Origin of the sequence: Amycolatopsis lurida, assembly GCF_900105055.1 — a bacterium.
GTDB classification, from domain to species: Bacteria; Actinomycetota; Actinomycetes; order Mycobacteriales; family Pseudonocardiaceae; genus Amycolatopsis; species Amycolatopsis lurida.
Genome location: NZ_FNTA01000004.1, coordinates 515,168 through 969,243 on the forward strand (window position 1 = coordinate 515,168; position 454,076 = coordinate 969,243).

The 454,076-nt window shown below is 69.1% G+C and carries 429 protein-coding genes, 2 pseudogenes and 1 riboswitch (2 of these 432 running past the window's edge); of the genes and pseudogenes, 185 read left to right on the forward strand and 246 right to left on the reverse strand.

Annotated elements, in window-relative coordinates; all coding sequences use genetic code 11:
* Nucleotides 1-172, forward strand: the 3' end of a protein-coding gene (locus tag BLW75_RS07510) for an enoyl-CoA hydratase/isomerase family protein (RefSeq protein WP_034307136.1). Its footprint begins 647 nt before the window's first position; 172 of the gene's 819 nt are visible here — the last part of the coding sequence; its start codon lies beyond the left edge, outside the window; its stop codon occupies nt 170-172.
* Entirely contained in the window at nt 165-1,304 is a 1,140-nt protein-coding gene (locus tag BLW75_RS07515; RefSeq protein WP_034307138.1) for a CoA transferase, read from the forward strand. Before BLW75_RS07510 ends, BLW75_RS07515 begins: the two co-directional genes overlap by 8 nt.
* 7 nt (nt 1,305-1,311) lie before the next feature.
* Here BLW75_RS07515 and BLW75_RS44160 read toward each other — a convergent pair whose 3' ends face one another.
* A complete protein-coding gene (locus tag BLW75_RS44160; RefSeq protein WP_158005364.1) occupies nt 1,312-1,638 on the reverse strand; it encodes an MmyB family transcriptional regulator in 327 nt (108 codons plus the stop codon).
* On the opposite strand from BLW75_RS44160, the gene BLW75_RS43175 reads away from it, so the two are divergent.
* From BLW75_RS43175 to BLW75_RS07535, 3 genes are read left to right on the forward strand one after another with little or no spacing between them, the layout of a single operon-like run.
* Nucleotides 1,522-2,334 (forward strand): MFS transporter, encoded by an 813-nt coding sequence (locus tag BLW75_RS43175; protein WP_395766696.1) that lies wholly within the window; start codon nt 1,522-1,524, stop codon nt 2,332-2,334. The two genes, BLW75_RS44160 and BLW75_RS43175, sit on opposite strands and share 117 nt — an antisense overlap.
* The gene (locus BLW75_RS07530) at nt 2,331-3,461 is read left to right on the forward strand and encodes an ROK family transcriptional regulator (protein ID WP_091597056.1); all 1,131 of its coding nucleotides are present in this window, start codon (nt 2,331-2,333) and stop codon (nt 3,459-3,461) included. The genes BLW75_RS43175 and BLW75_RS07530 overlap by 4 nt, the downstream gene beginning before the upstream one ends.
* A 15-nt stretch (nt 3,462-3,476) precedes the next feature.
* Complete coding sequence (locus BLW75_RS07535; RefSeq protein ID WP_034307481.1) at nt 3,477-4,193, forward strand: SDR family NAD(P)-dependent oxidoreductase; 717 nt, start codon at nt 3,477-3,479, stop codon at nt 4,191-4,193.
* A 76-nt stretch (nt 4,194-4,269) separates the two neighbouring features.
* On the opposite strand, the gene BLW75_RS07540 is transcribed toward BLW75_RS07535, so the two are convergent.
* From BLW75_RS07540 to BLW75_RS07550, 3 genes are all read right to left on the reverse strand, one after another.
* Nucleotides 4,270-4,611, reverse strand: a complete 342-nt coding sequence (locus tag BLW75_RS07540; RefSeq protein ID WP_034307141.1) for a hypothetical protein — start codon at nt 4,609-4,611, stop codon at nt 4,270-4,272.
* A 338-nt stretch (nt 4,612-4,949) separates the two neighbouring features.
* A complete protein-coding gene (locus tag BLW75_RS07545) occupies nt 4,950-6,293 on the reverse strand; it encodes an NsdA family TPR-like regulatory protein (protein ID WP_034307142.1) in 1,344 nt (447 codons plus the stop codon).
* 260 nt (nt 6,294-6,553) lie between these two features.
* Nucleotides 6,554-7,522, reverse strand: coding sequence for a terpene synthase family protein (locus BLW75_RS07550; protein WP_143055304.1), 969 nt, complete (start codon nt 7,520-7,522; stop codon nt 6,554-6,556).
* A 600-nt stretch (nt 7,523-8,122) separates the two neighbouring features.
* Between BLW75_RS07550 and BLW75_RS07555 the strand changes: the two genes are divergently transcribed.
* From BLW75_RS07555 to ispG, 6 genes are all read left to right on the forward strand, one after another.
* A complete protein-coding gene (locus tag BLW75_RS07555; protein WP_034307159.1) occupies nt 8,123-9,148 on the forward strand; it encodes a terpene synthase family protein in 1,026 nt (341 codons plus the stop codon).
* A gap of 245 nt (nt 9,149-9,393) precedes the next feature.
* Entirely contained in the window at nt 9,394-9,576 is a 183-nt protein-coding gene (locus BLW75_RS07560; protein WP_034307162.1) for a hypothetical protein, read from the forward strand.
* A gap of 1 nt (nt 9,577) precedes the next feature.
* Nucleotides 9,578-10,621: a family 2 encapsulin nanocompartment cargo protein polyprenyl transferase gene (locus BLW75_RS07565; protein WP_034307164.1), complete on the forward strand. Its 1,044-nt coding sequence runs from the start codon at nt 9,578-9,580 to the stop codon at nt 10,619-10,621.
* Between the two features lie 18 nt (nt 10,622-10,639).
* Complete coding sequence (gene ispH / locus BLW75_RS07570; protein ID WP_091597059.1) at nt 10,640-11,611, forward strand: 4-hydroxy-3-methylbut-2-enyl diphosphate reductase; 972 nt, start codon at nt 10,640-10,642, stop codon at nt 11,609-11,611.
* Entirely contained in the window at nt 11,608-13,350 is a 1,743-nt protein-coding gene (locus BLW75_RS07575) for a 1-deoxy-D-xylulose-5-phosphate synthase (protein WP_091597062.1), read from the forward strand. The genes ispH and BLW75_RS07575 overlap by 4 nt, the downstream gene beginning before the upstream one ends.
* Nucleotides 13,347-14,462, forward strand: a complete 1,116-nt coding sequence (gene ispG, locus BLW75_RS07580; RefSeq protein WP_034307166.1) for a flavodoxin-dependent (E)-4-hydroxy-3-methylbut-2-enyl-diphosphate synthase — start codon at nt 13,347-13,349, stop codon at nt 14,460-14,462. Before BLW75_RS07575 ends, ispG begins: the two co-directional genes overlap by 4 nt.
* 152 nt (nt 14,463-14,614) lie before the next feature.
* On the opposite strand, the gene BLW75_RS07585 is transcribed toward ispG, so the two are convergent.
* The 9 genes and pseudogenes from BLW75_RS07585 to BLW75_RS07625 all read right to left on the reverse strand — a co-directional run bounded on the left by BLW75_RS07585 (nt 14,615) and on the right by BLW75_RS07625 (nt 29,539).
* On the reverse strand, nt 14,615-15,082 hold the full coding sequence (locus BLW75_RS07585) for a hypothetical protein (RefSeq protein ID WP_091597064.1): 468 nt from the start codon (nt 15,080-15,082) through the stop codon (nt 14,615-14,617).
* A gap of 321 nt (nt 15,083-15,403) precedes the next feature.
* Nucleotides 15,404-17,002, reverse strand: a complete 1,599-nt coding sequence (locus tag BLW75_RS07590; protein WP_034307169.1) for an ABC transporter substrate-binding protein — start codon at nt 17,000-17,002, stop codon at nt 15,404-15,406.
* 10 nt (nt 17,003-17,012) lie between these two features.
* The gene (locus tag BLW75_RS07595; protein ID WP_034307172.1) at nt 17,013-17,915 is read right to left on the reverse strand and encodes a serine hydrolase; all 903 of its coding nucleotides are present in this window, start codon (nt 17,913-17,915) and stop codon (nt 17,013-17,015) included.
* Nucleotides 17,912-19,300 (reverse strand): serine hydrolase, encoded by a 1,389-nt coding sequence (locus tag BLW75_RS07600; RefSeq protein ID WP_034307174.1) that lies wholly within the window; start codon nt 19,298-19,300, stop codon nt 17,912-17,914. Before BLW75_RS07600 ends, BLW75_RS07595 begins: the two co-directional genes overlap by 4 nt.
* A 123-nt stretch (nt 19,301-19,423) precedes the next feature.
* On the reverse strand, nt 19,424-21,058 hold the full coding sequence (locus BLW75_RS07605) for a PucR family transcriptional regulator (RefSeq protein WP_241783336.1): 1,635 nt from the start codon (nt 21,056-21,058) through the stop codon (nt 19,424-19,426).
* A gap of 121 nt (nt 21,059-21,179) precedes the next feature.
* Nucleotides 21,180-21,902, reverse strand: a pseudogene (locus BLW75_RS07610) (amidohydrolase family protein); the annotation flags it as partial.
* Nucleotides 21,903-22,517: 615 nt separating this feature from the next.
* Complete coding sequence (locus tag BLW75_RS07615; protein WP_034307180.1) at nt 22,518-22,724, reverse strand: hypothetical protein; 207 nt, start codon at nt 22,722-22,724, stop codon at nt 22,518-22,520.
* A 156-nt stretch (nt 22,725-22,880) separates the two neighbouring features.
* Nucleotides 22,881-23,672 (reverse strand): HEAT repeat domain-containing protein, encoded by a 792-nt coding sequence (locus BLW75_RS07620; RefSeq protein ID WP_034307182.1) that lies wholly within the window; start codon nt 23,670-23,672, stop codon nt 22,881-22,883.
* On the reverse strand, nt 23,672-29,539 hold the full coding sequence (locus BLW75_RS07625) for a PA14 domain-containing protein (protein WP_091597067.1): 5,868 nt from the start codon (nt 29,537-29,539) through the stop codon (nt 23,672-23,674). The genes BLW75_RS07620 and BLW75_RS07625 overlap by 1 nt, the downstream gene beginning before the upstream one ends.
* 605 nt (nt 29,540-30,144) lie before the next feature.
* Between BLW75_RS07625 and BLW75_RS07630 the strand changes: the two genes are divergently transcribed.
* Nucleotides 30,145-31,797, forward strand: a complete 1,653-nt coding sequence (locus BLW75_RS07630) for a hypothetical protein (RefSeq protein WP_034307185.1) — start codon at nt 30,145-30,147, stop codon at nt 31,795-31,797.
* Between the two features lie 30 nt (nt 31,798-31,827).
* Here BLW75_RS07630 and BLW75_RS43435 read toward each other — a convergent pair whose 3' ends face one another.
* The 3 genes from BLW75_RS43435 to BLW75_RS07640 all read right to left on the reverse strand — a co-directional run bounded on the left by BLW75_RS43435 (nt 31,828) and on the right by BLW75_RS07640 (nt 33,405).
* Entirely contained in the window at nt 31,828-32,037 is a 210-nt protein-coding gene (locus BLW75_RS43435; protein WP_241783338.1) for a nitroreductase family protein, read from the reverse strand.
* A gap of 225 nt (nt 32,038-32,262) precedes the next feature.
* On the reverse strand, nt 32,263-32,418 hold the full coding sequence (locus BLW75_RS43180; RefSeq protein ID WP_198935671.1) for a hypothetical protein: 156 nt from the start codon (nt 32,416-32,418) through the stop codon (nt 32,263-32,265).
* 123 nt (nt 32,419-32,541) lie between these two features.
* The gene (locus BLW75_RS07640) at nt 32,542-33,405 is read right to left on the reverse strand and encodes a helix-turn-helix domain-containing protein (RefSeq protein WP_034307188.1); all 864 of its coding nucleotides are present in this window, start codon (nt 33,403-33,405) and stop codon (nt 32,542-32,544) included.
* A gap of 174 nt (nt 33,406-33,579) precedes the next feature.
* Between BLW75_RS07640 and BLW75_RS07645 the strand changes: the two genes are divergently transcribed.
* Together BLW75_RS07645 and BLW75_RS07650 are read left to right on the forward strand one after the other, a co-directional pair.
* Nucleotides 33,580-34,494 carry an alpha/beta hydrolase gene (locus tag BLW75_RS07645; RefSeq protein WP_034307190.1) on the forward strand — a complete coding sequence of 305 codons (915 nt, stop codon included), beginning with the start codon at nt 33,580-33,582 and terminating at the stop codon, nt 34,492-34,494.
* A 17-nt stretch (nt 34,495-34,511) separates the two neighbouring features.
* Entirely contained in the window at nt 34,512-35,435 is a 924-nt protein-coding gene (locus tag BLW75_RS07650; protein ID WP_034307192.1) for an alpha/beta hydrolase, read from the forward strand.
* A 64-nt stretch (nt 35,436-35,499) separates the two neighbouring features.
* On the opposite strand, the gene BLW75_RS07655 is transcribed toward BLW75_RS07650, so the two are convergent.
* The 4 genes from BLW75_RS07655 to BLW75_RS07665 form a co-directional block, all read right to left on the reverse strand.
* The gene (locus BLW75_RS07655) at nt 35,500-36,288 is read right to left on the reverse strand and encodes an LLM class flavin-dependent oxidoreductase (protein WP_034307195.1); all 789 of its coding nucleotides are present in this window, start codon (nt 36,286-36,288) and stop codon (nt 35,500-35,502) included.
* A 32-nt stretch (nt 36,289-36,320) separates the two neighbouring features.
* The gene (locus tag BLW75_RS42740) at nt 36,321-36,488 is read right to left on the reverse strand and encodes a hypothetical protein (protein ID WP_158005354.1); all 168 of its coding nucleotides are present in this window, start codon (nt 36,486-36,488) and stop codon (nt 36,321-36,323) included.
* 446 nt (nt 36,489-36,934) lie between these two features.
* On the reverse strand, nt 36,935-37,813 hold the full coding sequence (locus BLW75_RS07660) for a DNA-binding transcriptional regulator (RefSeq protein WP_034307197.1): 879 nt from the start codon (nt 37,811-37,813) through the stop codon (nt 36,935-36,937).
* A complete protein-coding gene (locus BLW75_RS07665; RefSeq protein WP_034307200.1) occupies nt 37,810-38,445 on the reverse strand; it encodes a GNAT family N-acetyltransferase in 636 nt (211 codons plus the stop codon). The genes BLW75_RS07660 and BLW75_RS07665 overlap by 4 nt, the downstream gene beginning before the upstream one ends.
* Before the next feature lie 137 nt (nt 38,446-38,582).
* On the opposite strand from BLW75_RS07665, the gene BLW75_RS07670 reads away from it, so the two are divergent.
* On the forward strand, nt 38,583-39,605 hold the full coding sequence (locus BLW75_RS07670) for an alpha/beta hydrolase family protein (protein ID WP_241783340.1): 1,023 nt from the start codon (nt 38,583-38,585) through the stop codon (nt 39,603-39,605).
* A gap of 256 nt (nt 39,606-39,861) precedes the next feature.
* Here the strand turns inward: BLW75_RS07670 and BLW75_RS07675 are convergent, their stop codons facing one another.
* From BLW75_RS07675 to BLW75_RS07695, 5 genes are all read right to left on the reverse strand, one after another.
* Complete coding sequence (locus BLW75_RS07675) at nt 39,862-40,461, reverse strand: hypothetical protein (protein WP_034307202.1); 600 nt, start codon at nt 40,459-40,461, stop codon at nt 39,862-39,864.
* A gap of 53 nt (nt 40,462-40,514) precedes the next feature.
* Nucleotides 40,515-41,042 carry a hypothetical protein gene (locus BLW75_RS07680; protein WP_143055305.1) on the reverse strand — a complete coding sequence of 176 codons (528 nt, stop codon included), beginning with the start codon at nt 41,040-41,042 and terminating at the stop codon, nt 40,515-40,517.
* A 921-nt stretch (nt 41,043-41,963) separates the two neighbouring features.
* Nucleotides 41,964-42,392 (reverse strand): hypothetical protein, encoded by a 429-nt coding sequence (locus BLW75_RS07685; protein WP_143055306.1) that lies wholly within the window; start codon nt 42,390-42,392, stop codon nt 41,964-41,966.
* A 79-nt stretch (nt 42,393-42,471) separates the two neighbouring features.
* Nucleotides 42,472-43,443, reverse strand: coding sequence for a penicillin-insensitive murein endopeptidase (locus BLW75_RS07690; RefSeq protein WP_034307209.1), 972 nt, complete (start codon nt 43,441-43,443; stop codon nt 42,472-42,474).
* 26 nt (nt 43,444-43,469) lie between these two features.
* Nucleotides 43,470-44,387: a peptidoglycan-binding protein gene (locus BLW75_RS07695; RefSeq protein WP_034307210.1), complete on the reverse strand. Its 918-nt coding sequence runs from the start codon at nt 44,385-44,387 to the stop codon at nt 43,470-43,472.
* 145 nt (nt 44,388-44,532) lie between these two features.
* Between BLW75_RS07695 and BLW75_RS07700 the strand changes: the two genes are divergently transcribed.
* From BLW75_RS07700 to BLW75_RS07710, 3 genes are all read left to right on the forward strand, one after another.
* Entirely contained in the window at nt 44,533-46,227 is a 1,695-nt protein-coding gene (locus tag BLW75_RS07700; protein ID WP_034307212.1) for a glycoside hydrolase domain-containing protein, read from the forward strand.
* Nucleotides 46,228-46,301: 74 nt separating this feature from the next.
* Nucleotides 46,302-47,903, forward strand: coding sequence for an FG-GAP repeat protein (locus tag BLW75_RS07705; RefSeq protein WP_143055307.1), 1,602 nt, complete (start codon nt 46,302-46,304; stop codon nt 47,901-47,903).
* 10 nt (nt 47,904-47,913) lie between these two features.
* On the forward strand, nt 47,914-49,440 hold the full coding sequence (locus BLW75_RS07710; RefSeq protein WP_034307217.1) for an alkaline phosphatase D family protein: 1,527 nt from the start codon (nt 47,914-47,916) through the stop codon (nt 49,438-49,440).
* A gap of 50 nt (nt 49,441-49,490) precedes the next feature.
* Here the strand turns inward: BLW75_RS07710 and BLW75_RS07715 are convergent, their stop codons facing one another.
* Nucleotides 49,491-50,453 (reverse strand): ArsR/SmtB family transcription factor, encoded by a 963-nt coding sequence (locus tag BLW75_RS07715; protein WP_034307220.1) that lies wholly within the window; start codon nt 50,451-50,453, stop codon nt 49,491-49,493.
* Nucleotides 50,454-50,746: 293 nt separating this feature from the next.
* Between BLW75_RS07715 and BLW75_RS07720 the strand changes: the two genes are divergently transcribed.
* On the forward strand, nt 50,747-51,745 hold the full coding sequence (locus BLW75_RS07720; RefSeq protein ID WP_091597072.1) for a peptidoglycan-binding domain-containing protein: 999 nt from the start codon (nt 50,747-50,749) through the stop codon (nt 51,743-51,745).
* Entirely contained in the window at nt 51,742-52,911 is a 1,170-nt protein-coding gene (locus BLW75_RS07725) for a peptidoglycan-binding protein (protein ID WP_241783342.1), read from the forward strand. The genes BLW75_RS07720 and BLW75_RS07725 overlap by 4 nt, the downstream gene beginning before the upstream one ends.
* Nucleotides 52,912-52,939: 28 nt before the next feature.
* On the opposite strand, the gene BLW75_RS07730 is transcribed toward BLW75_RS07725, so the two are convergent.
* From BLW75_RS07730 to BLW75_RS42745, 3 genes are all read right to left on the reverse strand, one after another.
* The gene (locus tag BLW75_RS07730; protein ID WP_198935672.1) at nt 52,940-53,605 is read right to left on the reverse strand and encodes a response regulator; all 666 of its coding nucleotides are present in this window, start codon (nt 53,603-53,605) and stop codon (nt 52,940-52,942) included.
* Nucleotides 53,602-54,771, reverse strand: coding sequence for a sensor histidine kinase (locus BLW75_RS07735; RefSeq protein WP_198935673.1), 1,170 nt, complete (start codon nt 54,769-54,771; stop codon nt 53,602-53,604). The genes BLW75_RS07730 and BLW75_RS07735 overlap by 4 nt, the downstream gene beginning before the upstream one ends.
* 105 nt (nt 54,772-54,876) lie before the next feature.
* Entirely contained in the window at nt 54,877-55,047 is a 171-nt protein-coding gene (locus BLW75_RS42745) for a hypothetical protein (protein WP_158005355.1), read from the reverse strand.
* Nucleotides 55,048-55,626: 579 nt separating this feature from the next.
* Between BLW75_RS42745 and BLW75_RS07740 the strand changes: the two genes are divergently transcribed.
* From BLW75_RS07740 to BLW75_RS07750, 3 genes are all read left to right on the forward strand, one after another.
* On the forward strand, nt 55,627-56,301 hold the full coding sequence (locus BLW75_RS07740) for a helix-turn-helix transcriptional regulator (RefSeq protein WP_158005356.1): 675 nt from the start codon (nt 55,627-55,629) through the stop codon (nt 56,299-56,301).
* 50 nt (nt 56,302-56,351) lie between these two features.
* Entirely contained in the window at nt 56,352-56,708 is a 357-nt protein-coding gene (locus tag BLW75_RS07745) for a hypothetical protein (protein ID WP_034307224.1), read from the forward strand.
* A 321-nt stretch (nt 56,709-57,029) separates the two neighbouring features.
* On the forward strand, nt 57,030-57,614 hold the full coding sequence (locus tag BLW75_RS07750; RefSeq protein WP_034307226.1) for a hypothetical protein: 585 nt from the start codon (nt 57,030-57,032) through the stop codon (nt 57,612-57,614).
* 248 nt (nt 57,615-57,862) lie between these two features.
* Here the strand turns inward: BLW75_RS07750 and BLW75_RS07755 are convergent, their stop codons facing one another.
* From BLW75_RS07755 to BLW75_RS07830, 16 genes are all read right to left on the reverse strand, one after another.
* Nucleotides 57,863-59,062, reverse strand: a complete 1,200-nt coding sequence (locus BLW75_RS07755) for an MFS transporter (RefSeq protein ID WP_158005357.1) — start codon at nt 59,060-59,062, stop codon at nt 57,863-57,865.
* Nucleotides 59,059-60,360 carry a condensation domain-containing protein gene (locus tag BLW75_RS07760; protein WP_091597080.1) on the reverse strand — a complete coding sequence of 434 codons (1,302 nt, stop codon included), beginning with the start codon at nt 60,358-60,360 and terminating at the stop codon, nt 59,059-59,061. The genes BLW75_RS07755 and BLW75_RS07760 overlap by 4 nt, the downstream gene beginning before the upstream one ends.
* Nucleotides 60,361-60,366: 6 nt before the next feature.
* A complete protein-coding gene (locus tag BLW75_RS07765; protein ID WP_158005358.1) occupies nt 60,367-61,659 on the reverse strand; it encodes an acyltransferase domain-containing protein in 1,293 nt (430 codons plus the stop codon).
* Complete coding sequence (locus BLW75_RS07770) at nt 61,656-62,846, reverse strand: class-II aminoacyl-tRNA synthetase family protein (RefSeq protein WP_091597086.1); 1,191 nt, start codon at nt 62,844-62,846, stop codon at nt 61,656-61,658. Before BLW75_RS07770 ends, BLW75_RS07765 begins: the two co-directional genes overlap by 4 nt.
* Nucleotides 62,843-64,009 carry an acyl-CoA dehydrogenase family protein gene (locus tag BLW75_RS07775; protein WP_034307229.1) on the reverse strand — a complete coding sequence of 389 codons (1,167 nt, stop codon included), beginning with the start codon at nt 64,007-64,009 and terminating at the stop codon, nt 62,843-62,845. The genes BLW75_RS07770 and BLW75_RS07775 overlap by 4 nt, the downstream gene beginning before the upstream one ends.
* 1 nt (nt 64,010) lies before the next feature.
* On the reverse strand, nt 64,011-64,259 hold the full coding sequence (locus BLW75_RS07780; RefSeq protein ID WP_034307231.1) for an acyl carrier protein: 249 nt from the start codon (nt 64,257-64,259) through the stop codon (nt 64,011-64,013).
* Nucleotides 64,256-65,143, reverse strand: a complete 888-nt coding sequence (locus tag BLW75_RS07785; protein ID WP_091597091.1) for a 3-hydroxyacyl-CoA dehydrogenase family protein — start codon at nt 65,141-65,143, stop codon at nt 64,256-64,258. Before BLW75_RS07785 ends, BLW75_RS07780 begins: the two co-directional genes overlap by 4 nt.
* Nucleotides 65,140-65,883 (reverse strand): thioesterase II family protein, encoded by a 744-nt coding sequence (locus tag BLW75_RS07790; protein WP_091597095.1) that lies wholly within the window; start codon nt 65,881-65,883, stop codon nt 65,140-65,142. The genes BLW75_RS07785 and BLW75_RS07790 overlap by 4 nt, the downstream gene beginning before the upstream one ends.
* Nucleotides 65,876-68,113 carry a type I polyketide synthase gene (locus BLW75_RS07795; RefSeq protein WP_091597098.1) on the reverse strand — a complete coding sequence of 746 codons (2,238 nt, stop codon included), beginning with the start codon at nt 68,111-68,113 and terminating at the stop codon, nt 65,876-65,878. Before BLW75_RS07795 ends, BLW75_RS07790 begins: the two co-directional genes overlap by 8 nt.
* A gap of 325 nt (nt 68,114-68,438) precedes the next feature.
* Nucleotides 68,439-71,069, reverse strand: a complete 2,631-nt coding sequence (locus tag BLW75_RS07800) for a non-ribosomal peptide synthetase (RefSeq protein WP_091597102.1) — start codon at nt 71,067-71,069, stop codon at nt 68,439-68,441.
* 18 nt (nt 71,070-71,087) lie between these two features.
* Nucleotides 71,088-71,912, reverse strand: a complete 825-nt coding sequence (locus tag BLW75_RS07805) for an SDR family oxidoreductase (protein WP_034307235.1) — start codon at nt 71,910-71,912, stop codon at nt 71,088-71,090.
* Entirely contained in the window at nt 71,903-72,607 is a 705-nt protein-coding gene (locus BLW75_RS07810) for a thioesterase II family protein (protein WP_241783343.1), read from the reverse strand. The genes BLW75_RS07805 and BLW75_RS07810 overlap by 10 nt, the downstream gene beginning before the upstream one ends.
* 306 nt (nt 72,608-72,913) lie before the next feature.
* Complete coding sequence (locus BLW75_RS07815; protein ID WP_034307240.1) at nt 72,914-73,105, reverse strand: hypothetical protein; 192 nt, start codon at nt 73,103-73,105, stop codon at nt 72,914-72,916.
* A gap of 196 nt (nt 73,106-73,301) precedes the next feature.
* Nucleotides 73,302-74,132, reverse strand: a complete 831-nt coding sequence (locus BLW75_RS07820) for a class I SAM-dependent methyltransferase (protein WP_091597105.1) — start codon at nt 74,130-74,132, stop codon at nt 73,302-73,304.
* A 38-nt stretch (nt 74,133-74,170) separates the two neighbouring features.
* Nucleotides 74,171-75,040: an EamA family transporter gene (locus BLW75_RS07825; protein ID WP_034307242.1), complete on the reverse strand. Its 870-nt coding sequence runs from the start codon at nt 75,038-75,040 to the stop codon at nt 74,171-74,173.
* Between the two features lie 99 nt (nt 75,041-75,139).
* A complete protein-coding gene (locus BLW75_RS07830) occupies nt 75,140-75,358 on the reverse strand; it encodes a hypothetical protein (RefSeq protein WP_034307245.1) in 219 nt (72 codons plus the stop codon).
* Between the two features lie 556 nt (nt 75,359-75,914).
* On the opposite strand from BLW75_RS07830, the gene BLW75_RS07835 reads away from it, so the two are divergent.
* From BLW75_RS07835 to BLW75_RS07845, 3 genes are read left to right on the forward strand one after another with little or no spacing between them, the layout of a single operon-like run.
* On the forward strand, nt 75,915-76,913 hold the full coding sequence (locus tag BLW75_RS07835; RefSeq protein WP_091597111.1) for an NAD-dependent epimerase/dehydratase family protein: 999 nt from the start codon (nt 75,915-75,917) through the stop codon (nt 76,911-76,913).
* Between the two features lie 27 nt (nt 76,914-76,940).
* Nucleotides 76,941-78,245: a glycosyltransferase family 4 protein gene (locus BLW75_RS07840; protein ID WP_034307247.1), complete on the forward strand. Its 1,305-nt coding sequence runs from the start codon at nt 76,941-76,943 to the stop codon at nt 78,243-78,245.
* On the forward strand, nt 78,242-79,447 hold the full coding sequence (locus tag BLW75_RS07845; protein WP_034307249.1) for a cytochrome P450: 1,206 nt from the start codon (nt 78,242-78,244) through the stop codon (nt 79,445-79,447). The genes BLW75_RS07840 and BLW75_RS07845 overlap by 4 nt, the downstream gene beginning before the upstream one ends.
* A 1-nt stretch (nt 79,448) precedes the next feature.
* Here the strand turns inward: BLW75_RS07845 and BLW75_RS07850 are convergent, their stop codons facing one another.
* From BLW75_RS07850 to BLW75_RS07900, 12 genes are all read right to left on the reverse strand, one after another.
* Entirely contained in the window at nt 79,449-80,498 is a 1,050-nt protein-coding gene (locus BLW75_RS07850) for a methyltransferase (RefSeq protein WP_158005359.1), read from the reverse strand.
* An 11-nt stretch (nt 80,499-80,509) separates the two neighbouring features.
* Nucleotides 80,510-81,727 (reverse strand): aminotransferase class V-fold PLP-dependent enzyme, encoded by a 1,218-nt coding sequence (locus BLW75_RS07855; protein WP_158005360.1) that lies wholly within the window; start codon nt 81,725-81,727, stop codon nt 80,510-80,512.
* Nucleotides 81,724-82,812, reverse strand: coding sequence for an adenine nucleotide alpha hydrolase family protein (locus BLW75_RS42750; protein ID WP_167373482.1), 1,089 nt, complete (start codon nt 82,810-82,812; stop codon nt 81,724-81,726). Before BLW75_RS42750 ends, BLW75_RS07855 begins: the two co-directional genes overlap by 4 nt.
* 253 nt (nt 82,813-83,065) lie before the next feature.
* Nucleotides 83,066-83,473 carry a holo-ACP synthase gene (locus BLW75_RS07860; RefSeq protein WP_091597119.1) on the reverse strand — a complete coding sequence of 136 codons (408 nt, stop codon included), beginning with the start codon at nt 83,471-83,473 and terminating at the stop codon, nt 83,066-83,068.
* Between the two features lie 4 nt (nt 83,474-83,477).
* Complete coding sequence (locus BLW75_RS07865) at nt 83,478-84,272, reverse strand: hypothetical protein (RefSeq protein ID WP_034307260.1); 795 nt, start codon at nt 84,270-84,272, stop codon at nt 83,478-83,480.
* Nucleotides 84,269-84,538 (reverse strand): acyl carrier protein, encoded by a 270-nt coding sequence (locus BLW75_RS07870; RefSeq protein ID WP_034307262.1) that lies wholly within the window; start codon nt 84,536-84,538, stop codon nt 84,269-84,271. The genes BLW75_RS07865 and BLW75_RS07870 overlap by 4 nt, the downstream gene beginning before the upstream one ends.
* Entirely contained in the window at nt 84,535-85,494 is a 960-nt protein-coding gene (locus tag BLW75_RS07875; protein WP_198935674.1) for a 3-oxoacyl-ACP synthase III family protein, read from the reverse strand. Before BLW75_RS07875 ends, BLW75_RS07870 begins: the two co-directional genes overlap by 4 nt.
* Complete coding sequence (locus tag BLW75_RS07880; RefSeq protein ID WP_034307267.1) at nt 85,494-86,318, reverse strand: SAM-dependent methyltransferase; 825 nt, start codon at nt 86,316-86,318, stop codon at nt 85,494-85,496. Before BLW75_RS07880 ends, BLW75_RS07875 begins: the two co-directional genes overlap by 1 nt.
* The gene (locus BLW75_RS07885) at nt 86,318-86,566 is read right to left on the reverse strand and encodes a phosphopantetheine-binding protein (protein ID WP_034307269.1); all 249 of its coding nucleotides are present in this window, start codon (nt 86,564-86,566) and stop codon (nt 86,318-86,320) included. Before BLW75_RS07885 ends, BLW75_RS07880 begins: the two co-directional genes overlap by 1 nt.
* 26 nt (nt 86,567-86,592) lie before the next feature.
* Nucleotides 86,593-86,976, reverse strand: coding sequence for a holo-ACP synthase (locus BLW75_RS07890; RefSeq protein WP_034307271.1), 384 nt, complete (start codon nt 86,974-86,976; stop codon nt 86,593-86,595).
* 2 nt (nt 86,977-86,978) lie between these two features.
* Complete coding sequence (locus BLW75_RS07895) at nt 86,979-87,821, reverse strand: class-II aminoacyl-tRNA synthetase family protein (RefSeq protein WP_034307274.1); 843 nt, start codon at nt 87,819-87,821, stop codon at nt 86,979-86,981.
* Nucleotides 87,818-88,702: a diiron oxygenase gene (locus tag BLW75_RS07900; protein ID WP_091597122.1), complete on the reverse strand. Its 885-nt coding sequence runs from the start codon at nt 88,700-88,702 to the stop codon at nt 87,818-87,820. Before BLW75_RS07900 ends, BLW75_RS07895 begins: the two co-directional genes overlap by 4 nt.
* A 262-nt stretch (nt 88,703-88,964) precedes the next feature.
* Between BLW75_RS07900 and BLW75_RS07905 the strand changes: the two genes are divergently transcribed.
* Entirely contained in the window at nt 88,965-89,330 is a 366-nt protein-coding gene (locus BLW75_RS07905; protein ID WP_034307276.1) for a holo-ACP synthase, read from the forward strand.
* 2 nt (nt 89,331-89,332) lie between these two features.
* Here BLW75_RS07905 and BLW75_RS07910 read toward each other — a convergent pair whose 3' ends face one another.
* On the reverse strand, nt 89,333-92,563 hold the full coding sequence (locus BLW75_RS07910) for an AfsR/SARP family transcriptional regulator (RefSeq protein ID WP_091597126.1): 3,231 nt from the start codon (nt 92,561-92,563) through the stop codon (nt 89,333-89,335).
* Between the two features lie 169 nt (nt 92,564-92,732).
* Between BLW75_RS07910 and BLW75_RS07915 the strand changes: the two genes are divergently transcribed.
* The 7 genes from BLW75_RS07915 to BLW75_RS07945 all read left to right on the forward strand — a co-directional run bounded on the left by BLW75_RS07915 (nt 92,733) and on the right by BLW75_RS07945 (nt 101,231).
* Nucleotides 92,733-93,374: a helix-turn-helix transcriptional regulator gene (locus BLW75_RS07915; protein ID WP_158005361.1), complete on the forward strand. Its 642-nt coding sequence runs from the start codon at nt 92,733-92,735 to the stop codon at nt 93,372-93,374.
* A 185-nt stretch (nt 93,375-93,559) separates the two neighbouring features.
* Nucleotides 93,560-95,263 carry an NAD-dependent epimerase/dehydratase family protein gene (locus tag BLW75_RS07920; RefSeq protein ID WP_143055309.1) on the forward strand — a complete coding sequence of 568 codons (1,704 nt, stop codon included), beginning with the start codon at nt 93,560-93,562 and terminating at the stop codon, nt 95,261-95,263.
* Entirely contained in the window at nt 95,260-96,054 is a 795-nt protein-coding gene (locus tag BLW75_RS07925) for a protein phosphatase 2C domain-containing protein (RefSeq protein ID WP_034307279.1), read from the forward strand. Before BLW75_RS07920 ends, BLW75_RS07925 begins: the two co-directional genes overlap by 4 nt.
* A complete protein-coding gene (locus BLW75_RS07930) occupies nt 96,051-97,772 on the forward strand; it encodes a condensation domain-containing protein (protein ID WP_091597136.1) in 1,722 nt (573 codons plus the stop codon). Before BLW75_RS07925 ends, BLW75_RS07930 begins: the two co-directional genes overlap by 4 nt.
* Nucleotides 97,769-99,007, forward strand: coding sequence for an MFS transporter (locus BLW75_RS07935; protein ID WP_034307281.1), 1,239 nt, complete (start codon nt 97,769-97,771; stop codon nt 99,005-99,007). The genes BLW75_RS07930 and BLW75_RS07935 overlap by 4 nt, the downstream gene beginning before the upstream one ends.
* Nucleotides 98,997-99,995 carry a LuxR C-terminal-related transcriptional regulator gene (locus tag BLW75_RS07940; RefSeq protein WP_198935676.1) on the forward strand — a complete coding sequence of 333 codons (999 nt, stop codon included), beginning with the start codon at nt 98,997-98,999 and terminating at the stop codon, nt 99,993-99,995. The genes BLW75_RS07935 and BLW75_RS07940 overlap by 11 nt, the downstream gene beginning before the upstream one ends.
* Nucleotides 99,996-100,007: 12 nt before the next feature.
* Nucleotides 100,008-101,231 (forward strand): glycoside hydrolase family 18 protein, encoded by a 1,224-nt coding sequence (locus tag BLW75_RS07945; protein ID WP_091597139.1) that lies wholly within the window; start codon nt 100,008-100,010, stop codon nt 101,229-101,231.
* A gap of 79 nt (nt 101,232-101,310) precedes the next feature.
* Here the strand turns inward: BLW75_RS07945 and BLW75_RS07950 are convergent, their stop codons facing one another.
* Nucleotides 101,311-101,898 carry a TetR/AcrR family transcriptional regulator gene (locus tag BLW75_RS07950; protein WP_034307286.1) on the reverse strand — a complete coding sequence of 196 codons (588 nt, stop codon included), beginning with the start codon at nt 101,896-101,898 and terminating at the stop codon, nt 101,311-101,313.
* A gap of 82 nt (nt 101,899-101,980) precedes the next feature.
* On the opposite strand from BLW75_RS07950, the gene BLW75_RS07955 reads away from it, so the two are divergent.
* The gene (locus tag BLW75_RS07955; protein ID WP_034307288.1) at nt 101,981-102,982 is read left to right on the forward strand and encodes a Rossmann-fold NAD(P)-binding domain-containing protein; all 1,002 of its coding nucleotides are present in this window, start codon (nt 101,981-101,983) and stop codon (nt 102,980-102,982) included.
* Between the two features lie 28 nt (nt 102,983-103,010).
* On the opposite strand, the gene BLW75_RS07960 is transcribed toward BLW75_RS07955, so the two are convergent.
* The 4 genes from BLW75_RS07960 to BLW75_RS07975 all read right to left on the reverse strand — a co-directional run bounded on the left by BLW75_RS07960 (nt 103,011) and on the right by BLW75_RS07975 (nt 105,710).
* The gene (locus tag BLW75_RS07960; protein ID WP_241783345.1) at nt 103,011-103,325 is read right to left on the reverse strand and encodes a hypothetical protein; all 315 of its coding nucleotides are present in this window, start codon (nt 103,323-103,325) and stop codon (nt 103,011-103,013) included.
* A gap of 30 nt (nt 103,326-103,355) precedes the next feature.
* Entirely contained in the window at nt 103,356-104,234 is an 879-nt protein-coding gene (locus BLW75_RS07965) for a sucrase ferredoxin (RefSeq protein WP_034307291.1), read from the reverse strand.
* On the reverse strand, nt 104,231-105,418 hold the full coding sequence (locus BLW75_RS07970) for a cupin domain-containing protein (protein ID WP_241783347.1): 1,188 nt from the start codon (nt 105,416-105,418) through the stop codon (nt 104,231-104,233). Before BLW75_RS07970 ends, BLW75_RS07965 begins: the two co-directional genes overlap by 4 nt.
* 82 nt (nt 105,419-105,500) lie before the next feature.
* On the reverse strand, nt 105,501-105,710 hold the full coding sequence (locus tag BLW75_RS07975) for a hypothetical protein (protein WP_034307559.1): 210 nt from the start codon (nt 105,708-105,710) through the stop codon (nt 105,501-105,503).
* Nucleotides 105,711-106,073: 363 nt separating this feature from the next.
* On the opposite strand from BLW75_RS07975, the gene BLW75_RS07980 reads away from it, so the two are divergent.
* Nucleotides 106,074-106,466: an STAS domain-containing protein gene (locus tag BLW75_RS07980; RefSeq protein ID WP_091597142.1), complete on the forward strand. Its 393-nt coding sequence runs from the start codon at nt 106,074-106,076 to the stop codon at nt 106,464-106,466.
* Here BLW75_RS07980 and BLW75_RS07985 read toward each other — a convergent pair.
* From BLW75_RS07985 to BLW75_RS07995, 3 genes are all read right to left on the reverse strand, one after another.
* Nucleotides 106,428-107,675 (reverse strand): NAD(P)/FAD-dependent oxidoreductase, encoded by a 1,248-nt coding sequence (locus BLW75_RS07985; protein ID WP_034307296.1) that lies wholly within the window; start codon nt 107,673-107,675, stop codon nt 106,428-106,430. The genes BLW75_RS07980 and BLW75_RS07985 overlap by 39 nt on opposite strands.
* A gap of 35 nt (nt 107,676-107,710) precedes the next feature.
* Nucleotides 107,711-108,724 carry a Rieske (2Fe-2S) protein gene (locus BLW75_RS07990; RefSeq protein WP_034307561.1) on the reverse strand — a complete coding sequence of 338 codons (1,014 nt, stop codon included), beginning with the start codon at nt 108,722-108,724 and terminating at the stop codon, nt 107,711-107,713.
* Nucleotides 108,725-108,793: 69 nt separating this feature from the next.
* Nucleotides 108,794-109,675, reverse strand: a complete 882-nt coding sequence (locus BLW75_RS07995) for a MerR family transcriptional regulator (protein ID WP_034307299.1) — start codon at nt 109,673-109,675, stop codon at nt 108,794-108,796.
* Between the two features lie 457 nt (nt 109,676-110,132).
* Between BLW75_RS07995 and BLW75_RS08000 the strand changes: the two genes are divergently transcribed.
* Genes BLW75_RS08000 through BLW75_RS08030 form a run of 7 tightly spaced genes read left to right on the forward strand, consistent with a single transcriptional unit; the run spans nt 110,133 to nt 116,640 of the window.
* On the forward strand, nt 110,133-111,215 hold the full coding sequence (locus BLW75_RS08000) for a polyprenyl synthetase family protein (RefSeq protein WP_034307302.1): 1,083 nt from the start codon (nt 110,133-110,135) through the stop codon (nt 111,213-111,215).
* Nucleotides 111,212-112,729, forward strand: coding sequence for a phytoene desaturase family protein (gene crtI, locus BLW75_RS08005; protein WP_034307305.1), 1,518 nt, complete (start codon nt 111,212-111,214; stop codon nt 112,727-112,729). The genes BLW75_RS08000 and crtI overlap by 4 nt, the downstream gene beginning before the upstream one ends.
* On the forward strand, nt 112,726-113,688 hold the full coding sequence (locus tag BLW75_RS08010) for a phytoene/squalene synthase family protein (RefSeq protein WP_034307308.1): 963 nt from the start codon (nt 112,726-112,728) through the stop codon (nt 113,686-113,688). The genes crtI and BLW75_RS08010 overlap by 4 nt, the downstream gene beginning before the upstream one ends.
* On the forward strand, nt 113,689-114,030 hold the full coding sequence (locus BLW75_RS08015) for a lycopene cyclase domain-containing protein (RefSeq protein ID WP_034307311.1): 342 nt from the start codon (nt 113,689-113,691) through the stop codon (nt 114,028-114,030). It begins immediately after the preceding gene.
* Complete coding sequence (locus BLW75_RS08020) at nt 114,027-114,347, forward strand: lycopene cyclase domain-containing protein (RefSeq protein WP_034307313.1); 321 nt, start codon at nt 114,027-114,029, stop codon at nt 114,345-114,347. Before BLW75_RS08015 ends, BLW75_RS08020 begins: the two co-directional genes overlap by 4 nt.
* On the forward strand, nt 114,344-115,075 hold the full coding sequence (locus BLW75_RS08025; RefSeq protein WP_034307316.1) for a class I SAM-dependent methyltransferase: 732 nt from the start codon (nt 114,344-114,346) through the stop codon (nt 115,073-115,075). The genes BLW75_RS08020 and BLW75_RS08025 overlap by 4 nt, the downstream gene beginning before the upstream one ends.
* Nucleotides 115,072-116,640, forward strand: coding sequence for an FAD-dependent oxidoreductase (locus BLW75_RS08030; protein WP_034307318.1), 1,569 nt, complete (start codon nt 115,072-115,074; stop codon nt 116,638-116,640). Before BLW75_RS08025 ends, BLW75_RS08030 begins: the two co-directional genes overlap by 4 nt.
* 62 nt (nt 116,641-116,702) lie before the next feature.
* Here the strand turns inward: BLW75_RS08030 and BLW75_RS08035 are convergent, their stop codons facing one another.
* From BLW75_RS08035 to BLW75_RS08050, 4 genes are all read right to left on the reverse strand, one after another.
* Complete coding sequence (locus BLW75_RS08035) at nt 116,703-117,173, reverse strand: SRPBCC family protein (RefSeq protein ID WP_034307320.1); 471 nt, start codon at nt 117,171-117,173, stop codon at nt 116,703-116,705.
* A gap of 91 nt (nt 117,174-117,264) precedes the next feature.
* Nucleotides 117,265-118,761 carry a cryptochrome/photolyase family protein gene (locus BLW75_RS08040; RefSeq protein WP_034307322.1) on the reverse strand — a complete coding sequence of 499 codons (1,497 nt, stop codon included), beginning with the start codon at nt 118,759-118,761 and terminating at the stop codon, nt 117,265-117,267.
* Entirely contained in the window at nt 118,758-119,198 is a 441-nt protein-coding gene (locus tag BLW75_RS08045) for an SRPBCC family protein (RefSeq protein WP_034307324.1), read from the reverse strand. Before BLW75_RS08045 ends, BLW75_RS08040 begins: the two co-directional genes overlap by 4 nt.
* A 13-nt stretch (nt 119,199-119,211) precedes the next feature.
* Nucleotides 119,212-119,655: a TspO/MBR family protein gene (locus BLW75_RS08050; protein ID WP_241783349.1), complete on the reverse strand. Its 444-nt coding sequence runs from the start codon at nt 119,653-119,655 to the stop codon at nt 119,212-119,214.
* Between the two features lie 354 nt (nt 119,656-120,009).
* Between BLW75_RS08050 and BLW75_RS08055 the strand changes: the two genes are divergently transcribed.
* Nucleotides 120,010-120,318 carry a cupin domain-containing protein gene (locus BLW75_RS08055; protein WP_241783351.1) on the forward strand — a complete coding sequence of 103 codons (309 nt, stop codon included), beginning with the start codon at nt 120,010-120,012 and terminating at the stop codon, nt 120,316-120,318.
* 119 nt (nt 120,319-120,437) lie between these two features.
* Here the strand turns inward: BLW75_RS08055 and BLW75_RS08060 are convergent, their stop codons facing one another.
* The 4 genes from BLW75_RS08060 to BLW75_RS08075 all read right to left on the reverse strand — a co-directional run bounded on the left by BLW75_RS08060 (nt 120,438) and on the right by BLW75_RS08075 (nt 124,300).
* Entirely contained in the window at nt 120,438-120,791 is a 354-nt protein-coding gene (locus tag BLW75_RS08060) for a hypothetical protein (RefSeq protein ID WP_034307328.1), read from the reverse strand.
* A gap of 16 nt (nt 120,792-120,807) precedes the next feature.
* Complete coding sequence (locus tag BLW75_RS08065) at nt 120,808-121,728, reverse strand: sigma-70 family RNA polymerase sigma factor (protein ID WP_091597145.1); 921 nt, start codon at nt 121,726-121,728, stop codon at nt 120,808-120,810.
* A gap of 86 nt (nt 121,729-121,814) precedes the next feature.
* Entirely contained in the window at nt 121,815-123,539 is a 1,725-nt protein-coding gene (locus BLW75_RS08070; protein ID WP_034307330.1) for an FAD-dependent oxidoreductase, read from the reverse strand.
* A 2-nt stretch (nt 123,540-123,541) separates the two neighbouring features.
* The gene (locus tag BLW75_RS08075; RefSeq protein ID WP_034307332.1) at nt 123,542-124,300 is read right to left on the reverse strand and encodes an SDR family oxidoreductase; all 759 of its coding nucleotides are present in this window, start codon (nt 124,298-124,300) and stop codon (nt 123,542-123,544) included.
* Between the two features lie 155 nt (nt 124,301-124,455).
* Here BLW75_RS08075 and BLW75_RS08080 point away from each other — a divergent pair, with 155 nt between their 5' ends.
* On the forward strand, nt 124,456-125,502 hold the full coding sequence (locus BLW75_RS08080; protein ID WP_034307334.1) for a ferritin-like domain-containing protein: 1,047 nt from the start codon (nt 124,456-124,458) through the stop codon (nt 125,500-125,502).
* Between the two features lie 281 nt (nt 125,503-125,783).
* Here BLW75_RS08080 and BLW75_RS08085 read toward each other — a convergent pair whose 3' ends face one another.
* Entirely contained in the window at nt 125,784-126,935 is a 1,152-nt protein-coding gene (locus tag BLW75_RS08085) for an oxygenase MpaB family protein (protein WP_034307570.1), read from the reverse strand.
* A gap of 177 nt (nt 126,936-127,112) precedes the next feature.
* On the opposite strand from BLW75_RS08085, the gene BLW75_RS08090 reads away from it, so the two are divergent.
* From BLW75_RS08090 to BLW75_RS08115, 7 genes are all read left to right on the forward strand, one after another.
* Nucleotides 127,113-127,424: a hypothetical protein gene (locus BLW75_RS08090; RefSeq protein WP_143055310.1), complete on the forward strand. Its 312-nt coding sequence runs from the start codon at nt 127,113-127,115 to the stop codon at nt 127,422-127,424.
* Between the two features lie 174 nt (nt 127,425-127,598).
* Nucleotides 127,599-127,784, forward strand: coding sequence for a hypothetical protein (locus BLW75_RS42755; protein WP_158005362.1), 186 nt, complete (start codon nt 127,599-127,601; stop codon nt 127,782-127,784).
* A 73-nt stretch (nt 127,785-127,857) separates the two neighbouring features.
* Nucleotides 127,858-130,581 carry a helix-turn-helix transcriptional regulator gene (locus tag BLW75_RS08095; protein WP_034307340.1) on the forward strand — a complete coding sequence of 908 codons (2,724 nt, stop codon included), beginning with the start codon at nt 127,858-127,860 and terminating at the stop codon, nt 130,579-130,581.
* 107 nt (nt 130,582-130,688) lie between these two features.
* On the forward strand, nt 130,689-131,057 hold the full coding sequence (locus BLW75_RS08100) for a YciI family protein (RefSeq protein ID WP_034307343.1): 369 nt from the start codon (nt 130,689-130,691) through the stop codon (nt 131,055-131,057).
* A gap of 247 nt (nt 131,058-131,304) precedes the next feature.
* On the forward strand, nt 131,305-131,982 hold the full coding sequence (locus BLW75_RS08105; RefSeq protein ID WP_034307345.1) for a sensor histidine kinase: 678 nt from the start codon (nt 131,305-131,307) through the stop codon (nt 131,980-131,982).
* A 3-nt stretch (nt 131,983-131,985) separates the two neighbouring features.
* Nucleotides 131,986-132,636 (forward strand): response regulator, encoded by a 651-nt coding sequence (locus BLW75_RS08110; RefSeq protein ID WP_034307348.1) that lies wholly within the window; start codon nt 131,986-131,988, stop codon nt 132,634-132,636.
* Nucleotides 132,637-132,735: 99 nt separating this feature from the next.
* Nucleotides 132,736-133,359 (forward strand): response regulator transcription factor, encoded by a 624-nt coding sequence (locus BLW75_RS08115; protein ID WP_034307349.1) that lies wholly within the window; start codon nt 132,736-132,738, stop codon nt 133,357-133,359.
* Between the two features lie 6 nt (nt 133,360-133,365).
* Here the strand turns inward: BLW75_RS08115 and BLW75_RS08120 are convergent, their stop codons facing one another.
* The 19 genes from BLW75_RS08120 to BLW75_RS08210 form a co-directional block, all read right to left on the reverse strand.
* Nucleotides 133,366-134,685, reverse strand: coding sequence for a COG1470 family protein (locus BLW75_RS08120; protein WP_034307351.1), 1,320 nt, complete (start codon nt 134,683-134,685; stop codon nt 133,366-133,368).
* 97 nt (nt 134,686-134,782) lie between these two features.
* Nucleotides 134,783-138,832, reverse strand: coding sequence for a VWA domain-containing protein (locus BLW75_RS08125; protein ID WP_034307572.1), 4,050 nt, complete (start codon nt 138,830-138,832; stop codon nt 134,783-134,785).
* Nucleotides 138,833-139,131: 299 nt separating this feature from the next.
* Entirely contained in the window at nt 139,132-140,106 is a 975-nt protein-coding gene (locus tag BLW75_RS08130) for an NADase-type glycan-binding domain-containing protein (RefSeq protein WP_034307354.1), read from the reverse strand.
* A gap of 3 nt (nt 140,107-140,109) precedes the next feature.
* Entirely contained in the window at nt 140,110-140,649 is a 540-nt protein-coding gene (locus BLW75_RS08135) for a phage tail protein (protein WP_034307358.1), read from the reverse strand.
* Nucleotides 140,646-142,607 carry a putative baseplate assembly protein gene (locus BLW75_RS08140; protein ID WP_034307360.1) on the reverse strand — a complete coding sequence of 654 codons (1,962 nt, stop codon included), beginning with the start codon at nt 142,605-142,607 and terminating at the stop codon, nt 140,646-140,648. Before BLW75_RS08140 ends, BLW75_RS08135 begins: the two co-directional genes overlap by 4 nt.
* Entirely contained in the window at nt 142,607-143,017 is a 411-nt protein-coding gene (locus tag BLW75_RS08145) for a GPW/gp25 family protein (protein WP_034307362.1), read from the reverse strand. The genes BLW75_RS08140 and BLW75_RS08145 overlap by 1 nt, the downstream gene beginning before the upstream one ends.
* 1 nt (nt 143,018) lies before the next feature.
* Nucleotides 143,019-143,300 (reverse strand): PAAR domain-containing protein, encoded by a 282-nt coding sequence (locus tag BLW75_RS08150; protein ID WP_034307364.1) that lies wholly within the window; start codon nt 143,298-143,300, stop codon nt 143,019-143,021.
* Nucleotides 143,301-143,309: 9 nt separating this feature from the next.
* Nucleotides 143,310-145,130 (reverse strand): VgrG-related protein, encoded by a 1,821-nt coding sequence (locus tag BLW75_RS08155; protein WP_034307367.1) that lies wholly within the window; start codon nt 145,128-145,130, stop codon nt 143,310-143,312.
* Complete coding sequence (locus BLW75_RS08160; RefSeq protein ID WP_034307369.1) at nt 145,123-145,887, reverse strand: CIS tube protein; 765 nt, start codon at nt 145,885-145,887, stop codon at nt 145,123-145,125. The genes BLW75_RS08155 and BLW75_RS08160 overlap by 8 nt, the downstream gene beginning before the upstream one ends.
* Before the next feature lie 2 nt (nt 145,888-145,889).
* Nucleotides 145,890-146,336, reverse strand: a complete 447-nt coding sequence (locus BLW75_RS08165; protein ID WP_034307372.1) for a phage tail protein — start codon at nt 146,334-146,336, stop codon at nt 145,890-145,892.
* Nucleotides 146,337-146,347: 11 nt separating this feature from the next.
* Nucleotides 146,348-148,657 carry a hypothetical protein gene (locus BLW75_RS42760; protein ID WP_091597151.1) on the reverse strand — a complete coding sequence of 770 codons (2,310 nt, stop codon included), beginning with the start codon at nt 148,655-148,657 and terminating at the stop codon, nt 146,348-146,350.
* A gap of 7 nt (nt 148,658-148,664) precedes the next feature.
* The gene (locus BLW75_RS08175) at nt 148,665-148,823 is read right to left on the reverse strand and encodes a DUF6760 family protein (protein WP_016333592.1); all 159 of its coding nucleotides are present in this window, start codon (nt 148,821-148,823) and stop codon (nt 148,665-148,667) included.
* Nucleotides 148,820-149,263, reverse strand: a complete 444-nt coding sequence (locus BLW75_RS08180) for a hypothetical protein (RefSeq protein WP_034307378.1) — start codon at nt 149,261-149,263, stop codon at nt 148,820-148,822. The genes BLW75_RS08175 and BLW75_RS08180 overlap by 4 nt, the downstream gene beginning before the upstream one ends.
* A 4-nt stretch (nt 149,264-149,267) precedes the next feature.
* On the reverse strand, nt 149,268-149,711 hold the full coding sequence (locus BLW75_RS08185; RefSeq protein WP_034307381.1) for a phage tail protein: 444 nt from the start codon (nt 149,709-149,711) through the stop codon (nt 149,268-149,270).
* Between the two features lie 15 nt (nt 149,712-149,726).
* Complete coding sequence (locus tag BLW75_RS08190) at nt 149,727-151,274, reverse strand: phage tail sheath family protein (protein WP_034307384.1); 1,548 nt, start codon at nt 151,272-151,274, stop codon at nt 149,727-149,729.
* 83 nt (nt 151,275-151,357) lie between these two features.
* Entirely contained in the window at nt 151,358-151,924 is a 567-nt protein-coding gene (locus BLW75_RS43185) for a hypothetical protein (RefSeq protein WP_158005363.1), read from the reverse strand.
* 125 nt (nt 151,925-152,049) lie between these two features.
* Complete coding sequence (locus BLW75_RS08200) at nt 152,050-152,781, reverse strand: eCIS core domain-containing protein (protein WP_034307387.1); 732 nt, start codon at nt 152,779-152,781, stop codon at nt 152,050-152,052.
* A 113-nt stretch (nt 152,782-152,894) separates the two neighbouring features.
* Entirely contained in the window at nt 152,895-154,883 is a 1,989-nt protein-coding gene (locus BLW75_RS08205) for an ATP-binding protein (protein WP_034307389.1), read from the reverse strand.
* Nucleotides 154,880-155,539 (reverse strand): Pvc16 family protein, encoded by a 660-nt coding sequence (locus BLW75_RS08210; protein ID WP_034307392.1) that lies wholly within the window; start codon nt 155,537-155,539, stop codon nt 154,880-154,882. The genes BLW75_RS08205 and BLW75_RS08210 overlap by 4 nt, the downstream gene beginning before the upstream one ends.
* Nucleotides 155,540-155,996: 457 nt before the next feature.
* Here BLW75_RS08210 and BLW75_RS08215 point away from each other — a divergent pair, with 457 nt between their 5' ends.
* Entirely contained in the window at nt 155,997-157,142 is a 1,146-nt protein-coding gene (locus BLW75_RS08215) for a hypothetical protein (protein ID WP_034307394.1), read from the forward strand.
* Between the two features lie 60 nt (nt 157,143-157,202).
* On the opposite strand, the gene BLW75_RS08220 is transcribed toward BLW75_RS08215, so the two are convergent.
* The gene (locus BLW75_RS08220) at nt 157,203-157,988 is read right to left on the reverse strand and encodes a S1 family peptidase (RefSeq protein WP_091597154.1); all 786 of its coding nucleotides are present in this window, start codon (nt 157,986-157,988) and stop codon (nt 157,203-157,205) included.
* 235 nt (nt 157,989-158,223) lie between these two features.
* Between BLW75_RS08220 and BLW75_RS08225 the strand changes: the two genes are divergently transcribed.
* A complete protein-coding gene (locus BLW75_RS08225) occupies nt 158,224-159,003 on the forward strand; it encodes a hypothetical protein (RefSeq protein ID WP_034307396.1) in 780 nt (259 codons plus the stop codon).
* Between the two features lie 16 nt (nt 159,004-159,019).
* Here the strand turns inward: BLW75_RS08225 and BLW75_RS08230 are convergent, their stop codons facing one another.
* The gene (locus tag BLW75_RS08230; protein WP_034307399.1) at nt 159,020-159,541 is read right to left on the reverse strand and encodes a CGNR zinc finger domain-containing protein; all 522 of its coding nucleotides are present in this window, start codon (nt 159,539-159,541) and stop codon (nt 159,020-159,022) included.
* A 105-nt stretch (nt 159,542-159,646) separates the two neighbouring features.
* Here BLW75_RS08230 and BLW75_RS08235 point away from each other — a divergent pair, with 105 nt between their 5' ends.
* A complete protein-coding gene (locus BLW75_RS08235) occupies nt 159,647-160,534 on the forward strand; it encodes an alpha/beta fold hydrolase (protein ID WP_034307401.1) in 888 nt (295 codons plus the stop codon).
* Between the two features lie 44 nt (nt 160,535-160,578).
* Nucleotides 160,579-160,809 (forward strand): hypothetical protein, encoded by a 231-nt coding sequence (locus tag BLW75_RS08240; protein ID WP_034307403.1) that lies wholly within the window; start codon nt 160,579-160,581, stop codon nt 160,807-160,809.
* 283 nt (nt 160,810-161,092) lie between these two features.
* On the opposite strand, the gene BLW75_RS08245 is transcribed toward BLW75_RS08240, so the two are convergent.
* Nucleotides 161,093-162,064: a GlxA family transcriptional regulator gene (locus tag BLW75_RS08245; protein WP_034307406.1), complete on the reverse strand. Its 972-nt coding sequence runs from the start codon at nt 162,062-162,064 to the stop codon at nt 161,093-161,095.
* Here BLW75_RS08245 and BLW75_RS08250 point away from each other — a divergent pair, their 5' ends adjacent.
* Both BLW75_RS08250 and BLW75_RS08255 read left to right on the forward strand, forming a co-directional pair.
* Complete coding sequence (locus BLW75_RS08250; protein ID WP_241783353.1) at nt 162,065-162,949, forward strand: dienelactone hydrolase family protein; 885 nt, start codon at nt 162,065-162,067, stop codon at nt 162,947-162,949. It abuts the gene before it with no gap.
* A gap of 39 nt (nt 162,950-162,988) precedes the next feature.
* Nucleotides 162,989-163,486 (forward strand): GNAT family N-acetyltransferase, encoded by a 498-nt coding sequence (locus tag BLW75_RS08255; protein WP_034307410.1) that lies wholly within the window; start codon nt 162,989-162,991, stop codon nt 163,484-163,486.
* Here BLW75_RS08255 and BLW75_RS08260 read toward each other — a convergent pair.
* Nucleotides 163,483-164,259: an endonuclease I family protein gene (locus tag BLW75_RS08260; RefSeq protein ID WP_034307412.1), complete on the reverse strand. Its 777-nt coding sequence runs from the start codon at nt 164,257-164,259 to the stop codon at nt 163,483-163,485. The genes BLW75_RS08255 and BLW75_RS08260 overlap by 4 nt on opposite strands.
* Before the next feature lie 160 nt (nt 164,260-164,419).
* Between BLW75_RS08260 and BLW75_RS08265 the strand changes: the two genes are divergently transcribed.
* From BLW75_RS08265 to BLW75_RS08290, 6 genes and pseudogenes are all read left to right on the forward strand, one after another.
* Nucleotides 164,420-164,851 (forward strand): PPOX class F420-dependent oxidoreductase, encoded by a 432-nt coding sequence (locus tag BLW75_RS08265; RefSeq protein WP_034307415.1) that lies wholly within the window; start codon nt 164,420-164,422, stop codon nt 164,849-164,851.
* A gap of 170 nt (nt 164,852-165,021) precedes the next feature.
* Complete coding sequence (locus BLW75_RS08270) at nt 165,022-165,381, forward strand: hypothetical protein (RefSeq protein ID WP_241783355.1); 360 nt, start codon at nt 165,022-165,024, stop codon at nt 165,379-165,381.
* A gap of 194 nt (nt 165,382-165,575) precedes the next feature.
* Nucleotides 165,576-166,829, forward strand: a pseudogene (locus BLW75_RS08275) (HNH endonuclease signature motif containing protein).
* A 278-nt stretch (nt 166,830-167,107) separates the two neighbouring features.
* On the forward strand, nt 167,108-167,671 hold the full coding sequence (locus tag BLW75_RS08280; protein ID WP_034307417.1) for a Chromate resistance protein ChrB: 564 nt from the start codon (nt 167,108-167,110) through the stop codon (nt 167,669-167,671).
* Nucleotides 167,668-168,090, forward strand: a complete 423-nt coding sequence (locus tag BLW75_RS08285; protein WP_034307420.1) for a YkvA family protein — start codon at nt 167,668-167,670, stop codon at nt 168,088-168,090. Before BLW75_RS08280 ends, BLW75_RS08285 begins: the two co-directional genes overlap by 4 nt.
* A 152-nt stretch (nt 168,091-168,242) precedes the next feature.
* The gene (locus tag BLW75_RS08290; RefSeq protein ID WP_244175781.1) at nt 168,243-170,552 is read left to right on the forward strand and encodes a PQQ-dependent sugar dehydrogenase; all 2,310 of its coding nucleotides are present in this window, start codon (nt 168,243-168,245) and stop codon (nt 170,550-170,552) included.
* Here BLW75_RS08290 and BLW75_RS43450 read toward each other — a convergent pair.
* The gene (locus tag BLW75_RS43450) at nt 170,510-170,986 is read right to left on the reverse strand and encodes a hypothetical protein (RefSeq protein ID WP_244175782.1); all 477 of its coding nucleotides are present in this window, start codon (nt 170,984-170,986) and stop codon (nt 170,510-170,512) included. The two genes, BLW75_RS08290 and BLW75_RS43450, sit on opposite strands and share 43 nt — an antisense overlap.
* Before the next feature lie 125 nt (nt 170,987-171,111).
* Between BLW75_RS43450 and BLW75_RS43455 the strand changes: the two genes are divergently transcribed.
* Nucleotides 171,112-171,309, forward strand: a complete 198-nt coding sequence (locus BLW75_RS43455; protein ID WP_241784083.1) for a hypothetical protein — start codon at nt 171,112-171,114, stop codon at nt 171,307-171,309.
* A gap of 8 nt (nt 171,310-171,317) precedes the next feature.
* Here the strand turns inward: BLW75_RS43455 and BLW75_RS08300 are convergent, their stop codons facing one another.
* The 5 genes from BLW75_RS08300 to BLW75_RS08320 form a co-directional block, all read right to left on the reverse strand.
* A complete protein-coding gene (locus tag BLW75_RS08300) occupies nt 171,318-171,752 on the reverse strand; it encodes a VOC family protein (RefSeq protein WP_034323043.1) in 435 nt (144 codons plus the stop codon).
* The gene (locus BLW75_RS08305) at nt 171,752-172,738 is read right to left on the reverse strand and encodes an aldo/keto reductase (protein WP_034323073.1); all 987 of its coding nucleotides are present in this window, start codon (nt 172,736-172,738) and stop codon (nt 171,752-171,754) included. The genes BLW75_RS08300 and BLW75_RS08305 overlap by 1 nt, the downstream gene beginning before the upstream one ends.
* A 62-nt stretch (nt 172,739-172,800) precedes the next feature.
* A complete protein-coding gene (locus tag BLW75_RS08310) occupies nt 172,801-173,355 on the reverse strand; it encodes a cysteine hydrolase family protein (RefSeq protein ID WP_034323041.1) in 555 nt (184 codons plus the stop codon).
* A gap of 42 nt (nt 173,356-173,397) precedes the next feature.
* Nucleotides 173,398-173,820, reverse strand: a complete 423-nt coding sequence (locus tag BLW75_RS08315) for a VOC family protein (RefSeq protein WP_034323038.1) — start codon at nt 173,818-173,820, stop codon at nt 173,398-173,400.
* Nucleotides 173,813-174,382: a PadR family transcriptional regulator gene (locus BLW75_RS08320; RefSeq protein WP_034323035.1), complete on the reverse strand. Its 570-nt coding sequence runs from the start codon at nt 174,380-174,382 to the stop codon at nt 173,813-173,815. The genes BLW75_RS08315 and BLW75_RS08320 overlap by 8 nt, the downstream gene beginning before the upstream one ends.
* Nucleotides 174,383-174,505: 123 nt before the next feature.
* Between BLW75_RS08320 and BLW75_RS08325 the strand changes: the two genes are divergently transcribed.
* Nucleotides 174,506-174,889, forward strand: a complete 384-nt coding sequence (locus BLW75_RS08325; RefSeq protein ID WP_034323032.1) for a nuclear transport factor 2 family protein — start codon at nt 174,506-174,508, stop codon at nt 174,887-174,889.
* A gap of 135 nt (nt 174,890-175,024) precedes the next feature.
* Here the strand turns inward: BLW75_RS08325 and BLW75_RS08330 are convergent, their stop codons facing one another.
* From BLW75_RS08330 to BLW75_RS08355, 6 genes are all read right to left on the reverse strand, one after another.
* The gene (locus BLW75_RS08330) at nt 175,025-175,690 is read right to left on the reverse strand and encodes a DNA alkylation repair protein (RefSeq protein ID WP_034323030.1); all 666 of its coding nucleotides are present in this window, start codon (nt 175,688-175,690) and stop codon (nt 175,025-175,027) included.
* A gap of 62 nt (nt 175,691-175,752) precedes the next feature.
* Complete coding sequence (locus BLW75_RS08335; protein WP_034323028.1) at nt 175,753-179,136, reverse strand: hypothetical protein; 3,384 nt, start codon at nt 179,134-179,136, stop codon at nt 175,753-175,755.
* Between the two features lie 53 nt (nt 179,137-179,189).
* Entirely contained in the window at nt 179,190-182,276 is a 3,087-nt protein-coding gene (locus BLW75_RS08340; protein ID WP_034323025.1) for an ATP-binding protein, read from the reverse strand.
* Nucleotides 182,276-182,902 (reverse strand): hypothetical protein, encoded by a 627-nt coding sequence (locus BLW75_RS08345; protein WP_034323022.1) that lies wholly within the window; start codon nt 182,900-182,902, stop codon nt 182,276-182,278. Before BLW75_RS08345 ends, BLW75_RS08340 begins: the two co-directional genes overlap by 1 nt.
* A gap of 24 nt (nt 182,903-182,926) precedes the next feature.
* The gene (locus BLW75_RS08350) at nt 182,927-184,558 is read right to left on the reverse strand and encodes a CATRA system-associated protein (RefSeq protein WP_034323020.1); all 1,632 of its coding nucleotides are present in this window, start codon (nt 184,556-184,558) and stop codon (nt 182,927-182,929) included.
* Between the two features lie 3 nt (nt 184,559-184,561).
* A complete protein-coding gene (locus BLW75_RS08355) occupies nt 184,562-185,158 on the reverse strand; it encodes a TIR domain-containing protein (protein ID WP_241784081.1) in 597 nt (198 codons plus the stop codon).
* A 225-nt stretch (nt 185,159-185,383) separates the two neighbouring features.
* Here BLW75_RS08355 and BLW75_RS08360 point away from each other — a divergent pair, with 225 nt between their 5' ends.
* Complete coding sequence (locus tag BLW75_RS08360) at nt 185,384-186,319, forward strand: SEFIR domain-containing protein (protein ID WP_158005434.1); 936 nt, start codon at nt 185,384-185,386, stop codon at nt 186,317-186,319.
* A gap of 25 nt (nt 186,320-186,344) precedes the next feature.
* On the opposite strand, the gene shbA is transcribed toward BLW75_RS08360, so the two are convergent.
* Both shbA and BLW75_RS08370 read right to left on the reverse strand, forming a co-directional pair.
* The gene (gene shbA / locus BLW75_RS08365) at nt 186,345-186,995 is read right to left on the reverse strand and encodes an RNA polymerase sigma factor ShbA (protein WP_034323017.1); all 651 of its coding nucleotides are present in this window, start codon (nt 186,993-186,995) and stop codon (nt 186,345-186,347) included.
* A 4-nt stretch (nt 186,996-186,999) separates the two neighbouring features.
* The gene (locus BLW75_RS08370; RefSeq protein ID WP_034323014.1) at nt 187,000-187,434 is read right to left on the reverse strand and encodes a hypothetical protein; all 435 of its coding nucleotides are present in this window, start codon (nt 187,432-187,434) and stop codon (nt 187,000-187,002) included.
* A gap of 222 nt (nt 187,435-187,656) precedes the next feature.
* Between BLW75_RS08370 and BLW75_RS08375 the strand changes: the two genes are divergently transcribed.
* Entirely contained in the window at nt 187,657-190,152 is a 2,496-nt protein-coding gene (locus BLW75_RS08375) for an ATP-binding protein (protein ID WP_034323012.1), read from the forward strand.
* Between the two features lie 50 nt (nt 190,153-190,202).
* Here the strand turns inward: BLW75_RS08375 and BLW75_RS08380 are convergent, their stop codons facing one another.
* Complete coding sequence (locus BLW75_RS08380; RefSeq protein ID WP_091597162.1) at nt 190,203-191,174, reverse strand: hypothetical protein; 972 nt, start codon at nt 191,172-191,174, stop codon at nt 190,203-190,205.
* Between the two features lie 263 nt (nt 191,175-191,437).
* On the opposite strand from BLW75_RS08380, the gene BLW75_RS42765 reads away from it, so the two are divergent.
* The 4 genes from BLW75_RS42765 to BLW75_RS08395 all read left to right on the forward strand — a co-directional run bounded on the left by BLW75_RS42765 (nt 191,438) and on the right by BLW75_RS08395 (nt 195,796).
* Nucleotides 191,438-191,596 (forward strand): hypothetical protein, encoded by a 159-nt coding sequence (locus BLW75_RS42765; RefSeq protein ID WP_158005433.1) that lies wholly within the window; start codon nt 191,438-191,440, stop codon nt 191,594-191,596.
* A 194-nt stretch (nt 191,597-191,790) separates the two neighbouring features.
* A complete protein-coding gene (locus BLW75_RS08385) occupies nt 191,791-193,968 on the forward strand; it encodes an ATP-binding protein (protein WP_091597165.1) in 2,178 nt (725 codons plus the stop codon).
* A 207-nt stretch (nt 193,969-194,175) separates the two neighbouring features.
* Nucleotides 194,176-194,523 (forward strand): STAS domain-containing protein, encoded by a 348-nt coding sequence (locus tag BLW75_RS08390; RefSeq protein ID WP_241784079.1) that lies wholly within the window; start codon nt 194,176-194,178, stop codon nt 194,521-194,523.
* 22 nt (nt 194,524-194,545) lie between these two features.
* Nucleotides 194,546-195,796 carry a PucR family transcriptional regulator gene (locus tag BLW75_RS08395; protein ID WP_034323006.1) on the forward strand — a complete coding sequence of 417 codons (1,251 nt, stop codon included), beginning with the start codon at nt 194,546-194,548 and terminating at the stop codon, nt 195,794-195,796.
* A gap of 5 nt (nt 195,797-195,801) precedes the next feature.
* Here BLW75_RS08395 and BLW75_RS08400 read toward each other — a convergent pair whose 3' ends face one another.
* On the reverse strand, nt 195,802-196,131 hold the full coding sequence (locus tag BLW75_RS08400) for an STAS domain-containing protein (protein ID WP_241784078.1): 330 nt from the start codon (nt 196,129-196,131) through the stop codon (nt 195,802-195,804).
* Between the two features lie 143 nt (nt 196,132-196,274).
* Here BLW75_RS08400 and BLW75_RS08405 point away from each other — a divergent pair, with 143 nt between their 5' ends.
* A complete protein-coding gene (locus BLW75_RS08405; protein ID WP_034323002.1) occupies nt 196,275-197,213 on the forward strand; it encodes a universal stress protein in 939 nt (312 codons plus the stop codon).
* A gap of 10 nt (nt 197,214-197,223) precedes the next feature.
* Here BLW75_RS08405 and BLW75_RS08410 read toward each other — a convergent pair whose 3' ends face one another.
* On the reverse strand, nt 197,224-197,583 hold the full coding sequence (locus tag BLW75_RS08410) for a hypothetical protein (protein ID WP_034323000.1): 360 nt from the start codon (nt 197,581-197,583) through the stop codon (nt 197,224-197,226).
* A gap of 70 nt (nt 197,584-197,653) precedes the next feature.
* Here BLW75_RS08410 and BLW75_RS08415 point away from each other — a divergent pair, with 70 nt between their 5' ends.
* Nucleotides 197,654-198,733 (forward strand): carboxylate-amine ligase, encoded by a 1,080-nt coding sequence (locus tag BLW75_RS08415; protein ID WP_034322999.1) that lies wholly within the window; start codon nt 197,654-197,656, stop codon nt 198,731-198,733.
* A 79-nt stretch (nt 198,734-198,812) separates the two neighbouring features.
* On the opposite strand, the gene BLW75_RS08420 is transcribed toward BLW75_RS08415, so the two are convergent.
* From BLW75_RS08420 to BLW75_RS08435, 4 genes are all read right to left on the reverse strand, one after another.
* Nucleotides 198,813-199,283 carry a DUF6098 family protein gene (locus tag BLW75_RS08420; protein WP_034322997.1) on the reverse strand — a complete coding sequence of 157 codons (471 nt, stop codon included), beginning with the start codon at nt 199,281-199,283 and terminating at the stop codon, nt 198,813-198,815.
* A 151-nt stretch (nt 199,284-199,434) separates the two neighbouring features.
* Nucleotides 199,435-200,358, reverse strand: coding sequence for an alpha/beta hydrolase (locus BLW75_RS08425; RefSeq protein WP_034322994.1), 924 nt, complete (start codon nt 200,356-200,358; stop codon nt 199,435-199,437).
* A complete protein-coding gene (locus BLW75_RS08430) occupies nt 200,345-202,369 on the reverse strand; it encodes a CocE/NonD family hydrolase (protein WP_034322992.1) in 2,025 nt (674 codons plus the stop codon). Before BLW75_RS08430 ends, BLW75_RS08425 begins: the two co-directional genes overlap by 14 nt.
* A gap of 3 nt (nt 202,370-202,372) precedes the next feature.
* Complete coding sequence (locus BLW75_RS08435) at nt 202,373-203,671, reverse strand: ATP-grasp domain-containing protein (RefSeq protein ID WP_034322989.1); 1,299 nt, start codon at nt 203,669-203,671, stop codon at nt 202,373-202,375.
* 74 nt (nt 203,672-203,745) lie between these two features.
* On the opposite strand from BLW75_RS08435, the gene BLW75_RS08440 reads away from it, so the two are divergent.
* Genes BLW75_RS08440 through BLW75_RS08450 form a run of 3 tightly spaced genes read left to right on the forward strand, consistent with a single transcriptional unit; the run spans nt 203,746 to nt 207,386 of the window.
* A complete protein-coding gene (locus BLW75_RS08440) occupies nt 203,746-205,260 on the forward strand; it encodes an FAD-dependent oxidoreductase (protein WP_034322986.1) in 1,515 nt (504 codons plus the stop codon).
* Nucleotides 205,260-206,357, forward strand: a complete 1,098-nt coding sequence (locus BLW75_RS08445; RefSeq protein ID WP_034322982.1) for a carboxylate-amine ligase — start codon at nt 205,260-205,262, stop codon at nt 206,355-206,357. Before BLW75_RS08440 ends, BLW75_RS08445 begins: the two co-directional genes overlap by 1 nt.
* A gap of 18 nt (nt 206,358-206,375) precedes the next feature.
* The gene (locus BLW75_RS08450; protein ID WP_034322979.1) at nt 206,376-207,386 is read left to right on the forward strand and encodes an iron-containing redox enzyme family protein; all 1,011 of its coding nucleotides are present in this window, start codon (nt 206,376-206,378) and stop codon (nt 207,384-207,386) included.
* Here BLW75_RS08450 and BLW75_RS08455 read toward each other — a convergent pair.
* Nucleotides 207,354-207,569 (reverse strand): CDGSH iron-sulfur domain-containing protein, encoded by a 216-nt coding sequence (locus BLW75_RS08455; RefSeq protein WP_034322975.1) that lies wholly within the window; start codon nt 207,567-207,569, stop codon nt 207,354-207,356. The genes BLW75_RS08450 and BLW75_RS08455 overlap by 33 nt on opposite strands.
* Nucleotides 207,553-208,245, reverse strand: coding sequence for a methyltransferase (locus BLW75_RS08460; protein WP_091597168.1), 693 nt, complete (start codon nt 208,243-208,245; stop codon nt 207,553-207,555). The genes BLW75_RS08455 and BLW75_RS08460 overlap by 17 nt, the downstream gene beginning before the upstream one ends.
* A gap of 360 nt (nt 208,246-208,605) precedes the next feature.
* On the opposite strand from BLW75_RS08460, the gene BLW75_RS08465 reads away from it, so the two are divergent.
* Genes BLW75_RS08465 through BLW75_RS08475 form a run of 3 tightly spaced genes read left to right on the forward strand, consistent with a single transcriptional unit; the run spans nt 208,606 to nt 211,278 of the window.
* Nucleotides 208,606-209,037 (forward strand): DUF4383 domain-containing protein, encoded by a 432-nt coding sequence (locus BLW75_RS08465; RefSeq protein WP_034322973.1) that lies wholly within the window; start codon nt 208,606-208,608, stop codon nt 209,035-209,037.
* Nucleotides 209,038-209,065: 28 nt separating this feature from the next.
* On the forward strand, nt 209,066-210,031 hold the full coding sequence (locus tag BLW75_RS08470) for a glycosyltransferase (protein ID WP_034322971.1): 966 nt from the start codon (nt 209,066-209,068) through the stop codon (nt 210,029-210,031).
* 29 nt (nt 210,032-210,060) lie between these two features.
* The gene (locus BLW75_RS08475) at nt 210,061-211,278 is read left to right on the forward strand and encodes a glycosyltransferase (protein ID WP_034322968.1); all 1,218 of its coding nucleotides are present in this window, start codon (nt 210,061-210,063) and stop codon (nt 211,276-211,278) included.
* A 160-nt stretch (nt 211,279-211,438) separates the two neighbouring features.
* Here the strand turns inward: BLW75_RS08475 and BLW75_RS08480 are convergent, their stop codons facing one another.
* The 3 genes from BLW75_RS08480 to BLW75_RS08490 are packed head-to-tail and all read right to left on the reverse strand — an operon-like array spanning nt 211,439 to nt 214,090.
* Complete coding sequence (locus BLW75_RS08480; RefSeq protein ID WP_034322966.1) at nt 211,439-212,344, reverse strand: glycosyltransferase family 2 protein; 906 nt, start codon at nt 212,342-212,344, stop codon at nt 211,439-211,441.
* The gene (locus BLW75_RS08485; RefSeq protein ID WP_034322963.1) at nt 212,334-213,206 is read right to left on the reverse strand and encodes a glycosyltransferase family 2 protein; all 873 of its coding nucleotides are present in this window, start codon (nt 213,204-213,206) and stop codon (nt 212,334-212,336) included. Before BLW75_RS08485 ends, BLW75_RS08480 begins: the two co-directional genes overlap by 11 nt.
* Nucleotides 213,203-214,090 carry a polysaccharide pyruvyl transferase family protein gene (locus BLW75_RS08490; protein WP_034322960.1) on the reverse strand — a complete coding sequence of 296 codons (888 nt, stop codon included), beginning with the start codon at nt 214,088-214,090 and terminating at the stop codon, nt 213,203-213,205. Before BLW75_RS08490 ends, BLW75_RS08485 begins: the two co-directional genes overlap by 4 nt.
* A 70-nt stretch (nt 214,091-214,160) precedes the next feature.
* Between BLW75_RS08490 and BLW75_RS08495 the strand changes: the two genes are divergently transcribed.
* The 11 genes from BLW75_RS08495 (at nt 214,161) to BLW75_RS08545 (ending at nt 224,300) form a co-directional block, all read left to right on the forward strand.
* On the forward strand, nt 214,161-215,120 hold the full coding sequence (locus tag BLW75_RS08495) for an NAD-dependent epimerase/dehydratase family protein (protein ID WP_034322957.1): 960 nt from the start codon (nt 214,161-214,163) through the stop codon (nt 215,118-215,120).
* Nucleotides 215,121-215,390: 270 nt separating this feature from the next.
* Nucleotides 215,391-217,013 (forward strand): carbamoyltransferase family protein, encoded by a 1,623-nt coding sequence (locus tag BLW75_RS08500; protein ID WP_034322954.1) that lies wholly within the window; start codon nt 215,391-215,393, stop codon nt 217,011-217,013.
* A gap of 15 nt (nt 217,014-217,028) precedes the next feature.
* Entirely contained in the window at nt 217,029-217,592 is a 564-nt protein-coding gene (locus tag BLW75_RS08505) for a D-sedoheptulose-7-phosphate isomerase (protein WP_034322952.1), read from the forward strand.
* Nucleotides 217,589-218,947 carry a PfkB family carbohydrate kinase gene (locus BLW75_RS08510; RefSeq protein WP_034322950.1) on the forward strand — a complete coding sequence of 453 codons (1,359 nt, stop codon included), beginning with the start codon at nt 217,589-217,591 and terminating at the stop codon, nt 218,945-218,947. Before BLW75_RS08505 ends, BLW75_RS08510 begins: the two co-directional genes overlap by 4 nt.
* Nucleotides 218,947-219,633 carry an SDR family oxidoreductase gene (locus tag BLW75_RS08515; protein ID WP_034323058.1) on the forward strand — a complete coding sequence of 229 codons (687 nt, stop codon included), beginning with the start codon at nt 218,947-218,949 and terminating at the stop codon, nt 219,631-219,633. Before BLW75_RS08510 ends, BLW75_RS08515 begins: the two co-directional genes overlap by 1 nt.
* On the forward strand, nt 219,624-220,568 hold the full coding sequence (locus tag BLW75_RS08520; protein WP_034323056.1) for a glycosyltransferase family 9 protein: 945 nt from the start codon (nt 219,624-219,626) through the stop codon (nt 220,566-220,568). The genes BLW75_RS08515 and BLW75_RS08520 overlap by 10 nt, the downstream gene beginning before the upstream one ends.
* Before the next feature lie 4 nt (nt 220,569-220,572).
* Nucleotides 220,573-221,871 carry a UDP-glucose dehydrogenase family protein gene (locus BLW75_RS08525; protein WP_091599631.1) on the forward strand — a complete coding sequence of 433 codons (1,299 nt, stop codon included), beginning with the start codon at nt 220,573-220,575 and terminating at the stop codon, nt 221,869-221,871.
* On the forward strand, nt 221,868-222,479 hold the full coding sequence (locus BLW75_RS08530) for a flavodoxin family protein (protein ID WP_034322943.1): 612 nt from the start codon (nt 221,868-221,870) through the stop codon (nt 222,477-222,479). Before BLW75_RS08525 ends, BLW75_RS08530 begins: the two co-directional genes overlap by 4 nt.
* Before the next feature lie 41 nt (nt 222,480-222,520).
* On the forward strand, nt 222,521-222,901 hold the full coding sequence (locus BLW75_RS08535; RefSeq protein WP_034323052.1) for a hypothetical protein: 381 nt from the start codon (nt 222,521-222,523) through the stop codon (nt 222,899-222,901).
* Between the two features lie 98 nt (nt 222,902-222,999).
* A complete protein-coding gene (locus BLW75_RS08540; protein WP_034323049.1) occupies nt 223,000-223,674 on the forward strand; it encodes a DUF6766 family protein in 675 nt (224 codons plus the stop codon).
* A 62-nt stretch (nt 223,675-223,736) separates the two neighbouring features.
* A complete protein-coding gene (locus tag BLW75_RS08545) occupies nt 223,737-224,300 on the forward strand; it encodes a hemerythrin domain-containing protein (RefSeq protein WP_034322941.1) in 564 nt (187 codons plus the stop codon).
* A gap of 163 nt (nt 224,301-224,463) precedes the next feature.
* On the opposite strand, the gene BLW75_RS08550 is transcribed toward BLW75_RS08545, so the two are convergent.
* Genes BLW75_RS08550 through BLW75_RS08575 form a run of 6 tightly spaced genes read right to left on the reverse strand, consistent with a single transcriptional unit; the run spans nt 224,464 to nt 230,154 of the window.
* Nucleotides 224,464-225,135, reverse strand: coding sequence for a phosphate signaling complex PhoU family protein (locus BLW75_RS08550; protein ID WP_034322939.1), 672 nt, complete (start codon nt 225,133-225,135; stop codon nt 224,464-224,466).
* Nucleotides 225,132-225,869 (reverse strand): metallophosphoesterase family protein, encoded by a 738-nt coding sequence (locus tag BLW75_RS08555; protein ID WP_091597174.1) that lies wholly within the window; start codon nt 225,867-225,869, stop codon nt 225,132-225,134. Before BLW75_RS08555 ends, BLW75_RS08550 begins: the two co-directional genes overlap by 4 nt.
* Nucleotides 225,866-226,675 (reverse strand): nucleotidyltransferase family protein, encoded by an 810-nt coding sequence (locus BLW75_RS08560; protein WP_034322936.1) that lies wholly within the window; start codon nt 226,673-226,675, stop codon nt 225,866-225,868. The genes BLW75_RS08555 and BLW75_RS08560 overlap by 4 nt, the downstream gene beginning before the upstream one ends.
* Nucleotides 226,672-227,727 (reverse strand): NAD-dependent epimerase/dehydratase family protein, encoded by a 1,056-nt coding sequence (locus BLW75_RS08565; protein WP_034322933.1) that lies wholly within the window; start codon nt 227,725-227,727, stop codon nt 226,672-226,674. The genes BLW75_RS08560 and BLW75_RS08565 overlap by 4 nt, the downstream gene beginning before the upstream one ends.
* A gap of 28 nt (nt 227,728-227,755) precedes the next feature.
* Nucleotides 227,756-228,790, reverse strand: coding sequence for an FUSC family protein (locus BLW75_RS08570; protein ID WP_091597177.1), 1,035 nt, complete (start codon nt 228,788-228,790; stop codon nt 227,756-227,758).
* A complete protein-coding gene (locus BLW75_RS08575; protein WP_034319732.1) occupies nt 228,790-230,154 on the reverse strand; it encodes an aldehyde dehydrogenase family protein in 1,365 nt (454 codons plus the stop codon). The genes BLW75_RS08570 and BLW75_RS08575 overlap by 1 nt, the downstream gene beginning before the upstream one ends.
* 108 nt (nt 230,155-230,262) lie before the next feature.
* Between BLW75_RS08575 and BLW75_RS08580 the strand changes: the two genes are divergently transcribed.
* Genes BLW75_RS08580 through BLW75_RS08590 form a run of 3 tightly spaced genes read left to right on the forward strand, consistent with a single transcriptional unit; the run spans nt 230,263 to nt 234,917 of the window.
* Nucleotides 230,263-232,368: a catalase gene (locus tag BLW75_RS08580; RefSeq protein ID WP_034319729.1), complete on the forward strand. Its 2,106-nt coding sequence runs from the start codon at nt 230,263-230,265 to the stop codon at nt 232,366-232,368.
* A gap of 39 nt (nt 232,369-232,407) precedes the next feature.
* Nucleotides 232,408-233,895: an HAD-IIIA family hydrolase gene (locus tag BLW75_RS08585; protein WP_034319725.1), complete on the forward strand. Its 1,488-nt coding sequence runs from the start codon at nt 232,408-232,410 to the stop codon at nt 233,893-233,895.
* On the forward strand, nt 233,892-234,917 hold the full coding sequence (locus tag BLW75_RS08590; RefSeq protein WP_034319721.1) for a glycosyltransferase family 9 protein: 1,026 nt from the start codon (nt 233,892-233,894) through the stop codon (nt 234,915-234,917). The genes BLW75_RS08585 and BLW75_RS08590 overlap by 4 nt, the downstream gene beginning before the upstream one ends.
* Here BLW75_RS08590 and BLW75_RS08595 read toward each other — a convergent pair.
* The 8 genes from BLW75_RS08595 to BLW75_RS08630 form a co-directional block, all read right to left on the reverse strand.
* Nucleotides 234,880-235,734, reverse strand: coding sequence for an SDR family oxidoreductase (locus BLW75_RS08595; RefSeq protein ID WP_034319719.1), 855 nt, complete (start codon nt 235,732-235,734; stop codon nt 234,880-234,882). The two genes, BLW75_RS08590 and BLW75_RS08595, sit on opposite strands and share 38 nt — an antisense overlap.
* A gap of 376 nt (nt 235,735-236,110) precedes the next feature.
* Nucleotides 236,111-237,124 carry a TauD/TfdA family dioxygenase gene (locus BLW75_RS08600; protein WP_034319716.1) on the reverse strand — a complete coding sequence of 338 codons (1,014 nt, stop codon included), beginning with the start codon at nt 237,122-237,124 and terminating at the stop codon, nt 236,111-236,113.
* Nucleotides 237,121-238,530, reverse strand: a complete 1,410-nt coding sequence (locus BLW75_RS08605) for a cation:proton antiporter (RefSeq protein WP_103746187.1) — start codon at nt 238,528-238,530, stop codon at nt 237,121-237,123. Before BLW75_RS08605 ends, BLW75_RS08600 begins: the two co-directional genes overlap by 4 nt.
* Nucleotides 238,531-238,543: 13 nt before the next feature.
* On the reverse strand, nt 238,544-239,356 hold the full coding sequence (ddaH, locus tag BLW75_RS08610) for a dimethylargininase (protein WP_034319712.1): 813 nt from the start codon (nt 239,354-239,356) through the stop codon (nt 238,544-238,546).
* A 74-nt stretch (nt 239,357-239,430) separates the two neighbouring features.
* Nucleotides 239,431-240,684, reverse strand: coding sequence for an ATP-grasp domain-containing protein (locus BLW75_RS08615; RefSeq protein WP_034319709.1), 1,254 nt, complete (start codon nt 240,682-240,684; stop codon nt 239,431-239,433).
* A complete protein-coding gene (locus BLW75_RS08620) occupies nt 240,681-241,838 on the reverse strand; it encodes an NAD(P)/FAD-dependent oxidoreductase (protein ID WP_034319706.1) in 1,158 nt (385 codons plus the stop codon). The genes BLW75_RS08615 and BLW75_RS08620 overlap by 4 nt, the downstream gene beginning before the upstream one ends.
* Before the next feature lie 102 nt (nt 241,839-241,940).
* A complete protein-coding gene (locus tag BLW75_RS08625; RefSeq protein ID WP_241783950.1) occupies nt 241,941-243,494 on the reverse strand; it encodes a carbamoyltransferase C-terminal domain-containing protein in 1,554 nt (517 codons plus the stop codon).
* A 102-nt stretch (nt 243,495-243,596) separates the two neighbouring features.
* Nucleotides 243,597-245,048, reverse strand: a complete 1,452-nt coding sequence (locus BLW75_RS08630; RefSeq protein ID WP_034319699.1) for an NB-ARC domain-containing protein — start codon at nt 245,046-245,048, stop codon at nt 243,597-243,599.
* A 188-nt stretch (nt 245,049-245,236) separates the two neighbouring features.
* Here BLW75_RS08630 and BLW75_RS08635 point away from each other — a divergent pair, with 188 nt between their 5' ends.
* Entirely contained in the window at nt 245,237-245,929 is a 693-nt protein-coding gene (locus BLW75_RS08635) for a hypothetical protein (protein WP_034319696.1), read from the forward strand.
* Nucleotides 245,913-246,263 carry an MmcQ/YjbR family DNA-binding protein gene (locus BLW75_RS08640; RefSeq protein ID WP_034319694.1) on the forward strand — a complete coding sequence of 117 codons (351 nt, stop codon included), beginning with the start codon at nt 245,913-245,915 and terminating at the stop codon, nt 246,261-246,263. The genes BLW75_RS08635 and BLW75_RS08640 overlap by 17 nt, the downstream gene beginning before the upstream one ends.
* A gap of 345 nt (nt 246,264-246,608) precedes the next feature.
* On the opposite strand, the gene BLW75_RS08645 is transcribed toward BLW75_RS08640, so the two are convergent.
* The 12 genes from BLW75_RS08645 to BLW75_RS08700 are packed head-to-tail and all read right to left on the reverse strand — an operon-like array spanning nt 246,609 to nt 259,899.
* Nucleotides 246,609-246,938 (reverse strand): avidin-fold protein, encoded by a 330-nt coding sequence (locus tag BLW75_RS08645; protein ID WP_034319691.1) that lies wholly within the window; start codon nt 246,936-246,938, stop codon nt 246,609-246,611.
* Nucleotides 246,935-248,179 carry a glutamate synthase-related protein gene (locus tag BLW75_RS08650; protein ID WP_034319688.1) on the reverse strand — a complete coding sequence of 415 codons (1,245 nt, stop codon included), beginning with the start codon at nt 248,177-248,179 and terminating at the stop codon, nt 246,935-246,937. The genes BLW75_RS08645 and BLW75_RS08650 overlap by 4 nt, the downstream gene beginning before the upstream one ends.
* Nucleotides 248,176-249,171 carry an asparagine synthetase A gene (locus tag BLW75_RS08655; protein WP_034319685.1) on the reverse strand — a complete coding sequence of 332 codons (996 nt, stop codon included), beginning with the start codon at nt 249,169-249,171 and terminating at the stop codon, nt 248,176-248,178. The genes BLW75_RS08650 and BLW75_RS08655 overlap by 4 nt, the downstream gene beginning before the upstream one ends.
* Nucleotides 249,168-250,478, reverse strand: coding sequence for a methylaspartate mutase (locus tag BLW75_RS08660; protein WP_034319682.1), 1,311 nt, complete (start codon nt 250,476-250,478; stop codon nt 249,168-249,170). Before BLW75_RS08660 ends, BLW75_RS08655 begins: the two co-directional genes overlap by 4 nt.
* The gene (locus BLW75_RS08665; protein WP_034319679.1) at nt 250,475-250,939 is read right to left on the reverse strand and encodes a cobalamin B12-binding domain-containing protein; all 465 of its coding nucleotides are present in this window, start codon (nt 250,937-250,939) and stop codon (nt 250,475-250,477) included. The genes BLW75_RS08660 and BLW75_RS08665 overlap by 4 nt, the downstream gene beginning before the upstream one ends.
* Nucleotides 250,936-252,216 (reverse strand): ATP-grasp domain-containing protein, encoded by a 1,281-nt coding sequence (locus BLW75_RS08670; protein WP_034319676.1) that lies wholly within the window; start codon nt 252,214-252,216, stop codon nt 250,936-250,938. The genes BLW75_RS08665 and BLW75_RS08670 overlap by 4 nt, the downstream gene beginning before the upstream one ends.
* The gene (locus BLW75_RS08675) at nt 252,213-253,964 is read right to left on the reverse strand and encodes an ABC transporter substrate-binding protein (protein WP_091597182.1); all 1,752 of its coding nucleotides are present in this window, start codon (nt 253,962-253,964) and stop codon (nt 252,213-252,215) included. Before BLW75_RS08675 ends, BLW75_RS08670 begins: the two co-directional genes overlap by 4 nt.
* 32 nt (nt 253,965-253,996) lie before the next feature.
* Nucleotides 253,997-255,253 carry an MFS transporter gene (locus tag BLW75_RS08680; RefSeq protein WP_034319670.1) on the reverse strand — a complete coding sequence of 419 codons (1,257 nt, stop codon included), beginning with the start codon at nt 255,251-255,253 and terminating at the stop codon, nt 253,997-253,999.
* Nucleotides 255,254-255,259: 6 nt separating this feature from the next.
* Entirely contained in the window at nt 255,260-256,879 is a 1,620-nt protein-coding gene (locus BLW75_RS08685) for a class I tRNA ligase family protein (protein ID WP_034319667.1), read from the reverse strand.
* 2 nt (nt 256,880-256,881) lie between these two features.
* On the reverse strand, nt 256,882-257,247 hold the full coding sequence (locus BLW75_RS08690; RefSeq protein WP_034319663.1) for a cupin domain-containing protein: 366 nt from the start codon (nt 257,245-257,247) through the stop codon (nt 256,882-256,884).
* 23 nt (nt 257,248-257,270) lie between these two features.
* A complete protein-coding gene (locus BLW75_RS08695) occupies nt 257,271-258,584 on the reverse strand; it encodes a lysine N(6)-hydroxylase/L-ornithine N(5)-oxygenase family protein (protein ID WP_034319660.1) in 1,314 nt (437 codons plus the stop codon).
* Between the two features lie 58 nt (nt 258,585-258,642).
* Nucleotides 258,643-259,899 (reverse strand): ATP-grasp domain-containing protein, encoded by a 1,257-nt coding sequence (locus BLW75_RS08700; protein ID WP_034319657.1) that lies wholly within the window; start codon nt 259,897-259,899, stop codon nt 258,643-258,645.
* Nucleotides 259,900-260,089: 190 nt separating this feature from the next.
* Here BLW75_RS08700 and BLW75_RS42770 point away from each other — a divergent pair, with 190 nt between their 5' ends.
* Nucleotides 260,090-260,290 (forward strand): hypothetical protein, encoded by a 201-nt coding sequence (locus tag BLW75_RS42770; RefSeq protein ID WP_158005413.1) that lies wholly within the window; start codon nt 260,090-260,092, stop codon nt 260,288-260,290.
* 147 nt (nt 260,291-260,437) lie between these two features.
* Here the strand turns inward: BLW75_RS42770 and BLW75_RS08705 are convergent, their stop codons facing one another.
* Nucleotides 260,438-260,845: a VOC family protein gene (locus BLW75_RS08705; protein ID WP_034319654.1), complete on the reverse strand. Its 408-nt coding sequence runs from the start codon at nt 260,843-260,845 to the stop codon at nt 260,438-260,440.
* A gap of 456 nt (nt 260,846-261,301) precedes the next feature.
* Between BLW75_RS08705 and BLW75_RS08715 the strand changes: the two genes are divergently transcribed.
* The 3 genes from BLW75_RS08715 to BLW75_RS08725 all read left to right on the forward strand — a co-directional run bounded on the left by BLW75_RS08715 (nt 261,302) and on the right by BLW75_RS08725 (nt 262,397).
* Entirely contained in the window at nt 261,302-261,574 is a 273-nt protein-coding gene (locus BLW75_RS08715) for a hypothetical protein (RefSeq protein ID WP_143055311.1), read from the forward strand.
* A 137-nt stretch (nt 261,575-261,711) separates the two neighbouring features.
* On the forward strand, nt 261,712-262,191 hold the full coding sequence (locus BLW75_RS08720; RefSeq protein WP_034319650.1) for a DUF2975 domain-containing protein: 480 nt from the start codon (nt 261,712-261,714) through the stop codon (nt 262,189-262,191).
* Nucleotides 262,191-262,397: a helix-turn-helix domain-containing protein gene (locus tag BLW75_RS08725; protein WP_034319648.1), complete on the forward strand. Its 207-nt coding sequence runs from the start codon at nt 262,191-262,193 to the stop codon at nt 262,395-262,397. The genes BLW75_RS08720 and BLW75_RS08725 overlap by 1 nt, the downstream gene beginning before the upstream one ends.
* On the opposite strand, the gene BLW75_RS08730 is transcribed toward BLW75_RS08725, so the two are convergent.
* Nucleotides 262,394-263,707 (reverse strand): cytochrome P450, encoded by a 1,314-nt coding sequence (locus BLW75_RS08730; RefSeq protein WP_034319646.1) that lies wholly within the window; start codon nt 263,705-263,707, stop codon nt 262,394-262,396. The two genes, BLW75_RS08725 and BLW75_RS08730, sit on opposite strands and share 4 nt — an antisense overlap.
* 71 nt (nt 263,708-263,778) lie before the next feature.
* On the opposite strand from BLW75_RS08730, the gene BLW75_RS08735 reads away from it, so the two are divergent.
* A complete protein-coding gene (locus BLW75_RS08735) occupies nt 263,779-264,399 on the forward strand; it encodes a UdgX family uracil-DNA binding protein (RefSeq protein ID WP_034319643.1) in 621 nt (206 codons plus the stop codon).
* Nucleotide 264,400: 1 nt separating this feature from the next.
* Here BLW75_RS08735 and BLW75_RS08740 read toward each other — a convergent pair whose 3' ends face one another.
* Together BLW75_RS08740 and BLW75_RS08745 are read right to left on the reverse strand one after the other, a co-directional pair.
* Nucleotides 264,401-264,592, reverse strand: a complete 192-nt coding sequence (locus tag BLW75_RS08740; RefSeq protein ID WP_034319640.1) for a hypothetical protein — start codon at nt 264,590-264,592, stop codon at nt 264,401-264,403.
* An 85-nt stretch (nt 264,593-264,677) separates the two neighbouring features.
* The gene (locus BLW75_RS08745; RefSeq protein ID WP_034319629.1) at nt 264,678-265,640 is read right to left on the reverse strand and encodes an LLM class F420-dependent oxidoreductase; all 963 of its coding nucleotides are present in this window, start codon (nt 265,638-265,640) and stop codon (nt 264,678-264,680) included.
* 110 nt (nt 265,641-265,750) lie between these two features.
* Between BLW75_RS08745 and BLW75_RS08750 the strand changes: the two genes are divergently transcribed.
* From BLW75_RS08750 to BLW75_RS08760, 3 genes are all read left to right on the forward strand, one after another.
* Nucleotides 265,751-266,083: a hypothetical protein gene (locus BLW75_RS08750; RefSeq protein ID WP_034319626.1), complete on the forward strand. Its 333-nt coding sequence runs from the start codon at nt 265,751-265,753 to the stop codon at nt 266,081-266,083.
* A gap of 64 nt (nt 266,084-266,147) precedes the next feature.
* Nucleotides 266,148-266,600: an ATP-binding protein gene (locus tag BLW75_RS08755; protein ID WP_034319760.1), complete on the forward strand. Its 453-nt coding sequence runs from the start codon at nt 266,148-266,150 to the stop codon at nt 266,598-266,600.
* Entirely contained in the window at nt 266,597-267,385 is a 789-nt protein-coding gene (locus BLW75_RS08760; RefSeq protein ID WP_034319623.1) for a SigB/SigF/SigG family RNA polymerase sigma factor, read from the forward strand. Before BLW75_RS08755 ends, BLW75_RS08760 begins: the two co-directional genes overlap by 4 nt.
* A 231-nt stretch (nt 267,386-267,616) precedes the next feature.
* Here BLW75_RS08760 and BLW75_RS08765 read toward each other — a convergent pair whose 3' ends face one another.
* The 3 genes from BLW75_RS08765 to BLW75_RS08775 form a co-directional block, all read right to left on the reverse strand.
* Entirely contained in the window at nt 267,617-267,946 is a 330-nt protein-coding gene (locus BLW75_RS08765; protein WP_034319757.1) for a DUF3140 domain-containing protein, read from the reverse strand.
* Between the two features lie 29 nt (nt 267,947-267,975).
* Nucleotides 267,976-268,437 (reverse strand): hypothetical protein, encoded by a 462-nt coding sequence (locus BLW75_RS08770; protein WP_034319620.1) that lies wholly within the window; start codon nt 268,435-268,437, stop codon nt 267,976-267,978.
* Nucleotides 268,438-268,533: 96 nt separating this feature from the next.
* On the reverse strand, nt 268,534-268,995 hold the full coding sequence (locus tag BLW75_RS08775) for an SRPBCC family protein (protein WP_034319618.1): 462 nt from the start codon (nt 268,993-268,995) through the stop codon (nt 268,534-268,536).
* A 136-nt stretch (nt 268,996-269,131) separates the two neighbouring features.
* Here BLW75_RS08775 and BLW75_RS08780 point away from each other — a divergent pair, with 136 nt between their 5' ends.
* From BLW75_RS08780 to BLW75_RS08805, 6 genes are read left to right on the forward strand one after another with little or no spacing between them, the layout of a single operon-like run.
* The gene (locus tag BLW75_RS08780; RefSeq protein WP_034319616.1) at nt 269,132-269,545 is read left to right on the forward strand and encodes a phage holin family protein; all 414 of its coding nucleotides are present in this window, start codon (nt 269,132-269,134) and stop codon (nt 269,543-269,545) included.
* Nucleotides 269,542-269,847: a DUF3618 domain-containing protein gene (locus BLW75_RS08785; protein ID WP_034319613.1), complete on the forward strand. Its 306-nt coding sequence runs from the start codon at nt 269,542-269,544 to the stop codon at nt 269,845-269,847. Before BLW75_RS08780 ends, BLW75_RS08785 begins: the two co-directional genes overlap by 4 nt.
* A complete protein-coding gene (locus BLW75_RS08790; RefSeq protein WP_034319611.1) occupies nt 269,844-270,110 on the forward strand; it encodes a DUF4235 domain-containing protein in 267 nt (88 codons plus the stop codon). Before BLW75_RS08785 ends, BLW75_RS08790 begins: the two co-directional genes overlap by 4 nt.
* Before the next feature lie 2 nt (nt 270,111-270,112).
* The gene (locus tag BLW75_RS08795) at nt 270,113-271,408 is read left to right on the forward strand and encodes an NAD(P)/FAD-dependent oxidoreductase (RefSeq protein WP_034319607.1); all 1,296 of its coding nucleotides are present in this window, start codon (nt 270,113-270,115) and stop codon (nt 271,406-271,408) included.
* 13 nt (nt 271,409-271,421) lie between these two features.
* The gene (locus tag BLW75_RS08800; RefSeq protein ID WP_034319604.1) at nt 271,422-271,925 is read left to right on the forward strand and encodes a hypothetical protein; all 504 of its coding nucleotides are present in this window, start codon (nt 271,422-271,424) and stop codon (nt 271,923-271,925) included.
* 29 nt (nt 271,926-271,954) lie between these two features.
* The gene (locus BLW75_RS08805) at nt 271,955-273,745 is read left to right on the forward strand and encodes a thiamine pyrophosphate-requiring protein (protein WP_034319602.1); all 1,791 of its coding nucleotides are present in this window, start codon (nt 271,955-271,957) and stop codon (nt 273,743-273,745) included.
* A gap of 3 nt (nt 273,746-273,748) precedes the next feature.
* On the opposite strand, the gene BLW75_RS08810 is transcribed toward BLW75_RS08805, so the two are convergent.
* The 3 genes from BLW75_RS08810 to BLW75_RS08820 all read right to left on the reverse strand — a co-directional run bounded on the left by BLW75_RS08810 (nt 273,749) and on the right by BLW75_RS08820 (nt 275,928).
* On the reverse strand, nt 273,749-274,510 hold the full coding sequence (locus BLW75_RS08810; protein ID WP_034319599.1) for an SDR family NAD(P)-dependent oxidoreductase: 762 nt from the start codon (nt 274,508-274,510) through the stop codon (nt 273,749-273,751).
* A 32-nt stretch (nt 274,511-274,542) separates the two neighbouring features.
* Nucleotides 274,543-275,142 (reverse strand): TetR/AcrR family transcriptional regulator, encoded by a 600-nt coding sequence (locus tag BLW75_RS08815; RefSeq protein WP_034319596.1) that lies wholly within the window; start codon nt 275,140-275,142, stop codon nt 274,543-274,545.
* A gap of 417 nt (nt 275,143-275,559) precedes the next feature.
* The gene (locus BLW75_RS08820) at nt 275,560-275,928 is read right to left on the reverse strand and encodes a winged helix-turn-helix transcriptional regulator (RefSeq protein ID WP_034319593.1); all 369 of its coding nucleotides are present in this window, start codon (nt 275,926-275,928) and stop codon (nt 275,560-275,562) included.
* 79 nt (nt 275,929-276,007) lie between these two features.
* Here BLW75_RS08820 and BLW75_RS08825 point away from each other — a divergent pair, with 79 nt between their 5' ends.
* Nucleotides 276,008-276,532 carry a GNAT family N-acetyltransferase gene (locus tag BLW75_RS08825; protein ID WP_034319591.1) on the forward strand — a complete coding sequence of 175 codons (525 nt, stop codon included), beginning with the start codon at nt 276,008-276,010 and terminating at the stop codon, nt 276,530-276,532.
* On the opposite strand, the gene BLW75_RS08830 is transcribed toward BLW75_RS08825, so the two are convergent.
* Entirely contained in the window at nt 276,529-277,605 is a 1,077-nt protein-coding gene (locus BLW75_RS08830) for a TetR/AcrR family transcriptional regulator (protein WP_034319588.1), read from the reverse strand. The two genes, BLW75_RS08825 and BLW75_RS08830, sit on opposite strands and share 4 nt — an antisense overlap.
* A gap of 106 nt (nt 277,606-277,711) precedes the next feature.
* Between BLW75_RS08830 and BLW75_RS08835 the strand changes: the two genes are divergently transcribed.
* Both BLW75_RS08835 and BLW75_RS08840 read left to right on the forward strand, forming a co-directional pair.
* Nucleotides 277,712-278,902, forward strand: coding sequence for a cytochrome P450 family protein (locus tag BLW75_RS08835; protein WP_034319585.1), 1,191 nt, complete (start codon nt 277,712-277,714; stop codon nt 278,900-278,902).
* 26 nt (nt 278,903-278,928) lie between these two features.
* Entirely contained in the window at nt 278,929-279,786 is an 858-nt protein-coding gene (locus BLW75_RS08840) for an LLM class F420-dependent oxidoreductase (protein WP_034319583.1), read from the forward strand.
* On the opposite strand, the gene BLW75_RS08845 is transcribed toward BLW75_RS08840, so the two are convergent.
* Complete coding sequence (locus BLW75_RS08845; protein ID WP_091597192.1) at nt 279,761-281,164, reverse strand: serine/threonine-protein kinase; 1,404 nt, start codon at nt 281,162-281,164, stop codon at nt 279,761-279,763. The two genes, BLW75_RS08840 and BLW75_RS08845, sit on opposite strands and share 26 nt — an antisense overlap.
* Nucleotides 281,165-281,392: 228 nt before the next feature.
* Here BLW75_RS08845 and BLW75_RS08850 point away from each other — a divergent pair, with 228 nt between their 5' ends.
* Both BLW75_RS08850 and BLW75_RS08855 read left to right on the forward strand, forming a co-directional pair.
* Nucleotides 281,393-282,085, forward strand: coding sequence for an IclR family transcriptional regulator (locus BLW75_RS08850; protein ID WP_034319580.1), 693 nt, complete (start codon nt 281,393-281,395; stop codon nt 282,083-282,085).
* 346 nt (nt 282,086-282,431) lie between these two features.
* Nucleotides 282,432-283,994 (forward strand): amidase, encoded by a 1,563-nt coding sequence (locus BLW75_RS08855; RefSeq protein WP_091599634.1) that lies wholly within the window; start codon nt 282,432-282,434, stop codon nt 283,992-283,994.
* A gap of 90 nt (nt 283,995-284,084) precedes the next feature.
* Here the strand turns inward: BLW75_RS08855 and BLW75_RS08860 are convergent, their stop codons facing one another.
* From BLW75_RS08860 to BLW75_RS08890, 7 genes are all read right to left on the reverse strand, one after another.
* Entirely contained in the window at nt 284,085-284,624 is a 540-nt protein-coding gene (locus tag BLW75_RS08860; RefSeq protein WP_034319575.1) for a TetR/AcrR family transcriptional regulator, read from the reverse strand.
* A 90-nt stretch (nt 284,625-284,714) separates the two neighbouring features.
* Nucleotides 284,715-285,314, reverse strand: coding sequence for a TetR/AcrR family transcriptional regulator (locus BLW75_RS08865; protein WP_034319572.1), 600 nt, complete (start codon nt 285,312-285,314; stop codon nt 284,715-284,717).
* Between the two features lie 111 nt (nt 285,315-285,425).
* Nucleotides 285,426-287,171 (reverse strand): 3-oxosteroid 1-dehydrogenase, encoded by a 1,746-nt coding sequence (kstD, locus tag BLW75_RS08870; RefSeq protein WP_034319568.1) that lies wholly within the window; start codon nt 287,169-287,171, stop codon nt 285,426-285,428.
* 131 nt (nt 287,172-287,302) lie between these two features.
* Complete coding sequence (locus BLW75_RS08875) at nt 287,303-288,340, reverse strand: LLM class flavin-dependent oxidoreductase (RefSeq protein WP_034319565.1); 1,038 nt, start codon at nt 288,338-288,340, stop codon at nt 287,303-287,305.
* The gene (locus BLW75_RS08880) at nt 288,340-288,858 is read right to left on the reverse strand and encodes an SRPBCC family protein (protein WP_034319562.1); all 519 of its coding nucleotides are present in this window, start codon (nt 288,856-288,858) and stop codon (nt 288,340-288,342) included. Before BLW75_RS08880 ends, BLW75_RS08875 begins: the two co-directional genes overlap by 1 nt.
* 48 nt (nt 288,859-288,906) lie before the next feature.
* Nucleotides 288,907-289,422, reverse strand: a complete 516-nt coding sequence (locus BLW75_RS08885) for a winged helix-turn-helix transcriptional regulator (protein ID WP_034319559.1) — start codon at nt 289,420-289,422, stop codon at nt 288,907-288,909.
* A 60-nt stretch (nt 289,423-289,482) separates the two neighbouring features.
* Nucleotides 289,483-290,442 (reverse strand): NsdA family TPR-like regulatory protein, encoded by a 960-nt coding sequence (locus tag BLW75_RS08890; RefSeq protein WP_034319556.1) that lies wholly within the window; start codon nt 290,440-290,442, stop codon nt 289,483-289,485.
* 458 nt (nt 290,443-290,900) lie between these two features.
* On the opposite strand from BLW75_RS08890, the gene BLW75_RS08895 reads away from it, so the two are divergent.
* A complete protein-coding gene (locus BLW75_RS08895; RefSeq protein ID WP_034319553.1) occupies nt 290,901-291,314 on the forward strand; it encodes an SsgA family sporulation/cell division regulator in 414 nt (137 codons plus the stop codon).
* A 55-nt stretch (nt 291,315-291,369) separates the two neighbouring features.
* Here the strand turns inward: BLW75_RS08895 and fgd are convergent, their stop codons facing one another.
* The 5 genes from fgd to BLW75_RS08920 all read right to left on the reverse strand — a co-directional run bounded on the left by fgd (nt 291,370) and on the right by BLW75_RS08920 (nt 295,466).
* Nucleotides 291,370-292,374 carry a glucose-6-phosphate dehydrogenase (coenzyme-F420) gene (gene fgd / locus BLW75_RS08900; protein ID WP_034319550.1) on the reverse strand — a complete coding sequence of 335 codons (1,005 nt, stop codon included), beginning with the start codon at nt 292,372-292,374 and terminating at the stop codon, nt 291,370-291,372.
* Nucleotides 292,375-292,730: 356 nt separating this feature from the next.
* Complete coding sequence (locus BLW75_RS08905; RefSeq protein ID WP_241783948.1) at nt 292,731-293,207, reverse strand: DIP1984 family protein; 477 nt, start codon at nt 293,205-293,207, stop codon at nt 292,731-292,733.
* Nucleotides 293,208-293,250: 43 nt separating this feature from the next.
* Entirely contained in the window at nt 293,251-293,778 is a 528-nt protein-coding gene (locus tag BLW75_RS08910; RefSeq protein ID WP_034319548.1) for a hypothetical protein, read from the reverse strand.
* Between the two features lie 17 nt (nt 293,779-293,795).
* Entirely contained in the window at nt 293,796-294,212 is a 417-nt protein-coding gene (locus BLW75_RS08915; RefSeq protein ID WP_034319546.1) for a CBS domain-containing protein, read from the reverse strand.
* 60 nt (nt 294,213-294,272) lie between these two features.
* Nucleotides 294,273-295,466: a zinc-dependent alcohol dehydrogenase gene (locus tag BLW75_RS08920; RefSeq protein WP_034319543.1), complete on the reverse strand. Its 1,194-nt coding sequence runs from the start codon at nt 295,464-295,466 to the stop codon at nt 294,273-294,275.
* 90 nt (nt 295,467-295,556) lie between these two features.
* On the opposite strand from BLW75_RS08920, the gene BLW75_RS08925 reads away from it, so the two are divergent.
* Complete coding sequence (locus BLW75_RS08925) at nt 295,557-295,916, forward strand: VOC family protein (protein ID WP_034319541.1); 360 nt, start codon at nt 295,557-295,559, stop codon at nt 295,914-295,916.
* Between the two features lie 67 nt (nt 295,917-295,983).
* Here BLW75_RS08925 and BLW75_RS08930 read toward each other — a convergent pair whose 3' ends face one another.
* Entirely contained in the window at nt 295,984-296,184 is a 201-nt protein-coding gene (locus tag BLW75_RS08930; protein ID WP_034319537.1) for a hypothetical protein, read from the reverse strand.
* Between the two features lie 134 nt (nt 296,185-296,318).
* Here BLW75_RS08930 and BLW75_RS08935 point away from each other — a divergent pair, with 134 nt between their 5' ends.
* Entirely contained in the window at nt 296,319-296,825 is a 507-nt protein-coding gene (locus tag BLW75_RS08935) for a GNAT family N-acetyltransferase (protein WP_395766700.1), read from the forward strand.
* Here BLW75_RS08935 and BLW75_RS08940 read toward each other — a convergent pair.
* Entirely contained in the window at nt 296,750-297,685 is a 936-nt protein-coding gene (locus BLW75_RS08940; RefSeq protein ID WP_034319534.1) for a DMT family transporter, read from the reverse strand. The two genes, BLW75_RS08935 and BLW75_RS08940, sit on opposite strands and share 76 nt — an antisense overlap.
* 388 nt (nt 297,686-298,073) lie before the next feature.
* Between BLW75_RS08940 and BLW75_RS08945 the strand changes: the two genes are divergently transcribed.
* The gene (locus tag BLW75_RS08945; protein ID WP_241783946.1) at nt 298,074-300,344 is read left to right on the forward strand and encodes a tetratricopeptide repeat protein; all 2,271 of its coding nucleotides are present in this window, start codon (nt 298,074-298,076) and stop codon (nt 300,342-300,344) included.
* 202 nt (nt 300,345-300,546) lie between these two features.
* Here the strand turns inward: BLW75_RS08945 and BLW75_RS08950 are convergent, their stop codons facing one another.
* Entirely contained in the window at nt 300,547-301,764 is a 1,218-nt protein-coding gene (locus BLW75_RS08950; RefSeq protein ID WP_034319528.1) for a cytochrome P450 family protein, read from the reverse strand.
* Nucleotides 301,765-301,911: 147 nt separating this feature from the next.
* On the opposite strand from BLW75_RS08950, the gene BLW75_RS08955 reads away from it, so the two are divergent.
* Complete coding sequence (locus BLW75_RS08955) at nt 301,912-303,399, forward strand: GGDEF domain-containing protein (protein WP_034319525.1); 1,488 nt, start codon at nt 301,912-301,914, stop codon at nt 303,397-303,399.
* Between the two features lie 4 nt (nt 303,400-303,403).
* Here the strand turns inward: BLW75_RS08955 and BLW75_RS08960 are convergent, their stop codons facing one another.
* Nucleotides 303,404-304,351, reverse strand: coding sequence for a phosphatase PAP2 family protein (locus BLW75_RS08960; RefSeq protein WP_034319521.1), 948 nt, complete (start codon nt 304,349-304,351; stop codon nt 303,404-303,406).
* Nucleotides 304,352-304,461: 110 nt separating this feature from the next.
* Between BLW75_RS08960 and BLW75_RS08965 the strand changes: the two genes are divergently transcribed.
* The 4 genes from BLW75_RS08965 to BLW75_RS43190 all read left to right on the forward strand — a co-directional run bounded on the left by BLW75_RS08965 (nt 304,462) and on the right by BLW75_RS43190 (nt 307,919).
* A complete protein-coding gene (locus BLW75_RS08965) occupies nt 304,462-305,151 on the forward strand; it encodes a response regulator transcription factor (protein ID WP_034319518.1) in 690 nt (229 codons plus the stop codon).
* Complete coding sequence (locus tag BLW75_RS08970; RefSeq protein ID WP_034319514.1) at nt 305,148-306,560, forward strand: sensor histidine kinase; 1,413 nt, start codon at nt 305,148-305,150, stop codon at nt 306,558-306,560. Before BLW75_RS08965 ends, BLW75_RS08970 begins: the two co-directional genes overlap by 4 nt.
* On the forward strand, nt 306,557-307,054 hold the full coding sequence (locus tag BLW75_RS08975; protein ID WP_034319510.1) for a hypothetical protein: 498 nt from the start codon (nt 306,557-306,559) through the stop codon (nt 307,052-307,054). The genes BLW75_RS08970 and BLW75_RS08975 overlap by 4 nt, the downstream gene beginning before the upstream one ends.
* A 196-nt stretch (nt 307,055-307,250) precedes the next feature.
* Nucleotides 307,251-307,919, forward strand: coding sequence for a VldE C-terminal domain-containing protein (locus BLW75_RS43190; RefSeq protein ID WP_034319507.1), 669 nt, complete (start codon nt 307,251-307,253; stop codon nt 307,917-307,919).
* Here the strand turns inward: BLW75_RS43190 and rnhA are convergent.
* The 4 genes from rnhA to BLW75_RS09000 are packed head-to-tail and all read right to left on the reverse strand — an operon-like array spanning nt 307,916 to nt 310,394.
* Nucleotides 307,916-308,398: a ribonuclease HI gene (rnhA, locus tag BLW75_RS08985; protein WP_034319504.1), complete on the reverse strand. Its 483-nt coding sequence runs from the start codon at nt 308,396-308,398 to the stop codon at nt 307,916-307,918. The two genes, BLW75_RS43190 and rnhA, sit on opposite strands and share 4 nt — an antisense overlap.
* A 21-nt stretch (nt 308,399-308,419) precedes the next feature.
* Nucleotides 308,420-309,610: a DNA polymerase IV gene (dinB, locus tag BLW75_RS08990; RefSeq protein WP_034319501.1), complete on the reverse strand. Its 1,191-nt coding sequence runs from the start codon at nt 309,608-309,610 to the stop codon at nt 308,420-308,422.
* Nucleotides 309,611-309,655: 45 nt separating this feature from the next.
* Nucleotides 309,656-309,949, reverse strand: a complete 294-nt coding sequence (locus BLW75_RS08995) for a putative quinol monooxygenase (RefSeq protein WP_034319497.1) — start codon at nt 309,947-309,949, stop codon at nt 309,656-309,658.
* Between the two features lie 25 nt (nt 309,950-309,974).
* On the reverse strand, nt 309,975-310,394 hold the full coding sequence (locus BLW75_RS09000; RefSeq protein ID WP_034319495.1) for a DUF6010 family protein: 420 nt from the start codon (nt 310,392-310,394) through the stop codon (nt 309,975-309,977).
* A 92-nt stretch (nt 310,395-310,486) separates the two neighbouring features.
* On the opposite strand from BLW75_RS09000, the gene BLW75_RS09005 reads away from it, so the two are divergent.
* Nucleotides 310,487-311,425, forward strand: coding sequence for a GlxA family transcriptional regulator (locus BLW75_RS09005; protein WP_034319492.1), 939 nt, complete (start codon nt 310,487-310,489; stop codon nt 311,423-311,425).
* On the opposite strand, the gene BLW75_RS09010 is transcribed toward BLW75_RS09005, so the two are convergent.
* Entirely contained in the window at nt 311,422-311,712 is a 291-nt protein-coding gene (locus BLW75_RS09010; RefSeq protein ID WP_034319489.1) for a hypothetical protein, read from the reverse strand. The genes BLW75_RS09005 and BLW75_RS09010 overlap by 4 nt on opposite strands.
* Before the next feature lie 117 nt (nt 311,713-311,829).
* Here BLW75_RS09010 and BLW75_RS09015 point away from each other — a divergent pair, with 117 nt between their 5' ends.
* From BLW75_RS09015 to BLW75_RS09035, 5 genes are all read left to right on the forward strand, one after another.
* Nucleotides 311,830-313,089, forward strand: coding sequence for an MFS transporter (locus tag BLW75_RS09015; protein WP_034319486.1), 1,260 nt, complete (start codon nt 311,830-311,832; stop codon nt 313,087-313,089).
* Between the two features lie 366 nt (nt 313,090-313,455).
* Nucleotides 313,456-314,685, forward strand: coding sequence for a GGDEF domain-containing protein (locus tag BLW75_RS09020; RefSeq protein ID WP_034319745.1), 1,230 nt, complete (start codon nt 313,456-313,458; stop codon nt 314,683-314,685).
* Between the two features lie 25 nt (nt 314,686-314,710).
* Nucleotides 314,711-316,153: an ArnT family glycosyltransferase gene (locus BLW75_RS09025; protein ID WP_034319484.1), complete on the forward strand. Its 1,443-nt coding sequence runs from the start codon at nt 314,711-314,713 to the stop codon at nt 316,151-316,153.
* Between the two features lie 134 nt (nt 316,154-316,287).
* On the forward strand, nt 316,288-317,523 hold the full coding sequence (locus BLW75_RS09030; protein ID WP_241783944.1) for an HNH endonuclease signature motif containing protein: 1,236 nt from the start codon (nt 316,288-316,290) through the stop codon (nt 317,521-317,523).
* 1,122 nt (nt 317,524-318,645) lie between these two features.
* Nucleotides 318,646-324,135, forward strand: coding sequence for an ATP-binding protein (locus BLW75_RS09035; RefSeq protein ID WP_034319481.1), 5,490 nt, complete (start codon nt 318,646-318,648; stop codon nt 324,133-324,135).
* A 76-nt stretch (nt 324,136-324,211) separates the two neighbouring features.
* Here BLW75_RS09035 and BLW75_RS09040 read toward each other — a convergent pair whose 3' ends face one another.
* The 4 genes from BLW75_RS09040 to BLW75_RS09055 form a co-directional block, all read right to left on the reverse strand.
* Nucleotides 324,212-324,757, reverse strand: coding sequence for a bifunctional nuclease family protein (locus BLW75_RS09040; RefSeq protein ID WP_034319477.1), 546 nt, complete (start codon nt 324,755-324,757; stop codon nt 324,212-324,214).
* Between the two features lie 23 nt (nt 324,758-324,780).
* Entirely contained in the window at nt 324,781-326,535 is a 1,755-nt protein-coding gene (ctaD, locus tag BLW75_RS09045) for an aa3-type cytochrome oxidase subunit I (RefSeq protein WP_449500951.1), read from the reverse strand.
* A gap of 58 nt (nt 326,536-326,593) precedes the next feature.
* On the reverse strand, nt 326,594-327,700 hold the full coding sequence (locus BLW75_RS09050; RefSeq protein WP_034319469.1) for an acyltransferase domain-containing protein: 1,107 nt from the start codon (nt 327,698-327,700) through the stop codon (nt 326,594-326,596).
* Nucleotides 327,701-328,041: 341 nt separating this feature from the next.
* Nucleotides 328,042-328,947: a LysR family transcriptional regulator gene (locus BLW75_RS09055; protein ID WP_034319466.1), complete on the reverse strand. Its 906-nt coding sequence runs from the start codon at nt 328,945-328,947 to the stop codon at nt 328,042-328,044.
* Nucleotides 328,948-329,018: 71 nt separating this feature from the next.
* On the opposite strand from BLW75_RS09055, the gene BLW75_RS09060 reads away from it, so the two are divergent.
* Nucleotides 329,019-330,008, forward strand: coding sequence for a YeiH family protein (locus BLW75_RS09060; protein ID WP_034319462.1), 990 nt, complete (start codon nt 329,019-329,021; stop codon nt 330,006-330,008).
* Here the strand turns inward: BLW75_RS09060 and BLW75_RS09065 are convergent.
* The gene (locus BLW75_RS09065; RefSeq protein WP_091597200.1) at nt 329,986-331,161 is read right to left on the reverse strand and encodes an MFS transporter; all 1,176 of its coding nucleotides are present in this window, start codon (nt 331,159-331,161) and stop codon (nt 329,986-329,988) included. The genes BLW75_RS09060 and BLW75_RS09065 overlap by 23 nt on opposite strands.
* A 56-nt stretch (nt 331,162-331,217) precedes the next feature.
* On the reverse strand, nt 331,218-332,114 hold the full coding sequence (locus BLW75_RS09070; protein ID WP_034319459.1) for a DMT family transporter: 897 nt from the start codon (nt 332,112-332,114) through the stop codon (nt 331,218-331,220).
* Between BLW75_RS09070 and BLW75_RS09075 the strand changes: the two genes are divergently transcribed.
* The 3 genes from BLW75_RS09075 to BLW75_RS09085 all read left to right on the forward strand — a co-directional run bounded on the left by BLW75_RS09075 (nt 332,113) and on the right by BLW75_RS09085 (nt 336,084).
* Nucleotides 332,113-333,537, forward strand: coding sequence for an aminotransferase-like domain-containing protein (locus tag BLW75_RS09075; RefSeq protein ID WP_034319456.1), 1,425 nt, complete (start codon nt 332,113-332,115; stop codon nt 333,535-333,537). The genes BLW75_RS09070 and BLW75_RS09075 overlap by 2 nt on opposite strands.
* Nucleotides 333,538-333,573: 36 nt before the next feature.
* Nucleotides 333,574-334,272 (forward strand): Crp/Fnr family transcriptional regulator, encoded by a 699-nt coding sequence (locus tag BLW75_RS09080; RefSeq protein ID WP_091597203.1) that lies wholly within the window; start codon nt 333,574-333,576, stop codon nt 334,270-334,272.
* Between the two features lie 291 nt (nt 334,273-334,563).
* Nucleotides 334,564-336,084 (forward strand): sialidase family protein, encoded by a 1,521-nt coding sequence (locus tag BLW75_RS09085; protein WP_034322919.1) that lies wholly within the window; start codon nt 334,564-334,566, stop codon nt 336,082-336,084.
* A gap of 407 nt (nt 336,085-336,491) precedes the next feature.
* Here BLW75_RS09085 and BLW75_RS09090 read toward each other — a convergent pair whose 3' ends face one another.
* The 4 genes from BLW75_RS09090 to BLW75_RS09105 form a co-directional block, all read right to left on the reverse strand.
* Nucleotides 336,492-336,959, reverse strand: a complete 468-nt coding sequence (locus BLW75_RS09090; RefSeq protein WP_034322893.1) for a hypothetical protein — start codon at nt 336,957-336,959, stop codon at nt 336,492-336,494.
* Nucleotides 336,960-337,229: a DUF1905 domain-containing protein gene (locus tag BLW75_RS09095; protein ID WP_034322891.1), complete on the reverse strand. Its 270-nt coding sequence runs from the start codon at nt 337,227-337,229 to the stop codon at nt 336,960-336,962.
* 38 nt (nt 337,230-337,267) lie between these two features.
* Nucleotides 337,268-337,774, reverse strand: coding sequence for a flavodoxin domain-containing protein (locus BLW75_RS09100; RefSeq protein WP_034322889.1), 507 nt, complete (start codon nt 337,772-337,774; stop codon nt 337,268-337,270).
* Between the two features lie 88 nt (nt 337,775-337,862).
* Nucleotides 337,863-339,071, reverse strand: a complete 1,209-nt coding sequence (locus tag BLW75_RS09105; RefSeq protein WP_034322887.1) for a nitric oxide synthase oxygenase — start codon at nt 339,069-339,071, stop codon at nt 337,863-337,865.
* A 376-nt stretch (nt 339,072-339,447) separates the two neighbouring features.
* On the opposite strand from BLW75_RS09105, the gene BLW75_RS09110 reads away from it, so the two are divergent.
* Nucleotides 339,448-340,464, forward strand: a complete 1,017-nt coding sequence (locus tag BLW75_RS09110; protein WP_034322883.1) for a CobW family GTP-binding protein — start codon at nt 339,448-339,450, stop codon at nt 340,462-340,464.
* 288 nt (nt 340,465-340,752) lie between these two features.
* Nucleotides 340,753-341,019: a hypothetical protein gene (locus BLW75_RS09115; protein ID WP_034322917.1), complete on the forward strand. Its 267-nt coding sequence runs from the start codon at nt 340,753-340,755 to the stop codon at nt 341,017-341,019.
* A 17-nt stretch (nt 341,020-341,036) separates the two neighbouring features.
* Here BLW75_RS09115 and ligD read toward each other — a convergent pair whose 3' ends face one another.
* From ligD to BLW75_RS09130, 3 genes are read right to left on the reverse strand one after another with little or no spacing between them, the layout of a single operon-like run.
* The gene (ligD, locus tag BLW75_RS09120) at nt 341,037-342,044 is read right to left on the reverse strand and encodes a non-homologous end-joining DNA ligase (protein ID WP_034322879.1); all 1,008 of its coding nucleotides are present in this window, start codon (nt 342,042-342,044) and stop codon (nt 341,037-341,039) included.
* Nucleotides 342,041-343,120, reverse strand: coding sequence for an ATP-dependent DNA ligase (locus BLW75_RS09125; RefSeq protein WP_198935843.1), 1,080 nt, complete (start codon nt 343,118-343,120; stop codon nt 342,041-342,043). The genes ligD and BLW75_RS09125 overlap by 4 nt, the downstream gene beginning before the upstream one ends.
* Before the next feature lie 40 nt (nt 343,121-343,160).
* Nucleotides 343,161-344,312, reverse strand: coding sequence for a DUF1015 family protein (locus BLW75_RS09130; RefSeq protein WP_091597206.1), 1,152 nt, complete (start codon nt 344,310-344,312; stop codon nt 343,161-343,163).
* A gap of 111 nt (nt 344,313-344,423) precedes the next feature.
* Between BLW75_RS09130 and BLW75_RS09135 the strand changes: the two genes are divergently transcribed.
* Complete coding sequence (locus tag BLW75_RS09135; protein ID WP_034322874.1) at nt 344,424-345,944, forward strand: MDR family MFS transporter; 1,521 nt, start codon at nt 344,424-344,426, stop codon at nt 345,942-345,944.
* Here the strand turns inward: BLW75_RS09135 and BLW75_RS09140 are convergent.
* Entirely contained in the window at nt 345,941-346,831 is an 891-nt protein-coding gene (locus BLW75_RS09140) for a TIGR03854 family LLM class F420-dependent oxidoreductase (RefSeq protein WP_091597209.1), read from the reverse strand. The genes BLW75_RS09135 and BLW75_RS09140 overlap by 4 nt on opposite strands.
* Before the next feature lie 122 nt (nt 346,832-346,953).
* Here BLW75_RS09140 and BLW75_RS09145 point away from each other — a divergent pair, with 122 nt between their 5' ends.
* Complete coding sequence (locus BLW75_RS09145; RefSeq protein WP_198935842.1) at nt 346,954-347,700, forward strand: thioesterase II family protein; 747 nt, start codon at nt 346,954-346,956, stop codon at nt 347,698-347,700.
* On the opposite strand, the gene BLW75_RS09150 is transcribed toward BLW75_RS09145, so the two are convergent.
* The gene (locus BLW75_RS09150) at nt 347,690-350,401 is read right to left on the reverse strand and encodes an ATP-binding protein (protein WP_034322867.1); all 2,712 of its coding nucleotides are present in this window, start codon (nt 350,399-350,401) and stop codon (nt 347,690-347,692) included. The two genes, BLW75_RS09145 and BLW75_RS09150, sit on opposite strands and share 11 nt — an antisense overlap.
* 111 nt (nt 350,402-350,512) lie before the next feature.
* Here BLW75_RS09150 and BLW75_RS43195 point away from each other — a divergent pair, with 111 nt between their 5' ends.
* Both BLW75_RS43195 and BLW75_RS09160 read left to right on the forward strand, forming a co-directional pair.
* Complete coding sequence (locus tag BLW75_RS43195) at nt 350,513-351,109, forward strand: hypothetical protein (RefSeq protein WP_034322865.1); 597 nt, start codon at nt 350,513-350,515, stop codon at nt 351,107-351,109.
* A complete protein-coding gene (locus tag BLW75_RS09160; RefSeq protein WP_034322862.1) occupies nt 351,106-351,618 on the forward strand; it encodes a YceI family protein in 513 nt (170 codons plus the stop codon). Before BLW75_RS43195 ends, BLW75_RS09160 begins: the two co-directional genes overlap by 4 nt.
* Here the strand turns inward: BLW75_RS09160 and BLW75_RS09165 are convergent, their stop codons facing one another.
* The gene (locus tag BLW75_RS09165) at nt 351,619-352,050 is read right to left on the reverse strand and encodes a DUF6292 family protein (protein ID WP_034322858.1); all 432 of its coding nucleotides are present in this window, start codon (nt 352,048-352,050) and stop codon (nt 351,619-351,621) included. It abuts the gene before it with no gap.
* A 100-nt stretch (nt 352,051-352,150) separates the two neighbouring features.
* On the reverse strand, nt 352,151-352,594 hold the full coding sequence (locus tag BLW75_RS09170; protein ID WP_034322907.1) for a MarR family winged helix-turn-helix transcriptional regulator: 444 nt from the start codon (nt 352,592-352,594) through the stop codon (nt 352,151-352,153).
* A gap of 104 nt (nt 352,595-352,698) precedes the next feature.
* Between BLW75_RS09170 and BLW75_RS09175 the strand changes: the two genes are divergently transcribed.
* Entirely contained in the window at nt 352,699-353,091 is a 393-nt protein-coding gene (locus BLW75_RS09175; RefSeq protein ID WP_034322856.1) for a DUF5313 domain-containing protein, read from the forward strand.
* A 110-nt stretch (nt 353,092-353,201) separates the two neighbouring features.
* On the forward strand, nt 353,202-354,143 hold the full coding sequence (locus BLW75_RS09180; RefSeq protein ID WP_034322853.1) for a pseudouridine synthase: 942 nt from the start codon (nt 353,202-353,204) through the stop codon (nt 354,141-354,143).
* 54 nt (nt 354,144-354,197) lie between these two features.
* On the opposite strand, the gene BLW75_RS09185 is transcribed toward BLW75_RS09180, so the two are convergent.
* A complete protein-coding gene (locus BLW75_RS09185) occupies nt 354,198-354,803 on the reverse strand; it encodes a LamG domain-containing protein (RefSeq protein ID WP_034322850.1) in 606 nt (201 codons plus the stop codon).
* A 126-nt stretch (nt 354,804-354,929) separates the two neighbouring features.
* Between BLW75_RS09185 and BLW75_RS43460 the strand changes: the two genes are divergently transcribed.
* Together BLW75_RS43460 and BLW75_RS43465 are read left to right on the forward strand one after the other, a co-directional pair.
* Nucleotides 354,930-355,085, forward strand: a complete 156-nt coding sequence (locus BLW75_RS43460; protein ID WP_241784075.1) for a hypothetical protein — start codon at nt 354,930-354,932, stop codon at nt 355,083-355,085.
* Entirely contained in the window at nt 355,055-355,249 is a 195-nt protein-coding gene (locus BLW75_RS43465; RefSeq protein WP_241784073.1) for a hypothetical protein, read from the forward strand. The genes BLW75_RS43460 and BLW75_RS43465 overlap by 31 nt, the downstream gene beginning before the upstream one ends.
* Here BLW75_RS43465 and BLW75_RS09195 read toward each other — a convergent pair.
* Nucleotides 355,242-356,021 (reverse strand): alpha/beta fold hydrolase, encoded by a 780-nt coding sequence (locus BLW75_RS09195; protein ID WP_034322848.1) that lies wholly within the window; start codon nt 356,019-356,021, stop codon nt 355,242-355,244. The genes BLW75_RS43465 and BLW75_RS09195 overlap by 8 nt on opposite strands.
* Before the next feature lie 66 nt (nt 356,022-356,087).
* Here BLW75_RS09195 and BLW75_RS09200 point away from each other — a divergent pair, with 66 nt between their 5' ends.
* Entirely contained in the window at nt 356,088-356,714 is a 627-nt protein-coding gene (locus BLW75_RS09200; RefSeq protein WP_034322845.1) for an alpha-ketoglutarate-dependent dioxygenase AlkB, read from the forward strand.
* Between the two features lie 3 nt (nt 356,715-356,717).
* Here BLW75_RS09200 and BLW75_RS09205 read toward each other — a convergent pair whose 3' ends face one another.
* Entirely contained in the window at nt 356,718-357,992 is a 1,275-nt protein-coding gene (locus tag BLW75_RS09205) for a cytochrome P450 (RefSeq protein ID WP_034322838.1), read from the reverse strand.
* A 250-nt stretch (nt 357,993-358,242) separates the two neighbouring features.
* On the opposite strand from BLW75_RS09205, the gene BLW75_RS09210 reads away from it, so the two are divergent.
* Nucleotides 358,243-361,368: an ATP-binding protein gene (locus tag BLW75_RS09210; RefSeq protein WP_091597215.1), complete on the forward strand. Its 3,126-nt coding sequence runs from the start codon at nt 358,243-358,245 to the stop codon at nt 361,366-361,368.
* Nucleotides 361,369-361,432: 64 nt separating this feature from the next.
* Here BLW75_RS09210 and BLW75_RS09215 read toward each other — a convergent pair whose 3' ends face one another.
* The 5 genes from BLW75_RS09215 to BLW75_RS09235 all read right to left on the reverse strand — a co-directional run bounded on the left by BLW75_RS09215 (nt 361,433) and on the right by BLW75_RS09235 (nt 366,435).
* Nucleotides 361,433-362,284 (reverse strand): ABC transporter permease, encoded by an 852-nt coding sequence (locus tag BLW75_RS09215; protein WP_091597219.1) that lies wholly within the window; start codon nt 362,282-362,284, stop codon nt 361,433-361,435.
* A gap of 169 nt (nt 362,285-362,453) precedes the next feature.
* Complete coding sequence (locus BLW75_RS09220; RefSeq protein ID WP_034322833.1) at nt 362,454-363,434, reverse strand: ATP-binding cassette domain-containing protein; 981 nt, start codon at nt 363,432-363,434, stop codon at nt 362,454-362,456.
* Nucleotides 363,435-363,455: 21 nt separating this feature from the next.
* A complete protein-coding gene (locus BLW75_RS09225; protein WP_034322828.1) occupies nt 363,456-364,028 on the reverse strand; it encodes an NADPH-dependent FMN reductase in 573 nt (190 codons plus the stop codon).
* A 101-nt stretch (nt 364,029-364,129) separates the two neighbouring features.
* A complete protein-coding gene (locus BLW75_RS09230) occupies nt 364,130-365,029 on the reverse strand; it encodes an ROK family protein (RefSeq protein ID WP_034322825.1) in 900 nt (299 codons plus the stop codon).
* Nucleotides 365,026-366,435, reverse strand: coding sequence for an APC family permease (locus tag BLW75_RS09235; protein WP_034322821.1), 1,410 nt, complete (start codon nt 366,433-366,435; stop codon nt 365,026-365,028). Before BLW75_RS09235 ends, BLW75_RS09230 begins: the two co-directional genes overlap by 4 nt.
* A gap of 218 nt (nt 366,436-366,653) precedes the next feature.
* Here BLW75_RS09235 and BLW75_RS09240 point away from each other — a divergent pair, with 218 nt between their 5' ends.
* Nucleotides 366,654-367,130: a hypothetical protein gene (locus BLW75_RS09240; protein WP_034322818.1), complete on the forward strand. Its 477-nt coding sequence runs from the start codon at nt 366,654-366,656 to the stop codon at nt 367,128-367,130.
* Nucleotides 367,127-368,050, forward strand: a complete 924-nt coding sequence (locus BLW75_RS09245) for a hypothetical protein (RefSeq protein WP_034322813.1) — start codon at nt 367,127-367,129, stop codon at nt 368,048-368,050. Before BLW75_RS09240 ends, BLW75_RS09245 begins: the two co-directional genes overlap by 4 nt.
* Nucleotides 368,051-368,056: 6 nt before the next feature.
* Here BLW75_RS09245 and BLW75_RS09250 read toward each other — a convergent pair whose 3' ends face one another.
* The gene (locus BLW75_RS09250) at nt 368,057-368,890 is read right to left on the reverse strand and encodes an alpha/beta hydrolase family protein (RefSeq protein WP_241784071.1); all 834 of its coding nucleotides are present in this window, start codon (nt 368,888-368,890) and stop codon (nt 368,057-368,059) included.
* A gap of 184 nt (nt 368,891-369,074) precedes the next feature.
* Here BLW75_RS09250 and BLW75_RS09255 point away from each other — a divergent pair, with 184 nt between their 5' ends.
* Nucleotides 369,075-370,154, forward strand: coding sequence for a J domain-containing protein (locus BLW75_RS09255; RefSeq protein ID WP_034322807.1), 1,080 nt, complete (start codon nt 369,075-369,077; stop codon nt 370,152-370,154).
* Nucleotides 370,155-370,236: 82 nt separating this feature from the next.
* On the opposite strand, the gene BLW75_RS09260 is transcribed toward BLW75_RS09255, so the two are convergent.
* A complete protein-coding gene (locus BLW75_RS09260; protein WP_241784068.1) occupies nt 370,237-372,735 on the reverse strand; it encodes a M14 family zinc carboxypeptidase in 2,499 nt (832 codons plus the stop codon).
* A gap of 234 nt (nt 372,736-372,969) precedes the next feature.
* Between BLW75_RS09260 and BLW75_RS09265 the strand changes: the two genes are divergently transcribed.
* The 4 genes from BLW75_RS09265 (at nt 372,970) to BLW75_RS09280 (ending at nt 376,133) form a co-directional block, all read left to right on the forward strand.
* Nucleotides 372,970-373,659, forward strand: coding sequence for a DUF998 domain-containing protein (locus BLW75_RS09265; RefSeq protein ID WP_034322800.1), 690 nt, complete (start codon nt 372,970-372,972; stop codon nt 373,657-373,659).
* 97 nt (nt 373,660-373,756) lie between these two features.
* Nucleotides 373,757-374,095, forward strand: coding sequence for a YciI family protein (locus BLW75_RS09270; RefSeq protein WP_034322797.1), 339 nt, complete (start codon nt 373,757-373,759; stop codon nt 374,093-374,095).
* A gap of 2 nt (nt 374,096-374,097) precedes the next feature.
* Nucleotides 374,098-375,363 (forward strand): RNA polymerase sigma factor, encoded by a 1,266-nt coding sequence (locus BLW75_RS09275; RefSeq protein WP_034322795.1) that lies wholly within the window; start codon nt 374,098-374,100, stop codon nt 375,361-375,363.
* Entirely contained in the window at nt 375,360-376,133 is a 774-nt protein-coding gene (locus BLW75_RS09280) for a class I SAM-dependent methyltransferase (RefSeq protein WP_034322793.1), read from the forward strand. Before BLW75_RS09275 ends, BLW75_RS09280 begins: the two co-directional genes overlap by 4 nt.
* Here BLW75_RS09280 and BLW75_RS09285 read toward each other — a convergent pair.
* On the reverse strand, nt 376,027-376,554 hold the full coding sequence (locus BLW75_RS09285) for a hypothetical protein (protein ID WP_034322789.1): 528 nt from the start codon (nt 376,552-376,554) through the stop codon (nt 376,027-376,029). The two genes, BLW75_RS09280 and BLW75_RS09285, sit on opposite strands and share 107 nt — an antisense overlap.
* 431 nt (nt 376,555-376,985) lie before the next feature.
* Between BLW75_RS09285 and BLW75_RS09290 the strand changes: the two genes are divergently transcribed.
* From BLW75_RS09290 to BLW75_RS09340, 11 genes are all read left to right on the forward strand, one after another.
* The gene (locus tag BLW75_RS09290) at nt 376,986-378,278 is read left to right on the forward strand and encodes a helix-turn-helix transcriptional regulator (protein WP_091597221.1); all 1,293 of its coding nucleotides are present in this window, start codon (nt 376,986-376,988) and stop codon (nt 378,276-378,278) included.
* The gene (locus BLW75_RS09295) at nt 378,275-379,030 is read left to right on the forward strand and encodes a hypothetical protein (protein WP_034322787.1); all 756 of its coding nucleotides are present in this window, start codon (nt 378,275-378,277) and stop codon (nt 379,028-379,030) included. The genes BLW75_RS09290 and BLW75_RS09295 overlap by 4 nt, the downstream gene beginning before the upstream one ends.
* A 613-nt stretch (nt 379,031-379,643) precedes the next feature.
* Complete coding sequence (locus BLW75_RS09300; RefSeq protein ID WP_034322784.1) at nt 379,644-380,693, forward strand: phospholipase D-like domain-containing protein; 1,050 nt, start codon at nt 379,644-379,646, stop codon at nt 380,691-380,693.
* Nucleotides 380,690-381,814, forward strand: a complete 1,125-nt coding sequence (locus tag BLW75_RS09305; RefSeq protein ID WP_091597224.1) for a thiamine-phosphate kinase — start codon at nt 380,690-380,692, stop codon at nt 381,812-381,814. Before BLW75_RS09300 ends, BLW75_RS09305 begins: the two co-directional genes overlap by 4 nt.
* Before the next feature lie 190 nt (nt 381,815-382,004).
* Nucleotides 382,005-382,766, forward strand: a complete 762-nt coding sequence (fabG, locus tag BLW75_RS09310; protein WP_007029803.1) for a 3-oxoacyl-ACP reductase FabG — start codon at nt 382,005-382,007, stop codon at nt 382,764-382,766.
* A gap of 3 nt (nt 382,767-382,769) precedes the next feature.
* The gene (locus BLW75_RS09315; RefSeq protein ID WP_034322782.1) at nt 382,770-383,222 is read left to right on the forward strand and encodes a MaoC family dehydratase; all 453 of its coding nucleotides are present in this window, start codon (nt 382,770-382,772) and stop codon (nt 383,220-383,222) included.
* Nucleotides 383,223-383,313: 91 nt separating this feature from the next.
* Nucleotides 383,314-384,339, forward strand: coding sequence for a phosphotransferase family protein (locus tag BLW75_RS09320; RefSeq protein WP_034322779.1), 1,026 nt, complete (start codon nt 383,314-383,316; stop codon nt 384,337-384,339).
* A 2-nt stretch (nt 384,340-384,341) separates the two neighbouring features.
* Complete coding sequence (locus BLW75_RS09325; RefSeq protein ID WP_034322777.1) at nt 384,342-385,565, forward strand: acyl-CoA dehydrogenase family protein; 1,224 nt, start codon at nt 384,342-384,344, stop codon at nt 385,563-385,565.
* The gene (locus tag BLW75_RS09330) at nt 385,562-386,743 is read left to right on the forward strand and encodes an acyl-CoA dehydrogenase family protein (protein ID WP_034322774.1); all 1,182 of its coding nucleotides are present in this window, start codon (nt 385,562-385,564) and stop codon (nt 386,741-386,743) included. The genes BLW75_RS09325 and BLW75_RS09330 overlap by 4 nt, the downstream gene beginning before the upstream one ends.
* Nucleotides 386,740-387,855, forward strand: coding sequence for an acyl-CoA dehydrogenase family protein (locus BLW75_RS09335; RefSeq protein WP_034322773.1), 1,116 nt, complete (start codon nt 386,740-386,742; stop codon nt 387,853-387,855). The genes BLW75_RS09330 and BLW75_RS09335 overlap by 4 nt, the downstream gene beginning before the upstream one ends.
* Before the next feature lie 81 nt (nt 387,856-387,936).
* Entirely contained in the window at nt 387,937-388,329 is a 393-nt protein-coding gene (locus BLW75_RS09340; protein WP_034322770.1) for a DUF7715 family protein, read from the forward strand.
* A 3-nt stretch (nt 388,330-388,332) separates the two neighbouring features.
* Here the strand turns inward: BLW75_RS09340 and BLW75_RS09345 are convergent, their stop codons facing one another.
* The 5 genes from BLW75_RS09345 to BLW75_RS09360 all read right to left on the reverse strand — a co-directional run bounded on the left by BLW75_RS09345 (nt 388,333) and on the right by BLW75_RS09360 (nt 391,371).
* Nucleotides 388,333-388,950, reverse strand: a complete 618-nt coding sequence (locus BLW75_RS09345) for a TetR/AcrR family transcriptional regulator (protein WP_034322768.1) — start codon at nt 388,948-388,950, stop codon at nt 388,333-388,335.
* An 80-nt stretch (nt 388,951-389,030) separates the two neighbouring features.
* Nucleotides 389,031-389,219, reverse strand: coding sequence for a hypothetical protein (locus BLW75_RS43200; protein ID WP_158005432.1), 189 nt, complete (start codon nt 389,217-389,219; stop codon nt 389,031-389,033).
* A gap of 135 nt (nt 389,220-389,354) precedes the next feature.
* Nucleotides 389,355-389,690 carry a hypothetical protein gene (locus tag BLW75_RS09350; RefSeq protein ID WP_034322765.1) on the reverse strand — a complete coding sequence of 112 codons (336 nt, stop codon included), beginning with the start codon at nt 389,688-389,690 and terminating at the stop codon, nt 389,355-389,357.
* 146 nt (nt 389,691-389,836) lie between these two features.
* Nucleotides 389,837-390,622, reverse strand: a complete 786-nt coding sequence (locus BLW75_RS09355) for an SDR family oxidoreductase (protein WP_034322762.1) — start codon at nt 390,620-390,622, stop codon at nt 389,837-389,839.
* On the reverse strand, nt 390,619-391,371 hold the full coding sequence (locus tag BLW75_RS09360) for an SDR family oxidoreductase (protein ID WP_034322759.1): 753 nt from the start codon (nt 391,369-391,371) through the stop codon (nt 390,619-390,621). The genes BLW75_RS09355 and BLW75_RS09360 overlap by 4 nt, the downstream gene beginning before the upstream one ends.
* Nucleotides 391,372-391,493: 122 nt before the next feature.
* Here BLW75_RS09360 and BLW75_RS09365 point away from each other — a divergent pair, with 122 nt between their 5' ends.
* Both BLW75_RS09365 and BLW75_RS09370 read left to right on the forward strand, forming a co-directional pair.
* Nucleotides 391,494-392,108: a TetR/AcrR family transcriptional regulator gene (locus BLW75_RS09365; protein ID WP_034322756.1), complete on the forward strand. Its 615-nt coding sequence runs from the start codon at nt 391,494-391,496 to the stop codon at nt 392,106-392,108.
* A gap of 158 nt (nt 392,109-392,266) precedes the next feature.
* The gene (locus BLW75_RS09370) at nt 392,267-393,640 is read left to right on the forward strand and encodes an MFS transporter (RefSeq protein ID WP_034322753.1); all 1,374 of its coding nucleotides are present in this window, start codon (nt 392,267-392,269) and stop codon (nt 393,638-393,640) included.
* On the opposite strand, the gene BLW75_RS09375 is transcribed toward BLW75_RS09370, so the two are convergent.
* Nucleotides 393,599-394,558 carry a helix-turn-helix transcriptional regulator gene (locus tag BLW75_RS09375; RefSeq protein WP_034322750.1) on the reverse strand — a complete coding sequence of 320 codons (960 nt, stop codon included), beginning with the start codon at nt 394,556-394,558 and terminating at the stop codon, nt 393,599-393,601. The genes BLW75_RS09370 and BLW75_RS09375 overlap by 42 nt on opposite strands.
* A 115-nt stretch (nt 394,559-394,673) precedes the next feature.
* Between BLW75_RS09375 and BLW75_RS09380 the strand changes: the two genes are divergently transcribed.
* Complete coding sequence (locus BLW75_RS09380) at nt 394,674-395,138, forward strand: nucleoside deaminase (RefSeq protein ID WP_198935732.1); 465 nt, start codon at nt 394,674-394,676, stop codon at nt 395,136-395,138.
* On the opposite strand, the gene BLW75_RS09385 is transcribed toward BLW75_RS09380, so the two are convergent.
* Nucleotides 395,135-396,394, reverse strand: coding sequence for a GGDEF domain-containing protein (locus BLW75_RS09385; protein ID WP_241783593.1), 1,260 nt, complete (start codon nt 396,392-396,394; stop codon nt 395,135-395,137). The two genes, BLW75_RS09380 and BLW75_RS09385, sit on opposite strands and share 4 nt — an antisense overlap.
* 223 nt (nt 396,395-396,617) lie before the next feature.
* On the opposite strand from BLW75_RS09385, the gene BLW75_RS09390 reads away from it, so the two are divergent.
* Complete coding sequence (locus tag BLW75_RS09390) at nt 396,618-397,568, forward strand: chitinase (RefSeq protein WP_034311878.1); 951 nt, start codon at nt 396,618-396,620, stop codon at nt 397,566-397,568.
* A gap of 87 nt (nt 397,569-397,655) precedes the next feature.
* On the opposite strand, the gene BLW75_RS09395 is transcribed toward BLW75_RS09390, so the two are convergent.
* The 15 genes from BLW75_RS09395 to BLW75_RS09465 form a co-directional block, all read right to left on the reverse strand.
* The gene (locus BLW75_RS09395; protein WP_034311877.1) at nt 397,656-399,218 is read right to left on the reverse strand and encodes an ABC transporter substrate-binding protein; all 1,563 of its coding nucleotides are present in this window, start codon (nt 399,216-399,218) and stop codon (nt 397,656-397,658) included.
* Nucleotides 399,219-399,237: 19 nt separating this feature from the next.
* Nucleotides 399,238-401,172, reverse strand: a complete 1,935-nt coding sequence (locus tag BLW75_RS09400; RefSeq protein WP_244175783.1) for a hypothetical protein — start codon at nt 401,170-401,172, stop codon at nt 399,238-399,240.
* Nucleotides 401,173-401,439: 267 nt separating this feature from the next.
* Nucleotides 401,440-402,072, reverse strand: a complete 633-nt coding sequence (locus BLW75_RS09405) for a hypothetical protein (protein WP_241783589.1) — start codon at nt 402,070-402,072, stop codon at nt 401,440-401,442.
* A gap of 123 nt (nt 402,073-402,195) precedes the next feature.
* Nucleotides 402,196-402,465, reverse strand: coding sequence for a hypothetical protein (locus BLW75_RS09410; protein WP_034311873.1), 270 nt, complete (start codon nt 402,463-402,465; stop codon nt 402,196-402,198).
* Between the two features lie 86 nt (nt 402,466-402,551).
* Nucleotides 402,552-403,184 carry a TetR/AcrR family transcriptional regulator gene (locus BLW75_RS09415; protein WP_034311871.1) on the reverse strand — a complete coding sequence of 211 codons (633 nt, stop codon included), beginning with the start codon at nt 403,182-403,184 and terminating at the stop codon, nt 402,552-402,554.
* Nucleotides 403,181-404,032 (reverse strand): SDR family oxidoreductase, encoded by an 852-nt coding sequence (locus tag BLW75_RS09420; RefSeq protein ID WP_034311870.1) that lies wholly within the window; start codon nt 404,030-404,032, stop codon nt 403,181-403,183. The genes BLW75_RS09415 and BLW75_RS09420 overlap by 4 nt, the downstream gene beginning before the upstream one ends.
* 171 nt (nt 404,033-404,203) lie before the next feature.
* Nucleotides 404,204-405,370: an acyl-CoA dehydrogenase family protein gene (locus BLW75_RS09425; RefSeq protein WP_091597231.1), complete on the reverse strand. Its 1,167-nt coding sequence runs from the start codon at nt 405,368-405,370 to the stop codon at nt 404,204-404,206.
* Entirely contained in the window at nt 405,367-407,319 is a 1,953-nt protein-coding gene (locus BLW75_RS09430) for an ATP-binding protein (protein WP_034311868.1), read from the reverse strand. The genes BLW75_RS09425 and BLW75_RS09430 overlap by 4 nt, the downstream gene beginning before the upstream one ends.
* 183 nt (nt 407,320-407,502) lie before the next feature.
* A complete protein-coding gene (locus tag BLW75_RS09435; protein WP_034311867.1) occupies nt 407,503-409,101 on the reverse strand; it encodes an acyl-CoA carboxylase subunit beta in 1,599 nt (532 codons plus the stop codon).
* On the reverse strand, nt 409,098-410,246 hold the full coding sequence (locus BLW75_RS09440; RefSeq protein WP_034311865.1) for an acyl-CoA dehydrogenase family protein: 1,149 nt from the start codon (nt 410,244-410,246) through the stop codon (nt 409,098-409,100). Before BLW75_RS09440 ends, BLW75_RS09435 begins: the two co-directional genes overlap by 4 nt.
* Nucleotides 410,243-411,934, reverse strand: coding sequence for an acyclic terpene utilization AtuA family protein (locus BLW75_RS09445; RefSeq protein ID WP_034311863.1), 1,692 nt, complete (start codon nt 411,932-411,934; stop codon nt 410,243-410,245). The genes BLW75_RS09440 and BLW75_RS09445 overlap by 4 nt, the downstream gene beginning before the upstream one ends.
* Nucleotides 411,931-412,725: a TIGR03084 family metal-binding protein gene (locus tag BLW75_RS09450; protein ID WP_034311862.1), complete on the reverse strand. Its 795-nt coding sequence runs from the start codon at nt 412,723-412,725 to the stop codon at nt 411,931-411,933. The genes BLW75_RS09445 and BLW75_RS09450 overlap by 4 nt, the downstream gene beginning before the upstream one ends.
* 81 nt (nt 412,726-412,806) lie before the next feature.
* Nucleotides 412,807-413,502: a TetR/AcrR family transcriptional regulator gene (locus BLW75_RS09455; RefSeq protein ID WP_034311860.1), complete on the reverse strand. Its 696-nt coding sequence runs from the start codon at nt 413,500-413,502 to the stop codon at nt 412,807-412,809.
* Nucleotides 413,486-414,733 carry an FAD-dependent monooxygenase gene (locus BLW75_RS09460; RefSeq protein ID WP_241783587.1) on the reverse strand — a complete coding sequence of 416 codons (1,248 nt, stop codon included), beginning with the start codon at nt 414,731-414,733 and terminating at the stop codon, nt 413,486-413,488. The genes BLW75_RS09455 and BLW75_RS09460 overlap by 17 nt, the downstream gene beginning before the upstream one ends.
* 374 nt (nt 414,734-415,107) lie before the next feature.
* Nucleotides 415,108-415,968, reverse strand: a complete 861-nt coding sequence (locus BLW75_RS09465; protein WP_034311857.1) for an NAD(P)-dependent oxidoreductase — start codon at nt 415,966-415,968, stop codon at nt 415,108-415,110.
* A 50-nt stretch (nt 415,969-416,018) separates the two neighbouring features.
* Between BLW75_RS09465 and BLW75_RS09470 the strand changes: the two genes are divergently transcribed.
* From BLW75_RS09470 to BLW75_RS09515, 10 genes are all read left to right on the forward strand, one after another.
* A complete protein-coding gene (locus tag BLW75_RS09470; RefSeq protein WP_034311855.1) occupies nt 416,019-416,411 on the forward strand; it encodes a MerR family transcriptional regulator in 393 nt (130 codons plus the stop codon).
* Nucleotides 416,408-416,878, forward strand: coding sequence for a tetratricopeptide repeat protein (locus tag BLW75_RS09475; RefSeq protein ID WP_034311854.1), 471 nt, complete (start codon nt 416,408-416,410; stop codon nt 416,876-416,878). Before BLW75_RS09470 ends, BLW75_RS09475 begins: the two co-directional genes overlap by 4 nt.
* Before the next feature lie 41 nt (nt 416,879-416,919).
* A complete protein-coding gene (locus BLW75_RS09480) occupies nt 416,920-417,759 on the forward strand; it encodes an enoyl-CoA hydratase-related protein (protein ID WP_034311852.1) in 840 nt (279 codons plus the stop codon).
* Nucleotides 417,756-418,364: an acetoacetate decarboxylase family protein gene (locus BLW75_RS09485; RefSeq protein WP_034311851.1), complete on the forward strand. Its 609-nt coding sequence runs from the start codon at nt 417,756-417,758 to the stop codon at nt 418,362-418,364. The genes BLW75_RS09480 and BLW75_RS09485 overlap by 4 nt, the downstream gene beginning before the upstream one ends.
* A gap of 222 nt (nt 418,365-418,586) precedes the next feature.
* The gene (locus tag BLW75_RS09490) at nt 418,587-421,571 is read left to right on the forward strand and encodes a ribonucleoside-diphosphate reductase subunit alpha (RefSeq protein ID WP_034311849.1); all 2,985 of its coding nucleotides are present in this window, start codon (nt 418,587-418,589) and stop codon (nt 421,569-421,571) included.
* Nucleotides 421,572-421,644: 73 nt separating this feature from the next.
* Entirely contained in the window at nt 421,645-422,721 is a 1,077-nt protein-coding gene (locus BLW75_RS09495) for a ribonucleotide-diphosphate reductase subunit beta (RefSeq protein ID WP_091597237.1), read from the forward strand.
* A gap of 255 nt (nt 422,722-422,976) precedes the next feature.
* A riboswitch (cobalamin riboswitch) is annotated at nt 422,977-423,199 on the forward strand.
* A 99-nt stretch (nt 423,200-423,298) separates the two neighbouring features.
* Entirely contained in the window at nt 423,299-425,572 is a 2,274-nt protein-coding gene (gene metE, locus BLW75_RS09500) for a 5-methyltetrahydropteroyltriglutamate--homocysteine S-methyltransferase (RefSeq protein ID WP_034311848.1), read from the forward strand.
* 138 nt (nt 425,573-425,710) lie between these two features.
* Nucleotides 425,711-427,156 (forward strand): cytochrome P450, encoded by a 1,446-nt coding sequence (locus BLW75_RS09505; RefSeq protein ID WP_167373483.1) that lies wholly within the window; start codon nt 425,711-425,713, stop codon nt 427,154-427,156.
* 209 nt (nt 427,157-427,365) lie between these two features.
* Nucleotides 427,366-429,213: a putative bifunctional diguanylate cyclase/phosphodiesterase gene (locus tag BLW75_RS09510; RefSeq protein ID WP_241783584.1), complete on the forward strand. Its 1,848-nt coding sequence runs from the start codon at nt 427,366-427,368 to the stop codon at nt 429,211-429,213.
* A gap of 188 nt (nt 429,214-429,401) precedes the next feature.
* Complete coding sequence (locus tag BLW75_RS09515) at nt 429,402-429,866, forward strand: peroxiredoxin (RefSeq protein ID WP_034311845.1); 465 nt, start codon at nt 429,402-429,404, stop codon at nt 429,864-429,866.
* Here the strand turns inward: BLW75_RS09515 and BLW75_RS09520 are convergent.
* From BLW75_RS09520 to BLW75_RS09535, 4 genes are all read right to left on the reverse strand, one after another.
* A complete protein-coding gene (locus BLW75_RS09520; RefSeq protein WP_034311844.1) occupies nt 429,853-430,383 on the reverse strand; it encodes a GNAT family N-acetyltransferase in 531 nt (176 codons plus the stop codon). The genes BLW75_RS09515 and BLW75_RS09520 overlap by 14 nt on opposite strands.
* A 61-nt stretch (nt 430,384-430,444) precedes the next feature.
* Complete coding sequence (locus BLW75_RS09525; RefSeq protein WP_034311842.1) at nt 430,445-431,659, reverse strand: LCP family protein; 1,215 nt, start codon at nt 431,657-431,659, stop codon at nt 430,445-430,447.
* Nucleotides 431,660-431,753: 94 nt separating this feature from the next.
* On the reverse strand, nt 431,754-433,016 hold the full coding sequence (locus tag BLW75_RS09530) for an SAM-dependent methyltransferase (RefSeq protein WP_034311841.1): 1,263 nt from the start codon (nt 433,014-433,016) through the stop codon (nt 431,754-431,756).
* Between the two features lie 21 nt (nt 433,017-433,037).
* Nucleotides 433,038-433,733 (reverse strand): alpha/beta hydrolase, encoded by a 696-nt coding sequence (locus tag BLW75_RS09535; protein ID WP_034311839.1) that lies wholly within the window; start codon nt 433,731-433,733, stop codon nt 433,038-433,040.
* 131 nt (nt 433,734-433,864) lie between these two features.
* Here BLW75_RS09535 and BLW75_RS09540 point away from each other — a divergent pair, with 131 nt between their 5' ends.
* From BLW75_RS09540 to BLW75_RS09545, 3 genes are all read left to right on the forward strand, one after another.
* Nucleotides 433,865-434,593, forward strand: a complete 729-nt coding sequence (locus BLW75_RS09540; RefSeq protein WP_034311838.1) for an SIS domain-containing protein — start codon at nt 433,865-433,867, stop codon at nt 434,591-434,593.
* A 93-nt stretch (nt 434,594-434,686) separates the two neighbouring features.
* A complete protein-coding gene (locus tag BLW75_RS43470) occupies nt 434,687-434,905 on the forward strand; it encodes a serine hydrolase (protein ID WP_241783599.1) in 219 nt (72 codons plus the stop codon).
* Nucleotides 434,830-435,864, forward strand: coding sequence for a serine hydrolase domain-containing protein (locus BLW75_RS09545; protein WP_244175796.1), 1,035 nt, complete (start codon nt 434,830-434,832; stop codon nt 435,862-435,864). The genes BLW75_RS43470 and BLW75_RS09545 overlap by 76 nt, the downstream gene beginning before the upstream one ends.
* A 224-nt stretch (nt 435,865-436,088) precedes the next feature.
* On the opposite strand, the gene BLW75_RS09550 is transcribed toward BLW75_RS09545, so the two are convergent.
* Entirely contained in the window at nt 436,089-437,954 is a 1,866-nt protein-coding gene (locus tag BLW75_RS09550; protein ID WP_034311837.1) for an ABC transporter ATP-binding protein, read from the reverse strand.
* Between the two features lie 146 nt (nt 437,955-438,100).
* Between BLW75_RS09550 and BLW75_RS09555 the strand changes: the two genes are divergently transcribed.
* The gene (locus BLW75_RS09555; protein WP_034311836.1) at nt 438,101-439,402 is read left to right on the forward strand and encodes a glycosyltransferase 87 family protein; all 1,302 of its coding nucleotides are present in this window, start codon (nt 438,101-438,103) and stop codon (nt 439,400-439,402) included.
* Here the strand turns inward: BLW75_RS09555 and BLW75_RS09560 are convergent, their stop codons facing one another.
* The 5 genes from BLW75_RS09560 to BLW75_RS09580 form a co-directional block, all read right to left on the reverse strand.
* Nucleotides 439,403-439,612: a helix-turn-helix domain-containing protein gene (locus BLW75_RS09560; protein ID WP_003071237.1), complete on the reverse strand. Its 210-nt coding sequence runs from the start codon at nt 439,610-439,612 to the stop codon at nt 439,403-439,405.
* 178 nt (nt 439,613-439,790) lie between these two features.
* Nucleotides 439,791-441,419 carry an ABC-F family ATP-binding cassette domain-containing protein gene (locus BLW75_RS09565; RefSeq protein WP_034311834.1) on the reverse strand — a complete coding sequence of 543 codons (1,629 nt, stop codon included), beginning with the start codon at nt 441,417-441,419 and terminating at the stop codon, nt 439,791-439,793.
* Between the two features lie 142 nt (nt 441,420-441,561).
* On the reverse strand, nt 441,562-442,230 hold the full coding sequence (locus BLW75_RS09570) for an acVLRF1 family peptidyl-tRNA hydrolase (RefSeq protein ID WP_034311832.1): 669 nt from the start codon (nt 442,228-442,230) through the stop codon (nt 441,562-441,564).
* Between the two features lie 438 nt (nt 442,231-442,668).
* The gene (locus BLW75_RS09575; protein WP_034311908.1) at nt 442,669-445,539 is read right to left on the reverse strand and encodes a S8 family serine peptidase; all 2,871 of its coding nucleotides are present in this window, start codon (nt 445,537-445,539) and stop codon (nt 442,669-442,671) included.
* Between the two features lie 213 nt (nt 445,540-445,752).
* Nucleotides 445,753-447,315: a deoxyguanosinetriphosphate triphosphohydrolase family protein gene (locus tag BLW75_RS09580; RefSeq protein WP_034311830.1), complete on the reverse strand. Its 1,563-nt coding sequence runs from the start codon at nt 447,313-447,315 to the stop codon at nt 445,753-445,755.
* A 43-nt stretch (nt 447,316-447,358) separates the two neighbouring features.
* Between BLW75_RS09580 and BLW75_RS09585 the strand changes: the two genes are divergently transcribed.
* Nucleotides 447,359-448,486: a lycopene cyclase family protein gene (locus tag BLW75_RS09585; RefSeq protein WP_034311829.1), complete on the forward strand. Its 1,128-nt coding sequence runs from the start codon at nt 447,359-447,361 to the stop codon at nt 448,484-448,486.
* A gap of 72 nt (nt 448,487-448,558) precedes the next feature.
* Nucleotides 448,559-450,244 (forward strand): GGDEF domain-containing protein, encoded by a 1,686-nt coding sequence (locus tag BLW75_RS09590; protein ID WP_034311828.1) that lies wholly within the window; start codon nt 448,559-448,561, stop codon nt 450,242-450,244.
* Nucleotides 450,245-450,332: 88 nt separating this feature from the next.
* Here the strand turns inward: BLW75_RS09590 and BLW75_RS09595 are convergent, their stop codons facing one another.
* Genes BLW75_RS09595 through BLW75_RS09605 form a run of 3 tightly spaced genes read right to left on the reverse strand, consistent with a single transcriptional unit; the run spans nt 450,333 to nt 453,452 of the window.
* Entirely contained in the window at nt 450,333-451,493 is a 1,161-nt protein-coding gene (locus tag BLW75_RS09595) for a sulfotransferase family protein (RefSeq protein WP_034311826.1), read from the reverse strand.
* Nucleotides 451,494-451,503: 10 nt separating this feature from the next.
* The gene (locus BLW75_RS09600; RefSeq protein WP_034311825.1) at nt 451,504-452,286 is read right to left on the reverse strand and encodes an SDR family oxidoreductase; all 783 of its coding nucleotides are present in this window, start codon (nt 452,284-452,286) and stop codon (nt 451,504-451,506) included.
* The gene (locus BLW75_RS09605; RefSeq protein WP_034311823.1) at nt 452,283-453,452 is read right to left on the reverse strand and encodes a DUF1214 domain-containing protein; all 1,170 of its coding nucleotides are present in this window, start codon (nt 453,450-453,452) and stop codon (nt 452,283-452,285) included. The genes BLW75_RS09600 and BLW75_RS09605 overlap by 4 nt, the downstream gene beginning before the upstream one ends.
* An 87-nt stretch (nt 453,453-453,539) precedes the next feature.
* On the opposite strand from BLW75_RS09605, the gene BLW75_RS09610 reads away from it, so the two are divergent.
* On the forward strand, nt 453,540-454,076 hold the 5' portion of the coding sequence (locus BLW75_RS09610; protein WP_034311822.1) for an IclR family transcriptional regulator. Its footprint extends 351 nt past the window's final position; only the first 537 of its 888 coding nucleotides appear in the window; its start codon is at nt 453,540-453,542; its stop codon lies off the right edge, out of view.

Consider the following 454,076-nt stretch of genomic DNA (forward strand, 5'->3'; position numbering starts at 1 on the left):
GACCAAGCAGAGCCTGAACGCGTGGTACCGGCAGGTCGCGGGCGCGATCTTCGATTCCTCACTGGCGCTGGAGTTCTACGGCTTCGGCGGGCCGGAAGTCCGCGAAGGTCTCGCCTCCCACCGCGAACGCCGCAAGCCCGACTTCACCCGGCGGGAGGACGACGATGCCTGACCCGAATCCGGCGCTGCTCATGGGTTTGCGGGTGGTCGAGATCTCGAGCTACGTCGCGACCCCGTTGTGCGGCCTCACCTTGGCTCAGCTCGGCGCCGACGTCATCCGGGTCGAACCGCTCGGTGGCGCGGCCGACCGGACCCGGTGGCCGCTGGCCGACTCCGGCACCAGTCTCTACTGGTCGGGGCTGAACAAGGGAAAGCGCGCCGTCGCCGTAGACCTGGAGTCCGAAGTGGACCGGAAGCGGGTCGTGGACCTGATCGTCCACGGTGGACCGTGCGTCGTCGTCAGCAACACCGACCGGCATCCGGATCTCGGCTACGCGGAGCTGTCCGCTCGTCGTCCCGACGTGATCCACGTGCTGCTCGAAGGTCGCCCCGGAGGTGGCGCCGCGGTGGACTACACGGTGCAGGCGGGCAGCGGCTTCCCGCTGATCACCGGCTCCGCCGAGGCTCCAGCACCGGTCAATCACGTGCTGCCCGCCTGGGATGTCGCCGCCGGTCTGTATCTGGCGATCGGCCTGCTCGCGGCGGAACGGCACCGCCAGGAGACCGGACGGGGCCGCGCGATCCGCGTCGCCCTCGAAGACGTCGCCCTGGCCACCGCGGGCAATCTCGGCTACCTCGCGGAAGCACAGGTCACCGACCACGACCGGACCAAGTCCGGCAACGACGTCTACGGCACCTACGGCCGCGACTTCCTTACCGCCGACGGAGTTCGCGTCATGCTCGTGGTGCTGACCGAACGCCATTGGACGAAGCTGCTGACAGCCACCGGTCTCACCGCCGCGTTCGCCGCACTCAGCGAGTCGCTGGGCATCGACTTCTCGCGGGAATCCGCCCGCTACGAACACCGTGACGTGATCTCGACGCTGCTGGCCCGCTGGTTCCGAAGCACCACGTTCGACGAGGCCGCCGCCGCGCTGGATCGCCACCGCATCCTGTGGCAGCGCTACCGGACCTTCGAGGAACTCGGCCGCGGTGCCCTGCACGACCTCGACCTGTTCGGTGAAATCGACCAACCCGGTGTCGGCCCCCACCTGGCCCCGAAGTCGCCGATCCTCGTCGACGGCGGCCGCCTCGCGCCCCTCGCGGCGCCGTCGGTCGGCCAGCACAACGCCGAACTGCTGTAGCGCCTTCTCAGTGATCCGCCGCTGAGCGGTCCTCGCTCGCCGCCCACGACGACAGGAACCTGAGGCCGTCGTGGGCGGCGGTACCGGGCTCGGCGGTCCAGACGATGAGCTGCTGCTCGGGGTCACTCGTACAGGTGAGCGCGTCCCAGTCGAGCGTCAGCTCACCCGCGACGGGGTGGCGGAGCGTCTTGCTGCCCCGCTCGCGAGCGGTGACGCGGTGATCGCCCTGTTCGGGCTGGCCGCGCTGCCCGCGGCCGCGGTACTGGTGGCGAGGCAGTTCCTGCCGGAGTCGCCCCGGTGGCTGAGCGCGCGCGGTCGTGTGGAGGAGGCGCAGCGGATCTACGACGCGCTCGGGCTGGAACCGCCGAAACACGAGGTCTCGGAAAAGCGGAGCTACCGGATGCTGCTGGCCGGCGGTGCGTGGCGCAGGCTGGCGACGGTCACGGCGTTCTTCGCCATTCAGGCCTTCGGTGGCGCGGTGGCGACGGTCGCGGGACCGTTGATCATCAGCAGCACCGGCATCGGGGTCTCCAACACCCTGTACTTCTCTCTGCTGGGTTTCGTGGTGGGGCTGGTCGCCGTAGTGGCGGGTGCCGCGATCATCGACCGGATCAACCGGCGTTGGCTGGGCGTGTGGACCTGCCTCGGGGTGTTCGGCGCCGGCTTGGGCATCGCGTTCACCGGCGAGCGCGCCGGTGGCGGCCTGATCGCTTTCTGGGTCGTTTACGCCATGCTGACCTGGTTCGGCCCGGGCGTGCTGTCCTGGGTGCGGAGCACCGAAGCGTTCCCCACCTCGTTGCGGGGTCTCGGCTCCGGTATCGCTCAGTGCGTGACCCGGCTTGCTATCGCGCTCAACGTGTTCCTGGCGCCCATGCTGGCGCAGAAGCACGGGATCACAGTCGTCGCGTGGTACGCCTGCGCGTTCCTGGTCAGCGCGGTGATCGTGCTGGCGTCGCCGTGGCTGGCCACCACCGGTGTCGAACTCGAGGAAGTCAACGGCGTCGAGTCCGGGGAGACAGCGCGAGAATGAATCAGCCACGCCTTAGCGGAACCCAGCCGCGCCGGGCCCGGCAGGCCAACACGGCCGCCGTGCTCCAGCTGCTCGTCCAGCGCGGTCCGCTGGCACGTAGTGATATCGCGAAGGAGCTGTCCCTCAACCACGGCAGCGTCAGCAGGATCATCGAGCCTTTGCTGTCCGCCGGTATCGTCCGTGAACTCGACGGGTGGTCCACCCGGCTCGGCAGACCACGGGTGCCGGTGGAGCTGGACCCGTCCAGCCGGTACGCCGTCGGCGTGCACCTCGGCCTCGAACGAACCACTGTCGGGCTGACGGATCTGGCGGGGCACAGCGTCAGAACCCACGCCGAGAACCGTGATCCGGCGGACAGCAGCGCCACCCTGCGGCGTGCCGCCGAACTGGCCGCCGGGATGGCGGGTTCCGCGCCCGGCCCGGTGATGGGCATCGGGGTGACGGTCGGCGGGGAAGTGGACCGGGCAGGCGGCCGTGTCGTACGCAACGACGTCCTGGGGTGGACCGACGTCCGGATCGCCGGCCCGTTGCGCGACTGGACCGGGCTCGAAGTCGTGGTGGACGCCAACGTGTGCGCGCTGCTGGGTGCCGAGCTCACTTTCGGCGGCGGGCTGAGTCGGCACAGCGCCCTGTACCTGTTCATCGGCAATGTGGCGGAGACCGGGTTTCTCGGCAGGCCGGAGGCTGGCCCGGACGGCGTCGTCCAGGGCACCTTCGGCCGCATCCTCGTACCCTGCCTCGCCGGTCGCGGTCATGCGCGCTTCGACGAGTGCGGGACGGATGTGGCACTGCTCGCCGCGGCCCGGTCCGCCGGGCTCACGGCGTCCTCGCCGGCGGACCTGATCCGGCTGGCGGATACGGATCCGGTCGCGATCGGGCTTCTCGAGGCGCGCAGCACCCAGGTGGCACTGCTGGCCGACACGATGTACGACCTGATGCGCCCGCACACGATCATCCTCGGTGGTAGCGGCGCGTCCTCGGGCCGATGGCTCGAGGCGGTGCGCGACAAGGTCGAGACGACACCGCCACAGTCCTTGATTCTTCCACGTTCCGGTGACGACCCGTTGGTCGTCGCGGCGGCGGGACTCGTCGTGCGTGCTTTCTTCGCCGCCGGAACCACCCGATGAGAAAGGGAAGTGACCATGAGCGGTGTGGTGGTACTCGGCGGCGCGGGCGGTATCGGCTCGGCCGTGGTGCGCGCGCTGTCGGCGGAGGGGCGGCACGTCGCGGTCGTCGACATCGCGCCACCGCCACCGGGACAACCCGACCTGCCGTGGATCCGTGGTGACGCCACCGATCCGGATACGGTCGGTGCCGCGTTCGACGCGCTCGGCGGCGTGTCCGGATTGGTGCACTGTCTGCTGAGCGAGCATCGTGCCCCCTTCGCCGAGCAGACGGCAGATGCGCTGCGCCGGGTGCTGGACATCGGCGCGGTGTCCGCATTGGAACCGTTGCAGCGGCTGGCCGATCGTGCCGCGGGGCGGCCGTGCGCCGCGGTGCTGGTCAGTTCGATCCACGCGGGCCTGGCCTGGGGTGGACAGGCGCCGTACGCGATGGCCAAGGCGGCGTTGGAGGCGCTCGCCCGCGCGGCCGCCGTGGAACTCGGACCGCGCGGTCTCCGGTGCAACATCGTCCGGCCCGGCTTCGTCATGGTGCCGCGCAACGCGCATCGCTGGCAGGAGACAGAGACTCGCGACGCGTTGACCACACTGCAGCCGCTCGGCGAGCTCGCCCGGCCGGACGATATCGCGCGGGTGGTCGCCTTCCTGCTCAGCGATCAGGCGCGTTTCGTCTCCGGTGCAACGGTCACCGTCGATGGCGCGATGACCATCGCACTGCCCGAGCCGACGACACCGTGATTCCTGCGCGGAACGTTTGCCCACCTCGCATATCGGCGTCAAGGCCATCATCGTCGACTGACTTCCACGGCTCCACCTAGAGGAACGCCACCGAGCGGAAGGTGAGCCGATCCGAGCCCTTGCCGTACGGGGTCAGGACGAAGGCAGGTAGCCCCTCACAACCGCTCTTCTTATACACGTACGCGATATGCCCTGTCGAGTTGTCCGGTCGGAAGGCGGAGCCGGTGCCCGCCGCGACTTCCGGGATCTCGATACAGTCGCCATCGGGCGGATCGACCAAAGAGCCCCTCTGGATCTCCTGCTCCGCGTTGTAGTAGAGATAGCTGAATTCTTGCGGGTCCGCGGAAGCGGTACCGGCCATCATCAAGGCCAGGGCAAAGACACTCGAGAGCGCGACGGGAACTGTGTGTGAGCGCATGGGACATCCATTCTTTTGCTGGCTGGACGTGACAGATCCTGCTCGGTTTCCGATCGGAATGAATCGATCTCCACCCGTTCGCCCATCTTTGTGCCCCGCCCCGGGTGAATGTGCTCAGGACCTGCGATGCGATCCGGTATAGTGCTCGCCCGCCGAGTGTCGCTACATTAGGAGAACGCCCTGCCTCTTGGTGGCTTCGGCACTGCCGTATGCGCGCCCGCCACTCTCGCCGCCGGGCGTTTCGACAGACCGACACCGACGCCGCAATCTGTCTCGATTTCCGCTTCGCTGCGGATCAACGGAGTGAACGCCTGCGCCTTCAGCTGCCCGGCCAAGTACTACCGGGGGCGGGGGCTGGGTAGCGCGGCGCATCGCTGGACCAAAGCCTGGGCATCCGGATGCCGCCCGAACGACTGAAGGCGTTTCCTCAAATTCCCCAACGCGGTTGTGACGCGGCCGGAACGAAGGCCTGGGTACACGTCGAGAAAACGATGCGCCACGGTGCAGGCTCGGCTGAGCAAACCGAGGTCGAGTTGCCGTTCGGCGAGTTCGGCCAGGGTCAGCGCCAGTGAGCGGCACTCGCCGGAGGGATAGTGGCGCAACGCTCGATGGAGCGCTGTGACCGCTCCGGCGGTATCGCCGTCGAACACGCGGATCGACGCGGCGTGATAGCTCAGCTCGCCCCGGTTGTACGAGCCGAAGACCGGTCTCTCTTCGGTCGCCCGGCGGAGGTTCTCCCGCGCGCGATGGTGAGCGGCGAGCGCGGCTTCACTTCGGCCGAGAAGGGCGTAGCTCAGCGACACCTGCGCGTGCAAGAAGGCGCTGGTATGTGGCTCGACGTGACGATCCCCTACCGTGAGCGCCGTCAAGGCCAAGCCCAGGGCGGCGGTTCCGTGCCCGAGGTGATAGGCCTGCAGGCTGAGTGCCCGGAGCACGATCGCGTACCGGACCGGGTCGGAGGTCAGGACCGCCAGATCGAGCGCGATCCGGTAGTACCGCTGCCCCAGTCCGTGTTCGTTGCTGTCGAAACAAGAGAACCCCAACAGCAGCGTCAGGTCGAGAACAGCCCCCAGAAGTTCACGGTGGTCGGCGTCGCTGTTTTCGGCTGCCAACGACGGGAGAATGTCGTCGGCGAGGTAGGTGGTCAGGGCGGTCCTCGCGTGGCCGCTACCGAATTTGTGGTTGGCCGCGGCGAAAACGCGCACCATGTGCTGCGCCATCCCGACCGTGCCGGACGTCTGCCGAGCGGGCCTGCGGTGGCAATGGACTTCCACTGCCCGCTCCGGCCACATCGGTATCTCCAGCACATCGAGCCGGTACACAGAACGCGCGAGCCGGCCACGACCCACGACGCTCAGATCGGCCTTGACGAGATCAGTCAGCACAGTCAGCGCACTGGCCGGCCTGACGACCTTCTCCTCGGCCATGGTCACCTCGAAACCGAGTTCAGTAAGGGTGACCGGCCGGCCGAGCCTGCGGCTCAGCACCTCGGCGATCAGCATCGGCACCTGGGCTCGCGGACGGCTTCCCGTGAGCCAGTGCGCGACGGCGGTGCGGTCATAGCGCAACCGCAAGCCGGCCTCGGCGCCCGCGATGTTCACCGTGCGGGCCAGGTTGTCGTAGCTCCACTCGGCGGCGGTCAGCAGTGCGCGAAGCCGGTCATTGCGGGCACGGCGCGGCATGGTTCACCTCACGGGTCCGGGTGGAGCGCTGCCGACGTCCCACAATCTCACCAACCAGAGGGCTCAGACCGGCTACGTTTTCACAAAATCCCGACGGTGTACCAGGAGCCGCAACGCACTGGCCTCAAGGCAGGCCGCGGTACCCTTCCCAGATCGGCAGAGGAGTCAGCTGCCCTGGCCACTCAGGGAGATAAGGCGTCGACGGCGGCTGCTTCCGGCAGCGGTTCGCCGACCCGTTCTCGGCCACTTCGCCGAGTAGCTCAGTAACGCGCCGCTTTGATGTGCCAGGCGAGGATGCCGGACAAGTAGTCACTCGCACCTTCGACCCAGACCGCGAGACCCGTACGTTCGGCATCATTCAGGTCCAGCCGTGCGGCAGCCTCGGGAAGTTCCACGTCCATCGTGTAGGCGAACTGGCGCAAGCGCGCACTGACGAGGTCGTTGGCGACACTCACGGCCTGCGGCAAGGGAACGCCCAGCAAATTCTGGACGCTCAAGACCAGGTTGGTCGCGCATCCCTCGTCGTCGATTTCCCGTTCGTATGAGAAGATATCGTTGATCAAGGCCATGTAATCCATAAACGCATCGAGCAGGACCTGAATCTCCCGACTGTCCCTGATCTTCTCAGGAATCATCACACCGGTGGAAATGTCCACATAGAACGCCGCGGTGTACGAGCCGAAGGTCTCCCTCCTCAGCTGTATGTATTCCACGAGGTCGAGGACTCTGCCGGTCGAAAGGTGGACCATCTCCTCGATCGCGCCGGCGCAGAACAGGGTTATCGCGTCCTTCCAGCCTCTCCGCCAGCGTGCCGGTCGTGACTCGATGAGCCGAGGCCACAGGTCTGCCAGCCCTTCCTCCACGGCGTTCCTCGGCGAGGGAACGGGTGCGTCCGGCGTCAGCGGCATGAAGGCCGTCAGGCGTTCGACATGCTCGCGTGCTCCGTCGATATCCCTCAAGACCTTGTACTGGCACTGGAAGTGATCGTCGAACGCGAAGTACCAGACCATGGTGTCGTGGAGCAGCGCGGCTTCGTGAGGCGGCGCGACAGGCCAGCAATAGGCAGCCAGCTCAGGGGCGGCGATCTTATGGAACACCGGCAAGTCATCCCAGATCGCCCAGTGGTCGGGATGCGCGCCGCCGCTGAGCATTCCCATGGCACGGGCCCAGGATTCCGACCGCTGGAGCAGCGTGTCCAAGTGAGGGTTCACCCGTGCCTGGAACGGCATGGGGAACTCCAGGGGTTCGGAGACAGTTCGGTCATCATGGTCCAGGCTCACAAGTCCTCCACGTTTCATCCGTCGCAGAGCTCGGCTAGTGCCACGTCTGTTTCGCTCGGAGCACCGACATCTCGAGTCAAAGAGCAACTCGGTGTTCCTGGCTGTCGACGATTTTCTTCCACCAAACTGCCATGCCACGAACCTGCGTTCCGCTATCCTCCTCCTGCGCTGTGTCCAACGAACTCCGACGTTAGGCTACCCTCGCCGGGTTCGCGGAAAAGAATTGTTGACTTTCACCCGAATGAACCGCACATGAACCGGTCTGCGGCAATGCCCTGCGCTCGAATCCGGCCACGGGCGCGGCCCACGCCTCCTGACTGAGCGCTCGCCGATGGCGTACCGGTACGCAGCCGTTCAACATAATCAACACTCAGGTGATCCCTACATCTATGCCACTACAACGTCCCTTGGTGTACTACGGAGCGCTACCGCGCAGACCGGCGATTGGCGGCACGCTTCCGGCTGCCAGGCCTGCGACCGCGCTCGCGACCGGCCGGGATCGCCGGCTTTCCTGGTTCGCCGGCGCTGAAGGACCCAGGAGGAGCCGCAATGGAGCGCGCCGTATTCGATCTGCCTTTCCCTGCGGCCGAACTGCCCGTCTTGACCGAGGTCGCGCAGCGGCATCGTCGTTGGCTGGTGGACAGCGGTCTGCTGGCCAGCCCGGCCGCAATAGACCGCCTGATGTCCTGGTGCCCGCATCGGTGCGCGGCACATTTTCACCCGGACGCGCGCGGTCCTGAACTGTTGCTGGCGACCGACTTCTACGGCTGGATGATGGCAGCCGACGGGCAGTTCGACGGGCCGCTGGCCGACCGGCCGGATCACGTGCGTGAGCTCATTCAGCGCCACGTCGCCATTCTCGACGCCGATGGCCCGTCCCCGTTGTCTCCAGCGGAGCGAGCCTTCACCGACATCTGGGAGAGGTTGACCGAGGGAATGAGCTCGGCCTGGCAGGCCCGCGCCGCAGCGTGCTTCGCCCGATTTCTGCAAGGCTACATCGAGGAGGCTGCCAACCGCCGGGACCAAGCGACCCTGCTCCCCGATGGCTATCTTGATCTGCGCATCCGGACCGGGGCCACAGACATCATCATGATGCTGGCCGAGCGGATCGACGACTGCGAGCTCCCCTTGCGGGTGGCCCGCCATGAAACCGTCCGACAGCTTTGCCACCTCTCCGCTCAGGTGATCGATGTCGTTCAGGACGTGCTGTCCCTCGACAAGGAGGTCGCCGACGGCGACCTGCACAACATCGTCTTGGTCCTGTGCCGGCACCACGGCTGGGACACAGAGCGGGCGGTGGGCCACTGCCGGACGATGGTCCAGGACTGGACCGACTCGTTCGTCGTGCTGCAGAGCTCCCTTCCCACCGTGCGCGCTGAACTCCACCTCACCGACTCCGAATGGGCACGAGTGTGCCGGTATGCCGGAGCACTGCGAGCGTGCATGCGTGGCAATCACGACTGGTGCGGCGAGTCGCCGCGCTACGCACCTGACGCAGGTCAAGGCCGCCCATACGTCGGCTACTTGGAAGGTCTCGACCGCGCCTACGCACTACCCGAATCCGAACATCCTTAGGCAGGGCGCGCGATCAGCACAGACGAAACCGGTCGAGGCAGTGTTCCTGCCTCAACTCTGCGCACCGTCCAGACGGCTCACGCCAGGTCTCCGCGATCCCACTTCAGCCAACTTCCTGACAAAAAGCCTGCACAGGAAGGCGGGCGTTCAACACGTTCAACATTCCGGGGTGCTGAAATGGCTGCGCCATCGGCAGGCTCGACGATGTACTGGGGACTCACACCGCACTGGGCTGGAGGTGAGTTGTGGCCGATCGCGCGCTTCGGCGAGCCAAGATCACCGAGATGGTCGAATCCCGCTGGGGATTCTTACCCGATCAGGTCAGCGACACCGTGGTCGAACGCGATGAGGTGAGCGCGTACTACTCGGCGGCGATTCTCGTCTCCGACGCGATGGGCGTGCTTGATCAGGTCGAGATCGGCCGTTGACATGACTCAACTCGAACCACCACGCACGGCCGGGTCGGCTCGCGAAGCGCTGGCGTCCGGCAAGGCCACGATCGTCCCGGCGCTGCGGACGGCGGTGGACGCGTTGCCCGGTCCGGTCCGGCGTATCGCGGGGTACCACTTCGGGTGGTGGGACGAAGACGGCCGCCCGGCCAAGATCGGCGGGGGCGGCAAGGCGATCCGTCCCACGCTGACCCTGCTCTCGGCTGAAGCCGCCGGTTGCCGGCCCGCTGAGGCACTCCCTGCCGCCGTCGCGGTCGAGCTGGTGCACAACTTCTCGTTGCTGCACGACGACGTCATGGACTGCGACACCACCCGCCACCACCGGCGGACCGCGTGGAGCGTGTTCGGGGTCGGCGCCGCGATCCTCACCGGAGACGCCTTGCTGACGTTGGCCTTCGAAGTGCTGGCCGGGAGCAGGCACCCGGCCGCGCCCGCCGGGCTGAAGATGCTCGCCGCGGCTGTCCAGCAGCTGGTGCACGGACAAAGTGTCGACATGTCCTTCGAACACCGCTCAGTGGTGTCACCGGCCGAGTGCCTGCGCATGTCGGAGGACAAGACCGCCTCCCTGCTGGGCTGCGCCTGCGCACTCGGCGCCTCGTTCGGTGGAGCCACCGCCGAGAACATCGAGCGGATGCGGCAGTTCGGCAGCTGCCTTGGCCTGGCCTTCCAGCACGTGGACGACCTACTGGGGATCTGGGGTGAGCCGGACAAGACCGGCAAACCGGTGTACTCCGACCTGCAGAACCGCAAGAAGTCCCTACCGGTGGTCGCCGCGCTGAGTTCCGGTACGCCCGCTGGGCGGGAACTGGCCGACCTGTACGCGGGTGATGCACCCCTGTCCGCGAACGAGCTGGCGAGGGCCGCCGAGCTGATCGATCTGGCTGGTGGCCGAGCCTGGAGCGAGAAGCAGGCCGAGCGACTGCTGGCGCAAGCACTGCAAAGTTTATCGAGCGTGGCGTCGGCTCGGGGCGCGGTGACGAGAATGACCGCGCTCGCCCAGCTGGTCACGCAACGCGATCGCTGATACTTCCCAGGAGGACGCATGATCGACATCCGTGATCCTGCCTGGCAGGTCGCCTTCGGACCGCGGACGGTCCTGCTCGCCTCTCCGCGCTCGTTCTGTGCCGGGGTCGAACGTGCCATCGAGGTCGTCGAGAATCTCCTCCGGCTGCGGCCACCGCCCCTCTATGTGCGCAAGCAGATCGTGCACAACACCCACGTCGTGGCCGACCTGCGGACTCGAGGCGCGATCTTCGTCGACGAACTGGACGAGGTCCCCGCCGGCGCCACGGTGGTGTTCTCCGCACACGGGGTGTCCCCCGCGGTGCACGCGCAGGCCGCCGAACGAGGGCTGGAAGTGATCGACGCGACCTGTCCGCTGGTCGCCAAGGTGCACACCGAAGCGCGCCGGTTCGCCGCTCGCGGCGACACCGTGGTCCTGATCGGACACGCCGGACACGAGGAGGTCGAGGGCACCCTCGGACAGGCTCCCGGCAACACGGTCCTCGTACAGGACGTCGCCGATGTCGCACACCTGGACGTGCCGGACCCGGCCCGCGTGTCGTACCTGACCCAGACCACCCTGGCCGTCGGAGAGACCACCGAGATCATCGAAGCCCTGCGACGACGCTATCCCGCGTTGCGGAGCGCGGCGTCCGATGACATCTGCTACGCCACCACCAATCGGCAGGACGCGCTGAGCGCGATCACGGCGGAGGCGGACCTGGTACTCGTTGTCGGCTCGGCCAACTCGTCCAATTCGGTGCGGCTGGTGGAACTCGCCCATCAGCACGGCACCCCGGCTCACCTCATCGACGACGCCGGCGGCCTCCGCCCGCACTGGCTGGCGGAGACGAGGTGCGTCGCCGTCACCGCGGGCGCGTCCGCCCCGCAACAGCTGGTCGATGACGTCCTCGACGCACTGCGGTTGCTCGGTCCGGTCACGGTGGCCGAGCGGGAATCCACCCGCGAGACCGTGCGCTTCTCCCTGCCCGTGCCCGCGAGGCTCTCATGACCAGTCCCGTCGAGCACGCCGCGCGGATCCGCCACTTCCTGATCGAGAAGGTCTGCCACACCGGCGGTCACCTGGGTCCGAACCTCGGGGTGGTGGAGCTGACACTGGCCATGCACCGGGTCTTCGATCCCCACCACGACATCCTGCTCTTCGACACCGGGCACCAGGCCTACGTCCACAAGATCCTCACCGGCCGCGGCGACGGTTTCGACTCTCTGCGCCAGCCTGGTGGCCTGTCCGGGTATCCGTCGCGCGCGGAGTCTCCGTGCGACGTCGTCGAGAACTCCCACGCGTCCACCGCACTGTCCTATGCGGACGGTTTCGCGAAGGCGTTCGCCTTACGCGGCGACGATCGCCGGATCGTGGCGCTCGTCGGCGACGGCGCTCTGACCGGCGGCATGTCCTGGGAGGCGCTCAACAACATCGCCGCGGCCCCAGAGCGGCCGGTGATCATCATGCTCAACGACAACGGCCGCTCCTACGCCCCGACCGTCGGCGGGTTGGCCCAGCATCTGGCCCGGCTGTGCGACGCCACGCAAGGCAACCTCTTCGCCGACCTCGGGCTGACCTACCTCGGCCCGGTCGACGGCCACGACGTCGCGGCGGTGGAACACGCGTTGCGGCGCGCGGAGGCGATACGCCGCCCGGTCGTGGTGCACTGTGTCACCCGCAAGGGCAAGGGATATCCGCCCGCCGAGCAGGACGACGCGGACTGCCTGCACGCGGTCGGGGTCGTCGATCCCGAGACCGCTCTGCCCAGTTCCCCGGGTGCGGCGACGTGGACGTCGGTGTTCGGCGAGGAGATCACCTCGATCGGCGCCGAGCGCGACGACGTGGTGTGCGTGACCGCGGCGATGCTGCGCCCCTGCGGACTCGGCGAGTTCGCCGCGGCCTTCCCCGATCGGGTGTTCGACGTCGGCATCGCCGAACAGCACGCGGTCACCTCTGCCGCGGGCATGGCCTTCGGTGGGCTGCATCCGGTGGTCACGATCTATTCGACCTTCCTGAGCCGGGCCTTCGACCAGGTCCTGATGGACGTCGCGCTGCACCGGCTGCCCGTCACCTTCGTGCTGGATCGCGCCGGGATCACCGGACCCGACGGCGCCAGCCACCACGGCATGTGGGACGCCTCCGTGCTGCCGATCGTGCCGGGACTGCGGCTCGCCGCACCCCGCGACGCCACCCGGCTGCGGGATCTGTTGCGCGAAGCCGTCGACGTCACCGACACCCCGACCGCGATCCGCTACCCCAAGTCCGCCGCCGGGCCGGACATCCCGTCGCTGCGCCGCGTCGGCCACGGCGACGTTCTCCGCGAGGATCCGGGATCACGGGTGTTGCTGGTCGCGGTCGGCCCGCTGGCCGCGGCCTGCCTGGCCGCCGCCGACGAACTCGCCCAGCACGGCGTGCCGACCACCGTGTACGACCCACGCTGGATCGCTCCACTCGACCCGGCACTGCTCGCACTGGCGCGCGTCCACGACGTGGTCCTCGCCGTGGAGGACACCACCACGACCGGCGCTCTCGGCACCCGGATCGCCCAAGCCCTCACCACGACGGCCACCGCCGCCGAGCCGCCCCCGCGGGTCGCGGCTTTCGCCCTGCCGCCCGGATTCCTGTCACACGGCCCCCGAGACCAGATCTTGCGCGCCCACGGCCTCGACGCCGCAGGGATCGCGGCCACCATCCTCAAACGCCTCACCAACGCCACCGGTTCACCGCTGCCCGAGGAACGCCGATGACCTCCATCCTGCTGGGCACACCGGTCCCGGCGCCGCGTCGCCGGGCTTCCCGACCACTGATGATCGGTTCCGTGCCGGTCGGGGGCGACGCGGCCGTCTCCGTGCAGTCGATGACCACCACCCTCACCTCCGACATCGACGCCACGCTGCGGCAGATCGCCGAGCTCACCGCCGCGGGCTGCCAGATCGTGCGGGTCGCCGTCCCCTCACAGGACGACGCCGACGCGCTCCCGGTCATCGCGGCGAAGTCACAGATCCCGGTCATCGCGGACATCCACTTCCAACCGCGGTACGTCTTCGCCGCCATCGACGCGGGCTGCGCCGCGGTCCGGGTGAACCCCGGCAACATCAAGAAGTTCGACGACCGGGTCGCCGAGATCGCGGCCGCCGCCGCGGCCGCCGGGACACCCATCCGGATCGGCGTCAACGCCGGTTCGCTGGACCAGCGGCTGTTGGCCAAACACGGCAGCGCGACCCCGGAGGCACTGGTGGAGTCCGCGTTGTGGGAATGCTCCTTGTTCGAAGAACACGGATTCCGTGACCTGAAGATCTCGGTGAAACACCACGACCCGCTGGTGATGGTCTCGGCGTACCGGCTCCTCGCGCGCCGCTGCGACTACCCGCTGCACCTCGGCGTCACAGAAGCGGGACCACTGCTCCAGGGAACCGTCAAGTCCGCCGTCGCGTTCGGCATCCTGCTCAACGAAGGCATCGGCGACACCATCCGGGTGTCACTGTCCGCCCCACCGGTCGAGGAGGTCAAGGTCGGCGCCCAGATCCTCGAATCACTCGGTCTGCGCCCGCGCCGGCTGGAGATCGTGTCCTGCCCGTCCTGCGGTCGTGCCCAGGTGGACGTCTACACCCTCGCCGAAAAAGTCACCGCGGCCTTCGAGGACTTCCCGATCCCGTTGCGGGTCGCGGTCATGGGCTGCGTGGTCAACGGGCCCGGTGAAGCACGTGAAGCCGACCTCGGCGTCTCCTCCGGCAACGGCAAAGGCCAGATCTTCGTCCGCGGCGAAGTCGTCAAAACCGTTCCGGAAAGCGCCATCGTGGAAACCCTCCTCGAAGAGGCGTTGCGACTCACCGAGCACATGACCGCGGACGGGAAGTAGCCGTGTTCACCCTGCCCGAGTTCTCCACACCCAATCCCCCCCCAGCGCCACTGACGGGCTGGTTCCCAGCCGCAGACTGTCGCGTACTCGACACCGACCCGGCTTGAGTTCGGCCGACGCCGGAAATCCTCGCTGTGCTTGGTACTGAACGCTCACCACCAGGGTTCGGTGCACTTGGTGGTCCGCGGCTGATCACGCAACATGCCGCAGGCCCGGAATTGCCAGGTCGGCGAAGGGTCCGTCCGCTGCGCCGCGCTGGTCTTGGTGGCCTGCGCATGAGGGATCACGAACGGCCCGCATTGGATCCAGCTCAGGCCGCCGTTCTTCGTCCAGTCCATCCAGACCAGGTCGCCCGCCTGCGTGGCACCACGCGCGTGCGCCCACCCGCGCAGCCCTTGGACATAGCCCTTGTACAGGGTCACCGTCATGAGCCCGCCCACCACCATGACGCGGACCGGCTCGCCAGTGAGACCGTCGGGTATGTCCACGAAACCGTTCACCCCGCGCTCGCACTCCGCCGTGGATTCCGCGGTGATCGGTTCCGCCGACGCCGGTGCCGCGGCGGCGAACGAGGCCGTGAGGACCATGACGAAAATGACCAGCGATGTCTTCCATCGCATAGTTTCCCTCCCCAAAGTTGTTCCCTCAGAACGCCATTCACCCACTCCGCGAGCAGGCTTCGTCAGCGGAAAGAGGAAACGATCACCCGAAGAGCGGAAGATCGTTCTCACGGCGCGCTAACCGCACGCCGCGTGGCCGAACGCCGCCTGACAACAGCCTCACCGCCGACGGGGTCGGAGGACGGCAAGGTCGTCAAGAGACGCTCGAAGTAACCAACTCAGCTATTCGAGGACGTCTCCTGGCATCCGGCGTCAGTGTTCCGCGCTCCCGTCGGCAGCTCTACCCCGAGCCGCTGGGCGAAGGGGCGACCACGCCGGTCGTCAGGCATACATGCGGATCGACGACGGTTGAAGGAAGGTGTTCGAAATCTCGAACCGCGCCTTGTTCCCGAAGGTCGGGAGCACCGAGTTCGCGAACTGTGCGACGTCCTGGCGTTCGAACAGCGCGGTCTCCGCGGCCAGCCAGTCCGGGCAGCCCGCTGTCCCGACCTGGGTGGCCGCCTTGGCGACCAGCGCGTCGTACCGCGGATTGTCGATGTGCGCGAAGTTCGTGCCCTCTGGGGGACGGCTGCCGGACACGAACGGGATCAGCTGGCTCGGCAGATTCAGGCTGACCGGGGCCATCGAGATATCCCAGTCACCGGTGGCGAACAGCGTCTGGCTGGTCGCCGGGCTGTCCAGGCCCCTGAGCGTGACGTCGACGCCTGCCTCCTTCCAGCCCCGCTGCATCAGCTCGGCTGCCGGTGTCATGGTCGCGCCGATCTGCGTGCCGTAGATGGCGGTCAGTGCGAGGCGCTTGCCGTCCTTCATCCGGATGCCGTCCGGGCCCGGTTTCCAGCCTGCCGCTTCGAGCGCGGCCTTGGCCGCGGCGAGGTCGAAGCCGGGGATGTGCCCGGTGGCGGAGTCGCCGGTGCACGCCAGGGGTTCCATGGTGATCAAGCCCCGGACCGGGGCGCCTGCGTCCCGGGTCAGCACCTTGGCGACCGGGGCGAGGTCGAGTGCCTGCACCAGTGCGCGGCGCATCGCCTGGTCCGCGCCGAACCGGCCGGGCGCCTGGTTGAACCACAACTCGCCGAACGCCACGGTCATGTCGGCGTGGAACAACCCGCGCGCCCGCAGCCGCTGCTGGTCCGGCCCGATCACCTGGGCGGCGTTGAGTTCACCGGACAGCAGCAGGTTCGTCACGGTCGTCATGTTCGGGATGACCCGGATGACCACCTTGTCCGGCAAGCCCTTCTGCCCGGGATCGAAGGTCCCCGGACCCCAGTTGTAGTCCTTGCGCCGGGTCAGCGTGTAGTGGTCGTTCGGGACGATCTCGGACATGGTGAACATGCCGGTGCCGTTCTCGCCCTTGGCCAGCGTCTTGCGGTCGGCGAGACCCTTCGCGCAGACGATCGGGACGTTGCCGGTGTTGCGCAGCAGGAACGCGTCCGGTGCCCCGCTGGTGACCTTCACGGTGCCCGCCGCGTCGTCGGCGACCGCCTTCGTACCCACCTGCACGGTGTTGCCCGCGATCGGTGACTTGTTCGCCGGGTCGCCGATGAAGTTGATGTTCGCCGCGACGTCCGTCGCGGTGAGCGGGCTCCCGTCGGGACACGTGATGCCCTTGCGCAGGGTGAAGGACGCGGTGGTCGTGGTGGCCTCCCACTGTGCCGCGAGCCCGGCCTCGGGTTGCCCCTTGCCGTCCACGCCGAGCAACCCGTCATAGAGATAACGACCGATCTCGCCGGCGATCGAGAGCACGGTGAGCGCCGGGTCGAGCGTCCCCGGATCCGAAGCGACGGCGTAGGTGAAGGTCTTGCCGTCGGCCAGGTTCCGGTTCGCGGTCGGATCCGTCCCGGAAGGCGCCGGGGCCGCGCACGCGCTCACGGTCAAAGCCACCACTACTGCCGTCACGGCGGTGTGCCGAGCAGTTTTCATGGGAGTTCTCCTACGGTGTCGCGTTTTCGGCAAGGAGGTGATCGACTGCCAGCCGGGCGACGGCGCCGATGGACGCGTCGACTTCGGGAAGGCGATCGTCGAGGGAATGGGCGCGCGTGAACACCGCGACCGCGAACCGGCGGCCCTCGGGCAAGGTCAGCACTCCCGCCTCGTTGCGGATGCCCGGCAGGGTCCCGGTCTTCGCGGCTATCTGTACGTCTGAAGGGAATCCGGAGGACAGCCGATGCGGCCAGATCTGCTGGGCCATAATCGTCCGGACGCGTTCGCAGGCTTCGGGTTCGCCTGCCCGGTCGGTCCAGATCGCGTCGAGCAGTTCGGTCGTCTCGCGCGGCGTCGACGAGGTTTCCCTTTCCGGGTCGCACATCGACAGGTTCCGCACCTGTTCGTCGGTGGCTTCGGCCAGCAGGGCGTCGATCTCGGCGAGATCGGTCCCGCCGAGTTCGGCGATCCCGATCCGGAACGAGTCCTCGCACGAGCCGATCAGCCGGGTGCGGCTCAGCCCGAGATCCGCGACCGCCCGGCAGATCGTCTCCTGGCCGATCCGGTTCCAGATCAGGTCGGTCGCCGCGTTGTCGCTCATCGTGAGCATGAACCAGGCGAGGTCGCGCCAGGTCATCTCCACGTCGTCGGCGCAGCCCGCGGTGCCGATGCCGCCGATCCGGTACCGCGCGGTCACCTTCGTGTATTCGGTCTCGTCGAGCCGTCCGGCCACCACTTCCTTGGCATAGGCGAGCGCGATCGGGATCTTGAACACCGAGGCGAGGACCACCTGATCGTCGGCGCCGACCGACACCTCGGCCCCGTCCGGCACACCGATTTCCCTCGCGTGCAGCGACCCTTCGGCACCCGCGGCGGCGAACACGGCTTCGATCCGTTCGCGGATGTCGTTCATCGCGACACCCGCCGGTCCGCGCGTCCGGTGTGGAGGAACCGGGCCCGGCCGGTGCCGTCGTCGCCGACGAACTCGTGGGCCACGTAAGCGCCGGGGACTTCCGGAATGACGGCGACGAAGGTTTCACCGTGCCACGGCAGCAACTCCACCGTGCCCGAGGGCTCGTCGAGTTCGGCGAACTCCCCCTTCGGGGTGCGCCGCAGCCAGAGCCGGCCGCCCTCGGCGGTGACGACGGTGGAGACGACCCGGGACGAGTACTCCCCCACGTACCGGGAAAGATCGGCCGGGGCCAGTGCGGGATCCGGTTCGGGCAGCGGCGGGACCGTGATCCCGGCGAGTTCGCGCATCAGCTTGGCGGCGATCTCGTGGTAGACCTTCAGCGTCGCCCCTCCGTTGGTCAGCAACGCGAACGCGACGTCGCGCTCCAACGCGATCCGCAGGAAGGCCGACTGGCCGATCGTGCCGCCGTCGTGGCCGACCACCGTGCCGCCCTGCCAGCCGAAGTCCACCCAGCCGAGGCCCCAGTGTGTGCCCATGATGCCGAGATCCGGCACGGCGACCTGCCGTTCGCGCATCGCGCGCACCGATTCCGGCGACAGCACCTGGACACCGCTGTCGGCCTTACCCTCGTTCAAGTGCATGCGGGCGAAGGTCAGCAGATCGCGCGGGCGCATGACCAGCGTCGCACCGGCGGGTGCGTTGGAGCGGGCGAGCGACCAGACCTTCGTGGGCACCGGCTCGCCGCCCGATTCCGGCAGGATGTGACCGACCGCGGCGCGATGGCGGATGGCGTCCTCGGCCCCGCAGCCGGCATGGGTCAGGCCGAGCGGGCCGATCAGCCGTTCGCGCACGCAGTCGTCCCAGCACTTGCCTCGCAGCACCTCGACGATGCGGCCGAGCACGCAGAAGCCGGCGTTGCTGTAGGAGAACCGCTCGCCCGGCGGAAATAGCTGTGGGACGTCCGACAGCAGCGGGATGAGCTTCGCCACCGCGTCCTCGCCGGTCCCCGTGTCGGCGAAAACGTCGCCTTCGAACCCGCCGGTGTGACACGCCAGTTGCCGGACGGTGATCGTGGCCGCGGCGCGGGCGTCGGCGACCTGGAACTCGGGCAGGTAGTCGCGCACCGGACGGTCGAGGTCGACCAGGCCCTCGTCGACCAGCTGCATGATCAACGTGGTCGTCCAGATCTTGGTGATCGACCCGATCTGGAACACCGAGTCCGTTGTGGACTCCACCCCGGTGGCCGTGTTCACGACACCCGCCGCGTGCTCGACGATCTCGCCGTCGGCGAATACGGCGATCGCGGCACCGGGCACCTGGTGCTTGTCCAGCAAGAGGGAGAAGTTCTCCCGGAGCCAGGTATCGATCTCGGAAATTTTCGACATGCGCACCTCTTGTCCGGTGTGGATGGTCCGGCGTTGCGGGAATGCTAAGTCGCGGCGGGACGTCCCCTGTTCGTCCGAACCGAGGAGACCGGTGGGGAAAGTTCATCCGCACGGACAGGGGTGTCAGGCTTCTCCGGACCACTTGCCATGGAGCAGCAGATGCAGCTGCACCATCGCCGCGAACCGGTCCCGGGGGTCGTCGAGGTCGATTTCGCCTACCTCGGCCAGCCGGCGCAACCGGTAGCGGAAGGTGCTCGGATGCACATATGCCGCCGCCGACGCGGCGTTGATGTCCCCGAACGAATCCAGCCAGCACCGCAGCGTGTGCACGAACTGGGACTGGTGTTCCCGGTCGTAGGCCAGCAGCCTCGCGATCGGCCCGGTCGCGGCATCGCCGCGGGCCGCGGCAAGGTCCGCCAGCTCGAGCATCAGCGCGTCGACGTGCGCGTCCTCGGCCGTGATCACCCGCTTGGAGCCACCGTTGCCGAGCAGCACCCGCAACGCCCGGTCCGCCCCGCTGCGGGAGTCGTACAGGCCCGCACCCTCGAGTGCCGGCGGTCCCACGCCGATCGCCGCGGAGACCCGGTGCCCGATTCGTTCCAGGAAAGCGGTCGCGACGCGTACCGCGCGTTCCTGATGATCGCCGTGATTTCCGGGTACCGGCACGATTCCGTACGCGACCTCGCCGATGAGCGCGACCGCCGAGCGCGGCTGGACCGCGCTCAAGTGCATGGCGAGGGCATCGGCGACGCGTTGGCGTTCGGTGGCGAGCCAGGGGCCGTCGTCGGCCGGGTCGAGCAAACCCATCGCGAGCACGACGGCGGGTTGGCCCAGCAGGCCGAGGCGTGCGACGGCTTCCGGGGCCCGGCGCCCGCCTTCGAGCGCGGTGCTCACCAAATCGGCTCGCAGCCGACGTTCGACATCGGCTCCGGCCCGCAGCCGGAGCAGGTGCAATGCCACGATCTTCGAAGCTTCCGCCAGCGCCACCGCACGTTCTTCGCTCAGCGCGTGATCGACCACGGCCCAGATCGAGCCGAGCACCTCATCGCCCGCCCGGACGGCGACCACCACCCGGGGACGGTTCTCGCCATCCTCGTCGTCCGGATAGAAATAGACCGGACCCGTCTCGCGGTAGAGGCGGTCGAAGAAGCCGCTCCGCTCCAAGCCCCGGGTGTAGCGTTCCGGTACCTGGCGGCCGAGGATTGTTTCGACCCGCGGCGGATCGGTTTCGTCCTGACGGCCGGAAAAAGCGAGCACCCGCGAGTCACGGTCCTCGATGGTGATCGGCGCGTCGAGCAGCGCCGCGATCGCGTTGGCCAGCGCGAACAGATCGCCGGTCGGGATTCCGCCGAGTGCCTCCGGGGAGACGTCGCCGACGTCGCCCTCGGCCAGCAACGTGCGGAGCATCGCGGCCAGCTGCGTCCACGACGCCCTGCTCGCCAGCCCGATCAACGCCACCCCGGACGACGCGGCCGCCCGCGCCAGCTCGGCCGGAGCGGAGGTCGGCGAGCGCACGATCAGCGCGGACGCGCCGCGTTCGCCGACCTCGTGCAGCAGCTTCCCGATCTCACCGGGATCGCGCACCCCGACCCCGAGGACCACTGCTCGGTCGGGGAACTCGGCGTCGTCGTACGGGTCGTGGATCACCACGCCGCCGAGGTGGCGACGGGTGTCCCGGCCGACCGCGATCGGCTCGAGGAGCACGCCCCCGAGTGCTTCGATGACGCGGCTCAGACTCGTATGCGGTTTGCTCGGCACCGGTGTCCGCACTCCCGAAGGTAGGTCCGGCCTCGCCCGAACCGGCTGGTTCGACCGGACGGAATGGTATTCCGGACTTGACGCCCGGCGCGGTCTGCCAGATCGGCCGCGTCCTGGCAGGTCACCGCGGTTCGCCCCGCAGCGGCCTGCCCGGGCACGCGTCGGTGAGCACGGGTCGGGTCGAGATACGTGGCGGTGTCGGTGATGGTGGCCGGGTCGAGGACGACGATGTCCGCGGCCGCGACCTCGTCCAGCACCCGCGCGGGCAGATAGGAGCAACGGCGGAACGCTTCCAGCCAGGTCCAGGCGCCGGTTTCGCGCACCATCAGCCGAAGCGATTTCGAGAACGCCCCCGCCGTGCGCGGGTGGGTCGCCCCACCCGGCGGAAGCGGCCATCGGGTGCTCTCGCTGGTGCCGTCGGGCCAGTACGTCGGCATCGCGTCGCTCGCAACGAGCGAGTCGGGAAAGCGACCGGCCTGTGCAGCAGGGGCCGTTCTCCCGGATCTTGCTCGTCGAGCGACTCGAGAAGGCACGGCGCACCCGGCATCTCGGCCCGGACGTGCCGCAACCGCGCCTCGTCGGCGATCCGTTCGCCGGTCTCCAGAAGCACGACCCGCGAGGGGTCGAGGAAGAACGCACCAGCCGCGGTGCAGCCCGCCCCGTACGGATAGGCCTCCACCGTCACCCGCGATCCGGCGGAACGGCTCGATTCCAGCGCGGCGAGCACCCGGTCGACATGGCGTGCCGCCGTGCTGGTGACGTGGCAATGGTGCATCGCCGCGCCGGTCTCGCCGGTGGCGATCGCGACCTCCTCCGATCCGTCGACCGGTGTGTCCGGGTCGACGACACGACCGCCGCGCAAGAGCCTGCGCATACTTCCCCTCCTAGCCTCGCTGGTGACGACCCTAGGAGGATTCGGGGGCGGCCCGGTTCGTCACGCCGGATGAATCCCAGCGTGAACTTCCCTCCGGAAGCACTAACCCGGGGCTGGCTTGACGGATTACCGGACCTCGAACACCTTGCCGTTGGTGATGGCTGCCTAGCAGGAAGCCTGCTGTTTCCCTCGAATTTGAGGAAAGGGTGTCGGTGTGCACCTGGAAGGGCCGCAGCACGACCTTCCGCCAGTGCGCCTTGCGGTCCGCTTCGTCGAGCCTGATCTCGTCTGACACCGAAGTCGTCCCGTCATCGCCGGTGAAGTCGACGTTCTGGCCGACGCAGATACGCCAAGCATCGGGGCTGTGCTGAGAGCGGAGCCGGTACCAGGAGCCCGGGCCAGCAACCGAGACCCAGACCAACACCCATCGCACTACCCTGCAAGATGTTCCGCTCCGGCGCTGTCCCCTTCGGATCGCTGCGCCTGCACACCGCCTGCCCGCGCCCTCGCCCGCACCGCGAAGGCAACCGCGGCGCTTACCTGGAAGCTCCCCCGGCTCTCTGGAGAACTGCTGCCGTATGTGAATCAGGCGCCCGCCAGAATCACGATCGACCACGGCCAGGCGGACACCGCGTGGTGGAAACTCGTCAACGAGCTCTCCACTCTCGACCCCGCCTCGCCCGCCGAGGTTGCGACCGGCTCCGCCCAGACCTTCGGCGCGACGATCTTCGAGCTCCTGCACACCTCGGCCGCCATGTCGCTGCCCATCGCGGGCCGCCTGGACGCGGCCATGAGTGCTGCACCAGCCCCGACAGCGCCAATGAGGCGTACATGTAGCGCTACAGCCCACGTCGTGCCGCATTCAGGATCGCGGCATTCGAACCGTGCAGCGCGTCACGTGGGCGCGCTTCAGTCTGGCGCTGGCTACGGTCGTGGTCGCGGAAAGGGTCAGGTCGTGTCGTCGAGGGGCCAGATTTTGTCGAGCGGGGGGACGTGGTCATTGAGGATCCGCTTAAGCTCCGCCCCTTCTTCTTGCAGGGAGTGGCTGTGCTTTCGAAGCGAGTCGTGATCGCCCAACGAGCCGAGTGCGCGCGCTGCTGCGATGCGGACTTCGGCGCTCCTGTCGGATAGCGCCTGTATGAGCTTTTGATGAACTGGATGAGCGAGAATGTCCTTCACCGGCCCCGCATGGCGAAGGCGGCGCACGGCATTCGCCGCAGCCTCACGGACGCGCTGTGAGCGATCGTCGAGTCCGCGTGCGAGGGGATCGAGAGCGGCCAGGTCGGCCGTGTCGGCCAACCCGAGCATCGCCCCGAGCCGGACCGCAGCAAAGTGATGCTTGGCCAGCCGGGTGTAATCGCCGATCGCGTCCACGCTGCGAAGGCGTGAATAGCCGAACTGCCATGCCGTGGGCGAGGGATCACCCACAAAGATCTGCGCGAACCATGCAAGGATCTTCGCTCCCCGCTCCCGTGCCACCGCGGCCGGGCGGACGAAGTCCGGAAAGAAATCAAGACTTCGCCACGGGTCCCGTTCGATCAGCACCCTGCATGCCAGCACCATGACGTCGTGCTGTCCTGTGGCGGCCCGGATGACCGCGGTGAGACTCTCATCGAGCGTAGGACTGTCATCAGCCACCAGGCGACGAAAGTAACCGTCATCTGCCGGTTCACGACACAGCTCGGCGAAGATCGCTGCCGCCTCGGCATTCAATGAGCCTGGGCCGAACGTGTCGGTCATTATCCGAACCTCATTCCCCACAAACAACCCACGCCATACCCAGTATACTTAATCCATTTGATTCCTAGCATGCCCCACGAGTTCGCGACTGCGTTGGCTCTTTGTAGACATCTCCAGGAAAATACACGGTAGAAGAGGCTGGCCCTTGCCCGGGTCGCGTGGTAGCCGTTGCCGACGTACTGGAGGCCGCGGGCCATGCCGACGGCCCACCGGAGCATCAGGCTTTTGCTGGTGCGTTTGACCCATGGCCAGGCGGTGCGCTTTACCCAGGGTACGACCGTCGAGTTGATCCAGTGCCCGGCTCGTTTCATGTCGTTCATGAAGCCCCGGCCGATGCCGCCGAAGCAGCGGATCATGGATCGTGGTCCACGCGGCACGCACTGGCCGGTCAGGTCGGTCTCGTTGATGGGGTCGGCGTAGACGTAGTCGTAGTCGTTGGCGGATCCACCATCGACCGGGTCGACGGAGAGGAATCTGCCGAGTAGCGGGCTATAGGGCCGTGCGCCCATCTGGACGATGGACAGTGCGCCGGCGTGCTCGTAGGCGCGCTGATGGCGTCCGAGCCAGCCATAGTCCATCTGCCCAGGTTGGTTGTCCGGGACGGCGTCGGCATTGACGCTGCCCGTGGTGTCGAGCGGTTCCCCGAACGGGGTGTAGGCGCGCGAATCGCCGACCTGCTTGCCGGTGTCGTCGCAGGTCGCGATGATGTTTCCGCGGACGTCGGGAAGGTCCCAGGTCGCCGTCGGGTTCTCTGCGCCGTGACGGACGGTGTACAGCACGCCGCCGGGCAAGCTGATGCTCTGTGTCAGGAGCCGCTTGTCTGGGCTGAGTGCCAAGTCGGCGCTGTCCCCCTCGGCGGTGTAGGACAAGAGCACATTGGTCACGATGTCGCCCTGGGACGCGGCACGCTGCGTGACGCGGTCGGTGGCGTCCCGCACGTAGGCGACATCAGCGGCATCAGGACCGACAGTGCGGGCCGTGAGGTGGCGTTCGGTGCTGTCCCAGCCGAGGTAGGTGGTGGACCCGCCGGTGGTGAACTCGACGGTGTTGCCGTGGGAGTCGTATTTGATCCCGGTTGTGGCGTTGGCCCCGGTGGTGGCGAGGAGCCGGTCCGCTGCGTCGTAGCAGTACCCGGTTTCAGCCGTGCCCGCGGCGGTCTGGTCGAGCAGGCGGACACGGTTGGTGTTGACGCCGGCGTTGGCTTGCGTGCCAGTCGGGCAGGCCGCGGAGGGCGAGGTGAAATCGTAGGTGTAGTGGTGGCCGGGGACGTAGGCTTCCACGAGCCGGCCGGCGCTGTCGTAGCTGTAGTTTGGGCCATCGGGCCGAGCGTCGGTGCCGCCTTGTGATTCGTCGACGATGGTTCCAGCCCGTGTCCGGGTCACGTCGGACGTGATGGTGCGGCTATCGCTGGTTTTCCAGGTCAGGGAGCTGGTCTTCCCTGCTTGGTCCGCTCCGATCCCCGTCAGGCTGGCGCCGTTGGCGTAGGCCACGGTCGCCGCTTCTCCGGCGTTGTCGTAGGTCGCTGTGGCCAGGGTGACGGCGCCCAGTTTGACGGTGAGGAGGCGGCCTGCGTCGTCGTAGGTGTAGGCCGTGGTCTGCGGTGTGTCCGCGGGGTTCGGTGGTGTGACCGTCCGCTGGCCGATCCTGCCCGCCAGGTCGTAGGTGGTGCTGGTGCGGGTTCCGTGGACGTCGGTGTAGGAGATGACCCGGCCGAGCCGGTCGGTCTTGGTGGTGATGGTGCCGAGGTTGTCCGCGACCGTGGTCGTGAGCGGGTCACCTCCTGCGGCGTAGGTCGTGGTGACCGTGCGGGCGGCGGCTGCAGAGCTGTGCGGGGATGTCACGGCGATGACGCGGTCACGGGCGTCGTAGGTGGTGCAGATCCAGTCGCCGGCGACGGATTTGGCGATGACACGCCCTGAGGCGTCGTAGACGTCCTCGATGACGCGCAGGGTGCCGGTGGCCGGTGCTGCGGAGGTCAAGGATTTCGGCATGCCGCCCTGGTTCACCGCGGGGCTGCCTGGGACGCAGGGGTTGGATCGTGTCTCGGTGTCGCCGTAGTTGGTCGTTGTGGAGGCGACGGCTCCAGACGGCATGGTCTTGGCGGTTTGCCGGAGGTAGCCCGTTCCGGGTGTTTCGTAGCTGGTGCCCTCGGTGAGCTGGGTCCCACCGGTGCCGGTGGTGGTGCTGGTCGCCAGGCCGAAGACGGGGTCAAGACCGTTCTGGCCGTATTGGGTGGTGGTGACCTTGTCGGGGACGCCGTGGGATTCGCTGTTCGTGGTCGAGGTGGTGAGTCCGTAGCGGGGACGCAGCTGGCTGCCGGGTACGAGTTCCTGGACACCCGTGGGAGTGGTCCAGTTCAGGTCGAGCTTGGCGTAGCCGCCGTTGTCGTAGTAGTCGATCCGGATTTTCTTGATCTGTCCCGGCGAGTCGCTGCGGACGGTCGCTTCGCGCCACGCGGGGTTGCTGATCTGCCAGTAGTCCATGACCAGCTGGTCGTCGATCCACATGCGGATGCCGTCGTCGACGTAGGCGCGCAGCCGGTAGTCACCGGTCGCGGGGAATGCGATCTCGCCGGTGAGGCGGAGCGAGAAGACATCGGATGTGAGGCCAGGAGTCACCGCGGTGCCGTACTCCCAGGAGCTCTTGAGAGCGCCGGTCGCGTCCCCGATTCCCGTGGCGTACGCCTTGGGCGCACCAGTCAGCGACAAGTTGTCGTAGAACGCGCCGCCCAGTCCGCGCAGATTCTCGTCGTATCCGGTGTGAGTGTTGGGTACCGTGCTCGCGCATGCGGCGGTCGGTGTCTGGCCAGCGAAGCACGATGCCGGCGCCGGTCCGTACTTGTCTGTCGCCCTGTCGGCGTGGTCGTAGACCGTGGTCGACATCCGGCCTGCCGGATCGGTGCTCGTCAGCTGCAGGTCACGGGAGTTCCAAGTCTGGCTGCTGACCTTGCCGGTGGCGTCCGTGCTGGACAGCATCCGGTCGGCGTCGTCATAGGTGACCTTGCTGAAGAACCCGCTGGGCGGGGCGGTCCCGGCGAGGGTCACCTTGGTCGTCTTGGCGGCTGGGTCGTACTGGTAGCCATGTTCCGGTCGGGCCTGGTTCGGCATGGGGGCAGGGCTAACGATCTTGGTAACCCTCGGTTTGCCGGCGACCTGCTCGTAGGTGATCTCGCTGCGGTCGTCCGCAGGCTGCGTGCCGGGGTTGGCGGCGAGCCAGTCGACGACCAGCGGCGAACGGTGTCCCGCCATCAAGCCATCGGCGTTGTAGACGTAGTCGTTGTTCTCCGAACCGGGGTCCTCGATCCGGGCCAGGCGGCCCTGGGAGTACCACAGCCGGGTCTCGGTGCCGTCCCAGTAGCTCACACGACACAGCATCTGCGCGGGCGCGGTCGCATCAGCTCCCGCAGGAGGCGTGACGCCGCCGTAGCAGTCGTTCCCCGCCCGCGCGTAGTGCAGGATCTGGGAACGCTGCGATACGGGGTCCTTGATCTCCCGCAATCGAGACGGGGTTCCGTCGTAGACGTACTGCAGAATGGCGGGTTTGCGGCCGTCGAGAACAGTCGACTGGCTCTCGAGCTTGCCAGTCGAGCCGAAGACGAACACCGTGCCGGCCTCGGTCAAGGTGACTCGCCCAGCGGTGTCCAGGGCCAGGATCCCGTCCTCGTTCTCGGGCGCGGTGTAGCCGCCGGTGCTCTTCTTGGTCCAGGTGTGCTTCGCACCGGTGGCGTCCGTCAGGACGATGTTCTGGTCAGTGACCTTGGCTTCGGTGTAGCTGGCTCCGGCACCGGTCAGATCGGCCGACAGCGACCATCCTCGGGGCAGCGCCGGCAGATCATTGGTGTACAGCCACTCGGCAGGGACGATCTGGGGAGCGACCGTCGTGTTATCGGTCGTGCGGACGAACAGAGTCATCCGGGCGGCGCCCGTGGCCTCGGCGTTCTCGACCTTGATCGGCACCCGTTGACCGGCGCTGAGCGTGACGTTGGTGGACTGGGTCCAGTTCACGTCACTGGGGACACCGACGTCGTAGACCTTGGCGTTGTTGATCCAGACGACCGCGCCGTCGTCGTGCACACCGGCGAACTGGTAGGTGCCGGCCTTGGGCGCTTCGAAAAAGCCCTCCCAGCGCGTGACGAACCAATCCGCGGCCAGAGCAGGCGCGAACGGAGAGTCCGTGCGCCAGTCGACGTTGACCTGGGGTTCGGTGCGGACGAGTGTCGGCTGCTGGGCGTCGCTGATCAGACCGTTGTGGGACAGATCCGCGAAGTAGGACGCCTTGAGCCCTCGGCTATCTGTCTGTTGCGAGTTGTACGCGAAGGTGACACCTGCGGTACCCGCGACAGTCGTGAACGTCGGCGATTCCTGGGACGTGCTGAGGTTGCCGTTGGCGAGGTTGACGGAAAACGGGCCTGCGGTGTCGACCGGGGAGGGGCCGTGGTCACCGATGCGCTGGTCGACCTTCAGGTGACCGACCCATGTCGGTGTGATCGTGGTTCCACCGCTGGAGGTCATCGCCTGCCACGTATAGGCGACGCCGTCCTGCAGGACCCCCGCCGGAACGGTCCACGTCGGCGTCGGCAGGCAGCCGGATTCGACCACGACGCCGGATTTGGCGTCGGCGCCGGTCGCGATGCGGAAGCAGTACTTGACCGCGTCGCCGTCCGGGTCCGTCACCGGCTTGACCGACAAGGTCGGGGTGAGCGAGGTCGACACGGTGCCGTCGGCAGGGGCGACGAGCGTGGTGGCGGGTGCCGGGGAGCCGGTGTCGACGGTGAGTGTGGCGTTGAGGTTCTTGTAGGTCCAGGTTCCGGGGTTTTCGGCGCCGATCAGCATGAAGAACACGCTGCCGTCGCGGGCGTTGACCCGGTCGCGGATGAATCCGGTCAGGCCCTCGCCCACGAAGCTGCCGACGTCACCGACTAGGGCGCTGGTCATGTAGCCGCCGACACCGTTGAAGTTGAACGCGGACGCGTGGTGCAGGTTCGCGTTCCAGGTCTTCACCGACCCGACCACGCTCGTGTTGCGGGTCAGGTCCATGCGGGCACCGACGACGGTCTTGCCGAACAGCGGCGTGTAATCCACGTTGAACACGCTGCGGTTGTAGGTGTCGCCCTTAGCCTGGCTGTTGCCGATCCGCAGGCCACAGGCGTCGCAGTTCGTGCCGTCCGAACGGTACGAATGAGACTCCTTCACCCCGTAGGTGAAAGTCGGGTCCACATAGACCGGGTAGACGCGCTTGGGGTCGCGCAGCCAGTTCGCGTCGACGGCGACGGTCAGCCACCAATCCGCACCGGCCTGCTCCAGAGAGTAGGTGCCGCCGGTCATCGCCGGTGCGGTCTCGCCGTTGCCCGCGGAATCCCAGGTCTCGATCGGCGGCATCACGATCTTCGCCGCCCTGGCCTGATCGGCGAGGACGACGGTGCCGTTCTCCAGTTTCGGCGTCAGGCCACCGGTGTTGAGCTTGAACTTCCACGACGACCTGCCGTCAGCGGGCAGGCGCTTGAGCTTGATGGTCTCCTTGACCGCGCCCGGTGTGACCTCGTACTCCAGGTCCGTCCCGGCCGCGACCTCCGCATACGTGACGGAATCGCCCTTCACCGCGGCGGTCGAGCCCGCGGCCTTGTCCATCGCGAGGCTCGCGGTGTGCCCTCCGGACTCGACCTGCAGCACGGCGGTGTCGTCGGCCTTCGTCGCCAGCGACGGACTCAGCGGATGCTGATCCGCGTCCGCGCGCTTCGTCGCGGGATCGGTCGACAGAGTGGTCTGGACCGGCAGCCAGTTCCCGGCCGCGTCCTGCACATTCAGCGGCTCGTTCGACTGCCGCACCGACCGGGTTCCGTCAGGGTTCTCGTACTCGGTGACGAACATCGACCGCGACACCGGCTTCGACCGCTGCGGATCGAAATGACTGCCCGCACCGCCATCAAGCCGCGATCTGGCTCCGAAATCCGCTGTCGACGGAGCCGCCGGCTGCCCCGCGGGCGGAGCCGGTGATCCCAGAACCGCGACCTCACGAGGATCGATCGGCGCAGGAGCCGCTTCTGCTCGCGGCGGCCTCGACACAGCCTGCGCAGTGCTGATGAGCAAAATCGCGATCAGGGCAAGCGTCAAGCTCCTGACCCACCAGGTTCTTTCCACGGCACGACGCGGTCTGAACACAAGCAGTCCCCTCCCCAAGGCGGTCTTCCCGCCACCCGATCCCCGTCGCGGCATGTGGACGCCGCGGGCGAGGAGACGGCCGCTGGTGCGAGGAATTCGCACTGCAACGCCGACCGAACAGCCGGTTTAGACCAGCCGAGCCGTTTGATCGTCGCGACCACACGCAGTCGTTACACCACTACCTGAGGTGAACCTCACTCTTGCCAAACACTGACCGATACCGTAGGAGACTGATCACAGCCCTTCCGGAGCCGAATCAGGCAAACCCCTCATTCCTCCGGATGGCTGGCTCACCCCACCCTGGCAGGAGATCCGTGAACCAGTACGCCCCCGCTCGTCCCGCCTCGACGGACGAGCTACCGCGTTCCCCGCGCCACCGTTCCTGGCGGCGACCCGGCCCGATCGCGTTGTGGATCTTCACGGTCGCCCCGTTCGGGCTGGCGCTGTTCACCGCCGTACGCACACCGAAAATGCACGTGTTGCTCGATTATTGGCATGTACTGGCGAAAATCACCGACGACAACGGCGACCTGCTGTTCGGCCAGGTGTTCACCTATCACCTCGACCAACCCTTCGTCCTGCCGTCACTGCTGTTCTGGGCAGACGCGGCATGGTTTGGCGGGGACAACCGGATCCTGACCATGCTCACGGTCCTGCTCGTGGCCGGGATCGTGGCCTGCCTGTACTCGATGCTTCCGAATTCTCTATCCACTGCAACGAAAGCCGTCGTACTGACGGGTTTTTCGTGGATACTGTTCAGCTCGCACGCGGCGGAACTGTGGCTGCAGGGAACCAACGGGATCAGCTGGATTCCCGCGGTCTTCTTCTGCGTACTCGCGATCGCCTGCGCGCATCGGGGTCTGACCTGGGCTGCGGGTATCGCCGCGACACTGGGCTGCCTCAGTTTTGGGGCGGCGCTGCCGATCTGGTTCGTCCTGGCCTTGATCGCCTGGCTCCGTAAAGACTCCCGACTTCGCGTTCTCATCCCTGGCGCGATCGGGGTTCTCGTTGTCGCTGCATGGTTTCTGACCAAACCGTCCGGTCAGCAATCGCTGGCCACCTCATCGTTCGACCTAGACGGCAGGCTTTCTGTTTTCGCTGCAGCACTCGGCGGACTCTGGTCGGCGGACGTTGCTGTCGTCGCGGTGATCGCAGGCGGGATCACCATCGCCGCACTGGTTCATCTCGGTCGCGTCGCGAACCCGCGGACTTCCGGCTGGATCGCGATCGCCGCCTACGCCGTCCTGCTCGCAGGAATGCTCGCGCTGGGCCGCACGACCGCCCACGTAGCCGGCGGCAACGTCGGGCTGATCAGCCGCTACGTCATCGTCGGCGCACTCGCCACCAGCGCCCTCCTGGCGTTGGTGGCCATCAACCGTCCACAATGGCCGCTACGGCAACTGCTCATCGCCACAGTGACCATCGCCCTCGTCACCCACGCCATCGGCGGCACCAAAGCAGAACGCGTCCGCCACGACTACAGCCCGCTGAACCTCGCCGCCATCGCACTACGCGTCGACGCACCCACAGTCCTCGACACCCTGCACATCCAACGCGCCGCCGCACCCGCCGCCCGATCGCTCGGCGCCTACCCCTTCAACGACACCTTCACCCTCGGCTGCGGCGGCCCCGAACTCGGCAGCCACCTCCCGAGCTCGGCACCACTCCCCCACGGCACCGACCCCGGCGACACGCGCGGGGAAACCGGCACCCCGCTGACCGGGGACACCGTCCTCAGCGGGTGGACCACCATCGGCGGAGCCCGGGCCGACTGTATCCTCGTCGTCGACCAGAACGACATCGTCATCGGCGGCGGCCTCATCGGCTTGCCGAGTTCGGTCGCCAAGACGACGACCGCGGCACCGGAAGGCATGGCCTGGCAGGCCGTCGCACCACCCGGTGCGACGATCGACGGAGTGATCGCCGTCAAGAACGGGTCCCTCTACCGATTGCAACCACAGGAATAAGCGCAGCCGGGCGACCGTGGCGGAAGCGAGTCACGCCGCGACCGGATAGCTCGCTTGAAAGGCCAGTCGGCCGTCCGCGTCAGCCGCGATCCGGTCAAGCACGTCATCCAGCGCCATGAATACTTCCCACGGCTGCTGACCGCTAGAAGCTGCCAAGCGCGCCGTGTTCAACTCTTCCAAGTCTGGCACGCGCTTGGCCTTCCACACCTTGTCGGCAAGGCTGACCAGCAGGTCTTCCACACTGACCCCGACCGCGGTCCACGATGCGTGCGTGCTGGCGAAACGTGCCAAATCCTCCTCGACCCCAGTTTCAGCAACAGCTGATATCCGGCCTGCTCATGAGCGGAGCCTGGCCCGGACAACTCGTCGGGGTGTTCGGCTTTCCCGATGTCTCGATGGCCGCGCCGAACGCCACGGCGTCCCCATCGAACCGCTCGTCGGGATGATGCTGATGGACCCACTCCGTCAACCGACAGGCAACGTCGTGAACCGCGCGGAGGTGCGCGACCAGCCGAGGTGGGCCTGCGGCTTCTTAAGCAGAAGCGCGGCACGGGCCGGCAGGGAGCGCAAAGCAAGGTCACCGGGATCGGTCATGGCACGGTGCAGCAGCTCAGCGGTCACCCCAACCACACTGGCCCGGAGACCACCGACCAGGTCACCGCACGCACGCCCTTCGGGCAGCATCTGCAGGCTCTGGGCAGGAACCGTCGGCGCGGCACAACGCCGAACTGCTGTAGCGCGTTCTCAGTGATCCGCCGCTGAGCGGTCCTCGCTCGCCGCCCACGACGACAGGAACCTGAGGCCGTCGTGGGCAACGCTGCCAGGCTCGGCGGTCCAGACGATGAGCTGCTGCTCGGGGTCACTCGTACAGGTGAGTGCGTCCCAGTCGAGCGTCAGCTCGCCCGCGACGGGGTGGCGGAGCGTCTTGCTGCCCCGCTCGCGAGCGGTGACGCGGTGATCGCCCCACCAGGAGCGGAAGTCGTCGTCCTTCATCGACAGTTCTCCGACCAGGGCGGCCATCCGCTGGTCGTGCGGGTTGCGGCCGGCTTCCATCCGGAGCATCGACACGGCGGTGCGCGCCATGGCCTCCCACTCGACGTGCAAGCTCCTGAAAGTGTTGTCGGAGAACATCAGCCACACGTAATTCCGCTTCTTTTCCGGGATCTCCGAGAAATCCACCAGCAGCGCGGAAGCCATCCGATTCCAGCCGAGAATGTCCATTCGCCTGCCGAGTACGAGTGCGGGGCTCGTGGTCAGTTCATCCAGCACCCGCAACAACTGCGGTGACACCTTCTGCGCGGATTGGCGTCGTGGCCGTTCGGCCTCTTTTCCGGCGAGTTCGAACAGGTATTCGCGTTCGTCGTCGTCCAGATGCAACACTCGCGCCAGGACGTCGAGCACCGGCGCGGACGCCTGCCGACGGCCCTGCTCGATACGGGTGTAGTAGTCCGGGCTGATCGAGGCCAGAAGGGCGACCTCCTCACGGCGCAGCCCCTTGACCCGCCGTTTGGCACCGGTCTCGGGCAGCCCGACCGTCCGGGGGCTCACCTCGGATCGCCTGGCCTTGAGGAACTCCCCCAGTTCGTTGGCGTGGTCGTCGCTGCTCATGACCCCATTGTCGCAACAGATGCAACTCGGGAGCCTGGGCCAATTGTGTCCCTGGACAGTGGTGTGCGGGGCTGGAACCGTCCCATTGTAGGAGCACGTGAGGCGTGTGAGTCTCGAATACGAGGCCGAACGAAACGCCCGGCCGGAACAAAAGCCGAAAGAAAGATCCTCAAGATGAAGACGAACGTCACCTTCCCGAGCGCCGGGCTCGCGCTGGCCGGTCTCCTGTACACCCCGGACGACCACACCGGTGCCCCGCTGCCCGCCGTCGTCGTGTCCCACCCCGGCGGTGGCGTGAAGGAGCAGACCGCGTCGATTTACGCCGAGCGCCTGGCCCGCGAGGGTTACGCCACGCTGGTGTTCGACGCCGCGTATCAGGGCGAGAGCGAGGGCCTGCCTCGCGGCCTGGAGAACCCCTTCCAGCGTGCCGAGGACGTCCGGGCCGCGGTCACCTACCTGACCACCCGCGACGACATCGACCCGGCCAGGATCGGCGCGCTGGGCATCTGCGCGTCCGGCGGCTACGTCCCGTTCGCCGCGCAGACCGACCACCGGATCAAGGCCCTCGCCACGGTCAGCGCCGTGGACATCCGCAGCCTGCTCGTCGAAGGTCTCGGCCGCACCCAGGGCCCGGAAGTCCTGCAGGCCATGCTGGACCAGGCGGGCGCGCTGCGCACCGCCGAGGCACGGGGCGAGGCGCCGGCCGTGCAGAACTGGGCACCGGAAAGCCCTGAAGGGCTGGAGCAAGCGCCGACCCTGTACCGCGAGGCCCAGGACTACTACCGCACCCCGCGCGGCGGGCACACCAACTCCACCAACGAGTGGCCGCTGCGCAGCATCGACCAGATCGCGCAGTACGACTCCTACGCGATGATCAAGCTGATCGCGCCCCGGCCGCTGCTGATGATCATCGGCTCCGACGCCGACACCGGCTACTTCAGCCGTGAGGCCATCGAGAAGGCCGACGGGCCCAAGGAGCTGTTCGTCATCGACGGTGCCACCCACGTCGCGCTCTACGACCAGGACGAGTACGTCACCCCCGCGGTCACCAAGCTCACCGGCTTCTTCGGCGAGCACCTGACCGCCTGAACGAAAGGACAACCCCCATGGAATCCGTGACCTTCAAGAACCGCACGTGGGACGTCGCCGGGGATGTCCGCTTCCCGGAGGGCTTCGACCCGGCCAAGAAGCACCCGGCGATCATCTGCGCCCACCCGATCAGCAGCTGCAAGGAGCAGACGTCCGGCAGCATCTACGCCGAGCGGCTGACCGAGCTCGGCTACGTGACCCTGGCGTTCGACGCGTCGCACCAGGGCGCGAGCGGCGGCGAGCCGCGCTACCTCGAAGACCCCGCCACCCGGGTCGAGGACTTCCGCTGCGCCATCGACTACCTGGTGACGCAGGACTACGTCGACGAAGACCGCATCGGCGTGGTCGGGATCTGCGGCGGCGGTGGTTACGCCGCGAACGCCACGATGACCGACCACCGCATCAAGGCACTGGGCACCGTCGTCGCCGCGAACTACGGGCGGCTCCTGCGCGAGGGCGACCTGAGCGCCAACGCCGCGGTCGCGACGCTCGAGGCGATCGGCAAGCAGCGCACCGCCGAGGCCCGTGGTGCGGAGCCGCACATCACCACCTACATCCCCACCTCGGTCGAGGAGCGGGAGAAGGCCGGAATCACCGACATCGACATCGTCAACGCCGTCGAGTACTACACCACCCCCAGGGGGCAGAGCGCCGGATCTCCCAACAAGCTGCGCTTCTCCGGCCTGGAAGCAGCGGTCGGCTTCGACGCCTTCCATCTGGCCGAAGTGCTGCTGACGCAGCCACTGCAGGTCATCGTCGGTGACGTCCCGGGCGGATTCGGGTCCTACCGGGACGGATTCGAACTGTTCGACCGGGCCCGCTCGGAGAAGAAGGACATCTTCGTCGTGCAAGGCGCGAGCCACTACGACCTGTACGACCAGCCGAAGTACGTCGACCAGGCGCTGACCAAGCTGGGCGCCTTCTTCGAAGAAAACCTCTGATCAGACAGCGAAGGAGGGGCGGCTGCCGGAGCGGACGCCCCTCCTGGTCGGCCGTAGGCGGTTGTCAGCGGGACAGCGCTGCGATGAGCGGGCCCGGGTCCGGGTGCTGCGACGTGCCTTGCAGGATGACGGAGGTGGCACCGGCGGCGGCCAGCTCGTCGATCAGAGCGCGCGCACGGTCGCCAAGGGCTGGTACGTCCGGCTCGATCTCGGCGAAAACGATGACCTGCGGCGCTGGTCGGCCCGCGGCCTGCGCGGCCTCGGCGGCACGGGCGGCCTCGGAAGCGACATAGTCGGGGGTGGCCAGCAGGGAGTCGAGCAGCACGCCGTCGCCCACCTCGCCGGCCAACGCGACGGTCTTCGGCCCCCGCCCGCCGATGATGAGCGGCGGGACCCGCACCGGCGGCCAGTCCAGAGCCACCGCGTCGAGGTTCTCATAGCGTCCGGTCACGCTGACGGTCTCGCCATGCAGCAGCCGCCGGACGGCGTCGGCGTGCTCGCGCAGCAACGTCATCGGCGACGCGACCCGGGCGCCGACCTGCGCCATCCAGTCGAGCACCCCGTGCCCGAGGGTCGGGACGAACCGGTCGGGGAACATCCGCGCCAGCGTCGCGATCTCCATGGCGGCCACGGCCGGGTTGCGCAGCGGCACCGGCATCAGGCCGATCCCGACGGTGAGCCGCTCGCTCCACGCCAGCGCGGCCGCGGCACTGGTGAGACCACCTTCGAGGAAACAGTCCTCCCACAGCCACAACTCGTCGATACCGGCCTCATCGGCCGCGACGACGGTCTCCCTCAGCTCCTCCGGCGGCAATTGCGGACGGAACACCACTCCTACACGTACTTCTGTCATGCTCTCGACGCTAGTCCCACCCCGGCGCACGTCTAATCGACGAAGATGTCCTTGTGCGCGTTGGCATCGCCGTACCGGCTCAGGTCCGTGACGCCGACTTCGATGAACGCGCGGCCGTTGCTGTGCTCGTGCGGCAGGCCGAGCAGGGCGAGGGCGGCGGTGTCGATCAGGGTCTCCGGCCACAGGCAGGACGCCGGCACCCCGTCCGCGGCGAACTCGGCGGCCCAGGCCCATCGTCAGCAGCGTCATGCCGTACTTCGACGTCGTGTAGGCCGGATGGAGCCCCAGCCGGCGCGGCGGCCCGTCATCGCGACGCCGTGGGCAATGAGCCACCGGGCCGGCTGACCGGGCTACGTCGTTCAACGAAGACGGTGTCATGCCGGATGCCGTCGCGTTGGGCGATGCGTTCGCAAATGCCGACGGGCCGGTAGCCGGCTGCGCGTACGCGCGGTTAGGCATGTCGACCATGTGTGGAGCGATCGGCGGGGTCCGGATGATCTGACGGATGTCTTCGCGAACGCTGTGGTGTATGTGCAGCGGCGAGATCACCGGCCACCTGGGTTATGACAAGCGCGACCTGGCCGGCCCCGACGACCGCGCCGAGATGTTTCCGCAGTCCGGTCCGTGCGAACCCGGTGAGCTGGCCTCAGCCGCCGCGGTGTGTCGCCGCCGCTTCCCGCGCGATGTCGGCGTAGCGGGGAAAGATGGTTGGCATGGCCTCGCCATGGTCCCGTTCGTACAGCGCCGCCCAGCATCGGGCGACCAGCTCGCGGGCCTGGGCTCCGGGCCAGGGCCGGGGCAGGAATTGAGGTGGCAGCAGCGGGTCGGGATCCATAGCGCGGGTGAGTTCGGCCGCCAGTTCGACGGCCGTCGTGACCAGCTCGGCAGAGGAGAGCGCGACCGGACCGGTGAGTCGCTCGAGGCGGGACTGGGCTATGCGGCCGAGGCGGTGATACCGATCCGCGATCTCTCGCTGAGGCCAAAGACGACGGGCGAGTTCGACCGGGTCTCGGGTATCCCCCTTGCGCAGGTCCGTTGTGCTCAGAAGGGAAAGCGCGTCCAGGACGCCGAGCCTGCCCGCTGCCTCTTCGACGTAGGGCTCCCAGGCATTGGCGCTGACGTACAGTCCATTTTGGAGGGAAGCGCCGCCGAGGTGTACAAGAGTGTCGCGCAGGGCGTCCCGGGCCTTGCGCGCGGATTCGGGCACCGCGAAGGCGGCCAAATGCCAGACTCCGTCCCAGGGCTCGAGCCCGGCGTCCTGACGGAACGCGTGGCGCAGAAACTCCGCGGTGGGGCCGAACGCGTCCGTGGTGTCCGTGGTGGCGTGCAGCAGCGCCTTGCGGCCGCGGCCCTGGTGCGTGAAAGCGCCCTCGGCCACGAGACGTTTGATGCACAGCCGTACCTGCTGGTCGCTCATACCGAGGGTCGCGGCGACGGTGTACAACTCGTCCGCGTCGACCGTGCCGTCCTCCCGGACGAGCGCGTGCACGAGCATGCGAGTGGGAACCTCGACGTGATCGGTCACTGTGCCGGTAATCCTTTCGGCGCGACGCTGCGGCACATGGTCGTCACCGCACCGAATCCCAGCAGCCTACGCAGATAGGGCGTGCGTATGGTTCTTACCGTCGCGAAGCCGAGCCGTTCATACAAGGCCTTGGCACGCGAGTTGGTGTCGATCACGTCCAGCCTGATCTCCCGGCAGCCCCGCTCGGCCGCGATGGCAGCCAGTTCCTCGACGAGCAGACTGCCGATACCCTGGCCGCGAAAGCCTGGATCCACGGCGATGCCGGCCACCACGAGCCGCCCTCGTTTCGGGTGGTTTTCGAACAGGGCGAGTAGCGCAAGCCGGTACAGCCCGCGTATCCGCCCATAGGTGCGCAGCACGGCGGTGGCCGCCCCCTTGGCGGGTTCCTGGCCGCCGAGCTGATATTCCGCGAAAGCGACCAGCTCTCCTCCGGCGAACGCGCACACCGCGCGATCGGCGTCAAGGCGGGCGGCGAGGAAGGGCACCGCCTTGTCCGGCGGATTCAGCGCCGGGCCGAGTTTGCGGCCGAAGGCGCCCCAGCACAGCTCGGCCGCCCGCCGCTCGGCTCCGGCGGGAACGCTCCGCCGCAGCGTCACCGGCCCGCTGCCGGTGTCCGTCTCCTCCGCCGCCATGTCATGGCCCCTTTCTCACAGCACCCGCAAAACTATCACTCAATCACCGGTCGTACATGTAGCGATAGGTTCATGCTACTGTGCACTAGCTATCGCATACAAGTCGGTCGTTTCAATTTCGATAGATAGGTGAACGGGTGCGCAGGCGCAAGTGGCTCTGGGTGTCGTTGGTGTCGGTGATGCTGCTGATGGTCGGCGCCGGTGGCTGGATCATCTACCAGAACGATTACGACCTCGCCGAGGAGCGGGTGACGATCACCGGCGGAGCGCAACCACTGAATGGGGTCCTCGCCCGACCGACCGAAGGAAAGGGCCCGTACGGCCTGGTCGTGTTCGTCCACGGGGACGGGCCGACCAACGCCACCCACGACACCTTCTACCGGCCGATCTGGGAGGCGATGGCCAAGGCCGGCTACGCGACCCTGTCGTGGGACAAGCCCGGCATCGACAGTGCTCCCGGCAACTGGCTGAACCAGAGCATGCAGGACCGCGCCGCCGAGACCCTCATCGCGATCGCCTGGGCCAAGACCCAGCCGGGCATCGACCCCCAGAGGATCGGCCTGTGGGGCGCCAGTCAGGCGGGCTGGGTCATGCCCAAAGCCGCCCGGCAATCGCCCGACGTCCGCTTCATCATCGCCGTGGGGCCCGCGATCAACTGGCTCCGACAAGGGCGCTACGACCTGCTCGCCGGAATGCGTGACCGCAACGCACCAGCCGAAGAGGTCGCCGCCGCGGTCGCCAAGAGCGACGCGAACCTGCGTGCCCTGAAGGACAGCGAGACCTTCGAGCAGTACCAGGCCGCGGGCGGCGACGTCACCGGCCTGTCCCCGGAACGCTGGGCCTTCAACCGCCGCAACCACACCTCCGACGCGTCCGAAGACCTGGCCGCCGTCCGAGTACCGGTGCTGCTGATCCTCGGCGGGCGCGACATCCACGTCGACAGCGACGACACCGATTCCGGGTACCGGAAACTCGTCACCGGGCCGGGCCAGCTCAAGGTCAAGCGCTACGCGGACGCCACCCACAACATCGTCCCCAAGGACATCGAGGACTCGGAACTCAAGAGCGCATTCCTCGCGATCGCCGCCCCGCGCTCACTGTTCACCCCGGGCTACCTCGACGATCAGCAAGAGTTCCTGACATCGGTCGGCAAGCCCTGACAACGCGATGAATCCACCGAAGAAGTCAACACACCGGGGCATTCTCGGCAGAGACCGAACCGTGGGTGCTGCGAACAAAAAGCCCACGCCGTGCCCCGGGTCAGGTTTCGGAGCCACGCCCTTTCGCCATGCGGGCTGCCCATCGTTTCCTCGCCGCGGCACTGGTGATCTCCGCGCTGATCTCCCTGCCCGGCCCTCGGCCTGCCGGCGCTTCCCGTGTCTTACGGCACGGGAAGCGCCGGAGAGCACGGTTGCGTCAGAGGTGGGCGAGATCCTCGGGCGTGGAGGTGCGCAGGGTGAGCTTGTCGAGGATGTCCTGTGTGCCGACGCAGAGCACGGTGTGTTCGTCGTGCCAGGGCAGTTCGATGACGGAGTGCTCGAGCGCGGTGACGCGCCGGCCGGTGACCGGACGCCCGTCGCAGAGCACGGTCACCGTGCTGCGTGGGGCCTGATCGGTGGCGTGCTGGGTCCGCCGTTCATGCTCGAGCCGAGCGGCGGGGTCCGACACCGGGCCGGGATCCTCCGGATCGAACCGGTAGCGGTCGGAGTGGGCGTGGACGGCGGCACGGGCGAGGAAGTTGCTCAGGTGGAGCGCGGGGGTCTCGAGGGGCAGGCCGCGTGGGTCGATGCCGCGAGTGGAGCGGATGGTCGTGATCGCCATAGCCAGGCGGGGGCCTTGCTCGTAGAACAACTCCAGCGCCGAGGTCAGGTCGTTGACTCCGTGGCTCGACCAGCTGATGATCGTGCCGAGCCCGAGGTCGGCTCCGGCCACCGCGAGCGGAGCGGGGAAGTCGATGAGGTAGTCGGCGAGGGCGGGACCTCGCGCAGGCGGGGCCCCGCTGTTGTCAGCGTCCATGCGAGGTATCGCAATCGTGGTCAGGAGGGGCGATGCCCCGCTGGGTGGTCGGTTCAGTAGATGATAGTGCTGGCCGAGGGGCCACCGGAGAAGCAGACAGCCCCGTCGGTCAGGATCGCGAAGTTCGAGCCATCGCTCCTGACCACGGCGTAACCGGGTCCACGGGTCAGGCCGGGGACGATGCGGGTCTCGTCCCAGTAGGCGCCGCTGGCCCCGCCCGAGAAGGGCTGGGTACTCGTCCCACCGTTGTCGTCCAGTTGGACGCGCCAACTCCGAGCGGCAACGGCGTTGCGGACGTGGAAACCAGTATTCAGGCGTACGGACGCGTTGCCGATCCCGTCCTCCCATACCCAGGAACGACCACAGTTCCCCTCGACCACGTTCATCGGGAGAGCGTCGGCCGGAGCGCCTTTGCGCACCGAGTACTGGGTGCCGTCCGATCTGGTCCGGATCTCGTACCCGTGCGCCTCGGCGACCGCCGCGTCGAACCGGCCGATGTGCATCTCGCCCTCGACCACGCGCGTCGAACCGGCCGCGCCCGCGGGCGCGGCTCCCGCAACGCCCAGCCCTGCCGCAGCCACGACTGTCGAGCACACAGCGAAAAATCGTCTCATACCCATTACCAAACCCCTCCTCTGAAGTCCGCACAATGGTGCGGATGAATAAAGCGCAGCATGCTGGACCAGCAGGTGACCGCCGCGCCCTTCGACTCAAATTGAACGCAATGAAACCTGGTGAATATTTATTTCTTGCGATTCAAGCAACGTCAAGGCATACCGAAACTCGGCGACCGAGATGGCCTGAAATCACTCACTTCACTCACCGCAAGGACCGGCTATCGTAACAGCCGGAGAACAACAAGACAGGGACATGTAGCGATGTACACCTCATCGAGTTCCTGGCGTCATCTACAGCGCCTAGCACACCTAGCGGGACTGACCCGCAGCACGGGTTCTTCTCTTGGAATCGGATCAGGCACCTCATTTCACACATCATAAACGAATTCAGAGCAGGACCGATTCAAGCAGCAAGGTAAGCATTGCGCGCTGTCCAACCGCTTGACATACAACACCGTAGCGATAAATTCCCAGGGCTTGTAATCCGCCAAGCGGGTGACCATCATACACTTTCACCATTATAGATATAAGCGCCAATTGCTTCGAAAGTCCGAATGCCGCGTCCTGGTCCGCGCGAATTCGGAAGCCGGTTCCCCCAAGTGCGCCGCGTTCCGCCACGAGAGCCGCGTCATGGGAGCCACCACGAACGAACTGCCACGGCTGGATTCCCGATGGCAACACACTCGCCGCAGCCGACTACATGCGCACGCTGCGGCTCAAACAACCCAACTGATCATTTTCCGAACACAGGGGGCGCCGCGACGCGGACACGCCGACCAGAGTGCTTCAGGGCTCTCGCTTCAGCTCGACGGGGTCAGCCACGACGTCCGCCGGGCCTGCTCCCGCGTCCGCTTCCGGCTGGGCGATGTCGGCATCGTCGGCCATTCAGGCTGTGAGCTTCGCCAGACCGGCCCTGTCGCCGTAGGGCGCACCGTCTGCAACATGGTGCGCCAACTGTGCGAAGAGCTGGTGAGGGGAAACCCTCTTCGGCGGGTCGAGTCGGCGCCACAAGCAGGGAGCCCCGCCAAGAAGCCGGATCCACGCCTGGGTCTGGGTTTCCTTGTTGACGACGTCGACAGGTGTGCAGCGTTGCCTCGCCGGCCACCGCGTCGGCATGGGTACGGAATCCGCGCGCTCCTGGACCGACCCGGCCGCGGCGAGCTGGTCGGCGACGGTGTCGGCCAGCGGCCCATCCCAGCCGTGCGTGCCGTGCGGCCGGTACTGCGTCGCCCGTTCCGGGGAGAGCACGGTGACCGCGGCTTGATCGGCCACGTCCAGCGGAGCGCGATGACCGGGTCTGGGCCGCAGGGTCACGGCTGACGGCCGCGACCCGAAGCCGGGGTCGCGGCCGTCAACCCGTTCACTGTGGACTTCTCCGCCGGTTGTGAAGGGGTCAGCAAACGTAGAGGCTGTTCGGATGGACCGCTTCGCAGTAGCGGACATGCAGATGGTTGTCGTGGTTCGCGTAGCTGGTCGTCAGGCCTTCGTCGATCAGCACGGGGTCGTTGAAGAAGATGAGCTTCACGTGTCCTGGCGCGGCCGCGCGGATGGCTTTGACCAGGTCACGTGTGGCCGCTCGGTCGTAGGTGGACGAGCGCCAGGTGATCCTGCTTCCGCCGCACTGCGCGCCGTCGGTCCGTATCGGCCACAGGTCGACGTCGAGCCCCACTCGGTGACTGCTGTGCCCGGGGATGGCCCCGCCGTGTTCGAAACCGAAGTCCCCCAGCGGGACTTTTCCGCGGCCACTGGCCGTGAAGGTTTTCGCCGCGTGTTCGAGCTGTGCGACCGCGGCGCCGGTTCCCCAGTTGGCCGCCGTTCCGTTCCCGTCCGGGTCTTGATCGCACAGCCCTTGGCCGAAGTCGGGATAATCGTGATGCCAGACGAGGTTCTTCCACGTGGTGGGCCCGGCGACACCGTCCACGGCGATGCCGGCGTGCTCCTGGAAGCCGCGGACCGCCGTGGCCGTCGCCGCGTCGAATCGCCCGCTCACCGGCAGGTTCAGCCTGCGTTTGGCGTTCAGTCCCAGTTGAAGCGCTTTGACCGCCTCGCCGCTGTCGCCCGCCCGGACCGTGGGCGCCAGGGCGGCCCAGGTCTTCGGTCCCGCGATGCCGTCCACTCCGAGGGCTTGGGCGGTCTGGAAAGTGCGGACGGCCGCGACCGTGGCGGAGTCGAAGATACCGGAGGCGGGTACCGCGTGCCCGTGATGGACGAGGAGATGCTGGATCGCCAGCACCTCCACGCCCCGGTTTCCGCCGCTCTGGGTGTGGAAGAAGGCGTTTCCGTACGCCTGGGCCGGTGTCACGGTGAGGATCGCCGAACCGGCCGACAGCACCAGGACGGCGAGCGCCGCCGCTAATCTGCGCATGGGATTCTCCGGATTTCGCAGTGGTTTCAGTAGGAACAGCCCGAGGTGGGCAGGCTCGACGGTGCCGGAGGCGCAACGCCGTCGTAGATCGCCAGCAGCAGCCGCTGCGGGCAATGGCTGGTCGAGCCGATCTTGATGCCGAAATGCAGATGCGGCCCCGTCGAGTTCCCGGTGTTCCCGGTGTAGCCGATGAGCTGGCCCGCCTGGACGGTCGCCCCGGACGCCACGGCGTGCTGGGAGAAATGGCAGTAGACGAAGCGAGCCCCGTTGGCGGTCAGCACCACACCCCGGCCGCAGGAGCTGTCGTTGACCAGCGCCACCGTCCCGGCGGTGACCGCGAGGGCACGGGTGCCCGAGCCGACCGGCAGATCGATCGCCGGGTAGTCGTGGTGCGGATCGTCGTACTCACCGCGCGGCAGTGCGGTACGCGGGAGCGGGAGCGACCAGCCCGCGACGGAGGGGGTCCCGCCGATGAGCCACTGCCACGTGGTGGCGTCGACGAGCGACGTCGCGGGAAGTCCGTGCTTGGTCTTGAAGTCCGTCACCGCGGTCGCGGTGCTCGCCGCGAATGTACCGTCCGGTCTGACCTGGTAACCGTGGCGCGCCAGCTGGTGTTGCGCCCCCTTCACCGCCTCGCCGGTCGCGCCGTTGTCGAGGTTCATCACCAGCTTGCCCCAGGTCTTGGGGCCCACGATGCCGTCGGCCGTCAGTCCCTGTGCGGTCTGGAACGCTTTCACCGCCGCCTGGGTCTTCGGGCCGACGATACCGTCGGCTTCGATCTGCGCGCCGCGCTGCCGGAGCAGGTACTGCGCCGATGTCACCTCCGGGCCGGTGGAGTCACCTGTCACCAACGGCCACGCCGGGGCGGGCGCAGCGTGCGCGGATCCCGCGCCGATCATCACCATGGCCACGACGGTGGCGAGAAAAGTCAGTAGGCGCCGCATGACACTCCTTGTTCGTGCAGGTACGGAGCCGGAACCCTAGAACGCGGATTCCTTGCGCTGGAAGCCTTTCCACGGGCACGAAAACGCTTCCGGCGCCCGGTCGCGCGCCGATAACCTCCCGCCTTCGATTCCGGGAGGAGAACCGATGAAACGAATCCGGCGGGCAGGCGCCACCGCACTCGCGGTCGCGCTGCTGTCCCTCGTGACCCCGGCGGCCGATGCCGCCACGGGCTCGCGCACCGTCACCTACCACGGCTACCAGCTCGACGTTCCCGACGGCTGGCGGGTGGTCGACCTGGCGGCCGCGCCGGGCACCTGCGTCCGGTTCGACTCCGAGACCGTCTACTTGGGACACCAGACCCAGGAACCGGACTGTCCGGCGAAACTCGTCGGCCGCACGGCGGGTCTGGTGATCGAACCACTCGCGGACCTGACACCCGAACAGGTTCCCGGCGGCGTGGAGACCGCGCCGCCGGGGACGGCCACCCCACCGCCCGGGACTCCTTCCCGCGAAGGGACCATCCGGGTCGCCGTCCCGGACGCCGGCGTACTGATCACCGCGGGCCACACCGGCGCGACCGAACGGACGGTGCGGGCAGCGCTGGCCGGCGCGCGTCTGGTCGCAGGCGGTGCGCGTGCCGTCCTTCCCGCGAGACCGGCAAGGGCGGCCGCGGCGGCGCCGATCGTGGCGCCCGGGACCTTCCAGGGCAAGGGATTCGAAACCTGCGCCGCACCGGCCCAGGCCACGATGGACGCCTGGCGAGCCTCTCCGTACCGGGCCGTCGGCATCTACAGCAGTGGTGACCTCCGTGCCTGCGCGCAGCCCAATCTCACCCCGGCGTGGGTGGCGAACCAGGCGGCCCGCGGCTGGCGCTTCATCCTCACCGACGTCGGCAGACAGGCCCCGTGCACCGGATACCGGCTGAAGATGTCCCATGATCCCGCGATCGCCCGGCAGCAGGGCCGGGACGCCGCGGCGAGCGCGATCGCGGCCAACACCGCGCTCGGTTTCGGCGCGGGCAGTGTGATCTACAGCGACATCGAGGGCTACTCGTCCACGGCGGCGTGCAAAGCCGGCGTGCTGTCCTACGTCAGCGGCTGGACCGAAGCACTGCACGCGAAGGGCTGGCTTTCCGGCGTCTACACCAGCGCCGGATCAGGGATCAAGGACTTGGCCAGCGCCTACACGAACACCTCGTACATCAGACCCGACCACATCTGGTTCGCCTGGTGGAACGACAAGGCCGACACCGACACCGGCTCCTACGCCCCGAACACCTACTGGGCGAATCATCAGCGGATCCACCAGTACGCCGGTGAGGTCGCCGAAACCTGGGGCGGGGTGAGGATCCCTGGTATCGACCGTGACTACCTGGACGTCGGGCCGGGCACGACGCTGCCGTGTGACACGGTGAGCCTCGACTTCACCGCGTACCCGCGAATCGCCTCGGGCGCGACCGGGAACCCGGTCAAGGCGGCGCAATGCCTCTTGTCGGCCACCGGACGGCCGACAGGCACCTTCGACGAAGCGACGGTGTCCGCCACCAAGGCGTTCCAGCAGGCTCACGGGCTCACCGCGACCGGTGAGATCGAAGCGCGCACGTGGACCGCGCTACTGTCCACAGGGGACACACCCACCCTGCGGCCGGGGGCGACCGGCGCCGCGGTGAACCGCCTGCAACGAGCGCTCACCGCCGCCTCGGGCAAGACCCTCGCCATCGACGGCGCGTTCGGGCCGAACACCGAAAAGGCGGTCCGCGACTACCAGAGCTCCCGCGGGCTCGGTGTCGACGGCGTGGTCGGTCAGGCCACCTGGGGCGCGCTGCAGGCCGGCCGGTGAGCGTCGTGCCGGACCTTTTCACTCAGGCGAAAACGATTGTCCACGCTCGCTCCCGCTTCCTACCGTCGTCCGTCGTGGCGAACAAATGGTTTCCCGTACTGGCGGCCGCGGCCGCATTGACCTTCGTGACCTCTCCCGCGACGGCCGCGCCGGCACCCGCGGCACTCCCGGGCATCCCGCAGGCGGACGTGAACGGCGACGGCATCGCCGACCTCGTGCTGTCCACTGGAGCACGGCTGACCTACAGCGGTGACACCTCCCTCCGTCCCCACGATCTCGGCGGCTCGGTGCTGGTGGTGCCCGGCGGGACCATCCCGCCCGGTGCCCCCTCGGCACTGGTCAACCAGAACACCGCCGGCGTCGGGCTCGGCATGGAGGCCTCCGACAAGTTCGGCGCCGCGCTCGCGACCGGCGACTTCAACCGGGACGGGCTGGCCGACGTCGCGATCGGCAACCCGGGCGAATCGGTCGGCGGCCTGGCGAACGCCGGCACGGTCAGCGTCCTCTACGGCCAGCGCACGGCGCCCTATCTCCGTGCTCTTCCGGGGGCGCTCGGGACGATCAACCAGGACACCGCGGACGTGCCGGGGGCGATGGAGGCCGGTGACCTGTTCGGAGCCTCCCTGGCGACCGGCGACTTCAACGGGGACGGTTACGCCGACCTCGGGATCGGGTCACCGGGTGAGGCGATCGAGACGAAGGCACGCGCCGGCGCGGTGTGGATCCTCTACGGCGGCGGCGCCGGGCTCACCGCGCGGAACGCGATCGCGTTCAACCAGGACGACCCGGATCTGGCCGGGGCGTCCGAAGCGGGAGACCTGATGGGCTGGGCGCTGGCCGCCGGAGACGTCACCGGCGACAAACGCGACGACCTCGCCGTGGTCTCCTCGGGTGAGGTGATCACCGGGACCGCGAACGCCTGGGGGTCGGTCCACCTGCTGCACGGCTCGGCGAGCGGGCTCTCCGCCAACGCGTCCTCCTACATCAGCGTGGGCAACGCGGCCACCGACGGAAAATGGCGGGGCGCGGTCATCGGCCGCTTCCACGGCGGCGCCAACGCCGACCTGGTCGTCCAGGCCGACCGTCGTCGCGGCGGCCCGGCCGGGTCGGGAGCGCTCGTCTCCGTGCGGGGCGGGAACGCCGGGCTGACCACCGCGGTCGAGGTGATCGACCAGTCCGGTGACGCGATCCCGGGAAGCCCGGAGGCCAACGACTACTTCGGCGGCTCCCTCGCGGTCGGCGACCTCGACGGCGACACCGTCGACGACCTGGCCGTCGGAATCCCGAAGGAGGACAACCGCACCGGCGCGCTGTGCCTGCTGCGCGGCGGCGCGAGCGGGTTGTCGTCCTTCCCCGCCACCGCGGTCGGTGAGAACACCGCGCCGGTCAACGCCGGCGCGGCCGTGGGCGAGGGTTTCGGATACGGCCTGCGGATCCTCGACATCACCGGTGACGGCAAACCGGAACTGACCGTCTCGGCTCCCTGGGAGGACGGCGGTCCGCAGACCGGGGCGATGTTCGTACTGAACACCGGGCCGGCGGGCAACGCGCTCACGGTGACCGCGGCACGCAAGCTCACCCGCGCCCAGATCGGCACGCCGACCGCTTTCGGCCCCGGGGCCCCGTTCGCGGGCAACTCCGCCGTACTGGACGACAACCTGGAAACACCTAAGTAGGGATGGGGAAATGAGCAAGTTCAACCGACGGACCTTCGTCTTCGGTACCGCCGTCACCGTGGGGGCGGTGGCACTGGGCGGCCGGGCGAGCGCCGCACTGCCCTACCCGTTCAAACTCGGCGTCGCGTCGGGTGATCCGCTGCCCGACGGTGTCGTGCTGTGGACCAGGCTCGCGCCGGACCCGCTGAAGAACGGCAACGGCGGGATGCCGACCACGGCGACCGCGGTGGACTGGGAGGTCGCGACCGACGACAAGTTCACGAACGTGGTCAGGAACGGCCAGTTCACCGCCGTATACGCCGACGCGCACTCGGTGCACGTCGAGGTCAGCGGGCTGCAACCGGACTACGAGTACTACTACCGGTTCCGCGCCGCCGGGCACATCTCACCCGTCGGCCGTACCCGGACCGCTCCCGCGTTCGACACGTTCGGACGCGACCTGTTGATGGCCTTCACTTCGTGCGCGCATTACGAAGACGGTTTCTACACCGTGTACCGGCGCATGGCCGAGGAGCGTCCCGGCCTGATCCTGCATCTCGGTGACTACATCTACGAAACCAGCAACAAGGAAGACGGCAGCCGTCCCCGGTATCACAAGAACAAGGACGAACTCACCGAGATCGGCCACTACCGGCAGCGGTACGCGGAATACAAGATGGACGCGGATCTCCAGGCCGCGCACGCCGTCGCCCCCTGGCTGGTCGTCCCGGACGATCACGAGGTCGAGAACAACTACGCCGGGGACCATCGGGACAACAACAAGCCCACTTTGCCCAAGGGCTGGGACCAGCGCCGAGCGGACGCGTACAAGGCCTACTACGAGAACATGCCGCTCCGGGGTGGCGCCAAGCCGAACGGGCACAGGATCCAGCTGTACCGGCGCGTGCGCTGGGGGAAGCTCGCCACCTTCCACATGCTCGACACCCGCCAGTACCGGAGCGACCAGGCGTGCGGCGACGGCTGGAAGTACTGCCCCGAAGCCGGTGAACCGTCGCGGAGCCTGCCCGGTATCGCGCAGGAGAACTGGCTGCTGGACGGCTTGTCCCAGCGGCAGGGGACCTGGGACGTGATCGGTCAGCAGGTGTTCTTCGCCCGGCGGGTGGACCCGCAGGGCGCGTCCGGAATGGACGGCTGGGACGGCTACCCCGCTTCCCGTGACCGCCTCCAGAAGGGCTGGGTCCAGCGCGGTGTCCGCAACCCGGTGGTCCTCACCGGTGACGTGCACCGCGCCTGGGCGAACGAACTCAAGGCGGACTACACCAATCCGGGCTCGCCGGTCGTCGGCACCGAACTCGTCACCAGCTCGGTCTCCTCCGGCGGCGACGGCGCGAAAGCCGGCGGTGTCCCCAACCAGGCCGAGAACCCGCACCTCAAGTTCTACTCCCAATACCGGGGTTACGTCCGGACGAAACTGAGCCAGGCCAAGATGGACGTCGACTTCCGTTACGTCGAGCAGGTCACCGTGCGCAACAAGGCGGCCTTGACGGCGCGTTCGTACGTGATCGAGGAAGGCCGTCCGGGTTTGCAGTCCCCGTGACCGGTGTCCGGGGCCCGGCCGTGAACCTCTCGCGACCGGGCCCCGGACGCTCAGCCTTCCGCCAGGAGCGCGAGGCCGAGTGGGGTGATCGAATGCAGCACGGACTGCCCGATCTGGCGGCTGGTGATCAGACCGGCGGCGCGCAGGGTGGCGGCCTGCTGGCTCGCCGTCGGGAGACTGGTCTTCGTCCGGGAAGCCACTTCGGTGGTGGTCCCGGGACGCTCCCCGATGACCTCGAGGACCCTGGCCCGGGTCCGGCCGAGCAGGGACGTCAGCGGCCGGTGCGCCGCTTCGTTCGCCGACCAGCCCACCTTGTGTTCGATCGGATACACCAGGGTCGGTTCGAGCTCGCCGTCCAAGAAGGTCGTCGGCAGTCCCCAGCAGAAGAAGGACGGCGCGAGACACAGCCCCCGCCCGTCCAGGCGCAGTTCGTGTTCGACCGGATAGTCCAGCTCCAGAACGGGATAGGTCCACCGCGCCGAGGGGTGCACCTGGGCGAGCAGGGACTCGCATCCCTCCTCGGTCATCGTCTTCACTTGCCTGGCGCGTACCTGCTCGACCCGGCCGCACACCCGCACCCAATACGGGGCGAGGCAGGCCGTGAAATACCGCTCGACCGAGTCGGCGAGCCGGGTGAGCGTCTCCGGTCTGCCCTCGGCGAGGCCGGTGGTCCACGAGGGGAGCCGCCGGGTCCCGGCGAGTACGGCCAGATCGGCCCGAAGTCGCTTCCTCGGGGTTCGGCGCAGCGCTTCGAGCCCCTCCGCCAACGAGAGGTTTCGCAGCGTCGGGGTGAGGAAATCGACGGCGTAGCCGGATTGGGAGGCGAGGTCGGCCAGCGGCCGGGTGGTGAGGTTTGCCGCCTTCGCAACCGATCTTCGCCACTCTTCGAAGAAGATCCCGCCTTCGCGGCCGCGCAGCCGGTACATGCTCAGCAGGACTTCCCACATCGGCTGCGGTGCCGCACTGATCCTGGTCCTGGCGAGGTCTTCGGGTGTGAAATGGATTCTCAGCACGGCCGTCTCCCACGACAACCGTGCTCCCACCGGTCGGGAACAAGCACGAACGACAAGACATACCCCCTGGAATGAATCCCCATGCCACCAGGCCACCGGACGGACACACGGCTACTGGCAGTCCCCCTTGCGCCGTTCGATGTTAGGGGATCCACGGCGTGCTCGACACCGCTGAAGGCACAAATACCGCACAAGACCGGTTCCGCCTACCACCAGGGTTGACCCGCTGAACACCCCTTTGGGGCAGCCGAAAACCTTTGCCTCGCACGGCCGGGTCCTCCGATGCTGAACGCATGCGAACCACAGCCGCGAGCGTCCTCGCCGCCGTATTGGTCCTTTGTGGACTTCTCCAGCCGGTATCCCGGCTCGCCCATGCGGAACCGGATCTCCACACCACCGGGCATCCCACCGCCGACTTGAAACCGACCCGCGACGACATCCTGACCAGAGCGAAGAGCTGGCTCGACGAGCGGGTGCCCTACAGCCAGGAAGCGAAGCACACCAACCAGTACGGCACCTACCGGCAGGACTGCTCCGGCTACGTGTCGATGGCCTGGGGTCTCAAGACCGCTCGCTGGACGGGCGACATCATGCAGGTCGCCACCCGGATCGACAAGAAGAACCTCTTGCCGGGTGACAGTCTGTGGGTGCATTCCAGCGCCCACCAGCACATGGCACTGTTCATCCGGTGGGCGGACGCCGCGAAGACCCAGGCGGTGGTGTGGGAGGAGTACCGCTCCGGGACGGTCGCGTCACAGCGCACGTGGTCGGCCGATCGGACGGCGGGTTTCACCGCGATCCGGTACCGCAACGTCGTCGAGGGCGACGCCAAGACCTGCGCGGCGGTGAGCCTGGACCATCCGCGCTATCCCGAGGTCGCCCCGGCCGCGACCGGGGCCCTGGTCAAGACCGCGCAGTGCTTGCTCGCCGCGGCCGGATTCCCCACCGGGGCGAACGGCCCCACCGGGACCTTCGACGCGACGACCACCGACGCCACGAAACAGTTCCAGGCAAGCCTGGGCCTGCCGGCGCTCGGCAAGGTGGACTCGCACACCTGGACGGCGCTGCTGGCCCGCGGCACCACCCCCCAGCTCCAGGACGGCGCCTCCGGAGACGCGGTGCTGCGTCTTCAGCGCGCCCTGAACGCCGCCCTCGACGCGGGACTCGAACTCGACGGCAGGTTCGGCCCGAACACGACAGCGGCGGTGAAGCGGTACCAGAGCGCGCAAGGGCTCTCCTCCGACGGAATCGCCGGGCCGAAGACCTGGGCCGCGTTGCAGGCCGGCAAATGAGTAATCCACTGTGGACGGAAAAGAGGATCGCGATGCGGGTGAAGTCGGTGGCGCTGGGGATGGCCATGATGGTCGGCTTCGGCCTGGCGACGGCCAACGAGGCGACGGCGGCCACGGCCGCCGATCCGACCGGCGCCGAGTTGAGTGCGGTGGTCGCGACGTGTACTCAGCAGGTGTCCACCGGGAAGTACGCCGAGCGCAGCGGCGGTACGCGCACGGTCCCGGTGTGCTCGACCGGGGGCGCGGTGCACTGGCGGTCCGGGATGACGATCGACTGTGACGGGCAGCGCACCGAGAAGTGCAACCCCTCGACCGATCCGTATTGGCAGGGGCAGACCGCGTGGGCGCAGCCGGACGGCAAGCCACTGAACGCCGAGAAACTGCCCTACGTCGTGGTGCCCGGGATCAGTTCGACCTGGAGTTACGCCCGGTCCGGAATCACCGGTGGCACCGTCGCCGCAGTCGTCTACCAGGGCAGGGTCGCCTATGCCGTCGTGGGCGACGTCGGCCCGGCAGGAGCGATCGGCGAGGGCTCCTACGCACTGGCCAAGGCGCTCGGCATCAACCCCGACCCGCGTTCGGGCGGGGTGTCCGGCAAGGTCGTCGACTACATCGTCTTTCCCGGTGTCAAGGCATCGCCGATCCACGACGCCGTCGACGCGGGCACCGAAGGCAGGCGAGCCGCGACCGAACTGGTGTCCCGCTCCCGCGACTGCGCGAACGTCGGGGTCGACGGCCCCTATCCGCGGCTCGACGCCGGCGTGACCCGGCCCGAGGTGAAGACGGCGCAATGCCTGCTCCGCGCCGCCGGCCAGGACACCGGTGCCGGTGACCCCAGCGGCGTCCTGGATACGGCGACGGTGTCCGCGGTGAAGCGTTTCCAGGCTCAGGTGGGACTCGCGGAGACGGGCTCGGTGGACTCGCACACCTGGACGGCGCTGCTGGCCCGCGGCGCCACCCCGCAGCTTCAGGACGGCTCGTCCGGCGAAGCCGTTTTCCGGCTGCAACGGTCGCTCAACGCCGCCACCACCGCGAATCTGACCGTCGACGGCAAGTTCGGTGCCAAGACCACCGCGGCCGTCAAGGGCTACCAAACCTCACGAGGGCTCGACGCCGACGGGATCGCCGGCGTGAACACCTGGCGGGCCCTGCAGACCGGGCGATGACGTGTCCTGAGGCTTCCCTTCGGAAGCCTCAGGCACCCGGCGTGACGAGACCGGACTCGTAGGCCAGCGCGACGATCTGCGCGCGGCTGGAGAGCCCGAGTTTCGTCATCGCGCGGTTCACGTGCGTCTTCACCGTGGATTCGCTCACCACCAGCTCACCGGCGATGCCGCCGTTGGTCATGCCTTTGCCGACGAGGCGCAGCACCTCGGTCTCCCGGGCGGTGAGGCAGTCCAGTTCCTGTCCACGAGCGCCGGTGGCGCCGCCCGGCCGGTTCGCGTAGGCCTCGATCAGCCGCCGCATGACCGACGGTGCGAACAACTGCTCCCCCGCCGCGATCGTGTGGATCGCGGCGACCAGCCGCTCCGCACGGACGTCCTTGAACAAGAAGCCCGAAGCCCCGGCCCGCAGCGCCGCGTACACGTACTCGTCCAGGTCGAACGTCGTCAGCACCAGCACGCGCGTCGGACGATCGCGTTCCGCGGCGAGGATGCGTTCGGTCGCGACCACGCCGTTCGTACCCGGCATCCGGATGTCCATCAAAACGACGTCGGGCCGCAGCCGCGCCGACAGGTCCACCGCCTCCTGTCCGTCGGCGGCCTCGCCGACGACGGTGATGCCGGGCGCGGCCCGCAGCAGCGCGACGAACCCGGCGCGGACCAGATCCTGATCGTCGACGACCAGCACCTCGATCATCGAGCGGCTCCCCCGGGCGTCAGCGGGAGCACGAGCGTCACCACGAAACCCCCTTCCGCGCCCGCGCCCGCCAGGAGTGTTCCCCCGTACAATTCGGCGCGCTCACGCATGCCGATCATGCCGTGTCCGGCGCCCTCGTGGAAGCGCTCGGAACGGCCATCGTCGGCGATCCGGACCGTCACTTCCTCCGCGCCGTAGGTCAGCGACACCCACGCCCTCGCCGGACGGGCATGCTTGACCACGTTGGTCAGGGCCTCCTGGACGACGCGATAGACGCAGAGTCCCAGCCCGTCCGGCAGCGCGCGAACCGTCCCCCGTACGGAAACCTCGACGTGCACCCCGGCGGCGCCGACCCTCGCCGCCAGCTCCCGCAATCTCTCCAGCCCGGGTGCGGGCACGTAAGTGTCGTCGTCCTCACCGGACCGCAGCACCGTCAGCATGCGCCGCAGTTCGTCCAGGCCCTCGCTGCTGGTGCGGCCGATGACGTCCAGCGCCGTCCGGCTGGCCGACGGGTCCGACTCGAACACGTACCGCGCCATTTCCGCCTGCACCGCGATGACCGACATGTGGTGGGCCACGACGTCGTGCAGCTCACGCGCGGTGCGGACCCGTTCCTCCGTGACGGCCCGCCGCGCCCTGTCCTCCTGCTCGCGGCGCAGTTGCCCGGTCAGCACCCGCAGCTGGCCGTTCCGCTGGGCCAGCCGTCCCGCGTTCGCGCCGAAACCCCAGGCGACGCCGGTCAGCAGCATGCTTTGGAACACCGCTGTCCACACCGAGCCGATCAGCTGGGAGTGACAGGCGGAGTAGGTCTCGCCCGCCAGCGTGGCCGCCGCGCACAGTGCCGTCATCGGAAGGGACCGGGACGCGGCCACGGTGTAGAGGCCGAGCAACAGTGCCAGCGCGCTGACACCCGGCCAATATCCCGGCAGCAGGTAGGCGGTCCATCCGGCCAGCAAGAGCACGAAAACCGGGAGCGGCGCACGGCGCCGAACCGCCAGGGGTGCGTTGACCAGCACGCTCAGCATGACACCGGCAGTGTCGAACGGCCGGAAGCCGGGGAGGTCGACGGCGAAGCCGGCTTCAACGGTGAACGCGATCATGAACACCGCGAGGACCGCGTCGCCCGCTTCGGGAGCGTTCTTTCTCAGCCAGGTCGGTCGGCGCACAGGGAACGATAGCCGTCGAAACCGTCGCCGTGCGTCCGGCTCCGGGACTACATCGCTACCGCACAGGTTGACTTCCGGTCCGTCGTCGAACTGCTGCCGGGCTGTCTACCAGACCTCGACCACCTTGACGTTGGTGACGGCGTCCTGACACGAGGAACTGGTGTTTCCCTTGAACTTGAGGAAAAGGGTGTCGGTGTGCGCCGGGAAGGGCCGGAGCACGACCTTCCGCCAGTGCGCCTTTCCGTCCGCCGCGTGTGGCTCGATGCCGGCCGACACCACGGTCGTCCCGTCGTCGTCGGCGAATTCGACGTTCTGGCCAACGCAGTCGCCCCAAGCGTCGGGGCTGTGCTGGAAGCTGTCTCGTTCCCCATGGCGCGCCCCACGTCACGGTCCGACGATCGGGCAGTATGCCAGCGCCAGCTCGATCGGTGCCATCACCATGCTCGGTGCCGTTATCGATGCATCCGATCCCCCGCGCTCCGGATTCCGCACCTTCAGGCCTCGGCTGCCAGAGCCGAAGTTGGGCTGCCGCCCGGAACCCAGGACGATCGTGGCGATGCGGTCCCGGCATAGGGCTGTACGACGTAGCACGTAGCGCGAAATGCCGTCCCCTGTGCGACGACTTGGCGGTGCCATTTCCCGACGATGGCCATAGCCGAGTACAGGGGGCTTGCTATGGCTGCGGGATGTTCCGAACACGGGTTTCTGGTCGAGGAGATCGGCGGGACGAAGGGTGTGCCGGACGTCGTTGACCATATTCCGTCGCCGAGATTGGCCGCGTATGTGCACGCTGTTCGGGGATATCGGCCGCAGCCGGGAGGATGGGCGCGACTGCGCCTGGTCCCGTCAACCCGAATGAAAATCGACATCAGCCTCGGCCAGCCACCGGAACTGGCCGACTCCGGCGCCGCACCAACGGCGGCGGTGTACGGCTTGCGTACGCGTCCCACAACGTTGACGCGATTCGACGGACCGAGCATCAATGTAGATTTGACGCCGCCTGGCGCTTACGCATTGCTCGCCGTTCCACTGTGGAAAGTCACTGACACGGTGATCGATTTGGTCGACGCCGTGGGACACGGAGCCGACCGGATCGTGCCCAGGCTGACGGAAGCGACGGGCTGGCCAGAGCGGATGGCGTTGCTTGATGACGCGCTCACCGCGTGGACCGAGACCGGTCCGCGGCCTGCACCGCAAGTGCTGAGGGCGTGGTATCGGCTGCGCCACTCCCATGGCCGCATCCCGATCGAGCGACTGGCCGCCGAGGTCGGCTGGACCCGCAGGCACCTGTTGAACCAGTTCCGCACACAGATCGGGTTGACCCCGAAAGCCGCCGCCAGGGTGATCCGTTTCCAGCACGGCCTGCACCTGCTGCGCCTGCCCGGTCCCCGTCGGTCCCTGGCCGATCTGGCCCAAGCGGTGGGCTACAGCGACCAAGCCCACTTGACCCGGGAATTCGGGTCGCTGGCGGACGTGACCCCGGCCCAGTTAGGGACCGTGGTTCCCATTTCTTCAAGATTCAACGCCTGAAAGTCCGCTACAAACAGGTTCCGCAGTCATTCAACGCAAAGGAGAAGTGAATGTTCAAGCGTTTCCTCATCTCACTTTCGATGTTGATCGCCGCGCTGGGGTTCTCGACGTCGGCGGCATTCGCGGCAGCCTCGCCCGCGGTTCCCGACAAGACCGTCGTCCAGGTCGGCGTCGCGGATGTCGAGCCGCAGGCGACCTGCAGCTACCGAACGAAGCAGGCGATCAACATCCATTCCCGGCCGGACCGGAGTTCGTCGATTGCCGGAACCCTCGGGTCCGGTGCGTACATTTACAACGTGACCTGCGACAACGTTGTCGGGGGGAATTACAGCTCCTGCGGCGGCGGCAATCTGTGGAAGTACATCGGCAGCGGCTGGGTCGCGACGAAGTGCCTCGTGCGCCTCTGAATTCCTGGGGGGAGGCCGGTGCGGTCCGCTCTCACCGAGCGAGCCGCACCGGCTCTGAACCAGCACCGTTACAGAGGACGAGGCCCGGTATCCGGGCAGGACGGCCGTCTCAACGCGCGCGTCTACGTGTCGGCCTGACCGCCCGGCCGTGAACAGGATCGGGCCCAGTAGATACTGCGCACGGCCCGGGGTAGCCGGGTTGCGCAGGTGCGGAAGGATCGCCGCGCAGTCCGTCGATCAGACTTCCCAGATCCTCACGATCGGGCCACACCGCGTGTTGCCGGTAGGACAGCTACTACGTCAACATCATAGATCGAGCCCATGAGCCAGCCGATCGCTCAGGCCACCATCCAGGTCAGGATCGTCGAAGGGCACTTCCTCATCGAGGACGAAGACATCGACCCACCGACTTTCCCGGCCTTCCAGGGGGCCGACGACTGGCTGCTCACCACCGGCAACCAGATCGCCGTCTGCAGCGCTTCGGGGGAATGGCACGTCCCCGAAGCGCTGCTTCAGCGGTGGACCACCACACCGCCTACCCCCGGCCCCGACTGGAAGGTTCACCAGCAGCGCCAGTGCCACTTCTCCAGCGGCGTCCTCAACATCCTCAACCCCGCACGCGAAGAAGTCTTCGGCACCTTCGACCTCGAGACACCAGGCTCGTATCACGTACGCGCACACACCACCGACCGAGACAACACCAGACGCATGCTCGACCACGCCGCGACCACCGCCGGCGACCAGCCCATCCACGGCATCGAGAAGTTCCTCATCGAGTTCTGGCCGGCAGCAGAACACCCCAGCGACCACACCACAACAACGACCGACCCGCACACGCCGGACTGGCTCACCGACGTCACCACACATGACCTCCCAGGAATTAGGAGATCTCCCAAGGATTCGTGACCACGTCCCCCCTCGGACACATATTCATGGTCGATCTCCCACAACACAGAGGAACTGGCCCGCGTCGTCGGGCCTTTCTGGCATTACCCGCACAGCCGGTTCGTCTAGACCGACCATGGTCGCGCCCTCCCCGTGTGCAGTTAGGGAGGTACGCAGTGACTCCCTCCAGCCCGGCACATTCTGCCCGTGCTCGGGCGTTTCCGGGCGGATGGTGCGCTGAGCCGCCCTCACGGACATTCACCTCGTGATCAAGGCGATCCGCGCTGGATGAACCTGGCCAGTTTGGACGGCACTCCCACCGCGAGGACGAACAGGCCCATCAGTCCCAGCCACCCCGCCGTGCCCAGGGCGAGGACGACGCCGGTCATCAGGATCGGGCCGTAGACCCGGGTACTGCTGATCCGGCCGAGCCCGAACCCCGACAGGAACTGGGCGCGTTGTGCCTCCGGCGCGAGGGCATACGACAGCGTCCACGAGGCGTTGACGTGACAGAGTTCGCCCAAGGTCAACAGCACGATGGCGACCGCGAATCCGGCGGTCGCCAGCAGCGTCGTCGGCAACAGGGGCGTGGCGACGAAGGCGAGACAGGCAAGTGCGAGGAAGGCCGGGCCTGCCGCGTACAGCCTGATCGCCGAGCGGGGATCGGTGGCCAGCTTGCTGGACGGAAGCTGGAGCAGCACACAGAGCACCGTGTTCACCGCGTGGAGCGGTCCGATGGCGCCGGCCGGGACGGTGCTCTGGCTGATCAGCCAGAGCGGGAACGCGATGTACATGATCGGCAGCCACAGGGCCAGCAGGCTGTCGTAGCCGGCGAACGCGAGCAACCGCCGGTCACGCAGCATGCGCAGCCCACTGATCGGCCGCGCCACCGGGACCGGCCGGGCGACCGGGGGCAGCCCGGCGATCAGTATCGCGGCCAGCACGAAGGTGCAAGCCGCGAGACCGAACATCCACTGGTACGCGGCCAGGGTGCCGGTCGCCAGCGGGATGGTCGCGGCCAGCCCTCCGATGCTTATCCCCACGTTGAGCGCGGTGCGGTGGACCGCCAGCACTCGGCTCCGCATCTCCTGCGTCACCCGTTCGCCGACCAGTGCTTGGGTGAGCGGCTGCATCGACTGGTCGCCTGTCACCGCCGCCGCGGTGACGAGAAGGAACCCCCACCAACCGTCTACCACCAGATAGCCGCACATGGTCGCCGCCCGCCAGAGGTTCAGCACGACCAGCGCCCGCTGTACGCCGATCCGGTCGGCCAGCGTGCCCATCGGCACGGCCAATCCCAAGGCCGTCAGGCCCGCGAGCGTGAAGCCGAAGCCGACAGACTGCGCGGACAGGCCGGCGACGCGGACGAAGTACACCGCGGAGGCAGCCAGGAACATGCCGTTGCCGAACCACTCCACCAGCGCGGCGAGCAGCAGCCGTGGCAGATAGCCGGCTATCGCCGACCTCACGACCATCCGGCGTGACCGGTCAGGACCGGGGCGATCCTGCTCCCCGGATCATCCGCAAGGGCGGAGAGCACGGTCAGGTAGACCTCGGCGAGCGTCCGCACCCGCACGGCACCCACCATCCCCTCGGGGTCCTTCCAGAGCACCCTGGTGCCGGAACTGTCCTCACGGATGTGCATCGCCATCGCGAACCCGGCGCTGCTTTCGTTCTCCAGCAAGCTCAGCACGCAATCACCCAGGTCCAGCCGCTGTAGATCCACTCCGGCCCGCGCTCCCGCGTGCCAGTACTGAAAGATGGTCTGCCGGGTGCGTTTCCCGGCTTCGGGTCCGACGAGCCGCACCTCCCGCATGATCGCCGGGAGCGGAAGCTCGGCGTGGTGGTAACAGGCCTTGAGCTCCAAACGCAGCCGGACCACCAGTTCGGCGTAGGTGTCAGTCGCGGCGAGCCGGTGCCGGAAGGGCAACGCGTTCACGAAATAGCCGACCGTGTCCCGTAGTCCGGGTTCGGTACGACCGTGGAAGGGAAGCGACACCAGCAAGTCGTCCACGCCGGTGCAGCTGCGTAACGTCACCAGGTAACCGGCTAACAACGCGGTGAAGTACGAGACGCCCAGCTCCGAGGCCCGCGCACGTATCCGCTCGGCCAGCGTCGCGGGTACGTCGGCCTGATGCATCAGATAGGTGCCATCCCCCGTCGGCGGCAGGTACTCCGGCGGCATCTCGGTGCCCAGTACTCGTCGCCAATGCGCTCGGGCGGGGTCTCCCCGCGAGGTTTCGGCCAGTGCCTGGGACCGCCGGGCGAACTCGACGAGCGGGCCTACCTGATCGGCAGGAGCGAGAGCCTGCCCCGCGTAGGCCTGCCGGAGCGCTTCGAAAAGGATCAGGATCGATTCCCCGTCGGCCACGATGTGGTGCACGGTCAGCAGGAACACCGTGTAGCCCCGGCCGCGCAGCACGTGCACCCTGGCCAGCGGGCCCTTGGTCAGGTCGAACGGCTGTCGCCAGGTCTGCCGCACGGCATCGACCCGCTCCAGTTCCGAGGTCTTGTCCACCACCGGGATCTCCGGGGCATCCCTCCAGGTGAGCACCGGCCCGCCCGGGATCTTTTCGACTCGCCCCCGCAGTTGCGGATACGCCTCACCCAGCGCGGTCACCGCGGCGTGGAGCCGGGACACATCCAGTTCGCCACGCACCAGCAGTTGCATGGGGATCAGGTGAATGGGCCGCTCCGGCTCGAGCATCCAGGAGAGCCACAACGCCTGCTGGCCGACGGAGAGCGGAATACGCGAAACGGTGTCCATGTCTCCTCAGCTCTCGAAGGCGGGCGGGCCGAGCTCGATACCGGCGGCCCACAACCTGCCGGCCGTTTCCAGCACCACCGTCCGGTCCGGCGTGCGCTCGAACGCACCCGGCAACGTGCGCGTCAGGACCGCGTCGGCGGGTAGGCCGGGTTGCGCCTGCAGGATCCGCGACAGCCCGCGGCCGGGGCCCAGCTCCAGCACGACGGGTGAGCCGCGTGCCCAGAGCCGGGTGAGTCCATCGGCGAACCGCAGGGGTGCGACGACCTGATCCGCCCAGTAGCCCGGATCGGTGGCCTGATCGGCCTCCAGCCAGTCACCGGTCACGGTGGACAGCAACGGAATCCGTGGCCGCTCCCGAGGCACGGCGGCGAACGCCGCCCGCAGCGGTTCGGTTATCGGCGCCATGGCCGGGCTGTGATAGGCATGCGTGGCGGGCAACCTGCGGGTGGCGATCCCCGCCGCCGCCAACGCATCCCCGGTCCGCGCGAGGGTCTTCTCGGTGCCGGCCAGCACGGTCAGCTCCGGACCGTCGATCGCCGCCACGGCACATCCCCGCAAGTGCGGGTCGACCGCCTCGACCGGTGCGGCCGCCGCGAGCATGCCACCGTGGGGCAGCCGATCGATGAGGCTGGCCCTGGTGACCACCAGGCCCAGCGCGTCCGGCAGCGAGAACACCCCGGCGACGCAGGCCGCCGCCAGCTCGCCGACGCTGTATCCGAGCAGGGCGGACGGGGTCAGGCCCAGCGCCCGCCAGGTTTCGGCCAGGGCGTACTGGACGGCGAACAGCAACGGCTGGGCCAGCTCGGTGCGGTGGATCGGCTCGGTGTCCGCCTTCCGGTCCAGCAGCGCGGCCAGATCCGGCGACCGCCCCGCCGCGGCGTCCGGTGGGTACAGCACCGGACGCAGATCCAGTCCGTGCCCGCGCAACAGGGACAGGCATTCGTCCAGCCTGGCCCGGAATTCGGGCAGTCCGGCGTACAGGCCGGCGGCCAGTCCGGGGTAGTGGTCCCCGACCCCGGAGAACAACCAGGCCATCGGCCGGTCCCGGCGGGCCAGTGCGGTCAGCACCCTGGCGCCGTCACGCCCGCGTAGCCTGCGCGCCGCCTCGGCCGGGCCGGAACTGACCAGCACCCGGCGCCACGGATGTGCCCGTGGCCGGGGCCATTCCTCGGTCAGCGCGGCGAATCCGGACTGATCCAGGCGGTCGAGCCGAGCACACAGCCGGTCGGTGGCCTCCTCCAGCTCCGGCCGGGTCGGTGCGGACAGGGTCAGCAGCGATGCCTGCGCGACGGTGGTCATCCGGCGAGGACCTCCGGCCATCCGAGGGGATCGGTGCCGTGCTGGCAGAGCACGGCGTAGGCCAGGCGTTCCAGCCCGAACCCGGCACACGCGGTGAACGCCGCCGCACCGTCCGCGCCGGTGATCTCGTAGGCGTCACCGAAGAATCGCTCATGGAAGTTGAACGAGCACACCGCGAGATCGCGGCCTGGTTCGATCGGCGACCGGAACTCGTATTTGAGCCGCAGAACCTGCTGTGCCCATACCCGCTCGACGAGGCCGGCGTCGACGAAGAACGGATCACTCGCCACCTCGCACCGCCCGCCGAGCCCCAGCGCCGACACGAGCTCCCGGGACCGGAGCATCAGCCGTTCCCGGCAGTCGAGCACCTCGGCCCTCGAACCGAGGAAGACGATCTCCCGGATGGTGAAGTCCCACAACCGTTCCAGCGATCGCCGGTAACGGGCCTCGTAGCGGAAGGACTTGCCTCGCGCGGTGATGACCGTCGGCCCCTCGGTCAGCGTGCGCCCGGTCAGCTGGTGGTAGGTGTGGAAGCACATGGTCGGCGGCAGGCAGTGGTCGAAATCCCCGCTGTACTCCTTGAGCTCGGCCGGGAGGTTCTCGCCGGTGCCGAGCCGATCGCGGAACCGCTGGTAGGTCTCCAGGTCGCCGTGCAGGCGCGAGGCGAACATCATCATCTGCGGAAAGGACCGGAAGTACCCGGACCGGGCCATGACCGACGTGGGGATCAGGGTGGGATAGCGGTATTCCCTCGGCTCGAACTCCTCGCGCACGATCCCGGTGATCAGCCGGTCGAGCGTGTCCAGCAGGGACAGCACCGGCTCGCCGAGCGCGATCTGCCCGTCCCCCGCCTCGATCGCGGTGCCACTGGCCAGCAGCTCGCCGAACACATCCCTCGGCGGTGTCGCCGGGCTCATCGACCACAGCACCTGCTGATCGACCTGCCTGCGGGCCAGCACATCGCTGCGCACCAGCTGGGCGAACCTGAGCTCGAGGCCGGCGCGATCGGCGTCGCCGTCCAGCACCAGGTCCACGGCGTGTACCCGGTCGTCCGACCAGACCAGGGTGAAGTCCAGGATCGTCTCGGACACGAAGAACACCCGGGTGGCCAGGTATTCGGCCCGATCGGCGGGAACCGGCGGATCCAGCTCCACCCGCAGCGTGCCGGTCACCGGTGAGCGGGTCATCCGGCCAGCCCTCCCCGCACCCCGAGCAGCTCGGCCAGCACACCTCGCTGCACGGAGGAGGAGCCCGCGTAGATCAGCCCGCCGAGGGCGTCCCGCAGTTCCCGTTCGATACCGAAGTCGGTCAGGTAGCCGCGGGCACCGTGGATCTCCATCGCCGCCATCGCCGTCTGTACCAGGCTCTCGCTGACGAAGATCTTGGCTATCGTCGCGTCCTGCAGCGCGAAGCGGCCCTGCGCTTTGAGCCAGCCGACCCGGTGGAGGATCAGCCTGGACAGTTCCAGCCGGATCTTCATGTCGGCGATCTTGTGGGAGACCCCCTGGAAGGTGCCGATCGGCCGGTCGAACTGTTCCCTGGACCGCGCGTGCTCGATCGACCGGTCCAGCAACCGCTCCAGGGCACCGATCTGGGCGGCGAACATGAAGGAGCGTTCCCACTCGATGGTGCCGGTGAAGATCGGGTAACCCGCGCCCTCCGTGCCGACCAGATCGGCCGTCGGCACCCGGCAGTCGACGAACTCGATCTCGCCCATCTCGGTGCCCCGCAAGCCCATCTTGCCGAATTTTCTGCTCTTGCGGACCCCGGGCAGATCGGCGGGCACCAGGAACGCGGACAGCCGGTTCGGAAATCGGCCGGGCCCGCCGGTGCGGGCGAACACCACGTACAGGCCGGCCGCCGGGCCGTTGCTGACGAACCACTTGGTGCCGTTGAGGAGGTAGTGCTCCCCCTCGCGCACCGCGGTGGTCCGCATGCTCAGCACATCCGATCCGGCCTCCGGCTCGGACAACGCGTGCGCGCCGACGAGGCCGCCTGAGCACAGCCGGGGCAGGTAGCGCTCCTTCTGGTGCGGGCTGCCGTGTTCCAGCAGGTAGATCACGCAACCCCAGAGATGGTTGTTGATCGCGAAGACCAGCCCGTTGTCCGGGCAGCCGTAGCCGAGGGCTTCCAGGGCGATCATCGTGCTCAGCGGGTCCAGGCCGCCACCGCCGTACTCCGCGGGCACCGGCCAGCCCAGCACACCGAACTCGGCACACCGTTTCCAGTCCTGCCAAGCCATTTTGCCCGTACGGTCGGACTCGGCGAGCTCGGTGCCCAGCTCGGCCTTGGCGAACTCGATGATCCGGGTACGCAGTTCCCGCTGCCCCGGCGACAGTTCGAAGTCCATCTCAGGTGCTCACCGGCGTGGATTTACGGGCGACGAACGCGGTGATCGCGTCGACCGTGCGGAAGTTGTCCAGGTCCAGGTCCCCGCCCGCGAGGGTGATGCCGAAGCCGCGTTCCAGCCACATGACCAGCTGCACGATGAACAACGAGTTCACCAGGCCGCTGTCGAACAGGTCCTCGTCTCCCGCGATGTCCGCTCCTCCGGCGTGGCCGGACACGAACCGCAAGATGTCCGTCTTCGTGTCGCTCACGACATCACGCTCGCCTTCTGCCCGACCGGTTCCCCGGTTTCGTAGCTGTGGAAGCCCTGTCCCGCTTTGCGTCCGGTGTGTCCCGCGTACACCAGCCGCCGCAGCAGGGGGCATGGCCGGTACTTGGGGTCCTGGAACTCCTCGCACAGCACCTCGAGGGAGCGCAGTACGGTGTCGAGCCCGATGAGGTCCGCGGTGGCCAGCGGGCCCATGGCGTGGCCGAAGCACTGCTGGAAGAGCCGGTCGACCTCGGCGGCGGACGCGACCTGTTCCCAGACCAGGAACATCGCCTCGTTGACGGTGAGCATCGCGACCCGGTTGGTGACGAATCCCGGCGAGTCGCCGACCACCACGCAGTCCTTGCCCACACCGCGGAACAGCCCGAGGGTGTGCTCGATGGTCTCCGCCGAGGTATGGGTCCCCCGGATCACCTCGACCATCGGTTTGAGCGGCGCGGGGTTCATGATGTGCGTCCCGACCACCCTGTCCGGCCGCCCGGTGCACCCCGCGACCTTGGTGATCGGGATGGCGGAGGTGTTGACCCCGAAGACGGCCGAGGGCGGGCAGATCCCGTCCAGCCGCCGATAGAGCCGGCACTTGGTCGGCCAATCCTCGGTGACGTTCTCGATCAGATAGTCGATCTCGGCCAGCGCGCCGGGCTCGGTGGTGCAGGTGATCCGGTCGAGTACCTCCTGCGGGTCCCGGCCCGGAAGTCCCGGCCGGATCAACGGGCCGAGCCGGACGGTCCTGGCGATCTCCCGCAACGCCCGGTCCAAGATGCCCGGGTCGATGTCCAGCAGCACGACCTGGTGGCCGTGTTCGGCGAACAACTGGGCGACCCCGGTTCCCATCGTGCCCGCTCCGGCCACTCCTATCCGTCTCATGTGGACATCCTTTGTTCGGTTCGATTCACGTCGGCGCGCACCGTCGCCGCGAGCAGCCGCCCCAGACCTGCCAGGTCCTCCCTGATGTGGAAGTGGTCTCCCGGCCGGATGCGCGGCTCGACCTCGCGCGCGGTGTGCGTACGCCAGCCCTCCATCGGCGATCGCGGTTCCCGATCGCCGGTCAGGACGGTGATCGGGCAGCGCAACGGGGCGCCGGGAGTGTGTCGATAGGTCTCCAGTGCCCGCAGGTCCGCGCGATAACAGGCCAGCGCGGCGTGCAGCAACCGCTCGTCGGCGGCGACGGCGGCCGGGAGCGGTCCCCAGCGACGTTCGATCTCGGCGTGCAGCCCGGCGTCGGGCAGCAGGTGCAGTGGTCGTGGCTGCGGGGGAAACGGCGGGGGCGGGCAGGAGGAGACGAACAGCCGCACCGGCGCGTGGTCGAGGTTCCTGGCCACCTCGTAGGCGACGAACGCGCCGAAGCTGTGACCGAACAGCGCGAACGGCGGCGTGAACCGCACCTGTCCGATGATCGCCGCCACCAGATCCGGTATCGAGCCGAATGCCCGTTCGCCGAGATTGTGCGCCCTGCCGGGTGGCTGAATGGCGGCGATGCGCAGACCGGGGGTGTGCGCCGCCCACCGCGCGTATTCGCCGGCGGCGCCACCGGCGTGCGGGAAGCAGTACAGGGTGGCCACGGCGGGCTCGGATCCGGCGCGCTCGATCACTCGTATCTCAGCCATGCGCCGCCGCGCCTTCCCGCATGCGCGCCTCGATCAGCGTGGTCAGTTCCCGTATCGACGGCGCGATGTACATCGAGCGCAGCTCCAGTTCCACCGGCAGCACCTGCCCCACCCTGGCCAGCAACCTGGTGGCGACCAGCGAATCTCCTCCGAGGTCGAAGAAACTCTCCTGCGAGTCGATATCCGAGATGCCGAGCAGTTCGGTGAAGAGCAGGGAAACCGTGTCCTCAATGCCCGCCCCGGCGACCGGCGGCGGCGCGACCGGCTCCTGCGCCGCCCGCGCTTCCAGCAGATACGGCTTCCGCTGAAAGGGGTAGCCCGGCAGCCGCACTCGCCTCGGCGGTCCATTGTGGACCTTCGACCAGTCGACGGCGTCTCCGGCGAGCCACCGTTCGCCGAGCGCGGCGAGCGGGCCTGAGCCGCCGCATTCCCCTTTCCGGTCATCGGTGAGCGCCCGCACGGCCTCCGCCCGGTCCCGCACCACCACGTATCGCCGGTACCGGTGCTCCCGTCTGCCCGTCTGCAGTGTCCACGCCACATCCCGCAAGTCCTGCTCGGGATGACGGGTCAGCTGCTCGGCGAGCCGCGCGGCGACCTCGTCCAGGGCGGCCGGAGTCCGCGCCGAAAGCGGCAAGAGCTGTTCGGCCGTCTCGCCGGTGGACGGTCGTGGCCTCGGCGGCTGTTCCAGCACGGCGTGTGCGTTGCCGCCGCCGAGGCCACGCGCGGTGACCCCGGCCCGGCGTGGCACTCCCTTCGGTGACCAGGTCCGGGGTTCGGTCACCACGGCGAACGGGCCGGCCGTGAAGTCGATGTCCGGGTTGGGCCGGGTGTAGTGCAGGCTCGGCGGGATCACTCCGCGTTCCACGGCAAGCACCGCCTTGATGAACCCGGCGACACCGGCGGCCGCGTCGGTGTGCCCGATATTGGACTTGACCGAGCCGAGCCAGCACGGCTCGGCCCGTGGCCCCTCCCCCGCGAACACCTCGTTCAGCCCGGCGAACTCGATCGGATCGCCCACCCTGGTCCCGGTGCCGTGTGCCTCGACGTACGTGATCGTCGACGGCTCTACGCCCGCGTCGCGCTGAGCGGCACGGACCACCTCGACCTGTCCGCGTACCCCTGGCGCCGTGAACCCGGCACGCTCGCGGCCGTCGTTGTTCACCGCGGAGCCACGCAGTACCGCGTGGATGTGGTCGCCGTCGTCGATCGCCTCGGTGAGCCGCTTGAGTACCACGATCCCGCAGCCGTCCCCGGTGACCACCCCGTCCGCGCCCTCGTCGAAGGAGCGGCAGGCACCGGTGGGCGAGATGATCCCGCCGACCTCGTACCGGTCCAGATCGGCCGGGACGCGCACCGTCGTGCCGCCTGCCATGGCCAGGTCACAGTCCCCGGCGAGCAGCGACCGTGCGGCGAGATGCACCGCGTACAGCGAAGTCGCGCACGCCGCCTGCACCGCGGCCGCCGGTCCCCGCAGGCCCAGTTTGTAGGCCACCTTGCTGGCCAGGTAGTCGGGGGAGGTGCTGATCCGGAGGTCCCAGCCGGTGATCGAGCCGGTTTCCCGTTGCCGGTCCCGCAGGATCTCGGCGTAGGTCGACTCACCGCATCCCGCGTAGATCCCGATCAGGCCAGGGAACCGGTCCGGGTCGTACCCCGCGGCTTCGATCGCCTCGACCGCGCATTCCAGGAAGATCCGGTGCTGCGGATCCAGCAGCGCCGCCTCCCTCGGGGTGTAACCGAAGTACTCCGCGTCGAACCATTCCGGATCCCGCAGCACGCCGCCCGCGGGCAGATACTCGCGGACGGTGCCGCCGGGGCCGGTGACGGTGCTGGGCGCGCGCCGGGTGATGCTGTCCAGCCCGGCCACGAGGTTGTCCCAGAACTGATCGATGTCCGCGGCATCCGGGAAACGACAGGACATGCCGATGACCGCGATCGCCGTGTCCGGGTGATCGCCGTTTCTCTCCGCCGGCGTCGGCTCGGGCCGCGCCTGCGCACCGTCGAGGAACGCCGCGGAGGATCGGACCGTGGCGTGCTTGAACAGATCGGTGAGGGTCGGCTGGAGACCGAGGCGATCCACGATGCGCTCGCGAACCGCCTCCATGAGCATCGAATACCCGCCGACCTCGAAGAAGTTGTCGAGCACGCCGACTTCCTCGCGTTCGAGCAACTCACACCAGATCGCGGCGATGACCTGCTCGGTGCCGGGGGCCGGTGCCTGCCCGGAGTTCACCGCTTCACATCCCGGAGCCGCTCATGAGCACGATCAACGGAAAACGCAGAAATGCGGTTTTCGGAACACGAAATAGCCATGACACCATCCCGGGCCGGATAAAGAGAGAAGTCAACCCCAGTTCCTTTTTGGACCTCGGCAAACGGGGGTCCAGGTTCTGCAAACTATAGCAACGGCGACGGAGGTGAGCCAATACTGCATTAGGAGCTGCCCAGGCCGCTCGCAGATGTCGCGGAAACAACTGCCCAGTCGGCCTGAAACCGCGAAAACCGTTGCTCGCAAAGGAGAGCGGCCACTTGGCCGGGGACGCTGGGCAGACGGAGAACTAGCCCGCGTCCGTCAGCCCGCTCACCAGCTTCACGAACTGCGCCGCCGTGGAGTTGCCGTAGAACTGTTTCAGCGAGACCCTGGGAAGATCGCGTTCCCGCATCTGATCAAGAACCCGCACGACCAGCAGGGAATTACCGCCAAGGGTGAAGAAATTGTCCTCCAGCGTCACCCGGGTATTCAGTATCTCGCTCCAGATGCGCAGCACGTCGTCGGCGATTCCGGTCGACTCCTCGGCCGGGTCCGCGGCAGGCTCCACCGATCCGGCACGGGGATCGGGCAGCCGGGCGATATCCGGTTTCCCATTGATCGTCAGCGGGATCCGCTCGACCGGGGTGATCGTCGACGGCATCATGTATTCCGGCAGTGTCGCGCGGGCATGCGCGAAGACCGGCGCCGGGCCGGCACTCCCGGACACCGCGACGTAGGCGTCGATCCGGCTGCTCGCCGGATCATCCGGATCATCCCGGTGGACCACGACGGCCGCGGCGCTCACGCCGGGCGCGGCGAGCAGGACCAAGCGGATCTCGTCCGGTTCGATACGGAATCCACGCACCTTGACCTGGTTGTCCAGCCTGCCGAGGTGATCGATCCTCCCGTCCGGTCTCAGCCGTCCCTTGTCACCGCTGCGATAGACCCGTTCTCCGGTGACGTCGTCGCGAAGGAACCGCTGCCCGGTGAGCTCCGGCTGTCCCAGATAGTGGCTCGCGACTCCCGCACCTCCCACGTAGATCTCCCCCGCGGGCCCCGGGGGCAACAACCGGCCCAGCTCGTCGCGAATCGACACCGACCAGCCGGGTAGCGCGCGGCCGACCGACCGAGAACCGGCGGCCACCTCCGCCGGGGTCACCGTCTGCGCGGTCACGTGCACGGTGGTCTCGGTGATTCCGAACATGTTGACCACCCGGCACGCGGCCGGAGAGTGGCGGGCGAACCAGGGCTCGATCATCCGCACATCGAGTGGTTCGCCACCAAGGACGACCAGCCTCAGCGCGAGGTCCAGCCGTGCACGCCGGTCCGTGCGCACGAGCTGGGCGAACGCGGACGGCGTCTGGCTCAGCACGGTGATCCGCTGCTCGGCCAGCACCGCGTGGAACTCCTCGGTATCGCGGGTCACCCAATACGGCAGCACCACCAGGCGGCCGCCGGTGAGCAGGCAACCCCAGATCTCCCATACGGAGAAATCGAAGGCGCTGGAGTGAAAAAGCGTCCAGCTGTCCGCCGCGCACAAGCCGAACTCCTCTGTGGTGGCCTGCAACAACGCCAGCACATTGTGGTGCGGAACGACGACGCCTTTGGGCCGGCCGGTCGAACCCGAGGTGTAGATGACGTAAGCGGCGTCACCGCCATCGGCCGGTTCCTGCCGGTCCGCCGGTCCGCGCGGTTCGCGCAATTCACCCGGCGTCAGTACCCGCGTCCCAGGCGAAGAAGGGAACTCCGCCAGGGTGGTGATGACGAGCGGCATCCCGGCGTCCTCCGCGGTGAACCGCAGGCGCTCCGCGGGGTACAGCACGTCCATCGGCACGTACGCGCAGCCTGCCTTGAGGATGCCGAGCAGGGTGCTCACCAGATCGGCGTCCCGCTCCAGACAGACTCCGATCCGGCTGCCCCTGGCGATCCCCCGCGACCGCAGTCCCCCGGCCACTTCGCAGGCCAGATCGTCCAGCTGCCGGTAGGTCAGCCGCCGATCGCCCGCCACCAAGGCCACGGCGTCCGGCTGCCTCGCCGTCACCTGCTCGATGGCGTGGTCGATCCGGCCCTCCTTGCGCGGAACGGGACCCGCCCCGCCCAGGCGGAGTACCTCCGCCCGCTCGGCCGCGGACATCAGCTCGATCCGGCTGAGTGTCCGGTCCTCCGGCTGCCCGGCCAGGTGCGTGATCTGTGCGCAGAACCGGCGCGCGATCGCCGGGTCCACGAGTCCCTCGTCGAACCAGCAGGTCGCCCGGCCTCGTTCCAGCTGGAAGGTGAGCGGAAAAACCGGTGCCAGGCACGGCAGATAGCGGCCTTCACCGAAGGATGGGCTCAGCACGACCCCTACCGCGGGCGGCTCACCTGGCGTGACCGGCGATTCGTCGAAGCGGGACAGGAAGTCCGCCATGGAACGCGACCGGTCTTCCTCGATCGGGTAAGCCAGGATCGCGTTGTCCGTCAGGTCCAGTACTCCCCATTCCGTGCCGCCATAACGGCCGATCGCGAGCGCGATCGCGCCGAGGACGTGCCGCTCGCCGCGTCCGGCCGGATCCACCGGCAGTTCGGCGACGACGCCGGCGCGGCGCGGATCCCCCAGCCCCCAGTCGATGCCGCCCGCCGGTGCGGGCCGTGGGTCCCAGTCCGGCAGGGCCGCGATCGCGGCGGTGCCCTCGGCGATCCGCCGCAGCGTGGCCGCCGGGAGCACGGAGCGGACCGCCACCAGCACGAGATCCGCCGTCCCGTCGGCATAACGCAACGAGACGGCGCGCAGCGGGGGGCTGCCGGGATGGATCGGCCGCCGCGACTCGGCACGGACGCGCGCCCTGGCCACGGGACCATCCGGATCCCCCGGGACCGTGGTCCGCCAGATCCGCACGGGCAGGTCCGGCGGATCGGAAATCCGCATTACCAGGCTGTGGCATTCAGTGGCTGCGCTCATGGCTGATCCACTCTCCCGTCACCGGGCGGTGAAGCCCCCGTCCACGGTCAGCACGCTGCCGGTCACCTGGCGGGAGCCGTCCGAAGCCAGCCAGAGCGCCGCGTTCGCGATGTCGGATGGATCGATCAGCGTGTTCATCGGCTGATCCCGGACGAAGATCTGCTCGTGCTCGTCGACCGGCACGCTTAGCGAACGGGCGATCTCGCCGAGCATCCGGCCGTCCACCAACGGATCGTCTCGCACCGAGCCCGGGCACAACGCGTTCACCCGCACCCGCATCGGGGCGTAGTCCAACGCGGCCGCCTTGGACAGCCCGATCAGGCCGTGCTTGGCCGCGACATAACTCGCGAAGTGCCGGTAGCCGACCGTGCCCGCGGTCGAGGACACGTTGATGACGCTGCCGGACCTCCGCTGGACCATGATCGGCGCGACGGCCTTCATCATGCGCCAGGCACCGGACAGATCGATGTCGAGCATGAGCGACCACTCCTGCTCCGTGATCTCGTGCGCGATCTTCCCGGACGGGGACGCGATACCCGCGTTGTTGACCAGCACGTCGATCGTGCCGAACCGGTCGAGTGCCTCGTCCACCGCCAGCAGGCACTGCCGGGAGTCACGCACGTCGGCGGCGGTGATCACGGTCGCGGCCCCGGCTTGTTCACACAGGCTCGCCGTATGAGCCAGCTGGTCGTACGACCCGAGCGGGTACGGGATCTCCGCGAGATCCCGCGCGATGTCCACCAGCAGCAGATCCGCTCCCGCCTCGGCAAAGGTCACCGCGCACGCGCGGCCGAGGCCACGCGCGGCACCGGTGATGACGCACACCTTGCCCGTCAACGACATGCTCGATCCCCGGCCACGATGCGCAAGACCCGTTCCGGCGCCTCGGTCAAGTACATGTGGACGCCCTCGAGTTCCCGGTACTCGAACCTGGCTTCGGTCATGGTCGCCCACTGCTCGGCCTGTGCCCGCGACACGAGCCGGTCCCGCGTTCCGCGGAGCGCGGTGATCGGAACAGTGAGAGGCGCTCCCGCCGTGGGCCGGTAGTTCTCGTGCATCGCCACGTCGGCGCGCAAGACCGGCAGGAGCACCTCGAGCAGGCCGGGATTGTCGAAGGCCGCGTGCCGGTAGCCGGCGAACCGCTGCACCTTGGCCACGAACTCCTCGTCGGGCAGTCCGGTGGCTCGTTCGACGCGGGGGCTCCACGGCCCGGGTGAACCGCTGACATACAGATGGCACAGCCCCGGATGGGCGATCCGGCCGAGTTCCCTGGCGATTTCGTAGGCGAGCACCGCGCCGAGGCTGTGCCCGAACAACGCGACGGGGTTGCGCACGCCTACCTCGGCCACGATCTGTGGCGTCAGTTCGGCCACGGCGTCGGCGACATCCTTGAACGGGTCCTCCAGGAAACGTTCCTCGCGGCCTGGCAACTGGATCGGGCACACCCGGACCCCGGCCACCTCCGATTTCTTCCATTCCCGGAAGAAGCCGGCGCCGCTGCCCGCGAATGGCAGGCATACGAGAGACAATTGCCGCACACCCATCAGTCCCCCAGTCGTCCTGCGGGTCCGTAAAAGCTTCAGGGCCGCTTGCTCGGTCGGGAAGGGCCCACGCGCCCGGACCGCGTGGCGGTAGCCGGGGGAACTCGACGAGCCTCTTCCTCCAGAGGCCGTAAAAACACCCTAGGGACACGAACCCTGTCGAGGCAAGTGACGCGGTGCCCGCCCGGGCGGGGCGAACAGAAGCCGTCCGGGGGCGAATCCACCGCACCGTCTGTGGCGAGAGAGATCGCCGCCGGTTTCAGCACTGGACGCCGCCGGCCACTCCTGTTTTCTTTCCTTCCTTCACAAGCGTGCGCTTCGAAAACCCGAGAAGTTGGTCAGCACCCCAGCGCCGTCGAAAGCGCCGTGTCCGGTGCCTTTCCGCCACTTGCGCGCGATCTTGCCGTCGTGGTGTTCGCCTGCCGGAACCGCGCCGTCCACGGTGACGGTCTCGCCGACCGGCTGCAGCTCGGTCGACGCTCTTGGTATCTGCAACTTCCGGCTGTCTTGGCTGGATCGACGGCGCTTTCACCGGCCAGCCGCACAACGCGGTCGAGGCAGCCTCCGACGGCCTGGTCCGCGGCACTCCAGGACACTCGCCGACTCGTCGCGCCACCGTCCCTCTCGGACCGTGTCAACACGCATATCCGACAGGGAATACGACAACTTCGGCCACGGGCAGGACGGGAAGTCAGCGGGCGACGAAGTACCGCACCGGTGACGGGATCTCGATGACACCGGAATCCGTCATGAACTCGGCTGCTTCGGCCTCGATCTCCCGTGCGACCGTCTCGTGGTGCTCCGTGGGCATGGTGTCCCACATCATCCGCATGCCGTGCGTCCAGGTCCACCGGACGAGTTGGTCCGGTGAGTCCGCCCGCAGCACGACGTCCTCGACGTGGACGGCGATGTCGGAAAAACCGGCGCGCCGGAGATCCTCGGTCGCCTTTTCCGGGCCACCGAAGGCCTCCTCTTGCGGGTAGACGCGGGCTGAGACGGAGAACCTGGCCGCGGCCGCCGCGATCGACCGCAGCCCGAACACTCGGGGCTCGGGTTCGAGTACCGACGCCGGCGCACAGACCGCGAGGCGTCCGCCGGGAGCCAGGAGGGTCCGGTACCGGCCGTAGGCGGATGCCAGGCCCGGCACCATATGCACACTGTTGCTGCCGATGACGGCGTCGAAGTAGCCGGGTCCGAAGCCGGGAGCGGCGCCATCCATGACCGCGACGACCACTCCGGTGGCGTGTCTGCGGCGCAGGTCCGCCGCCGTCTTCGCGATCATGGCCGCGGAGACATCGATCCCGACGACCTGCCCGGCGGGGCCGACCGCGTCGGCCGCGGCGAACAGCGCCGCGCCGCGACCGCAGCCGACGTCCAGGACGTACTCGCCGGGACCGAGTGCGGCGAGCTCGACGAGCCGCGCGGCGATCGGACGGAAGTACTCGACGCCGTTCTGGTCGTAGGACCCGGCTACCGTGTCGAAAGTCCGCCGCACCGCTGTCTCGGAAGACGACATGTTCATGGTCTTGCTCCTTTCGAAACCGTGAGCGGGTCAGGGCTCTAAGCGAAGGTCAGCATGGCGACGCCACCCATCACGACGAGCGCGCCGGTGATCCGGCGGCGGACGTGGCCTTCCCCCAGGAAGTACCAGCCGAAGACGACCGCGGTCACGATGCTCAGCTCCTTCACCGGAGCGATCACGCTGACCGGCGCCCACCGGATCGCGAAGAGCACCAAGACGTACGCAGTCGGCACCAGCGTGCCGACCACCAGGATTTCGCGGCGGTGCGCCGACCAGAGATCTCGCAGCGCTTGGGTGCGCGCGAGCGCGACCGGAGCCAGGACCAGCACCTCACCGATCGACACGCCCCAGAAGACGAGCAGTGGTGAAAGACCGAAACCGCTGACGACGTTCTTGTCCCATAATGTCGCCAACGCGTTGGCAAGGCCGATCAGCAGACCGAACCCGGCCGCGGACAGGCTCGTGGCGCGGCTGATCGGACCGGGCGACCGGTCCACGGTGATGACCAGGACCCCGCCGATCACCGTGGCCGCGCCGAGCAGGGCCAGCGGGCTCGGCCGCTCACCGAGCAGCAGCACGGCCGCGGCGATCGCGAATACCGGTGCCACACCGCTGGACAGCGGGTAGACCACCGACAGATCCGACGTACGGTAGGCGCGTTGCAACAGCAGGTAGTAGCTGAGCTGCAAGCAGGTGCCGACCACGGCCGACAACAGCCAATGCCCGAGGTCGACCGGGCCGCCGAGGATCAGGGTGCCGATCCCCAGCGGCAGTATCAGCACGCTGCCCACGGCCATATAGGAGAAGACGAACAGTGAACCCGACATGCCCATTCTCTTCGCGATCACGTTCCAGCCCGCATGGGCGAACGCCGCGACGAGCACGAGCAGCACAGCCAGAACTATCACGGGGCACCTTTCGCGTTTTCGTTGCGGGGCGCCACCTGCCCCCAGGTACGGCCGGCGCGGCCGATCATGCGCTGTGACCGGCCGCGCCGGCCTGGTCGGCTAGACCGAGACCAGCTCGTAGACACCGGCCGATGCGCGCAGCGCACGGTCCGAAACCCACTCACTGCGGTCCGAGACCCAGTTCGCCCGGTCCGAGACCCAGTTCGCCCGGTCCGAGACCCAGTTCGCCCGGTCCGAGACCCAGTTCGCCCGGTCCGAGACCCAGTTCGCCCGGTCGGACACCCAGTTCGCCCGGTCCGAAACCCAGTTCATCTCCATTGTTCCTCCTTTCACTGAATCGAATCGGCTCCCGGCCGCCGTCCCGGCACAAGGCGTGGGGAAATTGTTTCCCGCCACACGGACGGGAAACGAAGGCGCCCGGCAGTGGCGCGAGCACGCGGAGTTCCTTCATGGACGAAAGGCGGTTGGCGCAAGAATGGCCGTCAGCCCCCAATCCCCGCTTCCGGTGGATCGCGCCTCAGCATTTCTAACACGCGGATTCGGCGTTGATCAATCGGCCGCCGGTGCTGGCTTTCGTCGCCCTCTGTCGCCGGGAAGCCGATCGTTGTCCGCCAAACGGGTCCCGGCACCTGGCCCGAGGGAGCGGCGATCGCTGGGTCCTCGCTACGGATTTCCCCTTTACATTGCCCCAAAACTACCGATTTGTGCCACCGGCGGAAGAATTGAGCAAGCGCTTTCCGGTTCATGATCGTCCACTCGATCAGCGGATTCCCCCGCCCTTCACTGTCTGCTTCCATGGAGAAGGTAAATTCTCGCCGGTGTCACCCTGGGGGGCTGGACACCGGCTCTCACAGCGAGTTCCCCGAGGAGCGATATGGCTTCCTACAAGGACGTCCTCGTCACCGGCGGCGCCGGATTCATCGGACGCAACATGATTGCCGGGATGGTCCGTGACGGGTACACCATCACGGCGCTGGACAACTACAAGATCGGCGGCAAGGAGTTCGTCGACGACGAGATCCGCAAAGAGGTCAATTGGGTCGAAGGCGACTCCCGGGACTATTCCCTCATAGCGAAGCTGACCAAGGGCGTGGACGGGGTCATCCACCTCGCCGCTCCGTCCTCCTTCCTGATGTACGAGGAAGACCCCACCGACGGCGCGTCGGTCACCACGCAGGGTTTCCTCAACATCCTGGAGGCCGTTCGCCGCAACGACGTCGGAAAACTGGTGTACGCGAGCACGAGCGCGGTCTACGAGGGGAACCCGGTGCCCTACACCGAGGAGATGACCCTGGCCCCACCGGATCTGAAAGCGCTTTCGAAGAAGTGGAACGAGGAGGCGGCCCGGCAGTACTCCGACCGCTACGGCATCACCGCGGTCGGGCTGCGCCCGTTCAGTGTCTACGGGCACGACGAGTTCAGCAAGGGCGGCTACGCGAACGTCATCTCGCTGTTCGTCTGGGCCGCGCTCAGCGGGCAAACGCCCGTGCTCTGGGGAAACGGGCAGCAGACCCGCGACTTCATCTACGTCACCGACGCCGGCCGCGCCTTCCAGCTCGCCCTGGAAGCCGACCTCAAGACCGACGAGTTCAACGTCGGGACCGGACTGGAAACGACGTTCAACCGCACCCTGGACCTGATCGGCTCCGAACTCGGCGTGGACCTCACGCCCCGCTACGTGCCGACGCCCATCGCGATCTACGCGGAGCGGCTGTGGGCGGACACGCGCAAGGCCGAGAACATCCTCGGTTTCCACCCCTCGGTCACGGTCGAGGAAGGTATCCGCCGCGTGATCGCGTCCGCCAAGGAAGCACGCGACCGCTGGCCAGAACTCGGCACCCGGCAGATGTACTTCGAGACTCTGCCGAGCTGACGGAACGGGCGGGACGGGAGCACGACGATGAAACGGGTACTGGCGCTGACCGACGCGCCTGACGATGTCGGCATTTTCTGTCAGGAAACGGAACTGCTGCTGTTCCGGATCGAGCAGCTGCCGGCGGCCGGACACAGCTTCGAGTTCTTCGAGCAGGTGTACGCCAGGCTGCGCGAAGCCTGTGATCTGTCCACTGTAGACATGGTGGTGGCGGAGTACACCGAGGCGCTGCCCTTGCTGTATCTGATGCGCCGGGACGGCCACTCGTGCCCGGCGCTGATCATCCCGCACACGAACCCGTACCCGCTCAATATCCTGTGTCACCTGATGCTGGTCGCCGAGACCGCGCATCCCGGCGATCTGGTCCTGTGCGGCTCGACCAACGCCGCGGCCGCCTACGAGCAGGTCGCCGGGATCCCCGCCCGCAACATCTGCACGTTCGGCATCCGCGACATCTACCGGCCGGGGGACCGCGCGGAGGCGAGAGCCCGGTTCGGGCTCCCACCCGACCGGCCGATCCTGCTGTATACCGGCCGATTCATGACCGACAAGGGAATCGGTGCGCTGCTCGAGGCATACCACCTGCTGCGCCGCAGCGTGCCGGACGCGCTGCTGACGATGTCGGTGACACACGTCGACGCGGTCCTCTACAACCAGCTCGCGGCACAGCTCGAGCACGTGGTGCTGTTCCAGCGTCTCTCGCGCGAGGAGACGGTGAGCCTGTACAACGCGGCGGACCTCTACGTCTCCGGTGCCACCAGCATCTTCGAGACCTATGGGAAAGCGCCGCTGGAGGCGATGGCCTGCGGGTTGCCCGCGGTGCTGCCGCGCTGGGACGGTTTCCCGTATTTCGTCGGCGAGCACAACGGCGCTCTGGCCGAGGTCCGGTACGGGAACACCGGCCGGACCAGCCCGTTCGACTTCGCGGCCGTCGATCCGGCCGACCTCGCGCGGCAATGCCGTCGGGTGCTGGACCGCGGCAGGCTGACGGATTACCGGACGCCGGCCTGGGCCACCTACGGAGAGACCATGCGTGTGCTCCGTGACGTGGTCGGTGAGCTGACCGCGCACCCGCGGCTGTCCTTGCCCGTTGACCCGTCCGCGGCGTTGCATCGTGAGCGCTACTCACCTGCCGTTCGCGCCTTCCTCGACCACTACCGGTTGGACACACTCGAAGATCTGACCGGCCGGACGACCGAACTGGGCCTGATCGACCGCCGCGATCCGGGTGACCGCACTGTCCTCCGTGGACTCCATGACGAGATCTTCGGCATCATGGCCGCCGATCCCGGCCGGGCCGGTGACGACGAGAAGGCCGGGGTGACCGGATGACCGCGGGACTCGGCCTGGCCGACCAACGCGGCGACTACGCCTCCCTGGTGCGCTGGTGGGCGCGCATGCGGGATTCGAAGCCGGTGCACTACGACGCGGAACTGGGGAACTGGCACGTGTTCCGCTACGACGACGCGATGCGCGTCATCGGCGACCACGAGACGTTCTCGTCGGACCTGCGCTCGGCCGTCCGGCAGCCGGAGCAGTTCGCGATCGTCGCGCGCGGCGCGTTCAACGGCTTCGACCCGCCGGAGCACACGAAACTGCGCTCGTTGGTCAGGACCGCGCTCACTCCCCGGATGATCGCCGGCCTCGAGCCCCGCATCACCGCCATCGCACACGAACTGCTCGACTCCCTGTCCGGACGGCGCCGGGTGGAGCTGATCGGGGACCTGGCCTACCCGCTGCCGCTGATCGTGATCGCCGAGCTGATGAACATCCCGCTGGCCGATCGGCACCTCTTCCGCGCCTGGGCCGACGCCTTGTTCTTCCAGGGCCGTGGGGACGAGCCGGTCGTGGTGCCGACCGAGGAAATGCTGCGCTCGGTCGAACCGCTGATCGGCGAGATGAACGCCTACTTCCTCGACCACATCCGTCACCGGCGGCGGCATCCGGGCGGCGACCTGATCAGCAAGCTCGCCGCGGTCGAGGTGGCCGGCACCCGGCTCGCCGACGAAGAGGTACTGGGCGTCTGCGGCTTCCTGCTGGTAGCCGGGCACATCACCACCACACTGGTGCTCGGCAACGCCGTGCACCTGCTCGCCACCAGGCCGGATCTCGCCGCGGAACTGCGGGGCCGGCCGGATCTGATCCCATCCGCCGTCGAGGAGGTCCTGCGCTTCCGAGGCCAGCTGCCCGCGACCCCGCGACGGACCACCCGCGAAGTCACCTTCGGCGGCCACGTCGTACCGGCCGGTGAGGTATTGCTCGTCTGGATCGCCTCCGCGAACCGGGACGAACGCCAGTTCCCGCAGGCGGACCGCTTCGACCCGCGACGAGAACCCAACCACCATCTGGGGTTCGGGCGAGGTATCCACTTCTGCGTCGGTGCCCCACTGGCCAGGCTGGAACAGCGCGTCGCCCTGCGCGCGGTGCTCGAGCGGTGGGACTCGTTCTCACTGGACGGCGGTGTGCGGCCCGAGGACGTGCGCAAGGCGATCGGGTTCCGGGCACTCCCCCTCGCGGTCTCCTGGGCAGGCTGAGTCAGCCGACGTCGAAACAGACCAGGAACAAACCTTGCTCCGGCAACAGGCCGACGACGCCACCCGGCCGCAGCCCGGCTTCCCGGCCGAGCCGGGCGAACTGCGCTTCGGTGCGCTCGGCGGCGTCCAGCAGGAGCAGCATGGCCAGGTCTCGCTGACTGGCCACGAACTGACCGGGATCGTCACCGGCGGCGGGCACCTCGTCCAGCACCCGTTCGACGAGCACGACCTGTCCGCCCGCGACCACCGCGGCCCGGCAGCGGCGCAGGATCGTGACCGCGTCCTCGTCGGGCCAATCATGCAGGATGTTCGCCAGCAGGCAGACATCCGTTCCGCCGGGCAGCGGTTCGAAAAAGCTGCCGCCCGCCACGGTCACCCGATCCGCGACGCCCGCCGCCCGCAGCACCGGGTCCGCGGCACCGACGGTGGCGGGCAGGTCCACCAGCGTTCCGGTAAGTCCGGGATGAGCGGTCAGCACGGCCGCGAGGACGTGCCCGGTCCCGCCGCCGACGTCGGTCACGTGCCGGACCCCCGACCAGTCGTAACGGCGCGCCACCTCGGGGCCGAGTGTGGCGGCGTGCGCGGCCATCGCCGCGTCGAAGGACCGGCCGAGCACCGCATCGGCGGCGAGGTCGTCCCAGAAGCCGCGTCCGAACAGACCTGTCCACACGCTTTTGCCCGTGCGTACCGCCTCGGGTAGTGAGGCGATCGCCTCGTCACCACGACGGGCAAAGGCTTCGCGCTGGTCCAGTGCCTTCGCCAGGCCTGCCGGATGGCCGCTGCACAGGACCGCCCCGAGCTCTCCGAGTTCGACGCGATCCGCGGCGGGCGCGCGGAACACCTCCAGCAACACGAGATACCGGACCAGCCGCCGAAGCGCGCCCACATCCGCGCCGGACCGACGCGCGAGGTCGGCGAGGTCGTCGACCCCGCCGGCCACCAGATCCGGCAGTCCGAGCGTGACCGCGGCCCGCAACGCCCACGGGGTGAACAGGGTCGCGCCGCGGGCCACTTTGATCACCGCATCCCGATCGGTGTCCCTGGTGCTCAACGTCTCTCCGTTCAGGCGTGGTTTTCGATGATCTTGGCCAGTGCCTCGGTTCCGCGGTCGATGTCGTCGAAGTCGTTCAGCACGCCAGGGGCGAAGCGGACCGCGCTGCTGCGATACGGCGTCTGCCCGGCGACGATTCCTTCGCCGTGCAAGAGGTCCACGACGGTGGCCGGGTCGATGCCGGGGACGTCGAAGCACACCATCCCGGACGTCAGCTCGGCCACGTCGGGTGTGCGCACGCGGACACCGGTGACGTCGGCGAGCGCGCGGCGGCAGTGCGCGTTCAGGTCGTGGATGCGTGCGGCCACCCTGGGCTTTCCCAGGTCCTGTTGGAAGTCGAAGGCTTCGGCGAGCGCCCACCGGTGCTCGTAGGCCGGGAACCCGCCCGGGGTGCAGAACCGTGCCGCCGGCGCCTTGCCGTCCGGCACGGAACCCAGGTACCACGGCCAGAACACCTCGACGTCGAACGAGGTGATGATCGGCCGGACAGCGGCCCAGCCTCGCTCGCTGCCCCAGACCAGGCCCGTTCCCCGCGGCCCGAACAGCCATTTGTGGCACCCGGTGGCGAAGAAGTCGCAACCGAGCGCGGTCACCTCGAAATCCTCGACGCCCATACCGTGCACCCCGTCGACGCAGGTCAGGACCTCGGTACCGGGTGGACGCCCGGCGTTGACGGCCGCGACGACCTCCGCGATACGGGCCAGCGGCAGCTTGACCCCGGTCCCCGAGTGCACCCAGGTCAGTGCCAGCAGCCGGGTCCGGTCCCCGATGCCGCGGGCCACGGCAGCGACGATCTCGTCCTCGGTCGCCGTCCGAGGGTCCTCGTAGAGTTCGATGATCCGATGGGACGCACCGCTCGATTCGGCCTTGAACCGCAACAGTTCGCAGGCCGCGTAATGCTCGTGCTCGGTGCTCAGGATCTCGTCGCCGGGTCGCAGCGTCATACCGGTGATCACGATGGCGAGGCCCATGGTGGTGCTTTCGGTGAGCGCGATCGTGTCCGGCTCGGCGCCGAGGTAGCGTCCCGCCTTCTCCAGGACCTGGCGCTGGAGCTCGTCGCGATGGTGAAAGTACAACGCCGGGTTGCTGTCGAGGCCCCGACGATGCCGTTCGATCGCCTCGCGAACCGGCCGCGGATGTGGGGCCAGTACCGAGAGTCCCAGGTGCACGTAGGCCGGGTCGAGGTCGAATTGGGCCCGCAGCTCCGACCAGTGGGGCTCGGCCGTCACTTTTCGATGCCCCAGCGGCGGGACTCGACCGGTGTCAGCTCGATCAGCTTCGCGCCGCGACGGATCGCTTCCTCGTCGAGGGTGGCGATGTTCGCGGGCGACGGGTCGGGCGAGAGCCGCTGCTCGTGGGCTTCGGCGATCTGGTAGATGTCGAAGCCGTACTGGTTGCGCATGATGCGGTAGCCGAGTTCGTTGATCATGCAATTCGTGCTACAGCTGCCCGTGTTGTGGGGCACTTCCCAGCCGATGGCCTCGAGGTCGGCGATGATCTGTGGAGTCGGCGGCTTCGGCACGAACTCGTAGAAGGGCACCAGAGCGGCTCCGCTGTCCCCGGTCCGGAGCAATTCCGCGGCTTCCGGCGCCTTGCGCTCGGCGTGTCCGCGCAACAAGGAAACCTGGTCCTCGACGACGCCTGCCAACGGCGTCAGCCCGTCCACCTTCACAATCGGCTGATCACCGGCGGTAGTGCGATTCTGACCTTTGTGCGTTCCGACGAAGCACAGCGGTATCGCATTGTCAAGGCAATAGACCGACGCCTGGGCGAGAATGGTGGAAAAGCAGGGCCAGCACGCCGACCCCCAGGACATCACCGCACGGAGAAGGTCTTGGTCGCCTTCTTCGTTCATCGCGAAACCGAGCCGGAACAGAGTGTTCATCGGGTCGCGTTCCGGACGCGCGATCACCAATTCGATGTCCAATTTCTCGCACAACGAACGGGCGTTGCGGATGGCCAGCGGCGATTGATAGCCCTGGTCGAGCATCCAGGCCACCACCCGCACGTCCCTGTTCGCCAAATCGTGCAGCATCCAGCTGGAATCCTTGCCCCCACTGTAGAGAACCAGCGCGTCGGCTTTCGCCTGAGGCCTCCGCGCCGGCACGCTGGCGACGAGTTCGTCGAGCTCGGGCGGCACTTCTCCCACCGTTTCGCCACGGACCAGCCGGAAGACCAAGTCGAGCAACCTGCCGCGGTCCTCTTGAGCCGGCAATTCGCTCGGATCCGGCGGATTCAGACAATGGGTGCACAGTGCAGGATCCGGCGATGGGTCCCGGCCGTCGAGGCCGGCGATGAATCTGTCGTATCCCATCGGCATACCGCATCGAGTACAGACCGAACTGTCCGGAGTGACCGACATGACCATTCCTTCCGCGCGACTGGCAGTATTCGTCCCCACGGCCGCCGCGCCTGCGAATACCCCCGACAGGCCGGACGCCGGAGTGCGACGAATTTCACGGCCGTGTAAACAACACTAGAAATGGCCGAGGTGCACGACAAGGGACCACTCGGGTATTGCGTGATCACAGCGAGTGGGCGTTGACGAAGGGGAAGTCCGGCCTGTGTCAAAGTCGGTCAGCACGAGGACGCTGCCCCTGTGGAGTGATCACCGCCAGCGCGACCGCCAGGACCAGGTCCGCCTTGTGCGTGATCGAGACCTGTACCTCCACGACCCCGAGCGCGGCGGCGCCCGCGGCCGCCGCGCCGGTGAGCACCACCAGGGCCGCTCCGGAATCGGTTCGCTCGACGGCGATCTGGCGCGGCACGACGCCGTCGGCGAAACCGGTGCCGATCGCCTTCGCGACGGCTTCCTTCGCGGCGAACCGGCCCGCCAGGAACTCCCGGCATCGATCGGGGCCGAACCCGGCCGCGGTGGCGAGTTCGGACTCGGCGTAGACGTAGGCACGGAACCACGGCCGTGCCAGCAGCCGGTCCAGTTCGCCGAGGTTCAGCAGGTCGGCCCCGATCCGCATCGGGCTATCCGGCCGGGAAGGTGAAGGCCGCGGCGTGACTGCGACCGCTCACCGGATCGGTGTCGCAGAGCACGACCTTCCGGTACGTCTCCTGCCACGCCGGCCAGTTTCCCGCCAGGACGAGCCACACACTGGTGCAGTACGAGCCCGGCGCGACCCGGTGGACGTCGCAGGCCTCGACGGCTTCCGTCACCCACGGGCCGAGGACCACGAGCGTGCCGGACTCCCGGTGAGGTTCGAGCAACTCGCCCACCGTCCCGCCGGAAGACACCGACGCCAGCCGTGGCCCCGGCCCGGTACCGAGGACCAGCGCGGCACCCGAGTCGACCAGCCCGCCGTCGTCGACCAGGGGATGCGGGGTCGGGAGTGTCGTCTGCTCCAGTACCGCGATGACCGCCTCGTCGCACCGTCCCGACCGCTGATACGCCGCCACGATGCGCAAGGCCGTGAACGGCGCGGCCAAACCCTGCTGTGCCACGGAGAACGTGGTCGCGGTGACGTCGAGCCGGTCGGCGAGATACGGCGCCACGGCGGTGAACGGGAGGACGTCGGGCAGGGCGTGGGTCACGATGATCAGCTGCGGGCGGCTCGCACGCACGCCCTCGGCTTCCAGTAGCCGGTCGGTCAGCGTCTTGTGCGAGACGTGCGCACCACGTTGCCAGCGTTCTTCGTCCACTTTGGACCCGAACGGTTCGACGAGATCCGCGAGGAACCTCGAGACCGCCGCGTCTTCCCGGTAGCCGGGCCCCGGCGGTGAGATCACCGCGTTCGTGCCGCGCAGGGTCGGTTCGCCGCTCATGACACTCCTTCCCCGATGGCCTGCCTGGATTCCACGTAGTCGGCGAACGAACGGACGGTACGAAGGTGATCGATGTCGAGGTCGTCCGGATCCACCGTGATGCCGACGGCCATCTCCACCAGCATCAGCAGTTCCAGTACCTTCGACGAGTCCAACCGCAGATCGTCGAACAGCCGCGTGTCCTCGGTCAGCCCGGTGATCTCCCGTTCCAGGACGTCCCCGAGCGCGCCCCCGATCGCCGACACCACCTCGTCCCGGGCCGTCACGTCCCGCTCCCTCGCGTCCGATGGGTGATCACCATGGCGCCGAACGTCGCGCCGAGACCGACCGTGACGAGCACGTAGCGGGCGCCGTCGACGAGCCTGCCGTTCTCCCGCAAGGTCGTGTAGTTCAGGAACACGTCCGACGAGAAGCAATGGCTGAGCTTGGGGATGTTCTCCAGGAAGAACTTCTCCGGCGGCGCCTCCAGCGCCTTCACCGTCTGCCGCCAGGCGAGGGCGTTGACGTTGTGCGGGATCACCAGATCGATGTCGTCGAACCCGCATCCCGCCTCGGCCACCGCCGCCAGGATCACCTCGGCCAGCCGCGGCCCGTAGAGCCGGCCGAACTCGGTGTTCTGCTCCGGGGTCAGCGCCAGCCATTCCGCATACTCCCCCAGCGTCTTCGTGACGAAGGAATGCACGACGTCGCCGTCGCCGTCCACCGTCAGCAGGCACGCCGAGGCCGCGTCCGCCATGATCGCGGTGTTGGGGATCAGCTGCACGATCGGCGAGAACGCCCGCTCGCCGGTCACCATCAGCGCGTAACCGGCGGTCTCGCCCTCGGCCCGCAGCAGCTCGGCCGCGACGTCGATGGCGCCCAGACTGCTCACGCACGCCTGGTGGGACAACGCGAACGCCTCGACGTCCACCAGCCCCAGCCGCCGCGCGAGCTCCTGGGCGATGTCGACGTCGGCGGGCGCGAGCGCCTGGGTCGTATGCGCGAACACCAGCCTGTCGATCCTCCGGCCGGCGGGCAGCGCCGCCAGCGCCCGCTTCGCGGCGGGCATCAGCAGGTCGAACAGGTCCATCCCCGGATCGAACCGAAGTGAGTCGAGGCCGTAGAACTTCCGGAACACGCCGAGTTCCGCCCGGCGCAGCCCGAGGTGCTCGCCGAGCTCCTCGATGCGAACGCTGCGCTCGGGCACGAACGATTCGACGCGTTCCAGTGTGGTCGCGCCCATCAGCCCTCCAGGTATTCGGCCCGCAACAGCCAGAGCCGGTTGGCGCCACGGCGTTCCGGCGGCTGTACCTCGTACGGCCAGCGGCCCTCACCCGCACCGGGCTGACCGGGCTCCTTGATCTCGTCGACCTTCCAGCCGTGGGCCAGCAGGAACTCCTCCGGCTTGTCGGTGCCGAAGATCCACGGTGTCCCGTCGTCGGCCAGCCGGTCGAGGAACGGCTTCGAGAACGGGCTGCGCAGCAGGGCACGGCCGAGGATGTCCAGCGCGAGCCTGCTTCCCGGGGCCGACACCGAACCCAGCGTCCTCAGCAGACCGCCCGCCTGCTCCTCGGTCAGGAAGAAGGTCAGCGCCTCGGCCACCCACAACGTCGGGCGAGCCGGGTCGAAGCCCGCCTTCTCCAGTTCCGGCAGCCATTCACGGGTCAGGTCGGCGGGGACGACCCGGCGATCGACCCGCGGCTCGGCGCCCAGTTCGGTCAGTCGCCGCTGCTTCTCCACCAGCAGCGGCTCGTGGTCCACCTCGAAGACGACGGTGTCGCCGGGCCAGTCCAGCCGGAACGCCCTGGTGTCCATCCCCGCCGCGATCAGCACGACCTGGCGGATGGCGGGATCCGACCGCAGCTCGCCGATCGCGTCGTCGAGGAACCTGGTCCGGATGCTGATGAACGGCAGCAGCCCGCCACCCGCGTAACGCTCGATCAACCGGAACCCGTCCGGTGCGGCAAGGGCGCTCGCCAGCGGGTCGACGAACAGCGCGTCGTCGCGCTCGGACTCGAGCGAGCGGGCCGCCGCCATCCACTGCGCTGTATAGGAAACGGCGTGCATCAGCTGACTCCCGCTCCGGCGAAGAACGCCTTCTCGATGGCCGACAGGGTTTTGAAGTCCGCGATGTCGATGGTGTCGAAGTCGACCTCGACGCCGCTCGCGTCCTCGATCACGTAGACCAGTTCGACGAACGACAGCGAGTCGACCAAGCGGCTTTCGATCAGGTCCTCTTCGAACGCCAGCTCCGTGCGTTCCGGGTGCCTGCCGAGAATCCAGTCACTGACCTTTTCGATACCGGGGGTGGGCATGTCTTCTCCTTCGAGTTGTTTCCTTCTCAGTCCGCGGCGGACACCGCGACCGCGATGGCGTACGCGTCGTCGTGGGTGATGCTGATTTCGATCTCACCGAGCCCGGCTTCCCTCGCCAGCCGCGCGGCGCGTCCGGTGAGCCGGACCACCGGCCAGCCGCCGTCGCTCTTGAGCACTTCGGTCGAGAGCCAGGGCACGGGCTGCCCACCGACGTGGAAGAGTTTGAACACCGCTTCCTTGGCGGCCAGACGTCCCGCGATACCAGGCAGGTCCGGACCGTCCGGAGTGGACGAACTCAGCAGTTCGGCGGAGGAGAGCAGGCGCCGCAGCGCGGGTTCCGCGTCCTGGGCGACGAGCTCGCGCACCCGGCTGAGCGGGACGACGTCGATGCCGATCCGTCTCGCGGGCATGGTCACCCGGCCCGGCCGGCCGCCGCTCGGACGGCCGCCAGCGCTGCCGGAAGATCGCCGTGGTGGCGTTCGGTCAGCACGGCGAGCCAGCGCTCCAGGCCGAACGCCACGCAACTGGTGTAGGCGAACTCCTTGCCGTCGCCGAAGCGGATGTCGCACCGTTCGCCGAAGAAGTTCCGATGGGTGTTGACCGAGGCGATCGCGAGGGTGCCGTCCTGGAACTCGTATTTGACCGGGCTCAGCTTCTGCAGGAGAGCCCGGGCGCCGTCGTTCTGGAAGAACGGATCGATCGCGGCCTCCTTCTCCAGGCCAAGGCCGAGTTCGCCGGAGAACGCCAGGATCCGTTCGGTGAAAAGGGAAACGACTTCCTGCGTATGCTCGAACGAGCCGAGAGCGACGATCTCCCGCATCTGGAAACTCGCCAGCCGGCGCAAGCCGCTGTAGTGGTCCTCGCTGCGGAAACAGCGGTTGACGAGGGTCACGACCTCCGTCTCGGACACCTTCGTGCCCTCGTAGAAAAGGTAAGCCCCGTAACAGGTCGCGTGCGGCAGACCGTAACGGCCGTCCTGCAGATCGCCGCCGGCGAACCGCCCGTCGACCGGCTTTCCCTCCCGTCCGGCCAGATCCAGTGGACCGGCCACGAACGCCAGCTGCGGGAAGTTCGCGTAGACGTCGAACTTCTCCAGGTCGGTGACCGGGTACAGCGGCGGCGGGCTGATCTCCCGGGCCCCGGCGGCGGCGGCCCAGCCGAGGAAGGTCCGGTCGAGTTCCTGGACAAGCGCGGTCTCGTCGGGGCCGAGGATCGCCAGCGCTTCGGCGCCGTCCACTCCGGTGGTGCGGGTCATCGCAGGATCCCCGTTCGCTCCAGGTACTTCAAGGTCTTGCGGAACACCTGTTTCTCGGCGGCAGGCCGGGTTGGCGCGTCGAGCAGCGCACGCCGGAACTCCAGCGGGTTCTCGATGCCGGCGTCGCGATAGACCTGCGGGTTGTACAGCGACTCGAAACTGTAGGAGAGATACCGTCGGAGGTAGGCCGAGACCTCGACGAGCTCCTCTGCGGTCGCCGTCTTCTTGAGGTCGCCGTAGAGATGCTCCACCAGCTCCCGGCCGAACGCGATATGCCGCGATTCGTCCTGATGGTGGATGCGGTTGATCGCGCGAATCGTCTCGTGCAGGCGTTCGTCCCGCGCCATCAGCGAGTTGTAGTGGTCCACCAGTTCCTCGAAGATCAGGATCCTCGCGAACACCAGCAAACTCTCCACTTTGGACGAAGACGCGGGCGGGATGGTGACGCCGGCAGCCGGTGCGCGATAGATCTTCTTGCCGTAACGCAGGCAGAATTCCGCGAAGAACCACATATGCTCGTTCTCCTCACCGATGAAGTGGTGGAAGAACTCCGACGGCATCTCGAAACCCGCCGTGTGGATACGCGCGACGACCTCGATGAGCAGCTCGCGGATCCCGTGCACGTTGAGGCTGTAGAAGTTGATGCTTTCGAACCGCGACAGGGCGAAGAGCTGGCCTTCGCTCAGCGTCGTGGCGAACTCGGTGCCATGGGTGGTGGTGAGCTCGGGGCTCATCCACCACATCCGTTCGGGCAGGCTGTCCGGCCACTCGAACATCTGATAGGGGTTGTAGTAGTCGTCGATCGACTTCGACGAAAGGCGATCGAGCAGGCCGCGAAACCGTTCGTCCGCGTCGATGATGTCGCTGATGTCACTGGCCACGAAGGCTTCCTCCGTTCTTCCGGGCTCAATTCGACGCTACGGCAAGGAATCCGCGTGATTCAACGTCCACAAGCGGTCTGGCCGACACCGGCCAGCACCCTGGTTTCCCGGTGCAGTGGCGGCATAGGGTGGTCGCGGTGAGATTCGAGCGATCGAGAGGCGCGGCAAGGGTGACGTGGACACGTTTGCCTTACCCCTCAATAACTCCTCATCAACCACTCGGCCGGGCGACCGGCGCGAGGCGCGAAGGGACCGGGAACGGATGACCACGCTCGTCGGTGTGGACGCGCTGCGCGTGGCCGAACTGGATCTGCTCGCGCGGCGCGGCTGGTTCCTGAAGTTCCTGTTCTCCCAGGAGGAACTCGACGACCTCGCGACGGCGGGCAGTGTCTGTCTCGCTTGCCGGTTCGCCGCGAAGGAGGCGGTGCTGAAGGTGCTCAGGACCTGCCTGTCCGGCCCGGTTCCGCCCGCCCAGATCGTGATCCGGCGTTCCGGAGCGGACGCGACGTCGGTGGAGTTGCGCGGTGCGGCGTCCGAACGTGCCCGCGCGCTGGGGATCGAGCGGGTCGACGTCTCCATTTCCTGTGAACGGGGGCTCGTGATCGCGGTCGCCCTGGGGACGGCCTGACCTCAGGTCGCGAGCAGGTTCGCCACCCGGAACCGTTCGACCGAACCGCAGTCGGCGAGGATGTCGTGCGCCTTCCGCAGAAGTCCCTGCCCCGCACCGGGATCCCGTTTCGCGGTGACTTCGCCGAGGACCGCGAGCGCGTGTCCCTCGCCGATCCGGTTGCCGGTGCCACGATGCAGTATCAGCGCACGCTCGGCGCATTCCGCAGCTTGTTTCCGGTCGCCGCGGTCCCGCCGGGTGGTGGCCAGCACCGTCTGCGCCCGGGCCGCGAGGAGCCGGAAGTCCCGCCGTGCGGCCAGTTCCGCGGCCGCGCCCGCATGTGTGACGGCGTCGTCGAGCCGCCCGCCACGACGACATACCTCCGCCAGCGCCAGCAGGCCGACGATCTCCGCGCGGGTGTAGTGGATCTCGTGGGCGAGTTCGACCGCCTGTCCGGCCAAGACCTCGGGAGCCACGGACAACTCGGTCCGGCCACCGAGTTCGGCCAGCGCCGCGAGCGCGTTCGCCTCCGCCCGGCGATCGCCTGTCTCCCGGGCCAGTTCCAGCATCGCCTCGGCGTGCTCGGCCGCTTCGGCGAATTCCCCGGTCTCGGCGCACAACGCCGCCAGTATGCAGAGTGCGGTCGTCTCGCCGTAACGAGCGCCGTTCTCCCGGTGCAGGGAAACACCCTTCGACAGCGACTCGCGCGCGTCGGTCAGCCTGCCGAGGTCGAGATAGACCTCGCCGAGCGTGGTGTACACGTGCGCGGCACCGTCGCGATTGCCGGTACGTTCGATGAGCGAAAGGGCCTGGGCCAGCCGTCGGATGGCTTCCTGCGGCTTGCCCAGCTCCCGCAGCAGTGTCCCGATGTTGTGCAGGTTGGCCGAAAGTCCCGCTTCCCAGCCCATCCGGCTGTTCAGTTCGATCGCGCGGTCGAGTTCGGCGACGGCCTCGTCGAGCGCGCCGAGCTCCCAGTGGACTCCGGCGAGATTGCCGCGCGCGGCGGCTTCCGCTTCCGGCCATCGTTCGGTGGTCGCCAGCTCCAGCGCCCTGGTGTAGTGCGTGACGGCGGCCGCGTAGTCGCCCAGCCCGCGATACACCTGCGCGAGGCTTTGCTGGGCGGCGATCCGGCCGCGCGGCTCACCGTCCGCGGCCGCCGCGGCGAGCCCGGCGTTCGCGACTGCGACCCAGTCCACGGAATGCCTTCTGAGCCAGAAGAAGCCGCGAAGGGCGTCCGCGAGTAACCAGACGACCCGATGCGGCCCCTGCGCGGCGGCGTCGTGGACGATGGCCACGAGGTCGGCACGTTCCGCTTCGAGCCACTCCAGCGCCTCGGCGTCGTCATCGAAGACGACGTCGGTCTCGCCGAATTCGGCTCCTTCACGAAGCCGGAGGATCTGCGGCGTGATCCGCGTGACCGCGGCGGTCGCCGTCGCGAGATACCAGCCGAACAGCCGGAGCCTGGCCGCGTCGCGTTCGGCCGCGCCGTCCTCGGCCCGCGCGCGTTCGGTCGCGTACAGCCGGAGCAGGTCGTGGCACTGGTACCGGCCGTCGGCGTCCCGGGTGACGAGATGTGCGCGCTCCAGTTCGGCCAGAGCCTGGGACGTGTCCTCGGGGACCTGCCCGGCGAGCGCGGCCATCGACCGTGCGGTGAAGTCCGGCACCTGGACCACGCCGAGCAACCGGAACAAGCCCCGGGCGGCCGGACCGAGCCGCCGGTACGAGAGCGCGAACGCGGCGCGGACCGCGGTCGACGGGTCGCCGTCGATCCCGAGCCGGTCCAGCCGGTCGGCCCGCAGCAGCCCGTCGGCCACGGCGCCGATCGGCCGGTCCCGGCCGGTCCCGATGTCCGCGGCCGCGATCCGCAACGCGAGCGGCAGCCCGGCGCACAACCGGACCAGCGTCGCCGCCGCCCGGCGTTCCTCCTTGACCCGCTGCGCGCCGACGATCCTGGCGAGCAGCTTGAGCCCGTCCTCTTCGGTCAGCAGGTCGAGCCGGACGGCACCGGCGTCGTGCAGGACGACGAGCCCGGGCAGTTCCTCCCTGCCGGTCACCACGACGAGGCTGCCGGGCCGGCCGGGCAGCAGCGGCCGCACCTGCTCGGCCGTGCCGGCGTTGTCGAGCACCACGAGCATCCGTTTGCCCGCGAGCTCGGACCGGTAGAGCGCGGCCAGTTCCTCGGGATCCACCGGTATCCGGTCGGGCGGGACGCCCAGCGAGCGCACGAGCCGGACCAGCGCTTCGGCCGCGGTCACCGTGGCCGACCGCGCGTAGCCGTGCAGATTCAGGTAGAGCTGCCCGTCGGGGAACCGGTCGAGCGCGCCGTGTGCCCATTGCAGCGCCAGCGCGGTCTTGCCGACCCCCGCGGTGCCGCTGATGACCACCACCGGTGCGCCGCCGGCGACCAGGGCGTCGATCCGGCGCAGATGCGCGGTGCGGCCGGTGAACGTCGGCAGCGCGGCGGGCAGCTGCCTCGGCCCGGCGGAAACCGGCTGTTCGGCGGCGGGCAGGTCCAGTGCCGGATCGGTGCGCAGGATGGCCTGGGCGAGGCCGGTCAGCTCCGCACCCGGTTCGAGACCGAGCTCGCCGGTGAGCAGGGCGCGTGCCCGGCGGTAGACCTTGAGCGCCTCGGCCTGGCGCCGCGACCGGTAGAGCGCGAGCATGAGCTGAGCCTGGAAATGTTCCCGCAACGGATGTTCCGCGACCAGCTCGGTGAGTTCGGCGACGACGTCCGCGTGTCTGCCGAGCGCCAGGTCCGCGTCGATGCGCTGCCCCAGCAGGACCAGCCGTCGTTCCTGCAGCCGGTCCGCCTCGACCTGGAGGGCGGCGCTGCTGTCGGCCAGCCCGCTGAACGGAGGGCCCTGCCAGACCGCGAGTGCCTGCCGCGCGAGACTTCCGGCGACGACCGCGTTCCGCCGCTCGTGTGCCGCGCGCGCCTGGTCGGCGAGGTCCTCGAACCGCCGCACGTCCAGTTCACCGGGATTCACCACGAGCAGATAGCCGGGTCTGCGGTGCACCACGCGATCCGGATCCGCCAGCGCGCGGCGGAGCTGGAGGACGTAGAGCTGGAGGTTCTTCGCCGCGGTGCGCGGCGGGCGGCCCGCCCACAGGCCGTCGACCAGCGCGCTCACCGGCACCACTTCGCCCGCGCGATGAAGCAGCAGCGCCAGCAGACGGCGGACTTTCGGCGCGCCCAGATCGAGTTCGGTATTTCCGTCGCGGACCCCGAGCGGCCCGAGAATCGTGAACTCCATCTACCCCCCACTCACCTCGCCGGAATGATCGCGAAGTGCCCGCGACCTTCCCGAATTAGTGGTCCATACCAAATTTATACCGGCTCTCCGCATGCTTCGGAACAAGAATTCAGCTGGCGGGAAAACAAAGTGCGACCGTGTAGGACGAACACGCCTGGGGGCAAGGTCAGTGTCTGCGTCATCCGCTCCGAACCCGACCGATGGAACGAGCCTGTCGACTGTACTCGATCTGGTTTCCACCGCAAGACGGGAAGTACTGACCACCGCGACGGGTGGTTCGCCGTGGTTCGGCGGGACCGTCACCGAGGCGGCGCGCCGCGGCGCCTTCCCGCCGCACGTCCGGGTGCGGCTGCTGTGCACGACACCGGCGGAGCACGCGCGCGGCGAGATCATCGAGGCGGTGCGGCACGGGCTCCGGGTCAAGGTTACCGATCGGGCGATCGAAGAATCCCTTTTGATAGACCGCAGACTGGCGCTGGTCCCTTCGGGTGGCGACGACGCCAGGGGCTTGCTCATGGTGACCACGCCGACGTTGATCACCGCCCTCGCGGACGCCTTCGACCCTCGTTGGGAGGAGGCGACACCGTGGGAGATGACGTCCGCCCGGCCGGACGAGTTCGAACAGGCGATCCTGCGCTGCCTTGTCGACGGAATGACCGATGAAGCGGTCGCGAACCGGCTGGGCGTATCCGCGAGGACCGTTCGGCGGTACGTGAACGTCCTCATGGCCCGCGTCGGTGCGAGGAGCCGGTTCGAACTCGGATTCCGGGCGGCGGAATGCGGATGGCTTCCCGCCGACGCACTCGACTGAAGCGACTGTCCGGTTCCGGCCGCATTTTTCGTCCACTGTGGATTGATCATTATCGGTGTCGCCGACGATGACTCTTTCGCCGGTCGCCGAGTCCGCTTTCGGCCAAATTCTGGTGGCGCCCGCCGGGGCCGACCTAGATTCCGTTCTGGATCGTCTCGAATTCACGTCCTGATTGGACCAGCCACGTGATCACTCCGACGCCCTGCCACGACATAGTGCTCACCGGTGCCGTCATGACCCATCCGCGGCGGCCGGGGCTCACCGGCCGTCTGCTGGCCGCCGCGCCCGCCGGGGCGCTGCGACCGGTCGCCGATCCGGAGCCCGCCGGACCGCCGACCGCCCTGCGCACCGCGATGCGGGCCTGGTCCGCGATCGCCGAAGGCGCGACCCACCACCTGGTCCTCCAGGACGACGCCGTTCCCGCCGACGGCTTCTTCGGCCACGCCCGGGCCGCCGTCGCGGCCGCGCCCGACGCCGCGATCGCCTTCTACACCAACTGGAACTCCCGCAACGGCGCCGCCGTGCGGATCGCCGCGCTGGCCGGGGCGAGATGGGTCACCGCGACCCACGAGTACACCCCGACCGTCGCGCTGGCCTTGCCCGCGGAGATCGCGGCCGGTTTCGCGGATTTCGCCGAAGCGCACGGCTCGACCTGGCCCGACGACGTCGTCATGTCCCGGTACCTGCGCGCGGCCGGGGTACCGGTGCTCCTGGTCGCGCCGAATCTCGTCGAGCACGCGGACGAACCCAGCGTCCTCCGCAACGACTCCCACGGCTCGCGGCGGTCGGCGTGCTTCGCCGTCCCGCCGGACGACGACTGGTCGCTCGGCGCGGGCCCGCTCGATCCCGACGTCATCCCGTTCTTCAAGCACGGGATCGCGCAATGCGTCGTCCGTGACGGCGGAAGACGGACGACCATCGACGCCGAGCGGTACTTCGGCCGGGCGGGACTGGATTTCGACGCCTGCCAGAAGCAACGGCTCGAAGTCACCGGGTCGGTGTTCGGCGCTCTCGCCGAGCTGGAACGGCATCTCGACGAACAGGCCGTCGAAGGACTCTGGACCACGGCCTACCTCCTCGGCGCGCTCGGGACCGGCCGACGGCTCGACCGGGTCGGCTCCCTCGCGCTGGGCACGATCGGCGCGGGCGGCGTGTGCACCACCGTCGGCGCTTCCACGCTTAGGACGCTTCGGCCCGCTCTGTCCGAATTGGCCCGTCTCGGGCACGAAGCCGGTGCCCGGGCCCAACGTTCGCCCGCGCGCCGGCGGGAACGCGTCCTCGTCACCACCACCCACCGCCCGCTCGGCCGGGAGATCGCGCGGCATCTGGCTGATCGCGGATACGAGATCCTGCACGGAAACGACGGGCCGGACGTCGACGCCGTGGTCCACGTCGCCGAACCCGGTTCCACGCTCCCGCCCGTGACGGCGCGGCACGTGGTCCAGGTCTGTCCTCCCGGCGCACCCGTCCCCGCCGCCACGCCGGGCACCAGCGTCCTGCGGACCGGCTCTCCGTACGGGCCCGGTATCGAGGGCTATTCCGTCCTGGAGACGTTCACCCGGCAAGCCCTGCTGGCCCAGCCGATCCAGGCCGACGTCCCGGCGCGGGCGACCCACCGGCCCGCCTACATCCGGGACATCGCCCTCGCCGTGCACCACCTCCTGCACCAGCCCGCGCCGCGGCGGACCGTCGCGACGCCGTCCCCGCTGACCAGCCGGGAACTGGTCGACGCGGTCGCCCGGACCGTCCGGAGGGTTCCGGTCAGCTGGCCGTCGGCGCCGCACGGCCCTTCCGCTCCTCCCCTGGTCGCCGACGAACCGGCGACGGAACTCGATCAAGGCATCCGCGCACTGGCCCAGTGGCTCGCCTACGAAAAGGAAGAAGCATGAAAGTCGATCGTCTCTCCCAGCCCGGTGACGGCCTGGTCAACGAGGATCTGGCGCTGTCGGGCCAGTATCACGCGCTGGTCATCGACGGTGCGACGGCGGAACCGGGCGCGGAGACCGGCTGCGTGCACGACGTCCGCTGGCTGGTGGCAAGGCTCGGCACCGCGCTGGACCGGCTCCTCGTGGAACGTCCCGCCGACGACCTGCGAGCCATCCTCCGCGCGGCCATCGAGTCGGTGCGTGACGCCCACTCCGGCACCTGCGACCTCGGCAATCCCTGCGGCCCGACCGCGACCGTGGCGATCCTGCGCGAACGGGACGGACTCGCCGACTACCTGGTGCTCAGCGATTCGGCGGTGGTGCTCGAACGGCTCGACGGCACCGTCGAGGCCGTCATCGACGACCGGATCGACCGGCTGCTGCACCTGTCCTGGCAGGAGGTCCGGCCCTTGCGGAATGCGCCCGGCGGGTTCTGGGTCGCGGGCAGTGATCCGGCCGCCGCCGGCCAGGCCCGCACCGGCACCGTGGAACTCTCGCGACTGCGGCGCGCCGCGCTCCTCACCGACGGCGCGTACCGGCTCGTCGAACGCTACGGCTGGACCTGGCACCAGCTGCTCGACGTCGCCGAGTTCGACGGCCCGGCCGCCGTCGTCGGCGAGACCCGCCGCGCCGAACTCCGTACCGCGCCGGGCCACTTCGCCGGGAAGCACCACGACGACGCGACGATCGCCTTCTGCCGGTTCGAGACCACCGCCGCTCCCCTGACCCGCCCGACCCACGAGGTGACGAAATGACCCGGTTCCAGGTCCGCTTCACCGGCAAGACGGCACGCTCCGGTCCACTGGCGTTCGGCCACGCGAACATCGTCCGCGCCATCACCCTCGACGACGATCCGACGCGGCTCAACCTCGCGATGGTGTTCGACGTGCCCGGCGCGCCGCTGGACCAGGTCGCCACCTGGATCCGGGTGCTGCTCGAACGCCACGAGTCGCTGCGGACGACGTACTCGTTCGGAGAGCGGACGCTCCAGCACGTGCTCGCGGAAGACGAGGTGGAGGTCGAGGTCGTCGAGAGCGGCGGCGACGTACTCCAGACGGCCGAGGGCACCGCGCGCGCCCTGCGATCCCGGGTCTTCGATCTGACTGCGGAGCTGCCGCTGCGGCTCGCCGTGGTGACCGAGAACGCCGTCCCGCGCAGGCTGGTCTGGGTGGTGAGCCACGCCGCGATGGACGTCGCCACCTGCGAACTCCTCCTCGGCGAATGGACCGAGCTGGCCGCGGGGCACGAGCTGCCCGAGGACGACTCGCCACAGCCTCTCGACGTCGTCGAACTCGAGAAGACGCCCGCGGTGCAGCGGCTGGGACAAGCGGCGACGCGGTACTGGGAAAGCAAGCTGCGCACGGTTCCGCAGGCGATGTTCCCCGTGCCCGCCACCGGAACCGGCTTCCTCCGGCCCGGGCTGCGAGTCCGTTCACGGGCCGCGATGGGCCATATCGCGGCGATCGCCGAGCGGACCAGCGCGAGCCCGTCCGCCATCGCCCTCGCCGCGCTCAACGCGCTGATCGCGCACCGGACCGCGCAATCCGCCTGCGTGACGACGTCCTTGTCCGGTAACCGGGTGCTCAAGCAGTTGCGCCGCTTCTTCGGTTCGATGGCACAGGACGCGCTGCTCCCGGTCACCATCCCGGAGATGTTCGACGAACTGGTCCACGCGGTCCGCGCCGCGTCCGTGCCCGCGTACCGGCACAGCTGGTTCGAAGCCGACGCCATCTGGGAAGTGATCACCCGTGTCACCCACGAACGGGGCTTCTCCTTCGCCAGGGATCTCGTGTTCAACGACATGAGCGCGCTGGGCGACACCGCGGTCGGCGAGCCGCCTCGCGCCGCGTACAGCAGGCTGCCGTCGGTGTGGGTGCCGGGCGGGCCGGACGTCGAAGACGACCCCGAAATCGGTGGCACGCTGGAACTGTTGCCGCAGGAGGACATCCCGACCCGCTTCTTCGGCTGCCTGTACCGCCTCGACACGGAGCTGGATCTGACGCTGTGGGTCGACCCCGGCTGTCTCGGCACCTCCGAGGTGACCGAGTTCGGCCGCGGCCTCCTGGCGTTGCTGCGCGCGGCGGCCGAGGCGGATCTTCCGTTGAAAGAACTGCATTCGCTCACCACGCTCGCCCCCGTCGAACGCGGGGAAGGCTGGTACCTCTCGGACTCGTGCTGGGTCGAACTGGACGCCGTCCGGGCACTGGTCTCCGATGTCCTCGGTGACCGGCCGCATCTGGTGACCGCGGAGCCCGACGACGTCCTGGGTCACCGGCTGGTGTGTCACTTGACCGGCCCGGCGACGCCCGCGGACCTGCACGCCGGAATTCTGGCCGCGCTGCCGGGACGGCCGACCGCGCTGGCACCGCACCACTACGTGCTCTGCGCCGAGCCTCCCGCCGATCCGCTGGATCCGGGCGCCTGGACGGCCACGGCCATCGACTCCGCGAGCGGGCGGGAGCTGCCGGTATGAGTCACGACACGGAAACCCTGACCGGTGAAGGAAAACCGGCCGCCGGACGGCTCTGGTCCGGAAACTTCAAGCTCTACCTCACCGCGCGCAGCGGGTCGATGCTGGGTGACGCGATGCTGCCCGTCGCGCTCTCGATCGCCGTGCTGGCGGCGGGTCACGGGATCGACGGCGTCGGCTACGCCCTCGGCGCGTGGATGGGCGCGCTCGCGCTGTTCATGCTGTTCGGCGGCGTGCTCGCGGACCGGTTCACGCCGCGCCGGATGATGATCATCGCGGACCTCGTCCGGCTGGTCGTCCAGGGCGGGATGGCGGTCGCCTTCGCCGTCGGAACGCCGTCGCTCCCGGCGATCGTCGTTCTGCAGTTCCTCAGCGGTGCCGCCACCGCGTTGTTCCAGCCCGGTGTGGCGAGCATGGTCCCGCAGGTCGCGGAGGACGTCCAGGGCGCGAACGGGATCTTGCGGATTTCCGAGGCGATCTCGGGTGTGCTCGGCCCGGCGCTCGCCGGTGTGCTGGTCGCCGTCGCCGGAACCGGGACCGTCTTCGGGATCTATGCCGCGACGTACGGCATCAGCGCCATCTGCCTGTTCGCCCTGCGGCTCACGCCGGTGAAGTCCACAGAGGACAGTGAACCGTCGTTCTGGCGTCAGCTGGTCGAAGGCTGGCGGGAGTTCGCCGCACGCGGCTGGCTCTGGGGCGTGATCGCGATCCACCTGGTGTACGGCTGTTTCGTGGCGGGTGTGTCCCTGCCGGTCGGCGCGGACCTGGTCGTCTCGGATTACGGTTCGACCGCGCTGGGCATCGGGATGGCCGCCTTCGGCGCGGGCGGGGTCGCGGGCGGCGCGATCGCCATGCGTGTCCGCCCCAGCCGTCCGCTGCTGTCCGGGGCGATCGGCTGGGCGTTGTTCGCGCTGTACCCGATCACGCCCGCGGTGGGACTTCCGGTCGCCTTGCTCTTCGCCGGCTGGGCGCTGGCCGGTTTCGGCCTCGCCTACTGGGGTGTCCTGTGGTCCACCACGGTCCAGACCCAGATTCCCGCGGAACTCCTGAACCGGGTCTACGCCTACGACGTCTCGGGGTCACTGCTCGCGTTGGTGCTGGGCAGGTCGCTCGCCGGGCCGATGGCGAGCCTTTTCGGCGCACGGCCACTGATGATCCTCGCGACCGTGCTCGGGCTCGTCTGTACCGGGCTGCTGCTCGCGGTCCGCTCGATCAGGGATCTGCGAAGTGCTCAGTGACCGGATCGAGGCCGACGAGTTCGCCGTCGAGGTCTACGAACGGATCCTCGACGGCGACGGGCCCGCGGAGATCGCGGCCCGGCTCGGGGTCGCCGCGGCCGAGGTGGACCGCGCGTTCGGCCTCCTGCGGCGGCTGAGGCTGCTCCGGGAGACCGGCGACGGCGAGGTCGTCGCGGTCGATCCCGACAGCGCGCGGACCGAACTGCTGCCGCTGGAACGGGCGATCCACGATCAGCGCAGCCTGCTGCCGGCGCGGCGGCGGCAACTGCGTTCGTTCACCGACGCCTTCGGCCGCGCGGACCGGGCGAATCCGCACCACTCGCCGGTCCAGGTCTCGCGCGATCCGCGCGAGACCGAGTTGCGGCTCGTCGAAACGGCGAACGGCTGCAAGTCCGAGGTGCTGATGATGCAGTCCTGCGTGGCGCACGAGCCGCCCGAAGCGCGGCATCTGCGGCCGCTGGTGCTGGACGCGCTGCGGCGCGGGATCCGCGTGCGGGTGCTGTATCCGCACGCGGCCCGCGCGGACGCGGCGACCCGGTCGTTCCTGTGCAACGTCGCCTCCCTCGGCGGCCGGGTGCGGACCTCGGGCGAGATCTTCGACCGGTTCGCCGTCTTCGACCGCGAGGTCGCGTTCCTCCGAGCCGGACTCGACGGCGACCAGGCGGTCGCGATGGTGCACGGGCCGGTGATCGCGCAGTTCCTCGCCGGGACGCACGACCGGGGCTGGGAATCCGGCACCGACTTCGATCCCGGCCGCGCGGGCTACGCCGGCACCCTCGACGTCGTCAAGTCCCGGGTGCTGGACCTGCTCGCCGCCGGTCTCAAGGACGAGGTGATCGCGCGCCGGGTCGGCCTGTCCGAACGGACGTTGCGCAGGCACATTTCGGCGATGATGCGGGAACTCGCCGCGGAGAGCCGGTTCCAGGCGGGCGTCGCCGCCGCACGGGCGGGCCTGGTCGCCACCACCACTAGTACGCGTCACCGATAGGAAGGGTGTTCCATGCGACCGAAGAATCCGGCCTCGCGGCTCGGGCTGTGCCTCGCCGCGGTCCTGGCACTGCTCCCCGCCTCGCCCGCTTCCGGGACACCGGAGATCGAGGCCGCTCCGCCACCGGACCGGCCGGTCCTGGAGGCGTTCTGGGGCGGCACGCCGCCCGCCGATCAGGTCCCCTGGGAAATGCTGAACACCATCAGCTACTGGTTCGCCTCACCGGCGGGCGGCCGGTGCAGCATTCCGGATGCCAAGCAGCGCAAGGACATCGAAAGCCTCGCGGCGGTGAAGCGTCGTCACCCCGACCTGACCGTACTGATCTCCATCGGTGGCTGGGCCGCACCGGGTTTCGGGGCGGGCGCCGCGACCGCGGAATCCCGGCGCGCCTTCGTGAAGTCCTGTGTGGACAACTGGCTGAGCGCGTTCCCCGCCGGGCTGGTCGACGGATTCGACGTCGACTGGGAGTTCCCGGTCTCCGGAGGGCTGCCCAGTATCGGCAACTCGCCCGCCGACCGCGCGAACTTCACCCTGCTGCTCAAGGAATTCCGGGCACAACTGCAGCGCTATGCCCGTGAACACGGCAGGCCCGGCCGCACCATGAAGCTGTCCGCGGACATCCCCGCGGGCCGGGTCCAGGACGACGGCACCGGGACCGGGGGCGCGCCCTACGACGCCTCCACCAGTTTCGACCTGCGTGAAGTCGGCAGGCTCGTCGACATCTTCAACCTGATGACCTACGACTTCTGCACGGGCTACTCGAAGGTCTCCTGCTTCAACGACCCACTGGTCAAACGGCCCGGTGATCCTAACGACGAGTACAACAACAACGTCGGCGCGCTGAAGTACATGACCGACCACGGCGTCCCGCGCGAGAAGATCGTCCTCGGCGTTCCCTTCTACGGCCGGGCGTTCACCGTCACCTCGACCGCCGACGACGGTCTCTACCAGCCGTACACGGCCATGCGGTTCCTCGACTACAAAGTCCTCATGGGCCCGGAGTGGGCCGGTGACGCCGGATTCCGCAAGGGCTGGGACCCGATCGTGCGCTCGCCGTATCTTTGGAACCCGGAAAAGAAGATCTGGGTGAGCTACGAGAACCCGCGGTCCATCCAGGACCGCTCGCTGTTCGCTAAACGCCAACGCCTGGCGGGCATGATGATGTGGGAGCTGGGCGCCGACGATCCGCAGCACAGCCTTCTCACCGCGATGACCGGGCCCTGGCTCCGGCCCTGACGGAGCGGACGCGGGATCGATCCGGACGACCGGGTCCGGCCGCCGGGTGCTCGCCGCGCAGGAACCGTCGGATCGCGGACTATCCGGTGGCTCGCTCGATGCGGCCGAGGATGACGCCGGTCAAGGCCGTGATGGCGTCGGCGTCGGTCGTGGCGCCCCGGTTCAGTTCGACGGCGATCGCCTCGGCGGCGCCGAGTGCGCCGACGCAGTGCAGTCTCAGTGCCGCCTGGTCCAGGCGGGAGTACGGCGTCAACGCGCCGGCCATCAAATCGGTGTAGTGATCCTGCATCTCGCGCTGCGTCGCCTCCATTCCGGGATTGCCTTTCAGCGCCGAGGAAACCGCGTTGAACTCCGGAATGTCGGTGGCGCACGCGAAGTAAGCGACGCTGATGGCGTCCGCGATGCCCGCCGCCGTCGGCGGGGCTTGGTGCAGCGCCTGCGCGATGGCGGTCCGGTGCTGTTCGTCGAGCCGCTGATAAAGCGCCAGCAGCAGTCCAGGGCGGGTGCCGAAATGGTCGTACACGATGGGCCTGCTCACGCCTGCCGCCTCGGCGAGGGTGGGCAGCGTCAGCCCGTCGGCACCGTCGGCATGCACGATCCCGAGGGCCACGTCGAGCAACTGCTCGCGCCGGGCCTGCTTGGACAGACGGGCGGGTGCGGTGGTCATCGCCCTCCTCTCGCGATCCCCACCATCCTAGCTACATCGTGTAAGTTACAAAATGTAGGTTACCGGGAGCGAGGAGGACGACATGGGACAGCGAGGATCTGTTCTGCTACTGGGCGGGGCGGGACAGGCGGGCTCGGATACCGCCGCCCTCTTACGGCGGCGGTATCCGGAGTTGCCGCTGACGATCGCGGGGCGGAATCAGGACCGCGCGCGGCGGGTCGCCGACGAACTCGGCGGCGCCACCGCGGTGACCGTCGACCTGGCCCGCGGTGATCTCGGGCTGCCCGCCGGACGGCCGTACGCGGCGGTGGTCGCGACGCTCTGGGACAGCAGGCTGAACGGGCTGCGTTTCGCCCAGGACCACGGTGTGCCCTACGTCAGCCTGTCCAGCGGCATGATCGACATCGCGCCGGAGGTCACGGCCGCCGCGCAGCGCCCGGTGGCCGCGCCGGTGCTGATGGCCAGCCACTGGGCCGCGGGCGTCATCACCCTCACGGCACTGGCGTGGGCCGAGGAGTTCAACCGGGTCGACACCATCCGGATCGGCGCGATCCTCGACGAGCACGACGCGGGCGGGCCCGCGGGGCTCGCGGACCTGGAGCGCTGGGCGGAGGTCACTTCCGCCGGGTATGCGCGGCGCGACGGCGTGTTCGGCTGGGTCGGCGCGGCCGAGGCTCGGGTGGAGCTGCCCAGCCTCGACGGCACCACGGTCACCGGCCAGACCGTCCCCATCCTCGACGTGACCAGTCTGTCGCTCGCGACGGGCGCGCCGAACGTCGAATTCGCCTTCGCGATCGGCGAATCCGCGGGGACGCGCCGGGGCGACGGTCCGTCCGTCGAGGTTCGGATCGACCTGGAAGGGGAAGGCCCGACAGGTGCCCCGCTGCGCCTCAGCCGGTACGTGGTCCACCCGGACGGCCAGCGCCCGCTGACTTCGCTCGGCCTCGCCATGGGGATCGAACGATTGCTCGGCCTGCGCGGCGAAGCGGTGGCCCCGGGCCTCTACACTCCCGAGGCTTTGCTCGAACCGCGCCACGCGGTCGAACAACTGGCCGACGCGGGCACCGTCTTCGTCGACGCATGAAAGCGACGTCGTGGCACGCGTTCCGTGATCATCCGGACGAGCGTTTCCTCACGGAATCCGGATCGGGGCGGCGTCTGAAGGAAAGAACACGGTGAACACCCTTGCGCCGTGTGATCAGCGGAACCGCGAGGACACCCAGGACGATCACGACCAGGATCGCGATCCCGAGCAGGTTCGCCGGTACCAGAGGCTTGATCACGAACATGACGACCAGCATCCAGCCCGCCAGCGTGACGATCTCGACGACGAACGATCGCCGGCTTCGGTCGCTCGGCCGGCGCACAAGCAAGCCGCCGACGACCATCACCGCGCCGATCGCGCCCCACCACCACTGCTCCCCCATGGGCTTCCCCACCTTCCTGGCGGCACCCGGTCAGTACCGGAGATCCACCAACTCGAACACCCTTATCGTCCTCACCGGCTCGGACGCGCACGTAAGCCGTCGGCCCGCCGGGATCCGGCCTTCGCGCAGGTACACGGCGCAGTCGGGTTCGGCGAACACCACCTGCCAGTCCGTCTCACCGGTACGCGTGGTCTTCGTCCACCGGAGATCATCGATTCCGGCGGCACCGGTGGCGGCGCGGGCGTGATGGTGAGCCGCTTGGACGATCGGCGGGTGCGAGGAACGGCCGCGCAGGAAACCGGGGTCGAGGATGCCCTTCGAATACCGGTGAAAGAGACCGCTCGCGCCGGCCGGAAACAGGCCGCCGAAGGTGAAACCGTGTGGCAGCACCACCATCGAGGGAGCGAACCGGCAGCCGCCGAGGTGACTGCATTCCCAAGTGGCCTCGGGGAACTCCGCGGCCAGCGCGGTCGCGAGCGAACGTCCGCGCACCGCGCAGCAGGTGTCGTGTCTGCCGTGGACGCATACGAGCACGAGAGGGTCCGGCCACCCGCTCCCTTCGGCGGAAGTGCTGCGGGAGAGTTCCGCGGCGCCGGTGAATTCCCCGGTCCGGATCCTCTCGTGGCCGGGACGAGCGTCGACCCGGAACCAGCGGAAGGGCCGGTCGCGCGTGGACGGACGCCGGGAGACACGGCGCACCAGGGCGATCCGGCCGTTGACCCGCGCCGCCCAGGAGCCGAGGTGGGCGACCGCCACCGGATCGATCCCGGATTCCCTGAGCGCGAAGCGGCCCCACGGGCCCGGATGCTCGACCAGGAGCCAGTGCTCCGCGGGCGGGGCCGTTCCTTCCCCGGGATCGCCCGCGGCTTCGGCCAGTTCCGCGCACCGTTCCCTCGGTGCCGCGGTCATGCGGTCCCGGCCATCAGCACGCCTTCCCGGAGCAGACGGCGCACGAGCACGAGTTGATCGGCTCGGTCCAAACCCGGGATTTCTCCCAGCCGCCATGTCCTTCCGTCCAGCAGCGCCGTCAAGGCGGCCGAGGTGGCCGACGGCAACGAGAGGCGGCGATCCGGGAGTTCGAGAACGATCCGGCCGTCCGCCGTGTCACCGATGCGGAAGCGCAAGCCCTCACGACGCCGCACGCGATCCCCGTCGCCGAGGCCCAGTACGAACCTCGCCGTGGCGACAGGTGCCAGGGGTTCCGGGCGATTTCCTTGCCATGTCCGGTCCCGGACGTGGCGGGCGATGGCATCGGCGGGCACCGCCCGCAGAGCGGCGATCAGGTTTTCCCGGGTGGACTCGACATGGGCTTCCAGCCGGTCCGGGTCGGCGACGTCGATCCCCAGTGGCAGCGACGCGCGCAGCCGTTCCTCGGAACCGACGAGCGCGGTGAACGCTTCCACCACGGCGAAGGCCGTGATCACGTGGACGCCGATGGTCAAATGCGCGGAAACGTCACCGAGCGCCGTCGCGGAATGGAGCCAGCCCCGGGGCAGATACATCACGTCGCCCGGCTCCAGGACCTCGTCGATGACCGGATCGTCGTCACGGGCGCGCGCGGCGACCGCGTCGGCGTGTTCGCCCCACGGCTGATCCCGCAGAGGCGACGGATGGACGGGCGCGTGCACCTTCCATCGCTTGCGGCCTGCCAGCTGGAGTACGAAGACGTCGTGCACGTCGTAGTGCGCCGAGAAGCCCTGCGACGACGGCGGGGTGATGTAGGCGTTGACCTGTGCGGGGTGGCCGAGCTCGCCGGCCAGGAGCGTGGTGAAGTCGATGATGCCCGGCCAGATGCGGTGCAGCCCCTGGAGCACGATGGTGCCGCCTTCGGCGAAAAGAGCGGCGACCCGGTCGTCACGGACCTGATCGCCGATCTCCGCACCGACACCCGCTCCACCGGTGAACGATCGGGAATCGACCACCGCCCCGTCGCGAGCCAGCCGCAGGAACGGCGTCCGCAGGCCACGACGGGACAGCAATTCGTCGACACCGTCCAGATCGAGCAGATCACCGAAATCGCCGCCGGTCCGCCGCAGCAACGGCTCCCTGCCCCAGTGCCGGGCGGCGAACTCCCCGATGTCGGAACCGACCAAGCGCGAAAGGACACCTTTCGTCACATGGCCGTTCACCGGTACCGGGACGCTTTCCCCGGTACCGGTGAACGGCTCGCTCAGGTCAGCTCGCGCCACTGTCCGCGCCGCCGTCGGCTCCGCCGTCGTGCTGGCCCGCGGTGCCTTCGCCGGCGCCGGAATCGGCAGGCCCCTCGGCGCCACCGTCGGCCCCGCCGTCGTGCTCGCCGGGAGTCCCCTGGCCGGCGCCGGAGTCAGCCGGGCCTTCCCGGTCCTCACCCGAGGTGGTGGAGATGTCGTCGTCGTTCAGGCTCATGTCGATTCCCTTTCCCATGATCCGGATGAATCAGTGGCCGGTTACCCCGGTTCTTCCCGGAGCACACCTGCGGTGGCCTTCACGATCGGCGTACCCGGCCCTTGCCGGCCGCAAACCGATTCGATACCGATTCAAGGAGGCGGAATTCCTTGTCCCACACACTGCGGAAGCGTCCTGGTCGACGTACGGTGGGAACACGTGGGGTTCAACTCGCAGCTTCGCGTGTTCGGTGACCTTGCCCGGCCACGCACCGTCCGGCCGCAGCCGGGTGCGTCCGGCGACGTGCTTCCGTTGGCGCCTTCGCACCTGTCGTGAGGGGCTCGCCTCGAAGCGCGCGTAATCCCGCTTCCCGAGGAGATCTCCATGTCATCGCCCTACCGACGCACACCCGCCCCCGTACTGGAACACAAGCACACCGCCGATCTGCTCATCCTCTCCGTGACCGGGGAACTGGACGCGACCACGGCCCCGCTCCTGCGCCGGCATCTGGACGGAAACCTCCCCGATCGCACGGTGATCGATCTGTCCCGGGTGACCTTCCTCGGTGGGGCGGGACTCCAGGTGCTGGAGGCCGCCGCCACCCGGGTCGGTCGCGAGCGCCGTCGGCTGGCGTTGGTCACTTCATCGCCGACGGACCTCAGGATCCTGCGGCTCTTCGACCTCGACGTGCGGGTGCCGGTGTATCCGCGCCTGTCGGACGCGATCCGGGAAGTCGCTTCACAACGGCCTGTCGAGGACACGGGACAGGTCTCGTAGCACCGCACGGGCGGTCCGGCCACCGGAGGCCAGCGCGCCCTGCAGCGAACTGGTGTCACGGTGATCGCCGCACACGTAAAGCCGTTCGCCGAACCGGATCTCGCCACGGACGTCGTGCGGCGGCGACATGGCCGGGAGCGCGTGGGGAATCTCGTAGTGCCCGGCCACCGGCCAGCGCGAAGTGTCCACACGGTACATCCGGCTCAGTTCCCGTCGCACTTCCGATTCGCCGAGCGGCGTGAGGGCGGAGGCGCTGACGAGGGCCGCGCCTTCCGGGGCGTAAGTCGGGCAGACCTCGCTCAGAACCGAGGTGTTGAGGATCGGGCCGCCACGGCCGTCGATCACGATGACCGGCTCACGCAACGGTGTGCGTGGCGGCGCGAAATACCAAGTCGTGACGCCGTTCCACCGCGGTTCGGGAACGCCGTCGACCAGACTCGCGGCGGTCGTGCCGTCCGTGGCGACGATGACGGCGCGCGCGGTCCAGACGTCTCCGCCGGAGGTGCGCACCTCTCCGTTCCCCACGCGCTCGACGCGCGTTCCGGTCCGCACCCCGGAAACGGGCAGCAGCCGGGCGAGTTGCCGGGGCAGCTCCCCCATGCCCAGCGACGGCAACGACGGCGCGGATCGCAGGAAGCTGCGCCAGACCAGCCGGAAGAACCGCGAGGAGGTACTCAACCCCGCCTCCAGGAAGACCCCGGACAGAAACGGGCGGAACACGGTCTCCACCGCGCGGTCCGACAATCCCGCGTCACGCAGTTCGTCGGCGGTCGTGCCGTCGCGACCCTGGACGATCGACCGCGCCGGACCGCCCGCCGCCCGCGCGGTGAAGGCACCGAGCGCGGCGAGGTCCTTCGCCGACAGATAGCGCCTTGCCGCGACGTCCCGCAGCGCCTTGGGTGTGTCGAGCGGGTTTCCGAGGAGGCTGAGCCGGTCGTCGTCGGCCACCCGGACCGCGCGCCAGAACTTGCCCAGCCGCAGCGCGTCGACGTCCACCAGGCGCTGAATCGCGGGGTACGCGGGATTGAGGATCTGGAAACCGCGGTCCAGCCGGAAGCCGTCGACGACGTCGGTCCGCACGCGGCCGCCGACCTCGTCCCCGGCCTCCAGGACGGTGCAGACGACGCCGGCGCGGTGAAGGTGCAGCGCGGCGGAGAGACCGGCGAGTCCGGCACCGATCACCACGACGTCGGTTTCGTGCACAGCCATCGGGAACGCTCCTCGGTGTCACATTCGACGCGGGCTCAGACGTGTCCTGCTCGCAAGGCGTAGCGTCGTTCCGCGTAGGCGAGATCATCCCGCCACAGACGCGCGGACGCCCGGCGCATCAAAGGCCGCAGTGCCGGGGCGATCCGGGCGGCCTTCGCGAACCCAGGCCGTTCGGAGGTCGCGATCGTCGCCTCGATCACGGCGGTGCGCGGACGGCCGTCGGGGCCCGCTCCGAGCGGGGTGGCATGCGTCTCCACCACGCTTCCGATGCCCTCGCCTTCGACGATGGTCATCAGCACGGTCCGGGGCTCGGGACAGGTGAATTCGGCGATCACCGGCACGCCCAGCTTCCCGGCGAGCCGGAAGGTCACTTCGACCACGAACTTGTCGTCCGCGTCGGAGACCTCATTTCCTTGCGGCGCCGAAAGAACCCGCAGCCGCGTGAACGAATACGGATGGAACCAGGCCCCGTGCCAAGGGTCGAGCCGGTTCGCGACGACGTCCATCGGCTCACAGATCCCGGTCAGCGTCGCGACCGCTTCGACCGTCAGAGCGCCTTGCGGACGGGACGGCACGACGGGCCGCTCCGTCGGAGCCTCACCGCCGAAGCGATCGAGACGGACCCAGGCGAGTACTCCGTCGTCATAGGACGGCAGTGGCGCCCAGCCCGGCCGATCGGACCCGACCCGCAACCCGTGCCATCGGCAGACCAGCTCTCCACAATGGACACGCGCCTGTTCCAGCGGAGCGCCAAGATGAGGGCAGGCACCGGGTCCGATGGTCAAGGCACCGTCCGTACCGCGCCAGGCGACCAGTTCCCTGCCGCCCGCCCGCAGGCCGAGCGGCTTGTCCTCACGGATTTCCCGGCTCGCCGCGACGACGAACCAGTTGCCGGCCACCCGGGCGTCGGCACGTTTGACCGCAGCGTCGATCAGCGCGGGACCGCATTCGCGATACGTCGGCTCCTGCCGGGCCCAGGCCGGTTCCCGGAAGGGCTGGACCGGCCAGTTCGCCGGCCACCGCTCGAGCACCTGCCGCCTGAGATCCACCACAGACTCTCCCGTCCCGCGCTATCCGACGGGACCATCCTCTGGCACTTGGAGCGATCTCGCAACGGTTCAGGACTTCAGCCGCTCGGCGGCGACCTCCAGCGCGCCGGCGAGATCGTTGACCCACGGGGTGCCGTGCACATCGAGCCCTTCCCAGCCGGGCCCCGCGACGACGACCTCGAAGCCGTGCTGCTGGAGACGACGGCAGAGCAGGTCGTCGACGGTGGTGACGGACATCGACCACAGCACGGTCAGCACCGGCTCCAGTTTGGAAGCCATGCCGACGATGGTCTCCGCGGGCACCATTTGACCGAGGTAGAGCGCGGGGACACCGATCTCGACCAGTGAAGCGCGAAGGATCTCGACCGGCAGGCTGTGCCGTTCGTCCGGACAGCAGGAGATGAGCACTCCGCGCTCCGAAGGTGCCGCGGTGAATCGGGCGATGTAACGCTGGAGTGCCAGGGAAACCTCGGTGGTGAGCGCCCATTCGGATTCGAAGCAGACGTCGCCCCGCTGCCAGCGGCCACCGAGATTCCGCAGAATGGGCAGCAGCACGTCGGTCCAGGTGGCGGCAGCGCCGATCGAGTCCAGCGTTTCGTCCAGCAACGCCGCGATGGACGCGAACTCGAGCTCTTCCGCGGCCTGTTCCAATTCGCCCACCCGGCGGTCGGCCGGGACGTCGGGGAGCGCGTCGGCGCCGCCGGAGAACGCGGCCGCGGCGGCCTCACGGGCACGGATACCACGATCGATCAGCCGCTGCATGTGCTGAAGCCTGCGGACGTCGGCGTCGGAGTACCGGCGGTGACGCCCGTCGGACCGCAGAGAGGGCCCCACTCCATAACGCGTCGCCCACGTCCGGAGCGTGACCGGCGAGATGCCCAGCATTTCGGCGACCTTGCCGGGCGTCCACGAACCCGTGGGCCGAAGGCCGTTCTCCTCGTCGACTTCCATTCAGTACCACGTTTCCACACCCAGGGAACCGTCGTCGCCACTGAGGACGACGGTCCTCGCACCGAGGCATCCGGTGCCCGAGCCTACGTGCTCACTCTCAGTGACGCTCGAACACGACAGGTATGGAGCCGTCAGGGAAATGGACGCCCGGCGGCGCCGGAGCCGACCTGAGGGGCCGGTCCGCCCGGACACCGCCGAGCGCCCGGAACCCGGTTCAGGGGAGGGACACCGGGTTCCCGGAGCGTGGCGGGGTCTCGGCCACCCTCCGTCGCGAGACAGTCATCTTCGATTCGGGAGCGATCCGCGGTTTGATCCCGGAACTTCCGGGCACCCCGGACTTTGTTGCCTGGCAGGCGATACCGCCGAGTTGCGAGGGTGTCACCCGATCCAGTAGACAGGGTACACCAGCCATGAAACGGTTGCGAATCGAATCATCGAAGGCGGAGGAGACGGTCGGATGGCGTCGATCATGGCGGAAGAGGCGCCGGCCGCCTGGCTGGAGGCCCTGAGCGGGCGTTGCCTCACCGAGGCGTACGGTTTCGTCTCGGCACGGGCCGCCGAACATTTCGCCGGCCACAGTGAGGGTGAGCTCGCGGAGACCGCCGTTCCGCAGTTCGTCGCGGGCGGGAAGTTCCTTCGCCCGATGTTCGCCTACGTGGGGTGGCGATGCGGCGGGCCGGAATCGGACGCGGCCTTGCGGGCCGCGGCGAGTTTGGAACTGCTCCACTGTTTCGCGCTGGCTCAGGACGACGTCATGGACGGCTCACCGCTGCGCCGCGGCCGCCCCGCGCTGCACGTCCGGTTCGCGCGCTGGCACACCGAACAGGGGTGGAGCGGCTCCGCAGACCGCTTCGGCGAATCCGCGGCGACCCTGTTCGGTGATCTCTTCCTGGTCTGGTCGGAGCGGATGCTCCGGGAATCCGGCCTCGACCCGGCGGCGCTGGCCCGCGGCTGGCCGCGCTACGACCTCATGCGCGCGGAACTGGCCGTCGGGCAGCTCGCGGATCTCGTGAACGACGCCAGGACGCTCCCGAGCTGGGAGACACTGCTCGACGTCCTGCGCCGGAAGTCCGGCAACTACACCGTCCGCAGGCCGCTCGAGTTCGGCGCCGCGCTGGCGGGTTGCGGGCCGGACGTCCTCGCCGCCCTCGCCGAGTACGGCGGTCTGGTCGGTGAGGCGTTCCAGTTCCGGGACGATCTGCTCGGCGTCTTCGGCGATCCGGCGGTCACCGGCAAACCCGCGGGCCAGGATCTCCGTGATCGCAAGGCGTCCAGTGTGGTGGTGCTCGCCGCCGAGATGGCCGACCGGCGGCAGCGCGCGGACCTCGACGACCTGCTCGCGCTGCCGACGGTGGACGACGAAGCCGTGGCCCGCTGGTGCGCGCTGATCGCGGCGACCGGGGCGCGGGAACGCCTCGGCGAGCTCATCCGGGAACGGGCCGAGAAGGCCCAGGCCGTGATTGATCCGGCCGTCTTTCCCCGGCATGCCGCGGATTCGCTGGCCGTGCTGGCCACCAAATGCACGGAGCGCGACCAGTGAAGACGGTGCCAGGGCCCACGAACCGGGTCGTCGTCGTGGGAGCGGGGTTGTCGGGACTGGCGGCGGCCCTGCACTTGGCAGGCCGAGGACGCTCGGTCACCGTTCTCGAACGCGATGCCTGCCCGGGCGGTCTCGCGGGTCGCGTCGAGCGGAAAGGCTATCTGCTCGACACCGGGCCGACAGTGCTCACCATGCCCTCGATCCTTCGGGAAACCTTCGGCGCCGTGGGTGCCGAGCTGAGCGAGGAACTGCCGCTGACCCGTCTCGACCCGGCGTATGTGGCGCGTTTCGCCGACGGCAGCACGCTGCCCGTGCACACGGACGCCGCGGCGATGACGGACGCGGTGCGCGAGTTCGCGGGCCCGGCGGAGGCCGCGGGCTACGTGCGGCTCCGCGAATGGCTGACTCGCCTGTACCGCACCGAATTCTCCCGGTTCATCGACTCGAACATCGACTCACCGCTGGGCATGCTCCGCCCGGAGCTGGCCCGGCTGGTGGCGCTCGGCGGTTTCCGGCGGCTGGATCCCAAGATCGGCTCGTTCCTGTCGGACGAGCGGCTGAAGCGGGTGTTCACCTTCCAGGCCCTCTACGCGGGCGAATCACCGATGCGGGCACTGGCGCTCTACGCGGTGATTTCCTATATGGACACCGTCGGTGGCGTGTACTTCCCGCCCGGCGGGGTGGCGGCGCTCCCCCAGGCGCTCGCCCGGGTCGCCGCAGAGAACGGAGTCGACTTTCACTACGGCGACCCCGTGAACGCGCTCGAACGGGACGGTGACCGGGTCCGCGCCGTCCGCACCACCGGCGGCGAACGCCACCCGTGTGACGCCGTCGTACTGACGACCGAACCGACCGAGAGCTATCGGCTTCTCGGCCGGAAGCCGAAGCGGCCCGTCCCGCTGCGGCCCGCGCCGTCCGCGCTGATCCTGCACACCGGAGGCCCCGGTGACCACCCGGGAATCGGCCACCACACGATTTCTTTCGGGCAGGGCTGGAAGTCGACCTTCGACGAACTCATCGCCACCGGACGCCGCATGACCGATCCGTCCCTGCTGATCACGCGGCCCACCGCGACCGATCCGGGACTCGCCCCACCCGGCCGTCAGCTCTTCTCGATCCTCGCGCCGGTGCCCAATCTCGACCGTGGCCCGGCGGACTGGACCGCCGAAGCGGGCCCCTACGCCGAGGAGATCCTTTCCGTGGCCCGTGAACGTTTGCTGCCGGATTTCGAACCCGAGTTCACCGAGGTGATCGGTCCCGCCGAGTGGGCGGACCGCGGTCTGGTGGCCGGGACACCCTTCAGTTACGCGCACTCGTTCAGCCAAACCGGCCCGTTCCGTCCTCGGAACCTGCCGCGCGGTACCGAAAACGTCGTCCTCGCCGGTGGCGGGACGGTACCCGGCGTCGGGGTCCCGACCGTGCTGATCTCCGGCAGGCTGGCCGCCGACCGGATCACCGGGACGCCAGGGCGCGGCGCGCGCGTGCTCGACCTCGCCGCGGAGGCGAACCGATGACCAGGCGCGAACTCGACGCCGCCGGTATCCGCGATCCGCGCCTGCGCGCCGCCTACACCTGGTGCCGCGGCCTCAACGCCCGGCACGGGCGCACGTACTTCCTGGCGACCCGCATGCTGACCGCGCCGCAACGGCCCGCGGTCCACGCGCTCTACGGTTTCGCCCGCCGGCTGGACGACATCGTCGACGAACCGGATCCCGAGGCCACGCCGCGCTCACTGGCCGCGCGGCTGTCCGAAGTGGAGGGCCGGTTCCTCGCCGATCTGGCCTCGGGCACCAGCGAGGATCCCTTGCTGAGAGCGGTGATCGACACGGCGGCCAGGTATGAGCTCGAAGAACGCCTTTTCCGCGCCTTCTTCAAGTCGATGCGGATGGACCTGAGCATCACCGACTACGCCACGAGAGACGATCTCGACGTCTATGTGCACGGCTCGGCGGAGGTGATCGGCTTGCAGGTGCTGCCCATCCTCGGCGCGGTGACCCACCGCGAGGAGGCCGCGCCGCGGGCGGCCGCGCTGGGCAAGGCGTTCCAGCTGACCAATTTCCTCCGCGACGTCGCCGAGGATTTCGCGCGAGGACGGGTCTACCTGCCCGCGGACGAGCTCAAAGCCCACGACGTCGACCGCGAACGGCTGGCCTGGTGCGCGGAGCACGGCCGGGCCGACGCACCGGTACGCGCCGCGATCAGAGACCAGATCGCGGTCACCCGCCGCATCTACGCCGAGGCACGGCCGGGAATCGCGATGCTGCATCCGGTCTCGCGCCCTTGTGTCGCCACCGCCGCGACCCTCTACGGCGAGATCCTCGACCGGATCGAGGACGCGGGCCACGACGTGTTCGCCCGCCGGGCGAAGGTCACACGCCGACGCCGGCTCGGGGTCGCCTGTGGCGCACTGACCCGTTCCCTGTGGGCACGCAGGCGGCATCCGGCGCCCACTCCCCCCGCGGTGGTGAGCTGAGTGGGCAAATTCGAATACCTGATCGTCCTCGCGGCCTGTGTCCTGGTGACACTGCCGCTCGAACTGGCGGGTGCCCGCGTCTACCGGCAGCCGAAACGGCTCGCCCGCGCCCTGCTCCCGGTGGCACTGGTCTTCCTCGTCTGGGACGCCCTGGCGATCGCCGGCGGAGTTTGGGGCTACGCACCGGAATTCATGACCGGCGTCCACGCCCCGTTCGCCATCCCGCTGGAGGAGATCCTGTTCTTCGTCGTCATCCCGATCTGCGGCGTGCTCACCTACGAGATGGTCCAGCTTTCGCTCACCGTGGTCCGGCGCCGCGGCGAACGGGCGGTCAGCCGATGATCCCCTGGGGCTACACCGTTCCGGCCGTCATCGCGGTGGTCGTGGTCGTCCTCGCCGAGACCTTCGTGCTGAAGACGGGACTGTTCCGGAAAACCGCTTACTGGCTCACGATGGCCATCGTCCTCGGCTTCCAGATCCCCGTCGACGGCTGGCTGACGAAGTTGTCCGCACCGATCGTCCTCTACGCGCCCGAGCACGTCACCGGCTGGCGGTTCCCCTGGGACATCCCGGTCGAAGACTTCCTGTTCGGCTATGCGCTGGTGACCGCCGTGCTGCTGCTGTGGGAACGGTCCCGGCCACACGAGGAGGCGCGGTGAACGCCCTGGCGCGAGACGGCCTGCCGCGCGGCGCCGTGCCGTCGGCCTTCGACACCGAAGCCCGCTTCTACGACCGCCTGGTGGGCGCGAATCCCGGTTATCACCGGCATCTGCTGCTGTCCGCCCAGCGGCTCGACCTCCCGTTCGACGGAAACCGCCTGCGACTGCTCGACGCGGGCTGCGGCACCGGTGCGTCCACCGCCGCGCTCGTCTCGATGGCGCCCGGAGCGAGGATCACGGCGTTCGACGCCTCGCGCGAAATGCTGGCGCGAGCCCGGAGCAAGACCTGGCCGGAAGGGGTCGAGTTCGTCCACACACCGGTGGAGGAGCTGGCGGGTGTCGAGGGTCCCTTCGACGCGATCCTGGCGGCCTATCTCCTGCGGAACCTCGCCGACCCCACGGGCCAGTTGCGCCGCCTTCGCGGCCTGCTGCGGCCGGGCGGCCGGATAGCCGTCCACGAATACTCGGTCCGGGACTCCCGGCGAGCCCGCTGGGTCTGGAACGCGGTCTGCGCCGCCGTGATCATCCCTCTCGGGAAGGTCACCACCGGCGACGCGACGCTCTACCGCCACCTTCGCCGCAGCGTCGCCGAGTTCGACGGGATCGGCTCTCTCACCCGGCGCCTCACCGACGCCGGCTTCACCGACGTTCACACCGCCACCGTCCCCGGCTGGCAACGCGACATCGTGCACACCGTCGTCGGCACAGCTCCCCAGGAGAATTCGTGACCTCACCCCTGGACCGCCGCCTGGTCACCTATCCGGGGCGGCGTGGCCTCGCCGACGCCGGCCTGCTCGGCGCGCGCCCCACGGTGGCCGTCGTGGGCGGTGGCATCGCCGGGCTCACCGCGGCGACGGGACTGGCCGAACGCGGCGTCACCGTCACCGTCTTCGAACGAGAAGACCACCTCGGAGGACGAGTCGGCGGCTGGCGGGAACAGCTGCCGGACGGCACCCCGGTGACGATGAGCCGGGGTTTCCACGCCTTCTTCCGCCAGTACTACAACCTGCGTACCTTGCTGACCCGTACCGACCCGTACTTGGAGCGGCTCACCCCGCTCTCCGACTATCCGCTGTTGGACGCGCACGGCCGCATCGACACCTTCGCCGGGCTCCCTCGCACACCGATCTGGAACGCGGCGGTCTTCGCCTTGCGGAGCCCGACTTTCACTCCCAGGGACCTCTTGCGGCTCCGTGGGCGAGAGGCGTTGCCGCTCGCCACGGTCAGCGTGCCCGAGACCTATCACCGGCTCGATCACATCGACGCGTCGAGCTTCCTCGAAGCGATCAACTTCCCGGCCGCCGCGCGACATCTCGCGTTCGAGGTGTTCTCGCGCAGCTTCTTCGCCGACCCGCACGACCTGTCCGCCGCGGAACTGGCGGCCATGTTCCATCTCTACTTCCTCGGTTCCAGTGAGGGACTCGTCTTCGACGTGCCGACCGAGCCGTTCCCGCAGGCACTCTGGGATCCGCTCGCGAGCTACCTCGCCGGCCGCCGCGTCGAAATCCGCACCGGTACGGCGGTCACCGCCCTCGGCCGGACACCGGCCGGTTTCGAAGTCGAAATCGGGGGCCGCACGGAGGGTTTCGACGGGATCGTGCTCGCCTGCGACATCGCCGGGCTGCGCGACCTCGTCACCGCTTCCCCGGACATCGCGACCGAGACCTGGCGGCGCGCGATCGGTGCACTGCGGACCGCCCCGCCCTTCCTCGTCCGGCGGCTCTGGCTCGACCGCCCGGTCGAGGCACGGCGTCCGCCTTTCCTCGGCACCGGCAGCGTGCCGCCACTGGACAACATCAGCCTTCTCGACCGGTACGAAGGCGAAGCACGGCGCTGGGCCACGCGCACCGGCGGGTCCGTCGTCGAACTGCACGCCTACGCGGCCACCACCGCGGATCACAGCGCCTTGGAGAAGGCCCTCGAACAACGGCTCCACGAGATCTACCCGGAAACCCGGGACGCGCGGGTGCTCGGCGAGAGCACGCTATGGTGCGACGATTGCCCACTGTTCGGCGTCGGCGACTTCGCCCGGCGGCCGACCGTGCGAACCCCCGACCCGCTCCTCACGCTCGCGGGCGACGGCATCCGGATCGACCTGCCGGTGGCACTCATGGAACGCGCGGCCGCCACCGGATGGGCCGCGGCCAACACCCTCCTCGGGCACTGGGGTCTCGCCGGGCACGCGCTTCGCTCGGTCCCCAACCGCGGACGGATCGGCTTGGTGAACCGGCTGGCCGCCTCGAAGTACGTCGGAGTGGACGGGCGACGGCGTGCCAGGGGCGCGACCGGCTGAACGGCCGGTGCGCCTGGGTGATCGGTTCTCACCACAAGCGCACCGGCCGTCGCCGCGTTCGCCTAGCCGTGCTGGGCGGGGCGCTCGACGTCGCCACGCCACGCCCCGGTCTCGGTGCCGTCCCGGTTCTCCAGGAAGGTCTTGAAACGGTCGAGGTCACCCTGCACGCGGCGATCCAGGACGCCGAGCTTGTCGGCGACGTTCTCGACGAAACCCTCGGGGTCGATGTCCATCTGGACCGTGACGCGGCTGTGCGTGTCGTCGATCCGGTGCACGGTCACGACACCCGCGTGGTTCGGGCCCGTGTCGGACTTCCACGCGACCCGTTCGTCGGGATGCTGTTCGGTGATGGTGGCGTCGAACTCCCTCGACACACCGGCGATGGTGACCGTCCAATGTGTATGGGTGTCGTCGCGCTGTTCGACGCGGTCCACGCCCTCCATGAACCGCGGGAACTCGGCGAACTGGGTCCACTGGTTGTACACAGTGGTCACGTCGGCTTCTACGTCGACGGTCTTGGTGATCGTGCCCATGGCGAAGCGTCAGCTCCTTCACGTGGTCGGTTGGTGGTGCTCGGCGGTTACCCGGCACCCCGCGACCACAAACCGATTCGCCTCCGATTCGTCAGAACCCACGGCGGTCGCTCTCCTGCGCCACCACGGCACTCAGGTCGGACAGCCGCTTCACTCCGTCGAGCGGCTGCCGCATACGCGGGTTTCCTTCCAGGCGTTTCGCGTTGCGGTCGAGAAAAGCCCAATACCCGGCGGTGAACGGGCAGGCCGACGCGCCGACGCGTTTCTTCGGGTCGAACACGCACCCGCCGCAGTGGTCACTCATCCGGTTGATGTACGCGCCGCCCGCCGCGTAAGGCTTCGTCGCGACGATGCCGCCGTCGGCGTACTGGCTCATCCCGATGACGTTCGCGGGCATCACCCAGGGGAAGCCGTCGACGAAGGCGGTGGCGAACCAGTCCGTCAGCTCCGCCGGATCGTAGGCGCGCTGCAGAGCGTGATTGCCCAGCACCATGAGCCGTTCGATGTGGTGGGCATACCCGCGGTCACGGACACCCGTGAGCGCGGACCGCAGGCAGGCCGCCTCGACCGCGTCGGCGTCCAGCTCCCACCACCACGACGGCGGCTTCTCGTGCGCCCGGAGCACGTTGCGGTCCGAGTAATCCGGCCCGAGATGCCAGTAGAGATGCCACACCCATTCCCGCCAGCCGAGGACTTGGCGGACGAAGCCTTCGACGCTCGCCAGTGGCGCCGTCCCGTCCCGGTAGCGTTCTTCGGCCTTCCGGACGACGTCGAGCGGGTCGAGCAGGCCGTGATTGAGCGGTACCGAGAGCAGGGCGTGCGACATCGCCCAGTCCGCGTGCAGCATGGCGTCCTGGTGCGGCCCGAACGTGGCCAGCCGGTGATCGAGAAAGCGGCGCAGGGCACGGACGGCCTCGGCGTGGCCGACCGCGAACCGGCGTGGTCCGTCGACGCCGACCGGATGGATCGCCCCCTCGCTTTCCGCGCGATCGAGGTCGGCTCTGACGTCCTGATCGATCGCGTTTTCCTTCGGGTGCCAGGGCGCGGGCACCGGCAGCGTCGACCGGCCGGGTGGCGGGCGGCGGTTGTCGTGGTCGTAGTTCCACTTTCCGCCCACCGGCTCACCGTCCGGCTCGAGCAGGATTCCGAAGCGGCGCCGCTGGTCGCGGTAGAAGTCTTCCATCAGGTAGCGGCGACGGCCCGAGATCCAGGCCGAGAAGTCCTGTTTGGACAGAACGAAGCCCGGCGTAGGCAGGATGTCCGTCACGATGCCCTGTTCGCGGAGCCGCCTGACCAGTGCGTCGGCGGCGTGCGAGCCGGGTTCGTGCACCACCACCGGCTTGCCGAAGCGGCGCAGGCCGTCGGTATAGGTCGGCGCGTCGACGATCCTGGCTCTGCCGCCCAGATCCGCGACCAGCCGCCGCATCCCGGCTTCGACCAGATGCAGTTTCTGCCGGTGGAACCGGCGGCGCCCGAAGGCCGTGGCCGAGCGGATCATCAGGACCTCACGGTCACGATGCTCCGGTGTGCTGTGGAAATGCGGTCCGAGCTGGTCGCCGAACAACCACAGGGCGGGCGGGGAGCTCATCCGGGACCGAGCTGTTCCAGCCGGGCGGCGAGTTCGGGGGCGACCTCGTCGCCCAGGCGCTCGAACTCGCGCTTGAGGAACGGGCTGGCGAGTTTCGCCAGGCCGTGGAGGACGATCGTGGCCCGATAGCGCACGGTGGTCGCCGCGGGACCCGAGTGCAGGGTGAAGTCGTCGGTGGAGGTCGCGGTGCGATTCTGCCCCACCAAGGTGATCCGGCCGGGGTCCAGCCTGGTGAGCCGATACGTCAGCTCGGTCCGCTTGCCACGGAACTCCGAGACGTTGCGCCACCGCGTGCCGACGTCGATCTCGCCGTCGTCGACGCGGACACAAGACACGGTGCCGGGATCCCACTCGACCGCGTGAGCGAAATCGGCGAGATACTCGGCGACGAGCGGTGCGGGCGTGGCGACGGTGAGACTGCGTTCGACGCGGATCATGGGATCTCCCGGCTCAATTCAGGACGAGGATCGCGGCGTTGAGTGCCGTCGCGAACAACGTCCAGGCCAGGTAGGGCACCTGCAGCGCGGCCGCGAGCGGGGATTTCCGGCGGAACACCAGCACGGTCACGACGATCACCAGATCCAGGGCGATGATGTCGGCCAGTGCGGCGGTGTACGCCCCGGCGGCGAAGAACAACGGTGTCCACGCCGCGTTGAGCAGCAACCCGGCCGCGTACCAGCCCAGACCGCGACGGTCACCGCGTGCCCGCCAGTACGACCAGCCGGACACGGCGATCATGATGTACAGAACCGTCCACACCGGACCGAACAACCACGAGGGCGGCGCCCACGCCGGCAGTGTGAGCCCGCTGTACACCGTTTTCGCCCGCGTCGCGGCCAGCGCTCCGGTCACGGCGACCGCCGCGACCACGGCGAGGAAGCCGGCGAGTGCCACCGGAGCCGGAATACCGCGTGGCCTGAGTCGCGCTGTCGTCACCGTTGCTCTCCGATCTGGTGGTCCTTGGAGGTTTCGGGCGCCAAGTTTCGTTGCACAATCGATTCAATACTATCCTTGGTTGCACCCCCTCGCATCTCCGCGGACCGCAAAGGCACGAATCCGCGGGCGGCGGACTTCCGCCGCTTCAGCCCTTGGACGTCGCTTTGGTGAGATCTCACCGGTCCCGCCGGTCACAAATCGCCCGGCTGCCTGGTCCTAGCGGATACATCCGTTCGACGAGGAGGTCTTCCGATGTCATTGACCGTGTTACAGGAGGCGCAACCGCCCTTCATCCCGGAGGGAGCGCATGCGATGACCATCGTCATCGAGTACCCGCCGGGCGACGCGGGTACGCCGCCGCACCGTCACCCCGGACCGGCCTTCGGCTATGTGCTGGAGGGCGAGATGGTCTTCGAGCTCGAAGGCGAGCCGCCGCGCGTCGTCCGGGCGGGCGAGGCGTTCTGGGAACCGGGCGGCGACGTCATCCATTACCAGGACGGCAACAACCGCGCTGACATTCCGGTGCGGTTCACCGTCACCATGCTCTGCGAACCGGGCAAGCCGATGGTGGACCTCGTGACCGAGGAAGAGCTCCGGGCCAAAGGCTGGTCGAGGAAATGAAGTTCGCCGTCATCGGCGGGGCCGGGATCGTCGGCTCACGCTCTTGACCGAGCCGGTCACCGGAAGCGGCCGGTGCGCCGAGGAGGCCGGGCCCGCACGGCGGGTACGTGCGGGCCCGGTCAACGGCGACGGTGCCAGCTGCCCAGCTTCGCTGGGTTGAGCACGATCCAGAGCGCGGTGACCCTGGACCCGGCCGTCTCGGCGGCGACGACCGCGACGGCGCGGGAGGCACGGCGCAGGGCCAGCCCGGCGCGGCCGTTGACGGACTCGACGGTCACCTCGACCCCCGATCGTCCGCAGAGCACGTCCATGACCAGCCGGGCGACATCTCCCGCGCCGTGCGCGGACGCGGCTCCTCCCCCGTCGCACGTGGCGACGGCGCCGACGTCCAGGACGGCCGCGAGCGCGGTGACGTCTCCCCGACGGCAGGCCTCGGCGAATCCGCGGATGACCTGGTCATGCCGATCGAGCACAAGGCCCCGTTCTTTCTCAGCCCACGATGGACACTGCCCCGTTCTTCTCGGGGTTGACGAGCCACAGCAGCTGGTCGATGCCTTCGGTGGAGGCGCTGACGGTGAGCAGGCCGTACACGGCGCCGTCCTGGCATAGCACGGCGGAGGTCTGCCCGTTCGTGATCGCCCATCGCACCTCGACGCCGTCCCAGAACCAGGTGGAGATCGCCTGGAGGAACTTCGCCACCCGCGCCGCGCCGACGAGCGGCGTGCGGGCGATCCCCTTGCGGCCGTTGCCGTCGGACAGGCTGGTCACGTCCGGCGTGAAGAGCCGCTCCAGCGCGGTCAGATCGCCGGAGCGGGCGGCGGCGAGGAAGGTGGTCAGCAGTTCGCGCTGCTCGGCCGCGGTCACCGGCGTGCGCCGTTCGCCCGCGATGTGCTTGCGGGCCCGGCTGACCAGCTGACGCACCGCGGGTTCGGTCGCGGACAGGATGTCGGCGATCTGCGTGTAGGAGTAGTCGAAGGCTTCCCTCAGCACGTAGGCGGCGCGTTCGTTCGGGGTGAGCTTCTCCATCAACAGCAGGGCCGCGAACTCCAGGGCCTCACCGCGCTCGGCGCCGAGGTACGGGTCCGCGCCGGTGTCGACCGGTTCGGGCAGCCACGGCCCGATGTAGGTCTCGCGCCGCTTCCGCGCCGACTGCAGGACGTTGATGGCCAGCCGGGTGGTGATCGTGGCCAGGAACGCTTCCGGGTTGACCACTGTGGACCGGTCATAGGTCTGCCAGCGCAGCCAGACCTCCTGCACGAGATCTTCGGCCTCGGTGACGCTGCTGAGCATGCGGTAGACGATCCCGAACAGGCGCGGCCGCACCTGCGTGAAGACGGCCGTGGCCGTCTCGAGATCGTCCGCGCCGCCGAGTTCGGTACCCACCCCGGAATCCGCCACCCCAAGCCCCATCGTCGTTTCCCGAGCGCCGCCAACCCCACCACTCTACGAGGTCGGCCGGCGAGGGTCCCGGCAGCGCGGCCGGGACCCTCCTGGGCTCATTCGACGAGCTTGCCCGCGGTGGAGACGTCGCGCATGAGCGAGGCGATCTCCTCCGGGATCGGGGGAAGCTCCTCGCGCTCGACCTGTCCCGGCCCGGACCAGACGAGGTTCACCCGCAGCGACTCGTCGGGTTCGGGGTGATCCGCGCGGTTGTGGCAGCCACGTGTCTCGCGGCGCTCCAACGCCGACTCGAGAGTGGCGCGCGCCGCCAGCACCGCGGCCTTGAGGTCGAACGCGTGTGCGAGGTCCTGGAACCCGGCGATGTCGGGATGCACGCCGATGTCCCGCATCCGGCCTTCCAGTTCGTCCAGCTCGGCCAGTCCGGCACGCAGGCCCGCCTCGTCGCGAACCACGCCTGCGTGTTCCGTCATGGTGTTGCGCAACGTCCGCTGCAGGGCACGCACGTTCTCCGAGCCGTCGGCGGCCAGCAACTCGTCGACCTCGCGCCGGGCTTCCTCCATCGCCGACGGCGACCGCTGTTGCGCTCCCAGCTCACGGGAGTAGCGCGCGGCGGCCTCGCCGACGATGCGCCCGTAGACCAGCAGCTCGATCAGGGAGTTCCCGCCGAGCCGGTTCGCGCCGTGCAGGCCGCTCGCCGCCTCGCCGAGGGCGTACAGGCCCTCGACACCGGTTCCGTGGTCCTCCGGCCGGACCCGGACACCGCCCATCGAGTAGTGCGCCGTGGGGGCGATCTCGATCGGTTCCCGGGTGATGTCCAGCATCTGGAGCTCGAGCAGGGTCTGGTAAACCCGCGGGAGCCGGCGCATGATCGTCTCCCGTGGCAGGTGCGAGACGTCGAGCCACACCCCGCCGCCCGGTGTCCCCCGGCCCTCCTTGATCTCCGTGTAGGCCGCCAGCGCCACTCTGTCGCGAGTGGACAGTTCCATCCGGTCGGGGTCGTATCGGGCCATGAACCGCTCGCCGAGCGCGTTGCGCAACACACCGCCTTCACCGCGTGCCGCCTCGGAGACGAGGGTGCCCGCCGCGTTTTCCGGCGCGATGAGGCCGGACGGATGGAACTGCACGAGTTCGGCGTCCCGGATCCGGGCACCGGCCAGCACGGCGAGCCGGAACGAATCACCGGTGTTCTCGTCCCGCCGGGACGAAGTGCGACGCCAGATGCGCGTGTGCCCGCCCGCGGCGAGGATCACCGCGTCGGCGTGGATCACGTACCTCGTCCCGTCCGCGAGGTCGAACCCGTAGGCGCCGAAGACGACGTTGTCCCGGACCAGGATCCGCGTGACGTAGACCGTGTCCAGGATCGGGACGCCGAGCTGCGCGGCCCGGTTGACCAGTGTTCGCTGGATCTCCAGCCCGGTGTAGTCACCGGCGAACGCGGTCCGGCGGTAGGTGTGCGCGCCGAAGAACCGCTGTGAGATCTTCCCGCCCTCCTCGCGTGCGAAGGGCATTCCGTAGCGTTCGAGGTCTTCGATGCCACGGGCGGCGTTTTCGGTCACGATCCGCACGGTCTCGGGATCGGCCAGCAGGTAGCTCTCCTTGAGCGTGTCCGCCGCGTGCTGCTGCCACGAGTCTTCCGGGTCCATCGTGGCCAGCGCCGCGTTGATGCCACCGGCGGCGAGCGTCGTATGCGCGTCCGACTTCGCCCGCTTGCCGACCGCGAGCACGTCGACACCACGTTCGGCCAGCTCGATCGCCGCGCGCAGGCCGCCCCCGCCGGTCCCGATGACGAGGACGGACGTCGCGATCTGATGGTCGGCCATGGTCACTTCGCCGGCGCCGGGTTCAGGGGCAGCCAGTCGGCGAACCGGGTGGCGGACAGCTGTGCGCCGGGACCGGGCAGGAGCATGTCCTTGTCCAGCAGGGCACCGAAGTAGCGCGCTTGCGGGTCGGCGACGACCTCACGGGGGTCACCGCGGAAGGCCAGGCCGGTGCGGATCAGCTCGTCGAGACCGAACTGCTCGGGACCGGCCACCTCGACGGTGCCGTTCAGCGGCGCGCCGACGGCGACCCGGCCGACCGCGGCGGCCACGTCCTCGGCGGCCATGGGCTGGATGCGGGCGTCCGAGAGGCGCACGGTGTTCCCCTCGGTCGCCGACTGGGCGATACCGCCCACGAACTCGAAGAACTGCGTGGCGTGCACGATCGAGTACGGCAGCCCCCCGTCCTTGATGAGCTTCTCCTGCGCGATCTTCGCGCGGAAGTACCCGCTTTCGGCGAGCCGCTCGGTGCCGACCACCGACAACGCCACGTGGTGCCCCACTCCGGCCTTCTCCCCGGCGGCGAGGAGGTTCCCGGTGGAGGTGCGGAAGAAGTCCAGCACGGCGTCGTCGGCGAACGAGGGCGAGTTCGAAACGTCGACGACGACCTGGGCACCGTCCAGTACCTCGGCCAGCCCTTCGCCGGTCAGCGTGTTCACGCCCGAGTCAGGTGACGCGGGGACGGCTTCGTGGCCGTGTTCTCCCAGTTTCCGGACGAGTTTCGAACCGATCAGCCCGCTGCCGCCGATCACGACGATCTTCATGAGTTGCCTTCCGTCCCGCGTCCCGGCCGATCCGGGAAACGTCGTTCTCCAACCAGGACACGACAGGCTCGCGGTTTGTGACAGCCCGGATGTCACAAACCTCCGTGGCGCCCTGTCCTGCCTGGCGACAGTGCTCCGACGAACCGAGGTATCGCATGGACACCAGTGGCGCCCACGCCATCGAAACGATCGACGATCTCCGCCGCCACCTGCAATGGGCGATCGAGCTCGAGCACGCGACGATCCCCCCGTACCTGTGCGCGCTGTACTCGTTGGACCCGGCCCGCAACGCCGAAGCCACCCAAGTCGTCGGCACGGTCCTCGCCGAGGAGATGATCCACCTGGCGCTGGCGGCGAACCTGCTCAACGCCGTCGGCGGCACCCCCAAGCTCGACACGCCGGAGCTGCTGCCGCCGTACCCGCATCCGCTGCCGCACGGCGACCGGTCCGTGCACGTCCACCTTGCCCCGTTCGGGCCCGAAGCCCTCGAGCTGTTCCTGCGCATCGAGCAGCCCGCGGCGGCGGACGCGCCACCGCAGACCGACGAATACCGGACGATCGGGCAGTTCTACGCCGCCATCGAAGCCGGCTTCCGTGTTCTGTGCGACAAGCTGGGCGAAGAGCAGGTCTTCAGCGGCGATCCGGCCCGGCAGATCGGCGAGCTCCACCTCAGGGGCGGGGGTGGCGAGGTCATACCGGTCCACGACCTGAAGTCGGCACTGGCCGCGCTGGCGGAGGTCGTCGAACAGGGCGAGGGCGCCGCGCGCACGGACGTGTGGGACGGCGATCGCGACGTCTTCCACCCCGAGCGGGAAGAGGTCGCGCACTACTACCGGTTCCAGGAGCTCCGGCTCGGCCGCCGCTACCGGACCGGCGACACACCGCAGTCCGGGCCGACCGGCGAGGAGATCGCGGTCGACCTCGACGGCGTGCTGCCGATGCGACCTGACCCGCGGACCGCCGACCATCCGGAGGGGAGCCCGATCCGGGTCGCGCAGGAGGAGTTCAACCAGACCTACAGCCTGCTGCTCTATCAGCTGGAGGAGGCATTCAACGGCAGCCCGGGCGGGCTGCAGGACGCCGTCGGCACGATGTTCGGGCTGCGCAAGCAGGCGCTGGCGCTGATGAAGATGCCGACCGGCGACGGGACGACGACCGCGGGTCCGACTTTCGAATACGTGCCACCCGAGCTGCGGAACTGAAGCACGGGCCGTCGTGCTCGCCGTCACCTCCCGGCCGGCGAGCACGCTCGCTCATGTCAAGCAGGACGCAGGGGACGTCGTGGCTGATCACGAGCGGCGAGGCGGGCAGGTGATGCCCGGTTTTTCGACCGCCACCTCCAGGCTCGCGCCGAGTGCGGCGAAATGCCGTAGTGGCCGTAGCCCCACCGGTAGGACCTCTCGCGGTGATCACGCAGCCAGTCCCCGCCGGTTCCAAGAAGTAAGGCTCGTTCCATCCCCACGAACGATTCCGGGTGGCGATGTCATGTCCGCTGGACGGGGCAAACGCCTGCGGCGAGCCATTTCTCCCGGAGGTCCGTGGGGATGGTCAAGGCGGTGGGTTGTCCATCGGTGAGCGTGCGGACGCTCCCACCGAGCAAGAGATCGCCTGCCTTGTCGAGTACCGCCGTGGCCACCCGGCTGCGGTCCTCTGATCGTTCGAGCAGTCGCATGGCCCGTACGCCCGCGCCGACGGTGCGACCCCAGCCGCGTGAGCGTGGCACTTCGAGCCAGTCGGCGACTTCTGGGGTGACGACCTGGCGGACCATCGCGGCGACCACGCCGTCGAAGGCTTTGCCGGGCACCAAGTTTTCGTAGAGGCGCAAGAGGTTGCGGGTCAGTTCGATGCCTTCCGGGGAGGGGCCGTAGCTCACCTCGACGAGTTCGGCGTTCAGTGCTTGAGCCTCCCGCAGTGTTCCAGGCATGGCTTCGGCGGGAATGCCGAGCATCGCGCCCGTCACCCGCCAGACGTAGTAGTAGTCCTCGGCTTCCCGGTCGGTCACCGTGATGCCCATCCGGCGCATTCCGTCGATGACCTGCACCGAGAAGATCAGCAGTGCTCCCAACATGTCCTGCTGGCACAGCGGGATTCCGTCCGCCTCGACATCCCACGCACCGCACCGGGTGATGAAATACCGGACGGCCGCGTGGATCAGCCTGGTCTTCTGGATCGTGGGGACGAAACTGCCACCGGAACCGAACGGATCGCGGCCCATGAGGTTCAGCACGAACTGGGAGGTCTCCGACAGCCGGCGGTGCGGCTGATTGAGCCGATGGGTCAGCGACAGGACGCGAGACGGACGTGGCTGGGCATAACAGTTCACCATCGCCCCGAACGACAGCACCGAAGCGACGTGCATACCGTCGTCGACGAAGAATTCGTACGCACCCGCGACCCGCTCGAGGTCCGTCCAACCCGGCGGCGCGTCGGTCTCGATCAGATACCGGCGCACCGATTCCGGCAATTCTTCCGGAATGGGCTGGTCGTTGTCCCGGAAATGCGCCAGCACCTCGTTCACCGCAGTCGTCCGCTCGTCGGCCACCAACTCGGCGACGACGGCATCCGCGAGCGGATCACCTTGGTACTTCAGCATTTCCAGGGCAGAGAGCCTCGGCGGCTCGAGCGTTTCCGGCATCGGATCAGCTTTGTTCACGCGGGAAATGCCGCGATAGCGCCGTCCGGGGAAAACTCGAACTCGATCTGATGGTGGCCGCGCTCGCTGTCCGTGACCTGCGCAGGACCGCCCGCTACGGCGCCACCGGCCTCCCGTTGGCGGTGCACCAGGCGTTGGTGTCCGCGTAGCGTCGTCGCCATGTCCAAGGGACAGAAGCGCGCTCTGAGCTTCCGGAGATCGATGGCCCGCCTGGCCGGGTTTTTGCTCGGAGCCTGCTTGACGGTCTTGGCCGTGCTGGCCGTGGCAGGCGACATCACCGTCACGAACGGCGCGGGCGAGCCCACCGCCGATATCACCCGCATACTGGTCGGGCTGCTCTACTGCGGCCTGGGGCTGACCACCATGGGCGCCGCGATCGCCGGGTTCCCCGAAGGGCCGCACAGCAGCAGCGAGCGCGACGACCGCGAAAGGGGCTTCGACGGGGACGACGTCGACTTCGACTTCGACTGAAAGACCCCTGACCGGCGTCGGCGTTCGACCCGCTACGCCGCCTTGGCGCTACCCCGTACTCCGAACGATGGTGCGCGGTCGGCCGGCAGAACCTGAACAGTCGCGGGCCGCGCCCGGCGCGGTCTCACGACCGGAACGGTCACTTCGACGCGTTCCATGATCAGGGCGAACACCATGATCACCAACGGGGTCACCAGCACCATCCACATGGATCTTGAGGTACCCGGCCGCCTCGAGTTTCAACCCTTGATCGATTTTCCGGCCGGAGTCACGTGGGCCACCGCCAGTGGCGTTGCCGAGCAGGCCGAGCGCCGCGCCGGGAACTCGAAACGTCTCGCGATCACCTCTTCGCGGCGATGAACCTCAAGCAGGACCTGTTCGCCTGGAGCTGAGGAGCCGTCGCGGCAATCAGGCCACCCTTTAGGGTGACCGCATGTCGCTGAGGGGAAGGGACGCCGAGCTGGCGCGGGCTCAACGCCTGCTGGCGGACGCGCGTGACGCGCACAGCGGCGTGCTGGCGCTGCGGGGTGCGGCGGGCATCGGGAAATCGGTTCTTCTCGACCACGCTGTGTCGATCGCCGAAGCCGAGGGCATGCGGGTGGTCCGCGGGGCGGGTGTCGAGTCCGATTCCGAGCTCGCGTATGGCGGTCTGCATCAACTCCTGTTCCCACACTTGGATCGGCTGGGCGCCCTGCCCACTCCCCAGGCGACGGCACTGCGGTGCGCTTTCGGCCTGGCCGAGGGAGACGACGCCAACCGGTTCCTGATCTCCGCGGGCACTCTGTCGTTGCTCGCCGCGCTGGCCGAGGACGCCCCTCTGCTGTGCGCGGTCGACGACCTGCAATGGCTCGACCAGGGTTCCGTGGAGGCACTGTTGTTCGCGGCCCGCCGCTTCGTGGCCGACCCGATCGCGATGCTGTTCGCGGTGCGCGAGACGTCGGCACCGGTCGAACTCGCGGGCCTCGAGGCCGTGGATCTGTCCGGCCTCGCCGCGCCCGACGCCGCCCGGCTGCTGGACGACCACGCACCGGAACTCGTCGGACCGGTGCGGACGAGGGTCCTCGCGGAGTCCGGCGGCAATCCACTGGCGATCATCGAACTCGGGTCGTCGCGGCTCGCGGCACGCGATGTCGACGAGTCCGACCCGGCCGAGCAGGTCGGCCCGCTGCCGGTGACCCGCCGTGTGCAGGAGGCGTTCCGCCGCCAGATCGTCGAGCTTCCCGAACCCACCCAGCGCGCGCTGCTGGCGGCGGCGGCGGACACGGCGGCGCCGCTTGCGACGATCCTGCACGTGATCGAAGCCCTCGGCGGCGCGCCCGGCGACCTGGCGCCCGCCGAACGCGACCGGCTGCTCCGGATCGACAGCCGGATCACCTTCCGCCACCCCCTGGTACGGGCAGCCGCCTACCAGGACGCGCCGCTGCACCGGCGGATCGAGGTACATCGCGCGTACGCCGAAGCGTTGCGAGCGGACGCCGATGCCGACCGACGGGCCTGGCACCTCGCTGCCGCCACCACCAAACCCGACGAGGCGGTGGCGGCCGAACTCGAAGAGGTGGCGGAGCGGGCCTGGCACCGAGGCGGCGCGATGGCGGTGTGCGCGGCTTACGAACGTGCCGGCCGGCTCAGCGCCGACCGGGAGCTGAAGGCCCGGCGTATCGGCCGGGCCAGCCAGGCCGCTTTCGACGCGGGCAAGGCCGACCGCGCCGCCCGGCTGGCGGCCGAAGCGCTCGCGCTCACCGCCGACACCGGTGTCCGGGCCGATGCCATCTACACCCGTGGCGCCGTGGAGTACGAACGCACCTCGCCCCGGGCCGACGCGGAGCTGACGCTCGAGGCCGCCGCGTTGGTGCGCGACACCGACCCTGAGCGTGCCGCGCTCACGCTCTACGAAGCCGCGCACGCCGCCCGGCACGGGGCGGCGCACGACCTCCTGCGGCGTGCGGCGGATCTGATGCGCGGGTTCGGCCCGCCGGAACACTGGGCACCCGTCGTCGACGCCCTTCTCGGGTGGGCGGAGCTCTTCGCCGGTCGCCCGGAGCGGGCCGTCGGCCCGATGCGCGCCCTCTACACCGCCTCACCCGGCGGCGGGAACGATCTGATGCAGCGCATCACGGCCGCGATCGGCGGGCTCATGCTCGCGGACGACGACGGCGTCCTCACCGGGACCGAGGACATGCTGGCCGAGGCGCGGGCCACCGGAACGCTGGGGTGGGTCCCGTACATCTTGAACGTGCTCGCCGTGGCGCGGCTGTTCCGCGGCGAGTTCGCGGACGCCCGCGCCTGTGTCGCGGAAGGCGCGGCCGTGAGCGCCGAACTCGGGAACACGACCGAGCGCCTGGCCCACCGTTCGGTGGAGGTGTGGTTGCACGCCGTGTCGGGTGACGAGTCACGCTGCCGGGCCCTTGCCGAGGAGGTGCTCCAGGGGGCCCGGACCCGGCACCGGGTCAACGCCGAGATCGCGGACTGGGGTCTCGGCATGCTCGACCTGTCCGCCCGGCGGTTCGGGGAAGCACTCGACCGGCTCGAAAGGGTGTGCCGGGGACCTGCGAGCCGCGACCTCCTGGTCCGGGCGGTGCCGGATCTGGTGGAGGCCGCCGTGCGCGGCGGCGAGCCGGATCGCGCCCACGGACCCTTGGTGGAGTTCCGGCACTGGGCCGAGCACGTCGACCGCCCGGTCGCCACCGGACTCGTCCTGCGTTGCCGGGCCTTGCTGGCCGACGACGCCGACGCCGACGCGCTGTACGCCGGAGCGCTGCGGCTCCAGGAGCGGAACGGCGGCCCGTACGAACGTGCCCGTACACAGCTGGTCTACGGCGAGTGGCTGCGCCGCCGGCGCCGCCGTACCGAGGCCCGCGCCCATCTCGCGGCGGCGGTGTCCGCGTTCGAGGACCTCGGCGCGGCGCTCTGGGCCGAGCGTGCGCGCGGCGAGCTGGCCGCCTTCGGCGAGCGGGGCGACGAGCCTCGGCGCAGCGGCCCGCTCACTCTGTTGACCCCGCAGGAGTTGCAGGTCGTACGGCTGGCCGCCACCGGTCACACCAACAAGGACATCGCCGCTCAGCTCTTCCTCAGTCCACGGACCGTCGGCCACCACCTCTACAAGGCGTATCCGAAGCTCGGCGTCACCGGGCGCGCCGAGCTGGCCGGCTTCGTCTGACGGCAGGCGGCGGTCGCCGGTGTGCCGGACACCAGTCACGATGACTGATTCGTCGGCGGTGGGCCTCGCCTAGCGTTTCCGGCATCGCCAACGACAAGGAGACGACCATGACGAAGTATTTCCTGAGCCTCCCGCACGACTCGGCCGAGGAGCCGACGATGGAGAACATGGACCCCGCGGAGCTGCAGGAGATCATCGCCGCGGTCGGCGCGTTCAACACCGCCCTCGAGGAGGCGGGCGCGTTCGTGACCGCCGGAGGCCTGCAGCCCCCGTCGACCGCGACCACGGTCGACTACTCCGGGGACACCCCCGTGCTCACCCAGGGCCCGTTCGTCGAAGCCAAGGAATACCTCGGCGGCTTCTGGATCATCGAAGCCGAAAACGACGACGTCGCGATCGAATGGACCAAACAGGCCTCGCGGGCGCTGCGCAGCAAGGTCGAGGTCCGGGCCCTCCAGGAGGAACCCCCCGCCTGAGCGGGCCGACCACACCGGGGCCGGTCATCGCCGGGATGACCGGCCCTGTTCGCGCGGTTTACGTATCGGCCCCAAACCGTTACCCGGGCAGGCGGCAGGCAGGGAAACGCCGGGACGGCATTTCGCGACTAGTACTGCGAGTGACCAGAACGCTACGCGCTTTGGGCTGACGGTTGCGTCACCTTGCCGAGAACTGGTTCCCCCGGATGCCAAGGGATCCAGGTCATGCCGCCGGACGGGGGAGAAAATGCGCCGGACCTTCGTCGTCACCGACGTCGTTCATCCTTCCGGATACGAAAACCGGCTCAAGACGGTGCTCAACGATCTCCACGACGGCCTCGGGCCGACACTCGCCGTGGCGGTGCTCGGGCTGCGCGCCGCCCGCGAACTGCTCGTCCGTGACCGGGCCGGGGCCGAGCGCCTCCTGGCCCGGCTCGAGGAGGAACTCCACGGCGCCATCACCGAATTGCGCCGCATCGTGACCGACGCCCGCCCGCCCGCGCTCGACGAAACGTGCCTCGTCACGGCCGTGCGCCGGTATGCCGGGATGCTCGCCGACCGGGTTCCTGCCGAGCACGGGCCGCTGGGGGTGACGGTCGAGGTCCGCGGTGAGCTGCCGCCGCTGGCGGCCGAGGTGGAGGTCACCGCGTACCGGATCATCCGCGAGGCGCTCGTGAACATCGCCCGCCATTCCGGTGCCCGGCAGTGCGCGGTGCGCCTCTGGCCGCTGGACGGCGATCTGCGCGTGGAGATCGTCGACGACGGAGTCGGCGCGGGCGGCGAGGTGCTGCCCGCGGTCGGCGGGACCGGACTGCGTTCGATGCGGGAACGCGCCGTCGACCTCGGCGGCGGCTGCGTGATGGAGCCGGTGCCCTCAGGCGGCACCCGGATCGCCGCCTGGCTGCCGCTCGCCACCAAGGAGTGAGCGATGTTCCCGCCCCTCCGTGTCCTCGTGGTGGACGACCATCCCGCCTTCCGGACGGCCATCTGCGCGCTGCTCGACGGTACCGACGGCGTCGAGGTCGTCGGCCAGGCTCCCGACGGCCTCACCGCGGTCGCGGAAGCAGGCAGAGCGGAGCCCGACGTCGTCCTGATGGATCTGAACCTCCCGGACCTCGACGGCGTCGAGGCGACCCGCCGGATCGTCAGCGCCTGCCCGCACACCGGTGTGCTCATGCTGACCATGTTCGAGAGCGAAGCCGCGGTGTTCGCCGCCATGCGCGCGGGTGCGCGCGGCTACCTGCTCAAGGGAGCGCGCAACGAGCAGGTCGTCCGCGCGGTGCGGGTGATCGGCGACGGCGAGGCGATCTTCAGCCCGGCCATCGCGAACCGGGTGCTTTCGCTGCTGGGCACGGAGACCCCGCGCGACGAGTCCTTTCCGCGGCTGACCGCGCGCGAACGGGAGATCATGGGGCTCATCGCGCAGGGCATGGGGAACGCCTCCATCGCCGACCGGCTCGTGCTCAGCCCGAAAACGGTGCGAAACCACGTGTCCCACATCTTCCGCAAACTTCACGTCACCGACCGGGCGCAGGCCATCGCCAAGGTCAGGAAGACAGGCGTGGCCCGATCGGAGTAGCAAAACGGGACATATCGGGACTCCGGATCCCTGTTCGCGGAACCCGGTCCGCACGATCCTTGAGAAGGACGAAACGCCGTTGCGGGGAGGGGTTCACCGATGCTCGTCGACCAGATCCCGGTGCTGCTTCATGCCACCGACACCATCACGCACGCGGGTGTCACCGCCGCGCTGCGCTCACGTCCTGAGATCCGCTTCGCCGGCGACTCCGATGAGCAGGCCGTCGTCCTGGTCATCGTCGAGCGGCTGAACGAGGAGGCACGGCGGTTGCTGCGCAGCCTCCACTGCGCCGGCTGCGCGGGGATCGTCCTGGTCGCCGGCGAGGTGGACGACTCGGAGTTGCTGGACGTCGTGGGCACCGGTGTCTCCGCGATCATCCGCCGGGTCGACGCCACCCCCGACACGCTGGTGCGGCTGGTGAAGGCCGCGGCCGCCGGGGAAGGCGCGCTGCCGCCGGATCTGCTCGGCCGTCTGCTGTCCCGGGTGTCCCGGTTGCAGCGGGACGTGCTGCAACCGAACGGCTGGGATCTGGCCGGGATGTCGCAGCGCGAGACCAAGGTGCTGCGGATGATCGCGGACGGCTTCGAGACGAAGGAGATCGCCGGCCGGCTGAGCTACTCCGAGCGGACGGTGAAGTCGATCCTGCACGACATCACCAACCGTTTCCAGCTCCGCAACCGCGCTCATGCCGTCGCGTTCGCCTTGCGCGAGGGGTTGATCTGATCCCGTTCATTCCACTCGGCCGGAGAACGAGACCGACGGGGTGCAACGGCTTCCGCCGCCCGGTGCCTGGCAGCTGACGGCGAGCACGATCTTTTCCCCGGGGGCGAACCGCCATGCCTGCAGCCAGTGGTGGTCGAGGTCGCGGAAGTTCGCGAGCCCCACTTCCAGCAGCACGGTCTTGGTGCCACCGGCGTCGCGCAGCAACCGCAGGGTTCCGTTGTCGCCACGCGGGTTCTGCAGGATCAGGTCGGTGATGACCAACGTTTTCGCGGCATCCGGCAGGGTGTAGGGGAATTCGGCGAACCGGTTGACGTTCGAGTCGACGGCCGCCTCCGCCGCCACCCGGAAGTCGGTCGGTGTCCCGGCGCCGTTGCCCGCCGGGTTGGGGACACCGTTCGATGGCCTGGGGCCAGGAGCCGTGCCGTCGGCCGGCGGGGTCAGCCCGACGGCCTTCATCGCGTCTTCGGAGTTCTGTTTGGCCTGAACGGCGTCCTTCTTCGCCTCCCCCGCGGCGCCACCGGCGTCCTGCGCCGCCTTGATCACCTCCTGGTTCTGCTCCTGAGCGGCTTCCCGGGCAGCCGACTTCACCGCGGGCCTCAGCACGGTGAACCACAGCGCCACCAAGGCCAGCAACAACACCAGCAGCGCGGCCAGCGCCGGCAGCAACCACTTGGGCAGCAACTGGCGCTGCACCATGGTGCCTTCGGTCTTGAGCGGTTCGGCGTCGTCGGCGATGACGAACACCTGGAACCGGTGGCGGACGGGTTGCCCGCGCAGGAACCGTTTCCGCGGCCGGGCCCGCAGGCGGACGAACGCGGCCGTACCCGGCGCGAGGTCGGCCCGGTTCCGTTCGAGCTGGAAGTCGAGTTCGTCTTCGGGGTCGAGCGCGCTCAGTTCGACGGCGACCGGATGGTTCCCGCGGTTGTCCACGGCCACTTCGAAGTCGGCCTTGGCACCGGCCTCCACTTTCGCCGGAACGACTTCGGCGGTCACCTCGGTGAAGGCGGCGAGCTGGAGAGTGCCCTCCTCGACCACCGATCCTGCCGGGTCTTCGCTCGAGAAGACCCTGACACCGAAGGGAATCAGGCCGGCCTGGACTTCGGACGACCGCGGCGGCGAGAACCGGACGACGACCGTCCCCGCCTCCCCTGGCATCAGGTTCACCGTCGCCGGTTCCGCGATGGCCCACGCACCGGGGTCGCCGACCACTTCGATCGCGAACTGATCGACGACCCGCCCGGCATTGCGAATGGTCACCGAGCAGCTGGTCTCCTGGCCCGGTTCCGCGACCAGGCCCGCCTCGGACAGCGTCGCCGTTGCTCCCATACCCGGAAGTCTGCGCGTCCGGAACCGGGCCCGGCACCAGCGGACGGGTGTGCGGCCGTGCGCCGGTCGTTGCCCCTTGGGGCAGTGTCACCTCTCCTCAGCCGCGGGTGATGAACGGCGGCTGCTGGGTGCGGAGCACCACCAGGATCGGATCCGACCGCGCCGTCCCGAATTTCACGCCCCCCACGGAGGTCACGGTCACCGTGCGCGGGCCGATCAGGTCGTGGTGGAAGATCAAGAACGGCGCCTCGAATCTTCCGTCCGCGCGGACGGTGACCAGCCCCGGTGCGGAGATACCCGCCGACCAGGCCAGCCGGACCACCGCGCCCGGCGGGAAGTCCGTTCCCCGCACCCGCGGGACGAAGCCGAGTGTGCCGATCTTCGGATCCAGCCCGACCACCGGCTGCCGGACCACCACGCGCGCGTTCGCCGTGTTGTCACCGGCGTTGTTGTCCGGCCCCGTCGTGCTCACCGCGCCCGACACCGGGCCATCGAAAGCGGCCTTCGCGGCCAAAGAGATCCGGACCGCCACGGTCTGATCGGGCGCCAGCGTCCCGAGCGCGCAAGTGCCGCCGCCCGGCCCACAGCCGGGTGGGGCCGAAGTCGCGGGGAGCCCCGGTGGCAGCTGGGTCACGAGCCGGACGCCCGGCATCGCGGCCTGGGCACCGTTGTGCACCAAGTACGTCAGCACCACATCGTCACCGCCGACGAACAACGGCACCGCCGAGACCGACATCCCGACCGACAAGGATCCGGGGGTCACCGGCGGCGCCGGCTTTTCACCGACCGTCACGACCGCCGTCGCGGAGTTGTCGCGCGTGTCCGCGTCGGGGCCCGTCGTGGTGACCGTGCCGGTCGCCGCCTGCACTCCGGCGACCAGGCCGGTCGCGCTGAACCGCACCCTCACCTCCTCCCCCGGAACGAGCGTGCCGAACGCGCACACCAGTTCGGGAGTGCAGGTGCCCTTGGTGGGAAGGACCGCCGCCTGTCGCAGACCGGCGGTCAGCCGGACGAACAGTCCCACCACGGGTGACGCGGTGGGACCGCGATTGGCGACGACGAACTCGAACGTGGTGAGCCCCTCGAACGGGATCGCGGCAGGCACGGCGGTCGCGCTCACGGCGAGTTCGGGAATCCGCTGGAACGCGGGCTGTTCGGCCCCGCCGGGGCTGTCGATCAGGATCCGGCTCTCGCCGCCGGTGAACGCCACCACCGACACCTGCGGCGGGGACTCACCCGGGAAGTTCGTGTAGGCGACGAGCCCGCCGTCCGGCGACCAGGCCGGATCGTCGACGAATCCCGCGCGCTGCACCAGGATCCGGCCCGGCCCGCCGACGGCGGGAGCGACACAGATCAGCGCGTTGCGGCTCTGGAACGCCAGTGTGGCACCGTCCGGCGAGACGTCCGCCGCTCCTTCCTCCCCCGCACCGCAGCCGGGGCCGAACAGCGACGAAAGCTCACGCTGGTCCCCCGGCACGACGACGTCGGGCGAAGGCTGGGTCAGGGCGACCTGCCACACCGTCTTCCGCCGGGTTTCTCCTGGCGGGACGACGGCCATGGCCGCGGACTCGACGGCGGTGCCGTTCCTCCCGATCGCCGTGCACGTCACCGTGGTGGCTCCGACCGGGAACAGGCTGCCGGACAAGGGTGTGCAGCTCGGGGTGAGCGGGGTCCCGTCCGCGTCCACCGCGCTCACCGGATATTCGATCACCGTGGGGCCGGTTCCGGTCACCGTCCGGTCGTGCAGGGTGATCAGGGGCAGGGCCGGATCTTTGACGCGCACGGTGACGTTCTCGGTGTAGCCCGGCCGCACGGTGGTCTCCCCGTTCACCCGGAACTCCACACGGCAGCGGAGGAAAGAACCCGGTGCGGCCGTCGGGGACACCGTCGCCGTTTCGACGAATCGCGCGTCCGTGCCGCCGGGAACCCGGTGCGGCCCCGGAGGATCGAACGTCATCGTGAGGCCGGGGTCGCAGAAGCTCACCGGCTGGACGCCGACCGGGAGGTCGCCGATGCCGTCGATGATCGCCCGCGCGATCTGGCCGGCGTCGGTACCGGGCGTGAGGACACCGTCGGTCGCCTTGGTGATCGCGGTCGCCTGCCCTCGCGCGTCGAGGCCGTGGTCGGAATCCTCGCTCGACCCGCCGGTGACCGCGGGCACGGCCACCACGCTGATCTCCGCCGCGTTCAGCGCGGCGATCACCGCCGCCCGGACCGGCGAACCCTTCTCCGGTGGGTCTTCATGGCTCGCCGCGTCGCCGACCAGGACGACGATCCGGCTGCTGCCGGGGCGGAAGGTGATGGCTCCGGTCGCGACCTTCTGCAAGGCCAGCAGCCAGTCCTCGGCGGTGTCTCCGCCGCCCCTCGCCTCGATCCGGGCGAACGCGTCGGACAGCAGCTTCCGCTCGGCGTCGGTACCCGCCGGGGTCAGCGGCTGCTGAACGTGGAACGAGCGCGGGATGGGCTGGTTCTTGTCGTCGCCCACGTCGCCGAACGCCGCGACGGCGAAGTGTGCTTCCTTCTCCCGGTCCCGCACGCTGTCGATGACCTGGCCGAGGTTCGTCTTGACCTGCTCGATCACCCCGTCTTCCCCGCCCATGGAGCCGGTCTGGTCCATCAGCAGGACGACATCGGGCAGGGACCGGATCCGGTCGGTCTGCACCGTCTTGGCGATCCGCGCCGAACCACCGCGCCCGACCGGGGCGTCCACCATCGCGGGGTCCACTCTGGACGGTCCCGGTGGCCCGATCCGCGTGGCGGCACGGGTGAGCGTGATCTTGGACCCGTCCGCCGACCACACCGGCTGCGAGTCGTCACCGCGCAGATGCGCCGGGATGGGGATGTCGCCGAGAAGACGGCCGTCCGCGGCGCGCACGAGCCGCACGGAACTGTCGGAACCTTCGCCGACCGTCACGGTCCGGGTGAAGGCGATCTTCGTCGCGTCCGGCGACCATGCCGGATGGCGCTCCCGCTTGCCGTCGCCCCCACCGGTCAGCGGTCGCGGCGCGCCACCGTCGGCGTTCGCCACGACGATCCGGCTGCTCCGGAACTCACCGGTGCCGAATTCCGTGTAGGCCAGCGAAGTCCCGTCCGGCGAGAAAGCGGGATCGGCTTCGTCGGCGTCCGGGCGGTTCGTGAGGTCGCGGCGGTCGCCGCCGCGCGCGTCGGCGCTCCAGATGTCGGTGGTGTCCCCACCGCGGAGCCGGGTGAACACCGGCTGCCCACCGGCGCGGAAGGCCGGTTCGGTCTCACCCACCGCGGGCAGCGCGGAGATCACCGAGACCTGACCTCCGGGGAGGGTGACCTGCTTGATGTCACCGAGCGGATCCGGTTGACGGGTGGTGAAGGCCAGGCGCGCACCGTCCGGCGACCACGCGGGCTCGGACGAGTCGCCGGGCTCCGGCACCGCCCGGGTGAGCGCGCCACCGGTGTCGGCCATGACCACGACGTCCCCCGCGGGATCGAACCTGGTGGTGGTGAACGCGATCCGGGAACCGGTGGGAGCCCAGGCCGGCTGGGTGTCCGCGCCGGGGTCGGCGGTCAGTCGAGTCGGCGCGCCGCCGCTCGCCGGCACGGTGTAGAGGTCACCGGCCGGGTCCTCGCCCGTACCGCTGAACACGAGACGGGCGCCGTCGGGCGACCAGCTCGGCGAATCGTCCGCCGCCGGCCCGGAGGTCACCTGACGCGGACCGCGGCCGTCGACGCCGATCACGAAGATGTCCTTGCTGCCCATGCGTTCCGACACGAACGCCACCGACGAGCCATCCGGCGACAACGCCGGACGCGTGTCGGCGGTCGCGTCGTCGGTCAGGCGCACCGGAACCCGGGCGCCGTCCCGCAGGTACCAGATCTCGCCGTCCCGCTCGGCACCGTCGCGGACGGCCCGTTTGCTCACCCACACCAGGCCGCCGGTGCCCGCGGACGCGTCGGAATCGACGCCCCCGGCGCCCGGCGGCAGCGCCGTCACCGCGCCCTCGCCGGTGGCCTGGGCCAAATCCGTCGTCGCGGCGCTGACGTAACCGACGCGATAGGGCGCGGCGGGTGGTGCGGGCTGCTGCGCCGCGGCCGGCGCGAACACCCCGGTGATCGCCGCTCCGCCCAGCACCGCGACCAACGCGATCGCCGCCACCGCTCGGTTCGGGCGCATGGTCATCCGGTCCTTCCTGCTGACATACCCCGGCACCCGACCCGAGCACTTCGTGCCGTCTCGCGCGGGGGTCGTGAGTGGTGAAGAGGGTTATCGAGAGGTAAGTCGACCGTGGCGTGTTGCGAAAGCCACTTTCGCAACGTTGAACGTTGGGAAAGTGGCTTTCGCAGCGTCAGCGGCCTGCCCAGGTGGCTTAGGTGCCGGACATCCAGCGTGATCCGACTGTCCCTTGTGGATGGTCGAGGTCGTGATCGGCCCCGCAGGCTGGTCTCCGGTTCGCAACACGACACGTTGTCTCCTCAGCCTGCCTCGAACAGCTCGATCTCGGAGATCGCGACGTCCATGCCGTCCAGCGAGCGGTGCAGCCCGACCACGTGCAGTTCGACGCCGGTCGCCCCCGCGCTGTTCTCGATCGTGACTTCCTGTGCGTCCGGCGTATCGGCCAGCACCATGTCGTAGGTCTTGCCGGTGGAGAACACGAGATGCAGGGTCTTCGGCCGGTGCGCGGCCTGGAAGTTCGCGCCGTCACCGGAATGCACGATCGCCTTCCGCAGGTCCACCGGCCGGTCGAAGGTGAACACCAGTACGGGCTCACGCTGGGCGGCCGCCGACCAGAAGGTGTTCTTGGCGTTGTCGCTGACCAGGTTTCCCGGATGGGCGGGCGACTCCGCGCTCGCGGTCACCTTGCTCGGGCGTACCGGGTTCAGCTTCGTTTCGAAGATCCCCGTCGCCTGACTCCACAGGCCGAGCGCGGCGGTGTTGATCGCGCCCCGGAACGGCTGGTAGAGCGCGTAGATCAGCGCCGAGAGCACCAGCATCACGGCGATCACCCGGCGGACGGCCTTGCCGGCGCGGCGTCGCGCGGCACCGGCACGGCCGGCGCGACGGCGGACACCGTCCTTGCCCGGCCGCTCCCCCGCCTTGTGTTCCCGGGGACCGCGGCCGAACAGCCGTCGCCACCATGAGGTCTTCACGACCTCCGACTCGGCGAGGGAGGCGCCACAACGGCCGCAGAAGTTGCGGGTGGGCACGTTGCCCTTGCCGCATCTGCCGCAGATCAGGTCGCCTGGACGGAGAACCTGCTCCTCGGCCGTCCGCTGCTGAGGCTGCCGAACCGGAGCGAGCTGTTCCGCGGGCTGCACGAGCTGCTGCTGGGCGGCCGGTTGGCGCACCGCGGCGGGTTCCTCGTCGTCCCATTTCAGGTACCGGCCGCATTCGCCGCAGAACTCGACGTCGGCGGGGCCCTGATGCCCGCACTCCCGGTAGATGACCATCCGTTACCCCTCCACCACTTCGACCGTGACGCGAACGTGGGCGGGTACCGCGTCCACGACCGTCGCCGTCAGCCCTCGTTCGTCGATCCGCTCCCGCTCGGGCACCCGCACGCGCACGTGGACCCACGGCGGTCCCGGATCCGGGAGCGGCGCTCCGGGTTCCGGCGACGCCACGACACCGCCGCTGTCGGTCACCTCGACCGCGCCGCCGGTCAGCAGTCGCACGTGCTCGGCGAGCCCCCGCTGCGTGCCGCGCCACCGATGCAGCTCGACCGAGCGGAGCACGAGTTCGCGCAACCGGGCCGGGCTCCAGCCTTCGTCGACGCGCAACGCCACCCAGTGCGCCAGCCAGCCGACGAAGTCCTCCGGCGCCAGTGCCGGGTCGAGATAGCCCGAAAAGTTGTCCAACGTGGCGAAGACCGGTGCGAGCACTTCGTCGAGCGCACCGGTGAAACCCTGGACGAACCGGTCTTCGGCGTAGACCGAGGGCAGCTGCTCGCCGATCGGGTAGGGGCTCGGCAGCCCGGGCACGGCCGCTCTCATCCGCCACTCTCCCGGACCCGGACCTGGTGCCCGAACGAGAACGCGAGCGCATGGGGCGGCAGGTCGATCCGGTCGACCTGCTCGCCGCGTTCCCGCGTGACCGGATTGGCCGCGAACAGACGGACGTCCTCGACCAGCTCGACACCGGGAAGCCGTTGCAGCACCGCGAAGACCTCACCCGACTGCACCGGCCGCCCGAACGGCCAGCCATCGCCGTCCGGCCCGCCGGTGAGGGGGTTGAAATAGGCATAGAGCGCCTGCGTCGCCCGCGAGCCGAGGGCGCCGGGAGTGGTCCGGCGGCGCGACCTCAACCGGGCGACGACCGTGACCCCGTGGTAGAACGGCGCTTCCACGGACACGAGGGCGCCGACACAGCGGCGTTCGTCCAGATACCGCTCGATCCGTGTGCGCATCCCGGGTTCGAGCATCAGCGTCGCGAACTTCAGCTCACCGGTGTCGGGAACGGCGGGTACGACGAGGACGCGGATCGCCCCGGTCTCGCGGCCGTCGGCGCCGTGCGCGGGCACGCACCGCACCCTCGCCGCCTCGGGCGCCGCTTCGCGCGCGAGCTGTTCGTAGTCCTCGGCGGTGACGGCGCGGTCGCGGGTGCGCAGCAGCAGCGGTCCGCGTACCGCCGCGTCCTCCACCGGCTCGCCGTCCACCCCGCCGGTCGCCGGACGCCGGTTCACCACGCCGCTGACGAAGGGGATCGGATCCCGTTGCACCTCGAGCACTTCGCGGGCGACGTTCCCCCGCCGCCCACCGCCTGCCCGGTAGGCGGGCACCCGGATCGCGGCGGCCTTGGCCGGAACGGCACCGTAGTACCGGATGCCGCCCTCGGGCTGGCGCACGGCCGGGCCGAACGCGATCTCGCCGGCGACCCGGTCGACCTGGAAGTGCCGATCGTCCGGACCCGACTCGGCGAACGAGGACACCTCCGTCCACTCCTGCCGGCCGTCGGGACCGGACACCTCCACGATCAGCTCGTCCCCACCGGCGACCACCGGACGCCTGCCGAGCGGGAACCGCTGTCCGGGCAGGCCGTCCGAGGTGCCCACGACCTCTCCGCGCACGACCTCGGCGTGCACCGCGCCGACCGTGCCACCGATGGTCGACGCTTCGACCGAGCGCAGCCTCGGCGACCGCTGGAAGAACGGCTGATGGTGTTTCGGTTCCGTCAAGCGGCACCGGATCCAGCCCGCGTGCCTGCCGGCGAGCACCGACACGGTGTGCCCCGGCGGCACGTGCAGAACGACGTCCCCGGGTCGGTTGAACGCGCCTGTGCTGTCCCGGTCGACCTCACCGGCGGCCCAGCCGTGCCCGTCCCAGGCCTCCCACACCCACGGCGGGTCGTGCGGATCGACGCCCTGTCCCTCGACCTCGCAGTCCACCCGCAGCAGCACCGCGCAGCCGGGCACGGCGTCCGACAGTCCGAAGTAGACGGCGTCGCCGGGTGCGGGGCTTTCGGCGAAACACGCGGGTTCGCCACCCACCAGCAGCTCGTCGGTGCGGTCGACCTGCGGCACCCCGGTGTCGGACCCGCCGGTCGCCAGGCCCGCGAGCGAACACGGCACGATCGTCAGAGTCCGCTCCACGGTGAACACGACGGGGTCCTCGACCTCGTCGCGCACACTCGCGACCTGTTTTCCCGCGGAGACGACCACCGGGGTGTCACGCGCCGCCGAAAGCCAGAACGTCACGTCGGCGCGCGCGGCGGCCGGCGGGAACAGCCGCACGCCGATGAGGTCGAGGAACCGCAGGTAGTGCAGGTCCGGCACCCGGTTGAGCCGGTAGAGCACCTGGTCGACCATCTGCGCGAACGTTTCGATCAACGTCACGCCGGGGTCGGAGACGTTGTGGTCCGTCCACTCCGGACAGTTGCGCTGGACCAGGCTCTTCGCTTCGTCGACCAGGTCCTGGAACCGGCGGTCGTCCAGGTTGGGCAGGGGCAGCGACATCACGCACCGTCCTGAGTGGACTCGTGCGCGGGGATGACGTAGAAGGGGAAGACCAGGTTGCGCGGGTCGTTGGTGCCGCGCAGCTGGTACTTGATGTCGATCAGCAGCGTGCCCTGGTCGGCCTCGGCGAACCCGACCACGACGTCGGTGAGCGTGATCCTCGGCTCCCACCGCTCCAGCGCGGTGCGCACCTCGTAGGCGATTTGCCCGGCGGTGGCCGCGTCGGCGGGCGCGAACACGAGATCGTGCACCGCGCAGCCGAACTCCGGGCGCATCGGCCGTTCACCGGGAGCGGTGGCCAGTATCAGCCGGATACTCTCGACGACCTCGCGTTCTCCGCCGACCAAGGCGATCGATCCCGTCGCGTCGGTGCGCACCGGGAACGCCAGTCCCCTGCCGAGAAAGTCCACCTCAGCCTCCGATCAGGACGGTCGGGCAGCCCATGACGATCGGCGCGCCGCAGGCGGCCAGGTCGCCCATGCGCGCTGCGGGCAGGCCGCCGATCAGCACCGTCGGGCAACCCGGCGGTGCGACCGGCGTCGGCGGATGCACCGCGGGCGGCGGGAACGAGCAGGTGTGCAACGTGCCGACGGTGGCGGCGGGCATCCCGCCGATGAGCACGGTCGGCACACCGGGCCCGGCGATGACGCCTGGGTGCCCGGTCGGATCGCCGACCCTCGCGGCTGGTGGCATGTCCACTCCTCAGTTGATCTTGACCACGCTGCCGCGCACGGTCACGATGCCGCTCGCGCTCAGCTCCGCCTGGCCCTGCCCCTTGACCGAAACCGTCGCGCCCTCGACCTGGACGCCCGCCGTGCCCGACAGCTTCAGGCCGCTGCCCGCCTCGACGGTCGCCTCGGTCGCCGACTTCACGGAGACCTTCTGGCCCTTGAGCTCCAGCGGACCAGCGCCCGCGTCGATGCTCACCCCGTTCCGCGCCTTCACCGTGACGCCCTTGCCGCTGGTCACTTCGATCATCTGGTTCTTCTGGTCCAGCTTGACCACCAGCTTCCCGTCCCCGGAAGCGACGACGATGCCGTCCTGTTCGGCGAATTCGAGCTTGTGTCCCTTGCGGGAGACGAAACCCCGTACCGCGATCTCACCGCTGTTGCCGTCGATCGGCGACGCGGTGAACTTCGGGACCGCGTCGGCGCCGTTGTAGAGCCCGCCGAGTACGTACGGGGCTTCGAAGTCGCCGTGCTCGAAGCCTACGAGCACCTCGTCGCCGACCTCGGACATGACCAGCGCGCCCCGCCCGTTCCCGGCGCCGGGGTGCACCGTGCGCGCCCAGTTGCTGGTGAAGTTCTGATCCAGCCAGGGAAAGATCAGCTTGACCCGGCCGAGCCCGGCGGGATCCTTCGCGTCACTGACCACCGCGGGTACCACTCCGGACCACGTCGATGTGCTCGGGCCACCGGCGACCAGGCCGTAGAGGGAGCGTTCCTGCCGTCCGGAGACGGCGAACTCGGTGGTGTAACCGACTTCGGCGTTGAACAGATGCCGGGTGCTGGTGAGCGTGTACTTGCCGGCGAACGGCTTGCCGACACCCGTCAGCGTCACCGCCGCGCCCGCCCGGAGTTTCGGGTTGCCCTTCGCCACCCCGTCGAGTTCGGTGCAGGCGCCGCCGAGCCGTTCGGACAGCGCGATCGCCGCCGCTTTGGCCTCGGCCTGAGTCCGGCGCGGCGTATCCGCCGAGACGTATTTGGGGCTGGAGAACTTGTTCGCGAGCGTGACCGGGTCGACGCCTTCGACCTCGGTCCCGGCGTTCTTCGGCTTTTCGACGGCCACCACGGCCTTCTTCGTTTCGATGTCCCATCCGCGAGCTTCGACCTCGGGCACCTGCTCGGCCGCGGTGACGCTGGCGCGCAGGCTGACCAGGGTCCGGTGCGCCTCGAGCACCAGTGGGTCGGTGTGGGCCTTCGCGGTGGTGGCAGGTGCCGCCGAAGGCTTCTCCGCCAGGCTGAAGTTCAGCGCGCCACCGCGGACCGCGATATGGGCGCCGACCGACTCCGCCAGCCGGGACAAGAACTCCCAGTCGCTGACGTTGTCCTGGCTGAACTGGGTATGCGGGCGCCCGCCGACACCGGGGACCGGATCGATCTTTCCGGCCTTCAGCCCTGCCCGCTGGGTCACCTTCGTGACGACGTCGGCGAGGCTCATCCCCGGGTAGACCGCGACCCGGCGGCCGCGGAACAGCCGGTGCGCGTGGTCGTAGCCGCGCACCTCGGTGAAGGTGCCGATCCGGTCGAGGTCGATCGCGACCGCGGTGACCTCGCCGGAGAGCAGCTCCTGCGGCGCTTCGGGATCGGAGGTCTGGACCTTCAGCTTGATCTCCGCGCCGACCTTGAACTTCCCCTTGTCCAGCACCACGTGCCCGGAGTCGCGGAACCGCAGGACGAACATGTCCGGCAGGTTCCGGCTGTCGTCGACATAGGCGTAGGACAGCAGCGTCTTCACGTCGTCGGGCAGCGGACCACCGTCGACCTCGACGACGAGGTTGTTCGCGAAGCTCTCGTTAGCCATCGAGTTCCTCCAGCGCCGGCACGAGCAGCCGGGTGCCGGGCCGCAGTCGCATCGGGTCGTCGATGTCGTTGGCGTCGGCGATCGCGCGCCACTTCCCCGCGTCGCCATAGGCACGGAACGCCACCGCCTGCAGGGAATCGCCGGCGACGAACACATGGGTGTCCCGCGCCGCCAGCGCGCCCGACGTCGGGTTCTGCCCGCTCAGCTCGCCCGCGATCTCCTCCAGGTTCACCGTGCAGACCGCGCGCACCGGAGTGCCCGACGGGGTGAACAGCGTGTACTTCGCGGTGACGCCGGCGACATAGGCGGGGAAGCCGGTCATGCCACCCCATTTGAAGATCACCCACGGCGGCGAACCCTTGCCGTGCTGGCGGCTTTCCTCGGTGGCGACGCAGCAGGTGAAGAGCTGCTCGACCTTCTTGACGACGGCGTCGTCCATCTTGTCGGTGGCGTCGAGGAACATCTCCAGCGCGAGTTTGCACGGGTCCGAGCCCTTGAACTCGGGTGGTCCGCTCTTCTTCGCGTTGCGCTGCGGGTCGCGGCCCCACTTGGCGTTCTTGGTGAGCGAGAGTTCCTTGGGGTTGAACTGGAACCTGATCTCGAACAGCTTGGCGCCGGGCTGCCCGGTGCCGCCGGACTGCGGAGGCTTGCGGACCTCGAGCAGTGCGCGCTGGAGGTTGTTCGGCGCCGGTTCGCCGGAGCCGTACGCCGCCGGTGGCTGGGATCCGGCGGAGGTGAACGTGACGGGCGAGGACATGGCTAGCCCTTCTTCGCCGGGCTGAGAAAGCCGTGGTGGGCCAGTTCCAGGGTCTCGGTGGCGACCTTCGGCGAGTCGGGCGAAAGTTGCGGCCCGCTCCAGCGCACGGGGACGACACCCTCCAACGACCAGCTGGCGATCACGGTGCCTTCGAGGGTGCGCGCTTCGATGGTCGCGGTCTTGCGCTCGATGCCGCTCGCCATGTCGGCGAACCACTTCGTGATCTGCGAGCTGGCTTCGGTGACCGGGCGGGAAAGCTTGACGTTGGAATACTTGATCCGCGTCGGGAGCTGCCAGACCATACCGTTGTTGCCGCCCTCTTCCCGCTGCTCCATGACGAACTCACAGCCCAGCCCTTCGCAGCTGCTGAATGCGCCGAGGTTGCCGAGGTTCCTGTCGTCGAGTTTGACGACGTAACAAACGGCGACGGCTTCTTCCGCGTCCGGCATCGGCTTCTCCTTCAGTGCGGGCGATCGGTGAGCGCGCCGCGGCGCTCACGGTCGAGACGGAGTTCGGTCTTCAGTCGCCGGAGCAGCGGGTCGAACAGCTTCTTGACGAGTTCCTCGGTCTCCGGTTGCGGGGCAGGCGCAGCCACCGCCGCCGATGGCCCCGCCGCAGCGGGCTCCGGCTCGGCGACCGGCGGCGCGACGGGTTCCGGCGGTGCGACGGGTTCCGGCGGTGATGCTTCCGGCTCGCGCTGGACGACCGAGGTCTCCGCCTGTCGCGTCACGACGACGGGTGGCAGGTCGAGCACGACACTCTTGCCGTGGTCGGCCCGCTCACTCGACGCAGCGCGTCGAACGGTCGGCAAAACGTCCCTTGTGGACGGTCGGCCGTTATGCCCGGGCGGAGTGGCTTCGACGATCCTCGCCACCGGCAACGGTTCGGTTCCCTCGGCGCTCACCGGGCTGTCGTTGCGCGGCGAAAGTGGCCGCGGGGCCGGGTCCGGGCGAGCGGCGATTCTCGAGACCGGGCGTGCCGCCATCAGCGGGTGAGGTGTCAGAAGAACCGTCCTGCTCGCGTGCGGCTCCGCGACGACGGGGCTCGGTTCGTGGGCACGCTGGACCTTCGGCGCCGCCGAGCCGTCCAGGACCCGGACCGACGGCAGCGGGCTCGCGCTTCGCCGAGCCTCGACCACCCGGGACACGGCCGGCGCGGGCAGCTGTGCGCTCTCACCGCGCCTCTCGTCGGCCGGGGCGGTGAGCGTCGGCAGGCTCGCCGGGATCGTCGCCTGCACGGGTGATGCCACGGCCACGTTTTCGACGGCACGCGCCACCGGCAGCGATGACGTCGGTGCCGTCCGCTCCGATGCTGATGAAGCACTCGCCGAGCCGCCCGGCGTCCCGGGCGGCTCCGCGGCTGCGAGGGCATCGAAGGTGGTGCCCGGTGAAGATCGCGACAAGGGGGCCGTCGGCAGGCTCGGTTGCGGCGAGACGGCCCGGGAGACCGTGATCTGCGGGTCTTCCGGGAGCTTCCCCGGCGATTCGTCACGGAGACGCTGCACCGGCTTGAAGACCGGAGCACCGGACGACGGCGGGTTCAGCGCCGGTCCGATGATCGAACGCTGGACAGGCTCCGCCGCGGAGGTCCGCGACACCGATGCCGACGCCGAGCTGACCGGAGTCGGCGTCTCTACCGACGCTGCCGTCGGGATCCGGTCCGCTCCCTCCGCGATCCGTGCGACCGGGCGTGGAACGTCGTCCGCGACCGGCGCGGTTTCTTCGGCGAGAGGCGCGGGAACCACTGTGGTTTCGACGGCACCTGTCAGTGGCGCGTTCGTCTCCGCGGCGCTGTCTGCCGGTACGGGCGCTTCGGGTTCGACGGCGGTCGGCTCGACGGGCGGCGGAACCGGCGTCCGCGTCTCACCTGGGTCCGGCACGATCGGTGCGCCGAGTCCGAGCCGTCGCGGCGATGTCCCGGCCTGCTCGGTCCGTTGGACGACCGGGAGCGCCGGCCGCACCGGCTCACCCGGCGGCGTCTTTCCCGAGGCGGCCGGTTCGATGACGGGTGGCGGTGCGGGAAGCGGCAGTGCCGGGACAGGTGCTGTATCGACAGAGCGGGTCTCAACCGAATCGGGTTCCGGTGTCGAAGTGTCCACCGCCGAGAGCTCGACAGCCGCCGGACTGTCCACAGGGGACTGTTCGATTGCCGCGCTCGGTGGGTGAACCGGGGCGCTCGGGGTTTCCGGCCGGACCGCCTGGACCGTCCTCACCGGCGGGCTCGGCGGGATCACCGACGGACCGGCGGCCGTCAACGGCATCGACGGCCGGTCGGCTTCACGCGATCGGACAGCCACGGACGGCAGTACGAATGCGGTCGTCGGCTCGTAAGCCGCCCCCGGCCCCTCCGGCGAGGGCTCTTCTGTCACCGCCTCCTCGCGCGGCAGCACGGCCGTGGATTCCGAAGGATCCGGTTCGGCGGCGCGCTGCACCGACATTCCCCACAGCCGGGACAGCACACCGCGTTTGCGGGCCGACCGCTGCACGACGGGCAAGTCCGGCGCGGGGGTCTCGGCCGTCCGCGCCAGACCATCGATGACACCCGCGGGTTCGGCCGGACCGACCCGATGGCCCAGCCGCTCCAGGTAGGCAGGGCTCCGCCAGGACGTCAGCGAGGAACTGAAGCGCTGCACCGGGTTGATCACCGGATGCTCGGCGACGACGCGCTGGATCGGCGGCAGGGTACGCCATTCGGCACGGGCCGTCGCCCACGTGGCCGGTGTCGGCGTTTCCGAGGGCGAGCCCGGCTCCTTCCTGCGCCACGTCCACATCGCAGCGTCACCGTCCCTCGCTCATCCGAGTGTTGATCCGGGCGATCTCGGCGACGTAGGTCAACCGGTCGTGGTGTTCGAGGTCGAGGATGTCGTCGAGCGACCAGTGCAGGTGGTAGGCGACGTACGCGACTTCCTCGTGCAGCCGTCCGGCCGCGTACGTCACGATTCCCCCAGGCGGCCGCCGGCGACGTCGACGACGAACCCGTGGCCGCACTCCGGGCAGGCGACACCCGCCCGCGTATGGCCTTCGCTGTTGACGCGCCGGTACATGTCCTGCAGGAACGCCAGATCCGAAGCGAACAGGTTCTCGATGACTCCGGCGTGCACGTCGGTGACGTCGCCGATCCGGGTGATCACCCTCGCCAGCAGCACCACCGTGAGGAAGGCCGAGTTCTCCCGGACCCGGTCGTCCCGCAGCGGGACGAGCTCGTCCCGCGCGGTCGCCAGCCGCATCACCCCCGAGTGGTGCACCTTCCCCGCGTCGTCGACGTACCCACGCGGGAGTTCGAACGCGAACTCGGTCCGCAGCTGCGGCCGAGCCTGCTCCTCCGGCATGACGGAGGGTTCCTCGGCCGGCGGTGCCGACGCCATCACCCTGCGCATGGGCTCACTCGACTTCCATCTGCTCGTAGGTGACCACGAGCTTCTCGGTGAGCACGCTGGTGTCGCCCGCCTTCAGCGCACCGATCTCCAGGCTCTTCGGCCACGCGTTGGTGAGCTTGTAGCGCTTGAGCGCGGTGCCTTCGTAGTCGTAGACGATGATCGCGCCGCCTTTACGAGCGGACCCCATTTTGCCGAAGTGCGCGTCCTTGACCCATTTCTCGAAGCAGCTGTCGTCGGTCAGACCACGGGTCAGCGTCACCTCGCCTGCCTTCGGGCGACCGGGGAGCTTCTTGATGACGTACTTGCCGTCCGCGGTGTTCTGCTTGAGCTCGATGACGTCCTGCTCCATCTTCAGCCCGGAGACCTCGGAGATCTGCTTGATCTGTACGCCGTCGATCTCAAGCCCGAAAGAGTGGCCGACGGCCTTGTCAAGATCGGGAAGTGCCATTTCGGAGCCCTTTCACTATTCGTTGACCAGGCTGGTGCCGCCGGACATCTGGGCCAGCCGGAAGATCACGAACTCCGCCGGTTTCACCGGCGCGATGCCCACTTCGCAGATCACCTGACCGAGATCGATCCCCTCGGCCGGGTTGGTCTCCCGGTCGCATTTCACGAAGAAGGCCTCGTCGGGAGTGAGGCCGAACAACGCGCCCTTGCGCCACTCCATCACCAGAAAAGCGCTGATTGTGCGCCGGATGCGGGCCCACAGCGCGTCGTCGTTCGGCTCGAACACGACCCATTGGGTGCCGTTGAGGATCGATTCCTCGAGGTAATTGAACAGCCGCCGCACGTTGAGGTAGCGCCACGCCGGATCGCTCGACAACGTTCGCGCTCCCCAGATCCGGATCCCCTTGCCTGCGAAGGAACGCACGCAGTTCACGCCGATCGGGTTGAGCAGCTCCTGCTCCGCCTTGGTCAGATGCGTCTCGAGCGCCAGAACGCCGCGGACGACCTCGTTCGCCGGTGCCTTGTGGACACCGCGGGTCGCGTCGGTGCGCGCCCACACCCCCGCCATGTATCCACTCGGCGGCACGTACGTGTTGGTCCCGCTGGCGGCGTCGAGCACCTGCACCCACGGGTAGTACAGCGCCGCGTATTTCGAGTCGTACCCGGCTTGGTCCATGCGCCAGGTGCGGATCTCCTGCGGAGTGAGCCCGGGCGGCGGGTCGACGATCGCCATCCGGTCCCCCATCAGCTCGCAATGCGCGATCATCGCCAGCTGCACGGCCTTGACGCCGTCGAGGTCGATCAGATCGCGCTGGTGGGCGGCCATCAGGTCCGGCACCGCGACCATGGTGATCTCGTCGATCGCCTCCAGGCCACCGAAACCGGTGCGATCGGCGACGTCGCCGACATAGTCGTCGGCCGCGATGCGCCGCGGGACGGGCGGTGGCTGCGGCGGCTCGGTGAGCACGGCGGTGCCACGGTCCGGCTTCGCCACCGCGCCGGCGGTCGCGAGCTCTTCGATCGTGATGAAGTTCGACTTCTCGCGCACCGACGTGACGACGTTCTCCTTGGTGCGCTTGGTGGTCACGTGGTGGGTTTCGACGACCTTGCCGTCTTTCTTGACGAGCACGGTGAACCGGTCGTCACCGGGGTTCTCGCCGGCCGGTTCCGCGACCTCGACGGTGAGCTCACCGGCCTGTCCACCGCTCGGCAGCTCCTTCGCGATGAAACGGTAGCCACCGAGCACCGCCTGGCGCGTCGGTTCCTTCGGCGCCGCGCCGTTGGCCCCGCCGTCGCCCCGCGGGCCGCCGATGCGGACGATGTAGCAGTTCGCACCACCGTTGAGAAAATAGCCGTAGACCGACTGGGCGAGATAGCAGCCTTCGACGAAGTCGCCGAAGGTCTGGGTGAACTGGGTCCAGTTGGACACCAGGGTGGGCGTGTTGAAGGGGCCGTCCGCCGCGAAACCGACGAAGGCGGCGACGGCGGTGCCCACACCCTCGATCGGCCGGGCGCCCGCCTCGATTTCCTCGACGTACACACCCGGGGTGAGATAGGTGGGCATGCGAGCCTCCCTTGTCGGCGCACTCTCTGTCATCGGTGATGCTCCGGTGTGGGCGCGTACGGCGAAACGACCGAGCGGATAGGTCAGCGGGAACCAATCTCTGCCCGAAAAGGCAACTGCCCGTCCGGACGGCGGGGCCCGCCCTTCCGGCTGTCGGCAACCGGCCCGGCGAAGCCGAAAGTGAAGACATGCCGGCGGGCCGGGACAACATGGCACAGACCCCGGCCGCGGAACCCGCGCGGCCGGTCAAGCCCGCGCGCCGCGCCGCCGTCGCTGCTGCGGCCGCCGGCCACCGCGGGCAATGCCGCGGTGACCCGCCTCGTCGGTTTGCGGCGCAGCAGCTGCCCCGCTCCCCCGGTCGCACCCGCCGGTGTGACGCCCGCGTCGGACCCGAAGTTCGGGTCGCTCAAGAAGGACGTCAGCGGACAGGCGAAAGCGGCGAAGGCGCATCCGCCCCCACCGCGGAGGGTCAAGAAGGCGCGGGACGCCGCGGTCGCGCCCGCCGACGACAAGGAAGCGCAAGCCAAGGCGGCGCAGGCGGACAAGATGGCCGCCGCAGAACCGGCGGGGTTCGACAAAGCCGCCTTCGTCGCCGCGGTCAACGCCGCCGTGGCCAAGCAGGCGCCGAAGAATCTCGACGAAGCCGACAAGTTCGCCTCCTCCGGCAAGGCGGACCAGATCGAGACAAGGACGGTGACCCGATTCCTTGAGAGAGTCGCGAGTGGATGGTTCGTGTGCTTCGACCGTACGAGCCGCCGTCCAGACTGGGACGCGCCTACGAGGCTTCTTCTTCGGCCTCTTCCTCTCGCTGCACGTACGTCTGCGCCATCTTCTCCTCTTCGCCTTCCTCGGCCTCAGGAGCTTCTTCGCGCTGAACGTGCGCTTCGCCGTCATCCGCGCACCGCTGGACCGCGGGCCCCGTCGGCGACACAGCAGGCATCGACATCACCCGGTCGGCGTTCGCGACGGCCTCGCGCTCGAACCGATCGGAGGGATCCGAAACCTTCACCCCGCCACCGGCGTCGGTCCCGTCCACCGGCCCGCTGCGTTGCTGGACGACATGGGTCAGCTCGTGCGCCAGCATATGCTTGCCCGAATCCGAACCAGGGTCGTACTTGTCCCGCTGGAACACGATACTCGAGCCCACCGTGTAAGCCTGCGCGTTGACGGACTTCGCCGAATCGTGCGCGGCGCCGTCGGTGTGCACCCGGACGTCACCGAAGTCGTGCCCGAAGCGGCCCTCCATGTCCGCGCGCGTCGAGGCGTCCAAGGGCGCGCCGCCCGAGGTGACCACGTCGTGGACCGGGGAGCGCTCCTCCTCGACCAGGGTGCTCGCCCCCGCGTTTCCCACCGCGCGCTGCAGATCCAGCATGCCGGCGGGGCCGAGGACATCGGTGCGCCCGGCCGCGGCGGCGCGGCCGAGCAGGCCACCCTCGTCCCGGTCCACCCGGTCGCCCTTCGGCCGCAGGCTCGGTTCAAGGTCGTTGTCGTGACTGTGCCCGCGCATGGTCCGCTCCCTCGGGTCGCTACGCCGCCTGTCCAGCTTGCGCCGTCGCCCGGCCGCGCACCAGGCTGCGTGCGCGGCCGAACGGGCGGCATCGGCTGCCCGAACGGGCGGGGTCAGCCGTCGGTCACCATCGCCAGGTACGGGCCGAACTCGCGGTCCAGGCACAGCCTGCCCAGCTTGCGGTATTCCCGCGCGACCGCGCCGACCAGATCCGCCATCGTCACCGGGCGGCCGGCTTCCGCGGCCAGATACGCGCCCGTCACCGCGGCCGAGCGGATGTGGCCCCCGGCGAGTTCGAATGCTTCGGCCAGGAAACCCAGGTCCAGGTCGTCGGCCCGGGGCATTCGAGCGCCGAGGCAGCGGTCCCACAACTGACGCCGCAGCTCGACGTCCGGCAACGGGAAGTCCACGATCACGTCCAGCCGCCGGGTGAACGCCTCGTCGAGGTTCGCTCGCAGATTGGTGGCCAGCACCGCGATGCCGTCGAAGGTCTCCATCCGCTGCAGCAGGTAGGCGCTTTCGATGTTCGCGTACCGGTCGTGTGCGTCACGGACCTCGGACCGCTTGCCGAAGATCGCGTCCGCCTCGTCGAACAGCAGCACTCCGTTGACGCCGGCCGCCTCGGTGAAGATCCGTTCCAGGTTCTTCTCCGTCTCGCCGACGTACTTGTCGACCACCGTCGCCAGGTTCACGGTGTAGAGATCCAGCCCCAGCGAGGCGGCGATGACCTCGGCGGACATCGTCTTGCCCGTCCCCGAGTCCCCGGCGAAGAGCCCCGTCACGCCTCGGCCGCGGCCGCCGCCGGGCCGCATCCGCCACACGTCGAGCACCTGGTCCCGGTAGCGTGCCCGCGCGGCAAGTTCGTCCAAAAGGGACAGTACGCCCGCGGGCAGCACGAGGTCGCTCCAGTCCACCGCGGGTTCGATGCGCCGGGCGAGCCGTTGCAGACCCGCCGCGTTCTGGCTCCGCGCGCCCGCGCGGAGATGGGACGTCCGCACCGGCCCGCCATCGGCCAGCGCCGTCACCGACGCCGCCTTCGCCGCGCGGGCGATCTGCGCCGGCCCCAGCACGAAATGCGCGGTCGCCTCCGCGGGGTCGACATCCGGAGCGAGCCCGCTGTCGAGATGGCCCCGCCAAAGACCCACCCGGCTCGCCACGGACAGGGGGAAGGCATCGAGCTGCAACGGCGGGACGGCGCTCCACCGGGGGTCCCAGGCCCCGGTGCCGTGCACGATCGACGGGACCGCCGGATGCGCGAGCTTCTCCAAGCCCGGGGAGTCGTCGACCGGGCCCAGCACCAACCCCGCGCCGCGCAGCAACGCCTCCCGCACGAGCGAACCGGTGAGCTCGCCCCGTCCGGAATCCGCCTGCCACCGTGCGGCATCGACCACGAGCGCGGGAAAACCGGCAGCGGTCAGTGCCGCGACACCGAGTTCTTCGGCACCTCCGCCGGGATGCTCCCGCAGATAGACCAACGCGACGTGGCCGCTGATCGCACGGGCCAGCCGATCGGTACCGGCCACGTCGGCGACGTTCGTGCCGAGGCGTGCGCATCCGGCGAGTTCCGGGGCGAGCCGGTCGTCGCCCAGCAGGTGGTTCACCACCCGGTCCGGAACACGAAGCGTTCGTGACAGGAAGGGGCGTTCTTGCTCCTCCATGGTGAGCAGGCCACAAGTGATCAGCGGAGCGTCGGCGTCGAGCCGCGCCCGGCCGGCGGCCGACGCTTCAGGGATGCCGCACAGGCGCAAGGCCAAGCCCGCTGTCGCCCGGCGTCGGGTCACGTCGTCGTTGAGATAGCCGTAGAACTGCTCGAACCGGCTGTCGAGGTCGGGCGCGAGCGCGACCAGCAGCAGTTCGACGTCGACACCGGTGAGTCCCGCGCGCTCCGCCAACGGGCGCAGGCGGCCGTCCGGCACGGAGTCCGTGAACGGCGGGAACGGTTCACGGTGGCCCTCCAGCAGCGCGTCGATCGTCTCGTTCGACAGGTACAGCCCGCGGAAGGGGTCGTCGGGGTTCGGGTCGGCGGCCCGGCGGCTCTCGACCGCGTCGCGGATCCGCTGTTCGAGCCGGGCCAACCGCTCGAACAGGTATTCCAGGCTCATCGGGGCTTCCGGTGGGTACGCGCCATCGCGACCCGGCGTTGCCCTTCGACCGCCCCGCTCTCCGCCACATGGTGCCCGATCAGCTCGCCATCGCGGGTGTCGAGCTTCAAGCCTTCCCGCGGCGGCCGTTCGGCCGGGTATACCCGTCCACTGTGGACCGGCGCGGAGACGACGACGTCCAACGACGGTTTCAGCTCGCCGCCCAAAGCGGTCCAGACGTCGGCGAACGCGCGGTCCTCCGGCGGCGGCAACGCGACCGTCATCGGCACCGGCAGTCCCATTTCGGCCAGCGACCCCGTGAGCGCCGACTCCGGGACGGCGTCGTGGCAGAGCAGGCCGAGCAACAGGTCGGACAGCACGCGGTGCTCGTCTTCGGGACGCTGCGTCCACGCGGTGACCAGATAGGACAACTTGATGTGCCGGGGCGGAAGGTGCCGCGCCGAGACCTTGCCGAGCGGGTCGTACTCGTTGAGCAGGCCCCGCGAGCGGCGCCGCAGATCCTCACGTACGTCGTAGAGATAGACGTTCACCGCGGGAGCGTTGCGCCGCGCCGCCCATTCCTTGGTCGGCGCGTCGAACGCGACCTCGATTTCGCTGCCGCGCCGGGCCGCGTCCCGCACCAGCCGCCGCAGCGCCTCATCGACCTCATGGATCACGCGGACCTCCTCGGACGGCGGTCTTCCCACGATGATCGCGGCGGCGCCGACCGGCCAGCCGCCCAGCGGCAGACCTTCGGGTACGCCGGGCTGCCCGTACGGGCAGCGCTCACGACCGATAACGAAACGCTCCCACGTTGGGCGACAGGAGGTCCTCGGCTATAAGCTCACCTTCGAACCCTCATCTTGACCCATGACGACCGGCCCTGGCTCCGCCGCGCTTCACCGAGGCACTCAGCTGACCTCGGCGGCAGGTACGCCGGCCCACCACGCCGGGTCAAGCCCTACCTCGGCGGACAGGCAACGGGCCTGTCCTCGGCTGACGGCACCGGTTCCCTCGTTCCACCCGCACACCACAGCCGGTCATGGCCGGTCCGACTCACTCCACAGGAGATCCTCCATCAGTGTCCCCGTAGTTCTGCCGTACGCCGTCAGCGCTCCTCGCTCGCTCACCGATGTGTACGGTCCGGGCATCGCCGTCTGCGCGCGGCCCGAGCTCGCCGCCGCCGAACCAGTGAACAAGCACCGCCACAGCCGTGACGTCGTGTCCGCACGACCGATCGCCGTCGCGGCCGACCTGCCGGTGATCTGCAGCGCCGGTGGCACGGACCCGGACCTGCTGGCGCTCCTGCGTGACAGCGGCCTGCCGGTCGGCACCGATCTGCGCGCGTTCCGGAGCGAAAGGGAGTTCGCCGCCCGCGTGACCGAAGCGATGTCCGACGGTCTGCTGATGTCGATGGAGTACCCCCAGCCGACCACGCTGTGCCCGGACGAACGCGCGCTCAAAAGCGCGCAACTCGTCGGCTACTTGAACAACAAGGCCAGCATCACCACGCTGGTCGATCCCCGGTTCCAAGCCCACCGCAGCGTCGTGACCCGTGCGCAACTCGCCGAGGCGGCGCCGTCGGAGAAGTCGTGGGTGCTCAAAGCCGCGACCAACGACGCGCACGGCGGCAGCCTCGACGTATATCTGCACCGGGCCCACGAGCCGATCACGCTGCCGGCGTTCACCGATGTGCTCGGCGAGTTCGTCGTCGAGGAGTACCTGCGGATCCTGCGCAACTGGGGCCTGCAGTTCTACGTGGGCGCGGACGCTCGTGCCCGCCTGCTCGCCGTGACCGAACAACGCGTCGACGAGACCGGGATCTACGCCGGCGGCAGATTCGGCGCGGTCACCACCCCTCCCGCCGAGCTGCTCGCCGAATGCCTGGCGATCACCCAGCGCGCGGCCGATGTCGGCTACCGCGGCCTGTGCAGCCTCGACTGCGCCCAAACCCTGGACGGCCAGCAGGTCGTGCTCGACCTGAACTTCCGGATCACCAGCGGCTCGATCCCGTTGCTGGCGATGCAGTCCGTCCGGCCCGACGCCCTCGACCACCCCGCCGAGTCCGTGAAGCTGACCGTCGCCGGCGCGCTCACCGACCTGCTCGCCGAGCTACGCCCGGCGCTGGCGGACGGACGCCTGCTCATCGTGGCAGGCCATGACACCGGCCACACGGACGATCCGATCAGGCGAAGTACCTTGCAGCTGCTGGTCCTCGGGGACGACCCCGACGAGGTGGCCGCTCGACGCCGTGCGCTGGAAGAGAAGACCCGCCGGTAACGCTCGTCGGGAACGTGTCGCGAAAGCCACTTCTGGTGGCTTTCGCGACACGCCCCGGCATCAGGCCACGGCCGCCTCTCGGCTCGTCTGCTCGGCGATCCAGTCCTGGTACACCGTCACATCGGTCCAGATGCCCAGACCGCTGGCGCATTTCGGATCCGCGTCACCATCGCGGCTGGTGGCACCGACCAGTTCCCATTCACCCGGCCTGCCCTTGATCTGCGGTCCGCCCGAGTCGCCATAGCAGCCCATCGCGTCCGGCGTGTCGGAACCGGTGCAGATCTCCTTGCCCGTCGCCAGATTGCGGCACTCCTCCGCCGGCCTGACCTTGGTGTCCAATTCCTGGAGGATCTCCGGAGCGCCGCAGTTCTGCTCGGCGCAGTGCTCGCCCCAGCCGAGGATCCGGGTCGCCGTTCCCGCGTCGCCCACGGCTTCGGCGATCTTGATCGGCTGCTCGGTCACCGGTTCGTCCAGCCGCACCAGCGCGATATCCCCGCCCGACGGCTTCTGCCGGTCGAAGTCCGGGTGCACGATGATCCGGCTGACGCCGGTCTCCGTGCCCCCGCTGTTGTGCTGCCGTGCCCCGATCCTGGTCCTGACCTGGTCCGGCCGCGCTCCCTGCACGCAGTGCGCCGCGGTCACCACCCAGTTCTCACTGATCAGCGAGCCGCCGCAGAAGTGATTCCCGTCCTGCTGCAACGACACCATGAACGAATAGTCCTCGGTGGCGTCGTGCCCGCCGATGACGTAGGGCGTCGGCCCGTCGGCCGCCGCGGCGATCCCCGGTGCCAGCACCGCTCCCGCCGCGGCCAACCCGACCATCAGTACGCCTGTTTTGCGAAGCATTATCGTGAACTCCCCGTAGACGACGAATTGCTGACAGTCGTCACGCTATGGGGTGATGATCACGGCTGGATCGGCTCATCGGCCGGGTGCTCATCGGCCGAATGGCCGACCCAGCGTGACGTCGCACCACGAGAAGCAACCCGATGGTGAATGCGCGTCTCGGCAGAGGCCGGGGATGACCTTGCTCGGGCAGGCCGGTTACCCTCCAGCGGACCGTGCAACAGGGGGAGACAGCGTGTCCAGCCACTTCGAGGCGATCGGGATCGGCGTCACCAGCGAGGACGAGTTCAGGGAGAGGGTGGTCTCCCTGATCGGCGCGGGCACGGCCCGGCAGATCGACAAGAAGATCAGCGAGCACGTGTGGACGGATTCCTCCGGCGCCCGGCTGGTCGCGCAGGTCCGCAAGGGCGAGATCGACTTCCTTCTGCCGTGCCTGGCCGGCACGGCGCCCGCGGTTTCGGTGAGCGGCGTACGCCTTGTCGATGACGAGACCGCGATGCTCGACCTCCTCGACGGTGACGGGGAGATGGTCTGCCCTGTCGCGGTCGAACTGGAAGACCGGGCGGTTCTCGCCCAAGCCGGCGGGCGACTCGAGTCCGGCTCCCTGGTACTGGCGGCGCTGGCCGAAGACATCACCGTGCACGCAGACGCCGATGCCTACGAGGCCTCGCAGGACGAAGACGGGCTGAAGTTCGCCGCCGACCACTTCATCCCGTCCGGCACTTTCGCGCTCGAGGACCCTTCGCCCGGCTGGGCGCCCTCCGCCCACGCGCTGTTCGCCGGCGAAGTCGTCGAGGTCGCGACTCCCGTGAACACCGTCACCGGCGAGGCATTCCATCGGATCCGGGTCCGGACCATCGCCGCGATCGAACTCGACGTCGCGATCGCGACCACCGATCTGGAGCGGCCGCCCGCGCGTGGCAACATCGTGACGGGAACCTTCTTCCTGACCGGAAGTTTGGGACTTCAGCCCGCCGACGCCACGGAAAAACGGCGCCGGTGGTTCCGGCGGTAGTCCTTCACAGCGGACGCTAGGCCGACCGTTCGCGGCGATAGTGACGAGCGGCTTTCGCCCGGTTGCCGCAGGTTTCCATGGAGCACCATCGCCGGGTGCCGTTCCGGGTCGTGTCGTCGAAGTACAGCGTGCACGCCGGATACGCCGAGCACCGCTTGATCCGTTCCGGACGCGCGCGAAGCAAGCTCAAGTAGCCGTATGCAGCGAGCCACGCGGGTCGCCAGGCCGCTTCGTCGACCTCGATCGCTTCTTCGGGCCCGCCTCGCCGCAGCTCCGGCCGCAACCGCCCGCGCGCCAGCACCTCGTTCAGCGCACGCTCGGCGGAAGCGCCGGGATTCTCGAGCACCTCGCGCAGGACGGAACGCGTGTGGCGTAACGGTTCCTCCGCGCCCGGCGTATCCGGAAGGTCCCACTCGGCCAGCCAGGCGCCGACGCCGCCGGGTTCGTCGAAAACGTCCTGCTGCGCACCACGATCGGGCCACGTGGTGTTCAGCAGGTCCAGAGCGATCGGCTCGCCGACCAAGGGGCGTTGAGGCACAGCGCCATCCTACCCTCCGTCAACCGCTTGACAGGTTAGGTCCCCGCATGCTTCTCTCTAACCGTTCAAACATATTTAGACGGTTAGAGCAAAGGAGTACCCGACATGTCCGAAGCAACCCGTTCCGCCGGCGAGGTTTTCCACCGCACGGCGACCATCGACGGCCGCGGCGTGTTCTACCGGGAAGCAGGCGACCCGACCGCGCCGACCTTGGTGCTGCTGCACGGTTTCCCCACGTCGTCGCAGATGTTCCGCACGCTGATCCCCGCACTCGCCGACCGCTACCACGTCATCGCCCCCGACCACATCGGCTTCGGCCACTCCGACGCCCCGCCCGTCGACCGGTTCGACTACTCGTTCGAGAACCTGACCGCGATCACCCTGGGGCTCCTCGACGCGCTCGACCTGGACCGTTTCGCCCTCTACCTCCAGGACTACGGGGCACCCATCGGGCTCCGTATCGCGAGCCGGCACCCGGAGCGGATCAGCGCGCTAGTGGTGCAGTCCGGCAACGCCTACGTCGAAGGCTTCACACCGTTCTGGGATGTCCTGTTCGCGCACGCCAAGGACCGCGAAACCCACGAAGAAGCCGTGCGCGAGCTCCTGGAGCCCGCGGCGACCCGCTGGCAGTACACCCACGGCATCCCCGCCGACCGGCTGGACCGGCTCACCCCGGACACCTGGACCCTCGACCAGGCCCTGCTCGACCGCCCAGGCAACAAAGAGGTGCAACTACAGCTGTTCTGGGACTACCAGTTCAATCTCGACGCCTATCCGGCCTTTCAGCAGTACTTCCGCGAACATCGCCCGCCGACGCTCATCACCTGGGGTGAACACGACGAGATCTTCGGCGCCGACGGGGCCCGCGCGTTCCTTCGCGACCTGCCCGACGCCGAACTGCACCTTCTCGACGCCGGACATTTCGCACTGGAGACGCACGGTCCGGAGATCGCGGCCCTCATCAGGGACTTCCTCGGCCGCACCGTGCGCTGACCGCCCGGCGCCTCCGTATCCTCGAGGCGGGACGGAGGTGTGAAATGACGGACGAACAGCTGCTCATCGAATTCGCGCTGACCCGCATGGACCATCCCGAACTCGACCTCGAGGAAGTGGCGACGCTGACCGTCCGGCGTCTCGGTGAGGACCGGATGCTGGACTTCGCCGGGCGCACCCTCGCCAACCGCGGCGAACTACGCGGAGCCGCGTTCCCGGCCGCCGTCGAGCACGTTCTCCGGGTGGTCCTCACCTTGCGCGGCCCGGACGACTGACCCACGGGTCAGGAGATCTTGCGACGACAGCTGATCGTGGCCAAGACGTACGCGAAGACCAGGAGACCGGCGCACCAGGCCAGAGCGATCCAGATGCCGGCGCCGACCGGTCGCTGGGTGAACAGGTCACGGAGGGCGTTCAGGAGAATGCGCTCGCCCCGTCGACGGATTTCGCGGAGGGGCCGGGATGACGGCCGGCCACGTAGGTCTCCTCGCCGCCGACGATCTCAGCACATAACCCTCGAGCGTGCCCTTCAGTGGCACTGACTACCAGGAGAAAGTGTCACCGAGTACCGGAGTCGCGCCGGAAGGCGGCCCGATAGTCACCGGGTCGCCTTCCCGTGTGCTTCGCGAAGAGGGCGGCGAACGTCCCCGGGTCCCGATAGCCGACGGCGGCGCAGATTCCGGCGACCGTCCGGTCCGTCGTTTCGAGGAGGTGGCGGGCGCGCCGGACGCGTGAGGAATGCAGGTATTCGAGGGGCGTCTGTCCGGCCTCCTCCGCGAAGCGCCGCAGCAACGTCCGGGTGCTGACGTTGAAACGTCCGGCCAAGGCGGTGAGGTCGTAGCGGACGGCGAGGTTCTGGTCCAGCCATCGCATGACCCGGCGGGAGAACGCGTTGCCCGGACGCGGCAGGAGCCGCGTGTCGACGTAAGGCGTCTGTGACGACCGCGCGTCGTCGACCAGCGCCACCCGCGCCGTCGTCCGTGCCACGTCGGCGCCGCTGTGTTCGCGGATCAGTTCGAGGGCGAAGTCGTACATGGCGCTGAACGCCGCCGTCGTCGTGACACCCCGGTCGGTGACGACGAGACGCTCGGGCCGGACTTCGGCTTCGGGGCAACGCCGAGCCAGTTCGTCCGCGAAAAGCCATGAGGTGGTGGCGCGCCGACGGTCGAGCAGCCCGGCCGCGGCCAGCAGGAACGCGCCGACACAGAGCGAGACCACGACGTCGCCCGCGGCGGCATGCGACCGGATCGCTTCGATCTCAGGTGCGAGGTTCGCGATCCTCGCGTCGATGTCCTGTCCCGGCGTGAGCTCGAATCCCGGCACGACGAGGACGTCGACTTCACGCAGCGGTGAGACGGTCACCACGACACCGCCCGACGCCGCGACCCGGCGACGAGGGGAAACGACGGAAACCTCGTATCCGGCATGGTCCGGGCCCGCGACGTGCGTGGCCATAGTGAGGAGATCGGGGACACCGAACACCTCGGACGCGAAACAGCCCGGGTAGGCCAGGACCCCCACTCGCAGCATGTGGCGAGATTACCCCGCTATCCGGCGATCTGGCCTATCCCCGCGAAGGCCGCGCCGGGCGAGGCTTTCGCCATGCACGGACACCGGGACGATCCCCTCACCGACTTCTCACACCGGCTCGTGGAGGTGGACGGCGTGCCGAAGACGGTGCACGTCGCGGGATCCGGGCCCGGCGTGGTGCTGATGCCGGAGATGCCCGGTATCAGTCCTGACGTCCTTCGGTTCGCACGGTGGGTGCGAGACGCCGGCTTCACCGTCTACGTCCCTTCGCTCTTCGGGCGCGACGGCGCGTATCCGACCGCGGAGGACGGGGAGGAAGTGGTCCGCCGCGCGTGTGTCAGCGCCGAATTCCGGGCGTTCGCCGGCGGGGGGACCAGCCCCGTCACGCGATGGCTGCGGGGACTCGCGCGCATCGTCCACGCCGAATGCGGTGGGCCCGGGGTCGGCGCGATCGGCCTGTGCTTCACCGGCAACTTCGCCCTCACCATGGCGCTCGAACCCGCCGTCATCGCCCCCGTGGTCAACCACCCCTCGCTCCCGCTGGACGACCCGGGCGCGCTCGAACTCGCCGAAGAGGACGCGATCGCGGTCCGGGACCGGATCGTGCGCGACGGCCTCAAGGTGCTCGCCTACCGTTTCGACGGCGACCGCTGGTGCACCGGTCAACGGTTCGCCGCCTACCGGGCCCTCCTCGGCGGCGCCTTCGACGGACGGGTCCTGCCGGACAGCGCCGCGAACACCGACCCGCCCCCGTTCTTCCGCGACCTGGTCGGCACGCCGCACAGCGTCGTCACCGCCCACTTCGTCGACTCCGCCGGGCATCCCACGCTGCGCGCCAGGGACGAGATCCTCGCCTTCCTCGCCGATCGGCTGGCGACACGGTAGAACGGTGTGGCGTCAAGATCGCCCGGGAGGAGAACGCCCATGTCCGAGCCGCGCCGAGCACACGTCTCCGACCACCGCGCGATCGTCGACCGCGTCCAGGCGTGGTGGGGCGACTCGCGCACCCCTGCCCAGGCCCGCGAACTCTCCCTGCTGCTCCCCAAGCTGTTCCTGCAGTTCTTCTCCGGCACGAGCCTGGTCATCGAGGACGGAACCGGAATCAGGGCGTTCCTCGTCGGCTTCCACTCCCCCGACGACGACGTCCAGGCGTACATCCACTTCGTGGGCGTGGACCCGGAACTTCGCGGACAGGGGACGGCCCGCCGCCTGTACACGACCTTCTTCCAGCGCGCCGCGGAGGCGGGCCGCACGGAAGTCCGTGCGATCACCTCGCCGGGGAACGCCGGATCCATCGCTTTTCATCGCGCCATGGGATTCACCCTCGAACCCGGGGATCGGGAGATCGACGGGCTCCCCGTGCACGGCGACTACGACGGGCCCGGCCAGGACAGGGTCTGCTTCGTCCGGAAGATCGCCTAGCCGTAGATCGAGGCCGCCCATTCCGGGTGGTCGATGAACGGGTTGCGGTTGTGCTGGAACTGGTCGTGGATGACCTGGTTGCGGCGCTGTTCGGTGGCGTCGGGCGGGTCCTGGGTGTGCCAGCTCAGCAGGACCGAGATCCGGCCGATGTGGGGTTTGGACCCGTTGTCGACGGCGTCGTTGGGTTCGAGGTCGGGAAAACCGTCGGTACCGTCGTACCGGACGCCCATGTACAGGATCATGCGGGCCACGTCGCCCTTGACCGCGTCGCGCGGCTCGAACGAGTCGTCGTCGGTCAGGCTCCCGGGTGCTTCCTCGACCGGAGAACCGCCGGCGTCGAAGTCCTTGTTCCCGCGAGTGCTGTTGACCGACGCGTCCTCCGCCCGCAGGTGGTGCAGGTCGGTACCGGGGCCGACCGCCGTGCCCAAGTCGCCGTGCGACTTGGCCCAGACGTGCTCCCGGTTCCAGTCGTCGACTCCCCCGCCGTTGGCCGTCTTCGCCTGCGAGCGGCCGCTGTAGAGCAGGACGACGTTCGCCTTGTTGGCCGGATCCTCGTCGGTGGCCCTGATCCCGTCCCACACCTGCTCGTACGTCAATTTGGTGCTGGTACTGATGATCTTGTGCAACGCCGCCTTGAGCTCGGGGCCGGTCTTGCCCAGCGCGTCCTGGTAGTAGTCGTCACCGGACGGACCCGCGAGGGTCGGTGACGCGAAGGCGATCCCCGCCGCGACACCGAGCGCGAGTACGACAGAGATACGGCGGGCTGGCCGCATGGACAGTTCCTCTCCCCAGAGGCGCCGGCCCGGATCGTCGTCGTCCCGTCTCCCACAACCCCGGCAACGCACAAGTCGTATGGTTGGAAAAATACTTTCATGTATGTCAAGGGGCGGCGCCAGGTGCGACAATCGTCGTCCCGACTCACTGGAGGGCCCCGTGGCCGAGCTGAGCGAGCAGATCCGCGACTGGATCGCGGCACCGAGGTTCTGGCACCTGGCCACGGTGAACCAGGACGGTTCCCCCCAGGTGTCCCCCATGTGGATTGACGTCGAAGGCGATCACATCGTGTTCAACACCGCCGTCGGCCGGGTGAAGGAGGAGAACCTGCGCCGCGAGCCTCGGGTATCGTTCTCGTGCCTGGACAACGAGAATCCCTACGACCGGGTCGTCATCCACGGCCGGGTCGTCGAGTTCGTCGAAGGCGACGAGGCGGACCGGTGCATGGACCGGCTGGCGAAGAAGTACGTCGGAACCGACCGTTTCGAATGGCGGATCCCGGGAGAACGCCGGGTCAAGGTCCTCGTCGAGCCGACCCGCTCCAGCCATGTCGTCGGCGTCGAGCCGTTCCGGCGCGGACATCGGCCGTAGGGCACACTCGGTTCTGTCCATTTCGGACATACGGTCGGACCGATATCGCTTCGAGACCCGAACGGCGCAACCGAGGGAATGGCTCGCTACGTCCACGTCGCATGAGATGGATCGTGGTGTGCCTCCTACTGGCCGTGACGGGATGCGGTGCCGGTGCGAGCAAAGGGCAGGTGGAGCTCGAGAACTTCACGACACTCGGCTCAGCCCCCGAACTGGCGGGTCTGGGACCCGCGGAGCTGGGAACAGCCGGCTCGCAGGAGCTCCAGCGAGCCCTGGAAAGCGCCAAGATCTCGAACCTGGACGAGGTCCGTGCCACCCTGTCGTTCGCGCCGCCGGCCGACCGGCGCGGTTTCGCCTTCGTCGAGCCCGGTTGCGCCGAGGACGGCGCGGAACTGACCATCGAAGGCGATACGGTGAACGTGAATCTCACCGGCGGGGAGAACGTCAACTGCGCTACGGCGAACTACTTCCTCGCCGTCTTCACCGTCGACCGTGACTCGATCCCAGCGGCACCGAAGCTGCGCCGCTAGCCCATGTCCTGCGATTCTGTTCGATGGGCTTCGGGATCCTGGCGATTCGGCCTCGTACCAACCTTGTCCGAACGCGAATAATCGGACGACGCCTGATTATTTGCATTCAAATCACCCGTCAGTGGTAAACGCGCCCATTAGAAGTTACCCAAAATTACGAACACGTGTTCGATGAATCGCGGTATTCTGGGGGTGTGTCCGAGACCTTCCTTCCCGAGTTGCCGCAGGAGTTGTGGCGCGCTGGCAAGCTGGAGCTTGCTCATGGCGTGCAGCACTCTTTGCGGGTGATTCGGATGGCCACCGCGGGTTTGGGGCGGTATTTGGCGGAGGTCGAGTCTCGGGGCGTGAAGGATTTGTACGGGTATGGCCGTACGGCTGCATAGTTCGCGGATGTCGCGGGGTTGTCGGTCGGTGAGGCGGGTGCGGTGGTGAAGCGGGCCATCGCCCTGAATCCCAGCCGCGCGTTGGACGGCACTGAGGTTCCGGCCGCGCTGCCCGCGACTGCCGCCGTCGCTGCCGAGGGGTTGGTCGGGGACGAGCGGATCGATCAGATCCTGGAGATTCTGAAGAGACTCCCGGCCGAGATCTCGGCCGAGGACCGCGCGAACGCGGAGAAGATTCTCGCCACCCTTGCCCGGGACGCTGGTCCTCGCCAGTTGGCGGACGCTGAAGCGAACCTCCTCGCCTTGCTGGACCCGGACGGGAACGAGCCCAAAGACCCGGAACCTGCTGAGCCGCGCCGGGAGATCACCCTGGAGCGCCGCAAGGACGGGTTCTGGAAACTCACCGGCCTCCTGGATGACGAGACCGGTGCCCGCACCGCCGCCGCACTCGAGGCCTACGCCCAGCCACGACCCGTCGACGAATTCGGCCAAGCGGACCTGCGGATGAAATGCGAGCGCATGGGCGACGCCTGGGTCGACCTCCTCGACCTGGCGATCGCCTGCCCCGACCAGCCCGGTACCAGCGGCTACCGGACGTTGGTGAACGTCACCATTGGACTTGAGGAGTTGAAGTCCGGTCTCGGGACCGCGTGCCTGGATTTCGTCGGGACGATGACCGCGAGGGAAGCCCGGCTCGTCGCCTGCGACTGCCTGATGCTGCCGGTCGTGCTGAGCGCCGCGGCTGAACCCCTCGACGTGGGGCGACTCAGACGCTTCGTCACCCCAGGCCAACGCCGGGCACTGAACATCCGCGACGGCGGCTGCGCCTTCCCCGGCTGTCACCGGAAACCCAAGAATTGCCACGCTCACCACATCCATCACTGGGCAGACGGCGGACCGACGGATCTCCGGAATCTGGTGCTGCTCTGCGGATTTCATCACCGGTTGATCCACCACGGTGACTGGGAAGTCCGCATGGCCCCCGACGGGCTACCGGAATTCATCCCACCCCAATACCGAGACCCGCTCCGACATCCCCGCCGCAACACCCTGCATCACGTCTGAACCCCGAGGAGCCCGCCAGCCACACCGGCGACGGGCCCCTCGGCATGCCCACAGGTCCGGCGGCGAGCTGAGCACCAAGACCATCACTGTCATCCGTGAAGCTCGATCCACGCCATGCCAGTGCCGCGTCAAGGCGAAGTGGCGGTTGCGCCAGCGGAGGCAGCTTCCTGCGCGCCTACGGCTGACCTCCTGTCCCCCGCGCGAGCTACGCGCAGGTGCCCTCCGAACGAGCCCGTTACGGCTGGACCAGCGTGGTGTTACGGACGTAACATGATGATGTGACAGATGAATCACGCAGAGAGGGCTGGCTGGTGATCAGCGTGTCCACCGCCGGCGCCCCGGACTCGCTGAGAGTCCAGGTTTGGCGCAAACTCCGTTCCCTCGGCGCGCTCTACCTGCAGCAATCGGTGTGCCTGCTTCCCGCGCGAGCGGAGGTGGCGCGGGAGGTTCGCCGTCTCGTCGACCGGGTCCGCCATCAAGGCGGGACGGCGCGCGTGCTGCCGATGGCGTTCACCGACCCGGCCGAGGAACAGTCGGTGATCGCCGAACTGAACGAGGCCCGCGACGCCGAGTACGCCGAAGTCCTCGAGCGGCTTCCCGAACTGCGGCGGGAACTCGCGGACGAACAGGCCCGTGGCAACGCCACCTACGCGGAAGTCGAAGAATCCGAAGCCGACTTGAACCAGTTCCGCGGCTGGCTGGGCAAGATCACCGCACGCGACTATTTCGCCGCTCCGGGCGGTCAGGAGGCCCGCGACGCCGTCGAGCAGGCCGCGGTCGAACTCGCCGCCTTCGAGGAAGCCGCGCTGCATGCCGAAGCCCCCGCACCCAGGCCGCGATGACCGGGTCGTTCTGGTGGGATCTGCTGCTCGGCCTCGCCGGCGCGCTGCTCGTGGCCTGGCTCGCGCTCGTCGCGGCGCTCGTCCTCGCCCGGCCGCGTGGCGGACTGCTCCGCGAGGCGCTGCGGCTGCTGCCCGACGTGCTGCGGCTGATCCGCCGCCTGGCCGCGGACAAGACGCTGCCGCGGGGCGTCCGGATCAGGCTCACGCTGCTGCTGGCCTACCTCGCCCTGCCTCTCGATCTCGTCCCCGATTTCATCCCTGTTCTGGGCTATGCCGACGACGCCATCATCGTCACCGTCGTCCTGCGTGGTGTCGTCCGCCGCGCCGGGCTCGACGCCGTCCGCGCGCACTGGCCCGGCACCGAAGACGGATTCGACGCGCTCGCCCGCCTGACCGGTCTTCCCACCGCCACGGGCTGAGCGCGGAACGACCTGAGGCAAGTAATGCCGAACGGAGGACGCCGCCCTGCCGTGACCGTCTCGTTTCTCGCATACGCGTAACAACTTTCGGCCTTCTCACGGCATACCGGAGAGCCGTCTTTTCCGGCCGGTCCCTGCGCGGAGGAGTTCGTGTGCTGAGTTCCCGTCATTTCCCGTTCCCCCGAAGATCACGGCGCGCGCTGGCGGTGGGCGTGGTCGGCCCACTGGTCGGCGCGCTCGCGGTCGGTCTCGTCACCGTCGCACCCGCCGAAGCGGCGGTGCCCGCCGGCTTCACCGACACGGTGGCGATCGGCGGGCTCAGCTCGCCGACCGCCACCGCGTTCGCGCCGGACGGGCGCGTGTTCGTCGCCGAAAAGAGCGGCCTGGTCAAGGCCTTCGACTCGCTCGCCGACCCGACGGCGACGGTGTTCGCCGACCTCCGCACCCAGACACAGGACTTCTGGGATCGCGGCCTGCTCGGGCTCGCCGTCGACCCCGCCTTTCCCGCCAGGCCGTACGTCTACGTCTCGTACACCCTCGACGCGGAGCCCGGCGGAACCGCGCCGCGGTGGGGTGACACCTGCCCGACCCCGCCCGGCGCCACGGACAAGGGATGCGTCGTGACCGGCCGGGTCTCCCAGCTGACGATGGGTTCGGCCGGCACGGCCGTCAGCGAAAAGCCCCTGGTCACGGGGTGGTGCCAGCAGTACCCCAGCCACTCGGTGGGTGCGCTCGCCTTCGGACCGGACGGAGCCCTGTACGCGGGCGGCGGTGACGGCGCCAGCTTCACCTTCGCCGACTACGGCCAGGCCGGGAACCCATGCGCCGACCCGCCCTCGCCCGCCGGCACGAACCTCGCGCCGCCGACCGCCGAGGGCGGCGCGCTGCGTTCACAGTCGCCGCGGCGCCCCGCCGGGCAGCCGGTCCTGCTCAACGGAACGGTGCTGCGCATCGACCCGGACACCGGCGAAGGCGTCCCCGGCAACCCCTTCGCGAACAGCGCCGACGCCAACGCCCGTCGCGTGATCGCCTACGGCGCGCGAAACCAGTTCCGGTTCGGTTTCCGGCCGGGGACCAGCGAGCTCTGGGCCGGCGACGTCGGCTGGGACACCTGGGAGGAGATCAACCGCGTCGCCGACGTCGGTGACGGCGTGGCGGAGAACTTCGGCTGGCCCTGTTTCGAAGGCAATGCCAGGCAGGCAGGCTACGACGGAGCGAACCTCGACCGCTGCGAGTCCCTGTACTCCTCCGGCGGGCACGCCGCCCCGTACTACGCCTACAACCACCGTGCCAAGGTGGTGGCGAGCGACCCCTGCCCCACCGGCGGCTCGTCGATCAGCGGCATCGCGTTCGAATCCGGAAGCAACTATCCCGCCGAGTACTCCGGCGCGTTGTTCTTCTCCGACTCGTCCCGTGGGTGTATCTGGGCCATGCAGGCCGTCGGCGGCCAGCCGAGCCCGAGCCGTCTCGTACCGTTCGTGACCGGCGCCAACGTCCCGGTGCAGGTGCTCACCGGCCCGGGCGGCGACCTGTTCTACGTCGCGCTGGGCAGCGGCGAACTCCGTCGCGTGAGCCATCCCGGCGGCACCAATCGGCCGCCTTCCGCGGTGGCGACGGCGAATCCGACGAGCGGGCCCGCGCCGCTGACCGTGCAATTCGACGGCACGTCGTCCACCGACCCGGACGCCGGGGACACCCTGTCGTACGCCTGGGACCTCGACGCGGACGGCGCGTATGACGACTCATCGGCCTCCGCCCCTACCTGGACCTACGCCGCGGCAGCCGCGGTCGATGCCGGATTGCGGGTGACGGACTCCCAAGGCGCGAGCGCGACCACGACCGTGCGGGTGACCGTCGGTAACCCGGAGGGCCTCGACCCGGTGCCGGTCATCGACAGCCCGGCAGGAACGTTGACCTGGTCCGTCGGCCAGAACGTGTCCTTCTCCGGCCGCGCCGTCGACGCCCAGGACGGACAGCTCCCGGCGTCGGCGCTCTCGTGGCGGCTCGCGATCCGGCACTGCGCGACCAATGGCACCTGCCATACGCACAACGTCCAGGACTTCCCCGGCGTCGCGGCGGGCTCGTTCGTCGCACCGGACCACGACTACCCGTCGTACCTGCAACTGACCCTCACCGCGACCGACTCGACCGGCCGGACCGGCAGCAAGACGGTCGACCTCCAGCCGAAGACGGTGTCGCTGAACTTCACGTCCAGTCCCAGTCAGGCGATGCTCACCGTCGGCGGCACGCAGCAGCGCACGCCGTTCTCCCGGACGGTGATCGCGGGCTCCACCAACTCGATCAGCGCGGACAGCCCGCAGAATCTGCCACCACTCAACCTGAAGTACGCCTACACCGGGTGGGCGCACGGCGGCGCGCGGACGCAGAACATCATCGCGCCGGGTACGTCCACGACCTATCAGGCGAAGTACCGGCTCTGCTGGCTGCTGCAACCCTGCTGAGATCCACGGCGGGTTCGCGTGTCACGCGAACCCGCCACAGCATGCTTTTCCTTGTCGCGGAACACGTTCCGCGACAACCGTAAGATCCCCGAAAGGGTCGGAACCCACCTCGGAAACACCTCGTCGGATCGCCGATCCAGATCCGCACGAAAGGTGAATCCGATGACCTGTCCAAGCCTGCCCGACCAGCAGAACACCCAGTCGTCGACCGTCAAGCCCGGTGTGGCCATCGGGATCCTGGTCGCGGTGATCGTGCTGGTCGCCTTCTGTATCACCGGCTTCGCCGCGCCCGGTTTCCTGCTCCGCAAAGGGCCCGGAATCTCGCTGCCCGCCCCGCTGAACAGCCCGACGACCACCACCTTTTCACCCACGAGCACCACGGAAAGCCCGACCAGCACCAGGGTCAGCCGTCCGAGCCGCCCGCGGATCACCATCACCAGGCGCCCGGTTCCGCCGCCGGAGAAAGGTGTTCAGGTGGTCGCGGACTTCCTCTCCGAGATCGCCGCCGGGGGACAGGCCGTCGGCGATCGCGCTCGCTTGCGAGGCACAGAAGAGGTTCATGGACGACAAGATCGATTCTCTTCTCCCGCTGGGTTCACGCGTTCAGATAACGAAGACCGGCGGGACGGCCAAGTTCGTCCTGGCCGACGTCGCCGGAGTCGTCAAAGGACGGTCCGCCAGGGGTACCGTGATCGCGGATCGCACCGAGGACGGCGGATTCTGCATCACGACGTTCAGCATCCGCGACGCCCGCTGAACACGGCCTCAGTCGAGACAGAACTCGTTGCCCTCGATGTCCTGCATCACGATGCACGACTCGTTCTCCTCGTCGGCGAGCATGACCCGCTCGCAGACCGCGCCGAGCGCCTCCAGGCGGGTGCGTTCGGCCTGAAGGGCGGCGAGACGTTCGTCACCGACGAGCCCGGTGCCCGCCCGCACGCAGAGATGCACGCGGTTCTTGACGACCTTGCCTTCGGGGACACGCTGGAAGTACAGCCGCGGGCCCACACCGGTGGGGTCACTGCAGACGAAGTTGGCGTCCTGCTCCTCGACCGGCAGCGTGCGGGTGTAGTCGTCCCAGGTGGCGAACCCCTCCGGCGGCGACGGCACGACGTATCCCAGCACTTCGCACCAGAAACGGGCGAGCCGCTCGGGTTTCGCGCAGTCGAACGTGACCTGGACCTGTTTCACCGACACCATCAGACCACCCTAGTCGCTGTCGAACCGATCAAACCCGCGGCGCGCAGATCGGCCCAGACCTGCGCGGGCACCTCCGCGGCGAAGGACTCCACGTTGCGTCGTGCCTCTTCCGCGGACCGCATCCCGACCGCGATACCGGCGACGGCCGGGTGCTGGAGCGGGAAGGCCATGGCCGCTTGGGGAAGCGTCACGCCGTGTGCCTCGCACACGTCTGCGATCCGGTTCGCCCGCTCCACGACGTCCGGTGTGGCGGTCTCGTAGTCGAAGTGCGCTCCCGCGACAGGCCTCGGCACGGCGAGCAATCCGGAGTTGAAGATCGATGCCGCGATCACCGAGACACCGCGCTTCTCGCACGCGGGCAGGAAGGTGTCGAGCGCGCTGTGATCGAGCAGCGTGTGGCGGCCGGACTGCATGATCACGTCGACATCGGTCTCCTCGACCAAAGTGGTCAGCATGTCCGTGTCGTACATTCCGGCGCCGATCGCGCCGACGATCCCTTCCGACCGCAGCTCCGCGAGAGCCGGGTAGCCGTCGCGCAGCGCGTCGCCGAAGAACTCCTCGGCGTCGTGCAGGTACAGCACGTCGATCCGGTCGAGGCCCATCCGCTCGAGGGAATCCTCGACGCTGCGCCGGATCCCGTCTCGTGTGAAGTCGCGTACCCGGCGGTGCGTCGCGGGGACGTGGAAGCCCGCCGGATCCCTTCGCCCGGCCGGATCCTGCGGAACCAGCAGGCGGCCGACCTTCGTCGAGAGGACGAAGGAAGCACGCGGCCGCGAGCGCAGGAACTCGCCGATGCGGCGTTCGGAATGCCCGATCCCGTAATGCGGTGACGTGTCGTAGTACCGGATCCCGCCGTCCCAGGCCGCGGCCAGCGCCCCCGCCGCGGTCTCGTCGTCCAGTGGCGCGAACAATCCGCCGAGCGGCCCGCCGCCGAACCCCAGCCGCGTCACCTCGACAGCGGTACGCCCGAGTCGACTCGTCTCCATCTCCGCCCCCTTGATCAGGTCGGCGACCACGGTGCCACATCCGGGCGATCCGGTCCCGCGATTTATGCGCCGCCGACGAGCCACTCCGCGCACGGCACGACCTCGAAGCCCCGGCTCGGGAACACCTTGTCGACGAAGAAGCCGTGCATCTCCGGATCACCGTCGGCACAACCGTCGCGCAGCACGGTCACGTGATAACCGCGGTCCGCCGCGTCGTAGGCCGTCGCGGCCACCATGGCGCTGGTCGCGACTCCGGCGATCGCGACCGTGTCGACGCCCCTGGCGCGGAGCACCAGGTCGAGATCGGTGCCGGCGAAGGCGCCGGCACGGCGCTTCAGCACGACCACGTCCTCCTCGGCGACCGGCAGGTCGATCTCCGTCCCGGCCGAACCCTCGTGGAAGGTGTCCCCCGCGCCGTGGAACGACTCGAACAGCGCGTTCCCGGGCGGCAGATCGGCCCCGTTGCCGCGGAGAGCGAAGTGGACGAACACGACGAGCGCGCCGGCCGCACGCGCACGCGGCAGCAGGCTCTTGATCGGCGGCAGAACTGTTCCGGTGAACGGGTAATTACCCGTGATACCTCGCTGGAGGTCACCGATGATCAGCGCGGTGGTCATGACCGGAAGCTACCCGATCTACTGTGCCGCGCCTGAGCGCGTTCAGGCGACGAAGACGCAGAACGGATGCCCCGCCGGATCCGCGTAGACGCGCAAGGGTTCTTCCAGGTCGTCGCTGCGGTCGAGCCGGAGCCGCCCACCGAGTTCGAGGACGCGGGCGTGCTGCACGTCGAGCTCCTCGACCGAGTCCACGGTCAGGTCCAGGTGCAGTTGCTGGGGCACCGGCTCGGCGTCCGGCCAGCTCGCTTCTTCCAGCCGGTCGACCTGCTGGAACGCGAGTTGCGCCCCACCGTCCGGGTTCCGCAGGACCAGCCAGTCCTTGTCCTCGGTGCCGGGCGGGGGCGCTTCGTCCCCTGGCCGGTAATCCCAGACCAGCAGCCGCCGGTAGAACTCCGCCAAGGTGCGGACGTCGGTGCCGTCCAGCACCACCTGACGAAACCTCGGACCTGTTTTCCGCTCAACCATGCCGTTCCTCTCCGGCGCGCCGATCGAGTACCGCGAGAACCATCTCGCACCAACGAATATTCTCCTGTTCGAACGCGATCCCGCGAGCGAGGGTCAGATACGGCCCGACGCGGGGCGCTGTGGCGAGGAAATCCGCTTCGGCGGACTCGCCGAGCAGACGCTCACGAAGGCGCTCGAACCGCTTGAGTTTCGTCTCGGCTATGGCCATCTTGTCCGCGACCGCGCACCGGACCTCCTTGTCGTCGCCTGCCTCGATGGCTTGGACCTGGACCAGCAGCTCGTCACGGATCGCGGTCGGCTTCGGCGCCCGGGTGGTGAATTCGGCGAGTTCGGCCGCACCCGCGTCGGTCAGCGAGAAGAGCCGCTTGGTGGGACGCCGCCGCTGTTCGACGACTCGCGCCGCCACCAGGCCTTGCGACTCCATTTTGTCCAGTTCGCGGTAGAGCTGCTGCGGTGTCGCGGTCCAGAAGTTGGCGACCGACGCGTTGAAGCTCTTCGCCAGGTCGTAGCCCGAGGACTCACCGTCCAGGAGCGTCGCGAGGATCGCGTTCCGCAGCGCCATGGCGCGATGATAGTGCCGCGCGGATTAGTCGCAAAGTTGACTAGACACTTTGGTGGACACTGACGCGGTGATCACCTACGCTCGGCGCATCTACTCAACAAGTTGACTATGAGGAGATCGTCCATGCCCACGTTCCGTGAAGCGGTCGAAGCGAAGGACGCCGCCGCGATCGAGGCGTTGCTCGCCGACGACGTGGTCTTCACCAGCCCGGTGGCGTTCAAGCCCTACCAGGGGAAGGCGATCACCGCGGCGATCCTGCGCGGCGTACTGCGCGTGTTCGAGGACTTCCGCTACGTCCGCGAGATCCACGACGGGGCACACCACGTGTACGAGTTCGAAGCGACCGTCGACGGGCTGGAGATCAACGGCTGCGACCTCCTGACCTTCGACACCGACGGCAAGATCACCGACTTCAAGGTGATGGTCCGGCCGTTGCGGGCGGCCGAGGCGCTCGCGGCACGGATGGGGGCCCAGTTCGAGGCCATCAAGGCGGACGCGCTCGGCTGAGGCTTGGCACCTGGACGCACCACACGCCTGCGCGACCTGGCGCGGGGGGTCGTGAGTGGCAAGTGTCGTTCTAACGCTCCTTACCACTCACGACCCCACGCGCATTCGCCTTGAGCGCCCAGATCGGACGCTCAGTCACGCCTGCCGTCGCACCATCTCGGCGATCCAGGCGGGCGCGAACGGCGACGTGCAGTTCGGCGGGGTCGGATAGTCCTTGAGCACTTCGAGGCGCTCCCCGATGTCGATCGCCCGGGCACGGTGCTCCGCGTGGTCGATCCCGATCTGCGCCAGGCAGTGGTTCATCGCCCACTGCAGGCGGTCCGGCGCGGTCTTCAGCTCCGCTTCGATGACGTCGAGCAGCCGGGTGAGGTCGAGGCCCTCGGGCTTCTTCGCCACGCGTTCGGTGGTCAGTGCCCAGCCGGCGCTCGCGACCACGGGATCCGGATCGGCGGACCACGCCAGGCGCAGCTCTTCGGCGTGCGGGTTCTTCTTGACCACGTAGTTCACGAGCCAGTCGTGCACCTTCGGGGTCCGCGCCTCGCGCACCATGCGGTCCAGCTCGTCGCGGTCGAACGCCTTCGGACGGCAGATCAGGAGCGCGAGCAGTTTCGCCGCCGTGTCGTCCGTTTCCCACAGCTCGCGGGCGAGGTCCTGCTGGGTTTTCAGCCGCTTCGCGATCGCACGAAGCTTGCCGAGGTTCACGCCGTGGTCGTCGCCGTGTTTCTCGTTCACCTGCCGCGCGCGCGGATCTTCGAGCGCCGCCAGTTCGGCCAGCACCTCGGCCGTCGTCGTCCCGGTCACCTGGTCAGCCTACGAGGCGCTCCGGGCGGAGGAGCCGGTCCACCCGGAGCGCCGTTTCGACGTCAGCCGCGTCGTGCCAGGTCGTCGGCGTGCTCACGCAGGAGCGCGGCGACCCGCGGCCAGCCGACGTTGATCCGCCGGGCCCAGCCGCGATGCCGCTGCGCGAGCTCCCCCGAGTCGCCGTCCTGGACGGTCAGACCGGTGGCGAAGCCTTCCCGGAGATATCCGCCGTCGGCGACGTCCAGGACGTCCCGGACCGGCTCCGGCGGCCATCCGCCGTCGGGAACGGGGGAACCGCTCGCCAGCAGGGTGCCGATCGCCCGGTCGCCGAACTCGGCCCGGCCGCGTTCGGCGAACTCCGCGCGGGCGCGCGAAACCCAGGCCTTGAGCGCGGCACCGTCGAGACCGGACTCGGTGGCGCCCGGCATGGTGCGCGTCTCGAAGATCGTCAGCCACGCGTCGACCAGTTCCACACTCGGGGCGCCGTCGTCAACGGGCTGGATCCGGGTGCAGAGATCGACGAACGCGCCGGGGTCCTCGGCGAGGATCCGCTGGAGGCTCCGCGGTTTCCGGTGGTGTTTGAGCGCCGCGTGGAACCGCAGTTCCAGCCGCGCGACCGCGACGTCCGAAGCGCCTGCCTCGGCCAGGTGGTCCAGCAGCGGCCCCACGTTCGCGACGGCCTTGCGGTCGGGTGCCTCGACGCCGTCGGCGGACGCCTGGAGCAGCACGTCCTCGACCAGAGCAAGGGGCAAGGACGGCGGTTCGGCCGCGCGCACGGCCAGTGCGAGTGCCTTGACCGCGGCCCACGGCCGGCGCCGCGCGAGTTGGGTGACGAAGAACGATTCCCGTCCTTCGGGGAGCGGCCACGGGCCGACGTGCGTCCAGTAGCCCTCGAGGACCGCGTCGTCGGCGGCTTCGAAGAGCGACGGCGCGTGGTCCACCGGAACGGCGAGGAGGTAGTCGACCAGCCTGTCCTGCTCCTTGAGCTGCGTCGCGACCCCATGCCGCCACTCGTCGCCCTGTGACCGCGCCATCTCGCCCGCCCAGCCTGCCGCCCAGTCCTCGCGCCCGAGTTCCGCGAGCGCGTCTTCCTGGAGGTCGTCCCCGGCGACCTGGGCCGCGACCACTCCGACCAGCCTGGGCAGAGCGCTTTCGGCGGCGAGGGCGCTCAGCCCGGCGGCACCGTGTTCGCGCAGGACACCCCCGACCGCGTCCCGGCGAAGACGCCCGATCTCGGCGTCACGCGCGTCCGGGTCGAGGGAGTCGCCGCCGTCCAGGTACGGAGCCCGGCCGAACAACAGGCCGTGCCGCCCCGGGTTGACCGCGGGCTCGACCATCTCGGCGCAGGATTCCAGCCACTGCAGCAATTCCTCCGGCAGCGTCCAGCTCGCGCCGTCGTGATGACGATGCTCGGCGATCACTCCGGTGAGCAGACCCCACAGGCGGAGACGTTCGTCCGCCGAGAGCCGTTCGGCGTCCAGCCTCGTGAAGGCCTCCACGACGCGATCCCACTGCGCGGTGTTCAGCTCGGGCAGCCGTTCGAAGAACTCGCACCACCGGTGAGGCCGTTCCGCGAGGGCCGACAGCGCCGAGGCGACCAGCTCGTCTTCGAATTCCGGCCCGTCGACGACGGCGACCGGCGGCGCCGGGACCGTCCATTCGAGACGGACCTGGGGCCGCTTCGGAGTGGCGAGCAGGTGTCCGCGCGGACCGCGCAGGAGGGCGAGGGCCAGCCGCCAGCCCGCTTCCGGCGACCGGCGGCCGATCGCCTTGACCAGCTCCGTCCGCTGACCGGCGGGCAGGTCGAGATACGGGTACCACGGCTGCACCAGGGTGATCAGGGATTCGAGCGGCTGGTCACCCGTCTCCCGGCCGGGCCGCGTCAGCTCGGCCAGCAGCGAGACGACCATCGGCAACGCGTCGTCGGACCGGCTGACCGTTTCCAGCGCCGCGATCAACCCGTCGGAGGTACCGCTCAGCGGTGACGGGTCGCTGGTCAGCGCGTGATCGACGGCCCCGAGGAACTCGTGAGGAGCGGCTTCCGCGAGCAAGGGCAGCACGTCGGCGAGCGACCGCCAGAGCACGCCGTCCGCGTCGTCGTTGGCTTGACCGAGCACTTCGCGGACGAAACGGGTGGCATGGTCGGCGCACGCGACCCCGCCCGACAGCGTCGTGTCCCCTTCGGAGGCCAGGAGCGCCGCGCTCCGCGCCAGCCCGTGGCGCAGTTCCACCGACCACTTCCGCCCAGGTTCCCGTTCCGTGAGCACCTTGACGGCTTCCTCGTGCCAGCGCCGCAGATCCTGCGCGCCGAGCCTGCCGTGGAGGAGCGCCCAGGCATCGTGCGGATCCGCCAGCCGCACGGTGTCACCCGACCGGGCGAGCAGGGGGTCGTCGCCTGCCTCGGACCTGGCGAAGAAGCGCGTGAGCTCGTCGATCTCGCGTCCGGCGATCGCGGCGATCTCGTCCAGATCGTGCCTCGATCCCGCCGACCACCGGCCGATCAGCAGGAGCGGCGCGGCGAGATCGCGCTCCAGCGGGTTCACCCATTTCGGGAGGTCGTCGGCGACGGCCAGTTTCCGGCGCAGGGCGCCGAGACTCAGCCGTGCGATGTCCGCGTAGGCCGTCGCGTCGGCGGGCGGGACTCCGGCCGCGGCGAACTCCTCGGCCGCCTCGTCACGCGGAATCCCGGGCAGCTCCAACAGATCGGCACCGTCCCGGTCCGGCGTTCTCCGCACCACGACGACATGCCCGCCACCGGTGTCCTCCCCCACCTCGACGCCGTCCACCACCGCGACGAAAGGTCCCTCCAGATCGCGGCAATGACGCCAGCCCTGCTCACTGGACACGCGGACCGCGCGGAGACCCGGCCGCTGGGCCGCCACCGCGGTCGCGACGAACGCCGCGGCCTCGGTCCGGCTGACGGCGTAGACGGGCAGGACCGACGGTGCGGCGTCCAGCCAACCGCAGAGCCGGTCCGTTTCGCGGGCCCGGCCGAGTACCGGGAGGGCCTCGGGCAGCACGGGAAGCGTCTCGTTCCGCCAGGATTCGAGCCACTCCCCCAGGTCTTCGAGGCCCTGCACGACACCGATGCCCAGCTCCGGGGCGATCCGGATCAGTTCGATGACCAGCCCCGCGGTGTCCTGTTCCGCCGTGCGTCCGCCGAGCCGCCGGTACCGCAGGCGGGCGAAGCCGGCGATTTCGGACGGCAGTTCGCTTTCCCCGGGCATGACGGCGTCGTCGACGAGGACCGGGACGATCTTCTTCCCGAGCCGCAGTGCTTCGGCGATCTCCTCCTGGGCCCCGTCGTCCAGCCCCTCGGCGCCGATCGGCACCACCAGGACGGACGCGGAGCCGCCGGACCGGACGACCCGGTCCCTTCCGAACACGTGACCGAGACTCCGGCCGAGACCGTCACCTTCCCGGGCGGTGATGAAGATTCCTGCCATGATGCGAAATCCTTTCCAGCGAGCACAGTTGCTGAGGTGTACGGGCCGTGGTTTCACTCGGCTTCACGGCGGGCGCGGGCGAGCACCTCCTCGACGCTGAGCGGGCTGGCCGGATGGTGGGTGAGGCACAGCGGGGTGGTCACCCGCTGGAAGCCGAACGCCTCCCCCGACACGTAGAACTGGGCGCGTTCCAGTCGCGAGATGTCGTCGACGGGACTGCCCTTGGCCCTGGCGAGTTCGTTGGCGGCGGCGATCTGGGCCGGACTGTTGAGCCTGCCGAAGAACTGCGTCATCGCGTTGCCGACGACCTGGTTGTGCAGTCCCTTGGGCGCCTGGGTGGCGAACAGCAGGCCCAAGCCGTATTTCCGGGCCTGCGAGGCGAGCACGATGGTGCTGCGGGTGCTCGCGGTGAGCGTCCCCGACGCGGCGAGCATCTGCGCCTCGTCCATGACGAAGAGCGCGCCGAGTGGCCGGTCGCCCGCCGGATTCCGTTTGGCCCAGGCGAAAAGTTCCATCTGGAGCTGGTTGACGAAGTTCTGCCGCTGTTTCTCCGAAGGCAGCCCGACGAAACTGATGACCGAAACCCTCGCTCGCTTGCCTTCCCCGGGAGCGAGCAGGAGCGCCGGGTCGACGGGCTCGCCACCGCCCGCCAACAGGGGGTCGTTGACCATGGAGGCCTTCAGCAGTTCGGCCAGCTCGGCCGCCCGCTTCCGCCCGTCGTTCAAGGTGCTCACCCCGTCGGGCAGGTCTTCGAGCACCTCGATGAGTTCGGGCAGGCTCCGTGACCCGGTACGGGCGTGGTGCACCACGGCCTGCCGCAGCACCGCGAGCCCGACGGTGGTCTTCGCCGTGCCGCCGGTGAGCTTCACCTGGGGAGCGAGCGTCGCCACCGCGACCTCGACGGCCGCGTTGAACTCGTCCTCGTCGTCGAGGACACCGGCGAAATCGGGCAACGGCTGGAACGCGAGCGGCCGCCCTCCCGCCCGTCCCGGCGTCCACACGACGACGTCGGTCTCGGCCAGATACCGCTTGGCGAGCTCGGCGTCGTCAGCTCCCCACGCCTCGGGCGGCTCCGGCCAGGCGTCCCCGAGCCGGGCGAGGTCGTTGTTCGGATCCAGCACGATCGCCGAAACACCCTGCAGCGCGCATTCCTCCACGATCCGCCGCAGCAGTACCGTCTTCCCGGAGCCCGAACCCGCGAACACCGCGGCGTGCTTGCGCAAGGCCGCCAGTTCGATCCTGACCGGTTTCCCGCTGCCGCTCACGGCGCCCAGGGTGATCTCCCCCTCGACGGCCGGGGCGTGCGCCTCACCGGATCCGGGGGCGGCTCGGGGAAGGGGCTCGGGCAGGACTTCCGCCAGGAGTTCCGACCGTCCGGCGGGGCGCCGGTCGACGAGCCACTCGTGGAGTTCCCGGCTGCCCTCGGCGAACATCTTGTCCAGCGCCCAGAACGTGCGGATGTCCGCATCGGACAGTTCGCGTGCCCGGCCACCGTCCTTCTTGAACGCCTTGAGTTCCGCTTGGGTCTTGACCCCTCGCGACCAAGCCAGATTGCGGATCACGACCAGGTGCCGGTTCTCGGCTCCCTTGCGCACTCCGGCCGCCGAACGCGCCTTGCGGAACCGATGCAGCACGGCGACGGGATTCGGCGCCGCGATGGCGCGGAACGCCCAGTGCTCCTCCAGATCGGAGGCCTCGTCCACCGTGCGGGTGAGCCAGGCGTGCAGTTCGTTCCGGTCGCTCTTGGCCCCGTAAACCCATTCCAGGTTGTCGTCGCCGACCTCGGTGATCCATCCCCGGAGTGCCGCGGCCAGCAGGCGGGGCATCACCTTGTCCTCGACCTTCGGATCCAGCAGAGCCGATGGGTCGGCCTCCGATCGAAGCTCCTCGAACCGTTTGTCCAGTTCCACGAACCGATCGGCGGCCATCGCCGGACGCGGCGGCGTGGCCGACCGCCCGCCGCCTTCGTCGAACGTGGTCAGCTCGGTGATCCGGCCGGCCCGGACGCAGGCGTCGATATGCGCGCCGATCCGCTTCAGCACGTCTCGCGGGGACATCTCCTCCCACTCCCCGTCGAACGCGGACGGCGACACCGGCCAGGTGGGGTGCGGCGGCACGAAGTTCATCGCCTCGTAAGCGACTCCGAGTCGCTTCTCCACCAAAGCCCTGCCGACTTCGGCGTCCCTCACCCTGCCGAGGATCAGGGCTTCCCGGAAGCGATCCGGAACGGTGTCGGTGGCCTTCTCCTTGAGCAGTTCCCACGTGCCGGGGAGGCAGGCGAGCACCGTCATGGTCCGTTTCGTCGCCTCCCGCAACCCCATCAGCCCGTCCGCGATCTGCGCGACGAGCAAGTCCTGTTCGTCGCTGTCCCGCACTTTCTGGAAGCTCACCGCGGAACGAGCCACCAGGGTGTCGAGCTGGTCGACGGCGATCACGATCGGGCCGGTGAGCGCGAGCAACCGCGTGATGTTCCTGACCTGGGTCTTCGCGGACTTGGGGTCCGAGCGGATCCCCCATTTGCGGCGGTCCCCGGCTTTCGACTCCGGGAACACGCCGAGGTAGTCGTCCCCGACGTAGTTCTTGCTCGGATCCTCGCTCGCGTAGAGCACCAGAGCCCGTGCCGTGTCGGCGCATTCCCTGGCGACGTCCCGATCGAAGGCGCGCAGGCCCTCGACGAACGTGTCCACGTCACCCCTCGACAGACCACGCCCGTCCAGGATCTTCTTCGTGACGTTCGCGTCGATGCTCGCGCGGAGACAGACTCGACGGAGAAAGCTGGTGAGCTGCGGTACGCCGGAGCCGTCGAGCCGCGAAAGGCCCCGGCGCATCGCCTCCGCGGTGTTCTCCCAGAACGCGTCGCCCGCCGTGAGGTCGTTGAGGAAGAAGTAACCGCGGGCGCCATGGGCCTGTTTGCGGACCAGACCGAGCAGGTGGGTCTTGCCCACGCCTTTCTTCCCTTGGAGGACCAGCCCGATCGGGCTCGGGCCGTCGCTGGCGACGGCCTCCTTGATCCCCGCGCTGACCTCCGTCAGGACGCCGGTGTGCAGGCCGTCGACGTGGTACGGCGAATCACGCCACACGTGATCGGGTGTGTCGGCCCAGTCGAAGCGCAGCGCCGCGAGCGCGCTCAGCTCGTCCATCACGGCGCCTCGATCGAGATCAGATGGTTGTCCTCACCGCCGACGCGGACCGCCGCCGCGTGGTCGGCGGCGGTGAGCGCCTTGCGATTCGATTCCGGCACGAGGTCCGCCTGTCCCGACCGGCTGAGTTCCTTCAGCACCGAGTCTACGTCCACAGTGGACGCTTCGCCGAGCATCGGCCGCAGTTCCACCAGCGCGACCCAGTCCCGGGGCGAACGGGCGAGTTTGCGATAGGCGATCCGGATCCGGCTCTCGATCTCCTCCGCCGTCAGGTCGACGTCGGGCATGAAGAGGTCGGCGAGCCGGAGCTTCTCCCTCCGGAGGTGTCTGCCGAGCCCGCCGAGCACGACATACAGGGCGCTGCCCAGGCTGCTCCGGGGCCTCGGCGCCTCTTCCTGGCTCAATTCCTCCTCGCACCAGGCCCAGCCACGCTCGGTCAGCTCGTGGAAGTAGGGACGCCCGCGCTTCTCGCTGGCCACCAGGTCGAGGCCGTTGAGCTGACGGCGTTCCTCACCGTCGAGGGCGAAGCCGACGATCTCACGCAGCTCCGGGTTCGACACCTCGCGGGCGACCACCATCAGCGCCAGCATCGCCGCGGTCTGCTTCTGTCCCAATCGATCCGTCATCCGTGATCCTTCCGTACCTGGTTGCTATTGATCGAGGAATCCGCTGAATCCCTGGCGCGTCACCCTGGCCTCCGAGGTCCGCACGGCCCATTCGATCGCCATGCGGGTGTCGGACGGCGCGAGCACGCGGCGTTCCGGATTCGTTTCGGTCGTCCGGGTCCGCGTCACCGACATGAGTTCCTGGGCGAGGTCCTGTACCCGCTCCCGGTCCCCCGCGCCGATCGCGATCTGCAGCTCGGCGACGATCTCGTCCACCAGTCCCCACATCAGCGGGCGCAGCCGGGCGTGCGAGGCCTGCCGGAGCACGCCCGCGACGTCGAGCTCACCCGGGTCGACGAGTGCCGTCGTTCCCGTGAGCTGGTCCACCAGGCTCCTGGCGATCTCCATCGGCCCGCGGGACGGGCCGAACTGGAGATGCCGCAGATTGCCGACGTAACCCGGCAGGGTGTTCGGCTTGGTCTCCTCGGTGAGCACCGGGACGACGCGGCGATCCTGGCCGAGCGTCCGGTGCAGGAACAGTTCGACCTCGGCCGACTGCCACCGGCTCACCTCCCGGTCGACGATCAGGCACAGATGTTTCGCGTCGTCCTCGGTCTTTTCGAGCATCGACCGTTCGCCGGAAAACGACAGAACCGGCCGGATACCGAGCTCCACCAGGTACTTCATGAGTTCCTCGGCGAGCCGCATGGTCGGCCTGGTCGTGCTGACCCGGACGTCGTGGGCGAAGGTGCGCTTTTCCGCGCGGACCCCGGCGACATAGGCGTCCCGGTTCTCCGCGAGCAGATCCGTCCGGTCGAAGTCGTGCGCGACGACCGCGGCGACCGTTTCCAGCGCGAAACTGATCTGGTCGGCGGTCGGGCTGAGCTCCGTCATCACCGGGAGTTGCTCGCCGAAGGTCCAGAAGGAGACATACGGCAACGTCAGATGCCGGGACATCACGTCGGGAGAGACATCGCGGTCGAGCCAGCTGCGGAACAGGTCCTTGGTCTCTTCGAGACAGATGCGGCGCCACTCCTCCGAGCGGGCGTATTCCTCGCGGGCGTCGAATCTGGACAGCACCGGGAGGACGGTCAGCTGAGGCCGGTCGTAGGGCATGCGGTCGCGGGCGGCGTTGGCCCGGTCGGCGATCTCGACCGCGCCCTTCATGCTCTGCACGTTCGCCGTGAAGAGGACGACGAGCCGGTCGGGAAGATGGGCGGTGCAGATGCCGCCGATATCGGAGATCCCGGTGCGGCTGTCGATGAGGACGTAGTCGTAGGCGGCCGTCCACTGTTCCCGGCACAGTTCGAGGTAGTCGCCGAAACCCTGTTCGTACAAGGCTTCCCAGTCGAGATCCTGCACTCGCCGGACGTAGGCGTCGTCCGCCCGGCCGGCGGTGATGACGTCGAGTCTCACCTTCCCGGTCAGCCGCGTCGTATGCGCGCCGGGACGGAGCCTGCCCTCGCGGAAGTCGTCGATCAGGTCCACGACGCCACCCGACGGGGGCGCGCTCATCATCGGCCGGAAGTAGGTGTCCAGACCGGGCGCTTCGAGGTCCCAGTCCAGGCACAACACCCGATTTCCCCAGCGTGCCAGGAGCACGGCGATGTTGGCCAGGGTGAAGCTCCGCCCGACACCGCCCTTGTAGGAGTAGAAGGTGACCACGGTTCCCGGCATGGGTCAGAACCTCGGCAGCTTCGACGGCCTGGGCGGGCCGGGTGGTGGCGGCGTTTCGACCGGCCACTCGGGAGACCACGGTGGCGCCTGCTCGATGACCTCCACCAGGTCCTCCACCATCAGCGCCAGCTCACGATCGAAGTCGAGGTACTCGGGGGTGTTCTGGTACTGCGGATGCGGCTTGTTCCAGTCCCGGAAACTGTGCATACGACGTTCGTGGGCGTAGCCGGGAAAGTTCTCCGAGTCACTGAAGATGACCGGATAGATCAACCTTCCGGGCTTCGCCGAGCCGCTACCGGCGACGATTTCCTCGCGTTTCGCCATCGTGTGCCATTCGGCGAGACACCACTCGTCGCGAAAGTACTTCGGGGAGCAGACCGGGATCAGGATCCGAGCGCGCTGTAACGCGTCACGAACCACTTGCGGCCACTTTCCTCCCACCGGGACGCCGTCCTCCAGAAATATCTTGACGTCGTAGTCGACATTGTCGTCCAGAATTCTCTGCAACCGAGGATGGAAGTGATTCCGTACCCAGTCCGGGGCGTCGCCACCGCCGCGGCGATAGCTGATGAACACGTCGTACTCGTACACGAGCGCCATCGCCCCTTCGCACCCCGATCCGTTTGACAGCCCCGATCGTAGGGGTCCACGACGCCTTCGAAAAAGGTACAAAAACACGACAAAAACTGGACACGGCAGCGCGCGCGAGCCCGAAAACGACAGAAAGATGACAAGCGGGCGACAATGGGTGCGCCACGACCTCGGGATCGTCAAGAATGCGACGCACCCGGCGGGCCGGGTTCCCTTCGTCCGACAGGAGTTCCGATGACCGACAACGAGCCGCCGCACGTGTTCGTCACTTACGCACATGATTCACCGGAACACAAAGAGCGGGTCCGCCTCTTCGCGGAATTCCTGCACGGCCGGATCGGTCTCGAAGTACACCTTGACCAATGGGACGACGGCGAGCGCCGCGACTGGTCGTTGTGGGCGTTGGACCACCTCGACACGGCGGATTTCGTGGTCGTCATCGCTTCGCCGGAGTACAAACGCCGTGCCGAGGGAAGGGCGGCGTTCGACGAAGGCCGCGGATCCCAGTTCGAGGCGGCGCGGATCCGCGACAGGATGACCAGGAATCTCGGCGGCGAGATCAAACGGATCCTCCCGGTCGTGTTCACCGGGCAGTCCGTCGACGACATCCCGAACTTCCTCAACCCGCACTCCACCACGAGGTACCCGATCGAGGTGCTCAGCGAGGAAGGTGTGGAGGATCTGCTGACCGCGATCACCGGCAGGGCCCGGCACCAGCGGCCCGAACGCGGCCGATGGCGTGGCGGCGCGACGAGCGGGACCGGACCGGGCCGGACGTCGCTGGCGACCGGCCTGGAATGGCGCGCGTGCAGCAGCGGCATCCGCACGGAGGGCGCGCGGATCAACGACGTGCAGTACTCGGACAGCATCGTCCTGCGCGCGGCCGAGCGGCTCGCCTTCGTCGAAGTGAGCCTGGGAATGGCCTACCGGAGGCTGACCGCGGTGGCCGGTGTCCTCGACGACGCGGCCGAACCCTTCCAGGTCGGGCACTTCCGCGTACTCCTCGACGGGAGGCCGTCACCCGAAGTCAAGGTGGCGCTGGGGAAACCGGCGGAGATCGTTCTCGACGTCACCGGTGTCCTGACGGTCCGGCTGGAATTCCACCGTCCGGGTACGACGGAGAGCAAGTGGCTCCCGGAACTGGCGTGGGGCGACCCCGCCGTGGAGTAGCCGGTGAGGACGGTTCGCCCGGCTCCTAAGAGAAGTCCTCGTCCTTCACCAGTTCGCGGAGCTTCACCAACGCCCGGTGCTGTTTGACCCGCACGTTCCCCGGAGTCAGCCCGAGCGCGGCGGCGGTCTCGGTGGCGGACAGGCCGACGACGATCCGCAGGGTGAGCACCTCCCGCTGCAGCTTCGGGAGCCGGGCGACGAACCTGCCCAGCCGGGTGCCGAGGTCGACGCCGAGCACGTGGCTTTCCGGCTCGTCGCGGACCGATCCGGCCTCCGGCAGTTCGGGCACGGGGTCGGATCGGTCGCGGGACACCACGCGGAAGGCGTCGGCCACCTTGTTGGCCGCGATAGCCCGCACGAGGTAGACGAAGGAGCCGCCTCGATCTTCGTACGCCGGCAGCAGTTTGAAGACCGCGAGGCAGGCTTCCTGCGCGACGTCGTCGGCCGATAGATAGGAGAGGTCGCGGCCGCCCATCCGCGCGCGGCAATAGCGCACCAGCATCGGCTTCACGACCGCCAGCAGCGCGTCCACCGCGTCCGGGTCCCCGGTCTTCGCCGCGGCGACGAGCGGATCGAGCGTCTCTTTGGTCAGGCGGCCCGACGGGCGCGGCAGGGTCGCGAGCGCGCGGTAGCCCTGGAGTTCGCCGTCGATCGGGCGGGTGTCGAGGGTCGGCATCGGTTCACCCCATCACTTTCGCGGTGGCGTCGAGCCGCCGGACCTGCGCGAGAAAGGCGTTCATCCGCCATCGCAGGCTGTGCGCCTTCGCCGTGTCACCGAAGAGCTTCTTCTTGTGGAGGATCGCGGCCAGCTCACCGACCGTGCGCCCGTCCGCCTCGGAGATCTCGAGGGAGATGCCCTGCCGGACGCCGTCGAACTCCGGGGATCGGGCGATCATCGGATTGCCGTCGTCCGCCACGGACCAGCCCCTTCCCGCGATCTTCTTCGTGAAGACCTGGCGCAACTGCTGTCCGCTCAGTGCCGTTTCCACGCGGCGCGGCCGGAACCCGTGTCTCTTGAGGGCGGCGTAACCCAGGTACAGCACGGCGATCACGAGGAGGATCAGGCCGACGGCCGCGCCGTTCCCCTCGGTGGTGGTGTCAGTGGCGATTCCCATGCTCTCTCCCGGGCGTTCACGGTCCGAATGCCCGATAATCGAGGAGCGCGGTGACGTCGTTGCGGAACGGCGTTTGTTGTCCTCGTTTTGTCCGTTGCCCGAATTCGCGAAGCGGGCAGATCAAGGACAGGTTTCCCGGCTGCGCCGTCATCGGTAGCGAAATCGTTCCCGGGATCGATCCCTGCGCTGGCGAACCGGCACGATCACTGGGAGCGAGCGCTGATGATGGATCGTTTCGATGTCTTGTTGTGTTTCACCGCGGCGGATTCTGACGGCGTCGCGCGGATGGGCGAGGTCGAAGCGGCTCTTCGCGACGCTGGGCTCCGCGTCGTCCGGGATACGGTCGTCGACGGGATCACCCGCGAAATCGCCGACGCGCTCGCGAATTCACGGGTCGTGCTCGTCCATTACTCGCGGGCCGGCCGTGTGCATGTCCTCGATCCGGACATCGGCGGCGAGCACGGGGATCCGCGAGATCCGACGGCTCTTGTCGAACTCGTCCTGCGCAAGGTGGACGGTGCCCGTCGTCCGCGCGGCGGCGGGAACCGGATGATCGGACGGTACCGGGAGCTCTCGGCGATCCATCATGGCCTGCGTGCCCGGCCGGTCCTGATGGTGCGCGGGCTGCCGGGTGTGGGCAAGACCGCGCTGGTCGAACGGTACGCCGACCTCTTCCAGGACGCCTACGACGGCGGTGTGCTGCGGCTGGGCCCCTTCGGGCATCACGCGCCCGACGAGGTCTTGTCCCAGTTCCACCTCGCGTTGGCCCGCGCGGCCGGGGATCGGCTGGGCACCGACCTGGCGGGAATGGATTCCGACCGGCTGCGCGCCCACGTCGCCGAGCGGATCGGGGCCGCCGGCCGCCGTGCTCTCGTCCTCATCGACGACGTACCGGCGGGGCTCCCGCCGGACGTCCTGGACCGGTTGCTGCTCCCCGCACCCGAGGTGTCCACGGTGCTCACCTGCCGGACAGGGCAGTCGCCGTGGGACGTCGAGACGCTGGACCTCGCCGGGTTGTCACCGGCCGAAGGCCTCAGGCTGTCCGGCGAGCACCGCGCACCGGCCGACGACGCGGAGCGCCAAGCGGTTCTCCGGCTCATCGAGCACTGCGACGGGCATCCGATCACGGTGCGCGCCAGCGCTTCCCCGGGTGCCGATCGCTCCGCCTCCCGCCCGGACACCGCGCCGCCGGCGATCCGTGTCCTGCTCGCCGACCGCGGGCCGATCGCCGCCGGGATCGTCCGGCTGGGCGGGCTGCTGGCGCCGGTCCCCTTTCCGCTCGGCATCGCCCGTGACGTTCTCGACGCCGGGCCTAGTTTCACGGAAGCCGTCGACGAAGTGCTGGCCTGGGGCCTGGCCTCCTTTGTGGACGGTGGACTGCGAATGCAACCACTCGTGGCCGAGGTCGCCAAAGCCGGGCTCGATCCGGGACCGATGCCGGAGTCCGCGGCGAAATCCTTGCTGCGCCTGCTTTCCGACGACCGCGCCGGATACCGGGACTTCCTTCTCCAGCACGCCCGTTCCCTCGCCGAGCATACGTCCGCGGCGGGTCGGATCCGGCTGCTGCGCCCGATCGCGGCCGCGCACGAACGGCACCTGGACTTCTTCGCGGCGGGCGAGATCCACGCGATGATCCTGGCCACCGAAGGAGCGACGAGCACGGACTTCGTGACGGCGGCACGGGTGGAGATCGCCTGCGGGCTGTATCCGGAGGCCGCGCGGCACGCCCGGCGCGCGCTGCTGTCGGCGGGCGACGACGACGAGCGTTACGCGGCCGGCTTGGTCGCCGCGCAGGCGTTCGACTGCCAGGGCGACTACGACGCGGGCGAGCGGATGTTCTGGCACAGGTCCCTCGTCCGGGGTGGAACCCGGTTGCCCGCGGTCGTGGCGAGCGCACAGGCGACGCGCCTCAGGGGCCGCCCCAGGGAGGCCATCACGTCTCTCACCGCGATCCTGCCGGAGCTCCATGCCTTGCCGAACGGGCCACTGCGCGAAGGACTCCTGCCGTCGGCACTGCTGGAGTACACGCGCGCCCTGCTGCTCGACGGCCGGCCACGACCGGCACGCGATGTCGCGGCGCAGGTGATCGCTGCCTTCCACGCCGCCGGCCGGACGCGGCACTTCCGGTGCACCGAAGCCGAGTTGCTGTGGGCGGAGGCGACGATCACCCTCGATCTGCGAGACCTTCACGCCGGCCGCACCGCGCTGCGTGAGCTCGCGGACAGGTATGGGCGACGTTACGGGCCGGAGAGCGCGCCGGCCTTGACCGCCACGGCCATGGCCGATCGTGCGCTGCTGATCCCGGCACGGCCGGAGCAGGCCTTGCGGGCACTGAGCGCGACAGAGCGAACGGTCGTCCGCGTTCTCGGCGGTGACCACCGGCTGCGCTACCGGATCAGGCACGGCATCGCCCTGGCGCACGGGCAGATGCGCGAGTTCGGCCGCCAAGCCGAACTCCTCGAGGAGATCCTCCAGCCGCAGATCCGGCTGCTGGGCATGACCCATCCGGAAACCCTGGAGACCAGGCTCGACCTCGGTCTCGCGCTGGCCTTCAGCGGGCGCGACCGGGAGAGGCGCGCCGTGGAGCTGGTCGAAGGCGCCGCGGACGACATCGTCGCGACGCTCGGGAGCGCGACCGATCTGGCCGAGAAGGCGGTCGCGGCGCAACGGGTGCTGCGGCACAAGACCGTCGCGGCGTGGCCGGCCGGGTGGTCGTGATCCTGTGGTGAGGCAAGGTGCCGTGGCGCGGAAACCGCACCCAGCGGGATTCATGCCTCGCTCGACGGCCTCCAGCGCACCCCGTAGGCGAAACCCGGTGTCAGATGCCGGAACTTGACGTGGATCTCGCCGGAAGCGTCCGGCGTCAACGGGAATCCGCGTGCCGCCTCGTCACTCGCGTCGTCTTGGAAGACCCGTTCGAGCTGTACGACCTCCATCGGGATCGGCAGGGCGAACCGGACGTGTAGATCGAACAGGTCGACCGGATGCCGGGGAACGCAGACGAAATGCGGATGCCGGAATTCCGCCCGGAACCGCATGGCGATTTCGTGCCTGCTCGACCGTTTGAGCGGACGCGGCAGCCGTAACGCCAGCCCGACCCGATCGGTGGACTCCATCCTCCGGCCGGTCAGCCGTCCACCGTGGAACACGTCCACACGCAGATCGTCGCTGCCGATGGCTTCGCCGCGATAGACCGAGTCGGTCAGCGTCAGTGCGAGATCCAGTTCGGAGATGTCGTCGGCGTCCGCGACGATCCGGCGGGATTCCAGTACCTCCGGAACCGGCTGGTCGAGCGCCACCGCGACGCGCAGCTCCTCCGTGTGCCACCTTCTGCTGGGCTCGGGCACGTCACCGTCGTCGGATTCGCTTGTGGACGCCACGGCGACCTCGGCGAGCCGATCGATGCCTTCGTCGATCCGGCGGCGGGCCGTCCGGTCGTCGCGTTGCAGATGCCTGGCCAGCCAGCGCACCCGATCCTGATAGAAGGGGTGCACCGCCTCCGGGTGCAGTCCGAGCGCGGCCAGCACCGCGGTGCTCAGGTCCTCGGGCAGCGAACGCGCCCACCCGGACAGGCTCTCGCGCAGCGTCCGCCGGATCGCCGCGTTCCCGTCACCCCCGGACGCGCCGCAGACCGCGCGCAACGCGGGGCCCGCGCGTTCGGCGAGCTGAGGTGCCGCAATTCCCCTGCCCCGCCGAAGCAGCTTCAATTCGACGGCCAGGTCCGCAGCGCTGACGGTCACCAGTCCTCCCCTAGTGGTTCAAGCACGATCGTCAATAGTCGTCAGCCCGGCGGCCCGTGTCCAGCCGATCGCGGTCGTGTATCGCCGATCGTTATTTTGGGTTTTCCTTTCCCGCCCATACGGGAAACAGGAAACTCCTTGTCGCTCACGGACCGGCGACGCATTCTTGGTGAGCCGCCCCAATTAGCGGCGAATAACACTCCAACCAGCGGTTTTCCCGTGTTGTCGAGTGCTGCCCGGACGCGCACACCGAAGGAGTCGGAATGAAGGTCATGTGCTCGTTTTCACTGCTCTTACGGCTGGCTTTCTGGCTGTGGGTGGTCGCGCTCGTCATGGGGCTGGTGCTCGGCAGCGCACCGGGAACCGCGCCCGCGAACCCGGTCTCGCCCGTGGTCGCCACAGACGGAAAGGAGGTGGACTGACAATGCAGACCCACGCCATCGACCTGATTCTTGCCCTGCTCGGTCTCGTGTTCGGCTGAGCGGACACGGTGATCGACGACATGAGATGCCCCTGCGTCCGTCGGCCGGACCCGCGGATCCGGCCGACGGACGGCGGCCGCTGCCGAAACACCGTCCACACGGCCATACTGATCCTCCGACGAGGGTGGGGGCCGATGAACGAGCGAGCCACATTCGGAGCGGAGCTGAGACGCCGCCGCAAAGCGGCAGGCCTTTCGCTCACCGAACTCGCCGCCCGCACCCACTACAGCAAGGGTTACCTCAGCAAAGTCGAGACCGGGCTTTCCGCGCCGAACGCGGCGCTCGCCGCTTTGTGCGAAACCGAACTCGGCGCCGAAGGAGAACTGAAACCGCTACTGCCCGGTGAACCCGCGCGGCGCAGGACGCGGCCGGACGTCCGGCCTTCCGGTCTGCCACCGGCGACCTCGTCGTTCACCGGCCGGGCAGACGAGTTGCGGGCCATCCGCGCGGCGCTCGAAGCCGATGGCGGTGTCTGCGTCGTGTCCGGCATGGGCGGCGTCGGCAAGACGGAACTCGCGGTGCGGTGCGCGCACCGGCTGGAATCCGGCTTCGCCGACGGCTGCCTGTTCATCGACCTGCGCGACGAATCCGGCGAGCCCGCCGCGGTGCACGACAGATTGCTGCGGGTGCTGGGTGTTCCCGCGGATCGTGTCCCCGCCGACCCCGCCGATCGCGCGGCGCTGTACCGGTCCCGTCTTCGCGGCCGCAGCCTGCTGCTGGTGCTCGACAACGCGGTCAGCGCGGCCCAGGTGCGCCCGCTGCTTCCCGCCGAGCCGAAATGCCGGGTGCTGATCACCAGCAGGTCCAGGCTGAGCGCGCTCGACGACGCCGTGCACGTCTCGCTGGCCATGCTGCCGCTCGACGCGGCGGTCGAACTTTTCACCACGGTCACCGGCGTTCCCGCCGGAACGGCCGTCACCCGGGTGGTCCAGCGGTGCGCCCGACTCCCTCTCGCGATCCGGATCGCCGCGGCGCGGCTTCGCGCGCATCCGGCGTGGGACGTCACCGAACTCGACCGGCGCCTGGCGGACGAAACGACCCGCCTCGGCGAACTGGACGACGGCGAACGCTCGCTCGCCGCCGCGTTCCGGTTGTCCGTCCATCAGCTGAGCGCCGCCGAGTCGAGACTTTTCGGCCTGCTCACCGTCCATCCCGGCACCGACGTCGACATCCATACCGCGAGCGCGCTGAGCTCGCTTTCGTTCCGGGAGACCGACCGTCTGCTGGACCGTTTGCACGAAGCGCATTTACTCACCCAGCCAGAGGCCGGCCGCTACGGATTCCACGACCTGCTTCGGGCATTCGCGACCGAATTCGTATCAACCGACGCAGAGGACGGAATGAAAGCATTCAGCAGACTGGCCGCTTTCGCGGTACGGACCGCCGCTCAGGCCGACAAGGAACTCACGCCGCACCGCTTCGTCCCGGAAATCGACTTCGCCCCGGGGCTCCCGGAACCGGCCCGGTTGGACGACGGCGAGATGGCGATGGCCTGGTTCCGCACCGAATGGCCAGGTCTGGTCGCCCTGTGCCGGGCCGCGCGGGACCGCGGCGAGCACGAGCGATGCTGGCAGCTCGCCTTCTTCCTGCGTGACTACTTCTTCGTGGCCAAACTCTGGGATCCCTGGATGGAAACCCATCGGTGGGCGCGCGCGTCCGCGGCGGTGATCGGGGACCTGTGGGCGCTCGCCACCACCACGGCCAACCTCGGGGTCGCGCACGTCGATCGCGGCGACCTGGACGAGGCTTCGGCGTGCTACGGCGAAGCGCTCGCGCTGTTCCGGCGGATCGGCGACGGGCACGGGGAAACCACCACGCTCGCGCACAGCGGCTGGGCCGAGCACTACCGGGGCGACCACGAAGGCGCCTTGCGGGACCTCCGGCAGGCGCACGCGTCCTACGTCCGTGGCGGCAACCGCCGCAACGCCGCGATCACCGAACGCGGGATCGCGCTGGTGCTGACCGCGCTCGGGCAGGCCGCCGAAGCCGCCGCGCTCGCCAACCGGACCTTGGCCGTCTTCGACGAACTGCGCCTGGACCTCGACGCCGCGATGGCCCTCAACTGCCTGGGCTGGGCCTGGTACAACGCGGAGCGCCACGACCTCGCCGCCCCGGCCTATCGTGCCGCCGCGGACCGGGCCGAGGCCTGCGGGAGCCGGTATGAGACCGCGCGCGCCTACGTCGGTCTCGGCAATGTCGCGGCCGCCGAAGGCTCCGCCCAGATGGCGGCGGAGCTGTGGAATCGAGCCGACGAGATCCACCCCGATCTCGATCGGGTGATGGTCGGCGAAGCCCGGGCACGGAGGGTGTGACACGGGGCCGGTATCGCTCACCCGGCGTGCCGAACCACAAGGCTGCTACGGTTGACCCGTCGCGGTTCAGACACCAGCCGCCGGATCCCTTCTTTTCCGGGTCCGGCCTGTCCACCGGGCAGCGGCCGGACCCCGTACCGGCAAGGAGTCAACTTGACCGATTACCGCGCTCCCGCTTCCGATCCGCCTCGGTCGGCTCGGAGATTCGTGTCGTCTCTCGACATTTCGATCACCGCTTCCGCCGGTGACACGGTGGTCGCCGTCGCCGGCGAGATCGATCTCGGCGTCTCGGACGACCTGCGGCGGGCACTGGACGAGGAGCTCCGGTTCAAGCCGTCGGCGCTGATCGCGGATCTGTCCGCGGTGACCTTCTGTGATTCGTCCGGCTTCACCGTGCTGGTCCAGGTCAGGGCGAAGGCCGAAGAAGCCGGCGTCCCGTTCATCATGGTCACCCAGGAGCGGGCCCTGTTGCGCCCGATGGCGCTGCTCGGCCTCGACGCCGTCTTCATCGTGCACCCGACCATCGACTCCGCGCGGGACATGCTCACTCGCTGACCGGCTGTCATGATGGACGGTTGTGACGGGTGACAAGGATCCGGGTTTCCGTATCGGCGGACGCCCACTGGCGGAACGGCTGACCGAAGTCCTGCCGTCGCTCGCGAAGACGGTGCTCGCCGAGATCGTCTCCCGGATCCCCGAGTACGGTCTGCTGCCCGCCGAGGAACTCAGCGGCGACATCACGCACGTGATCGAGCAGAACCTGCGTTCGTTCATCGACACTCTGCGCACCGGGTCCACGCCGACGCGGGAGGAACTCGACTTTCTCCGCGAGTCGGCGGCCCGGCGTGCGGAGGAGGGCATCCCGCTCGACATCGTGCTCACCGCGTATCACATCGGTATCCAGGTGGTCTGGGCGTCGCTGACGCCGGACGCGCGCCCGGAGGAGGTCACCGACGTCCTGGCCGTCAACGCGCTGACCTTGCGTTACCTGGAGGTGGTCACGCCCGTGGTCGGCGCCGGATACCTCGACGAGCGGCAGACGATGTTCGACGACGAGCGGTCCGCACGGCACACCCTGCTGTCCGCGCTGCTCGACGGCGAACCCGCGGAGGTCATGGCGGGGCAGGCCGGACTGCGGATGCCCCCGTGCTACCTCGTGCTCGCGGTGTCGGTCGGGGCGCATCCGGACGAGGAGGCCGACGGGGTCGACCCGCTGGTCGCCGGGCGGCGGAAGCTCCGGCGGCTGCGGGTCGAACTGGAACGCCAGATCCGGGGCACCGTCCTGACCTCGCTCACTCCTGAAGGGGGCGTCGCCCTCTTGCCGCACGAAACGGCGGCCTGCGACTTGACGGCTCGTGACTGGGCGTGGCTGACGCGCGTCCTCGCCGACGTCACCCGTACGGCGGGTGCGGACGTCATCGCCGGTGTGGCCGCCGCCGAACCGTCCGGGGTGCCGGCCGCGGCGGGGCTGGCACAGGACGTGCTCGCGGTCGCCATCGGATCCGGACGGTCCGCCGGGCTGTACCGGCTCGACGACGTCCTGCTCGAATACCAATTTTCCCGTCCCGGACCCGCCCTCGACCGGCTGGCCTCCAGGCTGGCGCCGCTCGACGGCAACGAGGAACTCCTGCAGACGCTGGAGACCTTCCTCCGCCGGGGAGGGCGGCGGCAAACCGCCGCCGCCTTGCACGTCCACCCCAACACGGTCGATTACCGGCTGCGCCGGATCGCCGACCTCACCGGACTGGATCCCACCCGGCTCGAACACGTCGCCCTGGTGAGCGCGGCGCTCGCCGCCCGCGCGACCATCGGCCGAACCCGCTCGTGACCTCGTCACAAGGTGTGGAGGCCGCCGCCCTCGCAGAGGTCGAGCATCCGGCGGGCGGACCGGCATTCACCGGGGAAGACGAAGAGGCGTGTGTGGCTGTCCTCGGCCAGTAATTGCGCCCGTTCGAGCACCCGGATCCCCGTCGCGCCGAAGAACTCGAGTTCGGACAGGTTGAGAATGAGCGTGGTGCCGCTGCTGTGAAGCCGCTGGGCGAGCATGTCCCACAGCGGCGGAGCGGTCCCGAGATCGATCTCGCCGTTCGCCTTGACGACGGCGGTCCCCTTGGTCGGCCTGCTCACCTGCAGCCGGAGACGTCCCCGAGGTTCGGAGGCCACTGGGGAGGCGCGCTTCTTGTCAAGCGCGCGGGGCGTCGACAGGGAAGTCATGTAGTGAAATACCCAGGCACGCGGTCCGGTGAAACCGATCGCTTGAAGACCGCCTGAAGCGGGTATCACCAGCGCGTCGGAGGTGATGTCCCATGTCCGCTGCACCAAGCGGCCCCGGGCCGGTCGTGACCGGCTTCGACGGGTCGCCCGAGGCCCGCCGCGCCGTCCGCTGGGCGGTCGCCGAGGCGAAGACCCGCGGCCTCGGCCTGGTCCTCGCGTACTGCACCCATGACCGGCTTCCCCCACCCGGCTCGGACCCCGTCGCGACCCCGCTGAACGAAGCGGTTCCCCAGGCCGCGGACGACGCGGCGGAAGTGGAACCTGTTCGACGGCAACTCGCTTCGATGGCCGAAGCCCTCCAGCGCTCCGACCCTGACCTCCACGTCCGCACGGTCGTCCGCGGCGGCACGCCGGAGGAGGTCCTGACCTCGGTCGCCGACGAGGTGGACGCGGCGATGATCGTGCTGGGCGAATCCCACACCGGACTGTTCGCCAGGACGGTCCTCGGCTCGACCGAATCCGGCGTGACCAAGACCGCCGGACGTCCCGTCGTGGTCGTACGCGGGGACGAGCCTCCGCCGGGCGCACCGGTGATCCTCGGCACCGACGGCACTGAGCAGAGCGCGCAGGCGGCGGGGTTCGCGTTCGACTTCGCAGCCCGTCACGGGCTCACCGTGCACGCGGTCCACGTCGCGCGGATGCCGATCTGGGGGCCGGCGAGCGAGCCCCTGCTCGGTGGCCCGGTACTGGATCCGGCCCCCGGCCTCCCCCAGGAGGTCGCCGACGAACTCGTCGCCCGCCAGCTCGAACCGTGGCGCGAGCGCTATCCGGATGTCCCCGTGGAGACGGTGCACGGGGTGGGACCCGCCGCGCAGGCGCTGACCGTGCAGTCCAGCGAGGCCGCCCTGCTGGTGCTCGGCCGGAGTGATCACGGCGATCTCCGGCGCCTGCTGCTGGGCTCGGTCAGTGACGACGCGTTGCACCACGCGCACTGCCCGGTGGCGGTGGTCCGCGCTCAGCCGATCGGCTGAGCACCGAGCGTCACGAAGAGGTCAGTTCTCCGAGTGTCCTCTGGGAAACTCGCAGTTCAGCGGCCAGCAGGAGGCCGCCCGTACGAGCCTGCGCGAGCGCGTAGCCGACCTCGGAGACCTTGTCCCAGGCCTCGCCGGGCGTGTCACCCGCGCCCACCTGGCCGGCTAGCAGGCCCTCTTCGAGCTGTTTCTGCAGACCCGGCAGGACGTTGACGAGGTCGTCGGCGAGCCGCTGCAAGGCCCCGATGGTGCGGCAGAGGTCGGCGGGCGAGGCGGGCTCGTCGTCCCGCAGCCTGGTGTACAGATGACGAACGACCGACCCGGCCTGCGCGGCCAGCAGGTACGGCGGCTCCTCCGAGTTCGGTCTCATGCCCTGAAATACCCCGTCCGCGACCTGCGAAAACACGTTTGTGCCGAGAGGACCGGGGGTATCTGCGGTTGTGAACAAGGACGTACTCACCTTCGGGGTCGAGGAAGAGTTCTTCGTGGTGGACCGGACCGGTCACCTTTTCCCGGCAGGCGACGCCGTCGTCGACGCCGCGGACGAAGAAGAGGGCGAACTCCAGCGAGAACTCACCCGCTCCCAGGCAGAATCGGCCACCGGCATCTGCACGACCCGGGACGAGGCCGAACGGCAGTTGTCGGCGCTGCGGGCGGAACTGGCCAAGGCCGCCGCCCGGCGGGGCTGCCTCCTGCTGCCCAGCGGCAGCGCGCCGCTCGCGGAGACGGCCTTGCCCGCCATCACCCCGAATCCGCGCTACGAACGGATGTCCGAACATTTCGGGGCGACCGCCAGGACTTCGCACACCTGCGGCTGTCACGTCCACATCGCCGTCCCCGACCGCGAAACCGGGATCCGGGTGATCAACCATGTCCGGCCCTTCCTGCCCGCGCTGCTGACCGTGACCGCCAATTCGGCGATCTGCGACGGGTACGACACCGGGTACGCCAGCTGGCGCTACCAGCAATGGAACCGCTGGCCTTCGGCCGGTTCACCGCCGCTGTTCACCTCGCTGGACCACTACGAAAGCATCGTCGACGCCTGGCTCCGGGCGGGCGCCATCCTCGATCGCGCGATGGTCTATTGGGACGTGCGGCTTTCCGAGAAGCAGCCGACCGTGGAGTTCCGGCTCGGCGACGTCGCGGCCACCGCCGGTGAAGCGGCCCTGTTCGGGGTGCTGATCCGCGGGCTGGTCGGCACGATCCTCGCGACGGAGGAGCACCCGCAGAGCCTGTCCAACGAGGTCCTGCGGGCGCAGATCTGGCGCGCGTCACGGGAAGGCCTCTCCGGCCGCTGCCCGCATTTCCGCACCGGTGACCTCGCTCCGGCGAGCGACGTGCTCGACGACGTCGTCACCTTCGCGGCCGGTGCCCTCGAAGAGACGGGTGACCTCGATTTCGTCCGCGACGGCTGCGCCCGGCTCGCCGCCGAGGGCAGTGGGGCGGACCGGCAACGGGCCCGGTTCGAGAAGCGGGGACGCCCGGAAGACGTCGTGGACCTCCTCGCCGTCCAGCCGTAACTCGCGTGATCAGAGCCGTAACTCGCGTGCTTGGAGGCGTAACTCGTGAGTTGCGCCTCTGATCACGTGAGTTACGCCTTCAAGCACGCGAGTTACGGCCCGGCGCACGGGTGTTCAGCTCCGGCGGGCGGCGCAAGGGGCCCCAGTCCGAGTCGTGCTGGGCATTGTCGCGCAATAGTTCGCGAGCTTCGCCGAGAACAGCGGTGGAGATCCTCGCGACGGGTTCGGGGTCGGTCAGCAGCGGCTCGTTGTCCGGGCCGGAGCCCACGATCCGGCCCGCCAGCACCCAGGGTTTGGTCTCGCGACGGCGTTCGTGCCGGAGGTGACAGTAGTCGTAAAGCCGCCTGGCCAGCCAAAGTTCGAGCGGCTGGTCGCGCCACCATGGTTCGGGATCGAGGGGGTTCACCGAAAGGCCCGGCAGTTCCGCGCCGGTGAGTTCGTCCCGGCTCGTGCCGGGGCGGTGTTCGGGGGTCGGCGCCCAGCGGATGTACAGACCGTCCCGCCGCCGGACCAGCGCGGCCAGTTCCCCCAATGACTCCAGCTGCTGCATCGAACGCTCCCCGACGACGGATGGACACGGTGACCGGCGCGCCGGCGTCCCTGCTCCGCCGGGGCTGCCCACGCCGGTCCACCTCACGGCCGGTGGACGTACAACCTCGCTGCACCGGCCGTTGCCTTCCGGTTACCCGCTCTTCACGCGCCTACACCCCTTTCACGAGCGCTCGGTCCACGAGATGCGCGATCTCCTCCAGCGCCAGCTTCGCTTCCGGGATCGAGGCCAGCATCCACGCGTGGATCATGCCCTCGTACTCGTGGTAGCTCAGCGGTACGCCTTGCTCGGTGCACAGCGTGTGGAGGCGGCGGGCGTCGGAAAGGAGGACGTCCTTCGTTCCGATGTAGACAGTGAGCGCCCCGAGCCCCGAAAGGTCCCCGGACAGCGGGCTGAGCCTGGGATCGGTACGCGGCAGCTGTCCGCTGTAGAGCCTGGCGGCCTCGTTGAGTCCGGTGAGCGCGAGGTACGGGTCGCGCTCGTCCAGCGCGGGTTGCGCCGGATGGCTCATCGTCAGGTCGAGCCACGGCGACAACAGGACGGTCTCCTTGGGCACCGGCCGTCCTTCGTCCCGCAACGCCTTGGTGAGCGCCAGCGCGATCCCCGCGCCGGCGGAATCCCCCATCACGATCTGCTCCTCCGGGTCGGCACCCGTGGAGAACTCGTCGTAGGCGCGGCGGACGAACGCGGTGGTCTCCGGGCACTGGTGATCCGGGGCCAATGGGTAGATCGGCACGGTGACCGAGCAGCCGGTGCGGTCGATCAGCCGTCCGAAGAACCGCCAGTGGTCGTGCTGGATCTGGTGCACGTAGGCACCGCCGTGGAAGTACAGCACCTTCTTGCCGTTCCCGCCGCCAGGTGGCTCGATGAGATAGCAGGGGCGTCCGTCCACTTCGGACCGGCGAACGTCGAACCGGCGCCTGATCGAGCGGATCGGCCCCCGATCCCCCTTGGCCTGGCTGCTTTCGATGCTCCGGCGGAATCGGTCGAGCTCGGCGTAGGTGCGCTTCCGGCCGGTGAGGCGCAGCCACGCGAGCAGCGCCTTCGCCGGAAGACTCGTCTTAGACCAGGTCACGGGGAACCGTCCGATGCCAGTTGCGGGAGAACGTCCTTCGCTCCCCTTCGTATGCGTCGAGCTGTGCGTCGATCACGAATTCGGTGGGAGTGCAGGAAACCCGGGTGCGGGTCTCGGACCGCGCTTCCCAGTCACCGCGGGCGAAGGTCATCGACCAGGACGTCTCCGCCACCGGGGAGCAGAAGTCGTCGGCCACCCACGAGTAGGTCTCGAAGACGTTCCTGGTGACGTCGAGATCGATGTCGTCGAACCGGACCTTGCCCTCGTTCTTGACGATGTCGAGCGAGGACCGGTAGTCGATCAGGTCACGCGAGACCGTCCAGCGCTGCTCACCGGGCTCGATCTGGGTCGCGGGCAACGGCTCCGCGCCTTCGGGTTCGCCGAACGGCCGCGCCGGGACCTCGTCGGCCTCCGCCATCGGCCGGACCGGCAGCGTGAGCGCGCTCTGTCCGGTGTGGACGGTCACCATCGCCGGTTCCGGCGGCGGCCACGCCAGCGGCCAGTACGACGACGAGAGCGACAGCCGGATGCGGTGCCCGGCGGGGAACACCTGCGCGACGGCGTTGAGCTCGACGCGCACCCGATACCGTTTGCCCGGTTCCAGCGGCTCCGGGTCTTCGTGCCCGTCCCGGTGGGTCAGGTTCAGCAGCCCGTAGGTCACGCGCGTGGCCCTGCCGTCCGGGGCGACGTCCGACAGCCGGACGGCGACCTGCGCCACCGGTTTGTTCGCGGAGACCTCCAGCTCCACCACCGGCGAACCGAGGATCTCACACGGCTCGGTGAGTTCGTCGGTGTCGAAGACGAGCGAGCCGCCGTCCTCCTCTCGCTGGTCGTACGGCAGGTCGGGCGGGGCACTGTAGGAAGCCCACTTCCCGGCGAACTGCCCGACGGACAGCGGCGACTCCACCGACAGGTTCTCCTCCGGGACGTCCTCACCCGGCCGGGCGATCCGGTGCCGAGCGAGCCGGTGCTCGGACGGGTGCACATGCGGCGAAGGCCAGGACGGCTCACCCACCCAGCGGCCGGGGCGGTCCTCATACGAGGTCGACGGCGGCACGCTGTCCTGCATCCAGGTCTGGAGCATCGGCCCGTCCATGACACCGTTCTCGACGTCCTTCAGCCAGTGATCCCACCAGCGGACCAGTTCCTGCAGGTAGCCGATGGCGGGGCCGGGCCGTCCGAGATGCGGGTACTTGTGGGACCACGGCCCGATCAGCCCGCGCCGCGGCACGTCGAGATTCGCCAGCAGCCGTGAGACCGCGTTCGAGTATCCGTCCGCCCAGCCGCTGGAGGCGAGGACCGGTACCTGGACATCGCTGTAGTTCTCGCAGACCGACGCGTGCCGCCAGTAGTCGTCCCGGCGCTGGTGGCTCAGCCATTCACCGGCCCAGAGGCTGCAGTTCTCCAGCCGTTCGTGCCACAGCTCCCGCCACCGTTCACCCGCGAGCGCGGGGTCGGGCGGCAACGTGGCGTAGGCGAACATCGTGGAGGCTTCGGCGACGTTGTCCGAGAGCAGGCAACCGCCCATGTAGTGCATGTCGTCGGAGTAGCGATCGTCGGTGAACGACGAGATCGCGATCGCGGTCAGGCTCGGCGGTTTGCGCGCCGCCACCTGCAACGCGGCGAACCCGCCCCACGAGATCCCCATCATGCCGGTCCGGCCGGAGCACCACGGCTGTGCGGCGATCCACTCCAGGACTTCCTCCGCGTCGAGCTGCTCCCGTTCGAGGTACTCGTCGGTGAGCACGCCCTCCGACTCCCCCGAACCACGGATGTCGACGCGGACACAGGCATAGCCGTGCCCCGCGAGGTACGGGTGGTGCACGGAGTCCCGCACCGAGGTCAGGTCGCGGTGGCGATACGGGATGTACTCCAGGATCGCGGGGACCGGCTCACCGTCCGAAGCGACCGGCCGCCAGATCCGGGCCGACAGCCGGACGCCGTCGGAGACCGGGATCCAGACGTGGTCCTCCTCGGTGATCTCGTACGGCAGCGAGGCCACCGTCCGCATGGGCTATCCCTCCTCGAAGTCGAACCGCAGCGCCTCCACGCACCGGCGGTATTTGCTCTCCATCTCCCGTTCGGTCTGCGCCGCGACGAAGATGTGCGCGAGCTCGTAGCTGTAACTGTCCTGTTCGGGCAGGTCGGAGAGCCGGATACCCTTCTCGGCCACCGTCTCGATTTTCACCCCGGGGATTTCCGCCTCCAGGTCCGCGATCTCGCCGCGGGTGGGCACCCGGGTGACCAGCCCGTCGCGGAAGCGGCGGTAGTACCACTTGCCCGCGATCCGGTAGTCGCCCCGGTTCCGCCGGGTCCGGGGATCCTGACCGAGGCCCAGCTGGACCATGATCTGGTGGTTCGCCACCCCGTCGACGTATTCGAACAGCTCCGCGTGGGACTGCGAGTGCCGAGGGTTGATCTCCAGCAGGCAGGCCTGCCCGGATTCGGGGTGGCAGAAGAACTCGATGCTGAACGTGGCGTTGTCGAAGCCGATCTGCTCCATCACGCGGACGGAGATCTCCTTCATCCGCTCGACGGCGTCCTCCGGCAGCTGGGACGGGTACTGATGCCGGAGGAACGAGGTGGTATCGGGGTAGTTGATCGAATCGAGCACACCGTAGACCGTGACCTGTCCTTTGTAGACATAGCCTTCGGTCGCGGCCTGCACGCCGTTGAGCTCGCCTTCCGCGAGGCACGCGGCTCCCCCGGCGGCGGCCACCTCGGCCGGGAGGTCGACCGTGGCGAGGACGCGCTCGAAGGGCTTGCCGACCCTGTCCACACCCGCCCGGATCTCGGCGACGGCCTTGGCGAACTCGTCCTCGTCGCCGACGTGGAAGGCCAGCTCCGACGAGAACGACTTCACCGGCTTGAGCCACATGGGGTAGTCGACGCCCTCCGGCGGCCGGGGATCGTCCTCGTCCAGGTCGACGATGCCGAACGCCGGCACCTCGTCGATCACCTTCGACTGTTCGAGCCTGCTCCAGTACTTGTGCTCGCATTTCAGCACGGCCTCGAGCGAAACACCGGGAAGACCGTACTTCTCGCACAGCATGGCCACCATCGTCGAAGACGGGAAGTCCCAGTAGCTGACGATCGCGTCGATCGAGCCGTCGAAGGCGTCCAGCTGCGCCTCGGCCTTCTCCACGAGTTCCACGATCGGGATCTCGCCGTGCTGGAGTTCCTCGGGCGACAGCAAGGCGTGGAAGCGATACCGGTCGGCGCCGGGAATTCGTCTCAACACCTCCTCATTGCTGTCGTCGAGACCGATGACGAAGATGTTCTTTTCCTCTGGGGACGTGGAGGATGTGGTCATAGGCCAGTGCTACCCGCTCCGAAGTTCCGGAAAACCCTGGTTTGCCCCTGTCGCCGCCCGGGAATCCGGCCGTCATGACGGAGTTGCCCGGAACGCGTTCACTGTGGCTCGACACCGCTCCCGCTCCCGACCGCACGGGAACGCCGTTGCCGTCGGAGGTCGACGTCGCCGTGCTCGGCGGCGGTATCGCCGGGCTCACGACGGCGTACCGGCTGGCGAGGGCCGGGCGTTCGGTCCTGGTGCTGGAAGCCGGCCGCCTCGCGGCAGGAGTTTCCGGCCACACCACGGCGAAGATCAGCACCCAGCACGGGCTCAAGTACGCCACGCTGGCCAAGACCAAGGGTTCCGAAGCCGCCGCGATGTACGCGTACACGCAGGCGGCCGCGTTGGACTGGATCGCCGCGGCCACGGCCGAACTCGGCGTCGACTGCGGTTTCACCCGCGCCGACAGTTTCGTCTACACGACCCATCCCGGGACGGTCGAAAGCCTCGAACGGGAGGCGGAAGCGGCCGCCGAGGCCGGGCTCCCGGCCTCCTACGTCACCGAGGTCGACCTCGACGTGCCCGCCCTCGGCGCGGTGAAGTTCGCCTCACAAGCGCACTTCCACCCGCGCCGCTGGCTGCTCGCGCTGGCGGACGAGATCGAACGCGCGGGCGGGACGATCGTCGAAGGTGTGCGTGCGGAAGGCGTCGACGAACTCGGCGGCGTCAAGGTGCGCACCAGCTCCGGCGAAGTACGGGCGGGCGAGGTCGTGGTGACGACCCACTACCCCGTTTTCGACCGCGGACTGTTCTTCGCCCGGCTCGACCCGGTGCGCGACCTGGTGGTCGCCGGGCCGGTCGAAGGCAACCGCCCACCGGAGGGGATGTACCTCGACGCCGACACCCACCATTCCGTGCGGAGCTACCTCATGGACGGCGTCCCGTACGCGGTCGTCGGCGGCGAGCATTACCGGGTCGGCGACTCCGTCGACGTCGAAAGCCGTTACGAACGGCTGGCGAGCTGGGCGGGCGAGCACGCGGCCGTGCATCGCGTCACCCACCGGTGGTCCGCCCATGATCTGTCTACTTTGGACTCTGTACCGTACGTGGGGCGTTATCACCCGGCGAGCCGCCACCTCTGGGTCGCCACCGGCTTCGGCCAGTGGGGCATGACCGGCGGCACGGCGGCCGGGCTGTTGCTCGCGGATCTCCTCACCGGACGCGACAACCCGTCCGCGGGTCTCTACGACCCGAACCGCTTCGACCTCCGGTCCGCGATCTCGACCGTCGAGAACAACGCCACCGTGGCGAAGTTCCTGGTCGGCGACCATCTCAGCGCGTTGCGCAAACCCGCATCCGTGGAAGAGCTCCTGCCCGGTGAGGCGAAGGTGACCCGTGATGGCGGCGAACTCGTCGCCGCCTACCGCGATCCGGGCGGCGAACTGCACGCTGTCGGGGCCCACTGCACGCATCTGGGCTGTCTCGTCGCGTTCAACAACGCGGAGAAGACCTGGGACTGCCCTTGCCACGGTTCGCGGTTCGGTCTGGACGGGTCGGTGATCCAGGGGCCGGCCGTCCGCGCGCTGCCGAAGAAACGGGAGCGGTGATGACCGGCATCGGTATCGAAGAGGAGTTCCTGCTGGTCGACCCCCGGACCGGGGTGAGCTGTCCTCGGGCGGAGGCGGTGCTCGAACGGCACCGGATCTGCTGTCCGCTGCCGGACGGTGCCGCGGTCCACCGCGAACTGCGGCCGACCCAGATCGAGGCCGCCACCGGGGTCTGCGAAACGGCCGACGAGCTGTACGAACACCTGACCGCCGGGCGCCGCACGCTCGCCGAAGCGGCCGCGGGCGAGGATTGCGCCGTCATCGCCGCCGGCACTCCCCCACGTCGTTCACCCGAGCGCGACTACGGCTCCGACGACCGGTTCGGCAAGGTCGACGCGCTGTACGCAGGCGTGGTCAAGGCGTATGAGGCCTGCGGATGTCACGTGCACGTCGGGGTACCCGACCGCGAGACCGCGGTCGCCGTCGTCAACCACCTGGGTGAATGGCTGCCCACCTTGCTGGCGCTGTCGGGCAACTCGCCCTTCGAGGGCGGTCGCGACACCGGTTACGAGAGCTGGCGGATGGTCGAGCAAAGCCGTTTCCCCGGCTCGGGCGTCGCACCGTACTTCGCCGACGCGGCCGCCTACGAGGAGCAGGTCGGACGGCTGGTGGACTGCGGTGTCCTCGTGGACGAGAACCAGACCTTCTGGCTCGCGAGGCCGTCCGCTCGGTGGCCCACCGTCGAGGTCCGCGCCGCCGACACCGCGTCCACCGTGGACGAAGCCGTCCTCCAGGGCCTGCTGACCCGCGCGCTGGTGTGCACCGCCCTCACCGAGCTGGACCGCGGCGTGGAGGCCACGCCGCTGGATCCGCAAATCGCCGCCGCCGCGGTGTGGTCGGCCGCGCGTCACGGTCTTTCGGGGCCGGCCGTCGACCCGGTGGCGGGCAAACCGGTCCCGGTGGGCGATCGGGTCGCCGCGCTGCTGGCGCATGCCAAGCAGGCGCTGGAGGAGACCGGTGACGCGGACCTCGTCCGCACCCTTCTCGGGCAGCTGGAACGGGAGGGTACCGGAGCCGAACGGCAGCGCCGGGCCGCCGCCGACGGCGAGGTCGCGGTCTTGCGGATGCTGACCGAAGAGACGGTTCCGCACGCCTAGACCGGGTACTCCCGGGATATGACGACGATCGACCGTGAGGTGGCCGCGAGGCTGCCCGAGATCCGCGGCCCGCTCTCGGCCGCCGTGGTGGACACCCTGGCAGGCGGACGCCGTGACGACTTCGACCTCGAAACGGCGGCCGGCGCCGACCCGTTCGGTGAAGACCTGCAGGTGGCGCTGCACGTCTGCTACGAGCTGCACTACCAGGGCTTCGACGGCGTCGACTCCGCGTGGGAATGGGACCCCCGGCTGCTGGGCTTCCGGTCCGTTCTGGAGCAGACGTTCCTCGACGGCATCCGAGCAGCCGTACCCGGTGGGGACGACGTCGGCGGGTTGCTGGACGAGTTGCTCGTCGAACCGGTCGACGGCAGCGGCGTTTCGCACTTCCTGCGGGACGAGGGCGAATGGTGGCATGTCGAGGAGTACTTCGCGCACCGGTCGATCTACCATCTCAAAGAGGCCGACCCCCACGCCTGGGTGATCCCGCGGCTCCGGGGCAGGGCCAAGGCGGCGCTGGTCGCGGTGGAGTTCGACGAGTTCGGCGGCGGGCGAGCCGAGCAGGCGCATTCCCGCCTGTTCGCGGATCTGCTGAGCGCGGCCGGCCTGTCGTCCGGATACCTCGCCTACCTAGATCACGTCCCCGCGTGCACGCTCGCGACGGTGAACATGATGTCGCTGTTCGGCCTGCACCGGCGCCTGCGCGGCGCGCTCGTCGGGCACTTCGCCGCCGCCGAGATCACCACCGCGCCCGCCGCCCGGCGTATGGACCAGGCGCTAGAACGTCTCGGCGGGGCCGCCGAATGCCGGTACTTCTACACCGAGCACATCGAGGCCGACGCGGTGCACGAACAGGTGCTGCGGCACGACGTCGTCGGCGACCTGCTCGACCGTGAGCCGGAGCTGGCGGCGGACATCGCACTCGGAGTCCAAGCCACCGAACTCCTGGAGGGCCGGCTGACCGAGCACCTGCTGGGCGCCTGGTCAGCCGGGGAAAGCTCACTCCTGAGGCCGCTGCACCCCTTGCCGTGAACGGCGGCGGTGGCTGGTGTCGCAGAACGGGTAGCGCTTGCTGCGGCGGCAGGCGCACAGGGCGACCACGAAGCGATCCGAGGTCACCGTCTCGCCGTCTTCGGTGACGATCTCGACCGGCCCCTCCACCAGGAGGGGCCCGCCGGGTTCGATCCGGACCCTGGTCTCACGGCCGGTCGGCACGGATCACCACCAGTTCCTCGTGGCGCTGCTCGGCGCCGATCAGGCCCGCCGCTTCGAGGAAGGCGGCCCGTGCCCGCATGACGGGGCCGAAGGGGATCGACCGGGTGGCGACCACCGAAGGCGTCATTCCGGCCGCCCGCAGTTGCTCCAGCGACTTACCGGGGTCGGCGACCGCGGAGTGGACGATCATCAGGTAGCCGCCCGGCGCCACCAGGGACGCCGCCCCGGCGCACACCTGGTCGAGCACGATCCGGCCGTCCGGCCCGGCGTCCCACGCCCGGGCGGCCCCGGCCGCGGGCACCGGGGACGGCACGTACGGCGGGTTCGCCAGCACCACGTCGAACGGACCACCGCGCGCCGCTTCGGCCAGGCCGCCCAGAAGCGGCCGGACCGGAAACCCGCGCAGCCGCGAATTGACCCAGACCGCGGCCAGCGCGCGCCGGGAGATGTCCACCGCGGTCACCGACCCGGCGCCGTGCGCCGCGGCCGCCAGCGCGAGTGCACCGGTGCCGGTGCAGAGGTCGAGAACTCTCGCCCCGGCGGGCATTCCTGACGTGCTCAACGCGCTCGCCAGCATCCAGGTGTCGTGTTGCGGGCGGTACACCCCCGGCGGTCGCAGCAGCCGGGGCCGCGCCGGGGCGAGTGGAATCGCTGCTGCATTGGAGATCGCGGTCATGTCCCCTCCGGGTTCGCCGATGTTGCTCCCGGCTACCCCGGTCGTGCGGTGCCAAACGTCCACAATGGCCGGCGCTCCGAGGGTTGGAGGCGGCTGGAAGGGGGTAGCCGCAGGGACAAGCGACCGAAGGAGCCCCCGATGGAGAAGAAGGCCGACCCCGGCGAGAAACGGGACGAGGAAGAGCGCGAAGAGGTTCGCGGGGAGCAGGGCACTTCGTCCGGCGACCCCCACGACGACACCGACCCGCAGTCCGGCTGAGCCGGTACGCGGAACTCCTCCCCCGGCTCGCCCGGCCGGGGGAGTTTCATGGCGTCTTCACGGGGTATCCGACGGGCTCGCGGCGAGACGGAGGCGTTTCCGATGAACCTGCGTACGACAGGCTTTCTTCTGCGACCGGTGGTGCTGATCGTCGCACTGGTCCATCTCGTCTTGGGTGTGCTCGGCTTCTTCTTCCTCCCCGAAGCGAACCAGGCGGGCGAGAACACCCTGTGGATCTTCAGCGCGACCGGCATGTTGGACGTCATCCGCACCGTGCTCGGTGTGCTCGGTCTGGTCGCGGTGATCAAACCGTCCGCGATCCCGGCCTACTGCTGGATGGCTTTCGTGGCGTTCGCCGGGTTGACCGCGTTCGGGGTGCTTTCGGCGGGGACGGACCTGTCCGGTGACGCGGTCAATCTCAACTGGGCCGACAACACCCTCCACGCGCTGAGCTCGCTCGCGGCACTCCTGGTGGGTATCGCGGCCACTCGTGTTTCCCGGCGAAAGCAAAGTAAGACAAGGGAAAACGTTTAGTCCGTTCACAACGGGCAACTTGGCGGATATGACGAAAAAGGTCCCGCTCCGGATCCTCCTGTGGCACGTTCACGGGTCCTGGACCGAATCCTTCGTGCAGGGCGGCCATCGCTACCACTTGCCGCTGCTCGCCGAGGGCGGGCCTTGGGGACGCGGGCTCAGCGGCCGTGACTGGCCCTCCGCCGAGGAGGTCCCGGTCGACGATCTGAAAGAGCTCGACGTCGACGTCGTCGTCCTCCAGCGGCCCGAGGAGATCCAGCTGGCGGCGCGGTGGCTGCGCCGCCGCCCCGGCAAGGAAGTGCCCGCCGTCTACGTCGAGCACAACACGCCGCGGGAACACGCGGCCACCACCCGGCACCCGCTGGCCGACCGGGACGACATTCCGCTGGTCCACGTCACTCATTTCAACGAACTGATGTGGGACTCCGGGAACGCGCCCACGGTGGTCGTCCCGCACGGGATCCCCGATCCGGGTGAGCGCTACACCGGGGAACTCCCCCACGGCGCCGCCTTGATCAACGAACCCGCGAGGCGTGGGCGGATCACCGGGACCGACCTGCTGCCCGCTTTCGCCGAGATCGCGCCGGTCGACGTGTACGGGATCGGCAGCGAAGACCTCGAAGGCCGTCACCCCGCGGTGCGTCCCGGCGGCGACCTGCGCAGCCGGGAACTGCACGCCGAGGTCGCCCGGCGCCGTGTCTACCTGCACACCGCCCGATGGACGTCGCTGGGGCTCTCGCTGCTCGAAGCGATGCACCTCGGCATGCCGGTCGTCGCACTGGCGACCACCGAAGCCGTTCTCGCGGTCCCGCCCGACGCAGGTGCCGTCTCGACGGACATCGAGGTACTGGCGCGGGCTTACCGCGAATTGATCCATGAACCCGATTTCGCCGTACTGGCGGGGAAATCCGCACGCGAGTTCGCGTTGAGCCATTACGGGCTCGACACGTTCCTCGACCGCTGGGACGCCCTGCTGACCGAGGTGACCGCTTGACCACGCCGATCGCGGCGGGAAGGAGTCCGATGAGGATCGCGATGGTTTCCGAACACGCCAGCCCGCTCGCCGCACTCGGCGGAGCCGACGCCGGGGGCCAGAACGTCCACGTCGCCGAGCTTTCCGCCGCGCTGAGCAGGCAGGGCCACGACGTCACCGTCTACACGCGCCGCGAGAACCGGCGCGTCGCCGCGGCGGTCGAAACGCCGGACGGCTACCGCGTCGTCCACGTCCCGGCGGGGCCGGCGAGGAAGCTGCCGAAGGACGAATTGCTGCCGCATATGGGAGAGTTCGGCCGGATACTGCGCTCGCGCTGGGCCAAGGACCGGCCGGACGTCGTCCACGCGCATTTCTGGATGTCCGGCCTGGCTTCGATCCTCGCGGCGAAGGATCTCGGCATCCCGGTGACCCAGACCTTTCACGCGCTGGGAGTGGTGAAACGGCGCTATCAGGGCAAAAAGGACACAAGCCCGCCCGAACGGATCCGGCTCGAGCGGATGATCGCCAAACAGGCCGACCGGGTGATCGCGACCTGCTCGGACGAGGTCTTCGAACTCGTGCGGATGGGCCTGCCGCGCTCCCGCGCGTCCGTCGTCCCTTGTGGAGTGGCCTTGACCGAGTTCACCCCGGATGGTGGGTGTGCTCCCCGCACGGCTCGCCAGCGGATCGTCAGTGTCGGCAGGCTGGTGCCGCGCAAGGGTTTCGACCTCGCCATCGCCGCGCTGCCCTCGGTTCCGGACGCGGAACTGGTCATCGCGGGCGGCCCGGACGCGGGCCCGCTCGACGAGGCTCCGGAAGTGCGGCGGCTCCGGAAGATCGCCGACCAGGCCGGCGTCGCCGACCGCGTACACCTGGCGGGACTGGTGTCCCGCGAGAACATGCCCGCGCTTCTGCGCTCCGCGGACGCGGTGGTCTGCACGCCTTGGTACGAACCGTTCGGCATCGTGCCGCTGGAGGCGATGGCGTGCGGCGTCCCGGTCGTGGCGACCGCCGTCGGCGGGCTGACCGACACCGTCGTCGACGGCGTCACGGGCCTGCTGGTCCCGCCGCGCAACCCGAAGGACCTGGCGGGAGCACTGCGGCGGCTCCTCAGTGATGCCTCGGCACGCGAGTCCTTCGGGATCGCCGGGACCGACCGGGTGCGGGCGCGCTACTCGTGGGACCGGGTGGCCGCGGACACCTTGCGTACTTATGGGCGGGTTTTGAGCGGGGAGACGGAAGTGGCGACTGCCGCTTCGCCTTCCTGACCCTTCAGGCGGCTTTCGCGGTGCGCTGAGCCGGTTTCGTCCGCGCCCCTGTCCACCCGTCGATGTTGCGAAAGTGGCTTTCACAACCTTGAAGGTTGCGAAAGTGGCTTTCGCAACACCGACCTACCCACCCCACCGACGTTGCGAAGCGCCTTTCGCATCACCCCACGTACCGTCGCGCCAACGACTTCCGCTGCGACTCCTCCAGCAGCACCAGCCCGCGCTCCACTCCCGCCGGGACCACCGCACGCTCTCGCAGCACCCAGGGGATCCCCCGCATCGCTTCCGCCACCGCCGCGAACGTGGCCCGGTCGAACGGCGCCGAACGCAGCACCGTGACCATCCGGCGCGCGATGCTGCCGGGTGGACGGCGCAGCCACAACGTCCACAGGGTGTTGCGGATGCCGAGCTGACGACGCCGCCGCGGATCGCGGACGGCCGAGGGGGCATGGTGGATCACCATCTCCTCGTCCCAGCACATCCACCAGCCCTTGGCCGCGAGGTCGAGGGCGAACAGCTCCTCCTCTCCGCCGAGCCACATCCGGTCGGAGAAGCCGCCGACCTCGTGGAACGCGCGGACGCGGACGGCCGACAGACCCGCCATGACACCCAGCAGCGCCGGGCCGGGCAGCCAGTCCGGGCCTGGGACCGGTGAGTGCCGCAGCTCCGGGGTGATCGGGTCCTCGGTCAGAGCCGGCTCCACCAGGCATCGCCCGGTCACCACACCCAGCCCGGGATGGGCGTCGAGCTGCTCGACGGCTCGCCGCAGGGACCCCGGCTGCCACCGGGTGTCGTCGTCGCAGAAAGCCACATACGGCGTCTCCACCGCACGGACGGCGAGATTGCGTGCGACGGCGCCGAGGTTCCGGGACGAGCGGATCACCCGGATCGACGGGAACCGTTCCTCGACGGCGTCCGCCGTACCGTCGCGGGAAGCGTTGTCCACCACCACGATCGGCGCCGCGTCGGGCAGCGCGATCATCGAGCCGAGGGTTTCCAGCAGCTGCCCGCGCCGGTTGTGCGTGATCACCACGACCGTGATCCGGTCCGTCACTTCATCCTCCATGGGCGTGTTCCAGAACGCGGATGCGGCGCTCCACCGAGGCGGGCAGCCGTTGCCGGTCGGCGAGCGCGCGGGGCAGCCGCCGGAGCACCCCGGCGAGCGCGCCGAGCACATGTGGTTCGCGGGGTACCCTGACCAGCGCCCGGAATCCTTCGGCGAGACAACGGCGTACGGGCCGCCTCATCACCGTGATCAGCATCCGGTTGCGGAGTTCGGCGCGCTCACGCCACGACGGCGACGGCCGCACCGGCGACGGATGGTGGTGCGCCCGCACGTCCTCGGCGTAGCAGAGCCACCAGCCGCGTGCAGCCAGGTCGTAGGACAGCAGCCGCTCCTCGGCACCGAAATGCAGCAGGGGGTGGAAACCCGCCGCCTGCAGATAGGCGGACCGCCGGACGACCGCGGAGCAGGCGAGGAACCCGAGCACCGCGGGCCCGGGAAGCCCGTCGGGCTTGCCGAGGGGGCTGGCGGCCATCAGCGAGACGACCGGATCCTCCCGTTCTTCCTCCCCCACCAGGGTTTTCGCGGCGACCAGGCCGACGTCGCCGTGCGTGTCGAGGATGCGCTCGGCCTCGGCGAGCGCGTCCTCCGCCCACCAGGAATCGTCGTCGCTGAAGGCGACATAGGGCGTCCGCGCCACCGCGACCCCGAGATTCCTCGCGGACACACCGATGTTGCGGGGCAGCCGGACGACGCGCACCCCCGGGAACGCGGCGGCCATGGCCGCCGTGCCGTCGGACGAGCCGTTGTCCACCACCACGATCGGCGGTGGCGGCCGCAGCGCGGTGAGCCGTCGCAATGTCCGTTCCAGTTCCGGTGCCCGATCGCGGGTGGCGATCACCACCGTCGTCGCGGTCGCGCTCATCGCACCGGCCTGGTCTTGAGCGCCTTCACCATGTCCCGCATCAGCCCGTCGTCGCCGGGCAGCGCGCGCAGCGCGGCCATCGCCCGGCCCTGTACCGAGGAACACCAGCGCCACCAGGAGTCGAGCACGTCCCGGTTGGCCGCTTCCTCGGCGGGCACGAGAGCGGGCCAGCCGAGCGCGTCGGCCTGTGCGGTGACCTTGCCGCCGCCCTCGACCGGGTCGATGGCCAAGGCGGGCACACCTGCCTGCAGACTCAGGACCAGCCCGTGCAGCCGCGTCGTGACCACGACGTCCAGATGCGACAGGATCGACGTGAACTGGTCCGGTGTCTCACAGCGTTCCCAATCCGACGCCGCCAGCCGCGTGTCGAGCGGCACCCGGGCGCAGTCGACCCCGGCGATCCAGTCCTTCACCGAGGCGTGCACCGCCGCGTGGTGGCCCAAGTCGCCGTACTCCTGTTGTCCCGGCGCCAGGATCACCCCCGTCACCAGTACCGTGTCGGTCGGCACGCCCAGGGAAAGGTCCGGCGAGCCGAGTCCGCCCTGGTCCCGGGCGAAGATTTCGTCGAAGCCCGTGACCGTGTCGTCCTCCGGATCGATCACCGAGACCCCGACGGCGATCCGGTGGCAGTGGGCGAACCGCCGATGCACCTCGCGTACCTGCCTGCCGTGCGCGGGCCCGCAGACGAACACCACGTGGCTGTACCGCGCCGGATCCACCTCTTCGTAGTTCACGTCGCCCGGCCGATAGACCGGGCTCCACGCCAGGTCGTGCGGAAGCCCCATGGTAGATAACGCCTCGTCGACCCTGCGCATGCTGAGAACGTCTCCTGCCGTCGCTTCGCCGTGCCGGAAGCTCGCCCAGCCGATCACCAATGCACGCATATCCGAGGCTTACCCCTCATCTCCTGATTCACACGGTTTTTCCGCCCCTTACCGCGGGTAGCCAGTCGCCATGAACAGAGTGCTGGTGACCGGGGGCGCGGGTTTCGTCGGTTCGCATCTGTGCGAACGTCTGCTGGACGCGGGCACGGAGGTCGTCGCGGCCGACAATTTCGCCACGGCCGTCACGGCCAACGTGGCGCATCTGCTCGAGCGGCCGGGGTTCCGGCTTCTCGCCCGCGACGTCACCGGGCCGATGAGTGCGCCCGGCCCGTTCGACGTCGTCTTCCACCTCGCGTCCGCCGCCTCGCCCCGTGACTACTTCCGCCTGCCGCTCGAGACGCTGCGCGCGGGCTCGCACGGCACAGAGCGAGCGCTGGACATCGCCGAACGCGACGACGCCCGCTTCGTCCTCGCTTCGACGAGCGAGGTCTACGGCGATCCGCAGGAGCACCCGCAGCGCGAGGAATACTGGGGGAACGTGAACCCGATCGGACCGCGCAGCGTCTACGACGAGGCCAAGCGGTACGCCGAAGCGCTCACGTCGGCCATGCGCCGGGAACGGGCCGTGAACACCGGCATAGCCCGGATCTTCAACACCTACGGCCCGCGCATGCGCCCCGACGACGGCCGCATGATCCCGACGTTCATCGGACAGGCGCTGGCGGGCGAGCCGCTCACCGTGACCGGCACCGGCGACCAGACCCGTTCCCTCTGCTACGTCGACGACACGGTCGGCGGGCTGATCGCGCTGGCCGGCTCCGACGTGCCCGGCCCGGTGAATCTGGGCAATCCGCACGAACTCACCGTGCTGCGGATCGCGGAGGAGGTCCTGGCCGTCACCGGCAGCGCGTCGCGGATCGAGCACGTCGAAGCGGCGGTCGACGATCCGGCCCGCCGCTGCCCGGACATCTCCCGTGCCCGCCGGGAGCTCGGCTGGGAGCCGGAAGTCCCGCTGACGGAAGGACTTCCGCGCACCGTCGCCTGGTTCGCGCGGCGGCGGTCCGGCCCCCACCCGGCCGTCGGTGCGTGAACCCGTAACTCACGTGCTTAGAGGCGGAACACGCGTGCTTGAAGCCGGACCGGCTCTGATCACGTGAGTTACGGCTTCAATCACGTGAGTCACGGGTCTGGACACGCGAATGACGAATCGGAGCCCGGCCCTGAATCCCCGGAGAGACGCTTCGCTCAGTAGCGACGTCCTGGGCTTTTGCGCCGCGTCGTTTATCGCCGACTGCACCGGGTAGCGCTACGGGAGTAAGCGCGGGTCACGGCCCGCATCCCCGACCGGAGAGGTGGCCCGGTGCGCATACTCGGTGTCAACGCCGTTTTCCACGACCCGGCCGCGGCCCTCGTGGTCGATGGTGAGATCGTGGCCGCGGCGGAGGAAGAACGGTTCAGCCGTCGCAAGCACGGCAAGCGGCCGGTGCCGTTCTCCGCTTGGGAACAGCCGGCCGAAGCCGCCGCATGGTGCTTGGCGGAGGCGGGAATCTCCGCGCAGGATCTCGACGTCGTCGGCTATTCGTACGATCCGGCGCTCGTCGAGCCGGGCCTGGCGGGGCATGACGGGAAGAACGAATGCCTCCGCACCGACTTCGCCCGGCGGGCTCCCGCGTTCCTCAAGGCGGCCTTGCCCGGGCTGGATCCCGCGACCGTCCGGTTCGTCCGGCACCACGTCGCGCACGCCGCCTCGGCCGCGCTCGCCGCGCCGTTCGACGACTGCGCGGTACTGGTGGCCGACGGCCGCGGCGAGAGCACGTCCTATCTCGCGGGCGAGTACCGCGACGGCAAGTTCGAAGAGCTCGCCGAGCAACGGCTCCCCCATTCCCTCGGGCTGATGTACGAGGATCTGACCGAGCACCTCGGATTCGCCCGGTCCAGCGACGAGTACAAGGTGATGGCGCTGGCCTCCTATGGGAAGCCCCGCTTCCTCGACCGGATCGCGGAGAGCGTGCACACCAACGGAATGGGGTTCCGTACCGACGAGATCGACTGGGCCTCGTTCGCGCCCGCCGTCGAACCGGGGCAGGAACCCGGGCAGATCCACGCCGATCTGACCGCGAGCGTGCAGCGCTGCCTGGAGGACGTGCTCCTCGAACTCGCGGCCAAGGTCCACGAGCACACCGGACACACCGACCTCGCGATGGCGGGCGGGATCGCGCTCAACTGCGTCGCCAACACCCGGCTCCACGCCGAGGGTCCGTTCGACCGGATCTGGGTTCAGCCCGCCGCCGGTGACGCCGGCACCGCGCTCGGCGCGGCGCTGCAACTCGCCGCCGACTTCGGTGAACGCGGGAGCCCGATGACCGGTGCGGACCTGGGCCGCGGCTTCACGGACGACCAGCTGGAGAACGCGCTCAAGACCGCTAACGTGCGCTACGAGCGCCCGGACGACGTCGCGGAGGCCGTCGCCGAAGCGCTGGCCGATAACCGGATCGTGGCCTGGTTCCAGGGCCGATCCGAATTCGGCCCGCGCGCGCTCGGGCACCGGTCGCTGCTCGCGCATCCCGGGCACGAGGCCAATCTGGAACGGCTGAACGACGTGAAGGGCCGCGAACAGTTCCGCCCGGTCGCCCCGATGGTGCTCGAGGAACGCGCGGGTGACATCTTCTCCCGCGGCCCGCTTCCCAGCCCGTACATGCTCTTCGTACACGACGTCGCGCCGGAGTGGAGGGATCGCATCCCGGCCGTCACGCATGTCGACGGCACCGCCCGCGTGCAGACCGTCGACGCCGCCGTCGAACCGCTCGTGGCGAGAATGCTCGGCGCGTTCGAACGGCGTACCGGACTGCCCGCCGTGGTCAACACCAGCCTCAACACCGCGGGCAGGCCGATGGTCGATTCCCCGCGCGACGCGCTGGAGTGCTTCGGTTCGGCCCCCATCGACCTGCTCGCCCTCGGACCTTTCGTGGTCCGCCGTCCCTGACCTTGGAGGTGTGTCGTGATCGAAGAACACTTCGCAGCGTTGAGCGAGGCCGCCGGGAAGTCCGCTTCGTGGTCGCCGAAGCTCCGTGACTGGGGTGACCGGCTGGCCACCGTGCTGTCCTCGGGCGGACGGCTGCTCGCGTGCGGCAACGGCGGGAGCGCCGCCGAAGCCCAGCACCTCACCGGCGAACTGGTGGGCCGGTTCCGCAACGACCGGCAGCCGTTCTCGGCGATCGCCCTGCACGCGGACACCTCCGCCGTGACGGCCATCGTCAACGACTACGGCGAGCACGAGGTCTTCGCCCGCCAGGTGCGCGCGCACGGCCGGCCCGGCGACATCCTCGTCTGCCTTTCGACCAGTGGAGGGAGCCAGAACGTCGTCGCGGCCGCGAAGGCCGCGCACGAGCTCGGCGTCACCACCTGGGCGTTCACCGGCCCCTCCCCCAACCCGCTGGCTGCGCTGTGCGACGACGCGATCCCGGTGGAGGCGCCGTCGACGGCGACCGTGCAGGAGGTCCATCTCGCGCTGGTGCACGCCCTGTGCACCGCGTTCGACGACGCGCTGGGGGTGCCCACGTGAGGCCGCTGGTCGTACTGGGCGACGCCTTGCTGGACGTCGACGTCGACGGCACGTCGGACCGGCTCTGCCCGGACGCGCCGGTCCCCGTGGTCGACCTCGCCCGCGAGTGGCGGCGGCCGGGCGGCGCCGGGCTGGCCGCGTTGCTCGCGGCCCGGTCCACTGCCGAGGTCGTCCTGGTCGCCCCGCTGGGGGGCGACCAGGCAGGCCGCACCCTGGCTGGGCTTCTGGAGCGCGAGGTCCGGGTGGTGCCGATGCCGTTGTGCGGCACCACCGTCACCAAGACGCGTGTTCGCGCCGCCGGGCAATCGCTGGTCCGCCTCGACAGCGGGGACGGGAGGGCGGAGCACTCGCCGCTCACCGCCGGCGTCCGTGAAGCGCTGCGTTCGGCGGGCGCGATCCTCGTCGCCGACTACGGCCGCGGCGTGACCGGCCATCCGGAGGTCCGCGAGCTGCTCGCCGAACTGGCGGGCACCATCCCGGTCGTCTGGGATCCGCATCCCCGCGGAGCCGAGCCGGTCGCGGGAATCCGGCTCGCCACCCCGAATCTCGCCGAAGCCGAGCAGCTCACCGAATCCCGCGCCGACGCCGAAGACCTCGCGAAGCAGGTGCACTCGCGCTGGAAGGCCGACGCGGTCTGCGTGACCACGGGTTCGCAAGGCGCGGTGCTGACCGAGGGCGGCTCGTGCACCACGTTCCGGCCGCCGTCGGGCGTCGTCGCCAAGGACACCTGCGGTGCGGGCGACCGCTTCGCGTCCGCGGTCACCGCCGCGCTGCTCGACGGGGCGTCCACCGCCGACGCGGTGGCCACCGGGGTCGAGACGGCGGCGCGGTTCGTCGCCACGGGCGGCGCCGCCACGCTGTCCACTGTGGACAACGAACCGCGGCCGGAGACGGCGCACCGCGGCGCTTCGGCGTTCGACGTGGCCGCACGGGTCCGCGCGGGAGGCGGCAGGCTCGTCGCCACCGGCGGCTGTTTCGACCTGCTGCACCCCGGGCACGCGAGTCTGCTGCGGCAGGCTCGCGCCTTGGGCGACGCCCTCGTCGTCTGCCTCAATTCCGACGCCTCCGTGCGCGGCCTGAAGGGCCCGGGACGGCCGATCGTGACCGCCCGGGACCGCGCCAGGCTGCTCACCGAACTCTCTTCGGTCGACGCCGTCGTGGTGTTCGACGAACCCGATCCCGCCGCGGTACTCGACCGCCTCCGCCCGGACGTTTGGGTCAAGGGCGGCGACTACGCGGACACGGAACTCCCCGAAAGTGCCGTCGTGCGCAGGCACGGCGGCGAGATCGTCCTGATCCCGACCATCCGCGGCTATTCCACCACCCGGCTGGTGGCCGCGGCGGAAGGAGCATGATGCGCCCTCTCGGCAACGTCCTGATCACCGGCGGCGCCTCCGGACTCGGTGCCGCGACCGTGGAAGCCGTCCGCGAAGCGGGTGGCACACCCCTCGTCATCGACCGCGCCGAACCCGCGTCCGACGTCGCCTTCGTCCAGGCCGACCTGGCCGATTCCGCCGCGGCCGCGAGCGCCGTGGACGAACTCGCCGAACGGGCGGGCGGGATCGACGGCGTCTTCACCGCGGCGGGAACCGACGCGTGCGGCGCGCTCGACGAAGTGTCCACAGAGGACTGGGAACGCGTCGTGCGGGTCAATCTTCTTGGCACCGCCGCGGTCGTCCGCGCGGCGCTACCCCATCTGCGGCTGAGCCACGGCACGGTGGTGACCTGCGCGTCGACGCTGGGGCTGCGGGTGGCCGGGGACGCGAGCGCCTACTGCGCCTCGAAATTCGGCGTCGTCGGCTTCACCAGGGCACTCGCCATGGAACTGGCGGGCCGGGTCGGGGTGACCCTGCTGATCCCCGGCGGCATGCACACGGCGTTCTTCGACGACCGGGCCGAGCAGTACAAGCCGCCGCCGGACGCGAAACTCAACCAGCCCGAGCACGTCGCGGCTTCGGTGGTGTTCGCGCTGTCCCAGCCGCCCGGCTGCGAGGTCCGCGAACTCGTGGTGTGCGCTTCGGAAGAGGGGTCCTGGCCGTGACCGGTGGCATCCTCGTGCTGCGCGCCCTCGGCCTGGGAGATCTGCTCACCGCGATTCCCGCTCTGCGGGCGCTGCGCCGCGCCTTCGACGGCGAGCGCCTGGTGCTCGCCGCGCCCGAGAAGCTGCGCGACATCGTCGAACTGATCGACGCGGTGGACGAGCTGCTCCCGACGGCCGGACTGGGCGAACTGTCCTGGCCCGGCGAGCCGCCGCGGCTGGCGGTGAACCTGCATGGCCGCGGCCCGGAGAGCATCCACGACCTGCTCGCCCAGGACCCGCTCGAACTGATCACGCACCGGCATCCGGACTTCCCCGGCGTCGACGGACCGGACTGGCCCGCCGAAGCGCACGAAGTCGACCGCTGGTGCCGTCTGCTCGAGGCCGCCCGCATCCCGGCCGACCGCACCGATCTCGCGCTGCCGCCGCCGCCCGGTCCCAGCCCGGCGGCGGGCGCGGTGGTGATCCATCCCGGTGCCGCGTTCGCCGCCCGGCGCTGGCCGCCGGACCGGTACGCGCGGGTGGCGCGGGCGCTCTCCGGAAGTCACCGGGTGGTCGTCACGGGAAACGCGGCGGAAGCACCGCTCGCCCGCGAGATCGCCGAAGCGGCCGGGCTGCCGGCCGAGTCGGTGCTCGCCGGCGACGGGCTCGCCGAACTGGCCGCGACCGTGGCTGAAGCGCGGCTGGTCATCTGCGGCGACACCGGTGTCGGTCACCTCGCCACCGCATACGGGACGCCGTCGGTCCTGCTCTTCGGGCCGACCCCGCCGCGGCTGTGGGGCCCGCCTCCCGAGGCCCGGCAGCACACCGTCCTCTGGGTGGGCGACGTGGGCGATCCGCACGGCGAAGCCCCGGATCCGGGGCTGCTGCTGTTACGCGAGGAGCGCGTCCTCTCCGCGGCCGAAGGCCTGCTGGCCGCGGGGGCTTCCCGTGGGTGAGCGGGTGGGAGTGATCGGCGCCGGCTACGTCGGTCTCACGAGCGCCGCGTGCTTCACGCAGCTGGGGCATCAAGTGGTCTGCGTCGACAACGACCAGTCCAAAGTGGACGACTTGGTGCGCGGCGAGGTGACGATCGTCGAACCGGGGCTCACGGAACTCGTCCGGGACGGGCTGGGCAGCGGGCGGCTCCGGTTCACCACCGAGCCGCCTGAGCTGTCCGATGTGGACTTCGTGCTGCTCTGCCTGCCCACTCCGGAAGGGAAGGACGGCGCCGCCGACGTCCGGGTGCTGGAAGAGGTCGTGGCCACGCTCCCCGGCCTGCTGCGGCCCGGCTGTGCCGTCGTCACCAAGTCCACCGTGCCGGTCGGCACCGGGACCCGCCTGGCGGAGCTGCTCGGGCGGCCGGATCTGCCCGTGGTGAGCAATCCCGAGTTCCTCCGCGAGGGGCACGCCGTCGAAGACTTCCTGCGGCCCGACCGGATCGTCCTCGGCTCGGTGCCGGAGAACCGGGCGGCCGCCGAACGGGTTGCCGCGTTGTACGGCGAGACGAACGCGCCGGTGTGGTTCACCGATCCGGCCAGCGCCGAGCTCGCGAAATACGCCAGCAACGCCTTCCTGGCGCTGAAAGTGTCCTATGTGAACGTCCTCGCCGAACTCTGCGAGCACTACGGCGCCGACATCCGTGACGTCGGGCGGCTCATGGGGCTCGATTCGCGGATCGGCCCCGCCTTCCTCGTGCCCGGCCCCGGCTGGGGCGGCTCGTGCCTGCCCAAGGACACCGCCGCGCTGCTGCGGACCGCCGAAAACGCGGGCGTCGACTTCGGCATCCTGCGTGACGCCATGAAGGCCAACGCGCGCCAGCGGGCGGCCGTCGTGCGGAAGATCCGCCTCGCGATCACCGGGGTTTCGGACGGCTCGCTCTCGGGCACTCGTATCGGGCTGCTCGGACTGGCGTTCAAGGCGGGGACCGGGGATCTGCGTGAGTCTCCCGCGCTCGCGGTCGCGCGGGAGCTCGCCAGGAGCGGCGCGGTGCTGACCGCGTACGACCCCGGCGTCGAGGCCGTCGAGCCGGACATCGTCCAGGTCGTCGACGACCCGTACCTGGTCGCGAAGGACGCGGCGGCGCTGGTGGTGCTCACCGAGTGGCCCGAGTTCCGCGAGCTCGACTGGGAACGGCTCGCCGCCGCCACCGAGCGCGCCGTCGTCGTCGACGCCAGGAATCTCCTGGATCCGGCGGCCGTCGGCGAAGCGGGCTTCACCCATATGGGGCTCGGTACGGACCCGAACAGGAGGACAGGATGACCCAGCCGTTGAAGGCCCTCGCACTGGTGTGCTCGCTCAAACCGTCCCCCGTGCCGTCGAGCAGCGCGCTGATCGCCCAGCAGCTGCTCGACGAACTGGCCGGGCACGGCGCCACCGGTGAACTCGTGCGCGTCGTCGACCACGACGTCAAACCCGGCGTGGAAGGTGACATGGGCGACGGCGACGCCTGGCCGGGGATCCGCCGGAAGATCGCCGCGGCCGACATCCTGCTGCTCTCGACCCCGACCTGGGTCGGCCACATGTCCAGTGTGGCCCAGCGCGTCCTGGAGCGGCTCGACGCCGAACTGTCCGAAACGGACGACGAGGGCAGGCCCGCGATGTTCGGCAAGGTCGGCGTCACCGCCGTCGTCGGCAACGAGGACGGGGCGCACAAGATCACCGCCGACCTGTTCCAGGCCCTCAACGACGTCGGTTTCACCGTGCCCGCCCAAGGTGGGACCTATTGGAACGGCGAGGCGATGAAGGGCGGCGACTACAACGATCTCGACGAAACACCCGAAGCGGTCGCTTCGACCAACGCGACCCTCGCGCGCAACGCCGTCCACTTGGCGAACCTGTTGCGGGAGAAGCAGTACCCCGCCGCCTGACACCAGGTGTGAACGACGCCACAGCCGGGTACCCCGGTTCCATGATCGTCAAGACGCTGGCGTTCGGTGCTTGCCTCCTGCTCGCCGGCTGTACCGGAGCGAGCGGGCAAGAGCCGGTGAAAGAGGCCGCCGCGCGGTTCCTCGGAGCGCTCGCGTCGGGCGATCACCGCTCGGCGTGTGCGCTGCTGGCACCCCGGGCACAGGAATCCTGGGCCCCGGAGAGCTGCGAACGGGGCCTCGCGGGTGCGAACGTCCCGGACGGAACGCCCGAAACGGTCTCGGTCTGGAGTGAAGAAGCCCAGGTGAGGACCGCCCGCGACACGCTCTTCCTGCACGAATCCTCCACCGGCTGGGTGATCACGGGTGCGGGCTGCCGCCACCGGAACGAACAGGTCTACGACTGTGCGGTGGGTGGACCGTGAAAGCGCGCCCGGTGTTCACCGTCTATCTCGTCTTCGTCGTGGCCGTCCTCGGCTATTGCGTCCTACTCGGCCTGCTCCACCGGTGAAGGAGGCCGATGATGCGGCGCTTTCTTCGTGACAACGCCCTCTCGCTGGCGTTCGGGCTGCTGTTCCTGCTGAGTCTCGCGGGACAGGCGTTCGCGGGCCTCGCTGACTACAACGACCGGCGGCTCAGCCATGCCGCCGAATCGATCGGCCTGCTCGACTACCTGACATCCGCGGATTTCGCCGTCGACGTCGCCGAGAACTGGCAATCGGAGTACCTGCAGTTCTTCCTGTACGTGTTCGCGACCGTGTGGCTGTTGCAGCGCGGTTCCCCGGAATCGAAACCGAGGGGCCGGGCAGGCCTGGAGACGGACAAGGAGCAGCAGATCGGCCGGCATTCGACGGCCGACTCCCCGAAATGGGCGAGAGCGGGCGGCTGGCGTACGGGAATCTTCTCCATGTCACTCGGATTGGTGATGCTGGGGCTGTTCCTGCTGTCCTGGCTGGCCCAGTCCGTAGCCGGGATGAGCGCCTACAACGCCGAGCAGCTCACCGAATTCGGTGATCCGGAGTCGTGGTCCGGCTATCTGGCGTCGGCGGATTTCTGGAACCGCACACTCCAGAACTGGCAGTCGGAATTCCTCGCCATCGGCTCGATGGCGGTGTTCAGTGTGTACCTGCGCCAGCGCGGCTCCCCGGAATCCAAACCCGTGGGCGCGCCGCATCACGTCACCGACGAATCCGGGTGATTGAACCGCGGGGAACGGGTATCCGTGCGGCGTCGGACTGACGACCACGGACAGGAGTGTCCATGACCACCACCACGAAACACGACCTCGTCTCGGTGATCACCGAGGACCACCGCGCCTTCGAACGGATCTTCAAGGAACTCGAGTCCGGCAAGGGCGGTGACCGGCACCGGAAGGACCTCGCGGACCACGTGATCGCCGAACTCGTGCGGCATTCGGTCGCCGAAGAACAGCACATGTACCCCGCCGCGCGGAAGCACCTCCCCGACGGCGACAAAGTCGCCGACCACGAGATCGAGGAGCACGCCGAAGCCGAACGGGTGATGAGCGACCTCATCGGCCTGGAACCGACGGACAAGCGCTTCGACCAGCTGGTCGGCAAGCTGATCGAGGACGTCCGGCACCACATCGAAGAGGAGGAAACCGACCTGCTGCCGAAGCTGCAGGCCGCCTGCTCGCCGGAAGACCTGCGGGAGCTGGGGGAAAAGGTGTTGCGGGCCAAGAAGATCGCCCCGACGCGGCCGCATCCCGCCGCCCCGGACCGGCCGCCGGCGAACCGGATCCTGGCGCCGGGGACAGCGTTCATCGACAAGATCCGGGACGCGCTGACAGACCGCGCCACCTGAGCCTTCTTCCGTGAAGGCCTCCTTCCCTACACTCAAGGTAGGGAAGGAGGCCTTCACGGCTTTGCCGCTCAGCCTCGGCCCGGCCCGGCGCCGACGTTGTGAAAGCCACTTTCGCAACACCCGCCGCCGTCCCTATTCCAGCCAGGAGGTCTTCGCGGGAGCCTCAAAGCGAAGCGTGCACATCCCGCACGGAAGACTCGGGCAGCTCCCCCGTGAGCGCGAAGTCCACCCGCCGCGCCACCGAAACGGCCTGGTCCGCGAACCGTTCGTAGAACCGCGCCAGCAGCGCCACCGAGATGGCGGGCGCGACGCCGTGCGGCCAGTCCGGCTCGGTGACCAGCGTCATCAGTTCCTCGTACAGCGCGTCGACACGCTGATCGGACCGGGCGAGCGAGTGGAAGACCTCCGCGGTCGGTCCCTCGATCGCCGCGCCGAGGTCTTCCGCCATCGAGCAGACGAGCCCGGCCATCTCGCCGAACCGGCCGGCGAGCGCGCCGGGGACGGCGAATTCCGGCGCTCGCGCGGCCTGGTCGGCGATGTGCTTGGCGAGGTCGCCCATCCGCTCCAGCCGGTCGGCGCAGTACACCGCCGCGAGCACGGTCCGCAGGTCGCGCGCGACCGGCGCCTGCAGGGCGAGCAGCTTCTGCGCGGTCTGCTCGCACGTCGTCCGTGCCGCGTTCAGTTTCGCCTCGACCGCCGCGAGTTCGGCGGCGGCTTCGGTGTCCCGGTCGAGGAAGACCCGGTTCGCGAGCCGCAGTTCCTCGCAGGCCATCCCGCACATGCTCGACAGGAGCTCACCGAGGACGCTCAGCTCCCCATGGAATCGATCCCTCATGTCAGCACTTTCGCGGGTTCGAGAACGTACGTCGCATACGCCGCACGGATCACCGGCTGGGCGACGTTGCGCACGGGGACGCCGCCCGGGCTGACACCTTGCTCGCTGCCATAGTGCGCGTGCCCGTGCACGGCGAGCGCCACCTGGGCGTCGTCGATCGGCTCGCACAGCAGGTACGACCCCAGGAACGGGTGGATTTCGGGCGGTTCGCCGTGCAGGGTGCCGGGGATCGGCGAGTAGTGCGTCAACGCGACGGTCACGTCGGGCTGCTCGTGTTCGAGCCCCTCCAGCGCGGTGCGCAGGCGCTTGGCGGTCGCCATCGTGTGATCGACGAAGTCCTTCATCTCGCGTTCGCCGAACCGGCTCGCGCATTTGCCCGCGAACCCGCCGCCGAACCCCTTCACCCCGGCGACACCCAGCTTCCCGCCGTCCAGTTCCAGGGTGGTGGCCGAACCCTCCAGGACGGTGATCCCGCTTTCCTCCAGCAGCCCGCTGACCGCTTCCGCCTCGTCCGAGTGGTAGTCGTGGTTGCCGAGCACCGCCACCACGGGGACGTCGAGCCCGGCGAACTCGTCGGCCACGACCCTCGCCTCTTCGACGCTGCCGTGCCGGGTGAGGTCGCCCGCGAGCAGCAGCACCTCGGCGTGTTCGGCGATGTTGTCCAATGCCGGCCGCAGCAGGCCCCGGTTGTCCTCCCCGAGGTGGACGTCCCCGACCGCGGCGACCCGGATCACCGGATCTCCTCGGCGTGCGACGGCTCGCGGACGTCGGCCAGCCGGACGTCGTTGTGCACCAGCTCGGCCGCGATGTGGTCGCAGACGACCGCCTCGATGTCGGCCTTGCGATTCGCGCAGGGGACCTCGCCGCTGAGCCGCACCTGGTCGCCGCGCACGGTGACGTGCACGCCGAGTTCGGCGGTCCTCGGATCCTCCGCCAGCGCCTTGGTGAGCCTGGCGACCAGGTACTGTGGCGCTTCCTCGGGCATCGGAAGCTCCTTTCCGTCGATGATGGACAGTGCCGCGAGCAGGGTCAGGAACGACCAGGCGTACGGCGATTCGGCGGTCTCCTCGGCCACGCGGTGCCAGTCGACCTGCTCGCGGAGGTCACGGGCGATCCGCAGCAGCGGCCCGAAATCGCAGCGGTGCGGGCTGAGCACGAGCATCTTGTCGACGAGCAGGTCGGTCCCGTTGAGCACCGGGGCGGCGGTCGCCCCCACCCGCATCAGCGACGCGCGGTCGAGCATCTCGTCGGTGACCGGCCGATGATTCGGCCGGAAGATGAGGTCCACGAGACAGTCGCCGTCGTAGACCTTGGTGAGCCAGTCCTCCGGTGGATGCACCCGTCTCAGCCCTGCGGCCACCAGCGCGTCCGCCGCCGTCTCGATGTCCTCGTGCTTGAGGAAGAGGTCGACGTCGTGGTCCGACGGCGGGCCGCCCCGCGCGTACACGGCGAGACCGCCCGCGACGGCGAACCGCACCGAAGTTTGGTCCAAAGTGGACACCACTTTGGTCAGCGTGTGCAGCAGTTCCTTCTCGTTCACGGTCGCTCCCCCACTCCGGTGGCCAGTTCATGACCCCGGCCGACGTCTGCTTTCAGCGGTTCGGTCGGGAACCCCTCGCCTTCCCGCAACCCCTTGAGGAACGCCTCGATCGCGTCCTCCGACGAGTATCGTGGCGTCCAGCCCAGCTCTTGCCTGGCGCGCGTGCAGTCCATCACCGGGAGATGCAGGACCGCGTCGAAGAGCCCCGGCGTGGCCGGAATCAGGTGCAGCGACCAGGCCGCGGCGAGCGCGTTCCGGATGAAAGTGGCCGGGACCTTCACCGGCCTGGCGCCGAAGATCCGCGCCAGCGCGCGGGTGTCGAGCACCGGGTCGGCGGCGATGTTGAAGGCGCCCTTGACGTCCTGGAGCGCGCAACGGCGGTAAGCGTCGGCCACGTCTTCGGTGTGCGCGGTCTGGATCCTCAGTTGCGGGATGTCCGGAAGAATCGGGACGAGCGACGGCCGCAGCAGCTTGCCCGGTACGAGCGGCCCGCCGAAAAGACGGCGCTGTTCGGGCGCCGCGGCCTTCTGGAAGAGGAATCCCGGGCGGACCCGGACCACCCGCATCCGTGGATGCCTGCGGTCGAACGCCTCCAGAACCCGCTCCACATAAGCCTTTTCCCGGGTGTACGCCGCGTTGGGCGAGCCGTGCGTCGGCCAGTCCTCGGCCACCGGGTGATCGTCGTCCCTCGGCGAGTACGCCCCGATCGAGGACGCGTACACCAGCGACGGCACCCGCATCGCCTGCGCGGTTTCGAAAACCCGGATGGAACCCAGCACATTGGCCCGCCAGGTGACCTCGGGCCGGTGTGTGGGCTGGAAGAGCCAGGCCAGATGGATCACCACGTCGGCGCCGTCGAACACGGCCCGGAGATCGTCGCGGGCGACATCGGCGGTGACGAACTCGGTCTTCGGGCTCTCCCAGCGGCTGGGGCGCCTCGCCAGTCCGACGATCGAGCCGACCTCGGGGTCCGCACCCAGCGCGCGCACCACCGCCGTCCCGACGTTACCGGTGGCGCCGGTGACCACGATCCGCTTGCCACTGCTGCTCATGAGTACGGTTACCCGCCGTCGCCCCGGCTTAATCGGCGCGGATCCGCTGGACGAGGCGGCGAGCGGGCAACGCCATCGCCCCCAGTCCGATCGAGGTGGCGATCTCGTCGGTGGGCGTGACGAGCAGGTGGTCGATCTCGTCGAGCAGCCTGCCGCACCGATCCAGTTCGTCCGCGTCGCCCGAACGGACGACCTCGGCGAGCGCTTCGAGCAGGTCACCGATCACCCCGCGCGCGTACTCGCCGGGATGCCTGAATGGCTGCTCGCTCCGGGCAGCCTCGTTCACGGCGTCGATCAGCTGGGCGAGCGGCTGCCACAGGGAGATGAGGTTCGACAAAGGTTCCTCGTGGATCTCACGCCGTCCGCGGAGATTCAGGTACCGGCCCTCCCGGGTCCAGCCGATCGCCTCTTCCGCCTCCGCGGCCAGGCTGCGGACGTCCTGCAGACGGCCGTCCAGTGCGTCGGTCGCCTCGCCACCGCGGACCACTTCCGCGGTCTCGTCGAGGAGGTCGGCGATCGCCCCGGCCAGCCGGGAGGTCGCCGCCCGCAGGCGTTCGCCGTGCAGCGGCGGCAGGATCACCGCGTTGAGCACCGCGCCGATCGCCGCGCCCAGCGCGGTCTCCAGCAGCCGGTCGGCGAGCAGGACGGGTTCGGTCGCGTTGCCGTAGGAGATCAGCAGCATGCCGGTGATCCCGACCCAGACCCCGGAATCGCCGAACCCCCGCCATGAGCCGATGAGCAATCCGACGAAGATGACCAGCCCGAGTGCCACCGTCACCGACGGGATGAGCTGACCGGCGCCCGCCGCGAGCAACACTCCCACGCTCACCGCGCCGACCTGCTGCGCCCAGCCGCACAGCGAGCGGTAAACGGTGGCCTGTACCAGGAACACCGCGGCGTACGGCGCGAGGAAGGGCTGCGGGAGCCGCAGCACCGACGTCGCGACGATCCACGCGATCACCGCCGCGGCCGTGGCCTTCGTGGTCTGGATGAGACTCCGGCGTTCCTCTCCCGGAACGCGGAACGCCCGGGCGGCCCAGGCGAACGGCGCCGTCCAGCGCATCACGGTCCCGGGGGTGCCAGGTGGACGACCTTCGTCTGGGTCATCTCGTCGAGCAGTTCGGGTCCATAGCCGTAACCGCTGCCGCTGGCACCCCGCGGCTGAGCGGCCCCCCCGGGCGCGCCGCCGAAGACGTTGTTGATCTTCACGGTCCCGACCGGGAGTTCGCGCCATGCCCGCTGCGCGTGCGCCATCGAGGAGGTCAGCACCGTGGCGGCGAGACCGTACTCGCCCTCGGCCGCCCGGCCGAGCGCCTGCTCGAAGTCCGCGACCACGCTCACCGGCGCGACCGGGCCGAACGTCTCCTCGCGGAGAATCCGCATCCCAGAGGTACATCCGGTGAGGACGGTCGCCGGGTAGAAGGCGCCGGGGCCGTCCGGCAGGACACCGCCGACGAGCGGATCGGCGCCCTGCGCGATCGCTTCCGCGACCTGGGCGTGCACCCCCTCGCGGTGGCGCCGGTCGACGAGCGGGGCCAGTCGGCGCCTGCCGGCTTCGGCGACCAGTGCGGTGAGGAAGGCATCCGCGACGTCCTGGTGCACCAGGATCCGTTCGACCGAGACACAGATCTGGCCGGAGTTGGCGAAGGCTCCGGTCGCCGCCTGCTCGGCCGCCCAGACCGGATCCACCCCGGCGTCGACGATGAGCGGATCGTTGCCGCCGTTCTCCAGCAACGCCTTGGCGCCGGTCCGCGCCGCGCTCGCCGCGATCGAACGACCCGCGACGGTACTGCCGACATGAGCGATGATGTCGACGTCCCGGTGGGCCGCGAGTTCGGCACCGACGCTCCCGTCGCCCTGCACGGTCTGCAGTACTCCCTCGGGAAGCGCCTCCGACAGCACGTTCCCCAGCCACGCGCCGGTGTGCGGGCAGCGTTCGCTCGGCTTGTGCACCACTGTGTTGCCCGTGACGACCGCGGCCCCCAGCAGCCCGCAGGCCACGGCGACGGGGTCGTTCCACGGCGTCAGCGCCACGACCACGCCCCGCGGTTCGGGCACCATCAGGTCGGTCGCCGACGGATCGCCCAGCAGGGACCGGCCGCGGTGCACCGGGCCCAGTTCGGCGTACTGCTCCAAGGTCCCGGCCCCGGCAAGGACACCTTCCTCGGCCTCGTCACGGGGCTTGCCGGTCTCGCTCTCGATGAGGACGGCGAGTTCACCCGCGCGCTCCCGGAGCGACCTGGCCGCGTCCTTCAGCGCGATCCCGCGTTCGGCCGCCGGCGTGGCGGCCCAGCCCGGTGCCCGCCGTTTCGCCGTGGCGATCGCCGTTTCGACGCCGTCGGGGGTCGCCGCCTTGACGCTGCCGACGAGCCTGTCGTCGGCGGGGTCGCGGATCTCCAGCACGACAGGCCGGTCCACCGTCGTCATTCGCACCTCCTCGAAGTTTCCCTGCGCGCCGGTTACCCGCTGTCGTTTTGCCGAAACAGTGCCGGGGTAGCCGCGAGGGAAGACCACCACCACGAAGGGGCGACACCAGTGGCACAGCATCGAGAAGACGCGAAAGACGAACAACTGGGCGGAAGTCGTGTGGATCCCGGACAATCGGCGCTGACCACGCAGCAGGGTGTTCGCGTCGACCACACGAACGACTCCCTGACCGCGGGAGTCCGGGGCCCGACACTGCTGGAGGACTTCCACGCCCGCGAGAAGATCACGCATTTCGACCACGAGCGGATCCCCGAACGGGTCGTGCACGCGCGCGGCGCGGGCGCCTACGGCTTCTTCGAGGCCTACGACGACGCGCTGGCCGACTACACGGTCGCGGAATTCCTCACCAGCGGCGAAAAGATCCCCGTGTTCGTGCGGTTCTCCACCGTCGCCGGTTCGCGCGGCTCGGCCGACACGGTCCGCGACGTCCGCGGCTTCGCGACGAAGTTCTACACCCGTCAGGGCAATTACGACCTCGTCGGCAACAACATGCCGGTGTTCTTCATCCAGGACGGCATCAAGTTCCCCGACTTCGTGCACGCGGTCAAACCCGAACCGCGCAACGAGATCCCGCAGGCCCAGTCGGCGCACGACACCTTCTGGGACTTCGTTTCGCTGCAACCGGAAAGCCTGCACATGGTGCTCTGGCTGATGTCCGATCGCGCGCTGCCGCGCAGCTACCGGATGATGCAGGGCTTCGGTGTCCACACGTTCCGGCTCGTGAACGCCGACGGCGAGGGCACCTTCGTGAAGTTCCACTGGAAACCCGTACTCGGCACGCATTCCCTGGTGTGGGACGAATGCCAGAAGATCGCCGGCAAGGACCCCGACTTCAACCGGCGCGACCTGTGGGACGCCATCGAGGCCGGGCAGTATCCGGAATGGGAGCTGGGCGTTCAGCTGGTGGCCGAGGACTCCGAGCACGACTTCGACTTCGATCTGCTGGACCCCACGAAGATCATCCCCGAGGAGCAGGTGCCGGTTCGGGCGGTCGGGCGGATGGTACTGGACCGCAACCCCGAGGACTTCTTCGCCGAGACCGAGCAGATCGCCTTCCACACCGCCAACGTGGTACCCGGCATCGACTTCACCAACGACCCGCTGCTGCAGGCACGGAACTTCTCGTACCTCGACACGCAGCTGATCCGGCTCGGCGGCCCCAACTTCTCCCAGCTCCCGGTGAACCGGCCGATCGCGCCGGTGCACACGAACCAGCGCGACGGGCACGGACAGCAGAACATCCACCAAGGACGGACGAGCTACTTCCCGAACTCGCTCGGCGGCGGCTGCCCGGCGATCGCCGATTCCGGCGTCTTCCGGCATTACACCGAAGCCGTGGCGGGCCACAAGATCCGGGAACGCAGCGAAAGCTTCAAAGACTTCTACAGTCAGGCGACGCTGTTCTGGAACAGCATGTCCCAGGTCGAACGCGAGCACATCGTCGCCGCGTTCCGGTTCGAACTGGGCAAGGTCGAGGACCGGGAGGTCCGGGCGCGGACCGTCGTCGAGCTCAACAACGTCGACCACGACCTCGCGGCCCGGGTGGCCGAGGGTATCGGGGTGACCGTGCCCGCCGCTCCCGCCACACCCCATCACGACCGCACGTCCCCCGCGCTTTCCCAGCTCAACCAGCCCTCGGTCGCCCCGACCGGCCGGAAGGTCGCGGTGCTCGCCGCCGACGGGGTGGACACGATCGGCGTCCGCCGCCTGGTCGAGGCGCTGACCGAGCAGGGCGCGATCGCCGAGGTCCTCGCGCCGACCGAGGCCGAGCTCCGGCCGGGGGGTGAAGGGGACCCGCTGCGGCCGGACAGGCAGCTCAACACCATGGCTTCCGTTCTCTACGACGCCGTCGCCGTCCCATGTGGCCCTAGCGCGATCACCGTCCTCGAACGCGACGGGTACGCCGTGCATTTCGTCGCCGAGGCGTACAAGCACGGCAAACCGGTGGCCGCCTTCGGTTCGGGTCTGGACCTGCTGCGCCGGGCCGGCGTGACCGCGAACCTGGCCGACGGCAGCGAAACCTTGATCGACCAGGGCGTGGTGACCACCACGGCGGCCGAGGCGACCCTGCCCGACGGCTTCTTCGCCGCGTTCCTCGCGCAGCTGGGCGAGCATCGCACCTGGACCAGGAAGACCGACGCGATCCCGGCCTGACCGGAGTTTGCGGCGGTGCCTCCCGGGTACCGGAAGAGGGTGAGCGACCTCGACTACACGATCGTGATTCCGACGACCGGCCGGGAGAACCTCCATACGCTCCTGGCCGGGATCGAAGCCGCCGGGGAACCCCGGCCCGCGCGGATCGTCGTCGCCGACGACCGGCCCGGTGGTGACGAACTGCGGCTTCCCCCGTCCAGTACGGAAATCGAAGTGGTCCGCTCCGGCGGACGCGGTCCCGCCGCCGCCCGTAACGCGGGCTGGCGGCGAGCCCGGACCGAGTGGATCGCCTTCCTCGACGACGACGTGGTGATCGGCTCGGACTGGCCGCGGAAACTCGCCGAAGACCTCCTCCCCCTCGGGCCGGAGACCGCGGCGTCGCAGGCACGGCTCGTCGTACCGCTGCCGCCGGACCGCCGCCCGACCGACGACGAACGAGGAACGGCCGGGCTGGAGACGGCCAAGTGGATCACGGCCGACATGGCTTACCGCCGGTCCGTGCTCACCGAGGTCGGCGGTTTCGACGAACGTTTCCCCCGCGCCTACCGGGAGGATTCCGATCTGGCCTTGCAGGTCGCCAAGGCGGGTTACCTCATCGCACGGGGTGACCGCGTCACCGTCCATCCGCCCAAACGGTCGGGTCCGCTGGCCAGCCTCCGCGCCCAGCGGGGCAACGCCGACGACGCGCTCATGCGGCACAAGCACGGGGTTCTCTGGCGACAGCAGACCGGGGCCGGACACGGACGGCTCGAACGGCACGCGCTGGCCACCGTCAGCGCGGCGGGCGCCGCGGCGTTGTTCGCCCTGGGGCGCCGTAAGGCCGCCACCGCGGCGGCCGGGGTGTGGGCGGGGCTGACCGCCGAGTTCGCCGCACGCCGGATCGCCCCGGGACCGCTCACTCCGGGCGAGGTGGCGCGGATGCTGCTGACCAGCGTCCTCATCCCGCCCGCGGCCTGCTATCACCGGCTGCGCGGGGAACTCCGGCACCGGCTGGCCCGGCGGCCGCAGGCCTTGCTGTTCGACCGTGACGACACCCTCATCGTCGACGTGCCCTACCTCGACGATCCCGACGGCGTCCGGCCCGTGCCCGGTGCCAAAGAACTCCTGCACGGCCTCCGGGCGGCGGGGATCAGGATCGGCGTGGTCAGCAACCAGTCCGGGGTGGCGAAAGGCCTGATCACCCCGGATCGGCTGGCCGCCGTGAACGCCCGCGTCGAACAGGTCCTCGGCCCGTTCGGCACCTGGCAGGTCTGCGTGCACGACGACGGTGACGGCTGCCCGTGCCGCAAACCCGCGCCGGGACTCGTGCGCCAGGCCGCGGAAGCGCTCGGAGTGGACGTCCGCCGGTGCGTGGTCATCGGCGACACCGGCGCCGACGTCGACGCCGCCCTCGCTGCCGGAGCCCGCGGGATCCTCATCCCGACGGCACGGACCCGGCCGGAGGAGATCGACCGCGCCCGTCGTCGGGCGACCGTCGCACGGGACCTCGCCGAAGCCGTGCATCTGGCCGTCGCGGGCAGCCGATGAACGTGCTGGTCGCGAGGATGGACAACCTCGGCGACGTCCTGCTCGCCGGCCCCTGTGTCCGCGCGGTCGCGGCCGGAGCGGACCGGGTGGTCCTGCTGACCGGGCCCCGGGGCCGCGCCGCGGGCGAACTGCTGCCCGGCGTGGACGAGGTCATCAGCTGGTGCGCACCGTGGATCGACCCCGAACCGCCACCGGTCACCCAGGAGGACACCGACGCGTTCGTCCGGCGCTTGCGCGAGTTCTCCTTCGACTCGGCCTTGATCTTGACGTCGTTCCACCAGTCCCCGCTCCCGCTGGCGCTGCTGCTGCGGATGGCGGGCGTGCCGTGGATCGGCGCGGTGTGCGAGGACTACCCCGGGTCGCTGCTGAATCTGCGGCATCACGTTCCCGGTGATCCGCCGGAGCCGGTCCGGATGCTCTCCCTTGCCGAGGAAGCGGGATTCTCGTTGCCGCCCGGCGACGACGGCGGTCTCGCCGTCCGCTGGCCCCTGCCGCCGGTGGAGGACCTGGTCGGCGACGAGGACTACGTGGTCGTCCATCCCGCCGCGTCGGTCCCGGCCAGGCAACCGTCCGCCGGACGGTCGGCTGCGATCGTGCGGGCGTTGCAGGCCGCCGGACGCCGGGTCGTCGTGACAGGCTCGCCGTCGGAAAGCGCTTTGACCAGGCAGGTCGCCGGAACCGCCCTCGATCTGGGTGGCCGGACGGGACTGTCCGAACTGGCGGCCGTGCTCGCGGCGGCGGACGTCGTGGTGGCGCCCAATACCGGCCCCGCCCACCTCGCGGCCGCCGTCGGGACGCCGGTCGTCTCGCTGTTCGCCCCTGTCGTGCCGGCGTCGCGGTGGGCACCGTACGGTGTGCCGTCCGAAGTTCTCGGCGACCAGCACGCGGCGTGCAAGGACAGCCGGGCCCGGGTCTGCCCCGTGCCCGGCCATCCGTGCCTGGACCGCCTCGCGCCCGACGCGGTCGTCGACGCCGTGGCGCGCCTCAGCCGGGTGTCGTCTCGCCGCCCAGCGCGGCGATGACCTCGCCGCTGTAGTACGACGAAAGCCGGTTGGACGCCAAGAAGACGTACGACGGCGCGAGGTCGTCGGGATGCGCCGCCCGCTCGAACGGCACCTGAAGACCGAACTTCTCCACCTTCTCGGGCGGGAAGGTCGACGGGATCAGCGGTGTCCACACCGGACCAGGCGCGACACAGTTGATCCTGACGCCGCGATCGGCCAGTGCCTGCGCCATCGCGTACGTCCAGGCGTGCACGGCACCCTTGGTCGCGGAGTAGTCGATGAGCGATTTGTTGCCGCGCAAGCCGTTCACCGAGCCGGTGTTGATGATGACCGAGCCCTCACCCAGATGGGGCAAGGCGGCGTTGGTCACCCGGAAGAAGCTGTGGATGTTCACGTCGAAGGTATGCGTCCACTGCTCGTCGGTGAGCTCCTCCGGGGACTCGACCGGCCACTGCGTGGCGACGTTGTTGACCAGGATGTCCAGGCCACCCAGGTCCTTCACAGTCCGGTCCACGATCTCCCGGCACTGCGCCGCCTCGGCGAGGTCGCCCGGCAGGAGGAGACACTCGCGCCCTTCAGCGCGTACGCGTTCCTCGGTGTACTTCGCGTCTTCGTGCTCGTTGAGGTAGGCGATCGCCACGTCGGCGCCTTCCTTCGCGAAGGCGATGGCGACCGCGCGGCCGATCCCGGAGTCACCGCCGGTGATCAGCGCGCGCTTGCCTGCCAGCAGCTCGCGGCCCTCGTAATCCTCCATGGAGTCACGAGGCGGCGGGTCCATCTTCGATGTCACGCCCGGTGGTTCCTGCTGCTGCGGCGGCCGTAACTTGTCTGCCATCGGTTCCCTCCCGTCGGGTGCTTTCGCCGACGGTTACCCGGCTGACCGCCTTCTCGAACATGCCCGGTCCCGGCCTCGGCATGGTCACCGGCCGACCACCCAGGCCGAGCGTTGCGAAAGCCACTTTCGCAACCTTCAACGTTGCGAAAGTGGCTTTCGCATCCCGCAGGGCCAAGCGCGGTTTCGCGTGACTGGACGGACGACACTCGTGATTGGACGGACGACACGCGTGTCCAGACGGACGACACGCGGCGGAGCCCGGCCCCGCGTCGTGTCGTCCCTCCAGTCACGCGTGTCGTCCATCGGATCACGCGTGTCGTCCGTCCAATCACACGTGTCGTCCGTCCAGGCACGGCGCGACCGCGGGCAGGAAGGCTCAGTGCACCCGCCGGTCCTCCGCCGTCCCCCGGTACCGGATCGTCCACAGGCTGCGGCGGATGTACGTCCGCTGCAACCACCGGTCCCGCCCGTTGTGCCGCGCGAAGAACTGCGACCGCGCGTGCAGGCCCTTCCGGTTGTTGATCAGCAGCGCCGTCCCCGGCTCCAGCTTGACCTGGTGCGCGACCTCGCGGCAGACCCGCTGCAGCTCCTCCAGCGCCTGTTCCGCCTCGACGGTCTCCCCCACCACACCGTTGGCCGAGATCGCCACTTCCGGGGACTCCGCCGGCCCGGAGATGACCGGCACGAGGTCGGAGAGCACGTCGGCGCCCTTGGCCACGTCACGCACATAGCTGCCGGGCGCGTTGAGCCGGAAAAGCGGGCGACGGAGGACGTCGAGCACCTCAGGATCCAGCGCGGCCGAGATGTCCCTGCCGTCGGCGTAGTAGGTGACGGCTTCCTTGTTCCCGTCCTGGCGGACGCAGTTCAGCACCAGGAAGTCCGGATTGGACACGTCGTAGCGGCCGACCTCGTCGTGCACGATGTCGTTGTGGAAGTTCAAGAACACGTGCGAGCTCTGATTCGTCTGGCTCCGCGCCCCCGCCGACACCGGGACGACGTCGTGCACGAGCCGCCCGCTCTTCTCCGTGGTGAACCCGACGGGCTCGCCGAGCAGCTGACTCAGTCCCAAAAGGACGGCTTCGGCGACGAACGTCTTCTTGTCCTTGCTGGGCTCCCCGTCGATCGGTGTCTCGGGGAGCTCCGCGTCCACCGGCAGGTTGCGCACGAGCGCGACGCCGGGGGTGTCGACATGTCTGCCGAAGTCCAGGATCGTCTGCAACTGGTCGATCGGCAGCTTCGAGAACGCGACCCGGAGCATCGCCAGCGAGCGGTCGATGTCGTCGACGGGGTTCGGGAAGGTCCGCAGCTCACTCCCGATGGTGTCCCGGACTTCGTCGTCGAGGACGACCTCGACGAAGGTGCTGACTAGGGTTTCCTGCTTGCTGGTCATGGTGTCCTATCCACTTTCCGCCGCCGCTGGACCGGCGGTCTCGTCTTGAACTTGGCGATGAGACTGAGTGCGGGGGCGGTCGCGATCGTCGACACGAGCGTCATGATCACGAGCATCGCGAACACCGCCGGGCTGATCACCTTCAACTGGAGGCCGACGTTGAGCACCACCAGTTCCGTCAGCCCCCGGCAGTTCATGAGCGCCCCGAGCGACAGTGATTCGCGCCAGCCGACCCCGGTCAGCCGGGCCGCCGTGGTGCTGCCCACCCATTTCCCGAACACCGCGACCGCCGTGATCACCGCGGTCCACAGCCACAGCGATCCGGAGCCGAGCAGGCTGAACTCGGTGTGCAGACCGGTGTAGGCGAAGAACAGCGGCAGCAGCAACGTCAGGGTCACGCTGCCGAGCTTCCCGGCGGCGCGGGTGACGACCGGATCGTTCCTCGGCGCGATCACCCCGAAGAGGAAGGCGCCGAAGATCGCGTGGATGCCGATCTCGTTGGTCGCCAGCGCCGACAGCATGATCCCGCCGAGCAGGATCGCGAGCACCGCCGACTCCGGCACCCGGGCGAGCGCCTTCGCCAGCAGTGGCCGCACGACGTAGAGCATGACCACGACGAACACCAGGGTCAGCCCGACGGTGAGGAAGACCTCGGACGGCGTCCCGCCCTGGCTGACGGCGACCACGACGGCCAGCAGGCACCACGCGGCGACGTCGTCGACGGCGGCACAGGTCAACGCCAGCGCCCCCAGCGGCGTCTTCGACAGGCCGCGGTCGGTCAGGATCCGCGCCAGCACCGGGAACGCCGTCACGCTCATGGAGACCGCGATGAACAGTCCGAAAGCGAGGAAGCCGACGTCACCGCCGAAGGTCGGGTACATGCCGAGCGCGAGCACGATGCCGCAGATCATCGGCAACGCGATGCTGACCTGGCTGACCGTCACGGCGGTGAAGCCGCGCTCGCGCACCGCGCCGAGATCGATCTCCGAACCGACCAGGTACATGAAGAAGATCAGGCCCAGCTGCGAAAGGATGTTGATCGCCGTGACCACCCCGCCGGGGAACAGCCAGCCGAACGCGCCGGGCCAGACGAGCCCGAACAGCGACGGCCCCAGCAGGATGCCGGCGACGATCTCGCCGATCACCGCGGGCTGGCCGAGCCGCCGGGCCAGGACGCCCGCGAGGTAGCAGGCGCCCAGGATCACCGGCAGCGCGACCAGCAGGCGCGCGTAGGTGTCGGGCCCGCCGCCGGCGGCCTTGGCGCCCGTGCTCGCGACAGGTGTGTAGGCCGACCCCAGGCCGAGCACCACGACGACGACCACCGCCGGAACCGCGACCAACGCCGTCCCGACGACGATCCGGCGCAGCGTGGTGCGCCGCTCCCGGTCCCGCACAGCCGAATCCATCGAGTTTCTCTCCCTAACCGGCACGCAGTTCCAGCGTGCAGCATTTGACACTGCCGCCCGCCTTGAGCAATTCGGACAGGTCGGCACCGATCGGTTCGAAGCCGTGTTCCCGCAGCTGCGCGGTCAGCTCGGTGGCCGCCTGTGGCAGTACGACGTGCTTGCCGTCGGAGACGGCGTTGAGCCCGAACACGGCGGCGTCGCTCTCGGAGGCCAGGATCGCGTCGGGATACAGCTCCTTCAGCAGCAGAAGGCTTTCCTCGGAGAACGCGCCCGGGTAGTACATGACCGTGTCCTCGTCGAGGACCGCGAGCGCCGTGTCTAGGTGGTAGTACCGTGGGTCGATCAGCGTCAACCTGGTCACCGGACGGCCGAAGAACTCGCGCGATTCGTTGTGCGCCTCCGGGTTCGTGCGGAACCCGGTCCCGGCGAGGATCGTCTTCCCGGCGACGAGATAGTCGCCCTCCCCCTCGTTGACCCACTGCGCCTGCCGCACGTAGCGATATCCGTTGCCCCGGAACCACTTGAGATACGCGTCGGACTCGCCCGCCCGCTGCACGTGGTGGAAGCGCGCCACGAGTACCTGCCCGTCGACCACGGTGGCGCCGTTGGCCGCGAACACCATGTCGGGCAGGCCGGGGAGTGGTTCGAGCAGCTCGACACGATGCCCCAGGTCGACGTACAGGTCGCGCAGCCATTCCCACTGCGCGATGGCCAGCTCGGTGTCCGTCGGTTTCTTCGGGTCCATCCAGGGATTGATCGAGTACTCGACGTCGAAATACGTCGGCCTGACCATCAGGTAGTGCCGTTGGGTGGCAGTCCGTGACACGCTTCCTCCACGCGGTTTTGGGCGTCCTCCGCCACCGGGCCCTGGGTAAGGGCCCGGTTTCGTCGTATCCTTTGCTATTTCTGGGTTTCGGAGAGTTTGACCTCGATCTTCCCGGCGAGATCGTTCGCGTTGCGCATGGCTTCGTCGAAGGACGCGCCCAGCGCGCCGATACCGCCGAAGATGTTGTTGCCGAGCGGTGGGCGCTTGATCAGGTCACCCGGCTTGGCGAAGATCTTGAGGTAGTACAAGGAGTTCGATTCGTTCACCGCGGGCGGGACGTCGATCGAGGCGATCACGCCGCCCGGGCAGATCAGGCACATCGCGGCGGTGTGCAGCCCGGTCGGGCTGAAGTGCCCGACGTCCGGCCGCACGCCGCGGGAGACGTCCATGAGTCCCTTGATCGGGTCGTAGCCGGCCGAAAGCCGCGCCATGTGGTCGAGTCCTCCACCGCCGGGCCGCACGGCGATCTCCAGCAGGAACGGTTTGCCCCGGTGGAAGCGGACCTCGGCGTGCAGCGCGCCGCGGGTCAGCCCCTGCGCCCGTACTCCGGCGGCGACCACCGAGTGCACTTCGGCCACCTGCTCGGTGGTGAGCGACGTGGGCGCGTGGTGCACGTCGTCGTCGAAGGTCTCGCCCTCGGAAGTGACCCTGTCCACAATGGACCCGAGGTAGACCTCGTCGTCCCAGGCGACCGCTTCGATGAGGTGCTCATGACCGTCCAGAAAGGACTCGACGAGCAGGCCGTGCGGGCCGAGATCCAGCCCTTCGGCCTCCATGTTGTACCAGGACATCCCGTCGATGCCTTCGCGCGCCTGCGCGTAGCGCTCTCGCATCTTCTCTTCGTCGTCGACCCGGAAGACGAAATTGCTGGCCGCGCCGAGGGTCGGTTTGAGGATCACCGGATAGCCGAAGTCTTCGGCCGCTTGAAGGGCCGAATCGAGATCTTCGACGAACCGGTAGTCCGGATGCGCGGCCCCGCCTTTCTCGTGCGCCTGCCGCATGATCAGCTTGTTCCGGCTGGTCCGCGCCGCGTCGACGCCGATACCGGGCAGGCCGAGTGCTTCGGCCACCGCGGCGACCAGGACCACGCCGGACTCGGAAAAGGTGAGCACACCGTCGAAGGACTCCTCCGCGTGCCACGCCTTCGCGTGCCGGATCAGGTCGTCGATGTGGTTGCTGCCGGCGATCCGGTACCGCTCGGACGGCCAGAGATCCTCGGTCCCGATCCCGTTGAGCACGTACAGCACCCCGCCGAAGTCCTCGATCTGCTGATACCGGGGCAGGTAGTAGTAGGAGTTCTGGCTGGCTTCCAGCGCGAGCAGTTTCACGACACACCTCGCAGGGCAGGACGGATCGGGTGGGCACCGCCCGCTCGCACGAGCGGCCGGTCGAGCGGTTCGAGTCCGGTCGTGACCGGGTCGGCGCCGGTCAGGCGCGCGGCCAGGGACCGGGCGATCAGCGGGGCGAACTTGAACGACGAGCCGCCGCACGCCGCGTAGGTCAGCACCCGGTCGCCGAGGACGGCGAGCATTGGGCCGAGGGTGGAGCGCCGGGCCAGGTAGTGACAGTCCCGGGTGTCGACCAGCCAGTCCCGGCGGAACCCCGGGATCAGCGTGGCGAACGTGTCGATCAGGTGTTCCCGCCACCACGAGGGCACCGTGGCGCCACCGATCTCGTCGACGACGCGGCACGCGCTCGCGGCGCTGAGCTTCAACGGCGTCCCGGCGACGGGCGGTACCAGCCACGCGCCCCCGTCGGAGCCGAGCGACGTGATCGCCGGGGTCGCGGCCCACGCGGCGGCGTCGGCGGGCGGCACGTCGCAATAGAGCATCGTCTGCCGGTGCAGCACGAGTTCCCTGGACAGCGCGGGCGCCAGCAGTTCCCGGGACCACGGGCCCGCCGCCACCAGGACGGCGTCACCGCGAAGTGTCTCCCCGTCGGCCAGCCGGACCTCGGCCCGGTCGGCGTCGATCCCGGTCACCTTGCGATGCGGATGAAGTTCCGCGTTCGCGTGCCATCGCAGCCGTGTGGCGCACGCGGTCAGCACACGATCGGCGAGCAGCACCCCGGCATGCGACTCGAAGATCGCACCCGTCCCCGGGACGAACCCGGCGTGCGGGAATTCGGCCGCGAGCTCGTCCGCGCCGAGCACCTCGGCCTTCGATCCGGCCGCCGTCAGCAGCTCACGCGCGGCCGCCGCCTCGGGCGCCGGAAGCGCGGTGAGCGCGCCGACCTGTTCGTAGAACGACGTGGCCAGCCGGTGTTCGAGCTCGATCCACGCGTGATGCGCGCCGACCGCGGCCGCCGTGGTGGCCGGGTCGCCGGCCTGCGACGCGCGCAGCACACGGTGCCGGTCGAACGAGGTCGCGCCGGAGAACGGGATGTCCGCCTGGTCGGCGAGCACCACTTCGTGCCCGGCCGACAAGCACTCCAGCGCGGTCAACAGGGCGATGACACCACCGCCCGCGAACACGACTCGCATGGTCTTCCCCCTCCGGGCGAGACTTCGTTCGGGCACCACGAGGTACCCGGATGCCACCGCTGGGTGGTGGCATCCGGGCCTTGCCCCCGTCGGGCAAGGATTTCAGGAGGCGCGCGGGGTCACGAACGTGTCGTTGATGACGTAGCCGTCGAGGCCGTACGTCTCCCCGTACTCGATGAGATCGCTGGTGCGGTTGAGGAAACCGCGACCGTTGTTGTTCAGCGACGTGTTGCACAGCACGCTGAACCCGGTCTGCTCACGGAACGCCTCGAGCAGGTCGGTGATGCCGGCGTTGCGCTCCCGCGTCACCGTCTGGGTGCGCGCGGTGCCGTCGACATGCGTGATGGCCTTCAACTCGTCGGAGGTGACGTGGTTGAAGTACAGCATGTACGGATCCTGCACCGAGCCGACGAACCACTGGGGAGCGTCGGATTCCAGCGCGATCGGCGCGATCGGGCGGTAGTCCTCGCGGCGCTTGATCTTGTTGAGCCGCACCGTGGTGTCCACGGTGAACGGCGCGGCCAGGATCGACCGGTTGCCCAGCGCCCGCGGGCCCATCTCGTACCGGCCGCGCGCCCAGCCGATGATGTTGCCGTCCTTGAGGTACTTCGCGACCTCACTCGCCACGAGCGGCCGCGTCTCGTACTTGGCGGGATCCGGGACGACGTCCTCGACGAAGTTCTCCCCCGCGTAGACGTCCCATTCGATGGTCGCCTGCCCGGTGTAGAACCATTGCGCGTCGATGGCCGTGCCCAGCGCGGAACCACTGTCGTTGGGGCACGGCGGCACGAACACCGACGAGAACAGGCCGCTCTCCCGCCACAAGCGGTTCCAGTCGCAGTTCAGCCCGCAGCCGCCGGAGATCAGCAGCGGCAGGCCTTCGGTCAGGTTCTTCTCGGCGTAGTCGTAGAACCGGTTGAAGATCGCCTGCGAGTGCTTCGCCGCGGCGTTGCGGTATTCCTGCGACCAGACACCGGCGTTGTACAGATGGGACCAGGACATCTCCTCTTTGGACAGACCGAGGATGATGCCGTCACGGTCGAGGATGAAGTCGATGGTCTTCTGCTCGTCCGGCGTGAGCGGGCCCGGTTCGGCGAACCCGGTCAGCGCCATCTGCTTGCCGGCGTCGTTGAACCGGAACTTCCCCTTGCCCAGCGGGAAACCCGGGTCGGCCAGCGCGAAGAGATACGCGTACTTCGCGCCGGGGTCGGTCAGGACGTGCTGCAGGTGCGTGGCCTCGCCGCGCTCGTCGATCCGGTAGAAGTCACCGATGTTCCCTTCCCACACCAGGGAGTAGTACGCCTGGCCGGGCGCCGCGGGGGCCATTCCGAGGGAGGTGTAGATATGCGAGCGCTCGTGGGTCGAGGAGAAGTACCGCACTTCCTTGCCGAAGAACTTGCCGGCCTCGTCGGAGATCGCGCCTTCGCCGACACCGAAGTATCCGGTGCGGGACGGCGGTTCCACCGAGAACTCCCCCTTGACCCAGCCGCCGAGCGCGACCACGTCGGGCTGCTTGTCGAGCATGCCCGCCGCGCGCGCCATCAGCTCGCCGGTGATCCGGTCGTAGCGCGGGTAGTTGTCCTTTTCCGACTCCAGCGCGAACAGCAGCTTGCCGTCCTCGATCGCCACGATCCCGCCATCGTGACCCTCTTTCATCGACAGAATCAGCATTGTGTCACCGAATTTCGCTCGCCTTCATTCGTCGACTCATTCAAGCCGCGCGGCCCGTTGACCGGAAGCGCCGCGCGGGGAGAACAATCAACCTTCGGACGAGCCACCCGGCAGGGTGCGCACCGCCTCGTGGCGCAGCGATTCGAACGCGTTCTTGCGCGTCCTGCGGCCCGCCATCGAGACCGCGGCGGCGAACGGGCCCGGTTCGCGCTGCCGTTCGGCGGCGAACGCGCTGACCAACCGGGACACCGCGTAGCGCCCGGCGACGTTGGCGCGCTGGAGAAGTCCGGCGTCCACCACGGATTCGAGGAGTTCGTCGGCGGTCTCGATCATGATGCCCATCGCGGCGGCGACGCCGATCGACGTCGTCCAGCCCGCCCCGCTCTGCCCGAAGTGCTGGACGGCCTCCCGTTCGGTGGGCGAGAGATGGTCGTACGCCGCGGAAAACCGGTCCCGCACGTTGACGTCACCGACGCAGAGGCTGCCCATGAGCCGTTCGCGATCGGCGAGCTGGCCCGCGGTGTACGCGATCGCCCATTCCGGGCGCGCGGCGATCTTGCGGCCGACGATGTTGACCGCCAGCGGAAGATCCCCGCACAGTTCGGCGATCGTGTCGGTGGCGTCGTGCTCCGCCCGCACCCGGCCCGGTCCGGCGATCCGGCCGATCAAGGCCAGCGATTCCTTGCGCGAGAACGTATCGAGCTCGATACGGTTCGTGTCCTCCAAACCGAGCAGCCGGGCGCGGCTGGTGACCACGACCTGGCTGTGCGGTGCCTGGCCGAGCAGCGGCCGCACCTGTCCCTCGTCCCGGACGCCCGTCAGGAGCACGAACAACCTGCGTTCCGCCAGCAGGGACCGGTACAGCCCGATCCGCTGCATCGGATCGTCGGGCACCAGATGGGCGGGCACGCCGAGCGCGCGCAGGAACCCGCGCACGATCCCGTTGGCCGACCGGCCGCCGGAGCCACTGTCGCCCAGGTCGGCGTAGAGCTGCCCGTCCGGGAAGTCCGCCGCCACCTCTTCCGCCAGCCGCAAGGCGAAAGCCGTCTTGCCCACGCCGATCGGGCCGCTGACGAGCAACGGCACCTTGACCGGCCCGCTCGCCCCGATCATCTCGGCGGCGTCGGCCAGATCCCTTTCCCTGCCGACGAAAATCCTCGATCCCATGGGCAGCTGGGCCGGACGGGCGAGGCGGATGACGCCGGATGCCGTCGCGTGCGCGCCGTCCGGCGGAGTGTCGGCCGCACGGTCTTCCCGTGTCTCGGCGCCGGCCCCCGGCTGTCCGGCGACACTGCGCCAACGCCGTTCCCACACCGCACGGTCTCCACCGCACGCGGAGACGAACGCCAACGTCACGGCGAGCGTCGGCAAACGATGGCCGCTCGCCGCGCTGGACAGCACGGAAGGTGCGAACAGTGCGGTCCTGGCGAGTTCCCGGTAACTCGGGTTTCCCGCCCGGTTCCTCAAAACGCGCAGATCGTGAGCGAATGCGGCGATCGGACCAGTGGAGCCGTCCAACGGTCGCTCGGGTCTGCCCATGCCCTCTCCCTCCCCTGGATGGGGTAACGCAATCGCGCTGCGTGACCGCCATCCTTGTGGCCTTCCTGGCCACAACCCTAAAGGACCAATGAAGGATGCAGCAGATACAAATAGGTGACTCAATGTACAAAGTCCAATAGTTGGACGTGGAAATTCACCCCCTTGGTGGCACCGGATAGGGTTCGCCCATGTCTGACCCCCTGCCCCCGCTCGCCGAACTCCGGCGGGCCGCCGAAGTGTTCAACGGCTTCGCGAATGTGGACGCCTCTTGGCTTCGACTGCTCAAGGAAACGCACTCCGCGATCGACCTGTCACAGCCCGCGCATCGGACAATTCTTCTTCGCTGGCTGAACTCGTGGGGATGCCGTATCCGGTACCCGCGGGACGGCGAACCAGCCCCCTTCGACGACGGCGTCCGGGCCTGGTGGGAGACCTGGGGCACCACGCTCCCGTCGGCCGACCTGGCCGGCCTGTCGGACGCGGAGATCGACACCGCCGCGAAGGCCTACGCGGATCTCTCGGGTGTCGTCGTCTCAGCGGGACGGACCAGGCGTACGCTGGGCCCGACCGCCGCGGCCAAGGCGTTGTATGCGTTGCGGCCCAACACGATCATGCCGTGGGACGCCGCCATCGCGGCCGCCCTCCACGGCGCCCGTGACGACGCCGCGTTCGGCGCGCACCTGCGCCTCGGCCGCGCGTGGGCCGCCGCGGTGATCGCCGAGGCAGGGGACGGCGGGGCGGAGATCCCCGCACTGATGGGCAGACCCGTGTCGCTGGCGAAGATCCTCGACGAATACCTCTACGTCGCCTTCACCATGGGCGCCACGGGTGACTGGGGAACAGACAGCGGAGAATGGTGGAAAAATGGTAACCGGGGATGACGTCAGACGGATCGTTTCGGACCTGCCTCGTGCCTATGAGGCACTGGTCCGTGACCGGGCGAAGTTCCGCGTGGGGCGAATCGTCTTTCTTTCGCTCTCGCCCGACGAAACCGTGATGGGATTCGGCTATCCCAAAGAGGAGCGGGAAGCGCTCGTGGCGGGCGAGCCGGAGAAGTTCATGATGCCGATTCCCTCCGATATGCGCTATCAGTGGGTCCGCGTCCGGCTGTCCGCGATCGATTACGAAGAGTTACGCGAACTGATCGTCGACTCGTGGCGAATGTGCGTGCCGAAGAAGGTTTGGACCGAATACCTGGAAAAGAACCCGAGCTGAACTGCTCCTTTCGGCGTGCGCCGTTCGGCCCCCTCGCTTACCCTTTTCGGTCCCGTGAATTCGCTTTTCGGACCATCCAAGAGGGTAGAAATCCGGTGCCGCCCCGGCCCGGGCCGTGACTGGAGTCGTAACTCGCGTGCTTGAAGCCGTGACTCGCGTGTCTGGAGGCGTAAGACGACCGGGTGCGCGAGTTACGCCTCCAATCACGTGTGTTACGGCTCCAAGCACGCGTGTTCGGTCCTCGCTACGGCCGCCGCAAGTCGAGCCGGGCGCACCCCGAACGCGCGTGAAGGCCCCCTTCCCTAGGCTCAGCCGAGGGAAGGGGGCCTTCACGCGCAAACGAAGCTACTCGGCCACCTCTTCGATGGCGGAGGTTCCACGGGAGCCGGGATTCCCGTACCGCTCCCACACCTCGTTCAGCCGGATCCGCCCGTCCGGCAGGAACTCCGGCGTGTTCGTGCTGTGCCCCGCGATCACCTGCCCGCTGGCCAGCACCATCGTGTAGGCCATGTCGATCGTCCCGTCCTCGCCGCACTTCCCGGTCAGCGAGCCGAGCCGCACCCCGCCGCCGGTCAGCTCGGCCCACACCAGGTCGTCCTTCTGCCGGTACAGGGTGACCGGCGCGTTCGGATCCGTGCTGACCTTGCGGAACCGTTTCCCGTCGTAGTTGATCATTCGTTCTGCTCCGTCCGAGTCGGGAACCAGAGGTCGTCCGAGGTGAGATCCGCGAGGTCGTACTTCCCGAGCGCGCTGGCGAGCAGCCGCAGTTCGAGTTCCAGGCACCGCACCAGCCGCACAAGCCCTTCGTCCGCGTCCTCGTCGACGGCGAGCAGCGCCGCCCGGCCGAGGCCGACCGCGGAAGCGCCCATCGCCAGGCACTTCAGCGCACGGGCCCCTTCCCAAATCCGCCCCGACACCAGCAGCGACGCGTCATGTTTGCCGACCCGGCGCAGGCATTCCACCAGCGGCAATCCCACCTGGTCGAGGAAGACCGACGGCGCCCAGCCGGTGCCGCCCTCGGCACCGTCCACGGTGACGGCGTCCGCCCCCGCCGCCCACGCGACCCGCGCGGCCTCGCCGACGTCGCGGCCGGGGTGCAGTTTCACCCAGGCGCGGGCCCGCGGGTAGTTGTTGCGCATCAGGTGGATCTGCTGGCGCAGGATCTCCCCGGTGAAGGTGCCGGGGCTGCTGGACCGCAGCACCATGGCCTGGTCCCTGCCGAATGCTTCGTCCACTGTGTACTGTTCGGCGACCTCGCCGGCGGCCGTGCGCGAGAGCACGGTCATCCCCCCGAGTCCCGGTTTGGCACCCTGCCCCACCTTGAGCTCGAACGCCAGCCGCCCGGTCTCCAGCAGCTTCGTCGCGGACGGATCGCTGTAGACGAGGTTCCACACCTCCGCGTCGGCGTCCTCGGTGCTCTGCTGCACGACGACACCGCCCAGCCCGTCCGGCACGGCGCCGGCGTACGCGCGGATCCGGCCGAGCAGGCCGTCTTCGGCGCTTTCGCCCATCCGGCCGTACCCGTGCATGGGGACGACGTTCTCGCCGATCACCATCGGCATCCCGAGCCTGCCCGCCTGCTCGCTCGCGGCGATCCCGAGCCCACTGCCCGCCACCTGCGTGGACCCGAACGCGCACAGGAACACCGGCGACGGCGCGGTGAACCCGCCGAGGACGGTCGACAGCGCGACGTCGCCGTACACCGGTTCACGCGCGAGGTCGAACATCTTCTCCAGACGCCGCGGGACGAACACCGGCGGCACGATCCGCGCGCGGTCGAGTTCGTCCGGCGGAGTGCCGGCGTCCGCGCCGAACAGCGACCGGCCGTATCCCGCGACGTCGGGGAAGATCGCCGCGCTGCCTTCCCTCGCCCTGGCCCGGATCGCGTCCTCCGGGAGCTGCCGCGCGGTGATCACGGCGTCGCGATCCCGGGCAGCTTCGGGTACGCGTTGGCCTGCCAGATCGCGTCCAGCCCGGCGATGTACCGCGTCATCCGCTCCAACCCCATCCCGAAGCCCGCGCTCGGCGGCAGCCCTTCGCGCGCGAGGTCGAGGTACCAGGCGTACTTCGCCGGGTTCTCCCCCGTCTCCCGCATCCGCTCGATCAGCCGCCGGTACTCGTGCGTGCGCTCACCGCCACTGCACAGCTCCCCGAACCCGTCCGAGGCGATGAGGTCGAAGTTCCGCAGCACTCCCGGTTCGGTGCTGGACTCGCCGTCGGTGAACCCGCGCGAGCCCTTGGGATAGTCGACGATGAAGAACGGCCGGTTCGTCTGCTCCGAGATGATCCGCTCGCCCTGCCAGTCGATCTCCGCGTCGGCGCTCTGCCCGTGCCGAAGACCTTGCAGCCGCGACACCGCCTCGCGATGCGTCATCCGCTCGAAGTCCTCTTCCAGCAGCGCCGTGAACGCCGCCTGGTCCCGGCCCAGCGTGGCGAGGTCTACTTTGGACTCTCGCAGGGTGTGGGAGACCACGTGCCGTAACAGCCCCTGCGCGATATCGAGGACCTCCTCGCGACTGGCACGGGCGACCTCGACGTCGATCTGGGTGAACTCGACCAGATGCCGTCCGGTGGTCGAGGTCTCCAGCGGCTCCAGCCGCACGTTCGGGGCGACGTAGAAGATCTTGTCGAACGCGAGCAGCGAAGCCTGCTTGTACAGGATGACGCTGGTCATCATCTTGTACTTGTGCCCGTAGTAGTCGACATCGACCTGCTTGGCCCCGCGGCATCCCGGGTCGGTGACCGGCCCGATCAGCGGCGGCTGCAGTTCCACGAACCCGTTCATGCCGAGGTACTCGCGGGTGCCCGTGGTGATGCTGTTCTGGATGCGCAACGCCGCCTGCGTCACCGGTGACGTCAGATGCTCGCGGGTGCCCGGCGGCAGCGCCGCCTCCGATGGTCCGGTCATGTCCTACTCCCCTGTGTCAGTCGGTTCACGGGCTCGATTCCCGGCAGCCCGTACTTCTCGTCGAACGACCGCTCGACGTACCGGAGCGCGTCCAGCAGATCGCCCGAGGTCATCCGCCGTTCCGCGGGCAGGTCGACGAGGTCGCCCAGTGGCATCGCGCCGATCCGCTGCCACTCCAGGCGTCCGCCGGCGTCCAGCCGTCCGCGGGCGCGGCCCGCGTTGTCCGGGTGCAGGCAGAACGGGACGTCCAGCTGCCCCCGCGCGAACGCGGTGACCAGTGCCCGGCCGAGATCGGTGTCGAGCGAAAGAACGTTGTCCACCAACGCTTTCGCCTGAGCGTGGATCCCGGTGTCACCGAGCCTGCCGATCCGGGACACCCCCCGCGCGGACTCGGCGGCGTGTTCCAGCGCGGTCACGTTCTCCGCCACGGTCGGCAGCCGGTGCGCTTCGGCGGTGGTCTTGACGATCAGCCTGCTCGCCCCGGTGCGGGCGGCCAGCCGCGCGGACTCCGCGATCAGCTCCAGCGCACCGCCCGGTGTCCTCGGGTGGACGCCCATGTAGCCGTAGATCACCACATGCGTCCGCGCGTGCGGCACGTATTCCCCGATCAGCGCGTGCAGCGCGGCGACGGCCTCCTCGTCCTGCCCGGCGTGGGTCTGCTGCGCGTAGCTGAAGGACAGGCAGCGAATCCCGTGCCGCCAGAAGAACATCCCCTCCAGCACGCTCAGCGCGACCAGCAGCGCCGGCGGGCACAGCTGGCCCATCATGCAGCCGCCGAAGGTCTCCAGGTGCGGTTCCAGGTCGGGACCGCGGGCCTCGGCGAGCGTTTCGCACGAACGCCGCCAGTTGTCGACGGCCGCCGAGAGCGGCATCCGGCTGTACGGCAGGCAGTACGACACCGGGCCGCCCTCGGTCGCGTGCAGCCCGAAGTCCAGCAGCGCCCGGACGATCCGGCGGGGATCCGCTGAACCGTGCCGGATCTGCACGGGGAAGTCCCCGGTCAGCACGCCGTCGAGCAACGCCGTCGTCGTCGCGGGATCGTGGTCGACGAGCGGGTAACCGTTGAGATCGGCACCGGCCGCCAGTGCCGCGCGCGCCGCCTCGTGGTCGCCGACCCTGGTGTAGCTGTCGATCGTGATCGTCCCGACCGTCGCGGCCCGCGCCGCCCTGGTCGCCAGCAGTCCCCGGGTCATCCGCCCCGGATCCGCGAAACCCATCCGGGGCTGGACGACCAGCTCTCCCCTGGCGTGGTGGCGCGCGACCACCTCGCCGAACGAATGTCCCCGCCGCGGGGTGAGCACGCTCATCCCGCGCCCAGCGGGACGCCGGGGGCGCGCACGGACAGGGTGCGGAGGAACGTCCGAAAGGGCGTCAGTCCGCCGGAGTCCTCGAACACCGCGTCGAAGCCGGCCTCCAGCAGCCGCGCCGCGTTGCTGCCACCCGTGACGTCGAGCTTCCCGCCGATGACGACCGGCATCGTGACCAGCTCCGTCCGCGCGCGGAAGGTCTCCATCAATCGGACTCCGTCCTGGCGGCCGTGCCCGTTGAGGCTGCTGATCACCAGCAGGTCCGGCCGCCGGGTGACGCATTCGCGCACGATGGTCGCGTCCGGGACGCAGGCACCGAGGTTGGTGACCCGGCAGCCCAGTTCCTCTAGCAACAGCTCCAGGTACACCAGGTTCCAGGTGTGCGCGTCGGACGAGAGCCCGGTGACGAGCACGTCGAGACCGGCGGCCGGGAGCGTGGACTGGACGGCTTCGATGGTCATGGTGCGGCGCTCTCCCTCTCTCCTCGGTCCGGCCGCACGTCGATCTCGATCAGCGCGACCGCCTCTTCGGCCAGGCGCGACGCCTCCGCCGGGCTGTCCGCGGTCACCATCAGGTCGCCGACGCGGTCCCACGAACTGCGCAGCCCGTCGAACCGGTCGCCCGCCGAGACACTGACGTCGCACATGAAGACGCCTTCGGCCTGCGACGCCTTCTCCACGCCGCGCACGTCCTCGATCAGGCCGGGCTCGATCGAGAGGAACCGGACCGCGGCGCCGCCTTCGGCCTTGCGCGGCAACAGGTCCACGACCGGTTCGTCCTTCATCACCGAGAAGTAGGCGCGGTTCAGCTCCACCGGATAGGCGCGTTGGATCAGCTCGATGATGCCGTCGCCCGCGAACCGACCGGCGCATTCGACCAGGTAAGGGACGCCGTCCGAGACGATCCACTCACAGTGGACGATCCCGGTGCGGAACCCGGCCGCCGAGGTGAGCCGCCGGGTCTCCTCGGTCAGCGTCGCGGTCAGCTCGTCCGGGATGTCGGCGGGGACGATATGCGCGAGCTCGATCGGACGCGGGCCGGGGAACAGCCGCTTGCCGGTGACGTTGGCGAACAACGGCTCGCCGTCCCTCAGCAGCATCTCGACGCTGTACTCGTCGCCCTCGACGAAGCTCTCGGCCAGCATCTTCAGTTCCATCGCGCGGTCCGGGACGAAGATCCCCTCGTCCTGCACGACGCAGTTCGTCCACGCCTGCTCGGCCTCGGCCGGGTCGGTGAGCACCTGCGTCCCCACCGACGCCTGCCGGTTCGCCGGCTTCAGCACGGTCTTCCCCGGATGCCGCGCCATGAACTCGCGGACCTGCGCCGGGCTTTCGACGCGCGCCGACGCCGGGTTCGCGATCCCCGCCGCCCGGCTGACCAGGCGCAGCACCGCCTTGTCCCGCAGGATCTGCGCCGCACCGACCCCCGCGCCCGGCAGGCCGTAGCGTTCCGCGAGCCGGGCCGCGAACGGGGTCGCGTACTCCGTCAGCGGCACGACGGCGGCCGGGTCGAGATCGTGGTGGACGTGGAAGAACTCGTCCGCCTTGCCGGGCAGGTGGAACTCCCACTCGATGAGTTCGCGCACCAGCGCCGAACCGGCCACCGTCTTGCGCGCGTCGCGTTTGCGGATGACGTCGGGTTCTTCGACGAAGATGACCGATCCGTCCGGCTGGAAGTCCTTGATGGACGAACCCAGCGCGGCGGCCACGAACCCGACCAGCACCACCGGCCGCGTCATGACTGCTCCTCGACGTAATACCAGTTCTCGGGGTTGATCAAGCCGTACGGGTTGATCGGCGAGAACCCGCGCAGGTTGCCCGCGACCTCGAAGAGCCGCCGCGGGAACGTCGGCATGAAGATCACCGGCGCCTGCTCGGCGATGTACTCCTGGTACTCGTACAGCGCTTCGAGCGAGTCGGTGGTGACGGTCTTCGCGATCAGCTCGTCCGCCTTGGCGTCGCGCCAGTTGCTGAAGTTGCAGGCGGCACCGCTCTGGAAGAGGTTCTCCCCGGTCGGATAGTTGTAGACCCAGCCGCCGCCCCAGCACGACAACTGCCACATCCGCTTCTCGCCGGGGCCGTCCTCCGCCACCAGGACCGACCCCATCACCTCTTCGAGGCGGATTTCGATGCCGGCCTTGGCCGCGTCGTCCCGGAACTGCGCCATGAGCCTCGCCAGCGACGGCCGCCCTTCCCAGTAGCGCAGGGAGAAGCTCAGCTCCGTGCCCGCCGGGATGCCCTCGCCCGCTTCACCGGGACCGGTGCCGGGACGCACGCACACCGCGGGCGAAGCGCTGACGTCCCACCCGTTGTCGGAGAGCAACTGCCGTGCCTTCTCCAGGTCGAACGGCCAGAACCCGCCGCGTTCGGCGATCTTCGGCGACACCAGGTCGCTCTTGGGCAGCACCGGGATCGACCCGGTCTGGCTCCAGCCGTAACCCTGGTAGACCTCGCGCGCCCCGTACTCCTGGTCGAAACAGCTCTGCAGCGCCTGCCGGACGTACGGCTGCCTGATCATGTTCCCGGCGACGGTCGGGTTGCTGAAGTTGACCGCCATGAAGTTGATGTTGAACAGGATCTGCGGTTCCAGCTGGAAACCGTCGCCGAGCGGGTTGGGGCCGCCCTTCGTCGGGTCGCCGTCGGGCTGGACGCCCATCCCCGGCGGCAGGAAGCCGACCTGGACATCGCCGGACTGCAGGAGTTCGTACTGCTGCTCGTCCGAGGTCGTCGACACCTGGCGCAGTTCGTCGAGATGCGCCGGGTTCGGCCCGCTGTAGTGCTCGTTCGGGACGAAGGTGACGACGCCTTCCTCGGTGTAGCTCTTGAGCCGCCATGGACCGTTCACGACACTCCACACCGGACTGTCGGCCCAGCGCGTGCGGTGCGAGTTGTCCTCTTCGACGACGTCGCCGTTCTCCGCCATCAAGAACTCGTAGACCGCTTCGGCCTGATCGATGTCGTGCGTCGCGTCGGCCGGGCCGTCCGCGGTGCGGTCCCACGCCTTCGGCATCGGCGTGATCATGGTGAGCTGGTTCAGCAGCACCCAGTTCTTCGAGTACGCCTTGTCGAAGGTGAAACTCACGGTGTCGTCGGCGACCTTCCCGAACGAAACCAGGTTGTCCGGGAAGTAGCCCTCGGAGTAGGCGCCGAACCTCGGCCCCTTCACCTTCAGCATGTTCATCCAGAAGATGACGTTGTCCGCGCAGACCGTCTCGCCGTTGGACCACTTCCACGGTTTGATCCGGACCGTGCAGGTGCGGCCGGTCTCGTCCCACACCGGCTCTTCGCCGACGCTGAGGTCCCAGTCGATCTCCGGCGCGCCGTCCCGGCCCAGCCAGTAGAGCGGCCGGTACATCAGCATCTGGAACTCGTAGAGGCTCCGCACGCCGAAGCGCTCGCCCGGGGTGAAGGGGAAGATCACCGCGGGCGGGAACCCGGGAAGGCAGGCCCAGGTGGCGACGCCACCCTTGATCGGCTTGTCCGTCATGACTTTTCGTTTCCTCCGCATGTCGGCCGCGCTCAGGCGGCGGTCGCCTCGAGAACCTCGGCCGGCCGCTTCTCCTGCGCCGACAGCGGTTTCGCCAAGCTGAAGTAGGTGCCGATCACGATCGCGCCCTGCAGGATCGCCAGCCCCCAGAAGGCATAGGGCACCGCCGTCGCGTCCGCCAGTGAGGACAACGCGACCGTCGCACCGACGCCGAGCCCGAGACCGACGGCCTGAGTGCCGCCGAAGATCCGGCCGACGCGATCTTCCGGGCTGGCCCGCATCAGCAGCGTGCGCGCGGCGATCCGGCCCTGCGCGAAGCAGAACCCGGCGAACGGGATCGCCGCCATCAGCGCGATGTAGTGCAGCGGCTGGATCGCGAGGCAGATCAGGTTCCCGAGCGTGCCGAGCACCGCGAGATGGATCCCCTTGAACCGCTTGCTGACCTTGCCGTACGCGGCGGCGCCGACGATGAACCCGACCCCGGCCAGCGCGTCGACCACGCCGATCATCCACGCGCCCTGGTTGAAGGTCTGCAGGATCAAGGTCGTCAGAATGACGTTGGCGACCATCAGGCCGATGTTGCCGTTGGCGTACAGCAGCGCGAGCCGCTTGATCGGCTGCCGCACGGGGACCTCGACCGGCGCCGACGGGTCGGTGGCCGTGATCTCCTCGACCACCGGGGCCTTGGCGGGTTTGCGGCCGATCGCGTAGACCAGCACGGCCGAGAGGACGAAGCTCAGCGAGTTGAACACGAACAGCGGCGTCGCGCCGAACCAGATCACCAGGAAGCCCGCGAGCGAAGACGCCAGCAGCATTCCGGAGTTGCTCGCCATTTCGAAGTGGGAGTTGAACTTCCCGAGCCGCTCGTCCCGGATCCGTTCCTTGATCAGGCCGTTGCTGGCGGGCATGAACAACGCCGCGGTGCAGGCGAGCATGAAGTTGGCTATGTAGGAACCGAGGTTCGCCGGGCCGCCGATCCACAGCCACACCGGCAGCGCGAACGCGGTCATCGCGCTCACGAGGTCCGCCGCCACGCACAGCATCCGGCGATCGACCTTGTCGACCAGCTTGCCGAACATGACCGCGAGCGCGACCTGTGGGATGGACACCGCGATGAACAGCCAGCCGACCGCCAGGGTGGTCTGTTCGGCGTGGAAGACCAGGATCGCGGCGGCGGTGATCTGGAACGCGTTGCCCGCCGTGGTGATGAATCCCGCCGGAACCAGCAGGCGTTCGGCGAGCCGGGAACTCCGGGCCGCGTCGGCGGAAAGGGTGCTGTCGAGTGACATGGGGTCTCAGACCTCGCTCGTCGGGGGGAATTCCAGTGATGGCACGGGGAAAGCCGTGGTGTGCGTGACGTCGAAGGCGGCCGCGGTGATCCGGGGTTCGAATCCGCCCGCTTCGGCGGCTCGCTCGGCGAGGTCGATCAGGATCGGCGAGGCACAGCCGATCAACGCCCGCAGTTCGAGGAAGAGGTCACCGAGCCGCGCGCGGAGCATCTCCTGGTCGAGATTGCCCTTGAGCGTGCGTTCCGTCGCCGCGCGCAGGCGCTCGACGTGCTGCACCACCAGATCGGCGGCGCGGCTGAGGCTGAAGTCCTCGAGCTCGTAGTTCAAGGCGAACCGGGAGACCATCGCCGCGGCGCGTTCCGTGGCTTCGGTCGACACCGGGAGCGAGCCGTTCTCGCCACCGACCTCGGCGGTGAGTTTCGCCAGGGTCTCGGCGAGTTCGTTCCACGGCGTGACCAGCCGCTCCCCCGCGACCTTCTCCAGCGCGGCGCGGGAGAAGTTGGTGCGCGCGAACTCGGGGGCGGTGAGGTTGAGGTGGAACCGCGCGATGTCGCGAGGCACCTCGGCCGCCAGTTCACGGGCCCAGACCACGTGCCCCTTGCTGGTGGAGAACTTCTCGTTCTCCAGTTCGTAGAACTCGTTGACCAGCAAGGTGTCCGGCAGGACGTAGCGGCCTTCGAGGGCCATCAGCTCCGCGACGTGGACGACGCCCCAGGTGAACAGCGGATCGAACCCCATGAACACCACGACCCGCGCGTCGTTCTCCGCGAGCCAGGCGTCGTCGGCGGCGGCCTTCGGCTTCCCGTTGCGCCGCAACGCGTACTCGGTGCAGTACATCGAGGCGGGCATCCCCTCGACCCAGGCGTTCAGCCGTTGCCCGGGGGTCTGGAGGAACGGCGCCGGCAGGCCCCATTTCACCGGGTACGTGATCGCGAAGTCGGGCAACGGCCCGGCGAGCAGTTCCCGCATCAGCCCGAGCACGTGCGGCCGCCACGCGGGACCGCGCTCTTCGTAGTAGGCGAGGAGTTGTTCGCGGTACTCCGAGACCGGGAAGACCATGATCTCGGTTTCGCGGTAGGTCACCTCGTCGGCCGGGTCGAGCACCGAGTACGGCTCGATGAGCGCGTCGAAATCGATCGGATGCCCGCAACCCTCGCAGAACCCGCCGCGGCTGTCGGCGAGGCACGTCGGGCAGCCACCGCCGACGAAACCCTCGACCAGGAACTCGCCCGTGCTCTCGCTGTAGGGCAGCCGCACCTTGCGCAGGCGGAGCTTGCCCTTGTCGTACAGGCGTTTGACGTAGTCGTAGACCAGCGCCTTGTAGCCGTCGTCGGTCGGCGAGAAACCGTCGACCTCGACGCCCATCGCCTTGAAGGTGCGCTGGATGTTCTCGGTCGACTGCTCGACCAGTTCGGGCGGTGTCAGCCCGACTCTGGCCGCGCTGGTGACGAGGTAGGTCTGGCTGTCGTCGGTGCAGGAGGCGAACACGGCCTCGCGGCCGGCCGCGCGCAGGTATCGCCGGTGCACGTCGGCACCGAGGTACGGGCCGGCGATATGCCCGATGTGCAGATCCCCGTTGGACGTCGGCGGGCCGCCGATGATCACCACCGGTCGCTTGTCGGTCATGCTCACGCGTCCGCCTCGTGCCGGGCGGCGAACTTCACCGTCATGTCGGAGTCCCACCAGATCGCGTACATCTCGAAGTCCTCCGCACCGTCGTTGAGGATGCGGTGCTCGGTGCCGGGTTTGTGGAATTCGATGTCGCCGGGCCGGAAGGCGCGGCGCTCTCCCCCGGACTCGACGACCGCTTCGCCGTTGACGGCGATGAAGATCTCGTACTCGTGGTGGGAATGCGCACCCGTCGCGCCGTGCGCCGGCACCGTCACCCAGGCGCCTTCGAACGGCGCGTTCAGTGCCGCCCACGGCAGGAGCCGCTGGCCGTAGGCGCCGTTCTCGAAGACCATCTTTTCCCGCTCAAGCGGACGGATCTCCATGACGTTCTCTTCCTTCTCGTGGGTCAGCGGGTGGCGACGATGGGGGCGGTTTCCGAAGTCGGCTGCGGTGGCACCGAAGGGTTCTCTCCGCGGTGGGCGAGGATGTCCTGCAGGATGTCGTTGGCCCGCGGGGCGAGGACGCTCAGCAGCGAGTCCGCGATGCCGTGCGTGGCCTCGTTGACACCTTGGAGGTACACGGCCGCGGTGGCGGGCTGGTCGATCTCCAACCGGTAGTCGCGGGTCACCTTGATCTCGGACAGGCCGATCGACTTCGCGATCTCCTGGACCATCCTCGGCATCTCCGGGGAGAAACCGGTGCCGAGCAGGACGAGATCGGTGCGCAGTTCCTGCGTCTCGCCGGTGCGCCGATCGGTCAGCTCCAGCACGATCTCGTCGCCCTCGTCACGGGCGTCGGTGATGTCGTTCATCGTGATCATCTTGAGCCGGGACCGGCCCGAGAGACGGTCCAGGTAGATCGAGCGGTAGAGCGCGTCCATCGTGCCCGGCGCCAGCCCGGAGTAGTTCGTGTGGTGCATCTCCTTGAGCATCTGCTCGCGCGCTTCCGGCCGCGCCTCGAAGAACTTGTCCACATGGGACGGGAAGAACAGCTCGTTGTTGAACTTGCTGCTCTCGTAGTAGTTCAGCCCGATCGAACGCATCACCATCGTCGGCTTGCATTCGGGAAGATCGTTCTGCACCGAGCCGAACAGTTCCGCCGCGCTCTGCCCGGCGCCGATCACCGCGACGCGGTATGGAAGGTCCTTGCGCAGCTTGGCGATCCTCGGCAGATACTGCGTGCTGTGGATGACGCGATCCTGGTTCACCGTCCGGAGCAGGTCGGGGATCCGCGCGTCGCGCCCGGCGCCGACCACCAGGTACCGGCTGCGGATGACCTCGCCGTCGGCGACGCGGGTGTCCCAGCCGGTGAGGGTGCCGTCCGTCCACACAGGAGTGATCTCGCGGCATTCCCGGCCACGCTGCAGATCCACCAGGGACAGCGAGTCCGCCGTCCACTTGAGATAGTCGGCGAGTTCCACCCGATACGGGACGAAACTGCCCATGTTCACGAATTCGTTGAGCCGGTTCGTCGCATGCAGGTAGTTCAGGAACGAGAAGCGGCTACGCGGGTTGCGCAGGGTCACCAGGTCCTTGAGGAACGAGACCTGCGACAGAGCCTCCGGCAGGAGCATTCCCCGCTGCCAGGAGACCTCTTCGTCCCGTTCGAGCAGGACCGATTCGCGGGCCAGGCCGGGCGCGAGCTCTTCCAGTGCCACTGCGAGCGCCAGGTTGGACGGTCCTGCTCCGACTGCGAGCAGCTCGACATCACGGTTCGCCATTTGTTTGCTCCGCCATCGTTGAGAGTGCTGGGAAGGTGTGGTGCGGTGCCGTGCGCGGTCAGGCGCCGACGGCCACCGAGGGCAACAGGGGGTGCGCGGTCAGCCGGACTTGGGCCATGGCCTTGTCCAGCACCGCTTCGCAGTCTTCGGGATCGGCGCCCGCGCAGATCACGTACGCGTGCCGCGAGATGAACTCCGCCGGCGGCAGCCGCAGGCGCCCGCCCGGCTCGACGAGCACGTCCGCGGCGAGGATCCCGTTGTCCCGCAAGGTATCCGGAACGGACACGGACTCGACGACACAGTCCTGTTTCGGGTAGCCGAACCGCACGCCGACCCACCGGGGCTCGGCCTCGTGCGGGATATGGGGACGCATGCCGAGTGCGACGTCGACCGCGGCCGCGCCCGGGTCGACCCCGGTCGCGAACTTGGCGAGCAACGGGATCAGGTCGCCGCCGAGCCTGCCGTTGATCTCCACGATCACCGGCCCCCGTTCGGTGAGCTTGAGCTCGGTGTGGGTGATGCCGTACCGGAAGTCGATCGCGCTGTGCGCGCGGGCCAGCGTCGAACGCAGGACCGGGTCGGCGAGCAGTTCGTCCGCGGAGCTGACCAGGTGGCCGAGCTCCTCGAAGTACGGATGCATGCCGACCGTCTTGTGTGCCACGAACATCGGTGTGTACTCGCCGTCGACGACGGCACCGTCCACACTGATCTCCGGACCGCTCAGGTACTCCTCGACCAGCGCCCCGCCCTTGTAAGCGGGAGAGCCGCCGAAGCTGGCGTCCTCCGCGGTCCGGAACGCCTTCCGCACCGCCTCGGCGTCCTCCGCGAGGCTGACGCCGATACTGGCCCCGCCTCCGCGCGGCTTGACCACGACCGGATACCCGATCCGTTCGGCCACGCGGACGGCCTGGTCGTCGTCGTGCACGAACCCGAAATCGGGCTGCGCGACGCCGGCCGCGGTGAGCGTCCGGCGGCTGAACCACTTGTCACGGCAGCCTTCGATCGCGGAGATCCCGGCACCCGGCACCCCGAGTTCGTCCGCGACATGCGCCGCCGCCACGATCAGCGCCTCGTCCCAGGACACCACGCCGAGCACCGGCGTGGTCGCGTTCAGCGCCCGGGCCGCGGCCAGCACGGCGTCCTGGTCCTGTGTGTCCAGCACCGTGGCGCCGGTGATGTAGCGCTCCTGCCAGGTCGGTTCGGTCCCGTTGAACAGCCACAAGGGATGCCGGTGCCCGGCCGACGCCAACAGGTACTCCCGGTACGGCCGCATCCCGCAGCCGATCACCAGGACAACACCCTCCGCTGAGCTCATTCCCTCTCCCCACCAGCCCGTCGCTCCGTCGCGGGCTACTACATCCCGGGGGCGGGTTGACCGGAACCCTTGATTCGGGAAGAACAATCAACGCGGGCGTGGCTTCAGAGGGTGGTTTCGTAAGTGGCGGCGAGGCGCTCCAGCGGCTCGTTTACCGGGCCCGGCGTCCTCGCGGGTCAGCAGGCCGGCCTTGACCAGCCGCTACGACCGGTCGGCAAAGATGTCGGACGCGATCCCCCTCTTCGGAACCGGCGAGCACCTGGCGCCGAACGCCTCGACCGCGGCGTTGATCGGGCAGCCGGAACGGGCGGGTTCCGCCCTCCGTGAGCCACCCGATTGCAAGACCGCGGATCCGAGAGGCGTGCTCGACGCCCGGTCCCAGCCCGCCTGATGACGAGTGGCGTCCGTCCAGACACGCGTGTCGTCCGCCTGATCACGCGTGTCGTCCGTTCGATCACGAGACATCGCCGGTACTGGACTTCCTGAGTGGCAAGGACCGTCAGAACGACCCGAATCACTCACGACCGGCCGAAAGCCCCTAGGACAGAATGATGTTCACCATCCACGAGATGCCGAACCTGTCGATGCAGGCACCGAATTCGTCGCCCCACATCTGCTTTTCGAGCGGAACCGAAACGGTGCCGTCGGCGGAGAGCTTCTCCCAGTATCCGCGCAATTCCTCGCCGTCGTCGCCACTGAGGCTGATCGACACGTTGGTGCCCGGATTGTGCTCCATTCCCGGCGGCGTGTCCGACGCCATGATCGTGTAGCCGCTCGGGGAATCGAGTTGGCTGTGCATGATCTGGTCCTCCGCCGGCGTTCCGGCCATACCGGACTCGCCGAACGTATTCAGCGTCAGTTCCCCGCCGAACACCGACTTGTAGAACTCCATGGCCTGCCGGGCATCACCGGCGAAGCTGAGGTAAGGATTGAGACGGGAAGCCATTGGAACGCTCCTTCTGGTCGGGTCACGAGCATCCTGACAGACGCCTCCCGGCGCGACAACGGCTGGACTACCGCCGGGTGAATTCCTTCGCGCACCAAAAATTCAACCCCGTTCACCGAATGCGGTGAGCGATTTTCCGAACGTCGCTCAGGGTCCCCGTATGCCCGAGTTCCGGATCCACCCCGCGACGGCCGACCGGTTCGGTGACGTCGCGACGAACGGGAACAAGCGCGCCTGCTGGTGTCTCGCCTACCGCGCGAAGCCCTCGGACTACAGCCGATTGCGCGGCGACGAACGCGCCGAACATGTCCGCGGCCTGTGCGCGGCGGATCCGGCGCCCGGAGTCCTCGCCTGCCGCGGCTCCACCTCGGTCGGCTGGTGCGGCGTCGGGCCGCGCGCGCACCTCCACCGTATGACGCGTTCCCGGACGATGCCGCCGATCGACGACGTTCCGGCGTGGACGGTCATCTGTTTCGTCGTCAGGTCGGCCATCGCCGCAAGGGTGTGGCGATGGCCGGCGCGGTCTCCTACGCCCGGTCACACGGTGCGCCCGTCATCGAGGGCTACCCGGTCGATCCCGGTGAGGGACGGATCAACCCTTCCGCGGCATACGTAGGGACCATCGGGCTGTTCGCCGCCGCTGGGTTCTCGCTCATCGAAGAGACCGAGGCGCGCTCGGACCGGAGACCGCGGTGGCTGATGCGGCTCGATCTGCGTGCCGGCTCTTGAGCGACACCGACCAGCGGCGAGCAGCGTGGCGAAAGCGGCTTTCGCAACTCCTCCCAGGACCCCGCCCGACCACCCACTCCATCGACAACCGGGCGCTACCGATTGACTTTCGATAGATAACGCGCGAAACTCGATTCATGATCACAGGACAACGGGCGGTCGCGCCTCTCCGAGTGTTCCTCGTACTGCTGTTCGGGGTCCTCGTCCTCTTCCAGACCATGTCCCTGCCGGGACAGTTCGCGCACATGGCCCGGCAAGACCCCGAAATGGCATACCTGCGCTGGCCCGCGACGGCGATCTCCATCTTCTGGGTGCTGTGTGTCCAGGTCGTGGTCGTCGCCACCTGGCATCTGCTCACGCTGGTCAAGAAAGACCGGATCTTCACCGAGGCTTCCCTGAGATGGGTGGACGCCATCGTGTGGGCGATCCTCGCCGGCTGGGTGGTGCTGGCGGGCGTGTTCCTCTATGTCGGCTTCAACGCCGAAGATCCTGGCCTGCCGCTGCTGTTGTTCTTGGCGTTGATCGGCGTCGCCGTGCTGGGCCTGCTCATGGTCGTGTTGCGCACGTTGCTGCGGCAGGCCACCACCCTGCGGTCGGACATGGAACAGGTGATCTGATGCCGATCGTCGTCCGCATCGATGTCGAGCTGGCCAAGCGCAAGATGAGTGTCGGCGAGTTCGCCGAACTCGTCGGGCTCACCCCGGCGAACGTGGCGGTGCTGAAGAACGGCCGCGCCAAGGCCGTCCGGTTCAGCACCCTCGAAGCGATGTGCCGGGTGCTCGAATGCCAGCCCGGCGACCTGCTCGAATGGGTTGAGGACTAGACCACTGAGAACTTCAGGTGGAAGTTGTCGAGCGTCGCGGGCAGCGGCCGCTCCGGCCCGAGGACGGCGCCGGAGACGAGTTCGCAGCGCCGATCCTTGATCAAGTGCGCCAGCATCGTGCTCGCGCAGAACAGCACGAGGTCCCGGCCGGGGCAGACGGCCGGTCCGGCGCTGAAGGGGACGAGCGCCGGATTGGCCGCCGCGCTGCCGTCCAGCCAGATCCCGGGTTCGAACCGGTCGGCGTAGGGCAGGGATTCGGGGTCGCGGTGGAAGAACGGGGTGAAGATCAGCACCGTGGTCCCCGCGGGTCCCCAGGCGGTCTCGGCCGTGCTCTCGCGCAGGAGCGCGGGCGTGGTCGGCCACAGCCGGACCGATTCGAGGGCACAGGCACGCAGATACGCGAATTGGCCGGGCGCGGTCAGGTCGGCCGTCGCCACCTCTTCGTCGGCGCGTTCCCGTGCGTCGGGGTGGGAGGCCAGCAGCGCCAGCGCGCGGAAGGTGACGATCCCGGCGGCGTCGAACGCGAAGAGCCAGTGGGCGACCTGGTCGGCGACGACGTCCATGGTCCGCTCGCCCGACGGGCCCGCCGATGCGATGGCTTCGGCGAGACTCCCCGGTTCAGCCCGTTCCAGGTGACCGATGAGCCGGGTGCGGAACTGATCGTGGAGCCGGTCGCGCCGGGGATGCGCGTACGCCCAGTTCGCGTCTTTCCGCAGGCGGGCGAGCGCGTCGGTGAGGCCGTCGTCGTCCGCCGCGGACTCGCCGAGCGTGACCCGGCGGGCCATCCGCCACCAGGCCACGGTGAAGGTGTCCCAGTCCAGCGTGCCGCCGTCCCAGAGCGACGCCGCCTCCTCGGCGATCGCCGAGGCGAAGGGCGCGGCAAGGTCGTGCAGCGGCTTCCCCGTTTCGAGGACGTCCTCGTTGAACCGGCGGCGCGGCGCGCGGTCCGTCGCGTCCGAGATCAGCACGCCGTGCGGCTGGAAATGTCCCAGCGCCGCCCGCTTCTCCTTGGTCGACGGGCTGAACGGGACCGGCGCGGCGGCGAGCACCTCGCCGACGTCCTCCCCGGACAGCGCCAGGTCGATCGTGCGGCCGGGCACCCGCAGCCGCAGCGGGCCAGGACCATAATGGGACCGGAGCCGCCCCAGCAGCCGCACGGCGGCGCGATCGAACTGGAGTTTCTGCGCCGCCGCCATCCCCAGCGGCCGCCGTTTGATCACCCCGCCGGCGAGCGTGGGCAGGACGACTCGCAGCGCGACACGCACGGTGTCCTGAACGGAAGCGGTGGCCGGTTCGGTCGAAGTCGCCATGCCCGAGGGCTACCCACGGCACCCAGCGCATAACCGGTTTGTCCCACGACCGGGCGGGGAATCCGGCCGCCATGGCGACCAAGGCACCCGGGGCGGATCCGCCCGAAACCGTGGATCTGGACAGGCTTCGGTCGGCGGCGTCCGGCTGCCGCGGCTGCGACCTGTACCGCGACGCCACCCAGACCGTCTTCGGCGAAGGCTCACGTACGGCGGAGATCATGGTGGTCGGCGAGCAACCCGGCGATCAGGAAGACCGCCAGGGCGCCCCGTTCGTAGGGCCGGCCGGAAAGCTGCTCGACCGGGCCCTCGACGAGGCGGGGTTCGACCGCCGGAAGATCTACGTCACCAACGCGGTCAAACATTTCAAGTTCACACGGGACGAACGCGGCAAACGCCGGATCCACAAGACACCGTCCAAGACCGAGATCGTCGCCTGCCGTCCGTGGCTGCACGCCGAACTGGCCGCGGTACGCCCGGAGTTGCTGATCTTCCTCGGCGCGACGGCGGCGAAGGCACTGCTGGGCGACGACTTCCGCATCACCCGGAGCCGCGGCGAGCGGATCGACCTCGCCGAGTTCGCCACCACCGCCGTCGCCACCGTGCACCCGTCGGCGGTGCTGCGCGCGCCGGATCGCGACGAGGCCTATCGGGCCTTCGTCGCGGATCTCGTGGCGGCGCGCGGCGACCGCTGAATCACGCCACTTCGGAGCTGCGGCGGCCCTCGTGCAGGCCGAGCATGTCCAGCAGGGTCGCGCAGTCTTCGGCGCTCCTCGCCCGCGAAGCGACGGCGATGGCCGCCTTACGCCGGATCGCCTCGTGCTCCGGCGTGTCCTGGCCGTCCGGCAGCAGGTCCGGTACGGGATGAAGGCTCAGTTCGTTGCTCATCTGTCCCCCTTTGGCTGAAGGATTGTGTCGCTCTGATACCCACGGTTCGCGAGTTTGAACACGGGCACCCCCGTTCGAGGGCGAATCAGCTCCGCAGCGCAGGGAGCAGCGTGTCCTCGGCGAAGCGGAGGAAGCCTTCCTGCTGGTCGCCGCCGATCTGGATCAGGGCGAGATCGGTGAACCCCGCCGCCTCGAACTCGCCGACCTGCTTCACGATCCGGTCGACGTCGGGCCCGCAGGGGATCGCCTCGGCGACGTCCTCCGGTTTGACGTACTGGGTGGCCCCGGCGAACCCCGCGGGCCCCGGCAGTTCGGCGTTGACCTTCCAGCCGCCACCGAACCAGCGGAACTGCTCGTGCGCCCGCCGGATCGCGGCATCGCGATCCTCGCCCCAGGACACCGGCAGCTGGGCGATCTTCCTGCCGGGCGGGCCGAGTTTGGTCGCGTCCCACTCGCGGCACAGCGACCCGTCCGGTTCCACCGCGATCATCGCGTCGGCGATCGGCGCAAACCTGGTCACCGACTGCGACCCGGACACCGCGACCCCGATCGGGACACGCTGCTCCGGCAGGTCCCACAGCTTCGCCGAGTCCACCCGGAAGTGGTCACCCTTGTAGTTGAAGTAGCCGCCGTCGAAGAGCCCGCCGATGATCTGGACCGCTTCGGCGAGCATTTCGTGCCGGACGTTCACCGGCGGCCAGCCGCGTCCGACCACATGCTCGTTGAGGTTCTCCCCCGCGCCGAGCCCCAGGGTGAACCGGCCGTCCGAAAGCGCCTGCACGGTCGCCGCCTTCTGCGCCACCACCGCCGGGTGGTAGCGCATGGTCGGACACGTCACGAAGGTCATCAGTTCGACCCTCTCGGTGCTCTGGGTGACCGCTCCCAGCACGCTCCACGCGTACGGCGAATGCCCCTGCTCGTCCAGCCAGGGCGAAAAGTGATCGCTCATGACCTCGAAGTCGAACCCCGCCTTCTCCGCTCCGGCGGCGTATCCCACCAGGTCTTTCGGTCCGGCCTGTTCGGTCATGAGGGTGTAGCCGATACGCATATGAGCCTCCTTCACGTCGCCCCCCGCGTACCCGTCCGTCGCCGGGATCAACCGGACGTTTATCCGGCGAATCGAACGGGGTACCTGACCGGGGGAAGGAAGGAGCCGCGATGCCGCAGCAGGCTTGGAGCGACAAACGAGAACGTCAGTACGAACACATCAAGGACTCGGCGAAGGAGCGGGGCGCGAGCACCGACCGGGCCGAGGAGATCGCCGCCCGCACGGTCAACAAGAACCGCGCGCAAGCGGGCGAGTCACGCGAGGCCAGCCGCACGTCCGTCCAGGACATGTCACCCCAGCGGCGGGGTGGCAAGCGGTCGGGAAACCGGTTGGGCCCGAACGGCCCGACCAAGGACCAGCTCTACAACGAAGCGAAACAACGCAACGTCGAGGGCAGGTCGAAGATGTCCAAAAAGGAGCTTCAGCGAGCCCTGGGCCGTTGATCACGCGTCACGCGGCGGAGCACCGCCGCGGTCACCCCACGGCCACGGACGGATGGGTTTCGTAATGGATGCACACGGACGGGGCGGCCTCACCCCCCAGACCCGGTCACAGTCGGACGGTCTGTCCGACCGGGTCGAGCTTCGTCTTCCCGCGGAGGCGGAGCAGATCCCTCTCGTCCGCACGCTCACCCATGGTGTGGTGTCCCGTGCGGACTTCGGCTTGGACGCCATTTCAGACGCGAAGATGGCTGTCGACGAAGCCTGTTCCCAACTTGTCCAGCCCGCTGAACTGGGAGCCGTTCTTTGTTGTGTCTTTCACGAGATACCGGAAGGAATCGCCGTCTCGATCTCGACGCGGACGAACCGGCCCTATCTGCCGAGCGAGACGACGTTCGGCTGGCACGTCTTGACGACGTTGACCCACTCGGTGCGGGCGCGGTGCGAACCGATTCCCGGCGAAACAGGGGGCACGACGACGATCGACCTCGTCTTGGCCCCGGGAACGAGCGACGGGTGAGTGGCGAGCGCAAAACTCTCACTCGGCAAGCTGACGACTACGCCCAGTGCGAACCGCTCTTCGAGGAGCTGTCGTCGCTGCCGGAGGATTCCCCGCGCCGCCGGGAGGTGCGTGCCCGCCTCGTCACCGAACTGCTGCCGCTCGCCGAGCACATCGCCACCAGGTTCTCCGGACGGGGCGAGCCTCGCGAAGACCTGGTCCAGGTGGCGCGGATCGGCCTGATCAACGCGGTCGACCGGTTCGACCCCGACCGCGGGCACGATTTCCTCTCGTTCGCCGTGCCCACGATCATGGGCGAGGTCCGGCGGCATTTCCGGGACACGGGCTGGTCCGTCCGGGTGCCGAGGCGGCTCAAGGAACTTCACGTCTCGCTCAGCCAGGGCACGGCCGCGTTGTCCCAGCAGTTCGGCCGCGCGCCGACTCCCACCGAACTCGCCGAATACCTCGGCCTCGAGGTCAACGACGTGCGGGAAGGACTGCTCGCCGGCCAGGCGTATCAGACGTTGTCGGTCGACAAACCGGTGCACGACAACGCCACCGAGGCCCTCTCCCTCGCCGACACGATCGGCGAAGAGGACCACGACATGGCGTTGGTGGAGACGCACGAGGCGCTGCAACCCCTGCTGCGGGAGCTCCCCAAGCGGGAACGCGCGATCCTCGTGATGCGCTTCTTCGGGGGCTACACCCAGACGCAGATCGCGGAACGGATCGGCATCTCGCAGATGCACGTTTCGCGGCTCCTGTCGCAGACGCTGGACCAGTTGCGCGGCAAGCTCTCCGAGTAACGTTCGTGAAGGCCTCCTTGAGGGACTTCGGGTCTCTCAAGGAGGCCGAACTCGCGTGATTGAAGGCGTAACTCGCGTGATTCAAGGCGTAACTCCCTCATCCGGCTCCGAACACGCGAGTTACGTCTCTGATCACGCGAGTTACGCCTTCGATCACGCGTGTCGGCAAGTACGTGAAGGCCCCCCTTCACTGCGTCCAGCGCAGTGAAGGGGGCCTTCACGTATCTTCGGTCACACGGGTTTCAGCGGGTCGTGCCCCATCGACATCAGCTTGTGCCGCCAGTGCGCCTGGCCCGCGACGGGTTCGAGGTCGTCACGCCGCTCGTCCCCGACGCGCCGGACGACCGAGCGCATCACCCGCTCGTCCTCGGCGGTGAGGTCGGTCCGGCGCTTGCCGAGGATGCCGAGCACATGCCGCCCGGTCGGCGTACCCGCCTGGTCCGGAAGTGCTTCGTCCTCGTCGTCGGCCGACCTCGTGCGCAGCCAGTCGGCCAGTTCCCGCGAAGTCATGTTGACCACGCGATGGAATTCGTCCCACAGTTCGTCGTCGATCTCGTGCACGGCGAAACCTCCTGCCAGCACTCGATTTCCTACGGCGTCGTGTACGGCGCCTGCTGTTCGATGGACGGGCTCGCGGCCGGGTAACGGCCGTCCTGCCCGGGCACCGGCGTCACCGTCGTGCCCCGTTGCTCGGGCTCGACCCGCCTCGGCCGGTTGATGACCGCTTCGGCCTCTTGCTCACCACGGATTCGCGAAAGCACACTGAGCGTGATCGCGTGGGCGATGGCCAGAACCAGCAGCAGCACACCCAGCCTGCCCACCACACCAGGAAGGTCGCTGCCCCCGATGTCGACGGTCGACAGCAGCGCCAAAACGCCCAGCGTCGCGAGATGGAACAGCACCGTCACTAGCCACGTCATGGAAGCGCCCGCGGCCGGATCGCCGTGGGAACCTCGCAGGTAGCGCTTACCGCTCTGGTAGATGATCAGACCGTCGAGCATGACCAGCGCCACCCCGATGACGAGGAAGGCCACGTATGCGTTGGTAGTCATGCCGGAACGCTCCCTTCGTAATGGACCTCACCCCAGGAGATACCCGGGACCTCCCCCAGGAAAACGCCGTCTTCCAGGGGAGGTCCCGGGTACTGGTCAGCTGCCGGGACGGTCCACGTCACCGCGCCAGGCGCCGGACTCGTGCCCGCGGCTCTCGATGAACTCCTTGAACCGCTTCATGTCGCCCTTGACCCGGCGGTCGAGCACGCCGAGCTTGTCGGCGACGTTCTCGGCGAAACCTTCCGGATCGATCTCCATCTGCGCCGTGACCCGGGTCTTGTTGTCGCCCAGGCGATGGAACGTGATGACGCCCGCGTGGTCGGGACCGGAGTCCGAGGTCCACGCGACCCGCTCGTCGGGATGTTGTTCGGTGATCGTCGCGTCGAATTCCCGGCTCACCCCACCGAATTTGGTCACCCAGTGGGTGTGAGTCGCGTCGATCTGGCGGATCTCCTCGACACCTTCCATGAACTGCGGGAAGCTCTCGAACTGAGTCCACTGGTTGTACGCGGTCTTCACCGGGACTTCGACGTCCACCATTTCGGTGATCGTGCTCATGCATCCTCCTGTCGGTTGGGTGCTTTTCGAGCCGGCACTCTCCGGCTACCCGGCGCTCAGCGGGGCGAAACACGCTGTGATTGACCTGCCGGGCCGCCGGGTACCCGGCGGGCAGAACGCTCCGAGGAGGTGCCCCATGATCGAAGAGTCCCACCGGAAGCCGTCCGCGGAAAAGTCGGTCGGCGAACTGGTTTCCGATCTCAGCGACGAGGTCAAACACCTCGTCCGTGACGAGATGCGGCTGGCCGTGTTCGAGTTGCAGCGCAAAGGGAAGAAGATGGGCTTCGGCGCCGGACTGTTCGGCGCCGCGGGTGTCTTCGCCCTTTTCGGGCTGGCGACCCTGATCGCCGCGGTGGTGCTGGCACTCGCGCTGGTGATGCCCGCGTGGCTCGCGGCCGTGGTGACGGGCGCGGCGCTGCTGCTGATCGCCGGCCTTTCGGCCATCGTCGGTAAGAAGGAGGTCTCCAGCGCGACACCGCCGGTGCCGGAAGAGGCCATCGCAGGTGTCCGTGAGGACGTCGACACCGTCAAGCAAGGAGTGCGGTCATGAGCGATTTCCCCAAGAACGCCGAAGAAGCCCGCGCCGATCGCGACGTGACGCGGGAGGAACTCACCGAGACCCTCGACGCGCTGGGCAAGAAGATGGACGTCAAGGCGAGGGTCAACGACAACCTCGACGCCAAGGTCGACGAGGCGAGCGCCAAGATCTCCGAGAAGGTCTCCGAGCCCGCGGCGCAGAAGTTCCGTCAGGGCACCGAAGTCGTCCGCGCGAACCCCGTGCCGATCTTCGCCGGGCTCCTGGCGTTGCTCGTCACCATCCGGCTGATCATGCGAAAGAGGTCTTCATCGTGAACAAGGTTCTCTACAAGCCGCTCAGTATGGTCGTGAGCGCCGCGGGCGGCGTGCTCGCCGGGATCGCGTTCAGGCAGATCTGGAAACGCGTGAGCGGCGAAGAAGAAGCGCCGGACGCCACCGACCGGGACTTCACCTGGACCCAGGTGATCGTCGCGGCCGCCGCGCAGGGCGCGATCTTCGGCGCGGTGAAGGCCGCCACCGAACGGGCGGGCGCGGTCGGCTACCGCAAGGCGACCGGCGACTGGCCCACGGAGGACTGACCATGCGCGTGGTGATCGTCGGAGGCGGGTTCGCCGGCTACAACGCGGCCAAGACCCTCCTCAAGTCGGTCGGGGACGACACGGAAGTCGTCGTCCTGAACCCGACCGACTACTTCCTCTATCTCCCCCTGCTCCCCGAAGTCGCCGCCGGGATCCTCGAACCGCGGCGGATTTCGGTGTCCATCCCCGGCACGTTGCGCGGTGTGCGCCTGGTGCTCGGCACCGCCAAATCCGTCGATTTCGATGACCGCAGCGTGAGTTACACCGACCCCGAGGGCCGCGAGCGCTCCCTCGGCTACGACCGGCTCGTGCTCGCCGCGGGCAGTGTCAACAAGCTGCTGCCGATCCCCGGCGTGCCCGAGTACGCCCATGGTTTCCGCGGCCTGCCCGAAGCCCTCTACCTGCGGGACCACGTCACCCGGCAGATAGAACTCGCCGCCTCGGCACAGGATCCGGCCGAACGCGACGCGCGGTGCACCTTCGTCGTGGTCGGCGCCGGCTACACCGGCACGGAGGTCGCCGCGCAGGGGCCGGCGTTCACCGCCGCGCTCGCCGCGCGGCACCCCGAACTGAAGGATCAGAAGATCCGGTGGCTGCTGCTGGACGTGGCCGAGCGGGTCCTGCCGGAACTCGACCGGCGGCTCGGCGCCACGGCGGACGAGGTGCTGCGCGAACGCGGCGTCGAGGTGCTGATGAAGACGTCGCTCGACGACGCGGGCGACACGGGGGTCACGCTGACCTCCGGTGAATCCGTGCCGACCCACACTCTCGTGTGGTGCGTCGGGGTCCGGCCGGACCCGCTGATCGAGGACTTGGGGCTGAAGACGGCCAAGGGAAGGCTCGTCGTGACAGCGCAGCTGAACGTTCCCGGACGGCGCGACGTCTACGCGTGCGGGGACGCGGCGGCCGTTCCGGATCTGACCAGGCCCGGCGAGTACACGCCGATGACGGCCCAGCACGCCGAACGCCAGGGCAAACTCGCCGGGCGGAACGTCGCGGCGTCGCTCGGGCATGGTTCGCACGGCACTTACCGGCACCACGATCTCGGCTTCGTCGTCGACCTCGGCGCTCACCGGGCCGCGGCGAATCCCTTGCACATCCCGCTTTCCGGGTTCGCCGCCAAGGCGGTGACCCGCGGCTACCATCTGCTGGCCATGCCGGGCAACCGGCTGCGCACCGCCACCGATTGGGCGCTCGAAGCGGTGACGAAGCGGCAGACAGTCCAATTAGGACTCGTCCGTTCGGGTTCGGTGCCGCTGGACACGGATTCCCCCGAGCTTCCCCGCACGAACTGCTAGAGGAGAGAGGCCCATGACCGCCCAATCCGATCCCGTCCGCGCCGAAGGCCCCTCGGTCGTCACCGACGGCGGTCCCGAAGGCGCGAAGCTGCTGGTCCTCGACCCGGCGGGCGAAGGCAAGCACGGTGAACTCCCGGCCACATGGCGCCCGCTCGCGGCCCAGCGTCAGATCATCTGGTGCAGGCTGCCGGTCGACGGCGCGCTCAGCCAGGCCGAAGACGTGCTCGGCGACGCGGAACCCGGTGGCCCGCCGATCGACGTCGTGGCCGCCGGAGACGCGGCCGCGGACGCGCTGCGGCTGGCCGAACGCCACCCCGGCGCCGCGTCCCATGTCCTGCTCGTCGACCCGGTGCCGGACGAGTCGTCCGGACTCGCCGAACGGGTGCGTTCGTCCGGAACCGCCGTGGACGTGCTCCCCCACAGCACCGGTGAGCCGTACAACCGGGTCCCGCCACCGCTGCCGCTCGGGCATCCGGACGTCGTCGCGGGGATCACCAAGATCCTCGAGGACGTTTAGCCGCCGGAGGGCGGCGGTATCCGCCGACCATGAGCGAAACCGTTGCGGACCATGTTCTGACCAGGCTGCGCGAATGGGACGTGGAGCAGGTCTTCGCCTATCCCGGGGACGGGATCAACGGGCTGGTGAGCGCGTTCGGCGCGGCGGAGAACAAGCCTCGTTTCGTGCAGACGCGGCACGAGGAGATGGCGGCGTTCGCGGCCGTGGGCTACGCGAAACTCAGCGGACGGCCCGGTGTCTGCATGGCGACGTCCGGTCCGGGGGCGATCCACCTGCTCAACGGTCTCTACGACGCCAAACTCGACCACGTGCCGGTGGTGGCGATCGTCGGGCAGACGGCGCGCAGCGCGATGGGCGGCAGTTACCAGCAGGAGGTGGATCTGCAGGCGTTGTTCAAGGACGTCGCGAGCGAGTACCTCGTGGAGGTGAACGTCCCCGAACAGCTGCCGAACGCGCTCGACCGTGCCCTCCGCACGGCCATCGCGCAGCGCGCGCCCACGGCGCTGATCATCCCCGCGGACCTTCAGGAGGAGACCTATCAGCCGCCGCGGCACGAGTTCAAGCACGTGCCGTCCTCCCCGCCCGATCATCCGCGGGCCAGTGTCATCCCGCCCTCGGAAGAGGTCGCCCGCGCGGCGGAGGTGCTGAACGCGGGTGAGAAGGTCGCGATCCTGCTCGGGCAGGGCGCGCGCAACGCCGTCACCGAGTTGCGCGAGGTCGCCGAACTGACCGGCGCCGGAGTGGCGAAAGCCTTGCTGGGCAAGGACGTCCTCCCCGACGACCTGCCGTACGTCACCGGCTCCATCGGCCTGCTCGGCACGCGGCCGACGTACGAGATGATGCGGGATTGCGACACGCTCCTGATCGTCGGTTCGAATATGCCGTACGCGCAGTTCCTGCCGGAATTCGGGCAGGCCCGCGCGGTCCAGATCGACATCGATCCCCGCTTCCTCGGCCTGCGGTATCCGACCGAGGTGAACCTTCTCGGCGACGCGAAGGGCACGCTGCAGCAGCTGATTCCGTTGCTGGAGCGCAAAACCGAGCGCGGCTGGCGCGAAAAAATCGAGAAGAACGTCGGCGAATGGCAAGAGACCCTGACCCGCCAGGCGATGCTGGACGCGAACCCGGTCAATCCGATGCGGATCGTGCACGAGCTGTCCGAGCGGATCCCCGAGGACGCCATCGTCACCGCCGACTCCGGTTCGGCCACCAACTGGTACGCCAGGAACCTCCGGATGCGCGGCCGCATGCGGGGCACGCTCTCCGGCACCCTCGCGACGATGGGCTCCGGCGTCCCGTACGCGATCGGCGCGAAGTTCGCCCATCCCGACCGGCCGGTGATCGCCCTGGTCGGCGACGGCGCGATGCAGATGAACGGGATGGCGGAACTGCTGACCATCGCCCGCTACCGCGAACTGTGGGCCGATCAGCGCTGCGTCGTCTGCGTCTTCCACAACGGCGATCTGAACCAGGTCACCTGGGAACTGCGGGCGATGGGCGGCTCGCCGAAGTTCGAGCCGTCGCAGAGCCTGCCGGAAGTGTCCTATTCGGACTTCGCGCTGGAGATCGGCCTCGGCGGGATCGCCGTCGACGATCCCGCCCAGCTCGGCGAGGCGTGGGACGTTGCTCTGTCGGCCGACGTGCCCACGGTGCTCGACGTCCGCTGCGATCCCGAGGTGCCGCCGATTCCGCCGCACGCCACCTTCGAGCAGGTGAAGGCCATGACCGAAGCCGTCCTGAAGGGTGAGCCCGACGCCTGGCACCTGGTGACACAGGGGATCAAGACGAAGATGCAGGAGCTGCTGCCCTTGCGCCGCTGAGATTCACGCGCTGACGCCACCGTCGAGGACGATGTCGTGCCCCACGACGTACGCGGAGTCGTCCGAAGCCAGCCAGAGGACCGCCGCGGCGATCTCTTCGACCGCGCCGATCCGGCCGAGCGGGATGACCGAACCGAGCCGTTCGGCCCGGTCGGCCTCGGATTCGCCGGGCCGGAACGACATCCCCGTGTCGGTGGCGCCGGGGCTGACCGCGTTGATCCGGATGCCCTCGCCGATGTGGTCGCGGGCGGCGGTCCGGGTCAGCACGTCCACGGCCGCCTTCGAAGCGGCGTAGGCGGCCATTCCCGGCAGGCGGGTGTGCGAGCCGATGTTGGAGGCCATGTTGACGATGACTCCCCCGCCGCCCGCCCGCATCTGAGCGATCTCGTGCTTCATCGACAGCCACGTGCCCGTGAGATTCGTTCGCACGACGGCATCGAAGTCCTCTTCGTCCAGGTCCGCCGCCGGCGCGGGGCTGCCGAGCACACCGGCGTTGTTGAACGCGATGTCGAGTTTGCCGTGCCGCCGCACGGTCTCGGCGACGAGACGCTCGACTTCGGGGCCGGCACTCACGTCGGCGGTCACCGCGTCGGCCGCACCGCCGTCGGCCTCGATCTCCTTCACCGTCTGACGCAGCTTCTCAGCGTCCCGCCCGGAAACGACGACCTGAGCGCCTTCGCGCGCGAAGGCGGCCGCCGTAGCGCGGCCGATTCCGGAGCCTCCGCCGGTGACCAGGACGACCTTGCCGCTGAATCGTGTCCCCACAGTAGTTACCACTTTCTGGTCCGATCGTTCCATTATGAGTGTGTGCGAGCGGCTTCGAGCACCGCGATGGCCTGCTTCGCGGTCGCCCTGACCCGCGCCGCGGGATCCGGCCCCTTGCCCAGCACCCGCATGCCCTGCAGGACGGTGAGCAGGAAGCCGGCCAGCTCTTCCGGGTCCGCGCCGGCGTCGAGTTCGCCCTGCGCCTTCGCGCGGCTCAACGCCATCCGCACGGCCAGTTCGAGCGCGTCCCAGCTGCGCTCGACGACCCGCGCGACCTCGGGATCCTTCGGCATCATCTCCATGGCGGCGTTGACCACGAAGCAGCCCTTACGCCCCGACTCGCCCAGTATTTCGGCGAGATAGCGGTCAATGAGCCGCCGCACGCCCGCGAGCGCAGGACCCGGCCCGGCGAAATCCTCGACGAACCGCTGGTCGCCTCGGGCGATGTAGCGCTTCAAGGCCGTGAGGTACAGCTCGTGCTTGGTGCCGAACGTGGCGTAGAGACTCGCCTTGCCGATACCGAGCTCGGCGATCAGGTCACTGACCGAGGTGGCCTCGTACCCCTGCCGCCAGAACAGTTCCAGCGCAGCTTCGCAGGCCGCGTCGACGTCGAATTCCTTCACCCGGGACACGAGAGAAGCCTAGCCGAATCTGGACCGAACGGTCAAGAAAGCGATCGGTCTCGCGCCCCTGTCTCTCCAGCGGGCACCTCCTGGGCCCCAGGCGGGGGGCGTTGCGAAAGCCACTTTCGCAACGTTGAAGGTTGCGAAAGTGGCTTTCGCAACCTCCACGCCAGGCGAGGTGAAAGCCTCAGCGGGTCAGCAAGGAAGCCGGCGTTCCCGATGCCTGAGGTTTCGCGTGATTGGCCGGACGACTCGCGTGATCCCGCGGACGACTCGCGTGACCAGATGGACGACACACCCGTGAGCGGGCTCCGCCGCGAGTCATCCGTGCAGACACGCGTGTCGTCCGTCCAATCACGCGTGTCGTCCGTGCAGTCACGCGTGTCGTCCGTTCGAGCGAGTCACCGCTTCGCGGCGGCGACCTGCTCAACCACCCGAGTCGTAGGCCGACCGGGCCTCTTCCACCTTCGGCAGATTCTCCGTCGACCAGTCCGCGAGGGTCGCGAAAAGCGGGGCGAGGCTCCGGCCCAGGTCGCTGATCTCGTACTCGACTCTGGGCGGCACCTCGGCGTGATAGGTCCGGGTGAGCAGGCCGTCGCGTTCCAGTTGCCGCAGCCGTTGCGTCAGCACCTTCGGCGTGATCGAACCGATGCGCCGCTCGAGTTCGACGAACCGCTGCCTGCCGAATTCGTTGAGCGCCCACAGGATCGGCGTGGTCCAGCGGCTGAAGACGAGGTCGACCACCGGGGCGATCGGGCAGGCCTGTTCGGGGGTCGTCGAGGCGTCGGCGCGCATGCCGCCAAGGTACGCCGGGTTGCCGAGTTGTCATGATCCGGACACCCCATGAACCCATCTGTGCGCGTAACGTTCTGTTATGGACTTGACCACCGAAAGGCTCGTCGTCCGCGAGTGGTCCGAGGACGACGCCGAAGCCGCGCTGGCGATCTACGGCACCACCGACGTGACCCGATGGCTCACCCCGGCGATGGACCGGGTGACCGACGCCGCGGCCATGCGTTCGGTTCTGCAGGCCTGGCAACAGGCGCAGCCGAATCTCGTGCCGCCGCGCGGGAGATGGGCGGTGCAGCGCAAGGAGGACGGCGTGGTCGTCGGCGGGCTGGGCATCCACCTGCTGCCACCGTTCGAAGAGGACCTGGAGATCAGCTGGCAGCTGCATCCGGACGCCTGGGGCGAGGGTTACGCCTCCGAGGCCGCCCGCGCGCTGATCGGCTGGGCGTTCACCCAGGACACGGACGAGCTCTTCGCCGTCGCGCGGCCGAACAACGTGCGCGCCATCGCGACCGCGAAACGGCTCGGGATGGTCTGGGTCGGGGAAACCGACAAGTACTACGGGCTGCGCCTTCAGGTGTACCGGATCCGGCACACGGACACGGTCTAGGCGCTGTCCACACGGGACACCTCGCCCGAGACGGCGTGTCCCGCGCCGCGCCCGTCCGCGGTGGCGACGATCCGCCCTCGTTCGACGCGGATCGCGACCTCGGTCTCGTCACTGACCGCGAGCACCCCCGCGGCCGCGGCCAGTGTCCCGGTCGCGTCGCACACCACGCGCAGTCGCGGCCAGGACGGCCGAGGGAAGGCCTGCCGTAGTCCGCCGCACACTTCCGCGACGATCAGCCGGGTCAACGGCACCAGCTCGGCGGGCTCGCTGGTCACGACGACGACGGTGACATCGCCGTTGTGAGCCCGGACGGCCTCTTCCGCGGCGGCCAGCCGATGCGTGCCCAGGAGGGCGACCACGCCATCGGCGGGTACGAAGGATTCGGCGCGCACGAGGTCGAGGCCCTCGGGCGGTGACCACGGCCGGTCGGCCGCCTGTGCCGCGGGCACGATCACCGGTGGCGCCCACCAGTCGTTGAGGGCCAGCCCAGCAAGCCGTTCGCAAGCGCTCACGACGTCGAAGGGTTCGACAAGCCCCGGCGCGGCGGCCGCCAGCTGGCCGGCGCCGTGCAGCGTCGTCAGCACGGTCTCCGCGAGCCGGACCCGGCGCGGGATCGGCGATCCCGGCGGGCGCTCCGGCGGGTCGAGCCGCTCCAGCGCGAGGCCCAGCAACAGCCCGTTGAGCTTCACCAGCTGGGCGAACGGCCGCCGGACGCGCTCATCAGCGAGCACCTCCGGTATCAGGTCGCGCACGAGGCCTGCCTGCTCGTCGTCCAGGGGAAACGCGGCCACTCGCGACCTGGCCAGTGCGCCCAGCGCGCCCTCGATCGTCTCGCCAGGCGCCGCGTGCGGCGCGCCCGCGGACTGTTCGGCCAGCTCGGCCAAGACGGCGAAGTACAGGGCGCGTTTTCCCGGGAAGTTCGAGTAGACCGCGCCGCGGGTGAGCTCCGCCCGCTCGGCGATGACGTCGATCTTGGCGTCGCGGAAGCCCTGCTGCGCGAACTCGTCTCGCGCGGCGGCCAGCACCTTCGCGCGATTGCGCTCCTGCGTCTCCGCCCTGCTCAGCCGGACCATCGGCCTCCCGTCAGCCAGCACGTTGCCCTCGGACCCGGATCAAGATACCTTGACCATTCAGATGATGAGAACATCTGATTTGAACATCCGAACTGGGAGACCCGCCTTGTCCGACGTTCCCGAGATCCTCCTGACCGACCCCGAGGTCCTCCGTGACCCGTTCACCGCCTACGGACCGGCCCGCGAGCGCTCCCCGATCGCCAAGCTCAGCGCACCCGGGTTCTCCATGTGGGCGGTGCTGCGCCACGAAGAGGCGCGCAAGATGCTGAGCGATCCGCGGTTCGCCCTGAGCGCGAACAGCTACCAGCGCATGGACATCCCCGATCACTGTCGCCCGTACATGCGGACGATGCAGGAGGTCGAGGGCCCCGAACACCTCCGGCTCCGGCGGCTCGTCGCCCCCGCCTTCACCCCGCGCAAGGCGGGGGCCCTCCGCCCGGGGATCGAGCGGCTCGCGGACGACCTTCTCGACGAACTCGCCGGGGAAGACCGGATCGACCTGGTCTCCGCCTTCGCCCGGCCCCTGCCGGTCGACGTGATCTGCGCATTGGTCGGCATCCCCGCGGCCGACCGCCCGCGGTGGCGCGAATACGGCGCGCTGGTCTCGGCGGGCGACGGCGCCGGACTCGCGAAAGCGGTCCCCGGGATCGTCGAGGGCGCGCTCGCCGCCATCGCGGACCGGAAACTCCACGCGGGTGAGGACGTCGTCTCGCAACTGCTCCGGATCCAGGCCGAAGACGGCGACAGGCTCAGCGAAACCGAACTGGTCGCCCTGGTCTGGCAACTCGTGCTCGGCGGCCAGGTGCCCGGCAACCTCATCGCCAACGCCGTCGAAATCCTGCTGTCCCATCCCGGACAGCTGGCCGCGCTGCGCGAAGACCCCGCGCTCATGCCCGGCGTGGTCGAGGAGGTGATGCGCTGGCAGAGCCCCCAGCTGCTGACGATCCCCCGGTTCGCCACCACGGACGTCCGGATCGGCGATGTCCTCATCCCCGAAGGAGAACCTGTTACCGTTGCGATCGCGGCGGCGAACCGGGACCCGAGGGCATTCGGAGACCCGGACGTCTTCGACATCCGGCGCGCGGCGGGCCCCGCCTGGCATCTCGCCTTCGCCCACGGGCCGCACTTCTGCCTCGGCGCTTCCCTGGCCAGGGTTCAGGCCGAGGTCGCGCTCACCGCCCTGCTGCGCAGGTTCCCCGACCTGGTACTCGCCGACGGCCTGCTCCGGATCCCGGACCCGGGCACCTGGCGGCTGAACGCCTTGCCGGTCACCCTGCACGCCACGGTTGCGAACTGAAACACGTTCTAATAGCGTGACCGGTTGTGAGACACGGGATCGTGCTGTTCACCAGTGACCGGGGTATCAGTCCGGCGGCCGCCGCGCGGGCGGCCGAAGCCGCGGGCTTCGACACCTTCCACGTGCCGGAACACACGCACATCCCGGTCAAACGGGAGGCTCCGCATCCGCGCACCGGCGACTCGTCGCTCCCCGACGACCGTTACCTGCGCACGCTGGATCCGTGGGTCGCGCTGGCCACGGCGGCCTCGGTGACCTCCCGGATCCGCCTCGCGACGGCGGTGGCCCTCCCGGTCGAGAGCGATCCGATCACGCTGGCGAAGACGATCGCCAGCCTCGATCACCTCTCGGCAGGGCGGGTCACCCTCGGCGTCGGCTTCGGCTGGAACGTCGACGAACTCGCCGATCACGGCGTCCCGGGCGGCAAACGGCGGACGGTCCTGCGCGAGTACTTGGAAGCGATGCGCGCGCTGTGGACACAGGACGAAGCTTCGTACGCGGGAGAGTTCGTGTCGTTCGGCGCCAGCTGGGCGTGGCCGAAACCGGCTCAAGCGCATATCCCCGTGATCGTCGGTGCGGGCGCGACGGAGAAGACGTTCCGCTGGATCGCGAAGTCGGCTGACGGCTGGCTCACCACACCCGGCGACACCGGCATCGAGGACAAAGCCCGGCGGCTACGCGAGATCTGGCGCGAAGAGGGCCGCGCCGGCGAGCCGGAGATCTCGGCGCTCGGCGTCCGCCCGGATCCGGAGAACCTGGCCGGGCTGGAGGCGGCCGGGGTCACCGAGACGATCTTCGGCCTCCCGGACCGCTCCCCCGAAGAGGTCGAGGCCTGGCTCCAGCGCCTCGCCGGGAAACTCAGCCTGCCCGCTGGGAGTCGATGAGATATCGGCCGCCCTGCTGGACCAGGACGAAGGTCTCCCTCTCCGTCGTGGTCCCACCGGAGGCCCGCACGTAGGTGAGCGTCGCCGACACCGTGTTGCCGGATTCGGTCACGTTCGACACGGTCACCGCGCTGAACTGCTTCCAGTAGCTCGAATACCGCTCGAAGCTCTGCTTCCTGTTCTGCTTGAAGTTGTCGGTCAACGTCGCGAACCCGGCCTCGAGGTTCCCCGGGATGAACGCGTAGTACGCCGCGAGCGCCTGCCCCGGCGTCTGCGCCGGAGGCGGTGCGGACGAGGATGACGAAGACGAAGACGGAGTCGAGGGCGGCGCGGAAGACGGCGAAGGCGGCGGCGCGACCGGCTCTGACGTGGTCGGGACGGCGGGCTGCGACTGGGAGGCCGGCGGCGGCGCCTGGCCGGACGGGGTCTCGTCCTCGCGGCTGAGCACCACGACCACGGCCGCGGCGGCGGCCGCCGCGAGCACGAGGAACACGGCGATCACGCCGATCAGCATTCCCTTGCGCGCCTTCGGCGGCGGTTCTTCGGCGACGAGCGTCGTCGGCTCCCCCGCCGCGAGCGCCCGCAGTTCCCGCTCGGTCTCGGCCATCGTCGGCCTGCTGTCCGGCCGGACGTCGAGGAGCCGGTTCAGCAGCGGCGTTAGGATTCCCGACTTGGCCGGCGGGGTGATCTCACCACTCGACGCGCGGTACAGCAACGCGATCGGGTTCTCGGCCGTGCCGTACGGCGTGCCGCCTTCGAGCGCGGTGTAAAGCGTCGCGCCGAGCGAGAACACGTCCGAGGCGGATGTGGCGTCCTCGCCGCGGGCCACCTCCGGCGCCAGGAACGCCGGTGTCCCGGAGATCTCACCGGTCGCGGTGAGCTGGACGTCGCCCATCGCCCGCGAGATCCCGAAGTCGGTGATCTTGACGGTGTCGTCTTCGCCGAGCAGGACGTTGCCGGGCTTGATGTCGCGGTGGACGATGCCCGCCCGGTGCGCGGCCGCCAGCGCCGAGCACAGCTGGATGCCGAGACGGATGACGTCTTCGACCTCCATCGGCCCTTCGCGCAGTTTGTCCGCGAGACTGGTCGAGGGCAGGTACTCCATGATGATCCACGGGCGGTCCTGCTCGTCGATCACGCCGAAGACGGTGATGGCGTGCGGATGCACCAACCGCGCGGCGATGCGCGCCTCGCGCAGTGCGCGGTTCTTGGCCTCGTCGGCCTTCTGCTCCCCTGCTCCGTGCGGCAGAAGGAGTTCCTTGATCGCGACCGTGCGCTCCAGGTTCTCGTCGCGCGCCCGCCACACGGTGCCCATGGAGCCACCACCGACGGGCTCGATGAGATCGAACCGGTCGGCGAGGCGGCGGATCTCCTCCATTATCGACGTCCCCCTGGGAGCTGTGGTGTTCGCACGAACCTTGCCAGCATGCCAGGAACGCGCCGGGAGGCCGGACCCGGCAGGGTGGTTCGCTGCGCGGTGTCGGTCACGTCCGCGGATGGGCCGTTCAGCGGAACGCCACCCCATCGGCTGCCCGAAAGTTCGTATCCCGGCCTGCCGGGGGCGCACTTTACTTCTCCGGTGTGACCTTTTCCGGGAAGGGCGGCGATGCGTGAACCCCTCGGCGGACGCGGTGTGCTCGAAGGCGCGTTCGCGTTGCTCGAAGCACTCGACGAACACGGCGGGCAGGCCGGGCTGACCCAGCTCGTGCGGGCCACCGGGCTGCCGAAGACCACCGTGCACCGGCTCCTGGACCAACTGGCCGACCTCGGCGCGGTCGAACGGGCCGGCCGCGGCTACCGGATCGGTTCGCGAGTATTCCGCCTCGGGCGGTTCTGGCAGCCCGAACTCCGGGACCTGGCCAAGGAACGGCTGCCGTCGCTTTCGGCGCGGATGCGCGCGAGCCTGGTGCTCGTGGTCCCGAGGGAAGGTCGCGCGCTGGTCGCCGCGGGCGCCGTCCTTCCCGCCGACGACGTCCCCGTCTGCCCGGGCCGCCCGCTTCCGCCGGGGACCGCCGCCGGGCGGCTCCTCGCCGCCCATCACCCCGCACTCGCCGAACCGGACACGGACGCGCTGGAGATCCGCACGGCCGGATACGCGGCCGAATCGGAGACGATCACAGAAGGACTCTGTTGCGCCGCCGTCGGCATCAGGACCCCGGACGGCCGGGTCGGCGCGGCGCTCGCCGCCGTCCTGCCCGCCCGCCGCGACCCGGCTTCCGCGGTGGCCGGGCTGACGAGCACCGCACGGTCCTTCGGCGCCGCGCTCGCCGAATGCTCACGGCGGAACCGGGCCGGATGATCGGCGAACCGCGAACAATCCGCGATCAACGCGAAAACCGTTGCCCCACCGAAAGCAGGCGGAATATTTCCGACGGAATCACGGATATCCCCTCACCGTGCGTCCGCGACCGGCGCCACCCAGTGCCGAAATCACGGTCACCGTTGCCCCGCAGACTGTTTGCGTGACCGATCGCGTACCGGACGGGCGGCCGCGCGGCGATCAATTCACCGTTTCCCGCTTTTCGGAGCCGGTTCCGAATCACTGCCGCGCCCGTACTGTTCAGGAATTCTTTCGAACAGGAGGGAATTCCTTGAAAAGACATTCCTGGAGAACGCGTGGCGTGGCCGTCGCCGCGTTTCTCGTCATGGTGTCGGCGGCGTCGGCCACCACGGCCGTCCCGGCGTGGGCCACGGGGCCTTCCGGCCGCCCCGTGGTGGCCGGGATCGACCTGGAGCGGGCGACGATCCCCGACCTGCAGCGGGCGATGCGCTCCGGGCGGCTTTCCTCGGTCGAACTGACCGCTTTCTACTTGCAGCGGATCCGCAAGCTGAACCCGACGCTCCACGCGGTACTCAGCACGAACCCGGATGCGCTGCGGCTCGCCGCGGACAGTGACGCGCGGCGGCACCGGCACCGGTCGAAGGGGCCCATGGACGGCATCCCGGTGCTGCTCAAGGACAACATCGACACCGCGGACCGGCAACCGACCACGGCGGGCTCGACGGCACTGCTGGAATCCCGTCCCTACCGCGACGCCGGAGTGGTCGAAAACCTGCGCGAGGCCGGGGCGGTCATCCTCGGCAAGGCCAACCTGTCGGAGTGGTCGAGTTACCGCTCCACCAGCTCGTCGAACGGCTGGAGCCCGCTCGCCGGGCAGACCGCCAACCCCTACGTCCTCGACCGCAACCCGTGCGGCTCCTCGTCCGGCCCGGGTGTGGCCGTCGCCGCACACCTGGCGACCGTCGCCGTCGGGACCGAGACGGACGGTTCCATCAGCTGCCCGTCCGGCGCCAACGGCATCGTCGGCGTCAAGCCGAGCCTCGGGCTCGTCAGCCGCAGCGGGATCGTGCCGGTGTCGAAACAGCAGGACACGGCGGGCCCGATGGCGCGCAACGTGGTCGACGCCGCGATCCTGCTCGCCGCCCTCAACGGGGCCGACCGTCGTGACCCCATCACCGTCGACGCCGCCCGGCAGTCACTCGACGACTACACGCGGTTCCTGCGCCCCAACGCTTTGCGTGGAAAGCGCATCGGCGTCTGGCGCGAGGTCTACACACCGGACGACACGACGAAGGCGGCGTTCGAGCAGGCGTTGAGCAGGCTCCGGAAGCTCGGCGCGACCACCGTCGAGATCACCATCCCCTATCTGGACGTCATCGCGGCCAACGAGTTCCCCGCGATCAGGACCGAGTTCAAGCACGACATCAACGCCTACCTCGCTTCGACCGGTGGCAAGCATCCCGCCGACCTGGCGGGGCTGATCCAGTACAACCTGGACCACGCGGCGATCGAAATGCCGTACTGGACCCACAATCTGTGGGACCGGTCGCAGGCGACCACCGGCGATCTCACCGATCCGGCGTATCGCGCGATGCGGGAAGCGGCGACGAGCGCCGCCCGGCGGGGCCTCGACGAAACGCTGCGCGGCGAGAAGCTCGACGCGATCGTGGCGCCGACGAACAACGCCGCGTGGAAGACGCAGCTCGGGGTCGGTGACGGCGCGCTGTTGATCGACTCGTCCGGCCCGGCGGCCGTGTCGGGCTACGCCAACATGACCGTGCCGATGGCGTACGCCGGACCGTTGCCGCTGGGTCTGTCGATCATGGGCGGGCGGTTCAGCGAACCGTCGCTGCTGGCCATCGCCTACGCGTTCGAACAGGACACGAAGGTGCGGCGGCTGCCGACCTTCATCCCGTCCATCGGCTGAACCGACGGTAGGGCGCGTGAGTGTCACCGCGGGGTGAGGGGGGTGGGAAAACAGAGACGTTCAACGTCCCTGTTTTCCCACACCCCTCGTCTAATTGACCAGCAGCCCGAGGCTGCGCTCCACTTCCGCGACCGCGGCTTCGCGCTCGACGTGGCCGTCGATCACGAGCGTGGCCAGCCCGTGGAGCAGGCACCAGAGCGTGACGGCGAAACCGTCCGGATCGGTCCGCTCCCCCACCCCGTCGGCCAGCACCGCGCAGGTCACCCGGTGCGCCTCGGCCAGTTCCGGATAGGCGGCGCGGTCACCGATCCCGGCGCCCGCCATCAAGCGGTACAGCGCCGGATTCTCCAGGGCGAAGCCGAGATAGGACCGGCCGAGCGCGGTCACCGTCCCGGCGCCGCAGGCCCGCAGGCGGTCCTGCACTTCGGCGTGCCCCTCCAGCGCGACCGCCACCAGCAGCGCGTCCTTGTCGCGGAAATGCCGGTACGGCGCCGCGGTCGACGCACCCACCTTCGCGACCGCCGCGCGCAGACTCACTCCCTCCGGACCTCGTTCGACGAGGAGCTCCCGTGCGGCGAGGACGAGCGCACGACGAAGATCCCCGTGGTGATAGGCACGTTTGATGATCATGGCGGACCCCCCAGCCCTTGATGCCACGCGAACGCCTCACCTTAACGGGTGCGGAACCGGCCGTGAGCGCTTCGGGGCGTTCCGTGTCCGTCAGTCCCGCCGAGCGGCACCACAGAGCCGCAGCACACTCTCGGCGAGCGCGTCGACGCCGCCTTCGAGCGTCAGCTGCTTCGCGTCCACGGCGTGGCCGGCGGCGTGACCGAGCGCCACGATCGCGTTGACGAGCCAGGGATTCGCGAGTTCCTGGTCGAACTCCCCCGATTCCTTGCCCCGGGTGAGCAGCCGGTCCAGGTGATCGGCCACCGCCGAATGACGGTCCCGGTCGGCTTCGGGGTCGTTCTCTTCGGCGGCACCGGCGGGCAACCGCGGGTAGCGCCGGAACATCTGCCAGCCGACGTCGAGCAGGCGCAGCATGGCGTCGGCCGCGGGACCCTCGTCGAGTCGCGCGGCGGCCATCTCGTTCGCGGCCTCCTCGGACACCGCGTCGATCACCGCGCTCAGGAGCGCCTCGCGGGTCTTGAAGTGCGCGTAGACGGTCTGCCTGCTCACTCCGGCCGCTCTCGCGATGTCCTCGACGCTCGCCTGGGCTTGCGTGCCGAGGACTTCCCTGGCCGCGGCGAGGATCGAAGCGACACTGCGGTCGGCGTCGGTTCGCCGTCGCCGCTGCCGCCCCTCGGCTACCTCAGACATGTTGTCAACCTTAACGCGGTGACATCAGGTTCACCGACTCCACCCTGGACGGCGTTCCCTACATTCCGTCGCAACTTCGGCCGCACAAGCCGCCCGAAGACGAATGAGACCTCAGCCGGGCTGATCCGCGAGATCGTTCGCCGCGACATAACCGAAGGTCATCGCCGGGCCGATCGTCGATCCCGCCCCCGCGTAACTGTTGCCCATCACCGCAGCGCTGGCGTTCCCGGCGGCGTACAGGCCCGGGATGACCGAGCCCTCCGCCCGCAGGACCCGTGCCCGCGCGTCGGTGCGCATCCCGCCCTTGGTGCCGAGGTCGCCAGGGACGATCTTGAAGGCGTGGAAGGGCGGCTCCCAGAGCGGCGCGAGACACGAGTTCGGCCGGACGTACGGATCGGTGTAGTAGTGGTCGTAAGCGCTGGCGCCCCTGCGGAAATCAGTGTCCACACCGGACAGTGCCTGCCCGTTGAACCGGTTCACCGTGGCGCGCAACGCCTGCGGCGGGACACCGATCGCGCTGCCGAGCGACTCCACGGTCCACGCCTTCTTGACCGCTCCGGCCGAGTACCACTCGTCGGGAAACGGCAACAGTGGCGCGACGTCGCGGAAGAGATATCGGTTGCGGTAGTGCTGGTCGACGACCAGCCACGCGGGAATGGTGGGCGACGTCGGGTTCCGGTCGTACATCGTGTGCACGACGTCGCTGTAGGGCGCCGCTTCGTTGACGAATCGCTTGCCCGCGGCGTCCACCATCAGCCCGCCGGGCAGGGTCCGCTCGGCGAGGCAGAAGTACGGTTCGCCGGGGAGCGGGATAGCCGGCCCCCACCAGGCGTCGTCCATCAGGTCCAGTGCCGCTCCGGCCCGCTTTCCCGCCAGGATCCCGTCCCCGGTGTTCGACCGGGCGCCGACCGTCCATTGTGTACCGATCGGCTGGCGCTGGTATTCCGCCCGCATGGCCGCGTTGTGCTCGAACCCGCCGGAGCCGACGATGACGCCGCGCCGGGCCTTCACCACGCCCGCCGCGACGGTCACCCCGGTGACCTTCCCGTTCTCGATGACGAGATCGGTCAACGGCGTGTTCAGCCAGACCGGGACCCCGGCGTGCTGCAACCCGGCCCGCAGTCCCGCGGCCAGCGACTGCCCCATGGTGAGCGGTTTCCGCCCGGCGAGGGCGGCGGCCGTGCCACGCGCGAGGCAGGCGGCCGCCACCGCGGCGCCCTTCGGGTTGACCGCGGCCAGCGCGAGCCATTTGTAGTCGGCGCTGAAGACGACCATCCCCGCGGGTGTGGCGAGGTAGGGCGGGTTCAGGTTGGCCAGTTCGGCGCCGAGGACGTTCCCGTCGAGCTCGTCGGGTTCGATCGAGCGGCCGCCGGGCATCCCGCCGGGCAGCTCCGGGTAGTAGTCGCTGTAGCCCTCCATCCAGCGGAACCGCAGCGGGCTGTTGGCCATCACGAACGACAGCATCGCCGGGCCGTTGGCGAGGAAGGCCTGTTGCCGCGAGGCTGGGATCGACGGGCCGACCACGGCGGCCAAGTACCGTGCGGCCTGTTCCGGGGAGTCCCGGACGCCGGCCTCGGCCAGCACCGAGTTGCAGGGAATCCAGATCCCCGCCCCGGACCGGGCGGCCGAACCGCCGAACTTCGCCGCCTTCTCCAGCACCACGCAGCTGAGCCCGCGTTTCGCCGCGGTCAGCGCGGCGGTCATCCCCGCCGCGCCCGCCCCGACCACGACGACGTCGTACTCGCCGAGCACCGCGGAGGTGGCCCCGGCCGTCCCGGCGAACGGCAGGCCCGAAGCGAGCGCGAGCCCGGTGCCGAGCAGGACCTGGCGCCGGGACAGACCGGAATCGGGACCCATGAATCCTCCTCGCGTGGGGATCGAGCGAGGTCATGTTCTCCGGACACCGGGCAAAAGTGAAACAAGTTCTACCCGCTTGGAGCAGGCGGGACCGGACGCACTCGGCCGGTCACCTCAACCGGCGCGAGCATTCAGCCCAGCGCGCGGATCAGGTCCAGCGCGCGGCCGAGGGTGGTGAGCCGGTCGGCGACCGTCTCCCCCGCCGGGTACAGCCGGACCGTGTCGACGCCGGCGTCCTGCCAGACGCGCAGCCGTTCGGCGACCATCGGTTCGGTGCCGATCAGCGTCGTGCCGAGCACCATTTCGTCGGTCACCAGTGCGGCGGCGCCTTCCCGGTCGCCTGACTGCCAGCGCTCCCGCACCGCCGCGGCCGCCTCGGCCCAGCCTTGCCTGCTGTAGGCGTCGTTGTAGAAGTTCGTCTTGGCCGAACCCATCCCGCCGAGGCTGAACGCGAGTTCGGCCTTGCGGCCGGCGACCATCCCGCGCAACTCGTCCTCGTCCGCGGCGAACGCGACCTCGGCACCTTGGCAGACTTCGAGGTCCGCCCGCGTTCGGCCCGCTTTCGCGAGACCCGCGTCGAGATGCGAGAAATAGGCCTGCGCGCCCTCGGGGACGAAACTGGTGCCCAGCCAGCCGTCCGCGATCTCGCCGGTCAGCTCCAGCAGCTTGGGCGAGAGCGTGGCCAGGTGGATCGGAATCTCCGGATTCGGCGCCGCCGACAGCCGCATCGGCTTGCTTTCGCCCGGCAGCGGGATCTCGAATTCCTTGCCGGAGAAAGAGATCTTCTCCCCGGCGAACGCCTGGCGGATGATCGCGACCGTTTCCCGCATCCGGGTCAGCGGCCGGGCGAACGGAACCCCGTGGAGCCCCTCGATCACCTGTGGTCCCGAAGCGCCGAGCCCGAGGACGAACCGGCCTCCGGAGAGCTCCGAAAGGGTCAGCGCGGTCTGCGCGATCGCCACCGGGGTCCGGGTGCCGAGCTGGATGATGCCCGAGCCGAGCCGGATCCGCCCGGTCCGGGCCGCGAGATAGCCGAGTACGGACGGTGCGTCCGAACCCCACGCCTCGGCGACCCAGCATTCGTCGAGACCGAGCTTTTCGGCCTCCAGCACGAAATCCAGCGTCTCCCGCCAGCCGCGGGACGCTTCGACCGTGGTCGCCGTCCGCATCACGCGCCGTCCGCCTCGGCGCGCTCCTTGATCGCGGCGAGGGTCCCGGTCATCGCGTTCTCGAACTCGCGCAGCCGGACGAAGACGATCTTCTCCTCCTTATCCGGCATCCGGTCGATGGCCAGCGAGAGACCCGACCGCCCCGGCCCTATTTGCATCCACTGCCGGAGCTTCGTCCCGCCGTTCTCGGGCTCCAGCGTGAAGCGCCACACCGCGGTCGGCGTTTCGGGATCCTGCACCGCCCAGGCGAAGACCCGCGGCGCCTCACACTCGACGACATACGACGTCGTCTCCCATTCGCCGAACGCGTCGTGCCTGCTGTGGCCGACGAACCGCCTGCCGACCGTGGCTTCGCCGGCCGCGCCGTCGCACCATTCGGCGGACTGGAGTTCCTGGCTCATTTCCGGCATCAGCCGCACGTCGGACACGATCGACCAGACCCGCTCCGGAGCGGCGTCGACCCATGCCTGGACCTCGACCGTCGGCTTGTCGGCGTACTTGGCGCCCGTCCACTCCATCGTGGTCACCCTCCCATGCCCGTGACCTCGATAGTTGCGTAGATGGACTTACGTTGTCAAACCCTCCTGCGCGGCGAAGCGGCGTACGACGTCCGGGCGGCTCGCGAGCTTGGGCGGGTAGCCCGCGCCGAGCCGGGCCCGCGTGTTCTCCGCGGTGAGCGGCCGGGCGCAGTGCGCGCAGACGACCTCCGCGTGGGTGTCGTGCCCACACGTCTCGTGGTGGAGGGTGATCGGCGGCCCGTCGTCCCCGGAGAGCCAGCGGTCGCCCCAGCGGGACATGGCGGCGAGGACCCCGTAGAAATCCGAGCCCTTCTCGGTCAGCACGTAGTCGTAACGGACGGGGTCGGCCTGGTAGGCGCGCTTTTCCAGCAATCCTTCCGCGACCAGGCGGCGCAGCCGGTCGGCGAGGGTGTTCCGCGCGATGCCGAGCTGCTGCTGGAACTCGTCGAACCTGCGGATCCCGTAGAACGCCTCCCGCAGGACCAGCGGCGTCCACCAGTCGCCGAGCAGGTCCATGGTGCGCGCGATCGAACACGGCCACTGCGCGAACGAAGTCCGTTTCATACCCGCGAGCCTACGCCCGGCGAAATTGATCCGGTCATTCCCACACCCATTCTCCGGCACTCAGGCACTGGCCCGAAATGTTGCGATCCGATCAAGGATATCTCGCGCGTTAATATCACCCACCCGCTTCCGCACGCTTTCCGACAGCGGCCGTAAACGATCTCGCGTCCGCGCGGAACGGATTCCGTCCGCGATGTCCATCGCGGCGAGACCGACCTCCGCCGCCCGGTCGAGATCGCCTTCCAGCGCGTGGTCGACCGCGAGCCAGATCATCGTCAGCGACCGGCTGCGCATCATGTCCGGCCCGTAGCCCTCGATGGCTTCGGTGAGCGCGGGAATGGCCTTCCGGCTGTGGCGGACGTCGACGAGCCTGGCGAGTTCGGTGCGCACCGTGCCGATCATCGCGGCCAGGTCGTTGGCCGTGAAGAAAGCCGACCACGACGGGACGGCGTCGCCCGCGGAGTCCGCGAACTGTTCCGGGGCAAGGGAAATCTTGTCAAGCGCCTGGCGGACATCACCGAGCAGCGCATAGGCCCACGCCTCGTTAGCCGACAGGATCGCCTGTGACAGCGGCCGTCCGGCGCGGCGTGCCGCGACCTGTCCCTGGGCGAACTGCTCGAGCGCCTCCGACGGTGACCGGTGATGCAGGTACATCCGGCCGAGCCGGTAGCGGATGTTGGCGAGGAGGTCGTCGTCGCCCGCCTCCGCCGCGAGGTCGAGGGCGCGGCGGAAGTGCCGCTCCGCCCGTACGGGACGGCCCGAGTCGAATTCCGTCCAGCCCTTCAGGTTGTGCAGATCCGCGACCACCCCGGCCAGCCGCCGGGCCACCGGGTCGGACATCATCCCGCGCCGCAGCGCGGCACCGTAGGGCTCCAGCACGCGCAGCAGCTCCCGGCAGGATCCGCCGCCCTCCCGGTAGTCGCGCGCCCGGAGCGCGGCGATGACGCCCTCCAGCCGGTCGATGTCGGCCTGCCCGACGCGCATCGGGAGCCGGTCGATCACGGCGACGCCCCTGGACACGGGGCACCACCGGCGCGGCCCCGGAGCCAACAGCCCGCGTCACGCCGAGTGAGTCCGTCCCGGGGAATGACGACGGTGATTCGTACACCCATTACCGCTCCTCCCTATCCGCAACGACCAAGCTCGCCGAGGTCCAGGACGGAGCCACGCCGGTCTCCTGGAAACATTTGAACGACGCGTGCTGATGTTAAACCGCCAAGAATACGGATTCACTCCGCCAAATGGCTGCCCATATTTCCTTCCTCGGAATATGCACGTGCGAATTCTCTTTCTTTTGCACGGATGATCGCCTTTTCCGCCCGCTCACCCCACGTGCCCACCGAAGACGGTGCGTGAGCACGTGAGACGCAGCTCTCAGCCGAACGTGTGAACCTTGTCAACTCGGGTCACGAAAAGGCTTCACATTGCGTTATCCATAGCTGAAGATCAACACCAACCGAACGTAAGGGGCTGAAGCATTGGACAGGGAAAGCGACCTCATCCGGGGGACGATCGTCTTCGGCCTGCGCACATTCGGTGCGGACCCGCTCCCCGTGCGGGCCGACCTCGAATACGACCCCGAGGACCCGTACGCCGTCGTGGTGGCCTACCACTCGGGCGGCGGGACGGTGCGCTGGATGTTCGGCCGCGATCTCCTCGCGGACGGGCTCCTCACTCCATCGGGTGAAGGCGACGTGATCATCAGCCCGGCCGACGACACCTCGATCGTGATCTTCGCGCTCAGCGCGCCCGACGGCTGCGCGGTCCTCGAAGCGCCCGCGCAGGAGCTGGCCGAGTTCCTCGACCGCACCTACGACGTCGTGCCCGCCGGTTCCGAGCCGGAATGGTTCGACTTCGACCAGGAGATCGGCAAGCTCGTCACCGAGTCCTGACCCGCCTGACCCCCGGTGGCGGCACCGTCCGCGCGATGCCGCCGTCCGCGCCGGGTCAGGCGAGTTCGCGGAGCCCCGGGACGACCTGTTCGGAGAACGAGCGCAGGAAGCGCTCCTGGTCGTGGCCGGGACCGTGGAAGACGAGGTGGTTGAAGCCCGCCTCGACGTACGGCTTGATCTGCTCGACGGCGTCCGCCGGGTCGGAAGTGACGATCCAGCGGCGGGCGACCTGTTCGATCGGCAGCGCGTCCGCGGCCTTCTCCATCTCCGCCGGGTCCTCGATGCCGGCCTTCTGCTCCGGCGTCAGAGACAACGGCGCCCAGAACCGGGTGTTCTCCAGCGCCTGCGCCGGATCCGGGTCGTAGGACAGCTTGATCTCGATCATCTTGTCGATGTCGCCGGTGCTCCGGCCCACCTGTTCCGCGCCTTCCGCGACCGCGGGCAGCAGCTTCTCGGTGTAGAGCTCCATCCCCTTGCCGCTGGTGCAGATGAAGCCGTCACCCTGCTTGCCGACGTACTTCGCCATCACCGGGCCACCGGCCGCGATGTAGATCGGCACGCCGCCCTCGGGGCGGTCGTACACGGTGGCGTCCGTGGTCTGGAAGTACTCGCCTTCGAACGTGACACGCTCCTCGGACCACAGCTTGCGCATCAGCTCGATCGCCTCGCGCAGCCGCGCGAACCGCTCCTTGAACGCCGGCCACTCGATCCGGGCCACCGCGACCTCGTTGAGGGCCTCGCCGCTGCCGACACCGAGCAGCACCCGGCCCGGGTACAGGCTGCCGAGAGTGCCGAACGCCTGTGCCACCACGGCCGGGTTGTAGCGGAAGGTCGCCGTCAGCACGCTGGTGCCGAGTACGACCCGCTCGGTGCGCTCGCCGACCGCCGCCATCCACGCGAAGGAGAACGGCGCATGCCCTCCTTGGTGCCGCCAGGGCTGGAAATGGTCGCTGACCATCACGCTGTCCAGCCCGACCTGCTCGGCGAGCACGGAGTACTCGACGAGGTCGCGCGGGCCGAACTGCTCGGCCGACGCCTTGTAACCGATCTTCAGTGCCATCCGGGGTCACCACCTGGGCTCTTGGGTTGTTCCGCTCTTCACCTTGGCACAGAGTCGATCAGCTCCGCCCATGCCTCGACGGGGTGAAGAGTGTCGGGAACACCACTGTGGCACCGGGAATGGCACCGGGAATGCCACCCGGAGTGCCGTGGAAAGACCCCGTACCCGCCCTCGCCCTCCGGGACCGGCACGTGGTGATGAACTGTGCCGTTTGCGCCGTCACCTGTGCGTCGTGCTGGGCGGAGTTGTGATCGGGGAGTCGAACCCCACGCTGCCCGCCACGTGCCAGGCCGGGCCGGAGAACCGCCGGCCCTCGGCTTGTGCCCGCTTCCCGGAGGGCTACCTGCTTTCCACGTTCAGTCCAGGAGGTCGGTCTCCCAGTTGGTGCGCTGGATCTCGACGTCGACCGCCCGGATCTCCCCCGCCACCCGGTCCGCGCGGGACCGCAGGTCCGCGACCGGCAGCGCGGAGAGGTAGCGGAGTTCCGAACGGAGCTGACGGCCGTACTCGCCGTGGTTGCGCCCGGCCGCGGCGTCGGCGGCCGCGGTCAGGACACCGTGCCTGAGCCGGAGGACGTCGCGGCGCGCGATCGCGTCGGTGATCGTGCCCTCCCCGAGCGGGGTCGCGGCGTTGGTCCGGTTGATCCGCCGGATCAGCGATTCCAGTTCGTCCAGCGCGGTTTCGGCCTCGACGAGCAAGGCGGAGGCGTCTTCCGAAGGTTCGTCGCCCTCCTGGTGCCGCGCGTTGTCGACGATCCGGGAGCGCAGCGCCTCCACCTTCTTGGTGACGTCCGCGCGCAGCGCGAGCGCTTCGGCCAGCTTGATCCGGGACATGCCGGGAAGTATCACCAAGATCGAAGACCGGCGCACCCCGTTTTCAGCCCACCAGGGAATGCCGCTGGTAGGACGAGTCCGGTTCGGTGAACTCGAGCCCGTTCTCGTCCAAGGCGTTGAAGACGGTGAACCGGCCGCGCGGGAAGACGAACCCGACCGCGACCATGCCGTTCGCCATGTCTCGCGTCGCGCAGTCGAGCAACTCGACGTCCTGGAGCACCTGACCCTCCAAAGCGGACAGTTCCGGGAAGACGTCCCGCCGCCACCGCAGCGGGCTCGGCTCGGCCGGATCACCCCAGTCCCATGAGGACTTCCCGTACGGGTCGATCGTGTTCCAGGTCAGGGAAAGCTCGTCGAACTTCCAGTGCCTGATCTCCAGCCGCTCATCGCCGAAGTCGACCACGACGGGCGCGTCGGAGAGCCACTCGGCGTACTCGACGAACCAGGTGAGGTGGACATGCCGCAGCCGCCTGCCCACCAGCGCACGCAAACGATCCCCGTGCGCTCTCCGGATCGCCTGGAGTCCGGAGAGCCACACGGGTTCGTAACCTTCGATGTCGAAGAACGCCACCGAAGGAGTATGGCGGGTCAGTCGTAGGACAGTGCTTCCACCAGCTCGCCGCTGTCCGGGTTGGGCAGCGCCTTGGCCACGTCGGCCTGCGCCACGATGCCGACCAGCTTGTGCCCGTCGATCACCGGCAGCCGCCGGACCTTGTGGTTCGCCATGGTGCGCATGATCTCCTCGGCGTCGTCGTCCGCGCCGATCGTCACCGCCTCGCCCTGGGCCAGTTCGGAGGCGTGCAACGCCCTCGGGTCCTTGCCCTCGGCGAGCACCTTCACCACGATGTCGCGGTCGGTCAGCATGCCTTGGAGCTTGCCGTCCTCACCGCAGATCGGTAGCGCGCCCACGGACTCGGCGGCCATCTTCTTCGCCGCGTCGAGCACGGTTTCGGAAGCGGACACGCAGGTCGCGTTCGCGGTCATGATGTCTCGTGCCGTGGTCATCCCATCGCTCCTTTCGTCAGGATCCGCATACCGGATACCCGGCATCCGCGTGCCGACACCTCAAGCCGCCGACGGCTCCAGCAGGATCTTGACCGCGCCGTCCTGTTTCTTCTGGAAGATCTCGTACGCGTGCGGCGCCTCCGCCAGCGGCAGCTTGTGCGTCGCGAAACCCTCGACGCCGAGCGGGTCGGCGGAGTCGGTGATCAGCGGCATGATGTCGTCGATCCAGCGCCGGACGTTGGCCTGCCCCATCCGCAGGGTGATCTGCTTGTCGAACAGTTCCATCATCGGCAGCGGGTCGACCATGCCGCCGTAGACGCCGCTCAGCGAGATCGTCCCGCCGCGCCGCACGCAGTCGATGGCCGCGTACAGCACGCTGAGCCGGTCGATCGCGGCCTTCTCGGTGATCTTCGCGCCGATCGGATCGGGCAGGAGGGCGACGAGGTTCTGCGCCAGCCGCCCGACCGGGGCACCGTGCGCCTCCATCCCGACGGCGTCGATCACCGAGTCCGCTCCCCTGCCGCCGGTGGCCTCACGGATGACGTCACCGAGGTACTTGTGTTCCCGCGTGTCGTAGGTGACGACGCCGGCGGCGGCGGCCCTCGCGAGTCGTTCCGGCACCAGGTCGATGCCGATCACCTTGCCCGCGCCCCGGTGTTTCGCGATCCGGCAGCAGAACTGGCCGATCGGGCCCAGCCCGAACACCACGACCGTGCCGCCTTCGGGGATGTTCGCGTAGTCGACGGCCTGCCAGGCCGTGGGCACGACGTCGGAGAGGTACACGAACCGCTCGTCCGGCGGGCCGTCCGGCACCTTGATCGGGCCATAGTGGGCCTGCGGGACGCGTAGATATTCGGCTTGGCCGCCCGGGACCTGGCCGTAGAGCTTGGTGTAGCCGAGCAGCGCCGCGCCCTTGCCGCGGTCGGTGACCTGCGTGGTCTCGCACTGAGACTGAAGGCCGCGGTCGCACATGAAGCAGTGGCCGCAGGAGATGTTGAAGGGAATCACAACGCGATCGCCGGGCTTCAGGTTCTTCACCCCGGACCCGACCTCTTCGACGACGCCCATGGGCTCGTGCCCGAGGATGTCGCCCTCGTCGATGAAGGCGCCGAGGACCTCGTAAAGGTGCAGGTCGGAACCGCAGATACCGGTCGAGGTGATGCGCACGATCGCGTCGGTCGGTTCGACCAGTTTCGGATCCGGGACGGTGTCCACCCGGACATCGCGTTTCCCGTGCCAGGTGACGGCCTTCATGGTGCTCCCTTCGGCAAGTGGCTCTGCTCCCCCGCCGGATGCCCGTCCGCGCATCCGGCAAACCTCGCCGTTCCGTGCCACCGTGGAACCATGCGAACCCGGATGCTCGCCGTCACCGTCGACTGCCGTGAGGCCGAAGCGCTGGCCGCGTTCTGGAAGGAAGCGCTCGGCTACCCCGAGACCGAACGGTGGACCGACGGTCACGGAGTGACCTATGTCGAGTTGAAGAGCCCCGACGTGCCGAGCCTGCTCTTCCAGCCGGTCCCCGAGGGGAAGCCGGGCAAGAACCGGCTGCACCTCGACATCGCGCCCACCGAACTCGAGCAGCGCGAGGAGGTCGCCCGGCTCGTGTCACTCGGCGCGAAGATCCTCGAAGACCCCGAGTCGGACCCCTGGGTGGTCATGGCCGACCCGGAAGAGAACGAATTCTGCGTGCTGCCACGGCGCTGACCCACTGGGCTCGTGAGTGGTAAGGACGGTTCTAACCGTCCTTACCACTCACGAGACCGATGTGGCCTCAAGCGGCTTCATCGTCGGTCCGGACCGACCTTTCGGAATGCAGCCCCAGCATTTCCAGAAGCATCCGGCAATCCGTCGCGTCGCGGGCGTTCGCGACCACCGCTTCGGTCGCCTTGCGCAGCACCGCCGCCCGCACCGCGGTCGCCCCACCGTCGATCAGTTCCTCCACCGGACGCATTTCGTCGAACGGGTTCCCCATGACCCACCTCCGTCGTCCCTTTCGTTGATACCCGATTCCGGCGGCGAAAGCCCCCGCGTTCTTGCGGTTCCGGCGGCGCCCCAGCCGGTTTCTCCCTAGACTGGCGCCATTCGGACGAGTGGACGGAGCGGGAACTGACCACCGAGTTGCGCGGGGAGTTCGTGACCCTGACCCCGGTCACCGAGGCCCATGTCCCGGACTTGCGGCGGATCCGCGGCACGGCCGAGGTCGGGGCACGCTGGGGTTCGGTCGACGACTCCCCCACCTGGCCGTTCGACGACCCCACGACGACCTGCTTCACCGTCCTGGAAGGGGGTGTCGTCCGGGGCTTCGTCCAGTACGGCGAGGAGGAGGACCCGATGTACCGGCACGCGTCGGTCGACCTGTTCCTCGACCCGGCGGCCCACGGCCGTGGGCTGGGCACGGACACCGTCCGCACGATGGCGCGGTACCTCCTGCACGATCGCGGGCACCATCGGCTCGTGATCGACCCCGCCGTGGACAACGACGCCGCCATCCGCTGCTACAAGGCCGTCGGCTTCCGCGAGGTCGGGGTGATGCGCGGCTACGAACGCGACACCGACGGCGAAGGCTGGCATGACGGACTGCTGATGGACTTGCTCGCCGAAGACCTCACGTAGCGGGTCAGGGCGACTCCGAGCAGCACCACGGCCATCCCGGCGAGCACCCGCGGGCCGAGTTCCTCCCCGAGCACGATCGCGCCCAGCGCGACCGAGACGACCGGCAGCAGGTAGCCGACGGTCGCCGCGGAGGTCGCGCCTTCGGCGGCGATGAGCCGGTAGTTGAGGTAGAAGGTGACGCCGGTGCCGAAGATCCCGAGGACGACGACGGCGACCACCGCGGTCACGTTCAGCGGCCCGGACGGGGCGGCGTCGAACGGCAGCGCGAGCGCGCTCAGCCCCGTGGCGGTCAGCAGTTGCGCGGCGGAGATCGCGATCGGACCGCCCTCGCCGACAAGTTTCCTTCCCATGTAAGCGAAAGCGATCGCGTAACTGATACCGGCACCGAGCAGGGCCAGTGTCCCCCACCCCAGCAGTCCGCTCTTCTGCCAGGGCGCGAAGATCAGCAGGATGCCGGCGAAACCGAGGACCAGACCGCCGACGCGGATCACCGTGATCCGGCGTTCGGTGCCGATCCCGATGCCGATCAGCAGCGACCACAGCGGAGTCGTCGCGTTCATCACCCCGGCGACGCCGGAGTCGACGGTCAGTTCGCCGATGCTGAACAACGCGAACGGCAAGGCGTTGCAGAAGAAGGCGGCGACGAGGAGCCTGCCCCAGATCCGGCGGCCGCGCGGGAGACGCTGCCCGGCCCAGCGGCTCAACGCGAGGAGGACGGCCGCGCCGAGCGCGCAGCGGATGACGGTCACCTGAACGGGCGGCAAACCGGTCAGGGCGAGCTTGATCCACAGGAAGCCCGATCCCCACAACAGGGCGAGAACGCCCACCCGGATCAGGGTTCCCGGCGCGCCGATGCTCACTTCGTTCCTTTCGCCGGGCGGCTCGATACCACTCCAAGCTGCCTCGGGCGACTCGTCAGGACAAGTGAAAAGATCTACACCGACGTTAAGCGGACCTGAATGTTCCGAAGGGTCACGGCCGTGGCCGCCGGGAAAGCGGCCACGGCCGGCTTCCGAGGAGATCAGTACTCGCCCGGATGCTCGCAAGGCGGAACAGGGCCTGCTCACATTTCGCGGTCGCGCATGATCCACCTCCCTTTCGACTGGCGCACCGGTGGGGAACGGGCGCGTTCTCGCTCAGTTTGGGGGCTGGCTTCGCACCTGCGCATACCCGGTGGCCGTGTTGTGACCCACGTAATGGGAAGGTTGTGGCACCATCTGCCGCGCAGCGGGGAGAAAGGTGCTTCGGGTGACCGAGAATTCCGGCTCGGCCGGATCCGGGGAGACCGGTAAGGCACGCCCGGTTTCGACGGCCGCGCTGACCTTCGGGCGCGCATTGCGGCAACGGCGGCAGGCGCGCGGGCTGGCCTTGCGGGATCTCCAGAAACTCGCCTATGTCGACAAAAGCCTCATCAGCCGGGCCGAACGCGGACTCACCCCGCCGAGCGCGGAATTCGCCGAAGCCTGCGATCGCGCACTGGGCGCGGGCGGGACTTTGATCGTGCTCGCCGAAGCCGCCCGCGCGGAACCCTATGTGCACCTTCCCCCGCCGCCGGATCATTTCGTCGGCCGTGCGGAACACTTGGCGCTGCTGGACGAAAAAGTGTTCACCGAAGCGGCGAAAGTGGTCTTCGTGGCCGGGCCGCCCGGGGTCGGGAAGACCGCGCTCGTGCTGAATTGGGCGAACCGGCGGCAAGAGGAGTTCGACTGCGTCCTCTGGTCTGATCTTCGCGGCTATGCGGCCGGTTCTCCCGCCCAACCCGCCGACATCCTCGACGACCTTCTGCGCTGCGTCGGGGTCCGCCCCGATCGGGTCCCCGCCGAGGAGCACATGCGGCTCGCGCTCCTGAGGGGCCTGCTGCGCGGCCAGCGCACGCTCGTCGTGCTGGACAACGCCCTCGACTCGCACCAGGTGCGGCCGGTGCTGCCCGGCACCCCGGACACCACCGTGCTGATCACCAGCAGGCGGCGGTTGTCCGGACTGGTCGTCGGCTCCGGCGCGGTCCAGGTTTCCTTGGAGCCGCTGCGAGATCTCGAAGCGGCGCGGCTCATGGCCGACCTCATCGGCGACGAACGCGCGGCAGGCGATCCCGAAGGCGTCGGCAGGCTCGTCCGGCTGTGCGCGGCGCTGCCACTCGCGGTGAACATCGCCGCCGAACGAGTCGCCACGCATCCCCACCAGAGCGTCGGCGACCTCGCCCGTGAACTCGTCGCCGAGGGGCGAAGGCTGGAACTGCTCGCGGTCGACGACGACGCCGTCGGCGTCCGGGCCGCGTTCAGCTGGTCGTACCGCGCGCTGGAGGCCGACACCGCCCGGATGTTCCGGCTGCTCGGCCTCCATCCCGGGCCGCGGTTCACCGCGGGCGCGGCGGCCGCGCTCGCCGGTCTGCCCGAACACGAGGCGCGACGGCTGCTCGACAAGCTCGTGCACGCGCATCTCGTCCAGCAGATCGGCGCGCGGTACTACCGGTTCCACGATCTGCTCCGCGTCTACGCCGCCGAAGAGGCCGCCGCCGCACAGTGGCGGGAGGAGCGGGAGGCGGCGGTCTCCCGGCTGACCCACTGGTACCTCTACGCCGCCAACGCGGCGAGCTGGACGCTGACCCCGGCCCGCGACCACCACATCGACCTGGGGCCCGCGCCCGAAGGCGTGGAGCCGCTCCGGTTCGCCACGTTCGACGAGGCCTATATCTGGTGCGCGTCGGAGATGCCGAGCATCACCGGTGTCGCCCGCCTGGCGCTGGACCACGGGCTGTACGAGATCGGCTGGCGGCTGCCGGTGGAGCTGTTCGACTACCACCTGCTCGGCAGGCCGTGGCAGACGTGGATCTCCAGCCACGAGGTGGCGATCGAGTCCGCGGAGGCGGGCGGCGACCTCGGCGGACTGGCGTGGTCGGCGATCAACCTCGCCGAGGCGCACCGGCGGCGTGGCGACCTCGACCGCGCGAGCGAACTGTTCGGCCGGGCCGTCGACCTCGCGGGAGAGATCGGTGAGAACCCGAGCCTCGGCTGGGCACTGGTCGGACTCGGCAACATCGCGCACGAGCGGGAGGACTACGCCGAAGCCGTGCGGCTCGCCGGGCAGAGCGTGGAGGTGAACGCCCGGATCGGCTACCGGCTCGGCGAAGCGACCGCACGGGTCCACCTCGGCCGCGCGTACCGCGACCTCGGCGAACGGGACCAGGCCCTCGACCACGGCCTGCGCGCCTTCGACACCTACGCGAAGGACGCCGACCAGCACGGCATGGGGTTCGCCTTGGTGCCGCTGGCCAGGACCTGCCGCCGGTTCGGCGATCTCGAGCAGGCGCTCGGGTACTGCGAGCAGGCGCTGACCGCCTACCGGAACTGCGGCGACGTCTGGGGACAGGCCGACGCCCTCGACGAACGCGGGTGCGCGCTGGCCGCGCGGGGAAACACCGACGAGGCCATGGCGGTGTGGCGCGACGCGCTCCAGCTCGTCATGGATCTCGACGACCGGAAGGCGAGCGTGCTGCGGGGCCGTCTCGAAGGCGCGGTGTGACCTCAGGGCGCATGCCCGCCTCGGACGACACGCGTGATTGGACGGACGACACGCGTGATCACAGGGACGACACGCGTGATTGGGCGGACGACTCACCGATAGCCGGATCCCGCCGCGTTGTCGTCTCTCTGGACACGCGTGTCGTCCGCCTGATCACGCGTGTCGTCCGTTCGATCACACGAGCCGGTGGACCGGGCACGGGCTAGAGCTTCACCGGCAGGTGGTGCAGACCGCGGGTGATCGCGCTCGGCCACCACACGAGCCGGTCCTCGGACACGGTCAGCGTCATCGACGGCGCGCGGCCGAACAACGTCTCCAGTGCCGCGGACGCCTGCATCCGCGCGAGCGCGGCGCCGATGCAGATATGCGGGCCGACGCCGAAGGCCACGTGCCGCACCGGCCGCTCGCCCGGCCGGAAGGCGAGCGGTTCGGGGTGCACCTCCGGATCGCGGTTGGCCGCCAGCAACGACAACAGGATCGGATCGCCCGCCTCCATCCGCTGCCCGGCGAGTTCCATCGGTTCGGTGACGAAGCGCCAGCTCGTGTTCTGCAGCGGGGTGTCGCGGCGCAGGACCTCCTCGATGACGAGCGTCAGGTGTGCGCCGTCGGCGCGGGCGCGGGCCGCCTCCTCCGGATGCGTGATGAGGGTCAGCGCGGTGGACGCGATGAGGCTGATCGTCGTCTCGTGCCCGGCGATCAGGGAGAGGAACGCCGTCGCGGCGACCTCTTCGCCGGTCAGTTTCCCGGCGGCCTCGTGTGCGAGGAGATCGCTGATCAGATCCGCCCCCGGTTCGGCGCGTTTGCGGGCGACGACGTCGGCGAGCAGCGCGTCCAGATCGTCGGTCGCCTTGAGCATCGACGCCATGTCCGTGACGTCGCCGGCGGCCACCACCAGCGCGGGCGGGCGGACCTCGTCCAGCAGGTCGTCCGGGATGCCGATCAGCTCGCAGATCGACCGGATCCCCAGCGGGTACGCGAAATCCTCGACGAGGTCGCCCTCCCCCCGGTCGAGGATCGGGTCGAGCAGTTCGTTCGCGAGCCGATGCGTGCGGTCGCGCATGTGCTGCAGCCGCCGAGGGCCGAAGGCACCGGCGCAGGCCTTGCGCAGCCGTGCGTGTTCTTCGCCCTCGAAGTTGTTCATATGCCCGATGAGCGTCGGCCGGTGGTCGGCAGGCAGCCCGAGATTGGCCTTGCGCCAGTGGTCCGCCGCGACGGACGGGCATTTGGACAAGCGCGGGTCGGCCATCGCGGAAACGACGTCCGCGTGCCGGGTCAGCAACCAGGTCCAGGTGTCGCCGGGCAGCGGGAGCCGGAACGCGGGAGCGTTCGCCCGGAGCCATTCGTAGGCGGGTGAGGGATTCCTGTCGAATTCCGGGCCGAACATCACCGGAACGGCGTCGTCGTATGCGGCGTCAGGCATACGAGCCACGATGCCAGCTTGTGGCGGATCGGCGTCCGGCGAACGTGGGTATCGGCCTGTCTCACGGGATCGTCAACGCGCTCCCCCTGTCACCCCCTTGTGGTGACCCAGCAAGATCGAAGCGGGTGCGGTGCGTAGCGGTGGGAGGTGACCCTCGTCAGCGAGTTCGGCAAGCACGACCCTGACTCGGCCTCGGAGCCTCCGCGCGGTTCGCTCCGGGGTTTCGCCGACACCGTCGGCCTCGCCGCCGCCCGCGTCTGGCGGCTGCGTGGTCGTGCCTGGAACACCCTGCGGCATCCGGCGGGCTGGGAGCTGTGGCGACTGCCGCCCGCGGCGGTCTTCTGGATGCTCGGCACCGAGATCGCCGTCGCGGCTTGGGCGCTGTACAGCGGGTTCAAGGCCTCCACCACGAACACCGATCTCGTCCGCTTCGGCGTGATCGCGTGCTGTGCGATCTGGTACGTCGTCCAGACGCAGCATCCGGAGGAACAGCGCCGGGCCGACGACCGGCGCGGCGAGCACATCGACCAGACCGCCGTCTGGCTGGGCGGGGCGGCCGTCCTGCTGCCGCCCGCGTTGTCGCTCGCGTTGCTGCTGATGGTGCGCGTGCAGCGCTACTCCATCGCGCACAAGGCGATGACGACGTTCCTCTTCACCACCGCCGCGCACGCCGCCTCCATCCTCGGCGTGCACACGATCACCGAACTGACGGCACTGCACACCTGGCTCGAATCGGGCACGCTCCCCCAGGGGCCGGGTGACATCGCGATCGCCGCCGTCGCGCTGGTGGGCGCCGCGCTCTGGTACTTCGCGTCGCAGACACTCCTGATCAGCATCGCGCGCGGCCTCGCGTGGGGCGGCTGGCGGCGGCAGAAGCTGATCGGCAGCTGGGCCGACAACGCGGACTTCGTCTACGCGCTGCAACTCGCCGCGTGCACCACCATCCTCGGCGCGGTCAACATCGCGCTGGTGCCGCTCGTGATGATCGGGGTCGCGCTGCGGTCGACCCGGCTCTCGCAGGCGCTGGCGGACACGATCGCGCGCAGCCAGCGCGACCGGAAGACCGGACTGCTGACCGAGGACTCCTTCCACGCCCCCGCGGCCCTGCGACTGCTCGAAGATCAGACCGGACGGCGGCCGACGGCGTTCCTGATGCTGGATCTCGACCACTTCAAGCAGTGGAACGACAAGTACGGGCATTCCGGCGGCGACATCGTGCTCGGCTGCGTCAGTGCCGTGCTGCGGCAGAACACCCGCTCCACCGACATCGTCGGGCGGTGGGGCGGCGAGGAGTTCTCGGTGCTGCTGCCGGACACCACGCGCGAGGAGGCGACGCGGATCGCCGAGCGGATCCGGGCGGCCGTCGAAGAGACCGCCATCACCGGCCTGACCGAACTCGCCAGCGGGCACGCCACCAACGAACCCCGCGCGGTGGGACCGATCCACGGCTGCACCGTGTCGATCGGCGTCGGGCTCTCACCCGAACATTCGACGGATTACGGCGAGCTGTTCCGCGTGGCGGACGCGGCCATGTACCAAGCGAAACGGAGCGGACGGAACCGCGTGGTCGTGGCACCCTCCGCGGTCCCGCCCTCGCCCCGGACGCCGATGTCGCCGTTGAGCCGGGTGGACTGACGCGTCAGCGACGGGTCACGAGGCGGGTTTCGAGCAGATCGTCGACCACCCGGGTCTCCACACCGGTCCGTCGTTCGAACGCGGAGCCGCGCAACGGCCACAGCGCGACCAGCACGATCCCCACCGCCGCGCACGCGGCCAGCACCAGCGCGGCGACGAACTGGGCGGCCCCGGCGGTCGCCGTGCTCAGCACCGCGAAGCCGAGCAGGACGATCCCGGTGGGCAGCACCGCGGCCAGCGCGACCAGGGAAGCGGGGGTGCGGCGCAGGTCCCGGCGCCGGGTGGTCAGCCAGGCGGCGAGCAGGCAGGCGAACGACGCCGCCAGCAGGCAGGAGCCCGCGGTGTCGCTGAGCCGGTGCCAGCCCAGCGCGATGGTCGACGACGCGACCCAGGCGACGCCGACGCCGCCGATCCCGATGATCGCCGGACGGAATCGTTGCGGCAGAACGAAAGCGAGCGCCATCAGGATGGCCATGGCGGCGCTGACGTGGCCGCTGGGGAAACTGTTGTGCCCCGGCCCGCGGCCGCCGTCGGGCAGTTCGGGGCGGACGAGGACGTAGAGCTTGAGCAACTGCGCGGCGACGAGCGGGAGCACGAGGACGCACAGCGCGGGGACGAGGAGGCCGGGTTTGCGCCGGAGCAGCGCCAGGACGACGAGCCCGATCCCGGCGGCGCCGATCACGAGCACCATGTCCTGGTCGCGCAGCGGTCCCGCCCAGTCCATTGTGGACCACTGACCGGACTGCGCGCTGCGGACGACGCCGTTCTCCGCGAGCTGTCCGGCCGACGTGTGCACGAACAGCACATAGCTCACGAGGAACGCGACGGCCAGTCCCAGTCCGGTGGCGAGCTGGAACACGGCCCTGGAGAGGGTCCGCCTGGTCTCGGCGTGCCGTCCCGGCAGCGGACGGCGGGCGGGGGTCGGCTTCGCTTCGTGGATGAGTAGGGCCATGCGTCTCACTGTCCCCACGGCGTTTAGCCAAGAGGTCCGGACAATGTCATGGTTCTGCTACAAGATCGAGCCGAGTCGCACACGCGCGGCGACGTCCGAATAATGGCGGCGTGGCCAGTGTCCTTTTGATCGAAGACGACGCGTCCGTGCGGGAGGGGCTGGAACTCGCGCTGCGCCGGCAGGCGCACACCGTCCACACCGCCGAGAGCGGTGAGCTCGGACTGGAGAAACTGCGGGTGTTCCAGCCCGACATCGTCGTGCTGGACCTGATGCTCCCCGGCATCGACGGCTTCGAGACCTGCCGCCGCATCCGCTCGGCGGGCGAGGTGCCGATCATCATGCTCACCGCCCGCAGCGACGATTTCGACATCGTGGCCGGCCTGGAGGCCGGCGCCGACGACTACGTGACCAAGCCGATCGAACCCCGCGTGCTCGACGCCCGGATCCGGGCGGTGCTGCGCCGCGCGGTGAGCGAGAAGCCCGCGAACGACGCCGCCGCCGGGGAGCGGCACGGCGGCCTGGTCATCGACCGGGCGGGCCTGGTGGTCACGAAGAACGGCGAGCCGGTCTCGCTCACCCCGACCGAGCTGAAACTGCTGCTGGAGCTGTCGCGTACGCCCGGCCAGGTCTACAGCCGCCAGCAGATCCTCTCCGCCGTCTGGGATCACGACTACCTCGGCGACTCCCGGCTGGTCGACGCCTGTGTCCAGCGGCTGCGCGCGAAGATCGAAGACGTCCCCGCGAAACCCGAACACGTCCAGACCGTCCGCGGCTTCGGGTACCGGTTCGGCCGTTCATGAGGCTGCTCTCCGGGCTGCGGCCCCGGCTCATCCTGGCCTTCGCGGCGATGGCGATCATCGGCGCGGCGGCCGCGGCGGGGGCCAGTTACGTCTCGGCGAGGAACGCGATCCTCAAATCCGTCCAAGACGCGGCGATGGATCAGCTGAAGGACCGGGTCGGCGCCTACGACCGCCCGCTGTCCACGCCACCGACCCAGGACCAGCTCAACGACTTCGCGGGCAGCCTGCGATTGAACGCCGTCGCGGTCCACGGCAACCTGCGGTCGGTCAACGGCCCCGACCTGACCCGGTTCTCCACCGAACTGCGGCGGACGGTCGCGGGCGACATCCGTATCCAGTTCCAGCGGCTGGACCGCGACACCGGCCCCGAACTCCAGGTCGGCCTGCCGGTGCTGGCGCGACAGCCCGACGGGTCGCCAAGGGCCAGCGGCATCGAGGTGTATTCGCTCACCTCGCTCGTCCAGCAGCAGCAGGCCATCGACGAACTCGCGAAATCCGCCTGGCAGATGGCCGCGCTCGTCCTTCCGCTGGCCGCGGCGCTGGCCCTGCTCGCGGCGAGACAGGTGCTGAGACCGGTGCGGGCGCTCAACACCGCCGCCGCCCAGCTCGGTGAGGGCAGGCTCGACGTCCGGCTGCCCGCCAAGGGGTCCGACGAGCTGGCCGAGCTGGTCACGACCTTCAACAACACCGCCGCCGAACTGGAACGCACCGTCGGCGAGCTGAGAGCCATGGAGGCCGACGCCCGCCGGTTCGTCGCCGACGTCTCGCACGAACTCCGCACGCCGCTCGCGGCGATGAACGCGGTCACCGACGTCCTGGACGAGGACGCGGAGGCACTGCCGCCGGACACGGCCGTCGCGGCACGGCTGGTCTCGGGCGAGACCCGGAGGCTGACCCGGCTGGTCCAGGACCTGGTCGAGATCTCCCGGTTCGACGCGGGCCGCGCCGAACTCGTGCTCGACGAATGGGATCTCGCGACGGCGATCCGCGACAGCCTCGACGCCCGCGGCTGGCGCGAGGGCGAAGACCTGGTCACCGACCTGCCGGAAGGCGTCCTCGCCCGCGTCGACCGGCGGCGGCTCGACCTGATCGTGGCGAATCTCGTGGGCAACGCGTTCCGGCACGGCGCGGCGCCGGTCGAAGTCCGCCTGCGCGCCGGCGGCGACGGCGTCACCCTGGAGGTCGAGGATCACGGACCCGGTATCGATCCCGAGATCCTGCCGCACGTGTTCGACCGGTTCACCAAGGCCGACACCGCCCGTGCCCGCTCCGAGGGCAGCGGGCTCGGCCTGGCGATCGCGCTGGAGAACGCGCGACTGCACGGCGGCGACATCACCGCCGCCGACACCGGGCACGGCGCCCGGTTCGTCCTGCGCCTGCCGCACCGGACCGAAGGGGGCACGCGATGAGAAGGACCCGGGCACTGCCCGCCCTCGCGGCCGCGATGCTGCTGGCGGCCTGCGGCGTGCAGCCGACCGGAGTCGTCCCGGCCGGGCCCGGCCCGTCGATCCGAGCGACCACGGAGATGTACCTTCTCGGCGGTCTGACGCTGTACTTCGTCTCCGACGGCCGGGTCATCCCGGTGGCGCGGCCCACCCAAGGCTTCATCTCACCCGAAGGCGCGCTCACGTTGCTGCTGAAGGGGCCGACGGAGCGGGAAGCCGCGCAGGGCCTCACCACGTTCGTCCCGGCGGAGTTGGGGCGGGTCGGGGTGTTCTCGGGCGACCCGACCACCATCGTGCTGCCGTTCGGTGTGCGGAAACTTTCGAACCAGGCCATCAACCAGCTGGTCTGCACCACGATCGCGGCCTCCGCAGCGACCAGCCGGACGCTGCGCTCCCCGGGAGTGAACGTGACCTCGCCGGACGGGGACGTGTACTTCCAATCCTGCAAGGCGGATTGAATTCGTCACTCACAGTGCTCACATAAAAGCACTTCTTGTGTCTGTACGGACGTGAGCCTCTTTTGGTTCACCGATCAAGGTAACTGTGGGCGAACACACTCGGGCGTGACATTGCCGTGTCCTTTTCGTAATGTTGCCCGGAGCTCGCGGCCCCCGACGCGAGTTCCCGTCCCCGAAGTGGTGAGTGATCAGAGAAATGGCCGGCAGACATCGCAAGAACAAGGCTCCGCAGTGGAAGCTCCCCGCGGGTATCGCGGCAGCGGTCGCCACGGCGCTCCCGGCGTCGATGTGGCTGACCACCGCAGGTACCCCCGACGTCGAAGCGGCCAGCGCCGCACTCGCGGTGAAGGCTCCCCCGGCCTCCAGCGTGACTCCCCCGCCGTCGACCAGCAGCACCCCGCCCTCCAGCTCGACCACGCCGCCCCCGTCGACCTCCTCGGCTCCCCCGAAGCCGACGACGTCGACCAAGGCCCCCGCGCCGGTCAAGAAGACCGTGCCCGCCGCGACGGCGTGCTCCACCGACCTCGGCGGCACCAAACCGCACGTGGCCCAGGTCGGTAACCACGTCAAGGCGAAGTTCGGCGTCAAGAACGTCGGCGGCGTCGCCGGCCGGGCGAACGCCAGCGACCACCCCTCCGGCCTCGCGCTGGACTTCATGGTGGACACCGCCACCGGCAACGCCATCGCCGAGTACCTCCTGGCCAACCAGAAGGACTTCGGCGTCACCTACGTCATCTGGCGTCAGCGCTACAACGACGGCAGCGGCTGGGACACCATGGAGGACCGCGGCGGCGCGACCGCCAACCACATGGACCACGTCCACGTCTCCTTCGCCAAGGGCGCGAAGGTGAACGTCAGCTGCTAACGATTCCGGGCGGGCCGCTCGCCGGGCTGGATCACCGGTCGTCCGACGACCTCTTCCACGCCTTTGACGGCGAGCCGGTCCGCCCGCTCGTTCTCCGGATGCCCGGCGTGGCCCTTGACCCAATGCCATTCGACGTCGTGCCGTGAGGCGGCCTCGTCGAGACGGCGCCACAGATCGGCGTTCTTGACCGGTGTCTTGGCCGAGGTCGTCCAGCCGTTGTTCTTCCAGTTCCGCACCCAGCTGGTGATGCCGTTCCGGACGTAGGTGCTGTCGGTGTAGATGTCGACCGACACCCGGCGCTTCAGGCTTTCCAGCGCCTCGATGGGCGCGGTCAGTTCCATCCGGTTGTTCGTGGTCGGCCCGGGATCCCCGCCGTAGATCTCCTTTTCGACGGTGCCGTACCGCAGTACCGCGCCCCAGCCGCCGGGACCGGGATTCCCGCTGCACGCGCCATCGGTGTAGATCTCGACTTCCGCCACCGGGACACCCTAGCGACGGGTTCAGTCCGGCAGCAGCGGCACCCACGGCCGCTCGGCCTGCCCGAGATGCACCGCGCGCGTGATCGATTTCGACCCGAACCGGTCCCGGACGGTGTCGAGCGTCGCGTCGAGCGCGTCTCTCGGTTTCGCCCCGAACGGCAAGGCCAGCTGGATCGCGTCGTCCTTCGACAGATTCGTGAGCGCGAGCCCGATCAGGGTGAGCCCGCGTTCGTCGATCAGCGGTCTCGCCGCCGCGAGCAGGTCACGGGCCGCCGCGACGATCGCGCCCGTCTGTTCGGTCGCCTCCATGAGGGTGTGCGAACGCGTGGCCTTGGTGAAATCGGCGAACCGCATCCGCAGCACGACGGTGCGGCACACCCGGTGCGCCGCCCGCAGGCGACGGGCGAGGCGATCGGCAAGGGTCAGCAGCATCGCGTCGAGTTCGGCGGGCGAACGCGGCCTGCTGCCGAGCGCGTGCTGCGCCCCGATCGACCGGCGGCGGCGGCCCGTCTGCACGCGGCGGGGGTCGTCGTTGTGGGACAGGGCGTGCAGGTGGGCGCCGACACCGCGGCCGAGCATCCGGACGAGTTCCTTCTCCCCGAACCCCTCCATCTGCCCGACCGTCGTCACGCCGCGCTCTCGGAGCTTCTGCGCCGTCACCTTGCCCACGCCCCACAGCCGCTCGACCGGAAGCGGGTGCAGGAACTCCAGCTCCTTGTCGTGTGGCACGACGAGAAGGCCGTCGGGTTTCGCGACGCCGCTGGCCACCTTCGCGAGGAACTTCGTCCTGGCGACGCCCACGGTGATCGGCAGGCCGACCTGCTCCATCACGTCCTTGCGCAGCTTCGCCGCGATCCGGCTCGGCGTGCCCGCGATCTTCAGCAGCCCTCCGACGTCGAGGAAGGCCTCGTCGATCGAGATGCCTTCCACGAGCGGTGTCGTGTTGCCGAAGACCTCGAAGACCGCCTTGCTCGCCGCCGAATACGCGTGCATCCGGGGCGGGACCACGATCGCGTCCGGGCACAACCGCCGCGCCTGGCCGCCGCCCATCGCCGTGCGGACACCGAACGCCTTGGCCTCGTAACTGGCCGCCAGCACCACACCACCGCCGACGATGACCGGCCGCCCGCGCAGCTTCGGGTCGTCACGCTGCTCGACCGACGCGTAGAACGAGTCCAGGTCGGCGTGCAGGATGGGACCCTCGGTCGTCATAGAACATATGTTCGCATCAAACGGCCCAGCGACCAAGCTACCGGTTCAGTCGAACGGCGGTCCGGAGTGGGAAACCCGGTGCTTGAAGACCTCTCCGTCCCGGATCTCGGCGGAGTACGTCGGCCTCGGCGAGATCGCGCGCCAGGCGTTCAGCACCTCCTCCGACTCCCAGTACTCGAAGATGTTCACCCGGCCCGGCTCGAGCGTGTCCGCCGAGATCACCACGTCGAGACACCCGGGGTGGGCCCGCGCCTTCTCGACGATCACCTGGTGCCCGGCCACGTACCGGTCCCGCTCCTCCGGGTCGACGTACACCTTGCCCGCCACGATCACGGTCATCTCTTTGTCCTTTCGTCCGGTCGGTTCACCCCACCGACGAACGCGGGCGGCGGGAACCGACACGGGCGCGGACGAAATCCGTCACCGATCGTCCGCCGGCGAAACACCAGATCGCGATCACCGGGTCGCAGATCGCGCAACCGAACGACGAATCGTGGAGGAACGGGATGATCGGGGCACCCTTGAGATGGTGGACGACGTCCCAGCCGGTGTGCAGCAGCCAGGCGATACCGATGAACGTCCAGGATTCGAGCCCACGGTAAGCCACGTAGGTCACGACCGCGGCGAACGCGAACTCCCAGATCCCGAGTCCACCACCACTCAGATAGGCGGCGCCCGCCCCCGCCACCATGATCGCGTTGAAGCGGCGGCGGTGCGGTTCGTGGATCAGCGACATCAGCACGACGTAGACGAGGCCGACGAGAATCGGCGCGATGATCATCATGGCTCGACGCTAGAACCGGCCGGAGCTCACTCCCAGTGGCGTGAACGACGCCTTCCAACGGGATCTCGCCAGCGGGCGGGTACGGTGCGGGCATGCACACCGTCGCCGTCCTGGCGCTGGACAAGGTGATCCCGTTCGACCTCTCGACACCGATCGAGGTCTTCACCCGGACCCGGCTCGCCGACGGCAGCGCCGGCTACCGGCTGCTCATCTGCGCGGAACACCCGGACGTCGACGCCGGGCACTTCACCCTGCGCGCGCCGTGGGGGCTGGAGGCACTGCGCGAGGCCGACACGATCATCGTCCCCGGCACCGCGGAACCGACCGGGCCGTTGCGGGAAACCGTCCGCGACGCGCTCACGTCCGCTGCCGCGAGGGGCACGCGGATCGCCTCGATCTGTTCCGGCACCTTCGTTCTCGCCGCCGCGGGCCTGCTCGACGGCCTTCGCGCCACCACGCACTGGGTCGCCGCCGAAGCGTTGGCCGCGGCGTATCCGGAAATCGATGTCGACCCGGACGTGCTCTATGTCGACAACGGGCAGATCCTGACGTCCGCGGGCGCCGCCGCCGGCCTGGATCTGTGCCTGCATCTGATCCGGCGTGACCACGGCTCCGCGATCGCGGCCGACGCCGCCCGCCTTTCGGTCATGGCGCTGGAACGCGAGGGCGGTCAGGCGCAGTTCATCGCGCTGCGGCATCCGCCCGCTCCCCGCGGCGCGGCGCTGGAACCGACTCTCCTTTGGATGCAGGAGAATCTCGCGCGCGATCTCACCTTGGCCGACATCGCCGCACGCGCCGGGATGAGCACGCGCACACTGATCCGACACTTCCGCGAGCAGACCGGGACGACACCGCTGCAATGGCTGCACCGCGCGAGGGTCCGGCAGGCACAGCATCTGCTGGAGACCACTCAGCACGCCGTCGAACGGATCGGCGCCGAGGTCGGTTTCGGTTCGCCTACCGCGTTCCGCGACCGGTTCAAGCGCACGACCGGCGTCAGCCCCGGCACCTATCGGCGCGCTTTCCGTTAAGCGGCGACGGCCAGTGCGGTGTCCGAGGCCCGCGCCCGGGCCTGGTCGGCGAACCGCTTCCGGGCGGCGACGACTCTGAGCCAGCGTTCCGAGCGTTCGGCGTCGAGATCGAAGGTGGCGCGGGCGAGCACTGCGGCGGCGCGGGCGGCGGAATCGATCTCCGCGGCGGCGCCGAGGTAGTCGCCCGCGTCGATCAGCTTGTAGGCGTGACGCATCTCGGTCTGCGCGGTCGAGTAGATGGCGTAGGCGGCGAGGTTGTTCGCCAGCGGGCCCAGTGAATGCGACATCGGATTCTCCGTTCCTTCTCTTACTGACACGTCGAACGGGCCCGCGCCGGTTCGACACGGTGGACGGATTTTTCCGAGGGTTGCGCCGAGTGGCCGATTCACGACAGCCTGAAGCGCATGCCAGCCCGAGCGGCGTCGTTCCGCAGTGTCTTCGCGGTCGCCGGATTCCGCCGGATCTGGCTCGCGCATCTGCTCTCGGTCGCCGGCGACCAGCTGGCCAGGGTCGCGCTCACGGTGCTGGTGTTCGACCGGACGTCGTCGGCCGGGTGGGCCTCCGCCGCGTACGCGCTGACCTTCGTGCCAGACCTTCTCGGCGGCGCCCTGGGTGGCATCGCGGACCGGTTCTCGCGCCGCACCGTGATGGTGGTGACCGACGTCGGCCGCGCCGTCCTGATCGCGCTGATGGCGGTGCCCGGGCTCCCGCTGCCCGTCACGGCCGCGCTGTTGTTCCTCGTGCAGCTCATGGCCGGGCCGTTCCACGCGGCCAGGCAGGCGATGCTGCCGGATCTGCTCGACCCGGACCGCCTGGTCGTCGGCCAGGCCGTCATCTCGTCCACGTACCAGGCCGGGCTCGTGGTGGGCTTCGGCGCGGGTGCCGCCGTCGTCACCGGGCTCGGCGTCCCGGGTGCGCTGTTGATCGACGCCGGAACGTTCGCGCTGTCGGCGCTCATGCTCCGCTTCGGGCTCGAACGTTTCCCGCCCTCGGCACCCACCCACCACACACGTCCGTCCCTGATCGCGGGCTGCCGTCTGGTGGCACGCGACCGCAAGCTGCGCTGGCTGCTGCTCATCGCCTGCTGCTGCGGTTTCTACGTCGTGCCCGAGGGCCTCGCCGTCCCGGTCGCCGCCGAACTGGGCGATGACGGCGCGTTGCCGTGGTTGCTGGCCGCGAATCCGGTCGGTTCGGTGCTCGGCGGGCTCCTGCTGAGCCGTGTCCCGCGCGAACGGCAGATCCGGGTGCTGGGCTTGCTGGCGGTGGCGAGCAGCCTGGTGCTGATCCCGACCGGCTGGGCTCCGGGCCTGGTCACCATCGTCGTGCTGTGGACGATCTCGGGAGTGTTCTCCGCGCACGACATGATCACGCAGACGCAGTACAGCCTCGCCGCGCCGCCCGCCCAACGGGGTCAGGTGATCGGGGTCGCGATCGCGGCGTTGCGGGCGGCTCAGGCGGTGGGGATCGCGGCGGCCGGGCTGCTGGCCCAGGTCGTCGCGCCGACCACCGTCGTCACCGTCGCGGCGGGCGCGGGAGTGGTGGTCGCCGCTGTCGCCGGGGTGGGCTGGTCACGGGCGGTGTCGTCCCGCCGCGGCCCTGAGGAATCCGGAGATCCCGTGGGGCCGGTCGGCGGGACGACACCCGTTGGCGAGCACGGTTCCTGACACATCACGTCCAGTTGTTGTCACGCACTACGTTCACCTCCTTCGCGAAGCCGTGCATTGTTCGTTGTGGGCCGGATCACTCAGGTCCAGTTGTTGTCCCGCATTTCGTTCACCTCCTTCGAAATAGCGATCAACCCGGCAAAACACTCACCAGTTGTTGTCCTGCATCGGTGCACCTCCCTCGTTTCGGTTGGGCTGTCCGGGGGAATTCGCGGCCGCGTGTCTTATCGCCGGAGACAACGCGGTCGTCGCCGTCCCGGTTCGATTACGGTGTAGATCACCGACGGAAGAGGGTGCGTGGACGGACGACTCGGCGACGCGCGGCGGCGGCTCAAGGCCTGGCACCTGTGGAGCCTGCCGCGACCTGTGCGTTCCTACGTCCTGGTCGTCAATCTCATCGCAGTCCTCTCGACCGCCGGCACGGCCCGGCTGGTCCCGGTGACCGGTACCGACCTGGTGCGGTTCGGCGTCTTGACGCTGTGCGCGGCCATCGCCATCGAGGGCACCCGGCAGATCGAACGCCAACGGGAGTACGACAGGGCCCCATCGGTCGCCTACGTCGACACCAAGGCGGTGTGGAGCGTCGCCGCCGTCATCGCGCTGCCGCCGGTGCTCGCCGCCGCGATGGTCGTGGTGACCTACACCATCGCATGGCTGCGGATCTGGCCACACCAACGGCCGGTTCTCCCCCATCGGTGGATCTTCTCCGCCGCCACGGTGCTGTGCGGCACCCAGGCCGCCGTCGTCGTGCTCAGCCTCGGCATGCGCCACTACCCCGGCCCGCCCGACTCAGGGCTGCTCACCGGGCTGGGCGACCTCGCCGTCATCATCGTCGCCGCGGCCTTGCGGTGGGCGATCAACACCGCGCTGGTGATGATCGCGATCGCGCTCTCGTCGCCGCCGAAGTCGATCGGCGAACTGTTCTCCGGGTTCGGCGATCAGATCCTCGAGGCGGGCGCGCTCGGCCTCGGTCTCGTGACGGCCGTCGTCCTGGTGCAGGCCAATCCGCTGGTGCTGATCGGGGTGGTCATCGCGCTGGTCGCGCTGCATCGCGGGCTCCTGCTGACGCAGTACCGGCGCGACGCGCACACCGACGCCACCACCGGTCTCGTCACGAAACGGCGATGGCGTCAGCTGGCCGAAGAGCAGCTGGGCCGGACGCGTGCCGGACGCAAACTCGGCGTGCTGTTCCTCGACCTCGACAATTTCAAGACGATCAACGACACCTACGGCCATCCCAACGGCGACCTCGTCCTGCGCGCGGTCGGCGACGCCCTGCGCGCCGAAATCCGGGAGCAGGACGTCTGCGGGCGGTGGGGCGGCGAGGAGTTCGCGATCGTCGTCCCGGACATCCACGGCGAGGAGACGTTGCGCCAAGTGGCCGAACGGATCCGGCACCAGGTGGCGGTGGTGTCGGTCGCGCTGCCCGATCGCGACACCGTGTTGACCGATCTGACGGTGTCGATCGGCGGGGCGCTCTATCCGGCGGCCAACATCGCCAGCGTCGACGACCTTCTCGTCGCCACCGACATGGCGCTCTACCGCGCGAAACAAGGCGGCCGCAACAGGGTCGAATTGGCACCGCCCGCGCAGTAGGCTTCGCGTCGTCTGGGGAGGCGCGATGGAGCGATTCGCTCGAGGTCCGGTCGGTCTGGTGGTCGCGATCCAGGTCCTGGTGCTGACCCTGTTGTCCGGCCGGTACGGCTTCCATCGGGATGAGCTGTACTTCCTCGCCGCGGGGAAACGTCTCGACTGGGGTTATGTCGATCAGCCGCCGCTGACGCCCTTGCTCGCGAGGATCTCCACCGACGTCTTCGGCGCCACTCCCGCCGGTCTGCGCGTGGCCGCGACGTTGTGCGCCGCCGCGACGGTGATCCTGCTGGCACTGGTCGCCCGCGAGTTCGGCGGCGGCCGCGGCGCACAGGTCCTCACCGCCGTGATGACCGCGCTGGCGGCGTTCGTCGTGGTCGACGGGCACATGCTGTCGACCGCCACCGTCGACATGTTGGTCTGGAGCGCGCTGGGCCTGGTGGTCCTGCGCCTGTTCCGCACCGGCGACGGACGGTGGTGGCTCGCGATCGGCGCCGTCGTCGGCATCGGGATGGAAGGCAAGTGGCTCGTCCTGCTGATGGTCGCCTCGATCGGCCTGGCGGTGCTCGCCGTCGGCCCGCGGACGGTGTTCCGCACCGGCTGGCTCCCCGCCGGGATCCTGCTCGCGCTCGTCTTGGCCGCGCCGGCCCTGATCTGGCAGGCGGCGCACGACTTCCCTTTGCTGACCGTGGCGTCCGGCATCAGCGAGGATGACGGCGCGGAGAACCGGATCCTGTTCGTGCCGATGCAGTTGGTCTATCTCTCCCCGATGGCCGTACCGGTCTGGATCGCCGGCGGACTCAGGCTGTGGCGTGATCCTGAGCTGCGCTGGGCCCGCTCACTGGCACTGGCCTATCCGGTGCTGTGCGTGATCTTGTTGATACTGGGCGGAAAACCGTACTACTCGGCGCCCTTCCTGTTGTTGCTCGCGGCCGCCGGCGCCGAACCCTGCCTGCGCTGGCTCGACCGCACTTGGCGCCGCGCTCTCGCTGTCTTCCTGGCTCTCGTCGGCGCGGCCATGTCACTCGTCGTCGGACTGCCCGTGCTGCCACCCACCGCGCTGGCGCCGGTTCTGGCCGTGAACAAGGAACAAGGCGAGCAGGTGGGGTGGCCGGAGCTGGCCTCAACGGTCACCCGGGTTTGGGAACGGATCCCGGCGGAGCAGCGCGCGACCGCGGTGATCTTCACGCGGAACTATGGACAGGCAGGGGCTTTGGAACACTACGGGCTTCCCGCGGTGCACTCGGGCCATATGTCCTATGCGGACTGGGGTCCTCCTCCTGCTGACGCTGTCGGCCCGGTGGTCGTCGTGGGCCCGTACCTTCCGACGTGGTTCACCGGATGCCACGAGGCGGCCGTGCACGACCATGGTCTCGGAGTGGAGAACGAGGAGCAGGGAGTGCGGATTTCTTTGTGTGCGGGGACTTCCCGGCCTTGGTCTTCACTGTGGGGCGAGTTGCGGCACTACTACTGATCGGGCTGTCGCCCTTTGGCGGCGGGCGGGGTTCACTACGAGAAGCCCTCCGGCGCGTTGGGAGATCAACGTTGCCATGCAACGGAAACTGTCGCCGGTCCGGAATTGTCGGTGGTCGGTTGTAGCTTCTGTGTGTGGACACACGCAACGCCACTGTGGCGCTACTCAAGGAAATCACCTCGCTTGCTGCTTTGCAGGAGGTCAATGCTTCGCTGGATTCGTTGGAGGACAACGATGCCGTCGACGCTGCCGTGGCCGCGTCGGAGGGGATCGCGCGGTTGGAGGCGGTCCGGTTCCGCGCTTTGGCGCAGCTGAACCGCCACCGTGGCGGCGCTTCTAGTGTGGTGCAGGAGGTCGCGTTCGCTTTGTCTGTTGTGGACGGTCACGCGGCGGGTCTGGTGTCGACGGCAGTGGCGTTGACCACCCGCCTGCCCCGCACGCTGGGGTTGCTGGATCGCGGGGAGGTGGGTGGCTACGGGGCGATGAAGGTCGCCACCGCGACAGCGTGGCTGTCGGACGAGGACGCCCGCGCGGTGGACGCGGTGTTGGAGGATCGCCTGCCAGGCCGGAACTGCGACCAGATCCGGAAAGCGGCCAATCACGCGGCGGTGATGGCCGACCGTGAGGGTGCCGCCCGGCGCGCGGAGCGGCACCGTGCCGGGCGCCGGTTGTCGATCCGCCACGGCGAGACCGGAGTAGCCTCGATCGAGGTCGAAGACGGCCCCGTGGAGAAAGTGGCCGCCGCCTACACGCGCATCGACCGTGAGGCACGCGCCCTCAAAACCGGGGACGAGCCCCGCACCCTGGATCAGCTGCGCGCCGACATCGCCCTCGACCTGATGTTGGGCGGCCAAGGCGGCAAGGCCGAGCGGTCCGAAGTGTTCCTCTACATGGATTTGAACACCTACCTCGGCCTGAACGAGGATCCGGCAGAGTTGGCCGGGCATGGGCATATTCCGGCGCCGCTGGCCCGGCACATCGCCTCCGGCCCAGACACGGTGTTGCGCCGGATCATCACCGACCCCTTGTCCGGACAAGTCCTCGACCTCGGCCGCGACCGCTACCGGCCCACCGCCGGACTGGACGAGTTCGTACGGGTACGAGACCGCGAATGCCGAAGACCCGGCTGCCACCGCATCGCCCAAGCCTGCGACCTCGACCACTCACTGCCCTGGCAGCACGGCGGCCACACGAGTGCCACCGAACTGATCGACCTCTGCCGCCGCGACCACCGACTGAAAGACGAACCCGGCTGGATCTACCGGCTGGCTGCCGACGGCACCCTCACCATCACCACACCTGCAGGGCGGAGCTACGACAGCACGCCACCGCCACTGCACGAACCCCGCACCCAAGAGCCACCATTCTGAACCGGTCACCGAAAAACGGCCACGCTGCCAGCCGTAGGGCGTCGCACCACGTAGTCCATTACCGAAATACGACCATGGTTGAGCGCGCGGACAGGGCTCCGCACGGATCGGTGCCACGGCGACTGTCGGACTCACCCCCTCAGCTGGAGAGGCGCTGTGACCGCTCGTCGCCGGAATTCGGCTACGGGACCGCCGCGTAGCCCTACGCAATGACATCTCGCACTTCGTGGCTACGCCCGCCGATGCCGCGGACCACAACTCGATCGACCGCGCAACGCACCTCACCACCACCCGACGACGCCTGCCCCATGCCGCCACCCCAACCGAGCGCCGACACCCCAGCCTGTCGCCGAAAAACGGCCACAGCTCGATCGACCCACGCAATGCCCCTCACCACCACCCGACGACGCACGGCCCCATGCCGCCACCCCAACCGAGCACCACCGGTCCCAGCCGTCACCGAAAAAACAGCCACACCACCTACGCCGCGACGCAGCACTCCAAAAAACGCCACCCTCCTGACCACATCGCCGAAAAACGGCCACAACTCGATCGATCACCCAACGCCCCTCACCACCACCCGGCGACGCACTGCCCCATGCCGCCACCCCAACCGAGCGCCGACACCCCAGCCTGTCGCCGAAAAACGGCCACGGCGTCATCGAGAGCCGCCATCGCAACTCGAAATCACCCGGCGACGAGCCGTCCCGCACGTGCTCCCGATTCACCATCGCCAGAAACCGACCAGAACCTGCAGACCGACTCTCCACACCCCGGCAGCCGAGCGCCCACCCCGGCCGTCGCCGAAAAACGGCCACCCCGTCACCCCGGCCGGAAACAAGCCCGGCCACCTCGATGAAACCCGCGTGAACACCGGATGACACCTCGCGAACCCGGCTACCAAGCCGAACCCTCAGTTGTCCACTTCGTCACGTCATCAGGCCCCTGCACTAGGTGTTCCAGGACACTTTTTGGCGGGTTCCTACAACACCCGGCCCTCGGCATGCGCCACCGACGACATTCTCGTACCGGCCGGTAAGAGGCAGGCTGTTAGACAGGTACAGAAGACTGTCCCGCGCGTGATCCGGCGGGACGGTGTCGCGCATTTGGGAGGCTCAGTCGGTGTTCAGTCGTGTCGCCATCGTCAACCGCGGAGAAGCCGCGATGCGGCTCATCCACGCCGTCCGCGAGCTTTCGGCGGAGACCGGACGGCGGATCGAGACCGTCGCGCTCTTCACGGACGCGGACCGGTCGGCGACGTTCGTGCGGGAAGCCGACATCAGCTACAACCTCGGCCCCGCGTCGGCGCGTCCGTATCTGGATTTCGCCGTGCTGGAGCGGGCGCTGACCGAGACCGGGGCCGACGCGGCCTGGGTCGGCTGGGGTTTCGTGGCCGAGGATCCCGCCTTCGCCGAGCTGTGTGAGCGGCTGGGCGTCACCTTCATCGGGCCGAGCGCGGACGCCATGCGCAAGCTCGGCGACAAGATCGGCGCGAAGCTGATCGCCGAAGAGGTCGGCGTCCCGGTCGCTCCGTGGAGCCGCGGCGCCGTCGCGGATCTCGACGCCGCCATCAAGGCCGCCGACGAGATCGGCTATCCGCTGATGCTCAAGGCGACCGCGGGCGGTGGCGGCCGCGGCATCCGCGTCATCACCTCCGCCGACGAGCTCAAGGACGCCTACGAGCGCACCAGCCTGGAGGCCGAGCGCGCCTTCGGCAGCGGCGTCGTCTTCCTGGAGCGCCTGGTCACCGGCGCCCGGCACGTCGAGGTCCAGGTCATCGCCGACGGCCAGGGCACCGCGTGGGCGCTCGGCGTCCGCGACTGTTCGGTGCAGCGCCGCAACCAGAAGATCATCGAGGAGTCCGCCTCCCCGGTGCTGGCCCCCGAGCAGGCCGACGAGCTCAAGCGGTCCGCCGAGCGGCTCGCGCTCGCGGTCGAGTACCGCGGCGCCGGAACGGTCGAGTTCCTTTACCACCCCGGCGACAAGCTGTTCGCGTTCCTCGAGGTCAACACCCGCCTGCAGGTCGAGCACCCGATCACCGAACTGACCACGGGCATGGACCTGGTCAAGGCCCAGCTGCACGTCGCTTCCGGGGGCAAGCTCGAAGGCGTCCAGCCCGCCGAATTCGGTCACGCCGTCGAGGCGCGGCTCAACGCCGAGGACCCGGACCGCGACTTCGCCCCGTCGCCCGGCCGCATCGCGCGCCTGGACCTGCCCGCCGGCCCCGGTATCCGCGTCGACACCGGGGTCAGCGAAGGCGACACGATCCCGGCCGACTTCGACTCGATGATCGCGAAGATCATCGCCTACGGCCGCGACCGTGACGAGGCGCTCGGCCGTCTGCGCCGCGCGATGGCCCAGACCACGGTCATCATCGAGGGCGGCGCGACCAACAAGAGCTTCGTGCTCGACCTGCTCGACCAGCCCGAGGTGATCGACGGCAGCGCCGACACCGGCTGGATCGACCGCGTCCGCGGCGAAGGCAAGCTCGTCACCCACCGCCACTCGGCGATCGCGCTCGCGGCCGCCGCGATCGAGGCGTACGAGGACGAGGAAGCCGTTGAACGCCAACGGCTTCTCTCCACCGCGCACGGTGGCCGCCCGCAGGTCCAGCACCAGAGCGGCCGTCCTCTCGACCTCAAACTGCGCGGCGCCGCGTACCGCGTGAGCGTCGCACGGATCGGCCACCGCCGGTTCCGTGTCGGTGTCTCGGCGGGCGGCGGCGACATCCACCCCGCCGACGTCGAGGTCGACCGGTTCGACGAGCACACCGGCCAGATCACCGTCAACGGCACCCGGTTCCGCCTGGTCACCGGCACGCACGGGCCGATCCACCTGGTCGAGGTCGACGGCGTCACCCACCGCATCAGCCGGGACGAGGGCGGCGTCGTCCGCTCCCCCGCGCCCGCGCTCGTCGTCGCGACGCCGCTGGAGGTCGGCGCGGAGGTCGAGGCGGGCGCACCCGTGCTGGTGCTGGAAAGCATGAAGATGGAGACGGTGCTCCGCGCGCCGTTCCGCGCGAAGCTGCGTGAGTGCGTCGTCTCGGTCGGCAGCCAGGTCGAGACCGGCGCTCCCCTGTTGCGGCTCGAGCCGCTGGCGGAGGAAGGCGCCGAGGTCGCCGAGGACAAGGGCAGTGTCGAGATCGAGCTGCCCGCCGAACCGGACGGAACGTCGGCCGCGCAGCGGATCACGCGGGGACAGCAGGATCTGCGCAGTCTCCTGCTGGGCTTCGACGTCGACCCGCACGACGAGCGCCGCACGCTCAGCGCGTACCTCGCCGCCCGTGACGAGCTGGAGGGCAACGGCGACCGTCCGCTGGAGGGCGAGGTCGAGCTCCTGACCGTGTTCGCGGACCTCTCCGAGCTGATGCGCAACAAGCCAGCGCGCGAAGACGCCAAGACGGACACCCGGGTGCACAGCTCCCGCGAGTTCTTCCACACCTACTTGCAGAGCCTCGACGTCGAGCGAGCCGGGCTGTCGGAGTCGTTCCAGAACAAGCTGAAGAAGGTGCTGGCGCACTACGGCATCCAGGACCTGGAGCGGACGCCGGAGCTGGAGGAGGCGGTTTTCCGCATCTTCCTCGCCCAGCAGCGGACGTCGTCCGACGTCGCGGTCGTCACCGCGTTGCTGCGGCAGTGGCTCACCGAGCCGCAGCCGTTCGAGTCGATGCGCGAGCCGGCGGGCAAGGCGCTGGAGGCGCTCATCGCCGCCACGCAGCTCCGTTTCCCGGTGGTCGGCGACCTCGCCCGCAGCGTGGTGTTCCGGTGGTTCGCCCAGCCGCTGCTGCGCCGCACCCGCGCCGAGGCGTACAGCGAGGTCCGCAAACACCTGCGTCACCTCGACCTGCACCCGGATTCGCCGGACCGCGCCGAGCGGATCGCGAGCATGCTGGCCAGCGCGCAGCCGCTGGTCCGCCTGCTCGGGCAGCGGATCGGCCGCCCCGGCACCGATCACAGCCCCTTGCTGGAAGTGCTGAGCCGTCGCTATTACGGCAACCGCGCGCTCACCGGTGTCCAGCAGGTGACCGTCGGCGGCTGCACCTTCGTCACCGGCGACTACGCCGACGCGAACGAGCGGTTCCACATGGTCACCACCGCCGTCGACCGCGCCGGGCTGCCCGGGGCGATCAAGGCGGTCGCCGACCTCGCCGCGCAACTGCCCGCCGACACCGACGTCGAGGCCGACCTCTACCTGACGTGGGACGACGAGTCCGCCGACGACGACACGATGGCGGCTGGGCTGCGCGAGGTCCTCACGGCCGAGTCGCTGCCGAGCCGCGTCCGGCGGATCACCACCACCGTCGCCGGGCACGGCGGCGCGGTGATGCACCACCACTTCACCTTCCGCCCGTCTTCGACCGGGTTCAGCGAGGAGCGGCTGATCCGCGGTCTCCACCCGCTGATCGCCCAGCGGATGCAGTTGCAGCGGCTGGCGAACTTCGATCTCACCCGGTTGCCGTCGGGTGACGAGGACGTCTACCTGTTCAAGTGCGTCTCGCCGATGAATCCGTCGGATCAGCGGCTGGTCGCGCTCGCCCAGGTCCGTGACCTGACCCCGTTGCGGGACAACGACGGCAAGCTGCTGGCCCTGCCGGCGGTCGAAGGCACGCTGGCGGGCTGCCTCGACGCGATCCGCGAGGTGCAGGCGAAGCTTCCGCCGAAGAAGCGCTTCGACACCAACCGGATCATGCTGTACGTGTGGCCGACCAGTGAGCTCACCGGTGAGGAGCTGAACACGGTCGCGCAGCGTGTGCAGCCCTCGACGGCGGGCGCGGGTCTCGAAGAGGTCCAGTTCCTCGGCAGGCAGCGCGACCGCGCGACCGGTGAGGTCAAAGAGGTCGCCGTGCGGATCGGCTACGACGTCAGCGGCGGCGTGCAGATGTCGCTGTCCGAACCCACCACCGAGCCGATCCTGCCGCTCGACGACTACCGCCAGAACGTCCTGCGCGCCCGTCGCCGCGACACGGTGTACCCATACGAGCTGACCGAGATGCTCGGCTCGTTCACCGAATACGACATGGACGACACGAACACCCTCGTCCCGGTCGACCGGAAGAAGGGCCGCAACAAGGCGGCGATCGTCGCCGGTGTGGTCACCACGCCGACCGAGCGGTACCCGGAGGGCGTCAAACGCGTGGTGCTGCTGGGCGACCCGACGAAGGCGCTCGGCGCGCTGTCGGAGCCGGAGTGCTCGCGGGTGATCGCGGCGCTGGACCTCGCCGAGCGGCTGCGGGTCCCGCTGGAGTGGTACGCGCTCTCGGCGGGCGCCCGGATCTCGATGGAGTCCGGCACCGAGAACATGGACTGGGTCGCGGCCGCCCTCAAGCGGATCGTGCACTTCACCCAGAACGGCGGCGAGATCAACATCGTCGTCGCCGGGATCAACGTCGGCGCCCAGCCGTACTGGAACGCCGAAGCGACGATGCTCATGCACACCAAGGGAATCCTGGTGATGACGCCGGATTCCGCGATGGTGCTGACCGGCAAGCAGTCACTCGACTTCTCCGGTGGCGTCTCGGCGGAGGACAACTTCGGCATCGGCGGCTACGACCGGGTGATGGGCCCGAACGGCCAGGCGCAGTACTGGGCGCCGAACCTCGCGGCGGCGCGTGACGTGCTGATGTCGCACTACGACCACACTTACGTGGCGCCGGGCGAGTCCGGCCCCCGCAAGGCGGTCACGAACGACCCGATCGACCGGGACATCTCGTCGTTCCCGCACGCCGCCGTCGACAGCGACTTCACCACGGTGGGCCAGATCTTCTCGCGGGAGGCCAACCCCGACCGCAAGAAGCCGTTCGACATCCGCACCGTGATGCGCGCGCTGTCGGACCAGGACCACCCGGTGCTGGAGCGCTGGCCGGGCATGGCGGACGCGGAAACCGCGGCCGTGCAGGACGTGCACCTCGGCGGGCGGCCGGTGTGCCTGCTCGGGATCGAGTCGCGTTCGGTGCCGCGCCGCGGCTTCCCGCCCACCGACGGCCCGGACACCTACACCGCGGGCACGCTGTTCCCGCGGTCGTCGAAGAAGGCGGCGCGGGCGATCAACGCGGCCAGCGGCAACCGGCCGCTGGTGGTGCTGGCGAACCTGTCCGGCTTCGACGGCTCGCCGGAGTCGATGCGGAAACTCCAGCTGGAGTACGGCGCGGAGATCGGCCGGGCGATCGTCAACTTCGAGGGCCCGATCGTGTTCACCGTGATCTCGCGGTACCACGGCGGTGCGTTCGTGGTCTTCTCGAAGGCGCTGAACCCGAACATGACGGTGCTGGCACTGGAAGGCTCGTTCGCCTCGGTGCTCGGCGGCGCGCCCGCCGCGGCGGTCGTGTTCGCGGGTGAGGTCAACGCGCGGACGGCGGCGGATCAGCGGGTGCGATCGCTGACGGAGAGGCTCAGCGGGGCGACCGGTGCCGAGCGCGCCGCGCTGGCCGCGGAACTGGCCGAGGTCCAGTCGTCGGTGCGCGCCGAGAAGCTAGGCGCGGTCGCGGCCGAGTTCGACGGCGTGCACAGCATCGAGCGTGCGGTGAAGGTCGGTTCGGTGGACGCGATCATCAGCGCCGCCGAGATGCGGCCGCGCATCATCGAGGCGATCGAACAGGGCCTGGCGAAGCAGTAGTACTCAGAAGCAGTAGCACTCAAGTGAGATGAAGGGGCCTTTCCTGGCAAATTTCGCTAGGAAAGGTCCCTTCATCTCACGGGCGCGAAGGCGGGTCGGGCGGCAGGTCGCCGAAGTCCTCCGGCGCGATCTTGTCCAGTGCCGCCCGGAACTCCTCGACCTCCCGTTCCTGCGCGACCGGGTCCGGCGGTACCGACGGCAGTTCCGCGTCGGGCCCGGAGCCCATGATCTCGACCCGCACCGAAGCGACCTCCAGCACCGCGTCGGCCACCTCGATCCCGACCCCGGCGCGCAACCCGATCGCGACCGCGTCGCTCGGCCGCGCCGAGACGCGGATACCGGAGTCGAGCACCAGGTCGGCGAAGAAGATGCCGTCCCGCAGCGCGGTGACCTGGACCCCGGTGACCCGGTGCCCGAACGACTCGACCACCTGGCCGATCAGTTCGATCGTGCCCGGCCTCGGCAGCCGGATCTGCTCCTGCGCGAGCGCCACCGCGCTCGCCTCGGGGCCGCCGATCGTGATCGCCAGCCAGCGGCGTTCGCCCTCCCGCTCCCGCAGCAACATCACCGGTGCCGCTTCCGGAGCCAAGACTGCCATCCCTTCGACATCCATGGGGATCATGCGCGGTACCTCATTCCCTCGCCTCAGGCGGTGTCGTCCTTCAGTGCCTTGTCCACCACCACTTCCGAAGGGGTGGCCTGGTCACGGCGCTGGAACGGGGTCGTATGCCCCTCGGCGCGCAACCTGGGGATCATGTGGGGGTAGTGGAGTTCGAACGCCGGGCGTTCGGACCGGATTCTCGGGAGATCGAAGAAGTTGTGCCGGGGCGGCGGACAGGTCGTCGCCCATTCCAGCGAATTCCCGTGGCCCCACGGATCGTCCACTTCGACGATCTCGCCGAATCGGTAGCTGCGGACGACGTTCCACAGGAACGGCAGTACCGAAGCGCCGAGCAGGAAGGCGCCGATCGTGGAAATGGTGTGCAGCACCGTGAAACCGTCGGTGCTCAGGTAGTCGGCGTAGCGGCGCGGCATTCCTTCGTTGCCGAGCCAGTGCTGGACGAGGAACGTCGTGTGGAAGCCGATGAAGGTGGTCCAGAAATGGAGTTTCGCGAGTCGCTCGTCGAGCATCCGCCCGGTCATCTTGGGGAACCAGAAGTAGATCCCGGCGAACGTGGCGAACACGATGGTGCCGAACAGCACGTAGTGGAAGTGCGCCACCACGAAATAGGTGTCGTGGATGTGGAAGTCCAGCGGTGGCGCGGCCAGGATGATGCCGGTCAGCCCGCCGAGCAGGAACGTCACCATGAACCCGATCGACCACAGCATCGGTGATTCGAAGGTGAGCTGCCCCTTCCACATGGTGCCGATCCAGTTGAAGAACTTGATCCCGGTCGGCACCGCGATGAGGAAGGTCATGATGGAGAAGAACGGCAACAGCACCGCGCCGGTGGCGAACATGTGGTGCGCCCACACGGCGAAGGACAGGGCGGTGATCGCGATCGTCGCGAACACCATGAGCTTGTAGCCGAAGAGCGGTTTCCGGCTGAACACCGGGACGATCTCGGTGATGATGCCGAAGTACGGCAACGCGACGATGTACACCTCGGGATGGCCGAAGAACCAGAACAGGTGCTGGAACAGGATCGCCCCGCCGTTGGCCGGATCGAAGACGTGCGCGCCGAGCCGCCGGTCGGCCATCAGCCCGAACAGGGCCGCGGTGAGGATCGGGAAGACCGCCAGGATGAGGATCGTGGTGAACAGGATGTTCCAGGTGAACAGCGGCAACCGCCACATGGTCATCCCGGGTGCGCGCAGGCAGAGGATCGTGGTGACCATGTTGACCGCGCCCAGGATCGTCCCGAGCCCGGAGACGATCAGGCCCATGATCACCAGGTCCGCGCCGACGCCCGGGGTGTGCGCGGCGTTGGACAGCGGCGTGTACATCGTCCAGCCGAAGTCGGGCGCCCCGCTCGGCGTGAGGAACGCGCTGAGCGTCATCAGCCCGCCGAAGAGATACAGCCAGTAGGAGAACGCGTTCAGCCTCGGGAAGGCGACGTCCGGCGACCCGATCTGCAGCGGCAGGATGTAGTTGGCGAACGCGAAGAGGTTCGGTGTCGCGTACAGCAGCAGCATGATCAGGCCGTGCATGGTGAACAGCTGGTTGTACTGCTCCTGCGAAAGGAACTGCATCCCCGGCCTGCCCAGTTCGCCGCGCATCAGCAGCGCCATGAACCCGCCGATGAGAAAGAACCCGAACGAGGTGCTCAGGTAGAGCACGCCGATCGTCTTGTGGTCGGTGGTGCGAACGATGTTGAGGAACACGCTGCCCTTGGGCGCCCGGCGCCGACCGCCGAAACGGACGGCCTCCGGTCGGGGCGATGTCTTCACGGCGGCCATGACGACTCCCAGCACGAGGACGCACCTTCAGAAGGCTGGTACCCCTCCAGGAGAGCCCCTACACGTGGGATTTTTCAAGAGGCTGAAGGGCTTGTCCCGGCAGGAGCCCGAACACCGGATCGGCCCCGTCGGCCCACAAGGCCGTGGCGACTCGCAGTAGTCGCGGAAGACCCGGCCGCTGTGCCGGATGCGCGGCGACGACGAGGTGCTCACGGTCGTGCAGGGTGTTCCCGATCAGCGAGCCGAGCTGTCCGGCACCCATCTGCACGAACGCGCGGAACCCGGCCGCGTACATGTTCTCGACGAGGCCGCGGAACCGCACCGGCTCCAGCAGATGCCGCACGAACAGGTCACGCACGTCCCCGGCCGCCGCCGGGTAGGGCCTGCCCGTCGTGGCCGACCAGAGCGGGAGTTTCGCCGGACGCGGGGGATGACGCTCGGCGGCCTCGCGGATCGGGCCGAGATACGGGGCGAGCATCGGGGTGTGGAACCCGGGCCTGGCCGGCAGGACTTGAGAGATCACCCCTTCGGCGCGGAATCGGCGCACGAAGCCGTCGACGGCTTCCGCAGGCCCGCAGATCATCGAATGGTGGGGCGCGTTGTCTTGGGAGAGAATCACTTCTGACTGTCCTTTGAGGACTTCGTCGACCATGGGCGCCGACGTGCCGATCACCGCGAAGGCCAGTCCTGGCACCTTGAGCGCGTCAGGATCGAAACCCGCCCGGAACGTGCTCACCTCAGCGTCGGCGTGGATCCCGGCGATGGCCATGGCGGTCCACTCCCCCAGACCGTGCCCGGCGAGCGCGTCCGGGGTCACGCGCAGACGGCGCAAGGCCGTGTCGAGCAGCCTGCCAAGCCGGACGTCGCCGGCAGGCGTCTCGCCTTCGTTCTCCGGCCCGGGGAAGACGAAGGCGAGTTTGCCTCCGCCCGCGCCGAGCAGCGGTTCCGGAACGAACCAGAGGTCGTTGCGGCCGCGCCACGGTCTGCCCTTCGCGACCACTTTCCTGGCCAGGTTCAGTCGTTTGGGCGTCGGGTCGACGAGGCTGAGCCGGATCCGGCCGCGGCCGATGCCGCCGGCGCGTGGAAGGTCGTCGCGGTCGAGCAGGCACCCCATCTCGGCGACGGTCGGCGCGAACAGGCGGAGGACGCTGACGCCCTTTCCCACGGGAAGCCTCCGAAACACGGAAGAGTGAATTGATGACCGAGCGTACTTAAACGCAGTCGCGGCGGCACGTCAATACTTGAAAGTACAGTTTCCGGACACAGGAACCGAATGGCGGAACGCCGACCCGCGAACCGCGAAGATCGACGCGTTCCCGCTGTGAGCAAGTACCGAAGGTCCCATGTTTTTCCCGCGACAGCAGGGAAGAGCAATTCGAACCGCTTCCATCGGACCACCGGGAATGGTGGTCCGTACCTATTTCCGGAAATCGACGACGATTCGCCCTATCGTCGGTAGCACGCCGATGACGGGTTCGGTATCACGCGAAGAGAACATGAAAGCTCTCATCGGGATTTCGCATTCCGGACCGCGATGCTCAGCAGTTCCGCGGCCGGACCGGCGAGCCGCCGCCCGGCGGGCCACACCGCGCGCAGTTCCCGGCCGAAGTCGACGCCGTCCACCGGGACCGGGACGAGCCTGCCTTCGGCGACGTCCCGGACGATGGCGAGTTCACTGATCACCGCCGGCCCGGCGCCCGCGATCACGGCGTTCCCGACCGCGGAGGCGGACCCCAGTTCCAGCAACGGTTTCGCCGGACCGACACCGGCCTTGCGCAACGCGGTGTCCACGGTCTCCCTTGTCCCGGAACCCGGTTCGCGGACCACGAGCGGCGTGATCGCCAGTTCGGCCGCGGTCACGGGCCGGCGCTTGCGTGCCCACGGATGATTCGCGGGCACGACGAGGACCAGGTGATCGGTGGCCACCCGCCGGGACGAAAGGCCGGGCAACGAACCGGGCGACTCGACGAACCCGAGGTCGACCTTGCCCTCCCGCGCCAGTTCGGCGGCCTGGTCGGAGTTGGTGACCTCCAGCCCGAGGTACAACCCGGGGTCGCCGCGTTTGAGCTCGCCGATCCAGCCCGGCACCAGATACTCGGCCAGTGTCATGCTCGCGGCGACCCGCAGGTGTGCCTCGTGCTGGGTGCGCAGCGCTTCGGCGCCGTCGAGGAGGCCATCGAGTTCGGACAGCACGCGGTGCGCCCAGCCCGCGATGACCCGGCCGTCGGGGGTGAGCGCGGAGCCGCGTCGCGTGCGGTCGACCAGCACCAACCCCAGCCTTCGCTCGACCGTGGACAGTCGTTTGCTCGCCGACGGCTGCGCGATCCCGAGACTGGCCGCGGCCTGCCCGATACTGCCGAGCTCGTCCACGAGCACCAGCAGGCGCAGGGAGTCCAGATCGGGTGTGGTCATAGCCCAAGTGTATGACCTACCCCCGCTATTCCCGGCTACCGAGGTCGCCCCGTCCGGGCGAGGCTCGAACCATGAGCACCACGCACGCGAGACCGACGAAGCCCTACCTGACCGCCTTCGCGATCACCGGCGCCGGAGTGGCCGCCGCGTACCTGGTCGGCACCGCTTTCCCGGTCATCAGCGCGCTCACCATCGCCGTCGTGCTCGGCATCGTCACCGGATCGCTGCCTTCGCTGTCCGACGGGACCCGGAAAGCCATCGCCGGGATCACCAAGAAGCTGCTTCGCGCCGGTGTCGTGCTGCTCGGTCTGCAACTCTCACTCCCCGCCGTCCTGGCGCTGGGGCCAGGAACCCTGGTCGCCGTCGTGCTCACCGTCGGGATCACGTTCCTCGGCACGATCGGTCTCGGCAGGCTCCTCGGCGTACCCCGCGGCCTGGGGATCCTGGTCGCGACCGGGTTCTCGATCTGCGGCGCGTCCGCCATCGCCGCCATGGAAGGCGTCGTGAAACGCGAGGACTCGGACGTCGCGACCGCGGTCGCCCTGGTCACCTTCTACGGCGGGCTCGCCATCGCCGCGGTCCCGCTCATCGGCGGCTGGCTGCGGCTCGACGCGGCAAGGATCGGCGAGTGGGCGGGCCTCAGCGTGCACGAAGTCGCGCAGGTCGTCGCTGCGGCCACCCCCGCCGGAAGTGCCGCCATCGCGGTCGCCATCGTGATCAAGCTCAGCCGGGTGGTCCTGCTGGCCCCGATGGTCGCCGCGGTCGGCGTGCACGAACGGCACCGGCCCGCCGACGGCAAGCGGCCGCCGCTGGTCCCGCTGTTCGTCCTCGGTTTCCTGGCGATGGCCGCCCTGCGCAGCACCGGGATCGTGCCGGGAGTCGCGCTCGACGTCGCCAAGGTCGCGTGCACCCTGCTGCTGGCCGGGGCGCTGTTCGGGCTGGGCTGCGCGGTCCGGATCGGCCACCTCGTCCGCACCGGGGGCCGCGCCCTGCTGCTCGGCCTGCTCTCCACCCTGCTGGTCGGGACCACGGCGCTGGTCACACTGACCGTGCTCGGCTGAGGACGGCGGCCGCGAGCAGCGCGACCACGCCTCCGGTGACCATGACGGCCGGAACGGAGACCGCGTCGACGACCAGCCCGCCGAGCAGCGCGCCCGCCGAAAGCGTCGCTTGGAACGACGAGGTGAACAGCACCGACGCCGCTTCGGGCGCGTGCGGCGCCGTCCTCGCGAACCACGTTCCCGAGCAGACCGGGACGGCACCGTAGGCGAAGCCCCAAAGCACCAGCAGCGCGAGCGCGCCCGCTTTCGTGTCGCCGAAGAACGGCAACGCGAGTGCCACGACGCCGATCGAACCCGCCGCGGCGAGGAAGGTCAGCCGGAGATCGCGGGCGATCGCCGCGCCCGCCACGAAGTTGCCGGCGATCCCGGCGGTGCCGTAGACGAACAGGAAGACGGTGATCAACTCGGGGCTCACCTGCGTCACCTGGCGCAGGAGCGGCGTGACGTAGGTGTAGGTCCCGAAGTGGGCGAGCACGATCAGCACCGTGACGAGCAGGCCGAGCCGGGTCGCCCGCTCGCGGGTCAGCCCCCGCAGGACGCCGAGCCGGGTCGCGTCCGCCGACGGCAGTGGAGGCAACGCCAACGCCAGCGCGCCGAGGACACCGATCGTGAAGACCGCCATCACCGCGAAAGCCGCCCGCCAGCCGAAAAGTTCGCCGAGGAACGTACCCGCCGGCACGCCGAGAACCGAGCCGAGCGGGACGGCGGAGAAGATCACCGCGGTCGCCCTGCCCGCGCGCCCGGGACCGACGAGCCGTTCGGCGAGCCCGGAACCGATCGCCCAGAAGGCACCGATCACCAGCCCGACCAGGACTCGCGAGGCCAACATCGCCCAATAGGCCTGCGCGGTCGCCGCGAGGACATCGGCCGAGGCCAGCACCACCATCAGCGCGCACAGCAGGATCCGGCGGTCGAGCCGTCCGGCGGCGACGGTGACGGCCGGAGCCGCGAGCGCGGCGAGGAAACCGGGCAGGGTCATGGTCAGGCCCGCCGTCCCCGGCGTGATCCGGAAGTCCTCGCCGATCGGGGTCAGGAGGCCGATCGGCAGGATCTCCGTGGTGACGAGGGAGAAGATCCCGAGCGTCACCGCGAGGACGGCGAGCCATCCCTTCAGCGGGGTCCGCGCGGAGGTGTCGAGGGTCGAAGCGGTCATGTGCTTCAGCCCATCACCACGCGGGCACCGCGGTCTGGCGGAATCGCGACGTCGATCTAGCTACGGGAGCGCTGGGTCACGACGATGCAGGCGACGACGATCAGCGCGGTCACCGGCGCGGCGGCCGGGAGGTGCTCGCCGAGCAGCAGGACCGCCCAGACCAGCGTCAGCAGCGGCTGGGCGAGCTGCAACTGGCTCGCCCGCGCGACCCCGATCTCGGCCATTCCCCGGTACCAGGCGAAGAATCCGCCGAACTGGGAGATGAGCGCGACGTACAGCAGGCCGACGATCCCCTCTCCGGTGACGTGCAGCGGTTCGGTCGCGAGACCGAAGACGGCGAACGCCCCGGTCACCGGCAGCGCCATCACCAGCGCCCACGCGATCACGTGCCAGCCGGCCATTTCCCTGGCCAGCCTGCCGCCCTCGGCGTACCCGAACGCGCACAGCACGAGCGCGCCGAACAGGAACAGGTCCGCTGTGGACAGTCCGCCGCCGCTTTGCGCGACGGTGAACACGACGACCGCGCTCGCACCGACCGCCGCGGCGAGCCAGAAGCGGCGGGACGGCCGGTTCCCGGTCAGCTTCGAGGAGATGACCGCGGTGGCCAGCGGCAGCAGCCCGATCACCACCGCGGAATGCGCGGTCGACGAGGTCGTCAGCGCGAGCGTGGTGAGGATCGGGAACGCGAGGACACAGCCGAGGGAGACCACGGCCAGGCCCCGCCACTGGTCGCGCCTCGGCAGCGGGACCCTGAAGAGCCGAAGGCAGGTGCCGGCGACCAGCGCGGCCAGGACGCTGCGCAGCCCGGTGGCGGTCCACGGGTCGAAGCCTTTGAGGGCCCACACGGTGGCGGGGAACGTGAACGAGAAGGCGAGGACACCCAGCGCCGCCAGTGCGGTCCCGGAGCGGACCGCTACTGCCCGGTCCGCGATAGCGCTATCATCCAGTCTCATGTCCGATGGTAGCAGCGTCACCAGCCTGGTCACACAGCTGAGGTCCGACCTGGAGCGCTATCCGGTCGATGGAAAGCTCCCGTCAAGCAGGGAGCTGGTCCGGCAGCTGAAGGTGAGCCCGGTGACGGTGTCGCGGGCCATCGCCGCGCTGGCCGCCGAAGGCCTGGTGATCACCCGCCCCGGCGCCGGTGTCTTCCGCGCTCCGCCGCCCCGCGAAGTGGCGGTGACCGGTGACGTGTCGTGGCAAGAGGTGGCGCTCAGTTCCCAGTCCGGCACCCGTGCGATCGACGCGAGCGGCGTGCTCACCGCGCTCAGTGACCCGCCCTCGGGCGTCATCGACCTCAACGGCGGCTACACGCATCCCAGCCTCCAGCCGGAACGGGAACTCGCGGCGGCGTCGGCCCGCGCCGGACGCCGCCCCGGTGCCTGGACCCGGCCGCCGATCTGCGGCCTGCCCGAACTGCGGGCCTGGTTCGCCCGCGACATCGGCAGCCCGGTGAACGTCGAGAACGTACTGATCACCTCGGGCGGGCAGAGCGCGCTGACCACCGCGTTACGCGCGCTCGGCGCTCCCGGCGCGCCGGTGCTGGTGGAATCCCCGACGTACCCGGGGATGCTCGCCATCGCGCGGGCGTCGGGGCTGCGGCCGGTCCCGGTGCCGATCGACCGCGACGGCGTCCGGCCCGAACTGCTCGCGGACGCCTTCCGCGACACGGGCGCCCGGCTGTTCGTCTGCCAGCCCGCGTTCCAGAACCCGACCGGCGCGGTGCTGTGCGCCGAACGCCGGGCCGAGGTCCTGCGCATCGCCCGTGACGCGGGCGCTTTCGTCATCGAGGACGATTTCGCCCGGCTGATGGCGCATCCCGGCAGCCCGGCTCCCCCGCCTCCGCTCGTGGCCGACGACCCCGACGGCGTCGTGGTGCACATCCGCTCGCTCACGAAACCGGCGTCACCGAGCCTGCGGATCAGCGCGCTGGCCGCGCGCGGCCCGGCGCTGGAACGCCTGCGGGGGCTTCACGCCGTCGAAAGCTTCTTCGTACCGCGCCCGCTGCAGGAAACCGCGCTCGAACTGGTGAGTTCTCCTGCCTGGAGCCGCCACCTTCGTAGCCTCGCGGCCTCGTTGCGGGAACGCCGCGACGTCGCCGTCTCGGCGCTGCGGGAGTTCCTGCCCACCTGGACCGCCGTCCCGGTCCCGACCGGCGGCTACCACCTGTGGCAGCCGCTCCCGGGCTTCGTCGACGAAGTAGCGCTGACCAGCGCCGCTTTCCGCGCCGGAGTAGCGGTCACCCCCGGCAGGATGTACTTCGCGGCCGAGGCTCCGGGGCCCTATCTGCGCCTGAGCTACGTCAGCGCCGCGACAGGCGCGCAGCTGCGGGACGGCGTCCAGCGCCTTTCCCAGGCGTACCAGGAGATCCCCGGCTGACGTCTCGTACGATCGCGCACGGAGGCGACGAAAGGCATGACACAGCCGGCGGCGGCGCCGCACGATCCACCCGGCAGGCTCTGGGAGCTGCTCGACGACGGCCAGCGCAAGGCGCTGCGTGCCGGGGCCGAACTGCGCCGGTACCCGGCGGGCACGGTGATCATCCGCGAGGGCGACCGGTCGGACTGGGTGCTGATCCTGATGACCGGGCGGGTCAAGATCACCTCGGTGTCCACCGGCGGCTACGACGCCGTGCTGGCCGTCCGCGATCCGGGCGACATCATCGGCGAGATGGCGTCGATGGACGGCAGCCTGCGCTCGGCCACGGCGATCGCCGTCGAGCCCGTCACCGGCCTGTGGCTGTCCTCGCGCGCGTTCAACGCCGTGCTCAGCGAGCATCCCGCCATCTCGGTGGTCCTGCTCCGGATCATCACCTCCCGCCTGCGCTACGCCAATTCGCGCCGTACCGAATTCGGGGACAGCACCGCCGCCGAACGGATCGCCGCGATCCTCGTCGACCTCGCCGAGCGGTACGGCGTGCCCGCCGCCGACGGCACCCTGATCGCCCTGCGGATCAGCCAGCGCGACCTGGCTGGGCTCGCGTCCGCGTCGAGGGAAGCCGTCGCGCGGACCCTGCGGACCCTGCGCGCCGACGGGCTGCTCAGCACCGGCCGCCAGCGGCTGGTCGTGCGGAGCGTCGACGACCTCAGGCAGCTGGCACCCGACGACCGCTGAGCCGCCATGGCGGGCCGGCAACCGCCGGTGAGTCCGCCAACGGCCGGACCCACCGGCGCCACGACACGAGCCGGTGATCGATCGCCCCTCACCCTCTCCGGATCGATCACCTTCTTCGGCCCTCCCTGCCGATCTCGCGCCGTGTCCGACGGGAACGAGCTTGGCAGGGATCGCCCCGCCGCTCTGCGTCATTTGACACAAACCGCGAACCCGGGTTGTACGCGTCTTGTACGAGCCGGAAGGACTCTCATGTCCCGTCACCTGAACCGAATCCAGGACGGAGACACTCCCGTGAAGATCTCCCGCGTCGCACAGGGCCTGTTCGCGGCCCTCGTCGCCACCGCGGCGGTCGGCGCAGCCCCGGCCACCTCCCTCGCCGCGCCGGCCACCGGCGACCGGTTTTCGACCACCGCGGTCGGGAACACGTTGGTGTACAAACAGAAAACAGAAGGTTACGACTGCTTCAGAATCCCCGCCATCGTCAAGGCGAACAACGGCGAGCTGCTCGCGTTCGCCGAAGGCCGCAACGGCGGCGCCAGCTTCTGCAACGACCGCGGCGACATCGACCTCGTCGTGAAACGGTCCGCCGACAACGGCAAGACCTGGAGCGCTCCGAAGATCGTCATCGAAGGTTTCGGTGACACCAAAGGAAATCCGACACCGATCGTGATCCCGTCCACCGGGCGGATCGTGCTGCTCTCGGTGATGGAATGCGTCAAGAACCCCGACTGCAACCGGATTCCGCGCGTCTCGATCAGCGACGACCACGGCAAGACCTGGACCGCGCCCAAGGTGCTCACCACGCAGCTCGGGTTCAACAGCGCACCGGGCTGGCTCGCGACCGGGCCGTCGCACGGCATCGTGCTGACCCGCGGCGCGCACGCCGGCCGGATCGTCGCCGGAATGAGTTACACCGTCGACGGCAAGAACAGCGGCGCGCTCATCTACAGCGACGACCAGGGCGTCACCTGGAAGCGCGGCGCCACCGACACCCCGGCCTCGACGGCCGGGCTGAACCCGCAGGAGATCAGCGTCACCGAACTGCTCGACGGCCGCGTCTACGCCGCGGCGCGCAACCAGGCCAACAACGACGACAAATGCCTCAGCGGTGGCGCCAAGAACCGCGCCTACGCCATCAGCTCCGACGGCGGGGCGAGCTTCTCCACCAAGTTCACCTTCGAGGAGGACCTGATCACCCCGGTGGTGCAGGCCTCGACCGCGCGGATGACCGCGACCGACAAGGCGGGCAAGTACAACCGGATCCTGTTCGCCGCGCCATCGGTCTGCGACCGCCGCAAGGAACTCGTCGTGCGGTCGTCGTTCGACGAGGGCGCGAACTGGCAGGGCAACTCCGCCGGAACGCTGGTGTGGAGCGGTGACGCCGCGTACTCCGACATGGTCCAGCTGTCCTCGGGTTCGGTGGGCGTGCTGTACGAGGCGGGCCCGGCGGGGAACGCCAACGAGACCATCCGTTTCTCGGCCGTCACCGAGACGACCCTCGGCGCCCCGGCGTGCGGCGGCGGATACGGCGTGATCGACTCGGCACCGCTCGGGACGGCGGGCACGGTTTACCTGTCCTACAACGCTTCCAACGGGCAGAACTGTGTCAGCACGATGAAGAGCGAGTCCGCGGGCACCGCGACCGCGACGTCGGCCTACCTCGAGGTGGCGGGGTCGTCGCGGATCACCGACTCCGGGTCGTTCTCGTGGTTCGCCGGTCCGGTGCGGGCGGCCGCGGCGGGCAAATGCGTGAAGTGGGGCGGCTCCGCGGGCGGGACGGCGTACAACAGCCCGTCGGAACACTGCGGCTGAGCCTTGGGCGTCGGCCGTGAGTGTCCACAAGGGACGCTTGGTCAAAGTTTTTCAGAGTTAAGGAAAACGAGGCGTGTTACGAAAGCCACTTTCCCAACGTCGAAGGTTGGGAAAATGGCTTTCGCAACGTCAGCGACCTGCCCAGGTGGCGTATATGCCCGACTTGAGCAGTAGGCGTGGTTTTGCGAGGTGGTCGCCCTCGAATCCGTACATGTCCAAACCAATTACTCACTGAGCCGCCGAGCGCTGTCCTTTGTGGACATCGCAGGGAGCACCCTTGCTGCCGCCGGGCCGCGAAGGCCCTCCGTCACCGCCTCAAGGGTGAGCAAGAGCCTTCACGACAGCGAGCCGACCACGCCCCCGACGACCCTCGAGGCCTTCACACGCCCTTGCCGTGCCCTCAAGCATCACTTCGGCGGACGCTGCCGAGGGGAGAGCTTGGTGAGCGCCAGCTTCTCCAGTCCGTCCGAGATCTCCGCGATCCCGGCGTCGAACCGGTCCAGATCCACACCCTTGGCGGCCAAGTCCTCACGGACGTGCTTCTCGACCTTCGCCCAGTCGTTGCGGTACTCGGTGGCGAGTTCCTTCCACGGCACACCGGCGAGCCCGGCGGTGAGGCCACTGTCGTAGGCGAGCACGCCGCGTTCCATCAAGTACGCGATGCCCGGGTACCCGAGATACCCCTGCCAGTAGGACCCGTTGTCGTTGGCCGTGATCGAGCCCGCCGCCGGATCGTGGCGGACGTCGTACGTCTTGGCCTTGTCCGACGACGCGACCCGCGCGGTGTCACCGTCGATCTCGACCCGCCCGTCGGCGACCGCGCCGAGTGCCTCGTAGATCTTGATGACCGGGGACGGCTTCCACTCCGCGGCCACTCAGCCCTCCAGCCGTTCGAGCAGGACGACCTCCACCGTGTCGCCCTCCTCCTTGCCGATCGCCTTGCGCACGTCGGCCTTCACCGGGAGCTTGTGGGTGCCGTCGCCCAGCGCCATGAACGAACTCCGGAACGGATGCCCGTCGACGGTGCCGCGAACCTTCACCAGGCCCTTGGTGCCGAAGAATTCGGCGGAGCCTGGCATGACCACGTACGTCCAGCCGCCCTTCTCCGGGCTCTTGACCAGCGTCGCAGTGAACCGTTTGTCCATGAGGGCACCTTACGGCAGGGCACCGACGAAACGGCCTTTCATAGTGCGACACGAATGCGCACCCGGCGGCCGACGTCACGGGCCCACGCCCGGATCGACGGCCAGTCACGGAAGTCGCCTGCCCACGGGCCCACGGCCATGATCTTCCAGAACAGCCCGGTGGCAGTGGCCGGGGTGAGCCTGCCGCCGAAGGTGGCCGTGCGCTCGGCGTCGATCCTCGCGGCCAGCAGGGCGACCCCCGCGGGCAGGCTCACTCGTTTGCCCGCGGCGAGCGGCCCGCACGGCCCGCTGTGGAACAACCAGACCGGCCGGTTCCGAAGCGCCTCCTCGTGCTCGGTGAGCAGGCGCACCGCCTCCGGCCGCCAGCGCCGGTGGTACAGCGCGCTCCCGACGATCACCGCGCCGTACGGCTCGACGTCCTCGACTTCGGCCGCGTCCAGCAGATCGGCCGTCAGACCGCTTTCCCGCAGTTCGGCGGCGATCACCTCGGCGATCTCCCTTGTCCCGCCGAATTTGCCGGCGTGGGCGACGAGCACTGCGGTCATGCCGCCATTGTCCGCGCGGCCACCTGCCGTGCCACCGTCCGGCCCATCGACACGCCGCATTCGGCTCACCTCTTCACCCGTCGGAGCGCTACGCGGGCGGCAGGAACGCCGGTCTCGCCGCCGGATCGGGTTCGTCGTAGTAGCGGTGGAACACGGCGGTCTGCCCGCCGGACAGCGGCGGGACTATCCAGCTCCAGTCAGCCCGGCAACGGCGTCCCGCTCGCTCCTCCTTGGCGATATGCGTGAGGAACCGCCGCGATTCGGTGTGGTGGTCGGCGACGGTCACGCCCGCCGCGTCGAAGGAGTGCTGGACGGCCAGCGTCAGTTCGACGAGTGCGCGGTCGCGCCACAGGGTGCGTTCCGATTTAGTCGACAGGCCCATCAGGTCCGCGATCACCGGCAGCAGGTCGTAGCGGTCGGTGTCGGCCAGGTTGCGCGCGCCGATCTCGGTGGCGAGATACCAGCCGTTGAACGGCGCCGCCGGGTAGGTGATCCCGCCGATGACCAGCCGCATGTCGCTGATCGCCGGTACCGCGTGCCAGCGCAGCCCGAGCCCGGCGAACCAGCGGTGGTCGGGATGGGACAGCGGAACCTCCAGCACGGCGTCTTGCGGCAGCCGGAACAGCCGCAGCTCCCCCGGCTCCGACTCGATGAGCAGCGGAAGGACGTCGAACGATCCCTTGCGCTCGGGCGGGCGCCAGCCGTGCTCCTGGACGGTCTCGGTGAAGTCGGCGTAGCGCGGATCGCCCAGCACCGAGCCGTCGCTCAGCCGGTAGCCGGCGTACCGGACGAGCTGGTCGTTGTGGATCTTCGGACCGGGCCCCTCGGGGCCGTCCGGCGCGAACACGGTGATGGTCGGGCGGATCCGGCCACCCCGGGTCGCCTCCCGCAAGTGGGTGACGCACTCCTCGGCGATGGCGGCGGCCCCGACGACGTCACGGCGGTCCCGCACCTTCAGCCCCTGCCAGTACAGCCTGCCGATGCACCGGGCGGAATTCCGCCAGGCCACCCGCGCACCGAACTCGACCTCGGCCGTCGTGTGGCGATACGTGCCGGTCGCGCTTATCTCGGCGCGGACCCGGTCGAGCCGCTCGCGCAGCCGCGCGGGCCCACCGTCCGTCTCGGCGTGGAAGAGCCGGAGGAAGTCCTCCGCTTCGGCGATGTCCACGCTCCGTTCCCGCGCCGCCGCCTCCGGAGGCAAGCGAGGGATATCCGTCACCCGCATGGAGGCCGTCGCCACCTCGGCTTCCCACTCTCCGAATTCGACGCCGGCACCGGCGGCGGGAACGATCACCATTCCTCCTGCACTCGGAAATGGCCGGAGGGATCATGCCTGATCGGCGAGATGGCCGGGTCCGGACCAGACGAAAGACGATACCCCACGGAAAGACGGACACGATCCTCCAAATGGCAGAAGCTTCGCCCCTGGTGACATTTACGCAGCTGGAAAGCTTGCGGACGACAATATTTGGAATTGCGTACGACTTCGCGGGATATTCACCGAATTACACCGCGCGAAATGATCACGTCCCGCCAAGATCACTTTATGATCGCCATTAATCACTCTTTCGAGCGTATTCGACAGCGAGCCCTTCTGTTCTTTCCCCGTGCCGGTGTATTGGCAGGCTCCCGCCGTCGCTAGAGTGCGGGGAGCTCCGACGGAAAGGAAAATCGTGGTCGACAGGCGGATTCCGGTCATCCTGGTCGCGGGCTTCCTCGGCTCCGGCAAGACCACCCTGCTCAACCACCTGCTGGCCAACCGGCAGGGCGCGCGGATCGGGGTCGTGGTCAACGACTTCGGCAGTATCGCGGTCGACGCGATGGCCGTCTCCGGCCAGGTCGACACCATGATGTCGTTCGGCAACGGCTGCCTGTGCTGCGCCGTCGACGCGAGCGGCCTCGACGCCATGCTCGCGAAGCTCTCCGAGGCCGAGGCCGGGATCGACGTCATCGTGATCGAAGCCAGCGGACTCGCCGAACCGCGTGACCTCATCCGCCTGATGATCGCCAGCGAGAACCCCGCCATCGCCTACGGCGGCCTCGTCGAGCTCGTCGACGCCGCCGAATTCGAGGCGACCAGGAAGCGGCACCCGGAGCTGGACGAGCACCTCGGGTTCGCCGATCTGGTCGTGCTCAACAAGACCGACCGGGCCGACGAGGACACGCTGGCCAAACTGCGCGGCACGATCGACGAGGTCGCGCCCGGCACGCCGGTGATCGCGACCTCCCATGGCCGGATCGACCCCACCCTGTTCTTCGACGCCCGGCCGCGCGAACGGGTGGGCCAGCTGTCGTTCGACGACCTCCGCGAGGAGGAGCACGACCACGAGCACCATTTCCACACCGCGTACGACAGCGTCGCCTTCACCAGCGAACGGCCGCTGGACCCGCGACGGCTGATGGACTTCCTCGAACAGCGCCCCGGCGGGCTCTACCGGATCAAGGGTTTCCTCGACTTCGGCCCGAACGGCTCGCGGTCCCGGTTCGGGCTGCACACCGTCGGCTCCTTCATCCAGCTGGACCGGTCGGCGTGGCCCGCCGGCCTGCCGCGCCGGAGCGAACTGGTGCTGATCGGCTCGGGGATCGACACCGAGGCCGTCACCGCGCGCCTCGAGGAATGCGTCGCGGACGATCCCGGCGCCGTCGACGATCGGGGCATGTTGCGCGTGCTGCGGTTCATTCAGGACTGACACGCCGAGCCCACCGGTCGATCTCGCGTGTCCAGGGCCGCATCTCACGTGATCGGAGGCGTAACTCGCGTGTCTGGAGGCGTAACTCAGCACCGGGGCGAGTTACGCCGCCGAGCACGCGAGTTACGTCCCCGAGCACGCGAGTTACGTCCCCGAGTACGCGTGTCCGGACCGGACGTGCCTTGACACGCCGAAAGACCGAAATACCGGGAATCGCGGCGAGCCTCGTTGACACTGACCTGCGGAAGGAATCTCGAGCTGGACCACCTGTATCGGGAGGACAGTTCCATGACGAACACCGCCGGACGCTGGTACCTGGTCGGCGCGCTGCCGGAGGACTCTCCCGCCGCGCATCTGATGACCCGCTCCGAAGACCTCCGCTACCGGCGTTCCGCCTGCGGGGACAAGGAATCCCGGCTGTGGACGCCGGTGGACCTCACCACGACCGACGTCGCCCCGTGCCCCCGCTGCGCCGCGACCCTCCCCGGCCACCGGTCCAGCCGCAAGGCCGTGACCGCCGCGAACACGCAACTCGCTTTCGACTTACCGCTCTGACCCCCGCATTCAGAGGACTAAACGCCGTCTTTCTTGGCCCTGCTCGGCGCGACCCGGGGCGGCTCGTTCGGCATCTTCGGGTAGACGGGCGGCCAGGGCGCGTCCATCAGCCCGTCTTCCATGTCCTTCCTGGACATTTCGAGCAGCGGCTCGATCGACTGGGGTTCCGTTCCCGCCCAAGGGTCTCCGCGTTCGGCGAGCAGAGCGGGCACAGTGGACAGTGTGAGCTTGTCCGGCTCGACGGTCTCCAGTTCGTCCCAGCCGATCGGCGTCGACACCTGCCCCCCGACCCGCGGGCGCACGCACCACGCGCCGAACACCGTCCGGTGCGGCGCGTTCTGATTGAAGTCGACGAACACTCGGGAGCCGCGTTCTTCCTTCCACCACTGCGCCGTCATCTCCGCCGGGTGGCGGCGTTCGAGTTCACGGGCGAGCGCGACGGCGGCCGCGCGGACCTCGTAGCCGTCCCATCTCGGTTCCAGCGGCACATAGAGATGCAGGCCGCGCGAGCCCGAGGTCTTCAGCTGCGAGGTGATACCCAGTTCCTCGAGCAACGCCTTCGCCAGGACGGCGCCGTGCCGCAGTTCGGGGAACCCGATCCCGGGCGACGGGTCGAGGTCGATGCGGAGCTGGTCGCTGATGTCCAGCGAGTCGGCCCGGTTCGGCCAGACGTGGAAACCGAGGCAGCCCTGGTTCACCGCCCAGATGATGTGCGCGAGGTCCTTCGCCACGAGGGTGTCCGACGTGGTCCCGTTCGGGGTGGACACCACCGTCGTGGTCAGCCAACCGGGCGCGTTCTTCGGGACCCTCTTCTGGAACCACGACTTCCCGCCCGCGCCGTCGGGGTAGCGTTCCAGCAGCAGGGGCCTGCCGCCGAGCTGCGCCAGCAGCGGCACCGAGACCGCGCGGTAGTACTCGACGAGGTCCAATTTGGTCTCGCCGTGCTCCGGGAAGTAGACCTTGCCCGGATTGGACACCGTGAACTCGACGCCGTCGAGGTCCAGCGTGACCGGCTCTGCCTTCATGTTTCCCCCAGCTCGGTGAACAAGGTGGCCAGCTCGGCGGGCGGGACCTCTTCGAGCTGCGCATACGTGCACGAGGCGGGTTCGCGGTCGGGGCGGAAGCGCACGAGCCTCCCACCGTGGCGGAACCTCGTGCCCTCGACGTGTTCGTAGCGGACTTCGGCGACCCATTCGATGCGGAGCGGCTCCCAGCTCAGGTCCTTCTGCGGCGCCCACCGGCTGCCCGCCCCCGGCATGCGGCCGCCCGCCTCCTCGTGGGTCTCGGCCCACTCACGCCACGGATGGTTCTCCAGCGCGTTCTCCCGCAGCGGCGCGAGCTCGTCCACCAGCTCTCGACGCCTCGCGGCGGTGAAACTGCTGGCCACGCCCACACTGTGCAGGACGCCTTCGTCGTTGTAGAGCCCGAGCAGCAGCGAACCGACGCCTACACCGTCCTTGTGCCATCGAAACCCGGCGACGACGCAGTCCGCCGTCCGCTGGTGCTTGACCTTCCACATCACCCGCTTGTCCTGTTCGTACGGCGCGTCGGCGGGCTTGGCCATCACGCCGTCGAAGCCGGCGCCCTCGAACCGGGTGAACCAGTCCTGGGCGACGTCGGGATCCTCGGACAGCGGGGTCAGGTGGACCCGGGCGAACTTCGTGTCGACGACGCTTTCGAGCAGCTTCCGCCGCTCCCCGAACGGTTCGGGCGTCAGATCCCGGTCGTCCAGCGCGAGCAGGTCGAACACCACGAAGCTGGCGGGCGTCTCCTCGGCCAGTTTGTTCACCCGGGACGCCGCCGGGTGCAGGCGCAGCTGCAGCGTCTCGAAGTCGAGACCGCCCTCGGTGACCAGCACGATCTCGCCGTCGACGACGCAGCGCTCGGGCAGCGCGTCCTTGAGCAGATCGACCAGCTCGGGAAAGAACCTCGTCAGTGGCCTGTCGTTGCGCGAGCCCAGCACGACCTCGTCGCCGTCGCGGAACACCACGCAACGGAAGCCGTCCCACTTCGGCTCGTACAGCAGCCCCGGTGTGCGGGGCAGTTCGTGCACGGCCTTGGCCAGCATCGGCTTGACGGGTGGCATCACGGGCAGTTCCACGAGGCCGATCCTAGGCCGCGTCACCGACAAAAGCGCGGCATCAGAGCTCGGCCAGGAGGAGCCCGCTCCGCGGTTTGGGCGTGAAATAGGTGGCCTTCCTCGGCATCCGCGATCCGGCCGCGTGCACGGCGAGCACCTCCGCGTACGGGACCGGGGCCAGCAGGAATACCGCGTCGGCGTCTTCGGGCACCGGCGTGCCCGGCAGCAGAGGGCGCACGCTCGGACCTTCCGGATCGACGCCGAGCACGCCGCGGATCAGCTCCTGCTCCACCACCGCGTGGTCACCGCCCGCCTTGCCGAGCGTCACCCGGAACGCCGACCCGCCCGCCAGCACGGTCACCTCACCCGGTTCTGCGGGCGGCCCCGGCGGACCGGGGTGGACGTCGAACCCCGCCTCCGTCCATCGCCGGACCAGGGTGGCCGGGTCGAGGCCGGTGCCGGCGAGCACCCGGTGGATGGGCCCGATCCGCAGCCCGGGCCCACCGGTGACCAGCGCGAGCAACGCGCCGCGCCCCGAGGCCGCGGCGGCCGCGACCCGGTGATTGCCATCCGCGACCAGGAGATCCAGCTCGTCCAGCGCCGCCAGCAGTTCGTCCTGGGCCGGCCCGGGTCCGGCGAGCCACAGTTCGTGCTTTCGCCCCGGGCCGTCCACTGTGGACAGGCTCGGCACCTGCCCCCGGCAGAACCGCTCGATCAGCGCGGTCAGCTCCCGGCCGCCGGTCGCGGGGACCAGCATCGCGGCACTGGTCGCGACACCGAGCCCGGCGAGCATCGCGGCCCGCTCCGCGACGACGTCCGGATAGACGTCTTCGGTGTGCCGCACCCGGGTCACCCCGTCGTCCCGGACCGCGGCCGGATCGACCAGGCACAGCACGCCCAGCGCGACCCCGTCCGGCCCGTCGATGCGATACGGCGCGACAACGTCGGCGACCGGGCGATAGTGCCGCTCCCGGATCCGCTCGAACGTCGCCCTGGCCTGCGGCAACGCCGCCTCGATCGAGAGGCCGCCCGCCAGCGCGGCCGGGGTTCTCGCCGGATGCTGGACCGCCAGCAGGCTGTCGCCGTGCGCCCCGGCGAGCGCGGCCTCGACCCGGCCCGGGTCGGCGAACTCGTCGACGTCGGGCCCCGGGACGCTGTCGCGGACGGCCCAGCCACGGCCGATCGGGCGGATCCAGGTGCTCATCCGATCCATTTTGCGGGATAGCTCACGGAAAAAATCGGTCCCATGACCGGGTGTCTCCATGGAATGCTTACCGATGCGAAGTAGTTGACGTCGTTCATGAGCCCGAGGAGACCGCCACAGATGACGACCCCGGCCCCGGTCACCGCGAAGGAAGGGGTCGGCTTCCGGTCCGAACGCGGCCCCGTCCTGATCGCCGTGATGCTGTGTTCCGGTCTGATCGCGCTGGACTCGACCATCATCGCCACGGCGGTGCCCTCGGTGGTCGCCGATCTGGGCGGGTTCTCGCAGTTCCCGTGGCTGTTCTCGATCTATCTGCTGACCCAGGCGGTCACCGTCCCGCTGTACGGCAAGTTCGCCGACGTCCTCGGCAGGCGGCCGGTGATGTTCTTCGGGATCGCGGCGTTCCTGGTGGGCTCGGTGCTCTGCGGCGCGGCCTGGAGCATGCCGGTGCTGATCGCGGCCCGCGCGGTGCAGGGCATCGGCGCGGGCGCCATCCAGCCGATCGCGCTGACCATGGTCGGCGACATGTACACGGTCGAGGAACGCGCCAGGGTGCAGGGCTATCTCGCCAGCGTGTGGGCCATTTCGTCGGTGGTCGGGCCGACGCTGGGCGGCGTGTTCGCCGAGTACCTCGACTGGCGCTGGATCTTCTTCATCAACCTGCCGCTCGGCGCGCTGGCGGCGTGGATGCTGTTCCGGAACTTCCGCGAACGCGTCGAACGCCGTTCGCACCGCATCGACTACCTCGGCGCAACGCTGCTCACCCTCGGCTGCTCGCTGCTGATCCTCGGCCTTCTGGAGGGCGGGGTCGCCTGGGGCTGGGCGTCCGCGCCGAGCCTGGCGATCTTCGGCGGCGCGGTGGTGCTGCTGGTGGCGTTCGTGTTCGTGGAACGCAAGGCCGACGAGCCGGTGCTGCCGCTGTGGATCTTCACCAAACGGACCCTGATCGGCGGGAACCTGATCGCCGTCGTGGTCGGCATGCTGCTGATGGGCCTCACCTCGTATCTGCCGACCTTCTCCCAAGGCGTGCTCGGCACCGGCGCGCTCGTCGCCGGATTCGCGCTGGCGGCGCTGACCGTCGGCTGGCCGATCTCGGCGTCGCTGGCGGGCCGGGTCTACATGCGCATCGGATTCCGGGACACCGCGCTGATCGGCAGCGGGATCGTCATCGCGGGCGCGGCGCTCACGGTGTTCCTGACGGCGGGGTCGTCGATCTGGCTGGCGGCCTCGGCCGCGTTCGTCCTCGGGCTGGGGCTGGGCCTGGCGTCGAGCCCGACCCTCATCGCCGTGCAGTCCACGATCGGGTGGGAACGCCGCGGCGTCGTCACCGCGACGAATATGTTCAGCCGGTCGCTGGGCAGCGCCGTGGGCGTGGCGATCTTCGGCGCGATCGCGAACGCCACGCTGGCGAGCCGCTTCGCCAACCCGCCCGAAGGGGTCACCGGCCTGCCGTCCGGGGTCGACGCGACCAGTGTCGTCCTGGAGGGCCACGGCCCGGACACCCCGACGACGACGTTCGTGCGCGGCGCCCTCGCGGACGCCACGCACCACGTCTTCCTGGCGATGCTGGTGGTCGCCGTGCTCAGCGTCGGCGCGCTGCTGCTGATGCCGCGGCGGACCGAAGAGCTGAAGTTCGACTAGTTCTGCAGCGGCACGGCGTGCTCGACGAAGTTCTCGACGAACCGCTCGATCGGCTCCGGCCCGGCCGGGTACAGCACGAACTTGCTCAGCCCGGCGTCGACGTACTCGGCGAGCAGGTCGCGGGCGGCGCTCCAGCTGCCCGCGATCAGCCGGGACGGGTCCGCGTCGGACCTGGCCGCGATCGAAGCCGCGAGCGCGTCCGGGATCCCGTCCTCCGCGACGATGAGGCCGATGCCGAAATGGTCGGCCTCGATCTCCCGGTCCGCCTCGGCCGCGGCCTCCTGGATCGCCTCGCGGCCGGCACGCGCCTCTTCCGGTGTGAGGAAACTGGCCAGCCAGCCGTCCGCGAGCCTGCCGACCCGCCGCAGCGCGCCCGGCGCCTTCCCGCCGAGCCAGAGGTCGAGCCGCTTGACCGGGCGCATGCCGAGACCCGTGCCCTCGACGCGGAAGAACTCGCCGTGGAAAGTCACCTCTTCCTGCTCCAGCAAGGCCCTGATCAGCCGCAACGACTCGTCGAACACCGCGGCGCGGCGGCCCTGCGGCACCGGGAACAACGGCAGTTCCGCGTCGCGCGCGGGCTTCAGCCCGAAGACCGGCAGGACTCGTTTCGGCGCGAGCGCGGCGAGAGAGGCGAGTTGTTTGGCGACCAGGACCGGGTCACGGCCGGGCAGCACCATCACCCCGGTGCCGACCTTCAGTTTCGTGGTGCGGGCGAGCGCGTGCGTCAGCCCGACGATCGGGTCGATCCTCGGCGAGTACACCGCTTCAGGCAGCCAGAGTGAATCGACGCCCGCCCGCTCCAGCAGATCGACCGCGGCGCCGAACTCCTCCGGTGCCGTCCCGGTCCCCAGCCCGGCACCGATCCTGATCTTCAGGTCCTCCGCCACACTTGCTCCCTTCCCGTGTTCCCACCGTGAACAACCCCGCACAAGCATGGACTCATTCCACGAATCCCCCGTACATTCCACTGTCGTGCGGGCCGTTCCCGCGCGGATTGGGGGATCTTCCGATGGCAGGACAGGCTCCGAGCAGCTGGACGCGATGCTTCCATCCGGCACCGTCGGCCGGGATGCGGCTCCTCGCCTTCCCGCACGCGGGCGGATCGGCGAGCGCGTACCGCGCGTTTTCGGCTGCCCTCTCGCCCACGATCGAGGTGCACACCGCCCAGTACCCGGGAAGACAGGACCGGATGGGCGAGCCGGTCATCGACGACATCCACGTCCTGGCCGAGCGACTGGTGGACGTCGCCGCCGCGCTCCCGGAACCCTTCGCCCTCTTCGGGCACAGCATGGGCGCGATCGTCGGCTTCGAGGTCGCCCGGCGGCTCGAAGCACGCGGGATCGTTCCGGCGGCGCTGTTCGTCTCGGCCCGCCGTGGTCCCGATATCCAGAAGGAGAAGTCGCACCACCTCGCCGACGACGACACCTTCCTCGACGAGGTCAGCCGTCTCGGCGGCACGGACCCCACGATCTTCGCCGACCCGGACATCCGCGCGCTCACGTTGCCCGCGCTGCGCGGCGACTACAAGGCCGTCGAGACCTATCGCTACCGGCCCGGCCCCGACGTGAGCTGCCCGGTCGTGGCGCTCGCCGGGAACGCGGACCCGGTCCTGCATCTGCCGGACGTCGAAAACTGGCGCGAGCACACCACCGGCTCGTTCGAGATGGAGGTGTTCGAGGGCGGGCACTTCTTCCTCGAAGACAACCTCGACGCCGTCGTCGCGCGCATCCTCGGCAAGCTGACCGTCAGTCCCTGAGGCCTTCCCTGCTCGCCCACGCGACGACCTCGGTCCGGTTCGCCAGGCCCAGTTTGGCCAGGATGCTCCGGACGTGGCTTTCCACCGTACGTTCGGAAAGCACGAGCTTCTCGGCGATCCGGCGATTGCTCAGCGCGTCGGCGAGCAGGGCGACGATCTCGCGTTCCCGTCCGGTGAGCGGGTCGGCGGCGCGGCGGCCGGCGCGGATCCGGTCGAGCAGCGCCCCGGCCCGCGCGAGTGGTCCCGGCATGGCCAGTCGCCGGAACTCGGCGAGCGCGTCGCGCGCGATCCCTTGCGCGCGAACGAGATCGCCCCGGGCGACCAGTGTTTCGGCGAGCAGCAACCTCGCCTGGGCGACACCGGGACGGGCACCGATGCCTTCGTTGACGGCGATCGTTCGCTCGTACAACCGCACAGCCTCATCGTGGCGGCCCAGGACGGCGTTCAGCCGGGCAGGCTGCTCCAGCGTCGAGCCGGTGCAGAAGACGCCGGCGCCGCCTGCCGCGATCGGCCGCACTTCTTCGAGGCGCCGCAACAGGTATTCCGCCATGTCGGTGTCGTGGAAGGCCTCGACCAGCGGTACGAGGTTGGGCAGCGCGCCAGTGGTGTGCAAGGCGAACTCCGGGCTCCGCACCAGCGGGACCAGCTGCTCGTACCGCACCCGAGCCTCGTCGAGGTCGCCCATGAGCAGGCTCAGCAACGGCCGTGAGACCAGGGTGACCGGCAGATGCGGAGCCCGCTCCAGCAGGCTCGCGTAATCCCCGCGGAGATCCCCGGGATCACCCGTGAGAAGCACGAGCTGGGTACGGAAGGCATAAGACATTCCTTTCGCGGAGAAGTCGTCCGCGAGTTCGGTGTTCGCCAGTTCCTCCGCCGCGAGGTCGAGTGCGCGTGCCTCGGCCAGGTCTCCGCGCAACGCCAGCACCGAACAGCGCAGCCGCAGGTCGTGCCAGCGGACCAGCGGCAGTCTCGTCAGCCGTGCCAGTGTCGTCACCGCGACGAGTTCGTCGTCGACGAGCGCCATCCGCCCGTCCTCCAGGGCCGCGTCGATCCGCCATTTGTGGCCCCACAAGGAAACCAGCGGCTGCCCGGTCCGCGTCCCCAGTTCGGCCGCCAGCGCTCCGAGCCGGAGCCTTTCGGGTAACGGCAGCTTTTCCGGCGCGACCTTCATCCGGGCACGGACGGCGTCGACCAGTGCTTCGGGATCACCTGACTCCTCAGCGAGCGCGAAGGCCTCGTCGGCGAGCTTTCCCGCCTCGGCGAACCGGCCGTAATCGGCTTCCACCGACGCGCTGTGCGCCAGCAGACGTGCCCGCGTCGTCCGGTCGACGCCGTCCATGGCGAGCGCGCGGGCGGCGAGATCACGGATCCCCGGCAGGAGATCCGGCGCCGCGACATCGCGGACCACCAGCGCCGCGCGGGCGAGCAGCCCTGCGTCGGCGGCGCGCCGGGCGTGGTCGAGACTCCGCGCGAACCGGCCGGTCCGGTACTCGGCGACGGCGAGGTCGAGCAGCAGGCCGGCACGGTCCACTTCGGACAGTCCGGCCTTCGCCCTGGCGTCCAGCGCGATCGCGAGAAAGCGCGCGGCCTCGTCGAAGGCCAGCGCCCGGTTCGCTTCCGCGGCCGCGATCGCCGCCCACTCCGCCGTCTTCTCCGGCGCGGACGCCGAGCGCAGCCAGTGACCCGCGACCGTCCCGGCGAGCGCGGCATCGCGCCGGGCGTGTTCTTCGAGCGCGGCCGCGACCCGGCCGTGCGACGTCTCCCGCTCGGTTTGCCCCAGATCCGCGTAAATCCCGTCGCGGACGACGGCGTGCGCGAACCGCCCCTCGCGCAGCACCCCGGCCTTCGCGGCTTGATCGAGCCCGTCGGCCACCTCCCCGAGTGGCAGACCGGATACCTCGGCGAGCAGGGCGGCTTCGACGTCCTCGCCGATCACCGCCGCGATGGCGAGCAGCCGCCGCACCGAGGGCGCGAGGGCCGCCACTGTGGCACGCACGAGGTGGCCGAGTTCCGATCCGCCCGCCGAACGCGCGATCGCGCCGAGATAGAGCGGATTCCCGCCGGAACGGCGATACGCCTCGCGTATTTCCTCCTCCGCCAGCCCGCTGAGGAGCCTCCGGGCCTCGGGCTCGACCAACGGCGGCAGCGAGATGCCTCGCGCGCCCGGACGGCGCAGGAGATCCGGCAGGGCCGCGTCCAGCGCGGGCGTGTGCCCGGTGTCCCGATGCGTCGCGATCACGGCCAGCTTCGAGCGCCGCAATTCCCCCGCAAGATGCCGCAGAAGACGCAAGGACGCTTCGTCGGCCCAGTGCAGATCCTCCAGGACGACGACCAGGCCCGACGGTTCGGCGGCGGCCACCAACGCGTCCGACGCGGCGGCGACCAGGCGGAACCGTGCGGCCTGGACGTCGGCCACGCCCTCGGCCTCGGCGAAAGCGGCCGTCACGGCCGAATCGACCGACGGCAGCGCCTCGACGACGCGCCGCCACGGCCACAACGGCGGTGCTCCCGGATCGTCGGCGCACCGGCCCCAAACGACGGCGGTCGCGTCGGACACGGCCTCTTCGACCAGCCGGGTCTTACCGATCCCGGGCGACCCCGAGACGAGGACGAGCCCGCCGGAACCCGCGGCGGCGTCGGCGAGCCTGCCACGCAGACTCGCCAGTTCGGCCGCCCGGCCCACGAACGGTTCCCGGTTCACGAAAGGAGTATCGCTCCGCGGGCCCCATTCCGTACCGCACTGCGTACTGGCACTGATGTCCGGCGGCGGCCGAGGGCGCAGAGTCGGCGTGTCCGACGGAAAGGAAAGCCCATGTACGCCACCGTCCACCAGTTCCGGCGTTCGCACGCCGACGAGTCCGCGGGCTGGGGTCACGCCCTCGCCGCCGAACTCCACCCCGGCACGGGATCGCCGGGGACCTGCACTCTCGCCCAGGTCGGCGGCCTGACCGGTCTCGTCGTCGCGTTGTGGCGCGACCGCGGGTCCGCGCTAGCCGCTGCCGACCGTCGCACTCCCGGCACCTTCGACGTCCGGGTCTTCGAGGTCTCCGACGTCGAAGGCGGCCCGGCCGAGCCCAGGATCGCGCAGGCGACCTGGTTCGACCGGCCGCTGACCCCGGACCAGGCCGACGCCGCGCGGTTCGGCGGGCGCGAACGGATCCGGCCCGCGGTCCGGGGACTCGACGGGGTCGGCGGCTTCTACGTCCTGACCGCCGAAGACCGGTCCATGCTCGTCCTCGGCTTCACCGAGTCGATCGAAGTGATGGAAGCCGTCCAGAAGGCGATCATGAGCACGGAACTGCTGCCCGGCGAGGACCCCGCGCTGCTGCCGGGCCCGGACCGGATCGACGTCCACCGCGTGCTCCATACGTCCCTGCCCTCGCTCGGCCTGGTGGGTGAGCCGCGATGACCGCCGGGACGTCCGCGCGTGTCGGCACCTGGACCGTGCTCGCCGACCGGACCTCGGCCACGTTCACCGTCCGGAACTTCGGCTTCCGCGTGGTCCACGGCTCGATCCCGGTCAGCCTGGGTTCGGTGCGGGTCTCCGCGGACGGCGTCACTGCCGTCGAGGCCGCGCTGGACCTCGACGGCATCGACACCGGTAACGCCAAACGCGACGCCGACCTGCGCAAACCCGGACTGCTGGCGATCGACGCGCAGCCCGTCCTGACCTTCGCGGCCGACCGGGTCGAAGGCGGGCCGGGCGAGTGGTCGGCCCACGGTTCCCTCGGTGCACGAGGCGAGACTTGCCCTCTGACGGTGACCGCGACCGGACCGGCGGACAACGGCGACGGCACCTGGCGGGTGGTCGCCGGCGCCGTCTTCGACCGGCGGGCGATCGGTCTCCGCGCACCGAGGTTCCTGATCGGCAGGGAGATCACGATCGCGCTCGACGTCGTCCTCGCTCCGCCTGGGTGATCAGGCCCAGGCGGAAAGTTCCTTGGCGAGCGCGGACGGCCCGCAGGCGGTGCGCAACGTCGGCGCGCCGGGCCAGCAGTCCTGGTGTTCGCCGGTGCGGAGGCTTTCGGTGAACCTGGCGACCAGCCTCGGCTGCGACGCCACCGTCCGGCCGCCGAGGTAGGCGACGACGACGTGGTGATCGTCGCCCGAATGCGTCGCCACGGCGGCCGACCAGCCATGCTCCTCGTGCCACATCAGGTCCACGTCGCGCTCGGGGAAGCCGGGAAGACGCCAGTTCAGCCGCATCCGGGCGGTGACCGGACCGGCGAGGTCGACCGTGCACGCGTCCCTCCGTATCCCCAGTGCCGCGGCCACGTCCTCCAGGTAGGCGTTCAGCCTGGTCTTGAGCTCCAGACCTGCTTCCGTGGGCGCGGGGGTCGAGGTGGTCACGGTCCCTCATCTTCCTGTCACTTTGAGTTGGCGTGACGGGAATTACCCACCCCGGAGCGGCTTCACACCCTCATTTCGTCACACCACGGTTTCGGTTCGCTCAAGCCGTGGCTTCGATGACGCGGGTCAGTGCCTTGTGGAGCACCTCCAGCTCGGAGACCTCCATCCCGAGCTTCTCCACGACGCGGTACGGGATTTTTTCCGCTTCCGCGCGCAACGCGCGACCGGATTCCGTCAACTCGACCGTCAGCAGCCGCTCGTCCTCGGAACTGCGCCTGCGCGTGACGTAACCGATCGTCTCCAGGCGCTTGAGCAACGGTGACAGCGTCGCCGGCTCGGCACGCAGGGCGACACTCAGCTCCTTGACGGCCTGCGGGCCCCGCTCCCACAACGCCAGCATGACCAGGTACTGCGGATGGGTGAGCCCATGGGGTTCCAGCAGCGGACGGTAGATGGCGATTACGCTGCGCGACGCGACCGACAGCGCGAAACACACCTGACGCTCCAGCGCGAGCGGATCCTCGCCCAGATCGATCGACTTCATCTCCGGTCCCTCCGAGTTCATGCCGCCGATCCTAGTCGTCACACTAATGTTTAGCGTACTAATCATTAGTGTACTGTGAGAGCATCGACGGAAGGAGTCGCCCGATGCCCCGCAAGCGCCCGGACGTGTTCCGGTGGCTGTGGTACTCGCTCGGCGGCAGGCTGCCCGAGCGCTACCACGACTGGATCCTCCACGACGCGACCACGGGAACCTGGCGCTGGCGGCACGTCGCCCGCAGCACGGTGATGATCGCTCCGCTCTGCGCCGTGTGGCTGCTCCTGCCCGGCCCGCTCACCCTGCGGCTGGCGATCGTGCTGATGGCCGCCCTCGTCGCGTACTTCTACTCGATGGCCTACATGGAGGAGAGCATCGAGCACCGGCTCGCCAAGAACGGCTTCCCGCCGGGCACCGGCCGCCGGACGCGCGCGGAGGCCGTCGCGGTCGCGGAAGCCGAGGTGACCGAGCGATACCTCGCGCGGTACCGGAACCAACCCTGATCCCTTCGTCACGGTGCCCGTCTCCGCCGCGACACCCGGCATAGTCGGCACCCCTGCGGAAGCCGCCCGCGACCAGGACGGATGAGCCGTCGCGGCTAGAGTGCGCGGTGATGAGACGCAAGGTCCGCCCGCCGCTCCCGCCCCGTCACGGGCTCGATCCCGCGAGGCTCAAGATGCCCGCCGAGGGGCCGTGGACAACGTTGCGCGAGCACCTCGTCGAGCGGCTCCCCCGGGTCGCGCCCGAGCGGATCGAGGAGATGCTCCGGGAGGAGCGCATCGTCGGGCTCGACGGGCCGCTCGGCGTCGATTCCCCGTTCGTGCCGGATTCGTTCATCTGGTTCCATCGCGACCTGCCCGACGAGGTCGACGTGCCGTTCGAGGTCTCCGTCGTGCACCGCGACGAGCATTTCCTGATCGCCGACAAACCGCATTTCCTCGCGACGATCCCGCGTGGGCGGCACATCCTGCAGACCGCGCTGGTCCGTCTGCGCCGCGAGTTCGACCTTCCGCAGCTGACTCCGGCGCACCGGCTCGACCGGGTCACCGCGGGGCTCATCCTGTTCGTGATCACCCCCGAAGTCCGCGGCAAGTACCAGACGATGTTCCGGGATCGCCTGGTGCACAAGGAATACGAGGCGATCGCCCGGTACGACCCGAAGGTCGTGCTGCCCCGCGAGATCAGCAGCCGCATCGTCAAGGAACGCGGGGTCATCGCCGCGCAGGAGGTCGACGGGCGGCCCAACGCCGAAACCCGCGTCGAACTCATCGAGCACCGCGACGGCCTCGGCCGGTACCGCCTGATCCCCGCGACCGGCCGCACCCACCAGCTCAGGTTGCACATGAGCGGACTCGGGTTGCCGATCCTCGGCGACGACTTCTACCCGGAGCTGACCGAGACCCCGCTCGACGACTTCACCGAACCCTTGCAGCTGCTGGCGAAGGTCCTCGAGTTCACCGATCCGGTCACCGGGGAGCGCCGCCGGTTCGAGAGCAGGCAGACGCTCCAGGCGTGGACGGACCTCCACGCGTGGCGCCGCGGGCCCTTGCCGTGAAGGCCTCCTTACCTACCCTGAAGGTAGTGAAGGAGGCCTTCCCAGACTTAGGGCTTACTTACGCCAGAACTTGATCCCGCTCCACGTCACCTTGACCGGCCCGGCGCCGCTCGCCGTCCGATAGGCACCGAACTTGTCGTAGTAGCTCCCGCCGCTGCTGCTCACGGTCTGCTTCAGCGAGCCGTTGATGTACACCTTGTGGGTGCTCCCGACCTGGTGCACGGTGTTGACCCGCACGGACGTGCCGACGGTCGCCCCGCTCCCCAGGGTGTCCCCGCCGTGGACGGCGTAGAGCCGCCCGCCGCGTTCGACCGCGAGCATGAAGTACGGCCCGGCGGTCGGCGCGTCACGGAAGGTCTGTTTCAGGCTGATCCGGGTGCCCGCCATACTGGTGATCCGGAACGATCCCTCGAACTGCCTGGTCCCGCCGGTGTAGGTCACGTAGCGCCGTTCCGCGCGCTGATCCCCGCTTCCGGTGGAGCAGGTCAATTCGAAGTTCAGCCCGTCGACGGTGCCACAGCCGCGCTCCTGGACGTTGAACGACGGGTTCTCCGCCGTCCACGGCCCGGTGCCGACCTGGGCGCTCGCCGGCATCGCCGACGCGATCAGGCCGAGCACGGCCGCCGCGACCACCCCGGCGGTCCGAAGTCGTCTCCGCATCCTGCCTCCTGCACACTCAGGGCGGCGGTGTTGGTCCAGACCAGGACCAGGCTGTGACTGTACGAGCGCGAACCGTCGTCGGACAAGACGTGGACGCCCCGGCGTCCCGCTGATTGGGTAACGACGGTGATCCTCTCCTTGACGGTCCCGGAAGGACCGGCGGCCGGGTCTGAACAGAACGTCGACCCGGGTGACGTCCTGCGCCTGGAGGCCGGGGTGATCGAGGTCGTGCCCGCCATCGACTGTCCAAGATGGGCAGTCGACGCCCGTGGCATCGAGTGAAATCCCGGACGCCGCGCCCCCAGAAGCTCGCCGACCCCCTCGGCCACGACAAGGATCCACTGAAGGTGGACATCCGCAAGCTCGAGAACCTCGGCCTCACGCTCAGCCTCGAAGTCGGCTACCGGATCTCCCCGCGCGGCGCGGCCTACCTGCGCCTTACCTAGGGTCCCGGTAGAACGCGCCGAGTTCCGGCGCGAGCCGTTCCGGCGGGACACTGTGGAACTCGCCGTCCAACCCGACCTGCCGCGCCCCGGGCACCACCTTCGCGGTGACGAGAGCGGCGGTCTTCAGCCAGTCCGTACTGCCGTTGCTGTTCACCACCAGGACGGGTGCCGCGATGGACGCCAGCTCGCCAGGCACCTTCGAGTCCTTCATCACGAAGGCGTCGTAAACGAGCGTGGGCGCGAACGACCGCAGTTCGGCCCACACCGGCGACGCCTTCGCTTCGGTCACGACCTCCTCCGGGGAGCCGACCGCGGACATCATGAACAGCGCGACGGCGTCGTCCCACCGGTCCGCCGCGACCAGCTCGCGCATCTCGTCGGCGTACCCCTCGGGGACTTCTTCCGTTTCACCGCGATAGGGCGGCTCGAAGACCGACAGCCGCGCCATCGGCACGCCGGCCGCGGCGGCGAGGAGAGCCAGCGCGCCACCTGAGGAGATGCCGTGCACGATCGCCGGCTCGCCGAGCGCGGCGACGACCGCGGCCAGATCCTCGATCTCGCGCTCGACCGCGTACGGCGCGGTGTCCCCGCTGCCGCCGCGGCCCCGCCGGTCGTAGGTCACCACGGAGAACTCGGCCATCAGCTCCGCGACCAGCGGTTCGTCACCGTGCCGGTCGTTGCCCGCGCCCGCGACGACGACCACGACCGGTCCCGCGCCACGCCGTTCGAACACGATCGGCGTGTCGTCCGCGGACCTCGCTGTGTCGATCATGCGAACCATCGTGCCAGTCGAACACCCGTTCGACAAATGAGCGGAACCGGGGTAGGTTCGGTTGCCATGACCCCCGCGCTTCAAGCCTCGCTGTTCGACGAGTGCGCCGCGCTCGGGCTGGGCTCGCTCGACGGGCTCCGGCGCACCGAGCTGACCCGTGGCGCCTGGATCGACGTGCTTCCGGGCTGGCTCTCCGGCGCGGACGAGCTGTTCACCCGGCTCGCCGAAGACGTGCCCTGGCATGCCGAAAGGCGGCAGATGTACGACCGCGTCGTCGCCGTCCCCCGGCTGTTGGGCTACTACCGCGAGGGCATGCCACTCCCCCACCCGATCCTCACGGAGGCAAGGGAGACGCTCTCCGCACACTACGCGGACGAGCTCGGCGAACCGTTCGTGACCTCCGGCCTGTGCTTCTACCGGGACGGGCGCGACAGCGTCGCCTGGCACGGCGACGACACCGGCCGTTCCCGCACCGAGGACACCATGGTGGCGATCGTCTCGGTCGGCGCCGCCCGCCAGCTGGCCCTGCGGCCGCGTGGCGGGGGCGAGACCGTCCGGCACGCCCTCGGCCACGGCGACCTGATCGTGATGGGCGGCAGCTGCCAGCGGACCTGGGAACACGCCGTCCCCAAGACCGCCAAACCGGTCGGGCCGAGGATCAGCATCCAGTTCCGCCCGAGAGGAGTCGCCTGACGATCAGTCCAGCAGCACGGGCAACGCGTCGACGCCGTAGACGATCGAGACCTTCCGGAAGCTCACCGCGTCCGGATCGATCGCCAGCCGCATCTCGGGGAACCGGCGTACCAGCGCGGGATACGCGGTGCGCAGCTCCATCCTGGCCAGTTCGGCACCGATGCACCGGTGGATGCCCCAGCCGAAGGCGAGATGCGACGTCGGCTCGCGGGTCGCGTCGAACTTCTCCATGTCCTCCCCGAGGTCGCCGTCACGGTTCGCGACGTTGAGCGAGACCAGCACGATGTCGCCCTTCGCGATCCGGACGCCCGCGATCTCCATGTCCTCCTTGGCGAAGCGCGGGAAGGCCATCTGCACGACGGTCAGGTAGCGCAGCAGTTCCTCGACGAACTTGTGGACAGCGCTGTCGTCGCCGCGAACGGTCTCGAACAGCGAGCGGTCCTTGAGCAGCACGAGCGCGCCGAGCGCGAGCATGCTCGCCGTGGTCTCCAGCCCGCCGGTGAGCACGCCGTCGGCAAGGCCCGCGAGTTCGCGGTCGTCGATCTCGTCGCCGTGCTCCTTGATGAGCATGCCGAGCAGTCCGTCGCCCGGGTTCTCCCGCTGCTTCTTGACGATCTCGTCCAGATAGGACAGTGACTCGGTCATCGCTCCGAGTGACGCGCCCGCGCCGCCGAAGAGGTCGAACCGGGCGGTGCTCAGCCGCTGGAAGTCGTCACGGTCCTCGTACGGGACGCCCAGCAGTTCGCAGATCGTCAGCGAGGGGATCGGCAGCGCGAAGGCCTCCCACAGGTCGACGGGACCGTCGGCCTTCGCCATCGCGTCGAGCTGATCGGCGACGATCTCGTCGATCCGCGGCGCCAGGCGCGACAACCGTCGCATGGTGAACTCCGGCGTGAGCAGGCGCCTCAGCCGGGTGTGCACCGGCGGATCGGCGAACCCGAGCCCGCCGGGGTTCTGGTCCTCGGTCACGCCCGCGTTCCCGACCAGGTTCGTGAAGTCGTTGCTGAACTCGCTCACCTTGCCGAGGACGGCCTTGGCCTCGTCGTAGCCGGTGACCAGCCAGCCGTTCATCCCGAACGGCAGGTCGAGCTTGCTGATCGGCTCCGTCGCGCGGATCCGGCCCAGCTCGGCCACCGGGTCGAGACCGTCGCGCTTGAGCGGCAGCAGCGCGTTGTCCGGGATGATCGACATCTTGGACAGGTCGAAGCCGTTCTTCTGCTGACGCGCGAGGTAGCGGCGGCCGATCCATGCCAACACACGCGAGCGAATGCTCCCCATACCTCGCACCCTACTCCAGCCGCTGACCACCTGACCTGGCACAACAGGCCACCTTCGGCCGGCAGGACGCACGACGGCCTTACCCGGCCGTCCCACTCGATTAGTCACATCCAGAAAGTCGCTTTTCCCTGGCGAGAGGTTCCCGGCGACCGGGAGACGTCGGTCACCGTCGGTCACGACGAACCGCGGGTAACGCCTGACATCGGACGCGCGTCGTGAGAGTGTCGGACCCTACTGGGAGGATTCGGGCATGTCAGCCGCGCTCATCGGACGCGACCATCCCGCGGGGGTGCTCCGCGCGGAGATCTCCCGTGCCGCCGAAAGCCACGGCGGGCTGGTGCTGGTCACCGGCGAGGCCGGGATCGGCAAGACCACGCTCGTCACCGGCGCCGCCGAAGAGGCGAAGCGCCTCGGTGCCCTGGTGCTCAACGGGTCCTGCTGGGACTCGGCGAGCGCGCCGGGCTATTGGCCGTGGACACAGGTGGTCCGCGGGTTGCGGCGCGCGGTCGGGCAGGGCCGCTGGGCCGCGATGGCCGACAGCGAATTGGACGTCCTGCTCGGCGAGGCGCGCGGCGACGGCGCGGCCGACGGGTTCCGGCTGTACGACGCGGTGACGAGCGTGCTGGTGGCCGCCTCCCAGGACCAGCCGGTCGTGGTGGTGCTCGACGACCTGCACTGGGCCGACGCCGCGTCGCTGCGGTTGCTCGAGTTCGCCGCGCAGCACACCTGGTTCGAACGGCTGCTGCTGATCGGCACGTACCGGGACGTCGAGGTCGAGGCCACCGATCACCCGCTTCGCTCGCTCATGATGCCGCTGCTCGCGAAGGCCACTTCGGTCACTCTCACCGGCCTCGAACCGGACGAGGTCGGCGCGCTCATGACCAGGACGGCGGGCGCGGCGCCCGACGACGAGCTGGTCGCCGAGGTCCACCGCCGCACCGGCGGCAATCCGTTCTTCGTCGAACAGACGGCGCGGCTCTGGCACAGCGGCGGTTCCGCCGAGACCATCGCACCCGGCGTGGCCGACGCCCTGCAGCGACGGCTTTCCCTGCTCCCCCAGCCGGTCCTCGATCTGCTGACCACCGCGTCGGTACTCGGCAGGGAGTTCCACCGCCGGCTGCTCGCGGGCGTGGCGTCGGCGCCCGTCCCCCAAGTGGACCGGCTGCTCGACCAGGCCGTCACGGCACGACTCGTGGTGGTGCAAGGACAAGGGCGCTTCGCCTTCGCCCACGACCTCGTCCGCGAAACGCTGTACGCGAGCATCTCCGAGTCGGACCGCCGGAAACAGCACACCGCCGTCGTCGCGGCCGTCCGCGAGACGCCGACGTCCCGGGACAGCCTCTTCCCCGCGGACCTGGCCCGCCACGCGCTGCTCGCCGGGCGGGAAGTCGATCCGGACGAAGCCATCGACCTGTTGCTGGCCGCCGCGATCGACGCCACCGGCCGGATGGCGATCGAGGAGACGACCACGCACTACCGGCGGGCGCTGGAGATCGCCGAGGACCGGCGGCGGCAGGCGGTCATCGCCCTCGAACTGGGCGCCCACCTGACCCGCCATCACGAATCGGACGAGGGCAGACAGGTCCTCGACGAGGTCACCGTGCTCATCCGTGAACTCGACGACGACGATCTGCTCGCCCGCCTGGCGCTGACCCTCGTCCGCGCCGATCACAAGAGCGTCCGGGTCGACGAGACGGTCAAAGTGCTCACCGAAGCGCACGCGCGGCTTTGCGGACGCGAGCCAGGGCAGGAGCTCACCGTCGAGGAGATGACCCAGGAACTTTCCGCGCGCATCATGATGACCGCCCGCGACGACCACGACGATTCCGCGCTGCTGTTCGGTTTGTGGGCCCGGCACGACTCGATCTGGGGGCCGGGCAGCGCCGCGGAACGGGAACGGCTCACCGACGAACTGGTCGCCGTCGGCCGCCGCACGGCGAACCCGGAATTGGAGCACTACGCGGCGTCCTTCAAGTGGGTGGCGCAGCTCGAACAGGGCGATCCCCGGTATTTCGAGCAGTACCAGGAATTCCTCGCACTGGCGGCCACCGGCAGGGCGCCGAGTTCGCAGCTGGCGTCCCGGATCGACCAGAGCATCATCGCCACCCTGCAGGGCCGGTTCGGCGAAGCCGAGGCGTATATCCATCAGGTGATCTCGTGCCACGCCGGCGATGAGCATCCCCATTTCGCCGACCTGCACCAGCTGCAGCGGTGGATCCGGTGGTGCCTGGAGGGGCGGTTCGACGATCTCGCCGGGCTGCACCGCGAGATCTCGCGCAGCGGATACGTCTACGGCCGGATGCTGGAGGCGATCACCGCGGCCCAGCGTGAAGACGTCGGGGAGGCCGTCCGGCTCACCGCTCTCGCGGCGGATGTGAAGCCGTATCCTCGCGATCTGGAAGCGTTGTGGTTGCGCTGCCAGGCGCAGACGGCGGCCGTCTCACGCGATCCCGAACGCTGTGAAGCGGCCCGCGCGCCGCTCGCGCCCTACAGTGGGGAGTGGCTGGTTTCCCTGTACGGCTGCGAGATCTCCGGCCCGGTCGACCTCTGGCTCGGCAGGCTCGACCTGGCGCAGGAACGCTGGAACGACGCGGTGGACCGGCTGCGCGGCGCCATGCTCTCCGCGGATCGGCTCCGGGCCACGGTCTGGGCGACCGAGGCCAAATCCTGGCTGGTGAAGGCGCTGCTCGGCCGGAACCTCGAAGGCGACGCGGCGGCCGCGGCGGCCCTCCTGTCCGAGGTGACCGAAGAAGCCACCGCGCTCGGCATGCGGCCGGTCGTGGCCAGGATGACGAAAGTGCGGGAGGGGACGCGGGCCCAGGCGGCGCCGAGGGCGGAGTTCCGTCGCGACGATGCCGTGTGGACCTTGCACTTCGACGGCGTCACCGCCCACCTCCCGGACTCGAAAGGCTTGCGGGATCTGCATTTCCTGCTCGGCAGGCCGGGTTCGGAGGTCGCGGCCGTCCGGCTGCTCGATCCCGAAGGCGGCGAGGTGGTCGTCGCCGCGAAGAGCCTCGGCGGCGATGCCGTCCTCGACGACGAGGCGAAGGCCCGGTACCGCGCGCGGCTCGACGAACTGGACGAACTGATCGACGCCGCGACCGGGATGGGCCAGGACACGCGCGCCGCGGCGCTGGACCGAGAACGGGACGCGCTGCTCGCCGAACTGCGGTCCGCGGCCGGGCTCGGCGGCCGCACCCGGCGGCTCGGTGACGAGGCGGAACGCGCCCGCAAGACGGTGACCGCGCGGATCCGGGACACCCTGCGCAAACTCGACGAGCAGCATCCGGCGCTGGCCGCGCACCTGCGCGCGGCCGTCACCACCGGTTCCTCATGCCGCTACACGCCCGAAGACAAGGTCCCCTGGCGGCTGTGAGTCTTTCCGACTCGTGAGTGGCTAGGACGGTTAGAACCGTCCTAGCCACTCACGAGGGTGGGGCTCACTTGCGGTTGTAGAGCCGCATCGTCAAGGTGCCGAAGACCGCGAGGATGACCGCGCCGGCGATCAGCACCCAGGTGATCTCGCCGCCGTCCCAGTTGCCGTCCATCATCGAGCGGACCGCCGCGACCACGTGGGTCACCGGGTTGACTTCGACGAAGGCCTGCAGCCAGCCCGGCATCGTCTCCGGACTGACGTAGATGTTGCTGAGGAAGGTCAGCGGGAACAGCACCATCATGCTGACCCCCATCACCGACTTCTCGCTGCGCAGCAGCAGGCCGAACATCGTCCAGATCCACGAGAACGCGAACGAGAACGCCAGCAGCAGGAGGATCGCGGCGGCCACGCCACCGAATCCGCCGCCGGGGCGGAAGCCCATGATCAAGCCGACGCCGAGGATCACCAGCGACGCGATGAGATACCGCAGCATGTCACCGAGCAGATAGCCGACCATCGCCGACGGCCGCCAGATCGGCAGCGTGCGGAACCGGTCGAACACACCCTTCTCGATGTCGGTGTTCACCGAGATCCCGGTGTACATGGTGATCATCAGGATGCTGCTCGCCATGATGCCCGGCAGCAGGAACTGCAGGTACTGCGTCGGCGAACCGGACAGCGCGCCGCCGAACAGGTAGGTGAACATCAGCGTCATCATGATCGGGAACGCCGTGACGTCGAACAGCTGCTCGGGCACGTGCTTGATCTTCAGCATCGCGCGCCACCCGAAGGTGACCGAAGTCGAAAGCGCGCTGGGGCGCTGAGGACGGTTCTTCGCGATCAGGACGGCGGCGAGATCCTCCGCCTTCGGTGCCGCGAGAACGGGTTCGTTGTCTTTGACTGCCGTGGTGCTCAAGCTGATCCCTCCTCTGTACCGCGCGCGTCCGCGATCGAGTCGCCAGGGCGCACGTATGAATCGACTCTTCTGGCCGGGAGACCGGGCGCCCTGCCGCCCCGATAGCGGGGCAGGGCAGGCGCGCGCCTTTCGGTCGCCGGACGTACTGGTGGCGGACTTGACTCCGCGGTCAGGCCGCGCTCTCCTCAGGCGTGGCGGTGCGGTCGGTCAGGGCCAGGAAGACCTCGTCGAGGCTCGGCTGGCCGAGGGAGAAGGTGTCGACGACGATTCCGGCGCGCGCGAGTTCGCTCAGCGCGCGTGCGGCATGCTCGGCGGCGCCCTGCTCGGTGCTTTCCCCCGAGAGCCGCGCGGTGAGCGCGACGGGGTCCGGCTCCAGCAGCACCTGTGCCTCCAGGGTGCGGACGAGCAGCGCTTCGGCATCGGCACGCTGGTCGGCCTCGCGCAGCCGGACGTGGACCGCGCCGGCCCCGACCGACGCCTTCAGCTGCCCCTTGGTGCCTTCGGCGATCACCTTGCCGTGGTCGATGACCGCGATCCGTGAAGCCAGCTGGTCGGCCTCGTCGAGGTACTGCGTGGTGAGCAGGACAGTGGTGCCGTGCTTGACGATCGCGCGCACGATGTCCCAGACCTGGTTGCGGCTGCGGGGATCGAGCCCGGTCGTCGGCTCGTCGAGGAAGAGCACGTCCGGGGTGTTGAGGATGCTCGCGGCGATGTCGATCCGCCGCCGCATCCCGCCGGAATAGTTCTTCACCTGCCTGCCCGCGGCCTCGGTCAGGCCGAACGCCGCCAGCAGTTCCTCCGCCCGGGCACGGGCGGCCGGTTTGCGATGCCCGGTCAGCCTGCCGATCAGCACCAGGTTCTCGGTGCCGGTCAGGTCTTCGTCGACCGAGGCGTACTGCCCGGTCAGGCTCACCATGGACCGGACCGCGTCGGCCTCGCGGACGACGTCCTTGCCGAAGATGCGCGCTTCTCCGCCGCTGGGGCGGAGCAGGGTCGCGAGCATCTTCACCGCGGTGGTCTTGCCGGCGCCGTTCGGCCCGAGGACGCCGTACACGGTGCCGGCGGGGACCTTCAGGTCGATCCCGTCGACCGCCCGGTTCTCCCCGAACACCTTGACCAGCCCCGAGGCTTCGATGGCCAGTTCACTCATTTTCGTTTCCTTTCAGAGCATTCAGCAGACGTAGGGGCGAGCGGCGCGTGCTTCGCGCAGCGCGAGGCCCCACCAGGCGAGCTCGTCGAGCAGGGTGGTCACGGCCTGTCCCTGCCCGTCGCTGTCGAAGGGGGTGCCGTCGCGGGCGAAGGTGCCGTCGAGGAGGTTGAAGGCCACGGTGTCGCGCATGGTCACCGTGTGCAGTTCGGTGAAGATCGTGCGCAACTGCTCCACGGCGTAGAGCCCCTGTGAGCGGTAGCCGTAGGAGACGAAACCGACCGGCTTCGCACGCCACTCGTCGTAGGCGCAGTCGATCGCCTGCTTGAGCGACGCCGGGAAACTGCGGTTGTACTCGGGGGTGACGACGACGAACGCCTCGGCCTCGTCGACCAGCCTCGCGAACCGCTTCATGTCCGGCGTCGGATGCTCCGGCAGCCCCGCGGGCAGAGCGAAGTCGACCAGGTCGAGCACTTCGGTGACGAGGTCTTCCCGGTTTTCCGCACGGCCGGTGAACCACTTGCCGACGGTGTCCCCCACCCGCCCCTCCCGGGTGCTTCCGATGATCACCGCGACCCGCAGTGGACTGGTGTCCATGACCGACCTCCTCTCGCTTCACCCCTTGGGCGCGAGAAAGCCGCCGGACTTTCGCTAGATCGGATCTAGCGGGCGCCCGGCGGCTTCGGTCGGTGATCTCGCTAGGCGTCCAGCGCGATCGCGATCGCGCCCAGCAGGGACGCGTCCTGGTCGAATTTCGCCGAGACCAGTTCCGGCGGGAACGGCACGGCTTGCGCGAGCCGCTCGCGCAGCGCGGGCAGCAGGATGTCGGCCGAGCGCACCAGTCCCCCGCCGACGGCGATGCGTTGCGGGTCGAGCGCGATGGCGAGGTTCGCGACGTGCATCGACAGTTCGTCGAGCGCCGCGCCGACCAGTTCCTTGGCCTGCGCGTTCTCCCTGGCGAGGCCGAACAGCTCACCCGCGGTCACCGGGCGGCCGAGCAGCTCACTCGCCCGGCCGCCCAGCCCACGCCCACCGACGGCTTCCTCCAGTGGCGCCGCTCCACTGGCGAACCCGTCGGTGTCCTGCGGCGAGAGAAGGTTGTACCCGATCTCTCCCGCAGCTCCGTTGGCGCCGGCCAGCAGCCGGCCGCCGACCAGGACCGCCGCGGCGATCCCGGTCCCCAGTGAGAGGAACACCGCCGGATCGGTGTCCGCCAGCGCCCCCCACCGCCATTCCGCGAGCGCCGCCGCCTTGGCGTCGGTGCCCACCTCGATCGGCACGCCCTCGAACTCGGCGGCGACGAGGTCGCGCAGCCGCAGTTCCTCCCAGCCCGGCACGTTGGGCGCGAGCAGGATGCGGTCCTCCAGCACGATGCCCGGGCTGACCACGCCGATCGCGGCGAGCCGGTCCGCGGCGCCTTCGTCGGCGAGCAGTTTCCGCGCCGCGGCGAGCGCGCGGCTCACCACCTGTCCGGCGCCCGCTTGCGCGTCCGTGTCCAGCCGCCGGGTGACCAGCAGGCTCCCGGCCCGGTCGGCCAGCCCGATCGCGACCTTCGTGCCGCCGAAGTCGATCCCCAGGATCAGTTCTTCCCCCGTCACTTGACGTTCCCCTCTGCCGCCCCCGCGAACGATTCCTGAATTCCCTTGGGCCCGAACGGCCACACGTGCTCGGTCTTGGCATAGGCGAGGAACGCCCCGACACCGAGCGCGATCCACCCCACCGAAAGCCCGATGGAGAGCCAGGTCGCGGAGAAGTAGATGTAGACCCAGCCGAGCAGCGCGATGACCGTCGGGATCGGGTAGAGCCATTGACGATACGGCCGATGCAGCTCCGGACGTCGCCGCCGCAGCACCACGATCGCCGCGACCTGCGCGAGCGACTGGATGAGGACCAGCACCGTCACCGCCGCGTTGATCACCGCCGTCAGCGTGAAGAGCGAGCCGATCGCGGCGATGACGCCCATCGCCAGCACACCGGCGGTCGGCAGGTTCAGTTTCGGGTGCAGCCTGGCGAACACCGGCAGGAATACCTTGTCGCGCGCGGCTTCGAACGGGACCCGCGAACCGCCGAGCAGACCGGCGAACACCGAACCGATCGCGGCGATCACGATGAACACGGTGATGACCTTGGCCGCGCCCGTGCCCCACGCCTGTTCCAGCACGGTGGAGGCGACCGAGGTGGCGTTCTTGAGTTCCTCCAGCGGGATCGAGCCGAGCACCCCGAGCTGCAGCAGGAAGTACAGGCTCATGATGCCGAGGATCGAGAGGATGATCGACCGCGGCAGCGTCCGGCCGGGGTCACGCACCTCGCCGCCGAGGTAGGCGCTGGTGTTGTAGCCGAGGTAGTCGTAGATGGCGATGATCAGGCCGGCGCCGAGCCCGGCCCAGAACGCGCCGCCGTCGAACGAGAACGCGCCCGGCGTGAAGGCGAACGCTTGCGCGCCGTCGAAATGGGTGAAGGCCGCGACGATCACCGAGAGCGCGGCGAACAGCATGACCCCGAACAGGACGGTGGTCAGCTTCCCGATCTCGCCGATCTTGCGGAACAACGCCAGCACGATCAGCACGATCACGCCGAGGCCGATGATCTTGCCCAGCGCCGTCGTCCCGCCGTCGTCGGCGACCCCGGGGACCAGGTACCCGAGGTACTGGACCAGGCCGATGATGCCGGTGGACATGATCAGCGGGATGAACAGCACCGCGCTCCAGGCGAACAGGAACGGCATGAGCCTGCCGGTACGGGAGCCGAACGCCTCGCGCAGATAGACGTAGGTGCCGCCGGCGCCCGGGAGGGCGGCGCCGAGCTCCGCCCAGATCAGGCCGTCGGCCAGCGCGATGACCGCGCCGATGAGCCAGCCGAACATGGCCTGCGGGCCGCCGAGCGTCACCACCATCGCGGGGATGGTGACGAACGGGCCGATGCCGCACATCTGGGTCATGTTGATGGCGGTCGCCTGGAGCGGCCCGATCTTCCGCTCGAGCCCCGGCCGCGGGGATGAACTCAAAACGCGCCTCCCTGTTAGTTAGTAAAGTTTCTTAACATAATTTCGGGCGTGTCGGAAGGCCGGTCCGCAAAGTTGTCGTCCTCCGGTCCACCCGGAATTGCCCGAAAGGGCGGATTCCCCGGGAATACGCCCGAACGGACCAAGCCGGGACGTATCAGGGGGCCGTCGTTCCGCGTCCTTATCCAGAAGGACGTCTTCCCCCAGGGACGGTGAGGTCCATGAAACGGCTGTTCGGCACGGCGATGGCGATCGCCGCACTCGGGGTCGCGACGGCCTGCGGCGGCGCGTCCACACCCCGCGACACGGCACCGGGCGACCTGACGACGGAGACGGCCCCGACGGCGTCCTCCGACACCGGCCCGACGGGCGGTCCGGACACCGAAGACTCCCGTCCGCCCGTCGTCCCAGGGAGCCCGATCAGGTACAACAGCGACCTGCTCGGCGCCGATCCCGACACGGCCAAGAGCGCGATCGAGCAGGACCTGGAGCGACTCTGCAAGAGTTCCCGGCGGTGCGGGGTTTCGGTCGTGATCGCGGGCGAAGGGGACTGCATCCGCGCCATCGGGCCGAATCCGGTCCAGCCCGGCAAGACGATCACGATCCGGGCCAAGGCATGCGCGACCGAGACCACGGAGGAAAGTTCGGCGCCGCCGAAGTCGGAAAGCGAGCAGCCGAGCAGAACCACGAGCGGATGAGCACCCGGCGTCCGCTACGACGAGGTCTCCGCGCCCCCAAGCCTCCGCAGCCAGAGCCTGCGGCGGGCCAGGCACACGCACTCAGACTGGTCGGCACGGTCCTGGCCAACACGACCCTGCTCACCGCGCTGCTCTACTACTTCGGGCTCGTCAACACGCAGACGTACTTCGGCTACTTCCGCGTGCACTACACCTTGCTCGGCCAGACGCCGGACGAGATCTTCGGGCGCGGCGTCGACGGGGTACTCCTGCCCTTGACCGCCGTCGCGGGCGCCGCGCTGCTCTTCCTCGTCCTGACCAGGTTCCTGAAGATCCGCCTCGGCGAGGCTTCCTGGTCGCGGCTGCTGCGGATCTGCTCACCCGCCGCCGGCGTCCTCGGCCTCGCACTGCTGGCCGCGACGACCGCGATCGCACTCGATCCGGAACCGTTTCGCGATCGTCCCGGCGCTCCGGGGATCGGCTTCGCGCTCGGGATCCTGATGGCGCTTTTCTCCTGGCGTCACTGGACCTCGCGCAGGACTGGAAGCACCCGGTCGAGCGTCGCGGAACTGGTGACCGGCTACGCCCTGGTGAGCGTCGGCCTCTTCTGGGCGGTCGGCGACTACTCGGGAGCCGTCGGCACGAGCCGTGCCTTCGAAGCCTCCAGGGTGATCTCGGCCAGACCGGCCGCGACGCTGTACAGCGCGGAAAGCCTCAACCTCACCGCGAACGGTATCGCGCAGGTGAAGTGCGCGAACCCGGAATCGGCCTTCAAGTACCGGTACACCGGGTTGAAGCTGCTGCTCCAGTCCAGTGGCCAGTACGTCTTCCTGCCGGCGAACTGGCGCGCCTCGACCGGCGTCGCGTTCGTGATCCCCAAGACCGACAAGCTGCGCCTGGAGTTCGGACCTTCCCGGTCGGTGCCGCCGCCGGACTGCTGACGCGCGTCAGAGCAGATGCTGCTCCAGCCACTCGGTGACCGCTTCGTCGGCCAGCTTCGCGATCGGCAGCTGCGGCGCGGGATCGATGCCCGGGTCTTCGGCGAGTGGGTGGGCGAGACCGGGCAGCCTGCGCAACCGGACGTCCTCGGCCACGGAATACCGGGCGCGCAACGCGTCGACGAGTTCGTCGGCGTCCGCGCGGAACGTGGGGAAATCCTCCTCGCCGCTGACGACCAGCAGCGGAACCTGCGTCTCCCTGGCCGAGATTTCACCCGATCGTGCGATGAAGTCGAGGTGATCCGCCGCCTGGATCCCTTCGTCCGTCCACCGATAGGGCTGTTCCAGCATGGTTTCCACCACGCCGACCAGCGACCGCGCCCGGACGGCGGGGTTGATCAGCGCGGCGGCCCGCACCGGGATCTCCCTGGTGGCCAGGATCGTCAGCGCCACGGCACCGCCGAGGGAACCGCCGACGACGGCCATCCGCGCGGTGTCGAAGCCGAAGCGTTCCCGCAGTTCAGCCAGTGCGGCGGGGAACTCCAGCGCCGCCTGCCGGACGAACGGCTCGGCATAGGCGAGCACCGAATCCCGGACGGCCCGTTCGACCACCGCGTCCATGCTGCCGTCGACCATTCTCGCGCCGCACAACGGCATTCCGAGATATACCCGCCACGCGGGCACCCCGGCCATCGGCAGCGCGGCCGCGAACGCGGCGTCGGTGCGGGGCGCGTCGATCATATGCCAGGCGACGACCACCGGCGCGGGGCCGCTGACCTCGGCCGATGGCGGCAAGACGGTGAACGGTACCCCCGCCGCCGTGCCCGTGACCGGTTCTCCCACCGCTGTCCTTCCTCGCGTGCTCTCGATCTCCACGATATCCAGGACGCGGCGGAGGCGGACCTCGTTCCGCCACAAGCGAAACAGTATGCCCGCGGAGTCACCCCGACGCGCCGCGGAGGTGGTTGCGGACGACCGGCGGCGGCCGAATAGTGTTGCGGCCCGGCCCTTTGGAGGTGAACCGCCCGTGCCCGATGTCGACTACTACGAGGTGCTCGGCGTGGGCAAGGCCGCCTCGGTCAACGAGATCAAGACCGCGTACCGGCGGCTGGCGAAGTCGCATCACCCGGACACCGGCGGGTCCGCGCTCACCTTCCAGCTGGTCCGCGAGGCCTACGACACGCTCAGCGATCCGATGCGGCGGGCCGGCTACGACGCGGGCGGCCGCTCGGTGCGGGCCCCGATCCGGCCGCGCCCGCGGCGTCGCTTCGGCGAAGAACCGGGCTACGAGCCCGAACCGGTCGTGATCGACCCGGACGACCTCGAATGGTGGGAATTCGCCGCACAGGACGCACGCGTGCGGCACGGGCGGCGGCGCGGCCCCGGGCACACCCCGGTGGTGGCGGCGGTCGGCGGGATGGTGCTGGTGCTGCTGCCGGTGCTGACCGGGGTCGGGTTCTCGGCCCCCACGCTGATCGTCTGGCTGATCCTGACCGCCGGGACCGCCTTGCTCGTGCAACGGCTCGCGCGCGGCTATCTGGCGGCGTCCCGGGCCAGGAACCGGTTCGCCGCCGAATTCGGCGGTAAACGCGTGTTCGGCACTCCTGGCGTCGAGACCGACGAACTCGCCGAACGGCTCACCGCCGACCTGCTCGAGCGTTACCTGACCCGGCTGCCCGGCGCACGGATCTTCCACGGCCTCTCCTGGCCGGATTCGGTGTTCGCCGACGTCGACCACGCCGTGCTGTGCGGAAAGCGGCTCGTGCTCATCGAATCGAAGCTGTGGCTGCCGGGGCACTACGAAACCGATGACGACGACCGCCTGCTGCGCAACGGCCGCGCCTTCCGCGGCGGCGGGAGCAGGCTGACCGAGAGCCTCGCCGAATACCGGCGGATCCTGCCGGGGGTTGCGTTGCGCGGGGCGATGATCGTGTACCCGAGCCGGACCGGTGAAATCACCACGGATCTCGAGGATCCCTCCCCAGCGCCGCCGATGACGCCGGAACAGTTCCTGCACGAGATCGGCGGCTGGCTGGCGGCTGAGCCGTCCACTGTGGACGCGGCGACGATGCGGGTGGTGCGGGACCGGGTGGTGGGCACCGTCTGAAGGGGACTTTCCCCTCGTCTCACGCGGCGAAGGGCCCTTTCCCCGCATCGCATGCGGGGAAAGGGCCCTTCAGCAGCTTGAGCTACCGGCCCGAGCGCTCCTTCTTGGCTCGCGCGGAACGGGTGCAGACCTCACCGACGTCGACCGTCTGGCCGCGGTCGATGTAGACGTCCGCCAGCCCGACGAGCTTGCCCTTCGGCGACGTACAGGTCAGCTGGTACGCCTCCTTGGGGCCGTAGGTCGGCGGGATCGGCGACTGGAACGACACACCGCCGGTCCAGTCGTCCACAGTGGACGGATTCGCCTGCGAGTAGTTGACCAGCACGGCCGTGTAGTCCCCGGCGGGCGGGTCGTACAGGATCGCGTGCTCTTCCGTGGTCGAACCGTTCGCCGACGACGACACCATGTTGCCCGCGGAGTCGAAGACGTACAGGTCCCAGTCGCTGTCCTGGCTGGCCCACTTGACGTCGACGCTGAACTTCCCGTTGTCGACCTTGGGGAGCCCGTCGACGTGGAACGTGAAGCTCTCCGAAGCCGGGTCCGCCGGGTAGTTCGTGTTGATCGCCGGGACCCCGGGCGGGTTGACGGCCTGGATCGCGGGCTGCGCCGGACCCTGCGGCTCGCGGCCGTAGCGGCCCGCGACGTAGGGCCGGGTCGACGGGTTGATCGACCACGCGAACCGGCCGCCGGTGGCGGACAGCGACGAGTTCAGGTCGTCGGTGACGTAGATCGGCGGCTTCGTCGAGCCGTCCGGCTGCACCACCGGCGAGGTCGGCGTCTGGAAGGTCTTGTGCAGCTTCAGCTGGTAACCCTTCGGCGCCGTACCGATCAGCGTCGAGTGCGCCGCCGGGTCGGCGGTGTTGGCCAGCATGTCGATGAACGCGGCACGGTTGCCGCCCTTGCCCGCGCCCGCCGCGGGGGCGACACCGGTGTACTCGGCGACGACACCGTCGGCGAACGGCGGGTGGAACTCGTTCGGGCCGACCTCGAAGGTGAAGCCCCAGCCACCGGTGGCCCAGTACGACCAGTCCTCGGTCGAGCCGGTCGTGTCGTAGAGCGCCCACGACGGCTGGCTGGTGTAGCCGTTGCGCGAGGCCATCTTGTCGCCGAGCGCCTTGTACGCGGGCTCGTCGAGCGGCGGGCGGACGGCGGCGACACCCGGGACACGCAGCACCAGGTTGGAGTAGGTGTGCAGCGTGATCAGGTTGGTCACCTGGCGGTTGGACACGATGGAGCGGATGTTCTGCGTCTCGGGCTCGGAGAACGGGCCGGAACCGCGGAAGGTGTCACTGCGCCACAGGGTCGACGCGCCGGCGCCGCCCCAGAAGCCCGCGTAGTTGCGGTTCGGGTCGGTGCCGCGTTCACGGCCGGCCGGGTTGGCCTTGCAGACGCCGGTCGCGAATTCCTTGGGCGAGTCGTTGACGTTGCAGTTCTTGCGCTTCATCTCGTAGTCGAACCGCGAGAAGTCACCCCTGGGCTCGGCCTCACGGGAGATTTCGAAGCCGTCGGGGTTGACGATCGGCACGATGATGTTGCGCGTCCGGCCGACCAGGCCGCGGATCTCGGCGTTGCCGCCGGTGTAACCCTTGACCAGCTCGTACGCCCACTCCATGGCATGCTCGCCCGCCGGCCACTCCCGGGCGTGGTGCACGCCCATGGTGAAGTTGACGGGTTTGCCGTCCGCGATGTTCTGGACGTCGCTCGCGACCTCGAGGCCGATGACGTCACGGCCTTCCCAGGTCGGCTGCGGCAACGTGAACGCCGTGACGAGCTTGGGGTTCTTGCGGGCCAGTTCCTTGACCTCGAACTGGTAGTCGTAGAGGTGCCGGTAGCTCGTCCGCCCGGACGGCAACGTGGAGCCCGGCGCCTTCGCGGCGTACTCACGGTCGGTCTTGGCGTTCTGGATCGACTTCGCCGAAAGGTCGGCCTCGACCACCCTCGCTTTGAAGCCGTTGTCCGCCAGCGTCTTGCGGTCGGCGTCGTTGGCGAGGACGACCTCGACGCCGGTGGCGTCGGCCTTCTCGGTGACGTCGAGGCCGAGCCGGAGCAGCTTGTCCTTGTCCTGCTTGCCCGGGGTCTCGACGCGGACCAGTTCGGCGCGCTGCGGCGCGTGCGCGGCAGCGGTCGGTGTCCCCTGCGGCGTGAGGGCGAGGAAGTCGACGCCCAGCAGCGCGTCGCGCGTCTTCCCGTCGTACCGGCAGGTCTGCACGATCAGCTTCTGGTCCTTCTTCACGAAGCCTTCGGCGAGTTCGTGGCTGCGCAACGCGGCGGACGCGGCGACCACGGCACCGGTGGCCTTGTCGAAGACCGCGAGGTCCCAGTCACCTTCGGCGCCGCCACGAGGCGCGATCCGCGCCTGGAGCAGACCGTCCACTGTGGACGTGAACTCACGCCGGTCGGTACCTGCCGTACCCGGCTTCTGCAACGCGGCGAAACAGGACCGCGGCACGGCCCGGTCGGCCCGGACCACGTTGTCCGCGGCCACCGCCGTCGTGGCCGACGGAAGTGCCACGAAGGTGCCGGCGAGCACCAGGGTCGCCGCCGTCCATCCCGCTCTTCGCCGGTTTGGTGAATACCCCACAGACTGACCTCCTTGGACAGTCCGGTGACCGGGTGAGGTCACCGGTAGCGAGACCCTAGACCCGGGACGCCACCGGGGGGACCCGCCACAAGTCGCCTGCACCCCTTTCGGCCCAACGTTCTCACCGACCGTGCCGGAACGATCACTTGCACACGCGCCGTGAAGGGGGACTTCCTGTCGAATTCGACAGGAAAGCCTAAGAAAACCTTCAGGTTGGGTGGTTACCTTTCAACCATGACGACGCCCCAGGTCACCGCCAGGTCCCCGCTGGCCCTGCTGGCCGCCGTGGCCTCGGTCGCCGGCGGAGCGCTGCTGATCCTGCTCCTGCAGGTCCTCCCCGCCACCAGTGAGATCAGCCCGGTCCGCCGCACCATCAGCGAATACGCGCTCAGCGAGAACAAGTGGATCTTCGACGTCGCGGTCCTGCTGGTCGCGTTCGGCTCGGCGATCGGCTTCGGCGCGCTGATCCGCCGCAAGCACCTTCCCGCGCTGTCCGCGGCATCGGTCTTCTGCGCCCTCTGGACGGTGAGCCTGGTGCTGATCGTGGCGTTCCCCAAGAACAACTGGGCGATCGGGCCGAGCACCGGCGGGACCGTGCACCGGATCGCGAGCGTCGTGGCCTTCGTCTGCCTGCCCTTGGCCGTGTGGTTCGCGGCGAAGGCCGTCTTTCCCTCCTCTCCCGCGCGGCGCGCGGTGACGCGGGTGCTCGCGGTGGCGGCCCTGGCTTGGTTCGGCGTGATCCTCGGGGCGATCGTGGTCTCGATGAACGGCGGCGAGCCCTGGTGGCGGGCGATCCCGCTCGGGCTGGTCGAGCGCGCCATGGCGCTGACCGGGCTGCTCGCCCTGGCGTCGCTGCTCATCCCCGCGCGGGTGGTCACCGCACCGGTGACCGAGCAGGCCGAAGCGCTGGAGACGGCCTCGTGAAAATTCCTTCGGGCGTCCTGTCCATTTGACGGTTTCCCGCTCGTAGTGGTGTCGTGCGGCAAGCAGGCCGCGCGCGAACCAGAACGGGAGAACCACCGTGAAGTACATGCTGCTGATCCAGGCCGCGAGCGGCGACGTCGAGCCCCAGTGCACCTTCGAGGACTGGATGGCCTACGACAAGCAGGTCAAGGACGCCGGGATCTGGTCCGCCGGGGAGTCGCTGGCCGATCTCGTCACCGCGACGACGGTGAAGGTCGATCGCGACGGGAAGCGGACGGTGACCGACGGACCCTACGCCGAGACGCGCGAAGTGCTGGGCGGTTTCTACGTCATCGACGTGCCGGACCTGGACGCCGCGCTCGATTGGGCGGCCCGCTGCCCCGGCGCCCGGGACGGCTCCGTGGTGGTCCGCCCGGTCGCCGACTTCTCCGCCTGACCGTGGACGAGCGGAGCGCCGGACTGGCGTCGGTCGAGGCGGTGTTCCGTGAGGAACGGGGCAGGCTCCTCGCCGCGCTCGTGCGCCGCTTCGGCGACTTGGACCTGGCCGAAGAGGTCACGTCCGAGGCGATCGAAGCGGCGCTGGAGCGCTGGCCGGTGGAGGGCGTCCCGCCGCGGCCGGGCGCGTGGCTGATGACCACCGCGCGGCGCAAGGCCGTCGATCGGCTGCGCCGTGACCAGGCCTACGCCGCCAAGCTCGCGGTCCTGCAGGTGGAAGCCGATCGAGCCGGCCCCGCCCCCGCGGCGGACACCGGTGACGGCCTGCCGGACGAGCGGCTGAGGCTGTTCTTCACCTGCGCCCATCCCGCCCTGCCCGTCGAGGACCGGGGTGCGCTGACGCTGCGGTTCCTCGCCGGGCTGACCACGCCGGAGGTGGCACGGGCCTATCTCGTCCCGGTGCCGACAATGGCGAAACGGATCGTGCGGGCGAAGAAGAAGATCAGCGAGGCCCGGATCCCGTTCCGGGTTCCCGGCGCCGACGAACTACCGGAGCGGCTGCCGGGTGTGCTGCAGGCGGTGTACTCGATCTTCACCGAGGGGTACGCGGCCAGTTCGGGAGCGAGTCTGCAGCGGGCCGACCTGGCCGAGGAGGCCATCCGGCTCGGCCGCATCCTGCGCGGGCTCATGCCCACCGATCAGGAAGTGGCGGGGCTGCTCGCGCTGATGCTGCTCGTCCACGCCCGGCGGGACGCCCGGACCGGGCCGGACGGCGAACCGGTCCTCCTGGCGGACCAGGATCGGAGCCGGTGGAACCGGGAGCTGATCGAAGAAGGCAGTGGGCTGGTGGTCGCCTCGTTGACCGGCGGCCCGCCGGGCCCGTACGGGGTGCAGGCCGCGATCGCGGCACTCCACGACGAAGCGGCCGACGTCGAGACCACCGACTGGCCGCAGATCGTGGCGCTCTACGACGTCCTGATGACCTTGGCTCCCTCCCCCGTCGTCGCGCTCAACCGCGCCGTGGCCGTCGCCCTGCGCGACGGCCCGGCCGCGGGGCTGGCGCTGCTCGACGAACTGAGCGGCGAACCGTTGCTGCGCGGCTATCCTCCTTTCGTGATCGCCCGGGCCGACCTGCTGCGACGACTGGGCCGCGACGACGCGGCGGCCACGGCCTACCGCGAAGCCATCGCGCTCGCCCCCACAGAACCCGAACGCGCACACCTGCGGCGAAGGCTGGCCGCGCTCGAATTCCCAGCGGAGACACGATGACCGCCGAACAACTCGCCCGCGCCTGGGACGAAGCCGCCGACGGATACGAGGCGTACTACGTCCCCCGGTTCGCGCCCTGGGTCTCCGCGGCGGTGCGCGCCCTCCCCACCGGCCTGCCCGGCGGCCCCGTTCTCGTCCCCTGCTGCGGAACCTTTCCGGAACTTGACGAACTCAGCGGTCATCTGCCCGGCCGCGAGATCGTCGGCATCGATCTGTCCGCAGGCATGGCCGCGAGAGCAAGGCGGCGGGCCGCGGGCAATTCACTCGTGCGCGTCGTCGAAGGTGACGCCTCGGAACTCGAACCGGCTTCGGCCGCCGCGGTCGTCTCGGTTTTCGGCCTCCAGCAACTGCCCGAACCCGACGCCGCGCTCCGGTCCTGGGCAAGCGCGCTACGCCCGGGCGGCGTGCTTTCGGTCGTCTACTGGCCGCACAGCACCGAACCGGGCGGGCCGTTCACGGTGCTCTCCGACGTGCTCCGGGAACGTGTCCCCGCGGGCGACCGCTCCTGGGAGGAACGGCTCGTACCCGCGCTGGAGGGTGCCGTACTCGAACGGGACGAGCCCTTGTCGTTCCCGATGGTCCACCCCGACGCGGACACGTTCTTCACCGCGCACACCCGATCGGGGCCGATGCGGCCGCTGGCGGACGCGCGCGGTGAAGACTTCATCGCCGCGCTGCGCGCGGAATTCCGGCGAAGGGCGCCGGAAGGGGAATGGCACCACCGTCCGTCTGCCCGGCATATCGTCGCGCGGGCGGCAGACCGGGCCTGACGTCGCCCTCTTCCGCTTCCTTACGCAAGCGAGCCGTGCAGACCGAAAGGTGCACCACGTTGGCGCGTTTGTGATGGCGGTACACGTGGACATCGGAGGCGAAGCACGCCGCGGCCAGCAACGCCCGCCGCTGCTCGATGCGCTCGTAGCCGACCCCTGCCGGGCAGAACACGGTGACCTCGACTTCGTCACCGCGCGGTTTGGTCCACAGGATCACCGGCAGCTTGCCGTCGAGCGTGCACACCCGGGTACGGGCGAAGCCGGTCCGCAGCCGGTGCTGCACGACGATCGAGCGGAGCCGGTCGCGGACGAATCGCCGCGCCGAGCGCCAGTAGAACAGCCAGTTCGCGACACCGAACAGCACGACCGCGCCCCAGATCGGGCCGACCGCTTGGAAAAGGGAGGTTTGCTCGGCGGCCACGGCCGCCGCGGGAATGGAGCGGACGACACCGGCACCGGCGCAGTCCGGGCAACGGCGTCCTCGTAGGCATGAGGGTCACCCTCGATACTGCGAAGCGCGGATTCGGGTCGGCACACGCGACGCCTAGTCCGGCATTCGTGTGACCCGCAGGCGACCTGGTTCGACTCGGACGCGCTGCGTTACTCCAGATGACGGAAGCATCAGCTCTCCGGGCGCCACCGGGTCTTACCCCGCCCGTCTCCAGACGACTCATGGCATGCAATGACCTGGACGCACAACTCCCGACGGGACGACCGGCACGGCGAGGCACGTGATTGACCGACGTGCCAGTGCGAGCCTATTCTCCTGCTGCACTCTCCCTGTTGTGCTCACCGTTCAGTCACCGACTTACATCGCCTATGCAACGTAGGTAAGCCTGTACTGGTGCCCATATGAACGCTACTTCGACCGGAGGCCAACCGGTCTCGCCTGACGCGGAGACCGTTGCCGCTTGCGCGGTCGGACGTGAGCTGCGGCGGCTGCGCAAGGCCGCGGGCGAAACGCAGGCGGAGACCGCCCGGATCATCGGCGTCACCAGGGCCAACCTGACTCAGTGGGAGCGCGGGAAATATCTGCCGTCGGCGCACAACGCGCGTCAGCTCGACGATCATTTCCGCGCCGCGAACGCGCTATTCACCCTGGTCGAGACCGCCCGTTCACTCCAGGACCACACTCCGCCCGCCCACGGTGACGCCGCCACCGTCGACACTTCGCGGTCACTGCTGCAGGTCTTCCGCACCGTCGGCGCCAAACTCGCCGAGCGCCTGATCCGGGACGAGCACGGAAAACCGCTCGGCTGGCGGCACAACCTGCAGAAGAGCACCGGGCCGAAGGCGCTCAGCACCGCGTACGGGATCAACACCATGCTGCTGGTAGGCGATCCCTACATCGACCTACATACACTCGCCGAGGATCTGTACCGCCTGCAATCGGCAAACGGCTGGCGGGGCCGCGCAGGCGGCAAACGACCGGAGACCACCGCTTCGGTGGTGGACGCGCTTTTCCGCACCAGCACCATGTCCGCCGAAGAGGGGCTGGACCAGATCGAGGGGTCGCTCGACCCGTACAGCAGGACTCGGCCCTACCTGTTGTCCGCCGTGTTGCACACGGCCGTCCGGCTCAGGCCGGACGCCCCGTTGACCGACCGCCTGATCGACGCTCTCCTGGCTGCCCGGCTCGACTTCGACGGCTCACAGCTCTGGCCGGAGAAGAACGAGGCCGGCCTCGTCGCCCCGGAGGTTTCGGTGGTGCACACCGCGCGGTCGGTCGTCGCGCTGCGGGAAGTCCTGCGCAGCCGGGAAGATCGCAACGACGTCCGAGAGGCGGCCGACGAAGCCACACAATGGCTTATCGACCGGTCGCATTCGGACGATGGCGTGGCCGAAGATCTCGAAAGGCCTCGCCCTGACGGGGAAGGAACGACCCGGATCATCATCCGGCACTTCACCGCAGCCTGGGTCGTCCAAGCACTCGCCACCGCCCCCTTCCTGCCACTCCCCCGGCTCAACCGGGCGCTCGGAACCCTTTGGGAGCGCTACGACGCCGAACAGGGACTGTGGGCCTGGGGAAGCGGCGACCTACCCATCTGGCAGACGTTGGACGCCGTCACCGCGCTCCGCGCGGCCGCCTTGGCCGCCACCGGGCCCCCGCTCAGCCCTCCTGGAACTCCAGGTATGAGCCTATGATCGACAAGTCATCATCGTCCGGCTCCAGCGATTCGGCCGAAGTACACGCGTTTGTTCAGGACATCAAAGATTCGCGCCGCGGCGACGGCGTCGTGGACCTGCCCTGGCTCGACCGCGCGGCACGGCGGGTCCAGGACGACCCCGGCACCTTCCTCGCCTGGATGCGAGAGATTCTCCGGAACGAGGAAACCGTACGCGACACCGCGAAGCGCTCCTACTGGCACCCCAATGGGTTCGCCAAAATGGTGCTGCACTCCTCGGCCGATTTCCGGATCCGACTCCATGTTTGGCCGGGTTCCGATGAGCCGTCCCGCGGTGAGTCCAATCCGCACAGTCACCGCTGGGAATTCGCCTCGACCATCATCGCGGGCGAGGGCGTGCACATGGCCGAGTACACCGAAGTGGTCGAGGGCGGAGTACTCCACAATCGTTACTGGTACGGCACCGATCCCGCCAACCCCGCGGCGTTGCGGCTCGACGGGCAGGTTCGCATCAGGAAGTTGCGGGCCCCCCACGCACGGCTCGGGCAAATCTACACCTGCGATTCCGAGGTCGTGCATACCGTCCGGCCGATCGACGGGAGCCTCACCGCAACCCTGGTTTTCCAAGGCCCACATCAGTCGGCGAAGACCGTCGTCTATTGCATTCCCGGCCAAACCGACGACCAGCCCAACGGCAAAATGACCGAGGAGGACGTGCGCCTTCTTGTCAAGTCCGTCGCCGCCGAGTTCGCCAAGCGACAGTCGACATGACCGCGGTCCAGCCTGCCTAGCCGAGCCCTGGTTCAGCAATCGGCGATTCGAACGCGGTATTATCACTGACAGAGAAATCAGGAACCTTACTCGAATACGATCCCACTGTCACATCGTTCGGCAACCCCCTGTTTCAGGCTGCCGTGATCAGCTTTGCGACTGAGCGAAAAGCTCTTACCTTAGCGCCCACTGGACAGATCGTTTCGCTCCGATCATGGAACGCATCGAACTCTCAAGCAGACTGGAACAACTCATCGGCGCCACCAGCAAATACGCCACCCAGGCATCAGCGTAGTTCTCCCCGCAGTCAAGTCAGCCCCATCCGCCCGCAACAATGACGCAGTCCCGACCCGACGATTGTCGACCATCCACGCCACCTATTGCAGACCTCGAATCCACAATATGACACTATTCACCCCTCACAGGAAAAATGAAACACATGGCAGGATTTCGCATAACTACTCGTATAGTTATTTCGTCATGCCATCCCGACTTGGCTAACGAATCGAACACACAAAGATCGGAGAACTAGTCCGTTCATCCTCTTGGCGGGCAGACAGCCGAAATAGTCACATCTATGCTGTAGCCAGTCTGCCCACCAGGAGGAGGCCTCGTGGGAATCCTTGCCATGCCCGAACTGCGAATCGTCCAAGACCTTCAGCACGCCGGACTGACTCGCTCCGCCGCGACACTGGCCGTCGTGATGGCGACTCGCAGGTACGACCGACCGGAGCGGGATCTGGCGGAAATCGTCCGCCACTATCCCGGACTCGAGTCCGTCACCGAGGCCCGCCTGGCGATTCAAGACCTACTGCACCGAAAATGGCTCACCCAGACTGTCATTCACGGCGTAGCGGTTACTGGTCGTGTTCCAAGTCTGGCGAACCTGATCGCAACCCATCTGGGAGACGAGAGCGTCGCCGACAGCCTGCCGGCGGTCCGTGTCACTCTCGAGCCGTACATCACGATTCTGGGACCAATGGAGAACTCTTCGGTATTCCACTCGTACCTGAGCCTCCTCCGGTCCGCGCGCAGTGAGATCTGCATGCCGATGCTCGTGACACCACCCTACGAGGAGACGGTGCGCGCACTCCGCGACCGCGCCGAAGCCGGCGTGAGAATACGCATACTGCTCGCCGCGCCGACACTGGCCGTAAAATGGAGAAGCGAAACCATGCGATCCATTTCCACGGAGCGTATCAACGCATGGGTGCACGAGTTTCGCAATAACCCGACCGTAGAAATAAGGCTGAGCAGGACAGCAGAGGACATGGAACTGGCCACCTGTTTCTCCGTTGACGGTGAAACGGTGAGATTTGACATATACGACCCATATCGGCAGCGAAGCCTCGAAGGCGTCATGATCGAAGTAGCCGCGCCGCAAGGTATGCTGCCCAACTTCATAAGAATGTTTCTAAGACTCTTCGAAGAATCCTGGTCGAACTCTGTTCAAGTTTCTCGATTGGCCAGGTTTCTCTGGTTCCTCCGAAAACAGTGGAAGTCCTGGCTCGCCATCTTCTTTCTTCTGCTCGCATTCGTCCCAACGCCAGTGCCGCGCTGGCCTGAAATTCTAATAGGAATCAGCTGTGGGATCACAGCACCACTACTCATCGAGGGGATACCTCAAATGCGGAAGATCGTTCGCAAAAGACGGAGCCGATGACCGACCGCCGCGATGCCGCCTGGTCCCGTTCGGTCGGCCATGTCGGCACCCCTGAACTCTCGCCGATCGGCGACGACGCCCGGCTCGGCGACCTCAGCGAGCACGCGATCCTGGAGCACATCCTGCGGCCGCGTTACGGCGGTGTCCGCGGCTTCGGGGACGACTGCGCGGTCCTCGACGCCACCGAAGGGCTTCGCGGCGAACTGGTCGCCACCACCGACAGCTGCCCCACGCCGCTGGTCACCATCCTCGGTGAAACGGATCCCTATCACGCCGGGTGGCTGCTGGCGACGATCAACCTCTCCGATCTCGCCGCGGCCGGCGCCACTCCGCTCGGCCTGGTCGTCAACTACACCCTGCCGAAGACGACCACGGCGGGCGAATTCCGGCGGCTTCTCGACGGGGTCGACGACTGCACGAAGGTCCACGGCACCAAGGTCGTCGGCGGTGATCTCCGGGACGGCCCGGTCCGGCAGCTCACCGCGACCGCGATCGGCCGGTGCGTCCCCGGCGGACGACTCGGGCGCGCGGGCGCCGAAGCCGGCGATCGGCTGCTGCTGGTCGGTTCGCCCGGCTATCTGTGGGCGTACGCGCTGCTCGTCGAAAAGCAGGCGCGGCTTCCCGGACCTGACGTCGCGGACATCCGCGAGCGCGCCTGCCGTCCGATGGCCCAGGTGGCAGCGGGCAGGATGCTCGCCACGGCCGGGCTGGCACGCGCGGCGATGGACGTCTCCGACGGTCTCTTCCCGACCGTGCGGACCCTGTGCGGCGCCAACGGTCTCGGCGCGCGGATCACCACGGACATCCGGCTGGACGACGCGCCCGCCGACGTCTGCGCGCAGTCGGGGCTCGGCCCGTTCGAGCTCGCGCAGGCCTGGGGCGACTGGACGCTCGTGGTCGCCGTGCGGCCACAGGATGTCGAACTCGCCAAGAAGACCCTCGCCGGTGAGGGCGTCGCGGCACAGGAAATCGGCTCCCTCGTCCCTGGCGAGGAAGGTATTTCGCTGGACGACGGAGAACTCTGGGAAGGGATCGCGCAGGAGCGGTTCTCGCCCAGTTCCTGGCACGGCGGCGAGGTGCCGAAGCTGATCACCAAGGTTCTCGGCAGGCGCGCGGGCTGACCACCTGCGGTACGGATGGCCGACCCGGGTGTCGGCCATCCGGTCAGTGAGTGACGAGGCAGGGTGATTACGGTCACATTCGACCGGTTTCGCGCGGGCGCGCTCCCCGAAAGCGGCATTCACTCTACAAAGCGACCGCTCAGTACGGCAGACTCGGGCTCACTTCCACTCGACGACGAGGAGAACACCCGTGACCGAACACCCCTCCCGTGTAGCGATCGTCACCGGCGCCGGCCGCGGCATCGGGGCGGCCGTGGCCAAACGCCTCGCTTCCGACGGGTTCGCCGTCGGCTTGCTGGACCTCGACGAGGCGGGCGTCAAGCAGGGGGCCGAAGCGATCGTCGCCGAGGGCGGCAAGGCCGTCGGTGTCGCGCTGGACGTCAACGACGCCGCACAGGTCGAAGCCGCGGTGACCCGGGTGGCCGAGGAACTCGGCGCGCCGACCGTGCTGATCAACAACGCCGGCATCACCCGCGACAACCTGCTGTTCAAGATGACCGAACAGGACTGGGACTCGGTGCTGGGCGTGCACCTGAAGGGCTCGTTCCTGATGACCCGCGAGGTGCAGAAGTACCAGACGCAGGAGAAGTGGGGCCGCATCGTCAACCTCTCCAGCACCTCGGCGCTGGGCAACCGCGGCCAGGTCAACTACTCCGCCGCCAAGGCGGGCATGCAGGGCTTCACCAAGACCCTCGCGATCGAACTGGGCAAGTTCAACGTCACCGCGAACGCCATCGCCCCCGGGTTCATCGCCACCGACATGACCGCGGCGACCGCCGAGCGGATCGGCATGTCCTTCGAGGACTTCAAGGCGGCGGCCGCGTCGCAGATCCCGGTGCAGCGCGTCGGCACCCCCGAGGACATCGCCAACCTCGCGTCGTTCCTGGTGAGCGACGGCGCCGGGTTCATCTCCGGCCAGGTCATCTACGTCGCCGGCGGACCGAAGGACTGAGCCATGCGCGAATTCGCCTCCCTGCAGGAGTTCGAGAACGCCGTCGGCGAGCACTTCGGCCACAGCGACTGGCTGACGCTCACCCAGGACCGGGTGGACCTGTTCGCCGACGCCACCGACGACCACCAGTGGATCCACGTCGACGTCGAGAAGGCGGCCGAAGGGCCGTTCGGCGCCCCGATCGCCCACGGCTTCCTGACGCTGTCGCTCATTTCGGGCTTCGTCGGGAAGCTCTACCGCGTCAATGGGCTCAAGATGGGCATCAACTACGGACTGAACAAGGTCCGGTTCCCCCAGCCGGTCAAGGTCGGCGCGAGGATCCGGGCGGGCGCCGAGCTGGTCGAGGTCACCGACGTCGCGGGCGGCAAGCAGGCCATCGTCAAATGGACGATCGAGATCGACGGCGAGCCCAAGCCGGCGTGCGTCGCGGAGATGGTCGTCCGGCTGATCGCCTGAGAAGGTGACGTCCGGCACCTCGCCGGACCTCCCCTACCCGGCATACCGACTGGTCGGTACTGTAATCGGAAAGCGAGCCGCTGGAGGCACCATGAACCAGTCCGACCTGCCGGGCCTCGATCTGGCCAGGCTCAAGGCCCATCTGGACGAGCACCGGCCGGGTCTCGTCCAAGGTGACTTGAGCGGCCAGGTCGTGGAAGGGGGCCGGTCCAACCTGACCTACATCGTGGGCGACGGCCGGTCCCGCTGGGTGGTCCGCCGCCCGCCGCTGGGCCACGTCCTGCCGACCGCGCACGACATGGGCCGCGAGTACCGGGTGATCACCGGGCTGCACGGCACGGCCGTCCCGGTGCCGGAAACCGTGCTGCTGTGCGAAGACACCGACGTCATCGGATCGCGGTTCTACGTGATGGAGTTCGTGGAGGGCACGCCCTTCCGCTCGGACACCGAACTCGCCGCGCTCGGCCCCGCCCGGACAAGGGCGATCGCGGAGGAACTGGTCGACACCCTGGTCGAACTGCACGCCGTCGAGCCCGCATCGGTGGGGCTGGGCGATTTCGGCCGTCCGGAAGGCTTCCTCGAACGCCAGCTGCGGCGCTGGAAGAAGCAACTCGACGGCAATCGCAGCCGTGATCTCCCCGGCGTCGACGAACTCCACGACCGGCTCGCCTCGTCGGTACCCGTATCGGGCGAACCGTCGATCGTCCACGGCGACTACCGGCTGGACAACGTGCTGGTGAACGCGGACGACCGGATCACCGCGGTGCTGGACTGGGAGATGTCCACCCTCGGCGACCCGCTGACCGACCTCGCACTGCTGGTGGCCTACGCCGAACGCGACAAGGTCTCGCTGCAGTTCGTGTCCAACGCCAGCTCGGCACCGGGTTATCCGCGCAACGACGAGGTCATCGCGCGGTACGCCGAGCGTTCCGGGCGCGACGTCTCCCGGCTCAACTGGTACGTGAGCTTCGCGTTCTTCAAACTCGCGGTGATCCTGGAAGGCATCCACCTCCGCTACAGCAAGGGACAGACCGTCGGCGCCGGTTTCGACGGCATCGGGTCGGGCGTCGTCCCGTTGATCGCGCACGGCAACGAGACTCTCAAGGAAGAGGGATAGAGATGGACTTCGCCTTCGACGCGAAAACCGAGGAACTGCGGGGGAAACTCCTCAAGTTCATGGATTCGCACATCTATCCGGCCGAGGCCGTCTTCGAGCGGCAACTGGCCGAGCGCGACAGCGAATGGTCGCAGCCGCCGATCGTCGAAGAACTCAAGGCCGAGGCGCGCAAGCGTGGGCTGTGGAACTTCTTCCTCCCCGGTGACCACGGCGCCGGGCTGACGAACCTGCAATACGCGCCGCTGGCCGAGATCACCGGACGCAGCATCCGGCTCGCGCCGACCGCGCTGAACTGCGCGGCGCCGGACACCGGGAACATGGAAGTCCTCACCATGTTCGGCACCGAGCAGCAGAAGAAGCAGTGGCTCCAGCCGTTGCTGGACGGCGAGATCCGGTCCGCGTTCGCGATGACCGAGCCCGACGTCGCCTCCTCCGACGCGCGCAACATCGCCACCGGCATCCGCCGCGACGGCGACGAGTACGTCATCAACGGCCGCAAGTGGTACATCTCCGGCGCGATGAACCCGAACTGCAAGATCTTCATCGTGATGGGCAAGACCGATCCGGACGGCCCGCCGCACAAGCAGCAGAGCATGATCCTGGTCCCCCGCGACACCCCCGGCATGACCGTGAAACGCGGTATGCACGTGTTCGGCTACACCGACGGCGATCACGGCGGGCACGCCGAGGTGGTCTTCGAGGACGTCCGTGTGCCCGCGGAGAACCTCATCGCCGGCGAGGGTGACGGGTTCGCCATCGCGCAGGCCCGCCTCGGCCCGGGGCGGATCCACCACTGCATGCGCGCCATCGGCATGGCCGAACGCGCGCTGGAGCTGATGTGCCGCCGGGCGCTTTCGCGCGAGACCTTCGGCAAGCCGATCGCCGAACAGGGCGTGGTGCAGGACTGGATCGCCGAGGCGCGGGTCAAGATCGAGCAGCAGCGCCTGCTGGTGCTCAAGACCGCGTGGCTGATGGACACCGTCGGCAACCAGGGCGCGCACACCGAGATCCAGGCGATCAAGATCTCCACGCCGATCACCGTCGAATGGATCCTCGACAAAGCCGTCCAGCTGTTCGGCGCGGGCGGCGTCAGCCAGGACTTCCCGGTCGCCGAAATGTGGGCGCAGGTGCGGACGCTGCGGCTCGCCGACGGCCCGGACGAGGTGCACAAGCGCTCGCTGGCGCACCGTGAACTGAAGAAGTACCGCGGGGAGGCCGCCAAGTGACCACTGTGGACGATCTCAAGCGGCGCGTGGCCGATCTGCTGGCCGCGTATCCGCCGGAAAGCACGCCGCGTCAGGACTTCCTCGACGCGCGGTTCGACGCCGGGTTGGCATGGATCCACTTTCCCGAGGGCCTCGGTGGCCTGAACGCGCCGCGGTCCCTCCAGTCCGTTGTGGACAAGGAGCTCGCCGCGGCGGGCGCGCCGGACAACGACAAACGGCGGATCGGGATCGGCCTGGGCATGGCCGCACCGACCATCCTCGCCTTCGGCACACCCGAACAGCACCAGCGCTTCCTCCGTCCATTGTGGACCGAACGCGAGGTGTGGTGCCAGCTGTTCAGCGAGCCGGGCGCCGGATCCGACCTGGCCGCGCTGGGCACGCGCGCGGTACGCGACGGCGACGACTGGGTGGTCACCGGCCAGAAGGTCTGGACGTCGGGCGCGCACAAGTCGCAGTGGGCCATCCTGGTCACCCGCACCGATCCCGACGTGCCGAAGCACCGCGGCATGACGTACTTCCTGTGCGACATGACCGCCCCGGGCGTCGAGGTCCGTCCGCTGCGCCAGATCACCGGCGAGGCCGAGTTCAACGAGGTCTTCCTCAGCCAGGTCCGCATCCCCGACGCGCACCGCCTCGGCGCGGTCGGCGAGGGCTGGAAGGTCGCCCAGACCACGCTGATGAACGAGCGGGTCGCGATCGGCGGCACCGAGTTCCCGCGCGACGGCGGCATGGTCGGCGTCGTCGCCCGAACCTGGCGGGAACGCCCGGAGCTGCGCACCTCCGAACTGCACGACCGGCTGCTGAAACTGTGGGTGGAGGGGGAAAGCCTGCGCCTGGTGAGCTCTCGGTTGCGGCAGCAGCTCGCCGCGGGCGCGCCGGGACCGGAAGGGTCCGCGGTCAAGGTCGCGTTCTCCGAACTGAACCAGGCCGCGTCGGGGCTGGAGATCGAACTGCTCGGCGACGAGGGCCTGCGGTACGACGACTGGACGATGCGGCGTCCCGACGGCGTGAACTTCCTCGGCCGCGAGGCCGGCTACCGCTATCTGCGCGCGAAGGGCAACTCCATCGAGGGCGGCACCTCGGAGGTCCTGCGCAACATCATCGCCGAGCGCGTGCTGGGGCTGCCGTCCGAGCCGCGGATCGACAAGGACGTCGCCTGGAAGGACCTGCCCCGATGACCGACCTGCTGTATTCCGAGGTCGAAGAGGACCTTCGCGCCAGCGTCCGTGACCTGTTCAAGGACCGCGCGGAACCGGCGGCCCTGATCGCCAGGACCGAGACGGCGGAACCGTACGACCTGAAGTTGTGGCGCACGCTCGCCGCCGACCTCGGCGCGGCGGGCCTCGCCGTCCCGGAGGCACTGGGCGGGCACGGCGCTTCGGCGCGGGAAGTCGCCGTCGTGATGGAGGAACTCGGGCGCAGCGTCGCCCCTGTCCCCTATCTCGGCAGCGCCGTCCTGGCGACGTCGGCCCTGCTGGCGGCGGACACGTCGCAGGCGGAAGTGGCCGAACCGCTCGGGAAACTGGCCGCGGGCACACTCATCGGCGCGCTGGCGATCCCGCTGTCGACCGCGCCCGGCGCCGAGTTCCCCTCGACGGTCACGGCGGCCGCCGACGGCACGCTCAGCGGCCAGGTCCGCAGCGTGGTCGACGCGTCGGTGGCCGAACTGATCGTCGTCCCGGCGGTGGGACCCGACGGCCCCGGCCTGTACACGATCGACGCGTCGGCGGCGGGGGTGACGGTCACCGAGGCGATTTCCCTCGACCTCACCCGGCGCATCGCCGACGTCACCGTGGAGAACGTGGCCGCGAAACGCGTCGCCGGCGGCTCGGTGGCCGCGTCGGCGCTGGACACGGCACTCGTCACCGCGGCGGGGCTGCTCGCCTCGGAACAGCTCGGGATCGCCGAATGGGCGCTGACCGAAACGGTGCGCTATCTCAAGGAGCGCTACCAGTTCGGCCGTCAGGTCGGTTCGTTCCAGTCGCTGAAGCACCGGCTGGCGAACCTGTACACGGATCTGGTCAACGCCAGGGCGACCGCGCGCTACGCCGCCGACTGCCTGGCTTCCGGTGACGATGTCGCGATCGCCGTCGCGGTCGCGCAGGCCCGCAACTCCCCCATCGCCGTCCACGCCGCCGAAGAGGCGATCCAGTTGCACGGCGGGATCGGCATGACCTGGGAGCACCCCGCGCACTTGTACCTGAAGCGCGCGAAGAGCGACGAGATCGCGCTCGGCACTCCTGGGCGGCATCGCGCCGCCCTCGCGCCGCTGATCGACCTTCCCGCCTGACCCACCCGGCGGGGTCCGCCCGAAAACTGTCGGACCCCGCCGATACAACTGTTCGAACATCCGATCGAACAGGGAGTCAGCATGAAACTGCTCGTGGCCACCGCGAAGACCCAGGGCGCGCGGGAGAACGACTTCGATCACTGCGTGGAAGGCGAACTGCTCTGGGTCGCCCCGCCCTGCGGCGACGGCGAGAGTTCGCCCGATTCCCGCTGCGGCTGCGGCCGGGCGTTCGGTGGGCTGAGCTCGCACCGCGGAACGACGACGGCACTCGTCGCGGATCTGCCCGGTTTCACCTTTTCCGACTACGCCGACGCGTTGCGGTCGAGTCTCGCCGCCCAGGGCTGGCCGCCCGAAGCAGCCGAGGACGTGGCGACGGATCTGCTCGCCCTCGCGTCCGAGTGGGAGGTGGGAACGGTGCTCGAACGCCGCGACGACTGGTTCGCCGAACGCCTCGTGCCCGCGCCACCGGGCTGAGCGCTACTCGGGTCGCAGCGCGGCCAGCAGGAGATCGGCGAAGTGATCGCCGATCTGGCGGGCCGAAAGCGCACCGCCACGCCGGTACCACGAACCGAGGTGGTGCACCGACCCGAAGAAGAAGTCGACGATCACGTCGGCCGGTTTGTCCCCGCGGAACTCGCCGGACTCCTGGCCTTCCTCGATCAGCGTGCGGAACCGCTCGTGGTACTTGCGGCGTTCCGCGCGGACGGCCTTCTGTTTCTCCACGCTGAGCTGGTGCATGGACTGCATGAAGATCGTGTTGTCGTCGAGGTTGTCGATCGTGCTGACGACCACGTCGGAGGCGGCGGAACGCAACCGTTCCCGCAGCGGAGCCTCGCTCGAGACCACTTTTTCCAGTTGCTCGGTCTGCGCGCGCAGCACCCGTGCGTAGATCTCGTAAAGGAGGTCGTCCTTGGAGCCGAAGTAGTGATACATCGCGCCCTTGGTGACCCCGGCCGCCTCGACGATCTCCTGCACGGAAGTGCGGTCGAAACCCTTCTTCGCGAAGAGCTTCGTGGCGTGCGACAGCAGACGGCGCGGGACAGCGGCCTGGTCTTCGCCGCCTGCCTCGGCCTTCCTGGTGGTCGCTCGTGTCATGGCCGGCCCCTTCTCGTGCGGACACTCAGCATACCGGCCGGTTTGTCGAGGGCCGGAGAACCGCCGGTCCCCGGGACCGATCACCGGCCACTGGGCGCCCGGGAGGGCGAGAGCACGCCGACCCCGGAGACCGTCGCGAAGATCGCGACCGCCGTGTTCGCGCTCTTCCGTGTCCAGACGCCGCTGGTGGTCCTGGTCGACGACGCGCAGTGGCTCGACGAGCACACCGCCACTCGGACTCCCGAAGCGGGTGACCCGATGATCGGCACACGGTCGTCTTCGCCTGCCGATCGGCCGAATGGTCTTCAGCGATGGAAACGGTCGATCGACCGGAACCGCGGTGTCCATTGTAGACACAGAACCGCCCCGGGCGGCCAGGCTCCCGGGGCGGCTCCGCTGGCGAATCAGACGGTTTCGCGCGTGCTCGCCGCGTACTTCTCCGCGGTCAGCGCGGTGCATGTGCGCACCCACAGCTCCCAGCCGCGCAGCGCCTGGTTGCAGTTCCAGCCGGTCCAGCGGCCCGCCTGCGCGCCCTCGTTGCCGGCGCGATTGCAGGCGGTTTTGCTGCTCCAGCCCTCACTCACCTTGCGGTACGGCGTGCAGGAAGCCGCCGCGACGTCACCCGACGCCCCGGCCGCACACGGTTCCGCGGTGCTCGCCATCGCCGATCCCGCGGTCAGCACCGACCCGGCGAGGGTGGCGGCGAGAACGGCACCACGGAGCACGAAGCGTTTGTTCATCGAGTTTTCCTTACCGCGAGCAAGACCCCTCACCACAGTGGCCGATCCGCCGACGAAGATCAACCGCCACCCGCCGAGTTACGTCCCCGATCACGCGAGTTACGTTTCTGATCACGCGAGTCACGTCTCCGATCAACCGGCGCCGGTCATTCCCCGATGACCTGCTCCACCTTGCGCTGCAGCTTGTTCATCCCGCCGAGCCAGCGATCGGTCTGCGTGGCCCGCGCGGCGTAGTAGTCCGCGACCTCGGGATGCGGCAGCACCAGGAACCGGTCGGCGGCGATGGCCTCGAACAGCGCGTCCGCGACCTGCTCCGGCTGGATCGCCGACGCGCCCATCAGCAGTTCGCCCGCCGGGCCGGTGTTCTCCAGCATCGCCGTCCGCACGCCCTGCGGGCAGATGGCCTGCACGGTGAGCCCGCGGTGCCGGTAGGTCGCCGACAGCCATTCGGCGAAGGCGAGCGCGCCGTGTTTGGTCACCGAGTAGGACGCCGAACCGAGGCTGGTCAGCAATCCCGCCGCCGACACCGTCGAGATGAAGTGCCCGCGGCCGCGTTCGAGCCACGGCGGCAGGAGCAGCCGCGCCGCGCGCACGTGCGCCATGACGTTGACGTCCCAAATCCGCGCCCAGTCCTCCTCCGGCGCGTCCACGCCGCCCATCGGCGCGATCCCGGCGTTGGCGCAGAAGACGTCGATCTCGCCGAGGGTTTCGCGCGCCGCCTCGATCAGGGACGCGACACCCGCTTCGCTCGCGGCGTCACCGGCGACGGCGGTCCCGCCGATCTCCTTCGCCACTTCGGCCGCGGCGTCCCCGTTCAGGTCGCCGACGACGACCCGGGCGCCCTCGGCGGCGAACCGGCGGGCGAGGACGGCCCCGATGCCGCCGCCCCCACCGGTGACGACGACCCCGGAACCGGTGAACGACGCGGTCACAGGCCACCCGCCAGTGTGACGCCGCCGTCGAGGACCACCGTCTGCCCGGTGATCCAGCCCGCTTCCTCCGAAAGCAGGAACGACACGGCGCTCGCGATGTCCGCCGGAACGCCGAGGCGCTTCATCGGATACGACTCGGAGACCTCTTCTTCGCGGCCTTCGTACAGCGCGGTCGCGAACTTGGTCTTGACCACGGCCGGCGCGACGGCGTTCACGCGGATCTTCGGCCCCAGTTCGAAGCCGAGTTCCTTGGTGAGCCGGATCAGCGCGGCCTTGCTGACGCCGTACATGCCGATCCCGGGCGAAGCGCCGAGCCCGGCGATGGACGCGACGTTCACCACCGCGCCGCCGTGCTCCCCCATCCACGCGTCCCGCGCCCGGCGAGTCCACGAAAGCGGCGCGAGCACGTTGACGGCGAAGATCTTCGCGGCGGCCCCCGGGTCGATGTCCAGGGTCGGCCCGAACACCGGGTTGATACCGGTGTTGTTGACCAGCATGTCGAGCCTGCCGAAGGTCTCGATGGTCTTGGCGACGGCCTCGTCCTGGTGCGCCTCGTCGTCGGCCTTGCCCGGAACGGCGATGGCGACGGCCTCGCCGCCCAGTTCGGCCACCGCTTCGGCCAGCGGCTCCGGCTTGCGCGCGGTGATGCACACCTTCGCGCCGCGCTCGACCAGGTCCTTGGCGATCCCGAGACCGATACCCCGGCTGGCGCCGGTGACGATCGCGACGCGATCCTTGAACGAGTTCACTCTTCGATCTCCTCTGTGTTCACTGGCGACGCAATCACTAAGCGAGCGCTCACTTACAATGGGAAGGTCCGGAGACGGTGTCAAGCCCGCCATCCGGAACGAGCGTCTGGGAGGATCTGCGGATGACCATGTCGCTGTCGGCCGAGCTGTGGCCCGACGTCCAGCCGGAGACGGCACGGCGGCTGATGCTGGCGGGGGTCGAATCCTTCGCGCGCCGTGGCTATCACGCGACCACCACCCGGGACATCGCCTCGGCGGCGGGGATGAGTCCCGCGGCGCTGTACGTGCACTTCCCGTCCAAGGCCGCGTTGCTGTTCGCGATCTCGAAGTACGGCCACGAGCAGACGCTCTCGCTGGTCGAGAGCGTCGTGGCACGGGAGACCGACCCGGTCGAGCGGATCCGGTTGCTGGTCGAGGATTTCGTGGCGTGGCACGCGCGGAGGCACACCGTGGCCCGCGTGGTGCAGTACGAACTGCACGCGCTGCCCGACGAGGAGTTCGAGATCGTCGCGAAACTGCGCCGCCGCATCGAGCAGGTCGTGCGCGAGGTCATCACCGAAGGCGCCGCGACGGGCGTGTTCACCGTCGGCGACCCGCACACCGCCGCCCGCGCCGTGCTCTCGCTCGGCGTCGACGTCTCCCGCTGGTACAGCGAGCGGACGCGCCAGACCCCCAAGAAACTCGGCCAGGAGTACAGCGAACTGGTGCTGCGCATGCTCGGCACGAAACTCTCCTGACCAGTACCGTTCGACCCTTCCCGGCGCTACCGCCACCAGAGTGACATACCAACCGGTCGGTATATAGAATTACCCGTTGAGACGTTGACCACATACTAAGCGGTTGTTAACTTGCCCGGACTGCATCGCCGCAGCAGCGCCGAGCGAAGGGCATCCAGATGGCCGACACCGCACCGAACGCCCCGGAAACCGCCGCCGAACCGACGATCACCGTGTCCCAGCGCCGAAGGGCCGCGACCGCGGCGGCACTCGCCTCCTCGGTCGAGTGGTACGACTACTTCGTCTTCGGCATCGCCGCCGCCCTGGTCTTCGGGAAGACCTTCTTCCCCACCAGCAACGCGGCCGCCGGCGTCCTCGCCTCGTTCGCGACCTTCGCGGTCGGCTTTCTCGCCCGGCCACTCGGCGGGATCATCGCGGGCAGCCTCGGCGACAAACGCGGCCGGAAACCCGTGCTGGTGCTGGCGATCGCGCTGATGGGCGCGGCGACCACACTGATCGGCCTGCTGCCGACCTACGACTCGATCGGCATCGCCGCACCGATCCTCCTGGTCCTGCTCCGGCTCGTGCAGGGGGTCGCCGTCGGCGCCCAGTGGGGTGGCGCGATGCTGCTCGCCACCGAGTACGCGCCGCCTGGCAAACGCGGTCTGTACGGCAGCCTCGTGCAACTCGGCGTCCCGATCGGGGTGGTGCTGGCGAACACGGTGTTCCTGGTCGCCGCCCAGGTCGCGCCGCCGTCGGATTTCCTCGTCTGGGCGTGGCGGATCCCGTTCCTGGTGGGTGTCCTCGTGCTCGGGCTGGCCTGGTACATGCACGTCAAGATCGACGAAACCCCCGAATACCGCCGTGCGGAAGCGAAACTCGCCGCCGAGGAACGCGGCCGCGCCAAGTCGCCGCTGCGCGACGTCCTGCGCCATCACAAGGGCACGGTGCTGCTGGCGGGCGGCTCGTTCATGGTCAACACCGCCACGTTCTACATCCTGCTGAACGGTGTCCTCGACTACGCCACCCGCCACCTCGGGATGTCACGGACCACCGTGCTCGTCGCGACCCTGCTGATCAGCACCCTGCAGCTGGCGATCATCCCGCTGTCGGCGAAACTGTCCGACCGGATCGGCAGGCTCAAGATCTACACCTTCGGCGCGGCGGGCGTCGCGCTCTGGGCGATCCCGATGTTCCTGCTGATCGACACCGCCTCGCTGCCGCTGTTCGTCATCGCCTCGTTCGTCGGGTCACTGTTCCTCGGCATCATGTACGGTCCGCAGGCGGCGTTGTTCGCCGAGCTCTTCACCGCCGAGATGCGTTACACCGGCGCCTCGCTCGGCTACCAGATCAGCGCGGTCGTCGGCGGCGGGCTCGCGCCGTTCATCATGGTGCTGCTGCTGGAATCCACCGGGACCTCGATGTCGGTCTCGCTCTACATCATCGTGCTGGCCCTGATCTCGCTCGGCTCGATCGGCCTGCTGGCCAAACGCGCGCGGTCCACTTCGGACTCAGACGACCGCGCGCGCGAAGCGGTCGGCGACCAGCCGTAGCCGCTCCTTGACCTCGTCCGGCGCCTCCTCCACGACGAAGTCGACGTCCCAGTGGGCGAGGTAGTACGGCATCACGGAAAGGTCGTTGGAACCGACCCGGACCCGGCAGGTGTGCTCGTCGATGGCCTCGATCGTCCCGGCGGTCGGGGACACGTATTCGGCGAGCGCGTCCGCCGGGGCGTTCACCCGCAGCACCATCTGGTGCGGATACGGCGAAGACGTGATCCCGCGGGAGACGTACGCCGCGAGGTCCTCCGCGGGCGGTTCCCTCGGGGTGAACCGGAAACTCGTGTCCGGGACGCCGTCGATGCGGTCGACGCGGAAGGTCCGCCAGTCGTCACGGTCGAGGTCGAACGCGACCAGGTACCAGCGGCGCCCGGTGTGCACCAGGCGTAATGGCTCGATGTAGCGCTCGCTGACGTCGCCGTTGTGGCTGCGGTAGCCGAACCGGAGCCGCTGATGGTCACGGCACGCGGACGCGATGACCGTCAGCGCCGCCGCGTCGATGACCGGGACGACGCCGCCGAGCGGGATCATCGCGGTGTTCAACGCGGTGATCCGGTGCCGCAGCCGCGCGGGCAGCACCTGCTCCAGCTTCGTGAGCGCGCGAACCGAGGTCTCCTCGATCCCCGAGACCGTCCCGTTCGCGGCCGTGCGGAGCCCGACGGCGACCGCGACGGCCTCGTCGTCGTCCAGCAGCAGCGGCGGCAACGCGGCCCCCGCGCCGAGCCGGTAGCCGCCCGCGACACCGGGGGTGGCGTGCACCGGGTAGCCCAGCTCGCGCAGCCGCTCGACGTCGCGCCGGACCGTGCGGACGTCGACCTTCAGCCGGTCGGCCAGATCGGCGCCCGGCCAGTCCCGGCGCGCCTGCAGCAGGGAGAGCAGCCTCAGCAGCCGTGCCGACGTGCCCGTGGTCATCGGTTCGCTCGCTTCATGGGAGGAGTGTCGCAGATATTCAGGACAGGTCCCGTCCGCATTGGCTCGTGAGTGGCTAGGACGGTTAGAACCGTCCTAGCCACTCACGAGCCGTAAGGTGACCCAGGTGATCGATCCCGCGCAGCTGCTGTCCGTCGCCCGTGAAGAGGCCGAACTCGGCAAGGCCGAGGGCGGGGTACCGATCGGTGCCGCCCTCTTCGACACCACCGGTGCCCTGCTCGGCCGGGGCCACAACCGCCGGGTCCAGGACGGCGACCCGTCGATGCACGCCGAGACCTCGGCCTTCCGGAACGCGGGCAGGCGGCCGCACTACCGGGACACGATCATGGTCACCACCCTGTCCCCCTGCTGGTACTGCAGCGGGCTGGTGCGCCAGTTCGGCATCGGCCGGGTCGTCATCGGCGAGGCCACGACGTTCGAGGGCGGGCACGGCTGGCTCGAGGAGCACGGCGTCGAGATCACCCTGCTCGACGATCCTGCGTGCACCGCGCTGATGACCGAGTTCATCCGGGAGCACCCGGACCTGTGGTTCGAAGACATCGGCGTCCCCGCCGAGGGCTAGGTTTCGGCCTCGAAGACGACGGTGCGGTTGCGCCCGGCGCCCTTCGCCGCGCGCAGCGCCTGATCCGCCGCGCCGACGAGCCGGTCGAGCGTCTCGCCGCTGGCGGGATGCGAAGACACTCCGATCGAGACGGTCGCCCCGGCGAACTTCCCATCCAGTGAGACGAACGTCGAGGAGATCCGCAGCCGGATGCGTTCGGCGATCGCGTGCGCGTCGAACCGGCTCGTGCCGGGCAGCAGGACCACGAACTCCTCGCCGCCGAACCGGCCGACCAGGTCCGCGGCGCGGACCTCGGCGCGCAGAGTGTCCGCCACGGCCCGAAGAACGTCGTCGCCGACGTGCCTGCCGTGCCGGTCGTTGAGCCGGGCGAAATGGTCGAGGTCGAGCATCAGCAGCGAAAGATCGGCGCCACGGCCGCGAAGCAGCTCGAACTGGGTGCGGGCACCGTCCAACCAGGACGACGCGGTGAGCAGTCCGGTACCGGAGTCCGTGTCCGCGTGACCACGCAGGGCACGCATCGTCCCCGCCCGGTGAAGTACCACGAGCGCCCCCGCGAGTACCACGGTGACCAACGGCCAGTCCGCCGCCGACCACGCGAGCACCAGTCCGAACGCGACCATCGCCGCGTCGAAGGCGAATCCCGACGGTTCCGCCCCGAATTCGGCCGCCGGTGCGGCCAAGGCCGCGTCGACGGACAGGAAGACCAGCCCGGTCGCGAAAACCAGGGCGAAACTTTCGAAATCCCTTGCCGCGCCGATGAACGGCGGCGCGCCCAGCAATACCGGGACGATCGAGGCGCCGAGCGCGGAAAGCATGGTCGCGGACGCCGCGAACACCTGCCGATGCGGGATCCCGCGGCGGATCCGGAACCAGCGATATCCCGCGGAGGCGACGACGAGCACCGCGGCCGGCGCGGGCGGCAGAAGGAGCGCACCCGCGAAAATCCACGCCGCGTCCAGCCCTGCGCCGAGCCGGGTGTCGGCGCGGGATCGCTCGACCGGGCGGGAAAGCTCTGCGCTGAGGACCATTCCGGTTAACAGAGCGGAAAACGGAAGAAACGACGACGGCGCGGGCGGCCGCAGCACGAAGAGGTAGACGGTGGCGGCGATGGCGGCGAAGTCGACGAGGAGCAGGTATCCGATCAGGCCACGCCTGGGTAATTCCCACAGGCTCCACGACCCCAGTACCCGCCACGGCGCGGCGAGCCGGTCTCTCCGGTCGCGGCTTCCGGTCGCCATCAGGGAGTCCCCCACCATTTCGGCAAACTAGCCGGTAATCGCGATGGTGTCGATCCGCTTTCCGGGTCATGACCCCCTACTAAGGTCGGTCGTTTCCGGCGAGTATTCCGGTGAATTCTTGACAGTCCTCAATGGTCTAGTCCACCGTGAGTGAGCGCACCCTCCCGGTTGATCCGCCGCGTCAAGACGGAGGTGCTCCACACCTGCGCGCCTCGCCGCGCGCGTACCAGTTGGAGGACCGATGAAATCCTTACGACGCTGGGCAACACTGGTCACCACCGTCGGCGCCGCTCTCGCCACGGCCGCCGGCCTCGCCCCCGTCGCCTCGGCGGCCCCGGACCCGGTGCTCGCCTCTCCCTATTTGTACCAGTGGTCGGGACAGACGGACCCGATCGCCGCCATGAACGCCACCGGCGTCAAGGCGTTCACTCTCGCGTTCATCCTCTCCGACGGCGGCTGCAACCCGAAATGGGACGGCAGCCGGTCTCTCACCGGCTCCGACGCCACGATGATCGCCAACATCCGGGCCAAGGGCGGTGACGTCATCCCCTCGTTCGGCGGCTGGTCGGGCACGAAGCTCGGCCCCAAGTGCGGCACTCCCGCGGCACTCGCCGGCGCGTATCAAAAGGTCATCGACGCCTACAAACTCAAGGCGATCGACCTCGACATCGAGAACACCGACGAGTTCGAGAATCACACCGTCCAGGACCGGATCCTGAACGCCATCAAGATCACGAAACAGAAGAACCCGGGCCTGCGCGTGGTCATCACCATCCCGACCGAGGTCGGCGGCCCCAACGCGCACGGCAAGCGGCTCATCAACCAGTCGAAGGCGCTCGGCGCGGGCGTCGACGCGTGGTCGGTCATGCCGTTCAACTTCTCGAGCGGCGGTGACATGGCGGGCAAGACCCGCAGCGCCGTGGACGGGCTGAAGAACGTGGTGAAATCCGCCTTCGGTCTGAGCGACGACGCGGCCTACCGGCGCAGCGGGCTTTCGTCGATGAACGGGAAGACCGATGTGGCGGGTGAGACCGTCAGCGTCGCCGACTTCCGCGCGATCCGCGACTACGCGGCGAGCAAACATCTCGCCCGGTTGTCGTTCTGGGCGGTGAACCGCGATTGCAACAACTGTGCGGGAATCGCGCAAGGCAAGTACGACTACACCAAGATCGTGGCGGGTTATACCGGCTGACTTCCGTTCCCCACCGGTGTCAGTCCGTGAGGGGCTCCTTCCCTGCTCTCAAGGCAGGGAAGGAGGCCCTCACCACCTCGCCACCCCTCAGCGACCGCAGTCCGGCGCCGTGTTCAGCGGCCGCCCGCGCGACCACACGAGGTCGACCGGATGCACCGAACCGTCCGGATCGATCGACAGGATCGGCAACACCTTGTCGAGCTGATTTCCCGTCGTCCGATCGAAGGCGATGGCTCCGGTCGCGCCGGGCACCGAGGAATTGCAGTCGATGTTGCGCACCACGTCCGGCACCGAGACCGGATCGGCCGACACGTTGTCCCCCGCCGCCCGGACCGCGACGGCCACCGCGTCGTGCTCGATCATCGCGGCGCCGTCCCACAGTCCGCCACGCGGGAACCGCCGCGTGAACTCGGCGACGAAGTTGTCGTGGTTCTTCTTGTAGGTCGGATACGCCGGATCGGCGGCGAACATGTCCCACTGGTCGGGATAGGCCAGCGCCGTGTACCGGAGCCGGACTCCGATGTCCTTGTCCAGCGGCAATGGCTTCCCGGCGAGCGTGCTCGCGTCGTCCCCGGTCATCACGGTCACCGAGTCGAGCCCTTCACAGGCGCCGTCCCCGGCCAGCGCCTTCACGAACGCGCCGAGATCGAGCCCCCGCCCGGCGAAGTAGATGAGATCGGGTTTGGCGCCACAGATGTCGGAATGGTAGCCGCGGAACAGGTTCCGCAAATAGTCCTCCCTCGAGGCGTCGAACAACGGGATGCTGTTGTATCCCTTGGTGAAGAGAATCGGAACCTTCGACGCGCTCTGAAAGGCATCCGCGAGCGTGGTCGCGTAGGTGTCCTCCACGCCGGTGCCCCGGACCATCATCACCCGGCGGAAACCGTGCGCCGCGATGTACCCGGCGGCGGCGCGTGCCTCGTCGGTGTTGGTCGGCCCGACACGGAAGAAGTTGTCGATCCGTTTGCCCTGCGGATCGACGTTCATGTTGTCCGCGGTGACGGTGGCGCCGATCGTCGCGATGCCTTTCGCGGACAGTTCCGCGACCAGCGCCCGGCTGTGCTCCGAGCTGACCCCGACGTCGGTGACGGCGACGATGTGCTGGCTCGCCGCGGCCGCGACGATCTCCTCGGCGACGTCCTTCCAGTGGGTGGCGTTGCTGCCGTAGTTGGCCAGCAAAAGCCTGATCCCGGCCCGGCCGTTCTTCGGCCACGCGGCGGTGATGGCGCCCTGGACCTCGTGTTTCACGAAGTCGATCGGCTGGCTGTCGACCTTCGGATCCGGGGTGAAGTTCTCCAGCACCACGATGGTCCTGAAGTCGTTTCCCGCTTCGTCGTTGCGGGCCTTGATGAACTTCTCCAGTTCGGTGAACGGGTCGTTCTCCCGCATCGGACCCGACTCGAGATTGATGCCGACGCAGGCATAGGACGAACCTGACGATTTCTCGTCCGCGTCCACCGAACGCAGACCGGCCCCGCAGTTCTCCCACGGTTTGATCGCGACCAGGAGTGCGCCGAGGAGGACGACCACGACCGCCGAGAGCAGGCCGCGGTGGCGTTGCGCCCAGCCGCGCGGGCGCACCGGCGGGCCGGCGGGTGCGCGATGGCGGGTACGGGAAAGCCGGGTCTTCACCGATTCGAACCAGGACATCACGGGGTTCCGTTCGAGTTCAGGGGAACTCGCCGCGACGGGCGAGATCCTTGGCCGCTACGAGGGCGCCGACGTCGGGACGATGTGAGGTCGTGGCCAGCGCGGCGAAGGCGTTTTCGATCACCTGCTGCTGGTCCAGACCGCGGACGGCGAACGGGTTGGCGGTCAGCCAGCCGGCCGCGATGAGCCGGGCGATGTTGTTGCGGATCTCGGTCCGGCCGTCCGGATGGCAGGCGGAGTCCAGATTGACGAGTTCTTCGTACAACTCGGCATGTTTCCGCCCGGGCGGCAGGTCGTCCGGCGCGTGCAGGACGAGGTGGAGCTTCGCGATCCACTCGGCGTGCGGGATCCGGTTGAACTCGCTTTCGAAGAAGCGGACCACCGCGCCGATGTCGCCCAGCGCGAGGTTGCAGTAGGCCAGGCGCACGGGGTCCTGCGCGGTGTCCGGGTCGTCGCGCAGCGCCTCGAACTGACCGGCGTAGGTCGGCCCGTCATCGCGCCGGGCCAGCGCGGACACCAGGTTCGCGGCGATCCACGGGTGCAGGGCGGCCTGGTCCTCGGTGGTGGCGGTGGAATTCTTCGCCGTCACCCACAGCGCGATGCGCAGTTCGGTCAGGATCCGCCCGACGTGCGGCTGGTCGATCCGGCTCTGCGCGGCGTCCGGGATCAACCATGGCGCGGTCGCGAACGGGGCGGCGGTCACGAAGTCGTCGATGTGGACGCCGTCGAGATATTCGGTCAGGCCCAGTTCCTTCAACCTGTGGTAACACGGATCCTGCTCGCCGTCCGCAGCGGTGGTGAGCACGTCGCGGGCGCCTTCCCGCACGTCTCTTCCCCGCAACGTGCCCGCGATCCGCTCGATCGCCGACGGCAGCCCGCCGGTCGCCAGATGCGCGAGTTTCACCTTGGGGGTCGTCGCACCGGAATCGAGGACACGCGCGATCTGCCCGATCGGCTGCGGCGTGAGCATGACGGGGTAATAGGGGGATTCGAGTTCCCCCGCGCGCGGATTCGCCCAGTCCTCGTAGCCTGCCTCCTCGCAGGCGACCACCGGCCGGACCGCGGGCGGCGCCGAAGCCGCCGGTTTCCACGGCGCCAGCCACGCCGTTCCCCAGTCCTGGTGCCACCGTCCGCTGGTGGCGACGATCAGCAGCGCGTCGTGGGTGTCCCGGTCGTTCGGGTGGTGCAGGACGTACCGTTCCCGCGCGGCGATCAGATCGGCGAGGAACTCGGTGCCGCCGGCGTGATGGACGTCGTCCAGCAGCAGCACCCAGTTGTGCCAATGCCTGCGGCGCTCGGAAAGGTCACAGGCACACGGGCTCTTCTCCTCCGGTTTGGCCATCCTCCGATGGTTCTCCCGGACGTCGCCGAGGAAGGCCGCGATCAGCCATTCGGTGACCGCCTTGTCGTCCCTGGCGGTGCCGTGGGCGAGCCGGTTGAGTTCGATCAGCGCGTCGAACGGATCCTTGCCCTCGGCGTTCGGGAAGTCGGCGAGGTACTTCAACGCCTTGCCGAGCCGCGGCCGGATGTTCCGGACCAGATGCGGGAACGCCTGGCGGAACACGTCTGCGTAAGCGGATTCGACGAGACCCGTCGCCTTCGCGGTATCCGTCAGCGTGGTGAGCAATTCGTCGGCCTGCGGAGTCCAGCGGATTCCGTGGAAAGTGGTGATCAGCGTCTTGAGCTGATCCCGGTCGTCATGACGATTTCGTCCCGGCAGATCCGCCTGGACGGCGATCAACGCAATGGTGAAACGCACGAACTGCGGTTTCGGTCGATTCCGCCATTTGCTCGACAGCGCGTAGGCCAGCTTCGTCAGCACGTCGACCGTGCTCGGCCGGTCGCCGCGCCCGAAGTCGAACCCGGCGTGCACGACACCCCAGCCGAGATCGTGCCGGATCGCCTCCAGCGCCGTGCTCTTACCCGAGCCGACCGGGCCGAGCAGCAGCGTCACCGGCTGCGGCCTTGAAGGTGCCCCCACCTCGCGATTGATCAGCATTCTCCGAGTGAGCTTCACCGCGGGAGAATGTCGCCCCACACTCATCTTTCCTGTTCAGCCCCTAGCTGTGGTCCGGAAGGGATCGAAGATTGCGGACCATCGTAGGGAGCTGATCGAACCCAGGGCACAGGAATGGGCGTACCGGACACGAAAGGACGAAATCCGGGGAGAACCGTAATCATTATTCGACGGTGAGCGATACCTCTGCTCACCCGATCGGCGCTATCTGCCCCATTGCGGCCAGCGGCCGCCGCCGGGATATCCGCCGTGATTCCAGTCGTAATACCACTCGTGATGACCGGCGCGCGGATCCGGCCGTTCCTCGGGCGAAGGCGTGGGCGTCGGTGACGGCGTCTCCGAGCCGTGCATCGACGCGGTCATCGGCGGCGGAGGAGCGACGCTGCCACCCGAGGGCCCCGACGGGACGGGCGAAGACACCGCGTCGTCCGGGACCTCGACGGCCTGCGGCGCGATGGTCGGCGACGGCGGCGGGAGCGGCGCCCCCGGGATGACCTCGGTCTGGTCGGCCGGGGCGAGCAGCACGGCGAGCAGCCCGCCGACGACGAGACCACCCGCCGAAAGCGCCGAGATCCGCCGAATCCTCCCGCTCCCGGGAGCGGCCTCCGGAGCCCGGTGCTTCGGGCCTCGCGGCCCCCGGCGGCGGGGTGCCGCGCCGGCTTTCCGCATCAACTCGCTGAGTGTCTGGTGGTGAACCCTCGTCCGCGCTCGACGTCGCCAGGGCGCGACCCGGTCTTTCAGCTCGCGAAGGGCGCCCTGCCACCGCGATGGCGTGGCCTTCGGCCGGAGCGGGTTCAGGGCGTCCCCGCCGGAATCGTGGCGAGCCGTGCGTGCCATCGGCACCTCCCTACCCGGTCCGTCGCTCGACGGCGACGGCCTCGTCCCGGGGTGGATCCTAGGAAGGCGGGAGGTGGTTGTAAACGGTCGTCGTCCACTGCGGACAGACGATGCGGTGAAGGGTCAGGCTGCTGCGGTGACCGCGATGGCGGCTTCGCCCGCCTCGGTCAGCTCGGCGGGCACGCGGCCGGTGACCGCGGCGGGGCCGGTGGACGCGCCGGGGCGGATGTAACCGCCGCGGGCGAGCGCGTGCGCGGTCATCTGATCGCAACAGGCGAACCCGTCGATGAAGAGATCCGGCTCGCAGCTGCACGACATCTGGGCACGGCGCGCCGCGACCGCTCGCAGCATCGCCATCGCGCGATGGGACAGTTCGATCTCTGAACCGGACACCGGACGGACCTCTCTCGATCAGCCACCTGAATCAGCAGCACTCACACCGTGTTATCGGTCGCTGCTCCATCAGTGTTAACAAGATCTCAGACGTTGTCGGTGTCTTCTCGGTTCCGTGAGATCTTCGCCGACGCCAGTGGCGGCTCGAGGACCCGTGCCCACTGGGCGACGATCTGCTTGCGCCGCTTCGTGTCGTCGGTCAGCAGGTTGGCCAGTCCCAGGCCGCGGGCAAGATCGAGAGTGGCCTGGACCAGCTCGCGAACGCCCTGGTGGGACTCGTCGACACCGAGCAGCTCGACCGTCACCCGGTGCGCTTCCCGGCCGACCCGCGCCTCCAGCGGCACCAGGGTCGCGCGCAGCGACTCGTCGGTCGACGCCGCGACCCAGAGGTGGAGCGCGGCACGGAACAGCGGCCCGCTGTAGAGATTGAGCACCATGTCGACGGCCCGCTCGATCCGCGACCGCCCCGACGGCAGGTCCGCGGCGCGGGCGCGCAGTTCCACGATCTGGATCTCGCCGACGTGCTCGACCGCGGCCGCGACCAGATCCTCCCTGGTCGGGAAGTGGTGCTGGGCGGCACCGCGGGAAACACCGGCGCGTTCGGCGATCAGCGCGACGGTGGTCCCGTTCCAGCCCAGCTCCCCGATCGTCTCGACGGCGGCCTCGACCAGCCGCCGCCGAGTCGTCCGGCTGCGCTCCTGTTGTGGTTCGCGGATCATGGCCCTGATTCTGGAGTACGTGCTTCGACCCAGAAATCGAGCTGCAGGTCTTCCTCCCGCCCGCCGACGCGGTACTTCGAGAAGTCCGTCACCCCTTCGGCGGCCAGCACCTCGTCGTCGAGGTAGAAGTTCCCCGTCGCCTCGCTGCTCGGCTTGGTCAGGATCGCGTGCGCCGCGTCCGCCATGATCTCCGGCGTCCGCGACTTGGCCGCCAGTTCCGCGCCGACGACGTTGCGGATCGCCGCGGTGTCGATCGTCGTCCGAGGCCACAGCGAGTTCGCCGCGATCCCGTACTGCCGCAGTTCCGCGGCGAGCCCGACCGTCACCAGGCTCATCGAGTACTTCGCGATGCTGTACGCGAGGTGCCCGGCCCGGAACCACTTCTCGTCGAGGCTGATCGGCGGCGACAGCGTCAGGATGTGCGCGTTCTCCGCCTGCTTCAGGTGCGGGATGGCGAGTTTCGACAACAGGAACGACCCGCGCGCGTTGATGTCCTGCATCAGGTCGTACCGCTTCATGCTGACCGTTTCGGTCGGTGTCAGGTCGATCGCGCTGGCGTTGTTGAGCACGATGTCGATACCGCCGAACTGCTCCGCGGTCCGCGCGATCGCGGCCTCGACCGACGTGTCGTCCCGGACGTCGCCGACGATCGGCAGCGCCTGCCCGCCGGCGTCCTCGATCGCCTTGGCGGCGGTGTAGAGCGTTCCCGGCAGTTTCGGATGCGGCTCGGCGGTCTTGGCGAGCAGGGCGATGTTCGCTCCGTCGCGGGCCGCGCGGACCGCGATGGCTTCGCCGATCCCGCGGCTGCCGCCGGAGATGATGATCGTCTTGCCGTGCAGCGTGCTCATGCGTTCGCCTTCCGTGGTGGGCTCGGGAGTCTGGCGTGCGGGGCCCCCGCTCACCGGTCCGTGAAGGCCTCTTTACCTACCCTGAAGGTAGTGAAGGGGCCCTTCGATACCGGCCGAGGTGAGCCGCCCGACTTGCCTCATCCCTCACTGACCGGCCTCGCCACTCACGAGTCAGTAGGACCGGGGCAGGCCAAGACTGTGCTGGCCGACGAAGTTGAGCACCATCTCGCGGCTCACCGGCGCGATCCGGCCCAGCCGGACGGCCGTGACCAGCGTGCCCAGCCCGTATTCGCTGGCGAGACCGTTGCCGCCGTGGGTCTGCACGGCCTGGTCGACCGCGCGGATGGCGACCTCGGCGGCGGCGTACTTCGCCATGTTCGCCGACTCGCCGGCGCCGAAGTCGTCCCCGGAGTCGTAGAGCGACGCCGCCTTCTGCGTCATGAGCTTCGCCAGCTCCAGTTCGATCTTGATCTCCGCCAGCGGATGCGCGAGACCCTGATGTGTGCCGATCGGCGCGCCCCACACCTTGCGCTCGTTGGCGTAGGAGACGGCCTTGCCCAGCGCGTAGCGGGCGATGCCCAGCGAGAACGACGCACCCATGATGCGTTCGGGGTTGAGCCCCGCGAACAGCTGCGCGATCGCCGCGTCCTCCTCGCCGACCAGCGCGTCGGCGGGCAGGTGGACGTCGTCGAGGAACAGGCCGAACTGCTTCTCCGGCGAGATGATGTCCATCTCGATCTGCTTGTACTCGAAACCGGGCGTGTCGGTCGGGACGGTGAACAGCGCGGGCTTGAGCTTGCCCGTCTTGGCGTCCTCGGTACGGCCGACGACCAGGACGGCGTCCGCCTCGTCGACACCGGAGATGTAGACCTTCCGTCCACTGAGGACCCAGCCGTCGCCGTCACGTTTCGCGGTGGTGGTGATCTTGTGCGAGTTCGACCCGGCGTCCGGTTCGGTGATCGCGAAGACCATCCGCCCGCTGCCGTCGGCGATCCCGGGCAGCCAGCGCTTCTTCTGCTCCTCGGTGCCGAACCGCGAGATCACCGTGCCGCAGATCGCCGGCGAGACGACCATGAGCAGCAGCGGACAGCCCGCCGCGGCGAGTTCTTCGAGCACCGCGGCGAGGTCCGCGATACCCGCTCCCCCGCCGCCGTACTCCTCGGGCAGGTTCACGCCGAGGTAGCCGAGCCGTCCGGCCTCGGCCCACAGCTCGTCGGTCTTGAGCCCGGCACGGGCCTGTTTCGCGTAGTACTCGTGCCCGTACTTCTTGCCGAGTTCGGCGACCGCGGCCCGCAGCGCGACGCGCTCCTCGGGCTCGGTGAAGTTCATCGCGTTCATTCGTCGTCTCCTACCACCGCGAGGATCGTGCCCACTTCGACCTGTTGTCCGACCACCACCGGGAGTTCCGTCACGACGCCGTCGGCGGGCGCCGCGATCCGGTGTTCCATCTTCATCGCTTCGAGCCACAGCAACGGATCGCCGGTCTTGACCGTGTCGCCCGCTTCGACCGCGAGCCGGACCACCGTGCCCGGCATCGGCGCCACGAGCGATCCGGCGGCGAGCGCCGCGTCGGGATCGGTGTACCTCGGCACCACATCCAGTTCGACGGCGCCTTCCGGCGAGTCGACGTACACCGTGTCGCCGTACCGGGCGACGGCGAACTTCCGCCGCACCCCGGAAACCTCCAGGACGACCGCGCCGCTTTCGGCGGAAACCAGTTCGACACCTTCGAAACCGTCGGCGCGCAGACCGTTCCGGCCGAGGCTGTAGCCGACCTCGATCTCGTCGCCGCCTTGACGAAAACGTTTGCGCTGCCCCTGGGAGCGGACGTTGCGCCAGCCGCTCGGCAGCCGCCGCTGCACCCGCGCTTCCGAGCGGTTCGCCGCCGCCCCCGCCAAAGCGGCGGCCAGCGCGGAAATCCGTACAGTGTCCACAGTGGCCAGTGGACGGGCCAGGGTTTCGAGTCCGTGCCGGTCGAAGAACGCCGTATCGGTCTCGCCGGCGAGGAAGGCCTCGTGGCGCAGGACGTTCACCAGCAGATCGCGGTTGGTCACCACGCCGTGGATCTCCGCACCGGCCAAAGCGCCGGCCAGTGCCCGTGCGGCGCTCCGGCGGTCCGGGGCGTACGCGATGACCTTGGCGAGCATCGGGTCGTAGTGCACGCCGACGGTCTGGCCGCTGACGAAACCGGAGTCCAGCCGGACACCCGGACCGACTTCGAATGCCCGCCGCGCGGCGGAAACCTCGAACCGGTGCAAAGTGCCGCTCTGTGGCTGCCAGCCCTCGGCCGGATCTTCGGCGTAGAGCCGGACCTCGATCGCGTGCCCCCGTGTCTCCGGCTCCTCGATCGGGAGGTGTTCACCCTCGGCGATCCGCAGTTGCAGCGAGACGAGGTCGAGTCCGGTCGTGGCCTCGGTGACCGGGTGTTCCACCTGGAGCCGGGTGTTCATCTCCAGGAAGTAGAACCGCCCGTCCGGTCCGGCGAGGAACTCGACCGTCCCGGCGCCGACGTAATCGATCGCCTGTGCGGCCTTGCGCGCGGCGTCGAACAACGCCTCCCGCATGGCTTCGTCGACGAACGGCGACGGCGCCTCTTCGACGACCTTCTGGTGGCGGCGCTGGATCGAGCATTCACGCTCCCCCACCGCCCACACCGTGCCGTGGGTGTCGGCGAGCACCTGGACCTCGATGTGACGGCCGGTCTCCAGATATCGCTCGCAGAACACCGTCGGGTCACCGAACGCCGACGCCGCCTCCGCGCTCGCGCCTTCGACGGCTTCCGCGAGTTCGCCGAGCGAGCGCACGACACGCATCCCGCGTCCGCCACCCCCGGCGGAAGCCTTGACCAGCAAGGGAAGGTCGGCTTCGGTGACCTCGGCCGGGTCCAATTCGGACAGGATCGGGACTCCGGCTTCGGCCATCATCCGCTTGGACTCGACCTTCGAGCCCATGCTCTCGATGGCTTCCGGCGGCGGGCCGACCCAGGTGAGCCCCGCGTCGATCACGGCACGGGCGAACGCGGCGTTCTCGGACAGGAAGCCGTAGCCGGGGTGGATCGCGTCGGCGCCGGTCTCGACGGCCGCCTTGATCAGCAGCTCGGCACGCAGGTACGTGTCGGCGGGCGCGTTGCCCGGCAACCGGACGGCGACGTCCGCCTCGGCGGTGTGCGGAGCGTCGGCGTCCGCGTCGGAGAACACCGCGACCGTGCCGATCCCGGCGTCGCGGCAGGTGCGGAACACGCGGCGGGCGATCTCACCGCGGTTGGCGACCAGAAGTTTCTCGATCATGCCGCTCACTGTCCTTTACGCGAGATTGCGCGTGTCCGCGATCGGGCCGGCAGGGCACGACTTCGCGTAGCACCCGCACTGTGGGTCGACAGGCGCCCTGCCATCCCGCTAACGGGGCCTTCGGCCGAGCACGCGCCTTGACGTACATCTGGTTGCCGCGACATCAGTCTGCTCCGCCTCCCGTCACATCCTGAAGACGCCGAAGCCTTCGGCGCCCTTCACCGGTCCATTGTGGATCACGGACAGGCTGAGCCCGAGCACCGTGCGGGTGTCGCGGGGATCGATGATCCCGTCGTCGTAGAGCATCCCGGAGAGGAACATCGGCATCGACTCCGCTTCGATCTGACCCTCCACCATGGCGCGCATGGCGGCGTCGTGCTCCTCGTTGTACTCCTGCCCGCGCGACGCGGCGGCGGCACGGGCCACGATGGACAGCACGCCCGCCAGCTGCTGCGGTCCCATGACCGCGGATTTCGCACTGGGCCAGGCGAACAGGAACCGGGGATCGTAGGCACGACCGCACATGCCGTAATGCCCGGCACCGTACGAGGCGCCCATGAGCACCGACAGATGCGGGACCTTCGAGTTCGACACGGCGTTGATCATCATCGCGCCGTGTTTGATGATGCCGCTCTGCTCGTATTCCTTGCCGACCATGTAGCCGGTGGTGTTGTGCAGGAAGACCAGCGGCGTGTCGATCTGGTTGGCCAGTTGGATGAACTGCGCGGCCTTCTGCGACTCCTCGCCGAACAACACACCCTGCGCGTTGGCCAGGATGCCGACCGGGTAACCGTGGATACTCGCCCAGCCGGTGGCGAGACTGCTGCCGTACAAGGGTTTGAACTCGTCGAAGTCCGAACCGTCGGCGACCCTGGCGATCACCTCGCGCGGGTCGAACGGCACCTTGAGGTCGGTGGGCACGATGCCGAGCAGGTCTTCCGCGGAGTACAACGGCTCCGCGTAGTCCGGCTTGGGCGTCGGGCCCTGTTTGGTCCAGTTGAGCCGTTTGACGATGCTGCGGCCGAGCCGGATCGCGTCCTCTTCGTCGGCCGCGAGGTAGTCGGCGAGACCGGAGGTGCGGGCGTGCATCTCGGCACCGCCGAGCGATTCGTCGTCGGACTCCTCACCGGTGGCCATCTTGACCAGTGGCGGCCCGCCGAGGAACACCTTCGCCCGTTCCTTGACCATCACGACGTAGTCCGACATGCCGGGCAGGTACGCACCGCCCGCGGTCGAGTTGCCGAACACCAGGGCGATCGTGGGCACCTTCGCCGCCGACGAGCGCGTGATGTCGCGGAAGATCCGGCCGCCGGGAATGAAGATCTCCTTCTGCGTCGGCAGATCCGCTCCGCCCGACTCGACGAGGTTGATCACCGGCAGGCGGTTCTGCGCGGCGATGTCCGCGGCGCGGTAGCTCTTCTTGGCCGTCCACGGGTTGCTCGCCCCGCCTTTGACCGTCGGGTCGCTCGCCGAGATCATGCATTCGACGCCTTCGACGACGCCGATCCCGGTGATCACGCTGGCACCGACCTGGTAGTCCGAACCCCAGGCCGCCAGCGGTGACAGCTCCAGGAACGGCGAGTCCTCGTCGAGGAGGAGTTCGATCCGTTCACGGGCCAGCAGCTTGCCGCGTTTGCGGTGGCGGGCGACGTACTTCTCGCCGCCGCCCGCGATCGCCTTGGCGTGCTCGCCGTCGATCTCGGCCAGCTTGCCGAGCATGGACTCGCGGTTGGTGGCGAACTCTTCGCTCCGCGTGTCCACAGCAGACCTGATCGTGCTCATGCGGTGTATCCCAATCGCTTCGCGGCCAAGCCGGTGAGGATCTCGTTGGTCCCGCCGCCGATACCGAGGATGCGCACGTCACGGTAGTGACGCTCCACTTCGGACTCCCGCATGTAGCCGAGTCCGCCGTGCAGCTGCACGGCCTCGTTGACCACCCACTCGGCGGTCTCGACGGCGGTGTTCTTCGCGAAACAGGCTTCGGCGATGACCTCTTCGCCCGCGACGTGCCGCAGGGCGACCTGCCGGGTGTAGCTGCGCGCGACGTCGATCTTGCGGGCCATCTCGGTGAGTTTGTGCTGCACCAGCTGACGGGAGATCAGCGGACGGCCGAAGGTCTCGCGCAGGCGGCACCAGTCCAGCGTCAGGTCCAGCGCCCGCTGCGCGTGCGCGTAGCCCTGCACCGCCAGCGAGACCCGCTCGGTGACGAACTGGGTGGCGACCTGCGCGAAACCGCTGTTCTCGGCGCCGACAAGGTTTTCGGCGGGCACGCGGACATCCACATAGGACAGCTCGGCGGTGTCCGAGCAGAGCCAGCCCATCTTCTCCAGCTTGCGGGAGACGGTGAAGCCCGGCGTACCGCGTTCGACGACGATGAGCGAGATCCCGTGGGCGCCCGCCTCACCGGTGCGGACGACGGTGGTCACGAAGTCGGCGCGGCAGCCCGAGGTGATGAAGGTCTTGGCGCCGTTGATGACGTACTCGTCGCCCTCGCGCACCGCGGTGGTGCGAATCCCGGCGACGTCGGAGCCGCCGTCGGGTTCGGTGACCGCGAGCGAGCCGATCTTGTGGCCTTCCAACGTCGGCCGGACCCAGCGTTCGATCTGCACCGGATCCCCGGCCGCCGCGATATGCGGGACGGCGATGCCGCAGGTGAACAGCGAGGCGAACAAGCCGCCGGAACCACCCGCGTAGTGCAGTTCCTCGGCGATGACCACCGCGTCGAGGTAGTCGCCGCCTCCGCCACCGACTTCTTCGGGAAAGCCGACGCCGAGCAGCCCGAGTTCCCCGGCCTTGCGGTGCAGGTCGCGGGGCAGCTCGCCCTCGCGCTCCCAGTCTTCGAGGTGGGGCAGGATCTCGGTTTCGGCGAACCGACGCACGGTCTTGCGCAGTTCGGCGCGTTCCGGCGTGAAGAAGGGGTCGGTCACAGAAGGGCCTCCGGGATGTCGATCTCGCGGGAGCGCAGCCATTCCCCGAGCGCCTTCGCCTGCGGGTCGAACCGCGCCTGCGACGCGACGCCCTCACCGAGGATGCCTTCGACGACGAAGTTGATCGCCCGCAGGTTCGGCAGGAGATGCCGCCGGACCTCGAGGTCCGCGGTCTCCGGGAGCAGCAGTTTGAACTCGGTGACGGTGAGCCGGTGCGCGAGCCAGCGCCACGCCTCGTCGGAACGTGCCCAGACACCGACGTTCGCGTTGCCGCCCTTGTCACCGCTGCGGGCACCGATCACCCTTCCCAGCGGTGCCCGGCGGACCTGCGCCTGGGTGAACGGCGCGGGCGGCCGGTCTTCGTCCACATCGGACAGTGGCAGCGTTTCGGCGGCGGGCGCGATGTCGCGGCGTGTCCCGTCCGGCAGGACGGCCACGTGCGGAACCTCGTGCGCGTCGACGAAAGCGGGGCGGTACACGCCATAGGGCGAGGCGGCCGCGGGCGGCGCGGTGACATGGAAACCCGGGTAGCTCGCCAACGCGAGCTCGATCGCCGCGCCGCTGAAGGCGCGCCCGGCGACCTCCGGATCGGCGTCCTTCACCGCGACGTGCAGCAGAGCGCTCGCCTGCTGCTCGGTTTCGGCGTCGGGACGGTCGGTGCGGGCAAGGGTCCACTGGACGTCCGCCGGCGGCTTGACCTTGAGCGCGCCTTCAAGCTGTTCCTTGACTAGCGCGGCCTTCGCCTCGATGTCGAGTCCGGTGAGGACGAACGTCGTCTCGTTGCGGAAACCGCCGAGCCCGTTCAGGCAGACCTTGAGCGTCGGAGGCGGCGGTTCTCCGGTGACGCCGCTGATCCGGACACGGTCCGGGCCGTCCTCGGCGAGCGTCAGAGTGTCGAACCGCGCGGTGACGTCCGGCCCGGCGTAGCGGGCGCCGGTGATCTCGTAGAGCAGTTGTGCCGTAACGGTTCCGGCGTTCACCACACCGCCGGTGCCAGGGTGTTTGGTGATCACGCTGGAGCCGTCGGCGGAGATCTCGGCGATCGGGAACCCCGGGACGCCGATCTCGTGCTCGGTGAAGAAGGCGTAGTTGCCGCCGGTGGCCTGCGTACCGCATTCGATCACGTGCCCGGCCGCGACCGCGCCCGCCAGCGCGTCGTAGTCGTCGCGGGCCCAGCCGAAGTGCGCGGCTGCCGGGCCGACGATCACCGACGCGTCGGTGACGCGTCCCGTCACCACGATGTCGGCGCCCGCGTTCAGGCATTCCGCGATCCCCCACGCGCCGAGGTAGGCGTTGGCGGTCAAGGTCTTGCCGAAGCCGAGCTCTTCCGCGCGCTGGACGAGATCGTCGCCCTCGACGTGGGCGATCGCGACGTCGACACCGAGTTTCGCGGCAAGCTCACGAAGGGCGTCCGCGAGGCCGGCGGGGTTGAGCCCACCGGCGTTCGCCACGATCTTGACGCCCTTTTCCTTCGCCAGCGCGAGATTCTGTTCCATCTGGCGCAGGAAGGTCTTGGCGTAGCCGCGGTTCGGGTCCTTCATCCGGTCCCGGCCGAGGATGAGCATGGTCAGCTCGGCCAGGTAGTCGCCGGTCAGCACGTCGAGCGGGCCACCGGTGAGCATCTCGTGGACGGCGGAGAACCGGTCGCCGTAGAACCCGGACGCGTTGCCGATCCTGATCGGGGTCACGCGAACTGCCCCGGTTTCCGCCCGGCACCGGGAGGCCCGGCGAAGGCCTGCGCGATCCCGAGCCATTCCTCCACGTCCTTGCCCGTGGCGACCAGGTCGGTGTCGGCGGGATGACGCCGCTGGGTGATGACGAGGCAGAAGTCGACCGCGCTCCCGGTGAGCCGCTGCCCGGCGTCCTCGGGGCCGAACGCCCAGGTGGTGCCGTCGGGCGCGGTCAGCTCGACGCGGAACTCTTCGGTGGGCGGCGCGAGCGAGTTGAGCTTGTAGGCGAAGTCGCGGGTGCGGGTTCCGAACCGGGCGATATGCCAGATCCTGGCCGTGTTCTCCCGCTCGAGGCCGAGCGCGTCGTAGACGTCCTGACCGTGCGCCCACGTCTCCATGAGGCGCGCCGTCACCATGGACGCGGCGCTCATCGGCGGGCCGTACCAGGGGATCTTCTGCCCGTCGGGCACCGCCGCGAGCGCGTCGGCGAGTTCGGCGCGGCCGGCGCGCCACTCCGCCAGCAGCTCACGCGGCGGCGTCTTCGCGCCCTCGGCGGCGCCGTCGTCGACGTAGGACTCGCCCGTCGCGAGCAGCCCTTCGATCTCGGTCTGCCACTCGGCCTCGGAGCCGCGCGCCGCGATCAACGCCTTCTTGTCCGTCCAGGCCAGATGAGCGATCTGATGGGCGATCGTCCAGCCCTCGGCCGGAGTTTTCCGAGCCCAGTCCGACGCGGGCAGATCCGCCACCACGTCGTCGATGGCCTGCGATTCCGCCGCGAGATCCCCAAGGATCACGCCCAGGTCAGCCATGCCCGCCTCCTCGCGTCACCCTCAGGCTGGCACCCCGCGTCGGAAAAATCAAGCACGCCTGATTGTTTTGTGGAGACGAGATCAGCCGGAGATGATGTCCAACGCGACGGAACGGCCACCGGCCAGCGAGTGGATGCCCTCTTCCGCCGCCAGCTTCACCTGCTCCGGCGTAGCCCGCTCGGGGCCGAGGAGGGCGGTGATGGCGGCGGCGAACACCCGGGCGGGATCGTCGACCGGCAGCCTGCTCGCGACCGAAGGGGCCGCTGTCAGGAAACCCGCGAGGAGCGCCTGCAACGCGAAGGCCTGATCGGCCACCTCCCAATCGGTCCTGGCGAGGTCGTGCCGCCGCCAGATGGGCAGGATGTGATGCAGGAACGCGCCCGCACCCAGCGTTTCGAGCAGGGTCGCCGACCGGGGGTCGTCGGCGAGAACACCGAGCAGGACGTCGTCGCCGGTCTGCAGCGCGTTGACGTACGGATGCCGGGCCGCGACCTCCAGCATGTTCGGGCCGAGCCGCGACGGCCGGGCCAGCTCGGGGTCCGCGGTGACCGCCGCGATGACCTCGTCGGCGAGCGCGATGAAATCGCGGCTGATCAGTCCGAGCAGCAGGTCTTCCTTGGTCTTCCAGTAGAGGTAGACGGTGCCCTTGCCGACGTGGGCCTTGGTGGCGACCTCCGCGATGGTGACGCCCTTGCTGCCCCGGCTCAGGAGCAGTTCGCCCGCCGCCGCCAGGATGCGTGCCGCCTTGGGCGAGCCGTGTTCAGGCAGTTCCGCCAACAGTGGTCCTTTCCGGTAGCGCGCCGACGATATCCGCATTCTTGTACAGCGCGATCTCGTCGAGCCGCATGATCCGGTCGGTCAGCCGTTTGCCGAGCTTGAAACGGCTCAGCACCGGCACCGCGCGCCGGAGCAGAAGCTGCAACCGGTTGTCCACGACGAAGATCTTCCGGTCGGCGAACGCGCCGTCCTGATAGTGGTCGACGTAAGGCCGCAGCGCTCGTTCCCATGCGGAGAGGGCGGTGCCGAGATCGCCGGGATGCCGCTCCAGCATGCCGCCGAGCAGATCGGCTCCGGTGAGCCCGGACGAGACACCCATTCCGGCGTAGAGCGTGACGCACCAGGCGGCGTCACCCATCAGGACGACGCGTCCCTGGTGCCAACTGTCGAGACGCACCTGCTCGACGGAGTCGAACAGGACATCGTCGGCGGACTCGAGCGCGTCGACGACGTCCCCGAGCACCTTTCCCAGCGGCCGCGGGCCGAACGCCGCCCGCACGCGTTCCGCGGGTGGCCGGGTGAACTCGGCGTCGACGTCGTCGGTGCGGTAGGTCAGCATGATCGTCGGGTCGTGGTCGGAGAACGCGAAGACCCACATCGAGCGGTCCGGTTCGAGCAGCGTGGCCCCCTGACCGGGAGCGAGACCGGCGGGCGTACCGGTGTACTGGAAGGCCGCGACCATGTAGCCCATCCGGCGCAAATGCCTCTCGTGCGGGCCGAACACCAGTGACCGCACCGTGGACCGCAGCCCGTCCGCGCCGACGACGAGGTCGAAGCGTTCGGTCGTCGCGGTGTTCGAAGCGGTGTCGAGCAAGGTGACGTCGACCCCGTCGGCGTCCTGCTCGATCGCGGACGGCACCGTCGAGTAGCGGATCTCCACATCGTCGGGAAGGACCGAGAAGGCGGCCTTCTCGATGTCGCTCCGCAACATCAGCCAAGGCTTGCCGGGCATGTCGGCGTAGGACATTCCCGGACGGCTGGAGCCGTCACGGGTGAGGTCGAGGCTTCGCGTCATCGAGGCACGGTCATGGACGGCGCCTGCCATGCCGAGTCTCCTCGCGGCGGCCTGCCCGGCGCCGAACAGCGCGACGAAGTAGCCACCGGAGCGCCTTTCCGGTGCTTTCTCGATCAGCACGGTTCGCCAGCCGGCCTTGCGCAACCGTGCCGCCGTGGCGATCCCGCTGACTCCCATTCCGACGACGAGTACCCGTCCCGCTTCGCTCCCGCTCATGGCTCCGAACATACTGACCAAAATGTTCAGTTGGTCAGTATGTTGCCCGCGTCACAGCCGTGTCGTCCGCCTGATCACGCGTGTCGCCCATCCAGTCACGCGTGTCGTCCGTCTGATCACACCCGCCGTCCGCCCAATCACGTGAAGCTCCCGGTTCGTTCCCCGAGAGGTGAGGCGAATGTGCCTGGCGGGCAGGCAGTCCGGTCGTGGTCTTTCGTCGGCGCTCATGTCGCGAAAGCCACTTCGGGACATCACACGTCTCGAAAGTGGCTTTCGCGACACGTCAACTTCGCCCCACCCCACGGAACCGAACCGGACGACACGCGTGATCGGACAGCCGGCACGCGTAACCCGGAAGCACCTCAAGACACGCTCTACTCCCCCGCCCGCTCGAATTCCCGGATCAGCACCGGGTACTGCTCCCCGCCGTGCCCGGCGGCGATCGCACGGTCGGCCATCGCCTTGATCAGCTTCGGCAGTTCGGCGTTGACGCCCAGCGCCTCGCTCTCCTCGACCATGTGCGCCATCGCCCGCGCGTCGGTCTCCAGCGCCGACACCTCGGCCGGGAAGGAATCCTTGTCGACCTGTTCGGCGTACCCGGGCAACCAGCCCGCCACCCCGACGGCGATCTGCTGCGCGAAGGGCGCGTACGTCGCGGCGTCGATACCGGCCGTCTTGAGCATCGCGGTGCCGTGGAGCCACGCGTTCAGGACGCTCCACATCATCGTCAGGCCGGCGACGTCGTACAGGGACGCCAGGCCGGGGTCCTCGCCGAGGTAGCTGATCGTGCCGAGAGCGCCGATCTCGAAATCCGGCCGCGGCCCGCTCAGCAGGATCACCGCGTCGGCGGTCCCGATCGCCGACGGGATGGCCATGATCGCGCCGTCGACGTACCGGGCACCCCGTTTCTCGGCCCAGGCGGCGGTTTCCCGCGCTTGGGCGGAGTCGCCCGAGGTCAGGTTGACCAGTTTCGTGCCTTCCAGCCCGGCGTCGCCGAGCAGTTCACGCACGGCGGAGTAGTCGGTGAGGCACAGGATCGTCACGCCGCCCGGGCCGAGCGCGTCGCCGATCGTGGGCGCGAGCCGCGCGCCTTCGGCCACGAGCGCGTTCGCCTTGGCTGCTGTCCGGTTCCACACGGTCGTGGGATGCCCCGCCTTCAGGAACGCGCGGGCGAGCGCGGTGCCCATGAGACCGAGGCCGACGACCGATACCGGGGTGTTCTCGTTGTCCGTCATGGCACGATCGTCAACGTTGATACCGGTATGAAGGTCAAGTGGGGAATGCGATGAAGATCGGTGAACTGAGTCACCGGACGGGCGTCAACGCCCACCAGCTGCGCTACTACGAAGCCCAAGGCCTCCTGGAGGCGAGCCGCGGCTCGAACGGCTATCGCGAGTACGACGAGACGGCTTTGCTGCGGGTGAAGCAGATCCGCCATCTGCTCGCCGCCGGCCTGTCGTCCGAAGACATCGCGTACCTGCTCCCCTGCGCGATCGGCGAGGAGCCCGAGCTGATCGGCTGTCCCGAACTGCTGGCCGCGATGCGCGAACGGCTCGGCCGCCTGGACGAGCAGATGGCCAAGCTGGCACGTTCGCGCGACGCGCTGGCCGACTACATCGCCGTGGCCGAGCGTGTCGGCGGCGAGACCTACCCGCCCTTCGACGGCGCCGCCGCGTGAACGAGGCGATCCGGCTGCGGGAGCAGGGCACCGGCGAGGCACGCCGGCGGTTGATCGAATTGGCCGAGGAGAACCCACGAAACGCCGTGATCGCCTACCAGACGGCCTGGGCCCACGATTCCGCCGGACTGGAAGCCGAAGCGGCCCCGTTCTACGAACAGGCGCTCGCGGGCGAAGGTCTGTCCACAGAGGACAGGCATGGGGTGTTCGTCGGCCTCGGCAGCACGTATCGCGTTCTCGGCCGGTACGACGAGTCGCTCGCGACCTTGCGGCGCGGTCTCGGCGAGTTCCCGGACGACGCGGCGCTGAGGACGTTCCTCGCGATGGCGCTCTACAACGTCGGCGAGGCGCGCGAGGCGGCGGGAACCCTGCTGAAGGTGCTCGCGGCGACCAGCGCCGACGACGGCGTCCAGCGGTACCGGCGAGCGGTCGAGTACTACGCGGACCATCTGGACGACGTCGAATGACCCTTATTGACACCTTGTCAACGTAGCCTTACTTTCACGTCATGAGCGCGTACGCCGAAATCACCTACGAGGTCGCCGACCGCATCGCGACCGTCACGCTCAACCGGCCCGAGGCCCGCAACGGCTACACCATCCGCATGGCCGACGAACTCGGCGACGCGATGGACCGGGCCGACCGCGACGAAGAGGTCCGGGTGGTGATCCTGACCGGAAACGGCAAGGACTTCTCGGTGGGCGCCGACCTCTCGCAGGGCGGTTTCGACTTCGACCCCGAGTCCGGGCCGGACGCGGCGTGGCAGGAGCCGGCGGGACGCTGCTCGAAACGGATCTTCACGATGAACAAGCCGGTGATCGCGGCCCTGCGGGGCGCGGCCGTCGGCGGCGGCATCACGATCACGCTGTCCTGCGACTACCGGCTGGCGTCCACGGATTCCCGGTTCGGTTTCGTCTTCGTCCGCCGCGGGATCTACCCCGAAGGCGCGTCCGCGTGGTTCCTCCCGCGGCTCGTCGGGATGGGAACGGCACTCGACTGGATGGTCAGTGGGCGTGTCTTCGGCGCCGAGGAAGCGAAAACCGCCGGATTGGTCCACAGTGTCCACGAGCCCGGGGAAGTGCTCGGCAAGGCGCGCGAACTGGCGGTCGAAATCGCCACGACCACGTCGCCGGTGTCGGTCGCGGTGACCCGGCAACTGCTGTACCGGATGGCGAGCGCGGAATCGCCGTTCCCCGTGCACGAACTGGACTCCAAGCTGATCGGCGGCCTCGGCTCCAGCCCGGACGCCGTCGAAGGCGTCATGTCCTTCCTGCAGAAACGACCACCGGAGTTCTCCATGCGCGTCGACACCGACCAGCCCGCCTACCTGCCCTGGCGGAACTCGTGACGGCCTATCCCCCGGAGCCCTGGAACCTGGCGGGCCAGGCCTACCTGTCGATCTGGCGTGTCCCGGTGAGCGAACTGCCCGAACTGCCCGGCGGCGCCGAGCCGATCACGCTGGGCGGCCGCGCCCACGTGTTCACCGCCTGGATCGACTACCAGGAGCCCGGGCAGCTCCAGTACCACGAGCTGCTGGCGACCGTCGCGGTCCGCGGCGAACGCCTCTCCAGCTCCATCACCGACATCTGGGTCGACAGCGAAGTCTCCCTCGCCGGCGGACGGGAATTGTGGGGGATCCCCAAGGATCTCGCCGCGCTCGACTTCGCCCACGGGCGGACCTTCACCGCCTCGGCGGCCACCCACGAGGACTGGATCGCGACGGCGGCCTTCACCGCCCGCCCGAGTCTCCCGGTGCGGATGCCCGCGGCCTTCGACGTCGTCCAAATGTTGGACGGCCGTCTCAAAAGAAGCCCCGTCCGAGCGACGGCGAACCCGCGCCCCGCGTCCGCGGACTGGCGGATCAACGAAGCCGGCCCGTTCGGCTTCCTCGCCGGTCAGCGGCCCGTGCTGAGCGCCTGCCTGCGCGACTTCAAGATCGTTTTCGGCGGTTGACCAGCCGCTCAGTGTGATCGTCTAACCCGCCAGGGTGAGCCGACGACACGCCACCCATTGGGGCACGTGCAGCCTCCGACCCCTACATGTAGTCTCTGGGAACCGGTACCGCCCAGCGACGGGGAGACCGCTCGGGAGCGGTTGCCGGACAGCTTTGTGAACGTGCAGCGCACGGCCTTGTGAGGCCTTGTGGTGCTTCAACGCGCCCTTTTGGAGTGACGCATGTCAGTGCTCGATTCGGAAACCGGTCAGCGGCCGCCCTCGTCCTCGGACACCAAGCCCGCGACCGTGCGAGTCATCCGGCGGGACGGCAGCGTGTCCCCCTTCGACGCGAACAAGATCTCGGTCGCCGTGACCAAGGCCTTCCTCGCCGTCGAGGGCGGTGACGCGGCCGCCTCGTCGCGGATCCACCACCTGGTCAAGGAATTGACGGAGCAGATCGAGACCACCCTGCTCCGCCACGCCGGTCCCGAGACCGCGCTGCACATCGAGCAGATCCAGGACATCGTCGAGCTCGCACTGATGCGCGGCGAGCACCACAAGGTCGCCCGCGCGTACGTCCTGTACCGCGATGAGCGCGCGAAGGCCCGCGAGGCCGAGAAGCCCGCGTCGTCCGACGTCGCCATCAGCGTCAAGACCGCCGACGGCTCGCTCCGCCCGCTCGACTGGGCCCGCGTCTCGCACGTGGTCGGCGAAGCCGTCGCCGACCTCGAGGACGTCTCGGCGGAGCCGGTCCTCGCCGAGGCCAAGCGCAACCTTTACGACGGCATCAGCGCCGACGAACTCGCCCTCGCCCAGATCATGGCCGCGCGCGTGCTCGTCGAGCAGGAGCCGAACTACTCCTACGTCAGTGCCCGGCTGCTCGCGGACAAGCTCCGCGGCGAGGCGCTCAGCTACCTCGCGGGCGTGCCGCAGCAGGCCAGCCAGGACGAGATGACCGCCCGGTACCCGCAGTACTTCCGGGACTACCTCAAGCGCGCCATCGAGCTGGAGCTGGTCAACCCCGAGCTCCAGACCTTCGACCTGGACAAGATCACCGCGGCCATCCGCGCCGAGCGCGACCTCGACTTCGGCTTCCTCGGCCTGCAGACCCTGTACGACCGGTACTTCCAGCACCACGACGGTGTCCGCTTCGAGCTGCCGCAGGCGTTCTTCATGCGCGTCGCGATGGGCCTGGCGATCCGCGAGGACGACCGGGAAGCCCGCGCCATCGAGTTCTACGAGCTGCTCTCGACGTTCCACTTCATGGCGTCCACCCCGACGCTGTTCAACTCGGGCACCACGCGTCCGCAGCTGTCGTCCTGCTTCCTGACCACGGTCGACGACGACCTGGACTCGATCTTCCAGGCCTACAAGAACAACGCGCTGCTGGCGAAGTACTCGGGCGGCCTCGGCAACGACTGGACCCCGGTCCGCGGTCTCGGCGCGCACATCAAGGGCACCAACGGCCAGTCGCAGGGTGTCGTGCCGTTCCTCAAGATCGCCAACGACACCGCGGTCGCGGTGAACCAGGGCGGCAAGCGCAAGGGCGCCGCCTGCGCATACCTCGAGACCTGGCACGTGGACATCGAGGAATTCCTCGACCTGCGCAAGAACACCGGTGACGACCGTCGCCGCACGCACGACATGAACACCGCGAACTGGGTGCCGGACGAGTTCCTGCGCCGCGTCGAGGCCGACGCGCAGTGGACGCTGTTCTCGCCGAACGAGACCCCGGACCTGCACGACCTCTACGGCAACGCGTTCGCCGAGCGCTACCGCGAGTACGAGGCCGCCGCCGAGCGCGGTGAGCTGAAGGTGTTCCGCAAGGTCCGCGCGGTCGACCTGTGGCGCCGCATGCTGACCATGCTGTTCGAGACCGGCCACCCGTGGATCACCTTCAAGGACCCGTGCAACCTGCGCTCGCCGCAGCAGCACGTGGGTGTCGTGCACTCGTCCAACCTGTGCACCGAGATCACGCTGAACACCACCACCGACGAGGTCGCGGTCTGCAACCTCGGCTCGGTGAACCTGCTCAAGCACGTCACCCCCGACGGCTTGGACACCAAGCGGCTCGAGAAGACCGTGCGCACCGCGGTCCGCATGCTCGACAACGTGATCGACATCAACTTCTACACGATCCCGGAGGCGCGGCGCTCCAACCTGCGGCACCGCCCGATCGGCCTCGGCCTGATGGGCTTCCAGGACGCGCTGTTCGAGATCGGTGTGCCGCTGTCCTCGGAAGAGGCCGTCCAGTTCGCGGACACCAGCATGGAGCACATCAGCTACTACGCGATCTCGGCGTCGACCGACCTCGCCGAGGAGCGCGGCCAGTACCAGACGTTCGAGGGTTCCTTGTGGAGCAAGGGAATCCTGCCGATCGACTCGCTGCAGCTCCTGATCGACGCCCGGCAGGGCGACGCGCTCGACGTCGACACCTCGTCCACTTTGGACTGGGCGCCGCTGCGCGAGCGGGTCAAGACCGTCGGTATGCGCAACTCCAACGTGATGGCGATCGCGCCGACCGCGACGATCTCCAACATCTGCGGCGTCGGGCAGTCGATCGAGCCGCTGTTCCAGAACCTGTTCGTCAAGTCGAACATGTCCGGTGACTTCACCGTGGTGAACCCGCACCTGGTCCGCTCGCTCAAGGAGCGCGGGCTGTGGGACGAGGTCATGGTGTCGGACCTGAAGTACTTCGACGGCAGCCTCGGCCAGATCGACCGCGTGCCGGACGACCTGAAGGCGCTGTACGCCACCGCGTTCGAGATCGAGTCCAAGTGGCTGGTGGACGCCGGTTCGCGTCGTCAGAAGTGGATCGACCAGGCGCAGTCGCTGAACCTGTACATCGCGGCGCCCAGCGGCCGCAAGCTCGACGAGCTGTACCGCTACGCCTGGCACAAGGGCCTCAAGACCACGTACTACCTGCGGGCGCGGTCCGCGACGCACGTGGAGAAGAGCACCCTGCGCGGCACCGACGGCAAGCTGAACGCGGTCTCGGCCACCCCGGCCCCGGCCACACCCAAGCCTGCCGCCCCGGCTCCGGCTCCCGCCGCTTCGCCCGCCCCATCGGCTTCCGCCGCGGTCCCGGCCGTCCCGGTGACCGCCCCCGCCCCGGCCGCCAAGCCGGAGCCGAAGGAGATGCCGCAGGTCTCGGACGTCGACTTCGTCGCCACCGACGGCGCAGCCTGCCGGATCGACGACCCCGACTGCGAAGCCTGCCAGTAATACGTCCTCGTGAGTGGTAAGGGCGGTTCTAACCGTCCTTACCACTCACGACGCCCTCTTGGAGTGAGCCTCTATGACCACCTTTGACGCCTCCACCGACGCCACCGGCCTCGGTGAGATCGAAGTCGGCGCCGCCCGCATCAACGTCGACGACAAGCGCATGATCAACGCCCGCGCCGACGTCAACCAGCTGCTGCCGATGAAGTACACCTGGGCGTGGGAGAAGTACCTCGCCGGCTGCAACAACCACTGGATGCCGACCGAGGTCGCCATGCAGGCCGACATCGCGCTGTGGAAGTCGCCCGACGGTCTCACCGAGGACGAGCGCACCATGCTCAAGCGCAACCTCGGCTTCTTCGCCACCGCGGAATCCCTGGTGGCCAACAACATCGTGCTCGCGGTGTACCGGCAGATCACCAACCCCGAATGCCGCCAGTACCTGCTGCGCCAGGCGTTCGAGGAGGCCGTGCACACGCACACCTTCCAGTACATCTGCGAGAGCCTCGGCCTGGTCGAGGGCGAGCTGTTCAACATGTACCGCGAGGTCCCGTCCATCTCGGACAAGGACGCGTGGGCGCTGAAGTACACGCAGAACCTGGAGAACCCGGACTTCGAGACCGGTACCCCGGAAGCCGACCAGAACTTCCTGCGTGACCTCGTCGCGTTCTACGTGATCTTCGAAGGCATGTGGTTCTACACCGGTTTCGCGCAGATCCTCTCGCTCGGCCGCCGGAACAAGATGGTCGGCATCGCCGAGCAGTACCAGTACATCCTGCGCGACGAGTCGATCCACCTGAACTTCGGCATCGACTGCATCAACCAGATCAAGATCGAGAACCCGCACCTGTGGACCGAGGAGTTCCAGGCCGAGGTCCGCACCATGCTCACCGAGGCGTGCGAACTCGAGGTCGCCTACGCCCGCGACACCATGCCGCGCGGCATGCTCGGGCTCTCGGCCGAACTGATCGAGCAGTACATGCACTTCATCACCGACCGGCGGGCGCAGCAGATCGGTCTCGCGCCGATCTTCGGCGAGACGGAGAACCCGTTCCCGTGGATGTCGGAGGCGATGGACCTCAAGAAGGAGAAGAACTTCTTCGAGACCCGCGTCATCGAGTACCAGTCGGGCGGCGCCCTCGACTGGGACTGACCCCGACCTCGCGACTCGCGTGCTCGAACACGTAACTCGCGTGATCAGACGCGTAACTCGCGTGATCAGACGGACGACACGCCGGGCGGCCTCCGCCCGGCGTGTTCCGTTTCCAGACACGCGAGTTACGCCCCCGATCACGCGAGTTCGCCGTTCAATCACGCGTGTCGTCCGTCTGATCACGTGTGTCGTCCATCTGATCACGCGTGGCGTCCGGTTCGTCACATGTCCAGCGGGCCACTAGCGCGCCTCGGTACGCTCCGGAGTGCTACTGGTTCGCCCGGCCACCCCGGCCGGTCGAGGTAACAGGGAACCCGGTGCGAATCCGGGACTGCCCCGCAGCGGTATGTGGGAACGAAAGCCGTCACCGTGCGAGACACGGTAAAGCACTGGGACATGGCGCCCCGGGAAGCGACGGCCGGTAGGAACGAGCGAGTCGCCCACGAGTCCGAAGACCTGCCCGTGGTACGCGCGCCGACGGCGTGCGTGAGTCCGGGCCTCGTGGGATGGGCACGACCGAACGGCGGTCACTCCTGCGCGCTCCTGGCTCTCACGACAAGCTCGCGAGGAGAGAGCTGTGACCGAAATCGGCACGACAGTGCTGGGCTACCCCCGGATCGGACCGGACCGGGAACTCAAGCGTTCACTCGAACGCTATTGGGCAGGCAAGATCGACGAGGCCGAACTGCTGGGCACCGGCCGCGCGCTGCGTACCCGGACCTGGCGGGAGCTCAAGGACGCGGGGCTGGATTCCGTCCCCTCCAACACCTTCTCCCATTACGACCAGGTGCTCGACACCTCCGAGCTGTTCGGTGCGCTGCCGGAGCGCTTCACGACGCTCGGTCTCTCACCGCTCGACACCTACTTCGCCGCCGCACGCGGGGTGCAGGACGCGCCCGCGATGGAGATGACGAAGTGGTTCGACACGAACTACCACTACATCGTCCCCGAACTCGGCCCGGACACGACGTTCTCGCTCACCGGAACCAAACCGCTCGACGAGTACCGCGAGGCCCGCGCGGCCGGCGTCGAGACCCGGCCGGTGCTGGTGGGCCCGGTGACGTTCCTGCTGCTCGCGAAGCCGTCGGAGACGGCCCCGGAGGGCTTCCGCCCGCTGGATCTGCTCGACGGCCTCCTCGACGGCTACGTCGAGCTGCTGCGCCGTCTGCACGACGAAGGCGTCGAATGGGTCCAGTTCGACGAGCCCGCCTTCGCCGCCGACCGCACCGAGCGGGAGCTCAACGCGCTCATCCGCGCCTACCATCGGCTCGCGAAGGAGACCGCGCGGCCGAAGCTCCTGGTCGCGGGCTACTTCGGCGGGCTCGGTCGCGGCTTGGGCGTGCTCGCCCGCTCCCCGATCGACGCGATCGCCGTCGACCTCATCACCGATGAGTCCTTTGTGGACGCCGTCGCCGCCGAGCCCGCCTTGCGGGACAAGGAGGTTCTGGCCGGTGTCGTGGACGGGCGCAATGTCTGGCGCACGGATCCGACCCGCGCGCTCAGCCGGGCGGCGACCCTGCTCGGCATCGCGAAGTCGGTCAGCGTGTCGACGTCCTGCTCGCTAATGCACGTGCCCTACGACGTCGAGCGGGAGAACGGGCTCCACCCGCGCCTCAAAGGCTGGCTCGCCTTCGCCAAGCAGAAGGTCGACGAGGTCGTCCTGCTCGGGCGCGCGGTGAAGGAAGAGGGGGTCGACCTCGCCGCCGCCCGTGCCGCGGCCGCGGATCGCGCGACGGCGGCCGATCTGGCCGACAGCGGGGTGCGCGCCCGGCTGGAGGCACTGCGGCCGGAAGACACCGTCCGCTCCCCCTACGCCCGGCGCGCGGCGGCTCAGCAGGCGGCGCTGGATCTGCCGCCGTTGCCGAGCACGACGATCGGCTCGTTCCCGCAGACCACCGATGTCCGCAAGGCGCGCGCCGCGCACAAGGCGGGTTCACTGGACGACGCGGGCTACGAGGCCGCGATGAAGGCCGAGATCGAGCGCGTCATCCGGCTGCAGGAAGACCTCGGCCTGGACGTGCTGGTGCACGGCGAGCCCGAGCGCAACGACATGGTGCAGTACTTCGCCGAGCGGCTGGCCGGGTTCGCGGCCACCGACTTCGGCTGGGTGCAGTCCTACGGTTCGCGCTGTGTCCGGCCGCCGATCCTGTACGGCGACGTCTCGCGTCCGGAGCCGATGACCGTCGAGTGGGCGCGCTACGCGCAGAGCCTGACCGGCAAGCCCGTCAAGGGGATGCTGACCGGGCCGGTGACGATCCTGGCGTGGTCGTTCGTCCGGGACGATCAGCCCCTGGGCGAGACCGCCCGCCAGGTGGCGCTGGCCATCCGCGACGAGGTGCACGACCTGCAGGAAGCGGGCATCCGCGTCATCCAGGTGGATGAACCGGCGCTGCGAGAACTGCTCCCGCTGCGTGCGGCGGCGCATGAGGCGTACTTCGCGTGGGCGGTTTCGTCGTTCCGGCTCGCGACGTCGGGGATCGACGACGCGACGCAGATCCACACGCATATGTGCTACTCGGAATTCGGCGACGTGGTCAGGGCGATCGACGCGCTCGACGCCGACGTCACCAGCATCGAGGCCGCGCGGTCGAAGATGGAGGTCGTCACGGACCTCGGCACGGCGGGCTTCGGCCGCGGCGTCGGGCCGGGCGTGTACGACATCCACTCGCCGCGTGTCCCCGGCGTCGATGAGGTCAGCGGACTGCTGCGGACCGCCGTCGGCGCCGTGCCCGCCGAGCGGATCTGGGTCAACCCGGACTGCGGCCTGAAGACGCGCGGGTACGCCGAGGTCGAACCGGCCCTGCGGAACCTGGTGGCGGCCGCCCTCGCGGTCCGCTCCGAACTGGCCTGACCGGTCCGTGAAGGCCTCCTTCCCTACCCCAAAGGTAGCGAAGGAGGCCTTCACGGAACTTCCATCGAGGTATTGTCAGGACGTCAACAAGGGTGCGATGGTGGACCGGTAACCGATCTCAGCGGGGAGATGGTCGCCATGGCGAACGCCGTCGAAAAGGTCACCGGGGCACTGCGCGAGCGGGTCCCGCCGCTCACCTCGATCCCCCTGCCGCGTTCGGTCGACCAGCGCTGGCTCGGCGCGACGTGGCCGGTCCGTGAACTCGCGCCCGCCCCGCCTGGCCTCAAACCCGTCCTCGGCGACGAAGGCCCGCCGGTCATCGGGCACGCGCTGGACTTCATGCGGTTCGGCATCGAATTCGGCCTGAAACGCTACGAGACCTACGGCCCGGTGTCGTGGATGGGCGCGTTCGGCCGCCGCATCGTCGCGCTCACGGGCCCGGAGGCCACGCAGATCGCGCTGGTGAACAAGGACAAGGCCTTCTCGCAGGAGGGCTGGAAGTTCTTCATCGAGCAGTTCTTCGACCGCGGCCTGATGCTGCTCGACTTCGGCGAGCACCACCTGCACCGCCGGATCATGCAGGCGGCGTTCACCCGCCAACGGCTCACCGGGTACGTCGACCAGATGGGACCCGCCCTGCGTGAGGGCGTCGCCGCGTGGGCGGACCGGCCGAACCCGCGGATCTACTGGTCCCTCAAGCAACTCACGCTCGACGTCGCGACGCGCGTGTTCATGGGCATGCGTTCCGGCGACGACGCGGCCGCGATCAACCGCGCGTTCGTGAACTCCGTGCGCGCGGGCACGGCCATCGTGCGCTTTCCCGTGCCCGGTGGCCGCTGGGCGGCCGGCCTGCACGGCCGCAAGGTCCTCGAGCGCTACTTTTCGGCGAACCTGCCGTCGAAACGGGCGAGCGACGGCGACGACCTCTTCACCGCGTTGTGCCACGCCACCACCGAAGACGGCGACCGCTTCACCGACGCCGACGTCGTCAACCACATGATCTTCCTGATGATGGCCGCGCACGACACGTCGACCATCACCAGCGCCGCCGCCGTCTACCACCTCGCCAAGAACCCCGAGTGGCAGGAACGCGCACGGCGGGAGTCCCTCGCGCTCGGCGACGCCGTGCCGGACATCGAGGCGCTGGAGACGCTGACGACGCTCGACCTGGTGATCAAGGAATCCCTGCGGCTGGTGGCCCCGGTTCCTTCCCTGACAAGGAAGACCGTGAAGGACACCGAGGTTCTCGGGCACTTCATTCCCGAAGGGACACTCGTCGGGGTTTCGCCCACCGTCAACCATTTCTCGCCGGAGCACTGGACCGACCCGATGCGGTTCGATCCGGACCGCTTCGGCGAGGCACGCCGCGAGGACAAGTCGCACCGCTACGCGTGGATGCCGTTCGGCGGCGGCGCGCACAAGTGCATCGGCCTGCATTTCGGGACGTTCGAGGTGAAGGCGCTGCTGCACGAGATGCTGCGGGCGTATCGGTGGTCGGTACCGGAGAACTACACCGCGCGCTGGGACTATGTCTCGCTGCCCGTGCCGGCCGACGGCCTGCCGATCCACCTGACGGCCCGCTGAAGCCGGACCGAACGGACACCCACTATCGAGTACTCTTGGTAACTTCCGGTCACCACTCGTGTAGCAGCGATCACCCTTTCAGCCGGTAGACACCCCGGATCGCGCATGATGCCGTGGCACTACACCCGGCCGGCTCATACCTAGTGTGGGCCCATGGGCTCGGACACCCGGTCTGAGCTGGCCATCGACCGCGCATGAAGAGGTGAAGTGTGCCCGAACCTGGTTCCGCGCCAGGGTTGGTGGACGTCGCTCGGAGATGGGCCGAGACGCTCGCTGACACTAAAGGAGTATCGCTTCCCAAGGAGCAACTCGAACAGCTGCTGCTCGGTGTCGCCAAGGACGCCGTCTTGGCCGAGCCCGACCATCAGCCCGCCGTCCTGCGCTTCTCCAAGCTCTACTCCGCCTCTCCCGTCGGGATCGCCCTCGCCGACGCCAACGGCGTGATCGTGGAGGCGAACGCCGCGCTCGGCCGTCTCCTCGGCTGCCGTCCGGCCTCGCTGCGTGGCCGGGAAATCCCCGAGCTCGGCTCCGCCGAACACGACGTCGCCCGCCTGCGGAACGCGCTCGCCCAGCTCATGACGCACGGCCAGCCGACGCAGGAGGAACGCCTGCTGCTGGATCACAGCGAGGAAGGCCCGCTCTGGGTCGACGTGACCCTGACCGATCTGCCCGGCGACCGGCCCGGCTCGACCTATCCGGTGCTGATGGTCTCGGACGCCAACGAGATCCACCTGCTGCAGGAACGGCTGCTGCACCAGAACGTGCACGACCCGCTGACCGGCCTGCCCAACGGCACCGCCTTCGGCAACGCCCTCGAAACCGCGCTGGCCGGGTCCGGTAGCGAACAGGTCGCGCTCGTCTACCTCGACATCGACGGCTTCAAGGTGATCAACGACGGCCTCGGGGCCGGCGTCGGCGACCAGGTGCTGCGCGGAGTCGCGAAGAAACTCACGTCCGTCTTCACCGGCAGGCACAACGGTTCGGTCGCCCGGCTGTCCGGCGACGGGTTCGCCGTCCTGCTGCGCGGCGACTTCACCCCGCCCGAGGTGATCTCGCTGGTCGAGCAGGCCCTGGAGGAACTGGTCGAGCCGATCTACGTCGGCGGGCACGGGATCGGCGTCAGCGCGAGCGCGGGCATCGTCGTCCGCCCGGTCACCGACGGCGGGCCCGAAGATCTGCTTCGCGCCGCGGAAATCGCGCTGCACCGCGCCAAGGAAGCGGGCAAGGCGCAGTGGATGCTGTTCGATCCGGAACTCGACGCGCGTGACCGGGGCCGCTACCAGCTCGGCGCGGTCATCGCGGGCGCGCTGGAGAACGGCGAGTTCTCGCTGATCTACCAGCCGACGGTGAAGCTCGCGAATCCCGAGCAGCTGGCCGCCGTCAACGCCGGGCTGCGCTGGAGCCATCCGGACAAGGGCGAACTCGACTCGGACGAGTTCTACCCGCTCGCGCAGATCACCGGGATGACCATCCCGCTCGGCCGGTGGCTGCTGGCCGAATCGCTGGCCGCCACCGCGAGGTGGCGGAACAGGTTCGGCGAGGCCGCGCCCGACGTCTGTGTGCGGCTGCCGAACCGGCTGGCCATCGAGCCCGACCTGGTCCTGCTGGTCAAGGAACAGCTCGACCGGCACAACCTGCCCGCCCAGGCGCTGCGGCTGTGCACGGACCGCGAATCCATCCTCGACGGCGGCGGGGAGGTGCTCGACTCCTTCGCCGTACTGGCCGATCTGGGCGCCCAGCTGGTGCTGACCATCTCCGGTTCGGACGATCTGGAGCTGATCCCCCGGCACGGGCTGCCGGTCCGCCACGTGATCCTGTCCGGTGCCGTCGTCGACGCCCTGGCCGAGCGCGAAGACGAGGCCGACGTCCGTCATCTCTGCCAGCTGGTCGCCAGGGCCAAGGAGCTGAAACTGCGCATCGGCGCGGAAGGCGTCCGGAGTCACGAACAGGCCGAACGGCTGCGGCGGTACGGCGTACTCGCGGCGCGCGGTTCGTTCGTGGCGGATTCGGCGACCGGGGACGAGGTCGACGAGCTCATCGAACGGCACGCACACTGAGCTGTGTTCTCCGGTGAACCCGCGGCCGCGATCGACGTCGGCAGGGCGCCGCTCGGCCTTCCACCCTCAGGTTGTGGTCGGGCCGCCCTGCCACCGCGGTAGCGGAGGCCTTCGGCCGGGCGGGTTCGCGCCCGGTCACTTCCCCGGGCAGACCCCAGCTCCGCCCACCGACGTGACAGGATCGGTCCATGGACCAAGGTGACATCGCCCCGGACTTCACCCTGCCCGACGACAAGGGCGAGGAGCGCACGCTGTCGGACTTCCTCTCGTCCGGGCCGGTCGTGCTCTTCTTCTACCCCGCCGCGATGACCAGTGGCTGCACCGCGGAAAGCTGCCACTTCCGCGATCTCGCCGCCGAATTCGCCGAAGTGGGCGCGCACCGCGTCGGCATCAGCCCGGACGCCGTCGCCAAGCAGCAGGAATTCTCGGCCAAACACGGTTTCGACTATCCCCTGCTGTCCGATGTGGACGGTGTGGTGGCGAAACAGTTCGGTGTATGGCGCAAATTCAGCCCGCTGCACGCCAAACGGCACACCTTCGTCATCGACACCGACCGCAAGGTGCTCGAAGTGATCAAGAGCGAGCTGAAGTTCACCGTGCACGCCGACAAGGCGCTCGCGGCCTTGCGCGAGCGCAAGACTAAGGACGCTTGAGCCGCCAGATCCTGGTGACACCCGCGCAGGCGGGGGCGAGCGGCGGTTCGGTGACCTCTTCGCCGACCATCGTGAACCCCAGCCGCGCGGGCACGGCTCCGCTAGCGCGGTTCTTCTCGTCGTGCCGGATCTCGACCTCCGGAGCGCCGAGCCGGAAGGCCTCGGCGGTCAAGAGCCGCGCCGCCCTGGTGACGTAGCCGCGGCCGGTGTGGTGGCGGCCGAGCCAGTAGCCGATCTCGATCCGGCCGGGACGGGTGATCATGCCCGTGCCGCCCGCGAGTTCGTCCTCGACGAAGATCGCGAAGTCGTAGGTCTTGCCCTCGGCCCAGTTCTTCGCGGTGTTCTCCAGGAAGTCCGCCGCTTCGCGACGGCCGTAACCGTGGGTGGCCCAGATCATCCACGCGCCGAGATGTGCGGCCGAATCCCCCGCGACGGCGGCGAGGGTTTCGAGCTGCTCCGGCTTCCAGCGGCGCAGGGTGACGACTTCGTCGGCGAGGGTCTCGGCGGGCGTTTCCATCAGTCTCCTCGTGAGTGGTAAGGACGGTTAGAACCGTCCTTACCACTCACGAGGCCGACGATCAGGTCAAAATCGCGCTGTCCGGGATCTCCGTGTCGTTCTTCAAGGCGTCGAACAGCAGCTTCGACTTCGTCTTGTCCCAGTTCTCCGCCGAACCACTGGTCACCGGCACCGTCGTGGTGACGACGCCGCCCGAGGAGATCCCGCGCATCGCCAGCGCCAGCCCCACCAGGTTGTGCACGTGGTCGCCGGTGTCCATCGTCAGCGCGTCGGGTCCCGTGGACAACAGCGGGAACAGCGAGAACGGGTTCAGCAGGGTGCCGGGGCTGCCGATCTCGCTGACCAGCGCGCCGATGAACTTACGCTGGTTGGCGACACGGTCGAGGTCCGAACGCGGGGTGGCCTCGCTGTGCCGCATGCGGACGAAGCCGAGCGCCTGCGGCCCCTGGAGGTCCTGGCAACCCGCCGGGATCTTGATTCCGGTGAGGGTGTCCTCCATCGGCTTCTCGACGCACATGTGGACCCCGCCGATCGCGTCGACGATCTTGGCGAACCCGCCGAAGCCGATCTCGGCGTAGTGGTCCATGCGCAGGCCGGTGGCGCCTTCGACGGTCTGCGCGAGCAGCGCCGGGCCACCGATCGAGAACGCGGCGTTGATCTTGTTCTTGCCGTGCCCGGGGATGGTCACCTGCGAGTCGCGCGGGAGGCTCAGCAGGGTCGGCTTGGTGCTGTTGGACGGGACGTGCGCGATCATGATGGTGTCGGTCCGCTTGCCGCCGCCTGCGGCCTTGGAGTCACCTGTGACCAGCTTCTCCTGCTCTTCGGGGGTCAGCCCGTCCCGGCTGTCGGAGCCCACGATCAGCCAGTTGGTGCCTTCGGCCGAGACGGGGCGGCCGGAGTAGTCGGCCAGCGCGTCGACGCGGTTGATGGAGAACTCCAGGTACACCCACACGCCGGCGAGGAACACCACGAACACGGTCAGCAGGGTGAGCAGCACCTTGCCGAAACCCCAGCGCTTCCGGCGCCGCGGCGGCCGCGCACCGTCGTCCGCCGGACGGCCGGGAGGGGGCTGCGGCGGGCCTGGGCGGCGCGGTGGCGGGCCGGCGGGCCGTTCCTGGCCGCCGTGCCCCATGGGCCTCGTCCGCTCGTCGTACGGGCTGCTCCCCCGGCCCGGCAGCGGCATCATCTGCGCGGGCTGATGCCGCCGGGGGCGGCCGGACGGCGGCCGTTGCGGCGGCGGCATCCGTCGCCCTCGGTCGTCGCCTCCATACGTCATGCCGAATCACCCGTCCCGATCTCGCGTGTAGGGCCCAGTCAACCGCAGACCCTAGGTGAAGGACGTCCGGCACCCCGCATCGGTTGGGTGGAGCTCACTGTCCGTTTTCGGCGAATCCGAACTGGTGGACCTTGAGATACCCCGAACGGAACCCCGCTTCGGAGTACGCCAGGTAGAACTCCCACATCCGCTTGAAGACGTCGTCGAAGCCCAGTTCGGTGATTTCGCCCCACCGCTGGGTGAACTTCTCCCGCCACAGCCGCAATGTGCGGGCGTAGTCCTGGCCGAACTCGCGCACCCCCTGCAGTTTCAGCCTGGTGTGCGCCAGCACGCCCTGCTCGACCGACGTCGTGGACGGGATGAGCCCACCGGGGAAGATGTACTTGTGCATCCAGGTGTAGGACCGGGCCGCGGCGAGCATGCGTTCGTGGTCCATGGTGATGGCCTGGAGCCCGAACCTGCCGCCCGGCTTCAGCCGCTTCCCGATGGTCCCGAAGAACGTGGGCCAGTAGGACTCGCCGACGGCCTCGATCATCTCGACGCTGACCACGGCGTCGTACTCGCCGGCCGAGTCGCGGTAGTCGCACAGCCGGACATCGACGCGGTCGGCGAAGCCCGCCGCCGCGATGCGCTCGGTCGCCAGCTTCGCCTGCTCCTCGGAGATGGTCAGTGACGTGACCCTGGCCCCGCGCGCGGCGGCCCGGATCGAGAGTTCACCCCAGCCGGTGCCGATCTCGAGCACGGTGCTGCCTTCGCGGACCCCGGCGTAGTCGAGGACGCTGTCGATCTTGCGGTGCTGGGCGGTGGTGAGGTCGTCGTCGGGGCCGAACAACGCCGACGAGTACATCATCGACGGGTCCAGGAACGCGCCGAACAGTTCGTTGGACAGGTCGTAGTGGCGGTGGATGTTCGCCCGCGCGCCCTCGACGGTGTTCTCCTCGTCCGCGGGGTGGCCGCGGTCGACGAACCGGCGGAACCGTTGCAGCAGCGGCGGAACGAGCGTCGCCATCCGCTCCGCGAACGGCGTCAGCACCTCGGCGAGCGCGTCGCTCGTCCAGTCGCCGACCATGTAGGCCTCGCCGAAGCCGATCTTCGCGTCCACGCCGAGGCGGTGGAAGAACGCGGCGGGGCGGTTGAGCCGCATCTCGGGAGCCTCCGGCCCGCCCGAACCGAGCTGCGAGCCGTCGGGCATGCGCACGCGGACGTCCAGCGGGCGCACCGCGTGCCGGAACAACTGCTCGGCGATCCGCGCCCGGAACGGGGAATGCGGCGGGGTGGCCAGTCCCGGCCACCGGTTTTCGCCGGGGGCAGGCAGGCCGGACGAACCGGCCGCCCGATCGATGCTCGACGTGGACATGAGTACTCCCTCCCGCCCGGTCTAGACCGGGATCCGCAGCCGTTCCGAGCTCGGCCGCCCCCAGGCGCCGCTCAGCGTTTCGTCACTTCCCCCGGCTTCGATCAGCTCGAGTGTGAAAGACCGTACGAGACGGTTCCAGACGCGAGACCTTCGTAGCATCGCGTGCCCTTCGCCGCCTATTTCGAATCGCGCGGACCGCGACGTCACCTTTTCGGCGCGTTCCGCGAAAGCGTGTGATGCCACCGGATCGGTCATCCGGTCCTTGGTCCCGTGCGCGATGAGCACGGCACGCCCGTCGACGGCGCCGATGGGTTCACCCGGTGGTGTCCACGGTGCCAGCGCGCAGACGCCGATGACGGCCGGATCGTCGGCGACGCGCAGGGCGACCCGCCCGCCCATCGAGTGGCCGACGAGGATCACCGGAACCCCCGGATGCTCTTCGCGGACGCGGTCGAGTGCCCAGCGCGCGTCGGCGAGCGCGTCGGTGCCGTGGTCGTTCCAGCCGTAGACCCGGTTGCGCAGGAGCCGCACCTCGGCCCCGTGCGCCCGGCCCGCCCGGTGGACGTCCCTCGCCAGCGGCACCATCCGCTGGTACGCCAGCCGCCACGGCGCCACGCGGGCATGACTGTGCTCCGCGCCGCCGTGCAGAACCAGCACCACGCCTTTCACCTGGCCGCGTGCTCGCCAAGTCCGCACCGCGGGATCAGCCTCGCTCACCCTGGACCCTCCAGTCTCCGAAACCCCGGCCGCAGTGATCGGGTCAACCTCGATCATGACCCGATGTATTCCACTTCGGCCATTGGTCCACGCGATACATTCGTCGCTGATCTCCAGACGGAAGGGCGGATGTGGTGAGCACCACCGAACGTTGTGCAGACGTCGCCGAACGGCTCGCTGAGGCCGAACGGGGCAACGCGGAGCAGATCCGGAAATCGGCCGAGCTGATCCTGGGGGTCATCCGGGCGGACGCCCTGGTGTTCACCGCCGGGGCCGGGCATTCACTGGCCGCGGTCGCCGAGACCTTCTACCGGGCGGGCGGGCTCGCCTGCGTGTACCCGGTCTACCACCCCGAACTGCTGCCGCTGCACGGCGCGCAGCACAGCACCAAGACCGAGCGCCGTTCCGGGCTGGCCGAAGAGGTGCTGGCCGAGCGCGCGCCGGGCCCGGACGACGTCCTGGTGGTGTTCTCGACCTCGGGGGTCAACCCGTACCCGGTCGAACTGGCCGCCGGGGCCAGGAAGCGCGGGGCGTCGGTCATCGCGGTGAGTTCGGCCGCGTCGGTGGCCAAGGCGCCCAAACGCGCGGCCACGACGCTGATCGAAGAGGCGAGCATCGTGCTCGACTCGCACGTTCGTCCCGGGGACGCGAGCTACCCGCCGGACGCGCCGCGGACCGCGCCGCTGTCGACGGTGATCAACGCGTTCCTGTGGAATCTGGTCCTCGCCGAGGTCGTCGACCTCGGCGCGGCGCAGGGCGTCGACATCCCGCTGTGGCGCAGTTCCAACGTGGACGGTGGCGACGAGGCCAACGCCGCGCTGCTGGCCAAATACGGCGAGCGGGTTCCCGCTCTCCGCTAGCTCCTCCACCGCGCGGACGAGTTCCTTGACTCGTCCGCGCGGCGCTTCCACGGCCACATACCGACCGGTCGGTGTCCGCAGGAGGTCCGTGCCATGACCGAGATCCACGGCGAGTGCGCGGCGGGCTTCGAACCCGTCCGCGCCGCCTTCGAAGAGAACTTCGCCGAACGCGGCGAGATCGGCGCCGCGTTCTCGGTGACCCGGCACGGCGAGACCGTGGTCGATCTCTGGGCGGGCTGGGCCGATCCGGACCGGACGACCCGTGGCGGGCGGACACGCTCACCAACGTCTGGTCGACCACCAAGGGCATGACCGCGCTCTGCGCGCACCATCTCGCCGACGCCGGACTGCTCGACCTCGACGCGCCGGTCGCGAAATACTGGCCGGAGTTCGCGGCGGCGGGCAAGGGGGACATCCCGGTGCGCTGGCTGCTCTCGCACCGCTCCGGGGTGACCGGGATCGGCATCGACCGGCCGGTGACGGTGACGGAACTGTACGACTGGGACCACATCACCGGACTGCTCGCCGCGCAGGCCCCACTCTTCGAACCGGCCACAGCCAGCGGCTACCACGCACTGTCGTTCGGGTTCCTTGTCGGCGAGGTGATCCGCCGGGTGAGCGGACAGGACGTCCGCGCGTACTTCGCCGGGCACATCACCGTCCCGCTGGACGCGGACTTCCGGATCGGCCTGGACTCCGAAGCTGATCTGGCGCGCTGCTCCACCCTCGTCGAACCCGTGCTCAGCGACGAGATGACGACCGCGCTGACCCAGGCGTTCGCCAACGCCGGCCCGGCCGCCCTCGCGGCGCTGGCGAACCCACGCGTACAAGGCCGTGACGCCAACGATCCCGAATGGCGGCGCGCGATCCTGCCCGCCCTGAACGGACACGGCACCGCCAGGGCCATCGCGACCATCTACGGCGCGCTCGCCTCCGGGCGGCTGCTCTCGGCCGAAGCACTCGCGACCGCCTGTGAAGGACAGGGCCGCGAGGCCGACGTCGTCGGCGGGCTGGGCAATGAATGGGCGCTGGGGTTCTACCTCGGCAGCGAGGAACGCGGCTTCGGGCCGAACCCGCGCGCGTTCGGGCACGACGGGTTCGGCGGCTCGTCCGGCGGCGCGGATCCCGAAAGCGGGATCGCCTTCGGCTACACGATGAACCGGATGGGTCCGCTGATGCGGGACGATCCGCGGAAGATGGCGCTGGTGAACGCGACCTTCGCCTCCCCCGCGGTCATAAGTGGGCTCGGCACTGCGCCCGTGTCCGCCTGAAGTACATGAAGGCCCCCTTCCTTGCGCCTGACGCAAGGAAGGGGGCCTTCATGTACTTGCCAAGGTGTGAAGGCCGAGTTTCCTCGGCTGAGCCGAGGGAAGGCCTCCTGCACGCGCGCCCGCTGTGGTCGCTGGTGCACCTGGGACGAGAGCAGCGGCCCTGAACGTAGCGAAGGCCTCCTTCACCACCTGACCCGAATCGCCGCTCAAGACCCACCTGAGGGTCACGCGGCCGCAGGCTCCTCCGAGAACTGCGTCAGGTACAGCGTCGCGTAGCGCCCTTCCCGCGCGAGAAGCTCTTCGTGCGTCCCTCGCTCGACGATCTCCCCGTGCTCGATCACCAGGATCTGGTCCGCCGCCCGCACCGTCGACAACCGGTGCGCGATGACCAGCGCGGTCCGCCCGTCGAGCGCGTCGGTCAGCGCCTCGCCCACGGCGGCCTCGGACTGCGAGTCCAGATGCGCGGTCGCCTCGTCGAGGACGACGACCCTCGGCTGCGCCAGCAGGAGCCGCGCGATGGTCAGCCGCTGCCGCTCCCCGCCGGAGAGCCGGTACCCCCGCTCCCCCACCACGGTCTCCAGCCCGTCCGGCAGCTCCCGGATCAGCTCGGCCAGCCGCGCCTTCTCCAAGGCCGACCAGATCTCGGCGTCGGTGACGCCGGGCCGCGCGTATTCGAGGTTCGACCGGATGGTGTCGTGGAAGAGGTGCCCGTCCTGGGTCACCACGCCGACGGTTTCCCGCAAGGTGGCGAACCCGAGGTCGCGAACGTCCACATCGGACAATCGGACCGAGCCCGCGTCGACGTCGTAGAGCCGCGGCAGCAGTGAGGCGATCGTCGACTTGCCCGCGCCGGACGAACCGACCAACGCCACCATCTGCCCCGGTTCGGCGCGGAAGCTGATGCCGTGCAACACCTCTTCGCCACCCCGGTGATCCAAAGTGGACACATCCTCCAGCGAAGCCAGCGAGTACCGGTCCGCCGCGGGGTAGCCGAACCGGACGTCCGAGAACTCCACCGAAACCGGGCCTTCGGGGAGACTGCGCGGGGAAGGCTTCTCTTCGATCATCGGCTTGAGGTCGAGCACCTCGAAGACCCGCTCGAACGACACCAGCGCGGTCATCACGTCCACCCGGACGTTCGCCAGCGCGGTGAGCGGCGAGTACAGCCTGGTCAGCAGCAACGCCAGCGCCACGACGGTGCCCGGCGCGAGCGCCCCGGTCAGCGCGAGGTAGCCACCCAGCCCGTAGACAAGTGCCTGCGCGAGCGCGGAGACCGTGGTCAAGCTGGTCAGGAACCAGCGCGTCAGCATCGCCGTCCGCACCCCGATGTCGCGCACCCGCCCGGCCCGCGCGCCGAACTCACCGGTCTCGCGCTCCGGGTCGCCGAACAGCTTCACCAGCGTCGCGCCCGGCGCGGAGAACCGTTCGGTCATCTGCGTGGTCATCGACGCGTTGAGCCCGCCGGCCTCCCGCTGCAGTTCGGCCATCCGCCGTCCGAGGCGCCGCGTCGGCAGGATGAAGACCGGCAGCAGCACCAGCGCCAGCAGGGTCACCTGCCAGGACAACGTCACCATGACCACCAGCGACAGCACCAGCTGGATCACGTTGGTGACCAAACCGGACAGTGTCGCGGTGAACGTGCGCTGTGCGCCGATGACGTCGTTGTTGAGCCTGCTCACCAGCGCGCCGGTGCGGGTGCGCGTGAAGAACGCGACCGGCATCCGCTGCACGTGCCGGTACACCGCGAGCCGCAGGTCGAGGATGATCCCTTCACCGATCCTCGACGACTGGGCGCGTTCGGCCAGCCCGAGCCCGGCGTCGATCAGCGCCAGCACGGCGATCACCACGGCCAGCCACACCACCAGCGAGACGTCGTGCCCGCCGACGATCGCGTCGACCACCTTTCCGGCCAGCACCGGCGTGCTGACCGCCAGCACCGCCGAAACGACGGTGAGCGCCAGGAATATCAGCAATCTCCGCCAGTGCGGCCTGGCGAACCGCGCGACGCGGCGGAGCGTCCCCTTGTGCAGCCCCTTCGGAACATCGGCGGACCTCATCGCCGAGTTCATCAGCGCATACGTGTTGTCCATGAGAACCCTCTCTTCGCCCCCAAAACCTCGATATTAGTCGAGAGTTTTCCCGGATATAAGCATGACCAACACCGCGGCACACCGGATGCTTCCCGGTTTCCGCGTCCTCTTTCCAGCGGGTGCGGCCGCGTCGGTAGCCTGAGCCGGTGACCAAGGACCCAGACCGGCGACGACTGACCATCGACCTGGTCTTCTACACGGGCTGCCTCGTCTACGCCGTCGTGAACACCGCCGTCGCGGAATTCTACGGTTATCGCGTGTGGGCGAACTTCGCTGTAGCGGGTTACGGCCTCGCCGTGGTCCACACCGGCTGGCTGACGCTCGCCGCCCGGCGCGGCAAGCCGTTGTCCGGCGCGCTCGGTTCGCGGTGGCTCGGTATCGGCGCCATCGGCCTGTTCGCCATGATCCTTCCGTTGGGAATGCTCGTCATTCGCCGTCTGACCGGAGTGGACTGGCTCATCACGCCGGTGTCGTGGGCCGCCCAGCCCGAGGTCTGGGTGATCGAGCGGTCGGCGAAACTCCTTCTGGAGAACGGAACCCCGTACGTCGACGTCACCGCGCTCGGTCGCGCGGTGGAAGTAAACGATTACACGCCATACGGTCCGGTGATGACCGTCTTCGGCCTGCCGCGCGCCCTGTTCGGCGGCGGACCGGTCGCGGACGCCCTCACCGACGCGCGCTGGATGTTCGCGCTGGCGGCCGTCGCCTGCGTACTGCTGACGCTGCGACTGCTGAAGTGGCCGAAAATCCCGGTCAGTGCGGCACAACTCGCACTCGCCTGCCCGCTGACGGCGCTGACCTGGGCGGTCGCGGGCCCCGATCTGGCCATCGTCGGACTGCTGGTGCTGTCCTTCGCGCTGGCCACGACCGGCCGCGCGATCCTGTCGGGTCTGGTGCTGGCGTTGGTGGTCAGCGCGAAACTCATCGTCGCGCCCGCGATAGTCGTGCTGGGTGTCCTCTTGATCACGCGACGTGGTCCTCGCGCACTGGGCGGATTCGCCGCGGCACTCGTGGTGACGACCCTCGTCCTGCACGTCCCCGTCTACCTGGCCGGCCCCAAGGCGTTCGTCGAGCATGTCTTCCGGTTCCCGCTGGGAATCGGCGTGATCAAGTCACCGGCGGCGAGCCCGCTGCCCGGCCACCTCATCGCCTCGCTCGGCCCGGTGGGCACGGCGGTTTCCTTCGCCCTGCTCGGGATCGCGGCCGTCGCGATCCTGGTCTGGCTGCTTCGCCGTCCTCCCACCACCGGATCGGACGCGCTGCTGCGCATGGCTGCCGGGCTCGTCGCGCTGATCATGCTCACTCCGGCGACGAGGTACGGCTACCTGGTGTATCCGCTGGTCCTGCTCGGTGCCAGGCTGGTCTTCCTGGCCGCGGAAACCCGTGAAACAGCGGTCCCTGGAAAGGGAACTGCGCCCCCCGCGCAGCAGTCCGCTACTTCCTCGTGACTACTTCTTCTTGACCCTGGTGGCACCGCCACGGCCGCGCAGCTGGACGCCGGACTCCGAGAGGACCCGGTGCACGAACCCGTACGAGCGACCCGTGGACTCCGCGAGAGCGCGGATGCTCGAGCCCTTCTCGTATTTCTTCTTCAGGTCAGCGGCCAGCTTGTCACGCGTGTTGCCGGTGATCCGCGCGCCTTTCTTGAGATCAGCCACGTCGATCGCCTTCCCGCCGAGAGTGTTCTGGGCCACATATCGGCCCCTGTCGCCGCAATGATCGAACACTGAGCGCCGGAATGCCAGACGACGAGCGCAAAACTGCTGAAACCGCGATCACATTGGGCCATTTCAGTGGCCGGATGGCATCGATCAAGCACCCGAACGGACGCAGACCTCACGCAAGCTGGACAAGTTCCAGATAATCGGCCGACCAATGGTCCTCGGTGCCGTCCGGGAGGAGGATCACGCGTTCCGGCTCCAGCGCTTCGACCGCGCCCGGGTCGTGCGTGACCAGGACGACGGCTCCGGCGAAGCTGCGCAAGGCGTCCAGGACCTGGGCGCGGCTTGCCGGGTCCAGGTTGTTCGTCGGCTCGTCGAGCAGCAAAACGTTGGCAGCGCTGGACACCAGCCCGGCGAGCGCGAGCCGCGTCTTCTCACCGCCGGAGAGCGTGCCGGCGGGCTGATCGAGCTGCTCGCCGGTGAACAGGAACGAACCGAGAAGGTTCCGCAACTCCTGCGCTCCGGTGTCCGGCGCGAGGTGACGGATATTTTCCCACACGGACGCATCGTGGTCGAGAGTTTCATGTTCCTGTGCGTAATAGCCCAGACGCAATCCGTGACCTGGAATGGTCTCGCCGGTATCCGGAGTTTCCATTCCGCCGAGTAGCCGGAGCAATGTCGTCTTCCCGGCACCGTTCAATCCGAGCACGACGACCTTCGACCCGCGGTCGATGGCGAGGTCGACTCCGGTGAAGATCTCGAGCGAACCGTAGGACTTCGACAGTCCCTCCGCGGTGAGCGGCGTCCGGCCGCACGGGGCGGGCTCGGGGAACTTGATCCGGGCGACCTTGTCGGCCTGCCGGGTCTCGTCGAGTGCGGAGAGCATCTGCTCGGCACGGCGGGCCATGTTCTTGGCGGCCACGGCCTTCGTCGCCTTGGCCCCCAGTTTGGCGGCCTGCTGCTGCAGTGCCGACGCCTTCTTCTCGGCGTTCGCGCGCTCGCGGCGGCGCCGCTTCTCGTCGGTGGCGCGCGCGTCGAGGTAGCGCTGCCAGCCCATGTTGTAGAGGTCGAGCTCGCCGCGGGTCGCGTCGAGGAACCACACCTTGTTGACGACGTCCGCGAGCAGTTCCACGTCGTGGCTGATGACCACGAGACCGCCGTCGTGCTGCTTCAGGAAGCCGCGAAGCCAGTTGATGGAGTCGGCGTCGAGGTGGTTGGTGGGCTCGTCGAGCAGCAGGATCGTCTCGGATTTGCCGCCCGCGCCCGCCTCGGCGGCGGCGAACAGGATCCGGGCCAGCTCGACACGGCGTCGCTGACCACCCGAGAGCGTCTGCAGTGTCTGTTCGAGCACCCTGTCGGCCAGGCCGAGGTTGGAACAGATCCGCGCGGCCTCACTCTCGGCGGCGTAACCCCCGAGGGAAGCGAAGCGCTCTTCGAGGCGGCTGTAGCGGTTGACCGCCTTGTCGCGTTCCTTCTCGTCCGCGAGCTCCGACATCGCGGTCTGCGCTTTTTCCATGTTGCGCAGCAAGGTGTCGAGGCCGCGCGCGGAGAGCACGCGGTCCTTCGCGGTGACGGACAGGTCGCCCTCGCGCGGGTCCTGCGGGAGGTAGCCGAGCTCGCCGCTGCGGCGGACCTCGCCCGCGTACGGCTCGCCCTCCCCCGCCAGCACCTTGAGCGAGGTGGTCTTGCCGGCGCCGTTGCGGCCGACCAGGCCGATGCGGTCGCCCTGCTGGATGCGGACGTTGGTGTCGTCGAGCAGGATGCGCGACCCTGCGCGCAGCTGCAGGCCAGAGGCCGTGATCACGGGAACTCCCGGGAAAAGGGGTGGATGAGCGGACAGCTTCGACTCGTCTGCCGGCGGGCAGACGAGGAGCTACTCCAAGAGGATGTCCACGCGATCAGTGTACGGGCCGGTGTCGAACGGTTTTATCCGACCGTGCCCGACGTCACGGCCCGGTGAGGGTGATCTGGACCGCGACAGCCCGCTCCGCCGCGTCTTCCAGCACCGTGCGGCGCGGTTCGGCGATGTCGAGAACGCGGGCCTCGGCACGCTGGAACAACGGGGCGAGACGGTTGTCCTCGCGCAGGGACTCCAGGGCACGGCGGTCACCGCCGAGCACGACGGCGTCCACTTCGGACAGTTGCGGGACGAGCACCTCGAACGCGTCGTCCGCGGCGGACCGAAGCGCCGAGCGCGCTTGTCCTTCCCGCCGCCGCGCGAACCGTTGCTGAGACCAGCCACCCGCCGCGGACCGGCCCTGGACGAGATGACGGTCCGTCCTGGACTGGACGACCACTCCCCCGCGCGCGATCCCGACACTGTGCCCGCCGCGGCGCACCAGCAGGAGCGCGATCCTCCGCGAGATCAGCGCGTGCTCGACGAGCGGGCCGACGGCGAGACCCGGCACGGTTCCTCCGGCGCTCAGCGGTCCGAAAGGGACGGTCGCGACGGCTACCACGCCATTGTCGGCGGTGACCGTGACGGTGTCCGGGCTCAGCTCGGTCTCGCGGACGCCTTCATTGCGGACGGCGAACCTGGCGTACCACCCTTCGAGGCGATCCGGCGCGACCTCGACCGCCCGTCCCCCGCCCGCTACCTGCCGTTCCCTCGCCATGGGTTCAACGTACGGGGCGTGGCGCGGATCGGCAGGGGTCGGACGTTGCCGTTTCGCGGCGACGCTCCGGCTGCGGCCGTGTTGCGAAAGCCACTTTCGCAACGTTGAAGGTTGCGAAAGTGGCTTTCGCAACGCACGCCGCGGCTGGGGCGAGTAGGCGCGACGCTCCCGATCGGAGGTGTCGCGAAAGCCACTTTCGGGACACCAGACGTCGCGAAAGTGGCTTTCGCGACACCACCCGATCCGCCTGGCAAGCCAGAAGCCCCTACCCGTGCGACCGTCGCCGTTTCGCGGCAACGACAGACGCGTGCGGGCGTTGCGAAGCCACTTTCGCAACGTTGAGGGTTGTGAAAGTGGCTTTCGCGACACCAGCCACCACGCGAAAGGTCCCCTTCTCTCGGTTCAGCCGAGAGAAGGGGACCTTCACGAACAAGAGAGCTAGACCGGCTTCACCGGACCGCGCCCCACCGACTTCCCGACACCCGCGGGCCGCTCCGCCACCCCGGGCTGAACGAAACCGTTGATGTGCAAGGAGATGGAGCGGATCGACCCGGTGTCGCCACCGGCGACGTCCACCGCGGTGAACTTCCAGGTGCCGTCAGCCACACCGGCGGCCAGGCCGCCGAGCGCCTGCGCCGGCTTGTAGGTACCGGTGAACGGAGCGGCCACCGCGTTCACCGAACTGAACGCGGTGGCCGCGTTGTCGGCGAAGACGACCTGGCAAAGGTTGTTGCCCGAGCCGCCGCTGCGCTGGAACACGGTCGCCTTCGCACCCGAGGGCGACGTCAGCGTGCCGACCAGGTCACCGACGTACGAGTGGTTGATGCCCACCGTCGCCGAGGTCTGGTCCGCGTTGCAGGTCGCCCCGTCCACCGAGAACGTCAGCTTCGACGCACGCCCGACGCCGCTCACCGTGATCGGCACGGTCACGCCGGTCGGGTCGCTGTCCGGGATCGCCACCGCGTCTCCGGCGTAGGCGAAGTCCCGCGACACCGGCGACGGGGTGCCGACCGGCAGCGAGAACGTGGACGTCGTCGGCGAGTACGAACCCGCGAAGGTCACGCGCGCGTTCAGCACCACCGGCACCCCGAGTTCCTGCGTGGCGGGAACGGTGATGGTGAAGTCGTTCACGCCGGTCTGCCCGGGGCTGATCGTGCCGTACGACTTCGACCGCGGCGCCACCGTGACACCCGGGGTCGGGCTGGAGAGCACGACGCTGGTGGACGTCGCGGTGCCGTCGCCGCGGTTGGTCACCGGCAGGGTCACCTTGGCGGTGTCGCCCGGGTCGAGCGCGGACCCGCCGTCGGCCGGGGTGACCGTCGGCTGGCCCGCGGACGCGAGCGGCTGCGGGCTGGCGCCGGTATAGGCGAGCACCTTGTCGGCGAGGATGACGCCCGCACCGCTGGAGTTGTCGCGTCCCGGGGCGAGGATGTCGACGGCGGTGTTGATCAGCGCCTCGCGCACGTCGGCCGGGGGCAGCCCCGGGTTGCCCGAGAGCACCAGGCCCGCGATCGCGGCGGCGTGCGGCGCGGCGGCCGACGTGCCGTAGAACGTGGTGAAGCCGGTGACGCTGGTCGAGACGCCGTCGGCCGCGGTGATGTCCGGCTTGGCGCGGACCTCACCACCGGTCGCGGACACGTTGCCCGGGGTGATCGGCGTTCCGTCGGCCTGGTAGAACATCCGCCGCGGACCGTCCGAAGTGAACCGTTCGACCTTCGTGGTCGCGCCGAAGGCACCGGGGAACGGACCCGCCGGGTTGGCCGGGTCGCCCGGTTCGAGGGCACGGGGGAACGCCTTGGCCGCCGGTGCCGCCGCGACGCTGAACGCGTCCCGCGCGGCCGAGTGGCCGACGGTCACACCGGGGCTGGTGTAGGCCTTGAGGCCATCGGCCGAGTCGGAGAACCGGCCGCGCAGCGCGGACAGCGAAAGGTAGCGGCCTTCCCCGGAGAACTTGACGATGGCCAGTCGCAGTCCGGCGACGCCCGTGGTGTCCACCCGTTCGTAAGCGTCCTGAGTGCCGCTCTGGACGTCCTGGCTGAAGTCGACGACGTTGCCCGCCGCGTTCAGCAGGTACAGGTCGTAGTCGTTGTTCGAGCGGCCCAGCGGGTCGGACCAGAACAGCGTGACCGGCACCCGGCCCGAAGCGCTCGAGAGCGGCTGGAAGATCTGGTTGCCCGCGGCCCCGGCGAAATTGTGCGCGGTACCGGCGTATTTGCCGACGCTCTTGCCGGAGTCGACGAAGTCGCCTTCCCAGTGGCCCGAGGTGCCGTCGGTGACGTTGCCTTCGTTGCCGGCCGAGGAGAAGTACAGCGCGCCGTCGGCGGTCACGTCGTTGACGGCCTGCGCGATGATCCAGTCCTGGAACGGCGATTCCTTGAAGTACAGGACGTCGTCGACGATGACGTCGCAGCCCGCGTCGAACCGCAGTTTGCGGATGTTGTCGGCGAAACTGGCGTCGGAGTTGAACGCGCTGGCGAAACCGAGCGCCGCGTTCGGTGCGAGATCGTGGATGATCTCGAGCATCGCGGTGCCCTCGTCGCCCTCGCCTTCCTGGCCGGGGATCACGTCGACGCCCGCCGGGAGTTCGCCGCGCGCCTGCGAGGTCGCGAGCGAGTCGATCCCGTCGGACAGCGCGCAGATCTTCGTGCCGACGCCGGTGACGCCGAACTGCTGGCGCGCGGTGTCCGCGTTGTGCGCGCGGTCGCCCTCGCTGTTGATCGGTCCTGCGGCGATACCCGGCTGTCCCTTGGCGTCGACGGCCTTCTTCAGCTCATCCGCGATCCGGGCGGCCTTCTCCTCCTTGCTCTCCCGCTTGCCCGCGGTGGCGGGCTCGGCGAGCTGGCGGGCGGTGAACGCCTCGTTGGCGGTCTCGACCTTCTTGACGTCGGCGCGGGCCGCGATCGCCGAGACCGCGTTCAGCGGAACCTCGGCGCGCACGCTGCCGTACCGTTCGGACACCGCGCGAATCCCCGCACCGGATTCCCGCAGTCCCTTGAGGAGTTCTTCCGAGACCTGGCCCCGGATGTCCACGAGTACGGTGCCGGCCGCGGAGACATTCGCCCCAGACCCCAGTGCGGGAACCGCGGAGGCCGACATCCGCTGAGCGCGGAGTTTCTGTTCGACGAGCAGTCGGCTGTCCACTTTGGACTCGCCGGCGTTCTGGCTCTTCTTGATCGACTGCAGCGCTTCGATCTGCCGGACGGTGTTCGCCGAGAACGCGTCCGGGGATCCGCCGCTTTCGGCCGCCGCGACGGGCGGGCTCACCAGACCGAGCGCGGTGACGAGGGCCGCGGTGCCCGCGGTCAGGATCGTTCTTCTTCTCCTACTAGAACGGGTTGGACGCACGTGCGCCTCCGATTCCTGGGCGCGTGCCCCGACTCACGCTGACCGACGCCGGCGATCACCGGCTCGATCAAGCTAAGTACCGGGCGCGCACCGGCGGCAGGAGCCGTTCGGGTGACGTCGGATGGAGATTTTCCGGATTCGGCCGCAGACCGTGGGCCGTTCAGGGTAATCGCGTCGTCACAGGACGAACGAGTCCGACCACGGCTGGGAAGCACGGCCCGACAAGCCGTCCAAAAGGGTCACCGCCTGCTTGTCCGTCAGCGACGCCACGAAGTCGACGACCGCCCGCCCTCGTGCCAGTCCGCGTACGGCGTCGGCACCGGTGACCGGTTCCCCCGTCGCTCCGATGAGCAGTTCCGGTGAGGTCCGCGCGAGCGCGGAGAACTCGGACTGCGCCAATTCCACCAAATCGTGCAGCCGTCGCGGGAGCCGGTAGAACTCGTCGCGGTCGAGCAGCCACGCGTCGAGCGCGTCGACCAGCGTGGTCACCAGGCTGGCCTGTCCGCGTTGGTGCAGCGCGAGTTCCGGGCGCAGCAGCACGAACCGCCGGTGCACGAATTTCAGCACCTGAACCTCGTGCCACTGGGCGGGGCGCAGCGTGAGATGCCCTGTCCGGGCCGAAGGCGAGGCCACCACCTGGACGCCGTCGACGAGCCGCGCCGTCCACTTCGAGGAGAAGGCGGCGGTGGCCTGCTCCGCCTCGATGGAACCGTCGAAGCCGGTGGCGAGCAGACCGTCGACGAGTTCGGCGCGGACACGGGCGACGGCGCTGGTGAAGGCGTCGTCGTCGACGATCCAGCCGTCCTTGGCGTGCATCCGGCGGCGCAGCCGTTCCAGCGAACGGCCCGGCAGCCGCCGTTCCGCGGTCAAAGTCGCGTCGTCCAGCCCGGCCAGGTCCAGCGCGTGGTCGACCCAGCCGGAGAACTCGGCGGCGACCGGCGCGTGCTGCAGGACACCGATCCGGTGGAAGTCTTGGAGGTCGTGGATGGCGTAGGCGATGTCGTCGGCGGTGTCCATCACGGACGCTTCGACGGTCTGCTGCCAGGGTTCGATCCGGCCGTCGAACGGGGCCCGCGCCTGGGTGAAGTCGTCGAGTTCGGTGCTGTAGGCGGAGAATTTGCTCGCACCGGTGCCCGGGGCGTCGGCGGGCTCGGCCGCGCCGCGCGGCTGGACGGGCATCGACGTCGGGTGCGGGTCGGGTACGTGCAACCGGGCCCACGGGTACTTCAGCACGGCGGCACGCACCGCCGTGGTGAGGTCGAGCCCGGAAGCCGACGGGCCGCGCACGTCGGTGGTGGTGATGATCCGGAACGACTGCGCGTTGCCTTCGAAACCGTCGGCGAGGCCGAAGCGGTGACGGGCGATCCGGTCCAGGGTCTGCTCGCCGAGGTGCCCGAACGGCGGATGTCCCAGATCGTGCGCGAGCGAGGCGGCCTCGGCGACGTCCGGATCGCAGCCGCCCAGTTTCGCGGCGAGTTCGGCGGAATCGCTGCTCGCGTTGATCCGCTCGGCGATGGCGCGCGCGACCTGCGCGACCTTGAGGCTGTGCGTGAGCCGGTTGTGCAGCAGCCCAGCGCCTCCGGCGCTGACGACCTGGGTCACGCCGCCGAGCCGGGCGAAGAACGGCGAAGCGGCGATCCGGTCCCGGTCGATCCGGAACGGGCTCGTGGCGAGGTCGCTGAACCCGGCGTTCGCGCTCTCCGGATCGCGCCGCCACGCCCTCGGGTCCGTCTGTTCCATGCGTCACACGGTATCCGTCGGGGCTTTGAGAGACACTGCCCAGGTGGCGGACGTGGTGATCGCGGGCGGCGGCCCGGCCGGACGCGCGCTCGCGCGTGCCTGTGCCCGGCGCGGTCTGGAGACGACCCTGATCGACCCGGCGCCGGGCCGACGCTGGCGAGCGACCTACGGGTCGTTCGCCGACGAGCTGCCCGCGTTGCCCGGAACCGCCGTCGCGTGCGCGCCATCGACCACGCTCGCCTTCGGGACCAGGCCACACATCCTGGATCGGCGCTACCTGGTGCTGGACAACGGCGGCCTGCGCACGTGGCTCGACGGGGGCTACGACGTCGTCGCCGGGAAGGTGTCCGGTGTGGACCACGGCGGTCAAGGTTCGTCCGTGCGCCTCGAGGACGGACGAATCCTCGCGACCGGCCTGTACGTCGACGCGTCCGGTGTCCGGTTGCGAGGCGACCGGTACGAACAGACGGCGTTCGGCGCCGTCCTCCCGGCCGAGGACGCGTTGCGCCTGGTGGACGACCCGGACACCGCGGTGTTCATGGACTGGCGCGAGACCGAGTCCGGATTCCTGTATGTACTGCCGCTCGGCGACGGCACCGTCCTGGTCGAGGAGACCTCACTGGCCCGCCGGCCCGGCCTGCCGCTCGACGTCCTGGCGGCGCGGTTGCGAGCCCGTCTGAAGGCCGTCGGGCTGACGTCGCGCGGGCGCGAAGAACGCGTGCGCATCGTGCTCGACGCGCCGGTGCCGCGACGCGGCCGGACCGTGCCGTTCGGGACCGCCGCCGCCCTGGTGCATCCGGCGACCGGGTACAGCGTCGCGACGTCGATCCGGCTCGCGGAAACGGTGGCCGACGCCGTGGCCGCGGCTTGGGATCGAGGTCCCGCCGCGGCGGCGTCGGCGGCGCACCGGGCACTGTGGCCGTCTTCGGCGCGCGCCGTGCACGGATTGCGGCGGCACGGGCTGCGGGCACTGTGCGGAATGCCGCCCGAACTGGTCCCGGTGTTCTTCGATCTGTTCTTCACCTTGCCCACCGCGCTCCAGCGGGCATTCACCAGCGGTCGCGAAGATGTTTCGGGTAACGCCGAAGCGATGTCGACGCTTTTCCGGCTGTCACCATGGGCAGTAAGAAAACACCTGATCGGGTGGCGTGCGTTACGCCGTTCTAGGTAACCCGGGTGCCTTCGCGATGAACATCAGTTGACACGTATTTCGTTTCCCGCCGCCAGCGGAGAACATGCGCTTGTGACGTTGCAGATCGCTGTCCGCTTCGCTTACCAGCCGTTGTACAGCCTGCACACCGGTGGCGTCGTCGCGTTCGAAGCACTGGCACGGCCAGGCCGCGGCACCGCCCACGAACTGCTCGCCGACGCCCGGCGCAGCGGCAGGCTGGCCGAGGTCGACGTCGGCCTGGCCGCAGAGGCCGTCCGGCAGCTGCGTGAACCGCAGGCCGCCCTCCCCCTGCACCTGAACCTGTCCGCACGGACGGTGGCGGCACCACCTGCGCATTTCGACCCGCTGACCGAGGCGCTCAGCCTGGTGGGCCGCCGGACCAGGGACGTCGTGCTGGAGATCGGGCCGCCGTTCACGCAGATCCCCGCCGACCTGCTGCTCACCGGGATGCGACGGCTCACCGACCTCGGGTTCCGGCTCGCGCTCGACGGCCTCGGCCGCGGCGACCTCCCGCTCACGCTGCTCGCTTCGGCGCCCGTCGACCTGGTGAAACTGGACCGCAGCGTGCTGCGCGGCCTGCCGCGCGACCCGGCCGCCGTCGCGGTGGTCGAGGCGGTGCTGCACTTCGCGTCGCGCACCGACAACCGCCTGGTCGCGACCGGGCTCGAAACCACCGAGCAGCTGGAGTCCGCCCGGCGGCTCGGCGTGCGGATCGCGCAGGGCAACCTGCTCGCCCCGCCGGACGGCGACCACGCGCCGCTGCCCGCACCGGACGCGCCAGGGCCGTTCATCCCCGGTACCGCCCGCGCCCGCCGCGTCGGCGACTTCCTCCGGCCCGCGACCACGCTGCCGGAAGACGCGACCTGCGACGACGTGCGCGAGGTGCTGGCCGCCGCCGACGGGCCGAGCGGCATCGTCGGCATCGACGACCGGCACCGTCCACAGTGGTCGATCGACCGGACGCGGTTCCTGGTCGCGGTCACCGGGTTGTACGGCCACGCCCTGCACGCCAAGCGGCCGGCTTCGCGGCTCGCCGACCGGCCGCACACGATCCACGCCGACGCGAGCGCGCTCGAATTCCTCGAACTGGTCACCGACGCGGACTGGGGCCGGACCGGCGACGACGTCGTGGTGGTCGACGACCGCGGCCGGTGTGTCGGCGTGGTGCTGGTGAACGAGGTCGTCCGCGGGGTCGCGGAGGCGAAGGTCGAAGAGGCGGTCTCGCTGAGCCCGCTGACCCGCCTGCCCGGCAGCGACGCCGTCGCCAGGGACGTCGACCGCCGGATCAACGCGCGGGAGCCGTTCGTCGCGGCCTGGCTGGACGTCGACTCGTTCAAGACGGTCAACGACACCGCCGGGTTCGCCGCGGGCGACGACCTGATCCGCGCGCTCGGCCGGACCCTCACCGACCTGGAGGCCCGGCTGCGCCGGATGCGCGTCAGCCACGTCGGCGGGGACGACTTCCTGATCGCCTGCGACGTCGACGAGATCGGCACGGTCGCCGCCGCGCTGCTGGACACGGCTTGGTCGGCCGACGGGCTGCCGGTGACGGTTTCGCTGGCGACCCTGGTGTGCGGGCACGGCGCGATCCGGTCCTACAAGGACGCTTCCCGGCTCTTGGCGCCGCTGAAGAAGCGGGCCAAAGAGGTTCCCGGGTCGAGCTGGGTGCTCGGGCGGCCGGGCTCGGACCGCGTCGAGGTCCTGCGCGGGATCACGACGCGCGGCCTGCCTTCCCAGCGCGCCGCCGCCGGCTTCTGACCCCTCCCGCAATTCGTCATCTACTTGCGCTCCTTGCGCGGGCAAGGACCATCGCAAGTAGATGACGAATTGCAGGGGGGGGGGAGGTTCAGAGGGCGTAGGCGGCGCGGTAGGCCGAGAAGCGTTCGTCGACCTCACCGGCGGTGAGCCCGAAGTCCGCGAGGTCGTACCGGTGCACGGGTTTCCTTTCCCCGGAGCGGCTTTCGGCGTGCACCACGGCCATCGCGTCCCGGGCGGCGTCGCTCAGCGGCAGCCCGAAATGCCGGTAGACGCCTTCGACCGTGCCGATCGGGTCGGCGACGAAATCCTCGTACCGGACATCACAGAACTGCGCCGGATCGTGGCGTTTCCTTGCCTCCAAAGACTTCTCCGCACCGCGCGCCCAGAGATCCAGCTGGCTGCGGCCGATCACGTCGCCGCGGAAGACATCGGACCAGCCCGCTGAGGCCTGCTCGTTCAGGCTGCACACCGACGCGACGATCGTGCTCGGCGCGCGATGGGTCTGGACGATCAGCGCGTCCGGGTACACCTCCAGCAGCGCGTCGAGCGCGAAGAGATGGCTCGGGTTCTTGAGCACCCACCGCCGCCCGGCGTCGGGCAGGCCGATGAGCTGCAGGTTGCGCCGGTGCCTGCGATAGGCGTCGGTCCAGCTCTGCCCGTCCAGCCAGCGCGAGTACGAGGGCACGTGCGCGAGACATTCGTAGGACACCGATTTCAGCGACTGCCGCAGGAGCTGCCAGCATTCCTCCACCTGATCGGCGGACATATGGTGCAGGCCCATGAATTCGGGGTGTTCGACGTGGTGTTTCTCGTAACCCGCCTGTATCCCTTGGAAGACCGGGTTCTCCGCCCAGGTCTCGCGCGGCGGACGGGGTTGCGGCACTTCGGTCAGCCAGACTTCCAGCCCCTGGTGTGCCGGGTCCTCGGTGAGGAGCCGGTGCAGTGCGGTGGTCCCGGTGCGCGGGAGACCGGTGACGAAGATGGGGCGTTCGAGGGGAACGTCGGCATACTCGGGATTCCGCTTCCACGAGGCCTCGCTCAACGACCTCGCCACCAGTGCGCCGCGCAGGAACGCGCGATGGATCTTGTTGCCGTACGGGGTCAAACCCGCCTCGCCGGCGTACGAATCCAGCAGCACGCGGAGGCCTTCGAGATGGTCCTCGCCGCCGAAGTCGTCCAACCCGGTGAGTTTCGCCGCCGACGCGTGCAGATCCTCCACGGTGCCGACGTTTTCCCGCCCTGGCAGCATGTTCTCCCTCTCAGTGGTGGTATTCGCCGGCGTTGACGTCGAGGCACTGACCGGTGACGCACCGGGCGAGCGACGAGGCCAGGAACACGACGGTGTCGGCGATCTCATCCGGTTCCGGCAGGCGGCGCAAGTCGATCGTCTCGGCCGTCTCGGCGTACACCTGCTCCGGCGGCACCCCGCGTTCCTTGGCCAGATAAGCGAAATACCACTTCAACGAATCCGCCCAGATGTAACCCGGCGCCACGGAATTGACCCGGATCCCCCGCGGCCCGAGTTCCGAGGCGAGACTCTGCGCGAGCGCGAGCAGGCTCGCCTTCGCCATCTTGTACGCGCCGAACGTCCGCCGGGAATGCCGCAGCACGGCCGAATTGATCATCACCACCGAACCGCCGCTCTCGGCGAGCGCGGGCGTGAACAGGCGCGTGAGCCGCAGTGCGGCGAGCACGTTGGTCTCGAAGCCCGCCCGCACGTCGGCGAGATCGACGTCGGCGAGATCCATGATCGGCGGGATGGCGAAGGCGTTGTTCACCAAGGCGTCCACCCGGCCGAAGGCCTTCAGCACGGCCTCGGTGAGGTTCGCGGCCGAAGCGTCGTCGGTGATGTCGGCGGGCACGGCGACCGCGCGGCGGCCGAGCGCGTCGACCTCCCTGGCGACCTCGGCGAGCCGGGATTCGGTGCGGGCGGCGAGGACGACCTCCGCCCCCGCCGCGGCACAGCGCACGGCGATCGACCGGCCGAGCCCCGGCCCGACCCCGGAGATCACGATCACCTTGTCCTGCAAGAGATCCGTCATCCGAGCATCCTCGCCGCGACGGCCTTCTGACGGGCCGAGATCCGGTCCGCCCACTCCTGCGGGGTCACCCGCGCCTCGTCGTGGAACGGCAACCGGTCGGCGAGTTCGCCGAACTTCACCACCTCGACCTCGGGACCGTCGGCCTTCTCCAGCGCGCGGGACAGGCGCTGCCACCGGATCTGGACGTACCCGCGGTCGTGCCCGGTGCGTTCGAGCCAGTTCGCCAGGCCGGGATCGCGTTCGCTGATCACGAAGCGGATCTTGCCGTCCGGGTCGACCCGCGCCTGGTCGGCGGTGAGGCTCGTCTGGTGGTTGATGTAGTCCAGCGACAGATACCAGACGCTGCCGAGCTGGATGCCCTGATACGGCGCGTCCGATCGCGGCACCGTCACGATCATGACCTCTTCGTCGCCGAGTTCGTAGTGCCCGGCCGACGAGTACTGCGTGGTCAGGCCGCCCGGCGTTGGCCGCGGCTCGGTCATCGTGTTCACCGGCAGGTTCAGGTAGAACCACTTCGGGAAGGCGAGGAACGTGCGGAGCCTGCTCAACAGGATCTTGCCGCTCACGCCGTAGCGTTTGGCCAGCCCGTCGCGGGTGAGCGGCGCGGGCGCGCCACCCGCGGTGTCGGCGCACTGGATCTGGATCGTGCCGCGGCGTTCGGTGGCCCAGTCGCTGTAGACCTCTCGCACCACGAGCATCGACGAACCCGGGCCGAGGACGAAGTAGTTCGGCCCGGGGTCGGGTTTCGCCGGCCCGAAGCGGAGTTCGAACGAGCCGTCCTCGGCGATCTCGATCTCGCGGTCGTCGAAGGCGGCGAGACTGTCCGGCACCTCGACGGGCGAGTAGTCGCCGTTGAGGACCTGGAAACTGACGTCGGCCGTGCTCCCCCGCGTCCCGGTGACGACGTATTCGCGGTCCTCGCGGATGTTCGCGTTGAAGTACAGCGTGTCCGGGTTGTCCAGGCCCATCTTCGTGTACGGGCCGGTGGACTGGGTGAAGAACGGATAGTCCCGTTCGTAGGCCCACGCCATCTGCAAGGAAGCGCGGATGCTGCCGGCGAGGTAGTCGTACCCCTCGACCAGATCCTGTTCGGTCCGGATGTGCGGCGCCTCCGCGATGACCTTTTCGGCTTCGACGATCGCGTCCGCGAACGGTTGAGTGAGCACCGGCGACTCCCCATACTGGTACAAATACGTACCGACTTGGTACGTTCTTCGTATCATCAGACTAGAACGCGTTCTAAGGATGGGTCAATGACCCGACGCTCACCGCCCACCGAGCGAGTCGTGCGGCTGCTCGACTTCTTCACCGCGCACCCAGGCCGCCGCTTCGGCCTCTCGGAACTCGCGCGCGAACTGGACCTGGCGAAACCCACCTGCCTCGGCATCGTGACCGAGCTGACGGCGGGCGGCTACCTGGTCCGGGACCCGCAGCCGGTCACGTACCGGCTCGGCCCGGCGATGGTCGCGGCCGGCCGCGTCGCGAGCGAAGGATTCGGCGCGAGCGAGGTCGCGCGCCGGCATCTGGAGGAGCTGAGCAGGCGATATGGCGCCACGTGCACGGCGTCGGCCGTGGTCGGCGACCGGATCGTGATGGTGCAGAGCGCCGGTTCCGGCCGGGTCAAACTCGGCGAGACTTATCCGTTCGCGCCGCCGGTCGGCCTGATGTACGTGCTGTGGGACTCCGACGCGGCGTTCGACGCCTGGCTCGCCAAACCCCCGACGGTGCCGGTACGGCTGGACGAAGCGCATCTTCGCCGCGTGGTCGCCGAATGCCGGGAGCACGGTTAC

Excerpts from the sequence above, each read along its gene's own strand:
- fgd (WP_034319550.1), bottom strand. The coding sequence starts at position 292,374 with ATGGCACTGAAGATCGGTTACAAGGCGTCGGCCGAGCAGTTCGGCCCG.
- BLW75_RS09010 (WP_034319489.1), bottom strand. The coding sequence starts at position 311,712 with ATGTCGCATTCACTGGGCCCGCTGGCGAACAACCTCGCCGCCTACGCC.
- BLW75_RS08430 (WP_034322992.1), bottom strand. The coding sequence starts at position 202,369 with ATGCGGACGGTGGCCTCGCTGCCGTACGAGATCACCGAGGAGGACCAC.
- BLW75_RS08600 (WP_034319716.1), bottom strand. The coding sequence starts at position 237,124 with ATGACCAGCAAGCAGGAAACCCTAGTCAGCACCTTCGTCGAGGTCGTC.
- BLW75_RS09320 (WP_034322779.1), top strand. The coding sequence starts at position 383,314 with ATGAACCAGTCCGACCTGCCGGGCCTCGATCTGGCCAGGCTCAAGGCC.
- BLW75_RS08665 (WP_034319679.1), bottom strand. The coding sequence starts at position 250,939 with ATGACCATCGAAGCCGTCCAGTCCACGCTCCCGGCCGCCGGTCTCGAC.
- BLW75_RS08105 (WP_034307345.1), top strand. The coding sequence starts at position 131,305 with ATGCGCCGGACCTTCGTCGTCACCGACGTCGTTCATCCTTCCGGATAC.
- BLW75_RS08470 (WP_034322971.1), top strand. The coding sequence starts at position 209,066 with ATGACGAAAAAGGTCCCGCTCCGGATCCTCCTGTGGCACGTTCACGGG.
- BLW75_RS09145 (WP_198935842.1), top strand. The coding sequence starts at position 346,954 with ATGGCAGGACAGGCTCCGAGCAGCTGGACGCGATGCTTCCATCCGGCA.
- BLW75_RS07590 (WP_034307169.1), bottom strand. The coding sequence starts at position 17,002 with ATGAAAACTGCTCGGCACACCGCCGTGACGGCAGTAGTGGTGGCTTTG.
- BLW75_RS08825 (WP_034319591.1), top strand. The coding sequence starts at position 276,008 with ATGGACTTGACCACCGAAAGGCTCGTCGTCCGCGAGTGGTCCGAGGAC.
- BLW75_RS08690 (WP_034319663.1), bottom strand. The coding sequence starts at position 257,247 with ATGGAGATCCGTCCGCTTGAGCGGGAAAAGATGGTCTTCGAGAACGGC.
- BLW75_RS07925 (WP_034307279.1), top strand. The coding sequence starts at position 95,260 with ATGAAAGTCGATCGTCTCTCCCAGCCCGGTGACGGCCTGGTCAACGAG.
- BLW75_RS07655 (WP_034307195.1), bottom strand. The coding sequence starts at position 36,288 with ATGACAGAAGTACGTGTAGGAGTGGTGTTCCGTCCGCAATTGCCGCCG.
- BLW75_RS09390 (WP_034311878.1), top strand. The coding sequence starts at position 396,618 with ATGAAATCCTTACGACGCTGGGCAACACTGGTCACCACCGTCGGCGCC.
- BLW75_RS07675 (WP_034307202.1), bottom strand. The coding sequence starts at position 40,461 with ATGGACGCTGACAACAGCGGGGCCCCGCCTGCGCGAGGTCCCGCCCTC.
- BLW75_RS43450 (WP_244175782.1), bottom strand. The coding sequence starts at position 170,986 with ATGGTGATCCGCGGGCGGCTCGGACGGCTGACCCTGGTGCTGGTCGGG.
- BLW75_RS08450 (WP_034322979.1), top strand. The coding sequence starts at position 206,376 with ATGACGACGATCGACCGTGAGGTGGCCGCGAGGCTGCCCGAGATCCGC.
- BLW75_RS07875 (WP_198935674.1), bottom strand. The coding sequence starts at position 85,494 with ATGGGCGCGACCACACTGGAACGCGTCGAATCGTTCGTGCCCGAGCGC.
- BLW75_RS09210 (WP_091597215.1), top strand. The coding sequence starts at position 358,243 with ATGTCAGCCGCGCTCATCGGACGCGACCATCCCGCGGGGGTGCTCCGC.
- BLW75_RS09580 (WP_034311830.1), bottom strand. The coding sequence starts at position 447,315 with ATGGAACAGACGGACCCGAGGGCGTGGCGGCGCGATCCGGAGAGCGCG.
- BLW75_RS08130 (WP_034307354.1), bottom strand. The coding sequence starts at position 140,106 with ATGGTCATCTACCGGGAGTGCGGGCATCAGGGCCCCGCCGACGTCGAG.
- BLW75_RS08485 (WP_034322963.1), bottom strand. The coding sequence starts at position 213,206 with ATGAGCGCGACCGCGACGACGGTGGTGATCGCCACCCGCGATCGGGCA.
- BLW75_RS08950 (WP_034319528.1), bottom strand. The coding sequence starts at position 301,764 with ATGCCTGACGCCGCATACGACGACGCCGTTCCGGTGATGTTCGGCCCG.
- BLW75_RS08035 (WP_034307320.1), bottom strand. The coding sequence starts at position 117,173 with ATGGGCACGATCACCAAGACCGTCGACGTAGAAGCCGACGTGACCACT.
- BLW75_RS08995 (WP_034319497.1), bottom strand. The coding sequence starts at position 309,949 with ATGACCGTGATCGTGGCGGGCAAGGTGTACGTCGACCCGGAGGAGCGG.
- BLW75_RS08960 (WP_034319521.1), bottom strand. The coding sequence starts at position 304,351 with ATGGCCCTACTCATCCACGAAGCGAAGCCGACCCCCGCCCGCCGTCCG.
- BLW75_RS09350 (WP_034322765.1), bottom strand. The coding sequence starts at position 389,690 with ATGAACAAACGCTTCGTGCTCCGTGGTGCCGTTCTCGCCGCCACCCTC.
- BLW75_RS08745 (WP_034319629.1), bottom strand. The coding sequence starts at position 265,640 with ATGCGTATCGGCTACACCCTCATGACCGAACAGGCCGGACCGAAAGAC.
- BLW75_RS09515 (WP_034311845.1), top strand. The coding sequence starts at position 429,402 with ATGGACCAAGGTGACATCGCCCCGGACTTCACCCTGCCCGACGACAAG.
- BLW75_RS08110 (WP_034307348.1), top strand. The coding sequence starts at position 131,986 with ATGTTCCCGCCCCTCCGTGTCCTCGTGGTGGACGACCATCCCGCCTTC.
- BLW75_RS08675 (WP_091597182.1), bottom strand. The coding sequence starts at position 253,964 with ATGACGGACAAGCCGATCAAGGGTGGCGTCGCCACCTGGGCCTGCCTT.
- BLW75_RS08445 (WP_034322982.1), top strand. The coding sequence starts at position 205,260 with ATGACCGGCATCGGTATCGAAGAGGAGTTCCTGCTGGTCGACCCCCGG.
- BLW75_RS09185 (WP_034322850.1), bottom strand. The coding sequence starts at position 354,803 with ATGCGGAGACGACTTCGGACCGCCGGGGTGGTCGCGGCGGCCGTGCTC.
- BLW75_RS08795 (WP_034319607.1), top strand. The coding sequence starts at position 270,113 with ATGCGCGTGGTGATCGTCGGAGGCGGGTTCGCCGGCTACAACGCGGCC.
- ispG (WP_034307166.1), top strand. The coding sequence starts at position 13,347 with ATGACCTCCATCCTGCTGGGCACACCGGTCCCGGCGCCGCGTCGCCGG.
- BLW75_RS09395 (WP_034311877.1), bottom strand. The coding sequence starts at position 399,218 with ATGTCCTGGTTCGAATCGGTGAAGACCCGGCTTTCCCGTACCCGCCAT.
- BLW75_RS09170 (WP_034322907.1), bottom strand. The coding sequence starts at position 352,594 with ATGAAGTCGATCGATCTGGGCGAGGATCCGCTCGCGCTGGAGCGTCAG.
- BLW75_RS07575 (WP_091597062.1), top strand. The coding sequence starts at position 11,608 with ATGACCAGTCCCGTCGAGCACGCCGCGCGGATCCGCCACTTCCTGATC.
- BLW75_RS08720 (WP_034319650.1), top strand. The coding sequence starts at position 261,712 with ATGATCACAGGACAACGGGCGGTCGCGCCTCTCCGAGTGTTCCTCGTA.
- BLW75_RS08300 (WP_034323043.1), bottom strand. The coding sequence starts at position 171,752 with ATGGTGTCGGTGAAACAGGTCCAGGTCACGTTCGACTGCGCGAAACCC.
- BLW75_RS07720 (WP_091597072.1), top strand. The coding sequence starts at position 50,747 with ATGCGAACCACAGCCGCGAGCGTCCTCGCCGCCGTATTGGTCCTTTGT.
- BLW75_RS07800 (WP_091597102.1), bottom strand. The coding sequence starts at position 71,069 with ATGAGCGCAGCCACTGAATGCCACAGCCTGGTAATGCGGATTTCCGAT.
- BLW75_RS08515 (WP_034323058.1), top strand. The coding sequence starts at position 218,947 with ATGCGCCCTCTCGGCAACGTCCTGATCACCGGCGGCGCCTCCGGACTC.
- BLW75_RS08750 (WP_034319626.1), top strand. The coding sequence starts at position 265,751 with ATGCCGCAGCAGGCTTGGAGCGACAAACGAGAACGTCAGTACGAACAC.
- BLW75_RS09415 (WP_034311871.1), bottom strand. The coding sequence starts at position 403,184 with ATGATCCGCGAACCACAACAGGAGCGCAGCCGGACGACTCGGCGGCGG.
- BLW75_RS09080 (WP_091597203.1), top strand. The coding sequence starts at position 333,574 with ATGACACAGCCGGCGGCGGCGCCGCACGATCCACCCGGCAGGCTCTGG.
- BLW75_RS07985 (WP_034307296.1), bottom strand. The coding sequence starts at position 107,675 with ATGGCTGTGCACGAAACCGACGTCGTGGTGATCGGTGCCGGACTCGCC.
- BLW75_RS08360 (WP_158005434.1), top strand. The coding sequence starts at position 185,384 with ATGACCGACAACGAGCCGCCGCACGTGTTCGTCACTTACGCACATGAT.
- BLW75_RS09070 (WP_034319459.1), bottom strand. The coding sequence starts at position 332,114 with ATGAGACTGGATGATAGCGCTATCGCGGACCGGGCAGTAGCGGTCCGC.
- BLW75_RS08085 (WP_034307570.1), bottom strand. The coding sequence starts at position 126,935 with ATGCCGGAAACGCTCGAGCCGCCGAGGCTCTCTGCCCTGGAAATGCTG.
- BLW75_RS07805 (WP_034307235.1), bottom strand. The coding sequence starts at position 71,912 with ATGTCGTTGACGGGCAAGGTGTGCGTCATCACCGGTGCCGCGCGTGGC.
- BLW75_RS09025 (WP_034319484.1), top strand. The coding sequence starts at position 314,711 with ATGGAGCGATTCGCTCGAGGTCCGGTCGGTCTGGTGGTCGCGATCCAG.
- ispH (WP_091597059.1), top strand. The coding sequence starts at position 10,640 with ATGATCGACATCCGTGATCCTGCCTGGCAGGTCGCCTTCGGACCGCGG.
- BLW75_RS09200 (WP_034322845.1), top strand. The coding sequence starts at position 356,088 with ATGACCCCCGCGCTTCAAGCCTCGCTGTTCGACGAGTGCGCCGCGCTC.
- BLW75_RS07645 (WP_034307190.1), top strand. The coding sequence starts at position 33,580 with ATGAAGACGAACGTCACCTTCCCGAGCGCCGGGCTCGCGCTGGCCGGT.
- BLW75_RS08915 (WP_034319546.1), bottom strand. The coding sequence starts at position 294,212 with ATGACCACGGCACGAGACATCATGACCGCGAACGCGACCTGCGTGTCC.
- BLW75_RS08705 (WP_034319654.1), bottom strand. The coding sequence starts at position 260,845 with ATGGCTTCCCGTCTCAATCCTTACCTCAGCTTCGCCGGTGATGCCCGG.
- BLW75_RS07835 (WP_091597111.1), top strand. The coding sequence starts at position 75,915 with ATGGCTTCCTACAAGGACGTCCTCGTCACCGGCGGCGCCGGATTCATC.
- BLW75_RS43190 (WP_034319507.1), top strand. The coding sequence starts at position 307,251 with ATGGCCGGCAGACATCGCAAGAACAAGGCTCCGCAGTGGAAGCTCCCC.
- BLW75_RS07840 (WP_034307247.1), top strand. The coding sequence starts at position 76,941 with ATGAAACGGGTACTGGCGCTGACCGACGCGCCTGACGATGTCGGCATT.
- BLW75_RS08315 (WP_034323038.1), bottom strand. The coding sequence starts at position 173,820 with ATGGTTGAGCGGAAAACAGGTCCGAGGTTTCGTCAGGTGGTGCTGGAC.
- BLW75_RS08730 (WP_034319646.1), bottom strand. The coding sequence starts at position 263,707 with ATGGCGACTTCGACCGAACCGGCCACCGCTTCCGTTCAGGACACCGTG.
- BLW75_RS08930 (WP_034319537.1), bottom strand. The coding sequence starts at position 296,184 with ATGGGGAACCCGTTCGACGAAATGCGTCCGGTGGAGGAACTGATCGAC.
- BLW75_RS08850 (WP_034319580.1), top strand. The coding sequence starts at position 281,393 with ATGCGTGAACCCCTCGGCGGACGCGGTGTGCTCGAAGGCGCGTTCGCG.
- BLW75_RS09450 (WP_034311862.1), bottom strand. The coding sequence starts at position 412,725 with ATGGCTGACCTGGGCGTGATCCTTGGGGATCTCGCGGCGGAATCGCAG.
- BLW75_RS08260 (WP_034307412.1), bottom strand. The coding sequence starts at position 164,259 with ATGCGGCCAGCCCGCCGTATCTCTGTCGTACTCGCGCTCGGTGTCGCG.
- ctaD (WP_449500951.1), bottom strand. The coding sequence starts at position 326,535 with ATGGCCGCCGTGAAGACATCGCCCCGACCGGAGGCCGTCCGTTTCGGC.
- BLW75_RS08020 (WP_034307313.1), top strand. The coding sequence starts at position 114,027 with ATGATCCCCTGGGGCTACACCGTTCCGGCCGTCATCGCGGTGGTCGTG.
- BLW75_RS07740 (WP_158005356.1), top strand. The coding sequence starts at position 55,627 with ATGAAAATCGACATCAGCCTCGGCCAGCCACCGGAACTGGCCGACTCC.
- BLW75_RS09265 (WP_034322800.1), top strand. The coding sequence starts at position 372,970 with ATGACGACGCCCCAGGTCACCGCCAGGTCCCCGCTGGCCCTGCTGGCC.
- BLW75_RS08695 (WP_034319660.1), bottom strand. The coding sequence starts at position 258,584 with ATGGCGAACCGTGATGTCGAGCTGCTCGCAGTCGGAGCAGGACCGTCC.
- BLW75_RS08200 (WP_034307387.1), bottom strand. The coding sequence starts at position 152,781 with ATGCGCGGGCACAGTCACGACAACGACCTTGAACCGAGCCTGCGGCCG.
- BLW75_RS07760 (WP_091597080.1), bottom strand. The coding sequence starts at position 60,360 with ATGGACACCGTTTCGCGTATTCCGCTCTCCGTCGGCCAGCAGGCGTTG.
- BLW75_RS08100 (WP_034307343.1), top strand. The coding sequence starts at position 130,689 with ATGACGAAGTATTTCCTGAGCCTCCCGCACGACTCGGCCGAGGAGCCG.
- BLW75_RS08010 (WP_034307308.1), top strand. The coding sequence starts at position 112,726 with ATGACCAGGCGCGAACTCGACGCCGCCGGTATCCGCGATCCGCGCCTG.
- BLW75_RS08355 (WP_241784081.1), bottom strand. The coding sequence starts at position 185,158 with ATGGCGCTCGTGTACGAGTACGACGTGTTCATCAGCTATCGCCGCGGC.
- BLW75_RS09405 (WP_241783589.1), bottom strand. The coding sequence starts at position 402,072 with ATGGCACGCACGGCTCGCCACGATTCCGGCGGGGACGCCCTGAACCCG.
- BLW75_RS07615 (WP_034307180.1), bottom strand. The coding sequence starts at position 22,724 with ATGGCCGCGTCCAGGCGGCCCGCGATGGGCAGCGACATGGCGGCCGAG.
- BLW75_RS09130 (WP_091597206.1), bottom strand. The coding sequence starts at position 344,312 with ATGGATCGGATGAGCACCTGGATCCGCCCGATCGGCCGTGGCTGGGCC.
- dinB (WP_034319501.1), bottom strand. The coding sequence starts at position 309,610 with ATGACGACCGAGGGTCCCATCCTGCACGCCGACCTGGACTCGTTCTAC.
- BLW75_RS08625 (WP_241783950.1), bottom strand. The coding sequence starts at position 243,494 with ATGAAAGAGGGTCACGATGGCGGGATCGTGGCGATCGAGGACGGCAAG.
- BLW75_RS09495 (WP_091597237.1), top strand. The coding sequence starts at position 421,645 with ATGACCACCTTTGACGCCTCCACCGACGCCACCGGCCTCGGTGAGATC.
- BLW75_RS08255 (WP_034307410.1), top strand. The coding sequence starts at position 162,989 with ATGTCCGAGCCGCGCCGAGCACACGTCTCCGACCACCGCGCGATCGTC.
- BLW75_RS08220 (WP_091597154.1), bottom strand. The coding sequence starts at position 157,988 with ATGCTTCGCAAAACAGGCGTACTGATGGTCGGGTTGGCCGCGGCGGGA.
- BLW75_RS08590 (WP_034319721.1), top strand. The coding sequence starts at position 233,892 with ATGAACGTGCTGGTCGCGAGGATGGACAACCTCGGCGACGTCCTGCTC.
- BLW75_RS08660 (WP_034319682.1), bottom strand. The coding sequence starts at position 250,478 with ATGAGCGTGCTCACCCCGCGGCGGGGACATTCGTTCGGCGAGGTGGTC.
- BLW75_RS09290 (WP_091597221.1), top strand. The coding sequence starts at position 376,986 with ATGAACGCTACTTCGACCGGAGGCCAACCGGTCTCGCCTGACGCGGAG.
- BLW75_RS07865 (WP_034307260.1), bottom strand. The coding sequence starts at position 84,272 with ATGAGCGGCGAACCGACCCTGCGCGGCACGAACGCGGTGATCTCACCG.
- BLW75_RS08845 (WP_091597192.1), bottom strand. The coding sequence starts at position 281,164 with ATGGAGGAGATCCGCCGCCTCGCCGACCGGTTCGATCTCATCGAGCCC.
- BLW75_RS08310 (WP_034323041.1), bottom strand. The coding sequence starts at position 173,355 with ATGACCACCGCGCTGATCATCGGTGACCTCCAGCGAGGTATCACGGGT.
- BLW75_RS09160 (WP_034322862.1), top strand. The coding sequence starts at position 351,106 with ATGACCGCCGGGACGTCCGCGCGTGTCGGCACCTGGACCGTGCTCGCC.
- BLW75_RS08655 (WP_034319685.1), bottom strand. The coding sequence starts at position 249,171 with ATGACCGGACCATCGGAGGCGGCGCTGCCGCCGGGCACCCGCGAGCAT.
- BLW75_RS08490 (WP_034322960.1), bottom strand. The coding sequence starts at position 214,090 with ATGCGTGCATTGGTGATCGGCTGGGCGAGCTTCCGGCACGGCGAAGCG.
- BLW75_RS08245 (WP_034307406.1), bottom strand. The coding sequence starts at position 162,064 with ATGCTGCGAGTGGGGGTCCTGGCCTACCCGGGCTGTTTCGCGTCCGAG.
- BLW75_RS09335 (WP_034322773.1), top strand. The coding sequence starts at position 386,740 with ATGACCGACCTGCTGTATTCCGAGGTCGAAGAGGACCTTCGCGCCAGC.
- BLW75_RS09385 (WP_241783593.1), bottom strand. The coding sequence starts at position 396,394 with ATGGTGGGGGACTCCCTGATGGCGACCGGAAGCCGCGACCGGAGAGAC.
- BLW75_RS08540 (WP_034323049.1), top strand. The coding sequence starts at position 223,000 with ATGCGGCGCTTTCTTCGTGACAACGCCCTCTCGCTGGCGTTCGGGCTG.
- BLW75_RS08735 (WP_034319643.1), top strand. The coding sequence starts at position 263,779 with ATGGCGACCAAGGCACCCGGGGCGGATCCGCCCGAAACCGTGGATCTG.
- BLW75_RS09480 (WP_034311852.1), top strand. The coding sequence starts at position 416,920 with ATGAGCGCGTACGCCGAAATCACCTACGAGGTCGCCGACCGCATCGCG.
- BLW75_RS08340 (WP_034323025.1), bottom strand. The coding sequence starts at position 182,276 with ATGGACGAGCTGAGCGCGCTCGCGGCGCTGCGCTTCGACTGGGCCGAC.
- BLW75_RS08920 (WP_034319543.1), bottom strand. The coding sequence starts at position 295,466 with ATGAAGGCCGTCACCTGGCACGGGAAACGCGATGTCCGGGTGGACACC.
- BLW75_RS09305 (WP_091597224.1), top strand. The coding sequence starts at position 380,690 with ATGACCGACCGCCGCGATGCCGCCTGGTCCCGTTCGGTCGGCCATGTC.
- BLW75_RS08620 (WP_034319706.1), bottom strand. The coding sequence starts at position 241,838 with ATGCGAGTCGTGTTCGCGGGCGGTGGTGTCATCGCCCTGTTGACCGCG.
- BLW75_RS08800 (WP_034319604.1), top strand. The coding sequence starts at position 271,422 with ATGACCGCCCAATCCGATCCCGTCCGCGCCGAAGGCCCCTCGGTCGTC.
- BLW75_RS09365 (WP_034322756.1), top strand. The coding sequence starts at position 391,494 with ATGACCATGTCGCTGTCGGCCGAGCTGTGGCCCGACGTCCAGCCGGAG.
- BLW75_RS08885 (WP_034319559.1), bottom strand. The coding sequence starts at position 289,422 with ATGAAACGGACTTCGTTCGCGCAGTGGCCGTGTTCGATCGCGCGCACC.
- BLW75_RS08155 (WP_034307367.1), bottom strand. The coding sequence starts at position 145,130 with ATGGCTAACGAGAGCTTCGCGAACAACCTCGTCGTCGAGGTCGACGGT.
- BLW75_RS08055 (WP_241783351.1), top strand. The coding sequence starts at position 120,010 with ATGACCATCGTCATCGAGTACCCGCCGGGCGACGCGGGTACGCCGCCG.
- BLW75_RS08595 (WP_034319719.1), bottom strand. The coding sequence starts at position 235,734 with ATGGCAGACAAGTTACGGCCGCCGCAGCAGCAGGAACCACCGGGCGTG.
- BLW75_RS07750 (WP_034307226.1), top strand. The coding sequence starts at position 57,030 with ATGAGCCAGCCGATCGCTCAGGCCACCATCCAGGTCAGGATCGTCGAA.
- BLW75_RS07820 (WP_091597105.1), bottom strand. The coding sequence starts at position 74,132 with ATGAACATGTCGTCTTCCGAGACAGCGGTGCGGCGGACTTTCGACACG.
- BLW75_RS07880 (WP_034307267.1), bottom strand. The coding sequence starts at position 86,318 with ATGCACGCCGTTTCCTATACAGCGCAGTGGATGGCGGCGGCCCGCTCG.
- BLW75_RS07910 (WP_091597126.1), bottom strand. The coding sequence starts at position 92,563 with ATGGAGTTCACGATTCTCGGGCCGCTCGGGGTCCGCGACGGAAATACC.
- BLW75_RS08830 (WP_034319588.1), bottom strand. The coding sequence starts at position 277,605 with ATGGTCCGGCTGAGCAGGGCGGAGACGCAGGAGCGCAATCGCGCGAAG.
- BLW75_RS07845 (WP_034307249.1), top strand. The coding sequence starts at position 78,242 with ATGACCGCGGGACTCGGCCTGGCCGACCAACGCGGCGACTACGCCTCC.
- BLW75_RS08190 (WP_034307384.1), bottom strand. The coding sequence starts at position 151,274 with ATGCCCACCTATCTCACCCCGGGTGTGTACGTCGAGGAAATCGAGGCG.
- BLW75_RS09175 (WP_034322856.1), top strand. The coding sequence starts at position 352,699 with ATGCCCCGCAAGCGCCCGGACGTGTTCCGGTGGCTGTGGTACTCGCTC.
- BLW75_RS08550 (WP_034322939.1), bottom strand. The coding sequence starts at position 225,135 with ATGAGGGATCGATTCCATGGGGAGCTGAGCGTCCTCGGTGAGCTCCTG.
- BLW75_RS08565 (WP_034322933.1), bottom strand. The coding sequence starts at position 227,727 with ATGAGCAGCAGTGGCAAGCGGATCGTGGTCACCGGCGCCACCGGTAAC.
- BLW75_RS08880 (WP_034319562.1), bottom strand. The coding sequence starts at position 288,858 with ATGGAGTGGACGGGCGCCAAGTACGCCGACAAGCCGACGGTCGAGGTC.
- BLW75_RS08385 (WP_091597165.1), top strand. The coding sequence starts at position 191,791 with ATGAACGAGCGAGCCACATTCGGAGCGGAGCTGAGACGCCGCCGCAAA.
- BLW75_RS08970 (WP_034319514.1), top strand. The coding sequence starts at position 305,148 with ATGAGGCTGCTCTCCGGGCTGCGGCCCCGGCTCATCCTGGCCTTCGCG.
- BLW75_RS09220 (WP_034322833.1), bottom strand. The coding sequence starts at position 363,434 with ATGAGTGAACTGGCCATCGAAGCCTCGGGGCTGGTCAAGGTGTTCGGG.
- BLW75_RS09525 (WP_034311842.1), bottom strand. The coding sequence starts at position 431,659 with ATGACGTATGGAGGCGACGACCGAGGGCGACGGATGCCGCCGCCGCAA.
- BLW75_RS08755 (WP_034319760.1), top strand. The coding sequence starts at position 266,148 with ATGGATGCACACGGACGGGGCGGCCTCACCCCCCAGACCCGGTCACAG.
- BLW75_RS08725 (WP_034319648.1), top strand. The coding sequence starts at position 262,191 with ATGCCGATCGTCGTCCGCATCGATGTCGAGCTGGCCAAGCGCAAGATG.
- BLW75_RS09425 (WP_091597231.1), bottom strand. The coding sequence starts at position 405,370 with ATGAACGCGATGAACTTCACCGAGCCCGAGGAGCGCGTCGCGCTGCGG.
- BLW75_RS09520 (WP_034311844.1), bottom strand. The coding sequence starts at position 430,383 with ATGGAAACGCCCGCCGAGACCCTCGCCGACGAAGTCGTCACCCTGCGC.
- BLW75_RS08125 (WP_034307572.1), bottom strand. The coding sequence starts at position 138,832 with ATGCGCCCGAACCGAGCGGTGGCGGCGATCGCGTTGGTCGCGGTGCTG.
- BLW75_RS07935 (WP_034307281.1), top strand. The coding sequence starts at position 97,769 with ATGAGTCACGACACGGAAACCCTGACCGGTGAAGGAAAACCGGCCGCC.
- BLW75_RS07930 (WP_091597136.1), top strand. The coding sequence starts at position 96,051 with ATGACCCGGTTCCAGGTCCGCTTCACCGGCAAGACGGCACGCTCCGGT.
- BLW75_RS08460 (WP_091597168.1), bottom strand. The coding sequence starts at position 208,245 with ATGACCGCGATCTCCAATGCAGCAGCGATTCCACTCGCCCCGGCGCGG.
- BLW75_RS43455 (WP_241784083.1), top strand. The coding sequence starts at position 171,112 with ATGGACGACAAGATCGATTCTCTTCTCCCGCTGGGTTCACGCGTTCAG.
- BLW75_RS08180 (WP_034307378.1), bottom strand. The coding sequence starts at position 149,263 with ATGCGCAGGGTGATGGCGTCGGCACCGCCGGCCGAGGAACCCTCCGTC.
- BLW75_RS08325 (WP_034323032.1), top strand. The coding sequence starts at position 174,506 with ATGCCCACGTTCCGTGAAGCGGTCGAAGCGAAGGACGCCGCCGCGATC.
- BLW75_RS09055 (WP_034319466.1), bottom strand. The coding sequence starts at position 328,947 with ATGACCACACCCGATCTGGACTCCCTGCGCCTGCTGGTGCTCGTGGAC.
- BLW75_RS08740 (WP_034319640.1), bottom strand. The coding sequence starts at position 264,592 with ATGAGCAACGAACTGAGCCTTCATCCCGTACCGGACCTGCTGCCGGAC.
- BLW75_RS07995 (WP_034307299.1), bottom strand. The coding sequence starts at position 109,675 with ATGGAAGTCGACGAGGAGAACGGCCTTCGGCCCACGGGTTCGTGGACG.
- BLW75_RS09075 (WP_034319456.1), top strand. The coding sequence starts at position 332,113 with ATGTCCGATGGTAGCAGCGTCACCAGCCTGGTCACACAGCTGAGGTCC.
- BLW75_RS08335 (WP_034323028.1), bottom strand. The coding sequence starts at position 179,136 with ATGGCAGGAATCTTCATCACCGCCCGGGAAGGTGACGGTCTCGGCCGG.
- BLW75_RS08860 (WP_034319575.1), bottom strand. The coding sequence starts at position 284,624 with ATGATCATCAAACGTGCCTATCACCACGGGGATCTTCGTCGTGCGCTC.
- BLW75_RS07545 (WP_034307142.1), bottom strand. The coding sequence starts at position 6,293 with ATGCCGCGCCGTGCCCGCAATGACCGGCTTCGCGCACTGCTGACCGCC.
- BLW75_RS07830 (WP_034307245.1), bottom strand. The coding sequence starts at position 75,358 with ATGGAGATGAACTGGGTTTCGGACCGGGCGAACTGGGTGTCCGACCGG.
- BLW75_RS08370 (WP_034323014.1), bottom strand. The coding sequence starts at position 187,434 with ATGGGAATCGCCACTGACACCACCACCGAGGGGAACGGCGCGGCCGTC.
- BLW75_RS09280 (WP_034322793.1), top strand. The coding sequence starts at position 375,360 with ATGACCGCCGAACAACTCGCCCGCGCCTGGGACGAAGCCGCCGACGGA.
- BLW75_RS43470 (WP_241783599.1), top strand. The coding sequence starts at position 434,687 with ATGACCGAGATCCACGGCGAGTGCGCGGCGGGCTTCGAACCCGTCCGC.
- BLW75_RS07535 (WP_034307481.1), top strand. The coding sequence starts at position 3,477 with ATGAGCGGTGTGGTGGTACTCGGCGGCGCGGGCGGTATCGGCTCGGCC.
- BLW75_RS09340 (WP_034322770.1), top strand. The coding sequence starts at position 387,937 with ATGAAACTGCTCGTGGCCACCGCGAAGACCCAGGGCGCGCGGGAGAAC.
- BLW75_RS07945 (WP_091597139.1), top strand. The coding sequence starts at position 100,008 with ATGCGACCGAAGAATCCGGCCTCGCGGCTCGGGCTGTGCCTCGCCGCG.
- BLW75_RS08135 (WP_034307358.1), bottom strand. The coding sequence starts at position 140,649 with ATGAGAGCGGCCGTGCCCGGGCTGCCGAGCCCCTACCCGATCGGCGAG.
- BLW75_RS08570 (WP_091597177.1), bottom strand. The coding sequence starts at position 228,790 with ATGCGCTGGACGGCGCCGTTCGCCTGGGCCGCCCGGGCGTTCCGCGTT.
- BLW75_RS09040 (WP_034319477.1), bottom strand. The coding sequence starts at position 324,757 with ATGATCCCCATGGATGTCGAAGGGATGGCAGTCTTGGCTCCGGAAGCG.
- BLW75_RS08160 (WP_034307369.1), bottom strand. The coding sequence starts at position 145,887 with ATGTCCTCGCCCGTCACGTTCACCTCCGCCGGATCCCAGCCACCGGCG.
- BLW75_RS07710 (WP_034307217.1), top strand. The coding sequence starts at position 47,914 with ATGAGCAAGTTCAACCGACGGACCTTCGTCTTCGGTACCGCCGTCACC.
- BLW75_RS08680 (WP_034319670.1), bottom strand. The coding sequence starts at position 255,253 with ATGTCACTCGACAGCACCCTTTCCGCCGACGCGGCCCGGAGTTCCCGG.
- BLW75_RS08700 (WP_034319657.1), bottom strand. The coding sequence starts at position 259,899 with ATGAGCTCAGCGGAGGGTGTTGTCCTGGTGATCGGCTGCGGGATGCGG.
- BLW75_RS42755 (WP_158005362.1), top strand. The coding sequence starts at position 127,599 with ATGATCACCAACGGGGTCACCAGCACCATCCACATGGATCTTGAGGTA.
- BLW75_RS09105 (WP_034322887.1), bottom strand. The coding sequence starts at position 339,071 with ATGGTGATCGTTCCCGCCGCCGGTGCCGGCGTCGAATTCGGAGAGTGG.
- BLW75_RS09600 (WP_034311825.1), bottom strand. The coding sequence starts at position 452,286 with ATGACGGATCTCTTGCAGGACAAGGTGATCGTGATCTCCGGGGTCGGG.
- BLW75_RS09100 (WP_034322889.1), bottom strand. The coding sequence starts at position 337,774 with ATGACCGCAGTGCTCGTCGCCCACGCCGGCAAATTCGGCGGGACAAGG.
- BLW75_RS08375 (WP_034323012.1), top strand. The coding sequence starts at position 187,657 with ATGATGGATCGTTTCGATGTCTTGTTGTGTTTCACCGCGGCGGATTCT.
- BLW75_RS07550 (WP_143055304.1), bottom strand. The coding sequence starts at position 7,522 with ATGCCGTTCCAGGCACGGGTGAACCCTCACTTGGACACGCTGCTCCAG.
- BLW75_RS08530 (WP_034322943.1), top strand. The coding sequence starts at position 221,868 with ATGACCCAGCCGTTGAAGGCCCTCGCACTGGTGTGCTCGCTCAAACCG.
- BLW75_RS08905 (WP_241783948.1), bottom strand. The coding sequence starts at position 293,207 with ATGTCCCGGATCAAGCTGGCCGAAGCGCTCGCGCTGCGCGCGGACGTC.
- BLW75_RS08855 (WP_091599634.1), top strand. The coding sequence starts at position 282,432 with ATGGTGTCGGCGGCGTCGGCCACCACGGCCGTCCCGGCGTGGGCCACG.
- BLW75_RS08150 (WP_034307364.1), bottom strand. The coding sequence starts at position 143,300 with ATGCCACCAGCCGCGAGGGTCGGCGATCCGACCGGGCACCCAGGCGTC.
- BLW75_RS07700 (WP_034307212.1), top strand. The coding sequence starts at position 44,533 with ATGAAACGAATCCGGCGGGCAGGCGCCACCGCACTCGCGGTCGCGCTG.
- BLW75_RS08410 (WP_034323000.1), bottom strand. The coding sequence starts at position 197,583 with ATGAGACCGAACTCGGAGGAGCCGCCGTACCTGCTGGCCGCGCAGGCC.
- BLW75_RS07980 (WP_091597142.1), top strand. The coding sequence starts at position 106,074 with ATGTCATCGCCCTACCGACGCACACCCGCCCCCGTACTGGAACACAAG.
- BLW75_RS08065 (WP_091597145.1), bottom strand. The coding sequence starts at position 121,728 with ATGGGGCTTGGGGTGGCGGATTCCGGGGTGGGTACCGAACTCGGCGGC.
- BLW75_RS08320 (WP_034323035.1), bottom strand. The coding sequence starts at position 174,382 with ATGGCGCTGCGGAACGCGATCCTCGCGACGCTCCTGGACGGTGAGTCC.
- BLW75_RS08090 (WP_143055310.1), top strand. The coding sequence starts at position 127,113 with ATGTCCAAGGGACAGAAGCGCGCTCTGAGCTTCCGGAGATCGATGGCC.
- BLW75_RS08405 (WP_034323002.1), top strand. The coding sequence starts at position 196,275 with ATGTCCGCTGCACCAAGCGGCCCCGGGCCGGTCGTGACCGGCTTCGAC.
- BLW75_RS08975 (WP_034319510.1), top strand. The coding sequence starts at position 306,557 with ATGAGAAGGACCCGGGCACTGCCCGCCCTCGCGGCCGCGATGCTGCTG.
- BLW75_RS08070 (WP_034307330.1), bottom strand. The coding sequence starts at position 123,539 with ATGGCCGACCATCAGATCGCGACGTCCGTCCTCGTCATCGGGACCGGC.
- BLW75_RS43465 (WP_241784073.1), top strand. The coding sequence starts at position 355,055 with ATGGGCAGTCGACGCCCGTGGCATCGAGTGAAATCCCGGACGCCGCGC.
- BLW75_RS09115 (WP_034322917.1), top strand. The coding sequence starts at position 340,753 with ATGACGAACACCGCCGGACGCTGGTACCTGGTCGGCGCGCTGCCGGAG.
- BLW75_RS08040 (WP_034307322.1), bottom strand. The coding sequence starts at position 118,761 with ATGAGCTCCCCGCCCGCCCTGTGGTTGTTCGGCGACCAGCTCGGACCG.
- BLW75_RS07695 (WP_034307210.1), bottom strand. The coding sequence starts at position 44,387 with ATGCGGCGCCTACTGACTTTTCTCGCCACCGTCGTGGCCATGGTGATG.
- BLW75_RS09180 (WP_034322853.1), top strand. The coding sequence starts at position 353,202 with ATGAGACGCAAGGTCCGCCCGCCGCTCCCGCCCCGTCACGGGCTCGAT.
- BLW75_RS08685 (WP_034319667.1), bottom strand. The coding sequence starts at position 256,879 with ATGACCGACAAGCGACCGGTGGTGATCATCGGCGGCCCGCCGACGTCC.
- BLW75_RS43195 (WP_034322865.1), top strand. The coding sequence starts at position 350,513 with ATGTACGCCACCGTCCACCAGTTCCGGCGTTCGCACGCCGACGAGTCC.
- BLW75_RS08820 (WP_034319593.1), bottom strand. The coding sequence starts at position 275,928 with ATGCGCGCCGACGCCTCGACGACCCCCGAACAGGCCTGCCCGATCGCC.
- BLW75_RS08640 (WP_034319694.1), top strand. The coding sequence starts at position 245,913 with ATGGTAACCGGGGATGACGTCAGACGGATCGTTTCGGACCTGCCTCGT.
- BLW75_RS09065 (WP_091597200.1), bottom strand. The coding sequence starts at position 331,161 with ATGACCGCTTCGACCCTCGACACCTCCGCGCGGACCCCGCTGAAGGGA.
- BLW75_RS07890 (WP_034307271.1), bottom strand. The coding sequence starts at position 86,976 with ATGCCCGCGAGACGGATCGGCATCGACGTCGTCCCGCTCAGCCGGGTG.
- BLW75_RS07950 (WP_034307286.1), bottom strand. The coding sequence starts at position 101,898 with ATGACCACCGCACCCGCCCGTCTGTCCAAGCAGGCCCGGCGCGAGCAG.
- BLW75_RS42765 (WP_158005433.1), top strand. The coding sequence starts at position 191,438 with ATGAAGGTCATGTGCTCGTTTTCACTGCTCTTACGGCTGGCTTTCTGG.
- BLW75_RS09000 (WP_034319495.1), bottom strand. The coding sequence starts at position 310,394 with ATGATGATCATCGCGCCGATTCTCGTCGGCCTCGTCTACGTCGTGCTG.
- BLW75_RS07515 (WP_034307138.1), top strand. The coding sequence starts at position 165 with ATGCCTGACCCGAATCCGGCGCTGCTCATGGGTTTGCGGGTGGTCGAG.
- BLW75_RS07620 (WP_034307182.1), bottom strand. The coding sequence starts at position 23,672 with ATGACCGACACGTTCGGCCCAGGCTCATTGAATGCCGAGGCGGCAGCG.
- BLW75_RS08605 (WP_103746187.1), bottom strand. The coding sequence starts at position 238,530 with ATGGATTCGGCTGTGCGGGACCGGGAGCGGCGCACCACGCTGCGCCGG.
- BLW75_RS09345 (WP_034322768.1), bottom strand. The coding sequence starts at position 388,950 with ATGACACGAGCGACCACCAGGAAGGCCGAGGCAGGCGGCGAAGACCAG.
- BLW75_RS07665 (WP_034307200.1), bottom strand. The coding sequence starts at position 38,445 with ATGGCGGCGGAGGAGACGGACACCGGCAGCGGGCCGGTGACGCTGCGG.
- BLW75_RS07960 (WP_241783345.1), bottom strand. The coding sequence starts at position 103,325 with ATGGGGGAGCAGTGGTGGTGGGGCGCGATCGGCGCGGTGATGGTCGTC.
- BLW75_RS08080 (WP_034307334.1), top strand. The coding sequence starts at position 124,456 with ATGGACACCAGTGGCGCCCACGCCATCGAAACGATCGACGATCTCCGC.
- BLW75_RS07895 (WP_034307274.1), bottom strand. The coding sequence starts at position 87,821 with ATGACCCGCACCACCGGAGTGGACGGCGCCGAAGCGCTGGCGATCCTC.
- BLW75_RS08000 (WP_034307302.1), top strand. The coding sequence starts at position 110,133 with ATGGCGTCGATCATGGCGGAAGAGGCGCCGGCCGCCTGGCTGGAGGCC.
- BLW75_RS08770 (WP_034319620.1), bottom strand. The coding sequence starts at position 268,437 with ATGACTACCAACGCATACGTGGCCTTCCTCGTCATCGGGGTGGCGCTG.
- BLW75_RS08465 (WP_034322973.1), top strand. The coding sequence starts at position 208,606 with ATGAACCTGCGTACGACAGGCTTTCTTCTGCGACCGGTGGTGCTGATC.
- BLW75_RS07585 (WP_091597064.1), bottom strand. The coding sequence starts at position 15,082 with ATGCGATGGAAGACATCGCTGGTCATTTTCGTCATGGTCCTCACGGCC.
- BLW75_RS07860 (WP_091597119.1), bottom strand. The coding sequence starts at position 83,473 with ATGCGGATCGGGGCCGACCTGCTGAACCTCGGCGAACTGGACCGGCTG.
- BLW75_RS07790 (WP_091597095.1), bottom strand. The coding sequence starts at position 65,883 with ATGGCTGAGATACGAGTGATCGAGCGCGCCGGATCCGAGCCCGCCGTG.
- BLW75_RS08480 (WP_034322966.1), bottom strand. The coding sequence starts at position 212,344 with ATGGAGGATGAAGTGACGGACCGGATCACGGTCGTGGTGATCACGCAC.
- BLW75_RS09435 (WP_034311867.1), bottom strand. The coding sequence starts at position 409,101 with ATGAGCACGATCAGGTCTGCTGTGGACACGCGGAGCGAAGAGTTCGCC.
- BLW75_RS09465 (WP_034311857.1), bottom strand. The coding sequence starts at position 415,968 with ATGACGGACAACGAGAACACCCCGGTATCGGTCGTCGGCCTCGGTCTC.
- BLW75_RS08670 (WP_034319676.1), bottom strand. The coding sequence starts at position 252,216 with ATGACGCGGCCGGTGGTGCTGGTCGGGTTCGTGGCCGCCGCGCTGGGT.
- BLW75_RS07775 (WP_034307229.1), bottom strand. The coding sequence starts at position 64,009 with ATGGACTTCGAACTGTCGCCGGGGCAGCGGGAACTGCGTACCCGGATC.
- ligD (WP_034322879.1), bottom strand. The coding sequence starts at position 342,044 with ATGAAGGCAGAGCCGGTCACGCTGGACCTCGACGGCGTCGAGTTCACG.
- BLW75_RS07785 (WP_091597091.1), bottom strand. The coding sequence starts at position 65,143 with ATGAGACGGATAGGAGTGGCCGGAGCGGGCACGATGGGAACCGGGGTC.
- BLW75_RS09325 (WP_034322777.1), top strand. The coding sequence starts at position 384,342 with ATGGACTTCGCCTTCGACGCGAAAACCGAGGAACTGCGGGGGAAACTC.
- BLW75_RS08095 (WP_034307340.1), top strand. The coding sequence starts at position 127,858 with ATGTCGCTGAGGGGAAGGGACGCCGAGCTGGCGCGGGCTCAACGCCTG.
- BLW75_RS09370 (WP_034322753.1), top strand. The coding sequence starts at position 392,267 with ATGGCCGACACCGCACCGAACGCCCCGGAAACCGCCGCCGAACCGACG.
- BLW75_RS09245 (WP_034322813.1), top strand. The coding sequence starts at position 367,127 with ATGAGCACCCGGCGTCCGCTACGACGAGGTCTCCGCGCCCCCAAGCCT.
- BLW75_RS08440 (WP_034322986.1), top strand. The coding sequence starts at position 203,746 with ATGACGGAGTTGCCCGGAACGCGTTCACTGTGGCTCGACACCGCTCCC.
- BLW75_RS07965 (WP_034307291.1), bottom strand. The coding sequence starts at position 104,234 with ATGACCGCGGCACCGAGGGAACGGTGCGCGGAACTGGCCGAAGCCGCG.
- BLW75_RS08435 (WP_034322989.1), bottom strand. The coding sequence starts at position 203,671 with ATGACCACATCCTCCACGTCCCCAGAGGAAAAGAACATCTTCGTCATC.
- BLW75_RS09505 (WP_167373483.1), top strand. The coding sequence starts at position 425,711 with ATGGCGAACGCCGTCGAAAAGGTCACCGGGGCACTGCGCGAGCGGGTC.
- BLW75_RS08240 (WP_034307403.1), top strand. The coding sequence starts at position 160,579 with ATGACGGACGAACAGCTGCTCATCGAATTCGCGCTGACCCGCATGGAC.
- BLW75_RS08305 (WP_034323073.1), bottom strand. The coding sequence starts at position 172,738 with ATGGAGACGAGTCGACTCGGGCGTACCGCTGTCGAGGTGACGCGGCTG.
- BLW75_RS07885 (WP_034307269.1), bottom strand. The coding sequence starts at position 86,566 with ATGCCCACCCCCGGTATCGAAAAGGTCAGTGACTGGATTCTCGGCAGG.
- BLW75_RS09530 (WP_034311841.1), bottom strand. The coding sequence starts at position 433,016 with ATGTCCACGTCGAGCATCGATCGGGCGGCCGGTTCGTCCGGCCTGCCT.
- BLW75_RS09430 (WP_034311868.1), bottom strand. The coding sequence starts at position 407,319 with ATGATCGAGAAACTTCTGGTCGCCAACCGCGGTGAGATCGCCCGCCGC.
- BLW75_RS08925 (WP_034319541.1), top strand. The coding sequence starts at position 295,557 with ATGCGAACCCGGATGCTCGCCGTCACCGTCGACTGCCGTGAGGCCGAA.
- BLW75_RS09420 (WP_034311870.1), bottom strand. The coding sequence starts at position 404,032 with ATGAGCACGCTGCACGGCAAGACGATCATCATCTCCGGCGGCAGCCGC.
- BLW75_RS08575 (WP_034319732.1), bottom strand. The coding sequence starts at position 230,154 with ATGACGACGGTGGACCGGCCTGTCGTGCTGGAGATCCGCGACCCCGCC.
- BLW75_RS08235 (WP_034307401.1), top strand. The coding sequence starts at position 159,647 with ATGTCCGAAGCAACCCGTTCCGCCGGCGAGGTTTTCCACCGCACGGCG.
- BLW75_RS42750 (WP_167373482.1), bottom strand. The coding sequence starts at position 82,812 with ATGGGATACGACAGATTCATCGCCGGCCTCGACGGCCGGGACCCATCG.
- BLW75_RS07690 (WP_034307209.1), bottom strand. The coding sequence starts at position 43,443 with ATGCGCAGATTAGCGGCGGCGCTCGCCGTCCTGGTGCTGTCGGCCGGT.
- BLW75_RS07975 (WP_034307559.1), bottom strand. The coding sequence starts at position 105,710 with ATGAGCCTGAACGACGACGACATCTCCACCACCTCGGGTGAGGACCGG.
- BLW75_RS09225 (WP_034322828.1), bottom strand. The coding sequence starts at position 364,028 with ATGGACACCAGTCCACTGCGGGTCGCGGTGATCATCGGAAGCACCCGG.
- shbA (WP_034323017.1), bottom strand. The coding sequence starts at position 186,995 with ATGCCGACCCTCGACACCCGCCCGATCGACGGCGAACTCCAGGGCTAC.
- BLW75_RS07770 (WP_091597086.1), bottom strand. The coding sequence starts at position 62,846 with ATGACCCGCTCACCGGTGACCGGCACGCTGCGGGTGGAGCTGGATCCG.
- BLW75_RS08115 (WP_034307349.1), top strand. The coding sequence starts at position 132,736 with ATGCTCGTCGACCAGATCCCGGTGCTGCTTCATGCCACCGACACCATC.
- BLW75_RS07600 (WP_034307174.1), bottom strand. The coding sequence starts at position 19,300 with ATGTCGAAAATTTCCGAGATCGATACCTGGCTCCGGGAGAACTTCTCC.
- BLW75_RS08495 (WP_034322957.1), top strand. The coding sequence starts at position 214,161 with ATGAACAGAGTGCTGGTGACCGGGGGCGCGGGTTTCGTCGGTTCGCAT.
- BLW75_RS08475 (WP_034322968.1), top strand. The coding sequence starts at position 210,061 with ATGAGGATCGCGATGGTTTCCGAACACGCCAGCCCGCTCGCCGCACTC.
- BLW75_RS07765 (WP_158005358.1), bottom strand. The coding sequence starts at position 61,659 with ATGACCACCGTCGCGCAGGCATCGCTGCTGACCCTGTCCGCACCGACC.
- BLW75_RS09005 (WP_034319492.1), top strand. The coding sequence starts at position 310,487 with ATGCACACCGTCGCCGTCCTGGCGCTGGACAAGGTGATCCCGTTCGAC.
- BLW75_RS08285 (WP_034307420.1), top strand. The coding sequence starts at position 167,668 with ATGACCGGGTCGTTCTGGTGGGATCTGCTGCTCGGCCTCGCCGGCGCG.
- BLW75_RS08865 (WP_034319572.1), bottom strand. The coding sequence starts at position 285,314 with ATGTCTGAGGTAGCCGAGGGGCGGCAGCGGCGACGGCGAACCGACGCC.
- BLW75_RS08545 (WP_034322941.1), top strand. The coding sequence starts at position 223,737 with ATGACCACCACCACGAAACACGACCTCGTCTCGGTGATCACCGAGGAC.
- BLW75_RS08045 (WP_034307324.1), bottom strand. The coding sequence starts at position 119,198 with ATGATCCGCGTCGAACGCAGTCTCACCGTCGCCACGCCCGCACCGCTC.
- BLW75_RS09015 (WP_034319486.1), top strand. The coding sequence starts at position 311,830 with ATGCCAGCCCGAGCGGCGTCGTTCCGCAGTGTCTTCGCGGTCGCCGGA.
- BLW75_RS09595 (WP_034311826.1), bottom strand. The coding sequence starts at position 451,493 with ATGCTGCCAGGGCGGGAAAACGTCGGCACCGTGGAGGATCTGCACGCG.
- BLW75_RS08645 (WP_034319691.1), bottom strand. The coding sequence starts at position 246,938 with ATGATCAACTACGACGGGAAACGGTTCCGCAAGGTCAGCACGGATCCG.
- BLW75_RS08785 (WP_034319613.1), top strand. The coding sequence starts at position 269,542 with ATGAGCGATTTCCCCAAGAACGCCGAAGAAGCCCGCGCCGATCGCGAC.
- BLW75_RS07555 (WP_034307159.1), top strand. The coding sequence starts at position 8,123 with ATGGAGCGCGCCGTATTCGATCTGCCTTTCCCTGCGGCCGAACTGCCC.
- BLW75_RS08205 (WP_034307389.1), bottom strand. The coding sequence starts at position 154,883 with ATGAGCCTGGAATACCTGTTCGAGCGGTTGGCCCGGCTCGAACAGCGG.
- BLW75_RS07540 (WP_034307141.1), bottom strand. The coding sequence starts at position 4,611 with ATGCGCTCACACACAGTTCCCGTCGCGCTCTCGAGTGTCTTTGCCCTG.
- BLW75_RS07530 (WP_091597056.1), top strand. The coding sequence starts at position 2,331 with ATGAATCAGCCACGCCTTAGCGGAACCCAGCCGCGCCGGGCCCGGCAG.
- BLW75_RS07745 (WP_034307224.1), top strand. The coding sequence starts at position 56,352 with ATGTTCAAGCGTTTCCTCATCTCACTTTCGATGTTGATCGCCGCGCTG.
- BLW75_RS08780 (WP_034319616.1), top strand. The coding sequence starts at position 269,132 with ATGATCGAAGAGTCCCACCGGAAGCCGTCCGCGGAAAAGTCGGTCGGC.
- BLW75_RS09240 (WP_034322818.1), top strand. The coding sequence starts at position 366,654 with ATGAAACGGCTGTTCGGCACGGCGATGGCGATCGCCGCACTCGGGGTC.
- BLW75_RS07955 (WP_034307288.1), top strand. The coding sequence starts at position 101,981 with ATGGGACAGCGAGGATCTGTTCTGCTACTGGGCGGGGCGGGACAGGCG.
- BLW75_RS09570 (WP_034311832.1), bottom strand. The coding sequence starts at position 442,230 with ATGGCGAGGGAACGGCAGGTAGCGGGCGGGGGACGGGCGGTCGAGGTC.
- BLW75_RS07595 (WP_034307172.1), bottom strand. The coding sequence starts at position 17,915 with ATGAACGACATCCGCGAACGGATCGAAGCCGTGTTCGCCGCCGCGGGT.
- BLW75_RS09135 (WP_034322874.1), top strand. The coding sequence starts at position 344,424 with ATGACGACCCCGGCCCCGGTCACCGCGAAGGAAGGGGTCGGCTTCCGG.
- BLW75_RS08350 (WP_034323020.1), bottom strand. The coding sequence starts at position 184,558 with ATGCCGGGAACCGTGGTCACCTTCTACTCCTACAAGGGCGGTGTCGGG.
- BLW75_RS07725 (WP_241783342.1), top strand. The coding sequence starts at position 51,742 with ATGAGTAATCCACTGTGGACGGAAAAGAGGATCGCGATGCGGGTGAAG.
- BLW75_RS42760 (WP_091597151.1), bottom strand. The coding sequence starts at position 148,657 with ATGTGGACGTGGCGCAGGAAGGAGCCGGGCTCGCCCTCGGAAACGCCG.
- BLW75_RS09315 (WP_034322782.1), top strand. The coding sequence starts at position 382,770 with ATGCGCGAATTCGCCTCCCTGCAGGAGTTCGAGAACGCCGTCGGCGAG.
- BLW75_RS08345 (WP_034323022.1), bottom strand. The coding sequence starts at position 182,902 with ATGACGGATCGATTGGGACAGAAGCAGACCGCGGCGATGCTGGCGCTG.
- BLW75_RS09460 (WP_241783587.1), bottom strand. The coding sequence starts at position 414,733 with ATGAGCGGGAGCGAAGCGGGACGGGTACTCGTCGTCGGAATGGGAGTC.
- BLW75_RS08875 (WP_034319565.1), bottom strand. The coding sequence starts at position 288,340 with ATGCGGACGGCGACCACGGTCGAAGCGTCCCGCGGCTGGCGGGAGACG.
- BLW75_RS07730 (WP_198935672.1), bottom strand. The coding sequence starts at position 53,605 with ATGATCGAGGTGCTGGTCGTCGACGATCAGGATCTGGTCCGCGCCGGG.
- BLW75_RS07565 (WP_034307164.1), top strand. The coding sequence starts at position 9,578 with ATGACTCAACTCGAACCACCACGCACGGCCGGGTCGGCTCGCGAAGCG.
- BLW75_RS09095 (WP_034322891.1), bottom strand. The coding sequence starts at position 337,229 with ATGGACAAACGGTTCACTGCGACGCTGGTCAAGAGCCCGGAGAAGGGC.
- BLW75_RS09550 (WP_034311837.1), bottom strand. The coding sequence starts at position 437,954 with ATGGACAACACGTATGCGCTGATGAACTCGGCGATGAGGTCCGCCGAT.
- BLW75_RS08185 (WP_034307381.1), bottom strand. The coding sequence starts at position 149,711 with ATGGCACTTCCCGATCTTGACAAGGCCGTCGGCCACTCTTTCGGGCTT.
- BLW75_RS09195 (WP_034322848.1), bottom strand. The coding sequence starts at position 356,021 with ATGATCGACACAGCGAGGTCCGCGGACGACACGCCGATCGTGTTCGAA.
- BLW75_RS08535 (WP_034323052.1), top strand. The coding sequence starts at position 222,521 with ATGATCGTCAAGACGCTGGCGTTCGGTGCTTGCCTCCTGCTCGCCGGC.
- BLW75_RS07650 (WP_034307192.1), top strand. The coding sequence starts at position 34,512 with ATGGAATCCGTGACCTTCAAGAACCGCACGTGGGACGTCGCCGGGGAT.
- BLW75_RS09205 (WP_034322838.1), bottom strand. The coding sequence starts at position 357,992 with ATGGGGAGCATTCGCTCGCGTGTGTTGGCATGGATCGGCCGCCGCTAC.
- BLW75_RS09490 (WP_034311849.1), top strand. The coding sequence starts at position 418,587 with ATGTCAGTGCTCGATTCGGAAACCGGTCAGCGGCCGCCCTCGTCCTCG.
- BLW75_RS08635 (WP_034319696.1), top strand. The coding sequence starts at position 245,237 with ATGTCTGACCCCCTGCCCCCGCTCGCCGAACTCCGGCGGGCCGCCGAA.
- BLW75_RS08420 (WP_034322997.1), bottom strand. The coding sequence starts at position 199,283 with ATGCAGCAGCTGGAGTCATTGGGGGAACTGGCCGCGCTGGTCCGGCGG.
- kstD (WP_034319568.1), bottom strand. The coding sequence starts at position 287,171 with ATGGGTCCCGATTCCGGTCTGTCCCGGCGCCAGGTCCTGCTCGGCACC.
- BLW75_RS09295 (WP_034322787.1), top strand. The coding sequence starts at position 378,275 with ATGATCGACAAGTCATCATCGTCCGGCTCCAGCGATTCGGCCGAAGTA.
- BLW75_RS08120 (WP_034307351.1), bottom strand. The coding sequence starts at position 134,685 with ATGGGAGCAACGGCGACGCTGTCCGAGGCGGGCCTGGTCGCGGAACCG.
- BLW75_RS08075 (WP_034307332.1), bottom strand. The coding sequence starts at position 124,300 with ATGAAGATCGTCGTGATCGGCGGCAGCGGGCTGATCGGTTCGAAACTC.
- BLW75_RS09375 (WP_034322750.1), bottom strand. The coding sequence starts at position 394,558 with ATGACCACGGGCACGTCGGCACGGCTGCTGAGGCTGCTCTCCCTGCTG.
- BLW75_RS09470 (WP_034311855.1), top strand. The coding sequence starts at position 416,019 with ATGAAGATCGGTGAACTGAGTCACCGGACGGGCGTCAACGCCCACCAG.
- BLW75_RS07640 (WP_034307188.1), bottom strand. The coding sequence starts at position 33,405 with ATGAGCAGCGACGACCACGCCAACGAACTGGGGGAGTTCCTCAAGGCC.
- BLW75_RS09060 (WP_034319462.1), top strand. The coding sequence starts at position 329,019 with ATGAGCACCACGCACGCGAGACCGACGAAGCCCTACCTGACCGCCTTC.
- BLW75_RS07625 (WP_091597067.1), bottom strand. The coding sequence starts at position 29,539 with ATGTTCGTCACCGAGTACGAGAACCCTGACGGAACCCGGTCGGTGCGG.
- BLW75_RS08775 (WP_034319618.1), bottom strand. The coding sequence starts at position 268,995 with ATGAGCACGATCACCGAAATGGTGGACGTCGAAGTCCCGGTGAAGACC.
- BLW75_RS08140 (WP_034307360.1), bottom strand. The coding sequence starts at position 142,607 with ATGTCGCTGCCCCTGCCCAACCTGGACGACCGCCGGTTCCAGGACCTG.
- BLW75_RS08630 (WP_034319699.1), bottom strand. The coding sequence starts at position 245,048 with ATGGGCAGACCCGAGCGACCGTTGGACGGCTCCACTGGTCCGATCGCC.
- BLW75_RS08165 (WP_034307372.1), bottom strand. The coding sequence starts at position 146,336 with ATGCCGGACGCGGAAGAAGCCGTCGCCGTTTGTTACGTCGTCAAACTC.
- BLW75_RS07905 (WP_034307276.1), top strand. The coding sequence starts at position 88,965 with ATGACCACGCTCGTCGGTGTGGACGCGCTGCGCGTGGCCGAACTGGAT.
- BLW75_RS08805 (WP_034319602.1), top strand. The coding sequence starts at position 271,955 with ATGAGCGAAACCGTTGCGGACCATGTTCTGACCAGGCTGCGCGAATGG.